399 protein-coding genes, 3 tRNA genes, 6 pseudogenes and 4 riboswitches (1 of these 412 only partly in view) are annotated in these 461,373 nt (G+C 53.1%); of the genes and pseudogenes, 117 read left to right on the top strand and 291 right to left on the bottom strand.

Translation table 11 applies throughout. The features are described 5' to 3' along the window. Window positions 1-2,960: the 5' portion of a DNA translocase FtsK gene (locus tag NST96_RS20170; protein ID WP_342404335.1), read on the bottom strand. The gene continues 160 nt to the left of window position 1, outside the view; only the first 2,960 of its 3,120 coding nucleotides appear in the window; it begins with the start codon at window positions 2,958-2,960; the stop codon falls past the left edge of the window. Window positions 2,961-3,142: 182 nt separating this feature from the next. Here NST96_RS20170 and NST96_RS20175 point away from each other — a divergent pair, with 182 nt between their 5' ends. Next, window positions 3,143-4,381, top strand: a complete 1,239-nt coding sequence (locus NST96_RS20175) for a hypothetical protein (RefSeq protein WP_342404336.1) — start codon at window positions 3,143-3,145, stop codon at window positions 4,379-4,381. Between the two features lie 109 nt (window positions 4,382-4,490). On the opposite strand, the gene NST96_RS20180 is transcribed toward NST96_RS20175, so the two are convergent. Continuing rightward, window positions 4,491-5,255: an ion transporter gene (locus NST96_RS20180; protein ID WP_003389102.1), complete on the bottom strand. Its 765-nt coding sequence runs from the start codon at window positions 5,253-5,255 to the stop codon at window positions 4,491-4,493. 93 nt (window positions 5,256-5,348) lie between these two features. Continuing rightward, complete coding sequence (locus NST96_RS20185) at window positions 5,349-6,125, bottom strand: inositol monophosphatase (RefSeq protein ID WP_003389101.1); 777 nt, start codon at window positions 6,123-6,125, stop codon at window positions 5,349-5,351. Between the two features lie 159 nt (window positions 6,126-6,284). Between NST96_RS20185 and NST96_RS20190 the strand changes: the two genes are divergently transcribed. Together NST96_RS20190 and NST96_RS20195 are read left to right on the top strand one after the other, a co-directional pair. Continuing rightward, entirely contained in the window at window positions 6,285-6,662 is a 378-nt protein-coding gene (locus NST96_RS20190; RefSeq protein WP_003389100.1) for a hypothetical protein, read from the top strand. Window positions 6,663-6,879: 217 nt separating this feature from the next. Continuing rightward, a protein-coding gene (locus tag NST96_RS20195; protein ID WP_122958896.1) for an IS1182 family transposase occupies window positions 6,880-8,210 on the top strand; the annotation gives its coding sequence in 2 pieces (ribosomal slippage) (window positions 6,880-7,420 and window positions 7,420-8,210; 1,332 coding nt in all). Between the two features lie 143 nt (window positions 8,211-8,353). Here NST96_RS20195 and NST96_RS20200 read toward each other — a convergent pair. Continuing rightward, entirely contained in the window at window positions 8,354-8,830 is a 477-nt protein-coding gene (locus tag NST96_RS20200; protein ID WP_003389099.1) for a PaaI family thioesterase, read from the bottom strand. 228 nt (window positions 8,831-9,058) lie between these two features. Between NST96_RS20200 and ilvD the strand changes: the two genes are divergently transcribed. Further along, window positions 9,059-10,735 carry a dihydroxy-acid dehydratase gene (ilvD, locus tag NST96_RS20205; RefSeq protein ID WP_341073571.1) on the top strand — a complete coding sequence of 559 codons (1,677 nt, stop codon included), beginning with the start codon at window positions 9,059-9,061 and terminating at the stop codon, window positions 10,733-10,735. A 126-nt stretch (window positions 10,736-10,861) separates the two neighbouring features. On the opposite strand, the gene NST96_RS20210 is transcribed toward ilvD, so the two are convergent. The 10 genes from NST96_RS20210 to NST96_RS20255 form a co-directional block, all read right to left on the bottom strand. Next, window positions 10,862-11,239, bottom strand: coding sequence for a MaoC family dehydratase N-terminal domain-containing protein (locus NST96_RS20210; RefSeq protein ID WP_003389097.1), 378 nt, complete (start codon window positions 11,237-11,239; stop codon window positions 10,862-10,864). A gap of 1,061 nt (window positions 11,240-12,300) precedes the next feature. Then, window positions 12,301-13,272: a dipeptide ABC transporter ATP-binding protein gene (locus NST96_RS20215; RefSeq protein ID WP_024982894.1), complete on the bottom strand. Its 972-nt coding sequence runs from the start codon at window positions 13,270-13,272 to the stop codon at window positions 12,301-12,303. Next, window positions 13,244-14,248: an ABC transporter ATP-binding protein gene (locus tag NST96_RS20220; RefSeq protein WP_003389092.1), complete on the bottom strand. Its 1,005-nt coding sequence runs from the start codon at window positions 14,246-14,248 to the stop codon at window positions 13,244-13,246. Before NST96_RS20220 ends, NST96_RS20215 begins: the two co-directional genes overlap by 29 nt. Window positions 14,249-14,250: 2 nt before the next feature. Next, complete coding sequence (locus NST96_RS20225) at window positions 14,251-15,399, bottom strand: M20 peptidase aminoacylase family protein (protein WP_311068143.1); 1,149 nt, start codon at window positions 15,397-15,399, stop codon at window positions 14,251-14,253. A 5-nt stretch (window positions 15,400-15,404) separates the two neighbouring features. Next, window positions 15,405-16,520: an o-succinylbenzoate synthase gene (menC, locus tag NST96_RS20230; protein ID WP_003389090.1), complete on the bottom strand. Its 1,116-nt coding sequence runs from the start codon at window positions 16,518-16,520 to the stop codon at window positions 15,405-15,407. 37 nt (window positions 16,521-16,557) lie between these two features. Continuing rightward, a complete protein-coding gene (locus NST96_RS20235; RefSeq protein WP_327926022.1) occupies window positions 16,558-17,472 on the bottom strand; it encodes an ABC transporter permease in 915 nt (304 codons plus the stop codon). 14 nt (window positions 17,473-17,486) lie between these two features. Continuing rightward, complete coding sequence (locus NST96_RS20240) at window positions 17,487-18,401, bottom strand: ABC transporter permease (protein WP_003389088.1); 915 nt, start codon at window positions 18,399-18,401, stop codon at window positions 17,487-17,489. A gap of 48 nt (window positions 18,402-18,449) precedes the next feature. Beyond that, complete coding sequence (locus NST96_RS20245; RefSeq protein WP_171506726.1) at window positions 18,450-19,973, bottom strand: ABC transporter substrate-binding protein; 1,524 nt, start codon at window positions 19,971-19,973, stop codon at window positions 18,450-18,452. Window positions 19,974-20,063: 90 nt separating this feature from the next. Continuing rightward, window positions 20,064-20,903 carry a MurR/RpiR family transcriptional regulator gene (locus tag NST96_RS20250; RefSeq protein ID WP_003389084.1) on the bottom strand — a complete coding sequence of 280 codons (840 nt, stop codon included), beginning with the start codon at window positions 20,901-20,903 and terminating at the stop codon, window positions 20,064-20,066. A 257-nt stretch (window positions 20,904-21,160) separates the two neighbouring features. Beyond that, entirely contained in the window at window positions 21,161-21,661 is a 501-nt protein-coding gene (locus NST96_RS20255) for a C40 family peptidase (RefSeq protein WP_003389082.1), read from the bottom strand. 411 nt (window positions 21,662-22,072) lie between these two features. Here NST96_RS20255 and trmB point away from each other — a divergent pair, with 411 nt between their 5' ends. The 3 genes from trmB to NST96_RS20270 all read left to right on the top strand — a co-directional run bounded on the left by trmB (window position 22,073) and on the right by NST96_RS20270 (window position 24,000). Next, complete coding sequence (trmB, locus tag NST96_RS20260) at window positions 22,073-22,714, top strand: tRNA (guanosine(46)-N7)-methyltransferase TrmB (protein ID WP_003389081.1); 642 nt, start codon at window positions 22,073-22,075, stop codon at window positions 22,712-22,714. A gap of 138 nt (window positions 22,715-22,852) precedes the next feature. Beyond that, window positions 22,853-23,047 (top strand): hypothetical protein, encoded by a 195-nt coding sequence (locus NST96_RS20265; RefSeq protein WP_003389080.1) that lies wholly within the window; start codon window positions 22,853-22,855, stop codon window positions 23,045-23,047. A 77-nt stretch (window positions 23,048-23,124) separates the two neighbouring features. Further along, window positions 23,125-24,000 carry a YwqG family protein gene (locus tag NST96_RS20270; protein ID WP_031933143.1) on the top strand — a complete coding sequence of 292 codons (876 nt, stop codon included), beginning with the start codon at window positions 23,125-23,127 and terminating at the stop codon, window positions 23,998-24,000. A 20-nt stretch (window positions 24,001-24,020) separates the two neighbouring features. On the opposite strand, the gene NST96_RS20275 is transcribed toward NST96_RS20270, so the two are convergent. Continuing rightward, window positions 24,021-24,749, bottom strand: coding sequence for an AAA family ATPase (locus NST96_RS20275; protein WP_003389078.1), 729 nt, complete (start codon window positions 24,747-24,749; stop codon window positions 24,021-24,023). A gap of 63 nt (window positions 24,750-24,812) precedes the next feature. Between NST96_RS20275 and NST96_RS20280 the strand changes: the two genes are divergently transcribed. After that, the gene (locus NST96_RS20280; protein ID WP_039071253.1) at window positions 24,813-26,225 is read left to right on the top strand and encodes a L,D-transpeptidase family protein; all 1,413 of its coding nucleotides are present in this window, start codon (window positions 24,813-24,815) and stop codon (window positions 26,223-26,225) included. 273 nt (window positions 26,226-26,498) lie between these two features. On the opposite strand, the gene ltrA is transcribed toward NST96_RS20280, so the two are convergent. The 4 genes from ltrA to tkt form a co-directional block, all read right to left on the bottom strand. Next, window positions 26,499-27,797, bottom strand: coding sequence for a group II intron reverse transcriptase/maturase (gene ltrA, locus NST96_RS20285; protein WP_024985477.1), 1,299 nt, complete (start codon window positions 27,795-27,797; stop codon window positions 26,499-26,501). Between the two features lie 606 nt (window positions 27,798-28,403). Further along, entirely contained in the window at window positions 28,404-28,748 is a 345-nt protein-coding gene (locus tag NST96_RS20290) for a hypothetical protein (protein ID WP_003389074.1), read from the bottom strand. A 100-nt stretch (window positions 28,749-28,848) separates the two neighbouring features. Next, window positions 28,849-31,374 (bottom strand): PBP1A family penicillin-binding protein, encoded by a 2,526-nt coding sequence (locus tag NST96_RS20295; RefSeq protein WP_171506728.1) that lies wholly within the window; start codon window positions 31,372-31,374, stop codon window positions 28,849-28,851. 613 nt (window positions 31,375-31,987) lie between these two features. Further along, complete coding sequence (tkt, locus tag NST96_RS20300; protein ID WP_003389072.1) at window positions 31,988-33,994, bottom strand: transketolase; 2,007 nt, start codon at window positions 33,992-33,994, stop codon at window positions 31,988-31,990. 173 nt (window positions 33,995-34,167) lie between these two features. On the opposite strand from tkt, the gene NST96_RS20305 reads away from it, so the two are divergent. Together NST96_RS20305 and NST96_RS20310 are read left to right on the top strand one after the other, a co-directional pair. Beyond that, complete coding sequence (locus NST96_RS20305; protein ID WP_003389071.1) at window positions 34,168-34,329, top strand: hypothetical protein; 162 nt, start codon at window positions 34,168-34,170, stop codon at window positions 34,327-34,329. Window positions 34,330-34,345: 16 nt separating this feature from the next. Next, a complete protein-coding gene (locus NST96_RS20310; protein WP_003389070.1) occupies window positions 34,346-34,783 on the top strand; it encodes an NUDIX domain-containing protein in 438 nt (145 codons plus the stop codon). Window positions 34,784-34,796: 13 nt separating this feature from the next. Here NST96_RS20310 and NST96_RS20315 read toward each other — a convergent pair whose 3' ends face one another. The 6 genes from NST96_RS20315 to NST96_RS20340 all read right to left on the bottom strand — a co-directional run bounded on the left by NST96_RS20315 (window position 34,797) and on the right by NST96_RS20340 (window position 39,050). Next, complete coding sequence (locus tag NST96_RS20315) at window positions 34,797-36,305, bottom strand: HAMP domain-containing sensor histidine kinase (protein ID WP_003389069.1); 1,509 nt, start codon at window positions 36,303-36,305, stop codon at window positions 34,797-34,799. Beyond that, complete coding sequence (locus tag NST96_RS20320) at window positions 36,289-36,990, bottom strand: response regulator transcription factor (RefSeq protein WP_003389068.1); 702 nt, start codon at window positions 36,988-36,990, stop codon at window positions 36,289-36,291. The genes NST96_RS20315 and NST96_RS20320 overlap by 17 nt, the downstream gene beginning before the upstream one ends. Before the next feature lie 15 nt (window positions 36,991-37,005). Further along, window positions 37,006-37,623 (bottom strand): DedA family protein, encoded by a 618-nt coding sequence (locus NST96_RS20325; protein ID WP_003389067.1) that lies wholly within the window; start codon window positions 37,621-37,623, stop codon window positions 37,006-37,008. A gap of 3 nt (window positions 37,624-37,626) precedes the next feature. Further along, complete coding sequence (locus tag NST96_RS20330) at window positions 37,627-38,235, bottom strand: phospholipid methyltransferase (RefSeq protein WP_172920256.1); 609 nt, start codon at window positions 38,233-38,235, stop codon at window positions 37,627-37,629. A gap of 225 nt (window positions 38,236-38,460) precedes the next feature. Continuing rightward, on the bottom strand, window positions 38,461-38,655 hold the full coding sequence (locus NST96_RS20335; RefSeq protein ID WP_342404346.1) for a YqgQ family protein: 195 nt from the start codon (window positions 38,653-38,655) through the stop codon (window positions 38,461-38,463). Next, window positions 38,652-39,050, bottom strand: coding sequence for a hypothetical protein (locus tag NST96_RS20340; protein ID WP_024983871.1), 399 nt, complete (start codon window positions 39,048-39,050; stop codon window positions 38,652-38,654). The genes NST96_RS20335 and NST96_RS20340 overlap by 4 nt, the downstream gene beginning before the upstream one ends. A 166-nt stretch (window positions 39,051-39,216) precedes the next feature. Here NST96_RS20340 and NST96_RS20345 point away from each other — a divergent pair, with 166 nt between their 5' ends. Beyond that, on the top strand, window positions 39,217-40,383 hold the full coding sequence (locus NST96_RS20345; RefSeq protein WP_003389061.1) for a tetracycline resistance MFS efflux pump: 1,167 nt from the start codon (window positions 39,217-39,219) through the stop codon (window positions 40,381-40,383). A gap of 244 nt (window positions 40,384-40,627) precedes the next feature. Here the strand turns inward: NST96_RS20345 and abc-f are convergent, their stop codons facing one another. The 6 genes from abc-f to NST96_RS20375 all read right to left on the bottom strand — a co-directional run bounded on the left by abc-f (window position 40,628) and on the right by NST96_RS20375 (window position 46,734). Next, window positions 40,628-42,703 (bottom strand): ABC-F type ribosomal protection protein, encoded by a 2,076-nt coding sequence (gene abc-f / locus NST96_RS20350; protein ID WP_243014053.1) that lies wholly within the window; start codon window positions 42,701-42,703, stop codon window positions 40,628-40,630. Window positions 42,704-43,188: 485 nt separating this feature from the next. Next, window positions 43,189-44,004: a stalk domain-containing protein gene (locus NST96_RS20355; protein WP_172920257.1), complete on the bottom strand. Its 816-nt coding sequence runs from the start codon at window positions 44,002-44,004 to the stop codon at window positions 43,189-43,191. Between the two features lie 104 nt (window positions 44,005-44,108). Next, window positions 44,109-45,047 (bottom strand): AEC family transporter, encoded by a 939-nt coding sequence (locus NST96_RS20360; RefSeq protein WP_003389058.1) that lies wholly within the window; start codon window positions 45,045-45,047, stop codon window positions 44,109-44,111. An 18-nt stretch (window positions 45,048-45,065) separates the two neighbouring features. Further along, a complete protein-coding gene (locus tag NST96_RS20365) occupies window positions 45,066-45,467 on the bottom strand; it encodes a hypothetical protein (RefSeq protein ID WP_251255131.1) in 402 nt (133 codons plus the stop codon). A 108-nt stretch (window positions 45,468-45,575) separates the two neighbouring features. Continuing rightward, entirely contained in the window at window positions 45,576-46,007 is a 432-nt protein-coding gene (gene queF / locus NST96_RS20370; protein WP_003389056.1) for a preQ(1) synthase, read from the bottom strand. A 79-nt stretch (window positions 46,008-46,086) separates the two neighbouring features. After that, complete coding sequence (locus tag NST96_RS20375) at window positions 46,087-46,734, bottom strand: queuosine precursor transporter (RefSeq protein ID WP_024983868.1); 648 nt, start codon at window positions 46,732-46,734, stop codon at window positions 46,087-46,089. Between the two features lie 353 nt (window positions 46,735-47,087). Here NST96_RS20375 and NST96_RS20380 point away from each other — a divergent pair, with 353 nt between their 5' ends. The 5 genes from NST96_RS20380 (at window position 47,088) to NST96_RS20400 (ending at window position 51,832) form a co-directional block, all read left to right on the top strand. After that, window positions 47,088-47,921 (top strand): transporter substrate-binding domain-containing protein, encoded by an 834-nt coding sequence (locus NST96_RS20380; protein ID WP_031933150.1) that lies wholly within the window; start codon window positions 47,088-47,090, stop codon window positions 47,919-47,921. Window positions 47,922-48,119: 198 nt separating this feature from the next. Then, a complete protein-coding gene (locus NST96_RS20385; RefSeq protein WP_003389051.1) occupies window positions 48,120-48,968 on the top strand; it encodes an amino acid ABC transporter substrate-binding protein in 849 nt (282 codons plus the stop codon). Beyond that, window positions 48,955-49,653 (top strand): amino acid ABC transporter permease, encoded by a 699-nt coding sequence (locus tag NST96_RS20390; RefSeq protein WP_003389050.1) that lies wholly within the window; start codon window positions 48,955-48,957, stop codon window positions 49,651-49,653. The genes NST96_RS20385 and NST96_RS20390 overlap by 14 nt, the downstream gene beginning before the upstream one ends. A 14-nt stretch (window positions 49,654-49,667) precedes the next feature. After that, window positions 49,668-50,405, top strand: a complete 738-nt coding sequence (locus NST96_RS20395) for an amino acid ABC transporter ATP-binding protein (protein WP_003389049.1) — start codon at window positions 49,668-49,670, stop codon at window positions 50,403-50,405. Between the two features lie 713 nt (window positions 50,406-51,118). Beyond that, window positions 51,119-51,832 (top strand): GDSL-type esterase/lipase family protein, encoded by a 714-nt coding sequence (locus NST96_RS20400; RefSeq protein ID WP_035979499.1) that lies wholly within the window; start codon window positions 51,119-51,121, stop codon window positions 51,830-51,832. A 62-nt stretch (window positions 51,833-51,894) separates the two neighbouring features. Here the strand turns inward: NST96_RS20400 and NST96_RS20405 are convergent, their stop codons facing one another. The 11 genes from NST96_RS20405 to hppD form a co-directional block, all read right to left on the bottom strand. Continuing rightward, window positions 51,895-53,268, bottom strand: coding sequence for a peptide MFS transporter (locus NST96_RS20405; RefSeq protein ID WP_003389045.1), 1,374 nt, complete (start codon window positions 53,266-53,268; stop codon window positions 51,895-51,897). A gap of 310 nt (window positions 53,269-53,578) precedes the next feature. Beyond that, the gene (locus NST96_RS20410) at window positions 53,579-54,718 is read right to left on the bottom strand and encodes an endospore germination permease (RefSeq protein WP_157211826.1); all 1,140 of its coding nucleotides are present in this window, start codon (window positions 54,716-54,718) and stop codon (window positions 53,579-53,581) included. A gap of 5 nt (window positions 54,719-54,723) precedes the next feature. Beyond that, window positions 54,724-54,963, bottom strand: a complete 240-nt coding sequence (locus NST96_RS20415) for a hypothetical protein (RefSeq protein WP_227278493.1) — start codon at window positions 54,961-54,963, stop codon at window positions 54,724-54,726. A gap of 27 nt (window positions 54,964-54,990) precedes the next feature. Beyond that, window positions 54,991-56,130 (bottom strand): Ger(x)C family spore germination protein, encoded by a 1,140-nt coding sequence (locus tag NST96_RS20420; RefSeq protein ID WP_024983863.1) that lies wholly within the window; start codon window positions 56,128-56,130, stop codon window positions 54,991-54,993. Between the two features lie 48 nt (window positions 56,131-56,178). Then, the gene (locus tag NST96_RS20425; RefSeq protein ID WP_342404359.1) at window positions 56,179-57,732 is read right to left on the bottom strand and encodes a spore germination protein; all 1,554 of its coding nucleotides are present in this window, start codon (window positions 57,730-57,732) and stop codon (window positions 56,179-56,181) included. Between the two features lie 125 nt (window positions 57,733-57,857). Next, window positions 57,858-58,676 (bottom strand): inositol monophosphatase family protein, encoded by an 819-nt coding sequence (locus tag NST96_RS20430; RefSeq protein ID WP_024983861.1) that lies wholly within the window; start codon window positions 58,674-58,676, stop codon window positions 57,858-57,860. A gap of 214 nt (window positions 58,677-58,890) precedes the next feature. Then, entirely contained in the window at window positions 58,891-59,103 is a 213-nt protein-coding gene (locus NST96_RS20435; RefSeq protein ID WP_003389039.1) for a YbdD/YjiX family protein, read from the bottom strand. Further along, window positions 59,100-61,193: a carbon starvation CstA family protein gene (locus NST96_RS20440; RefSeq protein WP_003389037.1), complete on the bottom strand. Its 2,094-nt coding sequence runs from the start codon at window positions 61,191-61,193 to the stop codon at window positions 59,100-59,102. The genes NST96_RS20435 and NST96_RS20440 overlap by 4 nt, the downstream gene beginning before the upstream one ends. 482 nt (window positions 61,194-61,675) lie before the next feature. Next, complete coding sequence (locus tag NST96_RS20445; protein WP_024983859.1) at window positions 61,676-62,458, bottom strand: LytTR family DNA-binding domain-containing protein; 783 nt, start codon at window positions 62,456-62,458, stop codon at window positions 61,676-61,678. Continuing rightward, a complete protein-coding gene (locus tag NST96_RS20450; RefSeq protein WP_031931841.1) occupies window positions 62,433-64,157 on the bottom strand; it encodes a sensor histidine kinase in 1,725 nt (574 codons plus the stop codon). The genes NST96_RS20445 and NST96_RS20450 overlap by 26 nt, the downstream gene beginning before the upstream one ends. Window positions 64,158-64,306: 149 nt before the next feature. Next, a complete protein-coding gene (gene hppD / locus NST96_RS20455; protein ID WP_227277924.1) occupies window positions 64,307-65,398 on the bottom strand; it encodes a 4-hydroxyphenylpyruvate dioxygenase in 1,092 nt (363 codons plus the stop codon). A gap of 249 nt (window positions 65,399-65,647) precedes the next feature. Between hppD and NST96_RS20460 the strand changes: the two genes are divergently transcribed. Then, the gene (locus NST96_RS20460) at window positions 65,648-66,343 is read left to right on the top strand and encodes a class I SAM-dependent methyltransferase (RefSeq protein WP_031931842.1); all 696 of its coding nucleotides are present in this window, start codon (window positions 65,648-65,650) and stop codon (window positions 66,341-66,343) included. 68 nt (window positions 66,344-66,411) lie between these two features. Here NST96_RS20460 and NST96_RS20465 read toward each other — a convergent pair whose 3' ends face one another. Continuing rightward, window positions 66,412-67,836: a hypothetical protein gene (locus tag NST96_RS20465; protein ID WP_003389032.1), complete on the bottom strand. Its 1,425-nt coding sequence runs from the start codon at window positions 67,834-67,836 to the stop codon at window positions 66,412-66,414. Window positions 67,837-68,041: 205 nt separating this feature from the next. Here NST96_RS20465 and NST96_RS20470 point away from each other — a divergent pair, with 205 nt between their 5' ends. Further along, the gene (locus NST96_RS20470; RefSeq protein ID WP_342404366.1) at window positions 68,042-69,739 is read left to right on the top strand and encodes a M14 family metallocarboxypeptidase; all 1,698 of its coding nucleotides are present in this window, start codon (window positions 68,042-68,044) and stop codon (window positions 69,737-69,739) included. A gap of 211 nt (window positions 69,740-69,950) precedes the next feature. On the opposite strand, the gene NST96_RS20475 is transcribed toward NST96_RS20470, so the two are convergent. Beyond that, on the bottom strand, window positions 69,951-70,901 hold the full coding sequence (locus tag NST96_RS20475) for a methyl-accepting chemotaxis protein (protein WP_003389030.1): 951 nt from the start codon (window positions 70,899-70,901) through the stop codon (window positions 69,951-69,953). A gap of 29 nt (window positions 70,902-70,930) precedes the next feature. After that, window positions 70,931-71,692, bottom strand: a complete 762-nt coding sequence (locus NST96_RS20480; RefSeq protein WP_003389029.1) for a hypothetical protein — start codon at window positions 71,690-71,692, stop codon at window positions 70,931-70,933. Window positions 71,693-71,778: 86 nt separating this feature from the next. On the opposite strand from NST96_RS20480, the gene NST96_RS20485 reads away from it, so the two are divergent. Continuing rightward, entirely contained in the window at window positions 71,779-73,191 is a 1,413-nt protein-coding gene (locus NST96_RS20485) for an RsmB/NOP family class I SAM-dependent RNA methyltransferase (protein WP_172920284.1), read from the top strand. Window positions 73,192-73,257: 66 nt separating this feature from the next. Here the strand turns inward: NST96_RS20485 and NST96_RS20490 are convergent, their stop codons facing one another. The 9 genes from NST96_RS20490 to NST96_RS20530 form a co-directional block, all read right to left on the bottom strand. Continuing rightward, window positions 73,258-73,503, bottom strand: a complete 246-nt coding sequence (locus NST96_RS20490) for a hypothetical protein (protein ID WP_003389025.1) — start codon at window positions 73,501-73,503, stop codon at window positions 73,258-73,260. A gap of 136 nt (window positions 73,504-73,639) precedes the next feature. Continuing rightward, the gene (locus tag NST96_RS20495; protein WP_024983854.1) at window positions 73,640-75,130 is read right to left on the bottom strand and encodes a serine hydrolase domain-containing protein; all 1,491 of its coding nucleotides are present in this window, start codon (window positions 75,128-75,130) and stop codon (window positions 73,640-73,642) included. 550 nt (window positions 75,131-75,680) lie between these two features. Then, on the bottom strand, window positions 75,681-77,168 hold the full coding sequence (locus NST96_RS20500; RefSeq protein WP_172920286.1) for a DEAD/DEAH box helicase: 1,488 nt from the start codon (window positions 77,166-77,168) through the stop codon (window positions 75,681-75,683). 248 nt (window positions 77,169-77,416) lie between these two features. After that, window positions 77,417-78,853 carry a dipeptidase PepV gene (gene pepV / locus NST96_RS20505; RefSeq protein WP_003389021.1) on the bottom strand — a complete coding sequence of 479 codons (1,437 nt, stop codon included), beginning with the start codon at window positions 78,851-78,853 and terminating at the stop codon, window positions 77,417-77,419. Then, on the bottom strand, window positions 78,822-79,577 hold the full coding sequence (locus NST96_RS20510) for a GTP pyrophosphokinase family protein (protein ID WP_003389020.1): 756 nt from the start codon (window positions 79,575-79,577) through the stop codon (window positions 78,822-78,824). The genes pepV and NST96_RS20510 overlap by 32 nt, the downstream gene beginning before the upstream one ends. Before the next feature lie 98 nt (window positions 79,578-79,675). Continuing rightward, a complete protein-coding gene (locus NST96_RS20515; RefSeq protein WP_227277926.1) occupies window positions 79,676-81,757 on the bottom strand; it encodes a methyl-accepting chemotaxis protein in 2,082 nt (693 codons plus the stop codon). Window positions 81,758-81,995: 238 nt separating this feature from the next. Then, the gene (locus NST96_RS20520) at window positions 81,996-82,826 is read right to left on the bottom strand and encodes a GNAT family N-acetyltransferase (protein ID WP_172920287.1); all 831 of its coding nucleotides are present in this window, start codon (window positions 82,824-82,826) and stop codon (window positions 81,996-81,998) included. 44 nt (window positions 82,827-82,870) lie between these two features. Then, a complete protein-coding gene (locus tag NST96_RS20525; protein ID WP_003389017.1) occupies window positions 82,871-83,569 on the bottom strand; it encodes a sigma-70 family RNA polymerase sigma factor in 699 nt (232 codons plus the stop codon). A gap of 251 nt (window positions 83,570-83,820) precedes the next feature. Beyond that, window positions 83,821-84,297, bottom strand: coding sequence for an N-acetyltransferase (locus NST96_RS20530; RefSeq protein ID WP_003389016.1), 477 nt, complete (start codon window positions 84,295-84,297; stop codon window positions 83,821-83,823). A gap of 200 nt (window positions 84,298-84,497) precedes the next feature. Between NST96_RS20530 and NST96_RS20535 the strand changes: the two genes are divergently transcribed. Then, window positions 84,498-85,091 (top strand): TetR/AcrR family transcriptional regulator, encoded by a 594-nt coding sequence (locus NST96_RS20535; RefSeq protein ID WP_003389015.1) that lies wholly within the window; start codon window positions 84,498-84,500, stop codon window positions 85,089-85,091. A gap of 68 nt (window positions 85,092-85,159) precedes the next feature. On the opposite strand, the gene NST96_RS20540 is transcribed toward NST96_RS20535, so the two are convergent. Beyond that, window positions 85,160-85,486 (bottom strand): ATP-binding protein, encoded by a 327-nt coding sequence (locus NST96_RS20540; RefSeq protein WP_039071067.1) that lies wholly within the window; start codon window positions 85,484-85,486, stop codon window positions 85,160-85,162. Between the two features lie 178 nt (window positions 85,487-85,664). Here NST96_RS20540 and NST96_RS20545 point away from each other — a divergent pair, with 178 nt between their 5' ends. Together NST96_RS20545 and NST96_RS20550 are read left to right on the top strand one after the other, a co-directional pair. Next, the gene (locus NST96_RS20545) at window positions 85,665-88,157 is read left to right on the top strand and encodes a U32 family peptidase (protein ID WP_003389013.1); all 2,493 of its coding nucleotides are present in this window, start codon (window positions 85,665-85,667) and stop codon (window positions 88,155-88,157) included. Between the two features lie 79 nt (window positions 88,158-88,236). Beyond that, window positions 88,237-88,467 carry a DUF1128 domain-containing protein gene (locus NST96_RS20550; RefSeq protein WP_003389012.1) on the top strand — a complete coding sequence of 77 codons (231 nt, stop codon included), beginning with the start codon at window positions 88,237-88,239 and terminating at the stop codon, window positions 88,465-88,467. Between the two features lie 163 nt (window positions 88,468-88,630). On the opposite strand, the gene NST96_RS20555 is transcribed toward NST96_RS20550, so the two are convergent. The 7 genes from NST96_RS20555 to NST96_RS20585 all read right to left on the bottom strand — a co-directional run bounded on the left by NST96_RS20555 (window position 88,631) and on the right by NST96_RS20585 (window position 95,760). Further along, a complete protein-coding gene (locus NST96_RS20555; protein WP_342404378.1) occupies window positions 88,631-89,848 on the bottom strand; it encodes a dicarboxylate/amino acid:cation symporter in 1,218 nt (405 codons plus the stop codon). A gap of 201 nt (window positions 89,849-90,049) precedes the next feature. After that, entirely contained in the window at window positions 90,050-91,672 is a 1,623-nt protein-coding gene (gene cimA / locus NST96_RS20560) for a citramalate synthase (protein WP_003389010.1), read from the bottom strand. A gap of 120 nt (window positions 91,673-91,792) precedes the next feature. Next, window positions 91,793-92,626, bottom strand: coding sequence for an alpha/beta hydrolase (locus NST96_RS20565; protein WP_342404381.1), 834 nt, complete (start codon window positions 92,624-92,626; stop codon window positions 91,793-91,795). 202 nt (window positions 92,627-92,828) lie between these two features. After that, window positions 92,829-93,923 carry a YheC/YheD family protein gene (locus NST96_RS20570; protein ID WP_003389008.1) on the bottom strand — a complete coding sequence of 365 codons (1,095 nt, stop codon included), beginning with the start codon at window positions 93,921-93,923 and terminating at the stop codon, window positions 92,829-92,831. Window positions 93,924-94,038: 115 nt separating this feature from the next. Then, window positions 94,039-94,515, bottom strand: coding sequence for a dihydrofolate reductase (locus NST96_RS20575; RefSeq protein WP_003389007.1), 477 nt, complete (start codon window positions 94,513-94,515; stop codon window positions 94,039-94,041). Between the two features lie 30 nt (window positions 94,516-94,545). After that, window positions 94,546-95,340, bottom strand: a complete 795-nt coding sequence (locus NST96_RS20580; protein WP_003389006.1) for a thymidylate synthase — start codon at window positions 95,338-95,340, stop codon at window positions 94,546-94,548. A gap of 210 nt (window positions 95,341-95,550) precedes the next feature. Then, a complete protein-coding gene (locus NST96_RS20585) occupies window positions 95,551-95,760 on the bottom strand; it encodes a cold shock domain-containing protein (RefSeq protein ID WP_003389005.1) in 210 nt (69 codons plus the stop codon). 265 nt (window positions 95,761-96,025) lie between these two features. On the opposite strand from NST96_RS20585, the gene NST96_RS20590 reads away from it, so the two are divergent. Together NST96_RS20590 and putP are read left to right on the top strand one after the other, a co-directional pair. Beyond that, entirely contained in the window at window positions 96,026-96,508 is a 483-nt protein-coding gene (locus NST96_RS20590) for a hypothetical protein (protein WP_003389004.1), read from the top strand. 360 nt (window positions 96,509-96,868) lie between these two features. Continuing rightward, window positions 96,869-98,335 carry a sodium/proline symporter PutP gene (putP, locus tag NST96_RS20595; RefSeq protein WP_342404387.1) on the top strand — a complete coding sequence of 489 codons (1,467 nt, stop codon included), beginning with the start codon at window positions 96,869-96,871 and terminating at the stop codon, window positions 98,333-98,335. 66 nt (window positions 98,336-98,401) lie between these two features. Here the strand turns inward: putP and NST96_RS20600 are convergent, their stop codons facing one another. After that, complete coding sequence (locus tag NST96_RS20600; protein ID WP_122957902.1) at window positions 98,402-99,823, bottom strand: PLP-dependent aminotransferase family protein; 1,422 nt, start codon at window positions 99,821-99,823, stop codon at window positions 98,402-98,404. A 138-nt stretch (window positions 99,824-99,961) separates the two neighbouring features. On the opposite strand from NST96_RS20600, the gene NST96_RS20605 reads away from it, so the two are divergent. Beyond that, window positions 99,962-100,537 carry a GNAT family protein gene (locus NST96_RS20605; protein ID WP_031931855.1) on the top strand — a complete coding sequence of 192 codons (576 nt, stop codon included), beginning with the start codon at window positions 99,962-99,964 and terminating at the stop codon, window positions 100,535-100,537. Window positions 100,538-101,027: 490 nt separating this feature from the next. Here NST96_RS20605 and NST96_RS20610 read toward each other — a convergent pair whose 3' ends face one another. Continuing rightward, window positions 101,028-103,004 carry a dynamin family protein gene (locus tag NST96_RS20610; RefSeq protein WP_342404390.1) on the bottom strand — a complete coding sequence of 659 codons (1,977 nt, stop codon included), beginning with the start codon at window positions 103,002-103,004 and terminating at the stop codon, window positions 101,028-101,030. Between the two features lie 9 nt (window positions 103,005-103,013). After that, on the bottom strand, window positions 103,014-104,660 hold the full coding sequence (locus NST96_RS20615) for a dynamin family protein (protein ID WP_342404391.1): 1,647 nt from the start codon (window positions 104,658-104,660) through the stop codon (window positions 103,014-103,016). A gap of 209 nt (window positions 104,661-104,869) precedes the next feature. On the opposite strand from NST96_RS20615, the gene NST96_RS20620 reads away from it, so the two are divergent. The 5 genes from NST96_RS20620 (at window position 104,870) to NST96_RS20640 (ending at window position 109,587) form a co-directional block, all read left to right on the top strand. Continuing rightward, window positions 104,870-106,456 (top strand): spore germination protein, encoded by a 1,587-nt coding sequence (locus tag NST96_RS20620; RefSeq protein WP_342404393.1) that lies wholly within the window; start codon window positions 104,870-104,872, stop codon window positions 106,454-106,456. Beyond that, window positions 106,453-107,559, top strand: a complete 1,107-nt coding sequence (locus NST96_RS20625; RefSeq protein ID WP_003388995.1) for an endospore germination permease — start codon at window positions 106,453-106,455, stop codon at window positions 107,557-107,559. The genes NST96_RS20620 and NST96_RS20625 overlap by 4 nt, the downstream gene beginning before the upstream one ends. Further along, window positions 107,552-108,778: a Ger(x)C family spore germination protein gene (locus NST96_RS20630; protein ID WP_243014042.1), complete on the top strand. Its 1,227-nt coding sequence runs from the start codon at window positions 107,552-107,554 to the stop codon at window positions 108,776-108,778. The genes NST96_RS20625 and NST96_RS20630 overlap by 8 nt, the downstream gene beginning before the upstream one ends. A 12-nt stretch (window positions 108,779-108,790) precedes the next feature. After that, complete coding sequence (locus tag NST96_RS20635; RefSeq protein WP_003388993.1) at window positions 108,791-108,952, top strand: hypothetical protein; 162 nt, start codon at window positions 108,791-108,793, stop codon at window positions 108,950-108,952. Between the two features lie 110 nt (window positions 108,953-109,062). Beyond that, on the top strand, window positions 109,063-109,587 hold the full coding sequence (locus tag NST96_RS20640; RefSeq protein ID WP_003388991.1) for a type 1 glutamine amidotransferase domain-containing protein: 525 nt from the start codon (window positions 109,063-109,065) through the stop codon (window positions 109,585-109,587). A 164-nt stretch (window positions 109,588-109,751) separates the two neighbouring features. On the opposite strand, the gene NST96_RS20645 is transcribed toward NST96_RS20640, so the two are convergent. Continuing rightward, window positions 109,752-111,929, bottom strand: coding sequence for a heavy metal translocating P-type ATPase (locus tag NST96_RS20645; protein ID WP_024984833.1), 2,178 nt, complete (start codon window positions 111,927-111,929; stop codon window positions 109,752-109,754). Between the two features lie 371 nt (window positions 111,930-112,300). Further along, complete coding sequence (locus tag NST96_RS20650; protein WP_003388988.1) at window positions 112,301-112,672, bottom strand: metalloregulator ArsR/SmtB family transcription factor; 372 nt, start codon at window positions 112,670-112,672, stop codon at window positions 112,301-112,303. A gap of 286 nt (window positions 112,673-112,958) precedes the next feature. On the opposite strand from NST96_RS20650, the gene NST96_RS20655 reads away from it, so the two are divergent. The 4 genes from NST96_RS20655 (at window position 112,959) to NST96_RS20670 (ending at window position 116,265) form a co-directional block, all read left to right on the top strand. Further along, the gene (locus tag NST96_RS20655; protein WP_003388987.1) at window positions 112,959-113,201 is read left to right on the top strand and encodes a FeoA family protein; all 243 of its coding nucleotides are present in this window, start codon (window positions 112,959-112,961) and stop codon (window positions 113,199-113,201) included. A gap of 4 nt (window positions 113,202-113,205) precedes the next feature. Next, window positions 113,206-113,934, top strand: a complete 729-nt coding sequence (locus tag NST96_RS20660) for a FeoB small GTPase domain-containing protein (protein ID WP_003388986.1) — start codon at window positions 113,206-113,208, stop codon at window positions 113,932-113,934. Next, a complete protein-coding gene (locus NST96_RS20665) occupies window positions 113,912-115,318 on the top strand; it encodes a nucleoside recognition domain-containing protein (RefSeq protein ID WP_039071064.1) in 1,407 nt (468 codons plus the stop codon). The genes NST96_RS20660 and NST96_RS20665 overlap by 23 nt, the downstream gene beginning before the upstream one ends. A gap of 134 nt (window positions 115,319-115,452) precedes the next feature. Then, window positions 115,453-116,265, top strand: a complete 813-nt coding sequence (locus NST96_RS20670) for a HipA family kinase (protein ID WP_024982838.1) — start codon at window positions 115,453-115,455, stop codon at window positions 116,263-116,265. Window positions 116,266-116,404: 139 nt separating this feature from the next. On the opposite strand, the gene NST96_RS20675 is transcribed toward NST96_RS20670, so the two are convergent. The 4 genes from NST96_RS20675 to NST96_RS20690 form a co-directional block, all read right to left on the bottom strand. Continuing rightward, window positions 116,405-116,487: transfer RNA gene (locus NST96_RS20675), tRNA-Leu, on the bottom strand. A gap of 15 nt (window positions 116,488-116,502) precedes the next feature. After that, window positions 116,503-116,579 (bottom strand) — tRNA-Pro (locus NST96_RS20680). 65 nt (window positions 116,580-116,644) lie between these two features. Next, window positions 116,645-116,721, bottom strand: a tRNA-Arg gene (locus NST96_RS20685). 183 nt (window positions 116,722-116,904) lie between these two features. Then, a complete protein-coding gene (locus NST96_RS20690) occupies window positions 116,905-117,381 on the bottom strand; it encodes a hypothetical protein (RefSeq protein ID WP_003388983.1) in 477 nt (158 codons plus the stop codon). 133 nt (window positions 117,382-117,514) lie between these two features. Here NST96_RS20690 and NST96_RS20695 point away from each other — a divergent pair, with 133 nt between their 5' ends. From NST96_RS20695 to NST96_RS20705, 3 genes are all read left to right on the top strand, one after another. After that, window positions 117,515-117,739 carry a hypothetical protein gene (locus tag NST96_RS20695; protein WP_003388981.1) on the top strand — a complete coding sequence of 75 codons (225 nt, stop codon included), beginning with the start codon at window positions 117,515-117,517 and terminating at the stop codon, window positions 117,737-117,739. Window positions 117,740-117,924: 185 nt separating this feature from the next. Beyond that, window positions 117,925-118,350 (top strand): metallothiol transferase FosB, encoded by a 426-nt coding sequence (gene fosB, locus NST96_RS20700; RefSeq protein WP_031931860.1) that lies wholly within the window; start codon window positions 117,925-117,927, stop codon window positions 118,348-118,350. Between the two features lie 210 nt (window positions 118,351-118,560). Continuing rightward, window positions 118,561-120,291, top strand: coding sequence for a protoglobin domain-containing protein (locus tag NST96_RS20705; RefSeq protein WP_339166432.1), 1,731 nt, complete (start codon window positions 118,561-118,563; stop codon window positions 120,289-120,291). Window positions 120,292-120,318: 27 nt separating this feature from the next. Here the strand turns inward: NST96_RS20705 and NST96_RS20710 are convergent, their stop codons facing one another. The 4 genes from NST96_RS20710 to NST96_RS20725 all read right to left on the bottom strand — a co-directional run bounded on the left by NST96_RS20710 (window position 120,319) and on the right by NST96_RS20725 (window position 124,703). Continuing rightward, window positions 120,319-121,839, bottom strand: coding sequence for a tripartite tricarboxylate transporter permease (locus NST96_RS20710; RefSeq protein WP_122957895.1), 1,521 nt, complete (start codon window positions 121,837-121,839; stop codon window positions 120,319-120,321). Between the two features lie 16 nt (window positions 121,840-121,855). Next, the gene (locus tag NST96_RS20715) at window positions 121,856-122,332 is read right to left on the bottom strand and encodes a tripartite tricarboxylate transporter TctB family protein (RefSeq protein ID WP_122957894.1); all 477 of its coding nucleotides are present in this window, start codon (window positions 122,330-122,332) and stop codon (window positions 121,856-121,858) included. Between the two features lie 41 nt (window positions 122,333-122,373). After that, on the bottom strand, window positions 122,374-123,375 hold the full coding sequence (locus tag NST96_RS20720) for a tripartite tricarboxylate transporter substrate binding protein (RefSeq protein WP_170208330.1): 1,002 nt from the start codon (window positions 123,373-123,375) through the stop codon (window positions 122,374-122,376). A 155-nt stretch (window positions 123,376-123,530) separates the two neighbouring features. Next, window positions 123,531-124,703: a PrpF domain-containing protein gene (locus NST96_RS20725; protein ID WP_122957943.1), complete on the bottom strand. Its 1,173-nt coding sequence runs from the start codon at window positions 124,701-124,703 to the stop codon at window positions 123,531-123,533. Between the two features lie 263 nt (window positions 124,704-124,966). On the opposite strand from NST96_RS20725, the gene NST96_RS20730 reads away from it, so the two are divergent. Further along, window positions 124,967-125,836 carry a LysR family transcriptional regulator gene (locus NST96_RS20730; RefSeq protein WP_243014041.1) on the top strand — a complete coding sequence of 290 codons (870 nt, stop codon included), beginning with the start codon at window positions 124,967-124,969 and terminating at the stop codon, window positions 125,834-125,836. 209 nt (window positions 125,837-126,045) lie between these two features. On the opposite strand, the gene NST96_RS20735 is transcribed toward NST96_RS20730, so the two are convergent. The 13 genes from NST96_RS20735 to dat all read right to left on the bottom strand — a co-directional run bounded on the left by NST96_RS20735 (window position 126,046) and on the right by dat (window position 138,559). Next, window positions 126,046-127,260: an IS256 family transposase gene (locus tag NST96_RS20735; protein WP_251247396.1), complete on the bottom strand. Its 1,215-nt coding sequence runs from the start codon at window positions 127,258-127,260 to the stop codon at window positions 126,046-126,048. Window positions 127,261-127,485: 225 nt separating this feature from the next. Further along, window positions 127,486-128,094, bottom strand: coding sequence for a hypothetical protein (locus NST96_RS20740; protein WP_122957891.1), 609 nt, complete (start codon window positions 128,092-128,094; stop codon window positions 127,486-127,488). A gap of 14 nt (window positions 128,095-128,108) precedes the next feature. Next, the gene (locus tag NST96_RS20745; protein WP_122957890.1) at window positions 128,109-128,624 is read right to left on the bottom strand and encodes a hypothetical protein; all 516 of its coding nucleotides are present in this window, start codon (window positions 128,622-128,624) and stop codon (window positions 128,109-128,111) included. Between the two features lie 580 nt (window positions 128,625-129,204). Further along, a complete protein-coding gene (locus NST96_RS20750; protein ID WP_003388977.1) occupies window positions 129,205-130,512 on the bottom strand; it encodes a nucleobase:cation symporter-2 family protein in 1,308 nt (435 codons plus the stop codon). Window positions 130,513-130,618: 106 nt separating this feature from the next. Further along, window positions 130,619-131,212 (bottom strand): xanthine phosphoribosyltransferase, encoded by a 594-nt coding sequence (locus NST96_RS20755; protein WP_003388976.1) that lies wholly within the window; start codon window positions 131,210-131,212, stop codon window positions 130,619-130,621. Window positions 131,213-131,398: 186 nt separating this feature from the next. Then, window positions 131,399-131,499: riboswitch (purine riboswitch) on the bottom strand. 192 nt (window positions 131,500-131,691) lie between these two features. Further along, the gene (rsgA, locus tag NST96_RS20760) at window positions 131,692-132,762 is read right to left on the bottom strand and encodes a ribosome small subunit-dependent GTPase A (RefSeq protein ID WP_003388975.1); all 1,071 of its coding nucleotides are present in this window, start codon (window positions 132,760-132,762) and stop codon (window positions 131,692-131,694) included. A 271-nt stretch (window positions 132,763-133,033) separates the two neighbouring features. Next, window positions 133,034-133,264 carry a hypothetical protein gene (locus tag NST96_RS20765; protein WP_003388974.1) on the bottom strand — a complete coding sequence of 77 codons (231 nt, stop codon included), beginning with the start codon at window positions 133,262-133,264 and terminating at the stop codon, window positions 133,034-133,036. Window positions 133,265-133,411: 147 nt separating this feature from the next. Next, window positions 133,412-133,774, bottom strand: coding sequence for a VOC family protein (locus tag NST96_RS20770; protein ID WP_003388973.1), 363 nt, complete (start codon window positions 133,772-133,774; stop codon window positions 133,412-133,414). 138 nt (window positions 133,775-133,912) lie between these two features. Continuing rightward, window positions 133,913-134,131 carry a hypothetical protein gene (locus tag NST96_RS20775; protein ID WP_003388971.1) on the bottom strand — a complete coding sequence of 73 codons (219 nt, stop codon included), beginning with the start codon at window positions 134,129-134,131 and terminating at the stop codon, window positions 133,913-133,915. Between the two features lie 157 nt (window positions 134,132-134,288). After that, entirely contained in the window at window positions 134,289-135,605 is a 1,317-nt protein-coding gene (locus NST96_RS20780) for a serine hydrolase domain-containing protein (RefSeq protein ID WP_251247449.1), read from the bottom strand. 2 nt (window positions 135,606-135,607) lie between these two features. Further along, on the bottom strand, window positions 135,608-136,675 hold the full coding sequence (locus tag NST96_RS20785) for a P1 family peptidase (RefSeq protein WP_003388969.1): 1,068 nt from the start codon (window positions 136,673-136,675) through the stop codon (window positions 135,608-135,610). Window positions 136,676-136,703: 28 nt separating this feature from the next. Further along, window positions 136,704-137,627, bottom strand: coding sequence for a dipeptidase (locus NST96_RS20790; protein WP_251255125.1), 924 nt, complete (start codon window positions 137,625-137,627; stop codon window positions 136,704-136,706). Between the two features lie 77 nt (window positions 137,628-137,704). Further along, the gene (gene dat, locus NST96_RS20795) at window positions 137,705-138,559 is read right to left on the bottom strand and encodes a D-amino-acid transaminase (RefSeq protein ID WP_003388967.1); all 855 of its coding nucleotides are present in this window, start codon (window positions 138,557-138,559) and stop codon (window positions 137,705-137,707) included. Window positions 138,560-138,713: 154 nt separating this feature from the next. Here dat and NST96_RS20800 point away from each other — a divergent pair, with 154 nt between their 5' ends. Beyond that, window positions 138,714-139,604 (top strand): LysR family transcriptional regulator, encoded by an 891-nt coding sequence (locus NST96_RS20800; RefSeq protein WP_003388966.1) that lies wholly within the window; start codon window positions 138,714-138,716, stop codon window positions 139,602-139,604. A 74-nt stretch (window positions 139,605-139,678) separates the two neighbouring features. Here the strand turns inward: NST96_RS20800 and NST96_RS20805 are convergent, their stop codons facing one another. The 6 genes from NST96_RS20805 to sugE form a co-directional block, all read right to left on the bottom strand. After that, window positions 139,679-140,503, bottom strand: coding sequence for an alpha/beta hydrolase (locus tag NST96_RS20805; protein WP_251237549.1), 825 nt, complete (start codon window positions 140,501-140,503; stop codon window positions 139,679-139,681). Between the two features lie 189 nt (window positions 140,504-140,692). After that, a complete protein-coding gene (locus tag NST96_RS20810) occupies window positions 140,693-141,748 on the bottom strand; it encodes a spermidine/putrescine ABC transporter substrate-binding protein (protein WP_003388964.1) in 1,056 nt (351 codons plus the stop codon). A 44-nt stretch (window positions 141,749-141,792) separates the two neighbouring features. Next, the gene (locus NST96_RS20815) at window positions 141,793-142,584 is read right to left on the bottom strand and encodes an ABC transporter permease (protein ID WP_003388963.1); all 792 of its coding nucleotides are present in this window, start codon (window positions 142,582-142,584) and stop codon (window positions 141,793-141,795) included. Then, the gene (locus tag NST96_RS20820) at window positions 142,581-143,435 is read right to left on the bottom strand and encodes an ABC transporter permease (protein WP_003388962.1); all 855 of its coding nucleotides are present in this window, start codon (window positions 143,433-143,435) and stop codon (window positions 142,581-142,583) included. Before NST96_RS20820 ends, NST96_RS20815 begins: the two co-directional genes overlap by 4 nt. Further along, window positions 143,432-144,415, bottom strand: a complete 984-nt coding sequence (locus NST96_RS20825) for an ABC transporter ATP-binding protein (RefSeq protein WP_003388961.1) — start codon at window positions 144,413-144,415, stop codon at window positions 143,432-143,434. Before NST96_RS20825 ends, NST96_RS20820 begins: the two co-directional genes overlap by 4 nt. Before the next feature lie 162 nt (window positions 144,416-144,577). Further along, window positions 144,578-144,898, bottom strand: a complete 321-nt coding sequence (gene sugE / locus NST96_RS20830; RefSeq protein WP_003388960.1) for a quaternary ammonium compound efflux SMR transporter SugE — start codon at window positions 144,896-144,898, stop codon at window positions 144,578-144,580. Window positions 144,899-145,178: 280 nt separating this feature from the next. Between sugE and NST96_RS20835 the strand changes: the two genes are divergently transcribed. Then, entirely contained in the window at window positions 145,179-145,721 is a 543-nt protein-coding gene (locus tag NST96_RS20835) for a PadR family transcriptional regulator (RefSeq protein ID WP_003388959.1), read from the top strand. 79 nt (window positions 145,722-145,800) lie between these two features. On the opposite strand, the gene rbsK (NST96_RS20840) is transcribed toward NST96_RS20835, so the two are convergent. Then, window positions 145,801-146,706, bottom strand: a complete 906-nt coding sequence (gene rbsK, locus NST96_RS20840; protein WP_003388958.1) for a ribokinase — start codon at window positions 146,704-146,706, stop codon at window positions 145,801-145,803. Window positions 146,707-147,061: 355 nt separating this feature from the next. Between rbsK (NST96_RS20840) and NST96_RS20845 the strand changes: the two genes are divergently transcribed. From NST96_RS20845 to NST96_RS20890, 10 genes are all read left to right on the top strand, one after another. Beyond that, entirely contained in the window at window positions 147,062-148,069 is a 1,008-nt protein-coding gene (locus tag NST96_RS20845) for a LacI family DNA-binding transcriptional regulator (RefSeq protein WP_003388957.1), read from the top strand. After that, a complete protein-coding gene (gene rbsK / locus NST96_RS20850) occupies window positions 148,066-148,998 on the top strand; it encodes a ribokinase (protein WP_024983927.1) in 933 nt (310 codons plus the stop codon). The genes NST96_RS20845 and rbsK (NST96_RS20850) overlap by 4 nt, the downstream gene beginning before the upstream one ends. A gap of 46 nt (window positions 148,999-149,044) precedes the next feature. Next, complete coding sequence (locus tag NST96_RS20855) at window positions 149,045-149,560, top strand: BMP family ABC transporter substrate-binding protein (RefSeq protein ID WP_265575873.1); 516 nt, start codon at window positions 149,045-149,047, stop codon at window positions 149,558-149,560. A gap of 14 nt (window positions 149,561-149,574) precedes the next feature. Further along, window positions 149,575-150,129, top strand: a complete 555-nt coding sequence (locus NST96_RS20860; protein WP_265575874.1) for a BMP family ABC transporter substrate-binding protein — start codon at window positions 149,575-149,577, stop codon at window positions 150,127-150,129. 42 nt (window positions 150,130-150,171) lie between these two features. Beyond that, window positions 150,172-151,692 carry an ABC transporter ATP-binding protein gene (locus tag NST96_RS20865; RefSeq protein WP_340701488.1) on the top strand — a complete coding sequence of 507 codons (1,521 nt, stop codon included), beginning with the start codon at window positions 150,172-150,174 and terminating at the stop codon, window positions 151,690-151,692. After that, window positions 151,689-152,759: an ABC transporter permease gene (locus NST96_RS20870; RefSeq protein ID WP_122957886.1), complete on the top strand. Its 1,071-nt coding sequence runs from the start codon at window positions 151,689-151,691 to the stop codon at window positions 152,757-152,759. Before NST96_RS20865 ends, NST96_RS20870 begins: the two co-directional genes overlap by 4 nt. Further along, window positions 152,749-153,204 carry a hypothetical protein gene (locus tag NST96_RS20875; protein WP_342404435.1) on the top strand — a complete coding sequence of 152 codons (456 nt, stop codon included), beginning with the start codon at window positions 152,749-152,751 and terminating at the stop codon, window positions 153,202-153,204. Before NST96_RS20870 ends, NST96_RS20875 begins: the two co-directional genes overlap by 11 nt. Window positions 153,205-153,208: 4 nt before the next feature. After that, the gene (locus NST96_RS20880; RefSeq protein ID WP_342404437.1) at window positions 153,209-153,673 is read left to right on the top strand and encodes a hypothetical protein; all 465 of its coding nucleotides are present in this window, start codon (window positions 153,209-153,211) and stop codon (window positions 153,671-153,673) included. Window positions 153,674-153,732: 59 nt separating this feature from the next. After that, complete coding sequence (locus NST96_RS20885; protein ID WP_003388947.1) at window positions 153,733-154,683, top strand: nucleoside hydrolase; 951 nt, start codon at window positions 153,733-153,735, stop codon at window positions 154,681-154,683. 153 nt (window positions 154,684-154,836) lie between these two features. Next, a complete protein-coding gene (locus tag NST96_RS20890) occupies window positions 154,837-156,153 on the top strand; it encodes a purine/pyrimidine permease (RefSeq protein WP_251247451.1) in 1,317 nt (438 codons plus the stop codon). A gap of 144 nt (window positions 156,154-156,297) precedes the next feature. Here NST96_RS20890 and NST96_RS20895 read toward each other — a convergent pair whose 3' ends face one another. The 21 genes from NST96_RS20895 to NST96_RS20995 all read right to left on the bottom strand — a co-directional run bounded on the left by NST96_RS20895 (window position 156,298) and on the right by NST96_RS20995 (window position 179,723). Further along, the gene (locus NST96_RS20895; protein WP_024983923.1) at window positions 156,298-157,206 is read right to left on the bottom strand and encodes a hypothetical protein; all 909 of its coding nucleotides are present in this window, start codon (window positions 157,204-157,206) and stop codon (window positions 156,298-156,300) included. Between the two features lie 36 nt (window positions 157,207-157,242). Then, entirely contained in the window at window positions 157,243-157,740 is a 498-nt protein-coding gene (locus NST96_RS20900; protein WP_141334132.1) for a hypothetical protein, read from the bottom strand. Between the two features lie 465 nt (window positions 157,741-158,205). Continuing rightward, window positions 158,206-159,375: an N-acetylglucosamine-6-phosphate deacetylase gene (gene nagA, locus NST96_RS20905; protein ID WP_342404440.1), complete on the bottom strand. Its 1,170-nt coding sequence runs from the start codon at window positions 159,373-159,375 to the stop codon at window positions 158,206-158,208. Between the two features lie 174 nt (window positions 159,376-159,549). Further along, on the bottom strand, window positions 159,550-160,041 hold the full coding sequence (locus tag NST96_RS20910; protein ID WP_342404442.1) for a GNAT family N-acetyltransferase: 492 nt from the start codon (window positions 160,039-160,041) through the stop codon (window positions 159,550-159,552). Window positions 160,042-160,071: 30 nt separating this feature from the next. Then, window positions 160,072-161,688 (bottom strand): glycoside hydrolase family 3 N-terminal domain-containing protein, encoded by a 1,617-nt coding sequence (locus tag NST96_RS20915; protein ID WP_342404444.1) that lies wholly within the window; start codon window positions 161,686-161,688, stop codon window positions 160,072-160,074. A gap of 14 nt (window positions 161,689-161,702) precedes the next feature. Then, on the bottom strand, window positions 161,703-163,301 hold the full coding sequence (locus NST96_RS20920) for a response regulator (protein WP_031931871.1): 1,599 nt from the start codon (window positions 163,299-163,301) through the stop codon (window positions 161,703-161,705). Beyond that, the gene (locus tag NST96_RS20925; RefSeq protein WP_342404447.1) at window positions 163,273-165,141 is read right to left on the bottom strand and encodes a sensor histidine kinase; all 1,869 of its coding nucleotides are present in this window, start codon (window positions 165,139-165,141) and stop codon (window positions 163,273-163,275) included. The genes NST96_RS20920 and NST96_RS20925 overlap by 29 nt, the downstream gene beginning before the upstream one ends. A gap of 5 nt (window positions 165,142-165,146) precedes the next feature. Next, a complete protein-coding gene (locus tag NST96_RS20930; RefSeq protein WP_039070490.1) occupies window positions 165,147-165,980 on the bottom strand; it encodes a carbohydrate ABC transporter permease in 834 nt (277 codons plus the stop codon). Continuing rightward, on the bottom strand, window positions 165,980-166,789 hold the full coding sequence (locus NST96_RS20935) for a sugar ABC transporter permease (protein WP_340701491.1): 810 nt from the start codon (window positions 166,787-166,789) through the stop codon (window positions 165,980-165,982). The genes NST96_RS20930 and NST96_RS20935 overlap by 1 nt, the downstream gene beginning before the upstream one ends. 182 nt (window positions 166,790-166,971) lie before the next feature. Next, on the bottom strand, window positions 166,972-168,354 hold the full coding sequence (locus NST96_RS20940) for an extracellular solute-binding protein (RefSeq protein WP_342404451.1): 1,383 nt from the start codon (window positions 168,352-168,354) through the stop codon (window positions 166,972-166,974). Between the two features lie 105 nt (window positions 168,355-168,459). Then, entirely contained in the window at window positions 168,460-169,110 is a 651-nt protein-coding gene (locus NST96_RS20945) for a hypothetical protein (RefSeq protein WP_031931873.1), read from the bottom strand. Window positions 169,111-169,495: 385 nt separating this feature from the next. Continuing rightward, the gene (locus NST96_RS20950) at window positions 169,496-170,563 is read right to left on the bottom strand and encodes a nitronate monooxygenase (RefSeq protein ID WP_039070493.1); all 1,068 of its coding nucleotides are present in this window, start codon (window positions 170,561-170,563) and stop codon (window positions 169,496-169,498) included. Window positions 170,564-170,583: 20 nt separating this feature from the next. After that, a complete protein-coding gene (locus NST96_RS20955) occupies window positions 170,584-171,246 on the bottom strand; it encodes a CoA pyrophosphatase (protein WP_342404455.1) in 663 nt (220 codons plus the stop codon). Between the two features lie 125 nt (window positions 171,247-171,371). Continuing rightward, the gene (locus NST96_RS20960) at window positions 171,372-171,755 is read right to left on the bottom strand and encodes a VOC family protein (protein WP_024983911.1); all 384 of its coding nucleotides are present in this window, start codon (window positions 171,753-171,755) and stop codon (window positions 171,372-171,374) included. A 91-nt stretch (window positions 171,756-171,846) separates the two neighbouring features. Further along, window positions 171,847-172,632: a DeoR/GlpR family DNA-binding transcription regulator gene (locus NST96_RS20965; RefSeq protein WP_024983910.1), complete on the bottom strand. Its 786-nt coding sequence runs from the start codon at window positions 172,630-172,632 to the stop codon at window positions 171,847-171,849. Window positions 172,633-172,907: 275 nt separating this feature from the next. Beyond that, window positions 172,908-174,050, bottom strand: a complete 1,143-nt coding sequence (phnW, locus tag NST96_RS20970; RefSeq protein WP_340701493.1) for a 2-aminoethylphosphonate--pyruvate transaminase — start codon at window positions 174,048-174,050, stop codon at window positions 172,908-172,910. Next, on the bottom strand, window positions 174,047-174,844 hold the full coding sequence (phnX, locus tag NST96_RS20975) for a phosphonoacetaldehyde hydrolase (RefSeq protein WP_340701494.1): 798 nt from the start codon (window positions 174,842-174,844) through the stop codon (window positions 174,047-174,049). The genes phnW and phnX overlap by 4 nt, the downstream gene beginning before the upstream one ends. 100 nt (window positions 174,845-174,944) lie before the next feature. Beyond that, window positions 174,945-176,777: a putative 2-aminoethylphosphonate ABC transporter permease subunit gene (locus tag NST96_RS20980; RefSeq protein WP_340701495.1), complete on the bottom strand. Its 1,833-nt coding sequence runs from the start codon at window positions 176,775-176,777 to the stop codon at window positions 174,945-174,947. 5 nt (window positions 176,778-176,782) lie between these two features. Beyond that, complete coding sequence (locus NST96_RS20985) at window positions 176,783-177,832, bottom strand: ATP-binding cassette domain-containing protein (protein ID WP_340701496.1); 1,050 nt, start codon at window positions 177,830-177,832, stop codon at window positions 176,783-176,785. 13 nt (window positions 177,833-177,845) lie between these two features. Next, window positions 177,846-178,934 carry a putative 2-aminoethylphosphonate ABC transporter substrate-binding protein gene (locus tag NST96_RS20990; protein WP_342404462.1) on the bottom strand — a complete coding sequence of 363 codons (1,089 nt, stop codon included), beginning with the start codon at window positions 178,932-178,934 and terminating at the stop codon, window positions 177,846-177,848. Between the two features lie 270 nt (window positions 178,935-179,204). Further along, the gene (locus NST96_RS20995; protein ID WP_003388924.1) at window positions 179,205-179,723 is read right to left on the bottom strand and encodes a DJ-1/PfpI family protein; all 519 of its coding nucleotides are present in this window, start codon (window positions 179,721-179,723) and stop codon (window positions 179,205-179,207) included. A gap of 141 nt (window positions 179,724-179,864) precedes the next feature. On the opposite strand from NST96_RS20995, the gene NST96_RS21000 reads away from it, so the two are divergent. After that, window positions 179,865-180,248 carry a helix-turn-helix domain-containing protein gene (locus NST96_RS21000; RefSeq protein WP_003388923.1) on the top strand — a complete coding sequence of 128 codons (384 nt, stop codon included), beginning with the start codon at window positions 179,865-179,867 and terminating at the stop codon, window positions 180,246-180,248. An 80-nt stretch (window positions 180,249-180,328) separates the two neighbouring features. Here the strand turns inward: NST96_RS21000 and NST96_RS21005 are convergent, their stop codons facing one another. Continuing rightward, complete coding sequence (locus tag NST96_RS21005) at window positions 180,329-180,802, bottom strand: DinB family protein (RefSeq protein WP_003388922.1); 474 nt, start codon at window positions 180,800-180,802, stop codon at window positions 180,329-180,331. A gap of 144 nt (window positions 180,803-180,946) precedes the next feature. Between NST96_RS21005 and NST96_RS21010 the strand changes: the two genes are divergently transcribed. Continuing rightward, window positions 180,947-181,864, top strand: a complete 918-nt coding sequence (locus NST96_RS21010; protein WP_024983904.1) for a LysR family transcriptional regulator — start codon at window positions 180,947-180,949, stop codon at window positions 181,862-181,864. Between the two features lie 112 nt (window positions 181,865-181,976). On the opposite strand, the gene NST96_RS21015 is transcribed toward NST96_RS21010, so the two are convergent. From NST96_RS21015 to NST96_RS21055, 9 genes are all read right to left on the bottom strand, one after another. Further along, window positions 181,977-182,681 (bottom strand): aspartate/glutamate racemase family protein, encoded by a 705-nt coding sequence (locus NST96_RS21015; RefSeq protein WP_024983903.1) that lies wholly within the window; start codon window positions 182,679-182,681, stop codon window positions 181,977-181,979. A 44-nt stretch (window positions 182,682-182,725) separates the two neighbouring features. After that, window positions 182,726-183,463 carry a PIG-L deacetylase family protein gene (locus tag NST96_RS21020; protein WP_024983902.1) on the bottom strand — a complete coding sequence of 246 codons (738 nt, stop codon included), beginning with the start codon at window positions 183,461-183,463 and terminating at the stop codon, window positions 182,726-182,728. A 10-nt stretch (window positions 183,464-183,473) separates the two neighbouring features. Further along, entirely contained in the window at window positions 183,474-184,529 is a 1,056-nt protein-coding gene (locus tag NST96_RS21025) for a BadF/BadG/BcrA/BcrD ATPase family protein (protein ID WP_122957877.1), read from the bottom strand. Further along, on the bottom strand, window positions 184,529-186,037 hold the full coding sequence (argH, locus tag NST96_RS21030; RefSeq protein WP_003388917.1) for an argininosuccinate lyase: 1,509 nt from the start codon (window positions 186,035-186,037) through the stop codon (window positions 184,529-184,531). Before argH ends, NST96_RS21025 begins: the two co-directional genes overlap by 1 nt. A 177-nt stretch (window positions 186,038-186,214) precedes the next feature. Beyond that, window positions 186,215-188,764 (bottom strand): NEW3 domain-containing protein, encoded by a 2,550-nt coding sequence (locus NST96_RS21035; protein WP_327925775.1) that lies wholly within the window; start codon window positions 188,762-188,764, stop codon window positions 186,215-186,217. A gap of 185 nt (window positions 188,765-188,949) precedes the next feature. Next, window positions 188,950-190,677: an iron ABC transporter permease gene (locus tag NST96_RS21040; protein WP_003388914.1), complete on the bottom strand. Its 1,728-nt coding sequence runs from the start codon at window positions 190,675-190,677 to the stop codon at window positions 188,950-188,952. Window positions 190,678-190,689: 12 nt separating this feature from the next. Further along, complete coding sequence (locus tag NST96_RS21045) at window positions 190,690-191,766, bottom strand: ABC transporter ATP-binding protein (protein WP_342404470.1); 1,077 nt, start codon at window positions 191,764-191,766, stop codon at window positions 190,690-190,692. 123 nt (window positions 191,767-191,889) lie between these two features. Further along, window positions 191,890-193,014 carry an extracellular solute-binding protein gene (locus tag NST96_RS21050; protein ID WP_024983899.1) on the bottom strand — a complete coding sequence of 375 codons (1,125 nt, stop codon included), beginning with the start codon at window positions 193,012-193,014 and terminating at the stop codon, window positions 191,890-191,892. A gap of 23 nt (window positions 193,015-193,037) precedes the next feature. Further along, window positions 193,038-194,216, bottom strand: coding sequence for an ROK family transcriptional regulator (locus NST96_RS21055; protein WP_003388910.1), 1,179 nt, complete (start codon window positions 194,214-194,216; stop codon window positions 193,038-193,040). A 305-nt stretch (window positions 194,217-194,521) separates the two neighbouring features. On the opposite strand from NST96_RS21055, the gene NST96_RS21060 reads away from it, so the two are divergent. Continuing rightward, a complete protein-coding gene (locus tag NST96_RS21060; RefSeq protein WP_024983898.1) occupies window positions 194,522-195,337 on the top strand; it encodes an alpha/beta hydrolase in 816 nt (271 codons plus the stop codon). 176 nt (window positions 195,338-195,513) lie between these two features. Here NST96_RS21060 and NST96_RS21065 read toward each other — a convergent pair whose 3' ends face one another. The 11 genes from NST96_RS21065 to NST96_RS21115 form a co-directional block, all read right to left on the bottom strand. Then, window positions 195,514-196,398, bottom strand: coding sequence for a LysR family transcriptional regulator (locus tag NST96_RS21065; protein WP_003388908.1), 885 nt, complete (start codon window positions 196,396-196,398; stop codon window positions 195,514-195,516). A gap of 85 nt (window positions 196,399-196,483) precedes the next feature. Beyond that, a complete protein-coding gene (locus tag NST96_RS21070; RefSeq protein ID WP_171506424.1) occupies window positions 196,484-197,596 on the bottom strand; it encodes a dipeptide epimerase in 1,113 nt (370 codons plus the stop codon). A gap of 1 nt (window position 197,597) precedes the next feature. Continuing rightward, window positions 197,598-198,563 (bottom strand): threonine/serine dehydratase, encoded by a 966-nt coding sequence (locus NST96_RS21075; protein WP_003388906.1) that lies wholly within the window; start codon window positions 198,561-198,563, stop codon window positions 197,598-197,600. 78 nt (window positions 198,564-198,641) lie between these two features. Then, entirely contained in the window at window positions 198,642-199,799 is a 1,158-nt protein-coding gene (locus NST96_RS21080; protein WP_003388904.1) for an amidohydrolase, read from the bottom strand. Between the two features lie 77 nt (window positions 199,800-199,876). Continuing rightward, window positions 199,877-201,289 carry an AbgT family transporter gene (locus NST96_RS21085; RefSeq protein WP_024983896.1) on the bottom strand — a complete coding sequence of 471 codons (1,413 nt, stop codon included), beginning with the start codon at window positions 201,287-201,289 and terminating at the stop codon, window positions 199,877-199,879. Window positions 201,290-201,372: 83 nt separating this feature from the next. Continuing rightward, the gene (locus NST96_RS21090; RefSeq protein ID WP_342404476.1) at window positions 201,373-202,494 is read right to left on the bottom strand and encodes an aminotransferase; all 1,122 of its coding nucleotides are present in this window, start codon (window positions 202,492-202,494) and stop codon (window positions 201,373-201,375) included. A gap of 22 nt (window positions 202,495-202,516) precedes the next feature. Next, window positions 202,517-203,572, bottom strand: coding sequence for an ornithine cyclodeaminase family protein (locus NST96_RS21095; RefSeq protein WP_342404478.1), 1,056 nt, complete (start codon window positions 203,570-203,572; stop codon window positions 202,517-202,519). 583 nt (window positions 203,573-204,155) lie between these two features. Further along, window positions 204,156-205,139, bottom strand: a complete 984-nt coding sequence (locus NST96_RS21100) for an aromatic acid exporter family protein (protein ID WP_003389517.1) — start codon at window positions 205,137-205,139, stop codon at window positions 204,156-204,158. Window positions 205,140-205,326: 187 nt separating this feature from the next. Then, window positions 205,327-206,826, bottom strand: coding sequence for an S-layer homology domain-containing protein (locus NST96_RS21105; protein ID WP_003389518.1), 1,500 nt, complete (start codon window positions 206,824-206,826; stop codon window positions 205,327-205,329). Between the two features lie 129 nt (window positions 206,827-206,955). Continuing rightward, a complete protein-coding gene (locus NST96_RS21110) occupies window positions 206,956-207,648 on the bottom strand; it encodes a response regulator transcription factor (protein ID WP_003389519.1) in 693 nt (230 codons plus the stop codon). After that, window positions 207,645-209,138, bottom strand: a complete 1,494-nt coding sequence (locus NST96_RS21115) for a HAMP domain-containing sensor histidine kinase (RefSeq protein ID WP_031931890.1) — start codon at window positions 209,136-209,138, stop codon at window positions 207,645-207,647. Before NST96_RS21115 ends, NST96_RS21110 begins: the two co-directional genes overlap by 4 nt. A 295-nt stretch (window positions 209,139-209,433) precedes the next feature. Between NST96_RS21115 and NST96_RS21120 the strand changes: the two genes are divergently transcribed. Next, a complete protein-coding gene (locus tag NST96_RS21120) occupies window positions 209,434-210,270 on the top strand; it encodes an SDR family NAD(P)-dependent oxidoreductase (RefSeq protein ID WP_003389521.1) in 837 nt (278 codons plus the stop codon). A 74-nt stretch (window positions 210,271-210,344) separates the two neighbouring features. Here NST96_RS21120 and NST96_RS21125 read toward each other — a convergent pair whose 3' ends face one another. Together NST96_RS21125 and NST96_RS21130 are read right to left on the bottom strand one after the other, a co-directional pair. After that, window positions 210,345-212,597 (bottom strand): S-layer homology domain-containing protein, encoded by a 2,253-nt coding sequence (locus tag NST96_RS21125; protein WP_327985924.1) that lies wholly within the window; start codon window positions 212,595-212,597, stop codon window positions 210,345-210,347. A gap of 135 nt (window positions 212,598-212,732) precedes the next feature. Continuing rightward, on the bottom strand, window positions 212,733-213,734 hold the full coding sequence (locus NST96_RS21130; protein WP_338463316.1) for a YcdB/YcdC domain-containing protein: 1,002 nt from the start codon (window positions 213,732-213,734) through the stop codon (window positions 212,733-212,735). Between the two features lie 592 nt (window positions 213,735-214,326). Here NST96_RS21130 and NST96_RS21135 point away from each other — a divergent pair. Further along, window positions 214,327-214,986 (top strand): annotated as a pseudogene (locus tag NST96_RS21135) (transposase); the annotation flags it as partial. Between the two features lie 99 nt (window positions 214,987-215,085). On the opposite strand, the gene istB reads toward NST96_RS21135, so the two are convergent. Together istB and istA are read right to left on the bottom strand one after the other, a co-directional pair. Then, entirely contained in the window at window positions 215,086-215,829 is a 744-nt protein-coding gene (istB, locus tag NST96_RS21140) for an IS21-like element helper ATPase IstB (protein WP_025846873.1), read from the bottom strand. Then, window positions 215,826-217,334: an IS21 family transposase gene (gene istA / locus NST96_RS21145; RefSeq protein WP_251256056.1), complete on the bottom strand. Its 1,509-nt coding sequence runs from the start codon at window positions 217,332-217,334 to the stop codon at window positions 215,826-215,828. The genes istB and istA overlap by 4 nt, the downstream gene beginning before the upstream one ends. A 122-nt stretch (window positions 217,335-217,456) precedes the next feature. On the opposite strand from istA, the pseudogene NST96_RS21150 reads away from it, so the two are divergent. Then, window positions 217,457-218,140, top strand: a pseudogene (locus NST96_RS21150) (IS1182 family transposase); the annotation flags it as partial. Between the two features lie 2,254 nt (window positions 218,141-220,394). Here NST96_RS21150 and hemQ read toward each other — a convergent pair. From hemQ to NST96_RS21300, 30 genes are all read right to left on the bottom strand, one after another. Further along, the gene (hemQ, locus tag NST96_RS21155) at window positions 220,395-221,147 is read right to left on the bottom strand and encodes a hydrogen peroxide-dependent heme synthase (RefSeq protein ID WP_172920602.1); all 753 of its coding nucleotides are present in this window, start codon (window positions 221,145-221,147) and stop codon (window positions 220,395-220,397) included. Between the two features lie 140 nt (window positions 221,148-221,287). Next, the gene (gene nagB / locus NST96_RS21160) at window positions 221,288-222,049 is read right to left on the bottom strand and encodes a glucosamine-6-phosphate deaminase (RefSeq protein WP_003389526.1); all 762 of its coding nucleotides are present in this window, start codon (window positions 222,047-222,049) and stop codon (window positions 221,288-221,290) included. A gap of 28 nt (window positions 222,050-222,077) precedes the next feature. Continuing rightward, entirely contained in the window at window positions 222,078-223,001 is a 924-nt protein-coding gene (locus NST96_RS21165) for a MurR/RpiR family transcriptional regulator (RefSeq protein ID WP_003389527.1), read from the bottom strand. 187 nt (window positions 223,002-223,188) lie between these two features. Continuing rightward, window positions 223,189-223,542: a DUF1516 family protein gene (locus NST96_RS21170; RefSeq protein ID WP_003389528.1), complete on the bottom strand. Its 354-nt coding sequence runs from the start codon at window positions 223,540-223,542 to the stop codon at window positions 223,189-223,191. A gap of 285 nt (window positions 223,543-223,827) precedes the next feature. Continuing rightward, the gene (locus NST96_RS21175) at window positions 223,828-224,277 is read right to left on the bottom strand and encodes a nucleoside deaminase (RefSeq protein WP_342404491.1); all 450 of its coding nucleotides are present in this window, start codon (window positions 224,275-224,277) and stop codon (window positions 223,828-223,830) included. Window positions 224,278-224,541: 264 nt separating this feature from the next. After that, window positions 224,542-225,411: a YitT family protein gene (locus NST96_RS21180; RefSeq protein WP_003389530.1), complete on the bottom strand. Its 870-nt coding sequence runs from the start codon at window positions 225,409-225,411 to the stop codon at window positions 224,542-224,544. A gap of 116 nt (window positions 225,412-225,527) precedes the next feature. Then, on the bottom strand, window positions 225,528-226,331 hold the full coding sequence (locus NST96_RS21185; RefSeq protein ID WP_003389531.1) for a serine hydrolase: 804 nt from the start codon (window positions 226,329-226,331) through the stop codon (window positions 225,528-225,530). A 510-nt stretch (window positions 226,332-226,841) separates the two neighbouring features. Continuing rightward, the gene (locus NST96_RS21190; protein ID WP_031931891.1) at window positions 226,842-228,314 is read right to left on the bottom strand and encodes an aldehyde dehydrogenase family protein; all 1,473 of its coding nucleotides are present in this window, start codon (window positions 228,312-228,314) and stop codon (window positions 226,842-226,844) included. A gap of 117 nt (window positions 228,315-228,431) precedes the next feature. Beyond that, window positions 228,432-229,400: an agmatinase gene (speB, locus tag NST96_RS21195; protein ID WP_003389535.1), complete on the bottom strand. Its 969-nt coding sequence runs from the start codon at window positions 229,398-229,400 to the stop codon at window positions 228,432-228,434. Window positions 229,401-229,814: 414 nt separating this feature from the next. Beyond that, the gene (hcp, locus tag NST96_RS21200; RefSeq protein WP_039070509.1) at window positions 229,815-231,113 is read right to left on the bottom strand and encodes a hydroxylamine reductase; all 1,299 of its coding nucleotides are present in this window, start codon (window positions 231,111-231,113) and stop codon (window positions 229,815-229,817) included. A gap of 250 nt (window positions 231,114-231,363) precedes the next feature. After that, window positions 231,364-232,056 (bottom strand): copper homeostasis protein CutC, encoded by a 693-nt coding sequence (locus NST96_RS21205; protein ID WP_003389538.1) that lies wholly within the window; start codon window positions 232,054-232,056, stop codon window positions 231,364-231,366. Window positions 232,057-232,168: 112 nt separating this feature from the next. Then, complete coding sequence (locus NST96_RS21210; RefSeq protein WP_342404496.1) at window positions 232,169-233,596, bottom strand: leucyl aminopeptidase family protein; 1,428 nt, start codon at window positions 233,594-233,596, stop codon at window positions 232,169-232,171. A 103-nt stretch (window positions 233,597-233,699) separates the two neighbouring features. Continuing rightward, entirely contained in the window at window positions 233,700-234,707 is a 1,008-nt protein-coding gene (locus NST96_RS21215) for an asparaginase (protein WP_003389540.1), read from the bottom strand. Window positions 234,708-235,099: 392 nt separating this feature from the next. Next, window positions 235,100-237,997: a WG repeat-containing protein gene (locus NST96_RS21220; RefSeq protein ID WP_342404499.1), complete on the bottom strand. Its 2,898-nt coding sequence runs from the start codon at window positions 237,995-237,997 to the stop codon at window positions 235,100-235,102. Between the two features lie 214 nt (window positions 237,998-238,211). Next, window positions 238,212-239,144, bottom strand: a complete 933-nt coding sequence (locus tag NST96_RS21225; RefSeq protein ID WP_227277884.1) for an NAD(P)-dependent oxidoreductase — start codon at window positions 239,142-239,144, stop codon at window positions 238,212-238,214. A gap of 129 nt (window positions 239,145-239,273) precedes the next feature. Then, window positions 239,274-240,962 (bottom strand): sigma 54-interacting transcriptional regulator, encoded by a 1,689-nt coding sequence (locus NST96_RS21230; RefSeq protein ID WP_327925988.1) that lies wholly within the window; start codon window positions 240,960-240,962, stop codon window positions 239,274-239,276. A 152-nt stretch (window positions 240,963-241,114) separates the two neighbouring features. After that, the gene (locus NST96_RS21235; protein ID WP_051925346.1) at window positions 241,115-242,347 is read right to left on the bottom strand and encodes a M20 family metallopeptidase; all 1,233 of its coding nucleotides are present in this window, start codon (window positions 242,345-242,347) and stop codon (window positions 241,115-241,117) included. A 170-nt stretch (window positions 242,348-242,517) separates the two neighbouring features. After that, window positions 242,518-243,864, bottom strand: coding sequence for an MFS transporter (locus NST96_RS21240; protein WP_342404504.1), 1,347 nt, complete (start codon window positions 243,862-243,864; stop codon window positions 242,518-242,520). 515 nt (window positions 243,865-244,379) lie between these two features. Further along, complete coding sequence (locus NST96_RS21245; protein ID WP_003389547.1) at window positions 244,380-245,102, bottom strand: thioesterase domain-containing protein; 723 nt, start codon at window positions 245,100-245,102, stop codon at window positions 244,380-244,382. Next, window positions 245,099-245,854: a hypothetical protein gene (locus tag NST96_RS21250; protein ID WP_024983398.1), complete on the bottom strand. Its 756-nt coding sequence runs from the start codon at window positions 245,852-245,854 to the stop codon at window positions 245,099-245,101. Before NST96_RS21250 ends, NST96_RS21245 begins: the two co-directional genes overlap by 4 nt. Further along, window positions 245,829-246,881, bottom strand: coding sequence for a cysteine synthase family protein (locus tag NST96_RS21255; protein WP_039070516.1), 1,053 nt, complete (start codon window positions 246,879-246,881; stop codon window positions 245,829-245,831). Before NST96_RS21255 ends, NST96_RS21250 begins: the two co-directional genes overlap by 26 nt. Continuing rightward, complete coding sequence (locus NST96_RS21260; protein WP_024983400.1) at window positions 246,859-247,809, bottom strand: kinase; 951 nt, start codon at window positions 247,807-247,809, stop codon at window positions 246,859-246,861. The genes NST96_RS21255 and NST96_RS21260 overlap by 23 nt, the downstream gene beginning before the upstream one ends. 178 nt (window positions 247,810-247,987) lie before the next feature. Further along, a complete protein-coding gene (locus NST96_RS21265; RefSeq protein ID WP_342404505.1) occupies window positions 247,988-258,517 on the bottom strand; it encodes an amino acid adenylation domain-containing protein in 10,530 nt (3,509 codons plus the stop codon). A 33-nt stretch (window positions 258,518-258,550) separates the two neighbouring features. Further along, complete coding sequence (locus tag NST96_RS21270; RefSeq protein WP_342404506.1) at window positions 258,551-267,151, bottom strand: amino acid adenylation domain-containing protein; 8,601 nt, start codon at window positions 267,149-267,151, stop codon at window positions 258,551-258,553. An 85-nt stretch (window positions 267,152-267,236) separates the two neighbouring features. After that, entirely contained in the window at window positions 267,237-269,615 is a 2,379-nt protein-coding gene (locus NST96_RS21275; RefSeq protein ID WP_051925353.1) for a penicillin acylase family protein, read from the bottom strand. A 54-nt stretch (window positions 269,616-269,669) separates the two neighbouring features. Beyond that, the gene (locus tag NST96_RS21280; protein WP_024983404.1) at window positions 269,670-270,890 is read right to left on the bottom strand and encodes an MFS transporter; all 1,221 of its coding nucleotides are present in this window, start codon (window positions 270,888-270,890) and stop codon (window positions 269,670-269,672) included. A gap of 16 nt (window positions 270,891-270,906) precedes the next feature. After that, window positions 270,907-272,853: an asparagine synthase (glutamine-hydrolyzing) gene (asnB, locus tag NST96_RS21285; RefSeq protein ID WP_024983405.1), complete on the bottom strand. Its 1,947-nt coding sequence runs from the start codon at window positions 272,851-272,853 to the stop codon at window positions 270,907-270,909. 1,028 nt (window positions 272,854-273,881) lie between these two features. Beyond that, on the bottom strand, window positions 273,882-274,793 hold the full coding sequence (locus NST96_RS21290) for a glycine betaine ABC transporter substrate-binding protein (protein WP_197029772.1): 912 nt from the start codon (window positions 274,791-274,793) through the stop codon (window positions 273,882-273,884). Window positions 274,794-274,890: 97 nt separating this feature from the next. Further along, window positions 274,891-275,541 (bottom strand): ABC transporter permease, encoded by a 651-nt coding sequence (locus NST96_RS21295; RefSeq protein ID WP_003389558.1) that lies wholly within the window; start codon window positions 275,539-275,541, stop codon window positions 274,891-274,893. After that, complete coding sequence (locus tag NST96_RS21300; protein ID WP_039070521.1) at window positions 275,538-276,680, bottom strand: betaine/proline/choline family ABC transporter ATP-binding protein; 1,143 nt, start codon at window positions 276,678-276,680, stop codon at window positions 275,538-275,540. The genes NST96_RS21295 and NST96_RS21300 overlap by 4 nt, the downstream gene beginning before the upstream one ends. Window positions 276,681-276,835: 155 nt before the next feature. After that, window positions 276,836-276,979: riboswitch (cyclic di-AMP (ydaO/yuaA leader) on the bottom strand. Between the two features lie 170 nt (window positions 276,980-277,149). Here NST96_RS21300 and NST96_RS21305 point away from each other — a divergent pair. Further along, window positions 277,150-277,482, top strand: a complete 333-nt coding sequence (locus NST96_RS21305; RefSeq protein ID WP_342404512.1) for a hypothetical protein — start codon at window positions 277,150-277,152, stop codon at window positions 277,480-277,482. A gap of 263 nt (window positions 277,483-277,745) precedes the next feature. On the opposite strand, the gene NST96_RS21310 is transcribed toward NST96_RS21305, so the two are convergent. The 7 genes from NST96_RS21310 to NST96_RS21340 all read right to left on the bottom strand — a co-directional run bounded on the left by NST96_RS21310 (window position 277,746) and on the right by NST96_RS21340 (window position 286,075). After that, a complete protein-coding gene (locus tag NST96_RS21310; RefSeq protein WP_342404514.1) occupies window positions 277,746-278,726 on the bottom strand; it encodes a dipeptide ABC transporter ATP-binding protein in 981 nt (326 codons plus the stop codon). A gap of 15 nt (window positions 278,727-278,741) precedes the next feature. Beyond that, complete coding sequence (locus NST96_RS21315) at window positions 278,742-279,704, bottom strand: ABC transporter ATP-binding protein (protein ID WP_031931905.1); 963 nt, start codon at window positions 279,702-279,704, stop codon at window positions 278,742-278,744. A gap of 16 nt (window positions 279,705-279,720) precedes the next feature. Then, window positions 279,721-280,650, bottom strand: a complete 930-nt coding sequence (locus tag NST96_RS21320) for an ABC transporter permease (RefSeq protein WP_003389563.1) — start codon at window positions 280,648-280,650, stop codon at window positions 279,721-279,723. Window positions 280,651-280,665: 15 nt separating this feature from the next. Next, window positions 280,666-281,583 (bottom strand): ABC transporter permease, encoded by a 918-nt coding sequence (locus tag NST96_RS21325; RefSeq protein WP_003389564.1) that lies wholly within the window; start codon window positions 281,581-281,583, stop codon window positions 280,666-280,668. Window positions 281,584-281,693: 110 nt separating this feature from the next. Beyond that, window positions 281,694-283,271 (bottom strand): ABC transporter substrate-binding protein, encoded by a 1,578-nt coding sequence (locus tag NST96_RS21330; protein WP_251237583.1) that lies wholly within the window; start codon window positions 283,269-283,271, stop codon window positions 281,694-281,696. A gap of 41 nt (window positions 283,272-283,312) precedes the next feature. Continuing rightward, window positions 283,313-284,515 (bottom strand): amidohydrolase, encoded by a 1,203-nt coding sequence (locus tag NST96_RS21335; protein ID WP_327985913.1) that lies wholly within the window; start codon window positions 284,513-284,515, stop codon window positions 283,313-283,315. A 210-nt stretch (window positions 284,516-284,725) separates the two neighbouring features. Next, on the bottom strand, window positions 284,726-286,075 hold the full coding sequence (locus tag NST96_RS21340; protein WP_003389568.1) for a M20/M25/M40 family metallo-hydrolase: 1,350 nt from the start codon (window positions 286,073-286,075) through the stop codon (window positions 284,726-284,728). Between the two features lie 218 nt (window positions 286,076-286,293). Between NST96_RS21340 and NST96_RS21345 the strand changes: the two genes are divergently transcribed. The 8 genes from NST96_RS21345 to NST96_RS21380 all read left to right on the top strand — a co-directional run bounded on the left by NST96_RS21345 (window position 286,294) and on the right by NST96_RS21380 (window position 295,056). Continuing rightward, the gene (locus NST96_RS21345) at window positions 286,294-287,595 is read left to right on the top strand and encodes an amidohydrolase (RefSeq protein ID WP_003389570.1); all 1,302 of its coding nucleotides are present in this window, start codon (window positions 286,294-286,296) and stop codon (window positions 287,593-287,595) included. Next, complete coding sequence (locus NST96_RS21350) at window positions 287,595-288,899, top strand: hypothetical protein (protein WP_172920579.1); 1,305 nt, start codon at window positions 287,595-287,597, stop codon at window positions 288,897-288,899. The genes NST96_RS21345 and NST96_RS21350 overlap by 1 nt, the downstream gene beginning before the upstream one ends. A 24-nt stretch (window positions 288,900-288,923) precedes the next feature. Next, entirely contained in the window at window positions 288,924-290,048 is a 1,125-nt protein-coding gene (locus NST96_RS21355) for a M20 family metallopeptidase (RefSeq protein ID WP_024983414.1), read from the top strand. A 536-nt stretch (window positions 290,049-290,584) separates the two neighbouring features. Next, the gene (locus NST96_RS21360) at window positions 290,585-291,259 is read left to right on the top strand and encodes a response regulator transcription factor (protein WP_024983415.1); all 675 of its coding nucleotides are present in this window, start codon (window positions 290,585-290,587) and stop codon (window positions 291,257-291,259) included. Then, window positions 291,256-292,620 carry a HAMP domain-containing sensor histidine kinase gene (locus NST96_RS21365; protein WP_003389574.1) on the top strand — a complete coding sequence of 455 codons (1,365 nt, stop codon included), beginning with the start codon at window positions 291,256-291,258 and terminating at the stop codon, window positions 292,618-292,620. Before NST96_RS21360 ends, NST96_RS21365 begins: the two co-directional genes overlap by 4 nt. Before the next feature lie 64 nt (window positions 292,621-292,684). Continuing rightward, window positions 292,685-293,608 carry an ABC transporter ATP-binding protein gene (locus NST96_RS21370; protein WP_024983416.1) on the top strand — a complete coding sequence of 308 codons (924 nt, stop codon included), beginning with the start codon at window positions 292,685-292,687 and terminating at the stop codon, window positions 293,606-293,608. Continuing rightward, window positions 293,605-294,318 carry an ABC transporter permease gene (locus NST96_RS21375; protein WP_003389576.1) on the top strand — a complete coding sequence of 238 codons (714 nt, stop codon included), beginning with the start codon at window positions 293,605-293,607 and terminating at the stop codon, window positions 294,316-294,318. Before NST96_RS21370 ends, NST96_RS21375 begins: the two co-directional genes overlap by 4 nt. Before the next feature lie 3 nt (window positions 294,319-294,321). Continuing rightward, entirely contained in the window at window positions 294,322-295,056 is a 735-nt protein-coding gene (locus NST96_RS21380; protein ID WP_172920567.1) for an ABC transporter permease, read from the top strand. 107 nt (window positions 295,057-295,163) lie between these two features. On the opposite strand, the gene NST96_RS21385 is transcribed toward NST96_RS21380, so the two are convergent. The 16 genes from NST96_RS21385 to NST96_RS21460 all read right to left on the bottom strand — a co-directional run bounded on the left by NST96_RS21385 (window position 295,164) and on the right by NST96_RS21460 (window position 314,142). Continuing rightward, window positions 295,164-296,231, bottom strand: a complete 1,068-nt coding sequence (locus NST96_RS21385; RefSeq protein WP_172920568.1) for a GNAT family N-acetyltransferase — start codon at window positions 296,229-296,231, stop codon at window positions 295,164-295,166. Window positions 296,232-296,262: 31 nt separating this feature from the next. Beyond that, window positions 296,263-297,081 carry a carbohydrate ABC transporter permease gene (locus NST96_RS21390; RefSeq protein WP_003389580.1) on the bottom strand — a complete coding sequence of 273 codons (819 nt, stop codon included), beginning with the start codon at window positions 297,079-297,081 and terminating at the stop codon, window positions 296,263-296,265. 19 nt (window positions 297,082-297,100) lie between these two features. Further along, window positions 297,101-298,066 (bottom strand): sugar ABC transporter permease, encoded by a 966-nt coding sequence (locus tag NST96_RS21395; protein WP_342404526.1) that lies wholly within the window; start codon window positions 298,064-298,066, stop codon window positions 297,101-297,103. 26 nt (window positions 298,067-298,092) lie between these two features. Next, entirely contained in the window at window positions 298,093-299,448 is a 1,356-nt protein-coding gene (locus tag NST96_RS21400) for a sugar ABC transporter substrate-binding protein (protein ID WP_003389583.1), read from the bottom strand. 199 nt (window positions 299,449-299,647) lie between these two features. Next, on the bottom strand, window positions 299,648-300,505 hold the full coding sequence (locus NST96_RS21405; RefSeq protein ID WP_003389584.1) for a MurR/RpiR family transcriptional regulator: 858 nt from the start codon (window positions 300,503-300,505) through the stop codon (window positions 299,648-299,650). A 286-nt stretch (window positions 300,506-300,791) separates the two neighbouring features. Beyond that, entirely contained in the window at window positions 300,792-301,019 is a 228-nt protein-coding gene (locus tag NST96_RS21410; RefSeq protein ID WP_085974960.1) for a sulfurtransferase TusA family protein, read from the bottom strand. A gap of 52 nt (window positions 301,020-301,071) precedes the next feature. Further along, the gene (locus tag NST96_RS21415) at window positions 301,072-302,196 is read right to left on the bottom strand and encodes an MBL fold metallo-hydrolase (RefSeq protein ID WP_003389586.1); all 1,125 of its coding nucleotides are present in this window, start codon (window positions 302,194-302,196) and stop codon (window positions 301,072-301,074) included. Between the two features lie 326 nt (window positions 302,197-302,522). Next, complete coding sequence (locus NST96_RS21420) at window positions 302,523-303,002, bottom strand: DsrE/DsrF/DrsH-like family protein (protein WP_003389587.1); 480 nt, start codon at window positions 303,000-303,002, stop codon at window positions 302,523-302,525. A 136-nt stretch (window positions 303,003-303,138) separates the two neighbouring features. Continuing rightward, entirely contained in the window at window positions 303,139-303,399 is a 261-nt protein-coding gene (locus NST96_RS21425; RefSeq protein WP_003389588.1) for a metal-sensitive transcriptional regulator, read from the bottom strand. A 144-nt stretch (window positions 303,400-303,543) separates the two neighbouring features. Next, the gene (locus NST96_RS21430) at window positions 303,544-304,743 is read right to left on the bottom strand and encodes a branched-chain amino acid ABC transporter substrate-binding protein (protein WP_051567342.1); all 1,200 of its coding nucleotides are present in this window, start codon (window positions 304,741-304,743) and stop codon (window positions 303,544-303,546) included. 374 nt (window positions 304,744-305,117) lie between these two features. Next, window positions 305,118-306,122 (bottom strand): D-cysteine desulfhydrase, encoded by a 1,005-nt coding sequence (locus NST96_RS21435; RefSeq protein WP_172920580.1) that lies wholly within the window; start codon window positions 306,120-306,122, stop codon window positions 305,118-305,120. A 168-nt stretch (window positions 306,123-306,290) separates the two neighbouring features. Then, window positions 306,291-307,295: a hypothetical protein gene (locus tag NST96_RS21440; protein WP_003389591.1), complete on the bottom strand. Its 1,005-nt coding sequence runs from the start codon at window positions 307,293-307,295 to the stop codon at window positions 306,291-306,293. A 285-nt stretch (window positions 307,296-307,580) separates the two neighbouring features. Then, window positions 307,581-309,425 carry a M14 family metallopeptidase gene (locus tag NST96_RS21445; protein WP_227277486.1) on the bottom strand — a complete coding sequence of 615 codons (1,845 nt, stop codon included), beginning with the start codon at window positions 309,423-309,425 and terminating at the stop codon, window positions 307,581-307,583. A gap of 175 nt (window positions 309,426-309,600) precedes the next feature. Further along, a complete protein-coding gene (locus tag NST96_RS21450; protein WP_339185677.1) occupies window positions 309,601-311,166 on the bottom strand; it encodes a sensor domain-containing diguanylate cyclase in 1,566 nt (521 codons plus the stop codon). A 70-nt stretch (window positions 311,167-311,236) separates the two neighbouring features. Beyond that, window positions 311,237-312,316, bottom strand: a complete 1,080-nt coding sequence (locus NST96_RS21455; RefSeq protein WP_243013842.1) for a CapA family protein — start codon at window positions 312,314-312,316, stop codon at window positions 311,237-311,239. Window positions 312,317-312,567: 251 nt separating this feature from the next. Continuing rightward, the gene (locus NST96_RS21460) at window positions 312,568-314,142 is read right to left on the bottom strand and encodes a long-chain fatty acid--CoA ligase (RefSeq protein WP_251237594.1); all 1,575 of its coding nucleotides are present in this window, start codon (window positions 314,140-314,142) and stop codon (window positions 312,568-312,570) included. A gap of 257 nt (window positions 314,143-314,399) precedes the next feature. On the opposite strand from NST96_RS21460, the gene NST96_RS21465 reads away from it, so the two are divergent. Continuing rightward, window positions 314,400-315,410, top strand: a complete 1,011-nt coding sequence (locus NST96_RS21465) for an LCP family protein (RefSeq protein WP_311068450.1) — start codon at window positions 314,400-314,402, stop codon at window positions 315,408-315,410. 142 nt (window positions 315,411-315,552) lie between these two features. Here NST96_RS21465 and NST96_RS21470 read toward each other — a convergent pair whose 3' ends face one another. The 5 genes from NST96_RS21470 to NST96_RS21490 all read right to left on the bottom strand — a co-directional run bounded on the left by NST96_RS21470 (window position 315,553) and on the right by NST96_RS21490 (window position 321,380). Next, on the bottom strand, window positions 315,553-316,308 hold the full coding sequence (locus tag NST96_RS21470) for a glucose 1-dehydrogenase (RefSeq protein WP_003389599.1): 756 nt from the start codon (window positions 316,306-316,308) through the stop codon (window positions 315,553-315,555). 6 nt (window positions 316,309-316,314) lie between these two features. Next, complete coding sequence (locus tag NST96_RS21475) at window positions 316,315-316,752, bottom strand: MarR family transcriptional regulator (protein WP_003389600.1); 438 nt, start codon at window positions 316,750-316,752, stop codon at window positions 316,315-316,317. A gap of 295 nt (window positions 316,753-317,047) precedes the next feature. Then, on the bottom strand, window positions 317,048-318,463 hold the full coding sequence (locus NST96_RS21480; RefSeq protein ID WP_003389601.1) for a Na+/H+ antiporter NhaC family protein: 1,416 nt from the start codon (window positions 318,461-318,463) through the stop codon (window positions 317,048-317,050). 39 nt (window positions 318,464-318,502) lie between these two features. Next, window positions 318,503-319,612: an alanine dehydrogenase gene (locus NST96_RS21485; protein ID WP_039070661.1), complete on the bottom strand. Its 1,110-nt coding sequence runs from the start codon at window positions 319,610-319,612 to the stop codon at window positions 318,503-318,505. 247 nt (window positions 319,613-319,859) lie between these two features. After that, complete coding sequence (locus NST96_RS21490; RefSeq protein ID WP_039070660.1) at window positions 319,860-321,380, bottom strand: sigma 54-interacting transcriptional regulator; 1,521 nt, start codon at window positions 321,378-321,380, stop codon at window positions 319,860-319,862. A 186-nt stretch (window positions 321,381-321,566) separates the two neighbouring features. Here NST96_RS21490 and aspA point away from each other — a divergent pair, with 186 nt between their 5' ends. Beyond that, window positions 321,567-322,994 (top strand): aspartate ammonia-lyase, encoded by a 1,428-nt coding sequence (aspA, locus tag NST96_RS21495; protein ID WP_003389605.1) that lies wholly within the window; start codon window positions 321,567-321,569, stop codon window positions 322,992-322,994. Window positions 322,995-323,189: 195 nt separating this feature from the next. Here the strand turns inward: aspA and NST96_RS21500 are convergent, their stop codons facing one another. The 10 genes from NST96_RS21500 to NST96_RS21545 form a co-directional block, all read right to left on the bottom strand. Continuing rightward, window positions 323,190-324,479, bottom strand: a complete 1,290-nt coding sequence (locus tag NST96_RS21500) for an MFS transporter (RefSeq protein WP_024983432.1) — start codon at window positions 324,477-324,479, stop codon at window positions 323,190-323,192. A 139-nt stretch (window positions 324,480-324,618) separates the two neighbouring features. Further along, window positions 324,619-325,044 carry a MarR family transcriptional regulator gene (locus tag NST96_RS21505; RefSeq protein ID WP_342404540.1) on the bottom strand — a complete coding sequence of 142 codons (426 nt, stop codon included), beginning with the start codon at window positions 325,042-325,044 and terminating at the stop codon, window positions 324,619-324,621. A gap of 230 nt (window positions 325,045-325,274) precedes the next feature. Next, entirely contained in the window at window positions 325,275-326,537 is a 1,263-nt protein-coding gene (locus tag NST96_RS21510; protein WP_003389608.1) for an ATP-binding protein, read from the bottom strand. Continuing rightward, the gene (locus NST96_RS21515; protein WP_003389609.1) at window positions 326,530-327,216 is read right to left on the bottom strand and encodes a response regulator transcription factor; all 687 of its coding nucleotides are present in this window, start codon (window positions 327,214-327,216) and stop codon (window positions 326,530-326,532) included. The genes NST96_RS21510 and NST96_RS21515 overlap by 8 nt, the downstream gene beginning before the upstream one ends. 80 nt (window positions 327,217-327,296) lie before the next feature. After that, window positions 327,297-330,428 (bottom strand): efflux RND transporter permease subunit, encoded by a 3,132-nt coding sequence (locus NST96_RS21520; protein ID WP_342404543.1) that lies wholly within the window; start codon window positions 330,426-330,428, stop codon window positions 327,297-327,299. A 9-nt stretch (window positions 330,429-330,437) separates the two neighbouring features. Continuing rightward, a complete protein-coding gene (locus tag NST96_RS21525) occupies window positions 330,438-331,829 on the bottom strand; it encodes an efflux RND transporter periplasmic adaptor subunit (protein WP_024983435.1) in 1,392 nt (463 codons plus the stop codon). Between the two features lie 183 nt (window positions 331,830-332,012). After that, the gene (locus tag NST96_RS21530) at window positions 332,013-333,101 is read right to left on the bottom strand and encodes a hypothetical protein (RefSeq protein ID WP_039070654.1); all 1,089 of its coding nucleotides are present in this window, start codon (window positions 333,099-333,101) and stop codon (window positions 332,013-332,015) included. Between the two features lie 396 nt (window positions 333,102-333,497). Next, window positions 333,498-334,556, bottom strand: coding sequence for a tripartite tricarboxylate transporter substrate binding protein (locus NST96_RS21535; protein WP_003389614.1), 1,059 nt, complete (start codon window positions 334,554-334,556; stop codon window positions 333,498-333,500). Between the two features lie 26 nt (window positions 334,557-334,582). Then, the gene (locus tag NST96_RS21540) at window positions 334,583-336,100 is read right to left on the bottom strand and encodes a tripartite tricarboxylate transporter permease (protein WP_024983437.1); all 1,518 of its coding nucleotides are present in this window, start codon (window positions 336,098-336,100) and stop codon (window positions 334,583-334,585) included. 13 nt (window positions 336,101-336,113) lie between these two features. After that, window positions 336,114-336,581, bottom strand: a complete 468-nt coding sequence (locus NST96_RS21545) for a tripartite tricarboxylate transporter TctB family protein (protein ID WP_003389616.1) — start codon at window positions 336,579-336,581, stop codon at window positions 336,114-336,116. A 262-nt stretch (window positions 336,582-336,843) separates the two neighbouring features. Between NST96_RS21545 and NST96_RS21550 the strand changes: the two genes are divergently transcribed. Further along, window positions 336,844-339,450: a LuxR C-terminal-related transcriptional regulator gene (locus NST96_RS21550; protein ID WP_342404547.1), complete on the top strand. Its 2,607-nt coding sequence runs from the start codon at window positions 336,844-336,846 to the stop codon at window positions 339,448-339,450. Window positions 339,451-339,521: 71 nt separating this feature from the next. On the opposite strand, the gene NST96_RS21555 is transcribed toward NST96_RS21550, so the two are convergent. The 4 genes from NST96_RS21555 to NST96_RS21570 all read right to left on the bottom strand — a co-directional run bounded on the left by NST96_RS21555 (window position 339,522) and on the right by NST96_RS21570 (window position 342,801). Then, window positions 339,522-339,656, bottom strand: a complete 135-nt coding sequence (locus NST96_RS21555) for a hypothetical protein (RefSeq protein ID WP_269320790.1) — start codon at window positions 339,654-339,656, stop codon at window positions 339,522-339,524. Between the two features lie 642 nt (window positions 339,657-340,298). Next, complete coding sequence (locus tag NST96_RS21560; RefSeq protein ID WP_003389619.1) at window positions 340,299-340,577, bottom strand: hypothetical protein; 279 nt, start codon at window positions 340,575-340,577, stop codon at window positions 340,299-340,301. A gap of 180 nt (window positions 340,578-340,757) precedes the next feature. Beyond that, window positions 340,758-341,369 carry a sporulation-specific diadenylate cyclase CdaS gene (gene cdaS, locus NST96_RS21565; RefSeq protein ID WP_035989972.1) on the bottom strand — a complete coding sequence of 204 codons (612 nt, stop codon included), beginning with the start codon at window positions 341,367-341,369 and terminating at the stop codon, window positions 340,758-340,760. Window positions 341,370-341,580: 211 nt separating this feature from the next. Continuing rightward, window positions 341,581-342,801, bottom strand: coding sequence for a cysteine desulfurase-like protein (locus NST96_RS21570; protein ID WP_342404550.1), 1,221 nt, complete (start codon window positions 342,799-342,801; stop codon window positions 341,581-341,583). A gap of 294 nt (window positions 342,802-343,095) precedes the next feature. Between NST96_RS21570 and NST96_RS21575 the strand changes: the two genes are divergently transcribed. Next, a complete protein-coding gene (locus tag NST96_RS21575; RefSeq protein WP_327925970.1) occupies window positions 343,096-344,061 on the top strand; it encodes a YafY family protein in 966 nt (321 codons plus the stop codon). A 220-nt stretch (window positions 344,062-344,281) separates the two neighbouring features. Here the strand turns inward: NST96_RS21575 and NST96_RS21580 are convergent, their stop codons facing one another. Beyond that, window positions 344,282-344,914 carry a TetR/AcrR family transcriptional regulator gene (locus NST96_RS21580; protein ID WP_031931929.1) on the bottom strand — a complete coding sequence of 211 codons (633 nt, stop codon included), beginning with the start codon at window positions 344,912-344,914 and terminating at the stop codon, window positions 344,282-344,284. Window positions 344,915-344,966: 52 nt separating this feature from the next. Next, window positions 344,967-345,578 (bottom strand): TetR/AcrR family transcriptional regulator, encoded by a 612-nt coding sequence (locus NST96_RS21585; protein ID WP_031931930.1) that lies wholly within the window; start codon window positions 345,576-345,578, stop codon window positions 344,967-344,969. A 231-nt stretch (window positions 345,579-345,809) separates the two neighbouring features. On the opposite strand from NST96_RS21585, the gene NST96_RS21590 reads away from it, so the two are divergent. The 3 genes from NST96_RS21590 (at window position 345,810) to NST96_RS21600 (ending at window position 347,973) form a co-directional block, all read left to right on the top strand. Continuing rightward, window positions 345,810-346,601, top strand: coding sequence for a tyrosine-protein phosphatase (locus NST96_RS21590; RefSeq protein WP_024983447.1), 792 nt, complete (start codon window positions 345,810-345,812; stop codon window positions 346,599-346,601). Window positions 346,602-346,897: 296 nt separating this feature from the next. Continuing rightward, entirely contained in the window at window positions 346,898-347,281 is a 384-nt protein-coding gene (locus NST96_RS21595) for a hypothetical protein (RefSeq protein WP_327925968.1), read from the top strand. Between the two features lie 77 nt (window positions 347,282-347,358). Beyond that, window positions 347,359-347,973 (top strand): flavin reductase family protein, encoded by a 615-nt coding sequence (locus NST96_RS21600; protein WP_003389628.1) that lies wholly within the window; start codon window positions 347,359-347,361, stop codon window positions 347,971-347,973. A 209-nt stretch (window positions 347,974-348,182) separates the two neighbouring features. Here NST96_RS21600 and NST96_RS21605 read toward each other — a convergent pair whose 3' ends face one another. Together NST96_RS21605 and NST96_RS21610 are read right to left on the bottom strand one after the other, a co-directional pair. Next, on the bottom strand, window positions 348,183-348,575 hold the full coding sequence (locus NST96_RS21605; protein ID WP_327969771.1) for a nuclear transport factor 2 family protein: 393 nt from the start codon (window positions 348,573-348,575) through the stop codon (window positions 348,183-348,185). Between the two features lie 194 nt (window positions 348,576-348,769). Further along, window positions 348,770-349,948: a DUF4272 domain-containing protein gene (locus NST96_RS21610; protein WP_227277492.1), complete on the bottom strand. Its 1,179-nt coding sequence runs from the start codon at window positions 349,946-349,948 to the stop codon at window positions 348,770-348,772. Between the two features lie 151 nt (window positions 349,949-350,099). Between NST96_RS21610 and NST96_RS21615 the strand changes: the two genes are divergently transcribed. Then, window positions 350,100-351,182, top strand: a complete 1,083-nt coding sequence (locus NST96_RS21615; RefSeq protein ID WP_122958475.1) for a suppressor of fused domain protein — start codon at window positions 350,100-350,102, stop codon at window positions 351,180-351,182. A 337-nt stretch (window positions 351,183-351,519) separates the two neighbouring features. On the opposite strand, the gene NST96_RS21620 is transcribed toward NST96_RS21615, so the two are convergent. Beyond that, window positions 351,520-351,738 (bottom strand): hypothetical protein, encoded by a 219-nt coding sequence (locus NST96_RS21620; RefSeq protein WP_003389632.1) that lies wholly within the window; start codon window positions 351,736-351,738, stop codon window positions 351,520-351,522. Window positions 351,739-351,905: 167 nt separating this feature from the next. Between NST96_RS21620 and NST96_RS21625 the strand changes: the two genes are divergently transcribed. Further along, entirely contained in the window at window positions 351,906-352,310 is a 405-nt protein-coding gene (locus NST96_RS21625) for a hypothetical protein (protein WP_003389633.1), read from the top strand. Window positions 352,311-352,480: 170 nt separating this feature from the next. Here NST96_RS21625 and NST96_RS21630 read toward each other — a convergent pair whose 3' ends face one another. Beyond that, complete coding sequence (locus NST96_RS21630) at window positions 352,481-354,631, bottom strand: M28 family metallopeptidase (protein WP_342404561.1); 2,151 nt, start codon at window positions 354,629-354,631, stop codon at window positions 352,481-352,483. 392 nt (window positions 354,632-355,023) lie between these two features. Here NST96_RS21630 and NST96_RS21635 point away from each other — a divergent pair, with 392 nt between their 5' ends. From NST96_RS21635 to NST96_RS21645, 3 genes are all read left to right on the top strand, one after another. Beyond that, window positions 355,024-355,551: a superoxide dismutase family protein gene (locus tag NST96_RS21635; protein WP_342404563.1), complete on the top strand. Its 528-nt coding sequence runs from the start codon at window positions 355,024-355,026 to the stop codon at window positions 355,549-355,551. A 175-nt stretch (window positions 355,552-355,726) separates the two neighbouring features. Further along, window positions 355,727-356,089 carry a cupin domain-containing protein gene (locus NST96_RS21640; RefSeq protein WP_024983454.1) on the top strand — a complete coding sequence of 121 codons (363 nt, stop codon included), beginning with the start codon at window positions 355,727-355,729 and terminating at the stop codon, window positions 356,087-356,089. A gap of 65 nt (window positions 356,090-356,154) precedes the next feature. Beyond that, window positions 356,155-356,349 carry a hypothetical protein gene (locus tag NST96_RS21645; protein WP_024983455.1) on the top strand — a complete coding sequence of 65 codons (195 nt, stop codon included), beginning with the start codon at window positions 356,155-356,157 and terminating at the stop codon, window positions 356,347-356,349. A 240-nt stretch (window positions 356,350-356,589) separates the two neighbouring features. Here the strand turns inward: NST96_RS21645 and NST96_RS21650 are convergent, their stop codons facing one another. Continuing rightward, window positions 356,590-357,483: an AEC family transporter gene (locus NST96_RS21650; protein ID WP_024983456.1), complete on the bottom strand. Its 894-nt coding sequence runs from the start codon at window positions 357,481-357,483 to the stop codon at window positions 356,590-356,592. Window positions 357,484-357,694: 211 nt separating this feature from the next. On the opposite strand from NST96_RS21650, the gene NST96_RS21655 reads away from it, so the two are divergent. After that, on the top strand, window positions 357,695-358,765 hold the full coding sequence (locus NST96_RS21655) for a YeeE/YedE family protein (RefSeq protein ID WP_031931936.1): 1,071 nt from the start codon (window positions 357,695-357,697) through the stop codon (window positions 358,763-358,765). Between the two features lie 168 nt (window positions 358,766-358,933). Continuing rightward, window positions 358,934-359,167, top strand: coding sequence for a sulfurtransferase TusA family protein (locus tag NST96_RS21660; protein ID WP_024983458.1), 234 nt, complete (start codon window positions 358,934-358,936; stop codon window positions 359,165-359,167). A gap of 231 nt (window positions 359,168-359,398) precedes the next feature. Here NST96_RS21660 and katA read toward each other — a convergent pair whose 3' ends face one another. Continuing rightward, a complete protein-coding gene (gene katA / locus NST96_RS21665; protein ID WP_024983459.1) occupies window positions 359,399-360,862 on the bottom strand; it encodes a catalase KatA in 1,464 nt (487 codons plus the stop codon). A gap of 553 nt (window positions 360,863-361,415) precedes the next feature. Here katA and NST96_RS21670 point away from each other — a divergent pair. From NST96_RS21670 to NST96_RS21680, 3 genes are all read left to right on the top strand, one after another. After that, complete coding sequence (locus NST96_RS21670) at window positions 361,416-362,876, top strand: IS1182 family transposase (protein WP_327927883.1); 1,461 nt, start codon at window positions 361,416-361,418, stop codon at window positions 362,874-362,876. Window positions 362,877-363,227: 351 nt separating this feature from the next. Beyond that, the gene (locus tag NST96_RS21675) at window positions 363,228-364,202 is read left to right on the top strand and encodes a globin-coupled sensor protein (RefSeq protein WP_342404568.1); all 975 of its coding nucleotides are present in this window, start codon (window positions 363,228-363,230) and stop codon (window positions 364,200-364,202) included. A gap of 204 nt (window positions 364,203-364,406) precedes the next feature. Beyond that, a complete protein-coding gene (locus NST96_RS21680; protein WP_081607785.1) occupies window positions 364,407-364,604 on the top strand; it encodes a hypothetical protein in 198 nt (65 codons plus the stop codon). A 76-nt stretch (window positions 364,605-364,680) separates the two neighbouring features. Here NST96_RS21680 and NST96_RS21685 read toward each other — a convergent pair whose 3' ends face one another. Continuing rightward, a complete protein-coding gene (locus NST96_RS21685; RefSeq protein WP_339185684.1) occupies window positions 364,681-366,264 on the bottom strand; it encodes an alkaline phosphatase family protein in 1,584 nt (527 codons plus the stop codon). 157 nt (window positions 366,265-366,421) lie between these two features. Between NST96_RS21685 and NST96_RS21690 the strand changes: the two genes are divergently transcribed. Next, a complete protein-coding gene (locus tag NST96_RS21690; protein WP_024983122.1) occupies window positions 366,422-366,664 on the top strand; it encodes a hypothetical protein in 243 nt (80 codons plus the stop codon). Window positions 366,665-366,803: 139 nt separating this feature from the next. Here NST96_RS21690 and NST96_RS21695 read toward each other — a convergent pair whose 3' ends face one another. Together NST96_RS21695 and NST96_RS21700 are read right to left on the bottom strand one after the other, a co-directional pair. Beyond that, window positions 366,804-367,274: a DMT family transporter gene (locus NST96_RS21695; RefSeq protein ID WP_342404572.1), complete on the bottom strand. Its 471-nt coding sequence runs from the start codon at window positions 367,272-367,274 to the stop codon at window positions 366,804-366,806. Window positions 367,275-367,352: 78 nt separating this feature from the next. Further along, window positions 367,353-367,616, bottom strand: a pseudogene (locus tag NST96_RS21700) (helix-turn-helix domain-containing protein); the annotation flags it as partial. Window positions 367,617-367,686: 70 nt separating this feature from the next. On the opposite strand from NST96_RS21700, the gene NST96_RS21705 reads away from it, so the two are divergent. Further along, complete coding sequence (locus NST96_RS21705; RefSeq protein ID WP_342404575.1) at window positions 367,687-368,502, top strand: DUF2935 domain-containing protein; 816 nt, start codon at window positions 367,687-367,689, stop codon at window positions 368,500-368,502. A gap of 58 nt (window positions 368,503-368,560) precedes the next feature. On the opposite strand, the gene NST96_RS21710 is transcribed toward NST96_RS21705, so the two are convergent. Genes NST96_RS21710 through NST96_RS21725 form a run of 4 tightly spaced genes read right to left on the bottom strand, consistent with a single transcriptional unit; the run spans window position 368,561 to window position 371,633 of the window. Next, window positions 368,561-369,157 (bottom strand): sulfite oxidase-like oxidoreductase, encoded by a 597-nt coding sequence (locus NST96_RS21710; RefSeq protein ID WP_003389653.1) that lies wholly within the window; start codon window positions 369,155-369,157, stop codon window positions 368,561-368,563. A gap of 51 nt (window positions 369,158-369,208) precedes the next feature. Then, window positions 369,209-369,643 (bottom strand): CoA-binding protein, encoded by a 435-nt coding sequence (locus NST96_RS21715; protein WP_031931942.1) that lies wholly within the window; start codon window positions 369,641-369,643, stop codon window positions 369,209-369,211. A 55-nt stretch (window positions 369,644-369,698) separates the two neighbouring features. Next, on the bottom strand, window positions 369,699-371,201 hold the full coding sequence (locus tag NST96_RS21720) for a leucyl aminopeptidase (RefSeq protein ID WP_342404577.1): 1,503 nt from the start codon (window positions 371,199-371,201) through the stop codon (window positions 369,699-369,701). Window positions 371,202-371,261: 60 nt separating this feature from the next. Next, window positions 371,262-371,633: a DUF309 domain-containing protein gene (locus NST96_RS21725; RefSeq protein ID WP_327956345.1), complete on the bottom strand. Its 372-nt coding sequence runs from the start codon at window positions 371,631-371,633 to the stop codon at window positions 371,262-371,264. A 150-nt stretch (window positions 371,634-371,783) separates the two neighbouring features. Between NST96_RS21725 and NST96_RS21730 the strand changes: the two genes are divergently transcribed. Then, the gene (locus NST96_RS21730) at window positions 371,784-372,266 is read left to right on the top strand and encodes a divergent PAP2 family protein (protein WP_342404581.1); all 483 of its coding nucleotides are present in this window, start codon (window positions 371,784-371,786) and stop codon (window positions 372,264-372,266) included. Window positions 372,267-372,340: 74 nt separating this feature from the next. Continuing rightward, window positions 372,341-373,141: a cobalamin-binding protein gene (locus tag NST96_RS21735; protein WP_003389660.1), complete on the top strand. Its 801-nt coding sequence runs from the start codon at window positions 372,341-372,343 to the stop codon at window positions 373,139-373,141. A gap of 117 nt (window positions 373,142-373,258) precedes the next feature. On the opposite strand, the gene NST96_RS21740 is transcribed toward NST96_RS21735, so the two are convergent. After that, a complete protein-coding gene (locus NST96_RS21740; RefSeq protein WP_003389661.1) occupies window positions 373,259-373,876 on the bottom strand; it encodes a 3D domain-containing protein in 618 nt (205 codons plus the stop codon). A gap of 130 nt (window positions 373,877-374,006) precedes the next feature. On the opposite strand from NST96_RS21740, the gene NST96_RS21745 reads away from it, so the two are divergent. Continuing rightward, window positions 374,007-374,150 carry a hypothetical protein gene (locus NST96_RS21745; protein ID WP_161785199.1) on the top strand — a complete coding sequence of 48 codons (144 nt, stop codon included), beginning with the start codon at window positions 374,007-374,009 and terminating at the stop codon, window positions 374,148-374,150. Between the two features lie 195 nt (window positions 374,151-374,345). Here NST96_RS21745 and NST96_RS21750 read toward each other — a convergent pair whose 3' ends face one another. The 5 genes from NST96_RS21750 to NST96_RS21770 all read right to left on the bottom strand — a co-directional run bounded on the left by NST96_RS21750 (window position 374,346) and on the right by NST96_RS21770 (window position 377,271). Then, a complete protein-coding gene (locus NST96_RS21750; protein WP_003389662.1) occupies window positions 374,346-374,606 on the bottom strand; it encodes a YuiB family protein in 261 nt (86 codons plus the stop codon). 177 nt (window positions 374,607-374,783) lie between these two features. Beyond that, complete coding sequence (locus NST96_RS21755) at window positions 374,784-374,927, bottom strand: YuiA family protein (RefSeq protein ID WP_003389663.1); 144 nt, start codon at window positions 374,925-374,927, stop codon at window positions 374,784-374,786. Between the two features lie 179 nt (window positions 374,928-375,106). Beyond that, entirely contained in the window at window positions 375,107-375,589 is a 483-nt protein-coding gene (locus tag NST96_RS21760) for an NUDIX domain-containing protein (protein ID WP_039070672.1), read from the bottom strand. 227 nt (window positions 375,590-375,816) lie between these two features. Further along, entirely contained in the window at window positions 375,817-376,068 is a 252-nt protein-coding gene (locus tag NST96_RS21765; RefSeq protein WP_003389666.1) for a hypothetical protein, read from the bottom strand. 12 nt (window positions 376,069-376,080) lie between these two features. Further along, window positions 376,081-377,271 (bottom strand): NAD(P)/FAD-dependent oxidoreductase, encoded by a 1,191-nt coding sequence (locus tag NST96_RS21770; protein ID WP_003389667.1) that lies wholly within the window; start codon window positions 377,269-377,271, stop codon window positions 376,081-376,083. Window positions 377,272-377,605: 334 nt separating this feature from the next. Between NST96_RS21770 and NST96_RS21775 the strand changes: the two genes are divergently transcribed. Next, complete coding sequence (locus NST96_RS21775) at window positions 377,606-378,616, top strand: NAD(P)/FAD-dependent oxidoreductase (RefSeq protein WP_003389668.1); 1,011 nt, start codon at window positions 377,606-377,608, stop codon at window positions 378,614-378,616. Window positions 378,617-378,775: 159 nt separating this feature from the next. Further along, a complete protein-coding gene (locus NST96_RS21780; RefSeq protein WP_003389669.1) occupies window positions 378,776-379,063 on the top strand; it encodes a hypothetical protein in 288 nt (95 codons plus the stop codon). A gap of 24 nt (window positions 379,064-379,087) precedes the next feature. Here the strand turns inward: NST96_RS21780 and NST96_RS21785 are convergent, their stop codons facing one another. The 5 genes from NST96_RS21785 to fabF all read right to left on the bottom strand — a co-directional run bounded on the left by NST96_RS21785 (window position 379,088) and on the right by fabF (window position 383,633). Further along, window positions 379,088-380,440, bottom strand: coding sequence for a HAMP domain-containing sensor histidine kinase (locus NST96_RS21785; RefSeq protein WP_031931944.1), 1,353 nt, complete (start codon window positions 380,438-380,440; stop codon window positions 379,088-379,090). Beyond that, entirely contained in the window at window positions 380,437-381,138 is a 702-nt protein-coding gene (locus NST96_RS21790; RefSeq protein WP_024983113.1) for a response regulator transcription factor, read from the bottom strand. The genes NST96_RS21785 and NST96_RS21790 overlap by 4 nt, the downstream gene beginning before the upstream one ends. Before the next feature lie 192 nt (window positions 381,139-381,330). Further along, the gene (locus NST96_RS21795; protein ID WP_031931945.1) at window positions 381,331-381,858 is read right to left on the bottom strand and encodes a hypothetical protein; all 528 of its coding nucleotides are present in this window, start codon (window positions 381,856-381,858) and stop codon (window positions 381,331-381,333) included. Window positions 381,859-381,898: 40 nt separating this feature from the next. Continuing rightward, on the bottom strand, window positions 381,899-382,321 hold the full coding sequence (locus NST96_RS21800) for a hypothetical protein (RefSeq protein ID WP_003389674.1): 423 nt from the start codon (window positions 382,319-382,321) through the stop codon (window positions 381,899-381,901). 73 nt (window positions 382,322-382,394) lie between these two features. Continuing rightward, window positions 382,395-383,633 carry a beta-ketoacyl-ACP synthase II gene (gene fabF / locus NST96_RS21805; protein WP_031931946.1) on the bottom strand — a complete coding sequence of 413 codons (1,239 nt, stop codon included), beginning with the start codon at window positions 383,631-383,633 and terminating at the stop codon, window positions 382,395-382,397. A 129-nt stretch (window positions 383,634-383,762) separates the two neighbouring features. Between fabF and NST96_RS21810 the strand changes: the two genes are divergently transcribed. The 4 genes from NST96_RS21810 to NST96_RS21825 all read left to right on the top strand — a co-directional run bounded on the left by NST96_RS21810 (window position 383,763) and on the right by NST96_RS21825 (window position 388,424). After that, entirely contained in the window at window positions 383,763-384,626 is an 864-nt protein-coding gene (locus NST96_RS21810; protein ID WP_003389676.1) for a helix-turn-helix transcriptional regulator, read from the top strand. Between the two features lie 89 nt (window positions 384,627-384,715). Continuing rightward, window positions 384,716-386,233, top strand: coding sequence for a PepSY domain-containing protein (locus NST96_RS21815; protein WP_342404589.1), 1,518 nt, complete (start codon window positions 384,716-384,718; stop codon window positions 386,231-386,233). A 72-nt stretch (window positions 386,234-386,305) separates the two neighbouring features. Next, the gene (locus NST96_RS21820) at window positions 386,306-386,848 is read left to right on the top strand and encodes an RNA polymerase sigma factor (RefSeq protein ID WP_003389678.1); all 543 of its coding nucleotides are present in this window, start codon (window positions 386,306-386,308) and stop codon (window positions 386,846-386,848) included. After that, window positions 386,832-388,424 carry a YcdB/YcdC domain-containing protein gene (locus tag NST96_RS21825; protein WP_340701521.1) on the top strand — a complete coding sequence of 531 codons (1,593 nt, stop codon included), beginning with the start codon at window positions 386,832-386,834 and terminating at the stop codon, window positions 388,422-388,424. The genes NST96_RS21820 and NST96_RS21825 overlap by 17 nt, the downstream gene beginning before the upstream one ends. A gap of 300 nt (window positions 388,425-388,724) precedes the next feature. On the opposite strand, the gene NST96_RS21830 is transcribed toward NST96_RS21825, so the two are convergent. From NST96_RS21830 to NST96_RS21865, 8 genes are all read right to left on the bottom strand, one after another. Further along, the gene (locus NST96_RS21830) at window positions 388,725-390,377 is read right to left on the bottom strand and encodes a M20/M25/M40 family metallo-hydrolase (RefSeq protein ID WP_342404590.1); all 1,653 of its coding nucleotides are present in this window, start codon (window positions 390,375-390,377) and stop codon (window positions 388,725-388,727) included. 220 nt (window positions 390,378-390,597) lie between these two features. Further along, window positions 390,598-391,332 (bottom strand): IclR family transcriptional regulator, encoded by a 735-nt coding sequence (locus NST96_RS21835; RefSeq protein WP_003389681.1) that lies wholly within the window; start codon window positions 391,330-391,332, stop codon window positions 390,598-390,600. Window positions 391,333-391,374: 42 nt separating this feature from the next. Continuing rightward, window positions 391,375-392,064 (bottom strand): amino acid ABC transporter permease, encoded by a 690-nt coding sequence (locus NST96_RS21840; protein WP_003389683.1) that lies wholly within the window; start codon window positions 392,062-392,064, stop codon window positions 391,375-391,377. A 65-nt stretch (window positions 392,065-392,129) separates the two neighbouring features. Continuing rightward, entirely contained in the window at window positions 392,130-392,945 is an 816-nt protein-coding gene (locus NST96_RS21845) for an ABC transporter substrate-binding protein (protein ID WP_081787775.1), read from the bottom strand. Window positions 392,946-392,980: 35 nt separating this feature from the next. Beyond that, on the bottom strand, window positions 392,981-393,703 hold the full coding sequence (locus NST96_RS21850) for an amino acid ABC transporter ATP-binding protein (RefSeq protein WP_024983106.1): 723 nt from the start codon (window positions 393,701-393,703) through the stop codon (window positions 392,981-392,983). Between the two features lie 336 nt (window positions 393,704-394,039). Continuing rightward, on the bottom strand, window positions 394,040-394,420 hold the full coding sequence (locus tag NST96_RS21855; RefSeq protein WP_003389687.1) for a cupredoxin domain-containing protein: 381 nt from the start codon (window positions 394,418-394,420) through the stop codon (window positions 394,040-394,042). 132 nt (window positions 394,421-394,552) lie between these two features. Further along, the gene (locus NST96_RS21860; protein ID WP_172921023.1) at window positions 394,553-395,449 is read right to left on the bottom strand and encodes a metallophosphoesterase; all 897 of its coding nucleotides are present in this window, start codon (window positions 395,447-395,449) and stop codon (window positions 394,553-394,555) included. A 193-nt stretch (window positions 395,450-395,642) separates the two neighbouring features. Continuing rightward, window positions 395,643-396,011, bottom strand: coding sequence for a YolD-like family protein (locus tag NST96_RS21865; protein WP_227277499.1), 369 nt, complete (start codon window positions 396,009-396,011; stop codon window positions 395,643-395,645). A gap of 119 nt (window positions 396,012-396,130) precedes the next feature. Between NST96_RS21865 and NST96_RS21870 the strand changes: the two genes are divergently transcribed. After that, entirely contained in the window at window positions 396,131-396,682 is a 552-nt protein-coding gene (locus tag NST96_RS21870) for a sigma-70 family RNA polymerase sigma factor (RefSeq protein ID WP_342404596.1), read from the top strand. Next, window positions 396,658-397,782: a hypothetical protein gene (locus tag NST96_RS21875; RefSeq protein ID WP_342404598.1), complete on the top strand. Its 1,125-nt coding sequence runs from the start codon at window positions 396,658-396,660 to the stop codon at window positions 397,780-397,782. The genes NST96_RS21870 and NST96_RS21875 overlap by 25 nt, the downstream gene beginning before the upstream one ends. Window positions 397,783-398,478: 696 nt before the next feature. Here NST96_RS21875 and erpA read toward each other — a convergent pair. Both erpA and NST96_RS21885 read right to left on the bottom strand, forming a co-directional pair. After that, window positions 398,479-398,838 (bottom strand): iron-sulfur cluster insertion protein ErpA, encoded by a 360-nt coding sequence (erpA, locus tag NST96_RS21880; RefSeq protein WP_031931953.1) that lies wholly within the window; start codon window positions 398,836-398,838, stop codon window positions 398,479-398,481. A 139-nt stretch (window positions 398,839-398,977) separates the two neighbouring features. Further along, on the bottom strand, window positions 398,978-399,199 hold the full coding sequence (locus NST96_RS21885) for an aspartyl-phosphate phosphatase Spo0E family protein (protein ID WP_342404601.1): 222 nt from the start codon (window positions 399,197-399,199) through the stop codon (window positions 398,978-398,980). A 430-nt stretch (window positions 399,200-399,629) separates the two neighbouring features. Between NST96_RS21885 and mqnE the strand changes: the two genes are divergently transcribed. Next, the gene (mqnE, locus tag NST96_RS21890; RefSeq protein WP_003389698.1) at window positions 399,630-400,733 is read left to right on the top strand and encodes an aminofutalosine synthase MqnE; all 1,104 of its coding nucleotides are present in this window, start codon (window positions 399,630-399,632) and stop codon (window positions 400,731-400,733) included. A 191-nt stretch (window positions 400,734-400,924) separates the two neighbouring features. Beyond that, complete coding sequence (locus NST96_RS21895; RefSeq protein ID WP_122958463.1) at window positions 400,925-402,160, top strand: MFS transporter; 1,236 nt, start codon at window positions 400,925-400,927, stop codon at window positions 402,158-402,160. A 127-nt stretch (window positions 402,161-402,287) separates the two neighbouring features. Here the strand turns inward: NST96_RS21895 and NST96_RS21900 are convergent, their stop codons facing one another. Beyond that, window positions 402,288-402,548, bottom strand: a complete 261-nt coding sequence (locus NST96_RS21900; protein WP_003389702.1) for a DUF1450 domain-containing protein — start codon at window positions 402,546-402,548, stop codon at window positions 402,288-402,290. 187 nt (window positions 402,549-402,735) lie between these two features. Between NST96_RS21900 and NST96_RS21905 the strand changes: the two genes are divergently transcribed. Further along, window positions 402,736-403,803: an NAD(P)/FAD-dependent oxidoreductase gene (locus NST96_RS21905; RefSeq protein WP_024983099.1), complete on the top strand. Its 1,068-nt coding sequence runs from the start codon at window positions 402,736-402,738 to the stop codon at window positions 403,801-403,803. Window positions 403,804-404,053: 250 nt separating this feature from the next. Beyond that, complete coding sequence (locus tag NST96_RS21910; RefSeq protein WP_342404605.1) at window positions 404,054-404,464, top strand: hypothetical protein; 411 nt, start codon at window positions 404,054-404,056, stop codon at window positions 404,462-404,464. A 20-nt stretch (window positions 404,465-404,484) separates the two neighbouring features. Here the strand turns inward: NST96_RS21910 and NST96_RS21915 are convergent, their stop codons facing one another. Next, on the bottom strand, window positions 404,485-405,105 hold the full coding sequence (locus tag NST96_RS21915; protein ID WP_170208332.1) for a TetR/AcrR family transcriptional regulator: 621 nt from the start codon (window positions 405,103-405,105) through the stop codon (window positions 404,485-404,487). 15 nt (window positions 405,106-405,120) lie between these two features. Further along, window positions 405,121-405,822 (bottom strand): hypothetical protein, encoded by a 702-nt coding sequence (locus NST96_RS21920; RefSeq protein WP_024983096.1) that lies wholly within the window; start codon window positions 405,820-405,822, stop codon window positions 405,121-405,123. 380 nt (window positions 405,823-406,202) lie between these two features. Here NST96_RS21920 and NST96_RS21925 point away from each other — a divergent pair, with 380 nt between their 5' ends. Both NST96_RS21925 and NST96_RS21930 read left to right on the top strand, forming a co-directional pair. Further along, a complete protein-coding gene (locus NST96_RS21925; RefSeq protein ID WP_039070631.1) occupies window positions 406,203-406,769 on the top strand; it encodes a hypothetical protein in 567 nt (188 codons plus the stop codon). Window positions 406,770-406,866: 97 nt separating this feature from the next. Next, complete coding sequence (locus NST96_RS21930) at window positions 406,867-407,202, top strand: hypothetical protein (protein ID WP_003389710.1); 336 nt, start codon at window positions 406,867-406,869, stop codon at window positions 407,200-407,202. A 216-nt stretch (window positions 407,203-407,418) separates the two neighbouring features. On the opposite strand, the pseudogene NST96_RS21935 reads toward NST96_RS21930, so the two are convergent. The 7 genes and pseudogenes from NST96_RS21935 to cysK all read right to left on the bottom strand — a co-directional run bounded on the left by NST96_RS21935 (window position 407,419) and on the right by cysK (window position 412,787). Further along, window positions 407,419-407,889: pseudogene (locus NST96_RS21935) on the bottom strand (DinB family protein). A gap of 178 nt (window positions 407,890-408,067) precedes the next feature. Beyond that, window positions 408,068-408,409: a hypothetical protein gene (locus tag NST96_RS21940; protein ID WP_003389713.1), complete on the bottom strand. Its 342-nt coding sequence runs from the start codon at window positions 408,407-408,409 to the stop codon at window positions 408,068-408,070. Between the two features lie 255 nt (window positions 408,410-408,664). Further along, the gene (locus NST96_RS21945) at window positions 408,665-409,564 is read right to left on the bottom strand and encodes a hypothetical protein (RefSeq protein WP_172921017.1); all 900 of its coding nucleotides are present in this window, start codon (window positions 409,562-409,564) and stop codon (window positions 408,665-408,667) included. A gap of 105 nt (window positions 409,565-409,669) precedes the next feature. Further along, window positions 409,670-410,173 (bottom strand): hypothetical protein, encoded by a 504-nt coding sequence (locus NST96_RS21950; protein ID WP_172921016.1) that lies wholly within the window; start codon window positions 410,171-410,173, stop codon window positions 409,670-409,672. 180 nt (window positions 410,174-410,353) lie between these two features. After that, window positions 410,354-410,692, bottom strand: coding sequence for a YuzD family protein (locus NST96_RS21955; protein WP_003389717.1), 339 nt, complete (start codon window positions 410,690-410,692; stop codon window positions 410,354-410,356). 33 nt (window positions 410,693-410,725) lie between these two features. Beyond that, entirely contained in the window at window positions 410,726-411,862 is a 1,137-nt protein-coding gene (locus tag NST96_RS21960) for a bifunctional cystathionine gamma-lyase/homocysteine desulfhydrase (RefSeq protein WP_024983091.1), read from the bottom strand. Window position 411,863: 1 nt separating this feature from the next. After that, on the bottom strand, window positions 411,864-412,787 hold the full coding sequence (gene cysK, locus NST96_RS21965) for a cysteine synthase A (protein WP_003389719.1): 924 nt from the start codon (window positions 412,785-412,787) through the stop codon (window positions 411,864-411,866). 195 nt (window positions 412,788-412,982) lie between these two features. Here cysK and NST96_RS21970 point away from each other — a divergent pair, with 195 nt between their 5' ends. Beyond that, on the top strand, window positions 412,983-413,204 hold the full coding sequence (locus tag NST96_RS21970; protein ID WP_003389720.1) for a NifU family protein: 222 nt from the start codon (window positions 412,983-412,985) through the stop codon (window positions 413,202-413,204). 20 nt (window positions 413,205-413,224) lie between these two features. On the opposite strand, the gene NST96_RS21975 is transcribed toward NST96_RS21970, so the two are convergent. From NST96_RS21975 to NST96_RS21985, 3 genes are read right to left on the bottom strand one after another with little or no spacing between them, the layout of a single operon-like run. Beyond that, window positions 413,225-414,187 carry an alpha/beta fold hydrolase gene (locus tag NST96_RS21975; RefSeq protein ID WP_024983089.1) on the bottom strand — a complete coding sequence of 321 codons (963 nt, stop codon included), beginning with the start codon at window positions 414,185-414,187 and terminating at the stop codon, window positions 413,225-413,227. Then, window positions 414,184-415,143: a D-glycerate dehydrogenase gene (locus NST96_RS21980; protein WP_031932715.1), complete on the bottom strand. Its 960-nt coding sequence runs from the start codon at window positions 415,141-415,143 to the stop codon at window positions 414,184-414,186. Before NST96_RS21980 ends, NST96_RS21975 begins: the two co-directional genes overlap by 4 nt. Continuing rightward, complete coding sequence (locus NST96_RS21985) at window positions 415,100-416,185, bottom strand: hypothetical protein (RefSeq protein WP_039070626.1); 1,086 nt, start codon at window positions 416,183-416,185, stop codon at window positions 415,100-415,102. The genes NST96_RS21980 and NST96_RS21985 overlap by 44 nt, the downstream gene beginning before the upstream one ends. 123 nt (window positions 416,186-416,308) lie before the next feature. Between NST96_RS21985 and NST96_RS21990 the strand changes: the two genes are divergently transcribed. Further along, window positions 416,309-416,824 carry a phosphatidylglycerophosphatase A gene (locus tag NST96_RS21990; protein ID WP_003389724.1) on the top strand — a complete coding sequence of 172 codons (516 nt, stop codon included), beginning with the start codon at window positions 416,309-416,311 and terminating at the stop codon, window positions 416,822-416,824. 21 nt (window positions 416,825-416,845) lie between these two features. Here NST96_RS21990 and NST96_RS21995 read toward each other — a convergent pair whose 3' ends face one another. The 3 genes from NST96_RS21995 to NST96_RS22005 all read right to left on the bottom strand — a co-directional run bounded on the left by NST96_RS21995 (window position 416,846) and on the right by NST96_RS22005 (window position 418,856). Next, window positions 416,846-417,625 carry a TIGR01457 family HAD-type hydrolase gene (locus NST96_RS21995; protein ID WP_327969763.1) on the bottom strand — a complete coding sequence of 260 codons (780 nt, stop codon included), beginning with the start codon at window positions 417,623-417,625 and terminating at the stop codon, window positions 416,846-416,848. 71 nt (window positions 417,626-417,696) lie between these two features. Next, a complete protein-coding gene (locus tag NST96_RS22000) occupies window positions 417,697-418,332 on the bottom strand; it encodes a metalloregulator ArsR/SmtB family transcription factor (RefSeq protein WP_003389726.1) in 636 nt (211 codons plus the stop codon). Between the two features lie 89 nt (window positions 418,333-418,421). Next, window positions 418,422-418,856 carry a HepT-like ribonuclease domain-containing protein gene (locus NST96_RS22005; protein ID WP_024983086.1) on the bottom strand — a complete coding sequence of 145 codons (435 nt, stop codon included), beginning with the start codon at window positions 418,854-418,856 and terminating at the stop codon, window positions 418,422-418,424. A 333-nt stretch (window positions 418,857-419,189) separates the two neighbouring features. Between NST96_RS22005 and glpX the strand changes: the two genes are divergently transcribed. The 3 genes from glpX (at window position 419,190) to NST96_RS22020 (ending at window position 421,854) form a co-directional block, all read left to right on the top strand. Beyond that, window positions 419,190-420,164, top strand: a complete 975-nt coding sequence (glpX, locus tag NST96_RS22010) for a class II fructose-bisphosphatase (protein WP_003389729.1) — start codon at window positions 419,190-419,192, stop codon at window positions 420,162-420,164. 10 nt (window positions 420,165-420,174) lie between these two features. Next, window positions 420,175-420,471 carry a DUF3055 domain-containing protein gene (locus NST96_RS22015; protein WP_003389730.1) on the top strand — a complete coding sequence of 99 codons (297 nt, stop codon included), beginning with the start codon at window positions 420,175-420,177 and terminating at the stop codon, window positions 420,469-420,471. A 216-nt stretch (window positions 420,472-420,687) separates the two neighbouring features. Further along, window positions 420,688-421,854, top strand: a complete 1,167-nt coding sequence (locus NST96_RS22020; RefSeq protein WP_003389731.1) for a dicarboxylate/amino acid:cation symporter — start codon at window positions 420,688-420,690, stop codon at window positions 421,852-421,854. Window positions 421,855-421,982: 128 nt separating this feature from the next. Here NST96_RS22020 and NST96_RS22025 read toward each other — a convergent pair. Next, window positions 421,983-422,616 (bottom strand): annotated as a pseudogene (locus NST96_RS22025) (nitroreductase family protein). A gap of 577 nt (window positions 422,617-423,193) precedes the next feature. On the opposite strand from NST96_RS22025, the gene NST96_RS22030 reads away from it, so the two are divergent. Then, a complete protein-coding gene (locus NST96_RS22030) occupies window positions 423,194-423,520 on the top strand; it encodes a hypothetical protein (RefSeq protein ID WP_152562230.1) in 327 nt (108 codons plus the stop codon). Between the two features lie 98 nt (window positions 423,521-423,618). Here the strand turns inward: NST96_RS22030 and NST96_RS22035 are convergent, their stop codons facing one another. Further along, on the bottom strand, window positions 423,619-424,251 hold the full coding sequence (locus tag NST96_RS22035; protein WP_031932719.1) for a YutD family protein: 633 nt from the start codon (window positions 424,249-424,251) through the stop codon (window positions 423,619-423,621). Window positions 424,252-424,329: 78 nt separating this feature from the next. Here NST96_RS22035 and NST96_RS22040 point away from each other — a divergent pair, with 78 nt between their 5' ends. After that, window positions 424,330-425,367, top strand: coding sequence for a YhcN/YlaJ family sporulation lipoprotein (locus NST96_RS22040; protein WP_024983081.1), 1,038 nt, complete (start codon window positions 424,330-424,332; stop codon window positions 425,365-425,367). 38 nt (window positions 425,368-425,405) lie between these two features. Here NST96_RS22040 and lipA read toward each other — a convergent pair whose 3' ends face one another. Then, window positions 425,406-426,293 (bottom strand): lipoyl synthase, encoded by an 888-nt coding sequence (gene lipA / locus NST96_RS22045; RefSeq protein WP_024983080.1) that lies wholly within the window; start codon window positions 426,291-426,293, stop codon window positions 425,406-425,408. A 169-nt stretch (window positions 426,294-426,462) separates the two neighbouring features. Between lipA and NST96_RS22050 the strand changes: the two genes are divergently transcribed. Further along, a complete protein-coding gene (locus NST96_RS22050) occupies window positions 426,463-427,665 on the top strand; it encodes a TIGR00300 family protein (protein WP_342404618.1) in 1,203 nt (400 codons plus the stop codon). A gap of 72 nt (window positions 427,666-427,737) precedes the next feature. On the opposite strand, the gene NST96_RS22055 is transcribed toward NST96_RS22050, so the two are convergent. Together NST96_RS22055 and NST96_RS22060 are read right to left on the bottom strand one after the other, a co-directional pair. Then, the gene (locus NST96_RS22055; RefSeq protein ID WP_342404621.1) at window positions 427,738-429,957 is read right to left on the bottom strand and encodes an AAA family ATPase; all 2,220 of its coding nucleotides are present in this window, start codon (window positions 429,955-429,957) and stop codon (window positions 427,738-427,740) included. Continuing rightward, window positions 429,954-431,087 carry a DNA repair exonuclease gene (locus NST96_RS22060; RefSeq protein WP_342404623.1) on the bottom strand — a complete coding sequence of 378 codons (1,134 nt, stop codon included), beginning with the start codon at window positions 431,085-431,087 and terminating at the stop codon, window positions 429,954-429,956. Before NST96_RS22060 ends, NST96_RS22055 begins: the two co-directional genes overlap by 4 nt. Window positions 431,088-431,224: 137 nt before the next feature. Here NST96_RS22060 and NST96_RS22065 point away from each other — a divergent pair, with 137 nt between their 5' ends. After that, a complete protein-coding gene (locus tag NST96_RS22065) occupies window positions 431,225-432,151 on the top strand; it encodes a LarC family nickel insertion protein (RefSeq protein WP_342404624.1) in 927 nt (308 codons plus the stop codon). Between the two features lie 123 nt (window positions 432,152-432,274). On the opposite strand, the gene NST96_RS22070 is transcribed toward NST96_RS22065, so the two are convergent. Next, entirely contained in the window at window positions 432,275-432,832 is a 558-nt protein-coding gene (locus NST96_RS22070) for a DJ-1/PfpI family protein (protein WP_003392322.1), read from the bottom strand. 91 nt (window positions 432,833-432,923) lie between these two features. Continuing rightward, a complete protein-coding gene (gene larC, locus NST96_RS22075; protein WP_243013786.1) occupies window positions 432,924-434,057 on the bottom strand; it encodes a nickel insertion protein in 1,134 nt (377 codons plus the stop codon). Window positions 434,058-434,208: 151 nt separating this feature from the next. Here larC and NST96_RS22080 point away from each other — a divergent pair, with 151 nt between their 5' ends. The 3 genes from NST96_RS22080 (at window position 434,209) to NST96_RS22090 (ending at window position 437,590) form a co-directional block, all read left to right on the top strand. Next, window positions 434,209-435,243 (top strand): M23 family metallopeptidase, encoded by a 1,035-nt coding sequence (locus NST96_RS22080; protein WP_003392327.1) that lies wholly within the window; start codon window positions 434,209-434,211, stop codon window positions 435,241-435,243. Between the two features lie 185 nt (window positions 435,244-435,428). Continuing rightward, window positions 435,429-436,055, top strand: coding sequence for a TetR/AcrR family transcriptional regulator (locus NST96_RS22085; RefSeq protein WP_024983074.1), 627 nt, complete (start codon window positions 435,429-435,431; stop codon window positions 436,053-436,055). A 5-nt stretch (window positions 436,056-436,060) separates the two neighbouring features. After that, complete coding sequence (locus NST96_RS22090) at window positions 436,061-437,590, top strand: aldehyde dehydrogenase family protein (protein WP_003392330.1); 1,530 nt, start codon at window positions 436,061-436,063, stop codon at window positions 437,588-437,590. 15 nt (window positions 437,591-437,605) lie between these two features. Here NST96_RS22090 and NST96_RS22095 read toward each other — a convergent pair whose 3' ends face one another. The 17 genes and pseudogenes from NST96_RS22095 to NST96_RS22175 form a co-directional block, all read right to left on the bottom strand. Beyond that, complete coding sequence (locus tag NST96_RS22095; protein WP_342404630.1) at window positions 437,606-438,736, bottom strand: Ger(x)C family spore germination protein; 1,131 nt, start codon at window positions 438,734-438,736, stop codon at window positions 437,606-437,608. Beyond that, window positions 438,733-439,821, bottom strand: a complete 1,089-nt coding sequence (locus NST96_RS22100) for a GerAB/ArcD/ProY family transporter (protein ID WP_003392335.1) — start codon at window positions 439,819-439,821, stop codon at window positions 438,733-438,735. Before NST96_RS22100 ends, NST96_RS22095 begins: the two co-directional genes overlap by 4 nt. A 3-nt stretch (window positions 439,822-439,824) precedes the next feature. Continuing rightward, window positions 439,825-441,336, bottom strand: coding sequence for a spore germination protein (locus NST96_RS22105; RefSeq protein WP_243013778.1), 1,512 nt, complete (start codon window positions 441,334-441,336; stop codon window positions 439,825-439,827). Between the two features lie 135 nt (window positions 441,337-441,471). After that, window positions 441,472-441,936 (bottom strand): 6,7-dimethyl-8-ribityllumazine synthase, encoded by a 465-nt coding sequence (ribE, locus tag NST96_RS22110; protein WP_003392339.1) that lies wholly within the window; start codon window positions 441,934-441,936, stop codon window positions 441,472-441,474. Between the two features lie 6 nt (window positions 441,937-441,942). After that, a complete protein-coding gene (locus tag NST96_RS22115; RefSeq protein WP_003392341.1) occupies window positions 441,943-443,145 on the bottom strand; it encodes a bifunctional 3,4-dihydroxy-2-butanone-4-phosphate synthase/GTP cyclohydrolase II in 1,203 nt (400 codons plus the stop codon). A gap of 13 nt (window positions 443,146-443,158) precedes the next feature. Beyond that, complete coding sequence (locus NST96_RS22120) at window positions 443,159-443,818, bottom strand: riboflavin synthase (protein WP_003392343.1); 660 nt, start codon at window positions 443,816-443,818, stop codon at window positions 443,159-443,161. 14 nt (window positions 443,819-443,832) lie between these two features. After that, the gene (gene ribD, locus NST96_RS22125; protein WP_003392347.1) at window positions 443,833-444,978 is read right to left on the bottom strand and encodes a bifunctional diaminohydroxyphosphoribosylaminopyrimidine deaminase/5-amino-6-(5-phosphoribosylamino)uracil reductase RibD; all 1,146 of its coding nucleotides are present in this window, start codon (window positions 444,976-444,978) and stop codon (window positions 443,833-443,835) included. Between the two features lie 104 nt (window positions 444,979-445,082). After that, a riboswitch (FMN riboswitch) is annotated at window positions 445,083-445,233 on the bottom strand. 185 nt (window positions 445,234-445,418) lie between these two features. Next, window positions 445,419-445,569, bottom strand: a riboswitch (FMN riboswitch). An 85-nt stretch (window positions 445,570-445,654) separates the two neighbouring features. After that, window positions 445,655-446,743 (bottom strand): NAD(P)/FAD-dependent oxidoreductase, encoded by a 1,089-nt coding sequence (locus NST96_RS22130; RefSeq protein WP_342404634.1) that lies wholly within the window; start codon window positions 446,741-446,743, stop codon window positions 445,655-445,657. Between the two features lie 178 nt (window positions 446,744-446,921). Then, entirely contained in the window at window positions 446,922-447,641 is a 720-nt protein-coding gene (gene yunB, locus NST96_RS22135) for a sporulation protein YunB (RefSeq protein ID WP_031932729.1), read from the bottom strand. Window positions 447,642-447,699: 58 nt separating this feature from the next. Beyond that, window positions 447,700-448,561 (bottom strand): annotated as a pseudogene (locus NST96_RS22140) (aminotransferase class V-fold PLP-dependent enzyme). Window positions 448,562-448,718: 157 nt separating this feature from the next. Continuing rightward, a complete protein-coding gene (locus NST96_RS22145) occupies window positions 448,719-449,993 on the bottom strand; it encodes a TRAP transporter large permease subunit (protein WP_003392358.1) in 1,275 nt (424 codons plus the stop codon). Further along, window positions 449,993-450,499, bottom strand: a complete 507-nt coding sequence (locus tag NST96_RS22150; RefSeq protein ID WP_024983070.1) for a TRAP transporter small permease — start codon at window positions 450,497-450,499, stop codon at window positions 449,993-449,995. The genes NST96_RS22145 and NST96_RS22150 overlap by 1 nt, the downstream gene beginning before the upstream one ends. 34 nt (window positions 450,500-450,533) lie before the next feature. Further along, window positions 450,534-451,619 carry a DctP family TRAP transporter solute-binding subunit gene (locus tag NST96_RS22155; protein ID WP_003392360.1) on the bottom strand — a complete coding sequence of 362 codons (1,086 nt, stop codon included), beginning with the start codon at window positions 451,617-451,619 and terminating at the stop codon, window positions 450,534-450,536. A 22-nt stretch (window positions 451,620-451,641) separates the two neighbouring features. Beyond that, entirely contained in the window at window positions 451,642-452,553 is a 912-nt protein-coding gene (locus NST96_RS22160; RefSeq protein ID WP_031932731.1) for a hydroxymethylglutaryl-CoA lyase, read from the bottom strand. Further along, a complete protein-coding gene (locus NST96_RS22165) occupies window positions 452,550-453,752 on the bottom strand; it encodes a CoA transferase (RefSeq protein WP_003392364.1) in 1,203 nt (400 codons plus the stop codon). Before NST96_RS22165 ends, NST96_RS22160 begins: the two co-directional genes overlap by 4 nt. Window positions 453,753-453,762: 10 nt before the next feature. After that, window positions 453,763-454,437, bottom strand: coding sequence for a GntR family transcriptional regulator (locus NST96_RS22170; protein WP_003392368.1), 675 nt, complete (start codon window positions 454,435-454,437; stop codon window positions 453,763-453,765). 191 nt (window positions 454,438-454,628) lie between these two features. Then, window positions 454,629-455,798, bottom strand: a complete 1,170-nt coding sequence (locus NST96_RS22175) for an MFS transporter (protein ID WP_342404639.1) — start codon at window positions 455,796-455,798, stop codon at window positions 454,629-454,631. 344 nt (window positions 455,799-456,142) lie between these two features. Between NST96_RS22175 and NST96_RS22180 the strand changes: the two genes are divergently transcribed. Both NST96_RS22180 and NST96_RS22185 read left to right on the top strand, forming a co-directional pair. Further along, window positions 456,143-456,673 carry a cysteine dioxygenase family protein gene (locus NST96_RS22180; RefSeq protein WP_051925515.1) on the top strand — a complete coding sequence of 177 codons (531 nt, stop codon included), beginning with the start codon at window positions 456,143-456,145 and terminating at the stop codon, window positions 456,671-456,673. 86 nt (window positions 456,674-456,759) lie between these two features. Next, on the top strand, window positions 456,760-457,257 hold the full coding sequence (locus NST96_RS22185) for a Crp/Fnr family transcriptional regulator (protein WP_003392371.1): 498 nt from the start codon (window positions 456,760-456,762) through the stop codon (window positions 457,255-457,257). A gap of 27 nt (window positions 457,258-457,284) precedes the next feature. Here the strand turns inward: NST96_RS22185 and NST96_RS22190 are convergent, their stop codons facing one another. Further along, on the bottom strand, window positions 457,285-458,601 hold the full coding sequence (locus NST96_RS22190; RefSeq protein WP_342404643.1) for a globin-coupled sensor protein: 1,317 nt from the start codon (window positions 458,599-458,601) through the stop codon (window positions 457,285-457,287). A gap of 436 nt (window positions 458,602-459,037) precedes the next feature. Here NST96_RS22190 and NST96_RS22195 point away from each other — a divergent pair, with 436 nt between their 5' ends. Both NST96_RS22195 and corA read left to right on the top strand, forming a co-directional pair. Beyond that, the gene (locus NST96_RS22195) at window positions 459,038-459,256 is read left to right on the top strand and encodes a hypothetical protein (protein ID WP_141334135.1); all 219 of its coding nucleotides are present in this window, start codon (window positions 459,038-459,040) and stop codon (window positions 459,254-459,256) included. Further along, complete coding sequence (gene corA / locus NST96_RS22200; protein WP_024983064.1) at window positions 459,213-460,148, top strand: magnesium/cobalt transporter CorA; 936 nt, start codon at window positions 459,213-459,215, stop codon at window positions 460,146-460,148. Before NST96_RS22195 ends, corA begins: the two co-directional genes overlap by 44 nt. 21 nt (window positions 460,149-460,169) lie before the next feature. Here corA and NST96_RS22205 read toward each other — a convergent pair whose 3' ends face one another. After that, entirely contained in the window at window positions 460,170-461,270 is a 1,101-nt protein-coding gene (locus NST96_RS22205) for an HD-GYP domain-containing protein (RefSeq protein WP_003392374.1), read from the bottom strand. Between the last annotated feature and the right edge of the window lie 103 nt (window positions 461,271-461,373).

Below are 461,373 nucleotides of genomic sequence, written 5' to 3' on the forward strand. Positions count from 1 at the left end.
AGCGCCGAAGCAGAAGCCTGTCCCTGATCGGCAACATACAGCAGTGCCTCGTGGTACAACGGGTCGTCCCCCATATCGAATGATTGCACCTGCTGCTCCAAATCCTCTTTGCTGAACAGGTACGCCGGTTTTCGCTGCCTTTTGATCGCTTGGGTGACGGCCTCGATCTCTTCGTCCGTCACATAGTTTCCTTGCAGGCGAATCGGTGTCGTTCCGCTTTCCAAAAAGAGCATATCGCCCCGCCCGAGCAAGCGCTCCGCTCCCGATTGGTCGAGAATCGTCCGCGAGTCCACCTGAGAAAAGACGGCAAAGGCCAGACGCGTAGGGACGTTTGCCTTGATGTTCCCGGTGATGACATCAACGGATGGGCGCTGTGTCGCCAAAAGCAGATGAATACCGCATGCACGTGCTTTCTGTGCGATTCGGATGATGCAGTCTTCCACATCCTGAGGGGAAACCATCATCAAGTCGGCCAATTCGTCGATGACAATGACAATGTACGGCAGCGGCTGATCCGTCGTTTGGTTGTAGCGGTCAATATCGCGCACTCCCGCATCCACAAACAGCGCATACCGTTTTTCCATTTCCTCCACCGCCCATTTGAGCGCAGCCGTCGCCTGCTTCGCGTCAGTCACCACCGGCGTAACCAGATGGGGCAGATGATTGTACGGAGCCAGCTCAACCATTTTCGGGTCGATCAGCAGCAGACGCACCTGCTCCGGTGTCGCCTTATACAGCAGGCTGACAATGATCGAGTTGATGCAGACGCTCTTTCCTGAACCGGTCGAACCGGCAATCAAGCCGTGCGGCATTTTTTTGATGTCCGCGACGATCGGCTCTCCGCCGATGTCCATACCCAGGGCAACAGCCAGCGGCGACGAATGCTGCAAAAATTTCTCGGACCCGATAATGCGGCTGATCAGCACCGGCTGGCTTTTCAAGTTGGGGACCTCGATGCCGACAGCGTTCCGTCCCGGGATCGGAGCTTCGATCCGAATGTCTTTGGCAGCGAGATTGAGCTTGATGTCATCGATCAAACTGGTGATCTTGTTCACCTTCACCCCTGGCGCAGGCTGTATTTCAAAACGGGTCACCGAAGGACCTTTCACAATGCCGACGACCTGTGCGTTTACGTTGAAATTGCTCAGCGTCTCTTCCAGCAGCAGCTTCTGTATTTGCGTATGCTCGTCGTCATCGTCATCCTGCTCTGGCGATGGGGCAAGCAGCTCAAGGGACGGACTCGCATACGGCAATAACGGTTGCTCGTCCGGTTGCGGAGCCGGTTGTTGGTTGACGACTTCAGCTTGCCGCTGTAGTGGGTTGACGACGGCAACTTGCCCCTGCTGTGGGGTGACATCGGCAGCTTGCCGCTGCTGTGGATTTGCTTCGTTTGTCTCTTTCTGCGGTGCGGATGACGGCTCGCTTTTTTCCGCAGCGTATGCAGCCAGACTGGCCGCCAACTCGGCTGCTGAAGCAATTGGCGCGACCCCTTGCAAATTGTTGGCTGGATTCGCAAAGGAATGCGGCGGAACGCTTTGCGAAGAACTGTTCACAGACTCGTCTTTTGCGGAGCCGATCTCTTCCCGCTTCTCCTGGGAACGGCTGCCTTCCAGACCCGGCTGAATCGTTGCCCGGGGAGAAGCGCTCATCTCCTGCGCAGTCTGTTCCTCTACAGGCTGTTCCGCTTCCTTCTGTTCCGCGTTGGTCTCTTTCCCGATAAACGGCATGCCGGCATTCGATACAGAGACAATCGGCTGTTCTTCTCCCGATTGCTTCGAGGCTGGTTCTACTGCGGCTGGTTCAATCGATCCTTCTGCCGCTGGCTCCTCTGAGGTCTGCTTTTCAGCCGGTTCTTCCGCCACTGGCTCCTCCACAGTCAACTTTCCAACCGGCTCCTCCGCCACTGGCTCTTCTGCGGTCAGCTTTTCAGCAAATCCTTCCGCATCTGAATCAACTGCAGCCCGCACGCCATTATCCTCGGCTTCGCCTGAATCAAATTCCGCCTCGTCCAGTGCAGCTGCTGCTTCAAGCATCTCGCCAACAGTCACGCTATACTCTTCTCCCGGCTGACCAGTGCTTGCCGGCTGCATGTGGCCGGAGGCTGCTGGATCGGCAGGTTGACCTCCAGCGTTGTCAACGTCCAAAAAGTGCGGCGCTTGCGCCCGGTTATGGACGCTGTGAGCAAACGATTCTTCCTCTTGCATGCCGTCTTCCACCCGAATATCTGCGGCTTCGCTCACTACCGTTTCGGTCTTTTCATTTTCAGGAAGCTGTACCACCGGCTCGCTGTTCATCTCCAGTACAAGGTCGGAAGATGCTTCCGACCGGTCATCCGCTTCTGCTCTTTCCGCGTGGCTTGAGGCAGTCAGCTCCCGCATCCTCGCCTGTTGTTCATTGATCAGCTCCCGGGAAGAATGGACTCCGGCTGTCGTATGTATCCGATGATCAGCGTCCTCTGTCTCAGCAGTCACCTTTCCAAACACAGGTGAAATGACCTCTGAAGGTTTATAGGGGCGCTTGGTCTCCAAAGGCTGGGCGGTCCGGCTTACCGTATCAACGGCCTCTTCCGCCTGTCTGGTCTGTTCATTGCTGTCAGATGTTGTTGCACGCCGCCGCTCCGGTTCACCTTTTCCCGCAGTCGCGCGCGCTCTCTCAGCCCTTCTTTTCGCCACGGCATCTGCCGGATTTTCTGTCGGCGGAGCCTGCTCTGTCCGTTTTTCGGTCTGTTTTTCATCAGGTATGACCGGAAATTTAAATTGTCGCTGTTTCCTTCTGCGGAACGGCTCGTCCGTCTCTTCGATTTCCCGCTCTCTGGGGTAAATGCTCCGCGTTCTTGCCTGCACTTTGCCGCCAGACACTCCTGTTGAAGGACGAACGTATTGCTCTGTATGCCCTTGTTCCTGTTGTTCACTTTCGTCTCCGCGAATAAAACTCATCAGCTTGTGAAGCCACGACCACATGTTGCAACGTCCTTTCTTGCATAACCTCTTAGCATAACCTTTCGCTTTCTACAATCTTACCACGAAACACCTCGTTGTTTTTGCTCTGTTGAGTTTTTTTTAGATAATGAGAAACCTTTTGCCAGCTCATGCGTAATACAAGATGTGGAAATTGAAATGAATTGATAGAGGAGGAACACTTCATGTGGAAAAAGGGGAGTGCCCTGCTGCTTGCTTTGGGGCTTGTTCTCACAGGCTGTTCAGGTCAAGCGTCATTGGTGCGGGACGCCGTCGTTACATCGCTCGATAAACCCAACTATGACTACCAGGGTTCACTCAAACTGGTTGGTGACGTAGACAAGCTGCCAGCAGCCCTGGGCGAACCAGCGGACTCTGAAAGCATCGCCGTACTGAATGCACTGAAAGCAGGAGTAACCGTAAAAGGTTCCCAGCTCGATCTTCAGAACGCGAAGATGGACGTCGTAGTAAACGACGACAAGCTGCTGCGGGACAAAGGCGTTTGGGCTGGCGATAAAAAAGCTGGCGTGGAGCTGATCGTAAGCGGAAGCGATCTGTATGCAAAATCTTCGTTGGATAAAAAATACTTGAAAATCGACTCCAACTCGACTGGACTCGTTGCCGCTGGCGAAACAGCCATCGATCCGGCGAAATTGAAAGACTACCAGGACAAAATGAACAAATTGACGATGGACTTCATGAAGAAGTACATCTCCAAGTACGGCTACAAGCTGTCCAATGTGAAAGACCTGGGCAAAGAAACCGTCACACTGCCTAACGGCGAGAAAGTGGAAACAGCACACATCGCCATCACACTGGACACAAAAGAACTGATTCAAATGTTCTACTACACAGCAAATGACGCTGTTGCCAACCAAGACGTAAAAGCGTTTGCTGTCGACATCATGGTCTTGACTCAACAACTGGAAGAAGAAATCACTCCAGACGCGAAGAAAACGACAGATGCCGAAAAACGCGCGACTGCCGAAGCTGCAGTAACAGCTGGCATTGCTTCTGCGAAACAATGGCTGGAAACAGAGGGCAAAGTCTATACGCCTGAAAAAGTCGTCGAGCTGCTGAAAGAAGAGGGCTTCCACGGTGTGAACTGGACCCTGGACTTCAACATCGACAAGGCAAAACAGCCTATTCGCCAAAAGAGCGCTTTGAACGTAACGTTCGCGGTTGACAAAACCCAAAAGCCGTTGACTGTCGGTCTGGAAGCAGAAACCGTATCGTACAACTTCGGCAAAGCGACCAAGTATGACATCCCTGGAAAAGACGCTTCTTTGACTGTAGAAGATCTGAAGAAAGATCCGAAAGCAATCGAAGCTTTTGACAAAAAAGGCTTCTTCCGCTCCCTTGCTGAAACGCTCTCCACTGAGCCAAGCTGGGAAATGGATGCTGTAGAAGCAGTTGTAGAATAAGCTACATGAAGAAAAGGCATGACGCCCTGTGCGCCATGCCTTTTTCTTATCCACCGTTTGCCTGATGGATCAAGTCCGCAGTCTGGCTATTACGTTGCCTGCTTCCCGACTAACGTTCTTCCCCGTTCCTTTCCCGATACAACTCCTCAATCGTTTTCATCATCGATTCGTACTCTTTTTGCGTCAACTGCTCGACTTGCTGCAATTGATGAAGCGCACGCATCTTCTTTTCCGCATGAGCGTGTTCCTCCGGCGTCTGCCCTTTCCCCTCCTGAAACTCGGTCCAATGATGGGCGAAGTTTGCGGTCAGAGCGCCAAGAGTCCCGATACCGGTGACCATCAATATCGTAGCCATGATTCTGCCCCCCGTCGTAACGGGCGAGATGTCTCCGTATCCGACTGTTGTCGTCGTGACGATGGACCACCAAAGAGCATCGCCGAAATGAACGATATTTTCGTTGATGCCGGCCTCCAGCAGGTAAATGGCTCCCGAGCTCCAAAGCATGATCAAGGTGACCACGCCAATCACCCGCTGCATCGGCTTGGATTTCAGCATGCTCCAGAGAAAAGGAGAAGCTCTCAATATCCTGACAAGGCGCAGGATACGCATGAAGCGCGCCAGATAAAAATAATGATCAAGCGGGATCATGGCGACGAGATCGAACCAGTTGCTGATGACAAATTTCTTTTTATCTTTGGCCAGCCATAGGCGGATGACGTATTCCGCTGCCAAAAAGCTGATCAGGATGACGTCTGCCTGATTCATAAACTCCTCGGTCAACCGGGGATGACTGGCCGGATCGGCGAAGACGACAATCGCATACGTGATGACCAGCAGGATGACAAAAATTTCATACATGACCCGAAAAAACAAGAGGACTCCTCCAAACCCAGTTAACCTGCCCGTTCGCTTTCTGTCTCCCGGCTGCCAAGCAACGTTGCTTCCCTTTTCAAGGTTACGCTTCTGCTATTCCGAGATCAGTTCCCGCACCTTTTCGTGCAGTACGCCATTGCTCGCCACTAGCGACGGCAGACGCTCTTTGTCGAAGTCTTCATGATGATAGATCTCTCCGTTCCAATCTGTGACGAGGGCACCGGCCTCCTGTGCGATCAGAATGCCAGCGGCCACATCCATGATGCTGGATCGCTGCATCACGATGTAGTCCAGCCACCCGTTGGCGAGCAGGCACCAGTCCAGAGCTGGCGCGATGTTGCGCAAGAGCCGCTTCGTTTTGAGCACGAACGGACGCGTGAATTCGAGCTCCTGCTCCTTGGTGACCGAGTTGCGTCCCCGGATGTACGTTCCGACTGCCCGGGTCAAATCGTCGCGTTTGTTCACTTCCAGCCGCTTCCCGTTGAGGAACGCTCCCTTGCCTTTTTCCGCCCAGAACATTTGACCGGCCACCGGGTTGTAGACGACGCCCAAGATCACATCACCTTTGTACTGCAGGGCAAGCGAGATAGAGAAATACGGATAGCCGATGAAATAGTTGTTTGTACCGTCCAGCGGATCCACGATCCAGAGATAGTCTTCCTTGCGTTCGACCATTCCGATCTCCTCGGAGTAAATGGTATGGTCCGGAAAATGCTTATGCAAAACCTCAATGATCCGTCGTTCGCTCTCCTTGTCTTCGGGAAGCTTTACGTCGTTGTGAAGCTCCTCATCGGGGATGAGCTGTTGCAAAAAACGTTCCTGCAGATAGGTTCCAGCGTATTTTGCTGCTTCTTTGGCTATTTCGATCATGGGAGTCTCTCCTTTTCTTTTCTGTAAATCCATTGATTACCCTTGCATCCGGACCCGGTTCATCCCTATGATAGGGAGACACCCGTGTTTTGAAGGGGCTGCCCGGTCTTTGCAAAAGCGCATCCGGGCAAGTGCTTCCGCCAAAGGAGGGGAAAAGACATGAACAGCGATTTTATTCGCCTGAAAAATCTGGAAGGCGAACTGATGCTGACCCAGTTGAACAAAAGTCTGGGTTGCTCCGTAACCAGCAAGGAGCTGGTGTTTTTCAAGCCTCATATGACGTATCACCTGTTCCTGCATGACATCGTCAGCATGGTTCCGATAAAGCTTGACAACGCGCCGATTACTTTCCGCCACAAAAGCGAGCTGATCCGCTCGGAATTTGGCTCGGACTACTACAAGCTCACCGTAAAATGGGCGCGGATTGTGACGCGTTCCGGAATTACCGAACGGGAGAACATGGAGTTTATCGTTCCACTTTCCCGCAAGATGCTGGACTACATTGCCCAATACAGCGGCCTCATAGCCATTGGGTAAAAAACATGCGCCTCGCCTGGTGCACGTGGCTGCGCTGCACGGCCGAAAGCCTCTATCCGCTATTTGCGTATAGAGGTCAGGCTGTCGAGAAAGTCGACAGCCATTTTTATTTCCCTGTATTTTATGACGACACCGCGTTAATGTGTTATAATATTCTTGTAATTACATTTACTGGCGGGTGATTATTGTGCTTTCCTCTAATGAAAAAAAGCAACAAATGCAATATGAATTTGTATGCCTTGATGAGTTGGTCCCGGAGGACCATTTGCTACGAGTTATTCAAAAGCATGTAGACTTCTCTTTCATCCGAGAAAAAGTACGCCAATACTATTGTGAAGATAACGGTAGACCAGCCATTGATCCGGTGGTTTTATTTAAAATGATTTTCATTGGATACCTTTACGGTATCCGGTCAGAAAGACAACTCGAAAAGGAAATTCAGACGAATATTGCTTACCGCTGGTTTCTTGGCCTTTCACTAACAGATCGAGTTCCAGACCACACTACCATCAGTTGGAATCGTCGAACTCGTTTTAAAAACACAAATGTTTTCCAAGAGATTTTTGATGAAATCGTTCGCCTTGCTATCCAACATCGCATGGTTGGCGGACGTGTTTTGATAAGTGATTCCACTCATCTGAAAGCAAATGCGAACAAACGTAAATTTAAGAAGCATGTTATTGAAAAATCTAGTCGAGCCTACCTTAGTGATTTAGAAGCAGCCATTAATGAAGACCGTGAAGCACACGGAAAAAAGGATTGAAGCCTAGAGAGGATGTGAAGGAAGAAAAGGAAATCAAGGTGAGTACTACTGATCCGGACAGTGGTTACATGGTTCGTGACGGAAAGCCTGAAGGCTTTTTCTATCTCGATCATCGGACAGTCGATCATAAGTACAATATCATAACTGATGTACACGTGACTGCGGGTAACGTTCATGATTCTGTTCCTTATGTAGATCGGCTACAACACCAAATTGAGAAGTTTGGGTTTACAGATACCATTGAAGCCGTTGCATTGGATGCTGGCTATTTAACTACTCCAATCTGCAAGGCTCTGCACGATCTAAATATCTTTGCCGTCATTGGCCATCGAGCTTTTTCACCTGTTAAAGGCCTTATCGCCAAATGGCGGTTTAAATATGATCCCGAAAAGAATGTCTATATTTGCCCCCAAAAACATGAGCTTGCTTATTCGACAACTGACCGTAACGGATACAGAATGTATAAGTCAAATAAAGAAATATGTAAGGCATGTCCGATGCTCACTATGTGTACACGGTCAAAAAATCACCAAAAGGTGATAACCAGGCATGTATGGGAAGAGAGTAAAGAATGGGTTCGACAGAACCGCTTAAGTAAGTCAGGAAAATACCTATACAGGTTGAGATACCAAACGATAGAGCGAAGTTTTGCAGATGCCAAAGAACTGCATGGACTTCGCTATTGTAGGTTGCGCGGACGTGAAAATGTCCAAGAGCAAGCGTTGCTGACAGCAACCGTTCAAAATATAAAAAAGATAGCACTCCACCTTGCAAAGGCATGTTAGGTGTGGTGCTATCTAAGACTTCCAGTACTTCGTGCTCAATTTTATTGTTATGAAAGAAGAAACTCCAACATATTGTGGGGTTTCTCGACAGCCTGGCCTCTATCCGCTATTTGCGTATAGAGGTTTTTTTGTGTACAGACTGCCTATCTCTTTCGCTTGAGGACGATGAACGTCCCGGTCCCGTGAGCCAGCAGCCGATCGCGTTCGTCGTACACCCTGCCATCCATGACCACCAATGTTTGTCCGCGATGGATGAAGCTGGCTTCCGCACGCAGCTTTTCTCCCTTTCCCGGACGCAGGTAATTGGTCTTCAGTTCAGTCGTCACGGCGTATTGATCAGGCGGAAGGGAGCGGTTAATGAGCGACCCCATCGCCGAATCGATGAGCGTAGCCAAAATCCCGCCGTGGACGACACCGAGCGAGTTGTGCGTAAACACAGTCAACGGCAGTTCAAAGCGATAGGTGTTCTCGTCGACGAAATCGCCCTTCAATCCGAGAAAGCCGGACAAAAACGCGCTTCCCCGCTCCCTGCGCTGCCGGATCGCCTGAACGGCAAGCTCCAGGATTTGTCGTTCTTCCTCAGTTCCCTGTTCCCAGATCGTTTTTAGTTCTTCCCACATCCTGTTCACTCCAGCTCTATTTATTTCATGTACCTTATTGTAGAACAAAGTACTTTCTTTTTCACCAGTTCCGTTGTTATGAACAGGCAAGCGGCGCTGCTTTTGACGCCTTGAGAAGCTCTTTCCTGAGCAAATGTTCAGACTTTTACGGTTGTTTCTATTTATGAAAAAGTGATAAGATAGTTCAAAATAAACAGGCATCGTTTCAATCGGAAGGGAGTTTTTCAAGTGGCCAGACAACGAAGCGACATGATCAAAAAAGGCTTTGACCGTGCGCCGCACCGCAGCCTTCTGCGTGCAGCCGGCGTAAAAGACGAGGATTTCGACAAACCGTTTATCGCGATCTGCAACTCATACATCGACATCATTCCCGGTCACGTCCACCTGCAGGAATTTGGAAAGATCGTAAAAGAGGCAGTCCGCGCAGCGGGCGGAGTGCCGTTTGAATTCAATACAATCGGCGTAGACGACGGCATCGCCATGGGCCATATCGGGATGCGCTATTCCCTGCCAAGCCGCGAGCTGATCGCCGACAGTCTGGAGACAGTCGTGGCCGCTCACTGGTTTGACGGCATGATCTGTATCCCCAACTGTGACAAAATCACCCCCGGCATGATCATGGGAGCACTGCGCGTTAACATTCCTACTGTTTTCGTGACAGGCGGCCCAATGAAAGCCGGAAAAACAAGCGACGGCCGGTCCATTTCGCTTTCCTCCGTGTTCGAGGGAGTCGGAGCGTACCAGGCCGGTCTGATCGACGATAAACAGCTGGACGAGCTCGAGCAATTCGGCTGTCCATCCTGCGGCTCCTGTTCCGGCATGTTCACCGCCAACTCGATGAACTGCCTGGCGGAGGCTCTCGGACTGGCTCTGCCTGGCAACGGAACCATTCTCGCCGTTTCTCCGGAACGCAAGGAGCTGGTCAAAGCATCGGCCCAAAAACTGATGGATTTGATCGCTCGCGACATCAAGCCTCGCGATATCGTTACGCTGGAAGCCATCGATGACGCATTCGCCCTCGACATGGCAATGGGCGGTTCCACCAACACCGTTCTCCATACGCTGGCGATTGCCCAGGAAGCAGGCTTTGAATATCCGCTGGAGCGGATCAACGAGGTAGCCAAGCGCATCCCGTACCTGTGCAAGCTGGCTCCGGCATCCGACTACCACATCGAGGACTGCCACAATGCGGGCGGTGTCTCCGCCATTTTGAAGGAATTGTCCAAAAAGGCGGGCGCCCTGCATCCTGAACGCATCACCGTGACCGGCAAAACGCTGGCGGAAAATATCGCTGACGCGGAAATCACGGATACGCAGGTCATTCGCACACTCGACAACCCGTACAGCGAAACAGGCGGACTGTCTGTTCTGTTCGGTAATCTGGCTCCGCAGGGTTCCATCATCAAAACCGGCGGCGTCGATCCGTCCATCAAGCGGCACGAAGGACCTGCCATCTGCTTTGATTCGCAGGAAGAGGCGCTTGCCGGTATCGCTGCAGGCAAGATCAAGCCAGGCCACGTCGTTGTCATCCGTTACGAAGGGCCAAAAGGCGGTCCGGGCATGCCTGAAATGCTCGCCCCTACCTCCCAGATCGTGGGCATGGGACTGGGCAAGGAAGTGGCGCTCGTCACCGACGGCCGTTTCTCCGGCGCCTCCCGCGGAATCAGCATCGGCCACATCTCTCCGGAAGCAGCGGAGGGCGGTCCGATCGCTTTCGTCCGGGACGGCGACATCATCAGCATCGATCTGGAGGATCGCTCCATCCAACTGCATGTAGCCCCTGACGAGCTGGCTCGCCGTCAGGCCAACTGGACCGAATTTGAGCCAAAGGTGAAGACCGGCTATCTGGCTCGCTACTCCAAGATGGTTACCAACGCCAGCAACGGCGCTATTTTGAAGATCTAACCTATCATCCAAAAACAGGCTGGGCGCTTTTCCAACGCTCAGCCTGTTTTTGCTGTATGTGGGGGGCAATCTTTGCCTATGCCTATGCCTATTCCGTCCCGATCATTCGATTTTGGGGGCTGCATGTCAGTCCCGTATAATTCCGCGGCTTGCTCCCGTCAATACTTCCTTTCCGTCCTGATTGCGATAGATCAGCTTCACTGAAACCTGCTTGTAGCCTTCCTGCTGCGTTACCTCGGTCACGGTCATTTCACATGAGACGGTATCTCCTGAAAAGACAGGCCTCAGAAACTCGCTGACCAATTCTCGGGCGATGTAGTTCATATCTCCGCCGAGCTTTGTTCCGATACTGGCCGTAAGAAAACCGTGAACCATCAGCCGCCCTTTTTCATCACGTTCCACATGATGTCTTCCCTTGTCGCCGGTCAGCTCCGCGAACTGCAAAACCTCCTCTTCACGAAACGTCCTTTCCCACCTGAACACGTCGCCTGCTTTCACGTCCACTTTTCATAACCTCCTGTTTCACATTTCAGGAAATTTTCTCCCTTGAATATATCACAGCTTTGGTGAATGTACATTCATTCATTTTTGGCTCGTTAGGAAAGAGCGTTGTCCGGGGCTTTGGTGGTGGAGATGAAAAAGCAGAAAAAACGCTACAGGTTCGGTGGGTCACCTGCTGCGGGACATGACTGTCCGGCTGCATTCCAAAAGCGAAACCGCGTCCAAAAGCAGCCGATTCAAAGGGGCGTCTCAGAGTTGGACGCTAAAAACGGTTCCGCTTTTTCCATTCCGCCTAGGCTGGTGCCCCAAAGACCTTCGTGTTTTTTCTGCTTTTTCATCTCTACTGCTGTTTGCCTTTTGTCTGGCTTTTTGAAAGAAGACTGATTGAAGGCATGTTCATGAAGGTCATGGAGGGTTACAAGGCAAGAGAGGGAAGGAATGACAAGAAGCTGAGGAAGGCCAGGGATGTAAATAACGCCAAGACATTATTGTCCAGAAGCATATTAATTGTACTGAAGCGGCATAGAGCACCGCATCTTGGCACTCCCTTCTTTAGGTTGAGCCCTCCAGAGCTTTCGGATCAGAAGACAGTCTAAAGCTGCGAGGACGATTTTACTCCACTTCATTGATTCGCTCAAAGAAACACCCGAACAACCATTGAAGCTGTAGAGATGAAAAAGGGAGAAAATGCGAAGGTCTTTGGGACACTACCCAGGCGGAATGGAAAAAGCGGAACACGCTTTCAGCGTCCAACTCTGAGGTACTTCATGAATGGGCGGCTTTTGGACGCGGTTCCGCTTTTGGAATGGAGCCGGCCAGACCTGGCTCCGAAGAAGTGTCCCACCGAACCTGCAGCGTTTTCTCCCTTTTTCATCTCCCCCACCAAAGCCTGTCCTAAGTGCATTTCCAATAAAGCGTGAAAAGCCCAAAAGCGATGTCCTCCAAGAAGCAGTCCCAAGAACCAACCTCAAGAAGGGAAACAGAGAACACAACACAAAAGGGCACCTCTAAAAAACGGAGGCACCCTCTCCCGTGTCTATCCATGAAAGCGTACTGTTCCAAGCCTATTGCTGATGCAAATGACAAGCTACCCAGTGCCCTTGCCCATCGACCGGCGCCAGCTCAGGCCTGACACTTTTGCACGCCTCCATCACATGCGGGCAGCGCGTATGAAAAGCGCAGCCGCTCGGAGGATTCGCCGGATTGGGCACATCTCCCTTGAGGATGATCCGCTGGGGCCTGGCATCCGGATTGGCTACCGGCGCCGCCGACAGCAATGCCTGCGTGTACGGATGAGCAGGAGCCGAATAGAGTGATTCCTTTGGAGCGAACTCCACCAGCCTGCCCAAGTACATGACGCCGACCCGGTCGCTAATGTGCTTGACCACACTCAGATCATGCGAAATGAACAGATACGTCAGGTCAAACTGCTCCTGCAAATCCTGCAGCAGATTGAGAATCTGCGACTGAATGGAGACGTCCAGCGCTGATACGGGCTCATCGGCGACGATCAGGGAAGGCCGCAGAATCAGGGAACGGGCGATTCCGATCCGCTGACGCTGTCCGCCGGAAAATTCGTGCGGATACCGGTTGGCATAGTGACCGCCAAGGCCGACGATCTCCAGGATTTCCTCCACCTTTTTCAATCGCTCCTGCTTGGTTCCGATGCCGTGAATCTCCAACGGCTCGAGCAGGACGTCCCGTATCTTCATCCGCGGATCGAGCGAAGCGTACGGGTCCTGGAAAACGATCTGCAGCTCCCTTCGCAGGACACGAAGCTCGCTTGTGGACAGCTTGGTCAGATTCCTTCCATTATAGATGACTTCTCCCCCGGTCGGAGGCAGCAGGTGCAGGAGCGCTCGCCCTGTGGTCGACTTGCCGCATCCGCTCTCGCCGACAAGGCCGACCGTCTCTCCTTTCTGTATGGAAAAGGTGACGCCGTCTACTGCCTTGACATGGGTCGTCGGCTGAAACCATTTCCCTTTCACCGGAAAATACTTCTTCAAATCACGTACCTGCAGCAAAGCTTCCACGATGCTCCTCCCCTCCTTCCTTCACCAGCCAGCAACGGCACTTGTGTCCTTCCCCCACGCCAAGAAGCGGAGGAATCCGGCTGCATTCGTCGCGAACATAGTCACAGCGCGGGGCAAACCGGCAGCCGCCCGGCATGGCCGATGGGTGAGGCACTGTCCCGCGGATAGAGTTCAGCCGGCGCTGCTGCTGGTGGAGCGACGGGATCGAAGCGATCAAGCCTTTGGTGTAGGGATGCTGCGGATTTTGGAACAGCTCCCGGACAGCAGCCTCCTCGATCACCTGTCCCGCATACATGACCACCACCCGGTCGCACATCTCCGCGACTACCCCGAGGTCATGGGTAATAAAGATGATCGAGGTACCCCTCTTTTCCTTCAATTCTCGCATCAGGTCCAGAATCTGCGCCTGGATCGTCACATCGAGGGCTGTCGTCGGCTCGTCGGCAATCAACAGCTTCGGATCGCAGGACATCGCCATGGCGATCATGACGCGCTGCCTCATCCCCCCGGACAGCTGATGGGGGTATTCCTTCACGATCTCCTCCGCACGGGGAATCCCGACCATTCTGAGCATCTCAATCGCTCTCTCCCGGGCCTCCCGCTTGCCCAGGCCGAGGTGCAGACGGATCTGTTCACCGAGCTGTTCGCCGATCGTATACACCGGATTGAGCGAGGTCATCGGTTCCTGGAAGATCATCGCAATTTCATTTCCGCGAAGCTTCTGCAGGTCGGTTTGGCTCATGTCCGCAATGCTTTTGTCCTGAAACAAAATGCGCCCTCCGCTGACCCGGCCGATCCCCTTTGGCAAAAGCCCCATGATCGCCAGAGAAGTAACGCTCTTTCCGCAGCCTGACTCCCCGACAATTCCCAGCGTCTCTCCCGCATGGACGCGAAAATCGATGCCGCTCACCGGGTTCAGGTCGCCATCTTCTCCCCGAAAGGAGATGTGCAAGTCTTCTACCTGAAGGATCGGTTGCATGTTCACACTTCCTTTCCGCTGGCGGCCATCAGCAACGATGTCGCCAATATTTGCGCTCCGGCGACAAGCGCCTTTGTGTCAAAGGACATGTCAGGATGGTGCAAGCCGGGGGCCAGGCCGCATCCCAGGCCGAGCATCGTTCCGGCCAGCCCCGGATTGTGGTAGGTGTAAAAGTGGAAGTCCTCTCCCCCCGGGGAAACGCAAGGTCCGGCAATGTTCTCTTCCCCCAATACGAGCGAGATCGCTTCACGCATCATTCCTGCTGCACGTTCGTTAAAGGTTGCGGCTGGAACCGCACCGGGAATGCTCCATTCGATCGGGGTTCCCATCAGACTCCCTACGTGCTGCATAGTGTGCTTCAGCTTTTCCTGCAGCTCCTCCATGCCCTCGTTGGTCTGCGCCCGCACATCCAGCTTGAAAGTGGCCCTGTCCGGAATGACATTGGAGGTATCCCCGCCGGCAGCCAGCTGTGTCATTTTCACGGAGAATGGACAGCCTGCCTCCAGGCGGATGTTTTGCAGCGATTGAACGAGCATAGATGCCGTTTCGATGACGTTCTTCCCGCGTTCCGGCCGTGAAGCGTGCGCTTGCAGCCCGGAAATGGTGCCGTGGATCGACGCGCTGGCACCATGCAAAATGGCGGGAGCAGCCGTACCGTTGGCCAATTCCATGACTGGCCGGACATGGACGCCAAACAGCATTTCGACGCCTTCCAGCGCCCCATCCTTCATCATCTGCAGCGCTCCGCCCACCTTTTCCTCCGCCGGCTGAAAGAGGAAGCGGACTGTCTTTTTCGGACGTATACCCGCTGCGGCGAAGGCCAGGGCGGCGTAGAGGACCATTGTGCTGTGTCCGTCGTGTCCGCAGGAGTGATTCGGACGCACCACTCCGTCCACTTCCTGCACAAGCGCATCCATGTCAGCCCGCAGCGCGACGACTCCCTCTTCCTCGCCCGGAATATCCACGGTCAGTCCAAAATGGCCAGGGTACGTCCGTACAGTCAGCCCGGCCGCCTGCAGCCGCTGTGCCAGGTACTGCGAGGTTTTCTCTTCCTGCCAGCTCGGCTCGGCCAGCTCGTGAAGCTCTTCATATGTCCGGACGATGTCAGCCTGACACTCTCTCAGATAGTCGCAAACCGCTTTTACACTCATTTGTCCTACCCTCTCGTCACAACCTTGCTGGCTGTTGTGTATTTTTCAATCAATTCCGGCACCGGTGTATAGCCGATCCCAGGCAGGTCCGGGACGGCAATCGTTCCGTCAGCGTCCACCTCCACCTCTGGAGAAATGATATCCTCCTTCCAGTAACGGGACGAGCCTGCGGTATCTCCGGGAAGCGTGAAGTTCGGCAAGGTCGTCACGGCGATGTTGTGCGCCCGGCCGATCCCGGACTCGAGCATGCCCCCGCACCACAGCGGGATGCCTTTTTCCTGGCACAGATCGTGGATGCGCTTTGCTTCCGAGAGCCCGCCGACTCGCCCTACCTTCATATTGATAATCCGGGTGCTGCCCAGCTCGATTGCCTTGCGTGCATCGTCGTAGGAGTGAATGCTCTCATCCAGACAGATCGGCGTTTTTAGCGCTTTTTGCAGAGTGGCGTGGTCGATGATGTCATCGTGAGCCAGCGGCTGCTCGATCATCATCAGGTCGAATTCGTCAAGCTGTTTCAAAATGTCCACGTCCTCCAGCGTATACGCGGAGTTGGCGTCTGCCATCATCGGGATATTGCCGAAGCGCTCGCGCAGTGCCCGAATGACCTGGACGTCCTTGCCCGGAGCGATCTTGATCTTCATCCGGCGATAGCCGAGCTCCAGATACTTTTCCACATTGCGGAAAAGATCGTTGATGTCCGCTTCGATTCCCAGGCTGATGCCGACGTCGATCTTGTCTTTTGTCCCGCCGAGTGCTTTTGCCAGCGAAATGCCCTGTTCTTTTGCGTACAAATCCCAATAGGCGGCATCCAGAGCCGATTTTGCCATATTATTGCGACGAATCGGAGCAAACAGTGCCCCGACCTCATCCGGGTGGGTGATCTCGCCCTTTTCAAAGAGCATCGGGAGGAGAAAGTCTTCCAGCATATGCCATGCCGTGCCGACCGTCTCTTCACTGTAGAGCGGCTCGCCGGACACGACGCATTCACCGTACCCGACGAAATCCTTGGTATGCACCTCAACCAAAATAAAATCACGGACGATCTGCGTGCCGAAGCTCGTTTGAAACGGAGATTTCAGCGTCATGCTCATTTTGCGGAGAACAACCTTTTCAGCTTTCATGTGGAATTCCTTCCTTTCCTTTTTATGCTGCTGGTGTTTAATCGACCTTCGGATCCAGCATATCGCGAATGCGGTCACCTGCCAAATTGATGCCGAGGACTGTGATCAGGATTGCGATGCCCGGCAGCGTCGCCAGCCACCATGCCGTCGCGATATAAGGCCTGCCTGTACTCATCATAAACCCCCAGCTAGGTGTAGGGGAGCTGACACCGAGTCCGAGAAAGCTGAGCGACGATTCCATCAGGATGGCCCGGGCCATGGCCAATGTGGCCAGCACGATGACAGACGGCAGACAGTTGGGCAAAAGATGCCGCCAAATAATCCGCCAGTGCCGGCTTCCCAGCGCGTACCCCGCCTGAATGAACTCCTGCTCCCGCAGACTGATCACATCACCTCTGACCAGACGCGCGTACTGCGTCCAGTCTGTCAGGCCGAGGACGAGAATCATGTTCAAAAGACTCGGACCCATAACGGCTATCGTCGCCAGCGCCAGGAGAATAAAGGGAAACGCCATCATGATGTCGATTACGGTGGAAATGGCAAAATCCGTTTTGCCGCGAAAATACCCGGCCAGAATCCCCAGCGCCGTTCCCAGTGCCAAGGAAATCACGACGGCAAAAAATCCGACCGACAACGATACGCGCGAACCGTACACGAGGCGAGCCCATACATCGCGCCCGACCTCATCCGTTCCCAGCCAGTGCTCCCACGTGCCGCCCTCCTGCCAGACCGGCGGCTGCAATTTTTCCTCCAGATTGACTTCGATCGGATCGTGGCTGGTCAACAGCGGTGCCGCGATCGAAATGAAGGTGATCAGCAAAACCATGACCAGCCCTATGATGCCGATGGGATTTTTCACAAACTTCCGGTACTTCCGCTTCCATTCGGGCACGGCCGGTTTTGGGGTTTCCAATACCGGCTCAGCAGCGGTTTGCAACCCTGCGCTGCTCATCGCAATCACCTCGCTTAGCCAGATTTGATTTTCGGATTCAGATAGCGGTACATCGAGTCGACGCTGAAATTCATCGTAGCCACGATCAGCGCCAGGATAACGACACATGCCTGCACCAGCGGATAGTCAGCCGTGTAGATCGCCTTGACGACCAGTTGTCCGACTCCCGGCCAGGCAAAGACGGTCTCCGTCACGACGGCTCCGCCCAGCAGCTTCCCGATCTGAAACCCGATGACCGTAATGATCGGGATCGCCGCATTTTTCAAGGCATGCTTATAAATGACCACCTTCTCTGCAAGCCCCTTGGAACGGGCGGTCCGGATGTAATCCTGCTGCAGCACCTCAAGCATGCTGGAGCGGACGATCCGGAGCGTTGTCGGAGCGACCCACACCGCGAGCGTAAAGGCCGGCATGATCAAATGGGCAAACGTCCCTCTCCCTGAAACGGGCAGCCAGTGGAGCTTCACCCCAAACAGGAGCATCAGCATGATCCCGGTCCAGAAGATCGGCATCGACTGTCCGAGAAAAACGGCGACGGTCACGAGGTTTTCCGACAGAGAGTTGCGGTTGACCGCCGAGTAGATGCCCAGTGGAATGGCGATGACAATGCTGAGCAGAGTCGCAAACAGCGTCAGCTCCAGCGTGGCCGGAATTCTCTCCAAAACGACATCGAGCGAGGGCTGGTGGAATTTGAGCGACTTGCCGAAATCCCCCTGGACAGCTTGCACCAGGAAGTTGACGTATTGCTCGGAAAGCGGTCTGTCAAAGCCCATCTGATGGCGAAATGCATCGATCTCCTCCTGGGTTGCCTCCGGCGGCAGCATCAGGAGCACAGGGTCCCCCGATAAATGGATGAGAAAAAATGCGATTGTCGAGATGCCAAACAAGACGAGGACAATCCGCAAGCATTGCTTCCATAATCCTCCCATTGCACTTCCCTCCTTTCCGGTAGATGAAGGGGGAGAATCTCCCCCCGGCTATTCCTTGAAGTCAATTTCATAGGCGTAAATGCGTTCATCCGCCCTCGCCTGGAACTGCAGCTTCGCATTGTACGCCTGGTTGTCCATCGGCGAGAACAGGAAAATCCACGGCGCTTCCTTGTAAATCAATTGCTGTGCCTGACTGTAAAGCGCTTTGCGCTTGTCCTGGTCGACAGACGAGCGCGCTTCGTTTATCAATGCATCCAGTTGTGGCGTGTTGAAGTACTTGCCGTATACTCCCTTGCTGTCAAACATCGGCTGAAGAATCGCATCCGCATCGTAAACGGAGTAGCTGCCCCAATGGCCCAGGCGGAACGGCAGATCGCCCGCCCGCTGTTTTTCCACAAACGAGCTGGATTCAGGGTAAAATTTTGCTTTCGCCTTGATGCCGACCTTGCTTAGATCAGAAATGACGGCATCTGTGATCTGCTGGCCGATCCCCGGCGTAAAGTAATGGATTTCCGTCTCAAAACCGTTTTCGTACCCCGCCTCCTTCAGCAAGCTCTTTGCCTTTTCCGGATCGTACGGGTACGGCTTGATGCTCTCGTCAAATCCAAAGTGATTGGGGTTCACTCCCGCTGGTGTACGCACAGCCTTGTCGGCCAGCACTTTTTTCACAATCGTGTCAATGTCCACTGCGTAGTTCATCGCTTGTCTTACGCGGGCGTCGTCAAACGGCTTTTTCTTCGTGTCAAAGGCCATATAGTAGACCCGCAAGAGAGGGGTCGAAGTGACAGCGAGCTGCGGGTTGCCCTCGAGCTGGGCGAGCATGTCCGGCGGCACCATGCGAATGATGTCCACGCCTCCGCTCTGCAGCTCCGCGATCTGCGTCGCTACCTCGGGAATGACGCGGAAGCTGACCTTCTTGATCGTCGGTGCGCCTTTGAAGTAATTTTCGTTCGCTTCCAGAACGATCTTGTCACCCTTGACCCACTCTGCAAATTTGTACGGTCCCGTCCCCACCGGCTTTTGCGCGAATTCCTGGTCCCCCACCTCCTGTACGTATTTCGGCGGGACGATGCTGAGGTAGAACAAGCGATGCGGCAGCAAGTTGTACGGCTCCTTTGTCTTGATTTCCACCGTGTACGGATCGAGTACATTCACGGCAGAAATGGCGCTGATGTTGCCGCGCTGCGGGCTTTTTTGCTTTTCATTCAGCACCCGCTCCAGAGAAAACTTGACCGCGTCTGCATTGAATTCCTCTCCATTGTGAAAGGTAACGCCTTGACGCAGCTTGAAAATCCACGTCGTGTCATCCTTTTGTTCGTAGCTCTCCGCAAGCCCCGGCTCGATTTTCAAATCGCGGGACAGAAAGAGCAGCGAGTCGAAAATATGCCAGTTGGTCGTGATCGCATTCGGCTCATTGTGCATGTGCGGGTCCATCGTCGGAACGTCGGAGTCAAACGCTACAACCAATTCTTTTTGTCCCCCTGTACCGGATGAGGACTGGGAACAGCCGCTCAGTCCAAGCGCAAGGACCAACAAGACCGCCCACAAACCAGACAACCATTTCTTCTTCATGCAAACCCCTCTCTCTTTTTAATATTTTGAATTGGCAGTCTATTTATCGCAAAAAAGAAGAAGCGCTCTCCTCCTTTTTGAGATCGGAAACTATTCCTCGAAAGTGCCCCAGTTGGAATAAAGCTGCTCCAACTGTTTCATTCTCGTCTGGTTGTTCGCGCCGCATTTCTCTTCAATTCCGGCAAGCAGCAGATTTAACAGATTGATGACAGATGCATTGGAGTAATGGCCGGATTCGATATTGATGTCAGTCGTGAACGCGATGTCGGAGATGCGGCTGACCGGAGACAAGAGCCGATCCGTAGCGGCGATAATCTTCGCTCCCATCCGCTTGCTTGCTTCCGCCACCCGGATGCTGTCCTTCGTGTAGCGCGGAAAGGAGATGACCATGACGACTGATTTTTCCGTGAGACTGACGATTCTCTCCTCCGTCTCGCCGCTGAAGGGAATAAGGAGCACATTCTTGCGGATCATCCCGAGCATGAAAGTAAACCAGTGGGCCGCCGCATAGGACGCACGATACCCGACGACCAGCACCTGATCCGCCTCCAGCAGCCAGTCCACTGCTCTCCAGACGTCTTGCTGGTTAAGCTGGTGCAGCGTTTGCCTCAGGATGACAATGTCCCGTTCGATAACCCGTGTAAAAATGTTCGGTTCCTCTCCCGCTTGCGGCGCGGGCTCTGCATACCGGGAAGAGCTGCTTTCCAGAACGTACTGCTGGATCGCCGCCTGCATGTCGGAAAAACCTCTGAATCCGAGCGCATAAGCAAAACGGATCACGGTCGTTTCGCTGACATCTGCTTCCCTGCCGATCTGTACAGCTGTATAGAAGGCTACCTTCTCGATGTTCTCCAGCAGGTACTCGGCTACTTTTTTCTGTCCGGAAGACAACTGGGTAAACGATTCCTTGACGAGCTGTTCAAAAGACATGGATCCACTCCCATCCCAGGATTTGCAGAATGAATTACTTCATAGAACTATTCTTGGTGCAGAAATTCCTTCAAAAGAGATTATCCTATTTATACCACGAACTAGTTATGCGTCAAAGAGCTAAAGATAAAATTTTCAGAAAAATATTTTTGCATGCAAAAAAAGAAAGCCCCGGCAAGAGCTTTCTTTTTACAAATTTTGTGTAATTGGACTTAGCGCAACCTTTTGACAAATGACACGTATTGATATAGTAGAGATTACAAGACGCGTTTAGCAGTAACGAATCTTCTTTCCCACGAAGTCCCCTTGAACGTAGAGAACGTTACCCCGGGTTTTCCGTAGGTATGTAACAGCTTGTTATTGCCGGCGTAGATGGCTACATGTGTGATGCGCGTGGATTTTGTATACTGGCTCGCTTTGAAGAAGATCAGGTCTCCCTTTTTCAGGTTGCTTTTCGCAATCTTCTTTCCTACCTTCGCTTGGGCACGAGAAGTACGCGGAAGAGATTTCCCTACGGCTTTCTTGTAAACTCGCTGCACAAATGACGAGCAGTCAAACGTGCGAGTCGTGCTGCTTTTGGAGCCGAATTTATACGGGGTACCAAGGTATTGCTTCCCTGTATTGATAACTTTGTCGGCACGGGACTGACTCCATGCTGCTTCCGCTACTTCGTGGTTTCCTGGCATTGGTGCTACGATTCCGGTAAAGCCCAGAGCGGACCCTAGTAGAATTCCTACGAGTAATTTGCGAAGTTTCATGCTGTTCATCCTCCCTATTTGTCAACAAATTGGCTGACTATTCGCTTGCCATTTACTCTATCATCGCCCCACAGCTTGTTAAATTCCCAAAATCTTTCCACCTCAGCCAAACGCAAATGGCCCGTATTTCCAGTTGACACATTCGTTCCCATAGCGGCGGGAATCTCGTCAAATTTTCAGTCAATTATCTCCCCATCATCTACCAATATTCCGGTCCAATTTTTGCCTGCGGAAAATCGGGATTTTATATGTATTTTGCGACTTATGGCCTATTTCACCTCATAGATTTTCCCATTTGATACGCAGGCTCGCAGGTCAAAAATGGAACTGGTCTATTTGGATGATTTGCATGCTTGCAACCTGTCCCGACACGGCGTAAAGTAATAGGAGCTATGTTTGAAGGAGGTTCCTATGCGACTGCGTAACATTCCAGGTGCTGAAGAAGCCCTGCGCGAATATCCCACCTTTGTGGACAACCCTGCCGGCATGAAAGGACGCTGGAAGGAACGGTTCGGAAACGATCATCCGATCCATATCGAGATTGGCTGCGGCAAAGGCCGTTTTATCAACACCTTGGCCGAGAGGCACCCTGACATCAACTTCATTGCAATTGAATTGAAGGCGGAGGTTGTTCTCCGTGCCGCACAGCGTACCGAGAAGCGCGAGATTCCCAATCTGGCTTTCGTCCAGTACAACGCTGCGCTGCTTCCCGACCTGTTCGGTGCTGAAGAAGTCTCCCGCATCTATCTGAACTTCAGCGATCCCTGGCCGAAAACCCGTCATGCGAAACGCCGCCTGACCTATGCCAGCTTCCTGAATACGTACAAGCAGGTATTGAAGAAAAACGGGGAGATTCACCTGAAAACGGACAACGAGAAGCTGTTTGAATTCTCGCTGAATCAGTTTTCAAACGAACGTTTTCAATTGCGCAACATCACTTTTGATCTGCACCAATCGGCGCTGGCCGAGGAAAACGTGATGACGGAATACGAAGAGCGATTCTCTTCCCGCGGTCAACGAATCTATCGGACCGAAGCGATTTTTCGCAGCTAATAGTGAAAAGGGGCAGTCTGGATGATAACCAGGCTGCCCCTCTTTATATGGCAGAGCGATATGGCGTTTGGAGCATAACTCTTAAAATGCTATAATGGAAGCAATTTTCCATTTTATGCAGAGAAAAGGAGAGAAGACATGCATACTATTGGAGTCCCTACGCTTGTTACGTTCATTCCCGTGCTGATCACGCTGGCATCGTTCGGATTTATTCTATACTTTCTGATTTGTATCATCCGGTTTATGAAGGACAAGACGAAAAACGATCAGGCGCGAAACGAGAAACTGGACATGCTCATCCACTTGCTCAAGGAACGGTCCAGCAAAGAGTAGCCGTTAGTGCCGCTTCCCCATAGGCGAGGATCTGCTCATAAGGGAGCATCTACCTATCCCCGAAAGGATGTATGAAGATGAAACACGAGATTCTCACGCTCTTTCGTGAATCCGGACTTGACGCTTACGCCGACAAATTCGAGCCGTTGATCCGCCCATCTTACCGAATATTCACACAGAAAGTCCCGGACGAGCATGCACTCCCCTCTGGCGCTTCCAAAATCGGCGGCATGCCGGATCTACCGGCCGGGGAGAGTTGGCCGTACTGGAGGTCCTATCCGCTCTCCTTTATCGCCCAAATCAATCTCGCCGAGCTGCCGCCGCTGGCTGACCCGATCTTGCCCAAGCAGGGCCTGCTGCTGTTTTTCTACGCCGCATCCGCCATGTATGGAGTCAAAGGTTTTTACGATACCCATCAAACGGCAAAGGTTCTTTACGTACCTGATACTGCCGGTATCGAATTGATTCGTACAGCGCCGCCCGAAGAGCTGGAGGATTGCGATCCCGAAGCCGTCTTCTCCCCCGCCTCCGTATCGTTTTTAACAGAATGGACGATTCCTCCCGGAGAGTCGGCAGACATCGCCGGGCTTGGCATGAGCTGGAGCACTAACCGGGAGGATTATGATCTGTATTGGGATGTTTTCGGCAGACGCTTCGACGAGAAATTTCAGCATCCCGATGATATGAAAAACCGTCTGCTGGGCTGCCCCGACGCGATGCAGGGAGACATGCAGGTCCACTGCGTTCGCCTGCTTGAGGGTGCAGACCGGAAAAGCGAGGAGGATTTGCTGGCCCGCGCTTCGCAGTGGCGTCTTTTGTTCCAGGTGGATTCGGAAGACGACAAAACCGGCATGATGTGGGAAGACGTGGGCCGACTCTACTTCTGGATTGAGCAGGACGCACTGGAGCGGCTTGATTTTTCTCGCGTGGTTTGCGACGTGCAGGGCGGTTGAATTTGCAGCATGTTTATGTTTTAATCCGGTTTTGTTTCCTCCAAGAACGCTTTGCGATTCTCCAAAAACCTTCTCGTCAACTGGTAATGTTCCGTCTCTTCGTAGCGAACTTCCGCCAGCGGCGATTCGTCAAAGCTTAGAATCGTCGCTCCGGGAAAGCCCATCAGGATCGGCGAATGTGTCGCGATGAGAAATTGCGCCCCCTCTTTCACCAAATCCATCATGAGGTACAGAAAGGCTAGCTGCCGCATCGGGGACAATGCCGCCTCCGGCTCGTCCAAAAGGTAAATGCCCTTTCCGTTGAAACGGTTTGCAAACAGCGAAAGAAACGACTCCCCGTGCGACTGCTCGTGCAGGGAACGGCCGCCGTACGCACGGTAACCGTTTGGCTCGATGCGCTCTGCCTCGTCGATATGGCTGGCAAACTGATAAAAGCTCTCCGCCCTGAGGAAAAATCCGTCCGTCATTTTCGGCATCCAGGAAAGGCGGATATAATCACCCAATGCCGCTTCCGCCCGATCGACGTGGTAGGAGTTGGCCCGCGAGCCTCCGGCCGTATGAAACCCGCATTGATACGCAATCGCTTCCAGCAAAGTGGATTTTCCTGAGCCGTTCTCCCCTGCCAAAAACGTGACACTGCTTGTCAGATCGATGCGCTCCAGCTCCCGGTAGGCAGGCAGTGAAAACGGATAGCCTGTCTTTGTCAAAAAGCGTTCTCTCAGCAAGTAGATGGTTCGCAGATAGATCATTTTCTCGCCCCCTCTCACCATTTTCCCTGAACTGGCCGATATTTCCAATAGGGAGGGTTTTTCGTGAACAAGGTTCAATTTCTCCAGGAAAAAAGTTCATACCATATTACATATCCAGATCGGACCGACCTTTCCTTCTATCGCTGGTTCACTGAAAACCATCCAGACCTGGCTGTAGGGTGGTACCACCTGGGAATGGAACGGGAGCGCCTGGGAAACGAGGACCAGGCTCTGGAGGCGTATCGGCGCGGGCTGCACCTGCCTGCCGATGATTTCTCGGAGCAGCTCCGGGATGCGTATCATGATTTGCTGCGGAAACGTCGAAGGACCATGTGGAAGCGAACAACGCGCCTTTTGCTCGCCTCCCTGCTCTTTTTATTCGGACAGTTTGTCTATTCGCCAAGTCCGCTCACCGAGCCGAAGGAGAGCGCCTCCCCGGAGAGTGTTGTGCCTGCTCACCTGCAGCGGCCCCATGTCGAAGTGATTGCGGTCCCGGGAAATGTGAGCCGCTCGCAATTGCGGAGTCAAGTCGAAGCCTATGCGGCCGCAAGACGTCCCTCCTTGAAGCAGCCGTACATCGTGCTGGCTGTTCCTGAGGTGGCTGGAGCACCGCTGTTTACTCCGCTTCTGTTTTATCGGCCTGCTGAGGTGCGCGGCCTGTTGCGTTACGACCCTGTCAGCCGGACGGTACTGCAGGACGTCTGGTTCGATCAGGCTTGCGATTGTCTGGACAAGCCTGCCGTGCAAAATGCCCGGTCGGCCTTGGCAGAGGAACAGCGGGCACTGGAGCAGGTGCTGATATTGCGGAATGCGCTGTACCGTACGTATCAGCAAAAAGGCTACCTGCCTGAATCACTGGACCGTCTCGCCGGTTCGTACCCGGCCAACTCGCTGCCGGAGGTGCCTGTCCCGACTCCCGCGAGCGGTCTGACGGCCTGGCCGTACTATCCTGCTCTTTTTCGCCCGGAATCGGCCTGGGAAAGCATGCAGAACGTCCTTCCCTTGCAGGGCTACCCCGAGCCTTTCATCCCGCTTCAGCCCTTGCAGATTCAGGTTCATCAGGCTGGGCACACGATGACGCTTGCCAGCGGCCCGCACGTCGTCAGACGATATCCGATCGGCATCGGAAAAAACGGCAGCACGCCGGAGGGGTATTTTACGATTCAAAAAAAGATAAACCGCCCCGAGGGTCATGACCATATATACGGTTCACGCGGCCTCGTATTTCAGTCGGACGGCTATGCGATTCACGGCACCAATCAGCCTGACAGCATCGGAAAATCTATGTCGCTGGGCTGTATCCGCCTGCACAATCCGGATGTCGAGGAGCTGTACACATTCGCCGCGACAGGAACTGAGGTCATCATCTCCGACCGAACACCGCCCGTATCGCAATGGGCTAATCCGGGCCCTTACGTCCTGGCGGCAGGGCCTGAGGAAGAGACACGCGGGGTCACCTATCATTGGCTTCATTGAGTAGGACGGGGCTTGCATGGGAATGTTACGCTGCAAATATTGGGAGGAAAAGCGAAAGCCGTTTCCCAAAGCAGCGATTTCAAGAAGTGTTTCAGAGGTTGGACGCTGAGAAAAGTATAAGAGCCAACCGATTCCTTGTAGAGTAGAGAACTGAAACTTTCGGGCGACCGTATGGTCGCCTTGCTCATTTCAGCTCCCCCTCATCAAACCGTACGTGAGGTTTTCCCTCATACGGCTTTCCGATGTTCTTCTTTCTTTGGCATTCGGCTTACTTTATCCGGCTAATTTCAATAAACTACCCTGCGTGTTTTGTATGACCTTCAGCTTTCCGGCATGTTTATTCCGCTTGCTTCTTTTCTTGTTGCAGAAGATTGTAAGGCGTTCAATCACATACCAGTCTATCCGTCTTGCCCATCGTTTGGCGATGGGCGAGATGAAGTAGTAGTTCTTGAACCCCCTTAGCTTGCGATTTAGCCCTTTCACTAGCTCTTCTAGAGACAGAAACAGTTTGTTCCTTGGTGCAGTGTATTCCTTAATTTTACGTCTCATTTCCTTCATTGCTTTCTTAGCTGGTACATGAGACATAGCAAATACCTTGCTCCCCCCTTTGTTGAACACGGGGAATTTGCGATGGTGCAGCCCAAGAAAGTCAAACCCAGTGGAATTGTCCCAAATATTAACGAGTCTAGATTTCTCTTTACTGAGACTAAGCTCCAGCTTGTTTAGAATAGCCATCAGCACTTGAATGCTTTCCAATGCTTCTTGTTTGGTTCTGCACATGATAACGAAGTCATCCGCATAGCGGATAAGTGTGCCAAGATGGGAGAATTGATTTTCCCAAATGGTGTCCATGTAGTTTAGATAGATGTTTGAAAGAAGAGGCGAGATTACCCCTCCTTGCGGAGTTCCCAGTTCTGTTTCATGGAATTGATCATTTTCCATGACCCCAGCCTGCAGCCATTGTCGGATAAGTTTCAGAACACGTCTGTCGCTGATTCTCATTTCGACCAGTTTCATCAACTTCTCATGGTTGATGTTGTCGAAATACCCTTTAATGTCAACATCTACGACCCAATAACACCTCTTGCTTGCTTTGCGTATCTGTGCAATTGCCTGGTGAGCATTTCTTCCTGGCCGAAAGCCATAAGAACAGTCCCGAAAATCAGCTTCAAAGATCGGTTCAATGACTAGCTTAGTAGCCATTTGGACCACCCGATCCTTGATCGTCGGGATGCCGAGTGGACGTTTCTTGCCATCCGGTTTAGGGATGTAAGTTCGACGAACCGGATGTGGACGATACCGCTTTTCTTTTAAATCTAGATAGATCTCGTTAAGAAAACGGCTCTCCCCATACTCCTCCACAATCTGTGCGATGGATTGTCCGTCGATTCCTCCGCTCCCTTTATTTGCTTTTACTCTCCTCCAAGCTGTCGCTAGAATATCCGGGCGGTAGATTTTGTCATACAAGGCATGAAATCGCCGTTTTGAGTTTGCCTTGGCACAAAGATATAGGGTTGTCCAAAGTTGTCGAGCTTTTACATCGGTGTAGTTAGCAAGTTTACTTGCATTCACTCACTCTTACCTCCTTCGACCCGTGAACAAAGCAGGGCTCCTTCCCTCCATAAGGTTGTGTTGTCCTTATGTTCATCGGTACTATGAACCCCTCCGACTCCCTCTCTGCCATCCACCACTTCCCTTACGGTTATAGGTTTCCGTTTTACGCTCCTGACGGGGCGTGCAGAGTAGGGTCTCCCCAGTTCCGTTAACTACTTTCTCAACATACCGCTCCCCATACCCCGAGGGATTCATAGGTGCTGTATTCCAAGTTCTCCACACCGTCCTTGGCCTTCGCCCATATGAAACAAGCTCGGCTTCCCTTTGTCCACCTCTCGGTGGTCTTTCTTAACGAGGCTGCAGGATTCACTTTATGTTACGGCCTGCTGATTTGCTCGCACTCTTTCGAGTTACTTTGTCACAGGGCTTCAACCTTAGGATTTCTCCACCAGTTGCCTGTCAGCTACGAGGTGACTTGGCTCCTGCCTCGGTTGGACTTTCACCAACTAGCAATTAACGGCTTGCTGGGCACGCTCCACACAAAAAGACGCGCTCCCGTTGTGAGAGCGCGTACTTCATTTACAAGGATATTGCTTTTGTTGTTTATAAAGCTGCAACCAGTACTTATTCTTCCACGTTGCTAAGGGTTTCCTCCGGCTCGGTCTCTGGATGCCATTGATCCAGCACTTTGCCCTGCAGAACCTTGCCGGTGATGAATTCTACCTGCTGCTCGTTGAATTCATCCTTCCACTCGATCCCCAGCTCTTCCGCCAACCGAACGACTGTCAATAGCTCCGACCAAGCGACATAGCGTTTGTACCAGAAGAACTGCGGTTGCTCATTCATATATGGGTACAGGTCGTCAAAATCGGTGTGTTTACAGTCGAGAGCACGTTCAAAGTTCACTTTGGCACCACGTAGCTTTTCCCGGAAAAATACTTGTAAATTCTCCTGTGTGAAGTCTTTCATGGACAGTCCCTCCTGTCTCCCGATTTACATGTATTGTACCACGTGTGCCATGACGTGAAAATAGTTGTACGAGCGTCAATTGTTTGGAAGTGTCTGCATTCTAGCCGTTGAAACCGTCAGAACCCGGCTGCTGGCCCTGGTCGGGAGGAGGCGGCAGCTCGATTCCCTGGGGCGGAGACTGCGAGTCCCCCTCCCCAGGCGGTACAATGTCTGGCGGCGCCACAGGCGGCTGGCCATCCGGCTGTCCGTTGTTTCCGTTGCCGTTGTTTCCGCCATTACCGTTGCCTTGGCCGTTACCTCCGTTGCCATTGCCCTGCCCAGGCCACTCGCCGTTATCCATGCCTCCGTCAATCGGAATGTCACCGTCCTGCATCTGGCCATCATCATGATGCTCGCCTTCCCGCAAAAGGTTTTCCAGTTGGCTCATGTTTATTTCGGCGACGTTGGACGGCGTTTTCTCTTCGCCGTCCGCATCGCGCGGAACTACGATATATTTGTACATCGTCGGACCGTTCAGCGTATCTACATAGGACATTTCACGCAATCCCGATGCGACCTTCTCCCGGTTTTCCGGGTTGTCTGTGAACCGGTAAACATCATACGTGTAATCCGGGCTTCCGCCGATCCAACTGAGCACGACCTTCAGCTTATCTTCATCCAGCGTCATGTCGGCAGCGAGCTGCACAGGCAGGACTTCTTCTTTTTCTTCCTCCTGCTGCCTCTGGATACCGGCCGGAGGCTCAAAGCCGCGGGACTTGACGCCTTTCAGGCCTTCTCCCAGCACCATGGAGAACATTTTCGCGGTCAGACTGCTTCCTTGCCGCATCAAGTGCTGTTTGTCTTCAGGATCGAAGCCCATCCAGACGGCCCCTACGTACTCTGGCGTATAGCCGACGAACCATGCATCTTTGTTTACGCCGCTGTCTCCAGCGATGGACTGCGTCGTACCTGTCTTCCCGGCTACAGGGCGACCGGAGATTTTTGCCGCGCGTCCTGTACCTTCCTGGACGGCACGCTCCAGCATCGTGTGAACCTCCCATGCCGCTTCCGGCTTCAGTACCCGGTTTTCTTTCGCTTCAAAGACGTGCTCCACACCTGACCGCTTGTTTTCCAGCTTCTCGATGATATGCGCTTCGGCCATCACCCCGCCGTTGGCGAAGGTGGTGTACGCCTGGGCCATTTTCAGCGGGGAGGTACCTTTGCTCAATCCTCCGAGGGCGATGGCCAGGTTGCGGTCATCCGGCGACAGCTCAATGCCAAACTTCTCGATGTAGTTCATCCCCGTCTTCACGCTGATCTCGTTGAGCAGCCAGACGGCCGGGACGTTGTCGGAATTGATCAGCGCCCTCATCATGCTGATGGATTCGCTGTACTTTCCGTTGTAGTTGCGCGGCTCATAGCCGTTGAAGCTCTGGCGCTTGTTGGACAGCATAGAGTGCGCGTTCCATTTGTGGATGTCCGTATCGATTGCAGGCGCATAGACGGCAAGCGGCTTGAACGACGAACCTGGCTGACGGGCCATGTCTGTCGCGTAGTTAAAGCCCTTGGCCGTGTAATTGCGGCCGCCCATCAATGCGGCGATGCCTCCGTTCTTGGCGTCGACGACGACCATTGCCGACTCCACAGCACGCTTCGGTCCCGGTTTGGGGAAGTTCTTCTCGTTTGCGTACGCCTTGACCATCGCGTCCTGTATATTGGGCTCCAATGTCGTATAGACGGACCAGCCGCCGCGGTAAAGCTCTTCTTCTGTGACATTATAGCGGGCTTCTGCTTCCCGGAAGACGTAGTCGATAAATGCCCGATTTACGTTTTTTGAGCTATTTTCCGTTGTATTTTTATGCTCTTTTGGGAGTGGTTCCGCTTGCGCTTTTTCTTTTTGCTCATTCGTGATGTGCCCATCTTCGTACATTAATCGCAGAATGGTATCCCGTCTTTCCTTTGCCTTTTCCGGATTGGCAAATGGAGAATACGTAGACGGAGCTTTCGGTATGGCTGCGAGCATTGCTGCTTCTGAAATTGTTAGATCAGAAGGCTTTTTATCAAAGTATAATTTAGCTGCATCTCCTACACCGTACACGCCCTCTCCAAAGTAAATCTGATTCAAATACATCTCCAGAATCTGGTCTTTGGAGTAGTTGCGTTCCAGTGCAATAGCTATGCTTACTTCTTTCGTTTTTCTCCAAAATGTTTTTTCAAGAGAAAGGAACACTCTTCGAGCCAATTGCTGAGTAATCGTACTTCCTCCCTCAGCCAATGATCCTTTTTGAATATCATTGATAATGGCCCCGCCAATCCTAATCATGTCGATCCCTTTGTGTTCATAAAACCGTTTGTCTTCCACGGATAACAAAGCATCTATCAGCATTGGTGAAATTTGGCTAAAAGGAACGTAGTCACTATTTTTTTGTCTTACCAGGCTCATCATTTCTTTACCGTTTTTGTCATAAATAATGGACGGTTCAGCTTTCAGATCTTCGAGTTTCGTTGTATCGATCATTTTTTCCCCTGCATACAGCAGGGAGAAGTAGCCTCCAATAACGCTCAGAAACAAAAAAATGACAAAGGAAACGGCAAACAATAGCATCTTATTTTTCTTTTTAACCCGTTGTCTAGCCTTTGCTGCCATAATTGACCTCCTAGTTCTTTCTCTCCCACCTTTTTAGACGGATAGGAACAAAAAAAGTTTCCTGTCTACATTAGTCAGTATTTTTTTACTTCATGACTATGCAACAAAAAAATTTTTTAGGTAATAAATTCCTTGTTTAGCCAAGGGGAAGAAAAGTTTTACCTTGCAACTTGATTTTCTCAAATCAGATAGCAAGACTCGAATAGTTTAATCATAGTTCAATCATATTAAAATAGCTTATTGTATAGTAATTCCGTTTTCAACATATAGAAATAAACTCTAATGACTAGATTTGGCTAAGAAGCATGAATGTGAATGGAAGGTTGGGCTTGTGATCACCCAGGAAGAAAAGGCGGGTCTGGCACATGCAAAATAAAGCTTCTTGAATGTTTCAGGTTCGGGAACGACTGTTAAATGAATTGGTGGAGAAGAAAACTATAGATCATGTACTACTTTATTGAATAGTTGAAAGTTGTACAAAAAGCACTGCAATCCTATATGATTCGGTTCGTTTCAATATCAAAGAGGCAGCCCTATGTCTGTTTAGACACAAGGGACTGCCTCCTTTTTTGCAATGTACAAAAAGAGTTTAATCAGCCTCGTATGATTCTCGTTATTTGAGCAGCTTTTCCGCCTCTGCCACCACGTTCTCGACAGTAAAGCCGTACTCTTTCATGATGCGCTCGCCCGGAGCGGACGCCCCGAACATATTGATGCCGAGCACTTTGCCGCCGTCGCCGACATAGCGCTCCCAGCCGAGCGGAGAGCCCATCTCGACAGCCAAGCGCGCTTTGACAGCAGGCGGGATGACTGCGTCGCGATACTCCTGCGGCTGGCGCTCGAACAGCTCCCAGCTCGGCATGGAAACGACGCGAGCCTGAATGCCGCGCTCTGCCAGTGCTTCGCGGGCTTGCATGACCAGAGACACCTCGGAACCGGTCGCGATCAAGACCAGCTGCGGCTGGCCGTTTGGCGCATCGGCCAACACGTAGGCTCCCTTGCTTACGCCTTCTGCCGCTTTTTCGAGCGTTTCAGCCATGACCGGCAGATTTTGACGGGTCAGGACCAGTACGACCGGCTCGTCAGTGCGGGATACGGCGTATTTCCATGCCTCGTTCGTCTCGACAGCATCAGCCGGACGCAGTACAGTCAGGTCAGGAATCGCGCGCAGAGACGCCAATTGCTCGATTGGCTCGTGAGTCGGGCCGTCTTCGCCAACCGCGATGGAATCATGCGTAAAGACGTAGATGACTGGTTGTTTCATCAGTGCGGACAGGCGGATAGCAGGTCGCAGGTAGTCGGAGAAGACGAAGAACGTCGCACCGTATACCTTCAGGCCGCCGTGCAGGGCCATCCCGTTCAAAGCAGCACCCATCGCAAACTCGCGGACTCCAAACCAGATATTCCGGCCTTCGTAGGTACCCGGCAGGAAGTTGCCTGCTTCTTTGATCAGTGTATTGTTGGAAGACGCCAGGTCAGCCGATCCGCCGAACAGGAATGGAACGGTTTTCGCCAGGGCGTTGATCGCGCTACCGGATGCCGCGCGGGTAGCAAGCTTCGCACCAGCCTCGTAAACAGGCATTTGGCTGTCCCAGCCAGCCGGCAGTTTGCCCTCCACAGCCGTCCGGAATTGCTCGGCCAGTTCAGGATATGCTTTGGCATACTCGGCAAAACGGTCGCGCCAAGCCGCTTCTGCCTGCTCTCCCGCCTCTGCCAGCTTGCTGTAGAAATCGGCTACCTGTTCCGGTACGTGGAATTCATTTTCATATTTCCAATCGTACTGCTGCTTGGTCAATGCCGCCTCTTCCTTGCCGAGCGGAGCGCCGTGCGATTTGCTGGAGCCGCTCTTGTTCGGGCTTCCGTACCCGATGACGGTTTTTACCTCGATCAGCGTCGGACGATCCAAATCCTGCTTCGCCTCTGCGATTGCCGCTTCGATCGCGGCCAGATCGTTTCCGTCCTCGACGCGCAGGTATTGCCAGCCGTACGCCTGATAGCGCTGCGCCACGCTTTCCGAGAAAGACAGGGAGAGCTCTCCGTCCAGAGAAATATCATTGGAATCGTACAGAACGATCATTTTGCCCAATTTAAGGTGGGCTGCCAAAGAAGATGCCTCGCTGGACACGCCTTCCATCAGGTCGCCGTCGCCGCAGATCGCGTACGTGTAGTGGTTGACGATGTCGAAGCCTTCGCGGTTGTAGACAGCCGCCATATGCTTTTCGGCCATCGCCATGCCGACAGCCATCGCGATCCCTTGTCCCAGTGGACCCGTGGTCGCATCCACCCCAGGCGTATGCCCGAATTCAGGGTGCCCAGGCGTTTTGCTTCCCCATTGGCGGAAGTTGTGCAGGTCTTCCAGAGAAACATCGTATTTCATCAGGTGCAACATCGCGTATAATAGCATAGAGCCATGTCCGGCCGAAAGCACGAAGCGATCGCGGTCAACCCACTGCGGGTTGCGCGGATTCACCTTCATAAAACGGCTATACAAAACATGAGCCATCGGCGCTGAACCCATTGGCATGCCCGGGTGACCGGAATTGGCCTTTTCGATCGCGTCGATCGCCAACGTTCGGATGGTGTTGATTGCCAGTTGATCAACAGACGTGTGCTGAGTCATCAAGTGGAGCCTCCCTGCGTTTTTATGTGAGATTTTCGGGGTGATCCAAGCGTCCGGCACAAGCCGGCAGATCGCCTGAAATACCTTCTTCCCTTGCCAAAAACAACTCATCAAATTATATCACAGTTCAAGGAGACAATCATGCCTGGGGCTGAAAAAAGGAGGGCATTTTCATGCATATGGGATACTTGACTATCGGGATCATTCTCGGCCTTGCCGGAGTAGGCATGCTGCTGTACGCCATGGTCACCTCGCCTGCTCTGCGCCGTAGGGACAAGTACCTGAAGCAAAAAGCGGCGGAAACGCATCAACCTACCCATGATTCCAGGGAATAAAGAAAGGAAGACTGGCATGAAAAAAGAACGCTACACACTGCCTGCAGCGGTTCATCTGTTTCTGCTCCGTGGTGACGAAATCCTGCTGCTGCGCCGCTACAACACGGGCTACGAGGATGGCAACTACAGCGTCCCTGCCGGTCATCTCGACGGCGGCGAAGAAGTGAAGTCTGCCGCCATTCGCGAAGCGAGGGAGGAGACAGGCATCGAGATTGCCCCGGAGGATTTGCGCGTCGTCGGCGTCATGCACCGCAAGTCGCTGGACGAGAGGATCGACTTTTTTCTCGCTGCAGAAAAATGGACAGGCTCCATCGTCAATGCTGAGCCGGACAAATGCGACGAGCTGCGCTGGGCCCATACAGGCGAGCTGCCGGACAACGTCATCCCGTATGTTCGACAGGCTATCGCCAACTTTCAGAACAATCAGTGGTTTGACAGCTTTGGCTGGAATTGAAAAAAGACGCGGATTACCGCGCCTCTTGAGCATCCGCTGGCAGCCAGATGTGAAAGGAAAGAATCCCTTCCTGAAGCTCTGCCCGGATGCTTCCTCCGTGCAATTCCACGATGCTTTTGACAATCGCCAGCCCCAATCCCGTTCCTCCCGTTTTCCGCGAACGGGATTTTTCGACCCGATAAAAACGCTCGAACATGCGTCTGAGATCCTCATTGGACAGATCGTCTGCCTTGTTGGCGACCGTCAGTCTTACTCCTTCTCCCTCTCTCATAAGAGAGATGTCGATATTGCCAGGCTTGTGCCCGTATTTGATCGCGTTGCTGAACAGATTTTCCAGCACGCGGACAAATTTTTCCGGATCGACGCTCACGTAGATGCGATCCGCCGGCAGCTTCTTGCAAAACGTCAGCTGCTGCTCCTCCGCTAAAGGCACGTACTCTTCGACTAGCTGCTCCAGCATCCCCGTCAGGCTGACATGCTGCCGATGTAGCTGGACACCCTGCCCGCTCAGTGTGGCGTATTCAAACAAGTCCTCCACGAGCCGCTTCAAATGCTCTGCTTTTTCATACGCGATCCGGGTGTATTCGCTGCGCTCCTGCTCGCTTCCGGCGTTGTCCCGAAGCAGCCGCAAATACCCGATGACCGATGTGAGCGGAGTCCGCAAATCGTGGGAGACATTCGTGATCAGCTCGGCTTTTGTCCGCTCAGCCCGCCGCTCCCGCTCGATATTCTCCTGCAATTCTTCTGTCATGCGATTGATGTTCCGCGCAAGCGAACCCAATTCGTCCTCACCCCGTACGTTTACCCGATGATCGAGCTTGCCTTGCGAGATGACCAGCAAGCTCGCGGCCAGCTCTTCGATGTATCCGGTCTTTCGCTTTGTAAAGCGGTAAAACAGATAAAAAAAGACCAAAACGAATGAGAACGGCACAAAGCCGTTAAATTCGACCTGATATTGAATCGTGGCCTCCGGAATTCCCCGGGCGATCACATACCCTTTCTGTCCGTTCAGCTCAACCGGGTAAAATGCCGTAAACTCCTGGCGCTCCCCCTGCCAATTTTGGCCGCTGCGAAGCTCCATCGCTTTGCTGATCACCGAGTAGAGATCAACCTGGCTTTCTGTCGCTCTCGACGATTTCATCAGCACTTTGCCGTCAAGATCGACCAGCAGCATTTGCACGCCGCGAAGCTCCTGCGCGCGATTCATCAGCTCCTGGAGGTACTGGTTGTCTTCAACCTCCCCTTCCTGGATTCGTCTCGCCAGATCCCGTGTCTCCCAGTCCATGGACTCCATGCTGTAGCTGTAATCAACGTAAGGCCTGCGGTACATATCCTCTGTCAGCAAATTGACAACAGAGGACGCCAGAACAGCTGCCAATATGCAAAAGGAAAAGGTCAGGATCAACTGGAAGCGAAGACTCCGCTCGCAGTATTCCACCAGGAAAAAGAACCCCGTTTTCGTCCACCTGTACGCCGTCTTGATCCAGCGAATCGGCGACAGCCACCTAAAAAGCGTTCTCAATTTTGTATCCAACTCCCCAAACGGTCTTGATGTACCTCGGCTTGCGCGTATCCTCCTCGATCTTCTCGCGGAGCTTCCTGATGTGCACCATCACCGTGTTGTCTGACTGGCCAAAGGACTCTTTCCATACCCGTTCGTAAATATGCTCCGTGCTGAAGACGACTCCCGGGTGACGGGCGAGGAGCTCCAGGATGGCAAATTCGGTCGGCGTCAGCTTGACATCCCGGCCGCTGACCTTGACCCCGCGGGTAGCCGTATTGATCAGCAGATCGCCGATCTCCAGCTCGTCCTCCCGCAGTGCGCTCACTTGATTCAGCTTCAGGTAACGGCGCAGCTGGGACTTGACCCGAGCGATCAGCTCCAGCGGATTGAAAGGCTTTGTCATGTAGTCGTCGGCGCCGGTGCTGAGCCCGTATATCTTGTCCATATCCTGGGACTTGGCCGAAAGCATGATAATCGGCAGATGCTGCTGTTCGCGGATTTTGAGGCACGCCTGGATTCCGTCCATGCGGGGCATCATCACGTCGAGGATGAGAAGCTGAACCTCTTCCCGCCTCAGCATCTCCAGCGCTTCCACACCATCCGCCGCCTTCAGCACGCGGTAGCCTTCGTTTTGCAAGTAAATCGCGATCAGATTGCGGATCTCTTCCTCATCATCCACGACCAGAATCGTTATCTCTTCCACAATCTCTTCCTCCTGTTACTGTTCCTTTTGCCCCCAAAACACGCGTGTCCCTTTGCGCTGGCGGATTACCACGTACAGCCCCGCGAACAGCGCAAGCACACATAAAGTAATCCACCCGTAGGTTTGGACACCTTCTGTGATCGATTCCAGATGAGTGCCGAACAGGCGGCCGGCCATGAAGTAATTGAGCGTCCAGACAAAGCCCGTAGGCAGCGAGTACAGTGCATAGCGACGCAGCGACATCCGTTGAATCCCGACCAGATAAGGGACGACGTGGCGAATGACGGGGAAAAAATAGCTGAGGCATATCGCGCCATTCCCGTAGCGCTCAAGCAGCCCCTCCGCCTTTTTCAGGTACTTTTCTCCGTTCAGCTTTCGCGCGAGCCACCGCAGAATCGGCGCTCCCACCCGGTACCCGAGAAAATATCCGAGCGACAGTCCCGAGACGACTCCGAGATAGACCGCGATGAACGCCGGAACCGGCTGGAGCCAGCCCTGAGCCGTAATCGCTCCGGCTGTCATCACGATCATTTCGTCGGGAATCGGCATTCCCACGATCCCCAGCCACAGGGAGAGAAACAGCGCGGGATACCCGTACTGGGCAACCATGCTGGTAATCATATCCGTTTCCATGACTTATCCCCCCCTCTTTTGGCATACATAAACGAAGGCACATGGAAAGTTAAACGGCACAAACCGGATTGCCACTCTTCCGAAGCGTTTCTCCAGCTTCTTTTTCATTTGCAAGGAGTATTGAAACTGCACAAAGACGCCTCCCGGCTTCAGCGCAGCCTCCACCTGATCCAGTATCTCATCGCGAAGCCCTTGAGGAAAGTTCGCAAAGGGTAGGCCGCTGATCACCGCGTCCAACTGCCCCATGCCGTGCTCCTCCATCGCTTGTGTCAGCTTCCTGGCGTCATCGCTGAAAAGCAGATCGGGGTAGCGGCGGACAAGCCTCTCCCGCATGGTATCATCTTGCTCCAGAATGAGCGCCTGGCAATCCTTTCTCTTTGCCTTTCGAATCGCGTCTGTAAAAACACCTGTTCCTGCTCCCAGCTCCGCTACAGCGGCAGCACGTTCCCAGTCCACAGGTGACAATATCCGTTCCGTTAGCTGGCGAGAGCTTGGGACAATGCTGCCCACAGTCTGCGGAGAAGAAAGGAAGCGGGCGGCAAAGACCAGCTTGTCGGTAATCGGCGCAAGCATCGGCTCCAGACACCCTACTCTTTCATACGTGTTTTTCATCTTTCCGTCACTCCTCTCACTGCCCTAATCCTACCCGGAATTCCTTAGCAAAAAGAGAGGAAAAAACTTAAGATTTTCTGAAGATATGTTCAGCAAGCAAAAAAGAGGACTCGGCTCTTCCATACCGATTCCTCTTTCTCGCAACAAACGCTCCTATGATCCGAAAGTGAATGGCCGTTTTCCTGCAGGCAGGGCAAAAAAAGCGGCGGTTGCAGGCAGCAAGGGCTATATCCGTTTTTTGTGCTGCTTTAGCGCTCCAAGAGCCTCGAACATTTCTTCCTTCTCGATCATGCCAAGCTGGTACAGCTCGCGAATCTCATCTTCGAGCAAGATCAGATCACCTTCCGGATCTCCGGTATAGATGAAGAGGCTAAACCGCCGCAAAAAAGACTGCAGGTCAAATCCTTCACGTCCGTTCAACGCGATCCCTCCAGATCGGATTCCATCTGCGACAATACGGAATCGTAGTCGAATTCGACAGCAAATCCCGTAATCACGATAATGTTCGCTTGCGGATAAGCACGTTGCCAGCTTTCCTGTTCATCCGGCTTCAACCCTACGATGTAGAGCGAGTCGTGGGCGGATCGGCCGTCCGCTTCCCACTGCTGCAAAAACTGGCGGCACTCCTCTTGCTCGTAGGCGGCATTCAGGACGATGACATATCGGTCGATCTGCTGCGAATCCTTCTCCTCCTTCAGCAAGCGAAACGTCTTGGCGTTGGGGACCATTGCCCGAACCTCGCTGAAGCGGTCGAGAATTTCATCCAGCCAGTCATCCTCTTGCCAGGCCAGGTATACCATCATGGCGGTAGACATCATTCAACACTCCTACGTCGATTGCTCTTCCTATGACGATTTCATGTCATTTCAACAGTATACCATGTCTTGGCCCACTCGTCCCTTGGGCTTGCTTGACTTCATCCGACCGTTCACGTAAGGTGGAAACAGCATCACATTTTTTGCCGGAAAGAGGTAAGTGTTTGTGAAAAAGAAGTACCTCCCCTTACTGTTTCTGATCGCCTTCCTCACCATGCTGGGGTTCGGCATCATCATACCCATTTTGCCGTACTTTGCCGAAAACATTGGCGCTTCTTCCCTGCAAATCGGAATCTTGTTCGCCAGCTACAACGTCATGCAGTTGCTGTTTGCTCCCATCTGGGGGGCGCTTTCGGACCGCATCGGACGAAAGCCTCTGATCTCGTTTGGCCTGTTTGGCTTTTCCATCACGTTTATCCTGTTCGGGATAGCGGATACCTATACAGAAATGCTTGCATACCGGATTCTTGGAGGCATCGTCTCGGCTGCCGCATTGCCGACCGTAACTGCGATGGTGGCCGATGTCTTTCCCTCCGATGAACGCGCCAAAGGCATGGGGGTGATTGGCGCCGGAATCGGACTGAGCTTTGTATTCGGTCCGGCGATCGGCGGATTCCTCAGTCCGTATGGTTTCTCCGTTCCGTTTTTTGCTTCGGGCGGTGTGGCTTTTTTGACGTTCCTTATCATCTTATTCGCGCTCCCGGAAAGCTTGCCAAAGGAAAAGCGGACAGGGCAAACACGCGAAAAAAAGGGAAATGTCTTCTCCGTCCTGTTCGGTCCCCTGTCGCTGATGTACGGCATCATGTTTGTCGTCTCCTTTGCCTTTTCCGGCCTGGAGACCACCTTTGCCCTCTACATCAATCACCTGTACGGATTTACCTCGAAGGACCTCGGGTACATGTTTCTCGTCATGGGGATCATCTCCGCGTTTGTCCAGGGCGGACTGATCGGGAGACTGGTGAAGCGGCTGGGCGAGCCGCTCGTCCTGACGATCGGGCTTGCCTTGTACGGCATCGGTTTCTTCACGATTCCGCTCGCCGCCAGCTTCTGGACACTGGCTTTGACACTGTCGCTGTTCGGAGCCGGACAAGGCATGATTCGGGCGACCGGAACTGCCATGATTACACAGCGCACCTCACAGGGCCAGGGCGTAACGAGCGGCGCGATCAGCTCGATGGACAGTCTCGGCCGCATCCTCGGTCCGCTCGCCGGCGGCGCCGTCTACGGATGGTTTGCCAGCGGGCCGTTCATCATCGGAGGGGTGCTGATGGTCATCATGCTGGTGTTGTTCCGGACAAGGTACCACCGGTTGCCGGAGCGGGCAGAAGCGTGATCAGGCTGAATTTCATTAGTTACAAAACAATAAAAAGCAAAGCCGTCCTTTTCGGGAATGTGCTTTGCTTTTTATTGTTTGTGAGCATAATTGAAGAGGATGTAAGTCAAGCGAATACCACACATGCATTCCCCCTCTCCCAATCTCTCTTACAGCACGTATGGCAAAAGGTTGCAAAAGGTACGGAACCAAATGGATTCCGTACCTGGGAACTCACAAGCCCCTTCTCTTCCGAATCAGGGAGTCAGCCTTCCTGCATCTCCAGCCATTCCAGATACAGCCGTTCTCTTTCTGCCTCCACTGCTTCCAGCTCGGACTGCCACTCCATCAATTGCGTATAGTCATCGGAGCCTTGCGACAAAAGCTGCAAGAATTCATCCCGTCTTGCTTCCAGAGTCTCGATCCGCCGCTCCAGCTCCGCCAGCTTATACGTATTGATTCGCTTGGGAGAAGACTGCGGCGATGGCTGCTGAATTGCCATAGAGGGTGGTGTTTCGGGCATCGTATTTTCATTTGGAAGCGGACGTGTTTCGGTAGCGATCGCGGACGTGTCTTGCTTCTCGGTTTTGGCTCCTGCTCCTGGTGTTTGGCCCAAGCCAGGCTTCGCTTCTTCATTCGCCTTTATCGCCGACGCTCCTGGACGGCCCTGTCTCGAAGAGCCTCTTTCTCGCTCTTTTTCTTTTTCTTTCTCCAGCTTTCTCTTTTCGACCGCCTCCTGGAACGTGCCTTCATAGTGCATGAGCCTGCCTTCCTCGATCCAGAAAACACCGTTTACCATTTTCTGCAAAAAGTAGCGGTCATGCGAGACGATGAACAAGGACCCGCGGAAGTCAGCCAGCGCTTCCTCCAGCGTTTCGCGCGCCTCGATGTCCAGATGGTTGGTCGGTTCATCGAGAATGAGCAGGTTGATCTCCTGGTGCACAAGCTGGGCAAGGCGCAGTCTCATGCGCTCTCCGCCGCTCAATTGGCCGATTCGTTTAAACACATGCTCGCCGTAAAAGAGAAAGCGGGCAAGACGGTGGCGCGCCTCCGCTTCGGAGACGGCTGCTGTTTCCCGGAAAACGTCGATCACTCTCTGCTTTTGATCGCCTTCCAGCGCTTGCTGTGAAAGGTATCCGACCTTGACGCTGGCTCCCACTTTGACTGTGCCGCTGTCGGGGGCTACCTCCCCGAGCAGCATTTTGATAAACGTCGATTTCCCGCAGCCATTAGGGCCAAGCAGAGCTTTTCTTTCACCGTATCGGAGCAGCAGATCGGCCCCATTCATCAAGCATTTCTCCCCGTATGACTTGCACAGTCCGGAAGCGATCAGGACATCCTGGCCGCTGCGGTCCGTCTTTTGAAAGGACAGTCCCATCCGCTCTGCTTCCATCCGCGGACGTTCGATCCGCTCCAGCCTTGCCAGCGCTTTTTCCATGCTTTTGGCGCGGCGGTGAAACGCTTCATTCGGCGGATTAGAACGATTTCCCCACTCCTTCAAGCGCTTGATCGTCTCCTGCATTTTCTTGATCTTTTTCTGCTGCTCCTGGTAAGCCTCGAACTGGCGGAGCAGCCGCTCTTCCCTTTCCGTGACAAAATAGCTGTAATTGCCCAGGTAATGCTCCACCTCGCCCCCGTCCACATGGTAAATCGACGTGACGACGGCGTCGAGGAAAAAACGGTCATGGGAGATCAACAGGACTGTCCCTGCGTAGTCTTTGAGAAAGCCCTCCAGCCACTCCATGGCGTCTACATCCAAATGGTTGGTCGGCTCATCGAGAAGCAGCACATCGCTTCTCTCGCACAACAGCTTGGCAAGGCCGACCTTCGTTTTCTCTCCGCCGCTCAACTGTACGAACGGCGTTGACAGCAGCCACTCTTCGATGCCCAAGCCTTCGATCACCTGCGCCATGCGGACCTCCCACGTATACCCGCCCAACTGCTCAAAAGCTTCCTGCTTCTGCTGATAGCGATGGATCAGCCGCTCCAGATCGCGGTCCTCTGCGGTCACGAGGCTCATCTGCCGCTCCAGCTCCCGGATCTCCTGCTGCAAGCGGAGACCATCCGCAAAAGCGCTGGCGATCACGTCCTGTGCCGTCCAATTTTCCGGGTACTGCGGGTTTTGCGGCAAATAGGCCCAGACACTTCCCTTTGCCCTAAACAGCTCTCCTTGATCCTGCTGCTCCAATCCGGCCAACAGCTTGAACAGCGTAGTTTTTCCCGCTCCATTGGGGCCGACGAAGCCGACCCGCTCTCCTGCTTTGATCTCCAGCGTTACCCCTTCCAGTACGGGGTTTGCTCCATAGCCTTTATGAATGTTCTGTGCAGAAACGACGATCATGATTTTTTCCTCCTCAGGTCGGCTCACTTGAAATGTAAATGAAAACAGCAAAAAGCCGCAGGCATAAACCTGCGGCATCGGTTGCGTGTAGAAGATAAGGTGGTTGACGAACTATGATTCAGTTCGCCTTGTCACCTGCGGTTGCAAGTATCGATGCACGGTACGCCTGTTTTGTTCCGTTCGGTTGTATGACCAAAAAAGGGCAGACTTCCCCCTTGGAGCAAAAAATCATGTGTCATACTGCTGGTTTCCACAACAAACCAAGCTTGAACGGTTCCAAACACGTACCTGCACCTCCTTCCTGAGGATGAGCATTTTCCAATATTTTCACTATACACGACTCTTTTTAAAAAGACAACTGGGCAGCCGCTTAAATTGAATACGGCAAACCTGTCGGCTTTCGCTTCAAAAAAGAGGGCAAGGCCGGCTGATCCCGTGTGGGGCAATCGCCTGCTCTGACACCCATTGCTTGACCGAATTCCGGATTACATCCCTTGCGCCCCTTCAAACAACGGCTTTTTCGTATTGGCATCCAGCACGAGCAGCGTTGTATACGGCGGCAGCTTAACCTTGGCCACGATAAACGGATACGAAATCACTTGCGCATACATCCGGCCCGGCTCCGGCTTGGTCAGCTTCACGTACACCTTCAGCTGCTCCCAGCTCATTTCCGTATTCACGATTTCGATGCCGTAACCGGGGTTGGGCGCCTGACCGCGGGCGATCACGTACAAATCACCCTTTTGATGCACGCCCTGCGTCCCTTTTACCTGCTGGACAAACGCTTTTTCGTCCTCGCTCAGCGAAGCGAGGTCCACTTGCTTGAACTCTTCATTTCCCACTGGCGCCACGATTTCCACCGTCCTCGTTTGGGGATTCCATTTCAACTCGTACCCGCTTTTCTCCGTCATCCATCTGAGCGGCACATACATTTGCTTGTTGTGGAGAATCGCGCCCTGGTCGATCTCCGACCACTTGTTGTCGACAGCGACCCGCTTCGTGTTTATCTGAAAGGAGATAGTCTTTCCGTCAGGCAGAGTGACAGCGACCTCTTTTTGATTGTTGCTGGCTTGCCACTTTGCTTGCAGGATGCCCGCCATGTCTTCAATCGCCAAATACGTACGGCCGTCGATGATGATGGCTGGCTGCTTCAACTGCAAAGCCTGCCCGTTTACGGAAATTTGTGTGTTGCTTGCCGGACTGGCGGCTGCGTTGCCGGATGCATTCCCCGCAGCGCCCACAGGTACTGCCATCAAAAGTTGAAGCCCGATCAAACAAGCGATTGCACGTTTTCCTCTCATGTTCAATTCCTCCATTAATACAGCCGGTTTACCTTGTTTGACTGTGTATCGCCATGAAACGTTTCACAATCAATCAAAACAATCTTCATGAAGGAGAGTGCCCGTTATCGCAAGAAAAAATTACCCACCATGATGACAGCAGGGATGGAAACGAGGGCCAGCAGGGTCGAAAAAACCGTCGTCATCGCCCCCATCTCTTCATCTGCCGCGTATCGCGCGAACAGGATCGATGCCATCGTCAGCGTCGGCATCGCTACCTGGATGATCGCGACACGGGTAATCTCCCCATCCAAATGGAGAACGGACAGCAGCAAAGCAGCGGACAGCGGAAAGACGATCAGCTTGAAGGTCAGCGGCATGCCCAGAACCGGGAGTGAGAAATGGGGCTTTTTCCTGAGCAGCAGCGGCAGCAGCATCCCTATGTACATCATCGCAAGCGGAGAAGCCAGCTTTGCCAGCGTGCCGACCAGATGCTTGACCGGCTCCGGAGGCATGAATCCCGCCATGGCCGCTCCCAGTCCGAGAACGATGGCGATCATCGGAATATTGACCATCGCCTTCAAGCCTTTCAGACTAAAGGCCCCTTTTTCCTGGAGCATCATTACCGCTACGGTCCACATCACGACGTCCACCCCCGCATCAAATACGGCTGCCAAAAGCGCTCCTTTTGGCCCGAACAGCGCCGCGCAGAGCGGGAGTCCGATAAAGCCCGTATTCCCCAATCCGGAGAGAATCGCCATCTCGCGCCGTTTCTTTTCCGGCAAAGGCAAGGTCCGCGCCCCCAGCCAACCGAGCAGGATGCCGAGACAATTCAATAGTACGGAAATACCAAAAATGATAACAATTTGCGTCATCGTCTGGCTGTCGATCGGCGTCTGGAACACCCCGTCCAAAATGATGCACGGCATAGCCACGTTGACGATAATCGTGATGATGAGCTGACGGGATTCCCCCGTCAGCGGTTGACGATATCCGATCACACTTCCAATCGCAATGATCACCGCCATCAGCAGAATCGATTGGAGCAGCAGCGATATTTCCATATATGAGTGCCTCCCTTGCTACATCTCCACCGATATCCAGGTCAGTCCCGACGGCTGTCCTTTTTCGCAGGTACGCAAAAGATCGCCCAATACAGGTATGGCCTGTTCCAATTCGATACACCAGGAAGCCGGAAAAGAAACATCCGCCCCTTCGATCGTCAAGGTGCTCATCGTTCCGGCCGGCTTGTCGGCGGTCAAAACGTAATGGCGCGCCTCAGGCTCATGCTCTTTCCACTGGACCAGAATTTGGCCCTGATTACCGCCGGCTACCACCAGGTCGACATGATCGCCGTATGCGGCATGGACCAGCGTCCTCGACGTACCGTTCAACTGGGCGATTTCCTTCAATACTTCATGCCAGCCCATGTGATTCTGGTCCTGGCCGCTCGCATCCGTATACATCCGCCAATCGTTTAGCATGCTGTTCTTCTCCTTTATTTGCGACAAAAATAATGACGACAAAGTGATGTTCATATATAACAGTACCCCCGTGCAAAACGAACGGGGGCAATGATACTCGTCCTTATTTTACGCTTCTTCCTTCACATACTCAACTACCACTTCGGTTCCAAGGCCGCCGCGCGCATTCCAGACGGCGACGATGCGCATGTACAGCGGATCGCAGCACGCCACCAGATCGTTTAATATCCGGTTCGTCGCATGCTCCTGATATATTCCGACATTGCGGTACGAGGTCAAATAGTACTTCAGCGACTTCATCTCAATCAGCTTTTCATTTGGCACGAGATAAATTTTCAGGTCTGCGAAGTCTGGCAGACCCGACCACGGACAAACAGATGTAAATTCATTCGTAGGCATCATGATTTCGGTACGCTTTCCCACATATTCGTACGGAATCGTCTCGAGAATGTCGACCAGAATCGCCGATTCATCCTGTGTATCAAAACGAATGCTGTTGTACTTGCTGTGATTGTGCTCCACTGTTGCCATTTCCTTCATCGGTCCTTTCCATTTTTATTGTGTGTGATCGGGAAGCTTTGTTGCGTGATCGGGAAGCTCCTTGTGCCTTTTCCCCGCTTCAACCGGCCAAGCCAGAGACAGCTCGCTGCCTTCTCGCTCCTTTGACGACCAGATAGGACAACGGCGTATCCACGACGGCAATCATCGTTTTCACCAAATACTGAAACATGATCATCTGCAGCAAGGCATCTGTCGGCATCGTCCCGTAAAAAGCGATGACGATAAAGATCGATGTGTCGAGCAACTGACTGATTGCAGTCGATACGTTTTTGCGCAGCCAGAAATGCTTCTCCCCCGTCCGCCGCTTAATGAAATGAAAGACCTTGACGTCAGCCATTTGCGCGGCAAAATAGGACAGCATGCTGGCAATGACTACGCGCGCGGAGGAAGCCATGACGGATTCGTACGACTCCTGGAGCGGCCAAAAGCCGGCAGGAGGCAGAAGAATCGTCGCCTGGACAAAAAGGAGCATCAGAGCGTTGGCCCAAAAGCCTGCGTAGACGACCTGGCGCGCCCGTGCCTCCCCGTACAGCTCGCTGATCGCGTCTGTCAACAGATACGTCAGCGGATACCCAATCACCGCGGCTGGCAAAATCACGCCCCACAGGTCAATGACCTTTGCCGAAACGATGTTGGCAACAACCAGCAACGTCATGAACGTCGCTGTCAGGTAGAGAAAACGCTTCTCTTCCGGTGGAAAATTCATCGGATCAGTTCCTCCTAAAGCGAAGAGCAATCAGCCCGCCTCGATCCTGCTCACCTACGCAAAAAAGCCGCCTCCACGCGAAATGCAGGAGAGCGGCTTCCATAAGAACAGACCTTAGGCAATTGACTGCTCTCCCCTAGTTTTGTTTTACGAGAGGTGGGGATTCCGAACTCTCGCGTCTCGTAGACTTATAACAGGATATCAAATGGACATCCTTTTTAGAAGAGGGAGTTTCTGTTCCTTTTCACCTTGTCCGTGCTTTTCTTCTCCCTCGCACTCTTTTCATTGACAAATAGAAGAAAGGCTTTTAGTATGAATCCATAAAATCATATCAACTTAGTGGGGGATTCACGATGAAAAAACTTGTTTTCACAGCATTAATTTCGACTTTACTGCTCGGAATTGCTGGATGCGGCAACTCTACAGCGCCTGCAAACCCAAATCAATCCGCAGCTCCTGACCAATCGGCGGCTGCTCCTCAAAATCTGTTGGAAAAAGTAAAAGCCGAGGGCAAACTGGTGATCGGCACAGAAGGCACCTATGCTCCCTTTACCTTCCACGACCAGTCCGGCAAGCTGACCGGCTATGACATCGACGTGGCTACGGAAGTAGCGAAGCGCCTTGGTGTAGAACCGGTCTTTCAGGAGACGCAATGGGATGCCATGTTTGCGGGACTCGATTCCAAGCGGTTTGACCTGATCGCCAATGAGGTCGGCATTCGTCCCGACCGTCAGGAGAAATACGACTTTTCTTCCCCGTATTCCGTTTCCCGCGCTGTGCTCGTCGCTCATAAAGACAACGAGACGGTAAAGGATTTTCCTGACATCAAAGGCCTCAAAGCCGGGCAATCGATGACAAGCAACTACGCCGACATGGCTCGCGAGCTGGGCGCCGAAATCGTCGCGGTGGACAACTTCAACAACGCCATCGAGCTGATCGCAAGCAGACGCGTCGATGTGGTGCTGAACGACAACCTGTCTGTTCTCGACTTCCTGAAGCAAAAGCCGGATACCCCGATCAAAATCGTCAAAGTCAAAGAAGAAGGCCTCAATTGCGGCTTCATGTTCCGCAAAGGCACCAGCAACGAACTGATCGAGGAGATCAACAAAGCGCTGGATGCCATGCATAAGGATGGCACGCTGAAGCAGATTTCGGAAAAATGGTTTGGCGAGGACATTTCCAAGTAAGCTCATTGCCCTTGACCAGGTGGCACGGTCTCTTTTCCCGTCGGAGAAGAGATCTGCCACTTTTCTTCTGCATGATGGAACCGATTGACAGCCGACGCTTTTTCGCAGCCCTTTAGAGCTGATTTCTTTATTGACAAAACAGGCAAAGACTTTTAGTATGTTCTAAACAAATCACATCGGTTTAGTGGGGGATTATTTATGAAAAAATTATTGTTTTCCGCACTCATCTCCTCTCTTATGTTTGGCATCGTGGGATGCGGCTCGTCCGGCACTGCTTCGACAACGAATAACGCCGCTCCGGCCCCTGCTCCTGCACAGGCCCCTTCCGAGCAAAAGGCAGAACAAAACCTGTTGGATAAAGTAAAAGCCGAAGGGAAACTGGTGATTGGTACGGAAGGGACGTATGCCCCCTTTACTTTCCACGACCAATCCGGCAAGCTGACCGGTTTTGACGTAGAAGTGATCAGCGAAGTGGCCAAACGTCTCGGGGTGGAACCGGTCTTCCAGGAAACACAGTGGGATGCCATGTTCGCCGGCCTCGACTCCAAGCGGTTTGACCTCGTCGCCAACCAGGTCGGCATCCGCCCGGATCGTCAGGAGAAATACGATTTTTCCAACCCCTACACCGTGTCGACTGCTGTACTGGTGACACATAAGGACAACAACACCGTCACTGGCTTTGACAGCATCAAAGGATTGAAAGCAGCGCAAACCTTGACCAGCAATCTGACAGACATCGCCAAGCAAAACGGCGCAGAAATCGTCGCTGTGGAGGGCTTCAACCAAGCGATCGACCTACTTGTCTCCAAGCGTGTCGACGTCACGATCAATGACGGCTTGTCCCTGCTCGATTTTCTGAAGCAAAAGCCGGATACCCCGATCAAGATTATTGCCAAGCATCCGGACGGGGCGAAAAACGGTTTTCTGTTCCGCAAAGGCAGCACCGAGCTCGTAGAGGCGGTCAACAAAGCGCTTGACGATATGATGAAAGACGGTACGTTCCAACAAATCTCCGAGAAATGGTTTGGTGCAGATGTTTCTAAGTAACCTGTTTGGCAACCCGGAACGCTTTGACAGATGGGTAGAGATTGCGCAGAGCTCCTTTTGGCCGCTTCTGAAAGGCGCTCTGACGTACTCCCTGTCCCTCTCCCTGATTTCGTTCGCCATCGGGCTGGTCATCGCCATCCTGACGGCGCTGGCCCGAATTTCCGGCAACAAAGTGCTGGTGGGCGTCGCCCGCACGTACGTTTCGATCATTCGCGGAACGCCGTTGCTGGTGCAACTGTTCATCATCTTTTTCGGTCTGCCCAGCATCGGCGTTACGATCGATTCGTTCCCATCAGCGGTGATCGGCTTCTCTCTCAATGTCGGCGCCTACGCTTCGGAAGTGGTCCGGGCCGCGATCCTGTCCATACCAAAGGGACAGTGGGAAGCCGGCTATTCACTCGGCATGACGTATCGGCAAGCGCTGGTGCGCATTATCCTGCCGCAGGCGGCGCGCGTGTCTGTCCCGCCTCTGTCCAACTCGTACATCAGCTTGGTAAAGGATACGTCGCTCGCTGCGGCTATCCTCGTTCCCGAGATGTTTCGCAAAGCGCAGGAGATCGCAGCGGCTACGTATGAACCGCTCCTGGTCTACTCAGAAGCGGCACTGATCTACTGGCTGATCTGTCTGGTACTCTCGGCGATCCAGGATCGCATCGAGCACAGGCTTGACCGCTACGTCGCCTAGAGGGGAGCATACGCATGATAACTATCAGCAACATTCATAAACGATTTCACGATCTGCACGTCCTCAAGGGCATCTCGCTGACGGTAGAGAAAGGAAAGGTCGTCGTCATCATCGGGCCGTCCGGTTCCGGCAAAACGACGCTGCTCCGCTGCCTGAACGCTCTGGAGATCCCGACCGAGGGCAGCGTGCAAATCGGCGATGTCCAGCTTGACTTTTCCCGCAAAGTCGCAAAATCGGATATCCCGAAGCTGCGCAAGCAGACCGGGATGGTCTTCCAAAGCTACAATTTGTTCCCGCACATGACGGCGCTGCAAAATGTCATGGAAGGCCCCGTCACCGTAAAAGGAGAAAAACCGGAGACCGCAAGAGGCAAGGCGGCGCAGCTGCTGTCCAAGGTAGGACTGGCTGACAAGCTCGACCACTACCCTGCTCAGCTATCCGGCGGCCAGCAGCAGCGTGTCGGGATCGCCCGCGCTCTCGCCATGGACCCGAAAGTAATGCTGTTTGACGAGCCTACCTCCGCGCTCGACCCCGAGCTGGTCGGCGAAGTGCTAAAGGTCATGAAGGAGCTGGCTGTCGAAGGGATGACCATGGTGGTCGTCACGCATGAGATGGCATTTGCGCGCGAAGTGGCAGATGAAGTCATCTTTATGGACCAGGGCGTGATCGTCGAGCGCGGTGCGCCGGAGCAATTGTTTACGAGCCCGAAAGAAGAGCGGACCCGCCAGTTCCTCCAGCATTTGAAAAAATAATTCGCTGCGTGCAAGCTATTGATTTCTGTTATCTTGTGATAGCTTTCCCGCATCGTCTATGTAAAAGAAAGAAGACTCGCTTCCTTGGAAAGCAGGGTCTTCTTTCTTTTTTACAAATTAGTCGTCCAGGAACGCGAAGATCAAAACAATGATCAGGATGATCCAGATGAAATTGTTATTGTGAAAACCTCCGCTCATTTGCATGGCCTCCTCTGTGATTGTCTGAAGCAGGCGTCAGAAATGGCGACGCCGCTCCTTTTCACAGAATATGAGAGAGTCCCCCTGTTCGTATGGATGCTCGTCTACAAGACAAAAAATCAGGCCAAAAAAGGCTCCAGACCTCCCCTTTCCAAAAAATTAACAAAGCCTTTATCGTTTCTCTATTTGTTCTTAACATGAAAAACCTATGATGGGAGGTGTCAGACCCTACGATGGACATATCGTCCTCCATTGCCGTCCGTTGACCCCCTTTCAACGGGCGGTCTTTTTCCGACCACATGCGGCACTTCCCCGGAAGCCCGCTTTTTTGCTGCCCTGACCTATGGGCACCACAAGCAGGAAAAGCCAAAACAGGGCAGAACCTCATGATAGGATAGGGAAGTGCGTGACTTGAAGCCATTACTCACCATCTGTCGTTTTCAAATAGCGAAGGTGCGGTTGCAACTGGGGACAGCTTGCGGAGGCTCCCGTTAGTCTCGGATCGGAGGGAAAGAATGAACGTGAAAGAAAACAGACCAGCTTTGCTCAAGCCCGGCTTGTTTGGCATCGAGGCTGCGGCCGACAGACGCCGCAACGAATTTGATTTCCACAATGAGGCCTTGCTGCATCACCAAAGGAAAATTGATTTTGTCTTTTTCGGGGACTCGATTACGCACTGGTGGGACGTCGACACCTATTTCGGCGGTGCAGGCCGTGTCATAGTCAACCGGGGAATCGGCGGAGATACGACCGCTTTTGCCCTGCGTCGGTTTGCCGCTGATGTGGTGCAGCTCCGCCCTGCTTACGCGATCATCCTTCTCGGCATCAATAACACGTGGGCCCTGGACGAGTGGCTGCCAGAGGACCGCAAGCAGCCGGAGCTCATACAGCAAGAAATCGTCGACGATCTGGCTGCCATGTTGACGCAAGCCAGAGAAAACGGGATTGCTCCGATTCTCTGTTCCCTGCTTCCGACCCGGATGGAGCGCTACGCCAAAAACAGCTTGCGAAACGAGCTGGTCGCCAGCATCAATAAAGCCTTGCAGGAATACGCACGCGCTGAAAACATCATCTTTGTGGACTACCACCGGCACATGACTGACGAAGACGGTCTCACTTTGCGGGAGGAGCTCGCCGATGACGGCCTCCATCCTCATGTGCTCGGATACGACCTGATGGCCCGGGCCCTGCGGGAGACGCTGGCCGCACACGGGATCGAAATCGGATAAGGACAAGAAGACAGCAAAAAAGGACAGCCCGCCTCCCGAGCTGTCCTTTCTTCTGTATGAGGTTATTCCATCATCCGTACCAGCTTGCGCGATACGAGCAGGAGCACCAGCCCCAGTACAATCGCCATCAAACCGATGATACCAAACACTTCAAAGTATCCGAGCGACTGTGTAAAAGCGGCCAATTGGCCGGCCAGGATGTTTGCCACTCCGGAGCTTGCCAGCCATACGCCCATCAACAGCGAGGCGAGTTTGACCGGAGCGATCTTGCTGACCATCGACAGCCCGACAGGAGACAGGAACAGCTCACCGAGCGTATGCATGAGGTAGGTCAACACAATAATCATAATATTTGACTTTGTCAGGATGTTGTTTTCGTCGCTTCCGGTCTGCATGACAGCCAGCAGCAAAATCATGTACCCGAGACCGAGCAGGATCATTCCCAGTCCCATCTTCGTAGGAATATTCAAGTCGCCTCGCTTGCTGTTGGCCAGCTTCACCCACAGCATGGAGATAACGGGTGCCAAAAGCACAATAAACAACGGATTCAAGGATTGAAACCAAGAGGTCGGAACCTCCCAGCCGCCAATGGTACGATCGACAAACAGGTCTGTGTACAGTGTCAAAGAGCTCCCCGCCTGTTCAAATCCTGCCCAGAAAAAGACGACAAAACAGGCCAAAATGACGATGACGGCGGTTCTTTGCTTCTCCTTCTTGGTGAGCGGCCGATTGGCGGCTTCCTGCTGCCCCGGAGCTTCACTCTTTCCGAGCGGCTGTTTGCCGATATCCCCCAGGTAGCGGTTGCCAAGCAGGTTGAAAGCGATCTGACCGATCACCATCCCGATGGCGGCAGCCAAAAACCCGTACTTGAAGCCGTACATTTCCACACCGTCCAGCGCGGTCTTGAAGTGCTCCTCCGCCAAATAGCCGCAGATCAGCGGTGCGAAGAGCGCTCCCACGTTGATCCCCATGTAGAAAATCGTAAACGCGGCATCCCTGCGCTTGTCATTTTCGGGGTAAAGCTCACCGACCAGCGTAGAGATATTCGGCTTGAAGAAACCGTTTCCAATAATCAGGAGAACAAGGCCCAGATACAATCCAGTTGTGCTCTGTACGGCGAACAGAAGAAAGTTCCCCACTGCCATGGTAATACCGCCCATGGTAATCGCCAGTCTTCTGCCGAGATACCGGTCCGACAAATACCCGCCGATGATCGGCGTAAAGTAAACGGCACCGGTAAACAAGCCGTAGATGCTCAACGCCAAGCCCTTTTCAAAGCCTAGTCCGCCGCTGATCAGCGCTGTGGTCAAATACAGGGTTAACAGGGCGCGCATGCCGTAATAGCTAAAGCGTTCCCAAAGCTCCGTAAAGAACAACAAATACAATCCTGGAGGATGTTTTTGTTTCCCTTGCTGTGAGTTCACAGTTGCGTCCATTGATGTCCCTCCCAGATGTCAGACAACTATCGTATGAATCATATCACAGTTTTCTCGAATATACTTTTATTAAAAATATTAACTACTTTTTTATAATTGTTAAATTTATATAGAATAATGATATGTCAACCTTGTCATTCCTAGTTATTTTTTATGCTGTACTCCATCTCTTTGTTTACTATTTGTTAAAAAGTGGAGGATTATACAGGCCAGAAAGGGAGTGGCCCGATTTCCTGACATCAGGAAAACGACGCAGATCTTTTCCTGGATCGGAAAGTCCCCCGTCGTTGTATTCCCGTGACACATCGCTTTAGCCATTTCCCTTTCGGTTCACCACTTTTTCGGCTTCTGCTGAAAGTGGCCTTCTCCGCCGCTTGATCAGCCCAATGATCAAGGTCAGAGCAGGAAGCAAAATCTGCATGGTCGCCGAGTAAAACGGCTCAGAGGTGGTAAACAGATTGATCAGATCAGCGAATCCCGGAGCAAGCCACAAGCTGAACACGATGATCAGAATGCCGACGGAATAGACGATCGGCCGGTAATCCGAAAGGTGAAAGCATTGAGCCACACTGATAACGGTCACATAGTACCACATCGAGATTTGAAAAAAACCGCCCATGACCCACAGCGCCATTACCATGGCATCGAGATGCTCCAAAAATTCTGCCATGCTGATATAGTGGGATGCATTGAAGACCGGAAAAAACATCCTTCCGGTTATTTCTCCAAACAGAAACAGAGCGGACAGATTCGCGATGACCATCGTGACCAGCATCAATGCAACGGCCCACATCCCCGCTCTCAACGCTTTATGCGTTTCCTCTGCACGCAGATGCGGAAAGAGAAAGGAAATAAAGAGAAATTCCATAAACCAGGTTAACGGCGTTACGGCACCAGCCAGGGAAGGTCTAAGCCCGTTCTCCATAACGGGAAGCATATGAGTCGGCTCATACCGCGGAATGAGCAGCAAAACAATCCCGATCAAAAAGAGACCAAAGAGCGGACCGAGCAAGAGAGAAAAGCGCCCCAACACCTCGATCCCGGAGCGCACTGCGAATGCTGCCGTGAGCACGATGCTGCCCATCACGACCACAATCGGCGTTTTCAGCAAGATCGTTCCGACGATAAATTCGCCGTATTCACGGACAATCAGGCCTGCTCCGTGCACCAAAAAAAGAATGTACAGAAGAGCAGCTGCCTTTCCCAAACGGGGTCCCAGAACCGCCTCTCCGGTTTGAATGATCGATTTGCCGGGGGTCAACCTGTAAAGCGACCAAGCCAGCCATACAGCCAAAAAACCGGACAGCGACCCCCAAAAGGGAGAAATCCACATGTCTTGCTTTGCTTCCTTCGCTGTAATCGCCGGAATGATAAGAATGGCCGTAGCCCCGACCATCAAATACATCGACAGGCACATTTGCAGAACAGAAATTTTGCCTCGATCCAGCATGTCCATTACTCCCCTGCGTTACCGGACCCTTTCCCGATCAAGGGATAAAGCGGTCTGTAAAGGAAATCCACGAGCTGGGTCAGTCCTGGCATTTCCGGAAAAAAAATCAGCAAGCTTCCCAGCCCCCATCCTGTCACTGTGATGACCAAAAATACGGTTCGTTCCCGCTTCATTTCTGCCGTCAACCGCGGAAGCTCGTACCATGCAAGCACGAGTGCCAAAACGGTCAGCGCGGCTACACCCACCCACTTCAATATGCCCCAGCCCCTTTTTTATTGATGGGGATTGGACACCCCGGGTCGCAGCACTTCGGCTGTCGACTGAATGTCCACCTCGATCTCGGAGAAGGTGCGTTCCCAATCTGCTACGGCTTTTTTCCATTCCTGCGGGTACTTTCGATGAAAGACGCCGGAAAAATCGAACACGTCCGCATGCAGGACATTCTGTGCTTTGTTCAGGGAAGCTTTTATGACCGACCGAGTATATGCGGCGGCGTAGGACTCTACGATGGAGACATCTGCCGGTATGGTCATATTCAGATTCGTCGTATTTTGTCTGACATCGTATTCGGCGTGCAGTTTGACCTGCATGGACCACTTGCTGTTTTTGACCTGCGGGCTGAGAACTGCCCTGCCCCTGACCATCTTCAGAGAAACATATCCCTTATGCTTTTCGATCGGAATGGTGATCATGACAAATTTGATCCTGTTTCGAAGCCACAGCACCCCTTGCGCTTCCCTCTCGTCCATTTGCCCCGCCCACTTCCCTTTTTTCAGCACGCCCATTCCGTAGATGTAGGGAACTGGCCCGCCATCTTGCTCCGGCAATGTTGCCACCAGGGGAATGATCGATACTTTTGCCGGATTCTCCATCATCTGGGCCAGCTCTTTTAAGGTCACGCCTTCACCTTTTTGGGCCTTGGCGATCTCTTCGAGCGACTTGGAGCTGCTTCTCTCAAGCGGCGGCTTTTGCTTCAAAATATCTTTGGCCTTGCCTCTGCTCACGAACAAATAGGCAAGCCCGCGAGGACCCGGCTGCCGAAAAAAATAATCGACATGGCCTTCAATTCCCGTTCTTGCGATGTCCCTGCCAAAGATAAACACCTCCGTATGGCCCCAAAAAACTTGTGCGGAAAGCGTGTCCTGCAGACTTTCTACCGCGTCGGCCAGAGTGATGCCTGTCGCTGATTGCACGACGGTTTGGTCGGCCTCTTCCTGCTGTCTGCCCGCGTGATTGACATAGAGCTGGACCGATAGCTCTACCTTTTTGTCTTCGGTCAGGTCGACACCCGCTGCAGTAATAATCGCGATGTCATTAATTTCTTTGCGATCCCAACAACCGGTCAAGCCAAGCAGCAGAAGAACGACTCCAAGCAACCGGTACACCTTCACTCCTTGCCGCTCCTCCTTCATCCGACAGCCTTTTTCATCCTCGTCTTCGCCGCTCCTTCTGCCTACCTGCTAGGTAGTATCGGGCTCTTGATCGCGGCCTGTATTCTTGCCCCTGTGCTCATCCACCGACGCATCCGTCATCCAGAGAGGCACTCTCGCCATCACGTCGGACAGCTCCTGCAGGTTTAACGGCGCAAGCGGGCTTAAATACGGGACGCCAAAGGATCGCAGGGTAAACAGATGCGTGAGCAGCATCAGCAGTCCCAGCATCAGCCCCATAATGCCAAAAATGCCGGAGAGCAGCATGATCGGAAAACGCAGAATTCTGATCGCCACTCCAAGCGTGTAATGAGGAATGATAAAAGACGCGATGCCAGTGATTGCGACAACCATGACCATCGGCGAAGAGACGAGCCCTGCTTCAATCGCCGCTTGCCCGATAACGAGGGCACCTACGATGCTGACCGCCGCCCCGACCTGCTTGGGCAGGCGGACACCCGCTTCCCGCAACGCTTCAAAGGTGATCTCCATCAAAAGCGCTTCCAACAACGCAGGGAATGGAACAAGCTCCCGGGAGTTGGCCATCGTCAAAAGCAGCGCCGTCGGAATCATTTCCTGATGAAAAGAAACGATTGCCACATAAAAGGAGGGGCCAAGCAGCGCAATAAACAAGAACAGATAGCGCAGCCACCTGATCACGGTGCCAAAGAAATAGCGCTCGTAATAATCCTCGGGAGATTGCAGAAAGGAGTAAAAGGTCGTCGGAGCCACCACGGCGATCGGCGAGCCCTCGACGAGGATGACGACTCTGCCCTCCAATAATTGAGAGCAGGCAATATCCGGCCTCTCGGTCGACAGAAGCTGCGGAAAAGGAGAATACGGGTTGTCCTGCAGCAGCTCCTCCAAATCTCCGCTGTCCAATACCCCGTCGATCCGTATGCTGTGCAAACGTTTTTCCACCTCATCGACCAGCGCTTTCTCCGCGACTCCCTGAAGGTAGGCGATTACCACTTCGGTATGGGAGATGCTCCCCAATTTGTAGGACTTCATCTTCAAAAGCGGAGTGCGCAATCTTTTCCGCAAAAGCGAGGTGTTGATATCTACGGTTTCCACGAAGCCTTCTCTCGGTCCGCGAACGACAGATTCGGCGATAGGCTCCTCGACTGAACGCGTTTCCCACTTGGTTAATCCGACCGAGGTCGCGGTGTTTTCTCCATCCGTCAAAATGACAGGATTGCCGTCCATGACGTGTCTGACGGTCTCCTCAATCGTCCCGATCTCGCTTCCGGAGGCTACGGGGATGATCCCGTGAAACAAAGGGGACCCGGCCGATCTCCTCCGCCCCTCCAGCAAGGGGGTCAGCACCTGTTGATTGAGTTCCTCCTGATTGGCGGTGCCATTGATGTAGATCAGGATGGCTCTCCGGCCACCGCTTATCCAAAAATCATGAAAAAGAACATCCGTGCAATCGGCGAAAATGTTTCGGAGAATATGCAAATTCCTTTCCAGTTCGAAAGACAGCGGCGTCAGTCCCCTCTCGTCTGAGCCGGGCTGAAAAGACAGGGAAGACAAGTGCCCCCCTGAGCGGAGCTTCCGCTTTTTCCATGATCTCGAGAAAATCATGCGGCATCTCCTTTTTTCCTCCATTGTTGACTTTCCCCCTACCTTTTATAACCGCTTCTCCAATGGTACGGAGGCAAAATAAAAAAACTGCCCGACAGGCAGTTTTTATGAGCAGTATGATGGAATCAGGAAGGATCGGCGTCCTGCTCCGATTGGATGTAGTGCTGTAGTTCTTCGTAAAACGTCGTGTTGCAAGCCATGACGCTGCTTTTCCGATCAAACGGCAACGGCTTCCCGTCCATTGTGGTCACCTTGCCTCCTGCTTCTTCTACCAGAATTCTCCCCGCTCCAAAATCCCAGGCGTTCAGCGAGAGGCTGACATACCCGTCGAGTCGTCCTGCCGCCACGTACGCCATTTCCAGGGCAGCGCTGCCCAGCAGACGCATGCCTCGCACCTTGCCGGCCAATTTTTTCACGATCAGGTCAATCCCCATTTGTTCCGCTTGTTTGTTCCAGAAAACGCTGGTACAAAGCAAGGCTTCCTCCAAGGAAACGGTCTTTTCCAGACGCAGTCTTTGGCCATTCAAATAAGCGCCTTGCCCCTTTACTGCGTGAAACATCTCATCCCGGGATGGATCATAGACGACACCGATCAATCCTTCCCCTTTGTGATAAACGGCAATGGAAACAGCAAAGTTGATCTGCTGATGAACAAAATTGGTCGTTCCATCAATCGGATCGATGACCCATAAAGTGTCATACTCGCCGGGATCTCCCGTAAACGTTCGCTCCTCGCCCAGTATGCCATGCTCGGGATACTGGCGCAGAATCGCATCGATAACATGCTTCTCCACTTCCTTGTCCACAGCTGTGACAAGATCTGAAGCGGATGTTTTATATTCGACAGTAAAAGGCTGCTTCATTCGTCTGAGACTGAGTTCTCCTGCGCTTCTGGCACAATCCAGAGCGAGTTCCTTGAGTGCCTCCAAGGTTGTTGCATGCACACGTATCGCCACCCACATCTTGACTTTGCCTCTAGTGTACCATACTTTCCCTGCTGATACACCCTGCTGTCCACCTGATGAAAGCCCGGCAAAAAGTCATAGGAGGCCTGTTGATTGGCCTCCCGTCTGGTCTTGCAGGATGCTGCAGGGAACATCTGTAAGTAAGGAACAGCGCTGGCAAGCAACGGCTACCTGCAGTGATGAGCGACAGCAGCTAACAGCAGCGGGTCACTCCGCCTTTTTCATAGCGCTCACGCAGTGCGTAAATATAGTACTCTCTTTCCGTCATCGGAAAGTACCCGGGTTTGGCATGGGTCTGGTACCAATGCTGCAGATAACGATCGTAGTCCGGCATGCCGAAGATGGTCTTGATGATCGAGCTGATCTGACGAAGGGACTTTTTGATCGTTCTCCACCTTTTTCTCATGCGATGGAATGTCCTTTGCCGTCGTAGTAATTGTCCCCTTTGGATTGAATGTACGGGGATTCGTGAAGCTCGAATTTCTTTCCGCGCAAAATGCTGATCCACAGCCGTATCCCGTCGGCAATAATCCCGATGATGATCGCCATGAAAATCGCGCAGACGGCAGCGTCAATCTGGTCATTCAGGATCATCTTCTGGGCTGCCTCCACTGTCTTGACACCCGCAGGAAGCGTTCCGGCATCAAGCGCCTTTTGGAATGCATCTGCGTGAGCCAGGAAGCTGATCTTCGGATCGGCGTGGAACAGCTTTTGCCATGCAGCGGTCAGTGTAGCTGACGTCAGCCAAACCATCGGCAGCAAGGTGACCCAGGCGTACCGCGCCTTGCCCATTTTGATAATGAGCGTCGTACCGACAACGAAGGCGATTGCAGCCAGCATCTGGTTGGCAATACCGAACAGCGGCCACAGGGTATATATTCCGCCCAGCGGATCCACGACTCCTTGGTAGAGGAAGTATCCCCAGCCTGCCGTGATGACTGCGGAGCCGATCAGGTTCCCCGGCAGCCAGTCTACCTGCTTCATTTTCGGGAAAATATTGCCCAGCATGTCCTGAACCATGAAGCGTCCGACACGCGTACCCGCATCGATCGTCGTCAAAATGAAAACGGCTTCAAACAAGATCGCGAAATGATACCAGAAGGCCATCAATGCCTTACCGCCCAACACCGTAGAGAAAATGGTCGCCATCCCGATGGCCAGCGAAGGTGCTCCGCCCGTCCGGGACAGGATCGTTTTTTCGTTGATGTCCTGTGCGAGTGTCGTAATCACATCGGGAGTAATCGTAAAGCCCCAGCTCGAAATCGTCTGTGCGGCGGCGACCGCATCCACCCCGATTACCGCAGCCGGCGAGTTAATGGCGAAGTAGACACCAGGCGTCAGTACGCAAGCCGCAATCATCGCCATAATCGCGACAGCAGATTCCATCAGCATCCCGCCGTAGCCGATCATCGGCGCGTGCGATTCCTTGGCGATCATCTTCGGAGTTGTACCGGAAGAGACGAGCGCGTGGAACCCGGAGACGGCTCCGCAGGCGATCGTAATAAACAGGAATGGGAACAGGTTTCCGGCAAAGACAGGACCGGTACCGTCGATAAATTTGGTCAGAGCCGGCATCTCCAGCGGCGGCAGCGTCAGCACGATCCCTACAGCGAGAACGGCAATCGTTCCGACCTTCAAAAACGAGCTCAAGTAATCGCGAGGCGCCAGCAGCAGCCAGACAGGCAGGACAGACGCGACGAATCCGTAGGCGATAATCATCCAGGCGAGCTGAACCTTGCTAAAGGTAAACGCAGGTCCCCAGGTAGGAGATTCAGCGACCGCCTGTCCCCACCACAGAGACAGGAACAGAAGCACCAGTCCGATCAGCGAGCCTTCCATGACTCGCCCGGGGCGAATGTACCGCATGTACAGCCCCATCAGAATGGCAATCGGCAGCGTCATAAAGATGGTAAATGTCGCCCATGGCGATTCAGCCAGCGCATTGACAACGACCATGGCCAATACGGCAATCAAAATCACCATGATTGCTACGATCCCGATCAGGGCAAGCGCCCCGCCAAAAGGACCGATCTCTTCCTTGGCAATCTGGCCAAGCGACTTTCCATTGCGCCGCATCGAGCCGAACAGGATGATAAAGTCCTGTACCGCTCCGCCGATGACGACCCCGACGATAATCCAGATCGTCCCCGGCAGGTAGCCCATTTGCGCGGCCAATGTCGGTCCGACGAGCGGCCCGGCACCGGCGATGGCCGCGAAGTGATGCCCGAACAAGACCCATTTGTTGGTCGGAACAAAGTCCTTCCCGTCATTATTCACTTCTGCAGGTGTAGCCCGATTGTCATCGAGCCCCATGATTTTCCGGGCGATGAACCTGCTGTAGAAGCGATACGCGACAGCGTACGAACAGATCGCAGCTGTCAGCAGCCAGAACGAGTTGACGGATTCACCGCGTGACAGGGCCAGAAAGCCGAAGGCAACTGCCCCCAGCGCAGCAACCCCGCCCCAGATCAGGACTGAGAGAAGCCATTTTTTCATTCCTTTCTCCCCCTTGTAAAATGATGAATAGGAACATGAGGAATAAGACCTCAACCTACCCTATCACACGGTTGTACATCAAAAAAACAAAAATTGTCTGAACAGTAAAAAATCGAGCACGAAAGGAGAAAATGCAGGGTTGAAACGAAACGGCTCATGAAAGCGTCTTTTCTACACTGTTTGGACTTGTTCCCACTCTGCTGATTTCCTGGTGGCAAAAGGGCAATGAGCCTTTTCTGTTGATCATCGCAGGCATCGGGGCTATTTGGCTATTTTGGTGGACACGGAAAAGCTTCACCTGGCTGGCGGGATTATTGGCATTGTCCGCCTTATTTTGGGCTTTCCAGATGATGTAGAAAGATAACGGAATCCATGTCAATAAAAGGATAAAAGCATGTATCCGGGCAAGTGGCCGCTGCCGCAGCAAAAGCCATATTCCCGGATACATGCTTTTTTGTCAAAGTAAAAAAAGTAAGTTGGAACTAAAATCCCAGCCGTTTTTTCAACTCCTTCACGACATTGCGGCTTACCGGGACTTCCGTCCGCTGAGCGTCCTGCATGACCAGATAGAGCGCTCCCTTGAACCAGGGAACCAGCTCTGCAGTGCGGTACAGATTGGCGATGAACGCCCGGTGCGTCCGGAAAAATTGTTTGGGCGACAGCCTGCTCTCCAGCTCTTGCAGGGTAAAGGATGTGGCGTACTGCTCCTCTTCCGTATGTATGCTCGCGTATCGGCCGTCCACCGTAGCGTAGACGATATCGTTGGGATCGATCAGCATGATCTTCCCGTTGCGCTCCACCGGTATCCGGCGCGGCTGCTGATCTTGAAGTACGGTCTGGAGCAAGCTTTGCAGTTGCATTTCCAGATACGGCTGCTGGGCCGCTTCGCTTCCCGGCAGCGGACGAAGCTTTCGGACACGGTTGATCGTTTTCTCCAATCGATGCTCGCTGAACGGCTTGACGATGTAATCCACCGCTTCCGTCTCAAAAGCCCGGACCGCGTGGATCTCATAGGCGCTGGCAAAAATAATGACGGGCGGCTGCACCATCAATTCGAGCAAATCCTGCCCTACATCGACGCCGTCGCGATCGTGCAGGTGAATATCGAGAAAGACGGCATCCGGCTCCGCGTCGGGAATAAGCTCGAGCGCCTCTTCCCCGCTCTCTGCTTCTCCAATGACGGCTACATCCGAAAATTGTTCCAGGAGATAGCGAAGCTCTGCCCTTGCCGGGGCTTCATCATCCACGATGAACACTTTCAGCATGAACTTTCACTCCTAAAGGCAATTCTATGAGACAAGTCGTTCCCAGCCCCTTTTTGCTGTCGATCACGATCCCGTACGGCTGGCCGTAGATGGCCTGCAGACGGCTCCTTACATTGGACAGCCCGATGCCGGACAGCCGGCGTTTTCCGTCCTGGGCCGGAGGGGGCGGGACAAACGGGTCCTTTTCCATGCCCACACCATTGTCCGCAACCTTCAGCTCCAATACCTGCTTGTCCTTCAAGCGGGCGCTGATTTTGACGACGCCTCCCTCGCGCTTCGGCAACAGTCCGTGCTTGATCGCGTTTTCCACGAGCGGCTGGAGGACGAGCCCGGGAACGACATAGCGGTCTACGCCCGGCTCGATTTCATATTCCACTTTCAGCTTTTCGCCGAAGCGGGCCCGCTCGATCGCGAGGTAAGCCTCGATGTGCTCCAGCTCCTCCGCCAGCGTCACAAAACCACCGCTGTCGTGCAAATTCTTGCGGAAATATTCTCCCAAATGAATGAGCAGCTCCCGCGCCTGCTCGGGGCAAAAGCGGATGAAGGAAACAATCGTATTGAGCGCGTTGAACAAAAAGTGCGGATTGATTTGCGCATGCAGCGCCTTGATCTCGGCATCCGCCAAAAGACGGGCCTGCTTTTCCAGATCGGCCAGCTCGAGCTGGGTCGAGATCAGGTTGCCCAGCCCGCGAACGAGCTCCAGGTCGACCGCCGACAGCTTGCGGGATCGATCCTGATACAGCTTGAGCACACCGGCTACCTCTCCCCGCTTGCGCATCAGCGGTACGAGTATGGCGCTGCGCAGTGTGCAGTTGTTTTCCCGGCAGCCGATCTCCTCTTTTGTCCCCGCGATCTTCACTTCCTTGGTCTCCAGCACTTCCCTGGTCGCTTTTGTGGTAATCTCCTGCCCGACCACATGATGAGAGGAGCCGGCGCCGACATGGGCAAGGACCGTCTTCGTGTCCGTAATCGCCACGGCCGCCACTCTGGTCGTGCGGAGGATTTCCTCGGCGACGCGCTTGGCTGACTCATAGGTAAGCCCTTGTCTGAGGTAAGAAAGCGTTTTGTCCGCGACCTGCATCGTTCGCTGAGCCTGAAGAGCGCCAATCCGGTCCTCTTCCGTCTTTGCCAGATCGATAATGATGATCAGGACGGCGATCCCGAGCGCATTCACCACCGACATCGGCACGCTGATGGCCTTCACCAATGCCAGGGCATCCGCATACGGCCTGGCCACCAGCAAAATGATCGCCATCTGCATCCACTCTGCGACGAATCCGACGGCCATTGCCGTCGTCCAGCGAATTTCCCGCGTCCGCCGGAACCTGTAAAAAAGGCCGGCCAAAACTCCTTCGCTGATCGTGGAGATGGCACAAGCCAGATCGGTGAAGCCGCCAAGCGTGTAGCGATGAATGCCGGCGACCAGCCCAGTCGCCAGACCTACCCACGGCCCTGCCAGAAGGCCCGCCACGATGGTGCCGATCACGCGGGAGTTGGCAATCGCGTCCTGGTACCAGATGCCGTTGTACGTGCCTAAAATCGAAATTCCGGAAAAGATGAGAACCATGACTGCTTTGTCTTTGTAAGTGGCTCGCTGGTTTAATAGGCTGCGAAATGCTTTGACGCGCGTGAACAGCAAGGCAGCTACGACCAGTACGGCAGTTCGTTCTGCCAAGGGGATCATGAGGGCCAAATTCATCCTTGTCGCTCCTCTTCCAGTCTGTTGTTATCATTATCGCCACGGAGTGCTTATGCGGTCAAGCAAATCGTCAGTCTAGACTGAATTGACGCACAAAAAAATCCGCCAACAGCCATAGCTGTCGACGGAACAGAAAGCCAAGCCGCTTCTTACAGATTGCCCCGCAGCTCCTGTTCTCTCTCGAGCGCTTCAAACAGCGCCTTGAAATTTCCGTTGCCGAAGCCGCGCGCCCCTTTTCGCTGAATGATTTCTACGAACAGGGTCGGACGGTCTACAATCGGCTTGCTGAACAACTGCAAGAGGTATCCTTCATCGTCGCGGTCCACCAGCACCCGCAGGTTGCGGAGCGTTTCGATGTCTTCGTCGATCTCTCCGACACGCTCCTTCAGTTCTTCGTAGTACGTGTCCGGTACGTAGAGGAAGTCCACGCCATTTGCCCGCAGTGCGGAAACTGTTTTTACTATATCGTTGGTCAACAGGGCGATATGCTGCACACCCGGACCTTTGTAAAACTCGAGAAATTCCTGGATCTGCGATTTCCGGCGCCCTTCGGCTGGTTCGTTGATCGGGAACTTGATCCGCCCCGTGCCGCTTTGCATCACTTTTGACATCAATGCGGAGTACTCGGTCGAGATGTCATCGTCGCTGAAGTTCTGCACGGCTGTGAATCCCATGACTTTTTGGTAGTAGGCCACCCATTCATCCATGACTTCCACGTTTCCGACGATATGGTCAATCCCGATCAACCCGGTTTCTTCTCCTTGAATAGGAGATTCATACGCTTGGTAGCCCGGAAGGAAGGGACCGTTGTAGTTTTTCCGCTCGACAAAGGTGTGGATGTTGTCCCCGTAGGTGCCGATGATTGCCTTTTTCACAGTGCCGAAGGAATCGGAAAACTCGGTCGGCTCCATGACCGGCACGGCTCCGCGGGAAACGGCCTCGCGATACGCCTGCTCACAGTCGTCCACGCGAAGAGCCACGTCCTTTACGCCGTCCCCGTGCTTGCTCACAAACGCGTTGATCGGGCTGTCAGGAGTAAGCGCCCCTGACAAGACAAACGTAAGGTGTTTTTGTTTCAATACATAGGAAACCTTTTCCCGCGAGCCTGTTTCCAGCCCTGCGTAGGCCACAGCCTGAAATCCGAAGGCCTTGGTGAAGTAATGCATGGCTTGCTTCGCATTTCCTACATAGAACTCCACATAATCCCAGTCCTGAATGGGAAAGAAATCGGTGTTGCTCATTTGCCTACCCCTCCGACTTTTTCAAATTTTTGCATGATTGGGATGATTTTGTTTGTTATCTTGAGAGTACATGGAAAGCGTTTACTCCCGCAAGAACACGGAACAACGCGAAAACGCGCAACAGCTTTTCTCCAATAAAGTGCGCATCATCAGCGTCTTCCGGTACGATGCAGGAATATTTGCCCGGATAGATGAAAAACAAGGGATGAAGCGTAAAATGCTTGCTGAAAGGTAAGGAGGACTATACGAATGACACAATGGAGTGAAATGGCAAAAGAGCAATGGGACCAATTTTCGGCGGATTGGCATAAGCGCAGCGAAGCCATGTGGGAAACGGGCAGCCGCAGGACGATCCTGCCGCTGTTTACCCGCTATGTCCACGCGGAAAATGGACCTGTTCTGGACGCTGGTTGCGGAGATGGATACGCTAGCTGCAAGCTGGCCGCAAGCGGCTATACTGTGGAAGGAGTCGACATTGCCGGGGAAATGATTCGCCTGGCTAAAGACCGGGCAAATGACCGGGCAAAAAACGGTGAAATAGCTGTCCGCTTTCAGACTGGGGATGTGTCCAGCCTTCCCTTTTCCGATCAAACCTTCAGCGGGATTCTCTGCATTAACGTGACGGAATTCACGCCTTCGCCACTCGCTGCACTCCTGGAGTTCCATCGTTTGCTCAAACCGGGGGGCATCCTGCTCCTCGGCATACTCGGCCCGACGGCAGGACCACGGGGACACAGCTATCGCCGCCTGTACGGGGAGGCGACGATCCAAAACACGATGATGCCGTGGGAAGCGAAGCAACTGGCCAGCGAAAATGGCTATGTCCTGCTGGAGGAAGAACCCGTTTATAAAGAAGGCGTACCTGCCGAACTGGCAAATCGGTTACCCGCGGAATTGCGCGAGGCCCTCAGCTTTTTGACATTGTTTGTGCTGAAAAAAGGATAGAAAGAACGGCCCCGCCCGTGCCAGCCATAAAAAAAGGTGCCGCGACCGGCACCTTTTTTGGCGTTTTGTTACTGAAATGGATTGACAACTTTATTGGCTGCCATCCACATTTCTTTGCTTTTCATCAGCTGTGCGATTACGGGCTGTTCCGTTCCGTAAAGCGACCGATAGAGTCGCTGGGTTTCCCGCAAATCATTGTAGGTCAGATAAGGGTAATCCGGTCTGCCAAAGGTGTCATCAGGGAACCAGGCGTAGTGCAGATCTCCATTTTGCGTGATCCATCGTTCTCCCAGATTGGTGACTCCCTGAAGCATCACTGTTGCCAGCGCTTGGTCGGCCGGATCTTGAAATTGCATGTACATTTTCCACAAAAAGTTAATTTCCGCCAACTGGTGGTTGAGCGAAACATGTGTCGGCTTATGCGGTGTCGGGTGGGCGTAATCGGCAACCAGCCATCCATCTGTAGGACCGGGTATGACGTAGTGATACTGACTGGCGTGGTTTCGCAGATACAGGGCGTACCTTTTGGCCGATTCACAAAATTCACTCTCATTATACTTTTTGCAGCCATCAAGCAGCAGCTCGGCCATTCCGGTATTAAACCGCGTATCGTAAAAGCCATCAGGGATCCCGTAATCGTCAGCCAGCCACTGGGACTGTGGATACGTCTTCCAGTGCCCTTCCGCTTCCTGATTGCGGACAGCGGTATCGAGCATGACGTAGGCCATGTTTTGCGCCGCTTTGCTGGTTGGATTCGCCAGGAAGGAGCGGACTACATAGTTCTCCGGATTGCGCCAAAACGCATTGACGGTGTAGGGAACGTATGTAGACGGACTCGTGTAGTAATAGCCGTCGTACAACCACTTGGCCTTATCCGAGAGATCGACTCCCAGCCAAAGATTGGCTGTCGGCTCACTATCCCAGGGAACCAGCGGGGAGCTGGACTCCATGATCCACCATTCGCTGACCATTCCCGCCTTTACCGGGAGCTGTACCTCCAGATGCATGCGATACCACTCTTTTTTCACGGCAATGGGCAGAGCCAATTCCTTTTTTTCCTCGATTGTCGTTCTCCCCAGAGGATTGTAGACAATCGGCGAGGCGACCCAGAAGTAACGACTTGGTGATTCAATAAAGCCGGGAACCAGCGGCAATTCATTTGTCTCCGCCAAAGAGAGCAAATTCCATACCCGCGTGATCTGGCCATTATTATCCGTGCTCAGAACGTGGCGAAAGGTTGACCCTTCGCCTGCAAACGGCACCGACAGCACATACGGACTGCTGTCGATCTGCCCTTCCAGCCTGTACATGCGAAACACGTCACCATTTTTAAACTGGTAGATCTTCTGTTTCAAAGCTCCACCGCTTACCGAAATAGACTCTTCCTTGATCGTCGGCTTTTCCCACTGAAAAGCATCTGAGGCGGAAGGGGGCATTGCGAGTGAGACTAGCAATGCGAGAAAAAACAATACGGACTTTCTTACCTTGGTCATGTAATCCCCCTTGCTCAGAAGTTTGCGAACCCGCTCGCTCTGTTTTCGGAGTAACTGCCACGCCATGATGTAATAGGTTCCACATTATCTTCGCATTTCCTCCATTATTTATCAAATATGATTAGAAAGTACCATGATGAAATGCCTTGCAATCTGATAAAGATGTAGGGAAAGCGACTATTACATTCGACACGGAGGGGATGTCATGACAAACAAAATTATTTCTGCTGCCCTCGTCTTTTTCTTTATTTCTTTGGCCGCCTGCCCGCCGGCAGCTTGGGGAATCCAATCACATCCGCCGCTTGCCGCAGCACCTTCAGCCAAAGAACCAAAAGAGCCTCTCCCCTATTTTGGGACCGGAGAGGTTTACGTGCAGCCCGGGTCAATCGCCCCGCTTTTTCCCGTCCCTTCTGTTTCTTTCGATACGCCTGCTTTTCAAAAGGCCAGCCAAGCCTTTACCAGTCAGGAAGAAATGATGGCGTTCGTCAAGAAGCTGGACAGTCAGTACGCTCACGTCCGCCTGGAAATCATCGGGCAATCCCTCGAAGGTCGGGACATTCCGCTTTTGATCCTGTCCCGCCAGCCTGACCAGGTCCAAACTGACAAGACAAAACCTATCGTCTGGCTCCAGGCCCAAATTCACGGCAATGAGCCCGCTTCAGGTGAGTCCGCTCTGGTCATCGCGCAATGGCTGGCAACAGAACATCTGGGAAAAGACCTTTTGGACCAGGTACATGTAATCATCGTTCCGCGAATCAACCCCGATGGGTCCTACCGGTTTCAAAGAACGATCGCTGTCGGTCAAGATGCCAATCGCGATTACATGAAGGCCGAATACCCCGAGGTGCAGGCGATCCACAAGGCATTCGACCGCTTCCGGCCCGATGTCGTGCTGGACGCTCATGAGTATGGCGTCACGTCCGCTTCCCTGGCGAAGACAGGGAAAAAAGGAGCGCTTTCTTCCTATGATGTGCTGATCTCTTCGGCCAAAAATTTGAACATCCCAAAAGAACTGCGGAGCATGTCCGATCAACTGCTGCTGCCGGAAGTTGAAAAAGCGCTGGATGAGGCCAAACTGACGCATCACCCCTACTACACGTTATCCCAGAACAAGGACGGGCAGATTATCGCGACAGAAGGCAGTACGGAAACGCGAATCGGCCGCAATGCCCTCGGATTGAAAAACAGCCTTTCCTTTTTGGTGGAGACGAGGGGAATCGGCATCGGCCGGGCCGATTTTGAACGCCGTGTATATGGACAGGTGACGACACATGCCGCCTTTATCCAGGCCACAGCCCGACATGCAGAAAAAATAAAACAGACGGTCGCCAGATCACGCAGCCGGTTGATCGAGCAGGGGAAAAAAGCTGATGACGACGACCGGATTGTCGTCACTAGCGAAAACAAACGAATGACCGGTTACTCACTGGATGTGATTGATTTGGCACAGTCCAAGCGCGTCTCCATCCCGGTTGCGTGGGTGAGCGCGACAAATGCTTATCCGACCCTGGAGAGGAAAAGGCCGACTGCCTATTTAATGCCTCCCGCTTATCACCATATCGCTGACCGGCTGGAGCGGCTGGGCGTGAACATCGCGACATTGTCCGAGCCTGCTGCTCTCCCTGTAGAAAGCTATCTTGTCACGGATAACAAGGTACAGGCTCGCCTTGAAAACGGCCGTTTTCCCAACCGGGTGGAGACCTGGGTCACTGAGGAGCAGGTGACCTTTCCTGCAGACAGCTACGTATTTGCGATGGACCAGCCGCTCGCCAACTTTATTGCGCTCGCGCTGGAGCCGGAGTCCGTGGACAGCTTCGTGACGAACAGCTACCTCCCTGTGCAAAAAGGTGACCGTATCCCTATATACCGCTATATGTCCGAAAAGCCGCTCCCGGCGAATTAGCACTTCGGCACTTCGGTCCCCCGGCACTCCGATACTCCGGCACCCTGGTACCCCGGCACTCAGGTACCCCGGCACTCAGGCACCCCGGCACTCAGGCACCCCGACCTAATAAAAAAACGTCCCTGCACCGGTTGTTTCAGCCGGTTGAGGGACGTTTTTTGTCAAAGAGGTTTTTCCTTACATAATTACTTGCTCACTTGCTTGCGCTGTTTTATTCAGCCAGCAATCGTTTTACGTCTTGGTAGCTGGCTTCCAGCTGCCTGTCGACTGCTCCCGCTTCCTGAACGTGATGGCGCAGCGCCTCATTCATCTGCTCCAGAGCCCGTTTTGCTTCCTGGACCTGCAGATTGTTTTCGTCCGTGTAGCGCTTTTGCTGCTGGATCGTTTCCATGACACCCGCCGTCTCTTCACTCACTTCCCGCAGGGCGGATACGATGCTTTCCATTTTTTCAGCCGCTTCCTTGCTTGTCGACAAGCCTTTTTGGATCGCACTGCCGCTCTTCTCGCTGTTGGCGATCGCTTCTTTTGTCTCTTCCTGAATTTTGCCGATCAGCTCGGCAATGTTTTTGGTCGAATTGGCTGTCATTTCTGCCAGCTTGCGAACCTCGTCCGCAACGACCGCAAAACCCCTTCCCTGTTCGCCTGCGCGAGCGGCTTCAATCGCTGCATTGAGAGCCAGCAGGTTCGTCTGATTGGCGATATCGCTGATCACTTGAACGATGCTGGTAATCTCCGACGAACGCTCTTCGAGACGGCCCATGGATGCGGACGTGCTGGCAGACTGCTGTTCCAGCACGCTCATCACCGAGACGACCTCTGCCATTGAGAGCTTGCCTTCATTTGCCCGTTCTACGGACTGCATGCAGATGCTCGTCAAACGCTCTCCGCGGGAATAAAGGTTGTCGGCCGACTCCTCGGACTCTGTGCTGATCCGCTGAATTTTCGCGATAATGCCTTCCATCCGGTTTGCCAGCTCGGCAAGGGAGCCGTGCTGGTCGTTTACAACGCCATGCTGATGAATGATCGCGCCCATTTGCTCGTAAACCGCCATCAGCTCTCGCTTGATTTCTTCGCGGTCTCCCCGCGCATCCGGCTCCTGCAGTGCTACGGCGGTCGCAGCTATTTCCTGCTGGGCTTCGTCCTTCTTTTTCTTCCAGAACATTGACGTCACTCTCCTCTTTTTTCTTCTGGCTAGCGTGTGTGGCTCTCCCGGTGCGCAAAAGCGCGCGATTCCATAATTCCCGGATGCTGCTTGGCCAAAAGAAGCAGGTTTTCCAGGTAGTAATAATGGCCTTCCAGTACTTCCACGTCCTTGCGGGTAAACTGCTTCGTCTGCAAATACTGCTGCATCTCCAGGGCGTATCTCTCCAGCTTGCCGTAAAATTCATTGGCCCGCAGCATTTGCTCCACTTCCGGATAGGCGGTTTTGAGCCGATTGATTTCACCGTATACCTTGGTACCTTCGAGAATCAGTTGATAAGCCGCGCGCTCATAGGAGGCGGCCGTCGCTTGTTCCTGTTCCTGTCTTGCGGCGCGCAAAGCGGACAGGTACGTGATAAAATGGTAAACAGTTAAAAATAAAGGCCCCAAAAACAAAATGATTCCTGCTTTGTATACATGTTGGTTTGCCAGGTTGCTGATGAGCAAGAACAGATGAAACAAAATTGCCCCCAGCCATGCGTAAATAATCACATGGTGGTTTACCTTGCCTGCCTCCTGCTGGCGCGAGAAAACAAACGTCAGCCCCAAAAGATAAAAGGCAAGCAGAGTAAAACTCGCACTGAACAATGCCATTTCCATCTCCTGAAGCCAAGTGGCATCGGCAGGAATCTCAAACAAAAATTCAAAGGCGAGTACCAGCAGTGAGAAGAGCAAACCCATGATCCAAAACCGGCTTACTTCGGAATCGTTGCGCCGGCGAGAGCGGTACCTTTCCGCACGGGATTCTTTCAATTGTTCTCACCTCACTTTCAAATGGATTCGCCATGATTCACCAATTTCCTCTTAGGGCCAGACAAAATCTGACATCGGAGGCTACCATGAAAAACCCTTTGCCCGCTGCATTTACGGCACGTATGCAGGCGCTATTGCAAGACGAATACGAAGCCTTTATCGCGAGCTATGAAGAGGCTGCGAGCCACGGCCTCAGAATCAATCCGTTGAAGCTTGCGCCGGCTGATTTCCTGTCGCTCTCCCCCTTCTCCCTGGAGCCGGTGGAATGGTGTCCAAATGGCTTCTGCTACAGGGAAGGAGATCGTCCCGGCAAGCATCCTTACCACTCAGCCGGTCTGTACTATTTGCAGGAGCCGAGTGCCATGTCCCCTGCGGAAGCACTGGAGGCGCTCCCCGGCGAAACAGTACTCGACCTATGTGCGGCTCCCGGCGGCAAGACAACCCAACTGGCAGCGGCCATGAAAGGGAGCGGGCTGTTGATCGCCAATGAAATTCACCCGTCGCGGGTCAAGGCCCTTTCGGAAAACGTCGAGCGGCTGGGCATCACCAACGCTATCGTGACCAACGAAACACCGGAGCGGCTGGCAGAGCGATTCCCGCTGTTCTTTGACCGGATACTGGTCGACGCGCCGTGTTCCGGCGAGGGCATGTTTCGCAAGCTCCCGGAGGCAGTCGAAGAGTGGTCACCGGAAAAAGTGACGGAGTGCCACCTCACGCAGCTCGATATTTTGGATGCGGCCAGCGCCATGCTCAAGCCCGGGGGAACGCTTGTCTACTCGACTTGCACATTCGCTCCTTTGGAAAACGAGCAATCCGTGGCTGCTTTTCTACAGCGCCATCCCGAGTTTGGCATGATCCCGCTTCCTTCCGCAGACTTGTATTCGCCCGGCGAGCCCAAGTGGGCCTACCCGCCCTTGCAGGATGTGTCTTTGGCCGCACGCCTTTGGCCCCATAAACTGCGAGGGGAAGGCCACTTTGTCGCCAAGCTGAGAAAGTCGGCTGAAACGGACACGGCAGAACTGTCCCGCAGCCGTCCGAAGAAAAAAGCAAAACCTGCCTCTTTTGCCGGCAAAAAGGAAGCGGTCGCAAGCTGGCAGAGCTTTGTCCGGGAAGCCCTGCCGAACCTTGGCGATCTGTACGCCGACGACTCTGCCCTTCTCCTCTTCGGCGACCAGCTTTATTATACCCCGCGACCCGGACTGGATTTGGACGGCCTTCGCATCAACCGGGCCGGCTTGCACCTGGGAACGCTGAAAAAAAATCGCCTGGAGCCCTCACACGCTCTCGCCTTGGCAGTATGTGCGGAGGCAGCAGCACGCGTCGCCAGCTTTTCTGCAGCCGATCCTGACCTGATCCGCTATCTCAAGGGAGAAGCATTATCGCGGGAAGGAGAAGCTGGCTGGACTCTGGTCTGTGTGGACGGCTTCCCCGTCGGCTGGGGCAAGCAGGCTGACGGACAATTGAAAAACCATTATCCCAAGGGATTGCGCTGGCTGTAATCCAGCTGGCAAGAAAAAAGCCCACCTGCATCGGGAGCACAGATTCTTCCCGCAGGTGGGTTTTTGTTAGCGGTTCCGCCGATTCGGCCCGTCGTTTACCATAGTCAAGGAGCCGTTTTTTATGTAACGAAGGATTCTGGATACGGAAATACCGGTTGCGTTGGCGATTTGCATCGCATTGGAGTTGGGGTTCATTCGCAGATACTCGCGAACTACCCGATACTCATCCAGTTCTTCCTGTGTGCACGAACGGCATGCCGATTCAGCCGCCGGAATAGGCAAACCGCATTGTTCACAGAATAGTTGAGTCATGACAGCTTTCTCCTCATACCCTGATTTGTCCCCTGAGCAGGACCCAGGTCCAAAGTGGCCGATATTTTCTGGTACTTCTATCATTATTGTACCCGTTTTAGGGTAAGAGGAAAACCCTGCATCTATAGAACTAGATTCAGCCGTTCACTGCCATTTTCACTGACAAAAGACCGCTTGCGGTAAGCAAAACGACGCATCCGACAGCCAAAGCAGCCATATCGGGCACAAAAAGTGAAAAGGTATGCCAGGTCACATTCAATCCGTACAGGAGCACCGGCAGCAAGAGAACGGCAAGCAGGATAAAGACTGTTGCAAGCCCGGCCCATATCCGCCTGTTCCCTGACTTCCGCCGTACTCGGAACAATCTGTAGACCACCATTGCCGTTACCAAGAGCAGGACGAGAAAAACAACTGCAAACAGCCATCTTTCCATCGGCACTGAAAAGGTTGCGGGCTGCGCCTTTTTTCCCAGCAAAATCTGCTGGACCCCGTTCATTACTTGCGTAAGCCTGATCTCCTCCAGCGAATTGTTGCGATTGGTCAAAATGGCGGCTCCCCATCCTTCCCCGGGCAGCAGCATGATCTCCGAGCGATAATCGGGGGTTGAGCCTGCATGCCAGATGCGTTCTCCGCCTTCAGCCAGCGGCGTGATCCTCCAGCCGAAGCCGTAAGAGGTCTGTGAATTGGCTCTTGTCAAGACGGCAGGCTCCATCATCATCCTGGTGTGGCGGGCAGAAAGCACGGCATCCGGCTGCAGCATTCCGATCAGATAATGTCCCATGTCTTCGGCACTTGCCGCAATGTACCCGTAAGGAGCTCCCCCGTTGTCATATGCGATGTCGCTTTGGACAGACAGACCAAACCAGGAGCGGTAACCGGACATCCAGCCCTTTTCTTTGGCTTGCCGGACACTGGCTGCAGCATTGGACATGCCAAGCGGCTCGAATACGGATTTATCCATGTACTCCTCGAACGAAACGCCGTAAATCCGTTCGATCAGCGCTCCGAGTATCCCGTAGTTTGCGTTGCTGTACTGGTGCCGTTCACCCGGCCGTGCGGTGGTGGCTTCCGTAGAAAGCTCACGAACGTATCGCTGGACTGCTTCGCTGTCGTCCGCTCCCTGGTCGGCAAATTTCATGCCGGATTCCGTACCAAGCCCGCTCGTTTGCGTGAGCAGTTGGCGGACAGTGATTTTTGCGGCGTCCTCTTCGCTTTCTAGCGTAAATGAAGGCAAATATTGCCGGACAGGCGCATCCAGGTCGATTTTATTGGCCTGAACAAGCAGCATGATTCCATAGGCAGTAAGGCCCTTGCTGAGAGAACCGAGCAAAAACGGCGTTTGTGCCGTCACAGCCGTCTTCCCGTCTCCGGTCACTCCCCATGTTTTTCTGTAGACAATCTGCCCGTCCTTTACCAGCACCATGGAGCCTCCGGGGGCACCCAGCTTCGCGGCGGCATCATCGATGTAGGCATCGATCTCATCAAGCTTGGCTTGCAGCTCGGCGGAAATCGCCTGCTGTGCCGCAGAAGCATGCTGACTAGGCAAAATCAGGGTTGAGACGATCAAGGACAAACATAAAAAATAGCTGTAAAACCGAAAAGATTGCACGGATAATAAGCTTTTCATGACAGACTCCTTTTCCTGGTCATCCTGAGGCGGTTGCGTCAATCGTTGTCGATGACTACATTACCAGATGAAACCAAGTTGGAAATCCGTCAAGAGGCGGAGAGGAAATCGGACCTGCGGCCCGGCTTGCGAAAATGAAAAGCGCTCTCCGTCCTCGGGTACCAGCACTCTGTCAGCCAATTGATTATCTTTCAAAAAATCTCGCAGCTCTTTTCGCTCCAGCAGACAATGATTATTCGCAGCGATCAACGATCTGGCCTGCCAAGCTGGGAAACGCATGCGCAAAATGGAATCCAAAGACCACCTGCCCTATGTCCGCTTCGTCTCTGGCCGCCCTTATCCATCAAAAAATCAAATGATTGAGGTGACGAAAATGATACCGACATTGGAAACAGAAAGGTATCCTGCTGCCAGAATATCTGTACAGCAAACAGCCTTAGCCCCTGCAAATTCAGGACTAAGGCTGTTTCGGCATCAATTGCCCCAGACTTAGGCTAGCCACATACTCTGGGCTGGCACGCTGGGTGCTTTTGCTTCTACCCGTCGACTGTTAACCGCGCGGACGTTTCCCGCCGAAATTTCCTGAGCGGTTTCCGCCACGGCTGCCAGCTCCGCCCGGTTTTCCGGATCTGCCAGCGCCGCCAGCTTTCCCCGCATCACCCGATTTCCCTGCCTTGCGGGCAGCGATCGCTTCTGCGCGGCGGCGATTTTTTTCGTATTTGGTCTGCAGCTCTTCCAGCTCGCGAGCCAGCTTTTTCTTGTAGCCCGGCTTTACCTTTGTCTTCTTTTTGATGGCTTCGCGGACCGGAGCGATCTGCTTGTCCTTTTCCTTCGCTTCTTCCTTTGCCTTCTGCTCGCGCAGTTCAATAAAATACGCTTCACGTTCTTTGGCGCGCTCGCGGCGTCCCGCGTCGAGATGGCGTCCGACTACCAGCAGCCTTTCCTCGATCGACGCCTTTGTCGCTTTTGCAAACCGGATCATCATGCTTTTCTGGCGAGGAGAGACGAGCGAAATCGCCTTCCCTTTTTGTCCGGCCCGTCCCGTCCGTCCGACGCGGTGGATGTAGCTCTCCACGTCATTTGGCAGGTCGTAGTTGATCACATGAGTGACGCCTTCCACATCCAGCCCGCGCGCCGCGATGTCGGTAGCCACGAGAAACTGGAATTTGATATCGCGGAACTGCTTCATTAGCTGTTCCCGCTTGTTTTGCGACAAGTCTCCATACAGCGCGCTTGCCGAAAATCCGTTTTCCTGAAGCCGCGCAGTCAATTGCTGCACGCGCACCTGGGTGTTGGCAAACACAATGCAAAGATATGGCTTTTCTTGCTCCAGCAGATCGACCAGCGCATCCGTCTTTTCAGTCTGGTTGACCACATAGTAAAACTGCTCAATGGATTCAACCGTCTTTTGCTTCGATTCGATCTTGATATGCGGCGGCTGCTTCATGAACTGCTGCGCCAGCTTTTTCACCAGATCGGGCATCGTGGCGGAGAAAAGAAGAATCTGACGCTGCTGCGGCGTGTTCACGATGACCTGCTCGACATCCTCGAGAAAGCCCATCTCCAGCATTTTGTCGGCCTCGTCCAGAACGAGCGTGGATATGCGGCCAAAGTGCAGGGAGCCCCGCTTCATATGGTCCAGTACCCGTCCCGGCGTTCCCACGACGATGTGAACCGTTTCTTTCAATTTGTTCAGCTGCTTTTCAATATCCGTGCCGCCGTGCAAAGAAAGAACGTTGACACCCATATGCTTGCCAAGCTTCTCAGCCTCTTTGGCGATCTGGATTGACAGCTCACGCGTCGGCGTAAGGATCACAGCCTGGATATCCTTCCTGCCCGCTTGCAGACGATTCAGGATCGGCAGCACAAAAGCCGCTGTTTTCCCCGTACCGGTCTGCGCTTGACCGATGACGTCCTTGCCCTCTGTTATCAATGGTATCGCTTCAGCCTGGATCGGCGTCGGTTCCTTGTAAAACGAATCCTGTATGCCTTGCATCAGTTCCGGGCGAAAGCCAAACGACGCAAATGTCTTTGTCATGATGCTCACTTCCTTTTCAAAGGAAGCCGCCCTCCCCCGTCTGTCGGCCATCCCTGCCTGACGAGCGGATAACGGCATCCGTCCTTCATTTTCAGCGACGAGCGCTGGTTCTGTCTCCCTATAGTATAGGAGTCTTTTCAAAAACACAACAAAACGGTCAGAATGCCCCTTTTTGGCTTCGCAAAAGGGATGAAACAGGCGGCTCGGCTGCATGCGTGCATGCTGCTTCGAACCGCCTGCATTTCCGGTTATTTCGCCAGCTCGTAAATCGCTTGAGCGTAGATAGCCGTCGCTTTGATCAAATCGTCTATGAGAATGTATTCATCCCGCTGATGCGCGCAGTCGGGACGGCCGGGGAAAAGCGGGCCAAAGGCAACGCCTACGTCCAGCGAACGGCCGTAAGTAGCGCCGCCAATCGCGATAATTCCCGCTTCCAGTCCGGTCTGCTCCGTGTAAACCCGCTGCAAAGTCGTCACCAGTGGATGATTCGGGTCTACCCGGTGAGGGCGCAAATGCTCGACCACCTCGAACACGAATGCAGCCTGGGCAATCCGCTCCTTGAAAATGGCGCTCCACTTTTCAAACGGCAAGGAGTGAGGATAGCGAATGTTGAGCTGGAACAGGGCATCGCCATCTGCCTCATACTGAATTACGCCTGTATTCAGCGTGAGCGGTCCCATCTCCTCGTCATGATGAGAGATGCCGAGCGCTTCGCCGTAATGCTGCCGATACAGGTACTGCTCGGTGAAGCGGACGAATTGATCCGCTCGGGCATCCAGCGTCAGTGTTCCCAAAAAATGAATCAGCTCGGTGCCTGCATTGACGCCCTTGCCAGGGTCCATTCCGTGGACGGAGACGCCTTCCATATGGAGCAGCACATGCCCATTTGAGCATTCGGCCTTGCCCTTCATGCCCGAATCGTTCAAATACGCCTCGTATGCTTGAATCAATTCCTCGGCTCCCATGCCCATCGGCAACAATCTGGCCTCCGCTTTGTCCGGCACCATGTTCATCCTTCTGCCAGAGGCAAGCTCCAGAAGCTGAGCTGCCGGGCTGTCGGCCGACGGGAGCTGCTGCCCGAGGAACGCTTCATGCGTTTGCAAAACAGTCAGGTCTGTCAGTCCCTTTTCCGCATATATCAAAGGAAAATCGGCATCCGGCGTGAAGCCCATGGTCGGCATCTCTTCGGTTTCAAAGTACGTTTTGACACACTGCCAACCAGACTCTTCGTCCGTTCCAAAAATGAGTCTGACCCGTTTGGACAGCGGCAGACCGGATTCCTTGACCAGCTTCGCCGCAAAAATCGCCGCAATCGTCGGTCCTTTGTCGTCAATCGCTCCGCGGGCGACGATCTTCCCGTCCACAATTTCCGCAGCGTATGGCGGCGAAGTCCAGCCGTCCCCTTCTGGAACGACATCCACGTGGCTGAGCACGCCGATCAATTCGCTGCCCTGGCCAAACTCCGCATGACCGGCATAGCCGCCGACATCCTTTACCGTCATTCCTGCCTGCTTGCACTGTTCAAGCACAAAGTCCAGCGCTTCACGGATGCCTTCGCCGAAAGGAGCCCCTTCCCGTGCTGTGGATGGGTCCAGCAAGCTTTTGATCCGCAAAAATCCCTGCGTCGTGGAAATCAGGTCGTCTTTTCGCTTTTCAACTTCCTGCAGCCAGTTCATCGTCGTCATGTAGATGTTTCTTCCCTTCTTTGGTCTTCATGCCTTCTCCCGTTTCCTCATCGTCCACGTCCAAATCAAGCTCCACAAGTGAAATCAGCGATTCCATCGCTACTTCCTTGGCGGTGAACTCCACCTGGGCCTCCTTGATTTCCTCGCGGATATTGTTCATCTCGCTGTCCAGCTTGGATGACGCCTTGGCGGCTTCAATCAAGCGCTGTCGGATCGCGGAGGGAATGATTCCTTCGTATTTGTAGTTGAGAGAGTGTTCGATCGTCGCCCAGAAATTCATGTTCAGTGTGCGAATCTGGATTTCCACAGGGATGACCGCCTGCCCCCGGGCTGTCATCAGCTCGTACGCTACGGCCAGATGATAGCCTCTGTACCCGCTCTCCTTTGGCCTGGACACGTAGTCCTTCTCCAAATAAATCCGCATGTCTTTGCGGCGCCGGATCATTTCCACCACAGCTGGAATATCGTCAATGAACTGGCAGATGATCCGGATTCCTGCTATATCCCGGAGCTCCCAGCAAATATTTTCATCGATTTGAAATTGAAGGCGATTCGCCTTGTTGTATATACTCGGGACCGACTTCACCCGACCGGTGACGAACTCGATAGGAGAGTGCTCTTTTCGCTTCCGCAGCTCGTTGCGGATGTTTTTCAGCTTAACCTTGATCTCTTCCACGGCTTGTTCGAACGGTAGCAGGTATAGTTCCCAGTCTAGTTTCTGCATGCTAGTTCCCTCCGACCCGAAACTCCATCGTCCTTATGATTCAACATTTTGCTAGAGATATCCTCCCCTGCATGAGAAAAGAGACCGCAGCGGGTCTCTTAATTTTTCGCATCCAACCGGAAGGCTGCCAGCGATTCTCGTAGTCTGTCGGCAAGTGCAGAGAGCTGATCGGCTGAAGCCGCGATCATTTCCATGGCTGCGCTCTGCTCTTCCACCGCTGCGGAGATGCTCTGGACACCGGCAGCCGCTTCTGTCGAGGCAGCGGATACTTCCTGTGCGACTGCAACGACTTGCTGGGCCTCTGGAGCGATCCTGGCAAAAGCCTGCCGAACCCCCTCCATTTCGGAGGAGACTCTGCGGATATTCTCTTCGATTCGCTGAAACAGCTCGCCGGACTGACGGGCTGTACGGGAACCGTCCTTGACGGTGCGCGTGCCTTCGGCCATTTTCTCCACAGCGGCAGTCGTGCTCGCCTGGACGTCGCTGATCATGGCGACAATTTGCTGGGCGGCTTCATTCGTACCTTCTGCCAGCTTGCGAACCTCATTGGCCACGACGGCGAATCCCTTGCCGTGCTCGCCTGCCCTCGCTGCTTCGATGCTGGCATTGAGCGCGAGCAGATTTGTCTGACGGGCGATCTCCGTAATCGCTGCGATGATTTTGGAAATCTCCCGTGAGCGCAGCTCGAGTCCGTGAATGACTTGTGTCGTCGCTTCCACAGCTCTGTTAATCTGATCCATGCTGCTGACGACAGCCTCGATGGCCTGCCGCCCTTCCTCTGCGTGAATTCTCATCTCCCTGGAGGAGATCGCCACCTGCTCGACGTGTCCCGTTACGCCCGAGACCGTTGCCGTCAAATCCTCTGCCAAGTGCAACGTGCGCGCCAGCTTGTCGACCTGTCGATCTGCAGATGCTGCCACATGGTCGACGACCTGCACAATTTGCCCGCTGGATGAGGAAATTTCCCCCGTATTTCCGTGGATCTCCCGTACCGACTCCGCAACCGAATGAGAGGCGTGCCGGACCTGGATCAAAATGTCGCTCAGCTGATCCCGCATGGCAAACAGCGATCGCGCCAGCTCTCCCAATTCGTCCTTTCGCTTCAAAAGAGCAGGCGGAACAGCACAGGTAAAGTCGCCCTGCCCGATCCTTCTGGCTACCAGCAGCATTCCGGCAAAAGAGCGGCGCAGCCAGGCAGCGGTGACAGACGCAATAACCACCACCAATATCAGGACGATTCCGTTGAACAGCAAAATGGCATTGCGGATACTGTTCGGTCCGGCCATAATTTCCGTCATGTCCATTTCCGCCAGGATCGCCCAGGTCTGCTTGCCCACCTTCACCTGATCGTACGATACCAGCACTTCCTCTCCGCGATAGTCTGTCGACTGCACGGTAGCAGCGGTCTGATTGGAAAACAACACCTGATCGGCAATCTCCGTGTCGACCTTCACCTGCAACAGAGTTGGCTCCCCGCCGCCAAGATCAGTCCGCATCAGTTTGTCTTGTCCGATCAAATACACCTTCCCAGTGGCGCCGAGTCCCTCTCTTCTGTTCAGTTGCCGGGATATGTAATCGAGCGGGACTTCTGCCGCCAATTGTCCGATGACGGTGCCGTGATCAAAGATCGGGACTGCCATGAAGATGGCCGGAGCGCCGCCAGACGGTTCATACCGGCTGACATCTGACAGTTCAAGGCTCAAGCCTTTGAATGCCTTTGCCACCGTCTGCCCCAATGTCGTACCACTATATGGCCCACTGAGGAGATTCGTGCCAAAATCAGCCTGCGGTTTTGTCTCAAAGACGACTTCTCCTTTGTCATTCAGCAAATACGCATTGGCGAAGCCGTATCTCGCCACTTCCATCTTCAACTCCTTGCCCCGCGCTTCCTCTACCTCCTGATAAACGGGGGCTTCCCTGCCCTGTTTCCATACGGCTTCAAAAGCAGGCAAGGCATCAATCACCGAGCCGGATGCAGCCAGTGTCTCCAGGTTCTTGGATCGCTCGCGAAAATAGTTTTCCACCTGTTCCTTGTTGCTGTTGCGAAGCGCCTCCAGTGTGGCTGCGCTCCCCTCCAACAGCTCCTGCTTCGTTTGCGAATAGGCAAATACACCCGCAGCTGTCAGCGGCACAATTCCTGCCAACAGCAAGGCAATCAACATCCGAGCCCCCAGTTTCATAGAGTTGCCCCCTTGTCTCTCTTGTTCTCCGGTAGATATTTTCAAATTTTATGACTAGTAAGAACATAGTACCAGAAAACATGTCATAGAGGCATACCATTTTTCCTAAATAAGGGATCGGCAAGCAAGGAATGCAACCGGAGAAAGCAGCAAAAAATGCCAGCCGCTCCGTAAACCCGAGGCAACTGGCATCTACTCTTTTTCTCTTTCAGACAATCGATACGTTCCCGGCAACTCTTCAAAACTCGAATTCCAGCGTCTTTAGCCTGGAGTCGTATTGGAACCCCAATTTTTCTCCCAACCGGATGGACGCCTCATTCGTTTCCATTGTCGCCCAATGCGGGGTAAGCCCGAATTGCAGGCAGTGCTCCAAATACAAGACGCATGCTGCTGTCGCCAGCCCTTGGCTTCTCTCTTCTTCCCTGTACGTTTCCACATTGATCTCGTGGTGCTTGCCGTATACACAGCAGGAGAAACACGCGCTGACGACCTCGTCGCCCTTCATGATGCAATACCCGAGACCCTGTTTCAGAAAATCGTCGACCGAGTACCAGAATTCCGCAATCGCGTTCGACAGGTACTCGTCCCGATCTCTTTCGATCACCGCAGCGTCTATTTTCCTCGCGCTATACCCGCCTGGCAATGGCTTGAAGCTGCTCTTCGCGACCAAAAAGCGATCGGGATGAAACGTGAAGTAGCATTCAAAATCCGGCTCGTAGTCTCTGTGTGAGATTGCTTCTTCAATGGCTTTTTCCCACGCTTCATCGCTCAATACCGCGATGAAATAGGTGCCTCCGCACGATTCGTAGGTGTCGATTTTCAGCTTTGTGTCGATAAACTCCCGGAGAGGGGCAATAAATTTCTGATTGTGCGGATCGCCGATGAATAAGGAGCTGATTCCCGTGACATCGACCAGCGCCGTTTTCGGCTGGCTCAGGTCGTCAACATAAATCGTCCCTCTGTTTACGCCATCGATAATTGCATGTACCGTTCTGTTGTAGATCTGCTCCGTTGCCGGGAGCAGGCTCCTGACCTTGCGATGATCCTGCCGGTCCAGTTTGAAAATCACTCGTCCAGGCTCCTTTCTTGCCGATGCTCGGCTTTTCTTTTCGTCTAAAGGGCATGCAGGCACCCCCCGTCTGTTCTTTGTTCATGAATGTCCCGGCCCTTCAAGTGCTTCAACAGAATCCTCATGGATGCTTGAACGACTCGCTTCGGTACGGGGATAGGCAGGGGAGCAGAGCGTTTGCGCCAGTGCTCCCCTCTGATAATCGGGTCATAATCAATCCTTCTTTCATCGGGGGATTCGAGAATTTCAGCCAAAATCATGCGAGCCCGGTGCAGGCGGGATTTTACCGTTCCTGCCGGGACACCTACAAGCTCAGCGATTTGTTTGACGGGCAGATCCTTGAAGTAATGAAGCTGGACGACAACGCGCAGATCGTTATCCAATCCGGCGACGGCCTCCTTCAATGCAACCGTTTCTTGCAGACCAACCACGGTTTCACCGCAAAATCCCGACTGGATGATCCGCATCCGTTTTTGCATGCGCAGCAATTGTATGCATTCGCGAATCAGAATCCGAAACAGCCACCTTTTGAAATATGCAGGCTCTTTCAAACTGCGAAGGGCACGATACGATTTGAGAATCGCTTCCTGTATCGCGTCAGCGCAATCCTCGTCGCGTTTGAGATACATTTTTGCCAGACCGTAAAGTCTCCGCTCATAGGCCACAACCAGCCTGCCGAAAGCATCTCTGTCGCCGTTTTTTGCAAGCAGGACATCCTGCAGCATGCTCGGTTCGCTGTTCACATGGGAAAGCCTCCTTTGTCCAAAATTTCATCTACATGAGTCTAGACGCGCGAGTGAGCCAACCGGTTCACGAAAAAATGACTATTTTTCATGTTTTGACAATCCCGCTCAGCTTCAAGGCAAAAAAGAGCCGCCGGTTTCAGGTTGCACCGTTCTCTAAACCGCCGGCACGGATTGGACCATGCAAGCAGCAGAGAGCGGCACACCTCACACCCAACGACTCTTCTCTCTCGAAACTCTTTTTCTTTTGTTTACACAGCCGTTTCGCAAATCATGGCAATCTCATCGCACATAGGAAGTTTGGAGCAATTGATGCAGTCCTTCCATACTTTTTGCGGCAGCGTTTCCTTGGCGACGATATGAAAACCGCACTTTTCAAAGAATTCCTTCTGGTAGGTAAGAGCCAATGCCCGATTGATGCCAAGGTCCCGGCACTGATCAACCAAGTGAAGCACCAGCTGTTTGCCTACCCCCAATCCCTTTGCCCGCTCCGCGATGGCCAGAGAACGGATCTCCGCCAGATCCTCCCACAAAATATGCAGCCCCGCCACGCCGACTACCGATTCGCCGTCGTGAGCGACAACAAACGACTGCAAATGTTCACAAACCGATAATTTTGTCCTCGGGAGCATCAGTCCTTGTTGTGCATATTGATTAATAATCTCCAGCATCTGATCTACGTCTTTCATCGTTGCCTTTCGCACCGCTATCGCTTTGGTGACAACCATTTTACTCTCCCCCACTCCATGCTCTCACAGTCATCTATGGCATAATAAATATTCATTATGATATATAAATATACATCCGGTATCGTGAGAAGTCTATCCTTTTTTCGCCCCTCTTTTTTGTTTTTTCGACGATCAGGAATTTTTTTGCAGGAATTAGTTGTGCTATAATCTTCTATAACCAAAAAGGAGGTGTCTTCCTTTTGACGACACGCAGAGAACGAAAGAAGCGGGAAACGCGCGAAAAAATCTTTAATGCCGCTATCAAACTATTTAAACAGCACGGGTTTGAAGCCACCACGATTGACATGATTTCTGAAGAAGCGGATGTTGCCCGCGGAACCATTTTTCTTCATTTCACGTCAAAGGAAGCAATCCTCGCCAACTGGGGATATGAGCGGTTGCATGAAATCGAGGAACGCCGGGAAGAGTGGGATTACGGGGATAGCTGCAAGCAAAAAGTACTTCGCATCTACAAAATCATGAATGAGGTCAATATCCAAAACTACGACTTCATCAAAGTGCTGGTAGAGTCCTCCATGAAGCACAGAAAGATTCTGGAGAACGAAAAAAACGTCTATTATGAGCTGCGCCAGTTGTTTGCCGATCTGATCGAGGAAGCGCAGGAAAAAGGCCGGCTGAAAACGCGCTTCAATCCGTTGGTGGCAGCCAACATGCTGGAGAATATTTACTACAATGCGCTTTACGATTGGGTACGCAACGAAGGTGCCTGGGCGTTGGAAGAAATCATGGAAGAGAAGGTCTCGATTGTTTTTGAAGGCCTGGACGCAGAATAACATCTGACGTCCGGACCTTCTCTCATACTGGCGGCATTGACAGCTGCCCCCGTTCCCCCATACACAGGTCAAGTTCCCCCTATCGTTTCCACAATTCTGCACCTCACCATCAGCCCCGGTCCATTTCCCTTTTCCTGTGTCGAATAAAAAGGAGCTCCCACCTGCTCAAGCTGTATCTGTGTCATGCCTTTTCCCTCGTCTTTAATGGAAACAACCACATCCCTGTCCTGCCGTTTCGCTCCTATTTCCAAAATTCCGCCATTCCGCCATGCTGCATCGCTTCCATGCCGTTTTTCAACAGATTCATACGGACCTGTCCCACCATATGCTTGTAACAGCCAGGCAGGCACCATAATGATAAGCAACTGGAACAGGATGTTTTCTACAACCAGCATGATACTCTCGGCTCTTCACAATTGTCTGACTCTTCCCTGAAAAATAGTCTGTCGGTACAAACGGAAAGGGAAGTTTTTGAAAACGCACATTGGATCGAGGTTTTCCTTGCGGAGACTGGGACATTTCCCTATGATGATGAAGATAGCCTGTTTTTGACCTTGGAGGTAACATACACAAATGCGAAATGGTATCAAACGTGAAGATATTGAACTTTTGGCGCCCGCAGGAAACTGGGAGTGTCTGAAGGCTGCAGTCGCCAACGGAGCAAACGCCGTCTTTTTCGGTGTGGAGAAGTTTAACGCACGGGCAAGAGCCGAAAATTTCCAGATGGCGGAACTGCCGGAGATTATGGCTTTTTTGCACATGTATGGAGTCAAGGGCTTCTTGACCTTTAACATTCTCGTTTTTGAAGATGAAATGAACGAAGCCCGCAAGCTGGTCGAGGCCTGTATTGACGCCGGCGTGGATGCGCTGATCGTCCAGGATCTGGGGCTGGTCAAGCTGATTCGTGAAATCTCCCCTGATTTTCCCATTCACGGGTCCACCCAGATGACGATCACCTCGCCGGAGGCAGTCGAATTCACGAAGCCGTTCTCGATCGAGCGCGTCGTCCTGGGACGGGAAAACTCATTGAAGGAAATCAAAGTCATCGGCGAAAAAGCGAAGCTGCCGATGGAGGTATTTGTCCACGGCGCTCTCTGCGTATCGTACTCCGGTCAGTGCCTGACTTCGGAAATGTGGGGAGGCCGCTCCGCAAACCGCGGCGAGTGTGCGCAAGCCTGTCGTCTGCCGTACGATTTGATCGTCGACGGTGTTCAAAAAGAGATGGGCAATATCGCCTACCTGCTTTCACCAAAGGATTTGGCCGCGATCGAGCTGGTACCGGAGCTGATCGAAGCGGGCGTCACCTCGTTTAAAATCGAAGGCCGGCTGAAATCGCCTGAATACGTGGCCAATGTTGTGAGCAAATACCGCGCCGCCATCGACCGCTATTTTGCCGGACAGGACGCCTCTGTGAGCGAGCAGGACATCCGGGAGCTGCAGCAAAGCTTTTCCCGCGGCTTTACGCACGGCTTTTTGGAGGGAACCAACAACAAGACCCTGCTGGACGGCAGCTTCCCGAAAAGCCGCGGCGTCTTCCTCGGAACCGTCAAGAAGGTGCTCAAAAACGCTGTTCTCGTCGAGCTGTCTTCACCATTGAAGCGCGGCGACGGAATCGTATTTGACGCTGGTGATCCGACCCAGAAGGAAGAGGGCGGACGCGTGTACGATCTGCTCCAGCGCGGCAAAAAAGTAGAGGGCGAAGTAAACAGCGGGCTCTACGAGATCGTCATGGGACGAAACGACGTCAAGCTGCAGCGCATTCATGTCGGCGACCGCGTCTGGAAAACGAGCGATCCGGAGCTGGACAAACGTTTGCGCAAAACCTTTGAAACGGAAAAGCCGTACCGGACCTTCCCGCTCAGCGTACATGTGAGCGGCAAGCTCGGGGAAAAGCTGTCTGTCACGTGGGTGGACAAAATGGCGAACAACGCCGTCACGAGCCAATCGGAGATACCGCTGGAAGCAGCCGTAAAGCGCCCGTTGACTGCAGAGCTGCTGCTCGATCAGCTCGGACGCCTCGGCGGCACGATCTACCGCCTCGAAGCGGCAGACTTGACGGTAGCACTCGACGGCGAGGTAATCGTGCCTGTCAGCGAGCTGAACCGGATGCGCCGGGAAGCTGTCGAACAGCTTCTCTTCCTGCGGACCAAGCCGCCCGTCTATCAAAAACGCACTGTTGACGCGTACGCAGATGTAAAAGAGCGCGGCCAAGTGGAAAAACCGAAGCTGACTGCTCTCTGCCGTTCGCTTGAGCAAGTGGAAGCCGCTGCTCAGACCGACGTCGATTTCCTGTACGCCGATTTTGAATTCGTCAAGCAGTACCCGGATGCGGTCAAACTGGCGCATCGCTATGGCAAAAAGATCGCAATCGCAACAATGCGCATCCACATGCCTGACGAGAACGGGGTCCTCGCCCTGATCGCCAGAAGCCAGCCTGATGCCATTCTTGTGCGAAATACGGGAGCGCTTCACTATTACATGGCCCGCAGACACGAGCTGGGTATTCCCTTGATCGGGGATTTTTCGCTCAATATCGCCAACCATAAGGCAGTCGAGCTGTTCCTGGATTGCGGGCTGGAGATGGTAACGCCTTCCTATGACCTGAACATCCAGCAGATGGTCGATCTCCTCGAAAACGCGGACGCGTCCAAGATGGAAGTGGTCATTCATCAGCATTTGCCGATGTTCCACACCGAGCACTGCGTATATTGCACGTTCCTCAGTCCCGGCACCGACCATACCAACTGCGGAACGCCTTGCGAAACCTCCCGCGTTTCGCTGCGCGACCGGGTCGGCTTCTCCCATCCGGTGCGTGTCGATACCGGCTGCCGCAATACCGTTTACAACGCCATCGACCAGTCTGGCGCCGAGTACTTGAGCGAATTTACCAAGCTGGGCGTAGGCAGCTACCGGATCGAATTTTTGGAGGAAGAGCCGGAGCGAGTGCAAGAAGTGATTCGCCTGTACCGCCAAGCGCTGCGCGGCGAAGTCAGCGGCTCCCACGTATGGCGCTCGCTGAAAGCGACCAACCAATTGGGTGTAACCCGCGGCCAGCTGATCAAATAAACCGGAAGTCCAATTGATGTATATCTCACGGAAATTGTGCGACGGACGCCCATTTCCGATACAGGGAGGAGAATAGCCCATGGCAGACCTGACTTTGCCAACGCAAGAAAACCTGGCTACGATCATCGAAGGCATCAAAGCGAAGCTGAACATGGCCAACACCGCCGTTATGCGGCCGGAGGATTTTGACCTCGAGCATTACGAAGACCTTTTGTACCTGTACAATATGGTTCAGAAGAAAGCGAGCTTCAGCATCAATGAAATGACTGCCATCGTCGAAGAGCTGGGCGGTATGCGCAAGCAGTCGTAAGCATATGTGTCCAAAGCGAAAGCGCCGTATCCGTTGGGGAGCGGCGCTTTTGTTGTGTACGGGCGACCGTTTTCGAACGGTGATTTCTGTGCTTCGTGAGAATCTTTTTTGATCCGTGTTGTCAGATTCCTTTTCTATGTCTGTCTTCTGGCATCTTCACGCTTCAGACATGGACGCTTTGCTCCAGTTCTCCCTCAGAGGAAGCAACTACGACTGCCGCAGAAGCGTCCCCGATGACGTTTACCGAGGTCCGGAACATGTCGAGAATCCGGTCCACCCCAGCGATCAGCGCCATTCCCTCCAACGGCAGCCCGACGGAGGTCAGCACCATTGTCAGCATGATCAAGCCTGCCCCCGGCACTCCTGCCGTTCCGATCGACGCCAGCGTAGCCGTCAGGACGATCGTCAGCAGCTGGGCAAAAGACAGATCGATCCCGTAGAACTGGGCGACAAACAGGGCGCATACACCCTGGTACAGCGCCGTACCGTCCATGTTGATCGTCGCTCCGAGCGGCAGGACGAAGCTGCTTACCCGTTTGGAGACGCCCAGATTGCTTTCCACGTTTTGAATCGTGATGGGGAGTGTTCCCGAGCTGCTGGAGGTGGAAAAAGCGATCATCCCGGCAGGAGCAATGCCTTTGAAAAACTGCAGCGGCTTCATCCCGGCAAAAAGCTTGACGCTCAGCGAATAGACAATCGCGGCATGCAGCAAACAGCCGATCGCGACACCGAGAATGACTTTGGACAATGGCAGCAATACGGAGAGACCGTATTTCCCGACGATCGGCGCCACGAGTCCGAAAACGCCGATCGGAGCAAATCGCATGACGATGCCGGTAATCTTGTACATCACTTCGGCGAACTGCTCGAAAAACAGTTGAACGGTCCGCGCCTTCTCTCCTGCCAGCGAAATCCCGATACCGAGAAAAATCGCAAAGAAAATAATGGGCAGCATGTCGCCCTGTACAAGTGCGGCGAACGGATTGGTCGGGATGATGGCAAGCAGGGTGTCGATGATTCCCGGAGTCTCCTTGGCCTCTACCCTGGCCTCCTCCGGCTTCAGCTCCAGTCCCGCTCCGGGCGACATCAGGCTGGCGATGATCAAACCGAGGATCACAGCCAGAGCGGTCGTCACCAGGTAATAGGCAATGGTTTTGCCGCCCATCCTCCCCAGCTTTCTGACATCTCCCGTACTGGAAACACCTGTGACCAGTGAAGCCAACACGAGCGGAACGATAATGAACTTGATCAAACGCAAAAATAAATCTCCCAACGGCTTGACGGTCTCCGCGCTCGTGCCTGCGATGATCCCCACAATGATAGCGATTGCAAATGCGACCATGATCTGCGTGATCAGATTCCCACTCCACGCTTTTTTCATCCCAATCCCCCTCCCTTGATTTTGAAAGATAGGAATTCTTGCTACAAATCTATGCGAAGAGGCGGACAAATAGATCAGCATAGAGGAATTCCGGAGAGGGAGATCACTGAGGAGCCGGGGTCAGATAACCTTTCTTCAAAATAAAGAAGCCTATCGCTTTGATAGACTTCACAATAAGCTCTATATTCTTCTCGTCAGAGACTAGTGATTGACGATGCCCGCACGGACTTCTGCCTGCTCCTGCGGTTCGGACAGCTCGCAGCCTTCCTTCCACAACAGGTAGCGAATACTGTCCACGAGCGCTTCCCAGCTCGCTTCGATCACGTTGGTCGAGACGCCGACAGTGCTCCACTTCTCCCCTTTGCGGCCTGATTCGATCAGCACGCGGACTTTTGCCGCGGTGGCGCCATTCTCGTCCAATACACGCACCTTGTAGTCGGTGAGATGCATTTCGGACAGACAAGGAAAGTGATTTTCCAACGCTTTGCGGAGCGCATTGTCAAGCGCGTTGACAGGGCCGTTTCCTTCGGCGGCGGTATGAACCAACTGTCCGTTCACATGCAGCTTTACAGTTGCTTCGGACAGAATCGACCGGTCCGCTGACTTTTCCATCAAAATTTTAAAGGAATCCAGAGTAAACAATTGCTCCAGCTTGCCTCCGGCATCGAGCAGCATCAGCGAGAGAGAAGCTTCTGCTCCTTCATACTGGTAGCCCTGGAATTCCCGTTCTTTGATCCGCTGGATGATCTCTCGCGCTTCCTGCTTATCCAGCGCCACATCGATGTCCAGCTCATCAGTCTTGGCGAGCAGGTTGCTTTGTCCCGACAGCTCGGAGACGAGTACGCGCCGCTTGTTGCCGATCAGCTCAGGGTCGATATGCTCATACGTTTTCGGGTCCTTCAGCACGGCGCTTACATGGATTCCGCCCTTGTGGGCAAACGCGCTGTTGCCGACGAACGGCTGATTGTTCGGCATTGCCATGTTGGCTACCTCCGCGACGAAGCGGGATAGCTTGGTCAACTGCTGCAATTGCTCCGGCTCGACACATTGGTATCCCATCTTCAACTGCAGATTGGGAATGACGGATACCAGGTTGACATTGCCGCAGCGCTCCCCGATGCCGTTTGTCGTCCCCTGCACCTGCTCCGCTCCGGCCTGAACGGCAGCCAGCGCATTGGCGACGGCCAGCTCGCAGTCATTATGCGGGTGAATGCCGAGCCGCGTCTGCAGGCTCCCTTTTACCGTCTTTACTGTTTCATAGATTTCATGGGGCAAGCTGCCGCCGTTTGTATCGCACAGCACGATCCAATCAGCTCCCGCCCCTTCCGCCGCTTCCAGTACGCGCAGAGCGTAAACCGGATTGGCTTTATATCCGTCAAAAAAGTGCTCGGCCAAAAACAGAACAGTCAGTCCTTTTGATTTAAGAAATCCGACGGAATCGGCAACCATGCGCAAATTCTCATCCAAGGTCGTCTTGAGTGCGTCTGTGACATGCAAATCCCATGATTTTCCGAAGATCGCTGCGGCACTCACGCCGCTTTGGAGCAGCGCCCGCAGGTTTTCATCCTCGGCTGCAGGCACATTCGGACGACAGGTGCTGCCGAATGCGGTTATCGTTGCGTGCTGCAGGGGAATTTCTTTGATTCTCTCAAAAAAAGCCATATCCTTTGGATTGCTCCCCGGCCAGCCGCCTTCGATGAAATCGATACCGAACTGATCCAGACGGAGGGCGATTTTCACCTTGTCCTCCACTGACAAGCTGACGCCCTCTCCCTGGGTGCCATCCCGGAGAGTCGTATCGTACAAGCATACGTTTGGTTTCATCGTTTCTCCACCCCATGAGTTTCTTCATTTTTCAGAATTGTCACTGAATTTATCTTTATGACGCTATTCAGTATACCATAGCCCAGAGGGAAAGAAAACGCGTGATTTCGCGGCTTTTGCTTATGTACACAGGGCGTGGACAAAGGCTGCTGCATGCTCGATCGCGCTCTCCAATTGCGGACTTGGACCGGCGAAAGGATGGCGCGTGTTAAACGTGTGGTCCCCCTCCTCAATCCAGTGGACACGGACGTCCTTGGCAGCTTCCTGCAGACGCTTGGCCCCTTTTACCAGGCGTTCGTAATCCTTTGTTCCCTGAATGATGCAGAGCGGCTGCTCCATGGAGCTCACTTTGACAAGCAGATTGTACGCTTCCCGGTTTTGGTCGACATCGTCGATGACTGCCTTTGTGATCGGCATCTGCTGGCCGGTCCGGGCATTGGCGATGTATCCGACTCCCTTTTCGGCAATTTCCTGTCGCAGTCTGGCGTCGAACAGGTCGACATCAGCCGTGCCGTTCCATGTGATGATCCCTTTGACAAGCGGATGGTTCGCCCCGAACAGGATGGCGTCAGCCCCCCCCTTGCTATGTCCCATGACAAACAGCTTCTCCCTGTCAAACGCAGCTTTAAACGGGCAAGCTTCGCTGTGCAGCCACTCGGTCAGTACCCGAAGGTCAGCGATTTCACGAGCATACGTATTTCGCCCAAATTTTTCGAGCTCATCAAACTCTGTTCCGCTTTCTCCCACACCGTTGCAGGAAAAATTGAACCGGACCACAGCCATACCCAGCTTCGCCAACCGATTTGCCGCATAAGGAAAGCTTCCCCAGTCTTTGAAGCCTTTAAAGCCGTGGCAGAAAATCAACAGCGGTTGTCCTGCGTCCTTTTCCTGCGCATGAAAATCTCCCCGAATCACCAATTCTTCGTCGACAGGAATGCGAAATGACTCCATCATTTCCTGACACCTCCATTTTGTTTTTTCTATATTATGCGTGGTATCGGTCCCGAAATGAAGACAGCTTGTCCATTTTTGCCCGAATGTTTTTCCTTTCCTGACGGATCTTTTGCACATACGGACGTCCTGATACACTCTGGAACGTCCGTACATGCTGCATTCTCCCATGACGACTTTTTCAACCTATTACTTTTCATTATGCCTATTGTGAAACAAGCGAATCCTTTTCCAAAAGGTGCAAGGCGTATTCCAGCGGCCGACGTACTGCTTGCCGGTAACGACTGAGCTGCCCGAGCTTACGGAAGATGTCCCGTCCCGGCTTGGGGTTGATCTCAATGATCCAAACGCGCCCCTCTGTGTCTATCCCCAGATCAAAGCCAAACTCCATCATCTGACCAAAATGGCTTTCGAGCTTCTCGGCGGTGACCAGGGCCAGCTCCTGGCATTGGTGTATGATGATCTCGGCCAGGTCCACCCCGAAGCGGCTGGACAGGAATTGGCCAGCTGGCAAAGCCGTACCCCCGCCGTGCAGATTCGACGTGGAGGAGTGAGCCGGCCCGACACGCATTCCCATACCGGTCGTCCGCCAGACTCCCTGCCCGTCTTTTTGAATCAGCAGGCGGGCGTCTACGGTTCGGTCAGACAGCAAGCCGAGGTCAAGCCCCTGTTGCAGGAAAAAATGTTCGTCTCCCCGCTTTTCCTGCTCCACCCACTGTTTGATACGCTGAGTCAAGGAGGCTGTGTTCGGCAGAATCTCGTTCTTCTGTCCTTGCTTTTTGGTCCGTCCGCACAAAAGAAAGCGGTCTCCCTTTCGCTCAATCCGCAGAATGCTTCGGCCTGCAGTGCCGTTTGATGGTTTAAGGTACAGACGAGGATGCTTTTTGATCATGTCACTGAGATTTTTCTTGCTGAACGGCACTGTCTCCGGGAGCCATTGGTACACCTCCGGTTCCTGCTCTAGGATCTGATGGACGCGGAACTTGTTGGCGAAACGATTGTTCGCAAAGCGAAAGATGCTCCCCTCTCGAATGGGCAAGTAATGCCTATGCTTTGCTAACGGATAATAGCGATAATAGTCAATGACGATGTCCGGCCACTCGCGCCATCTCCACTTCCATCCCGCACCGTATGGCTCATAGCCCCTGATTTGGTGGAATATCCTATCTACATCCTGAGGGGAAAAGACAAAGACCTCCACTCCCATTGACGTCCCCTCTTCCACGAGACGACGCAAAAAAGCCGGATTTCCATAACCTTTATCTCCCCGGTATACCAAGATGCCGATTCGTTTGTCCACTTGTGGCAACACCTTCTTTCTCGGAAAAGTCCTCATCTCTAGCTTATGGTTGCCCAAAGGAAAAAGCGCCATATCCACATAGGGACAGACGCCTTTTTACGCGATTGTCTTTTATTTAGCTCCGGATCCGTTCATAGAGTAAGAACGTATGCGGTACAGGATTTTTCTCGTCTACGACGCCTTCCCGTCTCCATACCAGCTCAAAAGCCTCCCGGTCCCATTCGGGGAAAAACGTATCGCCCTGCGTTTCCATATCGATTTCCGTAATATACATCCGATCGACGACATCCAAAAACTGGCGGTACAGCTCGGCTCCGCCAAAAATAATCACATCGCCCAAAGCCAGCACGTCTTCCTTGGTATGGACGACTTCTGCACCCTCCGCAGAAAAGTCTTTGCTCCTCGTCAAAACGACATTGCGCCGGTTTGGCAGCGGCTTGCCGATGGAAGCAAAGGTTTTTCGCCCCATGACGATGGTTTGTCCGGTCGTAATTTCTTTTACATGCTTCAGATCATTGGGCAGATGCCAAGGCATGGCCCCGTCTTTGCCAATTACGCGATTGCGCGTATGGGCGACGATCAGGCTGATCATACCGATCCCTCCCTTCCCAAATTGTCTCTCTTACACTGCGATTGGTGCTTTGATGCCGGGATGAGATTGATAGCCAACCAATTCAAAATCCTCGTACTTATAATCAAAGATAGAGTCCGGTTTCCGCTTGATTTGCAACGTCGGCTGAGGATAAGGCTCTCTCGTCAACTGAAGCTTGACCTGCTCCAAATGGTTCGAATAAATATGAACGTCCCCGCCTGTCCAGATCAGCTCCCCTACTTCCAGATCGCATTGCTGCGCTACCATGTGGGTCAGGAGGGCATACGAAGCGAGGTTAAACGGCAATCCGAGGAAGGTGTCCACCGACCGCATGTTAAACAAGCACGACAGGCGGCCATTCGCCACATAGAACTGAAACGCGTAATGGCAAGGCGGCAGCGCCATATCTTCCACCTCGGCTGGGTTCCAGGCACTGACGAGGTGACGCCGAGAATCGGGATTGGTCCGAATCTGCTCGATGACGTTTGCAATCTGGTCGACGACTTGTCCGTTTGGACCAAGCCAGGTACGCCACTGAGCACCGTACACTCGCCCCAGGTTGCCTTCTTCGTCCGCCCATTCATCCCAGATCGTAACGCCGTTGTCATGTAAATAGCGAATGTTCGTCTCCCCGCTTAAGAACCAGAGAAGCTCGTGAATAATGGATTTCATATGCACCTTTTTTGTGGTTAAAAGCGGAAATCCTTGCCGAAGATCCATTCTCAGTTGTCTTCCGAAGACGGAGATCGTCCCTGTGCCTGTACGGTCTTCTTTCTTTACACCATTGTCCAATATATCTTGAAGCAGTTCCAAATAAGCCTTCATAAGCCACCTCGTTTTCAAAATCTGGTCATGACAAATGCCGCTTCTCACGCGCCAAGAAAACCATCATCATTATAGCAGAGGACTGGTGAATTCAAAAGAGTGCGGAACGTCCGCAGGGGACCACAGCAAATCGAGAGTCTGGACGCGGATCATAAAAATAGCCGTTTGCTCCTGATGGAACAACCGGCTTTCATTTGCGTGTTGTTTTGGTTATGATCCGTTGGTGGCGCGGGTTACATTGGCCGCCTGCAGACCGCGCTGGCCATTGACGATTTCAAACGTAACCAGCTCGCCTTCCTCCAGATTGCGGTAGCCTGAGCCGCTGATCGCGGAGTAATGGACAAACACATCCGGTCCCCCGTCTCGTTCAATAAAACCGTAGCCTTTTTCCTTACTGAACCATTTGACTTTCCCCTGCATCGTTGTTTCCTCCCTGTCTTCGGAACAGCTTTGTTTCATACCATAGCATATGCGGGAGCGGAGAAAGTGGAGACAACGAAACAGCGCTTTTTCGTGTGCCAGAAGGGGCATAAGTCCAGCGCGGCTTTCCCTTTGGACCAAGGTGAATCTCCGGCCAGAGTCGGACTCATTTCCCCGTCCGTCTATGTTACAATGCTGAAAGGAGTGTCAGGCGCAAAAGAGCTTCACAAGATAAATATTCGACAGAAAAGGAGAGAGTCCTCACATGCGCAAAATGGTGATCGTCCTGCTCAGCAGCTTGCTGCTGACCGCTTGCTCCGAGGTATCGGAAGGGGTACAGACTGCCCAGCAAGCGATAGAAACCGGAAAGCAGGCTGTAGAGACCGGAAAACAAGCGATTGAAGCTGGCAAGCAGGTCGTCGAAGCGGGGAAACAATTGGCAGAATCCGAGATCGCACAGCAATTGAAGAGCTACCTGCAGCAGAAATACGAATCGTCTGAGCCTTTGCGCAAAGCGATGTTCAGCGGTGACGGGACATTGCTGGCAGAAGAGCTGCAAAAAACGGAGCTGGCCAGCTTCAGCTTTTACAAATCGGACCTGTTCGGCGTTGAATATACCGGCCAGTTGACCGGCGACGGAAAATTCAAGGTCCTGAAGAAAAACCTGAACAATCCAGGCGAGGAACCGCAGGTGGTGAAGGAATTTAACGTCTCGCTGGATACGAACGGACAAATCCAGGTGCAGTAAAAAAAGCTAAGGAGCCTGTGCGAGCCTGCTTTCGAGCATCGATTTCTCTTGGCTGATGACCCGAACCGAACCGTTGCGGGGCGAATATAAAACCAGTATGGACTTGAAACCTGCGTACCCGATGCAGGTTTCTTTTGTCTCTTTCTCATGGAAACCGACCCGGCGGAAAAAATTACAAGAAGCGTTGTCACAAGATGATCGGTACAGACTTTCTAGGCTTTTCTCGATAAAAAAAATTTAAGCGCTTACGTTATCGAATCTTCTGATTTTAGCAGTAGATTTTTATACATGACCGTGGTAAAGTATAAATCGTTCACAATTTGTTTACAATTATTAAAAATGATCAAGGAGTGCTAAAAAATGGACCTGCAGCTTCTTTCTTCTATTGTTGTCTACATGGTTGGCATGCTGCTCATCGGCTACTTTGCTTACAAACGCACTTCCAATTTGACCGACTATATGTTGGGCGGACGAACGCTCGGTCCGGCTGTCACGGCGCTCAGTGCCGGCGCTTCCGACATGAGCGGCTGGCTGATGATGGGCTTGCCGGGGGCCATGTTTGCCCAAGGAATAAGCGCTTCATGGATAGCCATCGGGCTGACGCTGGGTGCTTATGCCAACTGGTTGTATGTTGCCCCTCGCCTTCGAACCTATACAGAAGTGGCGAACAACTCGATTACCATTCCCGCTTTTTTGGAAAACCGCTTTGGGGACGCCTCCCGCATTTTGCGTCTGGTATCCGGGCTGGTCATCATGATCTTTTTTACCTTCTACGTCTCTTCCGGACTCGTCTCCGGCGGCGTACTGTTTGAAAACACATTCCATCTGAATTACCACACGGGCCTTTGGATCGTCGCTGTTGTCGTAATCGCTTACACATTGTTCGGCGGGTTCCTCGCTGTTAGCTGGACTGACTTCGTGCAAGGATTGATCATGTTTATCGCACTTATTTTGGTACCGCTTGTCACTATTTTCCACGTAGGCGGCATCGGTCCTACGTTTACGGAAATCCATGCAATCAATCCCGCACTGCTCGATATTTTCAAGGGCACCAGCTTGCTCGGAATCATTTCACTCTTCGCCTGGGGACTTGGCTACTTCGGACAGCCTCATATCATCGTCCGCTTTATGGCGATTTCCTCGGTAAAAGAAATCAAAAAGGCCCGCTTCATCGGCATGGGCTGGATGATCTTTTCCATCGTGGGCGCGATGTTTACAGGACTGGTCGGCATCGCCTTTTACTCCAAGAAGGGCCTTGCACTGACTGATCCGGAAACTGTGTTCATCGAACTGGGGAAAATTTTGTTCCATCCTCTGATCACCGGCTTCCTATTGGCAGCGATCCTGGCGGCGATCATGAGTACGATCTCGTCCCAGCTGCTGGTAACCTCCAGCTCCTTGACCGAGGATATTTACAAGACGTTCTTCCGCCGCGAGGCATCAGATAAGGAGCTTGTCTTTGTCGGGCGCTTGTCTGTATTGGTTGTATCGTTGGTCGCCTTGCTTCTCGCCTACAGCAAAAACGACACGATCCTCGATCTGGTGGGATATGCCTGGGCCGGCTTTGGCGCATCCTTTGGTCCCCTGATCCTGCTCAGCTTGTACTGGAAGCGGATGAACAAATGGGGGGCGCTGGCCGGTATGGTGGCGGGTGCAGCGACCGTTATTCTCTGGACGCAATCCGATATGCTGAAAGATCTCCTCTATGAAATGATCCCGGGATTTGCCGTCAGTCTGCTCGCCATCGTCGTAGTGAGCCTGTTGACGCAGAGACCGGCGAAAGAAATCGAAGAGCAGTTTGACAGCTATCAAAAAGTAACGGAATAGGTATTCCCTGAAAGCCCCTTGGCAGCCTCTCGCACCAAGGGGCTTTTTTGCCTGCCAAATGCTCTTTTACGAAAACCAGGCTAACGCAAGCCGCCTGATCCCCTCTTCGATGTCCGCCTCCTTCATCCCCCCGAATCCGACGATGATCCGCGGGCGAGGCGGAGCCTGGGATGAAAGCCAATTGCGGGAAGTGGGATAGACCCGCACCTCTCGTTCTGCAGCTGCCCCAATCAATTCTGCTTCCGTAAGCGTCGTATCTACCTCCAGCAGAATATGCAGCCCTGCCGAATGGCCAAGCACCGCGACAGACGGCGGCATATGCGTGTGAATCGCCTGCAGCAAAAGCTGATGCTTCCTCTGGTACAAGGTCCGCATTTTTCTGACGTGCTTCTCCCAGTACCCTTTTTCCATAAACAACTGCATCGCCCGCTGCTGCAGACGAGGAACCGGGGAGGGATACGCCTGAAACTCCTCCAGATAACGGCGCAGCAGCATAGGGGGAAGCACCATATAATCCATCCGCAGCGCAGGAGAAAACGCTTTGGAAAAATTGCCGATGTAAACAACCGTGCCTGCTTGGTCCATCCCCTGCAGCGAAGGGGTCGGTTTTGCATTGTAGCGAAATTCGCCATCGTAGTCGTTTTCGATGATCAGGCCGCCGGTTTGTTTCGCCCACTGCAGGAGACGGAGCCGTTTGGCGGCAGGCATAACCATTCCATGCGGGTACTGGTGGGCCGGCGTCACGTATACGATGCGGGCTCCGCTTTTTTCCAGCGCCTCGATCGACAGGCCGTCCTCCTCCAGGGGGATGGGCGCGAGCGTAAAGCCGTGATGCTGAAAAACCACTCTGGCGTCGGCATATCCGGGGTCTTCTACGGCCGCGACAGGGTGAGTGTCTCTTGTCATCAGGCTGAGGAAGCTGAGGGCCTGCTGCAGCCCCGTTCCGATGATGATTTGCTCCGGCTCGCATATGAGCGTGCGAGCCCTCCTCAAATAGCGGGCAAGCTCCAACCGCAGCTCCCACTCCCCCTGATCGTCTCCGTAAAACGCGAAGTCTTCCGGGTACCGCTGCAAAGCCTCCTGGATACAGGAGCGCCACAGTGCGTATGGGAAATGCTCCGTGTCCACGACCGACCCGTGAAAGTTGTACCGGTACGAAAGATGCTCCCCTTTATTCTTTTTTAACTCCTTCGGCATGGGCATGATCGGCGCCGTCCCAGTTGCCTCCGCTTCCACCCATTTTTCGATGTCGGCGGCAAAATATCCGCTTCGCTCCCTGCTGATCAGGTAGCCTTCCGCCACCAGCTGCTGGTATGCAGCTTCTACGGTGATTTTCCCCACGCCGGCCAGCACCGCCATTTGCCGGATCGAAGGGAGCCTGAAGCCAGCCGGAATATGTCCGGAAACGATCTCTCCCTTGATGTAGGCATAAAGCTGCTGGTACAGGGGCTGGTCTCCACTTACATGTAAAACAGGAGCCATGTTCATCGTGCGTTTCCCCCTTTTCGTTCTTCCTACTGAATCATCTATTGTCCCTATCATATTCTTTCAAACTGTCACTATCGACAAGCACAGATTTTTTGTACAGTTAGTCTATCAAATCATCTCATCAGGAGGAAGAATCGGATGAACATAACGCTTCAGGGAAAAAAAGTAACCTTGCGCGATATACGCAAAGAGGATTTGGACACGATGTACTATTGGACCTACGAGGCCGAAGATCGCGAGCATCTCCGCTGGAACGGCCCATACAAAGATCCCGATCCGATGACATTGGAGGAATACCGCAACCTGCCGAAACATCAGGAAGCGCTCTCTGTCGTCGGCACGACACTGCCCCGCCACGAGCTGATCATCGAAATCGACGGCGAGCTCAAGGGCAGTGTCGGGCGTTACTGGGTGTCGGAGGTGACCAACTGGTTTGAAATCGGCATCGTCATTTACGATTCCCGCTACTGGTCGAACGGCTACGGCAGCGAGGCCTTCCAGATGTGGATCGATTATTTGTTTACGCATATGGATACGGTCCGGTTGGGGATTGGCACCTGGTCCGGCAATGAGCGGATGATGAGGCTGGCTGAGCGCTGCGGGATGATTGAGGAAGCCCGTGTGCGGAAAGCGCGGATTGTTCGCGGCGAGTATTACGATGCGATCAAGATGGGGATTTTGCGGGAAGAGTGGGAGGCGCGGAAAAGCCAGTAGATCGTGCTTTGTGTGAAGGAGATGAAACAGGAGAAAACGCTCAGGGTTCGGTGGGACACCTTCTCGGAGGTTTGACTGTCCGGCTCGTATGCAAAAGCGGAACCTGCGTCCAAAAGCAGCCGATTCAGGCAGCATCTCAGAGGTTGGACGCAAATGCGGGTTCTGCTTTTGCATGCGAGCCTGGGTAGTGTCCCAAAGACCCTTCGCTTTTTTCTCCTGTTTCATCTCTACAGCGGTTGGTCTATTCCTGGCTTTTTTGCGGGTAGATCAGGGATGAGAAGAAAAGAAGGATCTTTTCAATATCCTCACCCGTTTTTCAAAAGAATGAAAATGCGTGCGAGCGCAATTCGACAGTTTTGCGGTCCGCTTTGGAGAGCTTGGGGCTAAGGCTTTCTTTTTTTTGGGACAGCGCAAAAAAGTCAGGGGACGGCTTTTTCCGCGCCATCGCCCTGACTTCTTCTCTCCTGTTTCAAAGTCTCTATCAAAAACTTTATTCTTCCGCTGTTATGAGAGCAGCCACACGCTCCAGCTTGGCCTTCAGCTCATCTATGTCCAGATTCATGTCCAAAGCGGCAAAGATGCCGGTGAAGTACGCTTCCACCTGGCCGGCCACGCGGCTTCGTTCTTCGGCCACCATTTGCGTCAAGAGCGACGCGAATTGCTCGCCTACTTGGGCGCTTCCTGTATTCAGGTAGGCAGATACCGGTTCCTGCAGGCGTTTTTCCAAATCCTCGCGCAGCTTGGCCTTGCCATCCTGTTCAAAAAAGTCTTTCGCGCTGCGGAACAGCGACAAGGATGGCTGGAGGCTTGCCAGAGAGACCGGAAGCTCATCGGCAAACGACAAGGTTTCCACCTTTCGCGGCTGATAAGGCGCCAGCGTCAAGCCGGATGCGTACTGCTGAACGTCCCGCTGCCACTGCTGCACGAGAGCCGCTCCCTGCTTGCCCAGAAACTTCTCCAGACGCAAGGTCGTCGCTCTCAGCTCCTGAGCCAGATCGTAGCTGATCGACCGGAGCAGATCGCCCAGGCAGCCTTGGAGCGCCTGCTTCATATTGCGGCCGTCCTCTTTCAGTACGGCCGGGTTAAAGGCGGTATTAAACAGTTCATTAAAGCGGAAAAACAGGCGCTGCTTTACATAGTACACCAGCTCTTCACGCTCTTTCAGCAAATCGCGTTCCGCCGAGGCAATCGACAGGCCTTCCACAGCAGCCAGGGCCGCTTCGCGAGCCTTCGTGGCTGCCTGCCTTCTGGCGTCGCGCTCCGATTCATCAGCCTCTGCCATGCGGATGAATTCTTCGAGGGTGGTGTGTGCCCGGCGTATTTCGCCCATCGCTGCATTGACAGCGATTTGCGTCAGCTCTTCCAGCGTAAAGCGAAGAAAATCCTGTTCAAACACGGCCATGCCCGACAGGCGAAGGGCTTCCTCTGCAGGAGCGAGCGGCTCCTCCTCCGGCGTGCCTGTGCGCTGACGGTAGACCTTTTCCGCAGAGCCTGCGAGCTTCCCGGCTTCGTGCATACGGGCCAGCAAGGCGGTCTGGCTGGAAACCGGATAAATGCGCGGATGGCGAATGCCGCAGCTCAACAGGTTTTTCTCCACATGGGCAACAACCCCGGCAAGCTCTTCCTCGGAAGCCGCGAGATCGGCGGCATTGACGAGAAAGAACATCTTATCCATGTCAAATGTGTCCTTGACACGCCCCATCTGGAGCAGGAATTCGCGGTCCGCCTGCGAGAAGGCGTGGTTGTAATACGTAACGAACAGAACCGCGTCGGCATTTTTCATATATTCAAAGGCGACACCGGTATGGCGGGCGTTGATCGAATCGGCCCCCGGCGTATCCACCAGCACGATCCCTTGATCGGTGAGCGGACAAGAATAAAACAGTTCAATATATTCGGCAAAGCAAGCCTTTTCTTCTTTTGCCACAAACCCTTTGAAGGCTTTCATGTCGACGAGCAGCTCGCCGCCCAGGTGAGCGGACATCTCGCCGAGGCCCTTGGTGACCGCTTTCAAGAACGTGTAATGCGGCTTGGCCGTCGGCGGGATGCTGGAAACATCGATTTTGTTCAGCTCTGCCAACGCTTCCTCCAGATCGGAGGCAGCCAGGCCAAAAATCGCAAGCGAGCGAATGACGTCCTGCTCTACGGCTTCCCGGCTTTTCAGCACGACGCGAACCGTGCCGTGCGGATGCGTTTCTGTCGGCGGCATGATTTTATTGATCGCCGCCGTCGTCGGATTCGGCGAAACCGGCAGGACCAGCTCTCCCATCAAGGCGTTGGCAAACGACGATTTCCCTGCGCTGAATGCTCCGAACAGGGCGACGGTAAAACGATTGGCCTGCAAGCGCTCGGCTCGCTCCAGCATGGTCTCGGCTTGCGCCTGCATCCCCGGTATTGACTGAATCTCCCTGCTTGCCTGCTGCAGACGTTGTGCCGCAGCGATCAGTTTGTCTTTTAGCTGGTTCATGATTGAAAGTTACGCTCCTTCACGCAAAATCGCTTGCAATCGTTGCCGTGCAGCCTGCTCCATCGCAGCAAGCCGCCCCAGGCGGGCGTGGATCTGCATCAGCTCACGAAGCACCGCGAGCTGCTTTTGCAGCGCCATGCTTTCCTGTTCGGTCTGCTTCCTGATGAGCGCTGCTACCTGGTCGATCAAGCCCAATCCGGCACGGCGGTATTCTGTCTTGATACCGTTCGAAATGTCCGAACAGTAATTCATGACATACTGGCGGGTACTCGCCCCATCCTTTACGTGGGAGGCGAGAAATTCGGCTGTTACCTCGATCGTCGTGGCGTAGACTGCGGCATGATAAGCCTCGTCACGCAGATCGAATTGCTCCGGAAATTTGCTGAGCAGCTCCTTGAAGTGAAAATCGAGATTGGCCGCTACCTTTTCGCGGAAGTCTGCAAGCAGTACGTCCAATCTTCTCGCCCGCTCTTCCTCTGTCTTTTTCCCGGAAAAGAACAACCCCATCTTGAAGCCCGGCTTGCGGCTTTCCAAATACTGTTCCGCTGCCTCGTTCGTGCTGTAATAGGTGAGGCGGGCATTGTCCAGCAGCGCCGCCAGCTCTTTTTCCATCTGTTTGCGCGCCTTGTCCACCCGGCTCGCCAGTTCGCTTGCTGCTTCCTCGGCTGTTTGCAAGGCGTTCTTTACCCGACCGGCATCCCGGCTGTCCAAAGCGGGCATCTGCAGCTCATCCAGCCTGTTTTCCAACTCCTGGCGCTCGGCAGCGTTCTGTCTGCGCAGCACTTGAACGTGTTCCTCGATCAAATGCTCGGCAGCGTCCGCCACCGTTTTGCTGACCAGCTTTTCGCGGTCCGCGATCAGCTGCTCCAGCAACGCCCGGAATGCTTCGTACTGGTTTTCCTCGTGATCAGGCTCCGCCAGCGACGTGTAAAAGATCCCGTCCGGTTCAATATTCCACGTGGCGAAAGCCTCTTCCACGCTCTCCTTGTAGCTGTCAAAATCGAGTTCAAAATCGATATGCTTGTCAATCATATTTATAACAAGATAAACTGGCTTTCCGCGGTCTTTCAACGTTTTGGTAAAATTGAAGTTCTCTTCCGCCTGCACGTGGTTGTAATCCATCATGTAAATGACGACATCCGCCAAGTGCAAAGCCGACTCTGTCGCTATTTTGTGAGCCGCGTCCGTAGAGTCGATTCCGGGCGTATCAAGCAAGCTGGCCTTCTCATTGAGCATAGTCCCCGGATAGGAGACCTCCACCCACTCAACCGTATCGCCGTCGACGGCAAATTGCTTGAGCTTTTCCATTTCGGTGTCAGGGTCAAAGGTCAGCACGCCGTTATTATGCGTGTATACACGCGCCGCCTTTTCGCCGCCGCGGATTTTGACAACATTGGCACTGGTCGGAATCGGGTTGGAAGGCAAGAGACTGGCTCCCAACAGTGTATTGATCATTGTAGACTTACCGGCCGAAAAGTGGCCGCAAAATGCGATATTCAACTCCGCTCCGCGTGTTTTCTCCGCGAGCTGAAGCAGCTTCCCCGGTGTCGCATCGTCCTTTGTCTCTTCAATAGACGACGCCATCCGTTCCAGTCGATCAGCAAGCTGGGCGAAATCCGCTGCCCGCTCCATGACGTGACTTTGCACCTGTACCATCCTCTCCATTCTCCTACTCTACCATGCCGAATGTATCATACCTCCCCCGGTTGATCAATTCTTTTGCGCGAAAGTTTCCATTGGAACTGTTTGAGAACAGAGGAAAACGCATCTGTCTTCAGGACAGCCCCGCATACTTTCCTGCAGATTGGAAAAAATCCCAATAAGAACTTTCACATTTTTCCTGTAAGGGAGGGGGGCGAATCCGATTGTTTCGCAGAGTATGGGAAAAATGGAAAAACGAAGCAGTAGCATCTCGCCGGAAACAGCAAAGCAGCCATTCTGATCAACAGGCTTCCAATAAAACTCCGCTTTCCGAAAGCTTGCAGGAAAATCTCGATATCATCAAACAGCGCCTGGGGAACCCGCAAGACCTGATCATCCGTCCATTTCTGATCGACAATAGCGGACGGGCTTGCGCTGTAGCCTGCATCGATGGACTGGTAGACAGCGAGCTCGTTCACGACAAGGTAGTAAAACATATACAGCTGCTGATGTCTCCCGCCGGCAAAGCTATCCCGGCACCCGACGAAGATATCATGGCTTTTATGCTCAATGAAGTGCTGTCCATTATTGAGGTGAAAACCGGAACCACCATGGAGGAAGTCCTGGACGCCATGCTGGTGGGAGATACCGCCTTTTTCGTGGACGGTTCCCATACAACCATTTTGATTGACAGCAGGGGCTGGGAGACGCGTGGCATCGAAGAACCTGTTTCGGAAGGTCTCGTACGCGGACCTCGAGACGGCTTCAACGAGAACATCCGGGACAATACAGTCCGCATCCGCCGCCGTGTGCGGGATCCCAAGCTTCGTTTTGACGCCACTACTGTCGGAAGGCGGAGCAAAACAGACCTGATCGTCGCATACATCGAAGACATCGCACATCCGAATATCGTAAACGAAATCAAACGGCGCATCTCCACCATTGACATCGATCAGGTGGAGGAGTCAGGTTATATCGAGCAATGGATCGAGGATAATTTCTTGTCGCCGTTTCCGCAAGTACAAAACACGGAGCGTCCGGATAAAGTCGCATCGGCCCTGTTTCAGGGGCGTGTTGCCATCATCCTGGACGGTACCCCCATGGTGCTTTTGGCTCCGGTTACACTGGGCATCATGCTTCATTCTCCCGAGGATTTTTACGAACGGTGGATGGTAGGCTCGCTTGCGCGGGTGCTTCGGTACCTGGCCTCTTATCTGGCCGTCTTTTCTCCAGCCCTCTATATCGCGCTGGTCACCTTTCATCCGGGACTGATTCCCTCGGATCTCGCCTTTTCCATCGCCGCCACCCGGGACGGCGTTCCGTTTCCGGCTGCCGTCGAATCCCTGATCATGGTAACCACCATGGAGCTGCTGCAGGAGGCGGGCTTGCGTCTGCCAAAGCCGATCGGACAAACGGTAGGCATCGTCGGCGGGCTTGTCATCGGCGAGGCAGCCGTTTCCGCCGGGATCGTCAGCCCTGTCATGGTCATTGTCGTGGCGATTACTGCGATCGCTTCCTTCGCCATTCCTTCCTATAATCTGGCCATCGCTTTTCGGATGATCCGTTTTGGCGCCATGCTTGCCGCTGCCATGTTTGGCCTCTACGGCGTGGTTCTGGCTTTTATCCTCATCGTCATCCATCTCACCAATCTGACCAGCATTGGTGTGCCCTACCTGGCACCACTTGCTCCGCAGCTTGTTTCCGACTGGAAAGATTACATCCTGCGCGCTCCTATCACGTTCTTCAAAAAACGGCCGGACATGCTGCAAACGAAAGACAAAACCCGCATGAAAGCAGGGAGATCGCAATGAACACCTTACCCTACGCGGATCAGAAGATTGGACAAAAAGAGATGGTGTTTATTGTCGCCAATGTCGTCATCGGGGTGGGCATTCTCACTTTCCCCCGGACTCTGGCTGCCAAGACGGGTTCGATCGACGGATGGATCTCGATCCTCATCTCCGGTCTGGTGGCTTCGGTGATCGGCTGGCTGCTGGGCAAATTGGCCAGTCGCTTTCCCGCAAACTCTTTTTTTGAATATGCGTCCCTGATCGTAAGCCGGCCCGTCGCACAGGTCATTACTTTTCTTGTCGGCATCTACTTCCTGCTGTTTGTTTCTTTTGAAGCCAGGGCTCTCGGCAATATCGCCAAGCAGTATTTGTTTACGACTACTCCTGTTGAAGTGATTACGCTCGCTTTCTTGCTGATCGTTCAATATGCTGTGGCTGGCACACGGATCGCCCTGCTGCGGCTGAACATGCTGTTTTTTCCGATTGTGCTGCTGATCAGTGCCGTTGTGCAGCTCTATTCGATCCAAATGCTCGAGCTGGATAACGTCAGACCGCTGTTCACTACCGGATTAGGTGCCCTTTTGCAAGGCTCAAAAGAAGTCAATCTGTCGTTTTCCGGCTACGAGGTCGTCCTTTTTTATACGCTGCTGATGACCCGGGCCGAGGACGCTCCCAAGGCCGTCGTGAAAGGACTGTTGATCCCTATTTTCCTGTACCTGACGATCTACATTTTTGTCATCGGCGTATTCTCCGCTGAGGTGGTGAAAAACTTGACCTACCCGACGATTGAACTGGCCAAAGACGTCGAAGTGCCCGGAGGGTTTATCGAACGTGTGGAGTCGCTCTTTTTCACCATCTGGATCATGACGATTTTCAATTCCTGCACGGTCTTTTTCGATCTGGCGATTTTCAACCTGGGATCGATTTTCCCGAACGTCAGAAAGTTCACCTGGCTTTTGATCATCTCCCCTCTGGTCTACATGATTTCGCTTTGGCCGCAAAATCTGGTTCAGTTTTTCTCGCTGGGGGACCAGCTCGTCTATTTTGGAATATTCATCACTTACCTGGTCCCGATTCTTCTCTTGCTGATCGCCAAATGGAGGGGGGTGCGGGGAGATGAGTAAAAGCTCGGCTCGCCTTTTAGTGGCGGTATTATCCGTCTCCCTCCTCTCCGGCTGCTGGGACCAGGTACAAATCGAGGAACGCGGCTTTGTAGTCGGCGTTGGAATTGATTTGCCGTCCTCCAAAGAGATGGAAAGACAGGCAGAAAAGGAGGCTCCGGACAAACCGAAAGGGAAACGGCGGTATCTCGTTACGCATCAATTCGTCGTTCCGGGAGGACTTGTCTCAAACTCGCAAGGAGGAGGCGGCAGCCAGAGCAGCACGGGCGACCCGTTCCAGAACCTGACGTCTGAGGGAGATTCTCTGTTCGAAATCTCGCGTGAGCTGGCTGTCCGGACAAGCCGTTCACCGTTTTATCAACATTTAAAGGTTGTCATCGTCTCCGAGGAAGTGGCGAAATCGCCCAATACGTTTGCCGATGTTCTCGATTACTTCTTGCGCGATCCTGATTTGAGGAGGACCAGCAAGGTCATGATCTCCAAAGGGAAGGCCAAGCCTGTCCTGGAGGTAAAACCGAAAACGGAAAAGCTCCCTTCCCTCTACATCAACTCTGTTGCGGAAAATACAGACCGCACAGCACGCATGATCCCCGAGGTTCGCTTGGGGGAAGTACATGAAGATATGATCAACGAGTTCAGCTTTGTCCTCCCGCGTATTGTCGCCGCCAACAATGAAGTGAAAGTAGCAGGCGCTGCCGTATTTCAAGGCCAGGGAAACAAGATGATCGGCTTTCTCGGAGAGGAGGAGACGGAAGGATTGAACTTTCTCTTGGGAAACGTCCAGGGAGGGCTGCTGAAAACCAAAGTGAAAGACAATCTCGTGATCTTCAATATTCAGGGAACGAAAAGAACGATCAAGGCCGACGTCCGGGATAAAAAACGCATGCGTTTTCAGTTTTTCATCGAATGCGAGGGCGTAATCGCCGAGTCCTTCGAGCGCTTGGACTTTATGGAGAGTCGCATCATGGATAACCTTCAAAAGACAATCGCGGCAGAGATTGAAAGGCTTTCACATGATGCCATCCGCAAAGTGCAGAAGAAAATGAAAACCGACGTGTTGGAACTGGGCACATATGTAAAACAAACCCATCCTGATCTGTGGAAGCAACTCAAAGAGGACTGGGACCACGGCCGAAATCTGTTTGCCTCCAGCGAGATTGAAGTGAAGGCCGTTGTCTACATCCGCAATGGAGGGTCGGTGAACAGGACGGAAATCCGTTAGGAGGATCGGTTTATGCTCAGAAAGATATTCGGTACTCTGCCGCCTTATTTGACATTTTTCGGGGCGGTTTTGTCCATCTTGATCCCGTGGCTGTTCTACAAGGCTTCTCAAAAGCTTCACCAATATGGCGATCCGCCGTGGAAAAATGGAAGCACCGGTCAGAAGGGGGAATGACCTCCCCCTTTTTTCCTGCTGAGCAAGGGAAGCCTGCAAAGAACAGCGCAAGTTGATTTTGATTCATGTATAATGGCATACAGAAACATCGCTTGGGGGAGGTATTTTCGATGCGGCTTGCAGGTAAAAAGGTTTTATGCCTGGTTGATGAAGAATTTGAGGACTTGGAGTTGTGGTACCCGATTTACAGAGTGCAGGAGGAAGGAGCAGTCGTTCATCTGGCAGGTCCCGTCAGTGGCAAAAGCTATACGGGCAAATACGGCGTGCCTGCAAAAGCGGATTTTGCTTTTGCTGACATCAACATCGACGAATACGACGGTCTGCTGGTACCTGGCGGCTGGGCGCCCGACAAGCTGAGGCGCTATCCGGAAGTGCTCGCTTTTGTACGCCGCATGAACGAACGGGAAAAGCCGATCGGACAGATCTGCCACGCAGGATGGGTTTTGATCTCCGCAAAAATCCTGGATGGCCGCAGGGTTACCTCGACGCCAGGCATTCGCGACGATATGGAAAACGCTGGCGCGATTTGGCTGGATGAACCAGTCGTGGTCGACGGACATCTTGTTTCCAGCAGACGTCCGCCCGATTTGCCGGCTTACGCAAAAGCATTTTGCGATCGCTTGGCAGGTGTATAAGCCATTCCTTTGAAGCGGCAAAAGCCACCCCTGTATTTCAGGAAGGTGGCTTTTGTTTTTGCTTTTGCTTTCGGCTGCTGTCTTTTATCGTATGCGGATGGGCCAAATGCCCGGCAAGACGACCTCGCTGCATACGAGGCGTTTTTCCAGCAAGCGGCGCGGTCTTATCCTCCATCCTTTGAGCGCAGGAGTCTCATGCCGTTGGCAATCACGATCAGCGAGCTTCCCGTGTCGGCGAGCACAGCCATCCAGAGCGTCGAGTAGCCAAACAGAATCATCAGCAGAAAGACAACTTTGACGAGCAGAGAAAATGCGATATTCTGCTTGATGATGCGAAGCGTCCGCCTGCTGAGGCCAATCGCGTATGGCAGCTTGGACAAGTCATCAGCCATCAGTGTAATATCGGCGGTTTCCATCGCCGTATCCGAGCCGGCTCCGCCCATCGCGATCCCCACTGTTGCCGCAGCCAGAGCCGGAGCATCATTGACTCCATCCCCCACCATGGCTACGCCCTTCGAGGTGGACTGCCACGCTTGAATCGCAGAAAGCTTGTCGGCCGGGAGCAGTTCTGCCTTGTACGCGGTCAGCCCCAACCGCTCCGCTACGGCATGGGCCGTTCCTCTGTTGTCCCCGGTCAGCATCGCTACCTGTTTTATGCCCAGCTGCCGGAGTTTGGCGACGACCGAAGCGCTCTCCTCCCGCACCTGGTCAGCCAATCCGATCAGGGCGATGACTTGCTGTCCGCAACCAAGCAGCATCAGTGTCTGACCTTTTTGCTGCAGCGCCTCGATTCTCGACTGTACAGAGTCGAGCGCAAAATGAAGCTCATTTTGGAACCAGCGTGGGTTGCCCAGATAGTAGTCGTTGCCGTCCACAGTCGCTTGCACACCGCGCCCCGTCACTGATGTAAAACCGTTGATCGGCATGGGCCTCACTCCGATTTGCTGTGCCCGCCGCAGGATCGCAGCTGCCAAAGGATGTTCGGACATCGCTTCCAGAGAAGCAGCGATGGCCATTACCTCAGCCTCATCTCTTCCTTCCAGCGGGATGACGGTTGTCACTTCTGGCCTCCCAACTGTGAGTGTTCCCGTTTTATCAAATGCGATGGTGCTGATCGCGCCCAGCCGTTCGAGATGGACCCCGCCTTTGATCAAAATGCCGTGTTTGGCTGCGTTGCCAATCGCAGACACGATGGAAACAGGCGTGGAAATGACGAGCGCACACGGGCAAGCCACTACCAGCATCATCAGTGCCCGGTAAAACCAGAGCTCAAACGGCTCCTGCAGAAACAAAGGGGGAACGACGGCGATCAAAGCGGCGACCACGATCACTGCCGGCGTATAATACTGGGAAAACACATCCACAAACCGCTGCGATGGAGCTTTTTGCGCCTGCGCTTCTTCCACCAGATGGACGATTTTGGACAAGGTATTCTCCTCAAATCGCCTTGTTACCTTGATCTTCAGCGCGCCCTGCTCGTTGATCGTGCCCGCAAAGACGTCGTCACCTGCGTTCTTTTCGACCGGCACGGATTCTCCTGTGATCGGGGCCTGATTGACCGTGGAAACACCCTCGATGACCGTACCGTCCATCGCGATCTTCTCGCCGGGCCTGACGAGGACGATCTCCCCTACATGGATCGACTCGACAGGAAGTCTTACTTCCCGCCCCTCCCTTATGACGGCCGCTTCCTCCGGCGCCAGCTTCATCAGGCTGCGGAGAGACTGACGCGTCCGATCCATCGTATACGCCTCCAGTGTCTCCCCAAGTGAAAACAGGAAGACAACAGCCGCCCCCTCTGCCCATTCACCAATAGCCGCAGCGCCGAGAACGGCAATCGTCATCAAAAAATCGATGCCAAGCGTCCTGGACTTCAAGCCGTATATCCCGCTCTTGGCAATGCGAAAGCCGCCGATGACAATCGTTGCCGCATACAGCAAGGTGATGACGGTCTCCGGAATCCCGGCCCATAGATCAAGCGTCCACGCCACGAGAAAAATGGAACCGGAGATCAGCGTCGACCACGCCTTCTTGTTTTGCTGCCAGAAGCTCTTGTTTTCCAGCTGCTTCTTGTCCTTCTCCAGTACCGCGTCATAACCGGCCTGTTTGACTGTCCGAACAATCGCCTCCTCAGCGTTCTCTTCGTGCAGCACAGTCATTTTGGCAGCGCCGAAGTTGACCACCACTTGAGAGACAGACGCGAGCGCCCCTACCTTTTTTTCCAGGCCGCGGGCACAGTCTGCGCAATCCATGCCGCTGATGCGAAAGACAGTTCGCTGCCCGTCCCCCTGGATATCGGCCGATGCTACCGCGGCATCCGGACCTTTTTCCCCATCGTGCATATGATGATGATGCCCATCGTGATGACTGTGCGAATGACTATGTGAACTGCAGCATGAGGCAGACTGTGAGCCTGGAGCGGCTTCACTTCCGTGTGAGACTGCCTTGACAAGCGTCTCTGACTGGACCAGGGGCTCACAACAACCAGGTTTTCTGGACATCTCCAACACCCCAACATATGATTAATTGTTCATATTTGAAATCTCACCCTTATCATATTTTTCCATCGTCCGAAAAGTCAACACCCTTTTTTCTCCCATGGCAAGATTTCGCAAAATAGCCTCGTCAGCTTTTTTGAGTGCATGTCCTTTCCTTTTCCCAATAAAAAAACCCGGCAGATACCGAGTTTTCCTAAAACATCTGCTATTTTTGCTTATTCGTGCTTCAGATGCTGCAGGGTCTGAACAAAAATTTGTTCCATATGGTCATCATCCAGCGAGTAGAAGACCGTCTTGCCCACCTTGCGCCGCTTTAAAATCCGCAAATTCCGCAGATACCGCAATTGATGGGATACAGCCGACTGCCCCATCCCCAATGCCGTCGAAATATCGTGGACACACAATTCCTGCTGCAGCAGCGCGTAAATGATTTTGACCCGCGTCGGATCTCCCAGTGCGCGGAAGAGATCGGCCAAATCAACAGCCGTTTGATCATCTATCATTTTATCCTCAAGTCTTGCGGCGTCCAAAGCCTCCGACCCTTGACACGTATCATCGCATGCTTCCTGCATTTCGCTCTGACCCATCCAACACACCACCCTCATCAATAAACCCTCTTTTGTCAGTATAGCAAAATTCGCGCAAGGTGTCGTCCGCGACTGTATCATTCATGAGCATTCGCGGCCCTGCTCGCAGCCCCATTTTACGCATGACGGAGAAGACCCGGCCCAAAAGTTGCACTCGGTAAACTTTTTGTTGCTGAGCGAAAAATATTGGTCTATACTAAATTTTAAAGAGAAACATATAGACAATTGCTCATAGTGTAAGGAAGAGGAAGCAATTTGCCTTTTATTTAGAAGGAGGCAGGTGTCCATGTCATCACCAATCCGTTTGCTCGACGCGAAAACCGGCACCAAGCTCCGATTGACAAAGCTGGAAGTCACAGGGGTGCTTCGCAGAAGATTGCTCGATCTGGGGTTTGTCCCCGGAAACGTGGTGGAAGTTCTGCAAAAAAGCCCGCTCGGAGACCCGACTGCCTTTCGCGTAAACAATACAACGATTGCCCTCAGAAAAGAGGAAAGCGGTCTGATCTTCGCAGAATTGCTGGAGGTGTAATCACATGATGGAAAAAACAATCGCTCTGGCAGGAAATCCAAACACAGGGAAAAGCACGCTGTTCAATGCCCTGACCGGATTGTCCCAGCATACGGGAAACTGGGCCGGAAAGACCGTCACGATGGCTGCCGGCCATTTTGAATACCAAGGCCAGGCATATCGGATCATTGATCTTCCCGGCACGTATTCACTGTATTCCAACTCCACTGACGAAGAAGTGGCGAGAAACTATATTATTCTGGAACAGCCCGATGTTACTGTTGTCGTCCTGGATGCGACTTCGCTGGAACGTAACCTCAATCTTGCGCTGCAAGTAATGGAAATGACCAATCGGGTCGTCCTCTGCATCAATTTGATCGACGAAGCCATGCGTTTGGGCGTGCGCATCGATGTCGCAAAGCTCCAGGAACGGCTTGGCGTACCAGTCGCAACGATTTCGGCCCGCAAAAAAATCGGCATCGACGGACTGCTGGAAAAAGTCGGGCAAGTCGCTTCAGGACAATTGATCCCTGAGCCTGCGCCAATCGTGTACAGCCGGGAGATCGAGGAAAAAATCAAAATGCTGGAGCCTCACGTCGTCCGCCTTTTAGGGAACCGGTTTCCTCCGCGCTGGGTGGCGCTTCGCCTCCTAGACGGCGACACGGATCTCATCTCCACACTGAAGTCGCCTGCGGGCGCTCCAGCGGCGGAAGCCGGGGAGGTGATGCAGCTTGGGAACGCCTCTTGCCACTGAAAAACCGGATTCGCTAGATGCTCTCTATGCAATGGCGCAAAGGCTGGCAAACGGAGAGTCGATCCGCGACGAGATCGTCGGCGACATCTACAGAGCGACTCATTCCATATGCCACGAAGCCGTAAAGTACGAGGACAAAAAAAGGCTGGAGCAGACGTATCGTCTCGACCGCATCGTGACTTCTCCCATCTGGGGTTTTCCCATCATGCTGGCCATTCTTGGCGTGGTCTTCTGGCTGACGATCGCTGGTGCCAACGTTCCCTCTTCGATGCTAGCCTCTTTCTTTGGCGTAATCGAAGACTATTTGACTGCCGGATTCCAGGCTGTTCATGCGCCGGATTGGCTGTACGGCGTTCTGGTTCTGGGGCTGTATCGCGGGACCTCCTGGGTCGTCTCCGTCATGCTTCCGCCGATGGCGATTTTCTTTCCGATCTTCGCCCTGTTGGAAAATTTCGGATACTTGCCGCGAGTCGCCTTTAACATGGACCGCTTGTTCAAAAGCTCGGGGGGCCATGGGAAGCAGGCATTGACCATGTCCATGGGATTCGGCTGCAATGCGGCTGCGATTCTGTCGACGCGGATCATCGAGTCGCCCCGCGAGAGAATGATCGCGATTCTGACCAACAACTTCGTTCCCTGCAACGGCAGATGGCCTACCTTGATCCTGTTGGCCTCCCTCTTTATGGCTGCAGGCGTCGCCAGTCAGTACACCACGCTCGTAACAGCTCTGGTCCTGATGGGAATGGTACTGATCGGCATCGTCGTGACGCTTGCCGTCTCCTGGATTTTGTCCAAGACTGCGCTGCGCGGTGTACCGACGCACTATACATTGGAGCTGCCGCCGTTTCGCAAGCCGCAAATTCTGAAAACCGTCCTCCTCGCCTCCAAGGACAAATCGCTGAGTGTTCTCAACCGCGCGATTATTGTTGCGGCACCGGCAGGGGTGATCACCTGGATTTTGGGCAACATCACGGTAGGAGATGCCAGCATCCTTGCACATATGGCTTCGTTCTTTGATCCATTTGCTCACGCGCTCGGACTGGACGGCTATATCATCATGGCCTTTCTGCTCGGCCTGCCTGCCAATGAAATCGTTTTGCCGATCCTCCTGATGGGCTATCTCTCCTCCGGCGCGATGGTCGATCTGGAAAGCACGGCGAACATCAAGAATATTTTCCTGGCACACGGCTGGACATGGCTTACGGCGCTGAACATGATGTTGTTTTCGCTTTTGCACTACCCTTGCGGAACCACGCTGTTTACTATTTACAAAGAAACAAAAAGCGTCAAATGGACGGTGCTCTCGGCAGCCATTCCGCTTTGCATCGCCATTGCGGTCACGTATGCAACGACACAGATTGCCTATGCATTTGGCTGGGTATAACTCCTTTTCGACAAGAAAAAATGGAAGCAAACGATTTTGGGCGGCCCTTATTGGCCGCCTTCCTTCTTTTTTCACCTCCAAATAACCTTTCGTCACATACACTGTATGAAACTTATGTTTTCAGGAGGACCATTGTGGGACGATGGAAATGGAAGTTCAAAAAGGTTCTTCGCAACAGATACGGAAGAGAAATATGGATCGTGAAAAACCGAGAGGGAACGCAGGGGTATTTTAAATTCCCGGTGACCAGACAGCGGAAAAACTATCGTATTCTGCTCGCAAACGAGTATATCGCAGCGGAGCTTGCCAAGCTTGTCGGACTCCCCGCAGCCAAGGTAAAGGAGATCAGAGTAAAAGGGCGAAGAGGATGGAAAAAACGGGGGATTGTTTCCTTGAAAGCCACGGCAAAGGAAGTGATCCCGTGGAAGAAAGCTTCGCCAGAGGTTCACCGGAACCCGGAGCAGCATGTCCATCAATCAGACCTGTTGGCTCAGCTTGCGGTTTTCGATGCCTGGATCATGAATCCGGATCGGACCAACCGAAACCTGATTCTATACCGCAATCAAGCCGATGATCGCTACCGTTGGTACCTGATCGATCACGGCATTGCTCTGTTTGGATCGCCGGAGAGGTGGAAGACCAAAAAAGCGCGCCGACCGCAGAGAAGCGGGGCCCTCTTTCCCCGTACCAACAGAAGAAAAAAGCAGTTGCGCATTCCAGCCGGGTTAAAACGCTTCACATCGGACAAACGTTCACTGGTTTCGCAAATGGTTGAAAAAATACAAGCCTTGTCTCCCCAGGATATCAAGAGAGCCATAAACAAGGTACCGCAAAAATACTTGAAAAAATCGGAGAAAGCCTATATCAAGAGGTTATTGTGCGCAAGACAAAAAACGCTGCCCGCCATCATGAACGATGTCCTGGCCCACATCCGGCCTGCTACCTGAAGCTGCTCAAGTCGAAAGCGCTCCTGAAAAGGCAGCGGATCATCTCCCTGCCGACCAGCCGTGTACAGAAAATATTCGATAAAAAAAAGATGAGAAACAGGAGTTGATCACTGTTTCCCACCTTGCAAACAATATGTATTGGTGCCGGTAGAGGGACTTGAACCCCCACGGTTTCCCTCACGATTTTGAGTCGCGCGCGTCTGCCAATTCCGCCATACCGGCACGTATGAAATTCGATGGTCGGGAAGACAGGATTCGAACCTGCGACCCCTTGGTCCCAAGCCAAGTACTCTACCAAGCTGAGCTACTTCCCGACATTGACTGTGGTGCAGGTTCCCGAAAAGATATCGTTTTCGGAAAACCAGCTTTTTGAGGCAAATGGCGTGCCCTGAGAGATTCGAACTCCCGACCTTTTGATTCGTAGTCAAACGCTCTATCCAGCTGAGCTAAGGGCACATTTTGTCTGATTTTGTCGCACCTAGGCGACAATTCAATAATATACATGTTTTTATGTAAAAAAGCAAGTAAAATCTTTACCACCTCCTCATTTCCTTCCCCTTGCATCCCGGGAAGACTGCTTTTTTCACCCCGATACAGGCAGGTTTCGCTTGCGAGTACAGGAAGACCGCTGCCGCTCATTTACGCGCAATTGATACAGGCAGAGCAGCAGCCCGTCGATACCTTTCGAAAAGATCGGTTGAACGGATAGTCCAATGGATGGCGTCCGTAAACAATCCATTGTCCCTTTGCGTTTCGGCGCAATTGATACACGCGGAAAAACCGGTCGTCCTTGTCAAAGCCAAACCAGACGGCGATCGTCACCCTGCCTTTTGCATGAGAGAGCAATTTCTTTTTGAGAATGGGCGGCGCTCCAATTCCGTCCCCTACGGGTATGGCCAGACGTCCCCCAATCCTTCTCAATTGCAGATTCCGGATCACTCGCTCCGCCAGACAAGCAGACATGCTTTTTTGCAAGTACCGCTTGATTTTTACCTTGGAATTGAAGCGCTCCGGGAGCAAAACTCCTCTTTCCCCGATTCGCTTCCTGGCCGAAAAGACGATCGTCCAAAACGAATCCTCGGCCCTTGCAATCGCCCGTATCCATGCTTTGTTCATCCGCAAACACCTCCTGTTTTAAAGGTATGCATCTGTCCTTCTGCACGGTTGTGCTGCTGTCATGCCACATAATTTTCCTCCGGGCGGACAATCTAAATGAGACAGATGATGACGAACAGGAGGAATGGTGCTCGTGCCAGCACAAATCAACACCGACCAATTGAAAAAGGCGGAGGTATCCGCTACTCTTGCCAAAACGCTAATTACGCAGGCGATTGAACAGTCCGCCGCCAACCCGCAATTGGCGGAGCAAGCACTCAAGCAAGCTTCCGAAGAGATTGCCCAGGCGCAAACGATGGTCTCCCAGGTGCAATCGACGATCCAGACACAGTCTCAACAGCAAGGACAGCAAGCCTGAAAAATAGGGCAGATCCGTGGCGGTCTGCCCTTTGCCTTTCCCAGAGACCCAAGAGCTTTTTGCAAGGAAACAACCGATAATCAGCGCGTTTCCGACCTGGCATAAGTCAGGAGTGTCTTTTTGCTTTCTGCACGTTCACCCAGTTACAATAGCAGAAGCAAACCTATTGGAAAGGCTGGATTCGCATGTTGCAACTGCAAGGTATCAATCATTTGCTTTTTTCTGTTTCCGACCTGGAGCGTTCCATCCGCTTTTATCAGGACGCACTTGGAGCCAAGCTGCTTGTCCGTGGCCGAAAGCTGGCCTACTTTGACTTAAACGGCCTGTGGCTCGCCCTAAATGAAGAGACAGACATCCCCCGCAATGAAATTCACCAGTCGTACACACATATCGCCTTTTCTGTGGAGGAGAACCAGTTTGAAGAGTGGAAAGATCATCTCATAGCGTCGGGTGCTGCCATTTTGCCCGGGCGCGAGCGGGATGAGCGGGACAAGCTGTCGATTTACTTTACAGACCCGGATGGCCACAAGTTTGAGCTGCATACCGGCACCAGGGAGGATCGGCTGGCTTACTACCGGGAAACCAAGCCTCACATGACTTTTTTTGACTAATACCAGACGCTACGGACTAATTAGTGGCAAAATCTTCCCATTCATGAGAAATTTCCTTTTTCCCGCTTGTCATCCATGGTAGACTAGTTCAAAAGAACTATTTTATTAGCTTTTTTCCCCACAAATAAAACGGTGAGAGACAACAGTGTAAAAACCGGCCTATCTCCTTGTCAGGAATAGGTCATTTTTACGACAGCGGAGGTATTTTTCATGTTATGGAAACATTCGAATTCAATCGCATCCAATAGCAGAGCCTTCCCGATCAAGGATAGCGACGTGGAGCCCCCCGAGCGAATTGAGAGCAAGGTCAAATTTTTGCATCTGACCAATCACGATCTGGAGATGATCCGTCGCTTGCAGCCACTCTTGCAGGAGGTAACGCCTGTCATTACCGATCAGCATTACCGCATGCTGGGCGAATTTCCCGAGCTTCTGTCGATCATCGACCAAAACACGACGATTGAGCGGCTGTCCGGTTCTTTTCGCCGCTACTTGCAATCGCTCGCCACGGGAGAACTGACTGAGGACTATATTGCCGGCCGGGAAAAAATCGGTGTCATTCATAGCAAAATCGGATTGGCCCCTGAGTGGTACATGGGCTCGTATTTGCGTGTCTACGAACATCTGGTGCCAGCCATCGTCAGCGCTTACGCCAAACGTCCCGCGGAGCTGTCTGACGCCCTTCTCGCACTGCTCAAGGTCATAACGCTCGACTCTCAAATCGTGCTGGAATCCTATCAGGCGGACAACGACTTCAAGGTAATTGACCGGCTGGGCAATGTGCTGGAGCTCGTCATGCAGATCGATAAAATCAAACACGTACTGGACAGGCTCGGCCGCACCACCGACGAGGCTGGCAATGTGAGCACCGCTGCGGAGCAGCTCTCCCTGTCCGTTCAAAAGGTGGCCCAATCGTCAGCCGAGGTAGCGGAAAATGCCCTGTCCGCCATGGAACAAGCGGACAGGGGCAAGGAAATTATCGCCTCCTCCCTCATCGGCTTTTTGGCCATGGCAGAAGAATTTTACGAAACCAAAGCGAAAATCGCCCAGTTGCAAAAGTCGATTGACAAAGTATCCCAGGTCGTGGAGATGATCCGTTCCATCGCCGATCAGACGAATCTGCTCGCCCTCAACGCATCGATCGAGGCAGCGCGGGCGGGGGAACAAGGACGGGGCTTCGCGGTCGTGGCCGGGGAGGTCCGGAAATTGGCGGAACAGACAAAATCCTCCGTCCAAACGATCACCGCCACCATTCAAAATGTTCAGTCGGATGCCAATCTGGTAGGCCAAACGGCTGAGCGGATGACCGGACAGATCGATGAAAGAGTCGCCCATACAAGGGAGGCCATTCAGCTATTCAACCTGATTGTGGAGAGCATCAAAGAGGTCAGCCGCTCTACGGAACATATCGCGGCCATCGCAGAAGAACAGTCCGCCGCCACCTCCGACATAACCAGGCGCGTCTCCAGCGTTCAGGAAAACATGGAATTGATCGCAGCCAATGTGTCCACCGCTGGCCAGAACGTGTACGACATCGGCGTCGCTGTCAACGAATTGCATAAACTCAGCATCAGCCAAACCTCTTCCCTGCGGGACAAGCACTACCTGCGAATCGTCAAGACCGATCACCTGCTGTGGAAGTGGTGGCTCTACAACTTCATGCTCGGATATCACCAGATCGAAGAAAATGAGCTGGTCAACCATCACCAATGCCGTTTGGGGAAATGGTACGACGCGGCCAAAGAAAACGGCTCGCTCGGCTCTCTGGAAACGTTCCGAAAGCTCGAGGAGCCGCATCGCCAATTTCACGAGCTGGTACGCTCTATCTTCTTCCATGTAAAGGAAGGCAGACACCAGGAGGCACAAGCAGCTTTCTCCCGTCTGGAAGAGGTGTCCGAAGCGGTGATCCGGTGCCTGGATGAGTTGGCTGACAGCTTATAGGCATGTCCTGGCAGCGATGAAGCCCATTTACTTCACTTCAGTTGCCTGGGGTTTACGCTTGTTTTGCCCGAGTGAAAATGATTTTGAGAGAAGCGGGTACAACAGCGACACTGCAGCCATCAGCAAGATGACCGCCGATATCGGTTGCGTGAGAAAAGAAGTGAAGTCTCCGTCGGTGATCAGGAGCTGCCGACGGAAGGTTTCCTCCATCATCTTTCCCAGAACTAACCCCAAAATCAGCGCAGCCGGGGAGAATTCGTACTTTTTCATGTAATACCCGATCAGTCCAAACGCGAGCATCAGCCACACCTCAAACATGTTGTTGGAAACCGCGTACGAACCGATGACGGACAAGCCGATGATGATCGAGGCGAGTATGGAATACGGAAGCTTGAGAACCAGACCGAAGCTTCTGACGCCTACGCGCCCACCGATAAACGTGATGGCGCTGGCGATCAGCATCGCAAAGAAAATGCAGTACAGCATCAGCGGCTGCTCCGTCATCAGCTGCGGTCCGGGCTGCAGGCCCTGAAGAGTCAGCGCCGCAAGGATAACGGCGGTGGTCGGACTCCCGGGAATCCCGAGCACCAGCGTAGGGATCATCGCTCCGCCGGCCGCGGCGTTGTTGGCTGCTTCCGGCGCGATCACGCCCTCTTCTGCTCCATTGCCAAACTTCTCTTTGTTCTTGCTGGACCGCATCGCTTCTCCATAGCTCACAATCGAAGCGATCGAACCGCCGGTCCCCGGCAGGATTCCGATCAAGGTCCCGATCACGGAGGCTTTTAACACGCACCACTTATGGACGAACAAATCTTTGAGCTTGTACCCTTCCAGCTTGATTTTTTCGGTGGTCGTAAAGTTCTGTGTCTTTGCTCTCTCCGCCACCTGATTCAGCACTTCGCCCAGCGCAAAAGCGCCGATCATGATCGGAATGAACTCGATCCCGTTCAAAAGCTCAATCTGGCCAAACGTAAAACGCTCCGTGCCGACGATTGGGTCAATCCCGATCATCGCAATTGCAATCCCGAGCAAACCGGAAATCAGCGCTTTTGTCATGTTTTTCGAACCGATGGCGGAAATGACCGTTATGCCTAAAAATGCGAGAGCAAAATACTCGGCGCTCTGGATTTTGAGTGCCACCTGCGACAGCGGCGGAGAGAGAAACAGCATGACAAATACGGAAAAGATACCGCCAAAAGCAGAAGCGCTGATAGACAAACCCAATGCCCGCCCCGCTTTGCCCTGTTTGGCCATGGGATAACCGTCAAACGTTGTGGCGACCGCTTCGGGAGTGCCCGGCGTATTGAACAGGATCGCGGTAATCGAGCCGCCGTACGCTGCCCCTGCATATATGGACACGAGCAGGATGATAGAGGGAATGATTCCCATGTAATAGGTGAACGGAAGCATGAGCACGATGGCCATGGAGGAGCTGATGCCGGGCAGCGACCCGAACAGCACTCCCAGAAGCATGCCCAGCAGGATGAGTGCCAAATTGCCAAGGGACAAGGTCGTCGCCAGACCCTCGGCAAATAAATTGATGTCCATGATATTCTCCCCGTTCTCAGTAGATGTAGTAACTCAGCGTTTTGAGCGCTTCCACACCTCTTGGCAGCGGAACACTGAGCAGATTGCCGAACAAAAGCGTAAAGCTGATCGAAATGACCCCCGATAGGCCGACTACCTTTCCCACCTTTTTTTCTCCGAGCAGCAAGAGAAGAACAAGCAGCAGAAGAAAGCAGGCAATCAGAAAGCCGATGATATCCACGGCGAGCACGAAGGCGGCGATGCTGACCAGCAGCCCGACAAACTCCTTGGAAAGCTCAGGCGGCCGATGCTGCTCCCCGGTACTCTTTTTTCTCTTTCGGATTGTCTGGAAAAGCGAGAAAAGAGCTAGCAGAATCGCCAGGATCAAAATGCCTTGCGGAAAACCTGCCGGGCCGATCGGATCGCTGGCCCGCGCCGTATCGATGAAAAGCGACTCTTTGAAAAAGTAGCCGATTGCTCCAATCAGCAGAACATGAAACACGATTTCTCCCATTATGGTCACCTCCGAAGAAGAGCGGCGGAAAACCGCTTATCCTACTTTTTCAGCCCGGTTTTTTGGGCAATTTTGTCAAAAATTTGATACTGCTCTTCCCACTCTTTTTTGAAATCATCCGGGCCGAGGAACCCCTCGCGAATATCTGCCAGATTTTGTTTGGCGAACTCCTTGTACTCGTCCGTCTCATAAACCGCTTTCATTTTGTCGATCAAATACTGCTTCACCTCGGCTGGCGTATCTTTTTTTACGGCAAATCCGCGCCAGGAGCCTATCGTCAAATCAATCCCCTTTTCCACCGTTGTCGGGGTGTCCTTCAACTCTTCGATTTGCGTCACCCGTTCATCATGCAGCACGACGATCGGCCTTACCTTCTCGTTTTGGATGTATGACACCGCTGAGATCAGCTTGTCGAAGTACACGTCGACTTCTCCGCCCAGAACCGCCGCTTTGACCTCTGAACCGGACTTGTAAGGGATGAACTTGATCTTGATTCCGGTGGCATCAGCCAGAGCGCTCAATGTCAAGTCGTCCAGCCCCCCCGGGCTGATGCCGGCGAAGGATATTTCCTTGTCTTTGCCCTGCCTTACCAGGTCGTCGAAGTCCTTGATCCCGCTATTTGCCGGTACGGACAGCAGGTAAATATCGCTCTGGATCCGGGCAAGAGGTTCGAAATCTTCCATCAATTTGATGTTTTTCCCTTTTCCCAGCACATCGGCAATGACGTGCGAAGGCGTGATTTCCAATAGGGTGTATCCGTCATTCTTCTGTTTGTATGTGTAAAGAAGTCCGACGAGACCGCCGCCGCCATCCTTGTTGAGCGGCTGAACCGGCTGAGCCGTTTGCTTGTTCAGCAAGTCGGCGAATTTTCTGGCAAATGTGTCGCTTGCGCTGCCTTCGCCAAAAGGAACGACCATCTCGATGGGCTGTTTCGGGTAGCCTTCCGTCAAACCGCCAGCCGTAGACGACGGTTGGCTGGAACAGCCGATAAGACTAAAGGCAAGAGCAAGTGTAAGCGATAAACAGATCGCTGTTCGTTTCATGTCAGTCCTCCTCATAAACCAAATCGGGATAAGGGTATTGATGAATCATAATGAAACTAATCGGGGTTGAACCGATCATGCTGAAACCGCTTCCAGTCGTCTGCAAAGAGCCGACTGTTTTCTGCGGAGGCGGGGAAACCCCCGTCCCTTCGCCGCTACGCTTGAACCACGCTTGTCAAAGACGAGACCGGAACGTAGGCATACCCATCCATCAGCCTTCTCGCAGTCCGTCCAACGGCGGCCCGCTTCACACTCCAGTCCTCCCCCTCTCGTTCTACCTGCGCTTCTACGTACAAAGTCCCTGTGGGATGGCCGATCCGAAGGCCGGCTTCCGTGCCCCTCGCCAACCGGTTCGGCAGGGTGCCCGGAATGTTCGCGGCCGCTCCCAAAGCGATGGAACCGCTGACTGCAAAAGCCCTGTGCAGCGTCCCCATGGAAAGATAGCGTCCCAAAAGGTCGAGGCTGTCCGCCCGTACCATTTGCTTGTCCTCGGTCTGATAATCACAGGCTGCGGATATCATCGCGATCTTGGGCAGAGCATGTGTCGCAGGGGTGACCGTCGTTTCATCCTCAATGATTCCGAGCATCACTCCGGCTTTTACGCGAATCTTCTCTAGCGTTTCCAGCAAGCGGGCATTTCCGTTTAGGTCCTTGGACAGCTCTGTTCCGGTCGCTCCGACATCCTGTGCCAAAACAAACACGAGGATGTTGGCCGCATCGATGATCGTCACCGGGAATTTTCTGCCGTCATCCAATGCGATGGTGTCTATCGGATTTCCAGTGGGCAAGGTCCTGCCGGAAAAGGTTCCCCCCGTATCGAGAAAATTCACCATGATTTTCGCTCCGGTGCCAGACACTCCTGCGATGGAAAAGTCCCCCTCGTACTGGATTTGCCCGTTTACGACCGGGACCTCCACTTCAATCACTCTGTTCGTGTTGGTATTGAAGATGCGAACTCGTGTAAACGGCTCCTGCAATTCCACGTATCCTTCTTCCGCCGCATACAGCCCGACTGCCGACGCCATGTTCCCGCAGGTGACATGGTAATCAATCACTTTTTTCTCCAGACTGACCTGCCCGAATGTGTAATGGATGTGAACATCCTGGCTGGCAGGCGGTCCGATGAGCGCAAGCTTGCTCGTCAGAGGCGTTCCCCCGCCGATCCCGTCGATTTGGTTGTTTCCGGGACTGCCGAACACTTTCAGGATCACCTGGTCGCGGGCAACCGGGTCTTTGGGGAGATCAACCGTACGCAAGATGAGCCCCTTGCTGGTACCCCCGCGCACCAACGTGCTTGGGATTCGATAGATTTGCCCATAAACGTACATCTGTTGTTCCAACTCCTTCATGATAGTACAGATTAAAGAGAATGAATATTCGTTTAACTCTACAACAATAGTAGCCAAAGAAAAGCAATAAAAAAAATACTTATTTTTTATAAAGATCCATAAGTATTTTTTATGTTTTTGTTTTTCGTTTTAAAAAAGAATGTTGATCATTCATGACTTTTCTGTACAATTAACGATAAGTTTTTCCATTCCGTTTTTAGCCAATTTCACTACTTTTTTTATTGAAAGAAAGTTGGAACCATATGGATGACAGAGATTGGGTCATATTAACGACGCTGTACGACGAAAAGAATATCACCAAAACTGCGGAGAAAATTCGCATCTCGCAGCCGGCGCTTACTTACCGGCTGCAGCAGTTGGAGCAGGAGTTTGGCATTACCATCGTCTATCGCAGCAGAAGAGGCGTTACCTTCACGCCGCAGGGTGAGCATTTGGTCAAATACGCCCGCGACATGACGCTTCATCTGCGCAAGACAAAAGAAGCCCTGCAAAACATGGGCGACAAAGTGCAAGGAACCTTGAGATTGGGCGTTTCCAGCATTTTTGCCCGCTACAAGCTTCCATCTATCTTGAAGGACTTCCACCGGCAGTATCCCGATGTAGAATTTAACGTTACCTCCGGATGGAGTGAGGAGGTCATCAACTCCGTCTACAAGCAAAAAGTGCATCTCGGCATCATTCGCGGCGATTACAATTGGCCCGATCAGCGCAAGCTGCTGATGGACGAAGAAATTTTCATCGTTTCCAAGCACGAAATCGACATCGAGGACCTGCCCAATCTGTCCCGCATCTACTACAACACGGATACTTCCTTAAAGAAGCTGATCGACAACTGGTGGCATGAACGCTATTCTGACCCGCCCCTGATCTCCATGGAGGTAGACAAAATGGAGACCTGCAAAGAAATGGTGATAAACGGCCTCTGCTATGCGATCCTGCCCAGCATTTTGCTGGACCCCAACGAAGATTTGTACGTCACCCGCTGCACGACGAAGGATGGCGTCCCCGTCGTCCGCAGAACCTGGATGATCTTTCGCAACGAATCCCTGGAGATTTCCGTGGTCAAAGCGTTTGTAAATTTCTTGGAGGAGAGAGAACATCCATACAGATGAAAGGCTCAAAAAAAGGGTGCCCATCCGTGTTTTCAGGGTCTGTCAAGATTTTTGTGTAAACTCAATCAACCGATATATGAACAGGTTTCATCCCCCTAATTGGGACATCTTTTTCGGAGCCAATAGAGTCAAGGGCGTGAGGCGAAGCGAACCCTTGACGCGTTGGTGGAGAAAAAGATAATCCCTTCGGGGATGAAGCCTTTCATTTGCTAACGGATGTACGGCTGTACCCGATCTTCAAAGAAAACGGATAGCTGTAAGAGAATCTGGCCCCAGTTCTGAACTCGTCCCGTCCACTTTCGTAGAACATCCATGGTTACGAGATATAACATCTTCAAAAGGGCATCATCTGTGGGAAACATGGCTTTTCCTTTTGTCACCTTTCGAAGCTGTCGATGATAACTCTCGATCACGTTAGTTGTATAAATCAGCTTTCGAATCTCGGGAGGATATTTAAAGAAAGTGGCAATCTCGTCCCAGTTATTCCGCCAGGAACGAACCATCAAGGGATATCTACTGCCCCAGGTTTGTTCAAACTGATCGAGTTCTTCCAACGCGGCTTGCTCCGTTGGAGCCTTATAGATAGGTTTTAGCTCGGACGTGATCTTTTTGAGATCCTTATAGGAAACATACTTGATGGAATTTCGGATTTGATGGATAACACATTTCTGAATCTCCGTCTTCGGATAACATGCAGAGATGGCTTCTGTAAAGCCACGAAGATTATCGACGCTTGTAATGAGAATATCCTGGACTCCACGATTTTTCAGTTCGTTGAGGACATGCAGCCAGAATTTTGCCGATTCATTCTCCCCAATCCAGATCCCAAGCACATCTTTATGACCGTCAAGGTCAATACCAATGACCATATAGGCGGCTTTATTGACGATAGCTCCGTCCTGTTTTACCTTAAAGTGAATGGCGTCAAGGAAAACAACAGCATAAACCGCTTGCAAGGGGCGATTTTGCCACTCTTTGATCATCGGTACAATCTTATTGGTTACATTCGATATGAGCGTTGGTGAGACTTCGATGCCATAGAGCTGCTGCAGATGGTCTTGGATATCGCGTGTGGATACGCCTTTGGCATAGAGGGCAAGAATTTGATCTTCGATCCCTGTCACGTTGGACTGATGTTTCTTTACAATGTTTGGCTCAAAATCACCCTCTCGATCTCGAGGGACTTGGATGTCGACATCCCCGTACTCAGAACGGACGGTTTTCTTGCTATACCCATTGCGGCTGTTGGTTGTCCGCTTGTTTTTCATGTCATGCTTGGCGTATCCAAGAGAGGACTCGATTTCAGCTTCCAGCATTTCTTGGATTGTGTCTGCGAATAGATCCTTTAACGCTGACTGTACGTCGTCCACTGACTTCATGTTTTTCTCTTTGATCCACTGCTTGATCTGCTCTTTTGACATCATAAAAATCTCCCAACCTTTCTACTCCTAATTGTAGTTTAGAGGTTGAGAGTTTACACAAAATATTTTACAGACTCTGTTTTCACGGCGGGGCACCCTTCGTATCTTTTTTGTGTGTTCGTATTTGTTTCTGCTTATCCAATTGGAGCGTTGTCCGTTTACACCTTTGAAACTGTTGAAGTCACATACTGATTGCTCCCCTTGTTCTAAGGGGCTTCGCATTATGATCTATTTTAATTCTTCTATCAAATCATTAAGTTTACTTAACATCCTTTTGTGATACTCGATTTCATCCTCCCCATCTAACATTTCATTCTCCGACTTTATTTTGTTGAGTATGTTCAACCGTACCAACTCCTCTTCATAACCGTCTCTTGAGAATTCAAAGAAGAACTCATCCTCGGTAATATCCAGTCCTTCAATGATACCAGCAACAACATCATATTTATGCTCTTTATAGGAATCAGCCATTTCCTTGATATGCTTTTTAATTTCTTCTTCTGTAGGGTAAATATCATGTTCTCTTGCATATTCCGCAAGAACTGTTCTTTCTTCTAATTTCTTCATAGCGTCTTCTTCAGTTAGCTTGATGCCAAAAGCTTTTGAATATGCTTGGTACCTTGCTAGTTTATCTGTTAGTTCATCTTGGCTGATTTTTTCGGATTCGGTATCTATAGTGATTTTGTTATCATTATTTTTCTCCAAAGCTTTTTTGTAATACTTGGCGAATTCAGTTCCTTTATCATGGTCATTTAATTCAATGTTTGCTAATGAATATGAGATACTGCCTAGCGACACAACGGCAACCACAGAGAGCAAAACCCACGTCTTTTTCATACTTGTCACTCCTTTTAATATAACGACATTCTTATTTCATCTGTACTGCCATAATAGATTCCATCTGCAACAGCACCACTGGTAAAAGTAACTTTTGGCCTGTCGGTTACGGTACTATAAAAAGTTTTTGTATTCCCCCCGCCATATACTGTTTCACCACGATCGGTTATATAATCTGTTAACCGATCTCTCCATCTCCAATCAGAAGCATTAATTTTTCCAATTGTTCCAGCGTCATCTTTGTATACTCCTGAAACATAAAGTTCCAGACTATAGGGGTATCCGCTAGTTTTGCCGATAGCTACTGCATGATGATGATCCAACTCAACTTCATCATATTTTGTATAGACATAATATTCCTCAATAGTATGTACTGTATAATAGATATTTTTGTACCCCCAGTCTGGATGGTAAAAGTGTGATAGAAAAGAATCTCCGCCTTCTTTTGTTTTGGCAAAACTTGATGAACTAAATATTAAGACAAAAAATGAGGTAAGTAGTATCGTCAAACTAATTTTTCCAATTTTCATTTTAACAATCCCCTTTCTACTTAACCCTAAGGCAATTACCTATTTACACAAATAACCTACTAAAAAGTCTTGATCGATGGTCCCTTACTTTTTTGCCATTAGTTTCACTTGGTGATATCTAAAAACAAGAAAACCTAACTAGATATATTTCCAGATGGCCACCTCCTTACCATTTGTATTTAATAAGCTGATGTAATAACCTAAGAAGTAAGCCACTTCGACAATTCTTTGTGAGCTATATCCAAAACCCATAATAGTAAAATAAAGGTAATGTTTGGTTACAAAAAAGTAACATTAATGGAAATTGACTAAATTATCATTGATTTTAAGGCAATCAAAAACAGTGCTACTTTACGGGTTATTTGTTATTAAGAAGATAATATGCTACGGTATTTATTTCTGTTTGGGTTTTCGAGCAATGAACAAAAAATGTCGAACTTATTTAGCCCTAAATTCACCTCCAAGAATTCCCTTTTTGGGTAATTTCCCAATTTCACACGTTCTTCTGTCCCAAGAAAAAAAGATGCTCCTCATTGGTAAAACCATGGGAGCATCTTTTTTTCTTGAAACGAAAATAAATTCACACCTCGGGAACAGTCGAGGCTGCCGAAACAGGTTGCCTGTTCTCTTTCTTCGTATGAATGAGCACGATATTTAAAATAACCGCGGTCAACGAACCGGTGACAATGCCGTTTTGCATCAGCATTTTCAGCATGTTCGGCAATTGGTCAAACATCGTTGGAACTGCTGCGGAACCGAGTCCTACAGCAATGCTGCAGGCCGCGATGAGGAGGTTTTCGTTTTGGCGCAGGTCCACGCGGGACAGGATGTTGATGCCGGACGCTACAACCATCCCGAACATCGCGATCATCGCTCCTCCGAGCACCGGGTCGGGAATGATCGTCGTCAGGGCGGCCAGCTTCGGCAAAAGTCCCAGCACGACGAGGATTCCGCCAGCACCGATCATGACGTCGCGGCTTTTGATGCCGGTCAGCGAGACGAGCCCTACGTTTTGCGAGAAGGCCGTATACGGGAACGCATTGAAAATACCGCCGAGCGCAATCGCCACGCCTTCCCCGCGCAGCCCTTTGACGACATCTTGCTTCGTCACTTCTTTATCGGTCACCTTGCCCAATGCGAAGTAAACTCCTGTTGATTCCGCCATGCTGATAATGTTGACGAGAATCATCGTCACGATGGCAACGATATTGAATTCAGGTACGCCGAAATAAAACGGCTGAACGACGCTCACCCAGGAAGCGGATGCCACGCTTTCAAAGCTGACCATTCCCATGAAGTACGCGGCCAGCGTGCCTGCTGCAAGTCCGATCAGCACTGAAATAGCGCGAATAAAGCCACTAAACAGGCGATTGACAAGCAGGATGACAACCAGTGTCCCCAGTGCCAAGAGAAGATTGCGCGGATGTCCAAAATCGGGATTGCCCGCTCCTCCGGCCACATTGTTCATTGCCACAGGAATCAGCGACAACCCGATAATCGTAACCACGGAACCTTGTACAACGGTAGGAAAGAACCGAAGCAGCTTGCCGAACAGCGGAGCGGCCAGCACGACAAATAATCCGGATAAAATAATGGCTCCATAGGCCGTGGCCAGGTTACTGGACGACGCAATGGCGATAATCGGTCCGACCGCTGTGAAGGTACAGCCCAGAACGACAGGAAGCTTGATGCCGGTATAGCGCGTACCGATCACCTGCAGCAGTGTCGCAATCCCGCTGGTAAACAGGTCAGCGGCGATCAGGTAAGCAATCTGCGTCGGGGTCAAATTCAGCGCATCCCCGATGATCAGAGGAACGATGACCGCTCCGGCGTACATCGCCAGCACATGCTGCATGCCCAGCGTGAGCGTTTTTTGTTTGGACAACATGAACGTAACTCCTCTCCTTTATTGACTGCGCAGGATATGTTGATTTGCTATACAGTACCTGTAAATCGCGATTGATCACGACAGCAGCATGTATCATGTGGTGCTTTTAGGATGTGTGAACCGGCGTTGTCTCTACGAAATGAATTTCTCCCGGCTTCATCGACTTGATCCGTGCCAGCGATTCCACCCGGACGCCTGCTTTCTCCAGCAATCCTCTTCCTTCCTGGAAGCTTTTTTCTACGACAGCACCCACGCCGACGAGGTGAGCGCCGGCATCTGCGACGATTTGTGTCAGTCCAACCAAAGCTGCTCCTGTCGCCAGAAAATCATCCACGATCAGGACGCGCTCTTCTGCGCTGAGGTATTGCTTGGCAATGCTGATCTGGTAGTTCTCCTTACGGGTAAAGGAATAGACAGGCGCAGAGTACACGTCATCGGAGAGTGTCACCGCTTTTTTCTTTTTCGCGTAAACGAATGGAACCCCCAGCGCATACGCCGTTGCAAGAGCAAAATGAATACCGCTCGCCTCCACCGTCAGGACCTTGGTCACTTTCTCCGAACGGAAAAGATCCGCAAATGCTTGCCCAATTTTCATCGTCAGCTCCGCATCAACCTGATGATTAAGAAAAGCATCCACCTTTAATACAGTTTCGGACAGCGCTCGCCCGTCCCGAATGATTCGCTCTTGCAATTCTTTCACACGATTTCCTCCTATCCATTTTTCATCTATATGGAAACAAAAAAGCCCAGACGAGACAGTCCACTCGCCGGTCTTTCAAACCGACTCCAAGTGAAACCTGTCCCTCCGGGCACATCCCTTCAGGGGTCACGAAAACGTGCAAGCGACAGCAGGAGGCTGTTTCCCGCTACGGGTAAAGGACTAACTCCTGGTCGCTCGTTCACTCGTAGTCAGGCGATTTACGGTCACCCGGTAGAAACTCATGGGCCAATTCCCAAAATTATACGAGTCATCAGCTATGTTCAATTGATACTGACAAATCTATCATATCCGCTATGAAAGGGGCAAGCGTATTTTTTGGAATTCAGGAAAAGCACGAGCCCGTGCTGAAAATGAAACGGCCATACATAGAAAAAACCCCCTTGCCTTGCAAAGGGGGCCAATGTGATCCGGTGTGTAAAAGGCACCGATCCGATTGTGATTGCAGACGCGGCAGACGGCTACCGCTTTGGCTTCGTTTGCCGGAGAGCCATGTTGATCTTTTTCCATTTGTCTTTTTCGGCTGCCCGCATCCTGGCATCCTCTTTGCGCGCCTGATGGGCCAGCTCTCGCTGCAATTTTCGGTAGCTGTCAAAACGGGAACGATCCAGTGTGCCTTCTTCGATCGCCAGCCGAATCGCACAGCCGGGCTCCTTGGCGTGGAGGCAATCGCTGAAGCGGCACTGGGCGGCCAGCGTCTCGATGTCGTCGAAGGCATCGCGAAAGCCTTCGTCTCCCTCCCAGAGCTGCAGCTCGCGCATCCCCGGCGTATCGATCATCAGGCCGCCGCCAGGCAGCTGAAACAGCTCGCGATGGGTCGTCGTATGCCGCCCGCGGTCATCTCCCTCGCGTACTTCTTTGACGAGCTGGACATTCCTTCCGGACAGGCGGTTGATCAAGGTGGATTTCCCCACACCTGAAGAGCCGAGAAGAGCGACTGTCTTCCCCTCTCCCAAATACGGTGCCAAGGCATCGAGCCCCTCTCCCTGCTCCGAGCTGATCGCATGGACCGGCACTCCGACTGCCACTGACTCTACCTCGGCGATCTTGTTTTCCAGGTCGTCGCACAGATCGGATTTGCTCAGTACAATCACGGGACTGGCTCCGCTTTCCCAAGCCAAAATCAGATAGCGTTCCAAGCGGCGCAAATTGTAGTCGTTGTTTAGAGCGTTCACGAGAAAAACGGTATCCACGTTGGTAGCGACGATCTGTTCTTCGACGCCTTCGCCGGCAGCCTTTCGGGAAAACTTGCTTTTGCGCGGCAGAATCGCGTGAATCGTGGCCTTTTGTTCATGAGGCCGGGCGCTGATCACTACCCAGTCGCCCACAGCGGGGTAGTCTTCTCGGCCAGCGGCTTCATAGCGAAGCTTTCCGGAAACCTCGCCCAACAGCTCGCCGTGTTCGGTTAAAATCCGATACAGCCTTTTATGTTCAAGAGCGATACGCCCTACTTCAAATCCCTGCTCGATAAAAGGGGAAACATGGCCGGCAAAAAAATCGTTCCAGCCCAAAGACTTTAGATATTGGTTCACGTGCGGATTCCTCCTGCATTCGGTTTTGATTTGGATGTCTTTCCAAAACCGGCCACAGGAAATCCTCACTTAAAGAACGGTTACTGCCCGACTGAAAGGAGGATCTTTCCTGTGACCCTTGCTGCAATGCTCTTCTCGACAATCATCATGCACACCATAAAACATCTCTCCTTTCAGACCGGTTCCCCGATCCGTACGTCATGATTTCCCAATCATTGTAACACGGATGCCTGACAGCTTCCATCGGCGGCATGAAATTTTTTAAAACGGCCTAGTCGCCACCACCGCCGCCGCCATCTCCCCCGCCGCTGTCGCTGGACCCTCCGTCTCCCCAGGAGCTGTCGGAATCGCGGGTTCTGTCGTTGTCATTGTAAAACGACGTGGCTCCGCCTGAGTCTCCTCCGGAGGCATGACGTCTTCCAGGTCCTTCTTTCTTAAAGGCTAGCGACATAAATCCGATGAGCAGCACAAATGCGACAAGTACGCCAATAAAGATCTCCACTCCATCGCTCTCCTTCCGTTCTGTTATTTTCTACCTGTCCTAACAGTATAGCACGAGTTGCAGTTCTGGTTCACGCAATGCTGGTTTACGCAATGCCCGCACCCGCCATGCTGCCGCAAGTCACAGAACGATAGAGCAACAGTGGTATCAGCCTTTCAAGAGAAATTCGTTTCCATCCGCATCCTTGAACCGGGCGAAGCTGCCCCAGGCCATTTTCTTTGGCTCCTCCAAAAAGATTACGCCCCTTTGGCTCATTTCCTGATAGGCTTTGTCGATGTCTTCGCATTCGAATACGATCGAGGCCTTCATCTGCTCAGATCCGGGCATCATCGCTTTGGGATAGATGACGAGATGCGACTCGGCTCCCTCTGGACCGACTTCCAGCCACGAGGCATTGGGGGTCATCGGCTCGTCTCGATGTACGACAAACCCCACCTTCTCGGTCCAAAACTCGCGAGCCTTCGCCTGATCCTCCACGTAAACAGCCACTGTAGCAATTTTTTTAATCATAACGATGTGCCTCCTGTAGTAAATGAATGTAGTCGCAAAGATGAATGTAGCCGTATTTACCATACCATATACCATACATTCTGCACACGGATGACCGTGCCTACGCATAGGTTCCCCAGAATAAACAGACAGGCCTCCTCACATGCCCGCTGCCTGATCGTCGCGAGGTGCAACTGCCAGGATGTTGGCCAGACAAAACACCCGGTATGCGCGGCGGGTATAGCAGTACGCCTTTATCCGGTCTCCGTTTACCGCAATAATTTTTACAGCTCGCTTGGTCGTCTCGCCGGAGCGGCTCAAGTAGATCAGCTCGACCGTCTGCTGCCGCTGGCAATATCGCTCCAATTCGCTTCTCATGATGTCACCACCACACAAGAACATTTGTTCCCATTATAGCGAACACGCCTGATAAAAGCAAGAAACCCCTTCAAAGAGCGGACTACAGAGCATTCGTGCCTGCATTCGCCCTCCAAAGAGTTCTTGTTTCCGCATGCGAACAAGCCCATGCGAACCGCTATTTCTTTCTCGTCAACATCCGAGAACCAAGGAGAACAGCCCATGCTTTTTCTCCCTCTTTCCAGAAAAACGGAAGCGGCATCTCGTGCTTCCGGATGACCAGCGTACGGCTGTCACTCGCCCGAAGCGCGAACTGTTCGCCGGCCATTTCCGCTTGCAGCATTCCGCCTGCAAAGGTTATACGTACGCTGCTGCCTTCCGCGCAGGCATAGGTGCCCACAAAGCGCTCCAGCTCCTCGACAGATGCCTCGTATTCCGGCTCTTTCTCCTGCTGCTCCAACGGAAGGCCCAGGGCGTTGCGAACAGCAGCGAGCCACAAATCCCGGACGGGCACATCCGCGACATTGGTCAAAAGGACCGCGACAATTCCCTCTTCGGGCACAAAGCCGAAGTGGGACGAAACGCCCGGCTGCGAACCCCCGTGCTCGACAAGCGTCATTCCTTCCCGGCCTAGAGTCGACTTCAGCGCGTACCCGTAGTACGTGTTTCTTCCGATCTTGTGGACCGGGTGCCACATCCGTCTGAGCGAAGCCTCGCTGACGATGTTTTCCCCCTGGCAATATCCGCCGTTTATGTAAAGCTGACCGTATTTGAGCAAATCCCGGACATTGGAGCGGATGCCTCCCCCTACCTCATAATTGCCCAGCAGGGGCCAGTCCGCCCTCTTCAGGCCATTGCCGTCCGAATCCTTGACATAAGGAACCGATACGTCGGACAGCCGTTTCACCTCTTCCAGGCTAAAGGTGGAGCGGTTCATCTCCAAAGGGTCAAGCAGCCTGCTGGTCACATGCCTGCGGAACAGGCGCCCTGTCACTCTCTCGACAATCAGCCCCAGCAGCAAAAAAGTGTCGTTGCAGTAGCTGAAATACTCGCCCGGTCTGCCCAGCAGCTCGTGCGGCTCCCCGGCCAGGTACTCCAGATGGTCCGACAGCCTGCACAATTCCTCTCTGCGGCGAATCGGCGCAAGGCCGGTCGTGTGGCTCAGCAAATGATGAATGCAGACGCTGGAGGTGTCCTCTAGCGATGCCAGAGAAAATTCCGGCAAATAAGCGTTGACCGGATCTTCGATGGACAGCTTCCCTTCCTCTGCCAGCTGCATGACCGCCATCGCCGTAAAGGACTTCGTCACGGATGCGATGCCAAATACCGTATCCGGCGTGACCGGTTCCTTCGTTTCCAGATCGCGCACGCCGAAGCCTTTTTGAAACAGCAGCTCTCCATGCCGGGAGACGGCAACCGCCGCCCCTGCGATTCTCTCCTCTTCCATTTTGCGGGACATATACTCCTCAAAAAGCGGCCACTGGCCTGCACTCACGGCTATTCCCCCTGTTCGGCGAATGGATGCGCATAAATCGTCCGGCCGCCTCTCCCTGTCGTCGTGACGGCCTGAGAAAGAGAATTGAGGATCGCTTCCTCCGTCGCTTCACTGGCTGCGGCGAACAGTTGATTCATTACCGGGTGGTCCTCGCGAAGCTGGGTCCTCACTTCCGTTATCTGCTCCGCTGCATGGGGGATTTTATGCGCTGTTGAAAAGGCGATGCAAATGTCGCCGCTGCCGTGACTGTAATGGCTGCCCGTCCGGCCCAGTCCGATGCCCGTCCGCTTGGCCACGCGGAGCAGTTGGCGGTCGCTGAGCGGCGCGTCCGTGCCCAGCACGATGATGATCGATCCGTCCGGCGGGTTGTCCAGCGGGCGGACCCCTGACGAACGGAGCCACTCGTACCGCTCAGACTGGAAGTCTTCGGGCTTGCCGAAGTTGCTCAGCACGAGTACGCCTACCGTGTACTCCCCCTCTTGCGTCCGGATAAGCCGCGAGGAGGTTCCGATCCCGCCTTTGTGTCCAAAGCAGACCATTCCTTTTCCAGCGCCGACGGCCCCTTCCTCCGCTGGCTCCGCCGACGCCCGTCTGATCGCTTCGATCGCATGCTCCGGCTTTACTGCACACGCCCTGATCGAATTGAGATGGCCGTCGTTGCATTCTCCCACGACGATGTTGACCGTCCCCGTGGTATCGCCGATTTCGCTGTTTTGCTCCAGCATGTAGCTGAGCGTCCCCTGGGTGACAGCCGGTACGGAAAACGTATTGGTCAGCATGATCGGCGACTCCAGTACCCCCAGCTCGTTTACCTGAACCAGTCCGGTCGTCTTCCCGAAGCCGTTGAACACATAGCTTGCTGCTGTCACCTTTTCGCGAAAGAGGCTGCCGCTGTGCGGAAGGATCGCTGTCACTCCTGTACAGATGTACTCCCCTTCGCCCGATTCCAGCGGATAATCAAGCGTCACATGTCCTACCAGGACGCCCTCCACATCCGTCAAGCAATTTTTCCTGCCGGTCGGCAGCTTCCCGATGACGATGCCGCGATCGCGAATTTTTTTCCGATTCATATCCAAAAGCCCCTCTGTCTGCTCTTCGTTAACGCGGGCGCCGCTGCAGGAAGTTTTCGCTGGCAAAGCCCCGCACTTCGCTTTCTGTATAACGCTTCAATAGTTCGTTGAGCAGGTTGTCAATCATCCCTGCATGCTCCAGCCCCTCCACAAAGCTTTCAATCCCGTCAAAGTCGGAGCCAAGGCCGATCTGGCGGACACCGCCCAGCGAACAAAAGTGGTCGATATGGCGGATCAGGTCATCGATCGTCGCCTGCCCGCCCTTCTTGACAAAATGCGGATAGTAGACGATATGGATCATCCCGCCCTTGTCAAACATCGCTTTGGCCTGCTCATCGTACAGGTTGCGCGGATGGTCGCAAATCGCCCTGGCGTTGGAGTGGCTGGCGATCGGATAGTCCGCCAGCTCCATGACATCCCAAAAGCTCTGCTCGCACAGATGGGAAACGTCGGTCAGCACCTTGTGCTCGTTGTTTAAGCGGACGATTTCCTTACCGAACGCTGTCAAGCCGGCATTTCGCTTTTCCAATGCGCCATCGGCGGCCAGGTTGGCAAAATTCCAGGTCAGCCCGACAGAACGCACGCCGAGTTGGAACAGGATGCGAAGCTTTTTCAAATCATTGCCGATCGCATCCACGCCCTCCAGCGTCAGCATCGCCCCGATCTCGCCGTCCCCCAGAGTGTCGAGGTCGGCCCATTCCTTGACGTGCTTCATCTCGGGCTGCTTCAGGACCTCCTCGTAAAAGTAGTCGATCTGGTCCAGCACTGCTTGAAATTGCTGCTCGGATTTCAATTGCGGCGGCACGTAGAGGGCAAAGCATTGAAGCTTTACCCTCCCTTGCTTCAAACGCTCCAGATTGGTGTGCAGCTCAGCAGAATCCCTGAATGAAAGAGGTTCCTTGCTTTTCCACATTTTATAAAGGGCATCACAGTGAAAATCTACGATGTTCATCGCTTATCGTTCCTTTCCGAGCAGGTATATCAGGCTCTTTCAACAAATCGACCATCCGGAGTGCTTCGTTTAGATCGTTATGCGTCAGCAGACACCGTTGTCGTCGTCAATTCCTGGAAGTGCCGCTGGAGCAACCGGGTCATCGGCCCTGGCTGTCCATCTCCAATAAGCTTGTCGCCAACCTGGACGATTGGCATCACCTCGTTGGTTGTACTGGTGATGAACACTTCATCTGCCTCGTACAGCTCCTCGATGTCCACGTGCTTCTCCTCAAAGGGTATTGCGGCCTCCATAGCGATTTTCTGAACAGCCATTCGCGTAATCCCTGCGAGAATATGGCGGGACAGCGGCGTGGTCTGGATACGGGAATCCTTGATGACATATACATTGGTGCTGGTTCCTTCGGTCAGCTTTCCATCCCGATGGAGGATCGCCTCCAGGCAGCCTGCCTTGTGCGCCTCCTGCTTCGCCAAAATATTCGGCAAAAGGTTGAGCGATTTGATATAGCAATTCATCCAGCGTTCGTCTGGATGCAGGATTGCCTTTGCTCCCTTCTCCCTCAGCTCTGGCGGGATGCTGCGAAAAGGCTTGGCTGTCATCGAAATTGAAACAGGCGCATCCGGGAAGAGGTGATTGCGCGGAGCCATGCCTCTTGTAATTTGCATATAGACATCCAAATTGTCCAGACCGCTTCGCTCTATCAACTGAAAGATGATCTCCTTGAAGCTCTCGCGCTCCTGGTCAAACGGCAATGCGATCGCTTTTGCACTCATATACAGCCGGTCGAGATGCTCTTCCAGCATAAACGGCTTGCTATTATAGATCCTTATAAGCTCGTAGACGCCATCGCCAAATTGATGTCCTCTCTCATCTATTGGAACCACCGGATCGTTTGAATCAACAAATGTACCGTTAAAATAAGCTACGCTCATCTCAATTATCCTCCTTCAGTTAGATAAGTAACGGTGTTTCCCTGGCCGCTTGCGGCAAGCAGCCATCCTCCCTTTCAAAGTAATGTATTTTTTCGCACGAATCCAATAGAATAATGCCATATGCGTTATTAACATTTTCAATGAGGGGTTCAACATGAATGCGGAGCAAATCGAAGCTTTTATTTTTGTCGCACTAACCGGCAGCTTCAGCAAAACAGCCGATCTTTTGTACTTGTCACAGCCGACCGTCAGCATGCGGATCAAAGCGCTGGAGAACACACTGGGCTGCAAGTTGTTCCAGCGTTCCGGCAATACCGTTTTTCTCACGCGGGAGGGGGATGTTTTTCTCCCATACGCCAAGAGCGTACTGCAATCGCTGCAGGACGGGCAGATGGCGATCCAGCGTTCATTCGGCCGTCTGGAAGGCGAGCTGGTCATCTCCGCTGTATTCGTGGCCGCTTTTTACATTTTGCCAGAGCTGGTGGAAAAATTTACGCAGCTCTACCCCAAGATCAAGCTGACAATTTTCACGGGTCACTCCCATCAAGTCCTGGAGATGGTGCTGCGCCATGAGGTGTCGTTCGGGATCGCGCGAGCAGTGAATCATCCCCAAATCAAGCGGGTCCAGCTCATGCCTGACGAAATGGTGCTGGCTGTCTATCCGGATCACCCGTTTCAAAACAAAACACAAGTTACGCTTGAGGACGTGTCGCGAGAAAAGCTGATTTTGTTTAACAGGGGATCTCTGGACTGGACGCTGGTCAATGGAGCGTTCAGCCATTATCAGCTAGAGAACAATGTTGTGATGGAAGCGGACAATATCGAAGTGGTCAAACGCATGGTGAAGCAGAGACTGGGAATCGCCTTCTTGCCGCGTTTCTCGATTCAGGAGGAAGTAGCAGCGGCTGACTTAAAGGAAGTGGAAGTGCTGAGCCTGCCGCATATCAATCGGAATTTTGAGCTGATTTACCACAAAGACGCGACGATAAACGGAATTACAAAGACATTTATTGACTTTTTGATTGCCAACCGGACCAAAGGATGACGGCATGCTTGACTGCCTGACTGCATGCTTGTCCGCCTGCAAAACGCTGCAGATAGGCCGATTGAAACAGCTCATTACTGTCGTGCCTGTTCCAAAAACGACAGGACAATCCGGTTAAATACAGGGGCTTGATCCATTGGCGGGAGATGGGCCGAGTCTGGAAGAAGGATTTTTTCAGCGTTTGGAATCCGCGCTTCAAGCTCCTCCGCCATCTTTTGGAAGTCTTCGTAATCTTTCTGCCCAGCGATCACCAGCGTAGGCACAGCGATCTCTTCAAGTCGCTCAATCGGAGGAGGCGCAAGCCAGAGCGGCGGGTTTTTCAGCTTCGGCAGATCGTAAGCGTGCGCTGTCATTTGGAGGTACTTTGCTCTCGCCTGCTGGCTTTCATCCCGTGCTGCTTGTCCTGGCCCGTCAAACCACATCCGGGCCGACATTTCTACGGTCTCTTCCTTTGTACCTGTTTCATAGATTTCGACAAAGCGGGCAAAATCCTGCATCCTTCGCTCAGACCGCGGATACCCTGTCAAGGTCGGAGATACGAGCACAAGGCTTTTCACCATCTCCGGGTAGGCCAGGACAAGCTCCTGTGCGACTACACTGCCAAAGGAGTGGCCGACAACGCGAGCCGCGGCTATCCCGAGTCCTTGCAGCACTGCTCTGGCATCATCGTAGAGGGTAAACGGCTCTTCTGCATTCGGTGTCTGTCCCATCCCTCGCAGGTCAAAGCTGATGACCCGATACCGCTCGGAAAAGGCGGAAAGCTGCTCGGCCCACATCCGCGTGTCCAAATTGAGACCGTGAATCAATAGAAGAGGCTCTCCTTCGCCACACGCTTCATAGTAAAAAGACGTGCCGTTTGCTTCTATAAACCCCGCTGCTCTCCCTGAAGTTTTTCCCATTTTTTGTCACCTCCCTTTCACTATCTCACAGATGCCGTTAAATATCCAGAAAATATCGAAGGAGCATATATTTTTCACAATTTTATCGCGCAACGAAAAAAGCAGCCTGAGCAGAAAACAAATTTTCTGCTCGGCTGCTGCTGTTGTCAAACCTTATGTCCCATCCTGTACAACGAAGCCACTCGTCTCTTAGCGGCCGCTCTTCATCTCTGTCCAGTAGCGGTCGTACTCCTGGAGGGTATCCCCTACGTCAACGAGCCACTCTGCGCGAGCCATGTCCTCTTTATCCAGGAAGATCATCTTGTTTGCGCGGTATTCTTCGCTGTGCAGCGGATAGGCCTTTTCGTTCGGATTGCTGTAGCCGATCCACTCGTAGTTTTTCACGCTTACTTCCGGGTCCATCAGGTAGTTGATGAACTTCTCCGCCAGCTCCTTGTGCTTGGCGCCTTTCGGAATTGCCAGGGTGTCTGCCCAGATCGTTGCGCCCTCTTTCGGCACGACGTATTCGACATCCGGGTTCTCGCCGTTGATGATCGCTGCGTCGCCGGACCAGACTGTACCGATCCACGCTTCCTCTGCGATCATTTTTTGCTTGATGTTGTCCGTGTCAAAAGCGACTACGCTCGGCAAAAGCGTTTTTAGGTCTGCAAATGCTTTTTCCAGCTCGCCCTTGTCCTTGGTGCTGTTGGAAAACCCGTTTTTGATCAGCCCGACGCCCATGACCTCGCGCGGGTCGTTGAGCATGATGACACGGCCTTTGTACTCCGGATTCCACAGGTCCTGCCAGCTGGTGATCTCGCCTTTCACGTACTTTTTGTTGTACGCGATTCCCGTAATTCCCCAGGTGTAGACGAGCGAATGCTTGTTGCCCGGGTCGAACGGCGGCGTTTGGAAGGTAGAAACAATATTTTTTTCGTTCGGGATATTTTCTTTGTTCAGTTCTTCCAGAAGCCCCAGCTTGATCATGGTGGCTACCATGTAATCCGACGGCTGGATCAGGTCGTAGCCGGATGCGCCCGCCTGGATTTTCGCCAGCATTTCTTCGTTGCTGCCGTAAATATCGTAGTTTACCTTGACGTTGTACTTCTGTTCAAAGTCCTTGATCACGTCAGGATTGAAGTTGTCTGCCCAGCTGTAGATATTCAGCACCTGCTCCTCTTCGGTAGAAGAAGAAGAACAGCCTGCGGCAGTAACGGCAAGAGCGGCGGCCACGGCGCCAATCATCAGGGATTTCCACTTTTTCATCTTTCTTTTTCAACCTCCAGTCTTTTGTTTGGGTGTATGTCCACTTAAAAAGTGAGCGACTTGGAATCTTTGCGGCGGAACAACTCAGCCGCAACAACGAGCAGTACAGTAAAGACGATCAGCAGCGTCGACAGGGCGTTTACCTCAGGAGATACACCGCGTTTGACCAGTCCGTAGATGTACAGCGGCAAGGTCGTCGAATTGGGACCCGCTACGAAAAACGAGATAACAAAATCGTCCAGCGACAAGGTAAAGGACATCAGAAACCCGGCGATAATACTGGGTGAAATCAAAGGCAGCGTGATGTGACGCAAGGTCTCCCACGCAGTCGCGCCCAGATCCTGCGCCGCTTCTTCCAGCTCCTTGCCCATGTCGGCCAGCCGCGTGTTGATGATGACGATCACGTACGGCAGACTGAAGGTGACGTGAGCCATGATCAGCGTCAGTTTGCCCAGCTCGAGATGAATCTGGCTGAACAAGACCAGCAGAGACAGACCCATCATGATTTCCGGGATAACGATGGGCAAGTAGGTCAGCCCGTTGAACACGCTTCTCCATCTGAGCGAGTAGTGCTTCATCGCAAGCGCGGCAGCGGTGCCAAACACAGTGGCCAGCACACTGCTGATCAAGGCGATGCTCAGGCTGTTCCACAAAGCCTCCATGACCTGCCTGTTGTCAAACAAAGATACGTACCATTTCCAGGTAAAGCCCGACCAGACAGCATTGATCCGCGAGTCGTTGAACGAATACAGCATCAATACAGCGATCGGCAAGTATAAAAAGACGAGCATGGCCCAGGAATATCCGGCCATTGTACGATGTCTCAGCGCTTTCATGCCGTCCCCTCCTTTGCCTCGGCGGCGTTGACCGCCCGGTAGTAGAGGTAGATCAACACCATGGACAGCAGCATCAGGACGATCGAGAGAGCAGACCCGAACGGCCAGTCACGAGCTGACAAGAACTGATTTTGGATGACGTTTCCCATCAGCGCGGACTTCGCTCCGCCCATCACGTCGGGCACGACGAACATCCCGATCGAGGAGACGAAGACCAGAATCGATCCGGTAATGACACCCGATTTCGTCAAGGGAAGGGTTACGTGCCAAAACGTCTTCCACGGCGTTGCGCCCAGATCGTAGGCGGCTTCCAGCTTCCGCCGGTCGAGCTGCTCCAGCGAAACGTAAATCGGCAGGACCATGAACGGCAGCAGCGTGTACACCATCCCTACCATCACCGAGCCGAAATTGTACAGCAAGGGCAAAGGCTCTTGAATCAATCCGGTCGAGAGCAGGAACGTGTTGATCACTCCCTGCGAACGCAGGATGATGACCCAGGCGTAGGAACGGACCAAAAAGTTGATCCAAAACGGGATCATGACGAGCAGCAGCCAGATCTTCTGGGCAGACCGATCCATGCGGGAAATGTAGTAAGCCATCGGGTAGGCGCACACGAGAGAAATGGCCGTTGTCAGCACCGCTACGAGAAAGGTGTCAAAAAAAATCTGAATGTAGAGCGGATCGATCATCCGGGCGTAGTTGTTCAGCGTAAACTCATAGACGACCTGCCCGTATGTTCCGCGCTTCATAAAAGACAGCGCAGTAATCATCAACATCGGCAAGACGAAGAGCGCCCCCAGCCAAACGAAAGCCGGCAGCGCCAAAATCTTCAACTGCTTTCCGTTTTTCAAGTGAGCATCACCTCGTCTGCCTGCGACCATCCGATCGCCACCTGATCCCCTGCCTGCCAGCCCCGGCTCTCTGTCGCGTACTCATGAGCCAGCACCGTCATCTCCTCGCTCTCGAGGCGGATAAACAGCTTGCTCATGTTGCCGAGGAAAACCATATCGGTGATCGTGCCGTTTTTGCGATGCTTGTCCAGCTCGGAATCTTTCGGATAGATCTTGATCTTCTCCGGTCTGACCGCAATGCTGGCATCGCCGCTTCTGAAAATATTGTTCTCCCCGATAAAGGTAGCGACGAACAGCGTCTTGGGATGATTGTAGATTTCTGCCGGCGTGGCAATTTGCTCGATCCGCCCTTTGTTCATGACGGCGATGCGATCAGACATAGCCATCGCTTCTTCTTGATCGTGCGTTACGTAAATAAATGTAATGCCCAAATTTTTCTGCAAATTTTTCAACTCAAGCTGCAAGCTTTTTCGCAACTGGTAATCCAGTGCTCCCAGCGGTTCGTCAAGCAGCAGCACTTTCGGGTTGTTCACGATCGCCCGCGCGATCGCCACCCGCTGCTGTTGCCCTCCGGAGAGCTGCTTCGGCGTACGCTTGCGCAGCTCGACAAGCTGCGTGTACTGCAGCACTTCCTCCAGCCTCCGCTGTTGCTCCGCCGCCTCTACTTTCTTCATCTTCAGTCCAAACAGAATGTTCTGTTCGACATTCATGTGGGGGAACAGGGCGTATTGCTGGAAAACCATGTTCATGTCCCGCTGATAGGGAGGAATGCTGGTCAGCGCCTTGCCGTCCAGGTAAATTTCCCCCGCTGTCGGCTGCTCAAAGCCGGCAATCATGCGGAGCAGTGTCGTCTTCCCGCAGCCGCTTGGCCCCAAAAGCGTTAGAAATTCCCCTTCCTGGATGGAAAGGGAGAGTGGCGGAACCACGACAGAACCGGAAAAGTGTTTTTCAATTGATTCCAGATTTATCATCGTTTTCATTCGGTCATCTTCTCACAATATGTCTATTTGCTCATACCAATCTAGGTAAATATATCGTGTATGACACGTTTTGTAAACAGTTTCGAAAGGTTGCGCAAATTTTTTTTGCCGACAGGAGAAAACCTTGCTGCTCCTGAAGAAAAATGCTTCCCGACCGTTCAATCACCCTCCGGCTGTCAGCTTCAATCCGACAATCCCCGCAATGATGCAAAGCAAGAAGACGATCCGCATGATATTGCTCGGCTCCCCAAATGCGATCATGCCGACAACGACCGTTCCAAGCGCGCCAATGCCCGTCCAAATCGCATATGCCGTCCCGATTGGAAGCGCTTTGAGTGCCATAGACAAAAAGTAAAAGCTGATGCCCATGCCAACTACAGTAATTGCACTCGGCACCAGCTTGCTCCACCCTTCGCTGTATTTCAACCCGATCGCCCAAACGACTTCAAACAATCCCGCAATCACCAAATAAACCCAAGCCATGCTGCCATCCCTCCTGATGTTCCCCCTTATTGTTTCAAACACCGAAGGAACTGATACCCGGCCAGGGTTATATTTCGGCCTGCAAGAACGCGAGAGAGCATGCTCAGTGACCTTGACGGCCCACCTGCTGAAAATAACCTATCCATTCTTTACACACACTACTACCAGCAATTTAGCGAAACGTCAAAAAAAGAGGCTTTCAACAGCTCAAGGCTCGGTTGAAACCCCTGTCCTCTCTTTATATAATTACGCTATTAATAGGAATCAGGAGGGTACACCCTTGAACACTCTGGCGTATGGATTGCTTGGACTGGTAGCGCGTACACCCAGCTCCGGCTATGACCTGATGCTCCAACTGCAACCGTTCTGGCAGGCCAAACACAGTCAAATCTATCCTCTGCTGGCCAAGATGGAGCAGGAGGGCTATTTGGAATTTACGCGGGTTCCGCAGACAGATCGGCCAGACAAGAAAGTGTATTCCATTACAGAAAAAGGGCGGACTGCACTTCGCGAGTGGCTGACCCAGTCCACCTCCGAGCCGGTCCTGCGCGACGAGCTGTTTCTGAAAACGTATTGCCTCTGGCTGACTGACCGCAACACCGCTCGAAAGCTGTTTGAAGAAAGAGAAGCCCATTGCCTGGAACAACTGAACATGTATGAAACCTTTTTGGAAGAGCTGAAGCTTGCTTGCGACGGTACGCCTCAAGACCACGGTTCACCGTATTTCGGCGAATACATCCTCTTGAGCAGGGGAGTTAGCAGTATGCGCGAGGAGCTGAACTGGTGCCGCTGGGTGATGGAGCTGCTGGATCAGCAGGCTTAATTTACGCTGCCTGTCCTTGGACCTGGCTGCAGCGTTCCATTGTGGTGGCGCCGCTGCAGCCGTTCCCTGTCTTTCATGTTTATTCTGCCTGCAGGGCATCCACCTCCGCGAGGGTCGGCAGGGAAGGCTGCGCTCCGTGCCTGGTCACGGCAATCGCCGCAACCCTGCTGGCGAATGTGCCCGCCTCTTCGTCGGTCATCCCCTTTGCCATTCCGACGGTAAAGGCTGCCGTAAAGGAATCCCCCGCAGCCGTCGTATCCACCGCCTGCACTTTAAGGGCGGGGATGTGTGTCGCTCCATCCGCATTGACGATGAGCGCCCCCTTCTCTCCCATCGTCACAACGATACGCTTCGGACCTAGTCCGAGCAGCTTTTCCGCAGCCGCTTCGATTTCGGACAGCGTCTCTACGGGCATTCCCGACAAAAGCTCAAGCTCCGTTTCATTGGGAGTGACCGTATCGACATGCCGCAAAAACGAAGGCGACAGCGATTGGGCGGGAGCCGGATTCAAAACAACCAGTTTGCCCCTATCATGCGCCAGTTTGACTGCATATTCCACGACTGCAAGCGGGATTTCCAGTTGAACCAACAGAACGTCACAGCCCTCCAGCAGCCGTATGTGCCGATCAATGTCCGCCTTTCCCATCATGCCATTGGCGCCCGGAACAAGCACAATATTGTTCTCGCCGCGGCCGCTGACGTTGATCAAGGCCATTCCCGTCGTCCCCTCCCTCCCGATGCCTCCTGTATTTACGAGTGAATCAGCCAAGCTTTCCAGCAGCATGTCCCCATATGTATCGCAGCCCACCTTTCCGATCATATGCACGTTAGCGCCCAGCCTTGCCGCGGCTACAGCCTGATTGGCGCCCTTCCCTCCCGGAATGGTTTGAAACGATGTGCTCGTAATCGTTTCCCCCGCTTTCGGCAAGCGAGGGACGTGCGATACGAGATCCATATTGAGACTGCCGACAACAACAATATTCATCTCTGATTTCCCCGCTTTCTAACATCGCCTGTTTCTCATTCTCTCCATTTTCGCTTCTCATCCCTTCGTTTCCTTTGATTCCGATCAGTCCGATCGTTTTCCCTGTCGGACTCCATCCTTGCCAGAGGAGAGATTTACATAAATTTTCTAAATAATGGAAACAAAAAATTCTGAATCTTATGTTTGACAAGATTATCCTTAATCGCTTACTATTAGACCTATCCGATGTGTAACCGGTTACACACAATGATCAAAAACACTCGCAAACGCCTGAAAAATCTAGGTTTTCACCCTTTTTCATCAATATGTAATCGGTTTTTCATTGCAATCCTGATTACAAAGAGGATGGTGCTGATTGGCAACGATTAGAGATGTGGCTAAGCTCGCCGGTGTCTCGGTAGCAACTGTCTCCCGTGTCATCAACAAGAACGGTTACGTCAACAAAGAAACGGAACAGGCCGTGCAGCAGGCCATCAAAATGTTGAACTACGAACCGAACAAAGTGGCGAGAGGCTTGGCCAGCAAAAAAACGGAAACGATCGCACTCATCATGCCCGATATTTCCAACCCGTTTTTTTCCGAGCTGGCCCGTGCAGTGGAAGACGTCGCTCGTTTGTACGGGTATACCGTCCTGATCTGCAACTCCGACAACGATTCCGGCAAAGAGCAAACGTATATCAACGTGCTGAAAAAACGGTATGTTGACGGCATTCTGTTTGCCACGCATTCATTGAAGGCGGCCGATATCAGCGCCATGAACGAAGCCGGCATTCCACTCGTCCTTCTCGATCGTGCTCCTTCAAAAGCCTCCTGTTATGTAGTCCGCTCCAAGAATTACGAGGGAGCGACCCTGGCTGTCCGCCATCTGCTGGAGATCGGGTGCAAAAAAATCGCCCACATCTACGGACCGCAGGAAACAGCGACAGGAAAAGAGCGACTGCTCGGCTACGAGGACTCCGTCCGTCATTTTGAGTGGTTTACCCCGAGCCTGATGGTCCCCGGCCACTTCCGGATCAACGGAGGGATGGAGGCCGTCGAACATCTGCTGGCCCGTCATCCCGACGTGGACGGCATCTTTGCCGGCAATGACCTGATGGCGCTCGGGGCTTTGAAAAAATTGCAGCAAATGGGCTTGTCCGTTCCGAATCAAGTCGCCCTGTGCGGCTTTGACGGCATCGAGCTGACCGTAATTACCGAGCCGGAGTTGACGACCATCTCTCAGCCGATTTATGACATGGGAGCATTGTCGACCCGCTTATTGATTCAAAAAATCGAGGGAGTGGCTGTTGACAATCAAATCTATGAATTCGATGTGGAATTGATCGCAAGAGGCTCTACGAGAAAGGACATGAAAACACCATGAGACAACCAAACATTGTGGTCATCGGGAGTCTGAATATGGATATCGTCGTCGAAGCTCCCCGTTTTCCACAAGTGGGAGAGACCATTACAGGCACCAGGGCTCACTTCATCCCCGGCGGCAAAGGCGGGAATCAGGCCGTAGCCGCTTCCAGGCTGGGAGCGCATACCGTCATGGTCGGAATGGTTGGTGACGACGCTTTCGGAGGAGCGCTGACACAGTCGCTTGCAGACAACCAGGTCGTCACCAAGCGCGTGACCAAGACTTCCGATGCTCCTACTGGTCTTGCTTCTATCATGATTGCTCACGATGACAATCACATTGTCGTCGTTCCTGGGGCAAACGCACTTTGCCTGCCCGAGAATATCGAAGGACTCGAGGAGACAATTGCCGCTGCCGATCTGGTCCTCCTCCAGCTGGAGATACCGTTGGAGACAGTAGTCGCTTCGGCACAGCTGGCGAAGCGGCACGGGAAAACCGTCATTTTGAATCCAGCACCTGCTCAAAAGCTTCCTTTGGGCCTGATGCAGTCTGTCGACTACATGACGCCAAACCGCTCCGAGCTTTACCTGCTCACCGGTATTGACCCTTATGGAGACGGCCTCGAAAAAGCAATCGATGCCCTCCTGGAAATGGGTCCCCGCTGTGTGGTCACTACACTTGGCGCAGCAGGCTCTGTGTACAAGGAGTCGGGGAAAAATCTCGTATCCGTCCCGGCCCATCATGTGCAGGTCATGGATACGACCGGCGCCGGCGATGCTTTCAACGCTGGCCTTGGCTACGCCCTGTCAATCGGCTACGAACTGGACAAGGCCGTCCGCTTTGCCGGAAAAGTATCGGCACTTGCCGTTACCCGATTTGGCGCACAGGCTGGAATGCCAACGCTGGATGAAGTGAAAGCGTTCGCATTGCAGCTCCTGCAGCCGGAATAATTCCATCGGTTTCACTAATTTTCATATAAAAAATGGGGGAAACAACATGAAGAAAAGTCTGTTGGGAAAAATTGGAGCAAGTCTTTTGATTCTGTCCATGGCCTTGACCGGCTGCGGCGGAGGTTCCGGAGCTGACAACGCTGCGAAGCCGAAAGAGGCGAGCAAAGGCGATGCAAAAACAGATGCATCGGCAGAAAAGAAATTGTCTGTCGGCTACTATGTAAGCGGAAACCTGGGAGACAGCGGGTTCTTCGACTCCGCGAAAGAAGGACTGGACAAAGCGGAAAAAGAGCTGGGCATCGAAGTAAAAACCGTTCAAGGCGGAGCTAACCAATCCGACTGGCCTACCGGTCTGGAATCCATGGTCGCAAGCAAAAAATACGAGGTCATTGTCGTTGGGACAAGCCAAATGAAAGAAACGACGATCGATCTGGCCAAGCGTTATCCTGAGCAAAAGTTCATCTATTTTGATGAAACCATTACCGATGTGCCAAACATCTACTCTGTGAGATACAACCAACGCGAAGGCTCCTTCCTGGCTGGCGCTTTTGCCGCGATGTAACTACGAGCACAGATTTGAAAGCGGCCAACCCGGATAAAACCATCGGCTTCCTCGGCGGTATGGACATTCCGATCATCAACGACTTTAAAGCTGGTTATGAGCAAGGCGCACAGTTTATCGATCCTGAAGTAAAAGTCATCTCTTCCTTTGTCGGCGACTTCAACAATGCGCCAAAAGGCAAAGAGCTGTCCCTGGCCCAATACAACTCCCAAAACGTTGACATCATCTTCACCGTTGCTGGTCCTGCAGGTATCGGCGGTCTGGAAGCGGCTAAAGAATCCGGCAAATATGCAATCGGTGTCAACAGCAACCAAAACATGGTACAACCGGGTCACGTTCTTACCTCTATGCTGAAAAACGTTGGAAACTCGATCTACCGCGCCATCGATTTGTACAAAAAAGGCGACCTGCCATTCGGCCAAAACGAGTCTCTCGGTATTTACGAAGAAGGTGTAGGCCTGGCGAAGGACGATCTGTACAACGAGCATGTTCCGCAAGCAATCCGCGACAAGATGGACGAGCTTCAAGTAAAAGTAGTCAGCGGAGAAATCAAGATTAAACAAGATTAATCAAGATGAATTAGGAGGTACGCCCTGGCTGACCTGCTGGAAATGCGCAATATACACAAGGTGTATCCGAATGGCACAAAAGCCAATCAAGGCGTTTCGTTCTCCGTCCGACAAGGCGAAATCCATGCACTTGTAGGCGAAAACGGTGCAGGAAAATCGACACTGATGAAGATTTTGTTCGGTCTTGAGAGCCCTACCGAAGGGGATATTTTTTACCGGGGCGACAAAGTCGTTCTGAAGAGTCCAAAAGATGCGATCAAATACGAAATCGGGATGGTGCACCAGCATTTTATGCTGGTCCCCTCCTTCACTGTCGCCCAAAACATCGTGCTCGGCTCCGAGCCGACAAAGGGTGTCCTGTCCGACCATCAAAAAGCCATCGCGGAAACGCAACGTCTGATTCAAGAGTTCGGCCTCAAGGTCGATCCGAATGCCAAAGTAGAGAACATTTCCGTAGGCCTGAAGCAGCGCGTAGAAATCTTGAAGGTTTTGTACCGTGGAGCGCGGCTCATCATTCTCGATGAGCCGACCGCGGTCCTCACCCCTCAGGAAACGGATGAACTGTTCCAATCTTTGAAGAAGCTGGTGTCACAAGGCTATACGATCATCTTTATCACGCACAAGCTGAATGAAGTCATGGAAATTTCCGACCGAATCACGGTTTTGCGTGCAGGAAAAACCATCTCTACCCTGATTACCTCCGAAACCTCCAAAGAAGAGATTTCGCGCTTGATGGTAGGACGGGATGTGCTGTTGCGGGTCGAAAAGCAGCCCGCCAAGCCCAAAGAGACCGTTCTCTCACTCGATGAGGTCAGCTATGTATCAGAAACGGGCAAGCAGGTGTTGAACGATATTTCCTTCCAGGTGCGAGCTGGTGAAATCTTCGGCATCGCCGGTGTGGAAGGAAACGGCCAGACTGAATTGATCGAAGTCATTACCGGCTTCCGCAAAAACTTCAAGGGCCGCATTACCTTTCTCAGCCAAGATTTGGCAGGAAAAAGCATCGAAGAAATTCGCAACATCGGGATTGGCCACATTCCGGAAGATCGACAGACCAGAGGTGCCTGCCTGACTTCCTCTATCAAGGAAAATTTGATCCTGGATTTATATCGTGACAAATCGTTTCGACGCGGTCTCTTTCTCAATCAAAAGAAAATCAATGAGCATGCGGACAAGCTGATCCAGGAATTTGATATTCGCACCCAGAGCCGCGATACGCTGGCGGGGGCACTGTCAGGCGGAAACATTCAAAAAATCGTCGTCGCCCGGGAGATTTCCAAAAATCCCAAGCTGCTGATCGCCGCCCAGCCGACGCGAGGCGTCGACATCGGCTCCATCGAGTTCATCCACAAGGAGATCGTCAAAAAGCGCGACGAAGGAGCAGCGGTCCTGCTCGTCTCTGCCGACCTGTCAGAAGTGATGAGCCTGAGCGACCGGATCGGGGTTCTCTACAATGGAGAGCTGGCCGTTATTTTGGAAAATTCAGAGAGCCTGACCGAAGAAGAAATCGGCTTCTACATGTTGGGCGTTAAAAAGCAAGAAAAGAGGGCGAGTGCCACATGAATCAGCGAAGTGCAGTATACCTCGATCTCCTCGGTATCTTATTGGCTATTGTCGCGGCGCTGGTCATCGGTATTTTCGTCATCTTTCTCGTGAGCGATGAGCCTGTCGCGGCGCTGCAAGCATTGCTGATCGAACCATTTACGACGCTGTTCAGCTTCGGTTCGATTCTCAACCGGATGATTCCTCTCGTCTTCACCGGTCTGGCGATCGTCGTCGTCTTTCAAAGCGGCGTGTTCAGCATGGGGGCGGAAGGCCAGTTGTATATCGGCGCGTTGACCGGTGCTTTGGTGGCCGTCTATCTGCCGGAAATGTCTCCATGGATACACATTCCGCTCGTAGTTTTGGCGTCACTGATCGGAGGCGCTTTGTACGGCTTTTTGCCCGGTGTGCTTAAGGCCTATTTCAAAGCCGACGAGATCGTATCTACGTTGATGTTTAACTTTATCGCCACGCTGTTTGTTTCGTATTTGCTGAACTACGTTTTCAAGGCACCGGACAGCGGCGGCTTTGCCCGTCTCCCGTTCGTACAGGAGAGCGCGAAGCTGGGACCCATTTTTGACGGATTCCCTACACACGCGGGCTTTCTGCTTGCGCTGCTGGCAGCGTTGGCTGTATACCTGCTGCTCTACAAGACCAAAACCGGTTATGAGCTTCGCACAGTAGGGAAAAACCCGCTGTTCGCGGAGTACGGCGGCATCAAGCCGAAAAAGGTGCTGATACTCAGCATCGCCATCAGCGGCGCGCTTGCCGGTCTGGGCGGTACCGTCGAAGTGATCGGCCTTCACGGAACGTTGAAAGACAACTTTTCTGCCGGCCTCGGGTTTGACGGAATCATCGTCTCTCTTTTGGCTCGCAACCACCCTATCGCTGTTTTGCTGTCGGCCTTCTTCTATGCGTATTTGCAGGTAGGCGGCCAGATCATGCAGGCAAACAGCGACGTTCCTCGAGATTTGGCAATCATTATTCAAGCATTGTTGGTGATTTTCGTCTCTTCTCAAGCGATTTTCGCTTACCTGAAACAGCGCAAACTGATGTCGTCCCGTGGAGGTGAGCGCGTTGCTAAGTAGTCTGTGGGAACAAACCATTAACTTAACGCTGTTTGTCATCCTCCTGCGGATGATGCCCCCTATTCTGCTCGGGGCATTGGGCGGTCTGATGACCGACCGTGCCGGTGTAATCAACATCGGGATCGAAGGACTGATGCTCGTATCCGCATTTACTTCGGTCGCTGCAGGTTCTGCTACAGGCAGTTGGATCATCGGGATGGCTGCCGGCGTGCTTGCCGCAATGATTGTCAGCTACGCGATGGCGTTCTTCTCGCTGAAAATGAACGTGGACATCATCGTCACCGGATTTGCCGTCAATATTTTCGGCGCCGGCATCACGGTACTGATGATGAGCATTTTGTACGATTCCCACGGAAGCTATGTACCAGAGAATCCAGTGTCCATTCCCAATGTCGTAGTTTCTGGATCAAATTCCATTCATCGGGAAGCTGTTGAGCGGTCATAATTTGATGGTCTGGGTTTCTATTCTCGCAGTTGTTTTTTGCTACTACCTTTTGTACCACACTCCATATGGAACCCATTTGCGCGCAACCGGGGAAGAACCGGGCGCTGCTCGCTCTCTCGGGATTCCGGTCGTGCGGATTCAGTACTCGGCTCTCGTTTGGAGCGGTTTCTTCGCCGGCTTGGCAGGGTCTTATCTCTCGATGGGGATGACCAGCATGTTCGTTCGCGACATGACAGCCGGTACCGGATTTTTGGCGCTTGCCGTCGTCATTTTCGGAAACCGCAATCCGTTTGGAATTTTAGCCGGTTCCGCCGTGTTTGCGCTGGCAACAGCGATGACGATGATTATCGAAACGACACCCGGAAATGTCATTCCGAGCCAATTCATCAAGATGGTGCCGTACATCGTAACGATCGTCGCGCTCGTTGTTTACGCCATCCGCAAGCATCGCAAAACTTTATTTACGTAAATTCATTCCATTCCCCATCGCCTTTTGATCGGGGAATGAACTTTTTGGAGGTATTTGCCATGACAGACGTAATCAGAATGCTCATCGACGCAGACACCGGTATTGATGATTCTCTCGCGATCCTTCACGCATTGAAAGCGCCAGATGTCAAAGTAGAAGGCATCACTACGGTATTTGGCAACGCCAGTGTGGCGCAGGCAACTGACAACACTCTGCGCTTGATCAAGCTGGCCAATCCCGGCTATGAAGTCCCGGTAGCCATGGGAGCTGCCAAGCCGCTCACCCGCGAATGGGCCGGCCCGGTCTCCCACGTTCACGGGAACAACGGGATCGGAGACGTGGACCTGCCCGCTTCCGAGCAGCAGGCACTCTCCGAGTCGGCGGCTCAGTTTATCGTCCGCAAGGCAAATGAATTGGGCGGGGAATTGACCTTGGTCACCCTCGGCCGATTGACCAACCTGGCGGAAGCGCTCGAGATCGATCCGGAGCTTCCGAAAAAAGTGAAGCGCGTCTATATCATGGGCGGAACGGTCTTTGCTCCCGGCAATGTGACGCCGAAAGCGGAAGCCAACTTCCGCGGCGATCCTGAGGCAGTCGCGGCTGTTATGAAATCCGGCCTGAAAATCACCATGGTCGGACTGGACGTTACGATGAAGGTCAGACTGACACAGCAGCACCTCGATGCAGCCGCAGGCTACTGCCGCCCGGAAAACAAGCCGATCGTGCAGTACATGAACGACGCCCTGCAGCATTATTTCCGCTTCTATTGGCAAGTAGACAACCTGATGGGCGCTTGCCCGACGCATGATCCGCTTACGGTTCTCGTAGCGCGTATGCCATGGGTGGTTCGCACGCAAACGATGAAAGTAAGCATCGAGACCGAGGGTGTGTACTGCGCCGGTTCGGTTGTGGCCGATCTGCGCACCAAGCCGAGCGAAGGCCATGAAATCGAAGTTTGCGTAGACGTGGATGCGGAGAAGATTCCTCATCATCTGCTGTCCGTCTTTTAACAAGAGACGCTTCCTTTTAAGCGATCGCGTGTTTCATGAGAAGTTCACGGATCGCAAATAACGTCGGACCCTCTTTGTCACCGATCCCCTGAATCACATACCGAACGATTCGAATAATCAAATTCAACTAAACGGAGATAAGCTAAAGTGAACATGAACAAACAAGGATTAAACCACGGGATCGGGGCGCTGCAATGGCTGGTATTTTTACTGGCCAATGCAGTCGCCCTTCCTATCGTTATCGGCCAAGTCTTTCATCTGCCCGATCCGGACATTGCCGGACTGATGCAGCGGACCTTTTTTATCGTCGGGATCAGTTCCTTTTTGCAGGGCTGGCTCGGCCACCGGTTCCCCATCGTGGATGGACCGGCTGGCACCTGGCTCGTCGTCTTTATCATCATGGGAGAGACCGCTGTCCGTACCGGCGCCAATGTATCCGAAACGCTCCAGCTTTTGGAATCCGGCATGATCGCGGCAGGCGTACTGCTCATCCTGTTCGGGGTGACCGGACTGGTGCGCCGCATGCTTCCCTTGTTTACTCCGCTCGTATCGGGGGTATACCTGCTTCTGCTCGCCTTGCAGGTAAGCGGAACGTTTTTGCAGGGAATGGCCGGTGTGAGCGGCAATCCGGCGAAAGCGAATTGGACGTCGGCACTGCTCGCTCTTCTCGTTTTTTCCACAGTCCTCGTTCTCTCTTTTCGCGGAAAGGGCTGGGTGAAAAGCTATGCGGTTCTGATCGGCATCCTGACGGGCTGCGTGGCCTTCTACATAGCGGGCATATGGAAGCATCCGGCCCCTGCCGAGACCTTGCTCCAGGTTCCCGAAGCGCTCGCCTGGGGAGCTCCGCTGTGGGATCCGGGCATGGCCGCATCGAGTATATTGATCGTCATGATCCTGCTGTCCAACACCTTCGCCAGCATCGCGGCGATGAAGCAGGTGCAAACGGGAACGCCCGGACTGGAGCCTGCGGAGCTTTCCCGCAGCTCGGTAGTCGGCGGTTTTTCCCATCTGCTGTCCGCCCTTTTCTCGACAGTTGGAATGGTGCCTCTATCCGGCTCGGCCGGCTTCGTTCGGCTCACTGGTCAAAGGAGCAGCATTCCGTTTCTCCTGGCCTGCCTGATCATGGCTGCTGCTGCCTTCTTCCCCGGCGTGATCCGGCTGCTGACCATGCTTCCCGGCCCGGTCGCGTATGCGGCGGTACTCGCCTCCTTTGTCCAGATGGTCGGCATCGGCCTGCAATCGCTCGTCCAGACACAGCTCGACCAGCGCCGCCTGACCATCATCGGGATCGGCCTGCTCTTTGGTGTAGGCTCGATGTTTTTCCCGCCGTCTGTCTTTCAGGAGCTGCCGTCGGTCATCCGGTATACGCTGGGCAACGGGCTGTTGTTTGGGACGATGATTGTGATGGGGCTGGAGCAGGTTTGGAGGGAGAGGAGTAGTGAATCAACGAAAAAACAAAGCGTGGATTAAAAGTGTTTTTGTATGTAGTTTTGATTTAAAAAACTGGCTAACTACTCTTAGGGAAGCCTAGCTCCTACGCACTGAAGAAAGGGCAGTCCCTTTCGTCTACATCAGATAGACTTTTGGAACTGCCCTACTAAATGATCTCCGTACTCAATTTTCATTTTCCTTCTCGGATTTTTTCTGCTCTCTATTTTCACGATCCCTCAACTTTTTCGAAACATCTTTATAGTCAGAAGGAACAGCTTGCATTTTGGACAAGGATGAAACATCTTGCTGTTTATCAAACTCGATAGAAAGGACTTCTATGGAGTTCGTAACTTCATCTTTACTATTTGTCTCTACTAATTTTAGCAATACTCCCGTTTCTTTATCTATCCACATTTTAAAATGGGTAGATTGATGTTTTTCAGCCAAAATTGGATCGTCATGCTCCCCTTCAATGACGATTGAAGTACGATTTAACAGTTTTTCTTCTCCTACTACTTTATGATTGTCAGGTGTTAACCAAAACGCATAGTCTTGAGGGAATAATACATCATTTGCCACCCCTGAGAAAGCGGGGTCCTGCCTTTTTACGAATACCAATTCTCCTTGATCATTTTTATATGAGCGAGGAGTGTTTTGGCCGAGTGCCACAGTCTGCTGTTGAGTTGCTGTTTTGTTTTGTAAATATGTTTTATTGGTATGATTAATCGACATGAACATGTTTCCGTCAAAAGCTGTTTCCTTAAGTACTTTGCTCTTGTTGTCCATTACTTTGACATGGCTTCGAGGATTTGCTCCCCGATAAACCTCAAAATCTACTATCTCATCCACGCCAATTGGCGTCAGTATAGCCCTGTAAGAACCTGTAGCACTTTGATAATGATCAATTGCATTCAGCATTTTATTTTGAACGGAAACCAAGGAATGACTAGTGGAGTTCGCCTCAAGTGAAGAGTATTGTTGACTACTTTCGTTTGATGTAGATTCCGCTGCAGTCCCTTTCAGTGTATAAAATCCAGTCAATCCAAGACCTACTAAGGAAGTTGCAAGAATGGCTACAAATTTCTTTTTCATCTGTTAAAACCTCCCTTTCATTTATATTCGTTTTTATCACAGAGAAACAGCGTCAGCACCTGTTTGGGTATTTGATCTTCCACTCTCATCCTTACCATATAAAATAACCCATGTCTTACCCGAATCTAGCCTCATGGTCCCCACTTCATTCCAACCCGATCTAGCTGAATATTGATTGACTGAACCAACATATTCCTCATATGTCAAACCTTGGTGCAATATATAGTACATAGCTTCCCTATTTGTGAAATCAGCATTTGCTAAGTATACTTCTAATGTTGCACGTCCTGCTGGTAGACTCCCCATCCCCCATTCATACCAAGTACCTCCTCGCTCTGAAATTACGCGATGATCCTTGTTATAACTACCTGACTGGCCACTTTTATAGGTCCAAGAACCATCGTAATTATGGGTGCAACCTGAACTTGACGTAGGGTCGTTGTCACATATTTTAGCAGATGCACCTTCAATTAAAGTAAAATTACCAACAACCGCAAGTGAGAGAGCTAAACCTAACGATAAAAATTTTTTCATTAATCTTGCTACCACCTTTCGTAATTAATATTTTTTAATTCTCTAACATATTGTTATTACATAGTAGATACCACCTCCTATTTACATTAACGTTGCAAAAGAGAGAATGTTACATAATAATCCATATTTGGTCATTATTTTGCAATTTCAGTCGTTTCGCGCATCCCTCCGAGTATAAAGTAGCCTTTATAAGATTTTTGAAACCTTTGCCCAGACACTACTGCAATTTACGTCTGAAAACGAAATAGAGCCTTAATCAAGAATGCACAAGTCTTGTTTTTTTCACTCATTCGAAGTTAGGCTATATTGGACTAATGTTAATATATAAATCTAAAAGTTTATTTTTACCCAAAAACAGACCGCCTTTAGCTTAATAAGTTAGGCGGTCTTTCACTGTTATCTATTAAGCTAATCACTGGACTGCAATCTCTTACCAAGCAGAAAGGGAAACAGCGCCCAGTCACTCTACTTTTGCACCCGATAAACAAGCCTTCCGCTTACATAAGTAGATTGCACTTCAAAATCGTCCCCAAGCACGACCAGATCTGCGTCAAACCCGGCTTGCAGCTTTCCTTTCTGCGTGCCAAGCCCAAGGATGTTGGCAGGCGTTTCCGATGCCATCGCCACTGCTTCTGCAAGCGGCACTCCCGACAGCACGACCATGTTTTGCACGGCGCGGTTCAGCGTCAGGATGCTCCCGGCCAGGGTACCGTCTGCCAGTTGGGCTTCCGCACCGCGGACATGCACTTCCTGTCCGCCGAGATCGTACGTGCCCTCGCCCAATGCGGCCGCGCGCATGGAGTCGCTGACCAGCGCGAGCCGCGCCGCCGATTTGACGCGGTACAAAATCCGCATAACGGCTGGATGCACATGCACGCCATCAGCGATCAGCTCGGTGCTCAGCTGCTCGTGGTACATGGCCGCGCCGACGACTCCCGGCTCGCGGTGATGCAGACCCGTCATCGCATTGAAGCAGTGGGTGAAGTGGCAGACGCCGCTCTCCACGGCTTTCCCTGCCTGGTCGAAGCTGGCGCCGGTATGCCCGGCGGAAACGACGACCCCCTGCTCCTTCAGCCATTGAATCGCTTCGGTCGCCTCGGGCTGTTCCGGTGCGATCGTCACTACTTTCATAAGACCATCGGCCAGCTCGTGCAAACGACGAACATCTTCCAGCTTGGGGACTGCGATATTTTCCTCTTTTTGCGCTCCTTTGTACCTCGGGTTGATCCACGGCCCCTCCAGATGAATTCCGACGATGGATGCTCCGTCCATTCCCTGCCGAGATACTGCCACCACATTGCGGATCGCCTTTTCCAAATCAGCATAAGGAGCGGTCATCGTGGTCGCCAAAAACGAAGTGACGCCATAGCCCGCCAGCGCACGGGAAATCGTCTGCAGCGCTTCAGGGGTCCCGTCCATCGTGTCGCTGCCGGCAATCCCGTGCATATGCATATCCACAAAGCCCGGGCAAATAAAGCCGTTCTCCACCCGCTCCACTTGCTCCGGCCATTCCTCTCCGTACCCGTCTGCCGTTCCGGCGTACGCAACGACAGAGCCATTCACCACGACCAGTCCGTCCAGGATGTCCTGTCCGTTTGTTATTACCCTTCCCCGCAGGGCAAATCTATCTGACATTGTGTATCCCTCCATGCGAATGCTGCTAGTGTTGAGACGATTTCTGCCTTGTGAGCGACTTGCGACTGACGGGGAAGCAAACGGTTTGCCAATCCTCGCCGGGTATTCCAGCCTCATGAGCTGTTCCGGCTTAAACGGTAACTCCAGCTTCATGAGCTGTTCCGGCTTTATCAGTTATTCCAGCTTCAACGGCTTTTCCAGCTCAATCTCGTCGCGCAAAGGGATGCCGTCCGTGCCCATCACGGGAATAGAGGGCTTCAGCCTTCTCGCCTGCTCTACAGCGTTTCGCCGTACCGCGACCAATTCGTAGCCCCGCTTTTGATAAAAACGCAGCGCGTTCAGATTGTCATTGGTCATCAAAAGCCATATCCGCTTTATTCCGTTTTGCGCAGCCGCCCGCTCTACCGCGAGCATGAGGGCACTGCCAATCCCCATTCCCTCGCGAAGGCTGTCCAGAGAGACGATCTGCCAGCCGTCCCCTGTCTCTGTATACGTAACCAAGCCCGCTGTCTCTTCCCCGTACAGGGCGACAAAACCAGGAAGCTGGTCGCAATGGTACACTTGATCCCCGTAGACCATCTGCGGACTGCCCCACTGCTGTTCCAAAAAGCCCGCCAGCCATCCCCTGTCTTCCGGTGTAATCGCTCTGACTTGAAATTCGTTCATCGATCCTTGTCCTCCTCTATTGTAACGCAACTACCCTCTCCAGCCGAAGGCAAAGTTTGTCGACAGCGTGACCGGCAGCTTTCCCGTCGGCGAAACGCGGCCCGTGAGCACCCGTGCCAGCGATTGCATGGCGAGCGGTCTGCTTTCATAACTGCATACATACGTCCCCGCCTCGGGAAAGAGGGAGTAATCAAACGGATTGCGAATGGCTGCGACGATCAGCCGTTTCCCGTGGACGGCGAGCAGCTCGTCGACCAGCTTGGATTGCCCGGGGAAAAAGGCGGCATTGTACGTGGCGACGATGACCTGCCCGAAGCCTTTGCTGGAGGCGACTGCCTGTGCGATCTCTTCGGGTGTCGGGTTCGTCGCTACGACGTTTTCAACAATCTGCATCCCCATACTGCTCAGGTAAGAAGCGAGCGTCTCCTTGTCCGCGTAGCGTTCGTCCGCGTCGTTGGCCGCCCTGACCACCGGCCAGATGACGCATGTGTCCGCTCCTCTCCGCAGCGGCAGGTTCTTCCCTTCATCCTTTACGACCGTGATGCTTTGCTCGCTGATCCGCTCGGCAGTCCGCCGCTCTTCCGCTGCTTCCAGCCGGGGTTCGACAGCTTCCCAGGGAAGCATGGCCTCCTCCATCTTTCGCTGCTGCTTGAGCCGCAAGATTCTCGTGACGGATCGGTCGATGCGCTCCTCAGAGATTCTGCCGTCTATAACGGCTTGCAGCAGGGCCTCAAACGCTTCCCGCTGACGGTCGTACCGATGGCTGACCATGACCAGGTCGACTCCTGCTTCCACGGCCATAACGGCAGCCGGCCCCACACCGTAATGAGCCGCGATCGCGTCCATCTCCAGGCAATCGGTAATCACGATGCCGTCATAGCCCCATTCTTCTCTCAAAATACCGGTAATGACTGCGGGAGACAACGTGCTCGGCAGCTTCTTCGGCTCGATTTCGGGCAGCACGATATGCGCTGTCATCACCATGTCTACTCCCGCTTCCACCGCCTTTTTGAACGGCACCAGCTCCAGCTGCTCCAAGCGCTTGCGATCAAGCGGGAGAACTGGTATGTCAAAATGCGAGTCCACGCTCGTATCCCCATGTCCGGGGAAGTGCTTCACCGTCGCCGCGATCCCCGCCGACTGGAAGCCGCGAACCGCCGCAACCCCCATCCTGCTCACCAGCTCCGGCGTTTCCCCGTAGGAGCGGACGCCGATCACGGGATTGAGCGGGTTATTGTTGATATCCACTGCGGGAGCAAAGTTTATATTTATGCCTAATAAACGAAGTTCACTTCCGCTAATCCTGGCCAATTCAAAAGCGGCAGACTCATCCCGGGTAGCTCCAATGGCCATATTTCCCGGCAAGGGCGTGACTCCGTTCGTCACACGGGTTACCATCCCGCCCTCCTGATCGATTGCGATGCCCAGCGGAATGTCGCTGTGCTCTGCCGCCCACTGCTTTAGCTCGCTTGAAAGCCTGTGCACTTGTTCTACCGAGCCGGCATTGCGGCTAAAGTAGATGATGTTGCCCAGCCCGTATTGCCGGATCAAGTCGCGAATCCCGTCCGTCGGTTGGTGGCCGTCAAAGCCGCACACCAGCATTTGTCCGATTTTTTCTCGCAAGCTCAAATCTCCGATCGTTCTCATTTCGCTCCACTCCCTCATTCTTTTTGTGCTGCCTGCTCGCGGTATTCCGACGGCGTAAGTCCGATGTTCCTTTGAAATACTTTGGAAAAATACCGCCGGTCCGGATAGCCCACTTCCCGGCTGATTTCATGAATGGTTTTTCCGCTCATGGACAGGAGAAAACGGGCACGCTCCATTCGCTGCTGTGTCAAATACTCGACAAAAGTGAGCCGCGTATGCTGCTTGAACAAAAGGCTGAAGTAGCTGGAGCTGATGCCGAGATGCCCGGCCACCTCTTCTACGCCCAAATCCCGGGTGAGGTGCTTTTGGATGTATTCCATCGCCCTGATCATCAGCACGTCGCCGGTCTTCTTTTTTACGCTTTCCCGGATGCTGTCCTCCAGGACCTGATGAATGACCTGCAAAAGCTCCCTGATCCCCTGCGCCCGCTCCAGCTTCATCCAGACCAGCTCCTCAAGCTGTCCGGTGATAATCTGCATGTCCTTCATCTCCCGCACCAGATGGAGCAGATAATAGCGCAGGATTTGCTCCGTCCGCGTCAGCGAATATCTGGACGTAGGCTGCAGGTCATCTCGCATGCGGGAAAGCGTCCGCTTGATCGAGGCCAGGTCATGCCGCTTCAAACCGGACAGCAGCTCTTCGAGAAGACTCCACCAGTTATACCCGGTGGCGCTTTCTTGCGATGTCTCCGGCTCTACAGCAAAAATCGCCTTCTCGTGACGTGCGAGATCGAAGTGAATCGCTTTTTTCACCTGCTGGTAGACAGCGGAAAGCTCCGGCACGGCAACAATTTCCGTATAGTAGCCGACGCTGATCGAGAAAGCGAGGTGTTGGGAGACGGCCTTTTGCAGGCGGCTTGCCCAGGAGCGTATCTCCGCTTCCTCCAGTGGACTTTCTCTCAACGCCAGCAAACACCATTCGCCCTCGCGCATTGTCAGGACCAAGGCACTCTCTTTTCCCACAACCGAGGAAAAGCTGTCGCGGAGCACGTTTTGCACGGAAAAATTCCACAGGTTGCGTTCCTCATGGCTCCAGTGACGAGCAAGCTGCGGGTAATCGTCCAGATCGGCGACGAACACTGCATATTTCTCCCCCCACGTCTGCGTTTTCCCCGTGATTGTGTAATGGCTATGCCCTGCCGCTTGCCCCATCAGCGCATCGAACAAGTACTTTTGCTTGGCCAGCTCGGTAAACTCCCGCCACACTTTTTCCTCCAGCAAGCGGGCCTGCTTGCGCTGGCGGATTTCCCCGCCTACCCTCTCGATCACCTCATGCAGCTCCTGATAGTTGATCGGTTTGACGATGTAGTCCTTGACACCGTAGCGGATCGCCGAGCGGGTGTACTCAAAATCGGTGAAGCCCGTCAGCATGATCACCTCGCACGCCTCTCCCGCGTCGCGAATTTCCTTGACCAAAGAGACTCCGTCCATGATCGGCATGCGAATGTCGGACAAAATCAGATCAGGCCGATGCTCCTGAAAGGCGGCCCATGCTTCGGCCCCGTTTTGCGCCAGGGAGACGACCTGCATATCCAGCATCTCCCACGGGATGACCATGTTCAAATTTTTCAGAATATGAATCTCATCATCCACCAGCATGACGTTCAGCCTCATGCAACTCCTCCTGACTGTACTTCGGAATCACGCACCGCACCGTCGTCCCTTCGCCCGGCATGCTGCACAGAAAGAGTCCGTACGCCCTTCCATAGGAAATCCGTATCCGGTCAGCGACGTTGGCCACGCCCAGGCCCCGGCGGTCCGAGCGTCCCTGCAAAGAGACATTTTCCGCGTTCCGGTCCCTCGCCAGACGGCCGTCTGTAGCCCCCTTTGCCTGCCCTTCCGCTTGCTTCCTCATGCCGGACTCAGCCAGCAGGGCCAGTTGGTCTGCGGTCATTCCCTTGCCGTTGTCGCGGACAGTGAGAACAATCGAGTCCTGTCTCTCTTCCGCTGTAATGGAGATGAATCCGGGCCGGCTGATTCCCTCGAAGCCGTGCTGGATGCTGTTTTCTACGAGCGGCTGCAGGGTTAGCTTGAGGATCGAGTACTCATACAAATGAACAGGTATCTGAATTTCGTAGGAGAACAGATTTTCAAACCGGAACGATTGAATTTCCAGATAGCTGCGCAAATGCTCCAGCTCGCGCCTGATCGGGATGTGCTCCCGGTCGCTGATGCTGATGCGGAGAATATTGCCCAGCCGGTAAATCATCTGGCTTACCCTGTGCCCTTCATTCTGGATCGCCAGTACATTGATCGACTCCAGCGTGTTAAACAGGAAATGCGGGTGAATCTGTGCCTGAAGCAGTGCAAGCTCCGCCCGCTTTTTTCGCTCCTGCTCCCGCTTCACCTCCTCCAGCAGATGCTGGATCGTTCCGACCATGCTGTTGAACCCTCCGGCCAGCCTCGTCAGCTCGTCGTCCCCGGACGGCTTTGCCCGAACGGTGAGGTCCCCCCGCTCGGCCCGCTTCATCAAACGCACGATCTGAATGATCGTCTGGGTGATTCTGTTGACGAACAGCATGTTGAAAAGGAGTGCGGCGATCAGGGAAAGCAGCAAGACCCCGCCGACCCAGCGGGCAATCGTCGTACTGTCGTGGGAGACAGTCGCCCACGAAGCGACGGAAACGAGGTACCATTCGCTCGCAGGCAGCTTGTAGACAGAAAAGAGGCTGTCCTCGTCCTGCAGCATGCCCCGATAGCTCTGATACTCCAGATCCGGCTGAAACGGAGCTGACCTCAAGAGGTTGGTGCCGCCCAGCTCCGTTCGCGAATCGTACAGAACCGTCCCCTGCTTGTTCGCGATCAGATAGCGGCCGTTCTGCCGATAGGACAGCGGCGTCTGGGAAAACATCCGGTGCAGCTCGTTTATTTTCACTTCCATCAGAAGAATGGCCCTGTCGTCAAAGTTGTTCATGTCCTTGACGAGACGCACCTGCGTAAATACCTTGTCGTTTGCGCTCAGATCAGGCTGTTCATACGGACCTATCCACACGGGGTGGCCGTTTTTCTCGATGACCTGCCCGACAATCGGATGATGGATAAATGTCTCGTACGGAATCGTCTGCCCCTGCGGGCGAAACGTTTTGAACATGCGCCCATCGAGCCGGTACAACGCTACGTACTGCACAGCCGGGTGGATGAAAAAAACGCGGCGCAGTGCCATCTCCGCCTCGTTCGTCTCCAGAAGCTCGTTGGCCTGCGAGGTTGAGTTGGCCGTGAGAAACGGCTGGAGGGCAGGGCTGGTGATCCCGGCATCGGAGACATTGCCAATCTCCGATAAAACGTACTGGAGATTTCTGCCCAAAGCCTTCAGCGTCTCTTCCGTATGCTCGCCGTAGCGCTGCTGAATGGCGTTTTGCGAGAGAACATACGTGACTGCCCCGAGCAGGCAGAGCGGGATGATGATAAATCCGATAAACGCGACAATCAATTTATGGCGCAGGTTACGCAGCATACGGCTTATCCTTTCACGCTGCCCGCCGTTACCCCCTCAATGATTTTTCGCTGCAAAAAGAGGTACACGATCACGACGGGCACGACACTGTACATGACCGCCGCGGACAGCAGCGCGTAGTTTGTCTGAAACGCATCCTTGAACACGGACATGCCGACAGGGAGGGTCCGCAGCGTTTCCTTGGAGAGAAACAGCAGTGCCATGATGAATTCGTTCCACACATTGATAAAGTTGAGAATAAATACGGTCACGATCGCCGGCATCGTCACCGGAAGGATGATCCGCACAAACAAGCCGAACGCGCCCAAGCCGTCTACAATCGCCGCTTCCTCCAGCTCCCTCGGGATGGCCTTCATAAAAGCCGACAGGATAAAGATCGTGACGGGCAGAGCGAATGTGGCGTTGATCAAAATCAGGGACAAGTGCGTGTCGATCAGCTTCATCTCCTGCAGCAGCCGGTAGAGCGGGATGAGCAGCGCCCCGCCCGGAACGACCAGACCGAGCAGAAAAAACTGATAGACCCATCTGCTCAACCGGGGGAAATTCATCCGCGTGATGGCAAACGCCGCCGCCGAGCCGATGATGACGATCAAGATGCAGGAGACTGTGCTGATGTAGAGACTGTTGAAGAAATACGTGCTCACTTTCGCCGTCTTCCACGCTTCCACGTAGTTTTGCCACTGAAAGCTCGACGGCAGTCCCCAGGGGCTTTCTGTAATTTCCCGCTGCGTCTTCAATGACGAGATCGCCAGCCAGACGAGCGGATACAAGGTGACGAGGACGTATACAGTCAAAAGCATGTGGGGAATGACATTCCGGCGGTACAGCCAGGTGCGCATCAGAGCTCCACCTCCTGCTCTTTTTTGTTGGCCCGCTGGATGATCCAGGCAAACAGCAGCGTGAGCAGAAAGATCACGACGGCAATCGCGCTTCCATAGCCGTATTCGTATTCGCGGAATGCCTTCGTGACCATGTAGGTGGCGAGCACATCGGTCGTCTGGAACGGTCCGCCTTCTGTCATCACCATGATGATGTCGAGCGCCTTCATCGAGCCGGAAACATTGAGCAAGAAGATGACCACCAGGACGGGCCGGATCAGCGGCAGCGTGATAAACCACGTTTTTTGCCAGGCATTGGCCCCGTCAATCTCCGCCGCCTCCGTCAGCTCACGCGGCACTCCCAGTATCGCCGCCAGCACCAGCACGACGTAAAAACCGGTCCATTGCCAGGCATTGGCGACCAAAACGCTGATCATCGCCCACTTGGGATCCGACAGCCAATACTGGGTCAGGGAGTCGAGCTTCAGCAGGCGCAGAAAATTGTTCAGCAGCCCTGCGTCCGGATGGTAAATGTAAAGCCACAGGACCCCTACCACCGCCGTGGAGAGGACGGTCGGGAGAAAGACGCCGGTACGGTAAAAGGTTTGAAACCGTCTCACCTGGCTCAAGAGCAGAGCGACAGCCACGATGATCGGCATGGAGATGAAGGTGCTGAACAGGATGAAAGACACGTTGTTGTAAAAGGAGCGTCGAAATACTTCATCTTCGAGCAGCCCGGCGAAGTTGTCCAGTCCGACAAAGGTCATCTCCGTCACGCCGTCCCATTGGAAAAAGGCGTAATAGAGAGACTGTACCAGCGGAATTCCCATAAATATAACGTACAACCCAATTGCTGGTAGCAAAAACATAAGAAAAAGCCACGGCCTTGTCAACACGTTGTTCATTTTATGCCTCCATATTCACCAGTAAGCATGATCGGGTAAGAGAGGGAGCCACTTGACTGGGCGAAGTGGCTCCTCTTTTCATGCTGCTTTATGGCCTTTTGGAATGCTTATTTGCTCTGATTGGCCTTGTCCTGCTCTTTTTGCAGGCGCTCTGCTACCTGCTCCGGCGTTTTCACCTTGCCGATCAGCTCCTGCAGGGAATTTTCCACGGCAAGCTTGACCGGCGGCTGCACGACAGCATCATACGCTCTCCAGGTGCTGCTGGCGTTGTTGATCGTCTGGATGACCTCGGTAATCAATGGATCGGCACCGGACAGATCGCTCAGCTTCATCGACGGGAGCACCCGATCCTCGACCAGCATCCGTTTTTGCACCTCTTCGTTGAAATGCTCCTTGATAAAGGCATAGACCATCTGTTTTTGCTCCTCGGTCAGGTCTTTGGAGAAGCCGAAGCCGTTGGAGTAACCAGCGTTGATCGAGGTCTGGTCGCCCTTTCCTCCGCTGACCGCCGGGAAGGGGAAGAAACCGATCTGCCCTTTCAGATCGCCCGCCTCGTCGCCGCTGTAGCGAGTGGCATCCCAGCTTCCGGTGAAGACCATGCCGGCCTCTCCGCGCAGGAACTGGGCTCCCTGATCGGAGTATGGCAAGCCGAGCGCCCCTTTGGTAAAGTAGTCGGCATTCACCAGGGAGGCATAGTCGGAAAGTGCCTTCACCATTTCCGGATCAGTCCACTTGTGGGTGCCGCTGACCAGCCCTTCGATGGCCGGCATCCCGGCATTTCGTTCCAATATCGTGTTGAACAGCATCGCGTTGACCCAGCCGTCCTTGGCCGCCAGGGCAAGCGGCACTTTTCCCGCTGCCTTCAGCTTTTCATTTACAGCGATAAATTCATCCCATGTCTTCGGGACGCTGAGACCCAGCTCGGCAAACAGCTTTTTGTTGTAGAAAAATCCTTCGGCGTACCCGCCTATCGGCAGACCGTAGATGCGGCCGTCGACCGTGAACTCTTCGAGGTTGACAAACTTGTCTTTCAAGCCCGATTCGACCAGAAAGTCAGTCAAATCAAGCAGTCTTCCTGCCTTGACGTACAGCTTCGTATCGGCTCCGCCAAACATCTCGAAGATTTTCGGCGGATTCCCTGCCGCCATCTCCGCCTTCAGCTTTTGATCGCGGTTGACGTTTTCATCCATGCCTTCCAGCTCGATTTTCAGACCCGGATTTTTTTCTTCTGTCTTTTTGACGACATCTTCCAGAATCTTCAGTCTTGTTTTGCTGGTCTCCTTGATTTGCGTATGTCTGAGCGAAAGGGTGACTTCCTTTTTGACAGCGCTTCCAGAATTGTCGGCAGGTGTCGTCGAACCTGCCGGCGCCTGCGGCTGTGTGCTTGTGCTGGCACCGCCGCCGCTGCTACAGGCGGCGACGACCAGCATCGATGACATCAACAACAGGGCTCCCGCCTGTTTCCATGCATGTTTCATTGCCTGTTTCACTTCAGACCCCCCTTTTTTCCTGATTTTGCCTTTGTACGATCATTATAGATTTGAAAATTTTTGGCAGGTAGGTCGAAATTTCTTTACAAACAGGGGGAAAAAACTCTACGGCGCTGGTGTTTCCTCAGACCCGGCCGACATGAAAACGAGCAATGCCCATTTCGCATTTTTTAATGATTCCGGTGTAAAATCAACGGTCTTGATGACTTGTTCATCAGTCGCCTGCATGCCCCATACCGCGGCACGCTCGCCTTCCTGCAAATTCAGCTCTTCTGCCAGCTCGATCGGACTGCTGGCGACCTGCTTGGCATCCACGACCCAATCAAGCTGACTGCTGGTTGAGCCGTTTTTATCGGTGAGGGCAACCGTGATTTCATAATGCGTCTTGTTCGGGTCCTCTCCCTGGCTGCCCTTTACGGAAAAGATCGCTTCCCCGTCAAAGCTGTATTGCTCTTCTTTGCCCTCTTTTCCATCTTTGTCCCTGATGCTTTCCCCAAGCTCTCCGAGGGTCTGCGTCTTTTTGCCGTATTCCCATACTTCCAGCGTAGTTTTGATCTCGTTGCTCTTTCCGCGATATTTTACTTGAACCGCGCCGGACATCAGTCCCAAGAACGGTTTGAATTTTTGCGCATCGCCTGCAAATAAATCGACCGGCTTCACTTGCATGGCTGCCTCCGGTGCCTTCTCTACCGGCGTGCAAGCCGCTGCCGAAACGGCCAATCCAGCTACAAGAATAAGTCCGAGCCATTTTTTCATCGACTTTGTCTCCTTTGTCTCCCGTAAATCTGTCCACAAGAACGAATCCATTGTAACCAATAACCATCCGCGAAACAATTGACCGATGGCTGAGAGTATGCCGGATTTGCCGGCAGGGAATTAGAAAACTTGGCTACGCCAAGCTTTTTGGCGTGGTCTTAGTTGCACTTATACTTTCACCCTCTATCGCGTTAGCGAAATTAGACTTTTACAAAGTAGAAAAAAGCTTCGCCTGGTCAATCGGCGAAGCCATTCGTGTATTCGTTGTCCGATAAATCCTTGCCCGATAGGTCCAACAGTGAGAACCCGAGAGACTTTCGGGACACCGGCCACCATCCTTACAATTTTGCATCCGCCGCCGGCTGACAGCTCAAAAAAGGGTGGCTCACCGCTTCCCCAACAATTCTTCCGTCTCTTCCACCAGCTTGCGCACCAGCTCTTCCGCACTCATCGCTCTGCCCAGCGCCCCGGCCTGCCCGGCCCACATCGAGAGAAATTCGCTTCTCTCCTGCTTGGATGCCGCTTGGCGGATATCGCGGGTCAAAGCGTTTTGCACCGGATACGCCGGGATTTCTTCCGTGTACGGGGCGAGCAGCTGCATGAACTCATTGGTTACGCCGCGGGCCGCCTTTCCGGAAAAGGCCATGGTCAGGACCGTTGCCTCGTCACTGGCCGACAGCACCGCCTGCTTGTGCAAGCGATGGGCGCCGCTCTCTTCCGTCAACAGAAACGCTGTTCCCAGTTGGGCGGCCTGCGCTCCCAGCATGAAGGCAGCGGCGATTCCTCTGCCGTCCATAATGCCGCCAGCGGCAATGACCGGAATGGAAAGCCGGTCTGCCATTTGCGGAACCAACGCCATCAATCCGACGAGATTGTCCGGCGAATCCGGCAAAAACGAGCCGCGGTGCCCGCCTGCTTCGCTTCCCTGGGCAACCACCATGTCCACGCCGCTCGCTTCCAGGGCCACGCCCTCCCGTACTGTCGTGGCTGTGCCGATGACGACGATTCCGCGCTGCTTGCACGCAGCCATCCATCTTTTGTCCAAAAGGCCAAAGGTAAAGCTGAACACAGGCACCCGCTCTTCCAGCACAGCGGCCATCTGCTCTTCAAACGGCTCTGCTACCTTTCCCAGCTCCGGGTCCTCGGGGATGCCCAGACGGCGCCTCGTTTCATTCATAATCTGCCGGACTGCTTCGCCCGGGACTGTTTTGCCTGTCTCTTCTTCCGGAATGAACAGATTGACGCCAAATGGCTTGTCGGTCAGTTCGCGAATGGCCCGAATCGCTGTGCGAATCTGCTCGCCGCTCATATAGCCCGCTCCCAGCGTGCCCAGTCCGCCAGCCTGAGAGACGGCTGCAACCAGCTGCGGAGTCGTCGTTCCTCCCGCCATCCCCGCCTGGATGATCGGCAGTTTGATTCCGAGTTTGCTTGTCACTTCGTTGCCGGTCCACATACATGCTCGCTCCTCTCTGGTCATTCCAGCTCTTTTGCCCGTCGCAGCAAATCGATAAAATGAGTCAGAATCCGTGCTGTCATCCCCCACACGACCCGTCCCTTAAGCTGGTAGAAGTAGTGGGATACAGAGCCAAACCGCCACGGGTAGTCTTCTCCGCCCGGTATGAGGTGGTAGGGGTAATCCGGGCCAGGCTCGACCCGTATTTTCGCCTGGTAGATATCAGGGCTTGTTGCAAGCAATTCTGCCAGCGGCACCAAAAACACTTCGCCTACTTCCGCAGGATTCGGATGCAGCTCCTCAAGGGAATCCAGAAATCCAACGAAGGGGTATATACAGGATGCAGGGGTGACCAGCGTATCGAGCATGCCGACGAAATGAATTTGTTCCAGAGGCAATCCCAGCTCCTCGCTCGTCTCCCTGCGTGCGGCATCCCACTCGGACGCATCCTCCGGGTCGATCCGGCCGCCGGGAAAGCAGATTTCCCCGGCTTGTCTGCGCATCGTTGCAGCCCGTTTTTCAAACAGCACACACAATTGCCCATCTTCCCCTCTGACCAGCGGGACCAGTACGCCGAAACGGGAGAAATCCTGTTCTCCCATAATTCCCGGCCTGTGCTTGCCCAGTACCGCTTCCACTTCGGCAATCGTTTTGTCCATATTCCTGTTTGTTCCGTCCGCCATTTGATTCAAGCCTCCATTTCATGCAGCCTGAAAAACATGGGTAATAGAGCTGGGACGATCATACTCCACCCCGGTTACAAGCCGTTCCTTTCTGTCTGTCCTGCTGTGATCGTAATGACCTGCAGCTAGGCCTCTATGTAAACCGATATTTCAATTAAATTTTGATCGGGATCGCGCAAATAGACCGAGCGGATCTTCCCGACAGCACCCGTTCTGTCTACCGGCCCTTCCAATATCGGGACTCCGCACGTCTCCAGATGTGCCATGACCTGCTCCAGCGGAACAGAAGCGATCAAACAAAGATCGGCAGAACCCGGAACAGCTTTGTTGGCCTTGGGCTCAAACTCTTGCCCGGCTTGATGCAGATTTATTTTTTGCCGTCCAAACTGCAACGCAAACCTCCCACCGCCAAACGTCACAACCGTCATGCCCAGCACCTTTTCATAAAATGCACAGGTTGCCTCTACATCTGCTACGGTAAGCACAAGATGGTCCAGTCTGTCTATCATCTCTCTTCCTCCCATCGCGGTTCGTGGCCCAAAGAAAAAGACGAAGTCTCCTAGTTTCAGGATACCACGTCTCTTTGATTTCGTTTACCTGTTATTCCGCTTTTATCCATGCTACACGGTTCATCTCAAGGTCGGACAGCCATTCCTCCGGCGCCGCTTCATCACAGATCACCATGTCGATCGCAGACAGATCGGACACCTGGCACAGGGTGCTCGTACCGATTTTGGAATGGTCGGCCATGACGATCACTTCACTGGCATGCTCGATATACCGCTTGGCAAGCAAAGCCCTCTCCAGCTCGTAGCAGGTGATCCCCCTGTCCATCATGATGCCGTCAACGGACAAAAAGGCTTTGTCCACGTAGAAATTGCTCATCATGCTCTCGGCGAAGGGGCCCGCAACGCGGTGGTGCTTGGCGTTCACTTTGCCTCCGAGAAAAAACAGCTCGGCGGACAGAAGTCCCTGATTTTGATAGCTTACGAGCATGGAAAGAGCAGTGACCGAGCTGGTGATAATGACCAGCTCCTTTCTATCCACGAGGAATTCGATCATCTGCAATGGCGTCGTTCCTTCATCGATAATGATCGTATCCTGATCCTGCACCAGAGCTGCCGCCGCTCGTCCGATCCGCTTCTTTTCCTCGGCTCTGAGCACCTCTCGCGACAGATGGGAAGGCTCAGCCCTCTCCTGCCGCAGCTTCACTGCCCCTCCGTACACGCGCTTCAGCTTCTTTTCCGCCTCCAGCTCTTCCAGATAGCGACGGATGGACTCCGAAGACACCTGCAGCGCCTCCACCAAATCATTGGTGCGCACCTTGCCCTGTGCATCCAGCAGCTGAAGTATGATTTTTTTCCGTTCTTCTCCGTTCAACGACACGCCGTTACGCCCCCTGCCCCGCTCTACCATTTATCCGGAAATTCTTTTTGTATGTTGTCCCGTTCTATCAGATTCTGCGAGACAAGCCAGCACAGCCTTTCTCCGTCCTTGGCCCTCTCGCGATTGAATCGTACCCGTTCAGTTCCATTTTTCCCCTCTCTGAGAATTGTAGAGGAATTGGGCGATACAATCAAGGATTCCTGGCCCTGTCCCGCCGATTTCCTGCGGCCTCGCCAAGTCATTGCCTTATTGCGGCCACGGCCGCCTCTCTCTTCTTACCGCCAATACATACTGGCTTTAACAGCCTGGACCAATCTGTCGATGTCTTCGGCGTACACTTCTCCGATATTCCCGATGCGGAAGGTCTCCGCCTGCGAAATTTTCCCCGGATAGATGACAAACCCGGCCTGTTTCAAGCGTTCGTAAAACGTTTCAAAGCGGAACTCCGGGTGATCGGGATAGCGAAACGAGGTGATGATCGGCGACTGCCAGCGAGCCGGAAGCAGACAGGAAAAGCCGAGGCCTTCCATTCCTTCAACGAGCAGGCGCTGGTTGTCCGCATAGCGCTTGTTTCTCGCTCCGACGCCGCCCTCTTCCTCCAGCTCCACGAGTGCCTGATAAAAAGCCCGAACGGTGTGGGTCGGAGAGGTATATCGCCACTTTCCGCCGTGCTTCTCCATCGTTTCCCACTGGTCGTACAGATCGAGCGAGAGGGAGCGTGCCTGTCCTTTGCACGCCTCTAGCGACGCCGTTTTGGCGATGACAAAGCCAAAGCCGGGGACGCCCTGGATGCACTTGTTGGCGCTGCTGACGAGAAAATCAGCCCCCAGCTCTGCCGCGTCGAGAGGTATCCCGCCGAAGCTGCTCATCGCATCGACGATCAGGATCTTGTTGAAACGCTTCACGATATGTGCAATTTGTTCAAGCGGATTGAGCATCCCCGTCGTCGTCTCGCAATGAACGACGGCTACATGCGTAATCGCCGTATCTTGTTCCAGCTTTTCCGCGAGGCTGTCCGGGTTCACCGGCTCCATTTCCCCGAAGGCCATCCTCGCCATCGGAATCCCGTGCACGTTTGCGATTTTGGCGATGCGGTCTCCGTAGGCGCCATTGGTCAATACAAGCAGCTTGCCGTCCTTTGGCACAGCCGAGCTGATCACCGCTTCCACGCAAAAGGTTCCGCTGCCCTGCATCAGGACTGACGTGTAGTCGTCCGGCTTCGCGGCAGCCAGTGAAACAAGCCTGCGGCGAATGCTTTGGACCAATTGGTTGTAATCGTCGTCCCAGGTGCACCAGTCGCGGAGCATGGCGGCACGTACGCTTGGCGTGGTGGACAGCGGTCCCGGCGTCAGCAGCAGGTATGGATTATCCGGTCCGCTTTCTGTTTTGGCGAGCAGTTTGCTTTTCTTGGCTGTCATGGCTTTTCACCACGCGCCAGACGATCTTCGATTTCATCCAGCACCTCGTCCAATTTGCCGATTTCATCAATGATGAAGTGTGCACCCGCCTGTCTGAATCGCTCTGCTGCTTCCGCGGCTTTTTGTGCAAGCAAGACCGGATCGGCTTCTGCCACCTGTTCACGCGACCAGCCCAGCTCGCTCCCGCCTTTCACGACTCCGACCGTCCACATGCCGGCATTTTTGCCCTCCCGTATATCGCTTACGGTGTCACCTACCTTTACCATTGCGCTCATCGGATAGACTCCCAGCAGCTTTGCATTTTCATAACACATCCATGGCTCCGGCCGGCCGGCGGGCACTTCGTCGGAAGCGACAATCGCATCTGGCGCATATCCGCGCTCCCGGGCTGCTTCTGCCACAATCTTCATCATTTCGGCGGTATAACCGGTCGTTGAGCCTATCTTCAAGCCGCGCTCGCCCAGCCGCTCTGCCAATTCCACCGCTCCCGGGACCGGCAGCGCATACTTTTCCAAGACGGTAACCATCATCGGCTCAAACTCTGCATACAGAGCGTCCACATCCGTCTCGTCCGGCTTCTTGCCGTAGAGCTTTTCCCACTGGGTGCAAATCCGCTCCATCCGGCAGATCGCCCGGATGTGATCGCGCTTCAGCAAGCCCATTGGCACGCGGGCCTCCTCCGGCGTGACATCGATCCCCCGTCGCTTGAATACCTCGATAAATACGGCGAGCGGTGCAAAACAACCGTAGTCAATCATTGTTCCCGCCCAATCAAACACAACTGCTTTCAACACATGTTCACCAGCTTTCTCGCGTTATCTCGTACATATAAGTCCTGTCAACCGAACGGCGCTGCTGGATGCAATGCCTTTGTGGACAGCATGTTTTTACACGTTATCTTTCCTGCCATTTGTTTGTCCGCTTTTTCAAAAGAAACGAAATCCACTCTGCGCAGCCGCGGGCAATGATATTGATCACGACGATCAGAACGGACATGGCCGCAGCCGGGGCAACGTCTCCGGCATCGTCCATATTGACGATCGCCACGGAGGCCAGCTTGAAGTCTGCCGCGTAGAGGAAGACCACCGCCGAGATCGTGACCATCGCATTTATAAAAAAGTAGACAGCCATCTCGATGATAGCGGGCAGGCACAGCGGCACAGTGACTCGCCAAAATGTTTTGTACTGGGGAATTCCCATCGATTCCGCAGCCGCTTCAAATTCCGGGTCCAGCTTTTTCAGTGCAGTCGTGGCCGTAATGAAGGCCACGGAGAAAAAGTGAACGACATTGGCCAGCACCAGTATCCAGATCGTTCCGTACATACTGTGCAAAGGATTCGCCGGATTGTTGAAAAAGAAAATGTACGCAAGCCCAATGACCAGGCCCGGCAAAGCGAGCGGCAGCACGGACAAAAAGTAGCCTGCCTGGCGAAGCCCGTTCCATACCTGCATTTTCTCCAGGACGTAAGCCGCGACAAAGGTGAAGACTGTCCCGATCCAGGCCGTCCAGAGGGCGATTTTCACACTGTTGTACAAAGTTTCCATCCCCGCTCCCGCTGCCTGCGAGAAGTCGTAATGGCCGAGAGTAAAGGTCAGGTTATACGGCCATACCTTGATAAACGACGCCAGGACGACCGCTCCCATCAAGAGCAGCAGCAGACTGGTGACTCCCAGGCAATAGAGAAAGAATAGCGTGTCACGAAGCTTGTTTTCCTTGATCTGATAGGGCAGCGACTTGGACGTGACAGCAGCGTTTTGCTTTCGCTGCACGATCCGGTCCACGACAAAGGCCAGCAGGGCAGGCGCGATCAACAAAAGGCCGACGGTCGCTCCCATCGTCATGTTTTGCTGGCCGATCACCTGTTTGTACACATCTGTCGCCAATACGGAATACTGCCCGCCTACGACTTTGGGCGCCCCAAAATCGGTGAATGACAGTGTAAACGAAACAAAAGCCGAGCTGATCAAGCCGTATTTGACGCCGGGGATGGTAACTGTCCAAAACTTTCGCCAGCCTCGCGCTCCGAGGGTATCGGCCGCCTCGTACAGGCGGTAGTCGGCAAAGGCCAGCGAGACGGCCAAAATCAGGTAGGCTTGCGGAAACACGTAGACGATTTCCGCGAGCACGATCCCGGTGGCACCGTACAGCTCCATATCCCAGGAAAACGGCAGCAGCCCGAAAATTCCGGTCGTGATCAACCCTTGATTGCCAAAGAGATAGGTAAGCCCGATCCCGTGCATCATCGTCGGGGCAAACAGCGGCAAGAGAGCAATGGAACGAAACCACGCCTTGCCCTTCATCCTGGTGCGTGTCAAGGCGTAGGCAAACAAAAAAGCGAGCGCAACCGCCAAAATCGTCGTCATGCATGAGATGTACAGCGTATTGGTAAAAGACTGGACGAGCGACGGCGTGGAAAAATAGGCGATGAAATTGGAAAGGCCTGCAAAGCGTCCCTGTTCGTCCCAAAAGGCTCGGACAAACAATGTCAGCAAGGGCCACAGCACAACGACCCCCAGGACCATAACGAGCAAGGCAAGGACGCCCTTTTGCCAGGCTTTGTCGATCCCGCCCCTCTTTATCGCTTTCCCCTGGCTCCCCGCATCGAAGATCGTTTCCTTGCTGGCGCTATTGCGGGCGCTGCTGTCCACATCCATGCGCAGGTCTTCACGGGTCCCCTCCTGCTTGGCCTTGTCCGCTTCCCTTTTTGCGTGCAGCCATATCCCCATTTTCCTCACCCTGCGCCCTTCCAAGCGTCCCGTTCAAATACCAGCAGCTTTTCCAGGGGAAGCTCCAGCAGTACCTTTTGATCACGCTTTACTCTCATTCGCTGCGCCGATGCGGCAGGCAAATCAATCGTCAGGCGAAGAGGAATTGTTGCTTCCTGCTCATCCTGCACTTGCAAAAACAAGCGGTAAAACGAACCGCGGAACTCTACGCTTTCGACGACGGCAGGGATACCGCACTCCGTCTCGTGATCCAGCAGACGAACATGCTCGGGACGAATCGCCAAAAGCGCGTTTGCATCCGGGAGATGACCGACAAAACGGGTTCCCTCAAAAAAGTTGATCGCTCCGATGAAATCGGCGACAAACGGGCTGCCCGGCCGATTGTACACATCTTCCGGCGTCCCGATCTGAACCACCTCCCCGTGGTCCATCACGACAATTTTATCGGCCATGGTCAAAGCTTCATCCTGATCGTGGGTAACCATGATCGTAGTCATGCCTGTTTCTTCATGAAGACGCCGAATCTCGCGGCGGAGCTTTTGACGGACCTTGGCGTCCAGCGCGGACAACGGCTCGTCCAGCAGCAGGACGTCGGGCGCGAGCGCAATGGCCCGCGCTAAAGCCACTCGCTGCTGCTGACCGCCGGAGAGCTGGGCCGGATATTTGTCTGCCGCCTGCTCCAGATCGACCATCGCCAGTACCTCCGCCACCTTTTCCTTGATAGCGGTCCGCGGCCACTTTTTCTCCCGCAAGCCAAAAGCGATGTTCTCGGCAACGGTCAGGTTCGGGAACAAGGCATAGGATTGAAACATCATCGCGATTCCCCGCTCCGCAGGGGGGCGGGTGGTAATATCTTGTCCGTGCAGTACGATGCGGCCTGTCGTCGGCTGCTCCAGTCCGGCCAGAATCCGAAGCAGCGTTGATTTTCCGCAGCCGCTGGGGCCGAGCAGGCAAATAAATTCGTGCTGGCTGATGGCAAAGGAAACATGCTCGAGCGCGGTGTACAATCCAAAACGCTTGCTCACGCCCTGGATGGATAAATAGGATTGTGTCATGTTCGCACTCCTCTTAGTTCGCAGGCTCGCTTTTTTGGTTGAAACGCTTCTCCCACTCAGCCAGCACCTTGTCGCGGTTCTCAGCCGATTTTTTCAGGTCGTTTTTGATCAATTGCTGCAGCGGATCGACCGTATAGCCCTCCGGAATCTGGCTGCTTGCCCCTTTGACGCTGACGATGGCAAAGTTCTTGTTGTACTCCTTCATCGCTTCATCAGAAATCGCCCAGTCCAGAAATTGCTTTGCTGCCGGTTTGATCGTTTGCTTTTTCACCAGGGCGTTTGCTTCCACATCCCAGCCCGAGCCCTCTTTCGGGAAGACGACTTCGACCGGCGCTCCCTTTTGCTTTTCGGTAATGGAGCGGTAGCCAAACGAAATGCCGATCGGGTACTCGCCGGAAGCAGCCATTTTTGCCGGCTTGGAGCCGGAGTGGGTATAGACAGCCATGTTTTCATGCAATTTGTCCAGATAGGCCCAGCCTTCTTCCTCGCCCTTCAATTGGAGCAAAGCGGAAACAGTCAGGTAGCCGGTGCCCGACGATGCCGGATTGGGCATGACGATCATTCCCTTGTACTCCGGCCTGATCAGGTCTTCGTAGGACTGCGGAATGGGGAGGTTCTTCTTCGCCAGCTCAACCGTATTCACAGCAAACGCAGTCTCCCAGGCATCTATGCCTACCCAATGGGCCGGCTCCTGCGTGTCTTTGAACTCGGGAGCGACCCGCTCGATTCCTTTCGGCGAGTACCCTTCCAGCATGCCATGCTGATCCAGCACCAGCAGACTGGTAGCCGCTACTCCCCAGATCACGTCAGCCTGCGGATTGTCTTTTTCCGCCAGGAGCTTGGCGGTAATTACGCCGGTAGAATCGCGGGCGATATTGATTTTTGTCTCCGGGTGCTTCTGCTTGAAGGATTCCAGATACGACTTGATCTGGTCATCTTCTAACGCCGTGTAGACGGTGAGCTCGGATGAGCCTGATGCTGCACCTCCTGCAGAGACTGTGGATTGCTGTGATTGTGTTTGTGTCCCTGAAGCCTGTCCGCAACCTGCGGCGACAGGAAGCAGCAACAAGGACGCAAGCAAAGGATGGAACCAACGCTTCATATGAACCTCTCCCTCTCTTTTCAGAACCTTTCATCACCTCTCATGATACGGGCTGTTTGTAAATCACGTGTGAATCAAGTATTAAGAAATTGTTTTTACTTTGTTTTTGTTGTTTTTTATTGTAACTTAGTTGACCAATTAAAGAAAGACCAGCCCCAAACATGCACAAACATGTTTGAAGCTGGCCGATAGCTTGCTGCCTTATCTGGTTTTCGGGAGACAGTCTTTACGTTTTTAACCGGATTTCGACACAAACCTGGACTAGCCAGCTTAGGCCAATGCTTTCACCAGGCTTTGTCCAAATTCCACAGCTCCGTCTGGACCGTCGCTCGTAATCACGTCTTTGTGTGCCACAACGTGCTCGGCTACGTACTCTACGTTGTTTGCAGCCAGCTCGGAGATCATCACGTCAACAGGGTAGCACGTACCTTTGCGCCCGGAAAGCAAGCCTGTCTTTGCGACCACTACCGAACCTGCGCAGATGCCGGAAACGAGAATGTTCTGGTCATACGCTTGTTTCAAATAGCTGATCAGCTCCTGGTTTCCCCACAGATGGTCGATGGTTCCGGAACCGCCAATCACCGCTACGACATCATAGTCGCTTGCCGACACTTCCGAGAAGATGACCTCGGCTTCCGCTTTTCCCGCGTTGTCTCCTGTGATCACACCCGTTTTTGTACTGGCAACGGTCACTTCGATACCGGCTTTTTGCAGTTCTTCTTTCGGTCTGAACAGCTCATCCTCGTTGAAACGGTCTGGTGGTATGATAAGCAATGCTTTTTTCGCCATGATATAATGTCCTCCTTGATCGTGAACAAGTGTTCAAAAGATACTCTCATCCTATCGTCATTTACCCATGGCGGGAAGCATGCACTTTTTTGTTCGATGGTTACAAAAATGTTACTATTGGAGAAGGAGGCGTAGGAAGCGATGTCAGACAAATTGCGAAAAGAAATTCAGGAAAAGCTCAAAAATGGCGATTTCAATTGTGAAAAGGAGCTTACACTGTCCATCATCAGCGGAAAATGGAAGGTCGTCATTTTGTGGCACTTGGGTGTTGAGGGGCCGCATCGGTTTAGCGACCTCCAGAGGCTGTTTCCGAAAATATCCCATAAAATGTTGACCAATCAACTCCGCGAGCTGATGGAAGACGGGATCGTTCATAGAGAGGTTTACCCGGAAGTTCCCCCGAAGGTCGAGTACTCCATGACTGAGCTCGGCATGACGCTGCTGCCGATCGTCGAGATGATGTATGAATGGGGAAAAAAGCGGATGGCGGATTTAAAGCAACAGATCCATGCTTCCGAGGTCTAGGCAACACGTCCATTCGTTATAGAAGCATATGAACATGACATGGAAAAACGCTTGGAGACCATCCAAGCGTTTTCTTGCGTTTATTTCCCGTATTGCACGACTTTCAGCAAGCTGGAAATGGTTGAGGAATGCATCGCTTCATGGACGATGGCAAAGTTCACGACCTCGCCGACTGTCGTAAAACGGAGCGGTCCCATTTCCACCGGCGACTTCAGCGGTTCCTCGAGCTTGCCGGGGGCTATCTCTGCGATGCGGGCAAGCTGCTCGGACAAGTGCTCGACAAGCTCTTCTTTTGTTGGAGGCTCAGCGGTCCAATCGGACGGCTTCGTCCCCGTATTGAACAAGGCAGCATACGACTCCGGAAGGCGCGAGGTGTCCGGGAAGCCCAGGGAGAGAAAGGATTCCAGGCAAAAGACGATATGGCCGACATTCCATCTGATCGTATTGGTAAACTGTGGAGGTTGAGCATCGAACAGCTCCTCGGGGATGGATTGAACCTGGTGCAGGACGATTTGCCGAACAGATTTTGCGGTGTTGACAATGTTTTGAGACATAAGACCATTCCTCCATTCATTCTCCGTTATTGACTGTGTGCTTCCTGTCAAAACAACTGTACCCTTTTCAAAAAAACTCTACAATCGCCAGTTTCCGATTATAATGATTACTGAAAGTGATGATAACTGCGGGGAGAGGGATACATGGAGCTGCGACAATTGGAGTACTTTATCGCTGTTTGCGAGGAGATGCATTTTTCCAGGGCATCCGAGAAGCTTTGCACCACACAGTCCAATCTCAGCCAACAGATCAAGCTTTTGGAGAGCGAGTTAGGCGTCCCGCTCTTTGATCGCATGGGTAAAAGAATCGCGATGACAGAAGCAGGCAAAGTGTTGCTGGAACAAAGCCGCCATGTTTTTTCCCATCTTGCCTATGCCCGCGACGCCATTGCCGAAATGAAAAATGTGCAAGGCGGAACGCTCACGATCGGGGTTCTGCCCGGAGATGCGGATCTTCTCTTTGATGCTCTGCTTGTGGAATTCCACCGAACCTACCCGCAATTGTCTTTATCCGTCATCGAATCCACGAAGGTTTTGGAGCAGGTCATCAGCGGCACTATCGACATTGGCGTCACGACCACGCCTCCCCCCGCTGAACGAATGACCGTGCTGCCGTTATTTCACGAAGAATTTGCCTTGGCTATCCGTGCAGACCACCCGCTCGCCAAGGAAAAAGCGATCCCCTTTGCCGGGCTGCAGCACTTGAAAATGGTGATGTTTCCCCCGGATCATCAAGTCAGGCAAGTGATCAGCCGTTATTGTCTCCAGGAAGGTTTCCGTCTGCAGCCGCATATCGAAACGACCACCCTGTCCTCTCTGCTCACACTGGTGGAGCAGGGGATCGGTGCATGCGTACTGCCCCGACTGCTGCTGGAAAATCTCAACCGAAAAGAGATCGCGATCATCTCGCTTCTGGATCCGACGCCTTGCCAGGACATCTGTATCGTCCATCGTTCGGACAGATACATGGGATTTGCAGCCCGAACGTTTATCGATACGTTGACTGCCTATATCCAGACAGCGATCGCCCATACCAAAAAACACTCCAAATCGGTTACATAAGCTGCCGGATAAGGTCAGCAAAGCCTTAGCCGCTTTTCGAACAGGTCGAAAACGCGGACTCTCCATAATCGGCTGCCACAAAAAAGGAGGGGATTGCGTCATCCCCTCCTTTTTATTCGGCATCGTCCCCGAGAGCGTAGCGGACAGCGGCTTCCGCGTGAATCCGGGTGGTGTCAAAAACGGGCACGGCACAGTCTTGCTGCCCGATCAAAAGGCCGATTTCCGTGCAGCCCAGGATGATTCCCTCGGCCCCCTGCTCGATCAGGCGTCGGATTATTTCCAGATACCTGCCTTTCGACTCTTCCCGGATTACTCCCTGGCATAGCTCCGTGTAAATAATTTCATGCACGGCTTCCCGTTCCTCCGCAGAAGGAATGAGCACGTCCAAGCCGTGCTTGTCCCTCAGCCTTCCCGTGTAAAACTCCTCTTCCATCGTAAAACGGGTGGCAAGCAGGCCCACTCTCGTTAAACCGGCAGCCTTGATGGAGTGAGCCGTAGCGTCAGCGATATGGATAAAGGGAAGCGGGACGAGTGTCTCGATCTTCTCCGCGACCTTGTGCATCGTATTTGTGCAAAGCACAATCATATCGGCACCGGCGGCCTCCAGTCTTTGGGCTGCACGCACCATTTCCCGGCCCAGTTCCGCCCATTCTCCCTGATGCTGCAAATGCGCAATTTCTGCGAAATCAACGGAGAACAGCAGGCATTTGGCAGAATGCAAATTTCCTCTTTCCGCCTTTACGGCCTCATTCAGCAAACGATAATACACCGCGGAGGACTCCCAGCTCATCCCGCCGATCAATCCAATCGTCTTCATTAGCCCGCTCCCCCTTCACCAATTTGTTTTCCCTTAGTATAAGTCTACAGGTGGATCAAGGGAATCTCTTTCTCGGGGGAAACCGGAGTGACGGCCCTGCCTCTCTCTCGTACCAGTGTATAGTATTCGTAACAACCGATTACGCTGCTGTCTCCGTTCATTACGCCCGGATAAGCCCGATTGACCGAGTATTCCTGGCTTTGATGCGCACGCAGCGCTTCCGCTTTTTGTTCACGGTATAGCGTGATGTCCACCTTTCCTGTAATGGGGACGGCCGGCCTCGGTCCCTTGTCGGGGCAATGGTCGTAGTAATGCGGAATGGATACGAAATAGAGCGAGGGGTATTCCCCGTTTTGCAGTTGCTGTTCCGCCCGTTCCACTGCGGCAACGGTAGCATTGGAGGCGGCGATATGATCGGGATGCCCGGTCACGCCGTCCGGCGGAAACGTGACTACCACGTTTGGTTTCCAATCCACGATCAACTGGCAAATGCGCTCTGCAAGCTCTTCCGGCTCCACTGCTGACAATCCGCCATCCGGATAACGGAGTAGCTCCAGCTTTCCGATCCCCAAAACGTCGGCTGCACGCGCAAGCTCCTGCTCCCGATGCCGGGCCAGCTCTTCCCGGCAGTTGATGGGAAACGGACCAGGACGCCCCTTGCAGCCGGACGTGACGCAAACGAGACACGTTTCATGTCCAGCGTCCCGGCACCTTGCCAATGTTCCGGCACATGCAAAAGATTCGTCGTCGGGATGGGGAAACACAAACATCCATCGTTTCATGCTTTTCACCTCAATGTCTCTCGGTTCTCCCTTTGAGATATGCCAATCCTTTGGCGATTACACCGTAAATAGGTTCGTTTTGAGCCTTGTCGATCACAACCTGGGGAGCCGCCGAGCGGATTCGCTGCATGACGATCGAACGGACCCGCTCATCGTTTTGCAAGACGCCTCCCTGAAGGATCATTTTGAACGGCTCTCTGCCCATGCCCAGCCGCTCCATCACTGCTTTGGCCGCAAGAAACAGCTCTTCTCCCGCCCTCTCCAAAATGCCGAGGGCAACAGAGTCTCCACGGTCGGCTGCCTGGCTGACGAGAAGAGAGAGCTCCCCGAGCTTGTCGACGGAGTATTCCGAACCGTATGTCCAGTTAAACAGCTCTTCTACGTGAGCAAGACCGATATGCGGCAGCAGCAGGTCTGTCAGTACAGTCTGGCTTCCGCGTCCATCCGCTGCCCTCAGCACAGCCGTAACGGCCTGTTTGCCGATCCAGTAGCCGCTCCCTTCGTCTCCGACCCGATGGCCCCAACCGCCTGATCGGGCCGTTTCGCCAGCCTTGTTGACACCGAAGGCGATCGAACCGGTACCAGCAATGACGAGAATTCCCGGCTCCCCGTTTGTGGCCCCCAAAAGGGCGGCGAAGCCGTCGTTTTCCACCAGCAAATGGCGCACATGTACTTGCAGCTTTTGCAAGACGGCAACCACCATTTCCGTAATCACGCGCCGGTCGTATTCGGTATCCAGTCCGGCCAGTCCAAACACCGCGCATTCAATTTCCAGCGTTTCCTTCCCAAGCGCAGGGCTGTTCTCCCGAGTCTGGCGATCGCTGGAGCGGCGAGTCGATGGAGGTTCGTCTGCGCTCGCTGTCTCCTGCCGGACTCCGGCTTCCTGCAGCGCTGCCCGTATCGCCGCCTCCAGCTCCCGGGCTGCCAGCTCTTTGCCAATCCCCTGGTAGTTGCAGGAGCCCGCACGACCCGTAGCCACGATCTGTTGCGAGTCGTCAACCAATACGGCCAGACACTTTGTTCCCCCGCCGTCTACGGCCAAGAGGGGAATGCGTGTCACGGTCATCATGCTTCACTCCATTCGGACGTGATCTGATCAAGATAGCTCATAGCTTGCCGAACTGTTTCCTTCTCCGCTGCAAGCCAGGCCGAGTCGGTTTGGCCTTCTTGCTTGCGATGGGTGATCATGCGTCTCATTTCATCTGGGCTGGGACCCCCGGGTAGCTTGCGGATCGCCACAAAATGAACGGGATCAAGCGCCTGCCTGAGCTCTTGCTCGGTCAGACTCATGTTTCTTCCGATAACGGCCTGTGCCGCCTCCTGAACGAGATCGAGCCCGATCTCATCGGCCCGAAGTCCGCGTGCCATCGCTTCTTTTACCACTCTGCTGACGATGTGGTGGGAGGTGCGGAAAGACAGGCGGTCCGTCCGAACAAGGGTATCAGCCAGCTCCGTTACCGTGGCAAAGCTGCCCTTGGCCCGCTCCAGCAAGCCCTGTTTGTTGACGTCCATCGTCCCTACCACGCAGGCCATCAGCCGGTACATCTGATCGAGGACAGACAGGCTGCGCCATGCGTACGGCTGCATGTCGTCCTCCGTATCGACGATGTCGCCGAACGGAGTGTTGTGCATCATCGTCAAAACGGTACTGGCGTTGCCAGCCGCCGACGACAGCAGGGACCGCATGTGTTCGAAAGAGACGGGATTTCGCTTCTGCGGCATGATCGAACTGATCTGTACATAGGGGCTTGCCACTTTCAATACGGCAAACTCCTGTGTACACCACTGCAGCATATCCTGAACGGTACGTCCCAGGTTGATCGATGCCAGCTGCACAGCCGTAGCGACTTCACCCAAATAGTCGGCGCCTCCGATCGCATCGTATGCATTCTCTACCAGCTCGTCAAAGGCCAGCAGCTTCATCACCCGCTCCCGGCTGATCGGGAAACCGGACGTCGTCAGTGCTGCCGCCCCCATCGGGCTGCGGTTGCAGGTCCGATACGCGCTGATCAGCCTGCGGATATCCCGCGTCAGCGAATCGACCACGGCCATGATATAGTGGGCCATGGTCGTCGGCTGAGCCTGCTGTGTATGCGTATACCCGATCATGACCGTTTCCGCGTGTTCATCTGCAAACCGGAGCAATTGCTCTTTCAGGGCGATAGCTGACGATAGTGTCACCAGCAATTTCTCGCGCAGTACCATGCGATAAATGGTGACACCCATGTCATTGCGGCTGCGGGCCAGATGCAGATTGCCCGCGACGTCACCCGCCAGCTCCAGAAGCTTGCTCTCCACCTGAAAGAACAAATCCTCAAATTGTCCCGTGTACGAGGAGCGACGCAGCTCTTCCAGATCGATGCCGCGCAGCGAACGGGCGATCTGTTTGGCCTCTCCATCCGTGATCAGCTCCTGCTCGCGAAGCATGATGAGATGGGCCTTGTTGATCGCCATCATCGGCGTCAAAAGATGGGTTTTGGCTTCCGTAAAGGCTGGCTCCAATACTGCTTCGACATACGTCTTTCCAGGGAAGTGGTCCCCCTCCTGCTGAAAGATCCGTTCTTTGGTATCCATCGGTGTTTCTCCTTCCGGCCATTTCTTTATTTTTTAGAGGATATACGTTCTTCGGTTAAAGCTTCCCCAAGGCTGGAAACAGGGAGGACAGCCGGCAAACGGCAGCCTCCCGCTTCTCTCGCCTTTCTTGTCTGCGTCGGGTATCCCGCATTTTCTTTGCGATCGCTTGCTGTATATTTATTGCTTCAGACTGGCCATGTTGACAAACAGCCGGATCGCCCCCGGCACCAGCGCAGGTATTTCACGGTACCAGACGAGCGAGCTGTACGTATACGTCCCTTTTCCGTATGTGGCGGTGAGGAACGTACCGGTAAACTCCTTCTCGCCCGGATCGCCGTTTTTGATCAGCTCCACATATTCCTTCGCCCATTTGGACGGATTGTAGGCGGAACGGTCCTGAATCCAATGATTCCAGTCTTCGTCCGTGATTTTGTTGGGCGTGTTGAAGATCGGATGCTCAGGCGCCAGCATCGTCACTTTGGAATTCTCGTCCGTCACGCGCCATTGGATCAGCGGCGTCCCGATGGTGATCGGATACGGCGCCAGCTCCGGCTTCCATTTGTCTTCCGGCTTGTGGTACTGCACCACCAGGTTGCCTCCGTCCTCCACGTATTTGAGCAGGCGGGCATTGCTCGGAATCAGCTCCGGCCGGAATCCGTAGGCGCGGATGCCCAGCACGATCGAATCGTACTGACTCAGATCGCCCGATTCGATGTCTTTGGCGCTGAGCGAAACGACGTCCACCCCGACTTGGCGCAAGTATTGGTCGATGTTGTCAAAGCCGCTGGAGACGTACCCGACCTTCAAGCCCTCCGGCACGTTCAGATCAAAGGCCTGGATCGCAACCTCTGCCGGTTGGACAAAGTATGTGGTGCCGATATGCGGATAGCGGATCACCTGGGCGCCTTGGCGGCTTTCCTTTCCGTTTCCGCGGGCGACAGCCGTTACCTTGTATTGGCCCGGCTTTACCGAAGATCCCGGCTTCACCGTAAACGCTGCCGATTTGGTCTCACCTTTGGCCGCGAAGGAAACAGGCACGGACTTCGGTTCAGCAGACCAGCCATCCGGCAGCTCCAGCGAAATGGCGGAATTGGCTGCTCCCGGATTGTAGTTTTTGACTGTCACCTTGACCGAGATCGGCTCTTCCGGCTTGAGCGTATTCAGCACGGTCGCGCCCGGGCTGACCGACAGGGCAAAGCCGGGCAGCACGGCCACCGCGTCAGCAGGAACGACGTGAGTGACAGAAGCCGTTTCAAAGGCAGTGACCGCAACATCCGCCGTGATCAAAGGCTCTTGATACGGCTGGAACAAAGACGCGTTGCTTGGCACCGTCACCTCGAATTCGGCTTTTGCCGTCTGGTTATATCCGAGACCGTTTACGCTGGTCGGACCTGTTGCCCGCGCCTTCCATCCTTCCGGGACATGCAAGCTCAGCTTCACCTGACTCCATTTCACCTGGCCGCCATTATAAGCCGTTACGGTTACTTTGGCCGTCTGTCCCGCGACCAGCTCGCCCGTCTCCGGGCGCACCTTGGCTACGAGCGACAACGCTTCCGCACTCGCTTTGCTGAGCTGGTTTTCTTTTACCTCCAGCCGATGCAGCACATCCTGCTTCACTGCACGCTCCAGACCGGATGCCTCCACAACCGCCTTTGTTTTCCTGACGTCGGCCAGCATCGCGTGGACTTCTTCTGCCACCCTGGCGAAGCTCGGATAGGCGGCGATCACCCGGTCGGCATCCTTTTGCAGCGCGGACAGCTCCGCTGCCAGCTTGCCACCGCCTGCGGCTTTCTTCACTTCCTCGGCAAGATCGTCAAATGTATAGGCAATGCCTTCAAAGAAATCGGGTTCTTTTTCCTTTGCTGTGTTCCCTGTATTCTCCGGGACGACCGACTTTTCCAGCTTGTAGTAATTGTAGCTCGGGCCTTCATCATAGTGCCGCCCCATCCCCTGGCTCTTGTGCATAAACCGGGATTCCTCGCCCAGTTGCAGATACGAGGCTCCGTAAATCTCGTCATACTCGCCTACAGGCACTCTGACGTCATAGTCCTTTGCCGACGCCGGGACGTACAGCTTTTTGACCTGCCACGGCGAAAGCCCCTGGGCCAGATGCTCGGGAAACACGCTCGGGTCGGCTGCGTCCTCAAACGCTCTGACCGTGATGACATTGATGGCGCGATGATGTCCGTGCGTAGACGGCTCGTTCAGGAAAGCGGGAATGACTACGTCAGGTCTCAGCTCCCGGATTTTCCGGATCAGCCGTTCATAGACCTCCTCTTCTCCCCATTTGGAAAGGGTCTCGTCCGGGCTTTTGGAGAAGCCGAAATCGTAGACGGGATCATCAATCTGTTCGCTGAGGATGCCCAGCGTCACATTGGTGACCTTGGACGCCTCCTGCAGCTCCCTCGTGCGGATGATGCCGAGCGCATTGCCCAGCTCGCTGCCGATCTCGTTCTGTCCGCCTTCGCCGCGATTGGCGATGATGCTGGACGTGTCCACTCCCTTGCCCAGCGACAGGTACGCCAGCATTGCGCTGTGCTCGTCGTCGGGATGCGCGCCTGTGTTCATGGCGCTGGCAATCGTGGTCAGCGGCTTGATCGCTTTCCACAGGTCGACGACACCGCGGTCGGCATGAGCGGTCTGGGGCGCCAGCGGCAGGACGAGACTGCCGGCCAGCGCGACGGCTGTAGTGACGGAAAACAGCTTGGCAAAAGTCCCCTTTTTCAATGAACCCTCCTCCATTTCCTCTGTAAGATGATCTATCTGCAGGAAATTCCTGCATTATCAATCATGGCCTTCATGCAGGGGAGTTCATGCTGTCGCCACGGATTGACCCATAGAAGCAAAACGGAAATGCACGAGTAATCAAAGCGCCAACAGTTGACGGCGGACTTGCTAGGCATCTTGCCTGTTTAAACCGCCGTTCCCGCCTTGTCGCCGGTCAGTTTTCTGGAGACGAACAGCACGATGATGATCACGACGATTTGCAAGACGCCGTATGCACATGCCGTACCGAATTCAAAGGAGTACATCTTTTGGAAAATCGCCACGGAAAGAGGCGTTGTCCGCGGGGTAAAGATCAGAATAGATGCCACGAACTCGCCGATACACTGGACAAACGCGAGCAAGGTACCGGCCAGTATCCCGCCGAACGCCATCGGAAAGACAACCCGCCGGAAGCTGTACCACCACGTAGCCCCCAGGTTTCGCGCCGCCTCTTCGACAGACGGGTCCATCTGCATCAGCGTAGCCGACGTCGAACGGAACACGAGCGGCAGATGGCGGACAAAGTAGGCAAGCGGGATAATCCAGAAGGTGCCGATCAACACCTGGTTGAAGCTGAACACGGTCGGCTCGCTGAAGGCTGCGATCAGGTTGACCGCCACGACCGTCCCAGGCAGTGCCCAGGGCAGCATAATCAGGACGTCCAGCAATGTCTTTCCGCGAAAACGCAGCCTTACCATCGCATAGGCTGCCGCCACCCCGAACAGGACGATCCCGATTGTGGCAATCGCGCTCAGCTCCAAGCTGTTCATGATCGGACGCCAGGTTTTCTTGTCGGTAAACAAGTCGAGATAATGATCCACCGTATACTTTGGCGGCAATATCTGGACCGTCCACGTGCCGTCCACGGAGAAGGAAATCAAAACGAGCACCAAAATGGGCAGCATCAGGATGACGATGCCGATAAAAGCCAGCACGATCGAGATATAGCGGCCTGTCTTGCTTTTGATTTCCGTTCTGTGCACGCTGACGCCCTTGCTCTGGTTTTGATAATTCCGCGCTCCCTGATACCAGCGCATCAACAGGAGGAAGGCTACCGACACGATCGACAAAATCGTCGATTGCGCCGCCGCCATGTCCAGGTCTCCATTCGTTCGGGAGAGATAAATTTGCATCGTCATCGTCCGGTCGATTCCGAAGATGAGCGGGGCCGTGTAGGACGCCATCGAAATCATGAACACCAGCAGGGACGAGGCGACCAGCGCAGGGGTGAGCATCGGCAAAATGACTCTCCGCCAAACGGTAAAACGCCCTGCCCCAAGGCTTGCGGCTGCTTCCTCCAGAGACGGGTCAAGCCCCTTGATCGCCGCCGACGCGGTCATGAAGAAATACGTGTACATCGTAAAGGTGTGAACGACGACAACACCCCAGATCCCTTTCAAGGAAAACGGCACTTGGGCCAGGCCGAACAATTCCTTGAACGCCCGTGGGAAAATGCCGCTCTCACCGTACAAAAACGTAAACGAGAGCACCCCGATCAGCGGCGGCAGGGCCATCGGCACCAAGGCAAGCACCGATAGGATTTTTCGCCCCGGAAATTCGTAGCGCTCCAGCAAAAAAGCCATCGTCACTCCGACAATTCCGCAACTGATGACGCTCAGGACGGATATATAAATGCTGGTCCACAACGCCTCCAGATTGGCCGTATGCTCCAGACTGAAGAAGCGGACGTAGTTTTTCCACGTCGTCTCGCCATCGATGTGGACGCTGGCGACAAACGTTTCCCAGAGCGGGTAAATGACATACGCCAGCAAGATCAAAAACAGCGGCGAAACCAGTACATACACAAATGCCGGCGAAGAGGTAAACGACATTCGCCTTGCGGGTGCCGATCCTGGCTGCAGTTCTGCTCTCATCGCTTTTCCTCCTTATCCGGCAAAATAGATGCTGTTCTTTGGAATGTGCAGGGAAATGGCCTCCCCGGGCTGTTTGACAGCGCTTCCTTCATTGATAAACATGCTCCTCAACTGGTGGGGTCCGACGCTGGTCACGTAGTTGACGCATGCACCGGTAAACTCGGCAAGCGCCACGGTTCCTCTCACCACGTTCTCACCGTCCGCTCCCGCACTTTCCCGAACCGCTTCGGGACGAATCGAAAGCGCTACCTTTTCTCCGACCGCCAAACGAACCTGCGGGGATGCCTGCTGCAAGGAGCCGCACAGGGAGATGTCGGGCGTCACCTGCACATAGACGTTTTGGCCCTCAATTCCTGTCACTGTCGCTTCCCACAGATTGGTTTCGCCGATAAAGGACGCGACGAAGCGGTTCACCGGCCGGTGGTAGATCTCGTGCGGCGTGCCGATCTGCTGCATCACTCCGCTGTTCATGACCATGATGCGGTCTGACATCGACATCGCCTCCGCCTGGTCGTGCGTCACGTAAATGGTGGTGATGCCCAGCTCCATTTGCAGGCGCTTGATTTCATAACGGGTCTCTTCCCGCAGCTTCGCGTCCAGGTTGGACAGCGGTTCGTCGAGCAGCAGGATTTGCGGCTCGATGACGAGGGCACGGGCGAGAGCAACACGCTGCTGCTGTCCGCCGGACAATTGGTCGATCCGGCGTTCTCCGTACCCATCGAGACGGACCAGCTTCATGATCCTCTCCACGCGTTCTTTGATGTCGGCTTTCGCCATTTTTCGAACCTGCAAGCCAAAGGCAATATTTTCAAACACCGTCATATGCGGAAACAGGGCGTAGTTTTGGAAAACCATCCCGGTATTGCGCTTGTTGGGCGGCAGCATCGTCACATCCTGGCTGCCGAACGAGATGCGCCCTTCCGTCGGGTAGTAAAAGCCGGCGATCATTCTGAGGGTAGTCGTCTTCCCGCAGCCGCTGGGGCCCAAAAACGTGAAGAATTCTCCTGATTCGATATGAATGTGGACATCTTCTACCCCTTTGGCCTTTCCAAATCGCTTGTGTACGTGATCCAGTGTTACGCTGCTCATCAGGTGTCCTCCCTAAAAAAAATGGGCCCGGTCCGGAAGTGATCGCATAAAGACCACCTCTATGCAAGAGCCAGACGGAGCGACTTGTGTGCCTCCCCGTCTGGTCGCTGTCCGTGAAACCGGTTACTTCTTTCCTTTTCCTTTGATGTTTTCGTCCCAATGCTGCATCCATTCTTTTTCTTTTTCCGCCATGACCTTCCAATCCAGCTCCAGCGGCTTCAGCTCGAGGTTTTTCATGAAGTCAGGCAGATCGTCCTTGTTGATGTCCGTGCGGGACGGGAACTGGAAGCGCTCCTTGGCAAGCTGGGCGGCAATTTCCGGACTGAACAGGAATTCGTAAAACTTCTTGGCCGCGTCCGCGTTTTTCGCGCCTTTGATCAAGCCGACGCCGTCTACGAGGATCGGTGCCCCGCTCTTTGGATAGACGAAGTCGTATGGATGGTTGTTCTGTTTGCTCTGAATCAGTACGTCTTGCAGATTCCACAGAGAGATGACGCCTTCCTGGCGGTCCAGCTTGAGGTAGAGGTTGGTCGGGTCCTGGGTGTATTCCTTGGTGTTGGCGTCAAGCTTTTTAAGCCACTCGTAGCCTTTTTCCGGGGTGTCTGGTCCTTGTCGGTAGATCATGGCAGAGTAGATGGTCCTCATCGTTCCCGATGGCAGAACGTTGCGGATTACGATTTTATCCTTGTACTTGGGATCGATCAGCTCATCCCAGTCTTGCGGAACTTCCTCCGGCTTGAGCGCCTCGGAGTTGTACATGATGACCTCCGGCAGCAGCATTTCTCCATACCAGCGATCCTGCGGGTCCTTGTACAAATCCGGAATCTTGTCGGCAAACGTCGGCTTGTAAGGTTCCAGCAAGCCCTCATCCGCCGCCGTGCTCAGAGCGGACTGCGTGCCGCCCCACCAGAAATCGGCCTGCGGATTGGCTTTTTCGGCGCGTACGCGTTCCAGAATCTGCTGCGCTCCCATCTCCAGCGTCTCCACTTCGATATTCGGATACTTTTCATTGAACTTGGGCAGGACGATTTCGAAGATGTTCTTGTCGCGTGCGGTGTAAATGATCAGCTTCTGGTCGCCTTCCGGTTCGGCAGGCTTCGCTTCGCCGGACGGCTGCCCGCCAGTATTGTTGCTGTCTGCCGGCTTCGCCTCCTGTCCGCCGCCGGAGCACGCCGCAACCGTCAGGGCCAGCGAGCTGGCAAACACGCCTCGCATCCATTTTTTCAGTGTGCTGTTGGACTGTTTCAAAACAAACTCCCCCTTTTTTTCTGTTACCTGTCCAGCAGTCTCGTGGACGGGAACGCCTCTAAAACGCTGTGGACGGCACCGATCAAGCCCGCCTGTTCGCCAAGAGCAGCCTTTTCCAGACGAGGCGCTACGGGCACCCACTCACTTAGCCAATCGGAAATCCGCTTCACCCCTTTATCATCGATATGGACCATCTCCCCGCTCAGGATCAACAGCTCCGGGTTCAGGATGCTGACAATATTGGCTATTCCGTATGCCCAGTTGAGGTACACTTCGTCCAGAAGTCGGACGGCTTCCTCGTGTCCTTTCTCGGCGTACCGAATCAGCTCTTTTATGACACTCGACCCTTCCTGAAGGTCAGAGAGAAATCCCTTGGCCTTGCATGCGATGCCGGGAGCGGAATAATGCGTCTCGAAAACACCCGACGCTCCGTCCTTTCTGGAATTGGCGGGACCGATCATCATGAAGCCGATCTCCCCTGCCGCTTCCCGGCTCCCACGGTAAAACTGTCCGTCCAGGATGATGCCGGAGCCGATCCCGGTGCCTACATACATGTAGACGACCGTGCTGTGGCCGACCCCGACGCCGCGGACGTACTCACCCAGGGTCATCATGTTTACGTCGTTGTCGATGATGACAGGCAGCCCGAGGCGCTCCTCGATGGTCTTCTGGATTGGCGAGCCCATCCAGCCTGTGCTGGGCGAAAAGCTGACCGTACCGCTCCCGCGCTGGGTAACGCCGGGCAGGCCGACACCGATCCCGAGCAGCCGGTCAGCGGGAAGACTGCTTTCCTCCAGCAGCCGCTCCAGCCCTTGGGCCAAATCCTCGATCACCAGCTCCCCGTTTCCAGGCTGTGACAGCCGCTTCTGATAACGCCCCAAAAACCGTCCTTTCAGATCAGCTACTGCCATATCCAGCGTGGAGCCTTCGAACACAGCCCCGGCAATCGCGTATGCCTGATAGTTGTACTCGAGCAAAATCGGCTTGCGGCCGCCGCGCGAATCTCCCATGCCTACCTCGTGCAGGAGGCCTTCCTGAATCATTTCATCGACGAGGGCCGACACACACGGACGGCTGAGCTGCGTCTCCTTGGAAAGGTCGGCGCGGGAAATTTGTCCATGCAAAATGACCTGCTGCAATATCTCTTCCTTGTTCCACTTTTTGACAAGCTTGCTGCTGCCTGTTCTTTTTGAAGAACGCACGCTTTGCCATTCACCACCAAAGAGTTAGTTAATTTAACTAACAAAGTTATCCAAATTATACCTGTTATAGGCTGAATAGTCAAACTCTTTAGATGTATATGACGGTAGGGACAAAAACAGCTCCTTGGATCGCAGGGAAGAGCTCTTACGTTATCGCACATTTCTCGTTATCAAGCAGAGTCAAGCGATATGCCAAATAGCTGTACACAAATTTTTAAATCATGACAAAAGTTGTCACTATTATCCGTTACAGTTGGCTTGCCATCAAATTTTGTTCAATTCGGAAGGGAAAGGGAGGAAAGGACATGCTTTTTGCAAAAGACAATCGATTGCCAACAAGAAAATACTTTCAATCGGGAAAGATGAAGCTCTCATACCTTGATTTCGGGGGTGAGGGTGAAGAAATTTTACTGATGCTGCACGGACATATGAACGATGCCAGAACCTACTCAGACTTCGCCTCCAAAATCGAGGGTTGGCGGGTGATCGGTTTGGACCAACGCGGACATGGCTGGAGTGAGCACTCTCCCGATCTGGATTACTCCAGAGAAAGCTACCTGAATGATATTTTTAGCCTTATTGACACGGAGCTTGGCGGACAGCCTGTCACCATACTGGGGCATTCTTTAGGCGGAGTAAACGGCTATCAATTTGCTGCACGTTATCCTGAACTCGTCAGAGCCGTTATTGTGGAAGACATCGGTGTCGAGATCAATGCCGACATGTCCTTTGCCGAAAAGCTCCCCAGCCGTTCCGCTTCACTGGAGGAACTGAGAGCATCATTGGAGCGCGCAGGGGTTAGAGCCATTGATTACTTTTCGGAAAGCGTGTTTGAGGATGAACAGGGCTGGGGATTTCGCTCCGACTTAAGAGGGATGAATATTTCTACACAAAACATAAATGGTGTCTGGTGGGAAGACTGGCTGTCCTCTACTTGCCCCATTTTGCTTATTCACGGAAAAAAAAGCTTTGTCATGGATATTCATCAGGCCAAGCTTATGGTTTCCCGCAGGCCCAATACAAAGCTTGAAGTTTTTGAAGAATGCGGTCACGGTGTCCACTCTGATGACCCGAATGGCTTCTATCGGGCAGTGCGGGATTTTCTCGATGGACTACGGTAAAACAGGCTAGCTGTCAGTGCTTAGCTTAGCTTAGCTTAGCTTAACTTAGCTTAGCTTAACTTAGCTTAGCTTACCTTACCTGACCTGATCTTACCTTGCCCCGCCCCAAAACCCACTCCCAAAGACGCTGAAAAGAGCATCTCTGGATGAGATGCTCTTTTACGTTATACGAAGCCCTACTGATTTTCCCGAACGCTTTGCCACACATCGGTCACCAGCTCGGCGAAGGTCTCAATCGCCGCCTCGTCCTTTCGCCGCTTCAGGCAAATAATCGACGTCTCGGCACGCCGGGAAAAACGGTGCAGCTCCTCTACCGCTCCGGAACGCAGCTCCGCCTGGATGAGCGCGGTACTGAGAAAGGCGACCCCTGTGTGATTGAGCACCGACCGCTTGATCGTCTCTTCGCTCGTGCACTTGATGACGGATTGGGGAGAGTAGTTGATCTCCGCCAGGCACTGGCTGATAAACCCGTCGAGGTTGCAGCCCTCCTGGTAGGACAGGAACGGATACTGCTCCAGCACCTCGGAGAAGCTGCGCCCGGCAATCATTTCCGGCGTAGCGACCAGCGCGAACTCCTCCAGATCCACCACACTTGCATAAATATCCGAAAGATCGCATGTTCCGGCGATGATGCCGATGTCGGCTTCATGGTTGTTCACCCTGCGCAGCGCCTCCTGGCTGCTGCAGGAAATGACCTGCAGATTCACCTGCGGATGCATTTCCAGATATGACTTCAGCATGTGGGGCATGTACTGGGTGCAGTAAAATTCAGGAGCGGCGACAACCAGATTGCCAAAGGGGTTGTTCAGGTGGTTCAGCTCTTCTTCCATCAGCTGCATGACGGAAAACAACTGCTCCGTATACTGCCTGACCACCTTGCCTGCCGGGGTGAGGAATGTTTTCTTTCCCACCCGGTTCAACAGCGAATGGCCCAGCTCCCTCTCCAGCGCCTTGATTTGCAGGGTAATGGTCGGCTGGCTGTAGCCCAGATGCTCGGCTGCCTTGGTCAAATTCAAATGTTCGGCGACGACCTGAAAGGTCCTTAAATTACGAAGCTCCATCGTCTACACTCGCTTTGTCCGAATTGGAAGGCGTCAAACGCTCATTCCTTATTCCCCAAAGTGTACCCGATGGAGCCCATTTATGCTATGCCAATTTCACGTGAATGCGCATCAAAGACGCAACAGTCTCTTCGTTTACTGCTATTCCCAGCCCCGGTGATTCGCCAAGCCGGATGCGGTCGCCGAAAACGGGGAAATCCGCCACGTCTTTGGCAAACATCCGGGGGCCGACCATCTCGTTGGACCAGATATTCTTCTTTGCCAGCGAAAGATGCGCTCCCGCCGCGGTGGCGACGGCCGACTCCACCATCGAACCGATCTGCACGCGGATTCCCGCCATTTCCGCCTGGTGGTTCAATCGCACTGCCGGGTACAAACCGCCGCATTTCATCAGCTTGATGTTGATCCAGTCTGCGGCATTTTTCTGGGTGATCTGCCGCATCTCCTTGTCTCCCAAAAGTCCTTCGTCAACCATCACGGGGATCGCCGTCTTTCGGCGAATATCGGCCATGCCGTCCAGGTCGTCGGCGTGAACCGGCTGCTCGATCCAGTCGATGCCCAACGCCTCCATATGCTTCAGCGCCTGCAAGGTCTCGGCGGCGTACCCCCAGCCCTGGTTGACGTCGACCCGGAGCCTGATATCGGGCCCGACTGCTTGGCGTACGGCCTGCACCCGGGCAACATCTGAGGCGACGTCCGTCCCGACCTTCAGCTTCAAGGTTCCGTACCCTTCGGCGACAGCCGCTTGGGCCTCTTGGGCCATGACCTCCGGCGGCTGAATGCTCATGACATAAGGAATGACCAGCTCGTCGTGAGAAGGGCCGCCCAGCAAACGGTAGAGCGGCTGGCCCGCCAGCTTGCCCATCAGGTCGTGGCAGGCGATGTCAATCGCTGCCTTGGCCGCCGGGACTCCCTTTGCCTTCTGGTTCATCCTGTCGTGAATCCGCTCGATGGAAAACGGGTTTTCTCCAAGCACAGCCGGACCCAGATGATGCTTGATGACCTCGATTGTGCTCCAGTAGGTCTCCCCTGTCACATGCTCGTCCGGCGTAGCCTCGCCGTATCCTACGACTCCCTCGTCTGTCTCCAGCCGGACCAGGATCGTCGGCATCTCGCGGAACGTATCGTAGGCGATGATAAACGGGCGGATCAACGGCAGCGCAATCGCGTAAATGTCGATGGACCGAATCCGCGTCATCCTATTCGTACCTCGCGATCAGCTTTGCCAGCTTGCCTGCGTCCACATTGCTGCCGCTGACGATCGTCAGCACTTTTTTGCCCGCGATGCCCGAAACGGCCCCTTGCAGCAGGGCTGCGACGCCGACTGCGCCCGAGCCTTCGACCATCAGGTGATGCTCTTTTGCCAGCCAGTGCATGGCCTGTGCGACGTGCTCTTCTTCGACGAGGAGTATGTCGTCCACGATCTTCAGCGCCAGATCCAGGTTGCCCTGGGTAATGCCGCCGTGCAGGCCGTCAGCAAGCGAGTCGCTGTACTCCACATCGACCAGGCGTCCTTCCCGGAACGAATAGTACCACGGCGGCGACGCATGGGTCTGGATTCCGATCACCTTCACCGCGGGATTGATCGCCTTGGCTGCGGTCGCGATCCCGCAGATCAGGCCTCCGCCGCCAGCCGGAACGATGATCGTATCGAAATCGGGCTCCTCCAGCAGCGCTTCCAGTCCGACCGTCCCTTGACCGGCGATGATTTGGTCGTCTTCAAATGCGTGCACGAAGGTTCTGCCCGTTTCCTCCGCTAGCTGGTATGCATGCGCCTCTGCTTCATCGTAGTTGTCTCCGTGAACGATCAGTTCCGCTCCGTACTTCTTGATTCCGGCCTTTTTCGTCTCCGGAGCCGTCTTTGGCACGACGATCAGGGCGGATACGCCTTTCAGGGACGCGGCATAGGCTACGCCCTGCGCATGGTTTCCCGCAGAAGCGGTGATAACGCCTTTGGCCAGCTCTGCTTCGCTCAGGGAAGCGATTTTGTTCAGCGCTCCCCTGACTTTGAACGAGCCTGTTTTTTGCAAGCATTCCAGCTTGAGCCACACGTCCGCGCCTGCTGCCCCGGACAGAGCGTCCGAACGCAGCAGCGGCGTCTTCGTCACTTGGCCCTGCAAATCCTTGTGCGCTTTGACAATATCGAAAAATGAAACGGATAGCATCCTGTAAAAACCTCCTTAGGCAAACTCCTTGTGCAAACGGCCGGGCGAGCCTATTAGGTCACCTTTGTCGGCAAGTCCTTATGCAAACTGCTTGACGAGTTGAATGAACAGATTGATCGCTGTCGGCATCACGTCTTCGTCGATATCGAAGCGAGGGTGATGATGCGGATAGGCGCTCTTTTCGCCGTTCATGCCGACAAACACAAAGGCGCCCGGCTTTTTGAGCAAGTAGTGGGAGAAGTCTTCGCCGCCCATGACCGGATCGACATGAACAAGCAGCTCGCTTCCGAGCTTTTCTGTCACGACCTGCTCCACGAACTGGCTCATCTCTTTGTCATTGACCACCGGCGGCGTGCCCCAGTCGACCTCCAGCGTCCCCTTTGCTCCGAAAGCGGCGCAGATTCCCTCGACGGTCCGCTTCATTTCTTCCGCCAGAGCCCGGCGGGTCGCTTCCGAATGCGAACGGAACGTGCCGGACATGACCGCCTGGTTGGGAATGATGTTGTACGTCGTCCCCGCTTCGATTTTACCCACAGAGATGACCGCCGGCTCGATGGCGTTCATCCGGCGTCCGACAATTCCCTGCAAAGCGCCGATCACATGGCTGGCGATGTAGATCGGATCGATGGTCTCATGCGGCATCGAGCCGTGCCCGCCCTTTCCTTCGATGACGATGCGGTAATCGTCCGCCGACGCCATCATCGCGCCGTAGGTGATGCCGATCTTTCCTTTCTCCAGCGGCTGCCAGAGGTGCAGGCCAAAGACCGCATCCGCCTGGTCGACCGCTCCCTGGGCCACCAGTTTTTCCGCCCCGCTCGGCAGCATTTCCTCCGAGGACTGGAACAAAAACAGCACGTTCGGCTTCACTTCCTGCCGGTTTTCCGACAGCCATTTGGCGGCGGCGAGCAGCACGGCCGTATGTCCGTCATGGCCGCAGACATGGGCGATGCCCTCGCGCTTGGAAATATAGCCATCCTTCTCGCCTTCCTCCAGAACTGGCAGCGCGTCGATGTCAGCCCTCAGCGCAATCGTCTTTTTCCCTTCGGTTCCTTTCAAAAAGCCGACGACGCTCGGTGCGGGAAAGTCGAGAATTTCGATGTCCAGCTCCTGCAGACATTTTTTGATGTATTCGCCAGTCTCGAATTCCACCCCGGACAGCTCCGGATTTTGGTGCAGGTAGCGGCGGTGGCCGACAGCCCATTGGGCGAGTTCTGGAGTGCACAAGGCTCTAGTCATACAATCACGCTCCTAGCAAAAATGATGCAGGCAGGAAGCTCGCTGGTCCGCGAAACATCCCCCTGTTCCAATGTTTCTTAAAACGGCCCGTAGCCGATCAGCTGGGCCACGACTACTGCGGCAATGGCGATGCCGTACTGAAGGAGGATCAACGGCAGGATCCATTTCATCCAGCGCATCCATGGAATCCCGGCAATTGCCAGGCCCGCCATGAAGTACCCGGACGTAGGGATGAAAATATTCGAAATCCCGTCCCCAAACTGGTACGCGAGCACTGCGGTTTGTCTCGTCACGCCCACCAGATCGGCGAGCGGTGTCATGATCGGCATCGTCAAGGCGGCCATTCCGCTGCCGGACGGCACGATAAAGCTGATGATTGTTTGCAGCACAAGCATGCCAAACGCGGTCAGCGTCGCCGGAATCTCATTGATCAACGCAGCTGCATAGTAGAGGATCGTATCGAGAATGTGGCCCTCGTTCAGCACGACCACGACCGCGCGGGCAACGCCGATCACAAGCGCCCCTGCAATTACGCCGGAGGCTCCTTTCATGAATGATTCTACAATCGTGTTGGACGAGAGTTTCCCGATTAACCCAATGACAATTCCCAAAAGTAGGAACAGTCCGGCAATTTCCGTAATATACCAGCCGTATTTGATTACGCCGAAGGCCAGAACGACAAAATTGACCACAAAACAGCCGAGAATCCATTTGTGTCTCGTCGTAAGAACAATATCGCCGCGCAGCAGCTCCGAGGCGTCTTTCCCCTCAAAATTGCCGAAGAACCCGTGTGAGCGGTCCTTTTTCACCTTCATCGCATAGCGGTAGACAAATCCGACCGAGACGATGTACATTACGGCAAAGACGGCAATGCGGTACGCTGCCCCGGAAAACGTCGGAAGCTCGGCAATGCCTTGCGCTACCCCGACCGTAAACGGGTTCATGATCGCCGACGTAAAGCCGACGGAGGCGCCCACCAGGACGATCGCCGCCCCGGTGATCGCGTCAAATCCCAAAGCGACTGCCAGCGGTATCATAATGGCTATGTACGGAATCGTTTCTTCCGCCATTCCCATCAATGATCCCCCCATGGCAAAGAAGAACATCATGATCGGAATCAGCCATTTTTCCTGGTTTTGCAGCTTTCGTGAGAGCGTGACGATCAGAGCCTCAATCGCCCCGGTTGCTGTCAAAATACCGAAGGTTCCGCCGATAATCAAAACAAAAAAGATAATGCCCGCCGCTTCCTCCATGCCGGTATGGACGCTGTTAACGAGTCCAAGCGGCTTTACCGGAGATGATTCGATAAATTGGAATGATTGCGGATCGACGACGCTTCTGCCGTTTACGTCCACGCGTCCGTATTCGCCCGCCGGGATCAGATAGGTCAAGACGACCGCGATCGCCAGCACGGCAAAGAGCAAGACGAAGACGTTTATTTCTTTCACCTTGGAAAGCGAAGGCTTGGTGTTCATTTCTGGTTGCGCCATAAGCAGTTTCCCCTCCCTAAACTTTTTTTAATAATAACATTTTTATATTTATGCAATCAATTGTATTTTTATAGGGCCAGCACTTAGCGGCGGGCCCTTAGATATTCTGATACTTTTGCCAGACCGTCGCGCAGCACGTCTGTGGCGCACGCGTAGCCGATCCGCACATAGCCTTCCATGTCAAAGCAGCTTCCCGGCGTCAAGAAGGCCCCGGTCGTTTTGAACAGGTCGATGCAAAACTCCTCGGACGGGATGTCCAGCTCGTATTTCAGCATCGCTGTCGTCCCGGCCTGCGGCTTCACATACGAGATAAGCGGTTCATTTTGCACCCAGTCGTCCAGAATTTGCAGATTGGTGCGGACGATTCCGAGGTTGCGGTCCATGATCTTGTCGTAGTTTTTCAATGCATGCACGGCGAGGACGTCGTCGATCATGCCGCAGCTGATCGTATTGTAATCGCGGTGCTTGACACATTCCTTGATCACGGCAAGCGGTCCCGCAATCCAACCGAGACGCAGGCCGGCAAGCGAAAACACCTTGGACAGGCTGCCTGTGCTGATTCCTTTCTCGTACAGGTCCGCAATGGACGGAACGACGACCTCGGGGTCCTGATGCAGTCCGCGATACACCTCGTCGCAGAGCAGATAGGCATCCACACTGCGGGCGATTTCCACGATTTCGCGCAGCATCTCTTCGCCCATGAGCGCGCCGGACGGGTTGTTCGGATTGTTGATGCAGATCAGCTTCGTTTTCGGGCTGACCATGCTTCTCAGTTCACCCAGATCGGGATAAAATCCGTTTTCCGGACGCAGCCCGAGGAGCTTCACCTGTGCCCCGAACGATTCCGGCACCGAGTACAGCTGCTGATAGGTCGGATGTACGGTAATGACCTCGTCCCCCGGTTCCACGAGTGAGTAAAGCAGCAGGAAGTTGGCCCCGATGGCGCCGTTCATCGAAATGACATTTTCCGGCTTCATCGTTTTGTACAAACCGGCGACCAGCGAGCGAAACTCCGGCGATCCCTCGATATGCCCGTACGTCAGCTTCATTTTTGCCAGTTCGCCAAAAAAGTGCTCCGGCTCATCAGACAGGCGGATCAATTCTTCCACGGTCAGAGAGTCCACGCATGTCTCGGCGATGTTGTAGACCGCGTCCATTTCATATTCATTCATCCACTCTTCGACTTTAAACGGTTTTACCTGCATCTTTTGTTTACTCCTCCCTTTTTTAGAGTTCGACTACCGTACCGGCACCCGTCTTTTCCGCCACCTCAAGCACAAGATTGGCGGTCAGCAAATCCTGCAGGGCGATGCCGGTGCTGTCAAAGATCGTAATCTCTTCAGGCGACGTCCGTCCGGCTGTCCGGCCCAGAATCACTTCGCCGATTTCCGCTATGATTGTCTCTTTCGTAACGACGCCTTTCTTTACGGGAATCTCCATTTCTCCAACGTTCACCGATTGCCTGACGTCGTCTACAAAAACGCGGGCTGCGGCAAACAAATGCTCATCGATCTCCTGCTTGCCTTCCATGTCCGCTCCGACACAGGTGATATGTGTTCCCGGCTTTACCCATTCTTTCCGGATCAACGGCTGACGGGCAGATGTAGCGGTGATGATGATGTCCGCTTCTCTTGTCGTCTGCTCGATGTTCTCTACGGGAACAAATTCGATCTGACAGCGCTTGGTGTACTCGCCTAAGAGATCATCCTGTCCTTTAAACTGGGAGGCGACCATTTTGAGCAGCCTGGACTGGATATTTTCGCAAAACGCAGCAGCTCGTTCGTAGGAGCGGGCGTTGTATACAGATACTTTTTTTACATGCTTCATGGCAATCAACGTGGCCAGGATTTGAAAAGGGGCTTGATGACCGCTGCCGACGATCAGCAGATGCTCCGACTCCGGTCTCGCCAAGTATTTGGCGCCGATCCCCCCGGCTGCACCCGTGCGCATGCATGTGATATGCTCGCCGCTGAGGATTCCCCGCGGAGCGCCTGTACGGCTGTCCAGCACCATGACCATTCCGATCAGCTGGGGCAGATTCTTCTCCGTGTTTTCTCCAAACCAGGAGACCAGCTTCAATCCGAAAATGTTGGCACCTGTCAGATGGCCGGACTTGATGTCCATATCCGCTTTGCCCGGCTCGAATTCGTGGAAAACCATGGGGAACAGGGTGGCCTCCTTTTGGGCTTTCAGCGTATAGGCTTGTTCCACCGTCTCGATGACGCGGGCCATGTCCAAAATTTGTTCAGTCGTTTTCTGGTTGATGACGCGAAATGGCAACAACGCGCAGCACTCCTTTCCTCTCTCGATGTTCTTTGCTTTACAGTATCATAGTTGAAATTTATGAAAAAATGAGAAATCGCAATGGTAACCATTGCGAAAATTTAGGGGTTTGGGGAAGTGGATGGCTCAATTAAGTAGGGAGTAATTGCTGCAAAAGAAGAAATCACAGATCCTGTGGATACTTGGCGGCAATTCTAGCCGTACAGAGAGGATGCTTGGTGAAATATGGATATGGGGGACAAAGTGGACTGGGGGTATATCGAACTGTGGCAAATGCTCTCCGACTCTCTGTTCCGCGATCAAACTCGTCTATTCCTTTTCTTTCTTCATGGATACGAAGGCAGATATAAAGAAGCAGATTCCTCCCACTAATAAAAGGGTTGGTAAAGCGATAGATAAAGACATAGATAATCTTAGAAGCAAACTTATTAAAGAAGAAATAATCATAAGAATAGAGGCAATAAAACTTATCATATATCTTTTCTTCACAGTTTTCTCTCCTTTGCCAAATGCAATCAGTAATTACGAATAAACCGCCCGGAACAGCAACTATTGCAGCCTCCGGGCGGTTTTGCACTCACTTCTAATACCCCTGCTCTTTCCTCTTCACCGGACTTTTCCTGCCCAGCTGGTGCTTAATATACAAGTATTGCTCGATCTCCCGCAGCAAGGTAAAGAGTGACGCGCGGGTTTCGAATTCTTCTCTCGACTGGGGCAGCGGCGCCTCTTGGATCTCTTCCCGCATCACCTGCAGCTTGTCGAGGAAGCGGTACGCCGTATTGCCCGGATGGATGGAATGGCTCAGGTGGTCGAGAAAATCCGCGATTTGATGCCCCTGCGGCACTTGCACGCTGAGTGTCGATACGATCGGCAGCATCCGCTCCAGGTATTCAAACTGCTTTTCCCGCATGACGAAATACTCGTAGTAGGTGTCTTCCTCTTTGCGGACGATGCGGTTCTCTACATCCCGCCAGGCCAGCAGCTTTGCTTCCTCCAGCATTTTTTCGGTCTCGATCATCTCGCGCCCGTCCCAATCGCTTTGGCCGTGGCGAAGGTAAAAGCAGAACTCCTGCAAAATCGTCGCAAAGTTCCGCTCCACGGCCGCCTGCATGCCCTTCAGCTCCTTTTCCAGGCTGGGCATGTAGAGGTTGGCCAGCAAGGCAACGCCAACGCCGATCGTAACGAGGGCAAGCTCGTTTAAAATGACGGGCACGTCCATCCGCTCCGCAGAATAGAGATGCAAGAGGACGACCATGCTGGTCACGAAGCCCTCCTGAATGCCAAAGCGGACAGCCAGCGGGAGGAAGACGAGGATGAGCAGCGTCAGCGCTACAGGCTGAAACCCGAGGAGGGCAAACAGCGCAACCCCGACCACCAACCCCAGCAGGCAGGCGAGAATGCGGTTGATCGCCGTCCGAAATGACTGTTTTCGCGTCACCTGAATGCAGAGAATCGCAATAATTCCGGCCGAGGCATAGAAAGAAAGGCCCAGCTGCTGAGCGATCAGAATCGCCGCTCCCGTACCAATTGCAGTTTTTATCGTTCGGTATCCAATTTTTAAAGGCATATTGCTGTTCCGTCCTTCTTTGGTTGGTCATCTTTGTTTTGTTCTTGTCCCTTTTCCCGGCCATGTCCGGCAGAGCTTGTTTCCTCCTAATACAGTATCAAAAACGCCGTGCAAAACAAAGAGAGTCTCTCTTCATGAGAGACTCTCGCGGCATAGAATTCATAAACTTGTGCGGGAGATCAACATTCTATTCAAGCGTTACACGGACACTATCCGCAATCGCCCAGTCGCCTGCAGGAGCGACCTCGTATGTCGTGCCCGCTTCAAGCGCTCCGTCTTTCAATTCAAATGTCCCTACCTGACCCTTGCGGCTTGTCAGCTTGTAATCGGCAGTGAGCTTGGTACCGTCCGGTGCTGTCAGCGTAATGCTGCGCAAGGCGAAAAGCTCGTCCTTCGGATCTTCGGCCAAGGTGACAGACAGCGTTTTTTCATCCGCAGCCTTCACTTCTTCAATCGTCAGCGGCGCCTTCTCGGTTGCGACGAACGTGTTTTTCTGCAGCGTCGCCCAATCCGCTGTCACCGTGTACGTGGTGCCCGGCTTCAGCTTCTGTCCGTCAGGCAGTCGGAACTTTGGCGCCTGGCGGCCATCGGTTGCTTGCGTGAAAGGAACGTAGCCCGCTCTGATCGGTTCGCCGCCCTCTGGCGTGATCGTGACGGATATATCCCGCATCGAGGAGAGAATTTCATACGTTTTTCCGTTGTACTGGTTGTTCTCGTCGAGAGCGAACGGATTCGGGCGAGAGTTGCGGTACGCTACGATGACGTTTCCGTAGTCAGTGACGCCGTCTTCGAGACTGGATTCCACTTCAAACGTGTCGCTTGTAACCTGCTGGGTCGAACGGAGGGCAAGCTTCTCCGGATTGGCTTCAAATGTGCCTGCCTGTTTCCCTTTGTACGTCAATGTGTAGGTGGTTCCTTCTTTCTGAACGGTGGTCGGCACGATATACGTCGCTTCAGTGCCTGTCATCAGCTGCGGCACATTGCGGATGGTCAAGCCGTTGTCAAAGACAAAGTTTTTCTTCGCTGCTTCCAGCTCCACCTCTTCTTTTGGCAAAGGCTTCGCGAACTTCACGACCAGCGTAATCACGTTCTGCGCTTCGATGCTCGTCACTCTGTTCTCGGCTGCCTGCTGAACCTGCTGGGCCTGCTGGGCCGTACGCTTGGCCTCGACCACCAGATAAGCCGCCTCGGCTCTGGATGCTTTCGCCTGAGACTGCGCATTGCCCAGGATTTTCTGGAGGGCCGCTCTATCTGTTTTGCTTGCTTTCGCCACGACATGCACCAGTTCACTGACGGTCAGCGGTTGATCAGGCAGGAATTCTGCTTCGTCTCCGCTCATGATGCCCGCGGAGACAGCAGCCGTCACGTACGGATGAAACCAGTCGCCGCTTCCTACATCGGTGAAAGCTGCGCTTCCCTGACCTGTCGGCAGACCGAATGCCGCCACCGCCAACTTGGCCAGCTCGGCACGGGTAATCGCCTGCTGCGGCTTGAGCAGATCAGCACCGTATCCTTCGAATACGTGCTGTTCTGCCAGCGTTTTCACTGCAGCCTGATAAGACCCGGCTTTGTTTATATCGGCAAAGTTGGCCGCTGCCCAGGCAGATTGAACAGGTATCAGAACAGACGTACCAATTGCAGCGGTGGCAAGCAGTCCGGTGATTGTATGCGAAGCTTTTCTTTTCATGTGGTAACGCTCCTTCCATTCCAGAGGATTCTCGTTCCTCCTCAGGATAGGGAGCAAATCTAAACCCGTTCTAAAGCAGTTCTTAAAAAAACCTTAAGCGGGTCGAAACATTTTCTAAACAAGCTTCTCCTACACCGTAAACCGGTACCCGGCACCCCAGACCGTCTCGATATACTGGGGATGGGAGGGATCGGTCTCCACCTTTTCCCGGAGCTTGCGAATATGGACCGTCACGGTAGAAATATCACCCGCGGAATCCAGTCCCCAAATGCGTTCAAACAGATGTTCTTTGCTAAAAACGCGATTCGGATTGGCTGCGAGAAACGCCAGCAGGTCAAATTCCTTCGTGGTAAAAGGCACCTCCCTCTCGTTGACGAAGACGCGACGCGACGCTTTGTCGATCCGCAAACCCCTGATCTGGATCTCGTCGCTGCGCTGCTCCCTTCCGCCCGAGAGGCGTTCGTACCTGGCCAGATGCGCCTTGACGCGGGCCACCAGTTCTCCGGGACTGAACGGCTTGATCACGTAATCATCTGCTCCCAGACCGAACCCCCTGATCTTATCGATCTCCTCTTTTTTGGCCGTGACCAGCAGGATCGGGATGTCTTTGCTCGTACGAATCTGCTTGCAAAGCTCGAATCCGTCCACATGGGGCAGCATGACATCAAGGATGATCAGATCGTAGTCGCCTTCCAGCGCCTTTGCAAGTCCAGCGCTGCCGGAGTGCTCCACATCCACACGGAACCCATTTATTTCCAAATAATCACGTTGAAGCTCTGCAATGCTTTTATCGTCTTCAACGACGAGAATGCTTTTCGTCATGCTTCTGCCCCCTCTACACGCGGCAGGGTGATCAGGATGGCCGTTCCTTCGCCAGCAATGCTGCTCGCTTTGATCGTGCCCCGATGCTCATCGACGATCTGCTTGGCGATGGCCAGGCCAAGGCCGCTCCCTCCCGTGTCCGTACTACGTGACTGCTCCGCCCGATAAAACCGATCAAAAATATTCGGCATCGCTCTTGGATCGATTCCCGGACCGTTGTCGGAAATCTCGATTCGCACCTGTCCAGTATCGACTTGCAGCGAAAAGGATATCCGCTTTTCCGGCTTGTCATTGTATTTCAAGCTGTTGTCGACGACATTGGCCAGAACCCGCCTCAGCTTGTCGCGGTCCGCCAGTACGAGCGCCGGGGGCGTTGATGGGGCTGCCGAAACTGCTGACCCTTGCCGTTCAAACTCGACCGTCACATTTTTCTCTTCCAGGTCAAATCGCAGCTCGCTTACGTAATCCTCCAGAAAGCGTCCGATGTCCAAGCGTTCAAAGGTAAACGGCAGCTTTCCGAGATCCAGCCTTGAGAACAGGAACAGCTCATCGATCAATTGGTCCATACCCTTTGCCTTGCGGGCGATCGTATCGAGATATTTTTCCAGCTTTTCCGGCGTGTCCGCCACCCCGTCGCGAATCCCTTCTACATATCCGAGAATGGAGGTGATCGGCGTTTTCAGGTCGTGAGAAATATTGGAGATCAGCTCTTTGCGGTTTTCCTCGTACTGCAGCTGGAGCTCCACGGATTCCTTCAGCTTTTTTCGCATATCCTCAAAGGCTTGGGAGAGCTGGCCGATCTCATCGCGGCCGGACTGCTCAATATGAAAATCCAGCTCGCCGTCCCTGATTTGCTCCGTTGCCGTTTTCAACCGGTACAGCGGCCGGATAATGCTCCGCGAGACGAGGAAGTTCAGCAAGCCGTTCATCAGCGCAAGCATCAACAGCAAAAACAGGATCAAGACAGGCAACAGGCTGCGGGTCAGCTCCGCATAAGGGCTTACCTCTTTCATTACGTAAACGCCGCCCTCTGTCTTGTCGGCAAAGTGAAAATCAAACTTGACGTAGGAAAAAAAGCGGCCCTCCGTCTCCAAAATGTCGCGTACATGCAGGTTGCCGAATTCGTAGGGCGGAAGCGCCGCCTTCATCCCTGGCACCTGCAGCATCGGCGTCGCGTGATGGATTTCGCTGCCCTTGCGGACGAGAATCCCCGCCTGAACAGGAGCCAACCGCTGCTCGAGCTCCCGCAAAAATGCCGCGTCGAGGAGCTGCTCGGGGTCGCTCTTGCCGAGAAACTTGGTCTCTACAGACACGGTCTCCTCCGGCTCGGTCAACGGCATGACGGCATAGCGGCTCGTGTACAGGTCGCGTACATGCCTGACGTCCCCTGTCACCGCCACGGCGATGAGAAACACGGCCGCGACAAATAAAATCACGGTAATCAAAAGCATGGCTGTATAGGAAAGCAGCAATCGCAGCCGAATAGACATGGGCACCCCTCCTTTCCCCATCTTACACGAAATGTTGATGACTGCAATGGATTCGGATTGGGTGGTGGCTGTCTTCTTGTAGCATCGTGAGGCAGGAAAGTCTTCTGCCGTGCTTTCAGGTTTCATCTGCACCTCTGCCGGGGCTTTCGTAAAGGAGCTGAAAAGAGGGACAACCCTAGGGCAAAGAAGCCAACTGAAATTTTGGCAATCAAGACAGCAGATGTCATATTGGCCTGCAAAAATAGAGGCATGACTTGCTTTTACGCAAGGTTAATCGAGAGGAGAGATCTGTTCCATGAATCCATTGACAGGCAAAATCGCTTTGGTCACGGGGGGAAGCAGAGGCGCCGGACGAGGAATTGCGGTGGAGCTGGCGAAAGCCGGGGCGACGGTGTATGTCACCGGGAGAAGTGTCAGAGGAAAATCTACGCAAAACTATCCGGGAACAATTGACGACACTGCAGCAGAAATTCAATCCCATGGAGGAACCGCATTTGCCGTTCGTTGCGACCACACAAACGACGAAGAAACAGAAGCTGTCATTGACCGCATCCAACAGGAGCAAGGACGATTGGACATCCTGGTGAATAATGTGTGGGGCGGGAACGAGCTGGCTATCGAATATCAGCCTTTTTGGGAGCTGCCCTTGCTGCATTGGGATCACATGTTTCAGGCAGGTGTGCGGGCACAGCTTGCGACCAACCACTTCGCCGTCCCGCTTATGCGGAGGCGCCAATCAGGTCTGATCGTGCATACAACATTTTGGGACGATCACAAATACACTGGACATTTTTACTATGATTTAGCAAAAAACGCGTTAAACCGAATGGCGTACGGACTGGCAACAGAACTTCAGGCTGACAACATCGCCGTTGTCGCGGTTTCTCCGGGATGGATGAGAACAGAACTTGTGCTGGCCGCGTTCAACACGGACGCAGACCATTGGCAAGCTGTCGAGGAATTGAAGAACACCGAAACTCCTCACTACATCGGGCGTGCCATTTGCGCATTGGCAGGTGACCCGGAAGTGAAGCAAAAAAGCGGTCAAATCGTGAGAGTAGGGGAGCTGGCAGAGGAATACGGCTTTACAGATATCGATGGAAGAACGATCCCTCCCTTCCGTCTCGGATAGAAACATGGAAAAGACTGCCGATTTCTTTTGCAAAATCGGCAGTCATCCATCTGACCGAAGCCAGCTATTTTTCTCTATCTGTAGTCTTTCTTGAGTTCGATCAGCTTCTGAACCAGCCTGGCCGCTTCTGCTCTGGTAAGCGTCCCGTTCGGCTTAAAATCGGCTTTCCCCTTTTCGCCCAGAAGCCCGAACGCATGGACGAGCGCTATCGCTGGAACAGCGTTTTTCTCTACGTCTCCGTATGGGGCAGAAAAGATGTCCGTTTTATCCAAAAGGTCGCCGTATCCCAGCAGGCGTGCTACGAATTCAGCCACCTCCGCCCGGGTAATCGGACGATCCGGTTCGAATCTGCTCCCTTTCTTGGCGAAGAGACCGGTCTGAACTCCCTTCTGGACGACGCCGTACAGCGGATGCTTTGGATCGACATCATCAAAGCGATACGGCTGTCGCCCCTCGTCGCTGGAGAGGCTGTACGAACGGTGAAATTCGATGCGCTCAATGAGATGGGAAGCGATGACGGCCATTTCGCCTCGGGTCACCTCCTTATCCGGCTCAACCTTCCCGTCGATTACCGGAAACAGGCCCAAACGAACGGCAAATTGCAATGCCTCCCGATCAGGATGATCCGAGATATCGCTTGCCTTCGTTTTTTCAAGCTGCTTGTCCAGACTGATCCATTCACCAGTGATTGCATCCACCATGCCACGGTCCCCTGCATAGCGGTAGACGAGAAGCGGCTTTTGTTTGTCCGGCGCTGCCCTGTAGTAGTTCGCCAGCGGCTGATAGTAGGTGAGCAACACTTTTTGCTGCTCTTGCTCTACTTTTTTGGCCGCCTCCCTGTCGATCTTGGCAGCTGTCGGGCTCTCGATCTTCGGATAGCCTTCCCCGCGAAGGTTCAACGTTTCCGCTTCACCCGTCTCAGGATTGACCACGACTTCAAACTCGGCATGCTCGATCGGAATGCCGTCTTTCATCCAGCCAAACGGAATGTAGTAGTATTGACCACGTTCCAGTTGCTCTTCGATTTGTTGTTCCGTAGGCGTGCGATCAATCATATAAATTTCGCCCAGGCGGTCGGAAAGCAGCGTTTTCACCAGTTGCTGGGCACTCTCGCTCGCTTTTTCGTAGGAAACCGCTTTTTCGATCTTTTTGCCAGTCTCTGCACGAAAACCTCGTTCCTTGCTGGAATATTCGATCAGCTCTCCCCGGTCGCTGATCCGAAGCTTGACCGGCTCCACATTTTTCTCCTGGGTGTGAAGCGGAGTGTAATCAAAGCTCCAGTTGCGCCGTTCGATTCCGTCAGGTCCTGTGCTGCTTCCGCTGCCCCGATTGCCATCGGAACGATACGAGCCGGGGAGAAGCTTGATCACCTGGTCGGCTATTTTTTGCGCCTCTTCTTTGGTTATGACGCGATCTTCACCGTCCGTCTTGCGGACTGCGCTACCCAGTGGCTTGAACACGGATTCCTTCGCTTCCTCGCCCCGCTGGTTCAAGGCTTTGCCGCTACTCGCATCCAAAAACTGGGGGTCGCTTTCCAGGTAGCGATAGACTAGCTGATACTGACTCCGGTCTTGAAGGGGCTGCCTGGTCAGTGATGACTTTTCCACAAACACAAGAGAAGGGCTGGTCCGTTCCGCCAGCAGCTTCTCTGCTTCCGCTGCCCCAAGCACATCCTTTGCGTCCGGGAGCGCCTCGTCACTCCACAACCTGTGATACTCTACTACCTCCCCGTCCTGGGAGACGACGATTTGAAAACCGTTCTCCAGGAAGGGTATTTCGTTTTCCACCCGCGTAAATGCAAATGTGTGTTCACTTCCCAAACTATAGTAGTAAGGAAGCAGCTGTTTGTATTCATTCGGCTGGGAGAGCTTCCGCTGCTCATCTTTTGGCGCTACCTTTTTTATGAACTCCTGCGCTTTTGCCAGAGCGGCTTCTTCCTCCAGACTTGCTTCCCCTGCCCCTTTTTCCCGCTGCTCCGTATATTTCGAGTAGTCCAGCAAAACGCCTGTCTTCGCATCGATCGTCGCGTAAATACCGCCTTCTTTCCCATCATCCCAGCTCAGGCGCCAGGATGGGCGATCATAGAAGGATTCTCTTTCCGGGTCCAGGTAGGTAGCCCGCTCCAGCTTGAAATCACCCGGGATGGATACATAGCCTTGCAGTTTTTTGACCGCTTCTTCCTTTGTCATCCCGCCCGTTTTCGCTTCTGCCGCAAATGCGGTACTGCCCACTGCCAGAAGTCCTCCTGCGGGTAAAGGCAATGACGTCATCAACACGGCTGCAGTCAGCCCGGCTGCAAGCTTCCAGGACTGCTTTTTTCTCGTCACTTCGTCCAACTCCTTTCGACTTTTACGTTTTGTTCATTTTGCTCACATCAATTTTGCCATTAAACAGAGATTTTGTCATGGATATCTTTCCTCATGCCGTACCTCATGCCGTAGATACATCGGTTCTTTTTCCGCTTATTTTCGGCCCTTGCTTTCTTTCTCTCTCTGTTTATCCAGAATGATCCATTCGCCGGTGACCGCATCTACGAGTCCTTCATCGCCTATGTAGCGGTAGACGAGCATTGGTGTTTGCTTCTCTCCACGTTTGGCTTTATCCATCCAATTCTCCGGCAGAAAGTAAGTGAGCATGGCTTTTTGATTCTTCTGCTCGATCTTCTTTGCTGCTTCCCGGTCGATTTTTGCTGCTGGGAGGGTGGCTGGGGGTTTTGCGTCTTGTAGAAATCCAAATTCCACCAGTTCCCCTGTACCAGGTTTTACCCTGACATCAAGATAAAGAGGATCAAATGGGATGCCATCGATCAGTAAACCGTAACTGAACACATAATTCCGATTCCCACTTGCCAGTATCTCCTCGACCTCTTGATCGGAAGGAGGATTTCGTTCGATCAGATACAGTTCCCCCAAACGTTCAGGCATTAAGGTCTTCACCATCTGAAGGGCAATTTCTTTCGCTTGTTCATAGGAAATTGCCTTGTCAACTTTTTTGCTTTCTGAATTTATCTCTTTATAATATTGGAGCAGTTCGCCTTTAGGGCTAATAATCACTGTCACCTTCTCGGTCTTTTCCTTTTGCGGATCTGCGGGCACATATTCCATACCTGCGTGTCGTTCCACTACTTGCTCTAGGTTTTGGGCGGAGCTGCCCCCTCTAAATTGCAGAAACCGGTATGAACCCGGAAGCTTCTTCAGCAGATCGTCCGCGATTTTTTTCGCCTCTGCCTGCGTTATCGATTTTTCTCCCGTTGACTTGCTGATGGTGTTTCCAAGCGGAGTAATCTCATAGTCTTTTGCTTCCGTTCCCCATATGTTCAGCATTTTGCCGCTTTTCGCGTCCAGATAGCGAGGATCCTCGTTCATATAGTCGTAGACCAGTCTGTAAACTTCTCCCCTTTCATAAAGAGCATCGTGCTCATCAAAGCTATAGCCGTTCAAACGAGAAGGCAGATCCACAACCATTCGCGACGATCTCGTCTGTTCAGCCAGACGCTTGATTGCTTCTTCTTTTATCATCCCGGCAGATTTAGTTTCTGCTGCAAATGCGGTACTTCCTGCTGCCAGAAATCCTCTTTCTTATAAAGGTAATATTCTTGGTGCTTGTGTAAGCTAGACACAACAGATGGTAGGTATTACAGTTCATCGATGTGTTTTAATTATTAAGCTAATCTTTAATACAGGAGCCCCAGTGAAATTTTATGTTTCCACCTATCATCACCCTACCGTGTACAGTTTACCTCGATAACAGTAGTTGGAATCTCACTCGTTATATAAATCTATATAACAACAATCGAACCAATATACTACAGGTTAAAGAACCACCCGCTTACAATCATTTTTCAGAAAAGGGAAATATTTGGATAATTTCTCTTGAAAACATCAAGAAAACTTAGTATGATTTTAATTACAATATTAACCAATTAGGAGGGTATTTGTGTGAAAAAGATTGTTTCCAGCCTGTAGACAAAGTTCCGTAAGGAACAGGGTCTGCAGGCTTTTTTGTTGAATATAGAACATGTTACGTTTTCAAAAGTTATTTTTTAGAGGTGGCATTATGCTTAATAAGCAAGAGGCCGAAGGGCGTTATCAGATATCTGCATTCTCGCTAGATGAGTTGGTGCCAGAAGATCATCTCGTAAGAAAAATTGAAAATGCAATCGACTTTTCGTTCATCTATGACTTGGTGGAAAGCCTTTACTGTCATGACAATGGCAGACCCAGTGTTGACCCTGTAGTCTTAGTTAAAATTGCTTTCATCCAATATATTTTTGGAATTCGTTCCATGCGACAAACGATTAAAGAGATCGAAACCAATGTTGCCTATCGGTGGTTTATTGGCTATGATTTCAGTCAGCCCATTCCCCATTTCACGACCCTAGGCAAGAACTATGTTCGCCGTTTTCGGGATACTCAACTCTTCGAGTCGATCTTCCTTCGAATATTGGAGGAGGCGGTTCATCATGGATTCGTGAAGCCTGATGTGCTTTTCATTGATGCTACGCATGTAAAAGCCAGTGCGAATAAGCATAAATACGTGAAAGAAATCGTTGAAGAACAAGCGAAGAAATATCAAGAGCTGCTGGACGAAGAAATCAATCAGGATCGTATTGCACATGGAAAGAAGCCCCTTGAAAAAAAGACAGAAACTTCGAAGAAGGAGGTGAAAGTCAGCACAACTGACCCGGATTGCGGATTGTTTGTAAAAGGGGAAAAGGTGTGAATGTCAATCAAAATGTTGACCACCGTGCTCATCAAAAAATTGACCACCATGGCAAAAATCAATCCACCCGTCGGGTGGGTAACTTTTTCATGATCACGATCTTTGAATGCTCTGCTTAAAGCGATAGCTGTCTCCATTCATTGCAAAGATATGGGCACGATGGGTAAGCCGATCAACCAGGGCTGACGTCATTTGCTCATCTTTGAAAATCTGTGTCCATTCCGTAAATTCCAGATTACTGGTAATGATCATGCTTCCTTTCTCATAGCGGGCCGCACAAAATTGGAATAATAACTCCGCCCCGGTCCGACTCAGAGGGACAAACCCGACTTCATCCAAAATAATCAAATCTGTTTTCAACCATTGCCTCTCTAGCTGGAGGATTCGCTTTTGGGACTGAGCTTCCATAAGCTCGTTACATATTTTAGCGGCAGTCCAAAACTGAACGGAATAGCCATGATGGCAAGCTTCCTTCCCGAGTGCAATGGAGAGATGAGTTTTGCCAGTGCCAGAGTTTCCGATAAACATGATGTTCTCTGCCTTTTCGATGTACTCACAACGAGCCAGTTGAAGCAATTTGGGCTTATTGAGGGACGGAATCGCCGAGAATTCAAATTGATCGAGCGTTTTCATAGAAGGGAATTTGGCGTGCTTGATGCGACTCGCGATTTGGTTAGCATCCCTTTGCTGAACTTCTTGCTCTAGTAGGGCTAAGAGGAACTCCTCGTAGGGAATTTGCCGTTCAGCAGCATCATGGGCGATTTCCTTATAGACACGTTTAATCGCAGGTAAGCGAAGGCGTTTCGCGTAGGTTTCAAGCAGGAAACTCGTACTCAATGAACCACACTCCTTTTCTGTAACAAACGATTGTACTGGCTAAGATCTGGGGCCTTTACCTGAATACGTGGAACAGAGCTATCCTCCGCCAACGAGAGTTGGGGCAAACGGTGTTCCGGCAATGTTCGCTGAAACAATAATTGCCTTACGGCATCATACTGGAACATCCCTTTTTGGCAGGCCTCCCCCAGTGCTTCTTCGACGAGAGAAGTATCGAATTCACGGTGCAAAAGCAAGAGTCGAACGAACTCCTTCATCCCTCCTGGTCGGTTACGGCACTTGTCCAAGAACTTTTGGTAAATGGCGGGTAATCCTGCCTGATGCAATGGTCTAGCATAAAGAACTGCTCCTGGGCGAATAAGAAGTAAATCCAGATAATGATCGTATTGCAAAATCTCCTTTCCTTTTTCCAAGCACCGCTCATGCGTCGCAATCAGGCTTTTTCCGTGATACACCTCAATTTTTTCAGCAAATACTCGGCAAATAAGTTGGGTCGATGCATAGGAAACCGGGACGGAATAGGCATTTTTTTCAATGTGGATCATGGATAGCGTATTGCTTTTCACGGGTACAACACGGAAACAATCCAATGGCCGTGGAGGCAATGGAAGCATGATGGGCAACTCTTGAACAAATGCTTCTCCAACCGTTAGGGAAGACCGGGGAACGGTTGTATTCTCGTAAGAGATACATTTTTCGAGGAGGATTTGATTTAGCTCCTCCAGAGAAGAAACACTAGGAACAGGTGCAAAAAATTGCCTCTGGGCAAACTGTACGAGGTTTTCCACTTGGCCTTTTTGATGCCCTTTTCCCGGATCACAGAAATAGCTTTCAAACAGGTAGTGGGCACGTAGCTGAATAAATCGCTCTTGTTCCTCGCGATTTTTGCCTTCCAATACCTTCTTAACGGCTGTTGTCAGGTTGTCGTATGTGATGACTTGGGGAACAGCACCGAAAAATTCAAAAGCATCTACATGACCTTGGAGAAGAGCCTCTTGCTTCTGATGAGCAAATGTCTTGATGAAAATCTTTCTGCTGTATGTGCAACGCATACAAAAGACTTGAACCTTCACTTGTTTCCCTTGTAAATGAACCGTAACCTCACCCCAGTCAAATTGGGCAAATCGCCCTGGCGGGAAATCAAGAGGGACAAATGCTTTAGGAGGAGAAACCCGCAACTCTCTGACGTAGCGTCGTACAGTAGATTCACCGCCGGTGAATCCATGTTCGTCAACGAGTCTCTGGTAAATACGTTTGGCAGTATGACGCTGCTTCGGGGGAGCCTGTTCATCTTGACGCAGCCATTCCAAGATGATGGGCTTGACAAAATCAATGACTGGCTTCGGCTTCGGTTTTGAAAGCTGGTATACAGGGATTTCCGTTGATGTCAAGGCTTTTCGTATCACTTGACGCGAGTAGCCAGTTTCGCGAGAAATTTGACGAATCGACTTCCCTAGCAGAAAGTGTTGTTTCCTGATAAACTCATAATTAGCCATCTGAAGCATTTCCTTTCCTCCTATATCTTGTTGTCTAGACAACTACAAGATACAGGAAAGAGGTGCTCAGGTGGTCAACTTTTTTATGAGCGATGTACCACTAGGTGGTCAATTATTAGATTAGCATTCACAAAAAGGAACGTGTATTTGCTTATAGTTTTCATACAGCATGTGATCGAAATGGATTTGTGCTTGGTGCCAAGGTAACGCCAGGCAATGTGCATGACAGTCAGGTTTTTGAGGATGTTTTGAATCAAGTGCGAAAGACGTTTGCACAGCCTCAAGCTGTGGCAGTGGACTCGGGATACAAGACGCCTTACATCAGTAAAACACTCCTTGATGACCAGATTCGCCCCGTTATGCCCTACACAAGACCACGCACCAAAGAAGGTTTTTTTAAAAAGCACGAATATGTGTATGATGAATATTTCGACTGCTACATCTGCCCGAACGAGCAAATCTTAACATATGAGACAACAAACAAGGATGGGTACCGTATCTATCGATCAAATTCTCAAGTTTGCCGAAGTTGTCCGTTCTTGAAACAATGCACGGAAAGTAAAGACTACACAAAGAGAGTGAGTCGCCACATCTGGGCTGATTACCTCGAAGAGGTAGACCACCTCCGGCATACCGAGGAAAACAAACAAATCTATAGCAAACGGAAAGAAACGATTGAACGTGTATTCGCTGATATGAAGGAAAAGCATGGCATGCGTTGGACGACCTTACGAGGACTGGAGAAGGTCACGATGCAGGCGATGCTTGTTTTCGCTGCCATGAACTTGAAAAAAATGGCGACCTGGCTATGGAAATCAGGTCGCCAAAAGGTGAACGATCAAAACACCTTCGGTATTTTCATCAAATTATTAAACAAACTCCCTCTGCTGTTCGTTCAGCGAGGGAGTTTGTCTGCAACCTGTGTTTCTTTAGTTATAGCGACAACTTTAACCACTACACCATTTCTCCATTTTGGAAATTTTGCTCATGCCCAAGCTTTAAATGTAAACCAATCAGTAGATTTAATTGAATTAAAACAAATATTCGATAGTATTGAAAAATATAAAGATTATTATACAATTGATGAAAAAGGGTATCACCTTACTAAAGAAGCAAAAAATGTAATCCCTGATAAAACTTATAACCTGTTAAAAGACACTTTTGAACAAACAAACGTCATTTTTAAAGAAAGAGAAAACAATACAATTGGTAATAAAGTTAAAGGAAACAATACAATTGGTGATGAAGTGTCGACTCTTGGCAATGATGAGGGGTATACTTATTACGCATACGATAAAGATACGTACTATTACGAAGGTCCAAACTGGGATGTTGGGAATTGGCTCTATATAAGTGATGATGATACTCGGTGGCTCGCAAATGCTATGGCTGCTGTATCAGCTGCATCAGCCTTGGCATCAATTATTCTAAGCCTTTTCCCACCAACCAAAGGACTCGCAATCTCTTCTAGTATAATTTCACTAATCTTTAACCTCGGAGCAACCTATATATCGAACAAGAACAAGGGCTATGGTATCGTTGTAAGGGCTTATAGTGGTGGTGTGACTCTTAAATCCCGCACATATTAAAACAGTATGGAGGGAGGTTAACTATTATCGCTGAATACTATCCTTACTTAATTGCTATCTTAATGATAATGTCATATGTAATTACTTACTTTACAAGGAACATTGGCATTGTCATTATAAATAATAGTTTATTGGCAGTGTTTCCGTATCTAGCAAACCGAAACTATTGGACTGTAAGTTTATTCCTTCTAATTGCAACATACACTGTAGAAATCATCAGAAATAAAAAAAAACAAGCTAACAATTGAGTTGATCCATGGTCAAGTAGAAAGGCTCAAAAAGCCTAAGCAACCAGTGTGTAACGGTTCTAAATCGAAACACACTGGTTCTTTTTTCTTGGAAACGCTCCTAGTAACTATATGTAAGTTAAAACTAGCAAGTAAGAGTCCTCTTCTGTTTTTCAGCATCAAAATTACGATGTTTTGTTTTAGGATGAAAAAAAAGAATTTGGTATGCATTATCAAAGTTATATCATGAGGGTTCTGTGTTTCATTACCTCTTTAATTTGAGTATTTATACTTTTAATAAAATGGACTGTGTTGGTACTCTAAATACACTGGATTATATTAAGAGTTTGATCACCAGTAGAAGAAGACCGGAACAGGAAGTGTTTAACAAAAGAAATTAAGATAAGCAACTGATCCCGATACGTCTGGAAAGGCAAACCAGAAAGGGATTTATTATTTAGACCATCGTCAAAACGAATACCACAACAATGAATCGAATTCAGATGTTTGTAAGTAATCTGCGCTCCTTGAGAAATGATCCCGGTCAAATTCCCCCCTGTAGGCTATTACAAAGAAAATATGTGAAAACAGCAAGAAAAAGTGAGTAAACCGGTTAAGTAAGTCGGGTAAGAAGCTTTACAAAATTATAAAGATCCATTGAACAAAACTCACTGAATGCTAACAGGTCAGTCCTACGATTTTCGCTACGACCGTTTGAAAAAAATACGTCACATCAGTAAATAATCATCACAGACACAAGCTGTGCTGAATATGAAAATGATTACCCTCGACCTAGCCAAGTAAGTATAACGGAGGGCAATCTATTTTTATTGAAAATACCCTTTTTCACGAACTCCCCCTTGAACGAGGCACTCTTCTCTTGTTCACTATCATGAGGATATGATCCAAGAATGCTTCCGCTTAGACAACCTCTACGCCTTTTCGTTCACATAACTCTCGGAGTATTTTCTGGATTTCTCTTATTATATCACTTGTTTTCGGTATTTAGGACAAATACGACATTTGTAGTTCCGGTTGGTTTGTGCTGGACTGCTCTTCTCTCATCCCTGTTCTGTTTTATCAATAGTATGAAGTCGGCTGACCGGTACTCATCTTACCTTTGAGTTCAAGAGATAGATATTCATAGCCATAAGCTTCTCGCCCCCGCAGTCTATCTGTTTTTTATACAAAATAAGACGCCCGATTAAAATCTTCGAGCGCCTTGCTGCTTTATTAGGCTTTAAAGTACTAAATTATACTTGAATCATCTTAATTAAGTCTTCAGGTGTAACGCGATTTCCCACCAGGAAGTTGCCAAACTCGCCGTAGCGCGCGCTTACTTCGTCAAAGCGCATTTCGTACACGATGTGCTTGAATTCGAGCGGATCGTTGGCAAACAGGGTGACGCCCCATTCCCAATCGTCAAAGCCTACGGAACCGCCGATAATTTGCTTGACCTTGCCTGCGTACTTGCGGCCGATCATGCCGTGGGAGCGCATCATTTCCGCGCGCTCCTGCATGGTCAGCATGTACCAGTTGTCTTGTCCGTCGCGCTTTTTGTTCATCGGGTAGAAGCAGATGTGCTCCCATTTCGGCAAGGTCGGATAGAGCCGCTCACGGACGTGCGGGTTGGATTTCGGATCTTCGCCCGGATTATGTACGTAGTTGCTCAATTCAACTACAGATACGTAGGAATAATCCACTTCCGTGAAGTCGGCAAATTTCGTCTTGTTAAAGGCGGTTTTGATCGCGTCCAACTCCTGCATGGTCGGGCGAAGGAACATGAACACCAGATCGGCCTTGTGTCCGAGGATGGAATAGACGGCAGTGCTGCCTGCCTGCTCCTGCTCGTTTGCGTCCCATGCTTTCAGGAGCCCTTGGAGCTCGTCCACAGCTGCATTGCGCTCTTCCGGAGTCGCCTTCTTCCATTTTTCCCAGTTGATCTTGCGGAAATCGTGATACGTATACCAACCTTCCAACGTGAGAAGCGCTTCGTTTGTACTCATCAGGATCAGCTCCTTTGCGTGATATGGCTTGTATTTCCTGTTACCATTCCCAGTATAGCATAATCGCCGGAGGGTTATCCGATACGAATTGGTGAACAACCCTCTGCCTTCTGCATTTCGTGTCCAGCAAAAAACACGCCTTACAGACGGGCGTGTTCGGTTTCCTTGCATTCGGCGCTGAGACGGCTGGCAGCCGACCGATCCATGATGACGACCACGTCTGGATGCTGCTGGAGCAAGGACGCTGGCACTTCCGCTGTCGGCTCTCCTTCCAGCATGCGGTGAACGGCTTCTGCCTTGGATTCGCCGCTGGCCAAAAGCACGATCTTCCTGGCCTCCAGAATGGTCTGGATTCCCATGGATACCGCTGCTGTCGGGACCTCCTCGATGGAAGAAAAGAAGCGGGCATTGTCTTCGATCGTTCTTTGGGCGAGCTGAACGACTCTCGTCCGGGAGTCAGCCGCAGAACCAGGCTCATTAAACCCGATGTGGCCATTCCCCCCGATCCCCAGGATTTGCACATCGATTCCACCTGCAGCCTTGATCGCTTGCTCGTATCGGGTACATTCCGTCGCCAGGTCGGAGGCGTCTCCGCTCGGAATATGAGTATGCTCCGGGAGCAGATTTACGTGGCGGAAAAAATGCTCCTGCATGAAGACATGATAGCTTTGCGGATGATCGACCGACAGTCCGACATATTCGTCCAGATTAAAGGTGGTAATCCGGGAAAAGTCCAGATTCTCTACGCGATACATACGAGCCAATTCCTTGTACATGCCGACCGGCGTGCTTCCCGTAGCCAGTCCGAGCACAGAGTCGGGCTTTTTCTTGACCTGCATAGCGACAAGCCTGGCTGCCTCCGCGCTCAACTCCTCGTAATTCTCAACGATTTTCCACTTCATGTAAGTCACCTGTCCAATCTCTTTCATTTTATGGTTTGCCTTTGCCCGGTTGGGCTGGCTCATACACTTTATCCAATACGGCTTTGGCTGTCTTCTGCTTGTAGGTCAACGCCTTGTCGCTCATTTTCTGGGATACCGCTGTGCACAGTACGTCAATCACGTGAAGCTGGGCGATCTTCGCAGCGAGCGAACCGCCCTCCAGCGGCCCCTGCTTGGCGGCGGTCAAGAGCGTAATATCGGCATGCTGCGTAATCGGGGACCGGCGGTAATGAGTCAGACAGATGACGGAGGCGCCGGCTTCTTTCGCCAGTTTCAGGGCGTCAATCGTATCCTTTGTACTGCCCGATACAGATATGCCTACAGCCACATCGCCCGGCTCCAGCGTGGATGCTGCCATCGCTTGCAAATGCGCATCGGAAAAGGCGTCTACTCGAAGCCCGATACGCAGGCACTTGTATTTGGCGTCAAGAGCTGTCACCCCCGAGGTACCTACCCCGTAGAAATGAATCGTTCTCGCCTCTATGAGTAACTGTACGCAGCGCCCTAGTTGTTCGACATCCAAAAGGGCGTCTGTATCGTGAATCGACTGGACGTTAAAAGCGGCAACCTTCTGCGCAATCGCATGCAATGAATCTTCCTTGGTCACCTCATCGCGGGAATGCTGGGACGGATTTGCCAGTTCCTGGGCGAGTGCCAGCTTAAATTCCTGATAGCTGCGGAAACCGATTTTTCGGCAAAAGCGCAAAACCGTGGTCTCCCCCACCCCGATCTTCTCCGCCAAATCAATGACCGACGCATAAATAACGGTTTCGGTATGGGCCAGAACGTACTGCGCTACCTTGCGTTCGGATTTGGTGTAGGAAGGAAGAAGACTGTTGATCTCCAGCAGTGTGGCTGTTTTGCCTGTACTCGTTGTCGTCCATTCTCCCCTGTCTGCTGTTGATTCTGTCATCGGTTACCTCCTTGGCTATTGCTTCGTGCAGAAAAACGAATGATTCCTCCAATATGTTATCATAAAGTGGAGTATTTCTCCAAAAAGAAAAATTGGGGAATAAAAACATCGTCTCTCCGGTTTTCTTGGCATATAAAAAGGCCAAATCCCTTTGTAGGAATTGGCCTGTCTCCTTGCAAAACACTATTTACACGATTACCCGATATCCGATCAGAATCACGATGACCATCAGCGCCAGCGCCCCGACGAAAAAGCCGATGCTCGCTTCGTTTCGGCGCGCGCGGCCCAGCGACATTTCCATCAGTCCAAAGACAATCAGCGCGAGAAGGCCTTTGACGTAGTACAGCCAGTCGCCCGCACGAAACGCAAACAGCATCCAAATGCCGGACACAGCAATGATCACAATCATCAGACGCAAAATCATATGTAGAATTTTTGCTACCCGTTCTTTTCCTGCACGGTAAAGGATATAGCCGATGATCAGAAGGACAAAGGCCACTTCCCAGCCACCAACGTGGGATTCCACCAACGCTTTATACACGAATCGTTCACTCCCTGCCAACAGTCATTTTACTAAACTTATTATAACGTAAAGTCAGGAAAAGTACAGGACCCGCGATGTGCGACATTTTTGTGACGAAGCACTCGGATAAGCAGCTATCCCTACTCTCCTTTTTTGAACAAGAAATAACCCCTTGACCATTTTGCTGCGACCAAGGGGTTGTAGCTCATGAACTCCTTTTGTTTGTCTCGCATGCCTGCAGCACGAGCTTATCTATGTTGTCGCATCAGGCAGGCAAGCCATTCAGTCCAGCTTCCCTTGTGTCTACTCCCAGATGACAAACGGGTTTGGCTCCGACTGATCATTCTCCAGCTTTTTCATCTGGACCGAACGCTGCTCCATCGGCAGCGCAATCTGCTCGTAAATCGCCCCGGAGTTGAATCCGAAAGGCACTGCTTCTTCCTTGGAATAGCCGTAGTAGACCGTTTTGATCCCGGTATAGTAAATGGCGGCCAAACACATCGGACACGGCTCTCCGCTCGCGTAGATGACACAGCCCTCCAGCTTGATGCTGTTCTCGTGCTTGCACGCCTCCCTGATCGCGAGGATTTCGGCGTGAGCCGTAGGATCGTTGGTGGCTGTCACCTCGTTGACACCGCTTCCAATAATGTGGCCGTCCTTCACCACCAAGGCACCATAGGGGGTACCGTGGCCGGACGACGCGTTTTCGCACGCCATCTGAATCGCTTTTTGCATGAATGCCTGTTTTGTCATCATGATTCCTCCCCTGACCGGACATTTTCCTTTGTTTATTGTAGCATGGAAACAGGGTTTCCTGCAGGCTTGTCGCTCTGCTGTGCTTTTCCCAATCACTTTCATGAGGCTGTCTTTGAAAAATGTGCACGCGAGCCCCACGATATGCCTGTAAAAGTAAAAAGCGATACATCCAACTGTTGGATGCAACGCTTTTTTCATTGTTTGGTGCTTTCACACAAAAGCTGACATCGTTCACCAATAGGCCACGGCTCCACATGCCCGCTACACAGCCCGGAAGCCCTCGCCTAATACCTCCTGAGCCGGACACAGGATGATAAACGCTTCAGCGTCAACAGAGCGCACCAGCATTTTCAGCTTGCTGACCTCGCTTTGGCTCACCACGGCCATCAGCACCTTGCGCTCGTCGCCGGTATACCCCCCAGCGCCGTCCAGCAGCGTCACGCCCCGGTCCAGATCAAACAAGATCGCCTCGCGCATCTTGTCTGTTTCATCGGAGATGATGTACGCCACTTTGGACGTATTCCAGCCCATCTGCACGATATCGATCGTTTTGCTGGTCACAAACAGGGCAATCAAGGCATACAGCGCCTTTTCGGGAGTAAAGACAAAACCGGCTAGCAGGATGACCAAGCCGTCAAAGACAGCAACGGATACGCCCAGGCTGATGCCGCTGTACTTGTGCAGGATTTGCGAAGCGATGGAAAATCCTCCTGTAGAGCCCCGGCCCCGGAAGACGATGCCGATCCCGAGCCCTACGCCCATCCCGCCGTAAATGCTGGCGAGCAGCGTGTTATCCGTAAGCGGCTCAAGATGGCTGGTCAGCGCGACAAACAACGGCAGGACGATAGAGCCTACCGCCGCCTTCATGCTGTACTGCCTGTCTAAAAGCCAAAAGCCCAACAAAAACAGCGGGATGTTCAGCGCCCACTGGACGATGGACGGCGGCCAGTGAAAGAGATGGTACAAAATGACAGAGAGGCCCGATACTCCTCCCGATGCTAGCTGATTAGGGTTGAGAAACAGGTTGAAGCTGGTGGCAAGCACAAAGGAACCCACGAGCAGCATGCCGTATTCGACTGCTTTGCGCTGCGGACTGTTCAAGCTTGCACCTGTCCGACGTTTTCGTGACACTTTTCTTTCTCCTGCCTTTTTCACTAAGATGAAAACCGTCCATACATTACCATGTTTTGCCCAAAAAAGAAACCCCCAAGCAAACTGGGGATTTTTTCTGTACTCGCTCTCTATGGTCAGCTCACCGCACAGCGGTACACTTCATATCCGATAGCGGCCATCGCCTGCAGGGAGGCATCCGGGGGAGCATTCTCCGACAGGGCTGTCAGGGAGTACGCTTTTCCGCCTGCAAACAGGATGCCGACATCGTGCTGGCGGCCTGTGTCCCAGCCGGTTTTATTGGCCATTTCCCACACGGCAGCGGCGTCCGACACTCCCTCCTCGATGCGGGGTAGCCGGGCAGGCAGCGCATTTCGCACCTGCTGCTTTTTCATGATCCCGATCATCTGGCGGCAGGCATGCTCGCCAAGAAACGTTCCTGTTGCCAGCCGTTTGAGCATCCGGGCGATGTCACCAGCGGTAATCATGTTGTTGGGCGGACTGTCCGCCGGGTACAGCATCAGCTTTCGGCTGTAGCAGCTGTCGTGCATGCCAAGCTCTGCCATTGTGAGCCGCACCTGATCTTCGCCGATGAGGTCGATCAGCATATTGGTCGCGGTATTGTCGCTCTGAATGATCATGAGGGTGATCAGATCGTACACAGGGTAATGCGTATCAGGTGTGAGATGCTGCATGACACCGGAACCTGCGACCTGATCCGTTTGCTTCATCAGTACCGTTTCGTCAAGGCGGACTTTTCCTTTGCTGGCGGCATCGAAAACGGCTGCCATGACGGGGACTTTGATGATGCTTTCGGCTGCAAAAGTCTGCGTGGTGTTGTGTTCCCAGTAGAAGCTTCCGTTGATTTCTTCCACTACCACTCCCCATTGTCCGCCGGCCGCAGCGATGATCGTCTCCAGCTTCTCCTGCAAACTCTTCATGTGGCCTGCTCCTCCTTTATTCTCTTCCGTACCTGGTGGTCTGATTGACAGCCAATGTTTTGCCAATGAGGGGAAATTCCCCGGCTGGGAGTTGGAATCCTTCCTTGGTTTTGAGAAATAGCCTGTGAAAGCTTCTTTGGCGAGATTGGAAATGCCTGTAGGGCTGTTGGGGAGGAGATGAAAAAGGGAGAAAATGCTCAGGGTACGGTGGGACACTGCGGGAAGCCGTTACTGTCCGGCTCCATTCCAAAAGCGTAAGCTGCGTCCAAAAGCAGCCTACTCAAGGCAGCGTCTAAGAGGTTGGACGCTGAAAGAGTGTTCCGCTTTTTCCATTCCGCCTGGGTGGTGTCCCAAAGACCTTCGCGTTTTCTCCCTTTTTCATCTCTACAGCTTTGGATTGTTTCGTTGTTTTTTTAGATCATTCAGGAAGTCGGATCAGGGGTGGCGTTCCCTGACGTGCCTTCTCTAATTCTGATCCAGTCCGTTTACGTGTGTCTCACTGTTTTTTCCTTAATTCTCAAACCAGCCGACTGGCTGCACCTGCAAATTCACATTAATCTGTTTCACTTCCGTGAATTCATCGAAGCCGAAGGTGCCCAGGCCGCGGCCGATTCCGCTTTGCTTGTAGCCGCCCCAGGGGGCTTCGTTGTAGGTGGGGTGGTAGCAGTTGATCCAGGTGATGCCTGCCCGCAATTTTTTGATGACCCGCATCGCTTTGGCTCCGTCCTGGGTAAAGACGCCCCCGGCGAGGCCGTAGACGGTGTCATTGGCGAGGCGGATAGCGTCCGCTTCATCGCGGAAGCGCTGCACGGCCAATACAGGGCCGAAAATTTCTTCCTGGACGATTCGCATGTCCGGCCTCGTGTCGACAAAGATCGTCGGCTCGACGAAATAGCCCTTTTCCAAACCGCCATTTGTCAGACGGTTGCCGCCGCAGGCGAGTGTCGCTCCTTCCGCTTTTCCGTACTCGATGTAGCGCAGTACCTTTTCCATGTGAGCCTCGCTTACCAGCGGCCCCATTTCGGTCTGCGGTTCGTCTCCCGCTCCTACCCGTATCTTTTTCGCACGCTCCACCAGCCGCTCGACGAAGCGGTCGTGAATGCTGTCCTCGAGAAGCAGCCGGGAGCCTGCCGAGCAGACCTGCCCCTGATTGGCGAAGATTCCGAACAAGGCGTAGTCTACGGCTGTCTCAAAGTCCGCGTCGGCAAAGACAATGTTGGGCGACTTGCCCCCCAATTCCAGCGAAATCTTTTTGATGTTGCCTGCAGCCGCAGTCATGATGCTTCTGCCGGTCGCCGTGCCTCCCGTAAAGGAAACCTTGTCTACCAGATGGCTTGCGGCCAGCTCATGTCCGACCGTAGGGCCCGGTCCCATGACCAGATTGGCCACACCGCCTGGCACCCCTGCTTCTTCGATGATCTCAAACAGCTTGATCGCCGTAACAGGCGTGACCTCGGACGGCTTGAAGACAATCGTATTTCCGGCCGCCAGCGCGGGGGCGATTTTCCAAACAGCCATCAGCAACGGGTAGTTCCACGGGACGATCAGTCCGCAGACACCGACCGGCTCGCGCACGACCATCGCCTGTACCGGGTCCGCGACGTGGTACGTTTGTCCGTCAGGCTTGGTGACCATTCCGGCGTAATAGCGGAAGCAAGCGGCCGCATCCGCCACGTCAAAGCGGGCTTCCCGCAGCGGCTTGCCGTTGTCCAGCGTCTCCAAAGCAGCCAATTCCTCAGCGCGTTCCTCCAGCTTGTCAGCAATGGCGAACAAATACCGCGCCCTCTCTGCAGCCGCAAGCTCGGACCAGCTCCCGCTGTCGAATGCTTCGCGTGCCGCGCGAATCGCTTTTTTGGCATCCTCCTCCGTTCCCTCTGCCGCCCGTGCAATCACTTCTCCTGTGGCCGGATTGACAATCTCCCGAGTCTCCCCATTTTCCGCATCCACCCACTCGCCAGCCATGTACATCTTCAGATTGAACATCTGCATGCCCCACCTTTCCTCGTATTACTGATGTGTGCTTGATTACCCAAGTGACGATGCTTGTAGCCATTATCCGCAAAGGCTTGCGGCCACTGTCCGCAAGGGGACTTGTTGTCGTTACTCGGCATCTGCCGCCATCTCCCCCGCTGCCAACAGCCGCTTCTCCCGCAGGGCAACAAGTGCTGCAAAATCGTGGATGAGCGTCGCCGCGAGCAGCGATGTTGTCTGGGCCGGATCGTAGGGCGGCAGCACTTCCACCAGATCAAAGCCGATGTAGTTCAAGTCCGTCAGTCCTCTGATCAGCTCCAGCGTCTCGAAGCTTGTAAATCCTCCGACCTCCGGCGTTCCTGTCCCGGGCGCATAGGCGGGATCGACAAAATCAATATCAAAACTGAGAAAACAGGGAGTATCTCCAATCGCTTCTTTTATCTTTCTCACCGTTTCGGCGGCTCCGGTTTTGCGCAGCTCCTGGGTCGTCATCACGTGATAGCCAAGCTCCAGACTGGCTTCCAGGTCACCCGGGTGGTTCAGCGTACCGCGGATGCCGATCTGAAAAACCTTGTCCGGCAACAGCAGCCCTTCCTCGTGGGCGCGGATAAACGGAGAGCCATGCCAGTACTTCTCTTCGTAATACGTATCCCATGTATCGGTGTGGGAATCGAACTGAATCAGCGCTACTGACCCCCACACCCTTTTGGCGGCGCGCAATGTGGCCAGTGTGACGGAATGGTCGCCTCCCAGTCCGATCGGTACGATCCCTTTGGCCATCAAGTCCAGCATGACGGCTTCCATCCGGTCGTAGCTGCGATGGATATTGTGCGGAATCACCGGCACATCCCCGATGTCGATAGCTCTTGTGTCCTCAAATGGAAAGACCTTGTGAACGGGATGATACGGAAACAGAAGCATGGAAGCCTGTCTGATCGCCTGAGGGGCAAAGCGGGCTCCTACGCGAAAAGACGCAGCCGTATCAAAGGGCAGACCGACGATGGCTACTCTGGCGTTCTCCCTTTGTGCCGGCAGCCGCATGTAAGAGCCCGTGGTGCAAAATTCCGGTTTTACGTCTGGAGACAACGGATATTGCAAGCTGTTCACCTCCGTGTTTCGTCCATGGTACCCATCCATGTAGCAAACCGCATGCCAAACGGGACGTGAATGAAAGACGAAGGCTTTTTGCGTGGAAACCGCATCAACTCGCATTCTCTGCGCTCCAGTTCGCTCTGTCCGTTTCTCATTTTTTGGAATACGATCCCATTTGCGAGAAAGGGATTTTCTAAAACAATGAAAAAGAACGTCCTGATGATATCCGGACGTTCTGTCTCTGGTTAATTCCCTGCATGGTTTTTGCAAGGTGTTTTCGGATGAAATGTGATAGGTCCAAGCATAATTGCCTGCCTGTTCTGCTCGGAGCTTTTCTGACGTCATGTGGGCCGGCAGACCGGAGGGAGCCTGTTTTGAAACGGGCATGTCTCTTTGGCGCAACTGTTCTCCAGACCAGGCTTACGAAACGTTTTGTCCCATCATATCCTGGAGGTCTGCCTGTGCTTCTCCGATTGCTTTGACTCCAAACAAATTCTGAAGCACCTCCCATACCCCGGGCTGGATGAATTCGGGCAGCTTCGGTCCGATGCGAATGTCGCGGACTCCCAGGCTGAACAGCCCCAAGAGAATCGCTACCGCCTTTTGCTCAAACCAGGAGAGGACGATGCTGACAGGCAGATCGTTGACCTCGCAGTCCAGCGCATCCGCCAAAGCGACGGCTATTTTGACCGTCGAGATGGAGTTGTTGCACTGCCCCAGATCGATGTAGCGAGGGATTTGCGTACCCGGTACTTTGCCGTAATCGACATCGTTAAAGCGGAATTTGCCGCAGGATGTGGTCATGATCACCGCATCCGCCGGCAAAGAAGTGGCCAGCTCCCGGTAGTAGTCTCCGCCTTTTCCGGGAGCATCACAGCCCGCGATGACGAAGAAGCGGCTGATTTTGCCTGCCTTTACGGCGTCGAGAATTTCCGGGGCAATACCCAGTACGGTCTCATGGTGAAATCCGGTCAGCAGCGTCTGATCCGACTCTACATCCGCATCCGGCAATGCGAGTGCCCGCTCGATCAAAGGCGCGAAGTCGTCATTCTCAATTTTGGTAACGCCTTCGAGTCCGGCCACATCATACGAGAAGAAGCGATCGGCATATGTCCCCTTGATCGGCATGACGCAGTTGGTCGTGGCTAGTATCGCACCCGGGAACTGTTCGAACAACCGGCGCTGGTCAAACCACGCTTTCCCGATATTTCCCTTGAGGTGCTTGTACTTGCGGAGGGCGGGATACCCGTGTGCGGGGAGCATCTCCGAGTGGGTGTAGATATTGATGCCTTTTCCTTCCGTCTGTTTCAGCAGCTCCTCCAGCGCAAACAGGTTGTGCCCGGTCACGACGATGCACTTTCCTTCGATTTTGTTTTGCGAAACGCGGATGGGCTGAGGGATGCCGAACCGGCTCGTATGGGCCTGATCCAACAGCTCCATGACGCGAATGGCTGCACGGCCCACTTTCATTGCCATTTTCAAGTGTTCATCTAAATTGAAATTCACGTTAGTCAAAGTAAAATAGAGTGCTTCCTGTGTAATGCCGTCCACTTCCGGGTCGATGTGTCCCATTTGTCGGGCATGCGTTGCATATGCCGCAATCCCTTTGAGCGCAAAAATGATCGTATCCTGAATACTGGCAAGCTCCTCAGTCTTTCCGCATACTCCCACCGTTTTGCAACCGCCTGTCGGTGTTTGCTCGCATTGATAGCAAAACATATCAATACCTCCCCTATGGATCACTTCTTACTCCGGATTATAGAGGAGGCGAAAAACGTAAGATGTGATGTACTTCACAGATTCGTCTATTTGCCATTCTTTTCGGTTTTTCGCAAAAAAAGCCCTCTCCCTAAACTTGGGCGAGGACCTTGTATCGCATGTTTCTCTATGAAATATGATGTGTTGCCAAATTATGAACCGGGGCCCGGGAAAAAGCCGTTTCGATTTTGCTGCTTCCTCTGCTCCCTGGTTATGACTTTGCCGCAATCAATCGTTTGACAGCCGCTACCTTCTCCTGATCTACGTACTTGAGCGCGCTTCCGGCTTCCCGAACGCCGGTGCCAAAATGGACTTCCGTTACAGCCGTACGACCGACGAAATCAGCGATGTTTGCCAGGCCCAGCCCGCTTCCGGCCAAAATGCTCAAATGCTCCCCAGCGGTCATCCGGACAAGCTCGGCAATCCGTTCCGCTCCATCGATGGCGCTTTTCTGTCCGCCGGAGGTGAGAATCCGCGAAATTTGCGGATAACGCATCAACAGCCGCACGGCCTCCAACTGGTCAGCCGCCTCGTCAAATGCGCGGTGGAATGTCACATCCAGCCCTTTCGCCTGATCCAGCAGGCTTTCCAGCCCTTCCGTATCGATCTGGCCGTCAGGAGCAAGCATGCCGGTGACGATACCTGCTGCGCCGAGCTCGCGAATGATTCGCACGTCTTCGCGCATGACCCGGTAATCGTCAGACGTGTACACAAACGACTGGCTGTGCGGTCTCACCATCACATTGACCGGAATGGATACGGCCCGGACCACAGCATCGATCAAGCCCCAGCTCGGGGTTACGCCGCCCTCCAGTATCCCGGTGATCAGCTCGAGCCGGTCGGCTCCTCCCGCTTCCGCTCGTTTGGCGTCCTCTACAGAGGTCGCGATGACTTCCAACAACATAGCACGGTATCCTCCCGTCCGTTTTCCTGTTATTGTAAAACGCTTCGATGACAAACAGCAACGCCAAGGGCTGATCTTCCGCGCTGCTGGTTGACAATTCTGCCTTGCCCGTCTATTGAGCGAGCACGTAGTCCGCGAGCAGTCTCGCCCCATATCCGGTGGCACCCATGACGCGATAGCCTCCGGTGGCTTTCGCCTGTACAGGGGGAGCCATGTCGATGTGCACCCATTTCATGCCGGCGGCCACAAACCTGCGGATAAACAACGCGGCGACAATCGCTCCACCGTAGCTGATCGGACTGATGTTGGTCATGTCGGCATAGTCGCTTTTCAGCAATTCTTCGTAATCGTCTACCAACGGCATCGGCCACAGTCTGTCTCCACAGTCATTACCTGACGCGATGAGCTTGGCAGTCATCCCGGAATCTCCCCAAATACCGGCCAGCTTTAAGCCGAGCGCTTCCCCGACATTCCCCGTCAGCGTGGCAATATCGATTGCCTGCTTGGCTCCCAGCCTGTCGGCGTGAATCAGGGCATCGGCCAAAATGAGACGCCCCTCTGCATCCGTATTGGCCGTCTGCACAGAAAGACCGTTGGGGTAGCGGATCACATCCGATGGCAAGAAGGCTCCGCCGTCCGGCACGTTTTCTGCGATCGGCAGAAGCACCAGCAGATTGGCCCTTGCCTTTACGGAAGTGAGGATGTCCAGCGCGCCCGCGACAGCAGCCGCTCCGCCCATATCCATGCGGGCGTCGCTGATATCCCGCCCGGCCTTGACATTCATGCCGCCCATGTCAAAGGTGACTCCTTTTCCGATCAGCGCGGTCAGCGGCAGGGACGGGTCGGTGCAGTATCGGATTTCCACCATAGCCGGCGGATGGACGCTGCCTTTGCCAACCGTGATCAGGCCAACCATCTGCAAACGCTCCAACGCCTCCCCGCGATGAACCGTCACATCCACGTCTCGTGCGGCGAAATGGTTCTGCAGCCGCTCGACAAAGGAGACCGGCGTCAGCTGATTGGGCGGTTCATTCACGAGATCGCGTGCAAAGCATGTACCCTTTGCACGGATACGGGCCCATTCGATCGCCTGCTCCGCCTTTTCTGCACCCGGACAAGCGATATGCAGCATAGAGACACTCCGTTCTTGCGCCTTTGACAAATACCGGTCAAACACATATGTACCGAGAAGCCAGCCCTCTGTCCAGGCTGTGACTGCGCTATGACGGTCCAGTCCGGCAGCAAACAGCGGCTCCAGCGAATCAAACGTCACACATGCTTCTGTAACCCTTTCCTTCTCCGCGGCCCGACCCGCATTGCCCGCCGCATCGCGCAATGCCTCCAGGTCAAAACGCGCCCGCTCCCCCAGTCCGACGATAAGCTCATGCCCTTCTTCTCCGCGGCCAAAAAACCAGGTGACAGCTCCCTTCGCTTTCATGTGCGGGCGCAGCGCATACGGCAGGTGCTCTGTTGGCGAGTCTTGGAAAAGCAGGCGGATCGTGACTTCCATCTCCCGCTGCTGTCCAACCGAAATGTCCATCCTCTTCCATCCCTTTCTTCTTGCCTGGTCATGCAAGCGGCATGCAGACAGCTTGCGGCGTTATTCAGGCAACAGGTTCACGTATCATGCTGCCCTCATCGTCTTATCGTTTTTCCAACTGAAACACCGTGCGCTTTTCGCCAACGACCAAATGGTTGTCATTTTTAATCTCGCTTGGCACCAGCGCACGCAGGCGTTCAATGGTGTCCTTGTTCTCGTAGTTGATCTGCTCCAAAATCGAGGCGATTACCAGCGGCCACACCAGTTCAGAGCCATCCAGAACCTTCAGGGCAAAGCTGATGCGTTCTTTTTTCAGGCCAAAGCCGTATACCCCCATCGCGCCCCCTTTGGCAATGATGTTGGGATCGGTCAGCAGCGCTGTGCAAACGAAATTGTGGCTCGCGATGATGTCGGGATTGGCTGACATCCATCCGGTAATTTTCACGACTGCCTCTCTCGTTTCTGCGTCCGCGATCAGATCGGGACAAGCGAGCTTCAAATACGCTTTGGCGATGTTCACGAGCGGCACGGCAAAAACAGGGAAGCCGCACCCGTCAACGCCGAGGCCAATCTTGTCCTTTGGATACTCAGCCAGATAAGCAAACGCTTCCAAAGCGCTTTGTTGGGCAGGATGGCTGACATCGTAATAGCTGTCTGTCGGATAGCCCATCTCTTTGGAAAGGGCGAGAAAGCCCAGGTGTTTGCCGGAGCAGTTGTGGAAAAGACGGCGCTTCGGCACGCCTTCGCGCAGGCAGGCGAACTTCGGTTCTTCGTTGAGCGGATAGGTCGGGCAGGTCAGCAATTCTTCTTCCGAAATGCCGGTTTTTTTCAGGATCGACTCCAATCCTTCCATATGATACGTCTCGCCGCGATGGGAAGCGGCAAAAAGGGCGGCTTCACGGCTGGTCAGCCCGAATTTCTCGTCGATTTTCTGTTTGGCGACCGGGATGGCCTGGAACGGCTTTGCCGCCGAGCGGAGAAACGTCATATGCTCTTCGCTGCCCGCGGACAAGATGACTTTTCCTGATTCGTCTACGCCGCAGATGACGCCAAAGTGGATATTCTCCAGCACTCCACCGCGGTATTCTTCCACCAATGTGCTGTAATTCATTTCTAATCACCAACTCTGTCTTAATGGTATGTGTGGAAAGGAAGGACCAACAGTACAGAATTAATCCACTGATGGTATTAAATAATGGGTTAACCTGAAAAAACTAGTGGAGGCAATGTGGAAAGATGGAATAGAAAACGTCAAAGAACCATATTTCCTCATTTAATTTCTCCAACCATGTTATTAATTTGATAGTAACAGTCGGGTATAGCATCGTCAACTTTCTTTTTTCAACTTTCGAAATTGAAGGTCTTGGGAGAAAAGGCTGGCTTTGATGAAGGAGATTGAAACAGGGAGAAAAATGCTCAGGGTACGGTGCTCTGGGAATTGACTGTCCGGATCTAAAAGAAAGTCCGTCCTATGCTCACATGCACAAGACGGACTTTTGCTTTCTATAATTGCTTTACCGCTGCTTGCAGCAGGGAAGCCGCATGCTTGTTGTACTGCTGGATCAATGTGTTCAGATGGCGGTCCAGTTCGACACTCGGCAGCGGGACGGGGAGCTGTTCGAATGCCCTGCCGTTTACGATGATCCGCGTGCTCAGCATGCTTCGCTGGGATTCATCGAGGGCTGAAAGGGCCAGAGGCTTTGCTTTGTAGCTGCCTTTTCCGGCCTGGGCTTTGAGCAGCTCTTGGAAAAACAACTGGTGATAATCCGCATAGATGTCTCCCTGGTAATGGCCGCCCCGCTCACGCACAAGCCCGCGTTTGGTCGCCCAATCTACCAACTGCTGCTCGGTCAGCGACTTGCCGCTCGTTCCCTGGACGACATTATGCATCAGTGCGTAAAAGTCGGTTCCCGCAAAATCCGTACGGGCGGGATCTGGCTGCAGAATTCCTTTTCCGGTCAGGAAAGCCAGCACTTCCCGCTTCCCGGAACCGGTCGGAAGGTCGAAATACAAGGCCAGATTGGCAAAGAAGTTCGCCTCTCCGCTGAGTTCGCGATCCCACTTGTACGGCTTGCCGAAATCGACCAGCTTCAGCGGATCGCTCTGAAGCATCTGCTGGTAGGCAGGAAATGGCTGGGCGGTTACGTTTTGATACGTGACTGTCGGCCGTTTGGTCAAAAGAGCGGCGCGAAACAGCTCGGCGCCGTTCGCGTCCAGATAGCCAAACTTGTCCTTGGTCGTAAAGACAAATGGTGCCGGAAGCTGTTCCACGCCAAGCATCGGAAACACCTGATCCATCGGCTTGATCGATTCATACGCCGGAGGAGCGGCTGTCCGCCAGTCTTTGCTTAGCACGCCGAGAAGTCCCGTTTTCTTGTCCCGATACGTGACGAGTTTCGCACCGCTGTACGTGGACAAAACCTCAAGCCGGCCGTAGCTTCCACTCGTCATCTGCTTCAAATCGGCCGAGTAGACGTCCCATCCGCCCGATTTCTGGACAAACAGTCCGGACTGCGATTCTTCCAGCCGATAGTTTTGCACTTGCTCCAGCCTGGCTGTAATCTGTCCGCTCGCCAATACCTCAAGATCAAAGCTGCCATCAGCCCTTTGCAGCGCGATCAGTTGCCGATCCCCCCATGGCTGAATCGAAACGCTGCGATACACAAAATCTGTCAGCGCTTCTATTGCCCCGCCCGCTACGCGGATGAACGCTTGCTGCTGTGTCCCTTTTTTCATCCCGGCTGCATACATGCTTTCTCCCGACGGAAAGAGCGTTACTGTCGTCCCTTCCTGTGGAGAATGGGTTGCCGGAAGCTTGACATCCGCTGTCAGCAGTGTCCCCTCCGCCGTGTACAGGTCGGCTTCTCCGGCACTGAAGGCCACGACGAGTTTTCCGCCTGCAGCCACATTGGCCCCCTGGTAAGCGTGACTGCTGATCGGCTTGCCGCTAGCTGTGTCCACGAGAAAGACTCCTTCTCCAGGCTTATAAATAAAGGAAAGGGCATCCGTCAGCCGCTGCGGTTTGGGCTCAGCCGTGTCTTGCGAAGTGCCGTCTGGCCGGTATTCGCGCGTCGATCCGTCCGGTCCCTGGACCAGCACGCGCCCGAATTTTGAGTCATAGCGGACGATTGTGCCCGACTGCGGCGGGACGAGAAGCCCTTTTTGCTGCGAATAGAGTCCGGTCTTGCTCCCGTCCGTAACACTGACGAGGTCGTATCCCCCGAGCGTCGTCACCGCATCAAACCAGGCATCCGGCTCTTTTACCGGTTTTCCCCACGCTGCGCGCAGGATGCCCTTTTTGCCATCGGAGCGAACCAAGAGCCACATCGCCGGTACCCCTTCCAGGCGCGGATACTCAAACGGCACTACCGTTTCACCGCTGATCCGTTTCACTCCGTAACGGGAGGTTGTCGGGTCCTGCCCCAAAACGTAGCCGTCATGCAAATATTTGGCCCCTTTCTTCAATGAAAAGGAGGTACCGGATGAAATGGAGTGGTACGTCTCCAGATCGCCCTGCAGCACTACATAACCGTCTGCCATGTCATGCTCGACTCTGACCTCGGCGTACTGCGGCTCGGCAAGCATCCGGCCATCCTTCCACAAGCCGCTTCCTTTTTGGTTTTGCACGCGAAAAAAACCACTGCTGCCCATCATTTGGACGCTTGTGTATTGCGGCTGCAGGACGTACTTCCCGTTTACATCGACAAGACCGTATTTGCCGCCGACGATCACTTTGAAATAGGGCATTCGATTCCCGCCGCTCGGAGCCAAGGTCGCCTTGGGCAGGGAAAACATCGGCTTAACCGTTACTGGATCATAGACCGTAAGCTGTTTCGCCGTCGTGGTGACCAGGTACCGTGTCGTCTCTTCCTCGCCGTTCTTTCCCGGCTTGGACAAATCGGCAAACTCGATTTTTCCCGCGAACGGAGCAATCAGGGTCCGGCCGGATGGATCGAGCAGCATCGAGGTCTGGCCCTGCATCAAAATAATGCTCGGATAGGCCTGAGACAAAAAGAAGGTATGTGCTCCCGCGTACTTGCTTTTCGAGACGCTTTTTTTGGCTAGATCGATGTATTGAAACCATCCGCCATTGCGAACCACTGCAATCTGCTTTTGTTCAGGAATCTCCACATCGTCCCAGATTGGCGGAGTCAGCTCCTTTCCGGTACGGGCATCGAGGATTCCCCTCTTCCCGTTTTTCACTACGGTGTAATAGGCACCGACTTTGGAAAACTCGTCATAGACGGCCTTGGTGACCAGCGCTTGTCCGTTTGTAAATCCGATTTTATAGTCGGTGATGTAAGGCTGAATGGAAGCGAAGCTGGCTGCTTGCCCCGGAACAGCCCATGCATTCCAGCTAAGTGCAGCAGCCGCGCAAAGTGCAACAATGCGTTTTTTCACATCTGTTTTCCTCCTGACGTGTCAGCAAAATGTTGGTCTATCTTTGACGCTGGCGGAGGAAAAATGTTGCACGTGCGGAAGGAATGTTTGTTGCTTCACCGTTACCCCCGCCTTTACTCTGCCTTGTGCAAAAAGTGTCGTACCAAAAGAAAAAGAGCCCTTCGTCTGCACGACTCGGACCCTCTTTCATTTGTCTATTTATTCACAGCGAGACTTACCCATTCTCACCAAAATGCTTGTCGTACCATTTGATCAGCGCCTGGGTGCCGTTGTCTTCCAAACCTTGTTCCGCGAGCTCTTGGTACAGCGAGAGGGACAGCTCCAAGCCGGGCGTCGCAAGCCCCATCTCTTTTGCCGCTTCCAGCGCAATCGAAATATCTTTGATGATATGCTTGATATAAAATCCGGGGGCAAAGTTGCCTGCGATCATGCGTGGAGCCAGATTGCTCAAAGACCAGCTTCCTGCCGCTCCCGCCTCGATGCTCTTCAATACGTTTACCGGATCGAGCCCTGCTTTTTTGGCATACGCGATGGCCTCGCAGACCCCGATCATATTGGAAGCGATCGCGATCTGGTTGGACATCTTCGTGTGCTGACCGGCTCCGGGGCCCCCTTGCAGGATGACGTTGGTTCCCATCAGTTTGAAAATCGGTTCCATCGCCGCAAACGCTTCCGAGTCACCGCCTACCATGATCGTGAGGCGGGCCTCTCTGGCCCCCACGTCTCCGCCGGATACAGGCGCATCCAGGGAATGCAGAGAGCGTTTTTTGGCTTCTTCATAGATTTTTTGCGCCAGAGACGGCTTGGAGGTGGTCATATCGATCAGGTAGCTGCCCGGCTTTGCATGGGCGACAATTCCTTTTTCTCCGAGATAGACTTCCTCTACGTCTTTGGGGTATCCTACCATCGTGATAATGACATCCGCTTCGGCAGCCAGCTCCGAAATCTGATCCTTCCATACGGCTCCCTGCGCCAACAGCTCCTCCGCTTTTTGCTTGGTGCGGTTGTACACGAGCACCTCATACCCTGCTTTCATGAGATGGGCGGCCATGCTTTTGCCCATCACCCCGATACCCACAAACCCGATCATCTTTCCTGCCGTATGTGCTGTCATTTCGTTTCTCCTCTCTCTACTGCGGTGTTCCAAATTTTTAACTTCTCTTTACTTTCCGGAATTTCCTTCTATCCTTTTCTTCAGCCATCTTATGCTGGCTACGGAGCAGAAAAGCCGGTGCATTGAGTCCACGGCCCTCCATCTAAAGGTTCGATTTTCATTTCAAAGCTTCCATCTTCCGAGCTTCCGGCTGATGGTCGATTGATCGACTCCTAACGCCTCTGCCATTTTGGTCGTCGTGCCGTACTTCTCTTTCGCCATCCCCAGAAGCTGTCTTTCCAGGAGCTCTACAGCCGATTTCAACGGAAGAATATCTGTTACGCTTACCTTTGTCGCAGAAGGCTGGACGTAGTGAAGCATCTCCGGCAGATGATGCGCTTCGATCACATCCTGATCAGTGATGACGATCAGACGCTCCACGATGTTCTGAAGCTCCCGCACATTGCCTGGCCAACGGTATAGATGCAGGCAATCCAGCACTTCCTGCGAGAAGGTTTTCTCTTTTTTGTACTTCTTGGTAAAGCGGTCCCGAAAAAAGATGACCAGTGGAAGGATATCGTCGGTACGCTCCCGCAGAGGGGGAATATGGACCGGAACGACATTCAGGCGGTAGTACAAATCCTCGCGAAAGCGCCCCTGCCGCGTTTCTTCCTGCAAATTGCGATTGGTGGCGGCGATGATGCGGACGTCGATCTTGATCGGCTTGGTGCCGCCGATACGAACCAGCTCATGCTCCTGGAGCACGCGGAGCAGCTTTACCTGGAGCGAAAGGGGCAGCTCGCCGATCTCGTCGAGAAACAGCGTCCCCTCGTTGGCCAGTTCAAACAAGCCGGGCTTTCCTTCTTTTGTCGCTCCGGTAAACGCGCCCTTTTCATAGCCAAACAGCTCCGATTCCAGCAAATGCTCCGGGATCGCCGAACAATTGAGCTTGATGTACGGCTTGTCCCGCCGCTGGCTGTTTTGATGAATATAAGAGGCGACCACTTCCTTGCCTACTCCCGATTCGCCCAGAATCAGCACGGTGGAGTCCACCTCGGCCATTTTTCCGGCAAGCGTTATTACCTGTTTCATCGCTTCGCTCTTGTAGATCAGTCCCGCTTCCTTTGCGGTCATTTCACTCAGCTTGCGCAATTCCTGCTTGTAGCCCTCAAGCAGCTCCCGGGCGTCCTCCAACTCGGCCTGCAGCCGCCTTTCCTCGGAGATGTCCCGGCAAAAGTTGACGACGCGGATGATGTTTCCCTGCTCGTCCTTGATCGGCGTACCGACGACCATCAGCCGGCCGCCAAGTCCTGTCGTCTGCACGACCTGCACCTTTTCCTTCCTCTCCAGCACCAATCGGGTAATAGACGGTCGAAATACGCCTGTCCGCTCCAGCTCATAAATGCTTTTCCCGACCAAATCTTCCGGTTTGTACCCGTAAATTCTTTCGGCAGATGGACTTACGCGCTGCGTGATTCCTTGACCGTCCGAGATGTAAAACATATCGTAGCTGGTGTTGAACACGGTTTCCAGCTCGAGTGAATAGTACGCCTGCCTTTCCTTATACACCTGATAAAAATGGCGATACAGGTCAATTGTTTTCATCCATCCCTGAATCGTGCCGGCTGAATCGACAAATACCCAGATCTCGTGCACGTTCCACTCGGCTTCACGCGCTTCAATCTCCTCGGCCTGAGACGATCCGACAGAAACGACCCGACCCGGATTCGTTTTCCAAACGGCTCCCGATACAGTAGCGCCATCTTCTGCGAGAATAAACAGCACATCTTCCTGCATGCCTCGGACAGCATCTCTCCATGCGGACTGCGGGCTTGCGGCAAAAGAGGTATTCCATGCTTGCTGCAGCGTCACGCTTCCCCTCCTCTCCGGGATCGAGAAACAGCGCAGGAATACAAAATACCTCCCCCAACGATCACACTTCGGACCGTTGCGGGAGGAGGCACATCGCTTCTGTCCCACCATTATACAGAATAGAATAAATTTTTACAATTTTCATTCCTGCCTTATTGATCTTTGGAAATGCCCAGGTATGCGACCGCAAGTCCCATGTAAAAGCGGATCGCCTCCATGTATTTGTCTACCTCTATCCATTCGTCCGGCTGATGGGCCATCGTCGGTTCTCCGGGGCCGTAAATCAGGATCGGAATGTCCAGACGGGGTCCGTAGACAGATGCATCGGTGTAGTAATTGACGCCTCTGACAGTCGACTCCCGGCCCAAATACTGCTTTGCTGTATCCAATGAAAGCTTGATAAACGCATCCTCCGCAGCGGTTGTCACTGCCGGCAGATCGTTCACCGCACGGATGGCGAAACGGGCATTGGCCGGTTCGCATACCTGTTCCAAGAGCAAGTTGAGTCCATCGATGATCTCCGGATGGCTTTGTCCAGGAACGGTGCGGATATCCAGCATCATGGTGCACTGATCTGGCACGACATTTGTTTTTACGCCTCCCTGGATCACTCCGATATTCATCGTCGGTCCGCCCAGCAGCGGATGAGGCTGATAGCTGAAACGATAGCTGTTTAGCTTATGGATGAATCTCGCCATGGCCATGATCGCATTGACCCCCTGATCAGGCATGGAGCCGTGAGCTGTCTTGCCGTACGTCGCTACTTCCAGCCAAAGCGCTCCCTTGTGCGCGATGAACGGTTGATTGTTACTCGGCTCGGAGATCACCATCGCTGTCGCATCATCGATCTGCCCCCGACTTGCAACTGCCTTTGCCCCGAGGCAGTCGACCTCTTCTCCCACTGTCCCCGCAAAGCGCAAGGTTCCTCCGAGCCGAATTCCGGCACGATGCAAATACTCCATCGCAAGCACCATGGCCGCGACGCCGCCCTTCATGTCCGTGCTGCCTCGTCCGTACAGTCTGTTTCCAACCCGCACTCCCCCGAACGGCTCATGCTCCCACTCGATACTCCCGGTCGGAACCGTATCGAGGTGACCGCTGAGGACGAGCACCTTTTTTGACAGGGATGCATCCGCTTTATTCAAGACAGCCAGCAGATTGGCCCGCTGCGGTTCAACTTCATCCAGCTCTGCCTGCATGCCGGCGGCTGTCAGCCTGCGCCTGATCGCTTCGGCTACAGCCGTTTCGTTCCCCGGCGGATTTACACTGTTGATCGCAATCAATTGCTGCAAGAAAGCGACGGCATCCGCTTCGTCGATCAAGGAAAATGCCTGTTCCAACCCGCTCCCGCTTACGGTGTTCTCTCTTTCATTCCCTCTTTCCATTGCTTCCCATCCTCTCCGGTCTTTTTCTCTCTGAGCCTTGCAAGCCGCTCCTGTCGCCTCAAACCGCTATTACTGCCAAATCTACTATTCCAGTTCATTTGTTTCTTCCATATGGCTTGTTCTATGGCTTGTTCTGCAAAACTGCCTGCTTCCGCAAGACGCCTGTACACTCAAACCGCCTGCTCCGCTTCTTCCCTCACTCCGGTCTCTGCCGCTTTCACCTTGGATTCTTTCAGGATCATAGCGCATACAGCAGCGACAGCGGCCGTCAGCGAAAAGAAGAGGAATACCCGGCTGAAATCCTGCGACCCGTCAGCCTGAACAACCACCAGATAGCCGGCGACAAGCGGCGAGACGAATGAGCCCATTTGTCCGATGCCGTTGGCAAGGCCGGTCGCTCCGCCGACCACCTCGGTCGGGTAGCGTTTTTGGATGTAGGCATAGATCGTGCCAAAGTTCAGGTTGACGAAAAAGCCAGCCAGCAGCAGCATCAGCAAAAGCAAGCCGGTCTGTCCCTTTTCTACGCTCCCCAGAAGGTACAGGACCGGAATGCAGCCGATGTAGGCGATCAGCGCGACAGGCTTCATCCGATGCATGACCTTGTCCATCAGCCAGCCCCCCAGCATCATCGCAAAAAAGGCGACGATATAAGGGGCCGAAGCAAAGAAGCCCATCTCTTTCAGATTCAGGCCATGCTGTTGAACAAGGAAGGTCGTGAGCCAGGTAGTCGTGCCCCAATAAACGGCGCATTGGCAAAACAACAAGACTGTGTAAACATAGAAATATCCATCCTGGAGAAAAATCCGGTTGCTTTTTTTATCCGCCTTTTTCTCAGCGGAAGCTTGCTCTTCCACGGAACTGGCTGAATTTGCATCCATGATATGGGCGTACTCCTCCTGGCTGAGTCTCCCCTTTTCCAGCATCTCCTTTGGCGTGTTGGTGATAAAGTACCACAAGGCCCATATGCCGATCAGACCGGGTATCGCAAGCAGATAAAAGACAGGGCGCCAGGAGCCGTCAAAAAAGTAGAACGAGATGCTTGTGATCAAAACCGGTACGATAGCGGGAGCGACAGCCCAGGAGGTGGCAAAAAAGGAGACGGAACGCCCGCGCTCCGCAATCGGAAACCAGTTGTTGATCGTCCGGCACGCCGGGGCAAAATGATGCCCTTCTCCCAGTCCAAGTCCGATCCGCAATGCCAGAAACTGACCAAAAGACTTCACGGCGCCAGTCAGTGCGGTCACAAGCGTGAAGACGATGATGGCGATATTCATGATTTTTTTCGGACCGAATTTGTCCGCCAAAAATCCTGCGGTCACCTGTGCCAGCGAATACGCAAAGAAAAAGACGGATGCGAGCTGCCCCAGCTCAACAGGTGTGAGATTCAAGTCCTTTTGAATGAAGGGCAAAAAGGTAAGTACCGCAAGCCGGTCAAAGTAGTTGATAATGTACAGCAGCCATAGCACGACCAAGACGATATGCCGGTATCCCCAGGCTTTTTTTACGATAGCGTTCATACACCTCTTCCTTTCAAAGTTATTTGATGAGGCATGCCGTACCCTGCAGCCGCTCTCATGAACGACCTCCCGCCCCCTTTCCCGATGACTTGTAAGCGCTATCAAAAATCATTTCATGCGAAGCTCATAACGCAAGGAGTGTGCCAACGATAGGCTCGGGGCAGCGTTTCGCCGGAAATGGATAAGAATATTCAGACTTCTGCTGTTTCAATATGCCAAGGCGGTCTTGCTTTTTATGTAAAAACGCATAATCCGAACGCGTCACCTCTTTTCAAGCGACGAACAAAAAGCGCATCACAACAGGATGCACTTGCGTTTATGCACATTTGCATATGAGTTTTGTATGTTTGCATAGCTTTTTCAAACTAGAAGCGGGCATAACTGTCCCGTCTCTTTGCACAACTATCCCGTCACTTTTTGTTTTCACACCTGATTGCATCACGGGCATAAAAAAAGCTGCCGAGACTCTCTCGACAGCCTGGGGCCACCAAATTGGCCCATTTTCCATTCGATTGTCAGTGCAGAGGAGATGTGGGGGCACCGAGATGCCGCACCATTTGCCGACATATTTCCTCCGCCTGGTCATGGATATAAAAATGATCTCCCTCAAACCAAGCAGCAGAATACTCCCTCGATGTAAATCGGCTCCATTCTTCGATTTGCCCCGCATCAATAAGCAGGTCCTGTTTTCCGTTGAAGATCATGAAAGGACAATCGAGAGGTGCATCCCATTTGAATTGGTAGGTCTCTACTAGCTTATAATCGGAGCGGATAATCGGCAAAAACAGTTCAAGCCATTCGCGGTTTTCCATTAATTCTGGCGGAGTCCCCCCCAATTTTAGGATCTCTTGCACCAGCTCTTGCTCAGACAAAACATGTCGTAAAAAATTGCTCTTCACATGCGGGGGATTTCTGCCGGATAAAAATAATGCAGCAGGCAAGGGGTGGTCTTGTTTCGCCAGCTCTCTGGCCAACTCCAGTGCGAGTAGATTTCCCATGCTGTGCCCGAAAATGGCGTATGAAGTGGATAATTCATGTGATGTGATATCTTCCAGTAAAACTGGGATCATATTCTGCACGGAATCAATAAGGGGCTCCTTATAGCGTTTTCCTCGGCCTGGCAGCTCCATGGGAATGAGTTCGACTTCCGCAGGCAGGTGTTTTTTCCAGCTCAAATATACAGATGCACTTCCCCCTGCGTAAGGAAGCATAAATAGTTTTCCCTTTCTCATCATCATCTCCAACTCGCTTCCACCTGTTCCTTCACGGTAACCACGATGTTGTCTACCGCTTCTTGTAAACGATACTCGGTCTGCGCATATGTACCGCCGGAAGCTATTACATACCCCAAGCGATGGTACGCATTTTGCGGTATATACACGCGATCTCCCGCTCTTGCGGAAATCGTCACATTCCGGATGCCTGGCATGCTGCGGACCTCCTCAACCCCTTCTACTTTTTGCAACGTACCTTCTTTGCCAGATAGCAGGAAACCGCTGCACAGCTTTACATCGTTTGAACCGCTGTCATCGGTAGGTTTTACTACACACGGCAGACCGATCGCCTTCACCGTTTCAGGGATTTCCTTGGCTGTACGAATGATCGCAAATCGCGGCTGAGCCACATTGGCTTTTGCCAATCGCAACCGGGTTTGCGCCTTGTTGCGACAAACAAGCATGGCTTCCGGCGGATTGCCGGGCAAACCGTACTCTTCTGCTAGCGTCGCAACCGTGACGAGGTAAAATTCGCTTATCGTCATAATCCCGGCTATCTGGTCTGCGGGAAGCTCTTTTTTAATCGTGGTTCGCAATGCGTCCAAGGAATTGGTGTCACATACGAGAACCCTGCATCCCGTTTCCGCCAGACCCGCATACCTCTCCGGCTTGCTTGTTAAAAAAACGGGGGAAAAGCCCCGCTCTTGCGCCTTTTTCAGAGCAATCATGCCCGTACCTGTCGTATTTGACTCAACGAAGAGCAGGAGCTTTTTCACGTCTGTTCCCCCTTTTGACCGCTGCGTACGACCAGGAGGTCACCACGCTCTCATACGATACCTTGGCCGGTTGAGAAAGCGGTTCGGATGAGTTGATGTCCTTATCCCGACGATATTGTTCATCGTAAATGGTTTGAAAGTAACGGTCTCCCCGATCGGGGAATATCCCCACGATGTTTGTTTCCGGCGATACTTGGCTGCTCAGCCAGCGGGCCACCGCATATACGGAACCAGAGCTGTTTCCGGCAAAGACCTTTTCGTGTTTGGCCAGCTCCAGCGTCGCAGTGAAGGCCTGCTCGTCGCTGAGCCAGTGAACTTCGTCAACCAGTTCGTGATTAACATTGGGCGCCACCAGACTGTTGCCCAATCCGCTCTGCAGCCGCTTCGGATTATCCGGCTGACCGAAAATGACGCTGCCGACGGAATCGACGGCCACTACCCGCAGTTCCGGATTGTACTTGAGCAGCTCTTGGGCAGTTCCGCACAAGGAACCGCCGCTGCCAACGGAGGCGACGAGAATGTCCACTCTGCCAATGTCATCAAGCAATTCCTTCGCCAATGCCGCGTACGCCAGCGGATTGTTGGGATTTTCGTACTGGCGGGGCCAAAAGGCTCCCGGATATTGTTCCAACAGGTCATGCAGCCGTTCCAGGCGGGCACTTTGCCAACCCCGGCCGGTCATCTTTTCCACAACATGAATCTGGCATCCGAGCGATTCCAGTTTTCGAAGGGTGATCAAATCGATTCGCGGATCGGTCACGATATGAACGGGGTGTCCCAGATACGTTCCTACGAGAGCGACACCCAAGGCCATTGTTCCGGAGGAGCTTTCAATAATCGGAGCCCCGTCAGGCAGAATTCCGTCCCGTTTTGCCTCCAAAATAATCTTTTTTGCCACCCGGTCCTTCATCCCGAACAGATTCATCATTTCCAGCTTTGCGTATACCGGGCCTATCGCATTTTCGTCCAGGCGAAGTTTCACTAACGGCGTTTGTCCGATAGCATCAATAATCGTTGAACGCAGCATGATTGTCCCATCCTTCCTTATAAGACCACGACTGATAAATCATCACTTCGCCGGCCACTTTCTCCAGAAGTGCGCCGGCCGCTGTCAATTGCTCCTGATAGCGGCTGCTCTCAGGTGACAGCAGAAGTCCGAGGCAGGTACCACTATGCGCTACACAAACGCCAAGCGCATCGATTTCTTCGCAGATGCTCAGCATGGCATCAAGCGTCCTCTTGGGCCGAAGTTTCTGGTTAAGAAGCGCACTTTCTGTCGATACTTTCCCCACGGAAGCCAGATCATTTTGCCGAATGGCGATGGTGATGGTATCCAGAAGGCTTTGATACTTCTGTCTTTCTGCTGCTGTAAACGGTTTTGGCAGCTTGTTAAACTCAACGGTATCCACTTCGCCCCCCTCGTCAATGCTGACGATGGTAAGCGGCGAAAGCTCACCGATTGACTCGCGAAGCTGTACCCTCCGGTGGTAAAAGGAAACCACTCCCGGATACATCACACCGTCGGTGGGTTCGATCTGCCGAATGAGCATTTCGAGGAGTGTCACAGGCAGATGGAGGGAATAGCAGTCGGTTATCGCTCTGGCCGTCGCCACCAGATCAGCAGAAGAGCTGGCCAATCCTTTGCCGACTGGAATGTTGCCGGAGATTTTTAATGTGGCTCCCTTTGGCAATGAAAAATGGTCCAGAATAATCTCTGCCAGTCTGCGTGATTTCTGCTTGTGTGACGGATAAACAGATACGGTGTCGCTTTCCGGCTCGGGAACAAACAATGCATGGGCATAACGATTGATCGGAAAGGTAACGAGAAAATCTGAATTGTCTTCCTCCAAAACGCCCTGCAATAACTCGCCGAACGTACCATATGAACTGCCTCTCCCTAACATCTTGGGTTCCAGTGAATGTTTGACTGGATTGCTTTGCGTGTAAAAACTCATATGGACGATTTACCCCCCCACCGAAATTAGCAAGGCTTCTACCTGTTTATACCTGGACTGTATTCGTAATTTTCGTTCCAACCATCCGATTCTTCCGGTGGACGTCATCTCTTCTGAAAGATCTTGCTTCATCGTGCACTTACCTCCTCCCGACGAGGGAAAGAATGGACAACGGCGATCACCTGTTCATTGGCAGCCAGTTCCGATCATGGATTCTCCGCATTGTAGTTGCAATGGATTGGGCAATCTGTTCAACGCCGGGCGATTGCAGGATGGTGAAATGATTGCCGGGGAGTTCGTGAATCTCTATTTCACCGTTTGTCACCTCTTCCCACCCGTTCGACGGGCTGCTGTAAATACCGGTGACTCCCTCATCCCGGTCGCCTGATGTAAAGAGAATGATAGGCTGCCCGGAAGACTTCGGCACGTAGTGGCGGTAGGCCGTCCAGTTGGCTTGGAATACTCGAAAAAGTCTCGCGAACTCTTCAAATGATGTGCTTTGTCCCAGCAGTTCCTGTTCAATCAGGGTGTTCATCAACGTATGGATCGCCTGTTCTATCGGAATATCGCGCAACGATTGGAACCAGCCGGGGATCTCTTTTGCTGTTATGCCCAGCAAATCTTGGACAAACATTGCAAGCACGGTAACCTGATCATGTACAGCGTCTTTGCGGTATGCTTGGGCAAAGCTGTCCATCAAGATCAAGGCAGCGATTTGTTCTCCCGCCTCCCGCAGTTGATACGCCATCTCATACGCAACAATTCCTCCAAATGACCAGCCTGCGAGAACGTACGGCCCGCTTTTTTGAACCGATCGAATCTGTTCCAGATAATGGATCGCCATCTCTTCCACACTGCTTAACGGCTCCTGATCATCTGCAAGGCCCCTGGACTGTAATCCGTAAAACGGCTGTTCACTGCCTAGCAAACCGGATAAACGCTGATAGCAGAAGACACCTCCGCCAATCGGATGGACGCAGAAGAAAGGCAGATGCGAACCGTTGGGCTGTATGGTAACAAGCGAAGAATGGCCTATTTCTGTTTTTGACTGGCTGATCATTTGCGCCAGGTGGGCGATCGTAGGATCTTTAAAAAGAACGGACAACGGGACGTTCTGATGGAACTCCTCCTTTATTCGCGCAAACAACCTGACCGCCAATAACGAATGGCCTCCCAGGCGGAAGAAGTTGTCGTACACGCCAATCGGGCTTACCGACAGCAGCTCTTCCCAGATCGTGACCAGTTTTGCTTCCACCGGATTTCGTGGAGCCATGTAGCTGCTCTCCAGCTCCGTCCCGCTTCTTTCCGGTAAAGGCAAGGCATTCCGATCAACTTTTCCGTTGCTCGTCAATGGCAATTCATCCAGCGTGACAAAATGGGAGGGAACCATGTACACAGGCAGTTTTTCCTGTAAATACGCCCGCAGTTCCACATGGGCAGATCGGGTGTCCGGGTTCATCACCACGTAGGCAACCAAGCTTTTCTCTCCGCTGCCGTCAGCCATCACGGCAATGACGTTGTCTTTTACAGCGGGATGCTGACTCAGCACCCCTTCAATTTCTCCGAGTTCTATCCGATATCCGCGCACTTTCACCTGGTGGTCCGTACGCCCCAAATATTCCAGAGTGCCATCCGGCAGATAGCGAGCCAAGTCCCCTGTCTTGTAAAGACGCGAACCTTGTTCTGGGTAGAACGGGTCCTCGATGAATCGCTCAGCCGTCAACTCGGGGCGATTGAGGTACCCACGTGCCACGCCCGCTCCACCGATATAAATTTCTCCTGGAACGCCAATGGGTACGGGCTGCATGTTTGAATCCAACAAATACACGCGCATGTTGTCGATCGGACGACCGATCGGAACCGATTCGGTAGCCGCCATATTCTCCGGTATTTGATAAACGATACAACCTACTACGGTTTCTGTCGGACCGTATTCGTTAAACAGTGCGGTCCCCGGGGCATGCCTGCGCCACAAGGCAACTGTCTCTGCCAATAAGTTCTCTCCCCCGATGACGAGCGATCTGGTGCATGTTTTTACATGGTCAGGCGATAGCTGTTGATTGAGGAGCTGAATATGAGCCGGTGTGATTTTCACCAAACTGAAGTTTTCCGATTCCTTCAGGAGATTCCCTAATCCCTCAACTCCCGCCGTCTCGGGGAGCATCATCACGGTTCTTCCCGCGATCAGTGGCACAAACATGCTCGTGATGGTCAAATCGAAGGCAACGGACGAGTGAACAGGAGCACCCGTGCCCTCTTCTGCCGGATATGCCTTTTTGCACCAGTGCAAATAATTGACCAGTCCCCGATGAATGATTAGGGCTCCCTTCGGCGTTCCCGTTGAACCCGAAGTATAAATTACATAGGCCAGATTTTCCGGCGTTGCGATGCAAACCGGGTTGCTGTCGCTCTCTTGCTGCACGATGTCCCAATCCGCATCCAGATTGATCACGGTTGTTTCTCCCGGCTCCAGAACGCTGCACAACCGCTCTTGTGTCAACAACAGCGACGGTTTCGCATCGCTCACGATAAACGAGATTCTCTCCTTCGGATACCCCGGATCAATCGGTACATAGGCGCCTCCCGCCTTGTGAATGCCAAGGATGGCCAAGACCAGCTCCGCGGAGCGTTCCAGGCAGATCCCAACGAGCTGCTCCGGTCCAACACCGTTTTTTTGCAAATAGCGGGCTAGCATATTGGCCCGCCGATTCAATTCCCTGTACGTCCACCGCACATCTCCGCAGACGACTGCTACCTCGTCGGGCGTCTTTTCCACCTGTTCTTCAAACAGCTGGTGAAAACACATGTCTTCCGGATACTCCGCCTTTGTATCGTTCCACTCAACCAACAGCTGATGACGCTCTGTCGCGGTCAAAAGCGGCAATTTGGAAATCTGGCAGCCAGGTTCCATAGCAATGCCTTCCAACAGTGTTTGGTAGTGGCCAATCATGCGTTGAATCGTGCTTGCGTCAAAGAGATCGGTATTGTATTCGAAGCTGCCGGTCAACCCTTGATCCGTCTGTTCCATGAACAAGGTGATGTCAAACTTGCTGACCCGCGTCTCCGCCTGAACAGGAACAAACGCAAGGTTTGGCAGGACGACATCCGTCTTCGGCGTGTTCTGCAGCACAAACATCACCTGGAACAGAGGCGAGTGGCTCAAAGTACGCTCCGGTTGGAGCTCCTCCACCAGTTTCTCAAACGGCAATTCTTGATTGGCGTAGGCATCGATGGACGTTTGTTTGACTTGGGCCAGCAACTGTGTGAAGGACAATTCATGGGACAAATCCGATCGCAATACAAGCGTATTGGCAAAAAATCCGATAACACTCTCGCAATCGCGATTCATCCTGTTGGCAATTGGCGTCCCTACCAGGATGTCATGCTGGCCCGAGTAACGATAGAGCAGCGTCTTGAATGCCGCCAACAGTGTCATGAACAGAGTCGCACCTTCCCGTTGGCTGATCGCACTGAGTGTATCCGTGAACTCTTTTGACAATGTAAATGATTCAGATGCCCCCCGGAACGTCTGCACCGCCGGCCGCGGCCGATCTGTCGGGAGCTGCAGGACCGGAAGATGCCCGCCCAGCTTGCCTTTCCAGTAGTGGAGCTGCCGTTTGCGTTCTTCGCTTTGCAGCCAATCCCGCTGCCATTCGGAATAATCGGCGTATTGCATCGTCATCTCGGGAAGAGCATGTTTTTTGCGCGTTACGCAAGATTCGTACAGTGCACCGAATTCACGGAAAAGGATGTCGATGGACCAGCCGTCGGAAATGATATGGTGCAAGGCAAACAACAGCACGTATTCCCGATCCTCTAGCTGGAGCAGTCGAAACCGTGCCAGCGGCCCGGCAGCCAGGTCAAATGGACGTTCCGCTTCCTCACTGGCCAGCCGCTCCACTTCCCTATTTCGCAACTCCTCCGGAAGGTTTCGCAAATCGGAAAATGGTACAGAAATATTCATCGTGGGATGAATCTTCTGCATCGGGTGACCATCTGCCTCGACAAATGTCGTCCGCAGCGCTTCATGACGTTGAACAATTTCCCCAAAGGCCCGTTGCAATGCAAAAATGTCAAGCTGCCCACTCAGCCGAATCGCCCCTGGAATGTGATAAACGCCGGTTCCCGGTTCCATCTGTTCAAAAAACCATACCCTCTCCTGGGTAAAGGAAAGCGGGGCCAGTTCCCTTGCGGGTGAGTGCAGCGGCCTCAGTGGAATCCGTCGATCTGAACGATCACGGTTATCGACAAGGGCAGCGAGATGTTCGATGATGGGTTGTTCAAAAAACGTTCGCAGAGAGACCTCAACCCCAAAATGGGAGGATATCCGCGAAATGACTTGCGTCGCCAAAAGGGAGTGGCCGCCGATTTCAAAGAAATTGTCATGAACCCCTATTCGTTGGACGCCCAGCACTTCCGACCAAATCTCCGCCAGGGACTGTTCGGCAGGTGTACGCGGACCAACCCATTCCCGATCCCGTGCGAATTGTGATTCATCAGGGGCCGGCAGTGATTTTCTGTCCACTTTGCCGTTTGACGTTAGCGGAAAAGCGTCCAGTAGAACAAACAAGGAAGGAATCATATGTTCAGGCACTCTGCTCTGGAGATAGGCACGCAGTTCGCCAACGCCCGGCTTTGGTTCTTGCGGAATAGCCAAATAAGCCACCAGTCGCTTATCGGCATTCTCTCCCTGCCATACCTGGACGACACTCTCCTGCACAGCGGGGTGTTGATCCAAGACAGCTTCTATTTCTCCCAATTCAATTCGGAACCCCCGAATTTTCACTTGCTGGTCTGCCCGCCCGAGAAATTCGATGTTTCCGTCCGGGCGATAGCAAGCAAGATCGCCCGTTTTGTATAAACGGGTATCCATATTTGCATCGAACGAATGGGAAACAAATCGCTCTGAGGTAAGCTCCGGTTGATTGAGGTACCCTTTGGCCAAGCCGTCTCCGCCGATGTAGAGCTCGCCTGTTACTCCCACCGGAACCGGCTGAAGATACGAATCCAAAATGTATACGCGCGTATTGGCGATCGGCCTTCCAATCGAAACCGATCCTTGAACCAAACTCCCGTCTGTCACTGGATAGCAGCAGGTAAACGTCGTGTTTTCCGTAGGTCCATATCCATTGATCAGCTTAATGCCGGGCAGGTGTTCCAGTACCTTTTTCACGTGAGAGACGGACAAGACGTCTCCTCCGGCCAACAGTTGTTTTACATGGATGAGATCATCCAGACGCTGGTCAACCATCTGGTGAAACAGCCCCGCCGTCAGCCATAAGGTCGTAACCCGATGCTCCCGCAGCGTTTTTCCTAATTCCTCCAGAGACGCTTTGCTGCCTGGGTACAGGACCAGGCGGGCGCCGTTCAAGAGACTGCCCCAGATTTCAAACGTGGACGCATCAAATGAAACGGGAGAAAATTGCAGAAAGACTTCTTCCGGCGAAAAAGAGGCATAGCCGTTCCCCTTCACCAAGCGAATGACTCCGCGATGAGGGATGCAAACTCCTTTCGGTTTGCCCGTAGAGCCCGACGTATACATGACGTAGGCTAGATCGTCAGCAGTTGTGCCGGTATCGATGTCTCCCTCTCTTTCGCTGGCAATCTGCTGCCTGTCTCGATCAAGGTCAATCACGCGAAGATGCTGCCAAGGCAGAACATCCTCCCTTTTCCCACCCGTGATCAAAACGGATGCGCGTGCGTCCTCCAGCATGTAGGCCAGGCGTTCTTTCGGATAAGTAGGGTCTAGCGGCAAGAAAGCTGCTCCCGCTTTGAGAATAGCCAAAAATGCGACGATCAGATCGATGGAACGATCCATGCAGACCGCGACCAACTCTCCCCTTGTGACACCCAGCTTCACGAGGTGGCGGGCGAGTTGATTGGCACGGCGGTTTATCTCATCATAAGTTACTTGTTCTGTTTGACAGACAAGTGCGATTGCGTCAGGAGCCTTGGCAACCTGCTCGGCAAATACCTGCTGGATCGAACTAAGAGATGGATAGTCCGTCTGTGTCTGATTCCACTCCATTAACAATTGGTGGCGTTCCTTGTCTGTAAGCAGCGGCAGCTCGTGAAGCTTGTAGTCCGGATTTTGGACAATAGACCCGAGCAGCGTTTCAAAATGTCCAATCAAGCGAGCAATTGTATCTGGGTTGAACAGGTCAGTGTTGTATTCGAGATAGCCGATCAGTTCATCACCTGATTCCCGCATGGAGAGGGTCAGGTCAAATTTTGCAGTTCCGCTTTCAGCATCTAGTTGCTCCATTGTCAGTCCCGGCAATGCCAAGTCTGATGCAAGCGTATTTTGCAATACGAACAGCACCTGAAACAGCGGGGAGGCACTCCTGTTTCGTTGCGGTACGAGCTCCGCTACCAACCGCTCGAACGGGAGGTCCTGGTGGGCGAAAGCACCGACGGCTGCCTCACGCACCTGGTCCAGGTATTCACGGAACGATATCACACTGTTTGGCTGACTGCGAATCACCAGTGTATTGACAAAAAAACCAATCATCCCTTCCAACTCGCTCCGATTCCGGTTTGCGATCGGAGAACCCACTGCAATGTCTTCCTGCCCGCTGTAGCGGTGCAGCAACGTTTTAAAACCGGCAAGAAGGGTCATGTACAAGGTCGCTCCGGACTGGACAGTCAGTGTCTTGAGTGCATCGGTCAGTTGTTTTCCCAAAACGAAGCGCTGGGCGTCTCCGTTAAATGTTTGCGATGCCGGGCGAGGCCGGTCGGTCGGAAGCTGCAGGACGGGAGGCTCCTGTTGGAAGACTCCTTTCCAATAGGCAAGTTGTTTTTCCAATTCTTCTCCCTGCAGATACTGCCGCTGCCAATAGGCAAAATCGGCGTAGTGCAGATCGAGGTCCGGCAGCGGTGAAGAGGCCTGATTGCAAAACGCGTCATAGAGTACCGCCATTTCACGAATGAATACACCGAGCGACCACCCGTCGGAAATGATGTGATGCATGGTGATCAACAGAACGTGCTCGGTCTCCCCCAGCTTTGCAAGAGTGGTACGAAGCAGTGGCCCCTGCGTGATGTCAAATGGCAGCGCCGCTTCTGTTTTGATCAGCTCACGCAAGGCACTCTCCCGACGGTCGGCCGGAAGCTGTTGCAAGTCGACTGTCACCGATGGAATTTTCATTTCCCGGAGGACGGTTTGAATCGGTCTGCCATTTGATGCCGAAAAAACGGTACGAAGTGATTCATGTCTGCGCACGATTTCTGCAAAGCTGCGCTCCAATGCATGAACATCGAGCACACCAACCAAGCGAATTGCTCCCGGAATGTTGTACGTGGCCGTCCCCGGCTCAAACTGCTCAAAAAACCATAGCCTCTCCTGGGCAAACGAAAGCGGCATTTCCTGTTCACGCGGCGCCGGCTGGATCGGGGGTGCATCATTTTCCTGCCGTTTTTGCCGGACGTGGGCAATGGACTCAGCCAAGGCGCGGACGGTAGGAGCTTCAAACAATGTCTTCAGCGGAATTTCCATCCGGAATGCATGGTTTAGTCTTGAGATCACTTGTGTGGCGAGCAGCGAGTGACCGCCCAATTCAAAAAAGTTATCGCCAAGACCGATCGGCTCTGTACGCAGCACTTCGCTCCAGATCTTGGCCACGCATGCTTCTTCCGGTGTCGAAGGGGGTACGTACTCTCGCTCCATGCTTCTATTTGCGTAATCAGGAACAGGCAGTGCACGCCGGTCGATCTTTCCGTTTGGCGACAGTGGAAGAGCCTCCAACTGCACATAAGTGCCGGGAATCATGTATTCCGGCAGCCGCTTTTGCAGAAATCCGCGAAGTTCCTTGGTGGAATAGGAAGCACCTGCTTCGGTCACGACATAAGCGACCAGACGCCTGTCGCCTGGAACATCCTCTCGTACAACCACGGCTGTCTCCCTGATCTGCGGATGCTGTCCAAGCGTTGCTTCAATTTCTCCCAGCTCAATTCGGAAGCCGCGCACCTTTACCTGGTGATCGATCCGGCCGATATACTCAATCGTCCCATCCGGCAAAAAGCGGGCTACATCGCCTGTGCGATACAAGCGCTCCGTCTGATCGGTAGAAAACGGGTGTGGAACAAATTTTTCAAGGGTTAGATCGGGTCTGTTCAAATAGCCACGGGCGAGTGCCGTGCCACCGATATACAGCTCTCCCTGCACGCCAATCGGCACAGGCTGCAGATGCTGGTCGAGCAGGTAAATTTGTACGTTGTCAATCGGCCGTCCAATTGGCGGCAGGACAGGCCACTCCTCCGGTTCTCCCTGCAAGGTGTAGCTGGTTACCACATGGCTTTCCGATGGTCCGTAGTGGTTGTACAAACGGCACCCTTTCATTTTTCCAAGCCAGCCGCTAATATGCCGGGTGATTTGCAATTGCTCGCCAGCGGTGATGATTTCGCGGAGCCGCTCAGGTACCGTCTCTCGGACATTGGCCGACTCTGCCAGTTGTTGCAGTGCGACAAAGGGAAGAAACAGCCGCTCCACTTTCTGCCCGGATAAAAACTTCAACAGCTTTACCGGATCCTGCCGCACTTCTTCCGACATCAGAAGGGTGCCGCCCGAGCATAACGTTGAGAAGATTTCCTGAAAAGAGACGTCAAAACTGAGGGGAGCAAACTGCAGCGTTCTGGCCGGCTTCGGGTCTTGGAACGATTTCATCTGCCACAACAACAGGTTGACGAGCGGTTTATGTGCCATCATCACACCTTTTGGCTTGCCGGTCGAACCCGATGTGTAAATCACATAAGCCAGGTTTTCAGGCTTCACCAAGCAGTGCGGATTGGAATCACTCTGTTGTGCGATTGCTGCCCAGTCCGTATCGATGAGAACGCATTGGCCGTCATAGGCCGGCAGCTCATGCGCAATTCTGTGTTGCGAGATGAGGATAGACACCCGGCTGTCTTCCAGCATGTAGGCAATTCGGTCAGCGGGATAGGCAGGGTCGATCGGGACATAGGCTCCCCCGGCCTTCAGCACCGCAAGCACGGCCACAACCGTATCGACTGAGCGATTCAAGCATATCCCTACGAGTGAATCCGGCCGAACACCCGACTTTTGCAGGTAATGGGCCAGTTGATTGGCACGCCGGTTCACCTCGTCGTAGGTAAGCTGTCTCGTTTCGTCCTCCACGGCAATCGCATCTGGCGTTTTCACCGCCTGCCGCTCAACCATTTCATGGGTGCACCCCGGATCTTGTAGCTCTCGGTTCTCTGTCCGATTCCACTCCTCCAGCACTGTTCGCCGCTCTGAATCCGGCAGGATGCCCAACTGGGATAACGTTTGCTCCGGGTTGCTTGCGATACTCATCAGCAGTGTTTCAAAATGACGGATCATTCGCTCAATGGTCTTCTTTTCAAACAAGTCGACATTGTATTCAACTGATCCGTTCAATCCGTTTGCTGTTTCTGTAAAGGAAAAAGTCAAATCGAACTTCGTCGTTCCGCTATCCAGAATGAAGTGTTCCACGTCAAGCTCGGGCAGCTTCATCTCGGACATCGGCGCGTTTTGCAAGATGAACATCACTTGAAACAAGGGAGAATGACTCAAAAGGCGGCTGGGTAAAATGTCCGCTACCAGCTTCTCAAACGGCACGTCCTGATGGGCATACGCTTCCAGAGCGACGTCGCGTATCTGGGCAAGGTATTCGCGAAAGGTTGCTGTTCCGGACGGTTGACTCCGCATGACAAGCGTGTTTACAAAAAAGCCGATCAATCCTTCGATGTCACTCCTGTTTCGATTGGCGATCGGAGTGCCGACCAGGATGTCGTCCTGTTGCGTATAGCGGAATAACAAAGTCTTAAACGCCGCGAGCAATGTCATAAACAACGTCGTCCCCGACTGCGCGCTTATATCCCGGAGAGAGTGGGCAAGCTCGTGCGACAGGGAAAAGCGTTCAACAGCACCTCGAAACGTCTGTATGGTCGGGCGTGGTCTGTCTGTCGGAAGTTGCAAAACGGGCAAGCTTCCCGACAGTTTTTGTTTCCAGAAATCCAGTTGTCTTTGAAATTCCTGCCTGTTTGCCCACTCCCGTTGCCAATGGGCGAAGTCGGCATATTGAATCGGCAAAGGTGTTAAAGGTGAAGCCTGCTCATGATAAAAGGCAGTGTAGAGCTGCATCATCTCATGAACGAGAACACCCAGAGACCACCCGTCTGCAGCGATATGATGAATGGTAACAAGCAGAATGTGCTCCGTCTCATGAAGGCGCAGAAGGGTCGTTCGCAGCATGGAATCTTCCGTCAGGTGAAAGCACTTTTGCGCTTCCTCCCGAGCCAGCCGCTGTACTTCTGCTTCTTTTTCCTGTTCGGACAAGGCTCCAAGGGATTTCACCGGTATCTTCACCGGAACAGGCGGATTGATCACCTGTATCGGCTCTCCATCCACAACGGAATAAGTCGTCCGCAATACCTCATGACGATCAAGAATCTCCTGAAAGCATCGCTCCAGAATCGGTATCCAAAGGTTGCCTGTCAGACGGATCGCGTAGCAAAGATTATAGACTGGACTTTCCGGTTCATATTGATCCAGAAACCACAGCCGCTGCTGGGCAAATGATAGCGGAATGGCGTTTTCCTGCGGGCGAACAGGAATTCGTTCGCCCGCAGAATTTTCACGTCGTTTGCTTTCCAACATTTTTTCGAGTAGAGCTCGTTTAGCTGGGGATAGTTCAGCCAAGCGATCATTGCCTTTTGATTCCAAACGCATCCTGGCACCTCCGGCATCGCATATGCAATGGATTTACTTTTCTTTCAACTGGCTCAACAAAGCCTCTGCTTCTTCATCTGATAGATTTTCGATCTGCTTAAGCAAATCAGCCAGCTCGGTTTGAACGCTCTGAGGAGCCAGCGCCTGTTGAACCAGCTCGGCCAGTTGCTCTACAGTCGGAGCTTCAAACAATGCCCGGAGTGGCAATTCAATCTGAAACGCTTTGCGAATCCGGGAAATTAACTGTGTGGCCAACAAGGAATGGCCACCGTGCTCAAAGAAGTGATCACGGATACCCACTCGCTTATATCCCAGCACCTCTCCCCAAATCGAAGCAAGCTGTTGTTCCAGTTCTGAACGCGGTGCGACAAATTGCTCTTCCTCGACATCTGTCAGAGGGGACGGCAGCGCTTTCCGGTCAATTTTTCCATTGAGCGTCAGCGGGAACTCTTCGAGCTGCATAAACGACGACGGGATCATATATTCCGGAATTTCTTGCGAGAGGAAATCGCGCAGCTCCGCTTTCGTCGGTTTCATGCCCGCTGCGGCAACGAAATAGGCAACCAATTGCTTCTCGCCTCGTTCGTCTTCACGTGCAACCACGGTTACATGCTCGATTGCCGGATGTTTGCCGAGCAGTGTCTCTATCTCTCCGAGTTCAATACGGAAACCGCGTATTTTCACTTGATAGTCGATCCGTCCCAGAAACTCCAAAGAACGATCCGGACGGTAACGAACGAGGTCACCAGTTTTATACAGTCGAGGGTTGTCGTCCTGCGTAAACGGATTTTCCAGGAACGTCTGGGCGTTTTTCTCGGGAGCATTCAGATAGCCCCTCCCCACCCCAATTCCACCGATGTACAGCTCTCCAGCTACCCCAATTGGTACCGGCTGCCTATTTTTATCCAGGACGTACATCTGCATATTGGCGATGGGTCGGCCGATCGGAATTGTCGCCACCTCTTCTCCCGGAGGTTCTTTGATAAAGTGATGCAACACATCATCGGAACACTCCGTAGGTCCGTATGCATTGATGAGATAGGCATTCGGGTAGTAACCAAGCCATCTTTTGCACAATTCAGGCGGCAACACCTCGCCGTTTGGAATCATCCAGCGAAGCGAAGACAAATCAGGTTGTTTAAAATCGCGCAACGCGATCTCTTCCAGCATCGCCCGCAGCAATGAAGGGACCGTTTCAACAATCGTCAATTGGAGGTGTGCCATTGCATCGAGCTGTCGTGACGGGTCAAAGGCAACTTCGTCTTTCAAAATCACAACACGGCCTCCGGTCAACATCACGGCAAACAACTGCCACACGGAGATGTCGACGCACTGGGACGAGTTTTGCGCTACACGATCCGCCTCTGTCATGCCCAGGTCATCGATTTTTGCATAGAGATGGTTTACCATTCCTCGGTGTTCTACCATCGCGCCTTTTGGTTTTCCGGTAGAACCTGATGTGTAAATGACGTAGGCGACATCTTCCGGCTTCACGTTCGCGCTTACCGGCTCGCTGCTCTCTTGTGCGATTGTCTCCCAGTCTCTGTCCAAGCATAGGGAAATGTTGTTCTTCTCTGGAAACACGCCAAGCAAGCGATCGTACGTAAGCAGTACCTTCAAATCTGCATCTTCGATCATGTGCGTCAAGCGTTCTTTCGGATAGGCAGGATCGAGCGGAACATAAATGCCACCGGCCTTCCATATTGCCATGATCGAGATCACCCACTCCAGGTTGCGTTCCCCAAAGTAACCGACAAAGACGTCACGTTCGACTCCGCGGGCTTGCAAAAAGCGAGCGAGTTGATTGGATTTCCGCTCCAATTCCGCGTAAGACAATTCCTTGCCGTCGAAAACAACAGCGGGCTTCTCTGGCGTCTTTCCTGCCTGTTTTGCAAAAAGCGCATGAAAGAGTTGGTCCACCGGGTAGTCCGCACGCCTGCTGTTCCATTCGACCAACAGCTTATCCGTCTCTTCTTTTGTCAGGAAGGATTGTATCTCGTGACGGCCTAACGGATTCTCCGCCATTGCCTCCAGGACGTTTTGATAATAGCGTCCGATTGTTTCCACCTGATCTTCGGTTAATTCATCCGTTTCAAAATCAAGCGCGAACAAAACCTGTGACGTGTTGATGTCTACCGTAAATTGCGCTGTCAGCGGAACATAGGTGTAATCGGACTGCGCGGCATTGATGATTTCAACATTTGGCACGCTGTGCAAGCTCTCTGCGATATGGAAATGGGTGTAGTTGAACACTACATCAAACAACGGCTGACCCGAGCTGTGTTCTTTTTGCAGCTGAACAAGCGGATATCGCCGATAGGGCAGTATTTCCCGTTCAGAATCAAACGCCGTCTTCACCAGATCGATCCAGGTGCCTGGCGACAGCTCCGCCCGAAGCGGCAGTGTGTTTAGAAAAATTCCGAGCACTTTATCGCCGTCAGTATGCTCCAGACGCCCGTTTGCGATCAAACCGGAGATCACGTCCGTCTGTCCTGTCAGCATGCTCAACACCTTGAGGTGCCCGGCGAGCAAGACATTTTTCAACGGGATGGCTGTGGTATTGGCCAGATTTCTTAATCCCTCGCTCACTTTGGCAGAAAGCGGAACCCAGATGCGGCCTTTGCTGTTGTCCTGTTTGGCTTCAGATTTAGGCCAACGGTATAAAGGTGTGATTACGCAGTCACTCAACTTTTCGTTCCAGAAACGGCGCGCTTTTTCCGATTGCAGCGTCTTCTGCTCCAGCTCCACAAAATCGCGATAGGAGCTCTGCAAAGGCGCTTTCTCGGGTCGCTGTCCATTCGTAACCCATGCAGCGTAATCGGTGAGCAGCTCGGTGATCAGGGACACGACGCTCCAACCGTCCAGGAACGGCTCAATCAGCACCAACTGGAACTCTTCATCAGAATAACGGCAGACATAAAAACGGCATAATCCCGGTTTCTGCCAATCAAACGGTGTTTTCCGCTCTTGCTCCAGTCTGGCAGACAAGTGTTCCTGCTGCTGCTCATGGGACAAGTGCCGCAGGTCTTCTACGTGCAAAGATATGGCAGCTTCTCTGTATACCAATTGAAGCGGCTGACTGAAATGGCTGATGTCAAATGACGTGCGCAAGATGTGATGGCGCTGAACCATTTGCTGCAGGGTCTCTTCCAAAGCGGCTTGGTCGAATAGGCAGCGTACGCGATAACTGGAAAGATAGACCTGATAATCGGACGACATCTCGCTGTGATAGACGAATGCCGCTTGTGTCATGCTCAGCGGATAAGCGTCCTCCACCTGTTGCGGAATCAACAGGCGGTCTTCCGCAGAAATCAGTCCGAATGGCTCTTTTCCACCTGTACTTTCTTCATGTTGTTGAACCCGTTTCGCAACTGCAGCCAATTCACGAATCGTTTGATACTGAAAGAGATCCTGTATGGATAAATCCAACCCGCGTTCCCTCGCCTGAGACAGGATGGCAATGCTGCGGATCGAGTCGCCGCCCAGATTAAAGAAGTTATCGTCGATGCCGATTTTCTGTACGTGAAGGATGTTTTCCCATACGGAAACCAAAATCTCTTCTTCCGCGGTGGCAGGCGGCACATAGACTGCTTCCGATTCCGGTTTTGATGGTGAAATAGCAAGCAGTGCCTTGCGATCTACCTTGCCGTTCTCTGTCATCGGCAGTGCATCAAGCAGATAGAAAGAGGACGGCACCATAAAAGCGGGAAGTCTCTCCTGGAGAAAACGGCGCAAATCCGCTGAACCGAGGGAGCTGCCTGGCGCGACCACTGCATACGCTGCCAGATGCTTTTCCCCGTGCAAATCATTTCGGGCAAATACGATATTGTCCCGTACCTCGGGATGCTTTGCAATCACCGCTTCGATTTCATTCAGCTCGATTCGGAATCCCCTGATTTTTACCTGGTGATCGATGCGACCCAAATACTCGATGTCTCCGTTGGCATGGAAACGAACCAAATCACCGGTTCGATACAGGATTTCCGATTCGTTGTGCGGATTCGCAATAAATCTTGATTTCGTCAATTCCGGGCGATTCAGGTACCCCCGTGCTACACCCGCCCCTCCTACAAACATCTCTCCTGCCACCCCAATCGGCACAGGCTGAAGCTGCTGATCAAGGATGTAGATTCGCAGGTCCGGGATCGGCTGCCCGATGAAGCTCGCCTGTTTATCCACGTCCGCCTTCGAGAGCGGGCGATACGTGACGTGAACGGTTGTTTCCGTGATCCCGTACATATTCACCAACTGCGGACGTTTGTCGCCGTGACGATCAAACCAGGGACCAAGCGACGGAATGTCAAGCGCCTCACCGCCGAAGATCACCAGGCGCAGAGCGAGATCGTCTGACATGCCGATCGTCTCTTCCGCCTTCATCAATTGCGAGAAGGCCGAAGGTGTTTGGTTCAGAACCGTCACTCTTTCTTTGACAAGCAATCGATAGAATTCTTCTGGCGAGCGGCTGATCCAATAAGGAACGATCACCAGGCGTCCGCCGTAAAGCAATGCTCCCCAAATTTCCCAAACGGAGAAATCAAAGGCATAGGAATGGAACATCGTCCACACGTCCTGCTCCGTAAACGAATACCACGGTTCTGTTGCTTGGAACAGGCGGATGACTTGGTAATGTGGAATCAGCACGCCTTTTGGCTTCCCGGTCGATCCGGACGTATAGATGACGTAGGCCAGGTGATCGGGTGTTGTGCCGCTTGCCGGATTTTCGCTGCTGTTTTGAGCGATTGCGTCCCAATCGGAATCTACGCACAAAGTCTTTACATCGCTCTTTGGCAAATCGGATAACAGTCGCTTCTGGGTCAGCAAAATACGGACTGCCGAATCTTTCAGCATGAACTCCAAGCGCTCTTTTGGATAGGCCGGATCAAGAGGCACATATGCTCCGCCAGCTTTTAACACACCGAGAATGCACACGATCATCTCGATGGACCGCTCTACGGAGATCCCGACAAGATCATCCGGACCGATCCCCTCCTGTTGCAAATGATGGGCTAATTGGTTTGCCCGGCTGTTTAATTCACCGTAGGTAATCCGTTCGTCTCCGCAAACAACCGCAGTTTCTCCTTTATGAAGCGCTGCTTGGCGTTCAAACCATTGATGGATGCACTGCTCTTTCGGAAAGGCAGCCGCTGGATGGTGCATTTCCAGGAGATGTGTTTTTCCTTCCGCCGACAGAATCGGAAGCGTGGAGACTTGCTGGGTCGGATCATTTGCGATCTCGGTCAACAGCGTCGCATAGCTGTTTAACAGACGATCGATCGTTGGTTCCTCATACAGGTCGGTATTGTATTTCAGCTCAATCGAGAGATCATCACCTACTTCGACGACCGTCATCGTCAGATCAAATGGAGCTGCCTGTTCGTTGAGCTCTACTGGTTCCAGAAGAAGGTTGCCCAGCTCGATTCCTTCCTTTTGACCGCCAGCGATCAATGGAGCCAGTCTCCTGTAACTGCCGCCCACATTTTGCATGACAAACGCGGTCTGGAAGATCGGTGAACGGCTGGCGTCCCGTTCCTGCTGCAGTTTTTCTACCAGCACTTCAAACGGATAATCCTGGTGCGCATACGCCTCTAATACGATCCCGCGCACTTTTTTCAACAAGGTGACAAAGTCCGGATTTCCTGACAAATCAACTCTGATCGGTACAGGGTTCGTTACATAGCCAACCAGTTTTACCAGCTCCGACCGGGATCTGGCTGCCATCGGGGAGCCGATGATCAAGTCATCCTGACCAGCGTAACGGTGCAACAGCACAGCGTAGCTGGCCAACAGCGCCGTATACAAGGTAGTTTTGTACGTTTTGCTGAGCTGCTTCAATGCAACTGTCGTTTGCCCATTCAGTCGAATGGTTTTGGCAGCCCCATTGTACGTCTGAACAAGCGGCCGCGGATGATCGGTTGGCATGTTCAGGATCGGAAGTTCTCCTGACAGCCTTTTTTCCCAGTACGCGAATTGATCTGCTCCCTCGCGATCAGCAAGCATGTTCTCTTGCCAGAGCACATAATCGGCAAACCGTACGGATACCGGCTCGAGGTACGATTTTTCTCCTGCGGCTTTTTTCGTATACAACTGGCTCCATTCTGAAAACAACAGGTCAAATGACCACAGATCTATCACAATATGATGGAACGACCACAACAAAACGTGATCCTCCGGAGCTGTTTGAAAGAGCTGCACGCGCATGAGCGGCCCTTTCTCCAGATCAAACGGTCGGTGCGCCTCTTCTTCCATGCGTTGATGCAGGGTGATCGTATCCCAAGTGGATGCATCCTCAATTTTCACGTTCGCTTCGATGTTTTTGCGCACGTATCCAAGCGGCAGTCCGTTCTCCAGTGCGGGATACGCTGTTCGCAGTACGTCATGCCGGCTCACCAGTTCGTTGAACGATTCGATCAGTACGGGAACATTCATCTGTCCCTTTATGCGGACCGCTTTGCTGATGTTGTACGCACTGCTGTGCGGCGCCAGCTTATGCATAAACCAAAGTGCCTGCTGACCGCGCGAGAGAGGCACGTAATACTCCTCCTCTTCACCCTTGCTCGCATTCGCGATCACTTGGTGATGTCCATTCAAGCGTTCCGCCAACAGCTTTGAAAGTTTGGTCGAGCTTTCCACCTCAAACAATTCTGTCGGATTCAGGACGATCCCGAGATCTGTTTCAATCGTATACTGGAGCTGCATCGCTCGCGCCGAGTCCATTCCCAGCGTGCTCAAATGCTGACCGGCATCGTATTGGGAGGACGAGATTTGCAAGACGCGCGGTATGATATTGCCCAGATACGCTTTCAGTTCCGTCTGGAGTTCTTCCGGTCCCATCCCCAACAAAGCATCGCGATTCACCGTCGGGTCTATCGTTTCTTCGAATGGTTCGTCATCCAATACGTGGCTGCCGATGACATGGAATCGGTCTTGGAGGTAAATTTCACGGCATAAGCGGCGCTGTATTTTTCCGCTTGATGTTTTCGGAATGCTGCCATAACGGACAAGCTGGATCGCGTAAACCTGCACCCCGTGATCCTGTGCGACGGCCTGACGGATGCAGCTGGTTACTTCTTCGACGTCAACCTGTCGGTGATGACGATCGATCTCGGAAACAATGACGAGCCTTTCTTCCCCGTTTACTTGGACGGAAAATGCCGCGCATTCCGGTCGCAAGGCAAAATGGCTCTTCTGTGCTGACAATTCGATGTCCTGCGGATAGTAGTTGCGACCGCGAATAATGATCAAATCCTTCAATCGTCCGGTTACGAACAGCTCGCCGTTTTGCAAAAACCCGAGGTCACCTGTACGGAGGAAAGGCCCTTCTCCGCTGTCCGCCACATATGCGTTAAACGTAGCAGCCGTCTGCTCTTCATTCCCCCAGTAACCGCCGGCAACACTTCGCCCGGCTACCCATATCTCGCCGATTTCATCAGCCTCGCACTTTCTGAGCGTCTGCGGATGAACGATGCACACGGTTTGATCGGAAACCGATTGTCCGCATCCCACCAGTGCCTGACTGGTGTCGGAGTCAAATGAAGGTGGCTGCTCAAGCACCCGATTGTCCGTCAGCGCCTCCTTGTCGAACTTTTGGATGGCCGGAAGTGTTAACCGTTTTCCACCGGAGACGAACAGCGTACCTTCAGCCAATCCGTAGCACGCGTAAAAAGCCTCTTTTTTAAATCCGCAAGGTGCGAAAGCCTCGGCAAAACGCTCAATCGTCTCTTCGCGAATCGGTTCCGCGCCGTTAAAGGCCACTTCCCAACTGCTCAAGTCCAGCTCCGCTTTCTGTTCATCTGTAATCCTCTTGACGCATAGTTCGTAAGCAAAATTGGGACCGCCGCTTACAGAAGCGGCCGTACGGGAAATGGCTTGCAGCCAGCGCAGAGGCCGCTGCATCATGTCGAACGGAGATATGAGCGTTGTGTGGAAGCCTGCGTATAACGGCTCAAGAATTCCACCAATCAGTCCCATATCGTGATACGGCGGCAGCCAAATAACGCCGCGGTCCTCCGAGGTAATTCCGAAACTTTCCTTTATCGCAGATAAATTGTGCAGCAGGTTTCCGTGACGAACCATCACTCCTTTGGGAGTAGAGGTAGAACCCGAGGTATACTGCAAGAATGCGAGAGATTCCCCGTTCAGATCAGGGGTCTTCCAATCATTTTCACTGATTCCGCTTATTTGATCGGTAGCCAGCCACGTTACCCCGTTCATTTCCGGGAGCGCGGCAAAGCTCTCTTTGAAATTCGTTGCCAGTTTTGAAGTCGTGAGTGCGATTTTTGCCTGACAATCCATAGCAATGGCGTGAATCCTCGGTATGAGCCGAGGAGAAGTCGGGGGGTATGCAGGTACAGCTATACTTCCTGCATAGAGACAACCGAAAAAGGCAGCGATATACTCAAGCCCCGGTTGATATAGCAGCAGAACGCGCTCCCCACCCGCCTGCATGTGCTGCAGCTTGGCTCCAATCACTCTTGCCCGCCGGTCCAATTCTGCGAAAGTCATGCTCTCTTCGTTCAATTCCCCATCGAGCAAAAAGCGGTAAGCCTCCTGGTTGGGTCGCTCGTTTGCTCTCGATTGCAGCATCTCTACCATGGTAGAATACATAAGCGTTTCTTCGGACATGAATGGCCGCATTGCAGATGACCTCCAAATTTTATAATTTTATGCAAAATTTGGTAATTGATCGCACAGCCAGACCCTGGCCCTTCTCTCCTCACGATTATGGATGAAGGACCAGCAGGTCTCCTTTTCGGTACTCTTCTGGTGCGAACCATTGCTTGCACAGTTCTCCAGCGGCATGGGGGACTGCCTGATCGGAATACCAGCAGCTAAAAACATGGCCCGATTGCCCCGGTGCGACAATATCAAAGGAATTGCCGGCAAGATCGGACAGATCGACAACCTGACGCCACGGAGCGCCGTATCCCACGACTCCCGATCCGTCAAAACCCATCAGACACACGGTTTGTCTGCTGCCGCCCATGGGAATATCCGGTTCCTCTACCGGAATCCCGAGAGATTTCATGACAGCTGCCAACGGGTGGGTGTAGCGGATTCGATGGTATTCGCCCCACCTCCACGCTTGAGGGTTCTCGCCCTGCAAGTCAACCGCTTGCTGCACAGCGCTGATAAAGCTACTGATGGCAAGTTCTTTGATTCCCCCCGCCTGTTTGATCCAGTCGTTTTCGCGACCCGCTGCCGCTTCGAGCAGCATGGCGTCTGTCACATTGGTGCCATCTGCCATGAGTTGATACAGCGCAGGTCCCAATTTCGGTTCGTACAATCGTTTTCGCAACAGATCGAACCACAAGTGATACATAAGGGGGGCTGCCTGCTCGGCCTCGTCTTGATAATTCCATTCTTGCAATAATTGCAACGCTTTCTGCTCCACGTCTGTGAGCTGCACCTGATTGAACAATGCAAGCAAGGCAGGCAGCAAGGTTGTCGCTTGTTCGTTGAAAAGGTCCGCTTGAAGACGACGCATATCTTCTGATGAAAACTCTTTGCTGCCGCGAAGGACCTTGGCAATCCGGTTGGCCCGATACGGTGCATCCCATGAATGGGCGATCAGATACGGATAGGAGTCATTGACGATTTTGTTGTTAGCCGCGACGATAAATCCTTCCTCGGGATTTACCACTTCGGGACACTTCTCAAAAGGGATAAACCCGTTCCACTCAAATTCATTCGTCCAACCGGGCACGGGAACCAGTCCGTCCCCTTTGGCACGAATCGGTATTGCTCCAACGGTTTTGAATGCGATCGTGCCGTCATTGGAGGCAAACAACACATTTAGTGCCGGAGAGACGATTTTTTGCAGACCTTGTTTGAATTGCTCCCAGTTCTCCGCTCTGTTCATCTCCAAAAACGCCTCGATCTCTCTGCCCGGAGAGTACGCCGTCCATCGCAAAGACAATCCGTATTCTTCCCGTTTTGAGACTTCTGGAGTGTGGTCTGTCAAAACAGGGCCGTGACGGGTAATTCGCACTTCCATGGGTATGCTTGCCTCACCTTTTACCTCTATCACTTCGCGAACAACGGTAACGTCCTCCCACTTGCCCTCCTGGTACACTTGATGCGGATTGTCGCTGTTAAACTTTTCTATGTATAAATCCTGTGTATCCGCGATTGCATTCGTTACCCCCCAGGCGATGGAGTCGTTGTGCCCCAACACGACACCGGGTACCCCGGGCAGTGTCACCCCGATCACATTCAACGTTTTTTCTTCAGTGTGCAGATGCAAATGAGTTTGAAACCAGATGGACGGCGTATCCATACCGAGATGCGGATCGTTCGCCAAGAGCGGCTTTCCGCTCTTCGTCAGCTTTCCGGAAACGACCCACCCGTTCGAACCGGCAACGGCGCCTGATCCCGTGAAAAATTGCAATAAACTCCTCAATTCCATCTGAATGTTTATGGGCAAATCAGCTTCCTTTTCGGAAACAGTGCTCCCCCCGGTGTGTTGACTGGAAATCGTGATAAAGCCGTCAGCTGGATAGACAGGCCAAAGTTGTTTGGCCAACTCATCGCCTACTTGATTTCGCAAAAGATGGCGATACACTTCCGCTTTCATATTTTCGCTCAGGCTCGCTGCCAGCAGCTTGCCGATCAACAGCGTATCAATCGGCGTCCAGAACTCCGGCTGATACCCCAGCAGATTGCATTCGAGCGGAAGCGTGTTTTCTTCAACAGCTTGACGCAGGTAGGCGTTCACGCCCTGGGAAAAACTGTCCAGGATCTTTCTGGTCGCTGGCGAACACTGGGTCAGGGAATCCTCGGCGGCTCTTTTTAGTTGAAGCTTGCGATACAGTTTATCCGAGTTTACCGTCGAGGAGCCCATTACTTCCGACAACCGCCCGCTTGTTAGCCTGCGCGACATATCCATCTGCCACATGCGTTCTTGAGCAGTCACAAACCCTTGTGCCAGATACAGATCGGCTGCTGTCCGGGCCTCAATATGAGGCACGCCTCTGTGGTCCCGATACACGTGAACAGGTTTGTGCAAAGCTGCTACTTTCAGCTCCCCGGATGTTTTCGGAATACCATGGCGGACAACCGATTGCAGGTGGACTGACACATCCACATTTTGATCGTGCATGGCGGAACAACCTCCTATTGAAGACGTTTGAAATGCGCTTCTTTTCAACAGGCCTTACATCGAAGTGACGGAATTGCCCCTTCTGACTTCATACATTTTTTGTCCACGCCAAAAGAAGAAAATACTCAATAATGCAATCAGTCCAAACGTGTTGAACATCGCAATGCCGCCGTATTCTGCCAGCAGAATTCCGCCAAACCACGGGCCGATAAAGTTGCCAAATCCGTTAAAGGTATGCGCTCCGTAATACGTGCCACGCATTCCTTCGGGCGTAATGCGGTCGACGATAATGTATTCAGACGGGACGATCAATATTTCTCCAAGCGTGAAAACGATCATGGATATGATAAAAAACGTCCAGCTGCCGGAATACGCAAAGCCTGCCTCGGATATGGCCAGAAGAATGCTTCCCATCACGATGTTGATCAACGGCGTAAACCGTTCCGCCCATTTTGTCAGCGAATATTGGAACAAAATAACGACTACTGAATTGATACTCATCAAGATCGCAAATAACCGGACCCCGTCGATAAAGCTATTTTTCAAATATTGAGAGAGCGTAACAGACATCTCGCCCATTACCGCCATCGTCAGGATGCTGCCCAGGATGAAAAATCCCAGCACCTTATCGTGGCGGATGACATGAACAGCACTCCGAATGGTTATCTTCTCTTCCGCTTTTGTTTGAATATCTTCATAGGCAAAGTATTTGAAGCTGAATTGCAGAATGAGGACGTATAGCAGGTAAAGAATCGCCCCCACAAAAAACGGCACCCGGTCATCGATGGTGGACAAAGCGGTACCGAGAAGCGGACCAATGGCAAAACCGATGTTCACCGAAGTATAACGGAACGAGAATAGTCGCAGCCGTTTTTCCGGTGGAGTGACATCGCCCATCAATGCCTTGGACACAGGATCGAAAAACGAAATGCATAGATTCAGCAAAATGTTCAAAACAAAAATCAACAGGACATTCGTGGTTAAAACAAACCCGAAGAAAACCAGAGCAAAGACATAGAGCGTGCCGATTAACACTTTTTTACGGCCGATAAAATCGGAAAGTGTGCCTCCGATAAAGCCGCCAAAGGTACCGGCGATCGCACCGACCCCTATGATCAATCCAATCTGTGCCGGATCCAGATCAGTCGTTTTGGCGAGATAGATAGCTAGGAAGGGGATACTCATGCCTCTTGCTACAGATACCAGGATGATCCCTAGTAACAACGTGTGGACAATTGGATGAAAAGACTTGTAAAACTCTCGTAGTTTCCCCATTCGCGTCTCCTTGTTTCTATGATTTTCTTGACAAAGATTCACTGCTGCTATTTACGTATTGGTCTTGGAGAATGCATGTGGTGAGCACCAGAAGCAGGACGGTATCTGCATTTACGCGTTGGCTTTTATCCATGTGCGGGAGTTGGTCGAGCAGCTTGATCATCAGTTTTTTCTCAAAGAAAGGAACATCGTCCATGACCTTGCTTCTCAACATATCCTGAGTCAACTGAAACAACTTGTTGTCCGTTTCCAATGTGGAAGGAGGAGCATTAAACGGCTGTTTGGGGCGGGAGTAGACGGTCTGGGTGAGGTAGGGCTTCGCCGCTTCACGAAGAGCATACTTTTCTTTGAACCGATTTATCAGCATCGATACAGGAAGGTTTCGTACCACTTCAAACAATTTGTGATCAAGCAGGGGCATTCGCACTTCTACTCCATGAGACATATCCAGACGGTCGGCAAACAGGATCTGGTTAGGCAGAATCGACTTGTTCCACGTATAAAGAACTTGAGTGACGCGATCTCGCCCTGCCAACTGTCCTTCTACATCCAGCTTTTTCACAAATTCACGATACGGATCGTACTCGGCAAAGCGCGCTCCGAAATCGGGCGAGAGCAGCTGTTTTAACGGCATGCGGCTTGCATGCACAGCCTGGATCCAGGCGGGTGTGTATCCAAGTGTCTGGTTGAAACAATCCAATGACTGGTTGAGATAGCTGCGAATCGAAACGTGGTTAAAAGAGGGATTATGTTGCAAAAATTCGTCCAGTTTGCGAAGCTTCTCCTCTTCGCTCAGGCCTTCCAGTCCGGCGAGTAGCAAATCCAATCGGGAAAATATGTATCCGGCAAACAATTCATCAGCGCCGTCCCCCGACAACACGACGCGAATCCCCCGCTCGTGGAGTACCTTGCTTTTCAAATAGCGGGCAACGCCGTTCATGTTGATCCCAATCGTTTCCGCATGCCAAACGGCCTTTATTACGTGATCGGCAAAATCGGTATGATCAAGCGGAATCAGATGAAAATCCGCCCCTACATGGGCCGCCGTCTCACGCGCTACTTCACTTTCATCATAGGCATGATCCGAAAACGAAACGGTAAATGCTTGCAGCGGGTCCGTCCGATGCCTGGCAGCCATCCCAAGTACCGTTGAAGAATCAACGCCTCCGCTGAGATGAAATCCAACGGGTACGTCGGCCCGCATCCTTGTCTTGATGCTCTCGTCCAGTGCATGCCTTACTTCACTGATGTACTCTTCTTCGCTGCGTGGCAGAGAATTCGCGTCTGCCAGCGGATAGTGATGATCCCAATACTGTTTGATTTGTATTCCATCAGCCGTAGCAAGCAGGTAGTGGCCGGGTGGAACCTGGTTAACACCTTCGAATAACGTACGGTCCAGATGCTTGTAAAACAACAAGTGCTGGTAGTAGGATTCATGATCCCACTTCGCGGGTACTCCTGCTGCAAACAGCGCCTTCATCTCCGACGCGACGTATAGAACCCCATCTTGTACTGTGTAAAAAAGCGGCTTGATCCCAAAACGGTCTCGCACAGCCAACAGGCGTTGCTCGGTTTCATCCCAAAGCACCAGGGCAAATTCACCGCGCAGGTATTCAAGAAATCCGAGTCCATTCTCTTCGTACAGATGCAACGCGATCTCACTGTCAGAGCGTGTTCGCAACCGGTGCCCCCGTTTGACTAACTCTCTCTGAATTCGCTCGTAATCGTAGAATTCACCGTTTACGACAACGTGAAGCCGTTCATCTTCATTCGCAATAGGCTGGTCTCCAGTCTCTAGGTCAATAATGCTGAGGCGAGCGTGACCCAATCCGACTCGCTTGCTTTCGGACAGCCAGATACTTTGCCGGTCAGGTCCGCGATGGGAGAGTTGACGAGTAGCACGTTCGACAGCAATCGCAGTGATGGGAGCCTGTTTCGAAAACATTGCGACAATTCCACACATATAAACCAACCTTTCCCTACATAATTTTGATAGTGCTGCCGTACGAAGATCACTCTTTGGAAGAATAAAAACAGTAATATTGATAGAATGTGTATTGCAGATCAGCATATCAGACCATTTCAGTATACCATATTTAACCAAAAATATAACTTTTTTCAATTCGCCAAATTTCAACAAGGTATTTTGGCACCCAAACGCCTAATGGCTTTCACCGCCATAGACATACATTCCCTATGCATATGGGAAACCGGGCAACGATCCATTTTCCTTTTGATACCGTAAAGCTGGTACCCTACTATTTCAAAATCAGAGGTTCCTATCATCGATCAGGAAACAGGGAAGACGAATAACTCTACCTATGCAAACATCGAGTGGGGTTTATGTTGGGGATTGTATATGGAAACGTTCCGGAGCTGAACAGAAGCTGACGTGTGTGATTTCTTGCAAGTCACCCGATATGGATTTACGGACTAACGAAAAAATCGATTTACGAAAGAGCTATGAACACTCCCTCCAGCGAGAGATGAGCTTCCTCTAACCTTGCGTTTGGACGTATGTCGGCCTAATGCCCCTGCCGTCTGCGTATTCCTATGACAACTGCCTTCGCCCGTGTGAGGATGGCCGAGAAATGGCAGCTTTGCCGCTTCGAATCACAGTGATCGATTCAACAGAGATCAACAAGTCGATTCCTCCTTCTTTGAGAATGTATGTTCCGGTTTTGATTATACCATAATCGCGGACAAAAAATGACATTTATCCCATCGCTTGGGCAATATCCTGTCTATTCAACCCGATAACAGTCTATACAGTTTACAGTTTATTGGAAAAACCCCTTTGAAACGGTTACGAATGAAGTGCGCTTTCGCCTCATACAAAAAAATAGCCGGCTTCACACGCAATGTGGTGAAAACCGGCTTACTCAAAACCTTTTTGCTCCGGGTCTACTTCATTTTATTCTGCCAGGAGAACAGCTCCCGGCTACCCATCTCTAACCAACACTATATCTAGCCAATGCCGACTTCCTCATTTTAAGGAATCAGCCCCTGCTCCTTCAGCCAAGCTTCCGCAACATCCCGCGACTTCTTCTTGTCTACATCCACCTGCGCGTTGAGCACCGCCATTTGCTTGTCGTCAATCTTCCCGGCGAGCTTGCTCAGCACTTCCTTGATCTGCGGATGCTTCTGCAGCGTTTCCTGACGGACGAGCGGCGCGGCAAAGTACGGCGGGAAGAAATGCTTGTCGTCCTCCAAAATGACCAAATCGTGCTTCACGAGCTGACCGTCTGTCGAGAAGGCATCGATGATATCGACGTTCCCTTCGCTGATTGCTTTATATTTAAGACCGGCGTCCATTGATTTCGTACCTTTGAATTTCAGGCCGTATGATTTTTCCAGGCCTTTCAAGCCGTCCGAGCGCTCGAGAAACTCCTGTTCGGTTCCGAACGTGAGCTGTTGCGCATGCGGGATCAGATCAGAGATTGTCTTCAGCTTATATTTATCGGCCGTCTCTTTTGTCACCGCCAGGGCATACGTGTTGTTAAACCCGATCGGCTCCAGCCATTCCATTTTGTATTTCTCTGCAAAATCTGCCTTTACCTTGTCGTACACCTCTTGAGGGTCCTTCATCGCTTCCTGTCCCATGATGTTGACCAGACCCGTTCCCGTATACTCTACATACAGGTCTGCACTGCCGCCTTTGACGGCGTTAAAAGCTACATCGGTCCCGCCTAAAAACGGCTTTGTCTCGACTTTTAAGTCCGTATTTTTCTCCAGCATGATACCTACGAGATTCGTCAATATATCTTGTTCCGTGAAATTTTTCCCCACCACAGTCACCTGATCAGACGCTTTTGTACCGGTCAGAACCGAGCAGCCCGTCACAGCCATCATCGACAATGCCAACACGCCCATTCCAACTTTCCTCAGCCATCCTGCTCTCACAAGATCCTCCCCTTTCATCATTAACCGTTTATTTGAAAAACCCCAAAAAGCCTGATGTGTTCAAGTCTTCAAAAATCAGCTATTTGGATAAAGCGGCCTAACGCGAGTGGCGAATGCGCAATCCTTTTGGCGTCACTCGCCAATCTACCCAGGCCAGAATCAGGTCAAACAAGACCGCCAGCAGCGCAGCCGGCACCGCACCTGCCAGGATGATGCCCGTGTCCACCATGGCAATCCCGCGAAGGATCAGGTCGCCCAAGCCGCCTGCCCCGATAAACGCCGCGAGCGTCGCCACTCCGATCGTCATGACCGTAGCCGTGCGAATCCCGGCAAATATGACGGGGCGGGCCAGTGGAAGCTCTACGATCCGCAGCATCTGGCCTTTGGTCATCCCCATGCCGCGCCCTGCTTCCAGCAGCGAGGAATCGACGTCCAAAATGCCGGTGTACGTATTGCGGACGATAGGCAGCAGCGCGTAAATGACCATCGCGATGACAGCCGGGATCGGTCCGATGCCAAACAGCGGAATCATAAATCCGAGCAGCGCCAGACTGGGAATCGTCTGGAAGACCGAGATCACGGCCAGCACCGGACCGGCAAGCTTCCGGTACCGGGTCAGCAGAATGCCTGTCGGCACCGCAACTACAATCGCCCAGAACAACGCGACGACAGACAGAACGATATGCTCCCAGCTCGCCTGCACAATATCCGGCCAGCGGTCTGCCATTACGGAAATCACTTCACTCATTGCGCCACGCTCCTCTCCTGATCCAAGTATGGCCGTGCAAGCACATCGACCAGACTGGCCCTTGTCAACAAGCCTGCCAACGTCCCGTCTTGGCGGACGACCGGCACGTACCCGTACGGCGCTTCCTGCACGAAGCCGATGGCATCCGCGAGCGGAGTGTCGGGTGAAAGCGTCATGGTGTCTGTCCGCATCACATCGCGGATGGCCAGCGATTCATCCGGGTACCGCTTGTGAATATCCGCCGTATCCGCCATGCCCAAGTACTTCCCATGCTTGTCGACAACGATCAGCCCGGTTACCCGCTTGCGGTGCATGATCTGTACAGCCTCCGCCAGCCCTCGGCCCGGGGAGACGGTAACCGGCTGCGTGACCATGACATCCTGGACAAGCTGCCCGAGGTGGGACTGCAGCCGTTTTTCCCCGATGAACTCCCGGACAAAATCATTGGCCGGATGGCGCAAAATGTGATCGGGCGTCCCCTGCTGGATCACATTCCCGTTTTGCATGACCACGATCTGGTCGGCGATTTTCAACGCTTCATCCATGTCGTGGGTGACAAAAACGACTGTTTTGTTCAGCTCCTGGTTCAGCCGGATCAGCTCATCCTGCAGCTGCTCCCGGGTAACCGGATCGAGCGCCGAAAAAGGCTCATCCATCAGAATGATCGGCGGATCGCTCATCAGCGCCCGGGCTACCCCTACCCGCTGCTGCTGGCCTCCGGAGAGCTCGGACGGGTATCTGTCCCGGTACCGGTCGGGGGCCAGGCCGACCATATGGAGCAGGCGATCGACCTTTTTGTGATCAATCGACCCTTTTCCCCCCTGAAGCCGTGGCACCAGCGAAATATTTTCCGCGATTGTCAGGTGGGGAAACAGGCCGACCTGCTGAATCACATAGCCGATGCTCCGCCTCAGCGCGACCGGATCGACCTCCGCCGAATTCCTTCCGCCGACGGTAATCGTCCCCGATGTTGGCGAAATCAACCGGTTGATCATCTTCATCGTCGTGGTCTTGCCGCAGCCGGATGGCCCGACCAGCACTGTGATGCTCCCCTCGGGAATCTCCAGATTGAGATTCGGGATCACAGTCGTCGAGCCGTACGATTTGCGCACGCGTTCAAAGACAACCGCATTTGCCATTCGCATCCCCTCTTTTCGCTGTATTTTTGAAAATAAAAAGACCCCGCCAATGCAGGGTCTGTACCTGTAAAAATACAAAAAGACCCTGCAAAAGCATAGGGTCAAAAAACCGAATTGTTTTCCACGTCGGAATGATCTGACACGGAATGCTTGTTTTGACCCATCTTGAGGCTGACGAGGTTAGCTGACGGACTCGGGAAAGATGGTTCCCTACGGCAGATATGCTGCCGATTCGCCCCGGAAAAAGTGGTTCCCCCGCTTTCCGATTATGCAAATCGGAAATTAAGCTTATGGCTATTATGCATGAACTCGATCATCAAGTCAAATTCGCCTTCCCGGATATGAGGTCCGAATGTCATAGGTCATTGGTAACAAAAGTAATTATTTGTGAAAATTTGTAGGTATTTGTCTAACTTATTGCGAATCTATCTAAATATTCCATATTTTTTCTTGCAAGGAGGACTTCTATATGACCAAGCAGTGGAAACAGGCGTGGCAAGCAGCGCTGTTGGCTCTTGTCTTCTTCTTCTCTCCCGCCCAGCATTCAACGGCATCGGCTGAGAGTCTAGATTACAGCTCCAGCGTGCAAAACGGCAAGCTGGTCGTTTCTGCTTCCCTGAAAAATCCAGGCGATGGACGCAGCATCGGGGTCATCGCCGTCGGCTATGACGCCAATGGAAAAGCGATTGCCTCCAAAAGCGCAAAGACCTTTATCCCGCGCAATGAGGTAGGGAACTACCAGCTTTCCTTGCCAAACGCAGGAAAAATCGTCAACGTCAAGGTCACCCTCACCACTCCTTAACTCGCGTATTTTTGGCGAACGAGCAACCATATCTGAAAAAGGTGCCTCTTTGGTCTGCCTTGGACCTTGAGGCACCTTCTTTTTTGCCGCTGCCTGTTTGGGGACGTATCGCGATTCCATCTGCTTTCGAATGACTGCTTTCGGATTTGGCGACACTTCCTTTACGCCGCCAGAAGGGCAATCTTTCGCAATCGTGTCTTTGCATGATCAAACCGGCGCAAAGCAAGGGATGTCAGTTCGTCAAAAGAACTCCTGCCTCAGCTTTAACCGAGCGGAAAATGGCAGGAGACAAAATGCCCTGCAGCACCTTCTGTCAGTGTCGGCGCAGTCTGTCTGCACACATCCTGCACATACGGACATCTGGTGTGAAAATGGCAGCCGGACGGAGGATTGGCCGGATTCGGCAGATCGCCCTGCAGGACAATCCGTTCCTTTCGCTGCGTCGGATCAGGAATCGGGACAGCCGACAGAAGCGCTTCCGTGTAGGGGTGGCGCGGGTTTGCAAACAGCTCGTCGCGCTCTGCCAGCTCCACGATTTTGCCCAGGTACATGACCGCGATCCGGTCGCTGATATGCTTGACGGCAGGCAAGCCGTGGGCGATGAAAATGTAGGTCAGCTTTAGCTCCTTTTGCAGCTTCTTGAGCAGGTTCAGCACCTGCGACTGGATCGACACGTCGAGCGCCGATACCGGCTCGTCGCAGACGATCAGGCTCGGATTCAAGGCGAGGGCGCGCGCGATGCCGATCCGCTGTCTCTGCCCGCCGCTGAATTCATGCGGGTGGCGGCTCATATGGTGGGCATCCAGCCCGACAAGGCGCAGCAGCTCCACAACCTTTTCCTTCAGCTCGCTTCCTTTGTGGGTGCCGTGTACGCGCAGCGGCTCGGCCACGATTTCTTCCACCCGCATCCGCGGATTGAGCGAGGAATACGGGTCCTGAAAAATCATTTGCAGGTGCTGCCGCAAAGTGCGGACCTCGGCTTTGCCGAGAGTGGACAGATTTTTTCCCTCAAACCAAATCTCCCCTTCGGTCGGCTCCAGCAGCTGCAAAATCATCTGGCCGGTGGTCGACTTGCCGCAGCCGGATTCTCCGACGATTCCCAGCGTTTCTCCGCGGTACACGGTAAAGTCGACGCCATCTACGGCCCGTACGTAGCCTGTCTCTTTGGAAAACATGCCTTTCTTGAAGGGAAAATGCTTTTTTAACCCTTTAACCACCAACAGCGGTTCTTTCGTCTGGTCCATTGCTATGTGCCTCCTTTACGCGTAGAAGCAGCGTGCCAGATGGTTCAGGGCCACCTCTTGAAGCTGCGGCTTGTTTTGCTTGCACTCTTCTGTGGCGGCAGGGCAGCGCGGGTGAAACGCACAGCCGCCCGGCATGTCGAGCGGATTCGGTACCGAGCCGGGGATCGAGTCCAGCTCCTCCCGATTTTCGTCCAGCTTCGGCAGCGAACCGAGCAGCCCTTTTGTATACGGATGCTTCGGCTCCGCAAAAAGGGAAAAGACGTCAGCCTGCTCCACCACTTCTCCCGCGTACATCACCACGACCCGGTCCGCCATCTCGGCTACGACACCGAGATCGTGCGTAATCAGAATGACTCCGGTTTGAAACTCCTTGTTCAGCTTTTTCAGCAGCTCGAGAATTTGTGCCTGGATCGTCACGTCCAAGGCGGTCGTCGGCTCGTCCGCGATCAGCAGGGCCGGATTGCAGGCCAGCGCCATGGCGATCATGACGCGCTGCCGCATACCCCCTGAAAGCTGATGGGGAAAGGAATCGACGATCTTTTCCGCATTGGGGATGCCGACATGCTCCAGCATTTCGACGCTGTGTGCCCGGGCTTCCTTTTTGTCCATCTGTCTGTGCTGGCGAAATACCTCTCCGAGCTGGTTCCCGATCGTAAACACGGGATTGAGCGAGGTCATCGGCTCCTGGAAGATCATCGACAGCTTGTTGCCGCGCAGCTTGCGAAGCTCTTTTTTGCTTAAAGCGAGCAGGTTTTGGCCCTCCAGCCAGATTTCTCCGCCCACCACTTCGCCAGGCGGGGCGACCAATCCCATGATCGAGAGGGAGGTGACGCTTTTGCCGCAGCCCGATTCGCCGACGATGGCAAGTGTCTCGCCCTTGGCTACGGAAAACGAGACGCCGTTTACGGAGGGAACGACGCCGTCCTCAGTTTTGAAATGCGTCCGCAAATGTTTCACTTCCAGCAAGTTTGCTTCCATATCGAGTCTCCCCTCCTTACTTCGCTCTAGCCTTCATGCGAGGGTCCAGAATGTCGCGCAGCCAGTCTCCGAGAAACATAATGCCCAAAACCGTGATCGTAATCGCTACACCGGGGAAGGTCGCCACCCACCAGCTCGTAGCGAGGTACTGCCTGCCGTCGCTCAGCATGCCGCCCCAGGAGACAGTCGGCGGCTGAATCCCCAAGCCGAGAAAGCTGAGCGAGGCCTCCGCGATGATCGTCGTGGCTACGCTCAACGTAGAGACGACGATAAAGGAGGAGATAACGTTGGGCAAAATGTGTGTAAAAATGATTCGCCCGTCGCTTGCGCCGACAGTGCGGGCGGCTCTGACGAAGTCGCGTTCCTTGACGCTGAGCACTTCACCGCGGATGATGCGGGCGTACTTGACCCAGTTGGTAAAGCCGAGGACGAGGATCAGGGTCGTCAGACTGGGCCCGAGGACGGTCAAAATCACCAGCATGAACAAAATATTCGGAATGGCGAGAAACGAATCGACCGTCCGCATGATGAGATTATCCACGATCCCGCCGAAGTAGCCGGAGACGAGTCCCAGTACGACCCCGATCGCGCCCGCTACGGCGACGGCACACACCCCGACCATCAGGGAAACCTGCGAGCCGTAGATGATGCGGCTGAGCACATCGCGCCCCAGATTGTCGGTTCCGAGCGGATTTGCCGGCGAGCCTCCCTCCATCCACATGGGAGGCTTGAGGCGCTGCGCTGCCTGGGTTTTGGCCGGATCATGAGGAGCGATCGCACTGGCGAAGACGGCCATAAATACGACGACGATGACGATCAAAAGTCCGATTGTTCCTGTTTTGCTTTTCAACAGCATGCGGGCCAAACGGCGGAGCTGCCCCGGCTTTTTGACCGCCTGGCCGACGCTGCCTGCTTGTGCTGTTTGCGATTCCAGGGGAAGAGACATACGGCTCACCTCCGTTTAGTTGTACTTGATGCGCGGGTCCAACACGCGGTATAAAATGTCTGCCAGGATGTTGCTGACGATGACCAAAAAGGCGACGACAAAAACAGCGGCCTGGACGATGGCCATATCGCGGGTATTCACTGCCTGAATGATTAGCTGTCCCATTCCCGGCCAGGAAAAGATCGTCTCCGTAATCAGCGTGCCGCCGATCAGGGTAGAGGTTTGCAAAGCCATGATGGTCACTACGGGGATAAGCGAATTTCGCAGGGCGTGCTTGTACACGACAATGGTTTCGATCAGCCCCTTGCTTCTCGCTGTGCGAATGTAGTCCTGCCCCAAAATTTCCAGCATGCTGGAACGAATCAGGCGGGTCATCTCCGCAGCAATTCCCGTCCCGAGTGTAAAGGCAGGCAGGATCAAATGGTCCCATGAACCCCTTCCCGATACCGGCAAGGTCTTCCACTCGACGGCGAACAACAGGATCAGCATGATTCCCAGCCAAAAATGCGGCATTGCCTTGCCCAATACGGAAGCGCCTGAAACGAAAATGTCCAAAAAGGAATTTCGCTTGGTCGCGGACAGAATGCCCAGCGGAATCGAGATCACCGTGGCGACGATCATGGCTGCAATTGCCAGTTCAAAGGTTGCCGGCAGACGCTCCAAAACAATCGGCAGGGCGGGCATGTCATAGCGGAAAGATGTGCCGAAGTCCCCCTGCAGCATGTTGCCGAGAAAGCGGAAATACTGGATGTGCATCGGCTGATCCAACCCCAGCGCAGCGATCAGGATTTCCCGATCCTCGTCCGTCGCCGTATCGGACAGCATCAGAGACACCGGGTCTCCGGTAACGTACACCAGCACGAAGACGATGATCGAGATCAGAAAAAGCACGGGAACAATCTGCAGAATCGACTTCAACAAATACTGTCTCACGGTGTCACCTCCCGAAACATTTGCGAGTTGCTAAACAGGTTCATCAAGCTGTCGGTCATGGAACAGGAAGGGGCCTCGCCAGTGGAGACCCCATTCGCTGCACCTTTTTCTTATTTCAGTGTAATTTCATCGACGAACAGCATTTCGTCCAAACGCGGTTCAAAGTTGATGCGGTCGCTCACACCGTAGTTGGCATTCATTTGGTACAAATAAATGTGCGGGCGTTCTTCCGCGATGATTTCCTGCGCTTGTTTATACTGCTTTTCACGCTCTTCCATGTTCATGTTCTTTTCGGCGTCCGCCAGAAGCTTGTCCAGCTCCGGGTTGCTGTAATCCGACTCGCCCTTGGACCGCTCCGTAGTCAAACGGTCAAACGCCAGAGACGCGTCAAACATGGAGTTTCCGTAGGCGATCATGAACACTTCATCAAATTTTTTCGCTTTGTACTTTTCGTTGAACTTGCTCCACTCCAGCAGCTCCAGCTTGGCGTTGATTCCCACCTCGGCCAGCATCGCCTGGATCAGCTCTGCCGTTTCCTTGTCTTTCAGGTAACGGCCGCTCGTCGCATTCAGCGTCAGCTCCAGACCGTTTGGATAGCCGGCTTCCGCCAAAAGCTGCTTCGCCTTTTCCGGATCGTAGAGCGTCTTGTTGTACAGGTCGAGATTGGTGCCAAAGTTTCCCGGAGTCACGCGGGTGCGGGTCGGCACGCCTCCGCCGGCGAGGATGTTGTCGACGATCGCCTGCTTGTCGATAGCCAAATCAATAGCTTCACGCACCTTCGGATTCTCGGTGACCGTTCCCGGCGTCAGCCGCAGGGTGAGCTGCATGACGCGCTGGGTCGGTCCTTGCTTCGTGTCGGTGCCGTCGTTGTCCTTGATGCGCTGCAGATCGCTCGGCGGGATGTTTACGGCAATATCGACGCCGCCTGTCAGCAGTTCCGCGACACGGGTCGCATCTTCCGGAATGGAACGGAAAACGACCTTGTCCCATTTCGGCTTTTCGCCGAAGTACTCATCGTTTTTCACCAGCGTCAGGCGATCGTCACGCACCCATTTTTCCAGCTTGTACGGGCCTGTTCCCACCGGGTTTTTCAGGAATTCGTCCCAGCCCTTTTCCTTGATGTACTTGGATGGGAGGATGCCGGAGCCGAGCCTTGACAGACGGTTCAGCAGGACCGGTTCCGGCGCGTGGGTGATGATTTCAACCGTATGCGGGTCGATTACTTTCACTTCTTTGATTTGCTTGTAGTTTCCGTATTCCAGCAGCTTGTTGTCCGTGGCTACACGCTCCAGCGTGAACTTGACGTCCTCGGCGGTGAACTCGTCGCCGTTGTGGAATTTTACGCCCTGACGCAGCTTGAAGCGCCAGGTCGTGTCGTTTACCGTCTCCCACTCGGTTGCAAGGTCGGGCTGCACCTTTTGCTGGGCATCCTTTCGCACCAAATAATCGAACATATTGACGTGCACAGCTTCCGTCGACGTGTTGTTGTGATCGTGGATATCAAAAGTGACGATGTCGCTGCCGCTGGCAATCGTCAGCACTTTTTCTCCGTTCTGTCCAGCGGGCTGTGCCGTTTCCTTGTTCCCGGACGGTTGAGCCGGCGCGCCAGATTGGCTGCTGCAGCCGACCAGGGCCGCTGACAGAGCAAGGATCGCTGCGAGGCCAAAGCCTGCAATCCGTTTTTTCATGTCTGGTTTCCCCCTTATGGATACACTGAAGTGGCTCCCGCCTATTGCCTCAAGTAATTCAAGGCAAACGCCGACAGCATGGCGACGCCGATCGGAAGCGCGTCTTCATCGATGTCGAACAGCGGGTGATGCAGTGGATATTGAGTGCGCTTGTCTTCGTTGCCCACACCCAGGCGGAAGAATACGCCCGGCACTTGATGGGTGTAGTAGGAAAAGTCCTCTCCCCCCATGGACGGCTTCACGAGCTGGTACTTGCCCTGTCCCAGAACGTCATCGGACGTTTTGAGCAAGAGATCCACCATGCCGTCGTCATTTAAAATCGACGGGTACCCGAACTCGTAATCAAACGCATAGGTCGCTCCGAAGGCTTGGGTAACGCCGGCGATCACTTTCTCGATCCGCTCCGGCATTTGTTCCCGAAGAGCCGGATTCAGCGTGCGGACTGTTCCGAAAAGCTCTACCTCCGGGGCGATCACATTGCTCGCCGTCCCTCCCTGAATTTTGCCGATTGTAATCACGATCGGATCGAGCGGATCCACGTGGCGGCTGGCGATCTGCTGCAGCGCCGAGATGACCTCTGCAGTCACAGCGACGGAGTCGACTGCCAGATGCGGATGCGCCGCGTGTCCGCCGCGGCCGATGACCCGGATGTGGATCGTGTCTGCAGCAGCACAGCCTACGCCTCTCACAGCAGTCACTCGGCCCACAGGCACCCCCGGAAAGACGTGCAGTCCGGCCATCGCCTGAATGCCTGTCTCCCGAAGCAACCCGTCCTCGATCATGACCTGGGCGCCGCCGCCTCCCTCCTCGGCCGGCTGAAACACGAAGACGACATTTCCCTTTTCCGGCCGCTCCACTTGACTGAGGAACTGCGCTGCTCCCATCAACATGCTGGTGTGGGCGTCATGGCCGCAGGCGTGCATTTTGCCGTCTACCGTGGAGCGGTACGCGACGTCTTTCTGATCGTGTATCGGCAAGGCGTCCATATCAGCCCGCAGGCCAATCGTCGCTCCCGGCTGCTTTCCTCGCAAAATTCCGACAACGCCTGTCCTGCCAAGGCCTCGCTTTACTTCCAGCCCCAGCTTCTCCAGGTGGCTTGCGACAATATCCGAGGTGCGCTTCTCTTCAAAGCTGAGCTCGGGATTTTGATGAAAGTCCCGCCGCCACGCCACGATTTGCTCTCTCAAGACGCTTGCTTTGGCAAGAATCTCGGAGATTTGGTACAAAGCGGGTGTTTGGCCCATATGACGAACGCCTCCTTTTTCGTTACTGCGTTGTTTTCGCCTCCTGCTGCGCTTGTTGCTCTTGTGGATATGTGGTATTTCCGGTACTTCCGGTACTTCCGGTATTTCCGGTATTTCCGGTACTTCCGGTATTTCCGATACTTCCGGTATTTCCGATACATACGGCACTTCGATTTACTTTCACGCTACCTCCTTGTTCCTTGTTCCTTGCTACACTTCCTTCGCAAACTCTTCTAGAATCGCGGCGATATGCTTGATCCCCTGTATGTAGTCATCGATGCTGATATTTTCGTTTGGAGCGTGGTTGTTGGAGGCGAAGTGGCCGACGCCGACTGATACGGCGGGAATGCCGAGATGCTGGCAGAGAATGTACATCGGGCCTGTTCCCGGCGACATCGGCATGATGGTCGGTTCCATTCCGTAAATCTGCTTGGAGGTATTCACGACAGCGCGGGTCAGCGGATTGTTCAGCGGCGTACGGGCCGGATGCTCCAGCGTGAACGACTGGATCTCGATGTCCGAAAATCCGTGCTCATCCAAATGCTTGCGCAAAAGTGCGAGTATTTCGTGCGGGTCCTGATCGGGTACGAGCCGGAAATCGAGCTTTACCCTCGCCTCTGCCGGCAGGACCGTCTTGGAGCCTTGGCCGATATAGCCGGAGACGATGCCGCAAACGGTACAAGTAGGCTGGAAGATCAGCTTTTCCTTGAGCGGAATTCCTTTCAGGTCCAGCAGGAAGGACTTCAGCCCCAGCTTTTCCAGCGTGTCTTCCTCGTTGTAAATCATTTGCTCCAGCATGAGCTGGTCGTCATCGCTCAGACTCGCAACCTTGTCATAAAAGCCTTCGATGCGGATACGCTCATCCGGTCCCTTCAGCGTGTTCAAGGCCCAGAGCAGGCGCCAGGCGGGGTTTTCGATTATCGCCGCATTGGCGGAGTGCAGGTCGGTGTTGGCTCCCCGGCAAATCAGCTCCACATAGCACATCCCTTTTACCCCGAGGCTGATCTGCGGCCGTCCGTCAGCGTTTTTATAGCCAAACTCCCAGACGCAACCGTCGGCTCCGATCCGGTCCGCGTACTTTTCCACGAATTCCTCCAGATGCACGCTGCCGATCTCTTCCTCGCCCTCGACGATGAACTTGACTCCTACAGGCAGCTTGCCCCGTACCTGGAGGCAAGCGTGGACGGCAGCCAGGCGGGCCATCAGATTGCCCTTGTTGTCCGCCACTCCCCGCGCATACATGTACCCATCCCGGATTTCCGCGCCAAAAGGCGGTGAATGCCATAAATCGAGCGGATCTTCCGGCTGGACATCGTAATGGTTGTAAAAGGACAAAATCCGTTCGCTCTCGCCCTTGAATTGTCCAAAGACGACCGGATAGCCGGACGTTTCCAATTGCTCCGCCTCTCCGCCGATCTCGCGGACGAAACGTTCCACCATATCAGCGGTTTCCTTCATGCCGCGGTTTTGCGCCGCCACGCTCGGTTGCTTGCAGATGTCTTGCAGCCAGCCAATGTAAGTCTCCCGGTTTTGTTCGATGTAGGAAAAGACGTCCTGCACCTATCTCTCCTCCTTCTTTTTGGAAATATTCCTTTAAGATTCCTTAATTAAAAACTATAGGGTCGGTTCAGCTTTGTGTCAACTAAAAATATTCTAAATTGTTCTAATAAAATAAAATTTACTGGAAGGATTTTCATTTCCAGCAGAGAAATTCATTTGAATTAAGGAGTAATTCCTAAATTATTCCTAAAATAGCACGCCGCAAAAAGGAGACGCATATGGTTGAAGGTGTAAACAGACTGGTAGAAGAGTTATTTCCCACACTCTTGAGCTGGCGCCGCGACTTTCACAAGTACGCTGAATCGGGCTGGGTGGAGTTCCGCACGGCCAGCATTGTTGCCGACCGCTTGTCCGGTTGGGGCTATGAAGTAAAAGCCGGCCCGGAGGTCATCCATCCAGAGGGAAGAATGGGCGTGCCTGACGAGTCATTTCTGGCTCAGCAGGAGCAGCGTGCCCGAGAGCAAGGAGCCATCGCCAAATGGCTTCCGCATTTTTCCGGGGGGTTCACCGGAGTCGTCGGCATTCTCGACACAGGCCGCCCCGGGCCCACGGTCGCTTTTCGCGTCGATATGGACGCGCTGGACCTGCAGGAATCGGATGCGCCCGATCACATTCCTGCGGCAGAAGGCTTCGCTTCGGTCAACCCTGTCATGATGCACGCCTGCGGTCATGATGCCCACACGACCATCGGGCTGGGGCTGGCCTATGTTCTCAGTCAGCTAAAGGATGAGCTTCGAGGCAAAATCAAGCTGATCTTCCAGCCGGCGGAAGAAGGCGTCCGGGGAGCCAAATCGATGGTGGATGCAGGCGTTGTCGACGATGTCGACCGCTTTTTTGCCTGCCATATCGGCATCGGTGTGCCGCTCGGCGAGGTAGCCTGCGGAACCAGCGGCTACCTGGCTACGACGAAGGTTGATGTCACCTATACCGGAGTGGCATCGCATGCCGGAGGCCATCCCGAAGACGGGAAAAACGCCCTGCTCGCTGCCGCCTCTGCCGTCCTGAACCTTCACTCGATCGCGAGGCACAGCGGCGGCAACTCACGTGTCAACGTGGGCGTCCTGCATGCCGGCAGCGGCCGCAACATCATTCCCCATCACGCCTCCTTCAAGCTGGAAACGCGCGGAGAGACGAGCGAGGTAAATGAATATACGCTCGCCCGCGCGATGGAGATCATCGAGGGTGCTGCCGCGATGTACGGAGTCGAGTCGAATGTCCGGATCGTAGGGAAGGCAAACCAATGTGCCCCCAGTCCGGAGCTGCTTCCGTTTATCCGCAGCCAGGCCGAAAAAGTAGCCGAGGTTGTATCTGTAGTAGATCAGTTCCAGACATCCGGTTCGGAGGACGCCACCTACATGATGGAACGAGTCCAGGCAAAAGGCGGTCTCGCTTCCTATCTGGCATTCGGAACGACGCTGGCTGCCGGCCATCACAACGAGCGCTTCGACATCGACGAGAAGGTTTTGCCCATCGCCGTGAAAACGCTTGCGCTTTGCGCCCTGTGCGCCCATGAGTCATGATGAGCCGAGTCGGGGTTGTCGGCCCCCGGGATTCCGTCCGACTCATCTGCGAAGTCGGTGAAGAGTACAAGGACCGCATGCAATTCATTCCTTATGTCTATCAAAATGCCGCAGAAGCGAGCGGAATCGTCCATGCTGCGGCTGACTCGGTCGATATTTGGCTGTTTTCGGGCCAGGCCCCTTACGCGATCGCCAAAGAGCAGATCCGCAAGCAAAAGGCGTTCTTTCCCCAGCTCCAGGGCTCGAGTCTGACGAGAGTCTTGCTTGAGCTGGTGTACCGGGACCATCGACGTCTGGAGCGCGTCAGCTTTGATACCATTTCAGCAGAGGCGTTCCGGGAAATGTGCGCCGATCTCGGCCTTCCCTGTGACCAGTTGCATCTGCTCTCCTATTCCGGCTTCATGCCTTCCATGGAGCTGATCGCCTTTCATACGGGACTTTATTCCCAAGGAAAGGTCGACGCCTGCGCTACCTGCATCAGCTCTGTCTATGATGAATTAAAGGCAAGGGAAATCCCTGTGTACCGGATCACTCACGACCGGGTGGCGATCCGCACGATGCTGGACATGGCCAGCCAGGAAGGAGAAGCGCTGCACTTCAAAAAGTCGCAAATCGCCGTTCAAATGGTGGTGGTCGACGGCCTGGACAAGCTGATCGGCGAGAACAAAGGAATTTACGAGGTTCATCGCCTGGAGCTGAAGCTGCAGGAAACCATTCTCGATTACGTCGAAGCGCAGGCGGGTGCCGTCGTGCCTCTGGGGAACGGAAAGCATCTGGTCTTCTCTACCCGGGGCTCGTTTGAAGACAACCGGACATTTCCCCCGTCTGCCCTGATGGAGCGAATCTGGCTCATCGCCGATCTGCCTACGCACATCGGTGTCGGCTTCGGCGCCACTGCTCTTGCCGCGGAAAAAAATGCCCAGCTCGCGCTGCTCCACGCCAAACAGACAGGTGTCTCCAACGCGATCCTCGTCAATGACGAGGGAGTGATGGAAGGCCCCCTCTACACCCCGGACAGCATCACTTATCAATACCGGACGGAGAACAAGGAAATGAACCAGCTGCTGCGCAAGGCCGGCGTCACGATCACGACCTACAACAAGCTCCTCTCCGTACAAAAAAATTTGGGCCAGAATTGCATCAGTGCCGTTGAGGCGGCGGAATGGCTGGGGATGACGCAGCGCAATGCCCGCCGCATTTTAAGCGATCTGGAGAAAAACGGCCTCGCCGAGCTTACCGGAGAAGAAGCGCCGGCCAGCCGCGGACGGCCGCGAAAAGTGTACCGGCTGATCGCGCCTAGCTAAACAAACCTAAAGGAGGAGAATGTCATGCCATCCATCCAGTCCTATCTGAAAGAGCGAGAACACTTGATTTTATCCGATCTGGAGCGAGTCGTCCGGGCAGAGTCGCCCACGCACGACAAAGCGGCGGTAGACCGCTGCGGCGAGGTTTTCCAGGAGCTGTTCCGCCAGCATCTGGGGCTGTCCGCCGAGGTCATCCCGATGGAGAAAACCGGCAATCATTTACGTTATCAATACGGCGACGGGAGCGAGCAAATCCTCATCATGGGCCATATCGATACGGTCTGGGACATCGGCAGGCTCAGGTACCGGCTGGAGGGCAACAAGGCGTACGGCCCCGGCATCTTTGACATGAAGGGCGGCATCATTCAAGCTCTCTGGGCCCTGAAGGCTTGCAAGGATCTGGGCATAGCCCTGAACAAGAAGGTCGTCTTTCTGCTGACCAGCGACGAAGAGACCGGCAGCGACACCTCCCGCTCGCTGATCGAGGAAGAAGCCGCAAGAAGCGCTGCGGCACTTGTGCCCGAGCCTGCCGTCGCGGTCTCGGGCGCACTGAAGACAGCGCGAAAAGGCGTCGGTCAGTTTACGATGACGATTACAGGCAAAGCCGCCCACGCCGGAAACCATCACGGGGACGGCATCAGTGCGGTTGAGGAAATGGCTCATCAGATTTTGAACCTGCACGCCCTTACGGACTACGCCAAAGGCACAACCGTCAATGTCGGGATCGCCTCAGGGGGCAGCCGGTCCAACGTCGTCGCCGAACAAGCGCGGCTGGACATCGATGTCCGCATTTCCAGCATGGCAGAGGCAGAGCGGGTGCAGGCAGCCATCAACGGGGCCAAGCCAAAACTGCCGGGAATCAAGCTGGAAACAGACGGCGGACTGAACCGTCCTCCGATGGAGCGGACGGTACAAACGGCCCGCTTGTTCGCGCTTGCCAATCAATGTGCAGATGAGCTTGGCTTCACCCTGACAGAAGCTTCCGTAGGCGGAGGCAGCGACGGCAATTTTACTGCGGCTCTCGGCATTCCGACACTGGATGGATTGGGCGCGGTCGGTGACGGCCCCCACGCCGAGTACGAGCATGTCGTCATTGACCACCTTGCGCAAAGAAGCGCCCTGCTAGCACTGCTGCTCACGAAAATCTAGAGGCAGCACTGCCGATAGAAACGGAAACGGCTGACGGGACCCATCCTCGTCGGCCTTCTCCTTGCTACTCGTCCTTTGCTGTGCAACTGCCTTCTTTGTCTTCCAAAGCCCTTCCCCTTGTTCTCGGCATTTCATCCGCTCCCCTGGACGTTTTCACAGGCTACACCCCCTATTCCGAAACAAATTTGCGTCAAACAATCCGCTTTCCGGTATGAAAGCAAATCGCTGCCGCGTTTCAGGCCTGCCCCTTCTACTAGCTGAACCGTACTTGCTATGATAGAAGTTGGGCAATCTCGCAAAACTCCCGCTGCCTGTACATGAAGGAAGCGCCGACTGGTAGGCAGGGACGGTTTGTATACGGCGCAACCATGCGTACGAGAGATATGACGTCCGTCTGTTTTTTTGGTACTTTTTAAAAGAATGCAACAGCATCTTAGGACGAACGAAAGGAGCGATCCTAACGTCGTCAGATAACATGCCTCAAGGAAATGAAATGAGAAACCGCAAACGGATAAAGGACGGGGGAAGCTACTATGCTGAACAAACGCATTTTATATATCGAAGACGATGCCGACATCGGTGCCTGGGTCAAAGAAGATTTGTCCAGAAGGGGATATGCGGTCAACTGGTTGACGTCGGGGGACCGTGCGGCGCAATACGCCGAAGCTGCCGATCTGGTTATTCTTGACGTGATGCTGCCCGGCCTGGACGGCTTTACCGTCGGACAGCGACTGAAGAAGACAGCGCCGCACCTCCCGATCCTGATGCTTTCGGCTCGCACGGCGGTAGACGACAAGCTGCAAGGGCTGCAGTTCGCCGACGATTACTTGACGAAGCCGTTTCACCCCGACGAGTTGGCAGCACGAGTCGAGGTGCTGCTGCGGCGCTACGGTTCGGCGGCTTCGCAAGCTCTGCAGCTCGGTCATATCACGGTCGATATCGGCGGGAACCTCATCATTGACAGTCGTTCGGGCGAGGAGATCGCACTGACCGGGAAGCAATTGCAGATTTTTATGTACCTTTTGAAGCATGCAAACCGAATTTTGACCAAGGAGCAAATCTATGAGGCGGTCTGGGGCGAACCGTACATCGAAGGAGACAAAACGCTGAACGTGCACATCCGACACCTCCGCGAAAAAATCGAGCTCGATCCGAGCGTTCCGGTCCTGATCGAGACGATTCGAGGCATCGGCTACCGGGTGAAGCTATGAAATTCCGCAATTCGCTGCTGTTTAAATACTTGCTGATTGTTTTGCTGGCGATACTGCTTCTGCCGATACTGTTTCCGCTGCTGTCAATTGCGCTAAATACGGTGCTTTTGGGCGATGACGAGCCGAACATGTATCGAAACGGGGTCTGGCTGGAGCAGATGTGGCATCAGGAAGCCAGGCAGCTTGCCGGTGCCGATGACGAAGCGATCAGCCGGAGACTGACCGAGCTGAAGGAAAAATACGAGCAGGCTTCCGTGTTCTGGGTCGATGCGCAGGGAAAGACGCGGCTTGCGCTTCCAAAGGACTTGGGAATCCCCGATCAGTGGACACCGTCCTATACGATTCAGTTCATGAAGGAGCACTACGATGCCGATCCATTCACGACGGTGGCCTTTATCGGAAACAGTCGGGACAAAGGCTTTATGGTTTTTCAGGTCGACCGTTCCGTGATCCAGACGAGCAGCGAGCAGCTCTCGGAAAAACGGGACCATCTCTTTATCGTCGTCGCTCTGGTCATTCTCTGCCTGTTTTTGTTCATTTCCTGGATCTTTATCTATCGGCTGCGCAAACGGTTGCTCGGATTGGAGGTAGCAATGACGTCTCCGACCGAAAACGGGATTCCGAAGTCGATCGAGGTGAACAATCCGGACGAAATCGGGAGGCTGGAGCAGGCGTTCAACGCGATGATCAGGCAGCTTGAGCTCGGCCGGAAACGGGAGCAGGAAGAAGAGCAGCTGCGGCGACAGCTCATCGCCAACCTGTCGCACGATTTGCGTACGCCGCTGACATCCATCCGAAGCCATGCCTACAGTCTCAAACAAGAAAACCTCAGTGAGCAAGGGATGCAATCAGTCGAGCTGATCGACCACAAGATCGGTTATTTGGCTGAGCTGATCGACAACCTGCTCTCCTATACGCTGCTGTCAGCCGGCAAATACCCGTATCGTCCGGAGCCAACCGACATGGTCCGGCTGCTGCGGACGATATTGGCTCATTGGTACCCCGCCTTTGAAAGAAAGGGCTTTACCGTGGAGCTGGAGCTTCCGGAATCGGCTGTCGTATGCCGGGTCGACCCGATGTGGATCGAACGCATTCTGGACAATCTCCTGCAAAATGTACTCCGGCATGCACGGACCGGCCGCTATCTTTCCGTCAGGCTCGAGCCGGAGGGCGGACAGGCAGCCATTCGCCTTGAGGACCGGGGGCCTGGCATGAACGGCAAGTCGCTGAACCAGGGAGCCGGGATCGGCCTGACGATCGTGCAGCTGATGCTGAAAGAAATGCAGCTCAAGTGGGAGGTCAAAAGCGACTGTGGTGGAACTCGAATGGCCATTGCCGGCTTGCGCTTAAACGAAATTTAACCTTCGCTCTCCCCTGGATTTAACCTCGCACCGCTACAATCCGGTATTGAGGTGATGAACTGTCATGAGCGAAGCCGTAATCGAAACCAATCAATTGACAAAGAAGCTGGGAAATAAAATGGCCGTCGATCGGCTGGACCTGCGGATCGGCCAAGGTGAAATCTACGGCTTTCTCGGGCCGAACGGCGCGGGAAAGACAACGACGATCCGGATGCTGCTCGGCCTGATCCGGCCGACTCGCGGCACCGTGCGGATCTTCGGACGCGATCTGCAAAAGGACAGGCTGTCGGTGCTGCGGCGCGTCGGATCGCTGGTCGAATATCCGTCCTACTACGGACACCTGACGGCCTATGAAAATTTGGAGGCGGTACGCTGCATCCTGGATGTGCCGCGATCCCGGATCGACGAGGTGTTGTCGGTCGTGCGGCTTACGAAGGAAGCGAAGCGGCCGGTCAAGGGCTTTTCCCTCGGGATGAAGCAGCGGCTCGGCATCGCGACGGCGCTGCTTGGCTCGCCGGAGCTGCTCATTTTGGATGAGCCGACGAATGGCCTGGACCCCTCCGGCATTTTGGAGATGCGCGAATTGATCAAGAGCATGCCGAAGCAGCTTGGCATGACCGTTCTGGTATCAAGCCACCTATTGTCCGAGGTAGAGCAGATGGCCACGCAGGTCGGCATTATCGCCCAGGGCAAGCTGATTTTTCAGGATTCGATCGAAGCGCTCAGGCAGCACTCGGGCTCCCGTATCCGAATAAGCGTCGATCAAGGCGAGGCCGCATGGAAGATGCTGCTTGCCAGTGGAATCCAGGCGGAATGGGAGCTGACCGATGCAAATCGGCTGCTGCTGCCTCACGAATCCGACGAGCAGCTGGCCCGGCTGGTCAAACTTCTTGTGCACAACGATATTTCCGTGTATCGGGTGGAAGAGGAGAAGCGTTCTCTGGAAGACATGTTCCTCGAGCTGACCGGTGGAGGCGACAGCTTATGATGCGGGGAGTGATGGCATCCGAATGGCTCAAAATCCGCCGCAAAGGGATCTGGCTTCTGATCGCGCTCGGCCCGCTCGGCGTTGTGGGGTTGCAGGCACTAAATTTTTTCCTCCGGTACGATTACTTGACCAAGCGGTATGCCGACGATCTGTGGGGGGCGGTTATCGGAAACGTGCACCAGCTTTCGGTGCCGACCCTGCTGATGGGGATTGCGATTGTCGCCTCCATGATTGCGGGCATCGAGCACCAGACGAACGCCTGGAAACAGACATTGGCCTTGCCCGTATCGAAGTGGTGCGTCTTTGCCTGCAAGTTCACCCTGCTCTGCACGCTTCTGGTGTGCGCCTGCACATTGCTGGCAGCCGGCACAGTGGTTCTCGGCATCGCCCTCGGATACGGCACCGATATTCCGCTTGTCACGCTGCTGGTCAAGTCGTATTTGCCATTCCTTGCGGCGATGCCCTTTGCCGCACTGCAAACCTGGCTTTCGATCACGATCAAAAATCAGGCGATTCCACTCACGACAGGCGTTCTTTTCTCTGTCCTCTGCCTGTTCGGGACAGCGGTGGGTGATTGGGTTCCGCTGAAATGGCTCTACCTTGAAAATCAGTGGAACGAACCCTTCTATTCGGCTGGACCGGGCCTGCTCCTGGGGCTGGTCATTTACGTTATCGGTCTCATCCATTTCATCCGAAAGGACGTGAGTTAGGCCATGTGGAGGTTTTTCCGATCTGAGCTGCTGAAATTGCGGAAATCGCCGATCTGGCTGCTGGTATTCGTCAGTCCTGCATTGTCCACGATCTTTGGATTGGGGATGCGAATCACTCCAGAGATGGAAGAGATGGCATGGGGAATGACGTACACTATGATGGCGGCCCCTCACGGCCTGTTGTTTCTGCCGCTGCTGACCGGGGTACTGTCTGCGTTCGTCTGCCGCTACGAGCATGTCGGCGGCGGATGGAAGCAGATGCTTGCGCTGCCCGTTTCCCGCGGTACCGTCTATGTGGTGAAATTCGTTTGGGTGATAGGGTTGCTGCTCTTGACCCAATGCCTTCTGCTCGCAGGATTGCTGGCGGTCGGAACGGTCAAGGGTTACTCGGCAGCTGTTCCCTGGGATATTCTTGTCAGCAGCCTCGTCGGGGGGTGGGTGGCTTGCATGCCGCTGGCTGCGCTGCAGCTCGCCGTCTCCGTGGCCTGGTCAAGCTTCGCTGCACCGATGGCGGTAAGCGCCATCTTCACGCTGCCGAACATCCTGCTGGTCAACTCCGAGAAATATGGCCCGTGGTACCCGTGGGCGCAGCCAATGATTGCCATGCTCTCGGGGGCGCAACAAGCCGAACCTGGGGTGTTGGGCGTGCCGCCAGAAACGCTGTTCATCGTCATTTTGGGCAGCTTCATCGCGTTTTTCCTGTCCGGATTCGTTTATTTTCAGCGTAAAATGATCTGAGTACCGTGCCGCAGAAAAAAGAAGCTGCCTCAACCGTTGTTGAGGCAGCTTTGCTGCAGCTTGGCTTCCTTGCAGAGTCTTGGGTGGAAGTGTCCCCTTGATTTCTTTTACCCCACGTTCAAGATTTTGGAGTAGCTGCGATACCCCTTCCACACCTCAAAGCCCAGCTTTCTGTAAAAGTCCACCAGGTCGGTCCAGTCGATGCAAATCCGCTCGATGCCCCGCTGCCGAAGGAAGTATATCCCCGCCTCGACAACCGCCCGCCCGTATCCGAACTTTCGCTCCTGCGGATCAATGCCGAGCGGGCCGATCCCGCCCAGTTCGTCGGCAAAGAGCGGAGCCCAGTACACATTTTGGGCGATAATGGGCGAACGGGCATCATTGATCCGGCAAAAGCCGATGATCGCCCCGTTTTTCTCCGCGAGGACAAATTCCCGTCCGGTGCCTCCTTTTTCGAAATAGCAGAGCGCTTCGTATTCCCACCGTCCGGGAAAGCATCTGTTGAAAAAGGCCATCAGCGCGTCGCGGTCCTCGGGCTTGCCTTCCCGAAACGTGACTTCCGCAAAGGTGGGCAGCTCGGTGCCGAACGCAGGCCGTTCTTTGCCGGACACAGACTGCTCGACGCCGGATGCTGGCCGTTCCTTGCCTGTCGCAGGCTGCCCGACGCCGGATGCTGACCGGTTACCCGCTGTTTCCTCCGGCGAGGAGATCAAATCAAACAGCTGCTTCCCGGCGATGTACCCCCGTTTCTCTGCCCAGCGCATCGTCTCCTGTTCCTCGTCGGGAACACCTGGGAAATAGTGCCACCAATCGCTCCCCAGGCTGATTTTCTCGACGTTCTGCTGAAAGAGCGCACTCTCCGCCCGCTTCAGCAGCTCTGCGCCAATCCCCTGCCTGCGGCAAGCCCGGTCCACCAGGAGAGCCTGTATCCAGCCCGAGCCTTTTCCCCATGTGACAGGATCTGCTTCGCTCCATTTCTTGGCGATCACGACGCCGACCAGCCGCTGGTTTTCCTTCTCTACGGCAACCCATGAGCCCTCCGGCAGCAGATGCGGATCATCCAGGCTGTTCTGCCGAAGCAGCTCGGGTCTCATCGGAAAACGGTCGCCGCACTGCTCATTCCAAAGCTGACATACGGCGTCCAGCCATTTTGACGACCACGGATGATATTCCATATTGCTCCTCCGTTCATTTGGAAGCCAGCTTTTACTTCAGCCCGGAGCTTCTGGCTCCTTCCACAAAATACTTCTCGGCGATCAGAAATACGATCAGGATCGGGATCAGGCTGATCAACGCCCCAGCCACCAGGTACTGGTCGTTCCCCCCTGTCCACTGCCCCTTTAACGACAGAATGCCGACCGGCAGGGTGTATTTTTCCCGGGTCGTGATGTAGATGACGGGAGCGAGGATTTCGTTCCATTTCGCCATGAAGGTGAAAATCGCGAGCGTAGCCAGCGACGGCTTGCACATCGGCAGGGCGACCCGCCAGTAAATCTGGAACGGATTGCAGCCGTCGATCTTGGCCGCTTCTTCGTACTCCCGGGGAATTCCCAAAAACGCCTGCCTCATCAGGAAAATGCCAAAGGGCTGTCCCAGCCATTCCAGCACCCAGAGCGGCATCAGCGTATCCAGCATGCCGAGCTGCTTGAAGATGATGAACTGCGGGATAATCGTGACGACGCCGGGAATCATCATCGTTCCGAGCACGATCATAAAGAGCGTATCCCGGAATGGAAACTGAAGCCGGGCAAAAGCGTACGCTACCATCGAGCTGGACAGGATCGCCCCCAGGATGGAGAGCACCGACACCGTCAGACTGTTCAACGTATAGGTGCTGAAATTGGCCAGTTCCCATACTTCCGAATAGTTGCTCCACTTGATCGGATCGGGGAACAGCTCCGGCGGATACTTGTTGAATTGGCCCACTGTTTTCAAGGAGTTGAACAGTGCTGTCAGGAAGGGAATGAACATGATGGCCGAACTGATTCCGATAGCGGCATAGGCGAGTATTTTACGTATGCTCATATGTGGCTGCCCCCTTTCCTCAATCGTAGTGGACCCAGCGTTTTTGCAGTCTCATTTGCATAAATGTAAAGACAAACAGGATCAGGAACAGCACCCAGGCAATCGCGGATGCGTAGCCCATGTGGAAGAAGGTGAAGCCTTCGCGGTACAGGTGCAGCATCAGCACCAGGCTGGCATTGTTGGGACCGCCTGCCACGCCATCGACCGCTCCTGCCGTCATGACGTAAATCTGTTCAAAGCTCTGGAACGAGCTGATCGTGCTCAGGATCAGCACGAGAAAGGTCGTCCCCGAGATCAGGGGCACTGTGATGCGCCAGAACTTTTGCAAGGGTCCGGCTCCATCGATCTCCGCTGCCTCGTAGAGGTCGCCCGGCACGTTTTGCAAACCGGCCAGAAACAGCACCATCATGTAGCCGACGCCCTTCCATATCGCCACCGCGACGAGAACGGGAATGACCAGCTGCTCATCGGCCAGCCAGTTTTTCGGCTCCAGTCCCAGGCTGACAAGCAGGCTGTTGGCCCAGCCGAAGCGCGGATTGAAAATCGAGTCAGCTACGTAGGCGATAACCGTCCAGGACGAGATGACCGGGATGAAGTGAGCGATCCGGTACAGCTTCAAGCCTTTCAGCTTTTGATTCAGCGCGACAGCCAGCACCAGAGCGAGCGCTGTCTTGATCGGAACGAGCAGGATCGTGAAGTAGAGCGTGTTCTTCAGCGCCTTCCAGAAGAGCGGATCGGCGATCATCTTGCTGTAGTTGGCCAGTCCCGTCCACTCGGGAGGATTCAGCATGTCATAGTCCGTAAAGCTGATGTACAGCGATGCGATGGAAGTGAACGCGACAAAGACGATCAGGTGAATCAGATACGGGGAGATGAGTAAAATCCCCCATCTCCCCTCACTGTCGAGCCGCTTTCGTTTTCGGGGCTTTGGTACAGGCCGCTCATCGGTTTTCCATTCACCAGTGAGTTGTGTATTTTGATTCATGTCTGCCTATCCCCCGTAAGCGTTTTTTATTTCTTGTAGAATCCATCCAGAACCTTTTGCACGGCCTCATTGGCCTTTTTCAAGCCTTGCTCGACGCTCTCCTCGCCGGAAAACGCTGGGAACATGGACTCGTCAAACGCTTTGCGCCATTCGCCAAATACAGCGTTGGCATCGAGGGAACCGGCGAATTCCATGCTGTCCAAGAAAACCTTCGCGTTCAGCGAAGTATCGGAAGTGAGGACCTCCTCGGCCACTTTTTTCTTGACCGGAATGGCTTCGCCAAGCGACGCCCACTCCCTCTGCGCCTCGTCGTCCGTCGCCCAGTACTTGATCCACTCCCAGGCTGCCTGGGTCTTTTTCTCGTCGGCCGTTTTGCTGATCACCCAGGAGTTGACGATGCTCGGTGCAAAGCGTTTGCCCCCAGGTCCTGCCGGAATCGGCGCCACATCGAAGTTCAGTCCGGCTTCGCGCATTTTTACCCGCGCGGCGTAGATGTCGATCTGCATTCCGGACACGCCGCTCAGGAAAGGCTTGAACGGGTCCTGGAAGCTTTGCAGGTCGACCGGATCAGGGAAAATCCCCCGCTTCATGCCGTCTACCATCCACTCGATCGCCTGTTTGTTTTCAGGCGTGTCGAGAACGGCCTTCTGCAGGCTGCTGTCCAGCACGCCGCCGCCGAACGTTTTCATCAGCGGGAACCAGCCTCGGCTCACCCCGACCGGACTGCTGAAGATGGTGAAGCCGTACTCCGAAACCTTGTTTGGATCAAAGGAAGGATCTTTGGCATTTTTTCCGGAAGCGTCAATGGTCATCAGTTCGGCCGCTTCCTTCACCTGATCCCACGTCCAGTTGGCATCCGGGTATTTGAGGCCCGCCTTGTCAAAAAGGGCTTTGTTGTAGTAGAGCACCCCGATCTGGATTCCCTGCGGAACGCCCCAAACCTCGCCGCCTGGGCCTTTGTTGGCGTCCATGCCGTAGTACTCCTCTTTGCTGAGGTCCTTTTCGATCAGTTCGCGCAAGTCCTTGACAGCGCCGCGCTCGGCGAATTCAAACACCTTCACCCCGTCGCTCAGCCACAGATCGGGAGCATTGCCTCCTGCTATCTGCGTATTCAGCTTTTGGAAAAATTGCGCGTGAGGCCCTGTTTCTGTCGTGATCTTGATATTCGGGTGCTTCTCCATGAACTTCGCGAGCAGCTCCTCCATTTTTTTCTGCGTGGGAGGATCGGAGTAGTACCCCATTTTCAGTACGATCTGCTCAGAATCGTTCTTCGCATTCTGCGGATCGCCAGTGTTTGCCTGCTGACCGGTACAGGCCGTAATCAGCAGGGCGGCAGACAAGAGTGCCGACAAAAAAAGTGAAAAGCTCCTCTTTCGTTTCAATGCAGACCCCTCCATTTATCTATTAAAAATGTATTGCCAATAAGGTATGGGTATTGCCTGCGGTCTGTAGTGCGAATAGAGTGGGATCACGGGTACGGTATGCTGGCTGACTGAACAAGCGCCAATGCGGCAGATCTGCTAGTCAAAGAACGGCGGATATGCAGGGTAATATAGTCTCAATATTCTGAATAGAATTTGCCTAATCGGTGCGAAACTCGGCAAGCACTGCCTGACGGGTCTTTCGCAATGAGGATACAGCCTTGTCATAGCTTTGCGCGGCTACCCCCATGAACAGCATGTCGATGACAGCCAGTTGGGCAATGCGGGACGAAGTGGCGGCACTGCGCATGTCTGCCTCCGATGAAACCGTGGCCAGGTGAATGTCTGCCAGCGCCGACATCGAATTTTGCCCGAACTTCGTAATGCCGATCGTGACTGCTCCCGCTTCCCTCGCCCTTTTGATCGCGGATAAAACCTGGCGGGTCTCCCCGGAATAGGAGATGCCGACAGCCACGTCTTTGTCCGTCAGCGTGACAGCGGAAGTAATCTGCAGATGGGCATCGGCGTGTGCCGTCGACATTTTATTGATGCGCAAAAATTTTTGCTGCGCGTCCTGAGCGACCAACTGGGATGCGCCCACTCCGAAAAAGTCGATCCGGCGTGCCCGATACATGGCCCGAACCGCCTGTTCGACGGCAGTTGGATCCAGAACCTTGATCGTCTCGCGCAGGGAGAAAATGTGATTGGCAGTGACGGATTCGATCAGGGTGGGAATGTCGTCGGTAGGACGGATTTCCTTGTACTCGTCCTCTCCGGCGGAAGGGGACTGCAGATCGGCCGCGATGCGTATTTTCAGCTCCGGGAAGCCTTCCAGGCCCATGCTTTTGCACATGCGGATAATCGCGGCTGGACTGGCGTTGCTCCGCTCCGCCAACTCCTTGACCGACATGCGGATGACCTCCCGCGGATGCTCCAGGATGTACTCTGCCACGCTCCGCTCGGACGGCTTTATATCTTGCAAGTATTCACGGATTCGCAGCAATCCTCCGCTCAGCACGGCTTCATCACCCTTTATCACAAATGTTGTTGTAAGCGATGCCTATTTCAGCCAGTATGAATCAGCTCATCCAATCATGAGCATCGCAGGTATCTTTTGCCATTTTACAATCATTATACGACTTTGAAACAAAAAATCAACACAAACTATTCTCCATAAAAATAATTTTCAGACTTCCGCTATCAACAGAAAATATGGATCGGCAACGATGAAACAAACAGGCTGCAAAAAGCCGGCTTCCCCTGACACTATGGCGGAAGCCGGCCCCCGAATTGTTTTATTCGCCTCAGCCTTTCCTCACAAATATCCGATATACTCCACCCTCCTCTTCCGTTTTCAACACCTCATGGCTGTTGGAACGAGCCCAGCCCTGAAAGTCGTTGACGGAGCCCTTGTCGGTGGATTCCACCTGCATGACCTGCCCGCTTTCCATCGCATCCATCGCTTTCTTCGCCTTGACGATTGGCATCGGGCAGGACAATCCTTTTGCATCTACAAATACGTCTACGTTTATCATGAATATGACCTCCTTGGCAGCCTCCTGGTTTTGTTCTCTTTACAATGGTTTAACCGTGGTGAAGGGCGCAGCGATTGGGCCCGATCTCCAGCTCTGTCGCCTTTTCCGGAGATGCACTGGCAGCTCCGCGGTTGATTTCGACGATCTCCTCGTAGTTGGGAGGCGTCGCTCCGACGGCATGAGCGACTTTTTCCGCAAATCGATCACGGTTTGCCGTCCGCATCACTTCGTTGTTTCCGCGGATCTCTCCGAGCGGCGCTCCCACATATCCCTCCCGCCGAATCTCGCTTGCTTCGGCATAATGAGCCGGCAGCACCAGCACGTCGTCCGGCAGGGAAGCGATTGTGGTAAACACCGTGTCGTACAAGGCTTGCGCCCACTCTGCCGCCTTGCCGCCCAGATCGGGTCGGCCGAGGCCGCCGACAAAAATGGTATCGCCGGAGAGCAGGTAGCGATCGTTTACCAATACGGAGACACTCCCCGGGGTATGTCCGGGCGTAGGAACAGCGAGAATTTTTGCCTCGGCACGGCCGACTTCCAGCATGCCCTGCTTTTCCAGCGGCTCATAAGAGAGTTCGGAGCCCTGCATCTCGCTGGAGGAGATGTAGTAGACAGCCCCGGTTTTTTCGGCCAGCTCATGGCCACCCGAAATGTGGTCGGCGTGCAGATGCGTATCGAGGACGTATTTGATGGCGGCGTCTTCCTGCTCGGCTAGCGACAAGTATTCCTCGATATGCCGATTGGGATCGACGACCAGCGCTTCGCCTCCTGAGATCAACATGTAGGACAGGCAGCCCTTTGCCAGCCGATTTACCTGAATCAGCTTGAGGTTGTCGTCCTCCATGACGGTCACCGGGCGGTAAAACTGGCTCCACTCCTGCATGCCTTGCTCCAGATAGCTCGCCTGAAAGCCTTTCTCGTCCAGCAGATCGGCCACCATTTTGGCGCTTCCGCCCTTGGCGCAAATGACGACGATCTCTTCGTCAGCGGGAAGCTGTCCGTAGATATTTTCGTTGTCGTCAAGGAAATCAAAGTACGGGATATTGATAGATCGCACTTCTTTCCCTTCGATCTTCCAGTCCGCAAAATCTTCCGGATTGCGCACATCGAGCAGGAAAACACCCTGCTCCACCTTTTCGTTCAGTTGAATTGCGTTTATTGCTCCTGCTGACATATCAATCACCTCCTGGTTGTTTTAAGCTTGAATGCGGGCAAAACTACTTTTTCACTGCTCCTGTCCATCCTGACATGCCTGTTGCGCAAATGGCTGACCTGTTTCATCCCGTTTTTCAGCAAAATCCTCGCTGCTTGCCTGCTTCTCATCCCGCTTTGGCAGGTCAGGATCACATGCTTTATATACGCATATACCCATATAGGTATATAAAATGCCGAAAGAAGCCACCAGGGAAATCAGCCTTCTATGAAACGGCTTTGGATGTTTTTTCCCCTTATGATCCGGCACTCTTTGCTTTCAAACACGTACGGCTCCAAATGTTTCGCTTAAATGAACAGATTGACCCTGGACTGTTCGGCTTCCGCCAAATAGGTTGCCACTCCTGCAAATTTCAGGCCGTCTGCCAGCTCTTCTTCCTTGATTCCCAGGACGTCCATGGACATCGTGCAGGCAATCATCTCCACATCCAGCTCCTTGGCAAGCTGGATCAGCTCGGGCAGCGAAGCCACGTTCTTTTTCTTCATGATGTGCTTCATCATCGTCCGGCCCATTCCGCCCATGTTCAGCTTGGAAATCCCCAGTTTTCCGGGACCACGGGGCATCATCCGCTCAAACATTTTCTCCAAAAATCCTTTTTGCACCGGTACATGCTGCTCTTTTCGCAAGATGTTCAAGCCCCAGAAGGTGAAGAACATCGTTACCCTGTTTCCCATGGCTGCAGCTCCGGTTGCGATAATGAAGCTGGCCATCGCCTTGTCCAGATCACCGCTGAATACGACCATGGTCGTCTGCTTTTGAGCTTCCATTTTTGAACTCCTTCCTCCCATTATACCTACAGGGGTATTTATGAGATCAAAAAAACAGACTGGCTTCCCAATCGTTATATACCCCTACCCCTATTAGTATATTGTAAGCCGCGTTTTGCTGTCAAGACCGAGTGCATCATCGGCTCTTGACCAGCAGTTGAATCGCTTCCTGCACGACTTGATCGGTATCCCTGCCTTCCGCCAGCTCCTCCTTGATGCATGCCGCCAAATTTTCCGCCACGATCAAGGCGATCGCTTTGTCCACAGCCGAGCGAATGGCCGAGAGCTGACTGACGACCTCCTTGCAATCCTTGTCTGTTTCCATCATGCTGAGGACTCCCCGGACCTGCCCCTCTACCCGTTTCAGGCGGTTTTTCACATTGTCTCCGTATTTCATTTTGGCTTCCTCCTGACCTATGCCGGCCGATCTTTTTGCTGGGAAGGAGGATTTGCATGCGCAATCCCCTTACCCCTATGGGTATATAATAGACAGGAAGGAAGGGCTCTGTCAAATTTGCAGAACCCCTCTTGCATAACTCTCCTATTCGATTTTTCCGATGAACTTCGTGCCTTCCTTCTCAAACTTGTACATGAAGACATCCGCGAACTCGTTGTCGCCTTTCTCGTCAAAGGTGACCTTTACGAATTTGCCCTGGTAATCTTTCGTGCTGTGGACCTTTTCCAGAACCTGCTCGCGGGTCGGCTTTTTCCCGCCGTTCTCTTTGATGGCGGCTGCCAGTCCGTCGAGAATCACATTGGCCGACTCATATGCGTAGTCGGAATAGGTTCCCGGCTTTTTGCCCATTACCTTTTCATATTCTTCCGCCCATTTGCGGCCTTCCTCGGACTGCTTCGCGTCTCCAGCCAGAGCAGTCAGATAGACGCCTTCGGCTGCGGCTCCGGCGATCTTGATCAAGTCAGGGGAATCGATGCCATCCCCGCCCATAAACATGCCGGTATATCCTTTTTCCCTCGCCTGCTTCACGATGATGCCCGCTTCCGGATAGATGCCTCCGAAATAGATCATGTCGGGCTTGCTGGCGACGGCCGTATTCACGACGAAATTGTAATCCTTCTCGCCCTGGTTTACCCCTTCGTAGCCCAGTACCTGAACGCCGTCCTTCTCGAACTGCGCTTTTACCTGATCGACCAGCCCTTGCCCGTAAGCGGTCTTGTCGTGGATCAGGAAGACGGATTTCACGCCGAGCACTTCTTTGGCATACTTGGCTCCTTTTGGACCTTGGGCGTCATCGCGGGCACAGATCCGGTGAACGGTCTTTTTGCCCTCCTCCGTCAATGTAACCCCGCTGTTTGCCGGAGATACCATGACCAGACTGCCCGACTCATACTTTACGGAAGAGGGGATCGCTACGCCCGTATTGAAATGGCCGACTACACCCAAAACATCCGGGTTGGCTACGAGCATTTCCGCGTTGGATACGCCAATTTTCGGGTCAGCCTGATCGTCCTGCGGGAACAACTGCAAGTCAAAGCCGAGCTGCTTGAACTCCTCTTTCCGCTTTTCAATGGCAAATCCGGCTCCGGTCTTGATCGCATCGCCGATGGCGGACTGTGATCCGGAAAGCGGGCTTTGCGTGGCGATCAATATCTTTTCGCCGCCCCCGCCGCCCCCACTGCTGCTGCCGCCGGACGATGCGGTATTGCCGCCCGACTGGTTGTTCTGAGCAGGAGCTGTACCTTGCGAATTACAGCCGACAAGCGACATGCTGAGGAGCAGCATGGACGCCAGCACGGTAGTCAACTTTTTTTGACTCACGAAAATCCCCCCTGTATGTTTTCTATTTCTATCTTATCTGTAAATATAAGAAAAAATAGAAAATTCTTAACCTTACATATCGTCAATGAATAACCTGCATAAATGTTACATTCTATCTATTTTCATAATCGCATTTTTGTGCTTCATCTTCTTATTTTCGTTCTGTATGTATCGTACCGTTATTTAAATTCCATCTTTTGTAATTCATTACATTTATGGATCAGTTTTCGGCAGAGGAGATAAAAAAACCGACGCATCATTGCGTCGGCTTCTGGAGAGTGCGACAAAAGGCAGGCGTAATTTCTCCTCTTATTACGGATTACGGACTTGTTCATACCTTATCTCTCCGCTAAGAACACATCTGCATAAGTGTACAGCGCCGGTGCCCCTCCGGTGTGCAGGAACAACACCCGATCCTCTTTGCGAAACGCTCCCTTGCGAATCAACCCGATCAGACCGGCCATGGCCTTTCCTGTATAGACCGGATCGAGCAGAATCCCCTCGGTTTGGGCCAGCAGCTTCACGGCCTCCACCATCTCAGGTGTCGGAATCGCATAGCCGGGGCCCACGTATTCGTCCTCGCAGCGAACCAGCGAAGCAGGCCATTCTCCCTTCAGTCCAACCAGCTCTGCCGTAGAGAGCAGCAGCTCATGGACTTTTTTCTCCTGCGTTTCGCGGTCCCGGCTGACATTGATGCCAATGACGGAAGCAGAGGATTGGCGGGCGGCAAAACCGGCGATCAGTCCGGCTTGCGTCCCGGCGCTTCCCGTCGCGGTCACCACATAGTCAAACGGAATGCCCATCTCCCATGCCTGCTGCTCGATCTCTTCGGCGCAAGCCATATACCCGAGTGTCCCTACCTCGCTGGAGCCGCCGACCGGGATCTGGTACGCTTTTCGTCCTTCTTTCTCCAGGGCTGCAGCGAGTTTTTCCATCTCCGCCGGCATATCCCCATCCGCAGGAATGATCTGCAGCTTCTCGGCTCCCATCAGGTGAAAGAGCAGATGATTGCCGCTCGCCTGGGGATTGTAGCCCCCCGTTTCCGGTTCGCTCAGCACCAACTGGCAGCGCAGCCCCTCCCGCACTGCTGCGGCGAGAGTCAGCCGACAGTGGTTGGACTGTACGGCTCCGCAGGTAATCAGCGTATCCGCACCTTGCTTGAGCGCATCCGCCACCAGGTACTCCAGCTTGCGCGTCTTGTTTCCTCCCGCTGCAAGCCCGAGCAGATCATCTCGCTTGATATAGATGGCAGGGCCGCCTAATGCTTCGGATAAGCGTTTCAGCTCTTCGATCGGTGTCTGTCCGTTCGTATACCGTCTGCGCTCATAACGGATGTGGTTCACTTTGCTCGTCTCCTCTCCTGTCTCCAACAATCGCTTGCGATTTTGGAAACTGCGTGAGTTGCTTACGTTCATATGTGTTCTGCCTGATTGGCTGCATGATCACATTCAAGATTGCCTTCATCATAGCCTAATTTGCAGGGAGTTTCTACCGGCAGCATCTCCACTACACTATGTTTTTTCCTCGGCCGCACTCTTGCCCTCCTTTGGCTTTTCTTCAGATTCCGCCGATGTTTTCTTGGCTGAGGACCGTTCTTTTTCACGCCTGCTTTTCTTTTCCCATTGCTCGTAATCATGAATCGCATATCCCGCATAAGCGGAGTATTTCTTCATCCGCGTCTCGAGTATGCTTACCTGCTCTCGCATGATCTTGGTATCTTCTTCATAAAACGTCGTCCGGTCCCCTTCGTCGCTTTCCAGCACATTCAGGCCGACCACCACTTTTTGCCGATCATATCCTGCTTCGTCCAGGATGCGGCTCGAGATGTCCAGCACCCCGTTGGAGCCTTCCACGTAATCCCGGTAGGCCATCAATGTCACATGATCGAGCTGCCCGATCAGCCATTCACTGACGCTCTGCGTCTCGCTCGCAGGCAGCTCGTTCATCCAGAATGGAATATCGGCGCTCACCTGCAGAGCGGGATCTTTTTTCGTCTCCTGGACCACAAGCTGCATGTTTTCCATCCATTGGCTTTTCAAGGCTTCCTTGTCACGCTTCCACTGCGGATGCACATGCGGCTCGATGTCGACGTGAATTCCGGTGAAGCGCTCGTCTTCAGCCGCAGCACGGTTGTAGACATGCACCCAGTCTATAAAGGAGGCAATGCTTTTTTGACTGGAGACGAGCGACCAGGCAGGGTCGCCGCCAAGGGCATCCACCTGTATATCCCTTGCGCTCGCTTCCTTGATGAATGTGCGATACGCTTCCGGCGGCACATTCTTTTGATCGATGTGCAGATAAATTCTGTTGATGTCGTTTTCTTCGGCAAAAGAAAGGATGGCCTCACCCTTTTCTGTGATCAGCTCCGTGTTCCAAAGCCATGTCGCTCTTATGCTCGGGGCCGACGCGAAAAAAAGCCACAGCATCGTAGCTGTTATCGTCAGGGTAAGCAGCAGCCTTAGCCAAAGGTACCGGTGTACTCGCTTGCATCGTCTTTTAGCGGGGATCGTGCTCATATGGCTGCCTCCTTCGCCCTGTTTTTTTCAGGCATCTGCCTCTTTGCCTTCTTAATGAAACAGACGGGCTGGGGCCTTGTGCAAGTTGCAACGATTTGTTGACAGGAGCGCATGAAAAAAATGGACTTGACCATTTCCAAGTGAAGATGGTGTAGGCGCACGAAAAGAGACGAGGGGCTCTTCCGTCAAGCAGCTTCACTGCTTTTTTGGACAGCCCCTCATTCGTTTGGTGCTTTCTTTACAGACATTGCCGACTGAAAGCCTGTGGTTCTAGCCGTGGGAGTCTCATTTGACAGGTATCACCACGTTCACGGTCCCGCCGCGGGTCGAGCGAATGGTCACCTCGGCATTCCCCTTTCCTTTGACGGTCCAGGAAAATGTTTTCGTCCGCTCTTCCTCTTCCAAGGCGCCTCCAAAGAATCCGGCATCCTGGATTTTATCCGTATTCTCGTCGGCCAAAGCCAGGCCATCCCCCAGTTCGATGCTCGCGGAGCCTTTGCGCACGATTTTGACGAGCCATGCCTGCTTTAACGCATCTGGCAAAAAGCCTTCATTTGTCACCGTCACACTCACCGTTGAAGTACCGTCCTGATTCTTTTTCACCTCTGTCTTTGTAACGACCAGCAATGGAAGCGATTTGGCCAACTCCAGATTGAATTTGCTTTGTTTTTCGACCGCCTGTTTCAAATAGCTTCCCGCAGGAGCGTTTTGGTTCCAAAATTTCGGGTTCCAGCCGCCAATTTCTACCTTCCCCAACTGCGGGTGATCGTAGGCCATCCAGTTTTGGAACAGCTTGCCCTTCAATTCCGGTATGTGATCATTCATCCATAGCTGATCCAGCTCATCGGTCTTGCCGTCCTTGTTGTAGTCTTTGACATACTCCTGTTTCCCCCACAGCTCGTCACCGTACCAGATCGCTCCATACTGAAAGTACCCCCAGTCAGGCGAATGCCCGAACAGCGGTGTCCCTTCCGAGCCGCCCCTGCGGGTGTGGTACGAGTAGTAAACGTCTCCCGCCCACGGATAGCCGGTCAATTCCTGGCCCTTTTTGTCCAAATGCTCATAGTACTTCAGATCTTCCGGAAACATGGACTCCTCACTCTTGCTGGTGGATGGGGGACGCAGGTGCATCGGCACCGTGGTATCCATCGTCTCTACGACCGAAATGTGGGGATTTTCCAGTAGAAACAAGACGACTGACCGCATCTCCGGTTCGGATAACGGATATTCTCCCGCTCCCCCCTGGGTCCATCCCATCCCGGTCTGTTCCGTCATGGGCCGCCAGTTCTCCGGATAATTGCGGTGAATGTCCAAACCGCCAATGCCATCCTCATTGTATTTTCCGTCGCCGTCATTATCGATGCCCTCGGACAATACCCGATAGTCTCCTTTTCCTTCTCCAACCTGCTTCATCAAACGTCCGGACGAATCAGACGGGTCTTTTATGTAGTCCCCCTTTCCCATCCCGACATACTGACGCATTTGCCGGGAATAGCCGTCACCATCCAAATCCTCCAGAATATCTTCGTCCATGATGCCGTCTCCGTCGTTGTCAACGGGCCGATTGGTGGAGCGATTGGTTTGAATGGTATTGAGGTACAGCTCGGAGCCGTCGGGATTTTCAACAGGTCTCACATAAAATGTTCGGGTATCCAGCAAGCGGGTAATCTCAGGGTCCTTCCCGTACTTGGAGAGGAGTTCATGCGCAAAATGCAGCGCAGCCACCCTTGTCGTCACTTCTCCGGAATGCCGGTTTGCCCCTACCCACATAGCCGGCTTGCTGGTAGCAGTACCGGTTTTTTTGTTGGTGATCGTAATTTGCCAGATGTCCCTGCCTTCCAGTGACTTCCCCGCTGACTGAAGCTCTACGAGATCAGGATACTGCTTCGCCCACGTCTCCAGCCAATACAGCACCTCGTCGTAAAGGGGATAGTGCTGGATGTCAAACTTGCCAGCTTGTATCGGCTTGGTCTCCGGATATGCGTACTGCTTTACCTCAAAGGATGCTTGCGCAGGGATAAACGGGCGTTTCAGAAACGGTACCTGACCGACTGGAGAAGCAGCAGCCGATACAATACCTGCCTGTGACAACACAATCGTCGCCAGAAGTCCGGGAAACCAGCGTTTCACCATTCATCTCTCCTTATGTTGTTTTGAATTTTCTGAAATATACTACATAATTACTGGGACAGGTCTCTGTTTATTCCTCTTGATTTGAGTCGCACCGGCTCTCTCTTGGATGTTGACAGCAAGAAGCCCGCTGCTTGACCAAATTTCGTCAAAGAACGGGCTTTTTAAGGATCGGCTACACAATGGTTCTCATCAGCTTCGTCTGATTTCGTCCTTCCTGTTTTGCCTTGTACATGGCCTCGTCAGTCAGAGCCAGCAATGTCTTTGTATCGATCTGCGGGGCGATCGTCCCCACTCCAAGCGAGATCGTCACAGGCTCGCCCGTGGGACTGACGGTATCGCTCATAAACATCCGCAGAGACTCTGCCATCAGATACGCCGTTTCTGCACTCGTCTCCGGCAGCAGTACGATAAATTCCTCTCCGCCGTAGCGGCCGCAAATGTCCCCTTTCCGCACATGCTGCTTCATCGCCTGGGAGAGAAAGCGCAATACCTCATCTCCGGTCTGGTGACCGAATTCGTCATTTACCTTTTTGAATCCGTCTACGTCCAGCAGAAGAACCGAAAACTGTTTTTTCGTTTCCGTCCACTGACGCAACGTATTTTCGATGTATCTGCGATTCGCAAGTCCGGTCAGCGGGTCGGTCAATGACTCTCGTTTGATCACGTTCATTTTGTGGCGCAGCGTCTCCGCATACTGCTGAAAAGCGTGATTGATCTGCTCGGCCTCGTAGTACCAGGTCGGGATCGTCGGAAACGGCTGTACCTCTGTTCCCGCCGTTCGCACGCTTTTGGCGTAGTTGGCCAATTGGCGCAATGGATTGACCATTTTCTGGGTCAGAGAGAACGAGATCAAGAGTAGCAAAATGAAGAAGGGACTGATATATCCAAACATGTCGAGGACGACCTTCAGGGTTGGAGCCAGCGCCTCCTCTTCCGGGGTCTGGGAAACGATCCCCCAATTGGCGGATGGCACATAGGCGTACCCGGTCAGCATCGGGACGCCTTGCGTATTGACCACTCGCTCCGCGCCCGATTTTTGGTCCATCAGTTTTTGGACGACGCTGTTGCCGTCTACCATTTGACCGATTCTTTCCTCCTCCGGGTGGTAGATAAGCGTGCCATTCTGGTCGACAACGTACAAGTATGAGCCGTCTTCGTAAAAATGCTTGCCGAGAAACTCATGCAACGTGTTGTCCTGCTCCAGGTAGAACGTTCCGCCCAGAAAACCGGCATAATTTCCGTTCTCGTCCCACAGAGGCGTGGATACCAAAACAATCAGTCTGCCCGTAATCGCTTTATATGGCTGCGACACTACTGTTTTTTTCTTTTCCAGCGCTTCTCTCGCACCGCTCGACATCAGAAATCGCCCATCGACTTCCATCCTCGGCTCCGTTGCGAGAATCTTTCCCTTGCTGTTTGCGACCAAGATGGAATTGAAGAACAACGTGCTTTCCTGCCACAGCTTCAAATGTTGCTGCAGCCTCTGGCGGTCTTTCAGAAGAGGGGCGATCTCGCCGGCGCTCGTCTCCAGATTCTTTTTCATACTCTGAAACATAAGATCGGTAGTCTGGGCCATCCTCTCGCTATAGGCGCGGTTGATGTCGAGGATGTCATCTGTCATCACCTGCTTGACCACCAGATAGATGCCGGCGCCGCAGCTCAGCACGATCAAAAACGTCGAGACGGAAAACAAAAAGATCAGCCAGAAGCGCAGGGTAAAGTGTTTATAGGAATCCATCAGGTTTGCTCCCCTCTACATAACAATAGAGGAGATACCCTTTTTTGCTTTCACCGAAACTCGTTGCCTTTTATTTCCTCGTTATATTTCCCGCCTCGTCAACCCCTGCCCCATACGAGAGCTTCGCAACCTTCTCCCTGAGCTTTTTCGCATTGTCTCCTGCCTGGGGAACGGGCTGGCCATTTACAATTTTAGCCGGGATGATCTTGCCGTCTGTCTTGTTCTGGGCAAACGTCAAAGTGACGATCAGCGACTCGGAGCCCTTTGGATTTCGCGGCGTCGTAAAGACGAAATTGCCCACGCTGTAAAAGATCGGGGCCTCTTTGTACCATTCGACCCCCATGAGGGAATGGCTATGGGACCCCACAATCGCATCCACTCCATTGTCGATCAGCAAACGGGCCATCTGGCGGGCGTACGGCTCAGGGTAGTCCTTGTACTCCAAATTCCAATGCATGATCGCAATGGTGATGTCGGACTCTGCCACAGCCTTGCGAACATAGCCGAGCATCGGCTCCCGTGAATAGGCGTGAGCCAGCCCCGCCTTGTTCTTCCCCGCAAACCACTTCTGATTGGGCAGTACACGGCTCAGCCCGATGATTGCTACCTTCTTTCCTTTGATCGTCTGGATATAGGGGGCAAACGCCTCCTCCTCCGCCTTTCCTCCGCCTACGTAAGCGATATCGTTCTCGCGCAAATGCTGCATCGTATCCAGAAAGGCGTCCATTCCGTAGTCCATCGTGTGGTTGTTGGCCAAATTGACGACGTCGAAGCCGGCATTTGCAAGGCCTGCCAACGTTTCCGGCTTGGCCCGGAAGGTAAATTCCTTGTGCTCGGGGGATCCCCGTTTGCTGACGGCTGTCTCCAGATTCCCCACCGTCAGATCAGCCTGCTTGAGCAGCTCCGCCGTTTTGGCAAAAGGATAGTCCACTCCGTAGCGTTCGATTTGCGCTCCGACGTTCTTGTCCAGCAAAATGTCGCCCACCACCGTGACCGTGATCGGCTCATCTGTCTGCGGAGCAGGCGGGTCTTGCTGCGCCTGGGCCGATTGCTGCACTGCCCCGCTCGTTTCCGCCCCCGCAAACGCAGGAAAGAGGCTGAGATTGGCAAGCGACCAGGCAGTCAGGATGGAGACAACCGCTTTCCACATGTCGATCTTGTTTCACCTCTTTGCTCGTTTGCCTCATTCTATGAGGGCAAGAGCGTGAAACATGACGAAAAGCGAAAGCCGCCCGGATGCCCAGGCGGCCCTCTGTTTTCTGTTTTTAAGGAGCGCTGTTTCGTATTGGAACAGCTTGGGGCGGACAAAAAAGGCTGTTGCAGCGCCTGCGTCCAATCTGATTATCCGTCCGTTTTTGCGTCCTGTCTGCCCCTTATTCATTCTTGCGTCGCGCCTGAGCCTTATTCTTGCGTCGCGCCTGCTCCTTTTGCTTCCTCCCGCAGCGTCCGCCGCAAAATCTTGCCTACGGCCGTTTTCGGCAGGGCGTCGCGGAACTCGATAATTCTCGGCACCTTGTAGGCGGCCATGTTCTCCCGGCAAAAATCGGTGATTTCCTCTTCGGTCAGGACAACTCCCTTTTTCGGAACCACGAACGCTTTTATCGTCTCTCCTCGATACGCATCAGGCACGCCGATGACGACAGCCTCTTGCACAGCCGCGTGCTGATAGAGGACTTCCTCTACTTCACGCGGATAAATATTGAAGCCTCCGGCGATAATCAAATCCTTTTTCCGGTCGATGATATAGTAATATCCCTCTTCATCCTTGTAGGCGATATCTCCTGTGAACAGCCATCCGTCTTTGAGCGTTGCCGCCGTCTCTTCCGGCATTCCCCAATAGCCGCTCATCACTTGCGGCCCGCGCACGACCAGCTCTCCCGCTTCATTCGGCCCCAGCTCCGTCTCGCCGTCCTGTAGGCTGACGATTTTTGACTCCGTAAACGGTATAGCCGTCCCGATCGACCCGGCCTTTCGCTTATCCCTCGGGTTGAAGTGAGTGACCGGGGAGGCTTCGGTCAGGCCGAAGCCTTCGAGAATCATGCCTTGCGTCTTGGCTTCAAAGCCTTTGATGACCTCAACAGGAAGCGGTGCGGAGCCGCTTGCGCACAGGCGGATGGACGAGATGCCGTACTCTTCCGCCTGCGGATGGGCATTGACCGCCACGTACATCGTCGGCACCCCCGGGAATACCGTCGGTTTCGTATCCTTGATCGTCTGCAGCACTTCCTCCAGGTCAAAGCGGGGCAGCATGACCTGCTGCGATCCTCCAAAAATGGCCATGTTCATGCAAACGGTCATCCCGTAGACGTGAAAGAGCGGAATCACAGTCAAGATCCGGTCGGGATTGTCGACGTCTCCTCCCATGATGATGTGTGACTGATAGGCGTTGGCATACAGGTTTTGATGGGTCAGCATCGCCCCTTTGGAGCGCCCTGTGGTACCGCCTGTATACTGGAGTACCGCGATGTCATCCGGAGACACGGACACCTCCGGCAAATCCTCGGCAAGTGCCATGACGTTTTCAAAACGGAGCCATCCGGCTGGAAGCTCCGAATCCGTAGGAGGCAGTTCAACGATGATTCTCGCCGCCAAGCCTTCAGCGCTTTTTACCTTTTCGACCACCGGCAAAAAGGGAGCAAAGGTGATCAAGGCTTTGGCACCTGAGTCGGTCAAATAATGCTCCAGCTCGGCCGGAACCGCCATGGGATTGACCTGTACGACGATTCCGCCCAGCTGCAGAATGCCGTAGTAGGCTGCCACGTAATGCGGACAGTTGGGCAGCATGACCGCCACTCGGTCTCCCTGCCCGATCCCGAGGCTGTGCAGTCCGGCGGCGAACTTCTTGACCAGCACTCCCAGTGTTCCGTAATCCCATTGCTGTCCTTTGAAGTAAACGGCGCAACGCCAAGGAAAGCGCTTACAAGTTTGTTCCAGCATTTGCGGCAAGGTACTTTGCAAAAGTTCGTTTGTGCTCATCGTCCTACACTCCCTCATCATTTTGATTCGAAAGCTTCCGTTCAGACATGTGCTGCCGATGCCAACATATTCGCGGTACTTTATCCTATTACCTCTCTCCTAATTTTACAGCTTGTTCGCCATTTTTCCTGCCTGTTTTCAGAAGAAAACAAAAACTCGTCAAAAAATGCCCCCTTTCTGCCAGTTGTTACCCCCCTGTAACGAAATCTTGTCGAAAATCGTCTACACTCAGTGTACATCCTATCGAGGTGGAGTTTATTGTGAAAAATAACCAAACTCAAAATCTAAAAAGAAAACGAAAGAGCAAGCGTCGCATCGTTTTTTTGCTAATCCCCATTCTGGTCCTGCTGTTCGTCTCAACCGGGTATGCGGTCGATCTGTACCGCAAGGCAGCCATGCTGGAGGAAAAGTCCCATCAGGAGCTGCAGCGGGGAACGATCTCACCCAAGCGTGTGGAAAAGAAGGATGCTTTGGCAGACAGCTTTTCTGTCCTGCTCATGGGTGTGGATGACAGCGAGCAAAGACATAAGCAGTACGGGGAAGCCATCCGCACGGACGCCCTTCTGCTTGCGACCTTCAACAAAAAAGACCGCTCCGTGAAGCTGCTCAGCATTCCGCGCGATTCTTACGTATACGTGCCGGTTGAGCAGAAAAAGGACAAGATCAATCACGCCCATGCCTTCGGCGGCGTGGACGCTGCGGTGGAAACCGTGGAAGGTCTGCTCGACGTCCCGGTCGATTACTACGTAAAAGTAAATTTCACGGCGTTTATGGAAATCGTCGACGCGCTCGGCGGGGTCGAGGTAGATGTTCCGATCACGTTTACGGAGCAGGACAGCAAAGACAGGCCGCGTGCGATCAAGCTGAAAAAAGGGCTGCAGACGTTAAACGGCGAAGAAGCCCTGGCGCTGGTCCGGACCCGAAAAATAGACAGCGACATGGAGCGCGGCAAACGCCAGCAGCTCGTGCTGGAAGCGATCTTCCACAAAACGCTGTCGTTCGGCTCTGTCACCAAGTACGGAGCGCTGCTGGAGGCGCTGGGCGACAATGTGAAGACGAACCTGCGGCTGTCTGACCTGGAGGCGTTCTATTATTTTGCCAAGGGAAGCAGCGTCAATATTGAGAAGCTGCAGTTGAAAGGCAGCAGCATGTACAAGAACAACATTTATTACTACAAGCTGGACGAGCAGGACTTGGCCGAGATCCGCAAAACGCTGCAGGAGCATTTGGGACTCGCAAAAAGCAGTACGCTGCCGCAAGCTTCGTAATACATGTACACCCCCCGCAAGACCATGCATCCAAAAAAGAAGGCTGTCCCTCAAGCAAGAGCATCTGCTTGGAGGACAGCCTTCTCGGCTAGTTGGCATGAACAGGTTTTGACAAATGGTGTTCGATCGCGGAAACAGCCGCTTACAGCGTGAGACCACCGTCAACAACGACGATAGAGCCTGTCATGTAGGACGCGCCCGGGGAAGCCATGAAAGCGACCACACTCGCGATTTGATTCGGATCAGCCATGTAGCCGATGCGCGGGAATTGGATTTCCGGAACATTTCCGGTTTCTTTGATCGTTTGCTCAAAACCGGCTACCAGGTTGGTCGCTACGCCGCCAGGGCAGATGGCATTGATGCGGACGCCGGTTTTCGCGTATTCCATCGCAGCGGACTTGGTCAGGCTGACGACTGCGTGCTTGGAAGCGGAGTAAACGCCCAGGCTGTGCTCGGGCTTCACGCCTGCCGTGGATGCCGTGTTGATGATCACGCCGGAGCCTTGCTTTTCCATTACTTTGATGACGTATTTCATGCCGAGGAACACGCCTTTGGTGTTTACGGCGAAAATGCGGTCAAACTCGGAATCCGGAATATCTGCGAACAGGTACGGTTTTTGGATGATTCCCGCGTTGTTGAAAAAGACATCGATCCGGCCGAACGTCTCGACCGCTTGATTGACATAGTTTTGCACATCGGCGCTTTCGGCCACGTTTGCTTTTACGAAGATCGCTTCTGCGCCTTTTTCCTTTACGAGCGCGAGCGTTTCTTCACCGAACTGCTCGTTGAAATCGACCAGTACCAGGCGATAGCCGAGCTCGGCCAGCTTGATCGAAGTCGCGCGGCCCATGCCGCTCCCTGCACCAGTGATTACAGCTACTTGTTGTTGTGTTGTCATGTCATTTCACTCCTTGTCAGGTTGGTAATGCTTGAGGTTGGCAACCATTTTTTCGTAGTGCTGCAGAAGCTGCGTCAATTCCTCGGGAGCAAAGCCGCTCCAAAGCGTTTCCGTCAAATGATGGTACTTGTCCAGAATCCGCTTCAAAACGTCCGACCCGGTCGGTGTGATCTCGAGGAGCGTTACCCGGCGATCCTCTGCGGAGACAGATCGTTTGATATACCCTTTTTTGACCAGCTTGTTGGCCAGATTCGTAACGGCTGGAAGACTGATCTCCAGTTGTGCCGCCACATCCGAGCTCTTTTTTGTTCCCTCGTCCTGCAAGATCTCCAGCATATACACCTGAGAACCGGAAATATCCGGGTCGAGGGCCTTGCCATAGGCCACGATAAACTTGTGCATCATGATGGAAAACTGTTTGGATAGTGACTGTTTTACATCCATGGCAGGCTATACCATCTCCCTAGTTTATTAAAACGTTTAATAGTTAATACTTTTAACTTTTTCAGTTTTAGTCTAAATCATTTGATCAGCTCATGTCAACGTGCCTTGCAAAAAATTCATGAACCGGAGCTTGGCTCCGTTCGACTATATAAATGAGGAGAACATTTGTGAGAGGGTGTTGGATTATCAATGCACAGCTTTCTTCCTGCTAAAAGAAAAGCCGGAGGAATACCCTCCGGTTTTTTTGGTGCGCATTTAACTGTTTGATCTTACCCACAAACGGCAATCACCCGCTCTACACAAACACAAACCCGATCACCAGATACAGCAAAGCCGAGATGACCGCGACTGTCAGCGCGTACGGAAGCTGCGTCTTGACGTGGTCGATGTGGTCAGAAGCCGCTCCTGTGGAGGCGAGGACCGATGTGTCGGACAGCGGCGAGCAGTGGTCCCCGAAGACGCCTCCCCCGGCGACTGCTGCAATCGTGGCGACGACCAGAATGGAAACCTCTCCGCCGGAAAAGGTGAAAGCGAGCGGAGCGGCCAGCGGCATGACGATGGCGAAGGTGCCCCACGAGGTCCCGGTGGCAAAGGAAATGACGGCGCAGGTAATAAAAATCAGGAACGGCAGCAAATGAGGAGTGAGCCAGCCTTCCGTGACGGAAATGATGTAGTGGGCTGTCCCCATGTCTTTGCTGAGCTGGTTGAGCGAAAAGGCAAAAGCCAGAACGAGAATGGCCGGCATGACGCCTTTCATCCCCGCTGTCGCCGTCTTCATGATGTCGGCAAACGGCACCCCTTGAATACGCATGATAATGCCGAGTATGACCGCTGCCGCCAAAAAGGCTTCCATCGTTTTGGCCGACTTCATGGTCATAAAGGTGCCGACGGCGATAGAGATGACGATGATCACCGGCAGGATGAAATTCAGGAACACATTTGTCTTGATTCCCTCGTAAGGAGGCGTGTCGGTCAGCTCCGAGCCCATCAGCGGGTCTGCGCCGTCGCGAAGCACCTTCCCTTCCTCCAATGCCCGTTTCTCCGCCTTTTTCATCGGGCCAAATTCCGGAATGACGCGGAGCGCAAGCAAACCGACGAAGAGAACCGACAGGATGGCGTAAAAGTTGAACGGGATGGTCTTTAAGAACAGGGACATGGCGTCTGCTTCATTGGCGATGGTGCCGACGCCGATCAGCAGGCCGGTAAAGTAGGCCGCCCAGCCCGTAATCGGCACCAGCACGCTGACCGGCGCCGAGGTGGAGTCGGCGATATAGGCCAGCTTTTCCCGGGAGATTCTCGCCTTGTCAGCCAGATTGCGCATCGTCGAGCCGACAAACAGCGGGCTGAAATAGTCGCTGAAGAACACGAACATGCCCAAAAACCAGGCGACAAGCTGTGTTTTCACACGTGTGAACCGCCTGCGCTCCAGCATCAGTGTTACATTCTGGATCGCTCCGGTCCGCTGGAAAAATGCGATCATCACGCCGATAAACAGCTCCAGGAGCAACAGTCCGGAAAAGCTGGTCGTACCGAGCGCGGTTTTCAGCAAGGCGGGAAATCCCATCAGGCCTTGTCCCGACAGCAGGATGCCGAGAAAACAGGCTACTGCAAGCGAAAACACGGTGTTTCTGGTCCAAAACGCGAGAATGACAGAGACCGTCGCGGGAACCAGCGAAATGATGCCGAGATGAACTGCTTCTGTCGCCTCCATAGACAGCACTTCCCCCTTTTTTCCTTTTGTTTGTAAATGCTATTTCGCCGGCAAGCCGAGCAGTTCTTCTGCTGTCGTACGCTCGCGCTGCTGGATCAAAGCGGTTTCCTCATGAGTCAATATCCCTTTGTACGACGTCAATCCCCGGCGCAGATACGGATTGCGACGAGCTGCCTCGTCCGCTCCGTGGTCGGCAATCGACTTGATGTGCGGAAATACGGATGCCGCATAAGCAATCGAAGTCGTATGAGGGGCAGCGCCCGGAATGTTGTCGACGCCGAAGTGGATAATGCCGTCGACTTCATAGACAGGCTCCTCGTACGTCGTCGGTCTGTATGTCTCCACTGCTCCGCCGACGTCTGCGCTAATGTCGACGATAACCGCCTTTTTGCGCATGAGCTGCAGCATATCGCGTGTGATCAGATGGTCCTTGCGGTGCTTTGGCCATTTGACGCAGTTCATCACCAAATCGACGTGAGGCAGCACCTGGCGGATGTTGCTCCGGTTGGAAAACATCGTGTCTACCCCTTTTGGCAGCAAATACTGCGCTTCCCGAAGGACGCCGATATTCACGTCCATCATTGTTACCCGAGCTCCAAGCGAGGAGAGGACATTGGCTGCGCTGCGTCCGACAATTCCCGCACCGATGACGAGCGCCTGGATGCCGGGTACGCCTCCGATGCCGCCGACAAGCTTGCCCATCCCGCCATTCACGCTAAGCAAATAATGGGCGCCCCAGAGCGCTCCCAGCTTTCCGGCCACTTCTCCATTGGGAGAGCCGTACTGATGCGTATCCTCGGCGGTAAAGGCGATGACCTTTTTGTCCAGCAGTACATCCACCTCTTCCCGGTTGGCAGCGGGATGAAGGCAAGTAAACAGGATTTGTCCTTCCCGCAGCAGGTGGTATTCCTCCGGCAAAATCTCTTTTACCTTTACGATCAGCTCCGCTTCGGCGTAGATTTCCTCCATGCCGTCTCTCAGCTCGGCGCCCGCTTCGGCATAGGACTGATCGGGAAACCCGGCATTTTCGCCTGTCCCTTTGCCGATCAGGACGGTGTGGCCGCCGCCGGTCAATTCGGCCACTTCCGTCGGGGTAAGCACGACGCGCGACTCCCCCGGCTTCAATTCTTTAAACGTTCCGATAATCATGGAAGGCATCCTCCTTGTTTGCAAATGCAATGATGCCGTCTTCTCAAAGCAAGGACCATGCCAGCCATTTTGTGGAATATTCTCAAAAAAAAGACGGGCATCTCTCCTTTTTCGGGAGGATACACCATCTATCGAAAGGAAAATTCCAGTTTCATTCGCACAGCGTGTTAATTTTCGGGCACTTCTTTGTACGTTTTTGGGCAGAAGCAAAATTGGCAGAAAATCGATTGGAGCCCCGTTTTTACTGCTATTTGATTTCATAGTCGCGGATTTTGTTTTGCAGCGACTGCCGGGGAATGTTCAGCAAAAGTGCCGCTTTCGAGACATTTCCCCCTGTTTTCGCCAGCGCTCGCCGGATCAGCCGCGTTTCCAGAGAAGCGACCGCTTCCTTGAGAGGCACAAGCTCATCTTGTTCTTCCTGTGCTTCCTGTGCTTCCTGTGCCTCCTGTTTTTCCTGGCCCTCGCCTGCTCCCGTCACTTCCCCGTAATCCTCTCCAATTGTTGCTCCCCACGCTTTTCCTTCCGAAGCGGCTGTCTGTTCGGGTGCCTGCTCGTCCCTCAGGTGGTTCATGATCGGCTCCAAATCGCTGCGTTGAAGCGTTTCGTCACCGTCTTCCTTGAGCTGCAGGGCAAATTCGACGACGTATTCAAACTCCCGGATATTCCCCGGCCAATCGTGCATCTGCAAATACTCGTACACGCCTTTGGCGATGTGGCGGACGCTTTTGCCCATCAGATGGTTGTACTTGTTGATAAAATAGGGCAGGAGCAGCTCGATATCCTCGGGCCGCTCGCGCAGCGGCGGCAGGTGCAAGGCCATCACGCACAGCCGGTAGTACAGGTCTGGGCGGAGCTGTCCATCCTTGACGCACTGACGGGGATGCTTGTTGGTGGCAGCGATCACCCGCACGTCTACTTTGCGGACATGCTTGTCCCCCAGTCTTCGGATGAGGCCATCCTCCAGCACACGCAGCAATTTTGCCTGCAGGGAATGGGGCATCGAGTTGAATTCGTCGAGAAAAATCGTGCCGCCATCGGCCAGCTCGAACAGCCCCGGATTGTCCTCCGCCCCGGTAAAGCTGCCTTTCTTCGTCCCGAACAGGATGCTCTCCATCAGGCTTTCGGGAATGGCCGCACAGTTCTGGGCGATAAAAGGCTTGTGCGAGCGGCCGCTTGCATGATGCAGGGCCTGGGCGAACAGCTCCTTCCCCGTGCCCGTCTCACCGAACAGGCAAAGCGGCGAGCGGCCGCGAGCCATTTTCTTTGCTTGCCTCTTCAGCTCCAGCATTTGCTCGTTGCCCGTCACGATATCGTCCAGCGTGTATCTGGCTCCTTCCGGCTGGATATTCGCTTGCTCCGCTTTGCTTGGTATGAACAGGCTGGCGTCCAGTTCGATCAGCTCGTCTACCGGCTCCCCCCGCTTGCTGATATCCTTGGACAGCTCAATCGCCCCGATCACCCGCCCGTTTGTCTTGATCGGCAGCGTAACATTGGTCGTTTCGATTTTTTTGCCGGTAAAATCAATGATTTCCTGACGCTTGCGAAAAGTCGGACGCCCCGTTTTCAGCGCATGGTAGAGTGTACTTGTTTGTTCATTCAGCATAGGAAAGGAAGTAAACAGATTTTCCCCGACGATTTCATCCGTCTTCTCGCTCCCGGATGCGAAGCGGGGGTTGAATTTCACCGAAAAGAGGATCGTTCCCGACGTATCGATGATCGTAATTCCGTCAATATACGTGATCTCCTGCAGCAGCTCAACCCGATGCATGCGGTCCGCCTCCTTGTTCACAAAGATTTATCCCATCTTATCAACACTGATCGGGTTCTACAATCATTTCGATTCGTTCGTTCAATTGATTTAAAGCTACTTCTTTCTTTGAAACTATGTTACGATTTTGATGAAAGTAAACAACGTTGTTTAACATCAAAAATATCCTGTAGGAGTTGTATACACATGGATACAGCAGTAACCAAACGGGTAGAAAAAGACTTCCTCGGCGAAAAAGAAGTGCCGAAACACGCCTACTACGGTGTACAAACGCTTCGTGCCCTGGAAAACTTCCCGATCACCGGATATCGAATCCACGAATCGCTGATCAAGGCGATGGCGATGGTAAAAAAAGCGGCAGCACTTGCCAATATGGAAACGGGCCAGCTCAACCGCCGCATCGGAGAAGCGATCGTTCAGGCGGCACAAGAGATTATCGATGGCAATCTGCACGACCAGTTTATCGTCGATCCGATTCAGGGCGGCGCCGGAACCTCGATCAATATGAACGCCAACGAAGTCATCGCCAACCGTGCGCTGGAGCTTCTCGGCTTTGAAAAAGGCGACTACTTCCAGGTCAGCCCAAATACGCACGTGAACATGTCCCAGTCTACGAATGACGCTTTCCCGACTGCGATCCACATTTCCGTACTGATGATGCTGGACCAGCTACTCGCGACGATGGATAGCCTGCAGGAGTCGTTCTCGCAAAAAGCGAAAGAATTTGACAGCGTTATCAAAATGGGCAGAACCCATCTGCAGGACGCGGTTCCGATCCGTCTGGGCCAAGAATTTGAAGCGTACCGCAAAGTGCTGTCCCGGGACATCCTGCGAATCTCCGGCTCCCGCCAGCATCTGTACGAAGTAAACATGGGCGCGACTGCCGTGGGAACCGGCTTGAATGCGGAGCCGCGCTATATCGAGAGTGTCATCAAGCATCTGGCTTCGATCACAGGCCTGCCGATCAAAGGCGCATCCGATCTGGTCGACGCCACGCAAAACACGGATGCTTACACAGAAGTGTCCGCGGCCCTCAAGGTGTGCATGATCAACATGTCCAAAATCGCCAACGACCTGCGCCTGATGGCTTCCGGACCGCGCGCCGGACTCGGGGAAATCTCCCTGCCTGCCCGTCAGCCAGGCTCCTCCATCATGCCAGGGAAAGTCAATCCGGTCATGGCCGAGGTGGTCAATCAGGTGGCGTTCCAGGTAATCGGAAACGACCACACCATCTGCCTCGCTTCCGAAGCGGGACAACTGGAGCTGAACGTCATGGAGCCGGTGCTTGTCTTTAACCTGCTGCAATCGATCAGCATCATGAACAACGCCTTCCGCGCATTCAAGGAATACTGCCTGGACGGCATCCGTGCCAACGAAGAAGTGATGAAGGCTTACGTCGAGAAGAGCGTGGGCGTCATTACCGCCGTCAACCCTCACCTCGGATACGAAGTGGCGGCACGCATCGCCCGCGAGGCGATTTTGACGGGCAAATCGGTGCGGGAGCTGTGCCTTGAGCACAATGTTCTGACCGAGGAAGAGCTCGATCTGATTCTCGATCCGTACGAGATGACCCATCCGGGAATCGCCGGCGCTTCGCTGTTGTTTAAAGACTAAAGAGATCGCCGTACAAAAACGGAAAAGCTCGTTCGTAAACCATATGCTTTCAAATAGGAAGACCGGCTCCGCCCCGTATCGAGGGGGGAGCCGGCTTTTTGTGTTGTTTTTGCAGACTGTCGGAGCAGGCCGCCTTTTTGAGAAAGGGGCTCTGCAACTCTTTGTGGCTGTAGAGCATGTCCGGCTTCCAAGCCTCTAGCTCTCCGAGGCGACATTCCTTTTGACTCGGGCGGGTTCAGGAAGGAGAAGATTCAACACGGAAGCTCCGACCAGCAAAACCACCGCAATGTAGAATGACATATTGTAATTTTCAGTCTGACTAAACAATAATCCAGGCAAGTAAGCGCCAAGCGCGGAGCCTAGCTGGTGGCTGAGAAACAGCCAGCCGACAATGAAGCCGAGCGACTGCTTGTTGAAGTACTGCGTCGCCAGCATTTGCGTGGGAGCGACCGTCGCAAAGTCGACAAGGCCGAAGGAAATGGAGAACAAAAACAACAGAGACGGATGTGCGGCAAATACCAGCAGCAGCTCGGGATCGCTGACGAACACGAGCAGCAGTACGATAGTTGCAGCCCTTGCCGCATACAGGAGGGCCAGAAATTTTTTATTGCTCCAGCGGTCTGCGACCACTCCCGACAGCAGCGTTCCCAGCGTATTGAAGGCCGCGAGCAGGCTGACCGCCGACCCGGTTACGACCGCGGAAAAGCCGCACAACTGGGCGAACGGGATGAGGTGGGTATCCATCAAACCGGTCGTCGTAAAACCGCAGATAAAAAACGGCAGGATCAGAAACCAGAATCTTCTCGTGCGAAACACGTTTTCCGCCAATTGGCCGCCTGGGCTCTCGTCTGTCCCGTTTTCAGTGCCTTCCGCAGCTCTGTCGCCTCCGATCGGCTGGATACCTTTTTCGGAAGGATGATTGCGCAGCAAAAGCAGCAGGACGGGAAAGACGATCAAAATCAGAAACGCGCCCAATACTGCGACGGCCATCTGCCAGTCATACCAGTGAATCAAAAACAGCGAGGCTGGCACAACGATCATTTGCCCGACGCTGAAGCCGGCTTCCATCAACCCGAAAGCGAGGCCCCGCCTTTCCTGAAACCAGTTTGTCACCACAACGGTGGCTGCCACGTTCGACGCCCCGCCCACTCCGAGCGAAGCGATCACGCCGTACAGAAGAAAAAGCTGCCACGGCGAGGTCACAAAATACGTCAGGGCGATGCTTATCCCGACCAGCAGTGCACTGACTGACAAAATCATCCGAGCGCCGAAGCGGTCGACCAGCTTGCCCACCACCGGCTGGGATATGCCGTATACGATGAAGCTCAGCGTAGAAATGAGTGAGATCGTGCCTCTGTCCATCGAGAATTCGGTCTCCCACGGCTCGATAAAGGCGCCGAAGGAAAGGCGAACGCCCTGGACGGCCAGCAAAGCCAAAAACGTGACAAACAATACAATCCAAGCATAGTGAATCTTTTTCTCCATCTGCTTCTCCCCACTTGTAAAAGATGCTTCTTTGCCGTTCAGGCGTCCGATCCTTGGAGTTGCCCATCTATCCGTCCCTACGGCAGACCGAAAGTCAGTCCATTCGCCGTAAAGGCCATCCGGGCATCCGGACGATGGATTACGCTTCTTTCTCCAATCCGAGCCTGGTCAGCATGCTTTTCAACATCGCAAGCTCTTCTTCCCGAAAAATGGACATGGCCTCCCGGTTTACCTCGTCGCTGATTTCGTTGAGCGGCTTTTCCAATTCTCTCCCCCGCGGAGTCAGGTAAATCAAATTCGTCCGGCGGTCGGTCGGAGACGGCCTGCGCTCGATCAAGCCCATCTGCTCCAGCCGATCCAAGAGGCCTGTAATCGTCGCTCCATCCAGACGGAGCCGGCTGCCCAATTCCACCCCTTTTTGCCCATCCTTCTCCCATAGCACGTGCAGCAGGACAAATTGCACCGGCGTAACCCCGTACGCGCTCAATCGCGCTTTTTCCAGCTGGAAAACCTTCTGGTACGCCTTTCCCAACAAAAAACCAAAGCAGTCCTCGATTCGCTCCATGATGACCCTCCCGTTCATTCCCAAAACTTTTTGAAAAGAATAACATAGGCTCACACGATTTGTACACAAAAAGTTTGTATGCAAATTATTTATGTGCAAATAAAAAGCTTGCTCCTCATGGGAACAAGCTGACATGGCAGAGACTCGGCTTGTCTATGCTCTCATATCCAGTCGATAACCTTATTTGCCGCCGGGCTCGGCTTTGCAAAATGGCATAGAGCCATTTTTCCTCATCCGTGTTTGGCAGGCAGCCAGACGGTAAAGGTGGCCCCTGCCCCTTCCTCGCTCTCGACGCGGATTCTCCCTCCGTGGGCGTCGACGATCCACTTGGCGATGGACAGTCCCAGCCCCGTCCCGTCTGTTTGGCGGGAGCGCATCTTGTCCGCGCGGAAAAAGCGGTCGAACACGTACGGAATGTCTTCCTTGGCGATCCCGATCCCGTTGTCTTTTACAACGAGGGTAATGCCCTGCCCCTCCCGCTTGCAGCTCACCGCAATTTTTCCTTGCTCATTCGAGTATTTGAGCGCATTGTCGAGCAAAATGACGAGCAGCTGCTGAATCCGCTCCTGGTCCCCGTTCAGCTCCAGCGGCTGCTGGATGTCCGTCTCGATTTCGATGCCTCGGACAACAGCCAGCTGCCGGAACGTGTGGACGCTTTTTTGGACCAGCTCATCCATGGCCACCTTTTGCTTGAGGATTTGCAGCTCATTGGAGTCGGAGCGGGCCAGGGTCAAGAGATCGCCGACCAGCTTGTTCAGCCGCCTGGTCTCCTGAATGCTGACCATAATGTGCTCGCTCTCCTCCTCAATCGTCCGCTCCGGAGAGCGAAACAGCCTCTCCAGATTGACCAGAATCACGGAGAGCGGCGTTCGCAGCTCATGGGAAGCGTCCGCGATAAACTGCTGCTGCTTTTCCCAGGAAAGCTGAATCGGAACAAGCGCCCGCTTGGCCAAAAACAGCCCCGCAAACAGCGCGATCAAAATACTGGCAAGACCGCCGATTCCGAGCACATAGAGGAGCGTATCGAGCATCTTCATCTCCGGCTCCAGATTGTAAATCAGCTGAATGTGGCTGACATTTCGGATGAATCCGCGGTCGATGACGCGCTTGTCCGTGGTCATCGTATAGACTCGGTACACCTGCCCGCCGACCGTCACATTTTCGATTTCCTTGCTCCGATCTACGGGATGGAACAGGTTCAAGTCGCCATTTTCAAGCGATTCGCCGTAATCCTTGCTGATCAGCCCGCCCCGGTCGTCCCACAGCAAAAAGACGATGCGCCTGTCGACATCGGGCAGCCGCTTGCGCTCCGGCTTCAGAAACGGAGGCGGCACCTGCACGAACCATTTGCCCGACCGGACCAGCTCTCTGTCCACCTGTGAAAACAAGCGGTACTGAATGGAGAAGTAGAGCGCGCTTCCGAGCGCGTTCAAGAGCAGCACAAACACGATCGTATTCAAAATAACCAGGCGAATCCTCGTCTTTTTAAACATTCTCCTTTTGTCCCTTCAAAATGTAGCCGACATTGCGAATCGTCCGGATGTAGTTGTCGCATCCGTACTCAGCCAGTTTTTTGCGCAAATAATGCACGTACAAGTCGACGATCCCGTAGTTCGCCTCCGAATCGATCCCCCAGATGCGGTCGAAGATTTGATCTCGCGTCAATATTTGCTCCCGGTTGTGAAGAAAATACTGCAGCAGATCGTATTCCTTTCCGGTCAGCTTCAACGGATGCTCGCCCACGAAGCCGTCGTGTTCATTTGTCTTCAGCGAAATCGGCCCGTAGGATACTTCTCCGTCGGCCGAATACTTGCCGTTTCTTCTCAGCAGCGCTCTCGTGCGGGCCAGCAATTCCTCCACGGCAAAAGGCTTGACGAGGTAATCATCAGCCCCGGCGTCCAGACCTTCGACCCGCGACTCTACGCTGTCTTTGGCGGTGAGGAGCAGAACCGGCGTAAGCTGTCCTTTTGCCCGCAGCTTTTTCACGAGTGAGACGCCATCCAGACCGGGCATCATGATGTCCAGGATGAGCAAGTCGTAGATGCCGCGCTCGGCGAGCAGCAGCCCTTCATCGCCCCGCTCGGCCTTGTCCACCTGATAGCCCTCCTCTTGCAAAACGCCGCAAACCGCTTCCAGCAATGCGCGTTCATCTTCTACTGCCAAAATCCGCATCGTCACACCTCCTGATGCTTCAGAAAGGTGGCACCCGAAGAATGCCACCCCTGTCCATGTTATCTATTCATTATACTATTCTATTTTTCGATGCTCGCCGTTTTCAGCTTCCGCGAAGGCCGGAAGATGTTGGAGAGCTTTTTCAGCCTGCCGGAGAAGTCGTCAAGAATCGTGTAGACGACGGGAATGACGATCAAGGTCAGCATTGTCGAGAATAGCAACCCGCCGATCACGACAGTGGCCATCGGCGATTGGCTTTCTCCTCCTTCGCCGATCCCGAGGGCGAGCGGGAAGAGGCCCAGCACCGTACACAGCGTCGTCATCAAAATCGGCCGCAGCCGGATCGGCGAAGCGGTCAGGATCGCCTCGCTCCGCTCCATCCCCTGCCTGCGGAGAATGTTGATAAAGTCGATCAGAACGATCGCATTTCGGACGACGATCCCGGTCAAAAGGATGATCCCGATAAAGGCGGGAATGCTCAGTGTCCGTCCGGTCATCCACAAGCTGAAGCTCGCGCCGAAGAAAGACAGCGGCACGGACAGCATGATCGACAGCGGATAGACGAGCGACTCGAACTGTGCCGCCAGGATGATGTACACAAGCACCACGGCGAGGCCAAAGGCGAGAATCATTCCCTGGGTCGTTTCATCCAGCTGCTGGTTTTGCCCTTGCTGCTCGATGACGTAGCCGGGCGGCACAGGGAAGTTTGCTACGACTCGATTGACTTCCTCGGCGACGCTGCCCAAATCTCTTCCCGGAGCAAGCATCCCCGTCACATTGACCACCCGGGCCTGATTGTAGCGCTGGATGGCTTGCGGTCCCCCGGCAATGGCGACGGTCGCCACATCCTTCACCTGGACAACCTCTCCCTTCGGAGTGGTGATCAGCAGGTTTTCGATATCCTGCATGCTGGCCTGCCCTTCCTTGTCGAGCTTCAAGGTGATGTCGATCTCGCTTCCCCCCGCCTCCATCCGGGTCGCCACCTGATCGCGCAAGGCGGTCTGGATCGTACTGGTCAGAGACGACTGGGTAATGCCGAGACCAGCCGCCTTGATGCGGTCAAGCTTGATCTGGATCTCCGGCCGGGACTCCTCCAGCGTATTGTCCGCCTCGCGGATGCCGTCCACCTCGCTGATAGCGGCAGTCAACCTTTCGGCGAGATCCTTCAAGGTCGCCTCATCATTTCCCCGCAGCGCGTAGGAAATCGGCGAAGATCCGCCGGAAAAGCCTTGTCCGCCCATACCGGGAAGCATCATGCCGCCAGTCTCGCTGATCCGTACGCGCGCTCCCGGGAAGCGGTTCAGTTTGTTCCGCAGATCGTCTACGACCTCTGCTGTCGTCCGGCTGCGCTCTGACGAATCGGACAGGATCAGCAAAAAGGAAGCCGCCGAGCTGTTCGCGTTGCCGCCGCGGGTTGCGTTGGCGCTGCCCAGCGTGGAGAAGATCGTCTTCGCTTCGGGGACATGTGACACGATCTCATTTGCTTTCGTCAGGACTTCTCTCGTTTTTTCCAGCTCCGTCCCGTTCGGCAAGGAGATGGAGATGTTGACCTGTCCCTGATCCGATGTGGGCATCACTTCCATGCCGATAAAAGGTACGAGCCCCGCGCCGGCGACCAGCGAGGCGAGGCCTATCGCGATGACGCTCTTACGGTGGCCGAGAGACCAGGCCAGGACTCGCTTGTAAAATTGGACCAGCCTGCTTTTCGCGTCTGCTTCCTCGTGACTTAGCTTTTTCGCATGTGAAGCCGTCCATTTGGCCGCGAGCATCGGCGTGACGGTCAGCGACACCACCAGTGAAGCCAGCAGGACAAACGAAACGGTTACGCCCATATCCTTAAACAACTGTGCCGTCACGCCTTCGACAAAGACGATCGGGAAAAACACGGCAACCGTGGTCAATGTAGCCGCGATCACGGGCATCGCCACTTCCTTCGTGCCCGAGACAGCCGCTTCCTTGATGGACAGTCCTTTTTCCCGGTGGCGGTGAATGTTTTCCAGCACGACGATGGCATCGTCCACGATCATCCCGATGCCAAGGGTAAGCCCGCCCAGACTCATCGTGTTGATCGACATATCGGTAAAAAACATCAGGGCAAACGTGGCGATGACGGAGATCGGAATCGCTGTGCCGATGATCAGCGTGTTGCTTGTGCTCTTCAGGAAAAACCAGATGATAAAGATGGCCAAAATGCCCCCGATCAGCGTATCGTGGACAAGCGTATTGATCGATGCGCGAATAAAGGCAGATTGATCGGAAATGCTGAACACCTTCAGATTGGCGGACAGAGTGCCTTGCAGCTTCTCCAGCTCCTGGTTGATTTGATCGACGACGGCAACTGTATTGGTGCCGGACTGCTTCATGATGGAAAGGGTAACCGTCGGCTGCCCGTCCATTTTGCTCTCGATCGTTACGGCTTTATAGCCATCCGTGATGAGTGCGACATCCTCCAGAAATACCTGGCCTTCGCCGCGCAGCGGTATGGATACCTTCTTGATGTCATCGATAGAGGCGAGCTTGCCGACAGAGCGAACCGTATAAGTAGTCCCGCCCTCTGTGATGGTGCCGCCCGGCGAATCGATATTCTGGTTGCGGAGCTGCTGGCTGATGTCGGCCAGCGTAATACCGTATTGCTCCAGCTTGCCGGGATCGACCCGGACCGTGATTTCCCGCTCCAGTCCGCCGGACACGGTCACAGACGCGACGCCGTCTACCCGTTCCAGATAGGGCACGATTTGCTCATCCACAAAAGAGCGCAGCTGGTCAGCGCTCATCTCGGAGGAGAGAGCCAGAGTCAATACCGGTGAGCTGTTTGGGTCAAAGCGCATCACTGTCGGGGAATCGGCATCATCCGGCAGCGACCTTCTGGCCCGTTCCACCTTCTGCTGAATCTCGGCGACGGTCCCGTCAATATCCGTTCCGTAGCCAAACTCGACGATGACCTGTGACGTGCCTTCGCGGGAGATGGACGTGACCGACTTGATGCCTGCAACCGTCGCCACAGCCTGCTCGATCGGCTTGGTCACCAGATTTTCCATCTCTTTCGGGCCGACCCCCGAGTAGCTCGTCGATACGGCCACAGTCGGTATTTCAATCGGCGGATAAAGATCGATCGGGATTCGCGTCAAGGAGAGGATTCCCAAAATTACGACCATGAGAATGCCCATCATCACGGTCACCGGACGACGAATCGAATGATCAGAGATATGCATGGGGTTCACCTATCCTTTTGGTCTTGCCGGACGCTCTTGATTTTCCGATCCGTTTGTCGGTGCGTTTTGCGGGTTTTCCGGGTTTTGTTGATTCTGCGGGCCCCGCTGGCGCTTTCCGCTATTTTCCTGCTTGCCTGCATCCTGCGAAGCGGCGGACTGGTTTGGATCAATGACGACAACAGACGATCCGTCTGCAAGCGTGTTCTGCCCCTTGACCACGACCTCTTCACCGCCGGAAAGTCCTTCGAGGATTTCGACCCGCTCCCCGTCCGATTCTCCGCGCTTGACCGGGACGAGCTTTGCTTTCTGCTCTTGGACGATGTAGACATAGTCCTCATTTTCCCGGGAGATAATCGCTTCGCGGGGAACGATCAACGCATCATGCGGCTTGCCTGTCATCTCGATGGAAGCGATCATGCCTGCCTTGAGCTTCAGACTCGGATTGGCGATCTCGATTTCGATCGGGTACGACTTGGTCGAGTCTGCCAGCGGACTGACAGAAGCCACCTTTCCTTTCGTCGTGAGCTGAACGGCAGGAACGTTGATCTCGACCTCCTGGCCGTTCTGGAACAGACCGACCTGGCTTTCCGTAGCCTGCGTTTTCACCTTCATCGTCGTCATATTGATGATTTGCGCGATCTCTGTATTGCTGCCGACATTCGCGCCGACAGAAACAGGAAGGGAACCGATCACGCCGTCAATCGGCGCTTTTACGACCAGGTTGGACGCGTTGAGCTGAGCCAGTGCCAGATCGGCCTGGGCCTGCTTCAATGACGCTTGCGCCGATGCGAGCGAAGCGGCGGTCGGTCCCTTTTGATCCAGCTTCAGCTTCTGCTTCTGGTTTTCCAGACTGATCGCGGCACTGTCGAGCGCTGCCTTCGCTTTTTCGTATTCTGCCGCCGAGATGGCTCCCTGCTTGTACAAAGCTTCTGTGCGCTCCAGCTCCTTTTTGGCCGCGTCGTACTTGTTTTGCGAATCGGCAAGCTGATTTTGCGTCTGGGCTACCGTTTCTTCAGGAGTCCCCTCCTTGGCTTCCTCGTATCTCGCTTGCGCAGAGAGAAGAGACGCCTGGGACCGCTGCAACTGGATTTTCGCTTCTTCGCCATCCAGCGTCACGATGGGCTGCCCCGCCTTGACCTGGTCGCCTACGTTTACATGAACCTGGGTAATCCGGCCGCTCGCTTTTGATGTCAGCGCCACCTGGCTTTTCGCCTCCAACCTGCCGCTGAGAGACAGCTTTTGCCCAAACAGCTCCTTGTCTGCTTTTTTCACTTCCACCGGGATGGCCCTCTGTGCGGCTCCTGCCCGTTGTCCCATGCCGCCCTGCTGCGGCGAGCATCCGGCCAACAGGCCAAAAATCGCGAGGATGGCGGCGGTCGTTTTTATTTTGCTGGACCTCAAACTGGCTTCCTCCTTCTTTCTCTACCAAACTGTGACAAATCAACCCGCATGAAAAATCCCTGTCTCTTCCAATTAGGTCTTTGGGTCCAATTAAAGCACGTCTTTTTTTGAAAAAGATTTGAAAAAGGCAGGTGATCGATTCACCTGCCCGAAACTGCTCTCGTTGTGTGGAAGCGGAGGCGCTTAGTTTTCTACGACGACCTTCTCCGGCTTTTCTCCCCGTTTGTGCTCAAGCTGTTTTTGGATGGACTCTGTCAGGTTAGCCTGAAGCTTGTCTGCCTGCTCCTGTGTGATTTTGCCCGCCTTGACTGCCTCGGAAAGCTGGTCTGCGCGCTGTTTTGCCAAAAGGGCGACCACTTCATCCGTATCCACTCCTTGTGCTTCGGCGACTTCTGCCAGCGATTTGCCGGCCTTCAGCTCTGTCTCCAGCTCTTCAGCGGTGAGATTGAGCAGCTTCAGCAGCTCTTCGCTTTTGAAAAATCCGAAGCCGCGCGGGCCGAAGCCTTTATCCTGATGGGTGCTTTCGACCATTTTTTGAATGCGCTCAGACGCGTTTTCGCTCATTTTATCGGCTTGCTCCTGGGTCAGCTTGCCTGCTTTCACGGCCGCTGCCAACTGCTCCTCCTGGTGCTTGGCGATCAGGCTCACGACATCTTCGACGGATACGCCCTGTGTTTTGGCGACGTCTGCGAGAGATTTGCCAGCCTTCAGCTTTGTATCCAGCTCTTCGGCGGTGAGATCGAGCAGCTTCAGCAGTTCTTCGCTCTTGAAGAAAACGAAACCGCCGTGTGGGCCGAAGCCTCTGTCCTGGCGCGTGCTTTCAACCATTTTTTGGATGCGCTCAGCGGCGTTTTCCTTCATTTTATCCGCTTGCTCCTGGGTCAGCTTTCCGGCCTTCACAGCCTCTGTTAGCTGCGCTTCCTCCTGCTCTGCGATCAGTTTGACGACATCCTCTACAGACACGCCTTGTTCTTTGGCCACGTCCGCGAGAGACTTGTCTGCCTTCAGTGCCTCCTTCAACTCGTCTGCGGAGAGGTTCAAGAGCTTCAGCAGGTCTTCGTTTTGATCCAGCCCTTTTCCTTTGAGGAAGAAGCCTTTTCCTTCGCCTCCCTTGAAGCCTTTGATCACAATTTTATGTTGGTCGGCTTTGTTTGCAGCTTGCACAGACGTTGCCTGATCGTTGGTTGCAGCGTATACACCGTTGATCGTTCCTGCACTCAGCACTGCAGCCAGCGCCCCCAGCGCGATTCCCACTTTTGCTTTGCTAAACATATTATCATCCACCTTTCTCGATTTTTCGTCTTGTACCTAGGCACAGCTTTAGTCTAGTCGGGGAAATTTTGATTTGTTTTTGAGAACTGTGGAAAAGTGGGGGAAAAACTGTGGAGGTTTGCGGAGAACAGGTGGAATGCATAAGGACACTGTGCCAGTCGCTTTGAATGGAAACAGGCTTCTCTGACGATCTGGAGACACTGAAACGCTCCCCCGAGCAGGCTGCTTTTGGACGCGGTTTTGCTTTTGGAATGGAGACGGACAGTCCAGTCCCCCCGCAGTGTCCCACCGAACCTGCTGCTGTTTTCTCCTTTTTCATCTCCCCCACCAAAGCCTGTCCGACCACCCCAAAAAAGAGGCTGCGGTGGAGGGAAGTCCCCCACCAGCAGCGTAGATTCATTTCCGTATATTGCTCTTCGTAGCCAGATCGGTATAATACTGGGTCTCCTTCTCAACATCAGCCGTAAACTGTGCCGAATCCGCGTAAGCAGGCTCCACTTGAAGTTCGTGCAGCTTTTTCACAAAGTCGGGGTCACTGGTCATTTTGGCAACGACAGCCTCCCACTTCTTGATGACCGCTTCCGGTGTGCCTTTCGGGAACGACACACCCGTCCACCAGAAAACGGTCAGTCCGTCAATGCCCTGCTCCTTTGCAGTCGGTACATCGGGGAGAAACGGACTTCTTTCTGTCCCGCCGACGGCCAATATCTTCACTTTTTTCGCCTGAAGCATGGGGTTGATTTCCCCGATCGTATGGATAGCCACTACCGCGTGGCCTCCCGCTACCTTCGGAACGGAGTCGGACGCCCCTTTTGTCACGATCATCCGCGTCTTGGCAAAGTCCGCGTCAATCATGTCAAACCATTGAGCTACGCCAAATGCTGAAAAGCCTGCTGGACCTACCGATGTCCAGGTCAACTGATCGGGGTTCTCCTTCGCCCATTGGGAGAAAGCGTGAAAATCGTTCCACGGAGCGTCTTCCTTCACAGCAAAGGCCATCGTTCCTTTCCCGATGCGGGCGGTGTAGATCTGGTCGTTACTGGTGATCAGGGAGTCCTTCATCCCCGCAGTCAGCATCGTCGTGTTGGATACATTGACGGCCAATACGGTATATCCGTCGGGCTTTGCCTGCTTCAGCGCGTATTCCGCGCCTACTGTACCGCCGCCTCCCGGCTTGTTGACCACGACGATGGGCTGGCCCCACTCTTTGCTTACATAGTCGGCGGCAGCCCGGGCTACCAGGTCTACCCCGCCTCCTGCCGAATAAGGGACGATGTATTCAATCTGTCTCGTCGGGTAGGCGGGCTCCGACTGTCCAGCCGATTGATCTGTGGCCGGCTGCTGTGGAACCGCCGGGGATGCAGGCGGCTGGGCCTGCCCGGCACCGCAAGCCGTCGTGGCAACTGCGATCAAGAGAGAAAAAGCGATGCGAAACCAAACATGGGCTGCTTTCAACCAAAATTCCTCCCGTACTTGTGTATCTAGCTGACGTCTATTCCCCGCTCCCGCTCTTCCTGCACCCTCTTTTGCGTCCGCCTGTTCAACACAAGAGAAATGATCAGCAGCGCCGCGGCCGCAACAAGGATCACCGATGAGATCGGGCGCTGCAGGACAATCGCCAGTCCCTCCGCTGACATGGCCGCCGTCTGGATGAGCGACTCCTCGAGGAGCGGTCCGAGGATGAAGCAGAGCACCAGCGGTACCACGGGCCATTTATACGTGGAGAACAGGTACCCGAGCCCGCCAAAAAGAAAGGCGACGAAGACGTCGAACATGCTGTTTCTCACCGAATAGGCCCCGATGGTGCAAAAGATCAAAATGATCGGGGCCATTATTCCATACGGCACTCTCGTCAATTTGACCCACAGCCAGACCATCGGCAGATTGAGCACCAGGAGCATGGCATTTCCCACGAACATGGAGGCGATTACCGCCCAGACGAATGTGGTATTTTGCTCAAAAAGCACGGGTCCCGGCGTGAGACCGTAAATCATCAATCCCGCCAACAGAATGGCGAGCGGCGGTGAAGAAGGGATTCCCAACGAGAACAGGGGAATAAAACCGGCGCTGCTCGTCGCGTTGTTTGCCGCTTCCGGCGCAGCTACCCCCTCCATCGCCCCATGGCCAAACCGTTCCGGGTGTTTCGATACCTTTTTCTCCAGATCATAGGCGAGAAACGACGTAATAGCGGCCGAGCAGCCCGGCAGAAGTCCGAGGAAAAAACCTACGAGTCCTCCCCGCACCATCGGCTTTACGCTTTTTTGCAGATCAGCCTTGGACGGGTAAACGCTCCCCGGATTGCCGATCACCGTCGTCACCCGTTTTTCCTCGATTCCCTTCAATACTTCCGTGATGGCAAACAACCCGATGATAATGCTGATCATATCGAGGCCGCCGACCAGCTTTGCGCTGCCGTAATCAAACCGGGGGACCCCCGTGGAAGGACCCAGTCCGACAAGTGACAGGGCGTACCCGAATGCCCCCATGATGAACGCCTTGAGAAAAGAACCCCCGGAGAGGCTGACCATCAAGGTCAAGGCCAGCACCATCAAGGCCAAGTATTCGGGCGGGCCAAATTTGAGTGCTTGATCCGCCAGGACGGGAGCAAAAAAGACAAGCCCGATCACGCCCATGATTCCAGCCACAAACGAGCCGATAGCCGAGATGCCCAAAGCCGGTCCGCCTTTCCCCTGCTTCGCCAGAGGGTATCCATCCAGACAGGTCGGCACCGAGGACAGCTCTCCCGGAATGTTCAGCAAAATCGCTGTCGTGGAGCCTCCGTACATGGCCCCGTAGTAAATGCCGGCCAGCATGATGATGCCTTGCGTAGGTTCGAGAACAGCCGTAACCGGAAGCAGGATGGCAATAGCTGATGTAGGCCCCAGTCCGGGCAGTACGCCTACAAAGGTCCCGACCAGAGCGCCTAGAGCAGCCATCAACACATTTTCCAGCGTCAGGGCCTCCGCAAAGCCGGACAGCAGAAGATGCAAGGTATCCATAAGCAGCAACCTTTCAAAAGAAGAATCCGGTCGGAAACGCAATCTTCAGCCAAACCACGAAAACCGTGTACAAGCACCCCGTCAGGACAATCGCCATCGCGATGGAACGGCTCCATTTGTACGAGCCGATGACGCGAAACAAGGCAATGGAAGCCAGAAAGGTAGCCAGCACATATCCCACAATGTCAATCACCAGCGCATAGAGAAGCAGCACAAGAAGACAAGGGAGTACGCTCTTTGGCCGGAAGCCACTCTCTGCATCAGTCTTCCTCTCTTCTTTTTTGTCCCGAAAGGAATGAAAAAGCAATCCCGTGCCTAGCGTGATGAGCAGAAGCCCCAAGGTGGCGGGCAGGGTGTGGTCCCCGACATACTGTGAGGGAGAATATGCGTGCAGGCGAAAAGCCTCCAGGCTGACGACGATTCCGATCGCAATGGATAGCAAGGCTCCAAAAAAGTCAGGCAGGTTATACGGAAGTCTCACATCATCACCTCAGCATCTGAACCATACAACAGCCTATGGCACAGACGCCTATAGTGTTACGTGAAAACAAAAACTCGCCGCCGTTTGGCGAGCTATTGAATCCCTTGGGACTTTTCTCGTTTTGCTGGCATCATCTTTTGCCTTACTCGGACCCGAATGTTTTTCTTTTTGCACAGGGAAGATGGGCTATAATGGGAATAACCGAAATACTCAGGGTTTTCATCCATGTTGACGCTTGGAAAAACACCTTCATGGAGGGAGCATGCTTAATCCTGCCGATGTGCTGTTAAAAACGAAGATCAACCTGCCTGTATTCAAGGATAAAGCCGTGAACCGAGGACATTTGCTGGAGATGCTCAGCACCGGCCAGCACTGCCGCCTGACATCTATCTGCGCTCCTGCCGGTTTTGGCAAAACAACGCTTTTAGGGCAATGGATTTTCCACACAAACGTCCGCGCGGCTTGGGTATCGTTGGACGAAAAAGACAATGACCTCAGCAGGTTCTGGCGATACGTGGCCTACTCACTCGCCTCCGCTTGTTGCCCGCAGTTGACTGAGCGCATGACTCCCTTGCTCGATTCGCTCTCCGGCAGCTCTGTTTATACGATGATTGACGCCATGATCAACGAGCTGGATTTGCTGCCGGATCACGCCAGCTTGATTCTGGACGATTTGCATGTGATTGCGAATCAGCAGATCCATGAAAGTCTTTCCTACCTGATTGAATATCTTCCTGGAAACATCCATCTGTACCTTTCCAGCCGCGCCGCCCTGCCTTTCTCTGCAGCAAAGTGGAAAGTACGCGGCGAATATAACGAGATTGACGCTCCTTCACTCCTGTTCACGCGGGAGGAAGCTGCCCATTTTTACAAGGATGTAACGCAATTGTCCCTTTCTTCGAGCGAGCTTGAAAAATTGCTCGGATTTACCGAAGGCTGGGTGGCGGGGCTACAGTTGTTTGCCATCTCCCTGCTGGCCAGCTCGAACTACGACCGGCTGTTGCAGCGGATGTCCGGGTATGACCGAAATGTCGCCGATTACTTGTTGCACGAAGTCATTTCCGGACTGCCGGAGGATATTCACGACTTTTTGCTGCAAACCTCCGTGCTTCAGCGACTGGACTTTCAAAGCTGCGATGCTGTGCTGCAAAGGACGGACAGCCATGCCATGCTGCAGCGCATTATTACACTGAACCTGTTTATTCTCCCGCTAAATGAAGAACGCACCTGGTATCGGTACCACCATTTGTTTTCGGAATTTCTGCAAAAGGAACTGCTCATCAAGCATCCTCAGGCATGGAGCGAGCTTCACCGGAGGGCAAGCGCGTGTTTTGCCGAACGCCAGATGATGGATGAGGCCATCGAGCATGCCCTGCTCGCCAAAGACTATGCGCTGGCGGTCAAGTGGCTGGAGCAGCATATCGTCACAGTGCTGAAGCGAGGCGAATTTTCCACCCTGCTCCGCTGGTTCGAAGCGTTTCCCGAACCCGTCAGGACTCTTTCCCCCGTGCTGCTGCTGCTCTACGCCTTTACCTTGAATGTCGTCGGGAAATTCGACCGCGTCGATCCGCTGCTGGACGATTTGGAACGGAGCATAGCGGATGTCACTGAAGAGCAGCGTCAGGAAATCCGGAGCGGCATCTTTTTTGTCAAAGCCAATCTCGTGTTCTCTACGCGTCGCTTTGAGGAATGGTTCGCCCATGCCGATCTCATCTATGACGTCTTGCCGGAAAATCCGCTTTTTTACAATCTGAATTTCAATACGAGTGAACCGCTCATCAGGCGGACTGCATTTGGACTCAAGGGACTGCTCTCTGCACAAACAGAAGAAGTGGGCAAACGATTCATTGCCATTCTCCAATCCCACGGTTGGCAGGATTCCTTGATCAACCTGTATGTAGTCCAGGCCCTCGCCGAAGGGTACTATGAATGGGACAGGCAGGAAGACAGCGGGACGCTTCTGAAGCAGGTGGAATGGATCGCCCTCCAAAAGCAGGTGGCCGGATTGCTCGTCCCCAATCGGATTACGCTTGCCCGCTCGCGCCTGGTAAAAGGCGAGTACGATTCTGCAAAAGAAGCGATCGACGAAACAATTGTCACTGTGAAAGAATGGACGGAATATCACTGGCTGCCTTCTCTGTACGCCTTTCGGGCGCGGATCGATCTTTTGGAAGACAATCCATCGGAGGCAGAGCGCGTCATGGACTTGCTTCACCTGTCCGCACAGGATAAACCGACGCTGGACAAGGAGCTGGAGTATCTGACTTTTGTCCGTCTTTTGGAGGCAAAAGGGAACACCACCGATGCACTGCGCATATTGGAAACCCTCAAGCCTTTGGGCAAACGCGATGGCTGTCTTTTGAGCATGGTGGAAATCCCGGTTCTCCAGGCACTGATCCATCATAAGCTGGGGCACCGCCTGCAAGCATTCCGCTACCTGCATGAAGCCCTCGCCCTCGGAGAGCAAAACGGCTATATTCGCAGCTTCCTGGACGAGGGAGAAAGGATGGCCCGCTTGCTGCGGGATTACGGGAAACAGCGGAGAATCGTTGCGAAACGCCAGGAGTGGGAAGGAGTCTCCTGGGACTATGTAAATAATCTGCTGGATCGGTTTGCCGCAGGGAAGCCGCGAGCCGGTAGTCCTCCTGCCCTTCCTGCCGACGGTTTTCCGGAGCCGCTTACCCAGCGTGAGAGCGTCATTCTCGGGCTATTGGGACAAGGCGCAACCAACCAACAGATCGCGGCAGAGCTTGATTTAACCGTGGGGACAGTAAAGGTGTATTTGAACCGCATTTACGGGAAGCTGGGGGTTTCCTCCCGGACGCAAGCTTTGCTGAAGGCGCAGGATTTGGGGTTGATTGCTCCTTAGCGGTTTGCCCCTTTTTGACTAGCAAACGAGTTGCGTTTGTAAGAGAATGTTTGCAAAGCTAGGATGCTTTTTTAGCGGCTGCGGTGCAGAGAAGCCTGTTTCCATTCTGCGCTCCGGTCTTCGTCCTGCAGGGTAGCGGAGACTGTCCGCTCCGCAATGATCCCGAGGGAATCGCAAAACGGCGCGCAGCTTCGCAGCGGATTCATAGGTTGCGATTCTGTTTCCTCGGGATCACTGCTCCGCTGGGTGGGACTTCGCTAGTCGCTCCGACTGGAAACAGGCTTCTCTGGCGAGCAGAATGGCTTCTTCCAGCTTTAAAATGCTTGCGGGATATTTCATGGCGCCAAAAGAATCAAGTCAAGGTTTTTCAGCAGGCTAACTTCTGATTGTCTATGGCTGCGGCAAACCTGATCCCGGTAAGTTGACGGCGGTTCTTTGATTCGAACCTCCTTTCAAGCAAGCCTCTTTCAAGCCAGCCTCGCTCAAAACCGTTCGGGCTTATGTCCGAACGGTTTTTTGGATAGAATCCAGCATCTGTAGAGATGAAAAAGGAGAAAACCGCGAAGGTCTTTGGGACACTCCCCCGAGCAGGCTGCTTTTGGACGCGGTTTTGCTTTTGGAATGGAGCCGGCCAGTACAGCTCCCCGCAGTGTCCCACCGAACCTTGAGCGGTTTTCTCCTTTTTCATCTCCTTCACCAAAGCCCGTCCAACCGCTAAAAAAGAAAAGCTGTGGTGAAGAAAAGCCTGCGCCCACTCTCCGTGCCAGTCTTCGTCCTGGACTGAAACAGAAATCTGTCCAGGCTTTCTAAAAACCTGTCGGTTCTCCCAGCACTGAAAATCTCAGCTTCTAGTCAAAAATCGAAACGGTTTTGCCAAGGGAGTCAGTGCCCGTACACAAGTCGGAATCAAAATCTGTCAAACACATGGCATGAGTGACCGTCAACGGCTGCTTCTGCAGCATTTCGTGAATTTGCTCATCGCTGTAAATGTGATACGGATGATGATGAAGAAAGCGGATTCGCCACACTTTTTTGCCGTGCAAGGATTGAAAAAAGGACGTCAAATGACTGCATATCTCCTCTTTTTTCGAGAATGCCTGCTCGCATGCGGGACAATAAAATTCCATATCGATTCCTCCCAATCGCGCTATACGTGCCATGTTGACGAAAAGGATTATGTGTAAAGATAAATCATATAATACATATATGTCAAGTCGGAATTAATGTGATACGTTGTCGCCCCTCTTTGCAAAAAGGGGTGGCTGCCGGGCGGATGGCATAACGAAAACCCGCTGCACGCATTGTTCTTACACAGTCGGCAGCGGGTACAGTTTTCCCTGATAGGCAAAGCGAGCTCTTCCCGTCTCTTCGGAAACCACGAGCACGAGTGCGTCGCTCCGTTCTGTCAATCCCAAGGCAGCGCGGTGCCTTGTACCGAGGCTGGGATCACCCAGATTGTTGTCGGAGAGAGGCAGTACATTCCCCGCTGAAACAATCGAGTTTCCTTGGATCAGCACAGCGCCATCGTGCAGCGGACTTCCGGGATAAAAAATGGACTCCAATAGCGAGCTGCTTACCGTGGCCCCAACCGGTGTCCCCTTGTATATCCATTGGTCGAGCGGCTCATTTCGCTCAATGACGATCAAGGCACCGTGTCTGCGGCTGGACAGATGTTGGATGGTCAGGGATAAATCCGGGTATTTATCGGTAAAGGGCGCCAAGTAACAATAGAGATAAAAGGAAGCGGCTGTCGATTCAATCTGGAAGAATCTCTGCTTGATCTGGTCCAGGTTTCCCAGAACGCAGTGATTTTCATCTCTCATCGAGACCAAACTGTGCTGGATGTCGAGGATTAGCTGTTGCAAATCACTCTCTACCTGCAGTTTCATCGGAGACATATCGCAATCTCTCGGCTCCATCGCCATCACTTTGCACTGTACCTCCCTTCATGCAAACCGGATTTGCCCAATGCCACTACGTACAGCATTCCATTTTCTCGCAGGAATATACGATACTCCCTGTTTTGCTCGGTCCGGCTATTCTTCTGCTCGACTAAAAAACGGCACACAAAAAAGCACACAAAAAAAGCAGGCTTTAACCGAAGAAAAGCCTGCCTGCATCCTGTATTTTTTACTTTTTCAACGCCTCGACACAGTCAATCAATCGATCGATTTCCTCCACCGTATTGTACAAGGAGATGCCTGCGCGGACCAGCCCGCCCATATCTTCCAGTCCCAGAGTCTCGACTACGCGCATGGCGTAAAAATGGCCGCCCCAGACGAACAGGCCCTGTTCGCCCAAAGCCTTCGCCACGTCTGCCGTATGTACGTCCTGTACAGTGAAGGAAACAGTGGGCGCCCGCAGCCCTTCTCCAAACGGCTGGCCATATACACTTGCCTGCGGCAAGGCTGAAAGCCTGTCGTACAAGTAACGGGCGACATGCTCTTCATGGTCATGGATCAGCGCCATGCCGCTCGTGAGCTGCTCGCGAAGGCTTTCACCGTTCCCAAACGAAGCGATATAATCGACGGCTGCTCTCACCCCCGCCAATGCAGCAAAGTTCAACGTGCCCGTTTCGATCCGGTAGGGAGCCTCCGCCAGCTGCGGCCGGAGTCTGTCGGTCGGAATGTGGTCCAGCAATCCGGGACGGCTGTACAGCACACCGACGTGGGGACCGTAAAACTTGTAGGCGGAGCATAGCAAAAAGTCGGGATCAAGCGCCGCCACATCCATCGGGAAATGCGGGGCGTAGTGGACGGCATCCACGATCATCCAGGCACCGACAGCCCGTGTCCATTCCCTTATTACAGTCAGGTCATTGACGGTACCGAGCGAGTTCGATGAGTACCCGACCGCGACGATCTTCGTCTTGGGGGATAGAAGCGACTGCAAATGGTCCATATCGAGCTGCCCGCCCGATGTCATCCTGACCGAGTGGATGACTGCTCCTTTTTCAGCCAGCGTTTGCCATGGTCCGCGATTGGCTTCGTGGTCGAGATCGGTGATGATGACCTCGTCTCCGGCAGAAATGAGGCGCGACAGCGCTCTGCTGAGAGAAAAGGCGAGCGTGGTCATATTGGCCCCAAACGAAATGCTGCCGGGAGAAGCAGCCCCTAAAGAAGCGGCCATCCCCTCCCTCGTTCTCTCCACGATCACATCCGTTTCCTCGCTTGTCACAAACGGACCGTGGGCATTGGCATTGCTCGTCTCATAGTATTGTGCGATGGCGGCGATGACCTGCGCTGGCACCTGGGTTCCTCCCGGGCCATCCAGATAGGCTGCGCAGTTGTCCCCAACCTTCCGCTGCAAGGAAGGAAAGTGGTTCCGGTAACGATGTACGTCAAAGTCCATGATCTGCTCCTCCTCCGCCTTTTTACGCAGAATATTCTAACTATATGATGGATTGTACACTTCTTTTCCTAAAAAAAGAAGGCCAGTATTCAAAAGCCCGTTCTGCCACGCACTTGCCCCAGTGCGGCCGGCTTCCGTCCCGCGCGGTGAGACCGTACTCATCTGACATTCCCAGCTACTGAAGTTCTTACTGAACATGATATATGACAGCTCCTGTCATATAAAAATGGTATGATCAAAAAAGCAACCGGTATGAAAACCGGAACACCGTTTCGGATCAAAGGAGGACTTTCCTTGCGGGCAGATCGATTGCTTTCCATCTTATTGCTGCTGCAAAACCACGGCCGGCTGACGTCCCGGATGCTTGCGGAAATGCTCGAGGTTTCCGAAAGGACGATTCACCGCGACATGGAGGCTCTAAGCGCGGCGGGAATCCCCGTTTTTGCCGAACGCGGTTCACAGGGCGGATGGTCGCTGTCGGAGGGATACCGGACCAATTTGACAGGGATGACGACGGAGGAGCTTCAATCGCTGCTGCTTGTGCATCCTTCCAGCCTGCTGAGCGATCTCGGCCTCAAAAATCGGTTCGAGGCTGCCTTCCAAAAACTGCTGGCAGCGTCCTCGGCAAAAGCACGCCGTGACGCCGAAGCTGTTCGCCAGCTCATCCACATCGACGGAGCTGGCTGGCACCAGTCCGACGAGTCGTTTCCTTTTCTCCCTGCTGTACAAGAGGCTGTATGGGCGAGCCGAAAGCTGTTCATCTCCTACCAAAGAGAGGAAACCGCTGTGGAACGAATTGTTTGGCCGTTAGGACTGGTGGCAAAACGAAGCGTCTGGTACATGGTCGCGCAGGTGGACGGCGAAGTTCGCACCTATCGGATTTCCCGCCTGCTTTCTGCCCGGATGCTTGACGAAGCCTTTGAGCGGCCGGCCGATTTTGACCTCGCCCGTTACTGGGAGCAGTCTACCGAGCAGTTCAAGGCGAATCTGCCGACCTATCCCGGGCGCGTGAAGCTTGTGGAAACGAGTTTGTCCCGCTTTCGCCAGGAGCGTTATGCCAAAGTCATTCATACCGCTCCCGCTGCCGACGGGTGGATCGAAGCCGAAGTCGAATTTCAGACTTTGGACTCTGCTTGTGAAATTGTCCTCGGACTCGGGTCGCGCATAGAAGTCATTGAGCCGCTCGAGCTGCGCGAGAAGGTCATCGCAGAGGCAAAGGCCGTCACCGCCCTGTATCGCCAGTCAGAGAAAGAGGCATGACGCCTCCTGTTCGGTCCAGCCTTTTAAACAGGGAACATCGTCACATTCTGCCAACCCCCTGCACAGCAATAACCTTCTTACTCTTCAACCGCCTTTCGTTACCCCCGACTCCATTGCTCATATACTGCAAAAAGGTATTTGTCGTACCCGCGAAAAAACGGCTGTCCTGCAAAGATCGATCAACAGATCTTGGCCAGACAGCCGTTTCTTCATTCACCTTCTAACGGTACAGTCCATAGCGCACCATATCCATATAGGTGGACAGCTCGCCGAAAAATTGCTGCAGAGCGTCCAGCCCCTTGTCCTCCTGATTTACATGTGCCCGGACGTGCTTCTGAATCAAAGCCTCGACAGCCGTAATCAGGAAGTCGGCCGCTCTCGCCGGAGAAATGCCTTCGCGGAGGACGGAGCTGTCCAATCCCTCAAGCAGCATCGTCAAATAGCTCTCATACACCTGCTGCTCCCGCCCCGCAATCTCCTCCCTGATCTCCGCCGGGTACCGGACAAAGGTCTCGACCGCCAGCCGGTAGATCAAAGGTTCCTCGAAAAACAGCTTCATTCGCGCCATGCCAAGCTCCGCCACACGGTCCAGCAGGTCGCTTGAACGCATCTGCATGTGCCCCTTCAGGTAAGTCTGGAAGTACGCAAGGCAAGCATCCACGATATACAGGTACAACGTTTTTTTATTGGAAAAAAAGTGAAACAGCATCCCTTTGGAGATGCCTGCATTTTGCACGATCTGGTTCGTAGAGCCAAGTGTGTAGCCTTTTTCGGCAAACTCAAGCAAAGCCGCATTCAGCAGCTTGACTTTGTTCGGTTCTTCGTCCTGGCTCCATAAATGAATGGTTTGCACCTCGTCACCTTCTTCTTTTTGCGTAGCTGGACCCTTTCACGGGAAACAGCAATCATTTTTCCGCATGCTGCTTCTCTCGGGTCAATCCTTCCGCTACAAACTCGATGATTTTATCCATCACATCGGCAAAGATCTCGTGGCCAATGTCTTGCTTGTGCAGCCGCATCATCATGACAGCCTGCATAATGCCGACGATGACTTGCGGATCATCCTTCGGGAGCGCCCCGCGCTCGATCAAGAGCTCGACTGCACGGATGCCTCGCTCTGTGTTCTCCTGTGAAAATTGTCTCATTTGCTCAGGAAGCTTGCGGGCAAGCCGCTCATGTTCATCATTTTGAAAAACGCGTTGAAGAAAGGGGTTCTTCTCGACCAGTTCAAATGAGGTGCGGAAAAAAGAAGCCAGCAATTCCTTTGGAGGCAAATTTTCTCGAAATAGCTCCCTTAGCACCGTCTCCCTGACTTCCTCCTCATTCTTCAAAATTTCAAAGTAAAGCTCTTCCTTGGAAGCAAAAAATTTATAAAAGGTGCCCTTGCCAATTCCGCACGCGAGGATGACATCATCAATGCTGGTCTTGGCCAGCCCGTATTGAATAAATAATTCCCTGCCTTTTATCAAGAGAGATTGGCGAACTTGTTCTTTTTCTTGCTCGGTGAATTTCGGCATGACAAACTCCCTTTTACAATCGTGTGACTTTTTATGGACTTTTCGTCACATGGTCATTATACTTATCATAATCGCTCAGTACCTAGAAGTAAACCGGGGACTGTATGAGTCGCAGTCTTTTCTTCCGGCTTTTATGTGACCATAAAAACCATTTCAATCACATGTGCACATTTTTTTGAGAACGTTCCAGGAGGTACCCGTTTTTCATCTGCTTGCATGGGGGAAATGTTCATGAAAACCTTGGAGCCACGTTCGGTCCTTCCATTCGACGGAGTATATAATTTTCGCGATGCAGGCGGCTTTCAAACCACAGACGGCGGTGTAATGAAGAAAGGTGTGCTGTTTCGCTCTGCAGACTTGTCCCGGTTGTCGCAAAAAGACATAGAAAAATTCAAGCAACTGAGAATCGCCTCCATCTGTGATTTAAGAACGCCGCGCGAGCGAAGTTCAAAGACCAGCCGGATTACTTCCCAGCACGGGATCCAAGTCATTCGCGTATCTCTTTATGACAGCAGCCAGGAATTTACACGCCTGGCGTTTTTCAAGTTTTTGGTCAGTCAAGCAAATACGATCAATTTTGAGCACATCATGAAGGACATGTATCACAACATGGCTTTTAACAGTCATGCTCAGTTGAACGAAATCATCACGCATCTCTCCGAACAAAGGAATTTGCCGGCGCTGATTCACTGTACAGGAGGAAAGGACCGGACTGGCTTTGTCTCCGCCGTCATTCAGCTTCTCGTCGGGGTCCCTTATCAAAATGTGTTGGAAGACTACCTGTTTTCAAACGATGCCATCGGGCCGCGCATGAAAAAAATCGAGACCTTTATCAGGTGGATGAGTCTGTTTCGAGTTTCGCCGGATCAGGTAAAGCCGATGCTGGAGGTGCGCCGGGACTATTTGGAGGAGGTTTGTCAGGGCATTCTGAATGAGTACGGAGACATGGAAACCTATTTGTGTCAGGCCTGCAGCATCCAGCCCGAGCGCTTGTTAAGACTCAAGCAGCATCTGCTTGAATAAGCATACATCATCAATACTTGGAGTCTCGGAACCATCGGTTTTTCGAGGCTTTTTTGTTGCCCGGCAATTTGCACAAGTGCTGCCTCCTCAAAGACACGGCCCCCCGTACCGATGACAATGACATTGCTGCTTGGAATGGCAACCCTTCGTTCCAGAGCGTTGCTTGGCCCCGCAAAATTGAGTGTTCACACCCTGTATTGACCACCCGGTCAAAACGGACTATACTTTCCTTATTGACCACCCGGTCACACACCCGGTGGCATATCCTATCTCCTTCCAGAAAGGATGTCATGATCATGCGAACCACCATTTTGCTGTGCCGCCTGTTACTCGGACTTATCTTTTTAGGCGCAGGCTTCAACGGCTACCTCGTTATTTTCGGACAGCCGCCGATCTTTCCGACGAGTCCGCCAGCGATGGAGTTTTTGCAAGGGTATTTATTGGTCTTGGTCAAAACGGTGGAGATCGTCTGCGGACTGGGCTTGCTTCTGAATTTTTTCGTGCCTTCATCACTGGTCATTCTGGCCCCGGTTGCCGTCAATATTTTGACGTTTCACCTGTTCGCCGATCCTTCGCTGCTTCCTTTGGGAATCATCGTCTTTGTTCTGCAATGCTTCCTGCTCTGGGCGTATCGCGATCATTACAAGAGCCTGCTTCAGCCAAAAGCTTTCCCGAAATAATTCCATACTTCGATCCCTGCCGAAATATCTGCTTGCTATAATCGTTTCGTCTTATGATGAAACGATGGAGGTAGGTTATGAAAACAAACGCACTCGCTCACAAAAGCATTCAGCCCAAAATTTTGTATTACGGCACACCTGTCGTATTGCTGACAACCAAAAACGAAGACGGCTCGACCAATATCAGCCCGATCTCTTCTTCCTGGGCGCTCGGCGACTGCATCGTCATGGGCATCGGATACGGCGGAAAAGCAGTAGAGAACCTGCGTCAGCATCCCGAATGCGTGCTCAATCTTCCCGACCCTTCCCTGTGGAAACAGGTAGAATTGCTGGCGCCGCTCACCGGCAAGGACCCCGTTCCTTCCTATAAAGAGCAGATGGGCTTCCGCTATGAAAAGGACAAATTTGCGGCTGCCGGCTTCACGCCGATGCCTTCCGCTACCGTAGAGCCGAAGCGGATTCTCGAATGCCCGCTCCAGATAGAGGCCAAGGTCGTAAACATCCGCACGCCCGAGCACAGCCCGGATTTTGCCATTGTGGAAGTAAAGGCAGTCAAGGTGCACGCCTCAGAGGATATCGTCCTCGGAGAAAATTACATCGATCCTGCCTCCTGGTCTCCGCTCATTTACAATTTCCGCCATTACTTCGGCCTGGGCGCACAAATGGGAAAATCGTATCGCTCCGAGACCTGAAAACTCTTGCGATGCATCGGAAAAACAGGCTTCTCTACGCGATGCTCCTGCTCATGAAGCTGATCGGGCCGGCAAAAAAAAGGCAGCCGGGCGGAATTACATCCAAGCCTGGCTGCCTGCCAAATGCTATTCTTCAAAACCGACGATCATTTTTGCAAATCTATTTGCGATCCGCTCGGACAATGTCTTCGACTACGTGTTGGAGGCGTTTACGCGTTGGGGGAATCCGCCGTACGCACGTCATCCTGTCCCCAAAAAGCCCGCATGTGGACAATCTTTCCGTTCTCGTCGAAAGTCATCACATCGGTGACGTGAATCCCGACGGCACGGCCTTCCATTTCGGTGTGCACGATGAAGGTGACCGCTGCATGGTTGCTGAAAGAAGCGCGCGGCGGCGCAACCAGCTCGAGCTTGGCCCCGCCTGAGATGGCATAGCGGAAAAATTGCTCAAACTCTGCTCGTCCCCTCTTCGGCTCCAGACCGACCGGGTCTTCCACCGTCGCTTCCTCAGCGAACAACGCGAGAAGACGTTCCGCGTCACCGGCGTTGAATGCGTCTACATACGCAAGCAATGCTTGTTTCATCGTCGGGCTGTTGTTCATCTGTCGCACGCTCCCTTTTTGGTTCGTCCATCACTTTATTGACACGATGTTGATCATATCTTACCCCGATGAGAGAACATGCTCAACCGACAGCAGCAGCCGATTCGTCTAGTAAACAACAGCAGCGGCCCGTCTGTGCAAATAGACAAGAAATGTTCTATAAATAGAAGCAAAATGTCGAAAAACGGCTTGCCTTACGTATCCATCTGAACGTCATCCCAGTCGGCATCCATATAACGCACCAGCCAGTTCAGCGCTCTGTGCCTCTCCAGCACCACCTCGTCGTTTAAACCGCCTGCGACGGGACGATTGTTGATTCTCGCGTCTACACATGCCCAGTCGTAACGGTATATCAAATCTGCCTGGTCCAGGATTTCTTTTTTGCTGCGTACCGTCGCATTTTGGTAGAAGGCATCGTAGTTTTCGGCGAGACGCAGACAGTCAATGGCAGATTGCACATCGCAAATGTCTGATGGGAAATCAAGCGTCTCCACGTAACCGAGCGCCCATAGAAGCACCCAGTAGCATTCGTACATCCATACCATCTGGATCGTGTCCGTCCGGTCGGGAGCATCGTTGTACAGGAAGGCCCGCTCTTTTTCCGTAAAGAATCCTTCCGCGCCGTATTGCTCGATGATTCCCTCGATAAACTCTCGCTCTTCCTCAACATTGCCATTCTCGGCAATGCCGCCGGAATAAACCGCGATCAGACACAGTGCGATTGCTCGCTGGACGATCTCATCCTTTGTCCGGATCACCGCATCTTCGTCCCCGACGATTACAGGAAGGTGATCAATCACCGGGATTCCCTGCTCCCTGAGAAGCTGCATGCTTCTCTGTTTGCGCGCCTCTCCCGATGGCGTGGGGTGTATATGTCCATCAATCAGATCAACACTGACAGTCAAGATAAAATCCTCCAGCTCTGATTCGCCTGCCGTGTCGAGAATGAGTTTGCCCTCTTTATCGAGCATCTCGCCTGTAGGGAGGAAAACGATCCCATGCACGCTTCGGGCAATCTCCAGTATTTTTTGAAACGTTTCCTTGTCGATCCCGTCACTCGACACGATTCCTACTGCGACATTGAGAGCCGTGATTTGCATGAGCAGCTTCTGTTGAACACGCACATGAGGCGTTTCAATCTGCGAAAAATAACCGTACATCCCTCTTTTCATCTGGTCAAACGCTTCCGGATCGAGGTCCTCTCTCAGCGTATTGAAGGTAATCGTGCTTTTGCTGAACCATTTTTTGCTGCTGACGGTCACAGCCCGGCCATCTGTTGAGACTTCAACCGTTTTTTCGGAAAACGCCTTCCGAATGGCATCCGTTACGCTTTCACGCTCCTGAATGGAAACGTACAATGTACACTGCTGCATGGCAAACCCTCTCTTCCAGAAAATTGATTTACTATTTCTAAATTTGTTTCCTTCGCAACAACTGTGCTATCCTTTTTCCATATCCACCCTGAAGTTGTATATCAATCCATATATGTATCGGTTGGGAGAACATGATTATTGAGGTGAATAGATGAAAAACATTCTTTTGGAGGAATTATCCCCCTTTTGTCCTATCCAGGCCTTTGTAGAAGAATACGACGATTGCGTCTACTTTTACCTATGGGATTACCCCGGCGAGGAGTATGCCCGCATCCGCTCCTGCTGGGTCCGAAACTACAAAAAAGCGCCGGAATCGCTCGATCTGGAGGCGATGGAAAGCGGCAAAGGTCCGATGCTGCCGAGAGCCTTGTGCGCCCATCCCGAAGGTGCCGAAAGATTGGACCCCGATCACCTGTCTATCGTCTGGTTTGAGGAATGCGATGCTGCCGCCCTTCTTTACAAAGAGGAGATTCTCAGCGTCATCCCCGGATGGGCCGGCCCTTCGGACGACGGACGTTCCTTCTACCCTTCCTATGCCCGGGATTGCATCGGCGAGTCGGACCTGTGCTTTCCGCTGGGAACGTCCGAGACGAATGCACTGTATGAGCGCGTAGAGTCTGCCAAGCAGTTTTGGCAAAGCTGGGACGCGAATCCATGGACGCACCTGCAGCAGCAATACCTTGACGCCATCACCCGAGAGCTGGGCCCGATCGACAACTACTACGCGATCGACGGTGGCCATTGGCCGCCTAAAGCGATGGTCAAGATTGTCAAGGAAGAGATCACCTATGTCGTCACACTCGGCGTCTCCATCCTGCCGCAGCCCAAGGTCGAGCAGTATACGGAAACACCGGAGCGGCTACGGCGCTTTGAGCTCGCCTTTGCCTGCGAAACAGAGTGGCTCGCCAAAAACGAAAAGCAGATGCTGCAATACATCAGTGGGCAAACCTCGCTGCCCTGGTCATACCTCACCTTTTTCGCCCGCGGCCATACTATTCCTTGCCGCGAAATCGGCCAGATTCACGAGAGGTTCACATCTGTCCTGCTCGCCCAACCGGCGAATGCTCCTGCTATTTCTTTTCCGGACATGGGAGAAGACCCGGTCAACCTGCTCTGGATGATTCCGATAACCGATGAGGAAAGACAATTCGCCGAAAACCACGGGTCGGAAGCGCTGATCCAGAGGTCTGCCGGAAAAGATTTGTTGGTTTTCAATGGTGAATGCAAATTTTAAATGCAGGCGAATCTCTTTTTGAATGGACTCGGCAAAAGAAAACCCGTCTCTGCTGCAATCGCAAAGACGGGTCCTTCTATCCAAACAGATTAATTATCTTCTTGAGTCTCCTTATAGCAATCCATGCAAACAGAGTTGTTGTTTTCGATCTCATACTCCGTGAGCCGAGCCTTGCATTCCTTGCATTGCACTTCCGTTAACACCAGATTCAAGAGTATTTACCCCTTTCGATGCTTCCTGTGTACTTCACCCCCATTATATCCGATAAATGTGATCGTTTTTCTTGCAATGTGTTAAAATTTCATGAATCTTTGTAAAACAATTCAGTTTTGAAAAATCAGATATATCTCTGCGAAGAATATTTCCTCTCGGCACGAGGCTTTACCCACCCGAGACGACACAGCTCATTTATAATATGTCTCGTCTTTCTGTCAGCTACAAGCTCGTTTATGTCCGTACCCTTGATCAGCAAGCCGTACACCTTCAGATGTTTGGAAGTCAGCACGGGCACCCGCTGCATTTTACTGTCCAATGGAACCATGATGGTTTCGATCAATTGTCATCCCTCCGTTGACGAGCATGTTGTATATAAAAGTTAGAGATCGTGTGAACCAAGCATCATAAATTACATTGTACACAAACGAACTCATGTTCTCAAATGGTTCGCTGGTAAAAAGATTTCTATCGCATGACCCGACCACGATTGAATGGAGCTGCGAACATATGGCGAGAAAAACAGTTTTTCTCTTTTTGCTGATTTGTCTATTGGGCGGCATGCTCCTTTTTGCCGACCGCCCTGCCTTTCTTTATCCCGAACTGCCCTTTCCATCCGTTTCGAAACAGACGGTCGTATCCCAATTGCGAGAAGCAAACGGCCGGTTCAGAAAACTGGCAACCGAACGAAGCTATGTCTGGTACGGCATTGCTGCCCAAAGAGGAGCAGAAAAAGACAAGCTGATCGAAGAAATGGGCAAAGCGGGCTGGACTTTTTTACAGCAAGAAGGCTCGGGTTATTTTTTTCAGCAAGGGACGGAAAAGATCGTGATCACTTCAAGAATGTGGTCCGGCGATTTTGTCTTGTTCAAAGCACCCGTGACGGACCATCCGCTCTCTCTGTCAAACGAGTGAACCTGGCCCTGTTTGCAAAACCGTCTTGATTAGTTGCGTATCCGTGAAATTGGTTCGGTACTCGATAGTGGTTTGCACTCGATATTGGTTCCGCACCCGACATTGGTTCGGTACACGAAAAAGGTCCGCATTCACGCGGACCTCTTGGCTGTACACCCCCGAGTGCTTGCCTATTCTTCTTTCACCGAACGAGCCGTTTCTGCCGCCTTTGCCAACACTTCCTTCAGCTTCTCCGCCGCCTTTTGCAATGCCGCGGGATCATTGGCTTCAAGGGCCTCAGCGATGGCTGGCAGAGGCTGCGCCGCATAACCGGTCGTAAGCCCCGGCGCCCATACCTGATGCTTATACCACGGACGGCCGGACAGCCCCTCTGGCTTGAGCAGGTCGCGCTCCTGCTGGAGCAGTGCCGCATTCAGCTTTGCCAAATCGCCGTACTCCTCTTCGGTTACGCCGTCTTCGATGATATTCGCCGCCTTCTCCTCAAGTGCAGCGGCCGCAGCCTGCCACTCCTGAGCCTGAGCGATCACCGGAGACAGATCGACACCGAGCGTTCCTTTATCGGCCAGCTCCTCCAGCATTGCCCGAACGTCGGCCGCATAATCGGAGTATTTGAACGGTATTACTTCCGCATTTGCCAAGCGAAGCGCTGTCATTCCGACCAAACGGGCACCGGCAGCATGATGCTCATAGCCGGGATCGGTAAACCTTTCCATCGCATCAAGGTTGTCATAGGCGCTGTGATAGAGCCCGCCAGCAGCGCCGAACCCCATATCGAGCGACGGCACGCCGAGGTGCTGGATAAACGGAGTGTAGTCCGACCCGCTGCCCAATTTTCCAATCGCCGGCTCTTTGCGTCCCGATCTCAAATACCAATCATCGTAGATCGACATGCCGCTTCTTGGCTCTGTTACTTCTTTCGTGATCTCGTATACGAGCTGCTTCAGTGAAGGCACCGCAGATGCGCCGAAGAACTGACCGCCCAATCCGTCCATGTTGATATAGGCGACGGCGTTTTTCGTCAATTCCTCGCGCTCATCCTCGGCCCATTCGACCGAGCCAAGCAAGCCGTATTCCTCCCCGTCCCATCCGGCCAGGACAATCGTGCGATCCGGCTGCCAGCCTTTTTTCGCCATTTCCCCGAGGACGCGGGCAATCTCCATCGTGGCCGTCCAGCCCGACAGATCGTCGCTTGTCCCTTTTACCCAAGTGTCACGGTGAGCCCCGATCACCACCATTTGCTCCGGATATTTTGCCCCGGGAATGCGGACGATCACGTCATTGACTGGCTGCTGCTTGTAATCGATGTCGAGGGAAATCTTTACTCTCGTCTGCCCCGGTCCGATCTTGTACGTAAACGGCAGACCTCCCTGCCAGGACTCCGGCGCTTCTTCTCCTTCCATCGCTTCCAGCAAGGAACGTGCCTCCCCGTAAGAGATCGGAGTCGTCGGGATCGTCGGCAGAGAATCCGCATCAGCCGGATCGATCCGTTTGGCATCGGGCGTTGACGGCTCTCCCGGGGTCAGCGGATCGCCCGGATATCGGAAAATGTACAGGATGCTTCCGCGCTGGATGGCGTCTGCAGGTCTCCATGGACCATCCGGATAGACGAGTCCCTTTATGTACCCGTCATCGGCCGGATCGCTGTACATCAGCATGCCGACGGCTCCCCTTTTCGCCGCTTGTTCCGGCTTGACGCCGCGGAAGTTGGCACCGTAGCGGGTGATGACGATCTTGTCTTTTACCGAAATGCCCCGTTTTTCCAGCTCTTCGAAATCCTCGGGCCTGCCGTAGTTGGCGTATACAAGCTCCGCCTCCACCTCGCCAGCGGGTGAATATGCGTTGTATCCCGGCACAATCTCGTTTGCGTGCTTCGTCCCTTTGGGCAGCTTCTCGATGACCTGCAGCTCGCGTTTTTGCGGATAGGTTTGCGTGACCGAAATCTTTTTGGGAACGGACATGTAGACATGATAGGTCTTCACTTCCGGCTGAAGCCCCGCCTTTTTCAGCTCCCGCACGGCATACTCTACATTGGCCTCATTGCCGGGCGATCCCACCAGCGAGGAGCGTTCACTCAAATCTTTGGAATAGCGGGCCAGCGATTCCTTTTTGACCAGTTGGGCAAAAGTCTGTTCATACTCCAGTTGCCAATCCGCTTTTTCCGCTGAAAAGCCTGTTGCGGTTTTTGAAGCTGCTGTTGCCGATGCAGCGTATGTCAGCAACGGAACGGCTGACGTGAAGACCAGTGTCGAAGCAACAGTGAGACCCAATAACAGCGAAGAAACTTTCCTTGCGCATAAAGATGCAGATTCCAGCTTGCTCAAGCAGACTCCCCCTTACCGCCATTAAATTTCTGATTAATCATAATAGTAGGTAAATTATCCGCAATAAAACATAGGTTGTTGGGTGTAATTCCCAGCAGTTGCTTCTGTCCTATTGACTCGTTGAAAAGCTTGAGAAGCAGGCAATTCCATGTAGCCCTAGGTTGAGGAAGAACGCAGGGCCTACACCCTTTTTCTCTGATCGACAGACATATGGCAGTTGTTCATCTATCGGTGAGAAGTATTCCATTCGATTCCTGATGAAGCATGACAAAACCGGAATCGCAAACAATCGGGCAGTCATCAACGGCAACCTTTCAAAAGCCAGAACACAATGCCTATGCTCACCGTAAGATACAGTAGGCAGTCTCAAAAACAGAAAGTGGAGGAGTGTTATGTACAGTTATTCAGAACAGGGCTTTCCCTATCCCTATCCAGTCGCGGATTCCGAGCAAGTGCACGCTCAACCGGCCCGGGCGATTGCCTGGATACAAGGGGGTCCTCTCCAAGGCTATGTGACATTTACCGAAGTTCCTTATGGCACTGACGTTCTTGTCGAAGTAACCGGCCTTCCTCCCTACCGACCGGGATCAGCGGGCCGGCAGCCAATCGGGCCCCATGGCTTCCATATACATGATGGAACCACTTGCGAAATCGGCGATCCGCAGGACCCATTCAAGCGGGCGGGAGAACATTGGAATCCGACGAATCAGCCCCACGGCAATCACGCGAGCGATTTTCCCGTGCTGTTCTCCAACGATGGATACGCCCGCATGAGCTTTTTCACGAATCGGTTCCAGGTGAGAGACATCATCGGGAAAACGATCATCATCCATCAAAACCCGGACGACTATCGCACCCAGCCGGCAGGCAATTCCGGCAAGCGCTTGGCCTGCGGGATCATCCAGCCGTGGGAAGCGTAACGATACCGATACCTGCATACACGAAAAACAACTGAACAGGCGCCCTTTGTGGCAGCCTGTTTTTGTTCGTCAAAGTGCAATCCCTCCCGTTTGGTACATCAGCAGCGTGCTATAATCAAAAGGCTAACGTAATCATACTTGCACGTGGACAAATATAAACCAAAGAGGTGCAGGGATGGAAAAGGTCAATATTTCGCAAAAGTTTGCGCTGTTCCAGGAATACTGGAGTCCAAAGATTGTCGGCGACCTCAATGATTTCTACATCAAACTTGCCAAGTTTCAGGGAGAGTTCGTCTGGCATCATCATGAAGATGAGGATGAGCTTTTTCTGGTCGTCAAAGGAAGACTGCTGATGCATTTCCGCGACCGGGATGAATGGGTCGAGGAAGGCGAGTTTATCATCGTTCCCAAGGGCGTGGAGCACAAACCGTCCGTACCGGAAGGCGAATGCCACGTCATTCTGATCGAGCCGAAAAGCACATTGAACACAGGAAATGTGAACAACGAGAGGACCGTCGCCAAGCTGGATACCATTTAGACTGAAACCTCCAGCCGTCACAATCGTAAAGGATAGAGCAACCATTACCTGCGGGAGTGATGAACGTGTTTAAAAAACTGTTAAACAACCTGCTCGGCAAACATGGAACGACTCATTCACACAAATACCGCAAGTACAGCAGCAGCGATTACCATCACAGAAAAGGCCACAGCCATCCTCACGGAAACGGGCATGCCTACTACGGCAGCTCCTATTACAAAAAGAAGAAACGCTCCAGCAGCGGTTTTTTCAGCAGCTAGCCTGCAAGCCATATGCCTACTACCTCCGCAGTTTTTGGGCGGAGTTTATTTTTTGTCCGAAAAAAATCCCCCGCCGGAGCGAGGGAAGCACGGGACAGGCATGCCACAATCCCAAACAATTTTTATAAGTGAACAACGATAGACTTTTCGAGTTTAGACGTTAAACGTAAAATGTCAACCTTTACGCTTGAAGCAAACCCGCCGCCGATAGCCGCAGACAGGATGTCAGGCATTTTTTTCCTACTGCATGATATTGAGCAAAAACGTCAGCGTCCCCACGCTTATCAACGTTGTGACCAAAACACTGCTGGAGACGAATTGGGGGCGCATGTTGAACTGGATCGCATACATCGCTGTCGTGGCAGCCGATGGCATAGCAGCCAGAATGACCAGAACCTTTTGCAATAGCGGATCAATCGGAAAGCACAGACAGATGAGATATGCCAGGAGCGGCGAGGCCACCAGTCGAATCACGGTGGCCACACTCAAGCTTTGCCATTCAAAGGTGCTCGACGATACATTCGCCAGCTGCATCCCGAGGATCAGCATAACGGTAGGGATCGCCGCCTGCGCTACGAGATCAATCGCCTGGTAGTAGCTCTCCGGAATGGCCACCTGGAACTGCTGCATCGCAACCGCCACGATGACCGCATAATTGGACGGCTGCTTCAATACCGCCTTGACCGCTGTTCTCGCCCCATTTTCCCCGCGAGAAGCAAAATAGACGCCGAACACGCCCATGATGATGGAATGAAACACCATGATTTGCACGGCGTAGTGAAAGCCCGTTTCCCCAAACGCGAAAAGAATGATCGGCGCTCCGTAGTTTCCGCTGTTCATGAAAGCCGTCGACAGCATCAACGCGCTTTCCTGCTGCTTGTCGTACTTGAAAAATCTTGCGGTCAGCTGCGTAATGACGATCAATCCGGCCAGAAGCAGCAGCGAAATGATCACAATGTAAAACAACTGCAGATCCAGCGGGGTTTTGTAAAACGTGCGGAACACCAGGGCGGTCGTCAAAACGTAAATGGCAAGCGTGGAGATCGGTTTTAGATCCAGCTTGAAAATGCGCTGCAAGACGTAGCCGCTCAAAAAAATAAGCAGAACGGGCAAAATGACTTCAAAAAAGATCATGATAGCAACCTACTTCCGAGTCGATTGTTGATTGAGAATAGTATACCAGACGAAGTTGCAAACCGCTGATTCTTCTTATGCCCGTTTTCCTTTCCAACGCGTTGTTCAAAGCAAGAAACAAAAACAAGTTTCCACACAATTCATATTTGACATATCGGAATTGCTGTATTTATAATTTACAATCAAAACACCACGCTTGGGGAGGATGAACATGGCAGCGAAAATTGTATTGGGACTTCTTTGCGGGCTCGCTCTCGGATTTGTCTTGCAGCGGGGACGGTTTTGCGTGGTCGGCGCCTATCGCGATGTCATTCTGGTCAAGGACAATCGCATGTTCATCGCCGTCTTGATTGCCATCGCCGTTCAGAGCATCGGCGTCTACGCTCTGGCCGGCCTCGGCCTGATCCAGCTTTCGGAAGTGCCGTTCACGTGGCTCGGAGCGACACTAGGCGGATTTATCTTCGGCCTGGGGATCGTCCTTGCCGGAGGGTGCGCAACCGGCACCTGGTACCGTGCGGGCGAAGGGCTTCTAGGCAGCTGGATCGCGCTGTTCGCCTACATGCTGGGGACCGTGGCGACAAAATGGGGCGTTTTGAAACCGGCTTCCGATGCCTTGACCGGACAAAAGAGCGAGGATGTGTTTATCTATACGACTCTGGGGATTTCCCCCTGGGTGCTCGTCGCCTTGTTTGCTGTTCTCGTCGGGCTGATCGTCTGGAGGCATTTGCGCCAGCCGTCCTTCGCCGTACCGACGTTGAAACGGCGAAAAACAGGGCTTGCCCATCTGCTGTTTGAAAAACGCTGGCATCCGTTTGTGACCGCTCTGATCGTCGGCGTAATCGCCATTGCGGCATGGCCGATGAGCGAAGCTACCGGCCGCATGTTTGGACTGGGCATTACCACTCCGAGCGGCAACCTTTTGCGTTACATCACGACCGGCGACATCAAATTTCTCGACTGGGCTGTATTTCTGGTCATCGGCATCGCGCTTGGCTCCTACGTCGCGGCCAAGGGCAGCGGCGAGTTCCGCTGGCGGCTGCCTGACATCAAAACGATCCGGAACAACTTCTTTGGCGGCCTGTTCATGGGCTTCGGCGCCAGTATCGCCGGCGGCTGCACGATCGGAAACGGGCTGGTCAACACGTCGCTGTTCACCTGGCAGGGCTGGGTCGCCACCTTGTTCATCATTTTGGGCACCTGGGTTGCCACCTATTTTGTGATCATTCGCGGAAAACGCAAAGCCAACAGCGGAGCAGCCCCGAGCCAGTCGGTAGCGGTTTGACGATCGGTAGCAGACTGACGATCGTAAGCTTTACCCTCGCGAAACTGTGACTGCCGTGGGCTTTGGCAGTTAGCATTGCTGCGACCGGCTTTGCTGCCGACTGGCTTTGCTGCGGCCAGGCACAACGCTTTTACTGCCTCATACTCTTCTAAGAAAGGAAGAATCCGCATGAAAAAACATTTGCAGGTCATCGGCATGGTTTGCCCCTTCCCGCTGGTCGAAGCGGAAAGCGCCATTAGGGAGCTGGCGCCGGGACAGGAGCTGATCATCGATTTTGACTGCACGCAAGCGACAGAAAGCTTGCCCCGATGGGCCGTCAAAAACGGACATCAGGTCGTCTCATTCGAACAAACCGATGATGCCCAGTGGCAAATCACGATACGCAAAGGCGCGGCAGGCTGAAGCTGCCGCGTCTTTTTGCTCTCGTATCCACCCTCAAAAGGCGCCTATCTTGCCTACGCCCGTTTCCGTTTTGGCTTCAGCCGCATGCCGCAATCACAAATAATGCTGTGCTTCAAATACCTGATTTCCGATTGGCAGACCGGACATAGCACCTTTTGAAGGTTCATCGTCTTTCACCTCTTCGTTATTTCCCGCTTTGCCAAACGGCTGAAGCAGACAGTCCCGACCGTCTTATTTCACTTCTTCCGGTACAGACAGGCCAAGTCCCTCGGCAACACGTGTTCCGTATTCGGGGTCCGCTTTGTAAAAGTGTCCGATTTGGCGAAGCTTGATTTCTTCTTTTGCCACCGGTTTCATCGCATTCACAATATTTTGAACCAGACGCGCGCGCTCATCCTCGCTCATCAGCCGGTACAAATCTCCGGCCTGCGTGTAGTGGTCATCCCGATCATAGGCGACGCTGTCGGCCAAGCCTGACACCGGATAAGCCGTTTGCTTGTGCTCGGGCGCCTCCGTCGGACCGCCGAAGCTGTTGGGCTCATAATACACCGAGCCGCCACCGTTCTGATCAAAACGCATCTGTCCGTCGCGTTGATAGTTGTTCACCTCGTTGCGCGGCCGGTTGATCGGCAGCATCTGGTGATTCGTCCCTACGCGGTAACGGTGTGCGTCATGGTAGGCAAACAGGCGTCCTTGCAGCATTTTGTCAGGAGACACTTCAATGCCGGGAACAAGCGTGCCGGGTGAAAATGTCGCTTGCTCAACCTCGGCAAAGTAGTTTTCCGGGTTGCGATTCAACACCATGCGCCCCACTTCGATCAGCGGATAGTCTTTTTGCGACCATACCTTCGTCACATCAAATGGGTCAAAGCGGTACGTATTGGCATCCTCCAGCGGCATGATCTGCACGTATAGCCTCCACGCAGGATAGTCGCCTTTTTCAATCGCATTGAACAGATCCTCTGTATGATAGTCAGGGTTTTCACCGGCAATTTGAGCCGCTGTTTCGGGCGTTAGATTCTTGATCCCTTGTTCCGTTTTGAAGTGGTATTTGACCCAGACGGACTCTCCCTTTGCATTGACCCATTTAAAGGTATGGCTGCCAAAGCCGTGCATATGTCTGTAAGTAGCAGGGATGCCGCGGTCAGACATCAAGATCGTCACCTGATGCAAGGATTCTGGGGAAAGAGACCAGAAGTCCCATACCGCTGTCGGATTTTTCAAATGCGTTTTCGGATCCCTTTTTTGTGTATGGATGAAATCCGGGAACTTGATCGCGTCCCGAATAAAGAAAACAGGCGTGTTGTTCCCTACCAAATCATAGTTGCCTTCTTCTGTGTAAAATTTGACGGCAAAACCCCGAGGGTCGCGGACTGTATCGGCCGAGCCCAGCTCGCCTGCAACCGTCGAGAAGCGAACAAAGAGAGGTGTACGTTTGCCTACTTCTGACAAGAAAGCAGCTTTGGTGTACGCTGTCAGGTCATTTGTGACTTCAAAATAGCCATGCGCACCGGCGCCTTTGGCATGCACGACCCGTTCTGGCACGCGCTCCCGGTTGAAATGCGCCAATTTCTCAAGCAGATGCACATCCTGAATCAATGTGGGACCGCGGGAACCGGCTGTCATCGAATTTTGGTTGTCCCCGACCGGAGTACCCCAGCTAGTCGTCAGGTTGTTGTTCTTGTTTGCACTCATCACCTATTCACCTCACCAGTTTGTTCTTACAAAACAAATGATAACACTTCTCAAAATAAAATCAATACTTTTTTATAATAAATTTAAATAAGTAATTGTTACAATGATTGCTGTAAAAAAGCAAAAAAAAGCCCCCGCCAAAGGAGAGTCCTGCAAAAGTCCACCTAATATCTGTAAACCGTAACCCTAGTGCCCTTAGGTACTGGGGTTTTAAGTATCGAGAATGTAGCTGTAGTGGGGAGAAGCATGTTTCCGATCTGCGCTCCGGTCTACGTCCTGCAAGGATGTGAAACTGTCCGCTCCACAGCGATCCCGGGGGAAGCGCAAAACGGCGCGCAGCTCCGGGGTTTACTCATAGATTGCGCTTCTGTTTCCCCGGGCTCGCTGTTCCGCTTGGCTGGACTCCGCCAGTCGCTCCGCCTGGAAACATGCTTCTCCTCCGAAACAGTAGGTTTTCAACAGGCTGAAACCCAATGCCCCTTCGACACTGGGTTTGTTGTACAATGAAAAGAAAACGAAAGAGTTGGAACCATTGCTACAGCCCTCTAAACAAATCACGGCATCCTTCCATGCCGAATTATATAAACTAATTCCCGCGGATCACCCTTTACGTAAAATCAATGAAATCGTAGATTTCACATTCATTCATGAGTTGGTTCGTTCCTCTTATTGTGAGCATTACGGAAGACCTGCTAACGAACCCGAACTCCTGTTTCGTCTATTGTTTTTACAAGTTCTCTACAATCTTTCGGATGAACGCATCATTCAGGAAACGCAGGTAAACCTCGCTTATAAGTGGTTTTTAGGTTTAAATCCAGAAGATCCCCTTCCTGACCCCTCTCAATTATCCCGCTTTCGTAATCATCGGTTAGGGGCCGGAGCCGTGGATGAGGTGCTTAAATCAGTTGTACGTCAGTGCATCGAAAAAGGACTTGTGAAGTCAAAGACGATCATCATGGATTCCACCCATACACTGGCAGCTTCACAAAAACAAAAGCCGCTTGAAGTACTGCGGGATGCGGCGAAGCGCTTATTCCGTGTTGTGGTGAAAAAGCATCCAAAACTCGAAAAGAAACTCCCACGGTTACCGGAGTTGAAGAAAGATCAAGAGGATGCTGAGAAGATCATGCTTCACTACTTGGCGGAACTTGGAGAGACTGTCGAGACTTTGTTACCCGATCATGAGGGTTCCATCTCGGAGAAGGTCAAGATCGCCAAGGCCATCGTGGAAGACGAACGTCTCCTCGCCAATAAAGGTATTATGTCGGCCATTGATCCAGATGCACGCTTTGGATGGAAGAGTAATACGAAATCCTTTTTTGGCTACAAAGAGCATATTGCCATGACCGAAGAAGAAATCATTACGGCTGTGGAGGTCACCGGAGGAAGTACGGATGACGGAAAACAATTCAAACAACTTTTGAACCAATCGCTTGACGTAGGAATAGAAGTACAAGAAGTGATTGCTGACACCGCATATTCGGGTAAAGATAACTTGGACGAGATGAAAGCCAAGAAGATTCAACCCGTCGTCCCACTAAACCCAATCGTACATAACGGAGGGCTAAGGCAAGAAGGTTTTGAGTACAACAAGGATGCAGACTTTGTTATTTGTCCGGCAGGACAACATAGTATCCGAAAGGCTGTCCAAGGAAGCAAGAGTGGCAAAAGTCGTTCTCTCGTTTTCTACTTCGATACGGAGAAATGTAAGACATGCCCACTTAGGGAAGGCTGTTTCAAACCAGGAGCGAAGAGCAAGACCTACTCCATCCGGATCGTGGCGGAAACCTACAAGGCGCAAATCGAGTTTGAAAACAGCGATACGTTCAAAGAACGTATTCGTCGCAGATCGATTATTGAGCACAAAAATGCTGAATTAAAAAGGTATCATGGGATGACCAAGGCCAAGTACCGTGGTCTCTTTCGTATGCGAATACAGGCAATACTTACGACTTTCGTCGTAAATGTAAAACGGATGATAAAATTGGCAGAAAAAATGCAGCCCGCCTCTTAAAGGAGAATGGGCTGCATTTTTCGTTAAAGTCCTTTTTTGTAAAAAATAGTGTGGGTTACCCGATCCGCAAACCTCAAAAGAGGTATTTTGCAGGCCTCTCCCAAAGCGGGGGGATGAAAAAGGTTGTTAACAGCGTATTTTTTATTATGCCCGGATCTTGCGATTTTATTCTCCAAACTGTGCTGAATCACAGTGCCAAACCCATCAGGTTTCGCATGCAGAAACATTCGGGAATAGTTCGAGAAGAAGGAATGACAACCCCGTGCATGAAAAATTTGGGTTTCATCCTACTTTCAACTCTGGTAAAATTTGAGAATATATTTTTCTATTTTTCTAAAAGGGGCACACATCATGGTTACGCTAGAGAACAAATGGAGCCAACTCCTCGCGTTTTATGACCTGACAAAAGACGATCTGAATCTTTTGCATTCACATCGCGACTTTTTTCAGACTTACTCGGAAGAGATCGTAGACTGTTTCTATCAGGAGTTGGAGAGACACTCGATTCTCGACCAACTCATTCGTACCAACAGTACTGTAGACAGACTAAAGAAAACACAACTGCGGTACCTGGAATCTCTCTCTTCTACCGTCATTGATGCTGACTATATACACACTCGGCAAAAAATAGGCGCTATCCATGCCAAGATCGGGTTGTCCGCTTCCTGGTTTCTGGGCGGATACTCTCTCTATTTGCGCCTGTTTGCTGAAAGAATCCAAGCCTTGCCTGATGGGCATGCCTTTTATCGCGCGCTTAGCAAACGAGTTTTCTTTGATTCTGCCATCATTCTCGAGCAGTACATCGGGGATACCATGGAAGAAAATTTGGCATATCGCCAGCGGATGGAGCAAATGGCAACAGAGCTTACGACCACGACACAGGAAGCCGTTCGGATCTCTTCCGTATTTGCCGAGTCGGCTTCAAAGCTTGCCGAATGCAATGAAGCGATTGCCCTTTCCATGGATGTTCTGAAAACGCACAACGAAGAAATCGAAAAGCTCAGCGACTTCGTTTCGGAAGTCTCTTCGCAGACCAACTTGCTTGGACTCAATGCCGCCATAGAAGCTGCCAGAGCTGGCGAGCACGGCCGCGGCTTTACCGTCGTTGCGGATGAGGTGCGAAAATTGGCGGATAAATCGAATGCCTCCTCCAAACATATCCATCAATCTCTGCTGAAGATTACCAACCAATTGCAAAAAATTGACCAACAGATAGCCTTTTCCACTGTTTCTGCTGAACAGGTGGCTGCTACCTCCGACCAGCTCTTTTTGATCATCCACACGCTGGATGAGATTTCGAACCGATTACATAACAAGCACCAATAAACGGCATGCGGCCATGGACTCATTGATTTCCTATGGCCGCTTGCTTTTTTGCAAAAAGCTCCGCTTCAGTCCCCAAATCACTTGTTTTGGGAGGAAGCCGCTCCTTTTGAGGACACTGCCACGACACACAGACCGCCTCCTTTTGAAACCTTTTTTTGGGTAATTTCGTATTTTTATGTATCAAATGACAGGGAGTGAATGGGTTTGAAATATAAAATCGGCGGGACGATTCTCACTTGTCCGTGCTGTCAAAACGACACGTTTGACAAGGACTATAGACAGTTAAACTCGCGGGGAGCTACCTTTTTCGGGCTGGATTGGGCAAACAAAGAGGCAGCCATCCTGATTTGCAAGCGGTGCACGTATATATCCTGGTTTATGGGTGATCCGTCAAAGGCATAATCAGTCGCGGGGCGAGCAGCCTGTAATGCTTCAAACAAACTCCCTGTGCTGTCCAGGCAGCGAGGGAGTTTGTTCTCTACTGATTTGCCAATTGCAAAATCCAGTCTTTCATATCGATGAGGCGCAGCGTTTTTGGCCGGGTGTCTGTTCCGGCTACAATCATCGGGACAAGCGAATCTTTTTCATGAAGCGAACCGTGAGCTCCTCCGCCGAGATGAGTGGGGGAGCTTTCCGTGACCAGTTCGTATCCGGGTTTGATCGTGACGACAACATACCTTCCTTCGTGAGAATGCACCGCACCGTACAGTCTCGCCAAAACATCCGGATACTTCCCGTATTTGATCCGCTTATTGGCAATCACAATATCCGCCAGCTTCGGTTCTCCCGATATCGTCCATGTTTGCCCGTACTCATCCGTGTATCTTCCGCCGGGACGATAAGAAAACTGATCGCTGGTATTGCCTGCAGTAACCCGCACGTTTTTGCCGTCTTTCACGGCAATGATATCGAGCTTGTCCTCGGCCTGCAGCCGCTTCACGATGTCGGCTAACCGGACCTTCTCATCAATCGCATAGATGTAAGCCATGCGCTCGTTGGTGGAAATCACAACCTGATCCTCGGGCCTTACCGGTTGGCCGATTTTCGCGATCCGATACGGAGCCAATAGCGGTCTTAGGTCGACCGTCGCTTTGTCCCGGTCGTCGTACACGGCGCTCTGTGCACTGTCCCCCATAACGATCCAAACGGCGTTCTTCACCGCCCGATCCCACGAGCCGTAAGCGTTAAGCGCGACCTGCAGCGCCTGATCCGCTTTTGCTATCCCATCCAGGTTGGCGACGCCCCCTCTGTGGACGGTCATGTCATTCTCCGGGAAGTATGCGATTGTAAAAGGCGGAAGCTGTTTTTTCGTGATCAAATAGGCCACGTCATGACCGGAAAAATCATTGTTCATCCCGTACTTTTTCCACAGACGGTCGTGGCGGTTGTTCGGGTCCAGTTGTGCAAACGCCGCATAGGAAAGCCATTCAGGTCCCGTTACGTTCAATGCGTCTGGCATATGAGTGGCGGCTGAGATCCAGCCGGGGACTTTCAAGCTGTGTTCCGTTTTTCCCCGAAATACAATCGCATTGATCGACGCCGATTTTTTTCCCTTTTCCGCCAGCTCCTCATGAATCGTTTTCGTTTCCTTGTTCAATTGAACCTGGTTTAACTGCTGCACGGAGTCTATCAATACTTGCGGCTGATCGATTTTCATGGCCTCCTTTGGGCCGTTTCCATAGAAAATCATCCGCTTTTCTTTGCCGCTGTACCAGACAAGGCCCGGAACATGATGCCGATCTGCGTATGTCCCGGTCAATAAAGTGCTGTCGATGGTGACGGACATCGTCGGAAACGAGCTGACGACCTTCGGAAAGTAGTGCCCGTTCGCTAGCAAATGCTTCAAAGCGGGGGCGCGGCCTTGCCGAATCGCTTCCTGCAATGGCTTGTCCATCAACGAATCAATGACAATCAGTATGACGGGTTTTGCCGTTTGATTGGCAGACGCCGGGGATTTGACGCTTTGCTGGTTTAGCTGCTGGCCGGGGTCTGTCCGGCAACCGATGGTCAACAGGCACAGGCTGACGGCGAGCAATAAAGAAACCCTATCCTTGATCTTCATGAGCCCACCCTTTTTAACCATAAAATTTCCCAACGCAATATTTCTATGCAGCGATGCTGCCCATACAGTCAATTTAGACTCGGTTGGACAAACCCGTTCCTCCTACAACATTTCCCGGCATTTGACGCATACTGAAGCTATTAGGAGGGTGCAGAGCATGGAAGACAACGAAACGAAGAAAACGATGCGGTTCTGGATTTTTTCGGGCATTGCCGCGATAGCCGCTTCTCAATTGCCGCTGCTGTTCAGAAAGAAACAACCAAAGGAACAAGAAAAGAACCAGGGTCAGGAACAAGTACAAGCAAAGCAGCAGGGAAATAGCACAAAATGGGCGGTGCTGCTCCTGCTAGGTGCTGCCGTGGCTGGGGTGATTCTCTGGCTGTTCGCTGTCAAGCTGTAGTGGCAGTACCCGCCTGCCCAATAAAAAATCCCTGAGCGCAACCGCCAGGGAGAAGAGGCAAACGGATGGCAGCTATTTCCGATAACGAAAACGGAATGTGCACACAGGTCATCGCCTGCGAGAAAGCTCAACGGATCATCTACGCTGGCTGCTTGGACGACTCCTGCGCCTCATATTTACCGCCAAATTTAAAAACGATGATACTGCCGACGAGGACCAGCACGCCGACCACCTGTTTGAAAGTAAACGGGACTTGCTCCAAACCGAACCAGCCTAGAGAGACCCACAATAACGCAAATCCGAGCTGCGCTGACAAAACGACCGAGCTGGCGTACGTTGGGCCGAGCAGCCTGATCCCCTGCACCAGACAAATGACTACTCCAACTCCGATCAAACCGCTAAACCAGTACCAGGGCTGCATCTTTTCCAAGACAGACAGCTCTGCGCCTTCAAATAGCAGACCGATCACAAGCGAAGCCAAAAATCCCATGCCTAATACGAGCGCCGTGGTTGCCCAGGATCCCGCTCGTTCATTTACCTTGCTGTTGAAAATATTTTGCAGACTGACCAGCGAACCTGCGAGAACTGCAAGTATCCGTCCCGATATCATACGCTTTCCTCTCCCGTGATTGCACCCTGGATGATGATTGATCGCCGCCCTGCTCTTCTGAAGCCTATTGCCATGTGTCTATTCGTAAATATTATCGCCTGCCAGCGCTCTTACCCCTTCCTTGTCCGCAACCAGGATGTACTCTTTGCTGCGTTCGATCAGACCCTCCGTGCAAAACTGCCGGATGACCCTGTTCAGATGTCGGTAGCTGGTTCCGATTAAGTTCGCGGCATCCCTCAGACTGGCTGTGCTCAATTGCCCTTGAAACCGGGAATCGGCTGCATCAAAGCAGACAGACAACAGATAACTGGCCAATCTCACTTCCACGGGGTGCATCCGATTCCCCTGTTCACCCTTTACACACATTTGGGCTCCTGCACATACCCTGAAGTGTGCAAAGGGAGGGAATGACATGAAAAACAAAGTCGATGTACAAAGTGACATTATGTTTGAACATAGATTTTGGCTGCAAATACTCGGCGATCATGCCCGGTTTATTCATCAGTCACTGGCGCCAAAAGAGACCCGTGAGATTGAGCAAGCAAGCCACTTTATCAAGTCCTTTGACAAGCTGCTTGAATACGCACGCCAAAATCTCTCTGGCGAGGACATTCATTTGCTGAATCAACAGGCGAGCCTCTTCACGGAGAAATTGCGTGAATATAAGCTCCATCTATTGGAGCGGCATCTTGTCGGAAAGATTGCGATCAGCCTGCCTCCCACTTTTTTAAACCACATGGTAAACGAATTGGAGGAATACGAACGAATCCTCAACGATGTCCTTTCCGGAAGCGGAGCTCCCACTTTTCATGCCGTTCATTATCATCTGCTGTGGCTGTCTGACGCTGCCGGGCATGCTGCTACGATCAGTTCGCTTCTGGACATGGTGGAACATGACTATAAGCAAAAAAGCAATCATTTTACGAAGCAATTTGAACATTTTTACCTAAAAGCCGTTGAATTGGCCGGATATCTCCGTACCCATTTGCAAAGCTTTCCTGCGCTAAGCCGTTTCCATCACCAGGCAGAAATGGAGATTCAGCTTTTCCAATCCTTCTTGCATGAATTGACGGAAATGCGCTTGCGGGATGAAGTATTGGGCGTGCTGTCTCCGCTGATGGCCGACCACATGTCGCGGGAGGAGTGTTATTACTTGATGAAGCTGTCTGAGGTATCGGATGTGAAAATGCCGGACTGTTATCCTACGAGGCCGAGGATTGAACAGTAGAAGTCCCGCTATGGTTCAAAAAAAAGAGGCGGTTTCTCCGCCTCCTTTCTACGTCTATTTAATCCCACGCAAAACGCTGCTCCTTCCAGGGATCGCCATACATATGATACCCGTTTTTCTCCCAGAAGCCCTGCTTGTCACGCTCCAAAAACTCGATGCCGCGCACCCACTTTGCACTCTTCCAGAAATACAGGTGAGGAATGACAAAACGGAGCGGCCAGCCGTGGTCCGGCGTCAGTTCCTCGCCGTTATGCTTGTTGGCAAATAGATTGCCCGGCGTCAAAAAGTCGCTGAGCGGCATGTTGGCTGTCCAGCCGTGCTCCGCGTGAAGCATGACGTATTTGGCCTCCGGCTTGACCTTGACGAGCTTGACGATCTCTTCTACGGGGATGCCTTCCCAGACGTTGTCCAGCTTGCTCCAGCCTGTAACGCAGTGAATGTCGTTCGTGGTCGTTCCTTTTGGAAGAGCCATCATCTGCTCGTACGACAATGTCACTTCCTCTTCCACGAGCCCGAAGATGCGGAAGCTCCACTGCGCAGCAAGATCGGTGTACTCCGGCACTTCGCCGTAATGCAATACAGGGAAGCCGGTCGTCACCTTTTGATTCGGTGGGACACGGTCATTTTTTGCCTCTGCTGTCTTGTTGTAAAACATCTGACTTCACTCCTTCGCCGAAACCATTCCACGGTTGTTTTTGTGCAGCCATTACTTCTTGCCAATGCGTAAAAGAGCGTGGTCCACCTTTATGCACAGATCCATAATGACGTCGATGCCTTCCTTGGACACCTGCTCTGCCGCCTGCTCGTTGGAGATGCCCTGCTGCAGCCAAAATGCCTTCGGCTTATGCTTCATCTTCAGCGTTTCTTCGGCCACGGGAGGAGTATCCTCACTGCGGCGGAAGACGTTTACAATGTCGACAGGCTCGTCGATGTCGGTAAGCGAGGCGACGACTTTTTCACCCAGTACCGTTTTTCCCGCGATCACCGGATTGACCGGGATGATCTTGTAGCCAGCGCTCTGCATGGCTGCCGCTACCATGTGACTGGTCCGATCCGGCTTGTCGGAAAGACCTACGACTGCGATTGTGTTTGCCTCCTGCAGGAGCTGGCGGCGTTTTTCATCGCTTGGATTTTGGAACATGGATAACTTCCTCCTTCATTCCGCTATGATTGGCTGTTTGATCGTGTATCTGTACTTATGCCTGGCTGCGGTTCATTACAAACTGGGCGATGGTTCGCACCATGACGCCTGTACCGCCTGCCGGGTTCATATCATTCGCGCTGGCAGAATACGCTGTGCCCGCGATGTCCAGATGCGCCCACGGCGTCTCTTCGGCAAACTCCTGCAAAAAGACTCCGCCGATAATGCCGTGACCGTAACGTCCGCCCGAGTTTTTCAGATCGGCAAAACGGCTTTTGTTCAGCTCGCGGTATTCGTCAAAGGTCGGAAGCTGCCAGAGCCGTTCACCCGCTTGGCCGGCAGCATCCAGTACCTCTCCCACCAAAGCGTCGTTGTTCGTCATGACACCGGAGCAGTAGTGGCCCAGTGCGACGACGATGCCCCCGGTCAAGGTAGCCGCGTCGAGCAGGCAGGAAACGCCTTTCTGTTTGGCATATGTAATGCAGTCCGCCAGAACGAGTCGGCCTTCCGCATCGGTGGTGATGATTTCAACGGTTCTCCCGCTCATCGTAGTGATGACGTCCCCAGGCTTGTAGGCCGTTGATGATGGCATGTTTTCGACACAGCCGATCACGGTCAGGATGTTTGCTTTCGGCTTTAGCTGCCCGATCGCTTCCAGAGCCCCGATCATGGCCGCTGCCCCGCCCATATCCGATTTCATGTCCTCCATGCCGGCTACCGGCTTGATGGAAATACCGCCCGTATCAAAGGTAACGCCTTTTCCGATCAGACCGATGACGTCTTCCCAGTTTTCCTTGCCCTGGTATTTGACGGCGACGACGAACGGCTCCTCCGCGCTTCCCTTTGCAACGGACAGAACGCCGCCCATCCCCAATTCCTCCAGTTTATTTTTTGCCAGCACTTCATACTCCATACCGTAGCGCTCGGCGACAGCCACGACAGCGTCCTTCAACGCGGTCGGCGTCAAGTAATTGCCGGGCTCGTTGACAAGCGTGCGGGCCAAATTGGTTCCCTGCGCCAGCGCCTCGCCGCGCATCACGCCGACCATAGCGGTCGCGGCTTCCTCATCGCTGCCGACCAGAAGCTGAACGGTGCTGAGCGGTTCCGCTTCGCGCTTCGGCTTTTGACGGTAGCCCTCGTAATGGTACGAAGCGAGCCCAAACGCTTCTGTCATCGCCTGAGCCAGACGGTCCAGCTCCAGACTTCCCTTCGTCCGCACATCGATCGCAACGAGCTTTTCCTTCCCCTTCGTCGTGGAAACCTTGGCTGCGCGTCCCCATGCAGCCCGTGCCGAAACGAAGTCAAACGACTCGGGATTGCCCATGCCGGCGATGATTAATTTTTTTGCCGCCAGTTTTCCCATCGTGTGAACAATAGCCACTGTCTTCGCTTCGCCGCTGAACTCCTTATCCGCTTGCATCGCGGCAAGACCGCCGTCAAAGCGTTGGTCCAACTCCGGATACGCCGCCGCAATCTCCTCTCCTTTCCAGAGAGGAATGATCAGCTCGTCGCAGGCGACGTTCCACCCATCCATACGTTTTTCTACAGTGACGTTCATATACTCTTCCTTCTTTCTCTGTGATAGGATACAATTATGGGCACATTTGTTTTCCGATTTTCAGCGCGTGCCCAGCGTCAGGTGCAAGTCAGGAAACGGCATCGCCTTTGCCTCTGTGTACGGGATGGCATTCTCCTCGGGAAGTTCTGCTATGCATTCATTCAGAAAAGCAAGCACGGCAGATACGTCCAGATCCCAGTGCCTGGGCGCATAGGGCGTCAGGTACTTGCGGCTGTTTTCGAACATCCAGCGCGCTCCCTTGATGTTGCCGCCGGAGAAATGGTACAGCCCGACTGCCATCTGCAGGAGTCCCTGAAGGAACTTGTTGGATTTATCCTCCATCCAGATTTCTTCCAGCAGATCGTGACACTCGTAGTATTCTTTTTTATTGAACAAATCAATAAACTGGAGATACTGCTCGGGGTAACTCATAAGCGTTGCCTCCGTTTCAAACCTTCCATCTTTATGGTAACACAGATTGGCTTGTCTCGAAATCCCAACGAAAACTTCACGGATGAGCATAACGCCGTTCTGTTACAATAATCTCTAGAAGTGCACAGCAGAAAGGAATGGATTTTCACTATGGCAGCGATATTTGACAACTTTCCCTTATGGGCGGCTTTGATTGCCATAGGAATTGCCCAGTTTGTCAAGATTCCCCTTACTTACTTTGCCACCAAGACGTGGCAGTGGTCGCTTTTGTTCAGCACAGGCGGTATGCCCAGTTCTCATTCCTCAGCTGTTACCGCACTGTCCACAGCAGTCGGCATTCGCGAAGGCTTCACCAGCAGCATGTTTGCCATTTCTGCCATTATCGGCATCATCGTCATGTTTGATGCGGCTGGCGTTCGCCGCCATGCAGGAATGCAGGCTGTCGTTCTGAATAAGCTGGTAGATGAATTCAATCACCTTCTGGAAGGCATGAAAACCTTCAAGGTCCGTCCGAATCAGGAAAAGGCCCAGAAGCTGAAGGAACTGCTCGGTCACCAGCCGATCGAGGTGCTTATCGGCGGATGGCTGGGAGTCGTGATCGCCATTATCGTCGATCGTCTCTTCTATGCATAAGCAGGCGACAGAAAGACCAGGAGACGAAAAATCTGTCCTGGTCTGATCTTTACACAACCGGAGGGGGAAGGGTTATGCGGATCGTTTCCATCTGTCCGAGCAATACGGAGATCCTCTATTATCTGGGGTTGAAAGAGGAAGTGGTAGGGCTGGATGATCACTCTGACTGGCCAGGCGAGTGGCAGCACTTGCCTCGCGTCGGACCCGATCTGACCATCGACATGGAAAAGGTGGAAGCCCTCAAACCGGATTTGGTCGTAGCTTCGCTCAGTGTCCCTGGAATGGAAAAGAATGTGGAAGCATTGATTGCCCGCCGGATTCCCCATATCGTCCTCAACCCGCAGCGTTTCACCGACATCCCGCGGGATATCCGGCTCGTCGGGGAAGCGACCGGCAGACACCTGGAAGCAGAGCGGCTTGCCAATCACTTTGTCGAAAGATCTGAAACCATCAGGCAAACAGCGTTGGCTGCTGAAACTACGCCAAAGCTCTACTGGGAGTGGTGGCCCAATCCGATCTACACCCCGGGCCGGGACAACTGGCTGACGGATGTAAGCGAGATCGCCGGCGCCATGAATGTGTTTGCCGATTTTTCCGTCCCCAATGTAAAAGCGACCCGCGAGATGGTCCTGGAACGCAATCCCGACCATATTTGCGTAGTCTGGTGCGGCATTGAGCTTCGAAGGATTAAACCGGCTATGATCACTGATCGCCTTGAATGGCAAGAGATGGCGGCTATTCGGAAAAAGCAGGTGCACCTTTTGGAAGAAGGCCTCTACTGCAGGCCCTCTCCGCGTATCCTGGACGGATTGGAGCGTCTTGTCTCCCTGATCCACCCCGAGCTCGCCGAAAAGCTGCCCGCTTCTCGAAACTAAGCTTTGCATGGAACGCTGCAAGATTTTGATCAGAGCTCATGCGAAAAAGGATTTGCCAGCTGAAATAGCTAAAGCAAATCCTTTTTTAAAAGTCACATTCGTTTGCTTTCGATCACACTAGTCAATAGGTTCGGCCATCGCCGCAATCCCTTTTTCATTCAACCCTTGCATCATCGCCTCTGTTACTTTCCCGTCGCCCCGGCGGACCAGGTATACGTCTACGGACTTCTTCCCCCACTGCTTGAATACATCCTGCTTGGTTTCAAAATACAGGTCGATTTTGTTGCCGCGTATAGCCCCTCCTTTGTCAGCGACAACTCCGTAACCATAGCCGGGGATGTACAACACTGTCCCCAGTGGAAACACGCGCAGATCAGCAGCAATGGTGGAGTATTCGCCACGACGGACCTTCACGCCTGAATATGTAATCCCGTAGGATGGATGACTCGGATGTTTCCCCGTTGATTCATATCCGGCGTAGTATCCGGTAGCGACAACGCGGATTTTCGGATATTGCTCCAGCATCGCATCTGCTTTGTCGATGACCTGGCTAAATGAACTGGTGGAGACAGCCCGTTTTTTCACGACCTGCTGCCCTTCCCTGGTTTCCCTGATTCCATAAGCGGTCTGGACAGATCGATCACCGATCGCGTTGTAGCCCAATCCATCGCTCGCAAAGCCTGTCAGGACGGTTACAGCCAAAACGATGACACTAACCAATCGCTTCACATTCATTCTGTAAAAAACCTCCTCTCGCTACTAATCTTGTCCCGGAGAGGAGGAAACTATACACAAATTCAACCAGAAGCTGAAATATTCGGGATAGTTTGGGCGGTTTGAGCTTCTTTCCGGAGGATTTTTACGGGTGGAAAGACACCTGGTTCGGGCTGTAGTGGAGGAGATGAAAAAGGAGAAAACCGCTGCAGGTTCGGTGGGACACTTCTCGGATGCGCATACTGTCCAGTTTTCGAGCAAAAGCGGAACAACGATTCGCGGGAATCAGGAGTAACCTGATTCCGCTACGAAGCGGCTGCCACTTTTACGCTCCCCCGCGAATCGTTGTGTAGCGGACAGTCTGCGCTTCCTCGCAGGACGAAGACCGGAGCGCAGGACTGGAAATATGCTTCTCTCCCCCGCAGCCGCTTTCCAAGCGCTTTTAAAAAAAGAAAAAACGAACCCGAGTAAGGTCCGCTTTCTAAGTCAGTTAAAACATCCGATATCCTTTTTTCCGAAGTGTCTGGATCGTCCAGCCGCTGGCCACCGCTCCAATCAGGCCGACGCCGAGAATGATGGAGTCCCAAAGGCCGGGAACGATGTTTTTGTAGATCAATGCGCCCACGACCACTCCGAAGACGAGGATGACGGGCATCCAGGTGGTACGCAATATCATGTTTATAATAAAGCCGATCCCGAATCCAAGCACAGCAAACAAGACAACAGACACCACAAATTGCAGCAAGCTCATGAGCTTTTAGACCTCCTGCTCTCTTCCGACAGAAATGGGACCGCGGCAGCCGACGGCCCGTTATCGCTTCTAGTCTATCGAAATCAAAGCATAAGGTCAATTGGGAAACTGGGGCTTGCCTCGCTTTTGGCGGCGCACAAAAAAAGCCGACTTTCATCGGCTTCTCAAAGACTTCCCTCATCGATTGCCGGCAGCTGCGGACATCTCCTCCGAGTGGGCACCCGAGCCCTCGCATCCCGGACAGTTTTCTGTCCCACCCAGCAGCAATTGAAAATAGCCTTGTCCATTGCAGTATGGGCATTGTTCCTGTTCTTTTCTCATGATGATCGCTCCTTTCCCATGGCGCCGGGTTCGCATAACCGACATTTTTTAAAATTCTGATTTTTTGGATGTGTCTAACTATATCAGAAAAAGACAGCATTCTTCAACTGAAAAAAGCGAGGAAAAACAGAAAAAAACCGCTATGTAAGCGGCAACAATGGCTGTTATCTAGCGTATACTCACGATTGCGAGAAGATTTTATAGCGTGTGTATTGAAAAACGGGGTCGATCGGGTATTCGTCTCCGCCCAAGCTCTGTTCTCGCTTCTGGTACGTGGGCAGGATGATTTTCAAATAGGTCGAGGAAAGCGGATCTTCCAGAAGCTGCCGGATCGGCACAAAGGCTGCCACCTCGATTTCCCCTTCCTGCGGACGCGGTTCACCGCTGACATAATCCATCCAGAAGACCACCATATTGTCGCTGATCGTATCGCGGATGACTCCGGAGCGGACGGCTGCCAACCGCCGTATTTCCGCGCGTATTCCAGTCTCCTCCCAAACTTCTCTCACGGCGGCTTCATCTACGGTCTCCCCCGGCTCCACAAATCCGGCCGGAAAGGACCACTGTCCTTTGAGACCCCCGTACGTTTTCTTCACGACCAGCGCCTCTTCGCCGCGAATCACAATTCCGCAGGCGCCCAGCCATACATTCGTCTTTCGCACACGGTCTCCCACCTTTCTTTCGTCAGTATAGCGAAACCGGTTGTACAGCGCCAGCTCGGAACATACGATTTGGCACCGAAACGCAAGCCCGGATGTCTTCAAAACAAGGAAGCTCCGTGTGAGGCATTTCAAGTAACAGCCGGCCCATTTGGCTCGTTCCTCCAATGAAAAACCCCCGGCTTCTGGTTCGCCGAGGGCATCTTCGAGTCATCTATTCGCTAGCTTGGTCAATCGTCGTCCTCATCCAGAAGTCCGTTGTCAATCATGTAGCGAAGGTTTTCCCGGTCGCGTTCGCGGCCCTTTTCCTTCAAACGATCAATCGCTGGCAGGATGAGTATGTCCACTTCCCGCTGAATATGATGGGCGAGATCGTGGCGCCCCTGGTCTTCCAGGTAGGCGCCTACGTCCATCAGCGCGTTGTAGCGCTCCATCTCTTCGCGGGTCATCAATCCTCTGACCTGGATACTGGCATGGCGCATAGGTTTCTCCTTTTACAGGCGCACTTTTTTCAGAGCGAGACCAACGCCGCCGATTTTGTACAGGTAGCGCAGATCGCTCGCTTTTTTCATCAGTGCGGCCGAGGTGCCGAACAGTTTTTTCGTGCCGACCATACCGATTCCTTCGCCTTTTCCGAGCGAAGCAAGAGATCCTTGGAGAGCTGGCTTGAACGGCATCATCACTTCGCCGCGAATGAGAGCCGCCAGATTGTCACCGAGCGCTTCCCCTTCTTGTACGGCAATCTGAGCAGTCGGCGGATAAGGACGGCCTTCATCGTTGAAAATCAGGGCGCAGTCGCCGACGACGAATACGTTGTCGTACCCTGGAGCACGCAGGAACTCGTCTACTTTGACACGTCCGCGCATGACTTCAAATCCGGATTTTTCCACGATGCTGTTGCCGCGAACACCTGCGGCCCAGACAACTGTAGCAGCCTTGATTTCTTCTCCATTGGCGAGCACTACGCCCTCAGGCGTGCATTGCTTGATCGCCGTTCCGATCATGAACTCGACGCCTTTTTTCTGCAGAATATCGACCGCGTAGGAAACCAGTTCCGGATCGAATCCTGGCAGTGCGGTTGGAGCCGCTTCAATGTTGTAAATCTTTACCAAACTCGGGTCAACGTCGAATTCCTGGCACAGCTCAGGAATGCGGTCAGCCAGCTCGCCGCTGAACTCAATGCCCGTAAATCCGGCTCCGCCCACGACGAATGTCAGGTAATCCGTGCGATGCGGTTCATTTTTATATTTCGCAAACATGTACTCGATATGCTCGCGGATTTGACGAACAGCGTTGATGCTGCGGATGCTGAACGCATACTCTTTCAGGCCCTCGATGCCGAAGGTTTCCGGATCGCTTCCGAGGCCGATCACGAGGTAGTCGTAGCTCAAAACGTTTCCGCTATCCAGTGTAACCGTACGCTCTTCCGGCTGGATCGATTGGACGGTATCTTTGACAAAATTGATTTTGTTCATGTCAATAATTTGATCGAGAGGCACGCGGGCATGATCCGCAGGTGCTGTTCCCGCAGCCGGCTCATGCAGCCAGGTCGTGATGTAGTGATAGTTGTGCTTGTTGACCAGCGTGATTTCTGCTTCATTGTAGTTGAGCTTTTTTTGCAGGTGCAGAGTGGTCAACAGGCCCCCGTACCCGGCGCCGAGGATGAGGATTTTGGGTGTACTCATGGATATCCCTTCCATTCATGAATGATAGTAATCCCTGAAGGTTTGTGCGAAATTTCACGTGATTGGCTACGCTTTAAGGTTCCCTTTTTGATCGCCAATGAATAAACGGAATTATTGCCATGTCTCATCCTATGCGGCAATCTGTGAAAAATGGCACAAACGCTGGGATAAAAAAAAATGTGTCAATTTCTTTACATTCAAGATCATATTAAGGGGAATCGACAAGTTTTGCAAGCCATATTTGCCTACGCTGTTCTTTTCTTTGCTTTTTTTCATTTTCAAGTATGGGTATAATAGGAAAGGATGCTTTCAGAATATTTCGGAGGTGCTTAGGTTGAATCTTCTGCAAAAGGACGAGCAGGTATACGACATTACGATTATCGGTGGAGGCCCTGCTGGCCTGTTCACTGCATTTTACGGCGGAATGCGTCAGGTAAGCGTAAAAATTATTGAAAGTATGCCCCAACTGGGCGGACAGCTTTCCGCTCTTTACCCGGAGAAATACATATACGATGTGGCCGGGTTTCCGAAAGTGCTTGCGCAAGATTTGATTAACAATCTAAAAGAGCAATTGTCCCGATTCAATCCGACGATCTGCCTTGAGGAAAAGGTGGAAAATGTCGAAAAGAAAGCAGACAACATCTTCGAGCTTACGACAGACAAAGGCATACACTATTCGCGTGCCGTCATTATTACCGCCGGAGTCGGCGCATTTGAACCTCGAAAGTTAGAGCATCCAGACGCCGTCAAATACGAAAAAACCAATCTGCATTACTTCGTTACCGACTTAAACTCCTTCAAAGGGCAGCGCGTTGCCGTCATCGGAGGCGGGGATTCTGCTGTTGACTGGTCCTTGATGCTCGAGCCGATCGCCAAGGAAGTCACACTCATCCACCGCCGGGATAAATTCCGTGCACACGAGCACAGCGTCGAGCTGCTCATGTCCTCCAAAGTAAACGTAACAACACCATACGAAATCTCAGCCATCCACGGAGACGAGAAAATCGAACGCCTCACACTCGTAAACAGCACCACAAAAGAAGAAAAGGAACTGGAAGTAGACGCCGTCATCGTCAACTTCGGCTTCATCTCATCGCTTGGCCCGATCAAAAACTGGGGTCTCGAGCTGGAAAAGGGCGCGATCGTCGTAAATTCCAAGATGGAGAGCAACATTCCCGGCATTTACGCGGCAGGCGATGTCTCGACCTATCCGGGCAAAGTAAAGCTGATCGCCGTCGGATTCGGCGAAGCGCCGACAGCGGTGAACAACGCCGTGGGCTACATCAATCCGGATGCGAAGCTGCAGCCCGGCCACTCCTCCAGCATGGACAATTTCAAGGCGTAGACAAGATCAAAGCTCTGCCACCCTGTTGAAGGGCCGCAGAGCTTTTTTATGCTGCCGGTTCCCCGGCAAGCAGCAGACCTTTCGCATTTTTGTATAGACACCGCTTCCCCTGTGCAAAGTAGGGAGAGAACCAGACACGTAAAAGGAGTTATGCGCCTGATGGATCATCTCTGTCCCGTATGCAACGGTCTCCTCGATCTGCGCGAGGCATGTCCGCTATGCTCCCATCCTCTGGATGACAGCGGCCGGCTTTATGATTACTACGGGGACTACAGCCCGTACAGGGAGATCGAAGATTCAAAGCTGAGCAATGGCGTGCCCGATGCCCTGCAACATCGCTGCCTGCATCTCGGCTGGTGCCCCAACTGTTCGGAGGAACACATCCTGGCCGTAGAGGAATGGGACGAAAACACCCTGTTTCGCTATATGCAGGCTGCGAGCGACTAGGCATCGGAACTACCAGCCCGGCCGCTACCGCTTCATGAGGGGAATGGAAATGACAAAAAACACTTCACCGGCTCCGTTTTCCACTTGAATGCGCGCATGATGGAGCTGGACGATCTGCTTGACGATGGCAAGTCCCAGGCCAAACTCCCCCTTTTCCCCTTTGCTGAAACGGTTAAACAGGTGTTCCGTTTTTTCCTCGGGGATCGGCGGTCCGTCATTGCCGATGCGAAGCTCGGCATTTCCGTTCTTTTGTCCCAAAGCAAGCGTGATTTTTTTCTGCGCATACCTCATTTGGTTGTCCAGAAGGTTCTCCACTGCTACCTTCCACTGCTCCGGGTCCCCTGATATGGTCACGGCTTCCGCAGAGCAGCTCCAGTCGACATCGGTCCGCTTCCACTTGAGCCGGTCCCACACCTCTACGACCAGTTCATCAAGGCGAAATAGCTTGCGGGAGGACTGCTGCTCCAAATATTCCAGCTTCGTTATGTACAGCAGTCCCCGAATTCGCTCCTCCAGCCTTTCCGCCTCTTCGTCGATCACCCGTACGCTCCCCGGTATATCTCCTTTTGGGAAGATGCCGTCCAGGATGGACTGGGCATAGCTGCGGATGACCATAACCGGCGTTTTCAACTCGTGCGAAACCTGCTGCAAAAAGGATTGCTGCTTCTCGTTCTGCGATACGAGCCGTTCGCGCATCCGCTCGATGGAGCCCGCCAAACGGCCGATCTCGTCAGCACGCTCCAGCACGAACGGCTCGCTCCAATCCCGGTCGGCGATTCGCTTGACCCGCTGTTCCATCTCCACCAGCGGTCTGGTCAAGTAACGGGCCAGCCACAAGCACGGAAGCCAGCTTATGAGCAGCACCGCCGCCATGATGAGAATAAGCCGCCACAACAAGGTACTTACCAATCCGTTCAAATACGAGTTCCAAACATAAGAGACCAGATAGATTGTCTTTCCGGCCAGCGTCTCTCGCCGGATTACGTAGTAGATCGACTCGTCCTCCACAGGCCGAACGTATTGCTGGACATCGGCCAGTTGTTCTCCGATATCCTCGTTCAGCATCTTTACAAGCGATTCGGGCAGTGCCTTCCCGCCGATCACCTTTCCATTTTCGCGAAAAATGACATGTGTGACGGTCCGAACATTCTGGCGTTCCAGCTCCCGCTTCAAGAGCCCCTTGTCCTCCCAGCCGTCCACGGAGGAGGTCGCATATGCAAGGAATACGTCTTGGGAGGCTTCGATCTGCGCATAAATTTCTTTGGTAAAGAAGCTGCGCAGCGCCCACGGAAACAGCAGCGCGAGCAGCAAGGTCACCCCCAGCGTAATACTGGCAAAAATGAGCCAAATTTGAACAGCCAACGGATAGTTTTTCATCGCTCCACCAGCCTGTATCCATACCCGTAAATGCTCTCCACACGCAGCTTGGGCAGCTTTTTGCGCAGCCGGCGCATCAAATCGTCGACGACGCGGTCACTGCCATCATATTCTTCTCCCCAAATCCGCAGCAGAATCTGTTCCCGCGACAGCGCTTGTCCCGGATGAGCGGACAGCAGCAAGAGCAAATCAAACTCCTTGGTGGTCAGTTCAATCTTTTGCCCGTCGATTCGGGCCATTCGGGAGCCTTCGTCGATTTCGTAAGGCGGCAGCATCCGCACAGACCGGCCAAGAGCCGCTGCTGTCTGATTGGCCGCTGGCGGGCTCGTTGCCGCATAGATCCGCTGCAGCAGCTTTCCGGCCCGAATCACCAGCTCCCTCGGCAAAAAAGGCTTGGGCAAATAATCGTCGCTGCCCATTTCCAGACCGATGACACGGTCCAGCTCCGCATCGCGTGCAGAAATAAAGATTACGGGAGTATGTGGCTGGCGGGCTTTAATCTCGCGAATCAATTGGTATCCATCCACATGAGGAAGCATAATGTCCAAAATCCAGAGGTGCGGCGCCTCCATGATCGCAGCCCTTGCTGCATTCCCGTCGGAAAAGCAGCGCACCTGCCAGCCTTCCTTTTCCAGGTAGGAGGCCAGAACCTGGTTTAGATTCTCCTCATCCTCCACCAGATAAATCAAGTAGCTCATGTTCCTCTCCCCTTGCCTGACCATGTGAACGTATTGTGCTTGCTAGCAAGGCTTTTTTCAGCTATGTCGCAGCCTTCTGCAAGGGCAATCTTCTTCGTAAAAAGCAATTCCTGGTAAAAGCAAAAGGACGCGCACGGGACACGTCCTTTTTGCCATACGCTATTTTATTGTACGAAGCGAGTTCGGGCTCTGCTAGTTTTTCTTTTCTTCCAGTTTTTTTGCAAGCAGCTTGTTTCCCTCTTTTACCTCAGCCAAAAGCTTGGGCAGGACGATCTTGATCTTCGCGGCATCCCCTGATTCGATCGCCGCGTGAAACTCTGTATGAGTGTCCCTGTACTTCTCTTTTAACGCGTGCATCGCTTCTTTGTGCTCCTGATGCTGCCCTGCATCGTTTTGCTGCTTCGCTTTTTGCGCCCTGTAGGCCTCTTTTAGCCGCTTGCGTTCTGCCAGGGCAGCCTTCCACTCTTCGGCGCTCTCCGGGGTGTACTTTTCCGCGAGCAGCGTCAAGTACATCTGGCGATGAACCCCCATGTGGGAATGATGCAGACGCTTCATTTTATAATGCTCGCCATGTCCCCCGCCGTGTTCACCATGCTCCTGCTGCTGTTTGGTTTGGGGCGACAATCCATCCGAGCGGCTTTCCATCGCCAGAGCTGCACTCGGCACCGCCAGCCCGATCACAAGTGTTGCTGCCAAAAGCTTGCTTTTCCAACATTTCATCGAGGACCACTCCTTTTCATGCTGTCAGTAAAGTCTTGTCCTAGCGCTCCAAAATGCCTTCCAAAGGTCCTTGCGGCGGGTCTTCCACCTGGCCCGCAGCCGGATTTTTCAGCTCTTGCGGCATTTCGTCCTGATTCAGCCCCAGTGCCTTCACCAGACCCATCTGTTCGAGATCCTGCTTCGTCTTCGGCGTCCCCAGACGATACATCATGCGATAAATCTCCCGGAGGTTGTCGTCGTACTCGTCATTGTCCCTGTCAGGCATGTCGGTCCACAACGTGTGGCCATGCATCCACATCATAAAGTCGCCATGTGCGCAGTGTTCGAACAAATCGCGCATCATTCCTGCTTCCATCGGGGATGCCTCGATTTCAAAATCGTAGGTGGATTCCCCTTTCACATCCCGAATCTCGGCCACTGTCGTGCCGGACTGCAGCGTGATGTAGTACCGTTTTTTTTCCACGGACGCACATCCCTCCTTTTGCCTCCAGCTTTTCTCCTTTTTACCATGCTCGTTTCGGAGGAAAAACATGTATTTATTCGGCAAAGTTTTTCAGCGCAATCACCGCATTGTGGCCGCCGAAGCCAAAGGAGTTGGAAATGCCAATGGAAAGGTCGGCCCTTCTCGCCCGATTGGGCACGTAGTCGAGGTCGCATGCGGGATCGGGGTTCTCCAGGTTGATTGTCGGCGGAATGACGCCCTCCCCGAGGCTCTTGACCAGAGCGATCGCTTCCACTCCGCCTGCCGCCCCGAGCATATGGCCGATCATCGATTTGTTGGCCGTTACCGGGATTTTGTAGGCGGCCTCCCCGAACAGTCTTTTGATCGCCGCTGTCTCCGTCTTGTCGCCGATCTCCGTGCTCGTCGCGTGGGCGCTGATCAAATCGACCTCTTGCGGCTCTATTCCCGCTTCCTTCAGCGCCGCTTTCATGGCCAGATACGCCCCGATGCCTTCCGGATGCGTGGCTACCATATGATAGGCGTCCGAGCTGGCTCCATAGCCGATGACCTCTGCATAAATCCTCGCATTTCGCTTGAGCGCGTGCGTGAGAGACTCCAGCACCACTATGCCCGCTCCCTCGGCCATGACAAAGCCGTCACGCTCCAGATCAAACGGCCGGCTCGCTTTGGCAGGCTCGTCATTGCGGGTGGAAATCGCTGTGGCATTGCCAAAGCTGGCGAGCGAAATATCGGTAATCGCCGCTTCCGTCCCCCCGGCCAGGACGACGTCGCTCCCTCCGGCCCGGATCAGCCGGAATGCCTCGCCAATCGCCGTGTTTCCGATGGAGCACGCCGTCACCGGAGCCATTGTCGGACCGTGGGCGCCAAACCGGATGCTGATCATCGCGGCCGCCATATTGGCGATCATCATCGGCACGAGCGTCGGGCTGACCCGTCCAGGTCCCCGCTCTTGGAGCAGCGCTTCTTGCTCCAGCAGCGTCTGAATCCCCCCGATGCCAGAGCCGACGTATACGCCCATCCGCTCCCGATCCACCTTTTCCGGATCAAGTGCGGCATCCGCAAAGGCCTGCTCTGCCGCCGCCAGGGCGAACTGGCAAAAACGGTCCATCCGCCGCGCTTCCTTGCGCCCGAATCGCGCTTCGGCATCAAAATCCCGGACCAGGCCCGCTATTTTTGCTTTATGTCCATCCGTGTCAAACGTATCGATCCGCGTGATCCCCGACTCTCCCCGGATCAGCTTGCTCCAAAAAGACTGGACGTCATTGCCGAGCGGCGAGATGACACCCATACCTGTGATCACAACTCGTTCCATCGTTTGATTCCTCCCTGAAAATGTCTTTCTGGAAGTAATCTTGTCACACCCGTTATCCTATTACAAGTTGTCGTTTATACTAGTATAACAACTACCACCTTACCGACTAAAACAAGGCAGGGATCGATGATGAACCACCAGACCAGATTGCAGGCATTATCCGCTTTTTTAAAAACGCAGAGAGCCAAGGTGCAGCCCCAGTCCGTCGGGTTGACCGCCGGGAAGCGCAGAAGAACGCCAGGACTGCGCAGGGAAGAAGTCGCACAACTGGCCGGAGTCAGCCTTACCTGGTATACATGGCTGGAACAAGGGCGGGACATTCGCGTATCGGCATCCGTGCTCGATGCGATCGCCAACGCCCTGCAATTGACCGTCGATGAGCGCAAATACTTGTATGCCCTCGCGTTCGAGAGCGGAACAGGACCCATTCTTTCACAGGAGGAGCAGCCCAAAATCAGTCCGTCGCTGCAAAGGATTTTGCAGGAGCTGCGCTATTGCCCGACGATTATCTCGGACAGGCGCTGCCAGATCGTCGGCTGGAATCAGGCGGCCTCCCATGTCTTCCTCGACTTTGAACAAATTCCCGCCAAGGAACGGAATCTCATCAGTCTACTGTTTGCCAGAAGAGAGCTTCGCCGATTGGCGGTGAACTGGGAGCACTTCGTCAGCGGCTTTTTGTCCATTTTCCGCGCGTATTACGGCCAGTACGTAGAGGACGAATGGTACGAGCAGTTCCTCGACGAGATGAAAAGGACCCATCCCGACTTCCATCCGCTGTGGGAGCAAAGCCGGGTGAGCTCTGCCCCGGAGGTCTTGATTGAATTCAGGCACGCCAAAGCAGGCAAAATGCTGTTCCATCTGACGTCTCTGCAGGTACAGGGCGATGCCGATCTGCGCTGCAGCATCTACACCCCCGCTCCGGATTCCTCGACGGAGGAAAAGCTGAAGCAGCTCATGGAGCGCCAGTCTGCCCGAACAGCAAAATTGGAATAAAAACAAACAAATCCGGAAAAATTTTGTAACCTTTTGCTGTTTCATGCGAATAACGCAGGTGAGAAAAGAAAACCTAGGAGGTTCGTAGCATGAAAAAGCTGAATCAAGCAATGCTGACAATCGCGGCAGCAAGCCTTTTAAGCGCAAGCCCTCTTTGGGCTGCCGGGACGACGGCAGTCTATGCCAGCAGCCCAGCCCCTTTGAATGACGTCATCCAAAAAAACCTGGAGCAATTATCTACGCTGCTGCCCTACATGAAAGAGCTCCCCGTTCAAACAGTGGAAATGGCTGCGGACAGCAGCACGGTCGTGATTACCCGCAAAGCCGAAAAAGCAAAATTGCCGGAAATGACCATCTTTATGCAGAAAACCGGAGAGATCAAAAGCTTTTCGCTGGATAGCGGCGCTAATGAAATGGACCAGGAGCTTTCACTCGGCGAACAAAAGAAAAAGGCGGAGGCGTTTTTGACTGCCGCTCATCAAAAGGGATTGGTTGACTGCAGCCTGGCGGAATTGCAATACAACGAAGCGTCGTCAAAGAGCCTGAATGGAGCCGTGTTCGCCAGATCGATCAACCGCATCCCCGTCGAACAGAAAAAAGTGTTTGTGTCCTTGGATGGAGCAGGAAATGTTGTGGAGTTTTCCAACGAAGCCTCACTGAACGGCTCACCTGATCCGTCCAAGCTTCCGAGCCCGTCTGAGGCCATGTCCCCGGAACAAGCCAAGCAAGCTATGACCAACATGATGAAGCCGTTTTACCGTCTGACCGGCCCTGACAAAACACCCAGCCTGGTCTATCAGGTTGTCGGCTCCGGGTACATGGATGCCAAGACAGGCTCCTGGGTGGACACTGAGCATGCAAAATTCAAGAGCTTCACCGGAGAGTTCTTTTATGATATACCTGTTGCTCCGCCTGGCCAGCCACTGGCTGCCCGCAGCAAAGAAGAAGCTGCGTCCATTTTGCAAAACGTTTTCGGCTTTGAACTCGCTGGCGCTTCCTTTTCGGAACAAAACGGCTCTGCGGCGGGGAAAAGCTATAAAGAGTACAGGTGGACGAAAAACAATGAGAACCGTTTCGTAACCGTCGATCCAACCAGCGGACTGGTCTTCTCCGCAGGACTCGATACCGGCGAAGATTCTGTACAGCCGCCAGCCAGCAGCAAAATTTCTCTGGAAGACGCGAAAAAGGCTGCTGTTCAGTTGATTCAGCCATTCCTTGATCCAGACAGCAAAGCCGTTGTGTTGGAGACTCGCTTGTACATTGAACCACAGGGGCATTTCAACTTCGCGGTTTATCCTGCGACAAACGGAATACCTTTCGTGGAGAAAGCGTTTCAGGTAACCATCAACAGCGATACAGGCAAGCCCATTCGTTTGATCGGCCCTTCCGTTCGCGACAAATTCGCTCTTCCCGACCCCAAAAACGCGATCAGCGCGGAACAGGCCATGCAAGAATATCTCAAATACCATCCGCTCCAGCTGACGTATTTTTATCCGATCAACCAATCCAAGCAAGCAGATCAGCCCGTTCTCGTGTACAAAGCCCAGATCAATCCCGACGTGCTCGAATTTGTGGATGCGGTCACAGGAAAGATCGTTCCGCGTTAAGAAAGGCAACCGCGCCGGTGCTTGCTTCTCCATTACCTGGAGGCAAGCACCGTCTCTGAAAGGAGGAACGGGATGTCTGGAAGCTGCGAACAGCGCATCCGCGAAATTTGCGAGGCCTATTACCAGGAAATCTATTATTTTTTATATCACTTTGTGGGAAATCGAAGCGATGCGGAGGATATTACGCAGGAGGTATTCGCCCGTGTGCTGCAGGCGCTCCCTCGCTATGACGGGCGCGTGGCGCTCAAAACGTGGATATTCTCCATCGCCAAGCACGTTGCCATCGATCAGTATCGCCGGAAACGATTTCAGCAAATATTCGTCGACAGCTGGTTTCACGGGCTGCCAGCCAAAACCGGACTGCCGGAAAAAGAGTTTGCCGAAAAGGAACAGGAGCGGGAACTGCGAGAGGCGATCCTCGCGCTGCCGGCCAAGTACCGGCTGGTCATTATCATCCGCTCCATCAAGGGGTGCAGCATAAAGGAAACGGCTGAAATACTGGGTATCTCCGAAGCGAAAGTAAAGGTCGATTTTCACCGAGCCATCAAGCTCATTCAAAAGAAGCTCGGCCCGGAATGCCACGGAGGGAGGGTCGTAAATGCACTGGGAAAATAACGACAGCTTGCACCAGCAATTACGGGAACTGAACAGCCGCGTTCCAGCCCCCAGAATAGAGGCCAAAGAGCAGCTGCAGACGATGCTGGCCGAAAAAGCCAGAAGGATGGATCAGGCAAAAGGCAGCGAAGCGTATGTTGTCTTCGCCTTGAAAGCAGCCAGCTTTCTATTCGTTGCCGCATTGGGGGCTGTACTCGCCATTCCCTCTGCGGAACAAATACCGATGGCCACTCCTCACTCCTCAGTACATGACAAGCAGGGGCCCGAATTCTCCGTTGCGGCTCCCAAGAAGCAGCAGGCTGATCAGAAGCATTCGCAGACTGAGACAAAAGAGCCGGATGACGCCTCACGGAAAACAGCGAATCCGCAGCCACCCCAAAGCCGCAGACCATCCATCGCTCCTTTGGGCAATTCATCCGTGAACGCACCTCCGGCAACAGCACCAAGCCTGCCAGATTCTCCCGGAGACAGTACCGACAGCGCAGTGACTGACAATCATCCGGCGGCAGCGTACCTCCAGCAAATGATCGGCCGGGAGAGCCGGCATTACCGGCTCATCGAGGCATTATCCGATCCGGCAAAGCGGCAATATGTCTTCACCCGAATGGTGAATGGCGTTCCGTTTCTTGATGATTGCTTTGTCGTAACCCTGGATAATTCCAATCAGGGTCAAAAGCTGCAGTCGAGCAGCAACCGCAAATGGACGGACGAGCGCGTGTTTCCCGATCCGGCCAAGGCGATTCCCAGGGAAAAAGCCGAGCAGCTTATCGCTGACAAACTCAAGCTCTTCTACGCCGGTCAAACCGGAGAACAATCGCCGGCGGGCGCTTCGGCCATGGTTTACGATCCCGGCCTGATGGGCTATGTACATGCACTGGACGGCCAACCAGCCGGGTCCGGACAGGAACATTCCCGGCTGCTCGGAAAGCGGATGGAAATCGTGCCTGCCGAAAAGCCCTTGATTGCCCGAACAGCAGAGGAGGCTGCTGCCGTGCTGGAAACGGATTTTGGCATTGCGGTTGGGGGCAAGCCGCAGCGCTTAAACGATGGGATCAATCATGTAAAAGAGTATCGCTGGGCCGTAGGGAATGACAGCGCAGTCACAGTCGTGACAAAGGAATCATCGGGAGAAATTGTTGAAATCGAATACGTGAATCATCACCCTGTCGGAGATACCAAAACGACCGCAGAAAAAGCTGCCGAAATTGCCGCCTCCTTTCTTGAAACATACCTTGATTCCGATACGAAAATGCTGCAGATAGCCAAGGTGGAAAAAGAACCGTCATTTACCCGGATTACGTTCACCGGGATTTACCGGGAGCTTCCTATATGGGATGACACCTACTCGGTAGATGTCGATCCTTCATCCGGAAAGGTAACCGGGTTTAAAGGAGACTTTTCCCGAAAAAACCGTGAGCGTAGGGCTGATGCAAGCCTGCAGTCGGCCGGGGAAGCCGCGCGGGAATTTGTGAGCAAGCATCCGGCTTCACTTGTTTACGTTTGGCCCAAAGGAACTCCTGCTCCCTCGCTTGTTTACTTGCCATTGAACCCTCGTATATTGCCGACCGGGCAATAATTTTAAAAGTAATCTGACCAACAGACTTCCTTCCATCGAAAAGGGGAGAAAAACGCATGGGCTTCTTCCGGCCCTCGCATTTTTCTCCCTTTTTGCTCTTTGCCTTTTGGAGGGCTCGGAGCTCCCCGCCTGTTCAACGAACCTGGAGCACTTGCTTTTCTCCGCGATCCTTCCCATTCTTCCTTTTGCAGGTAGCGGGATGGACATCACTCTCCGCTGAGGTGTCTGCGGGAGCCTGCCTCTTTGCCAGCATGTATGATGCTTGAAGCGTTGTTCTTGACGGCAGCATAGTTGTAAGCGTCAGCCTGTTTTTACGTCGCTTCCTTTTTGCAAAAGCTGCTCGATCGCAAACGGCAGCAGGTCGGTCAGCACCTCAAACGCACTGTGAACATCCAGCCGCTCTGTCCATTTGTGGGCATCCTTGCCAAACGGTCCGAGATTCATCACAGGCATATTCAGGGCGACCAGCTCCTTGATCGGCAGCGCGTACCCTTTTTCCCAGAGCGGCATGTTGTCCACCAATGGCTGGATGGCCTGAGCAGCTTCCGGGAGACCGGTGTAGCTCAGATCGGAGAGACCCGGAAAGTAGTGCTGGTGCTTCAGCTCCAACTGGTGGCTTGCAGCGGCTCGGGCGCTGACCTCCCCGATCACGTGCTGGATGAGCGGATCGTTCCGCGAACTGACCGGCGGATAGTACGGAGGCGCATAAAACAGCACAATCATCGGCGCCAGCTCTTTGCACAACAGACCGAGCTCGTCGATCAGGCGGATCGTCACTTCGCGGTCGTCCAGCTCGCCTCGGCCTGCCATGACCTGCTCCTGGATGCTCTCCACCTGCTCCCGTCCGACTTTCCCGATGAGATAGGCAAGCAGCTCCTCGTATTGCAATACCTTTACTTTCATCGAGATTGGCTGCGACTGGTTCAGACTGGCGAAAATTGCCGCCCGCTCTGCGTACTCCCGCTCGATTTTGTCTGCGGTCCTCTCCGCAAGCTGACGGAGCTGTTTTGTCACCTCGTCGATCGGTTTTTCCATCACGAACATGTTGTACAAGGCGACGGCACGGTCGGGGATTTGCACCGAGTACTCTTTCTTCAAATCCTTTTGCAGCAGACTCGTTGGCGGCGGCGTGACCTCTCCTTCCACCACCTCGCAAAAATCGGTGTTGAGCTCCAGTTCGCATGTAAGCCGGGATACCATCGCGTTGGCATTCAATCCCGAGAACGGCTCGCCCACATGGGTTTCCTTGCCGTAGCAGTAGAAGCCGGGCAGCACTTTTCCCAGCGATCCGCTGTAGATGTACGTGTTCTCATCCCCCGGATACGTGGAGAAGACGGGCTCGGAGTTGAGGCAGGCGCGATAGTCGAGATCGTGCTGCTCGGCAAGCTGCAGCAATACCGGCACAGCCGCACGCATGCCGAGTGAGTTCACCTCTTCATCCGGTACTGTCAAAAGCAGCACGTTCCCGTCAAACTCGCCGGCACAAGCCCGCTCCAGCATCGACATCTGCAGGGCCAGTCCTGCTTTCATATCCATCGAGCCGCGTCCAAACAGCCATTGACCTTTAGCCAGGTCCTGCTGGACATGCTGCGGTAGCTCATCCCGGTGCCGCAAATACTCATCGGTCACTGCGGTGAGATCAAAAGCAAGCGGCTTCCACTCGCCAAAGTCCTGTACATCTACCACGTCGAAGTGGCTGACCAGGACAACGGTAGGCTGAACCCCTTCCGCTTTTTTCGCCAGCGCCGTGACGAAAAACCGGCCGTCGCCTGTCGGATGAAGCTGCACATGGCCCGGATTGGCCTGGAAATAGGGAAGCGCTGCAATTTCTCCGGCGACAAATCGGGCCAGCTCGATTTCAGCTTTAGAGCCCGTGACGGACGGATAGCTTACCAGCTTGCCCAAAAGCTCGATCAGTTGTTCTTTTGTTTGCCATTTCCATGCATTTCCCATAATGGAACCCCTCTACTTTCCGTATCATGGAATCATTTTCTGAATGATGGTGAAAAAATAGGCGGCCAAATATGGCCACTGGCTTCGGTCATATTGTGCTGCTCCGATCTTGCAGACCTGTTCCGCCATACAGTCCCGCCCCGGTCGTGTAGACTTGTTCCGGTCTTGAAGTCCGTTCCGCCATGCAATCCCCGTTCGAGTCACAATATTGCCGCTCGGGTCATCTATTCCCGCTCAGCAGCGAGATTTCCTCCGCCGCCTCTTTGACTTTCCCGATCAGCATGGGAAGCCTTTCGTCGGTGATGCGAAAAGCAACGGCATTAATCGAGAGGGCGCCGGCTACCTTCTGGTTCCGTCCCATGATCACAGCGCCGATCGCCGTCGTTCCCTCCGTCCGTTCTCCAGAGCTGATGGCATAGCCGTTTTCCCGGATCTTTGCCAACTGTTCGATAAACTCGCTTTGCTGATGGCGAGGAAGCAGCTGGCTGACGATCCGCTCCATGTCCGCCTGCGGCATATGAGCCAGCATCGTCTTGTTGGGAGCGCCGATCGTGAGCGGAATCCGGTCGCCCAAATCCTCCGCCACGCGCAGCTTGAGCGGACTCTCCACCTTTTCGATCAAAATGGCATCCAGGCCGCTCGGAATGTTCAGGCAGATGCTCTCCTCCACTTCCCGGGCGAGGCGCTCCATCACCGGCTTTGCGACGACGCGAATATCGATCTTGTCCAGCATGCGCATGCCGATGGTCATCCAGGTGTAACCGATCCGGTAGTGCTTGGTCACCGGGTCCTGACTGATCAATCCATGTGAACTCAGCGTCCCGAGGATGCGATGAATCGTACTGAGCGGCAGAGAGGTGGCGTGTGCCAGCTCCGAGATGGACCAATCCGACTTCGTTTCATCGGAGACAAGCACATTGATAAGTTCCATTGCCCTGTCAATTGACTGTACCATTGGCTAAACTCCCCATCCTTACCCCGATTGTACCGACATTCCTCACACGGATTGAGATGCCGAATCATAGCCTTTGCTCTTTTTCTTTGCCGCCCCCGTGTTCAAGCGGTTTTCCAGTCGATTTACCACGTAGGTGAAAATGAGGACCAGCACAAGGTAGTAGAGACCGACTACCAAATACGTATCGAGCTGCCGGTAGTTTGATGCCGCTTCGCCCAGCCCGGTACCCCAGAGCTCCTGCATCCCGACGTAAGCGACAAGCGACGAATCCTTCAACCCGATGATAAACTGGTTGCCGAGCGGAGGGATGGCCCGTTTGAATGCCTGCGGCAGGATGATCCGGCGCATCGCCAGCGGATAGGACATCCCCAGCGATTTGGCTGCCTCCATCTGTCCGCGGTCGATGGACTGGATAGAGCCGCGAAAAATCTCGGCAATGTAGGCCCCGTTGTGGATGGCGAGCGCAAAAGCGCCGGCCCAAAAGGAAGAGAGCGTGACGATCTCGGTTATCCCGAAGTAGAGCACCATGATTTGTACGATCAGGGGCGTTCCGCGGATGACCGTTATATACACGTGGGCAATCGTTTGCAGCGCCTTGGAATGAGAGATGCGGAAAAAGGCAATCAGCAGACCGACGCCACACCCCATGATCAGGGAGATCGCCGTTAACCGGAGTGTTAAGAATGTCGCCTCCAAAAACATGGGATAGCTGGACAAAAGGATGTCAAACATATTGGTTCACCCCATTTTTAAAAATAGGGGCGCCCGTAACAGACGCCCACTGGCCGCGGAAAGGGTTATTCACTTCCCAAAATGTTGCGTCCAAACCATTTCTCGCTGATCTTCTGATAGGTGCCGTCCTTGATGATCTCGTCCAGAGCCTTGTTCACCTTCTCCAGCAGCTCTTTATCGTCCTTGCGCAGCGCAATCCCCTGATTGTCATGGCTGAGCGGCTCCCCGACATCCTTGATCTTGTCCGGCACTTCCTTCATGTAGCGGAAGCCGACCATCTGATCCGTGATCACCGCGTCCAGGCGGCCTGTCGGCAGATCCATCAATGCCGTGACATCGCTGTCATACGTCGTGATGTTGCTTTTGTCTGTCAATTTCAGCGCCTGCTGTTCATAGCTGGATGACTTTTGGACACCGATTCGCTTGCCTTTCAAATCGTCGGCTGACTTGATCGAGTCGTTGCCGGCCGCGACGAAAATTTGAGCGCCGGAGCGATAGTATACGTTGGAGAACGCAACGGCTTTTTCCCGCTCAGGCGTAATCGTCAAGCTGCCGATGACCGTATCGTATTTCTTCGCTTGCAGCCCCTGGATGATCGTTTCAAACGGGTTGGTGATCGGCACGGGGTTCATCCCCATTTTTTCTGCCAGCGCCTGCCCGATCTCCACGTCGAAGCCCATCAGCTCCCCGTTTTCTTTAAAGTTAAACGGCTTGTACACACCGCTCATCGCGTACGTAAAGTCTTTCTTGTTCGGGTCTTTGGCCCCCTGTTCCCCGGCTGTTCCCCCCGTGCTCTGGGACGTTCCACAGGCCGACAATACGAGCGAGCCAAAAAGCAAGGTGGAGAGTACCCCCATCGTCCATTTCTTTTTCATTTTCATCGTGATGCCCCCTTTTATCGTTGTCTTTCCTTGCTTTACAAAATGCTGTTTAAAAACTGTCGGGTTCTTTCCTGCTGCGGGTTGGTAAAGAAATGCTCCGGCTCCCCTTGCTCCAGGATCTGCCCGTTGTCCATGAAAACAGCCCGGTCGGCCACTTCGCGGGCGAAGCCCATCTCGTGCGTGACCACGACCATCGTCATGCCTTCCTTCGCCAGCTGCTTCATCACCTGCAGTACCTCCCCGACGAGTTCGGGATCGAGCGCCGATGTCGGCTCGTCAAACAACATGATTTTCGGCTTCATCGCCAGTGCCCGCGCGATGGCGACGCGCTGCTTTTGTCCGCCGGAGAGCATGTCCGGATAAACGTCGGCCTTGTCCCTCATTCCCACTTTTTCCAGCAGGGCGTACGCTTCTTCCCGCGCCCTGTCGGGGGGAGTCTTTTTTACGTGGACAGGCGCTTCGATCACGTTTTCCAGGACCGTCTTGTGCGGAAACAGGTTGAAGTGCTGAAAGACCATCCCGACTTCTGTCCGGAATTTGTTCAAATCCGTCGTCTTCGGGTCGATCCTCTGGCCGTTGACGTGAATCTCCCCCTGATCATGCATTTCCAAAAAGTTCAGACATCGCAGCAAGGTACTTTTTCCCGAGCCGCTGGCCCCCAGCAAAACTACCACTTCTCTCTCGCCCACCTGCAGATCTACGCCTTTCAAGACGGTAAGCGAGCCAAACGACTTGTACAAATTTTTCACTTCAATCATTTTTGTGCTTGCCCCCCTTCCGGTAATTCGTGGTGAATAATCAAATCATGAAAACGCATACATATACTTTTCCGAATTGTGAAAATAGTTTCTGTTTTGATTATATTTACTCAATAGCATTCTGTCACCCTTTTTTTCGCAAAAAAAGAAAGGCTCGTCTTTTCGGGACAAATAAGCCTTTCCAGTTGGGACTGTATTCTCTATGCATCTTTGAAACTATTTTGCGAGCAACCGTCCAGGCCAAATGCGCTGTATCAACAAAAAACACCCCGACCGAAAGCGGCCGGAGTGTTTGGGTTTTGTTATTCAAATCGTTGCCGGCGCTTTGGCCAGTTGTTACTTCACGACAAGCTTGGCGATCATTTTGCCGTGGTCAGGTCCGCAAATCACGTTACAGAAGATCTTGTACTCTCCTGCTTTGTCGATGGTCATCGTTTTGCTGCCCTCGTTTTGGATATCTACATCCAGGCCTTCGATGCCGATCCCATGGAAGCCCTCAGTCGATTTGAAGTTGATCGTGAACGGCTCTCCTGCTTTCACCTCGAAAGATTCCTGGTTAAACTTCCAGTTGCTAGCTTCGATGTTGATTGCGTTTTCAGTGGCTGCTGCAGGCGCTTGTTCGCCTCCTGCCGCTGCTTCTTTTTTGTCTCCTCCGCAGCCCGCAAGCATAGCGGAAATGGCCACTGCCGAAATCAGTAAACCCCACGTTTTTTTCATAAGGCACCCTTCTTTCATGCAATTTCTGCAAGTTCTACAATTTCATTATAACGAAAGAAGGCCGTCCAAAATCTGGGAGTCTGTGAATGAATCTTGACGAACCTGAGAACGATTGGTGAACTTTGGAAAAAACTAGGAAAACTCTTGCATTTCACTATGTTTCTCTACTCCCGATTTATCCGCGACAGGAGAGATATAGAAGACGGTAATTTCGGGAAAGCACTTCCAGCGAAAGGGCAGCTTCACTGTTCCCAATCCGCGGCTGACATAAAAAACACTGCTGTCCGAATCTGTTTTTGCACCTGTATGCACATCCCGGTATGCTCCCCAGGTCTTCCCAAACAACCGGATCTGCCCGCCGTGGGTGTGGCCGCAAAGCAGAAGGTCATAGGCCAGCCCTTCCTGGCGAATAAACCTCTTAATGCGAGGCGAGTGGGCCAGAAAAACAGTCAACGGCGCCGGATTGGCGCTTTCAGCCGTACCATTTGAGTGGTCCATAAACGCGCTCTGGTCTGGCACGTTGTTCCGCTCGTTTCCGTAAATGGAGTTGTCGAAACCGTACAGCATGACTGGCCTTCCATCAATCTGTACAAAAGCGGCCGCATTTTCAAGTACAGTCATTCGGGACAGCCACGCTTCCCGCAGCTGTTCATATTCAGCCGTTGCAAACTTGCGCTTCCTCAAGAAGCGGCGTTCCTCCCTTTCGTAATTCCCGGGCACAAAAAACAAGCCGAAACGAGATTCAATGCGTCCCAGCTCGTTTAGCACATGTGTCAGCTGCTCTCTTCTGCTAGTCAAATCTCCCGTCACGCACACCAGATCCGGCTGCCATCGGTTGATCAGCCTGCTGATCCTTCCATTCCAAAACCGGGTGCGGCCATGCAAATCAGAAATGTGGACTATCGTGCAAGCAGGTGAGTGAGGCTTTGGAAGCCGGCAGACTGTCGTTTTGACAACCCACGTGTGAAAGCTCAACATTCCCAGGAAGATCAAAATAAAAAAGACAGCCAACGTTCCCCATAAAGCCATAGCGTTTTCCCCCAGCACGATTTCTTGAGGCCCATTTCCCGTTTGCAAAGCCTCTGTCTTCTGCCGATCTTTGCCTTTTTCCCTGAACCGAATAAAAGAGAGTGAGCCTCAAAATATGATCGTAAATGAAGTTCGACACAACTTCAACGAGTCCCTTCCTTATTATGGCAAACCACGCACTGAGCTGTACATCCTAAAAGCTCGCCCTTTTTGTTTTAACGACGCGCACCAGATCTTCAACCCCGATCCACTGCGCCTCCCAGTCGTTGACCAGCTTGAATTTCTTTTGTCCCACATCGATATTCCGGACGACCCCCCAGGCTGTCTCGACCACTCCCAGTCCCCCGGCTGTTTCGCGAAACCAGGAAACGGTGATCGCGTAGTCGTACTGCGTCGAATCGTAGACGCGGAAGCACATTTCGCCAAAATCGTCTTCGTCCACGACCGGGCGTCCAACAAGAGGCAGCGCCGGGCTTTCCTCGCCGCCTTTCGTCAGCGACAACGCGTGTTTCAAAACTGCCATCTCCATACTTTCTGAAAAGTCTTCGATGTTCTTAGCCATTCCGGTACCCTCCAACAGGAACATTTGTTCTTATTCTACTCCTTTTTTGCGAATATGCAAATGGAGGATTTTGTAGCGCTCTTGCCTCCAGCTTCGTCAAATAAGCAATGAGCAAGGAGGTGATTCCCTTCGAACCGCTAGCCAAGAGAAGAGAGCAGGTCATCAAGGAGTGGGTGGCCACGCACCATGCCCTGATCTTTCGAACAGCCTATTACTATGTAAAAAATAGAGCAATCGCCGAGGATTTGACCCAGGAGGTGTTCGTGAAAGCCTTTCAAAAATTTGATTCCTTTCGGGAAGACGCCAATCCGAAGACCTGGCTTTACCGGATTGCCATAAACACCGCCAAGGATTATTTGCGATCATGGAATCATCGGCATCTTTTTTTTACTTCCGTTTTTTTTGAAAGGAGCTCCTCTCAGTCTATCGAGGAGCAGGTTATGCACCAGTTTCAAAATGACGAGCTGGTCCAAAACGTCATGGGGCTTCCGACCAAATACAGGGAAGTCATTGTGCTCTACTACTTTGAAGAGATGCGAACGCCCGACATTGCCGAGCTTTTGGGACTGAAGGATTCAACAGTGCGGGTCAGGCTTTCGCGAGGCTTGGAAAAGCTGAGGCAATTGCTGAAAGGAGGAGATCAGGATTGGACATCCTTGACCGACAGCTGAAACAACGAAAGGAACTGGTACACGACTCGCTCAGACTGACCCAGGAGGAAGTGTCCCGGCTGGAGCAAAGAACGCTCGCTTCCCAAGCAATGGCTAAAAGTGGAAAAAAACGATTCCTTGTCCGAACATGTGCCATAGCTGGCGTCGCGGCAGTGGCCGCCATCCTTCTTTGGGCCGGTCCGCTCGCTCAGCTTCCGGAAGAAAATCCAAGCCAGTTGGTTTCTCCTCCTGTGACGACGCCCAATCACCAGCAGACGCCAGCCCCTGCACTGCCCGAAGCACCCAAACAGACTGTCGCCTGGCAGACAGAAGCGGATAAACTGGCTTTTTACCGCGTATTTTCGCTCGGCATGACCTATGACGAAGCAAAGGCGCTCTTCCCCGAATTGGGAGAACTGCAGCCGCTTGGGGGAATTGAAATCCTGGGTGCGGACGGCTTGCAAGAAGCCTTCATGCCCGTCACCTTGGGAGACGAGCAGGTACAGCTGACGCTCTCTTTTGAACACGGCTTCCTCTATGCTGCCCGATACCAGATCGAAAGCAAAGACGAACAGAGGATCATGCAGAAAAAAGCCGAGCTGGAGACGTTCTATGCAAGCGATTTTGGCTCGCCAAAAGAAGAAGCGCTTGAATCGGGAACGAGTTCGGCATGGAGCCCCTTCTTTGGGCTCGGTCTGACGAAAAACTGGGACGGCCGCTACATCCTCATCTGGGGGCTGCAAGGAGGTGAAGAGGCATTGGAGGAGCTATACCGGGATCGAGAGTTTACCGTCCAGGAAGCGATTGAGCGGGCGCTGTCGGAGCAGCCGGAGTTTCCTGCCCGCACAGGTGAAACCAGGCAAGTCCGTGTCGAAGGAATACCCGAGACACTGGCAACCACCAGCCTGCGAACGAAGGTAAAGCTGCAGACGAGAGACAGCTATCTCGTTACATTTGAACGGATGTGGACGATTCAGGGTGGCGACAATCGCCAAATGACGATCCCTAGCTACTGGACCTACGAGGTAACAGAGAAACAGGTGAAGCTGGTGGACAGCTATGTTGCAGATCGAGAGGTGATGGAGTATCTACATGCTGCTGCGCCCCCGCCGAAAGGCTGATCGCAGCTCGTGGGGTGGCTTGCTGAAACAGGAAAAGGCGGGTATTCGCGCCCTACCCTTTCTCTATATGTCTTTGAGATCGATGACGTAATAGTGAAACTCGGCAACAGCTTCAAAACCTATCGACTGATAGAGGTTCAAAGCACGCCTGTGATGAGTGACCACTCCCAGACGAACCTGTTTGCAGCGCTCTGCCAGGAGTTTCCCTACACGCGCAAGCATATCATGGCCGTAGCCTTTTCCTTGGTATTGCGGGAGGACGCAAACACTACATTCAATGAGAGTCAAGGGGTCCCGTAAGGTCTTCGTTTAGAGGTTATAAGACTGCAGGAGCAAAACGATATTCTACAAAAAACGGACTCGCGTGAAACCTTTACATTCTTAAAAAATTTCCCAGCAAGTAAAATAGCAAAACAAGTGTAACGATGGTTGGAACCAAGGTGATTCTGTTCCATTTGTACTTATGCGAAAGCACACAGCTCCAGATAACAAAAACAATCGCCACACCCAGCATTGTGATCATGTAGATCATAAGATTCAGATTCCCCTCCCCTGCAAGACCGATCTTTTCCTTTTGCCAACCGGACATGTCGTAGAGATAGATCTGCATGATTGGTACAAAAAAAACTCCCTGGGCAATGCATCCAGCTTCTGCATATGCCCAAGGAGGTCTCTCGTTTCAGCTTTTGTCTTTCCTTAGTCGTCGCACTTCTCCGCTTTCCCCTCAGCCAGCGCGGTCTTGAAAGAAGAACCGCAGCCGCAGGAAGCGACCGCGTTCGGGTTTTGGATGGAAAACCCTCCGCCCATCATCGATTCCTTGTAGTCGATTTCCGTGCCTTTGATATATAGGTAGCTGTCTTTGTCGACAACAATCTTGACTCCATTTTGTTCAAAGGTTTGGTCGCCTTCTTTGATTTCCTGATCCCAACCCATCCCGTAGGTAAAGCCACTGCACCCACCCGGGCGGACACCTACGCGCAAAAACAGGTTAGGGTTGTTCTCTGCCGCCAGCATTTCTTTTACCTTCAGGGCGGCTTGCTCGGACATGGTAATCATTCGTTTCCCTCCTTGTCAGCCGTTGTTACTATGATGCGGCGTTCTCCTTACAGTATACCGAAGAAGCACCTGTGCTCTCAAGACTGCGCTGCACTTTGGCGGGCCCAAAAAGGCAGCAAAAAAAGAGGGTTGCCCCCTCTTATACAAAATAGGCCTTTTTATCCAAAATATAAAAGCAGTAGGACTGCTTCTTTTTACCTACCTTGGACAGATTATGATCCATTTGGTTCAGCTCGTTGTGAAGTTGATCAATCTTCTTGCTGTATTCCAGTACTTCTGGATGATCCAACCCAAACTCTAACCCCATACTAACCATACGCTGTCGAAGGAGTTCAATTTTTTCAAGCAAAACGTCCCGCATTGCTGAAGCTCCTCCTAAAGATCATTAAGGCTTTCGTACCTTTATTTTACAAGATGATAAGACATTAGGCAAACAAATTTTCCTTTTATAACCATGAAAGATCTGGAAATTTGGCGACATTTGTTATATTTTTACAAACAATCCTTCTCAAAACTTCTCATATTGTTCCCCTTCCTGAAGAGGTTTATAATATAGGTGCTTTTGTTATCGTGAGGAAAAGGGTAATCATTGATTTTAATCACCAGACTGCTCATGTGAAGAGTAGAACTATTGTCGTTGCTTACGGGGCGCTGATTGTCGACGCTCTCGCTGAACGGAAGGCTTCATCTGGAGGAGTGTTCCTTGGCTTTTAGTGCCCGGCAGAGACTGATACCCTTTCGAACAACATCACAGGATTGCGAGTAATTCTAGCTGAAGGGAAGTGTTTATGATGGCACTCGACACCCTTGTTCTTCAGGACAAAAATTTGTCCACAGTGGCCAACAAGGTAATTGCCGGTGAACGACTTACATTGGAGGACGGTCTCACCCTTTTTAATTCTAATGATTTGCTGACGATCGGCCAGCTTGCCAATCTGGTCAACCAACGGAAAAACGGAGACAATGTTTACTTTATTCAAAACCTCTACATTAATCCGACCAACGTCTGCGAGGCTCATTGCAAATTCTGCGGGTTCCGCCGCGACTTGGGCGAAGACGGCGCTTATACGATGAACACCGAAGAGCTGCTTCACTATGTAGAGACCCGCTACCACGAAGGCATCCGCGAGTTTCACATCGTCGGCGGCCACAACCAGCATGTGCCGTTTGATTACTATCTCGACAACATCCGCACGCTGAAAAAAGCGTATCCGCATGTCACGATGAAGGCGTACACCGGTGCCGAGATCGAGTTCTTTTCCCGCATCTCTGGCCTGTCCATCCGTGAAGTGCTCGAGGAGCTGCGCAAGGCCGGAGTGGAAAGCTTGACGGGAGGCGGCGCGGAAATCCTGACCGAGCGGTACCGCATGAAAATGAGTCCGGAAAAGGCATCGACAGATATGTATCTGGAAGTGCACCGTACTGCCCATCAAATGGGTATGAAAACTCACTCCACCATGCTGTACGGATCGATCGAAACATTGGAAGAACGCGTGATCCACATGCTCCGCCTGCGTGAATTGCAGGATGAAACCAACGGATTTTTGGTATTCATCCCGCTGGCGGTCCAGCCGATCAAAGCGACAGCCGGCATCAAACGCCGCAACTCTGCTATCGACGACCTGAAAACAATGGCGATCAGCCGCTTGATGCTGGACAACTTCCCGCACATCAAGGCTTACTTCATCAACATCGGCACCCAGCTGACCCAGTTGTCCCTGACCATGGGGATGTCCGATGTGCACGGAACGCTGATCGAGGAGCGCATCAGCCACTCCGCCGGGGCGCTTACACAGCAAGCGCTCACTGTCGATGAGCTGGTCTGGCTGATCAAGGGCGCCGGCAAACGCGCGCTGGAACGCGACACCTTCTACAATGTTGTCAAAGAACACTAAACGAATACGCTGTTGAAGTCTGCAGACGGGACGCCTTAACCGGTGTCCTGTCTTTTTATTTGTTTTTATCAGCCATTTTTGTTACGTTACTGATTGTAAGACATTTTCAAATGTTCAGGAGGTGTGAACCGTGCCGCTCTTAATTGTTGCAGCCCCCCGGTTAGGCAATTCATAACTTGGGGGGATCTCAATTGATTTTCTGGAAAATAGCAAAAAATGAAAAGATGTTCCGACGCTATCTCGCTGCCTTGTTTCTGTGGGAGTGGACGCAGTGGATGCTGGTTACCGCTATCCCGCTGTTTCTGCACCAACGCTACGGACTGGGGAAAGAATTTGTCTTCAGTATTGTCATTGAACTGCTGCCCGGCATCCTGCTCGGTCCAATCATCGGCTCCTGGATTGACCGCTGGGGCGCAAAAAGAGTGACGACCCTGGATATCGCGGCTTACAGCATCCTGGTCACGCTCTTGCCCCTGTCATCCTCGCTGTGGCAGGTGCAGCTCATTCTGCTCGGCATCGGCATCGCGAAAACAGCAGGGTCTCCCGCTTCGCTCACCTTGCGGGCCAGGGTCATCCCAAAAGGGCTGGAGATTCAGGGAAACGCAGCAATCATGGGTATCGAGCGCCTCTGCAAAATCATCGGGCCCTTGGCCGCAAGCATGGCCATCCTCGTTTTTGGCATCGGAACGATGCTTCTGCTCTGCTCCTTTGCCGGACTTGCTGCATTTGCCCTGTTTTACATGCTTCCGGCAGCGGAAAGCCAAAAGCAGGCAGAGAACGAAAATGGCTTTACAAAAGCGATTTTCTCGGCGCTCCCTGCCTTTTTCGGATTGCTTTCTCGTGACCGGATGATCGCTGCTTTTGTCGTGACAGCCATCGGGTATTCCCTTTTGTTGGGAATGCTGAAGATCTTTCTGCTGTCACTTGCCGGCTTGTACGGAGATCCCCAGCAATACTGGGGGCTGCTTCTGGCAGCACAGGGGTTGGGGTCGCTCGCAGGAGCACTTGTCTGCGACAGGGTTGTAAACCGGCTGACACGGACGTACTCCCTGACCTGGGTCTATTTCCTGTTTGGACTGGGGGAAGCTGTCCTTTTGACCGGCCTTGCCTTTCCGCTCGGGCTTACCTGGACCCTTTTCGTCCTCGTCCTGGCTGCTGTGTTTGAAATCGTGGCGACGATCATTTACTTTTCAGTGATACAGACGCGGATTCCGTATGAGCAGCAAGGTTTGTTCAATAGCATGACCTTGCCGGTACTGGATACATGCTATGCGGCTGGCATCATGTTATCGGGCGCGCTCCTCACTACACTGCCGATATTCTCTGTACTGCTAGTGTGCCTCGGATTTATGCTGGTCACCCATCTGCCGTTCGCCAGGCTGTTCTTTCGCGACAGGGCAGCCGAAGCAAGCGCAGGCAGCGAGTAGCCGTTTCCTATAAAAAGCACTCGCATGCAATGAAAAAGGGCTGTCCCGCTCGTAAAGACTTACGAGGGGACAGCCCTTCACTATCGCAACAGGTCAAACGAAGCTGCTCATTTCCCTTCCCGATTGCTCAAAAGGGAAAGTCCTCCTGCTCTTCTTCATCTGCCTTGAGCTTCGCTTTGATTTTTTCCAACAGCTCATCGGCCGTTTCCGCTTGCACCAGGTCCCCGTTTACCAAGGCAAAGGGCTGCATGTAGCATTCGCCGCAGTATCCGAGGCAGCCGTATTCCAGCACGTCGACATCCAGCTCCGGGTCATTTTCGAGCGCTTCCATTACTGGCTTTGTATAGGAAGAAACGTTACTCGCGCAAAATTCTACTAAGGGCTTCATCTATTTCTCACCTGCCATAGTTATTGGCTTCGTATTTCGTTCTTTATTGTACCGCTTCTCAAGGAAAAATTCAGTACACAAGTGCACCGTTATCTGGGAAAAAGATTCTGCTTGCAATTTAAGCGAAAGAGAACAACAATAGAGTGGGTGCTGTAAAATAACGGACAGAAGAAAGGATAGACCTTCTATGAAACGACTTGTTATCCTTGGCGGAGGATACGGGGGTCTGCGAATTATTGAGCGCATCCTGTCCCCTGATTTACCAGATGACGTCTTTGTCACGCTTGTGGACCGGATGCCGTTTCACGGATTGAAGACGGAGTATTACGCTCTGGCTGCAGGTACGGAGCCGGAAATGGCCGTACGCGTCGCTTTTCCCAGCGATCCTCGTTTAACAATCAAGTACGGAGAAGTAGCAGGAGTGAACCTGGACGAACAAATCGTCAATTTTGACAACGGCGATACGCTTTCCTATGACTGGCTGGTGTTGGCACTGGGTTGTGAAGACCGTTATCACGATATTCCCGGAGCCGAAGAGTTCACCAATTCGATCCAGACCATGGCCGCAACAAGAAATACGTATGCGGCAATCAATAACCTCAACCCATATAGTATGGTTACCATCGTCGGTGGAGGACTTAGCGGCGTTGAGCTTGCCTCCGAACTGCGGGAAAGCCGTGCCGATCTGAACATTCGCATCGTGGACCGCGGCGAGAGCATTCTCAGCCCGTTCTCCAAAAAGCTGCAAGAATACGCTTCCCAATGGTTTATTGAGCACGATGTCCAACTGGTCTCGATGGCAAACGTGAATCGCGTCGAACCGGGTGTGGTGTACAACCATAACGAACCGGTTGAGAGCGATGTCATCGTCTGGACCGCAGGTATTCAAGCAAACCGGATCGTCCGCGGGCTGCCGATCGAAACGGATAACATTGGACGAGCCAAGCTGAACGCCTACCACCAGGTTCCCAACTACCCCAATGTATACGTAGTGGGCGACTGTGCGAGCCTTCCTTATGCGCCGAGCGCACAAACAGCGGAACTGCAGGGAGAGCAAATTGCACTCATGCTGAAAAAGGATATGAAAGGCGAAGATTATCCTGCCTCGCTGCCTGTTATCAAGCACAAGGGAATGTTCGGCTCTCTGGGTAAAAAAGAAGGCTTCGGCGTCCTCGGAAAAGTATCCCTGGTCGGCCAGATGCCTCGTGTCATAAAAAGCGGCATTCTCTGGATGTACAAGAAACATCTGGGCTAGCCCGGCAATAGAAAGCCTATCGGTTCTCGTAAGCCGAGGGCTTTTTTGTTTGCTCTGCTGCATGGTTTGTTGATGGTCTCCTCATACTAACGGCATATTCGTACGCAAAGTCTTCCCCCGTATAGGTGAGTCAATGAAACATGCACTCCTTTTCCTTTTGTTGGTCCCTGTAACATTTACTTACAGATACATTGACGCTTCAATAGCCGGGCGAGTGCCGCATTACACTTCTGCTTCGGAATCTGAGCGAGTGCCACTTCACACTACCGCCGCGGCATTTGGGCAAGAACAGCTACAAGCTGCCGCCGCCGCGTCGGAGAAAGTACGGCTTTCATTTGCATCTCCCGCACCTGGCCGCGAGCAGCTTCTCGAAGGCGCCCTGCTAAACCGCTACCTGGAGTTGATCGGCAGCACTCTTCAAAGGCCTTTTGGCTGCGGAAAAATCGCCGGCATCAAGCGTTTGGGCGACCCCAGACTCCCGGCCTTCGAGGTAGTCATCGAAGTCGTTACATTCGGCGAGGCATTTGGACAGCCCCCGTATGGTCTCGTCTCCCTAACCGTACGGGATCGTCCGGACCTCGTAAGCCTGACCGGAATTGAAAAGCAGCGGAATCTTTCCGAGGACGAATATAAAAACCGATGCCGCTGGTTCGTGCGGTAAGTGTTCAAAGAAATTTTCCTTCATTCTCTTAAAACCGCACGGTAGAAAAGATTCACAAGTTCGGTACTATACGACTGCGGATCGATACTGCCGTTCAGCTTCCTGTTGAATATATATTCGTCAATCGCTCCTCGAATTGCGCTTGCCATTGCCAAAACGTTGAACTTGCCGAATTCCTTTTTCTCCTGTCCCGCAACCAGAATTTGCTGCAGCTCGCTCTCCAGAGGATTCTCTTCATCGTCGTCCAGCTTATAATAGGGGACATTATTGGCCGTCCGCGCATGAAAGACGATCTCAATCAAAGCTATATTGTATTCAGGCTTATTGGCATGATAGGCAATACTGGCTTCGATGTAGGCGCGGAGCTTGTCGCGGGGAGTGGTTGCTGTTTGCGTACGTTCCAAAACATAAGAGGACATGTCAGATAAAAGCTGCGTTAATGTATAGTCCATCAAATCATTTTTGTCCTTAAAATGGTATGAGATCAATGCCGTGCTAATTTCAGCCTTTTTTGCTATTTGGGCCATGCTGGCGTGGATGTACCCGATCTCATCCAGGGTCTTAATCGCCGCATCAACGATTTGCGCGCGCCTGGCCTCGGAAATAAAAGATTTTTTTTCATCCGTTTTTTTCGTTCTCATCCTGATCGACCTCGTTTATTTGCTTAGGTTTCTCCAGTACTGAAACTTCCCTCTGTCTTTTACCATTATGCCAAATTTACAAGCTTCGCGTTGCATCTCTTTGGCCGATTCCACGTCTTTCTCTTGCAATGCTTGCTCGCGGCCCTTCAAAAGAGCGTTTAAGGCTGGGGACAAATCTGGCGTTTGATCCACCCAAAGGCGATATTTTGCCTCATAGGGGTCCCCCTCTACCGACCATGGATAACGGTGCTTGACAAACGCATCAGCGATAGTGGCAGGCGTTGATTCATAAGCTTCGCGCGCTAACTCTTGCCCGGTATTTCCAAGCAGGACAAGCTCCTTGCCGTCAATAAACACCGACGCAATTTCGGATTTGGAATACCGTTGAGTACCATCATTGATTTTCATTGTTACTTCATCATCGGAAACAGCGATTACAAGGCTTTCTTTTATCGCCACAGCAGAGAGCCATACACCTGCAATCAAACCTAAAAAAGTCGTTACAATCGCCACCCACTTCTCATCAAAGGAAGCGACCAACTGCAAAGGACCTTGAAGTGGGAACCAAGGCAATCCGGCAACCCAATCAGCAATTGACGGCAAGAAATACCCTAGAATCATTCCCAAAACGGGTGGAGTAAGCATCACAAGAACGCGCTCGACTGGCGCAAGTCCAATAACTGTCATATGCTTGTTGCTCTGTTGAGATTTGAACATAAACTACCTTACCCCTTTTCATAAGAAACGTCTTTGAATCTAGAGAATGGGAGTGCAACAGACACCCAATATTACATCTCCCTAACTCTCAGGTCTGAGGAGCGAGACAAGTGGATGAAATGATTTGATCGATTAACCAAATTATTGATCGCATAATCAAATTATGACTTTTTATTCGACTTCTGTAAATAGGCAAAATCGAGATTATTATTCTCAACATGTAGTTCACGTCTCTGTTCTTCAGTTGTCTTCTTCGTGTTCTCTCGCCGAGCTGCAAGGAAAACTCCCCCGATTACTGACTTTTAGGGATTTCATGACATTTTTTCCTCGCCTATGTAACGTGCATTGCTGCTGCTGCGTCTTTACGTCGAGGTGATTGTATGGCAAGGTGGTTTGCATTCGGATTGCTTCCTCTCCTGCTGCTCCTGTCGTTTGTCTTCACTCCTTCAAACGTTTATGCCTGTACCTGCGCCGAGCCTCCGACTCCGAAAAAAGCGCTTGAACAGGCCGAAGCCGTCTTTGCAGGTACGGTTACGGCTGTCACTTCCGCAGAGTATGGACATGAGGTGCAATTTCAGGTCAACACTACGTGGAAAGGAGTGAGTCAATCCCAGGTACTCGTTGCAACGGGCAGCGGTGACGGCGACTGCGGCATCGCCTTCCAAGCAGGCAATGATTATCTTGTGTACGCCCACCCGGATACGTACTACAGTGAATCAGGCGGGCTGGCGACCAATATCTGCACTAGAACGACGCTTCTCTCCGATGCCTCAGTTGATTTGCTTGCCATCGGCCCGGGAACGCCTGTAACCGCGGACCCGCCAGAAAATAGCCAACCAAGCGGTTTTTGGGAAAAGCAGGAAAACGTGTGGATAATCGGACTGCTGGTTTCCATTGCGGCTGTTTTGGTTGCTTATCTCAGCTATGTGAAAAGGAAAGGGCAATGATCCATCCTCTATGCAAGGAAATTGCAGTGCAGGATAGTTCCCTGTTTGTATCGGACATCGATCGTAAAGAGAGTCGAATGGAAAGAGGTGCAAAAAAATGAGTATGGTAACCCTCCCTGCCTGGTTTTGGGCGATTTATTACCTTTTTTTGTTTGCTACATTAGCCTTGGGCCTGTGGAGCCTTGCTCGAAAGAAAATGAAAAGCGCGTCGATTGTCGCTATCATCTTCGCAATCACCGTCCCTCTTGTCAGTTTGGTCAACAGCATCGGAAGAGCAGAGGGCACCCATGAATTGAATCATTTGATCAGTCAACTGCAAGAAGGTGCTGTCTGGTCTGTGTATGTCAGCGCGGGTTACTTGTATTTGCTGGTTTGGTGGATGCTTTTCTTCAGCAAGGGAAAGGACAAACCGAATAAATACGCTGCGAAGTAAAGAGTAGCAACTGCTTGCAGCCATCGTTTTCTCTTAAACTGGCTTCAGACATGCAAGACACAAAAACCGGAGCATCGCTCCGGTCAGACTGACGAGAAAAACCTATTTTCAAAAAATGAATGGCATAAGGATGGATAAAAAGTAAAAGCCGGTCTTCTTTATAAAGAAGAATGATCGGCTTTTGTTGTTAAACGAGAGCTCTTTGTTAGTATCGTGTTATCCCCTATCTTTCCGGAATGCCTGCTTTACTCGCTCGATCTGAGCGAGGTGGTCACGGACATGCTGGACGCGTAATTCAAGCAGCTCTTTGAACGTCTACCGCATTCCATCGGGATATTTCCCGACCCGCTCAAGCTGCTTGGGAGTCAGATTTTCCAGAAGTGGCAACATGCTGGCCCGCAGATTTTGGAACAGGAGCAGATGCTGCTCTCGGTCCAACCGTCCATATCCCAGGTTATCCGTCCAGGCTTCCTGATCAAATGATAGCAGAAGCGGTTCTTCCTCAGCCAAGACTTTTCTTAGCCGATGTGTCGACAGGATTTCGTCATCCGTCACATGGATCACAATCTGATGGATGCTCCATTTGTCCGGTCCAGGTTGGAAACGCAGTTCTTCCTCAGACAATCCTTCGACGGCTTCTCGCAGCAGCGCATAGTCTTGGCTATAATCCTCGATCAATTTTTCCATCCGATCTTCTCCTTCATTATTATTTGTGTCACAGGAAGCTTTCGATAACAAATATTATTATTCGTTATAGAACAAATACCTTCTTGGTTTTACCAATAATCCGTCACCCTACAATGATTTCTTTGGAAGTTGCCTAAATGTTTAATCCACCAGTGGTTCCGTGGTTAGCCTCATTTATTCAGTTTTTTTGAACCTTTACGACCGGGACTCGTTTCAGTTCATACGTCCCTTCCAATATTCCTTCATGGATGACGTTCAGCTTTAGCAAGCTGGATATTTTTCCTGCATCCGCTCTCGACACCAGCCTCCACAAAGAAGCCTCAGGCAGGGCGTTGTACAGTCTGTCGTCGTAATATTCGCGCCTTTCCTGAAAGCTGATCGCCAACCTGTAATCACCAAGGATTACGGACCCCGCGTCAGGGTATTCTTCAAGGATTTCCTGTCTGATCCCCTGCAATTCTTCCTCGATTTTTTTCTGCTCTTCTTTTAGCTGATAATAGCGTGCCAACCGCGCTTCCATTCCATCGTCTCCCCCTTTGTCCATGTCGGTCGATATATATGAACAAAACAGGAGGGGTAGAACAGCGACTGGCAGCTTATTTCGGGTTAGACAGAGATGGGTTTAGCGGGCTTCATTCAATTTGGCAACAGGAAAAATTCTTGGTAACAGAAAAAACTTGGTCTCAGAAAACAACTTGATAACAGCAAAAAGACGCGGCAGCCACCGCGTCTTTTTCTTGCCTGCTACAGATTTTTGAGCAGGTCGCAGCTTGTCTTATTCGTTTGCATCAGGCGTGACATTGATCGCTTCATTCGGATGCTTCAAGAGGAAGGTGGAGTATTCCACTTCCCATGGTGCCCATTTGCCTTCGCTGCCAAAGCCCCAGATCGACTTGAGTGTGGAAACGGTATCCGTATTGTTCAACCCGACGATCCGCTGCTCGCCCATCAGTTCAAACGTTCCGTTGTTGTCGATATCAATCGGCTGCAGCGAGCCGAACGGATAGGAATAGACGGACAAGTCGTCATCTTTTTTCAGCAGCTTGCCGTCCCTGTCGTACAGCTTGGCCATCTGATAAAGCTCTTTGTTTGCCTGTACATCGAGAGTCAACGGCTGCTGCAGATGGGTCCCCTTTCCTTCCACCTTAAAACCGTTTGCGAATTTGCCCTCGTAGCGGATTCCTTCGTTTTCTTCTTCGCCAAAGATTACTTTCCCCTTGTTGTCCGCAAATGTCGCAATGACATGGTTGTAGATGCCTCCGCTGCCGCCTGTCGCTGTTTTGACAAAGGCATCGGCGACGTGGTCTCCCGTAAAGTCGAGCAGAGTCAGCTCGCCCTCATAGCCGCCAAGGTCCTTCATCTCGGTTTTGCTGTAGGCTTTTGTCTTTCCGTCCTGAACCACGATGTTCATATCGGCGGCGTATATATCGTCCGCCTTTTCCTTTACTCCTACCAGGTATACCGTGTCCGCTACTTTATCGCCGTTGACATCAGCAGATTTCTGGTCGATGACATAGGTGTTCTTGTCCAGCTTCAGTTCTGCTGCTGCTGCAAACGGCTTTCCTTTCTCTGCGTCCGCATGAGCTACTTTTGTATGGGCCACCGTCAGACCAGTACCTCCGATTACGCCGGCAAGCAGCAGGAATGTAACGGGCTTCATCCATTTGTTATTCATTGTGATTTCCTCCTTGGTGATGGTTACATTCATAACTATAGGACGAAACCCCTTATCTTTCGTTACAAACGGATGACGAAACAAAAACAAAGAGGTAAAAATCTGCTATTTCACATGATTCAGCACGCTTTTGATCACTTCGACCGAATCTTGCTTGCGGTTCAGATTATAATGCTTGCGCACCGCTTGATAGACGGCATTCAAATTTTTGCTTGTCTTGTTTTTCCGATAGGCAGCTACCTGCTTGGTAAACTTCGGATGGTGGATCAGGTCGCGGCTCCAGTCCCAGGCCCGCGGCTTCAGCGCGTCCGCTCTTGCCTGCGCAAGCATTTGGTCAAAGCGCGGAACAGCAAATTCCGTTACTTTTTTTCGTATGGTATAGGTTCTATCATCGGATGGCCACGGGTCTGAGCCTTCCTGATACGCTCTTCCGTTGATGAACAATACATCCCGGTATTGCATCGGAACCATTTCCGGCTTGAGCTGGAGGCGGTAGTATTCCCAGCCATTGGCCGTTTTCCTTCCTAGCAAAACAAACGTGATGAAATCAAATAATCTTTCGTAGGCGTATTCCTCTATGTAATCATCCGGACCTATTGATGCAAGCAAGAAAAACTCAATCTCCATCTATCTCTGCCTCTACTTTTACCTTATTTCCTGCATCCCTTCCATTTGTCGAACGTCTTCTCACATTTCAACAGCACGATCGGTTTCCGTTTCCATAAACAAAAAAACGGCCAGACCGTAAATCTCGTCTGACCGCTTCCTACTGCTATTTAAACCATTGATCTATTCATCGCTGTCAACAGGAGCAGCCAAAGGCTGCAAGCCCATGCTCTCCAGCTTTTCATAAACACTTTTCAACTTGGGATTTCCCTCGCCGACAATTTCCCCGGAAATTACGACAAGCGGATACCACAAATCTTCCTCCAGTATGCGCTTCGCCCAGCTTTTGTCTTCTTCTGTCTCCGGCTGTTGAAAGTCGCTATACGTGATGCGGACATTGTCGTTCCCGTACTTGCGGCCAACCGCTGCCTGCAGCCATTCAGCCGTTTCCTTGGCTGAAGGCAAATTGACGCAGCTTGCACACAACTGCTCTGTACCGTACACCTTTATCTCCACACTCACGCTTTCCGCCCCCTCCACATTTTCTCCATCTTATCACTTGGAGAGCGCTTGTTCCAGATCCTCCATCAAATCCTGTACATCCTCGATTCCGACAGAGATGCGGACCAGGCCATCGGTAATTCCGAGCTCGGCGCGGCGTTCTGCCGGGATCGAGGCGTGCGTCATCCGTGCCGGAACACTGATCAAGCTTTCGACAGCACCCAGAGACTCGGCGAGCGTAAAATATTTCACTCGGGACAGCACTTCATCTGCACGAGCCGCACTTCCTACGTCAAAGGAGATCATGCCGCCAAAGCCGCGACCTTGGCGTTTCGCCAGCTCATGCTGCGGATGGCTGGCCAATCCAGGATAAATCACCCGAGAAATATCGCTTCGTTTTTCCAGCCATTCGGCCAGTGTACGAGCATTTTGCTCGTGCTCTTCCATCCGGATGCCGAGCGTTTTCATGCCGCGCAGCAGAATCCAGGAGTCCTGAGGACCGAGAATGCCCCCAATCGCATTTTGCAGAAAATGAAGCTCTTCCCCGAGTTTCGCATCCTTGGTTACGACCAGACCGGCGACGACATCACTGTGGCCGCCAAGGTATTTGGTTGCGCTGTGATAGACGATGTCTGCTCCAAGGTCGAGCGGATTTTGCCAATACGGCGTCATGAACGTATTGTCGACGATCAACAGAATGCCATGCTTCTTCGCAACCTTCGACAGCGACTCAATATCGCTTACCTTCAGGAGCGGGTTGGTCGGCGTCTCCATGATGATCGCCTTTGTTTCCGGGCGAATGGCTGCTTCTACAGCAGCTCCGTCACTCGTATCCGCATAGGTGGCTTCCAGGCCCAAACGCGAGAACACGCGGGTAATGACGCGGTATGTTCCCCCGTACACATCGTCCCCGACTACCACGTGATCGCCTTTGTTGAACATGGAGAGTATCGTGGAAAGCGCCGCCATGCCGGAGCCAAACGCCAGTCCACGCGCACCGCCCTCCAGCTCGGCGATATACGTTTCCAGGGCATGCCGGGTCGGGTTCCCCGTCCGGGAATATTCAAAGCCTTTGTGCTGGCCGATCGCTTCCTGCTTGTATGTGCTCACTTGATAAATCGGGACGGAAACTGCTCCTGTGTGTGGATCTCCCTCGATTCCTCCGTGAATCAGGCGCGTTTTGATGCGCATCTTATATGCCCCCTTGATAGATTTTTTTACTCAGATAGCGTTCGCTTCCATCCGCGAACAAGGTAACGATATTCGTCCCCGGCTTGGCGATTTGCGCTTCCCGCAGTGCCGCTGCCATGGCCGCACCTGCAGAGCTGCCGACCAGAATCCCTTCTTTCGCAGCGAGCTCCTTCACCAGTTTGAAGGCCTCCACATCCAGGATGGTATGGATCGCGTCGAAATAGCCGGTATCCATAAACGGCGGCAAAAACTCCATGCCGATGCCTTCCGTCTTGTGCGGACCGGGCTCGCCGCCGTTCAGGATGGACCCTTCCGGCTCGACAATCACGGTTTTGACCTGCGGATTCTTCTCTTTCAAGTACCGGGCTGCCCCCATAAACGTACCGCCGGAGCCTGCTCCCGCTACAAACACATCCACATTCCCTTCCATTTGTTCCCAAATTTCCGGTCCCGTTGTTTTGTAGTGTGCGTCCGGATTGGCCGGATTGGCGAATTGTTGCGGGACGAACGAGCCCGGGATGCTTGCGGCCAGCTCTTGCGCTTTCGCGATGGCACCCTTGATGCCCAGCTCGGTCGGCGTATTGACGACCTCTGCGCCAAGTGCGCGCATCAGCTCTTGCTTTTCCTCGGAAAATTTTTCCGGAACGCAAAAGATCACGCGGTATTCAGTCCCGACGGCCGCCAGAGCCAGGCCAATCCCCGTATTTCCCGCAGTCGGTTCGATAATCGTGCCGCCCGGCTGAAGCTGGCCGCTTTCCTCAGCAGCACGAATCAGCTCGACACCCAGCCTGTCCTTGACGCTTCCGCCAGGGTTGAAATACTCCAGCTTGGCAAACAAGCGGACGCCCTGCGGGAGCGAAAACTTCGTCAATTCGACAATCGGCGTATTTCCGATCAGTTCTTTAATATTTCCATATACGTTCACGGCACCAGACCCCTCATCGTATTTGTTTCGTTTCCGTTTTATTATAACATGAGGCCATAACAAAAAGTCCACGCGCGGAGCGCAAGCCGCCCAATTTATACAAAGTGCAGCGGCCGGGGAACCGGTCATGGATTTCTTTTGACACGAGGATTATAATAGAGGTAGGAATGAAAGGAGTGAGTACCCATGGATAACATGTTCGACCAAGTAGAAGAAGTCCTCGATAAATTGCGTCCTTATCTTCAACGCGACGGCGGCGACGTACAGCTCGTCGATGTGGAAGATGGCATTGTCAAGCTTCGTCTGATGGGAGCTTGCGGCAGCTGCCCTTCTTCGACCATCACCCTGAAAGCAGGGATTGAGCGCGCACTGTTGGAAGAGATTCCAGGCGTGAAGGAAGTACAACAAGTATTCTAAGCTGAAAAAGCCCTTTCCGGTCAGTCGATCGGCGAGGGCTTTTTTGCATGTGCGAAGCTTTTCGTCTCCGCCTCGCTATTCCAGGCGTGCCGCAAAAAATCGATCACATGGTCTATATACGCTTCCGGATCATGCGGATAGCTCCGCACATGCCCCGTTCCCGGTACGAGCCAGAGACGGGAAGCTTCGTGAGTCACAAGCCGATACAATTGCTCGCTGTTGGAGCACGGCACAGTCGCATCTTTCGTTCCGTGGATGAACAAAATCGGCTTATCCGCCTGTCTCACAGCTTCATACGGCCTGACGTGCCTGGGGTTGGCCCGAAGCATGAGCGGGCTTAGCGTCAAAATCAGCCAGTTGAACGGGAAGCGGGGCAGGCCTGTCCACTGCGGCAAATTTTCCTCAAGATACTCCTGCAGGGAGTAGAAAGGCGAATCAGCAATGATCGTCTCTACCCGCTCGTCCAGTCCTCCCACCATCAGGGAGGTGGCTGCCCCCATGGAAAAGCCGACCAGGCCGATTTTTTGTTCGGGCCGCGTCGCTTTGACAAAGTCAATTGCACCCAGCAAATCCTGCTGTTCCCTAAGACCGATCGTCGTCAATGCCGGCGAGGATTCTCCGCTGTTGCGAAAGTCAAACAGAAGCACATTGTATCCTTTCGAGACGAGGTCGGCGGCAAGCGACAAGGCGGGAAGATGAGGCTCCAGGCGATTTTGTCCATAGCCATGAGAAAAAATCAGCGTCCTGTCGCTTTTCTCAAACCCGTTTCCTTCTGCCGGAATATACCAGCCGCGAATCGTTATCCCACTCTCTCTGCTCGGAAAGGAGACGGACTCATAGGCCTGCAGCGAATACTCCTCCGGTCTGCTTTCCACCGGCTTTCGGCGGGGATGAGTCAGCTTCCAGGTAACACGCAGGGCTACCGCTGCTGCAGCCGCGATTGCTGCCACTGCGATCACGACTGCGATCATCATGATGTTCATACTGGTGTAACAGGCTCCTTTCCCTCCAAAACTGCCCGGATATTGACCGCGGCCAGCTTTGCCATCTCCATGCGTGTCTGATATGTAGCACTGCCAATATGGGGCAGGGCGACCACATTGGGCAGTGTGAGCAGCGGATGATCCAACGGAACCGGCTCCTTCTGGAATACATCCAATCCGGCGGCCCAGATTTTTTTCTCTGCCAGTGCCTTGTAAAGCGCCTCTTCGTCAACTGTACCGCCCCTGGACACGTTGACGAATACCGACGTCGGCTTCATCAGGGAAAACTCCCGCTCCCCGATCATTTTCGCCGTATCCGGAGTCAGCGGCGTCAGCATGACGACGTAGTCCGCCTGTTTCAAGAGATCATCCAGCTCGCGATACTGGGCACCGACCGCTTGCTCTGCTTCCGGCTTCCGGTGGCGGTTGCAGTACAAAATACTCATGCCAAAGCCCTTGGCTCGTCTGGCTACAGCCTCCCCGATCCGCCCCATGCCGACAATCCCCAGCGTCGCATTAAATACATTTTGCCCCGCCAGCAATGTCGGGCTCCACGACGTCCACTGACCCGCCAACAAAAAGCGGTTTGCTTCCGTGATTCGTCTGGCTGCCGCCATCAACAGGGCAAAGGTCAGATCGGCGGTTGCCTCGGTCAGCACATCAGGCGTGTTGGTTACCTGGATGCCGCGCTTTTTCGCTGCCGTAACATCGATATTGTCGTATCCTACCGCCATATTGGCCACAACCTTTAACCGTTTGGCCCGGGACAGCAGTTCCTCATCGACCCGGTCAGTCAGCATGGCAAGAAGTCCGTCAGCCCGCTCCGCTTTTTCGAGCAAAATCTCCCGCGGGCAGGGACGGTCCTCCTCCCATACGTCGACCGTAGCTATCTCTTTTACATACGCGATTGCTTCATTCGCTACTTGCCTCGTCACGAACACGATCGGTTTCTTCATCTTCTGGCCTCCACAACCAATCAATTTGCGGAATCGAAACGCCGTACCGCCGGTGAATGAACACCGGGTATGCTAGCAGCGCCTCTTCCATTTTTATCAGTTCCTCATCCAGTTGCTCCTGCCATCCGCTGCCGTCGACTTCCTGCTTCTCTTCGGGGGACAGCTCCCGGTAGGCTTCCACCACTTTGAGAAATCTCCCCGGATACAGCATCAAACCGTAAATGACGGCGTACTCGCTTTCCAAAAGGGGCGTCACGCTGTTGTACCCGTCGAGAAAGCTCGCGATCCGCTCTTCTTCCCATCCGCTGCGCTTGACCTCGGCCTTGATCCACTGCCCGATGTCGCGCGAGCGCATGTCCAAGACCCAGTTCCACTCTCCTGTCAGATGGGCGCCTCTTTCCTCGTCCCAGAGAATGAAGTCCTGTTCAAAATTCTGGTACGCCACTTTCCCGCAGGCAGATGTTTCCTTGACCACTTTGTCGTAATCGGCGTGGTACAAATATTGGACCGCTGTCTCTCCGAGCTGATGAACATAGGTGTAGCTGGTCAAGAGGTACTCGTCAAAAGCAGTGATCTCCACATCAACTTCGTCCATATCATCGCGATATCCTTCGTACTGGCGCAGCTTTTTCCGCCACATCGCAGGCCAGGTACCAAGCGAGCTGTAGGGCAAAAACAGCTTATCCCCTTTGAGCGATCCCGTCCCCTGATGGAAGTGGGCGAGTGCCTGCCCGCACTGGAATGCTTGATTTTCCGGAACCGTTTCCCTAAGTCCCCGGTACACATACAAAATCTGGTCGTCGTGGACGACGTGCTGCTGGCCTTTGACCGTCTTGATCAGCGCAAGAGGCTTCAGCACTTTTTGCCCGCTGAGATGTTTTCTTACCTTTTCAATGAACTTGTTTTTGTATTTGTAAACAACTGGAGCTTCATAGAGATAGAACAATCCCTGGTCTGTCTTCAACCGCGCAGCGTTTCCGCTTCGACTGTAGTTGACGAGAGACAGTCCGTATGCCTCCTGCAAAATCGTATGATACTCCATCAGAACAACCCTCCCTGCACACCTTCTCATGAAGCAAGGTATGTCAGAACACCGGGATAGGTGCCTACTTCCTTGTAAATACTACCTTCGTGCCACGAATAAGCGTGCGAGGAGGTCCGGTTGATGAAAGAATACAGTCCGCTCAACAGCATGACCTGCTATGAAGTCACGCTGGAGCTGTTGAAGCAGCGAGGAGTACAGGTGGATGATATCGCAGAAATCGTGTTGTTCCTGCAAAAGGACTACTTCCCTCATCTGACCTTGGAAGCTTGCAGAGAAAGCGTAGCCGCCGTCCTGAGAAAACGCGAGGTGCAAAATGCGCTGATGACCGGGATTCAATTGGACATGCTTGCGGAAAAAAAGCAGCTTCTTTCCCCGCTTCAAGAAATTATCGAAACTGATGAATCCCTCTACGGCATCGACGAGGTGATGGCGCTGGCCATCGTCAATCTGTACGGCAGCATCGGATTTACCAACTACGGCTATGTAGACAAACTGAAGTACGGGAAACTGAAGCAGTTAAACGACAAAAGCTTTGGTGTCCATACCTTTTTAGACGATCTGGTAGGCGCAGTCGCAGCGGCAGCCTCCAGCCGCATTGCCCATCGGCAAAAACAGGAGGAAGAGTCCTGTCTATGAGGCTGCGACTCTGCGAATGATCTACGAGGAGATGCGGCGAAGCCACTCCGACAAATCGGCTGCCGAATGCGTGGGACGATTGGGATGGTTCTGCGCATCCTCTGCACTGGAAAAACCGGTCAGGACGTGAAGCGTATCGATCCCGCTTCCGGCCCCTGCATCGATGTCGGTAAAGAGGTTGTCACCGACGATCAGGGTCTCCTCCGCTGCTGTTCCCAGCATATCCAGGGCAAGGCGGACAATGATCGGCTCCGGTTTCCCAATCACAATCGGCTCCTTTCCGGAAGCGACGGAAACAGCGGCTACCAGTGAACCGTTCCCGGGAAACAGTCCATTTTCCGAAGGCAGGGCCGCATCTCTATTCGTTGCAATAAACGTAGCCCCGTCGCGGATAGCACGTGCGGCGACTGTCAGTTTTTCATAGGTAAAGGCCCGGTCAATTCCGACGATGACGTAATGCGGCTTTTCCTCTGTCAAGACGAAGCCCTGACGCGTCAACTCCGTTCGCAAGCCTTCCTCGCCGATGACGCAGACCGGCGTGCCCGGTGAGGCATGTTCTGCCAGAAAATGAGCCGTTGCCATGGCAGAGGTATACACATCATCTGCCGCTGCGGCAATACCCATGGCCTGCAGACGCGAAGCTACATGCTCCGATGTGGCAGCCGAGTTGTTGGTCAGAAAAAGGTACGGCACTTTCGACTTACGCAGATGCAAAATGAATTCTGCTGCACCGGGTATGACTTCCTTGCCCCGGTAAATGGTTCCGTCAAGATCAAGCAAGTAGCCTCGGTATGTCTTCACAAAATATCCTCCTCTATGCAAGAAAATCCACCCGAAACCGAGTGGATGATTGTCGTTGTTGTTTTCCGAGATTATGCTTTGTTCGCTTCGCGAATCTCAAACACGCATTTCTCCCCGCCTTTGGCCATGCAGGTGGTCTGTTCGACATCTGCCTTCAAAACCCGGCGGAACAAAGAGAGCTCACAGCTGCAAGCCTGGTTGAATTCACGGGCTACCTGTGAAATGGGGCAGTTGAACTCGCGGATGCGATAATGCCCTTCCTCATCCGCCTTTTCCCATTCTACCATGTATCCTTTTTCGTTTTGCAGCTCAGCCAGCTTGGCCACTCTCTCTTCCAGGCTCCCCTGGACGTGGTTGCGATACGCCTCCTCCAGTCGGTTTTCACGACGGCGGAACAGCATTTCTACTTTTCCATTTCCATCTATATCCTGCAAATCGCGCAAGAAATCCAAGGTAAGATGGGAATAATTGCGCGGAAACAGCTCATCAGCCTCTTGCGACAGGGAATACACATTCGTCGGGCGTCCCATAGCCTGCCGAACCAACGTCGACTTGATCAGGTTATCCCGCTCTAGGGTGTTCAGGTGGCGCCGTACGGCCATCTCCGTAATCCCCAGATCTACGGCCATGTCACTGACAGAAAGCGACCCCTTCACCTTTAGCATACTCAAAATCTGGTCGCGGGTAGATGTGTTTTCGGTACTCATTGTATCACCGCCCTTTCCTCCATTGTACCGAACTTAGCCACTTTAGTAAACAAAAGAAATCGTTTTGTATATAAAATCCACGAGCGCCCTTAAAACAGCTCTTTTTCCAAATAGGCCCGGACTGCCGGCTCAAATTGCCGCAGCACAGGCAAACCATTTGCGGCCAGTGGAATCATCGCTTCGTGTGGAATCTTTGCGTATTCATTGACCAAAAACTTGCGGAATTCGACTATCTCAGTCAAAACGCGCGCCTGCTCGTCACTGATGACCTGCTCGTCCCGCAGAATCTCTACAATATCCGCATAGCTCCCCGGATCGCGCATAATAAATCCGTCAATCAGCGCATTGCCGACGTCCAGGATCGCTTCAATGGACAGATGCAGGGCTCTTTCCATCGCTGCAACCGCCACCCTGTCTTCAAGCAAAGCATCTTGCCTGCGAGATGCCAATGTTTCCAGGAGCGCGAGCATTTGCGACATATGCCCCAATACCTCATCGATCCGCTTTGTATTTACGTCGTACATGACAATCCCCCTCATGCGATACTGCCTCTCTTCCGATATTTGCGCAAAGCCAACCCGGGTAAACTGGGAATAACTAGTGAGGAAGAGGCATCATTTTCTGCGAATGGTTATTTGTTCCGTTTTTTGCGCTTTGCGTACCATATCGTAATGACAAAAGTAAGGAGTAAAACAACCAGAACCAATTCCCCTTCCTGCAAGTAGGAATTGCTCATTCGACTCACCTCTTTTCATCCAACAGTATACCAAAATTGTACGTGCTGTCACGAAAACCTGTGGTTTTTTGTGTTACAATGAGTTTTGAGTTTTTTGCGGCACAAGGAGGAGCTTGAAACAGTGGAACGCGAACTGGCATTGGAAGTCGTACGTGTAACGGAAATGGCAGCCCTGGCATCTTCCCATTGGTTGGGACGCGGCAAGAAAAACGAAGCGGACGGAGCAGCTACCAACGCCATGCGGACGATGTTTGACACCATCAATATGCGGGGAACGGTCGTCATCGGCGAAGGCGAGCTGGATGAGGCCCCGATGCTGTACATCGGCGAAAAGCTGGGCCATGCCGAATCAACGGGCCCAGAGGTAGACGTGGCGGTAGACCCGCTGGAGGGTACGACCATCGTCGCCAAAGGCCACAACAACGCGATGTCGGTCGTTGCGATCGGAGACAGAGGCACGCTTCTGCACGCGCCGGACATGTACATGATGAAAATGGCCGTAGGCAAAAGAGCCGCAGGCAAAATTCATCTCAACGACCCTGTAGAAAAGATGATCGAAGTCGTCGCTCAGGCAAACGGCAAACGAATCCAGGATGTTACCGTCATCATCCAGGAGCGGGAGCGGCATCAGGAAATCATCAACGCTGTAAGGGAAAAAGGGGCTCGCGTCAAGCTGTTTGGCGACGGCGATGTCGGTGCGGCTATCGCAGCCTGCATGCCGCAAACGGGTATCGATCTCTTCCTCGGGATCGGCGGTGCTCCGGAGGGCGTTATCAGCGCGGCTGCGATCAAATGCCTGGATGGGGATATGCAAGCACAGCTACGGCCTCAAAACGAGGCCGAACGCCAGCGATGCATCAAAATGGGGCTCAAGGACCCCGAGCAGCTGCTTACCCTGAGCGATCTCGTCAAGGGGGACGACGCGATCTTCGCTGCGACGGGCGTTTCGGACGGCGAGCTCTTGAAGGGCGTCCGCTACCTGGGTGATGACCTGGTAGAAACCGATTCGATCGTCATGCGTGCCAAAACGAAAACCATCCGGTTCGTTCGGGCATTGCACAATCTCACCCAAAAACAATATCTTATCGGGAGGTAGAGGGAAGAACATGTCCAACGATTTGTTTTATCTATACGACGAGTCAGAGGAAACGAAGACCCGGTTCGTCAGCTTTATGGCTGAGTCGACCCGCTTCGATCTGGCCATCATGACGACGAATCGCTTTTACGGAAAAAAGCTGGTCATAAACATACAAAACGGCCGCTCCGCCATCATCGGCAGCGATGACCTGGAGGAAGAGGGCTACTTGGAGTTCGCCTTTAATTTGAATGAAACAGAGGCAGCAGAATTGAAGGCGTTTCTGGAACAGATCATCTACACAGCAGGGGCGGGCGACAGCGACTAAAGACCCTTTGCGAAAAGAAACACAAGAAAACGGTCAATGATCCAAAAGAGCATGCAAAAAAAAGCATGTTCTTTTTATTTGCACTAAATATTTTAAATATTATTATTTTTCCCGTTTATACTGACATCAACATCTGTTTATGTTACTTTTGCTTTAATCCATTCCACGCGGATATGTGTTCACCTTAAACAAACAGTTCTACAGGGGGTTTACGCCATGAAAAGGTTGGGCCTGTTGCCCAAGGTTATTATCGCAATTATTTTGGGGATTCTGATCGGCTCCATTTCACCGGAGGCAGTCATTAAGGCATTGGCTACATACAGCGGGCTTTTTGGCAATTTTCTTGGTTTTGCCATCCCGTTGATCATCATTGGTTTCATCGCGCCGGGTATTGGCGAGCTCGGCAAAGGAGCCGGGAAGCTCCTCGGATTGACGACCGCTGTCGCGTACGGTTCCACCATTATTGCCGGCACAATCGCCTATCTTGTAAGTTCCGGGCTGTTCCCCAACATTCTGGAGGTTGGAGGATTGACCAAAACGTTTGCCAATCCGGAAGAAGCGCTTGTCCAGCCTTACTTTTCCGTGGATATGCCTCCGATCATGGGCGTTATGACCGCACTTTTGCTGGCATTTACCCTTGGCTTGGGCGCTTCCGTGATCAAGGGAGACTCGCTCCAGCGGGTCATGGTTGACTTGAGGGAGATCGTGGAGAAAATGATCTCTTCGGTGATCATTCCGCTGCTGCCTTACCACATCTTGTCCGTTTTTGCGAACCTCACTTATGGCGGGCAGGTCAGTATGATCCTGTCTGTATTCGCCAAGGTGTTTGTGATTATTATCGCGATGCATTTGCTTTACCTGGTCATCCAGTACATTGTAGCCGGACAGTTCGGACGGAAAAATCCGTTTGTTCTTTTGAAGAACATGATGCCGGCTTACTTTACCGCGATCGGGACACAGTCTTCTGCAGCCACCATCCCGGTAACCCTGCGTCAAACAAAGGAAAACAAAGTCACGGATAAAATTGCCGACTTCGTAATCCCGCTGTGTGCGACCATTCACCTGTCGGGCAGCACCATTACCCTGGTTTCCTGTTCTATGGCAGTCATGATGCTGAACGGCATGTCCACATCTTTCTCAGTCATGTTTCCGTTTATTCTCATGCTCGGTATCACGATGGTTGCCGCCCCGGGCGTTCCCGGCGGTGCGGTCATGGCAGCGCTCGGTCTCCTGGAATCGATGCTCGGCTTCAGCACCACGCTCACGTCCTTGATGATAGCCCTGTACATCGCTCAGGACAGCTTCGGTACAGCCTGCAACGTGACAGGAGACGGCGCAATTGCAGTCATTACAGACGGATTGAGCAAGTCCAAAGCAGCGTAAAGCTGGCTGGATGAGCTATTTCAGAACGATTGAAAAAACGCAAAAAAAGAAACTGCACCCATTTGTCAGCGATTGCGAACATATGGGGTGCAGTTTTTCTATGAATGAACGTTTTCTGTGGCTGCATTTTACTTCGGGCTTTCGTCGTAGGTGACAAACTCTCCTACCGGCTTGCGATAGCCCCTCGGTCTCTGGCTGGAAGTATCCTCTTTTCCGAGTGCAATCAGCATGACCGGCACGTAGCGTTCGGGAATGTCGAGAGCCTCTCGGAGCGCCTCGGGGTCAAAACCGATCATCGGGCAGGTATCCCAGCCTTTTTCCTTGGCGACCAGCATCAATTGCATGGCAGACAAGCTGGCATTGCGGATGGCCTCTTCTCTCGCGAATACCTCTCCGCGATCCAGATAAAACTGAACAGTTTCCCTGACCATTTGATCATACTCCTGTTGGTTGTATACGCCGAGATGCAGAAGTCCTTCATAAATCCGCCCCGCCTGCTCATAAGCCAGCGTATCTCCCAGAACGACAATTGCCGCTGATGCGGTTTGAACCTTGTACTGCCGGTAAGCGGCCTCATAGACCTTTTCCTTCAAATGCGGGTCCGTTACCACAATGTAATGGGCATGCTGCAGGTTGAATGCGGAAGGAGCATACTTTACAAGAGCAAAAATGTCATCCAGTTCTCCTTTTTGAAATCTCCTGCCCTTTTATAAATTTGCTGGCAGAGCGTCGTTCCTTTATAACCGAAACCAGGTACTTCATCGTTCTCTCTCCTCTGCTTTTCCCCGAAGACGAACTATGTACGAAATGTAATCAGCACTACTGACTATGTCCCTGGGATTTTGAATGCGTTTTTACGTTACTAAAAGTAAGTATATAATTATGGTAGATAAGTAAAGCAGTTTCCGTATCTACTCCCTTTTATTTACGAAGCTGGAAACATTTTTCCGACTTTTTCGTCTTATTCTATACAGACCGGTAAAGGAGGAATCTCTCTTGCCAATGTGGGCCTTTTTGCTGTATCTTTTTGCAGGATTCATGGTTTTCGGGATTGTTTATGAGCTGACAATAAACAAGAAGCGGAGAAGCGAACGTCTGTCGGAGAGCGTAAAACATGAGGGACCCGCAAATATCGTTTACAAGGAACAGTTTTTAGACGAGCAGCGAAATCACATCCACGATAGATTCCCTTAACATTCGATACTTATTGATCCCCAGTCCTTTCGGCACTGGGGTTTTTTCCGCCCATTTCTGTCGGACAATGCTCCGACAGGGCGAATACCCCGTATACTGCTACTGGAAAACAGATAGAAACCTTGAGAGGAGTGTCATTCGCACCATGCAACCGTATTACCAGCAGCCAATTGATCCTTCGACCGGTTATCCTTCTGCCGGTTATCCTTCTGCCGGTTATCCCTCTGCCGGCTATCCCTCTGCCGGTTATCCCTCCCACAATTATCAAGCGTATCTGGAGGAGTATGCTTATCCTGTTCAATGGAGAAGACGCAGGAGACCTCGAATAGACTTTGTTTTTCCGTTTGTCTTTCCGTTTCATTTTGGATTCCGCCAGCCCTTCTATCCATACTATCCTCCGTTTCCTTCCCCCTACCCGTACTATTATCCGTATGGCTACTGGCCGGTTTCCGGAGTGGAAGAATCTCAATGACATAGAAACAAAAAAGCGGTCTGAAATAACTGATGGAAAACGTAAAAAAGGCATCTGCCCTTTTCAGGAGGCAGTGCCTTTTTCTTCTTTTTCACGCATTATTCTTTTTTAGGCTGGCCCTGCCCGGTTGGGACTTTGTCCCGCTCCCGATTTGGGCGGCCTTGACTTTGCTTTTGGCGATCCTTTCCACCGTCTCGTGCGTTCTTATCCGATCTGTATTTAGGCTTGTCTCCCCGTTCTTTGCGCTCTCCCGCTCCCTGCCCCTGATTGCGGTCATTTCGCTCTGCGCGGTGCTGCCTGGGATGAACGCGCTTGCGCTCTTTGCGCTCTACAAAGATCTCATCGTCCACTTGACTTTCCCTCGCGGTATCCCCGCTGAGGTCATCGCGATCATCTGCTTGCTGATCAGATGTATATGGAGTAGCTTTCACCTTTTTCAGGACAAAATAGGGACAGCCGAAATTACAAAACTCATGCAAATACTCGTCCAGAGCGGAAATTCGCTGCTCAAACGGCACTTTCCGGTTGGTGCTTTCGTAAAAACCACGTAAGCGGAGCTGGCCGTAACCCCAATCGCCCACAATATAATCGTACTTGTCAAGAATGTCGCTGTAGCGCTCTTTAAACGCTTCCGAATTCCAACCGTCGCGATTGTCTTCCATGACCTCATAAGTGCCTGCTTGGGTGCGAATCAAGGCCGCTTCCTCCTTACCAATGCATACTACGTCCATCTTACCACATTTTTTGCAGAGAGAGATAAAATTCCCACGAAAACGAGACCAGCTCCGAGGACACCCTAGCTGTAGGGGGTGGAACCATTGAATAAAAAAACTTGGTTGCTTCAAGCAGTTGCAGGTATTGCTCTGTTGACTTCCGCATGTGCGAACAACGCTGCGCCTGACGCCAATCGTCCTAACGGCACTACGGTCAATCAAGCCGCTCCGCGTCTTTTCAATGCTGACAAAGCGGGTGTCTACAACAATGCACCCGGGTTGCCGGACAATGCCAGAACAAACTTTCCGTATACTAACGCCAACCGTCCTGCTGGTATTGCCGGGACCGGGTTCGGCACGGCCGGAACCGGAAACGGTACTGCCGGAACCGGGTTCGGGGCTGCCGGAACCGGAACTGGATTCGGTACCATGAACGGGACCGCCGGGACAACCCGAGGCACTGTCTTTGGGGATACAGGCTACAACGGCGGCATCAACAGCTACAACGCCTTTACGGACAATGGCATGCGCCCTCTGAATCGCGCCGGTACCAACAACCAGTCGATTTACCGTACCAATCAAGGTGCTGGTACAATGGCGACCAACACGATGCCGCACATGGGTTATGCCCAGGCACATCGCGCTGACATGCAAGCTGCCGGTGTTGGCGGTGCGAATGGCACAGGCTTTGGCGGTGGTGCCAATAACGTCTTCGTGGATCGCGATGCACTGGCCCGTGCAGTGGGCAATGTGACTGTCAGCTGCCCTGGGGTAGATCGTTCCACCGTCCTGGTGACAGACGAAGAAGTATTCGTCGGTCTCAATACGCAAGGCCCGGATGGACGGACAGCAAAGGATCAGGCGAGAATGAACGCGATGTCGGTTTCTCCTCGTTACTACAAAGTGTACGTAACGGACAACCAACAAGACATTGACGAGATTTCCCGAATTGCGAGCCGCACTTCCAACGGCCCGGTTACGAGGGCTGAAGACACTCGTCAAATCGACGCCTTGATCAAGCGGATGGGCGGAACAGTGGACGGCGAAGAAATGCGCACAAAAGGGTCAACGATGACGACCGAAAACAATCGTACCAACAAAGCAAAACAAGGTATGGGAACCTCCTCCCGATAAATGCGTAAAACCCCTATGCTCGCATAGGGGTTCTTTTATCATTGCGCTTGTGCAATTGTCGCTTTGGCTGCATTCGCCTGTTCATGAGCATGGTAGGAGCTGCGTACCAGCGGCCCTGCTTCCACATGGGAAAATCCGCGACGCATGCCCTCCTCTTTCAAGCGGACGAACTCGTCAGGGTGGTAGTACTTTTCAACAGAAAGGTGCTTTTTAGTCGGCTGCAGGTATTGACCGATCGTCATGATGTTGACATCGACGCTGCGCAGGTCATCCATCGTCTCTATGATTTCTTCGAACGTTTCGCCTACACCGATCATCAGGCTGGACTTGGTCGGAATGTCAGGCTGAAATTCCTTTGCCTTTTTCAAAAGCTCCAGCGTACGGTCGTACTTCGCCCGGGCTCTGACTCGGTCGGACATGCGGCGAACTGCCTCAATGTTGTGGTTCAGGACGTCCGGACGGGCATCCATCACTACCTTGAGCGCATCCCAGTTCCCCATAAAATCAGGGATCAGCACTTCTACGGTAGCAAGTGGCAAGCGCCGGCGAATAGCGCGAATCGTTTCTGCAAAAACAGTTGCTCCTCCGTCTGCCAGGTCGTCACGGGCAACAGAAGTTACGACGACATGCTTCAAGCCCATTTGCTCCGAGGCCTCCGCAACGCGTTCCGGTTCTGCCAGATCAAGCTCAGTGGGCAGCCCCGTTTTTACCGCACAGAATCGACAAGCACGCGTACATATATCGCCCAAAATCATAAAAGTGGCGGTTCGATTGGCCCAGCACTCGTGGATGTTGGGGCATTTCGCCTCTTCACATACTGTATGTAGCGTCTGACTGCGCATCGTTTGCTTTAATTCTCTGAAGTTGGCCAGTTCTTTTCCTGATACAAGGTTGATCTTGAGCCACTCCGGCTTGCGTTGCGACATTAGGGCTCACTCCTCATTGGACTTGGGTCTCTCCATTCATTATAGAGTTTGCTCTGGAATGGGGCAACACCTGTATAATTATCCGTTTATCAGCATCCTCTTTTAGCCGGTCCCTCCAACCGATATACTAAGAAGAACCAATACTGACAACAATGGGGAGGGAGCAACCATGGAACGTGTCATCGAGGTGCGCGGACACATTATCCGCGATAACATTCTCAAGCAAATCGACGCTTCTGTCGTACAGTACAACGGGCGTTACCGCGTTTTGGAATTATCCGTAGGCGATCAGGTAGACGACGAATCAGTCGCCAAGATCGCTCTTAACCTGCCGGAAGACAAGCTCGAGCTGATTTTAAACGAGCTGATCAACCTCGGCTGTACGATTCCTACCGGGGAAGAGGCTCCAACGATCAAACTGGCGGAAAAGGACAAGGTGGTGCCTGACGATTTTTACTCTACCACCAATCATGCCACCGAAGTGTTTCTGAACGGCAAATGGGTCCGGGCCAAGCATCAGCGGATGGATGCCTGTCTTGTGGTCAAGGGCGAAGAGGTTCACTGCGTCAAGCTGCGCGATATTAAAAAGGACGATCATGTCATTTGCGGCAGCAACGGAGTTCGTCTCGTCCTGCAACCGACAGAGGAACGCTCCTCCGAATTTTCTTTCATGAACAATGAAGTAAGCTCGGAGCGCCGTGTCGAAGTCATCGTCAAGCAGTTGGCAGAAGAAATGCGGGACATTCGCAAACGCAACGGTCGCATTGTGTTCGTCGCCGGTCCCGTCGTCATTCACACTGGCGGGCAGGAAGCTTTTCAGAACATGATTCGCAAAGGCTATGTAAATGCACTGCTCTCGGGGAATGCACTCGCCGTGCACGATATTGAAAGAGCGCTGTTCGGGACGTCCCTCGGCGTCAACCTGGACACCGGATCAGTGGTCCGCGGCGGGCACAAAAACCACATGCGGGCGATCAATGCGATCAATCGTTCCGGCTCCATCGCGGAAGCGGTAGCGGATCAAACCTTGAAAAGCGGAATCATGTACGAGTGTGTCAAACACCAGGTGCCCTTCGTGCTGGCCGGTTCCATCCGCGATGACGGTCCGCTTCCGGACACCTTGATGGACCTGATCGAAGCGCAGGCCCGATACGCGGATCAGGTCGCCGACGCGGAAATGGTCGTCATGCTGTCTACGATGCTGCATGCGATCGGAACAGGCAATATGATGCCGAGCTGGATAAAAACCGTCTGTGTGGATATCAACCCTGCCGTTGTCACCAAGCTGATGGACCGCGGTTCCGCCCAAACCGTCGGCGTCGTAACCGATGTCGGCTTGTTCCTGACGATGCTGGACAAGGAATTAAGCTGAAGTAAAAAATACAATACATGTAAAATCCTCCAGAAAGGACCTTTTCCTGTCTGGAGGATTTTTGTATCTTTCCTATATTTGCGTCTCGCTGCTGGCCGTTTCCCTCAAGGAATGCAGGCAGTGGCGGTCTGATCCCTGCAGAAGCGGCTGCAACAGCTTGCTCTCCCGATCTGTGCAGGTAAACAAAAAAATCTGATATTCCTCAGCCAGCCGCATGACCGTATGGAGGGCTCGCTCCAGCCTTTCCGGATCGTAATGGACAAAATGGTCGTCCAAAAACAGGGGCAGCGGCTCCGTCTGTTGGCTGACATGCCTGTGAAGCGCCAGTCGCTGGGCAAAGTAAAGCTGGTCCTGCGTTCCCGAAGAGCAGCAATCATGCTCGACAATTCGCTGGTGCGGCTTGTCCCAGACCTTTATGCCAAATTTCTCCTGGGGGTCCAGCCTGACTTCCTCATATTTGCCTCCGGTCATTTGGGCCATGATGTCGGAGGCAATCCGATTGACCGCGGGTGACAGCTCTTTGTTCCATTCGTGTAAAGTCTGCTGCAGCGTATCCCTGGCGAGAGTGAGCGCTTCCCGGTTCAATTGCAGTTGGCGCAGCCCCTCGACCGCCTCCTCGTAATCCCCGCGTACTTTTGCCAGTGAGACTTCATCCTGCTGGCCCAGCTCTCCCGATGCCCTGGCGATGCGCTCCCGAATAGCGAGGAGCTCCCGATCCAGCTCTTTGGCCTCGCGCTCAAGGGTTGTCCGTTCCTGCTCGCGTACTGCCTTTTCTTGTTCCAGCAGTGCCCGCAAAGCTTCTCCCCACTCTTTTATCAGGCGGGCTCTCTCCTCCTGGCGTTTCCACTCTTGCGCTGCCAGACTCGCTTGTCTGTCTTGCACGCGGTTTTTCCGCTCCTCCCTCATGATCAGGAAGGCATCCCAGTCAGCGGCATTCCACTTTTGCAAAAGCTGCTGCAGCTCCTGGTCGCAGCGGGCAGCCTTGTCCTGCCAGGCTTGCCATTCGTGCTCGTTGCCGGCGGCACAATTTTCTCTCTGCCTTGTCTGTCCCCGATTCGCGGCTGCAGCCGCAAGGGCACATGCAGCTGAGATTCCTGCAGCGATCCAGCCGACCGGAGCGTTGCCCGCAAGCAGAAATAATGCGGCGACGACCAGACTCGCCAGACAGCTTGTCCACCACAGACGGACTTTTCCGGTCCGCTTCTCTTTCCCCCGGCCCACACGGCTCGGAGCGGTCCTAAGCGCCGCTTCAGCCAACCGGTCGGCTTGCTCCTTGTACTCGTCTCGCTCCTTCCGCAATTCCAATGCCTGCCGGTAAGCCGCTTCCAGCTTTTCCAAAGCATCGCTTTCAGGTACGTCCGCATTTCCTTTGTCTTGTTCAGCTTCACCCCAATCCCCCTGGGCAGCCAAAACTGACTGAACCTGGCGATGCAGCGCACGCTCTTCTTCTGTGCGGGCTGTCGCTTCCCACTGCGGCCAGCCTTCCTCATCAGGCTCCCTGTAGCTGTCCTGCCATCTCCTTTGCCAAGCCTGCTCCTCCTTTTGCAGGACGAGAAGCCGCTGCCGCATCCGCTCCCGGGTCCGCTCCATTTCCTGCTTTGCCTTCTCCCAGTGGGCGATCTGCTGCGTCAATGTTTGAACGGCTGCCCAGCCGGCTTCCGCTTCGGCCAGCTCCTGTTCTCTTTGCGCGACCAGCGCTCCTGCCTTGCCAAGCAGCGTATTTTCCGCCCGTTCCTTTTTTCCGATCAGCGTCAATTCCTTGTCCAGGGCTGCCAGCATTCTGTTTACCGCCGGATCAGCTTCGCTCGTGCCAAACAGCGAAGGCAGGAGGTATTCCGAAGCTTCCAGCGGACTTCTCCTGATCCAGGTCAGGTCAGTAAACAAGCTGCGTGTCAAGCCGAGATGGAGCTCAAGAAAGTTTCGTTCTTTGCGCCGGTCTTCCTGGTACAGGTGCGTTACCTCTGTCCAGTCGGGGTCGAGAAAAACCTGAGCCTGTTCCCTTTCCTTTTCCAGACGGCGGTGAAGCCGATAGCGCCTGCCGTCTACCTCGTAGAGAACGCTAAGCTCGTAGCTGCCCGAATGCCACGGGAAGTATTTGTCGTACTCGGGCAAATACCGGGCGGAACGAACATAATCCCGCTTCAGCCCGTACAGCGAAGCAAATATCGCCTGAAGCAGCGTAGATTTTCCCGCTTCGTTGGGAGCGGCAAATACATTCAGTCCCGGGGCGAAGCGAAAATCGGCTCCGCGCCATTTGCCAAAGCCTTTGATCGATAGCTCGTGAATCTTCATCCGATCATTCCTCCGATCCGCTCCAGCGCTATTTTCATGGCCATGCGAGCCACTGCCTGGCGCTGTTCATCGGAAGACGCGGCCGCAGCCGCTTCCTCTTCGGCGAGACGCTGCAGCCAGCGTCCCCAGATGCCGCCCTCGGCGATCAGCTTGCCCGCATCCAGGTCCGGTCTCGTCCGGTCTGCGATGCGGATGGCAAAAAAGCGGGAAAAGCGCTTTTCGAGCACATCTGTAACTGGCGTAAAATGTACGGGCCTGTTCCCTGTCAAGGTGATGTCCAAAATTTGCCCGTCCTGCACATCGGCCAGCCCGCTTTCCAGTATGTCGGCGACTTGATCGACCGTTTCCGCCCCTTGTATATCGATCTCCCGTCTCACGATCATTCGCGTTTGGACCGGGAGCTCCTCAAGCAATAGCTCGCCCGCTTCATTCAGTTCGCCGTACAGGACGTGACGGGGCCCGCTTTCTTTGACAGACAAGCCTTCGGGAGAACCCGGGTATGCGGCAAACGTCCGTCTATGTACCGGATGAGCGAAGCGCGCAGGCTTGTGGATATGTCCGAGCGCAATGTAATCCATTCCCGTTTCTGCGAGCTGCTCTATGGTTACCGGTGCGTACGGATGATGCTCCTCGCCTCCCCCGTTGACCACACTGGCGTGCAAAACCATCAGATGGTGCCGGTAGCCAGGCAGCTTTCCGGGGAATTCCGCCAACGGCGACTCGTACACATGCGGCTGGGGAAAGCCCCATCCGTAGACGACGCAAGACTTTTCGGGAAATTCGAAAGCCCCCCACTCCGGCGTAAACCAGTACACGTTTCCCGGCCACTCCAACGACTGGTAAAAGGAATCGGCCCGCCACGGGTCGTGATTCCCCGGAGCGATACAGACCGGTGTAGGAGCCACGCTGGCAAACAGATCACGCAAAAAAATCGCCGTGGTTCTTCTCCCGCCATGCAGCTCCATGAGGTCACCGGCGATCAGCCAAACATCTGCCCGCTTTTCCAACACGAGATCCCGAACCGTCCGCATCGTCCGCCGAAAGTCGTCCTGCCTCAGCTCATAAGAAACGGACATGGCACGGATCGGCGCGTCCAGGTGGACGTCAGCTATATGAATAAACGACAACATGAAAACTCACTCCTTGGCATGACAGACTGCTGGAGGAAATGGTACACTTTGGTCAGCAGATTCCCCTGTCTCATACACGAACATATTTTCCCTTTTATGATACAGGAAAAGAGTACCGGATAAAAGGAGCGATTGCTGTGCGTATTGCCTATTTGGACTGTTTTTCGGGAATTAGCGGCGACATGCTGCTCGCTGCACTGGTCGATGCGGGTGCGAACCGCGAAACGATTGAACGTGAACTGCGCAAGCTGCCGCTGGGGAATTTCCGCATGGAGTGGAAGACGGTGGTGAAAAAAGGGGTCAGCTCGCTAAAGCTGGATGTGATCGATGAAGAGCTGGAGAAGCTCAAAGCGCTGAAAACATTGCCGGTGCTAAACGTCGGACATCATCACGATCACTGTCATGACCACGACCATGACCACGACCATCACCACCATCACGGGCACGACCACAGTCATGATCACGGACATCACCACCACGAGCACGATCACAGCCATGATCACGGACATCACCACCACGAGCACGATCACAGCCATGATCACGGACATCATCATCACCGCAGGTACAAAGAAATTTCTGCGATGATCGACGAGGCTGACTTCTCACCGCGTGTGACCGCCCGAGCGCAAGCGATCTTCGAGAAAATCGCCATTGCCGAAGCCAAAATTCACAATGTGCCGGTAGATACGGTTCATTTTCATGAAGTAGGGGCGCTGGATTCAATCGTCGACGTCGTCGGCATCGCCCTGGCTTTGGAAGACCTGGACATTGATCAGTTGTACAGCGGCCCTGTTCCGACCGGAAACGGCTACGTCCGCTGTGACCATGGCCTGTACCCGGTCCCTGCACCCGCGACGATGGAAATGCTGAAAGGAATTCCGCTTCGCCAAACAGACATACAAAAAGAGCTGACTACTCCGACCGGAGCAGGGGTTGCGGCCGCCTTGGTCAAGCAGTTCGGGCCGCTTCCGGCGATGACCGTGGACGCCATCGGCTACGGGGCAGGGACCCGCGATCTTCCCGATCAGCCTAACGTACTGCGGGTGCTGGTCGGCACTATGTGATCTCATTTAAGTCCGAGACATCCGGAAGCAAAAAAGCCTTGTCCGCAAAATCAGGACAAGGCTTTTTCATGTCTGCTGCCACTGCTCTGCATGAGGCAGGCCCACGGATGCACAAGCTTCCGATCAAGCCTCGCGGAGCAGGCGCAGGAATTCACGCATGAATCCCGGAAGGTCAGGCCATGCGTGGGCTGACACGAGGTTATTGTGAACGTGCAGAGGTTCCGTGCGATAAATGGCTCCGCACGCTTCTACATCTGGGCGGCATGCCTGGTAGGCAGTCATCTCGCGGTCGCGAACGTGCTCGCCTACGAGCGCCAGCACCTGCGAACCGTGACAAATGGCGGCCACAGGCTTGTTTGCCTCAAAAAAGTGAGTCAGGATCGGTTTCAAATGCTCGTTCAGCCGGATATATTCAGGGGCACGGCCCCCCGGAATGATCAGGCCGTCGTATTCCTCCGGATTTACATCCGCAAAAGCCACATGCGAGGCCAGTTGATAAGCAGGCTTTTCCGTATAGGTTTCACTGTGGGCTTCGAAATCGTGGCAGACCGTGTGCAGCGTCTTTTTGGCAGGCGAAGCGATGACGGCCTCCAGCCCCTCCTCCAGGCAGCGATAATAGGGGTAAAAGATCTCCAAAGCTTCCACCGCGTCACCGGTTACAATCAGCACCTTTTTGCTCATAGTACAGCCTCCCCGCTGGATTTTTGAGGAAAAAACCTCTCTCTACCCATTTCTTCACGGACCGATGAACTCCTGCTGGCAGCATCACGCGTCAGCGTACTTTCATCGCAAGGGCAAGCGAAAGCGCCTCTTGATGCACCTGCTTCACCGGGATGCCGGCTTCTTTCGCCAATTGAGCACAAACGGCATACTCCGGTGAACACTGTACCTGTTTTCCGCGGTGCAGCCCGATTTTTACGGGAACCTCGCCCCATTGTGTTTTCACGGTTGCGAACTGTCTTGCCAGCCGATGGCAGGCCACGGGGAAATACCTGATACCGAAGGTGGTTGTCTCCTGAAACAAGACAGATTTAAGTTCTTCCAGTCTGCTCTGGTAGCACAAGACCTGCACCAATACGCCCGGCCTGCTTTTTTTCATCGTAACCGGAAGAAAGTGGACATCGTTGGCTCCCGCCTCAAGCAAACGCTCCATGGCGTGGGCCATCCATTCCGGACTGCTGTCGTCCAGATTGGCCTGCAGGAGGAACATCCCTTCGTCAATATGTTCAACGCCGTGATCGCGGTATTCATGGACCACGGGAATGCCCGTCCGTGATTCTGCACAGCCGGCAGGGTCGTTCATATCGGCAAAGAAGACAGCCACTCCATCTCCGGCCTCCACGCGCTTTATCTTGCCGCTGATCGTCCCGATCGGTTTTGCCCCGGTCTCCTGCAGCCACAGCAGCACAAGCGGAGAAAACTGTTCTGGCGGAATGTGCGGGTCCTCATGTACGTTCCATCCATCCAGCAAGGGCAGAGCGGCTACCGGCAATCTGGCCGGAATCACCAAAGGCTGAACGAGGATTTGCACATTTTTTCTGCACGCTTCCGGCTCTATCACGGTCCATAGCTGTCGCAACGCCTCCGTTTCCTTTTGCCATACGTCGGGTGGGCATGTGGTGCGAAAGTTCTCGGCACGCTGCAAAAAAGCCTCGAAATGCGTCTTATGCGGCTGGACCGCCTGATTTTGATTTGCAGCTCCCGGACGGACCTTCTGGTTTGCAACTCCCAGCCGGGCCTCCTGATTTTCTGCTTCCGCCCGAACCCGTCCTGCAAGTCCGCTGCACGCTGCACCTTCCACCTGCTCCAGAGAATCAATCCCGGCCTTCTCCCACAACCGCAGCAGCGGACCACGCAATTTGTGGAAAAACAGCGGCTGATCGCCTCTTATCATCATCGTCTGCATCCAGTTTCCTCCGTTCTGTCTTCTGATACGATCATACACCAAAACCCGGGGTTGGCCCATTCTGGCTCCCGGGACTGGCAAAAACTATCTCGGATAATCACAGTGTGCTGGCAGAACCTACAAAGGAGAATACTGCTGGAGGGAGACGGGCATGACTACGTTTCGCCTGATGATGCAAATCAGTTTGTGCGTACTCTTAACCTTGTGTTCATGGCCTCCTGTTTCACAGGCAGCTTTGTCCGTCCCGGCGGCTACTTCAGGAGATCCCATCTATCAGGAACGACTGGCGCTGTTTCAGCGCTTTGAATCCGTATACGGCATTCCCTGGTCATATCTGGCGGCGGTGGATCAGTACGAGCGTTCCATCAACAAACGCTCAAGGCAAAAAGACAACCGGCAGCAAGCTCCCCAGCGCTTGACAGCCATTGAGATTCCTCCTGCCTTGTGGGGCGGACCATTGAACCCGGACGACCGGGATGCCACTCCCGCTTCCATCCAATTTTTCGGCGGACTGGGTGTGGATGGAGATGGGGACGGCAGAGCAGACAGGGAAAATGATGTCGACGTGCTGACTACGATGACCCTGTTTCTGTCTCGATACGGCTTTACCCGCGAGGATTGGAAGATCGGGCTCTGGTCGTATTACAAACGCGACAGGGCCGTTAAAACGATCGACCAGTTTGCTTCTGTCTTCGAGAAATTTCAGCGGCTTGATCTGGATGACCACCATTTTCCCATCCCGAAACGCTACACATACAGCTATCGCAGTACATGGGGCGATCCCCGCGGCTGGGGAGGCAGACGTATCCACGAGGGAACGGACATCTTCGCCGGATACGGCACGCCGGTGCTAAGCACAGGCTATGGAGTAATTGAAGTCGTCGGTTGGAACCGCTACGGCGGATGGCGGATCGGCATGCGAGACATCGGCAACGTCTATCACTATTTCGCCCACCTTTCTTCGTTTAAAAAGGGTTTGAAACCGGGCGATATCGTGGAGCCGGGAGAAGTGATCGGGTACGTCGGCAGCTCCGGCTATGGAAAACCTGGCACCTCCGGCAAGTTTCCGCCCCACCTGCACTACGGCATGTACAGTGACACGGGGAGCAATGAGTGGGCGTTCGATCCGTATCCTTACTTGAAGCGATGGGAGCGGCAGATGTACAGCAAAAAGAAAAAGCGGTGAAGATGAGCGCGGGAATTGCTCTCCCGCGTCTTTTGGCTGCTTGCCAGTATGCAGACACAGCTTGTTCGATTGGTTGGTTCCTCCGTTTTCCAAACTTTCCTTTTACCATTGACACGGACATTTCCCCTACATACAATCAAGATAGAAAAACTGGACGTTCGTCCAAAAAAGTTGGTGCATATCTGATGACTCGTTCTCCCCGTGCACAGGCCAAAGCAGAAGCAAAGCGGGCCCATCTGATCGAACAGGCGACTCGATGTCTCGCCGAAAAAGGCTACGCCTCTGTCTCGCTTCGGGATATCGCCCGAGAATCGGGAGTCTCTCTCGGGATATTGCACTATTACTTTGCCAGCAAGGAAGACCTGCTGCTCTCCGTTATTTCCGGTTACAAGGAACGTTTTTTACAAGAGCTGGAGGAAGATCTCATCTTGGGTCCTGTCACCGGGTGGCAGACGCGCCTGTCTTCGCTTTTGCGCAAGGTTATGACAGAAGACCGCAACCTCCACCGTCTCTGGTACGACTTACAGGTGCAGGCCATGTACGTCGACGCCTTCCGCCAGCCTGTCCGAGAGATTCGCGAACGGCTTTACACCCTGATCTCGCGGATGCTGGAAAAACTGCTTTCTGAAAAAGGGCAGAACACCCCGCCGCCATCCCAGGAATGGGTACATCTCCTCTACACTGCGCTGGACGGCATGTTCTTCCAGGCCCTGCTGATGGAACCAGAGCAAGCAGACCGAATGATCGCCAAACTGGACAGCGACTTGTCCCGGCTGCTGGCTATGCTTTTCGACTCCCATAAGACGAGGTGAAGCAAATGGGCACTCTCACACTGCGCAATCCGGCTACCGGAGAAGTGATGGGGACACTGCAGGAAAACTCCCCTGAAGAGGTTCACAAGGCCATGGAACGGGCCAGACTGGCATTTGGTCATTGGGGCAGCACGCCTGTTTCCGCGCGGGTTCACTACCTTCGCAACCTCCGCCATTATTTGGTGGAGCATGGCGAAGAACTGGCGAAAAAAATCAGTGAGGCGACCGGCAAAGTGGCATTGGAAGCGTACATGACCGAGATTTTCGTGACCGCAGACACCATCCGCTTCTATGAAAAAAACGCGGAGCGCATGCTGGCACCCCGCAAAGTGCCGACGCCGATCGCCCTCTCTCCGAAGAAGTCGTCTATTCACTACCAGCCGATGGGCGTTGTCGCCGTCATCTCTCCCTGGAACTATCCGTTTCAACTGTCTGTCGTTCCGGTTCTCTCGGCACTGATTGCGGGGAATACCGTCATTTTGAAGCCTTCCGAGATAACTCCCGGGGTCGGTGTGCTGATCGAGGAGCTGTTTCAGGCTGTCCCTGCCCCGCAGCACATCGTCCAGGTGCTGCACGGAGGCAGACAAGTCGGGCAAGCGCTGGTGGCGGCGCGGCCGGACAAAATCTTTTTCACTGGTTCGGTAGCCACAGGGAAAAAGATCATGGCACAGGCTGCGGAGCATTTGATCCCGGTAGAATTGGAGCTCGGCGGCAAAGACCCGATGATCGTGCTGGAGGACGCCCATCTCGAACGGGCGGCAAACGGCGCTGTTTGGGGTGCCTTTACCAACTCCGGGCAGGTTTGCATGTCTGTTGAGCGCGTCTACGTGCATGAACGCGTCTACCCGGAATTCCTTCGCCTGGTCAAAGAAAAAACAGCAGCCCTGCGTCACGGTTTTCCCGATCAGGCCGAAGTCGGCTCGATGACCTCGCCGCAGCAGATTGGCATCGTTCGGCAGCATGTCGAAGAGGCGCTGGCCAAAGGGGCGATTGCAGAGCTCGGCGGGAGCTTTTCCGAGGACGGCATGTTTTTGCCACCTACAATACTGACCGGCGTAACCCATGAGATGAAAATCATGCGGGAGGAGACATTTGGCCCGATCCTGCCCATCATGACCTTTTCCACAGAGGAAGAGGCGATTCGTCTCGCCAATGATACGCCCTACGGCTTGAACGCCTCCGTCTGGTCACAGAACAAAGCAAAGGCAAAAAGAGTCGCACTCCAGCTCGAGAGCGGCAATGTCTGCATCAACGACGTCATTATCAGCTTCGCCAATCCCAACCTTCCGTTCGGCGGTGTCAAACAGAGCGGCATCGGGCGCTATCGCGGCCCTGAAGGCTTGCAAGCCTTTACCCATGCTGTCTCGATCATCCACGACCCCGGGAAGAAGAAACGCGAGATCAACTGGTACCCGTATACGGAGGAGCAGCAGACGCTGTTTGTCGGCTTGACCAAGACGTTGTTTGGCAAGGGACAAACCTGGAACAGCCGAAATCTGCTTGCTGCCTGGCGAGAGTGGAAACGTCTGTTTTAGCTTGCCGCAAAACCGCTAATTCATCGTACCTGTTCCGATAATCTCCACCTTCGCTTTTACCCGAAACTCAGCCTTCTGATACAGCTCAAGACCGATTGATCGGCCCCACTCCCCGCGGTATTTTTGCCGGAAGCTCTCTTCGATACTTGCGGGGTCCCACTTTTTCTTTTGAAGCTTTTTGAGCAGCAATGTGATCTCTTTTTCTATTTCCGCTCCTAACTTTCTGGTGATTTCACTGCGCTCCGAAGGGTCCTCCAGATTTCGCGAACCCGTATACCCGAACAGGATGCCGCGAACCTCGACCGCAACATCCACGACTGGCTTGTTGAGAGCCCCGTTGCTGCGCACCTTTGAATGGGAGCGGATAATATCAAAGACTAGCTGTGACCTTTTTCCGGCAGCGTATTCATCTTCGATTATGAAACTGATGGAGGGAAGATGCCTGCGTCCCTTTACCATCTGTATGAATCGCCCTTCCCTTTGCGAAAGGGTACCAACCATATGCTCTCCCCGAAAAGCCGCAACCCCTGAAATGACGATTTCCCCATCTTCCTTTTTCAAATACGGAAGCTCGGGATCGCTCACCTGATTGGTCAGCATGAAAACAAGGTCGTGAAGCGTGGCAAAGGACGTGAACGCCGTCTCCTCTCTGGGACGCAAAAGATTGTTCAGATACGTATTGATCTCCGGCTTGTTTTCGTACTTGCCTTTGATGACATCCTCCGCCTTGCCACCCACAACAGCCACGACCACATTCTCTCCGACGGCCGGATTCCGGTAGAAATCGAGGATCGTCTCGCGAAGCCCCCATTCGCGGACGAATTTTTCGCCAAACAGGATCACCCTTAATTGGGAAAGCGATATGGTTCGATCCGCCTTGCTAGACAGCATAATCGTCGCTTCGCTCGGGATTTTGCTGACCGCTGCATACAACTGTGTACTTTCCTTTTCTTTCTCCGAGGGTACTGGTACAGAAACGGATACCTTCATATGCTTCTTGTCGACATAGTCGATACCCATGACACCGATCAGGGCCATATCTTCGAGCGTCGGCTTCTCGATCTCGGGAGCGCATCCGCTGCCAGACAGCGCACAAACGGCCAGCAGCGGCCCGAACATCAGCCTTCTCCATCGCGCGCTTTTCACAGCGTGTCTCCTCCCCGCTTTTCCCGAATGGCATGCAATAGCAGAAGCACCAACGGCCAGAGGATGACCCCGTAAGCAAAGTAGATGCTTCCATTTCCATACAATAAAATTTCCATGGGGATCGGAAGCGGACCGCGGACGCTGAAATATACGATTATGGTCGCGATGTACAAGTGCAGGACACTGTTTTTTCTCCTCCACCGGTCTATGCCTTTTTTCGCCATCCACAGATAGCCAGCGCCTGTTGAAAGAACTAAAAACACCCAGAGGCCAATCCCGAGATTCTCCACTCGCTCTATGAAGGACAGCTCCACGGCCTTGAACAGATTCAGAATGGGATAAACGACTTGCGTAACCTGCCATACCGAAAAATAGCTGACACTGGCAATGAGGACGAACACATAGATAGCGCAGACAACCCACAGCCCAATCGATGCGTGCCTGAAGACTTGTTCCTTCTTTTGCACGTAGGGGTAATAAAAAAGGATGAGCTCGTAACCGAGGAAACTGAAGAACCCATTATGGACTCCTGCAACGATCTCCATGACATTTACCTGAAACAGCGGGAAAATATGCATGATGTTCCCTTTTTGAAACCCCCACTGCAGGTAATACAGCATCCAAAAAGTAAAAAAGAAGGTCAAGATGCAAAAACGGGCGATCGCTTTGATCCCCCCGAGAGAAATATAGATCATGACCGAAAGCAAACCCAAGAGCGGATACGTGATTGTCGACGTATTCAGCATGGATGTTTGCACCAGTCTGATATAGCCAGCAGAGATGGACGCCACCATGAGCAAGCCGTAAACAATCAGGACACCGTTCACTGCGTAGCCAAGCCATTTTCCAAGAAGCTTTTCATTGATGACAAACAAAGTGTCGCCAGGGTAACGCCTGCAAAGAGCCACCATGGGAAAAAGCGTCAAGTGCGCTAGGAGGCACATCACTACCGGCATCCACCATTGATCGTATCCAAGCATGCTCAGGCTGTGCGGCAAGGTCAGCAGATTCATGCCCACAATCACGTTGATGATCAAAAACGTGACATGGAACGGATTCAATTTTTCAAGCTTCCCTTTATCCATCGGCTACTCCTCGTCTATGGGAAAAATCTGCTTTTTCTTGGCGTTCGCCATTCCGCTCCGAAATGCGATGAATTTAAATGGAGTACGCAGCAAACTGTTAAAGACATCGCTCCAGACGCGTGGAATACCTGTGCTCATATAAGGCGTACCGAGCGAGGTCAGATTGAGCAAGTGGGCAAACATCAGAGCAAGCATCAACATTTGTCCGTACATCCCCAAGAACCCGGCCGACAGAATAAATCCGTAGCGAACCAGCCGAATGGCATTGCTCATGAGGAAGTTGGGCGGGACAAAGGACAGAAGAGCAGAGACGGACACGAGAACGATCAAGATATTGCTGGCAAGGCCCGCCTGTACGGAGGCGGTCCCGATCACGATACCCCCGACAATACCGATCGTCTGGCCGATTTTGGTCGGCATGCGTATTCCGGCCTCACGGAGAATTTCGATGACAAGCTCGATGATCAGCACCTCGATTACAGGCGGAAACGGCACTCTGTTGCGCGATTCGGATAAAATCGTCAGCAGTGGCGGGGGCAGCATTTCCGGGTGATAGGTTAATACCGAAACATAGCTGGAAGTGAGCAAAACGGTCAGGAAAAGTCCCAGGAAACGGATCATCCGCAGCAGGCTGGCTGTCGACCAGCGGTTGTAAAAATCCTCCGGGCTGCTGAATAACTCGAAAAAAGCAGCGGGACAAATGGCCGCTTCCGGACTTCCGCTCAAAATGAGCAAAATGCGCCCATCCAGCAAAGCCGCCGCCGCATTGTCCGGCCGTGTGGTGAGTCCAAACTGGGGAAATGGCGAATAAGGCTTGTCCTCCAGCATCTGCTTCAAAATCGGCATCCCGACAAAGCCGTGATATTCCGTATTTTTAATTCGTTCCTGAACGCGAGTGATATTTTCCGGGTTGGCGATGCCTTCTAGGTACAGGATGGCTACTTTGTTTCTGGATTGAGTCCCGATGCTATGTACCTCGATTTTCAGGTCAGGGTTTGCGATCCGGCGGCGAATCAGCGAGAGATTCACCTCAAGCATTTCCACAAATGAATCCTGCGGACCAAGCACCGTCGATTCCGTCTCCGGCGGGCTGATCGTACGGTGCGGCGCTTTGAATGTATTTACCTGCAGCACCTCGTCCCGCTCGGGAAAGATGAGAATCGTATGTCCACGCAGCAGGTTGTCCGTTATCTTCATTTCCTCATCGGGATTGACCAACTGGCCCAAGGGAAGGGCTCGCACAGGGCGGCGCCCGTCTTCTCGCTGAAGAGGAAGAAGGATGCTCTCGTAAATATTGGACTCATCTACCAAGGTATTCAGAAAGTAAACCTCTACAGGTTCATCGTTCATCGACAGATGGAGAACTGTAAAATCATCCACGTTTTGCATTCGCGCTTGCAGCAAGGCTCGGACCTTGTGTGCAGCCTGTTTTGGGCGCCTTTTCGCAGAATGGCCAGAACCGGGACGTGTCAGTACCTTGTCAGCGTTCTTTCTCCACCACGCTTTTACATCCATGGATCCCGCCCCCTGTGCACAGGAAAATCCTTCTTACTTTGCCCATCCCTGGTCAAATTATCCAAAAGGAAAGCGGGGACGATGCGCCCTCGCGCCTGCCCCCGCTTTTGCTTTGCCGTATAGGATACCCCTATGTCAAGCAAATTGCCGGCTCAGATTTGCCATTTCGATGGCTGCCGAAGCCGCTTCCCAACCTTTGTTGCCTGCCTTGGTCCCCGCTCGTTCGATCGCCTGCTCGATCGAGTCGGTCGTGAGTACGCCAAAGATAACGGGAATCCCCGTATTCAGCGAGACCGATGCTACCCCTTTGGCGCATTCGCTGCACACGTAATCAAAGTGCGGAGTGGAACCGCGGATGACCGCTCCCAGGGTCACGACTGCATCGTACTTTCCGGACTCCGCCATCTTTTTGGCGATCAGCGGGATTTCAAATGCCCCCGGCACCCAGGCAACCTCTACCGCGTCTTCCTCGACACCGTGCCGCTTCAATGCATCGAGAGCGCCACCGACGAGCTTGCTGACAATCAGCTCGTTAAATCTCCCTGCGACAATCCCGACACGCAAGCCAGTTCCGATCAAATTTCCTTCCCAATGTTTCATGATCCTTCACTCCCCTGCAAACTGGAGCAGATGGCCCAGTTTGTCCTGTTTTGTGTGCAAATACTTTTCATTTTCGGGATGCTCCGGCATTTGCAGCGGAACCCTTTCGGCGACCTGCATTCCATAGCCGGAAAGGCCGCGAATTTTGCGCGGATTGTTCGTCATCAGCCGCATCTGCTTTACGCCCAGATCGAGCAGAATTTGCGCCCCGATCCCGTAATCGCGAAGATCAGCGGGAAAACCGAGCTTTTTGTTGGCTTCCACTGTATCATAGCCCTGCTCTTGCAGCCGGTAAGCCTTCAGCTTGTTGATCAGTCCGATGCCCCTGCCCTCCTGGCGCATGTAGAGAACGATGCCTCGGCCCTCGGCCTCGATCATGCGCAGGGCAGCATGCAATTGCGGGCCGCAATCGCAGCGATGCGAACCGAATATGTCCCCGGTCAGGCACTCCGAATGGACCCTTACCAGGACGGGCTTGCTGCTGTCAATCTCTCCTTTTACAATCGCCACATGCTCCTTGCCGTCCAGTTCATTGGTGTAGGCGACAATGCGAAAATCCCCGAAGGCGGAAGGCAGCTTGGCCTCTGCTTCGCGCTTTACCAATCTTTCATGCTGCATGCGGTACTCGATCAGGTCGGCAATCGTGATCAGCTTCAGCTCAAACCGCTTGGCGATCTCGATCAACTGCGGAAGGCGAGCCATTGTCCCGTCCTCGTTCATGATTTCGCAGATGACGCCAGCCGGCTTCGCTCCGGCCAGCCTGGCCAGGTCGACTGCTGCCTCGGTATGTCCTGCGCGCCTCAGCACGCCTCCTGCTTTGGCGATCAAGGGGAAAATATGTCCCGGACGGCGAAAATCGTCTGCGCCTTTGCTCTCGTCCAGCATGGATTGCACCGTATGGGAGCGCTCATGCGCAGAAATGCCTGTATGCGTCCCAGTTTCATCGATAGAGACCGTGAAGGCAGTGCCTTGGCGATCCGTATTTGCTTCCACCATGGGAGCCAGCTTCAAGCGTTCCGCATGCTCTTGTGTGACAGGGACGCAGATCAAACCGCGTCCGTGCATTGCCATAAAATTGATCATCTCCGGCGTTGCCGCTTCGGCCAGGCAAACGAAATCGCCTTCATTCTCCCGATCCTCGTCATCCACGACGATGACAGGACGGCCGCTTCGCAAAGCCTCAATCGCCTCTTCAATGGTATGAAACATCGTTGTTCCCTCCTTAAGCGAAGCCGTGTTCCTGCAAAAAAGCCAGGTTCAGGCCTGCTGGTGCTTTCTGTTGTTCGCCCGGAGTCCTGCCGCCAAGCAGCCTCTCCACGTATTTGGCGATCACATCCGTCTCCAGATTGACCGGATCGCCGACCTGTTTTTCCAGCAGATTGGTCTGCTTGAGCGTATGCGGAATGATCGAAACGGACAGGCTCTCCTCGTCAACGGCCACTACGGTCAAACTGATGCCGTCTACAGTGATCGAGCCGCGCGGCACTACGTAGCGAAGCAGGTGCGGTTTCGCCTGGATCGCAAGTCTCACCGCATTGCTGTCCGTTTTTTTGGAGAGGATTTTTCCTGTGCCGTCTACGTGGCCCAAGACCAGATGGCCGCCGAGACGATCTCCGAGCTGCAGCGCCCGCTCCAGGTTGACACGCATCCCCGGCTTCAGGCTGGACAGGGCCGTCACCCGCCACGTTTCCGGCATGACATCTGCCTGAAAGCGGCTCGCGGAAAACGAGGTGACCGTCAGACAAACGCCGTTGACAGCGATGCTGTCACCCAGGCGAACATCCTCCAAAACGGCCGCGGCCCGTATCGTCAGCTTGCTGGACCGCTCGGTGACCGCAATGGAATCTACTGTACCTACTTCTTCAATCAATCCGGTAAACACGGCTTCCCCTCCTATCATTTGCAGCCCGCATTCCTGCGCGTTTCGCTATTGCTGGCTCCATCCGGCCATACCGGATAGCCGGTAATGCAAAGATCGCTTCCTCCGATCGGCTCGACATCCACGTCCGCCAGAGAGATGGCTTCCCCCATATGAGCTGCGCCCAGTCCCCCGTAGGGAGCAGGCGCCCCCTGTCCGCCGATCAGCTTGTAGGAGAGAAAATGCACGACCTTTTGAATGGCCCGTGCCTGCAAAAAAGAGCCGTTGACCGCCGCTCCGCCTTCGACAAACAGAGAAGTGATCCCTCTTTCCCCCAGCACCGCAAGCACCTGCTCGACTGTTACGCGCCCTTCCAGTCTCACAATCTCGGCCCCGTGGCTCTCGAGCTCTTTTTGCCTGCCGATGGGTGCGTCATCCGCTGTGAAAACGAGCGTCGGCGCCTTGCCGTCCCGTATCACGCGGGCTTCCGAAGGGGTCCGCAGCTGGTTGTCGAGAATGACACGAAGCGGCTGCTTTCCCCTGGCTATTCCCTGTTGGCGGGCCGTGAGCTCAGGGTCGTCCGCGAGCACTGTCTGAACCCCAACCAAAATAGCATCGTGCTCTCGCCGTAGCTGATGGACCCGCTGGCGGGCCTCTTCACCCGTAATCCAGCGGCTGTGCCCCGTATGCGTAGCGATTTTCCCATCCAGCGAAGCTGCCGTTTTGACGGTCACAAACGGTGTTTTCGTCGTGATGAAATGGAAAAAGACTTCGTTTGCCTTCTTCGCCTGTGCTTCTCCCACTCCCACTGTTACTTCCACACCCGCCTGTCTGAGGCGAGCGATTCCTGTACCGGCGACAAGCGGATTCGGGTCCGCCACTGCAACCACTACTCGCTTGATGCCGGCTTCAATGATCGCATTCACACAAGGAGGGGTTCTCCCATGATGACTGCAAGGTTCCAATGTGACGTAAAGCACGGCATCTTTCGCATGCTCACCAGCCATCCGCAGTGCATGCACCTCGGCATGTGGTTCACCCGCTTTTACGTGAGCGCCCATCCCCACGACTGCTCCGTCCCGGACGACAACGGCTCCCACTACCGGATTGGGACTGGTTTGTCCTCTTGTCGCCCTCGCCAAGTCCAGTGCCAACGCCATATACGACAAGTCATTTCCTGACATGAGTTCCTCTCCTCCCCAATGAAAAATGCCCTCGAAGCACGCTTCAGGGCATTGGGAAAGAAGCCTCTCGTTTTTCTGTTTTTTCACAGAGAAACGAAGGCCACATGCACCTTCTCCCATCCGGACTGTAACCGTCGGCCTTGGATTTTCACCAAGTCAGTCGCTCATGGCTTCAGCCATGGGCGAGTCGCGGGCTCAGACGCTGCTTTCGTCATTACCGCCGGTCAGGAATTTCACCCTGCCCTGAAGGTCATCTATTCATTTGCTGCCGAGCCGCCAGCCCGCAATCACGAGCCAGGAGACTACCAAGGCATGTCTCCTACTTCCTGTCGCGCGAGTCGCCATCACCCTTTCCCAATAAAAAATGCCCTTGAACAAGTTTCAGGGCATAGAAGAAGAAGCCTTTGGTGCTCGGTTTTTTAAACAAAGCCAAAGACTATAGCCACCTTCTCCCATCCGGACTTTACCGTCGGCCTTGGATTTTCACCAAGTCAGTCGCTCACGAAATATCTTTCATGGGCGAGTCGCGGGCTCGGACGTGCGTTCGTCATCACCGCCGGTCGGGAATTTCACCCTACCCTGAAGGTTGGATATTCAGTTGCTTGCATTATAACACGTTTTTTTACAAGCACTACACTTTTTTATTGGAAGTCGGCAGTTTCCCTCCTGTCGGCAACTACCGCTTTGTCATCCATGGTCGCAAGGCAAAAACAAGCCAGCGCAAAGCATTGAAAGATTTGCCCTGCAAAATGCTCTCTCCCCACCTGCTTCCCAAGACAGGGACGATTCTGTCCAAATCCTCATTGTCCAGCCTCTCCACTGCCCTGCGTAAAACCAGTGAATTCTCGTAACTGCGCCGCAAAGGCTGCGTCAATTCTTCATAAGCGCCCTTGCCGCATATATCATACGCTGCATATATGCCTGTCAACAGCGCCGTGAATTGGCCAAATCCCAAGAAGGGCATCAGTGCCCCAAAGCAGTTTCCGACAAAAAACGTATTGCCAATCCTCGCCCTGCGGCAGATGCCGATCGGGTATCCGGTCACATGAAAGTGACTGGTAATCCTGAGCGGCTGACGCAGGTCCCGGCAAACCCGCTCGTAAAATAAACCCCAGCGCTCGTCGACATCAAGCCGGTCATTCTCTGGATAGTCGGGGTAGGCCATGACCAGGTTCGCTTCCGTGTCCGAAAGCGGGAGCAAATAGCCGTATCCCTTTTCCATATAGCTGTAATCCAGCCATGCACAAGGCGTGTACCTGTCAAAGTCTCCGGTTACCATTGCACCTTTTAGCGACACGGTCAGGTCTGTCCGGAAGTTATGCATTTTCCTTGTGTACTCCCCGTCTCCTGTGGCGACTACTACGTGCGTGTACTCCATCAGCAATTCCTCGTATGTCGCTTTGGACCGGTACTGGATGGCACTTTTTACCTGCCGGCCGAGCTGCCTTTCAAAAGCGTGCTCATGTCTGCCGCGGTAATTGATAAATCCCAGACTTCCTTCGATTTCCGCCTTTTGGCTCTGCGAGAACACCAGCAGCCTTTGGATGCTCGCAGTCGGCTTGAGGTAAATGCCGTTTTTCTCCGCGAAAAAGGCAACCGGATCCGTAATCGGCTTTTGCAAAATGGAGAGCATGGATTCAGCGTTCACAAAGCGGTCGCCTAACCGCTCCCTCACTTCGAAAACGGCGGGCGATATTCCGTGTTTTTCAAGTGTGATCGCGCAGGCCAAGCCTGACAGACCGGCGCCCATAATCGCAACCTTCACGCTTTCATCATCCGTTCGTCTGTTTTCCTAACATTCTTGACGAACCGACACCTTTTATTCCCTCTATCAGTTTCCTCCCTGGAATCTTCCTCCTCCATGTTTTGGAAATGCCCAAACGAGCACTCCCCGAAGCAACGGGAACGTGCTCGTTTTTGTAGCAGCCGCCTGTTTGGCTCTTTTACGGCTGCCTGGATACGTCTTCCGGTCTGGGCACATCCGGCTTTCCTTCCGGATTGTTGTACAAGTACTGAGGCACATCGCCAATGATCAGCGAATGGGTAATGGGAATCTTCGTCGTGATCGTCTTCTGGTCGGTGGCAAAAGGAATCACGATGCGCAAGTCCACTTCAACAAAAATGTAGACGGTTGCCAGGACCATATTGATGCCGGCCTCGGTCAATTCCGTCTCCAGCTTCGTCTTGACAGATCCGATCGGCACAAACGTCACCGGCAGATCCGGACCCATTTGCGCCAAAAAACTGCTGCCTGTCGCCAGCCCCAAAGGGATATAGCGGTCTACCTTTTCCTCTTCAAACTCCCTCAGCCGGTTCTGTACGCGGGAGGTGGTCTCCCCTACGATCCGGGCATACTCCTTGAAGTTGAACTGGTACGCCTGGATTCTCCCCTGATTGTCTTTTTCAATTTTGACGATCTGGTTGAAATCTACCCCTTGCTGGGCAATCCGCTTGGTGACCGCATCTGTAATCGCTTGTTTGGCCAACTGCTCGGCTTTTTGGGTTGCGAGAATCTTCAGCGTCGGTTCCAGGCGTTTTTCGATAAAAAACAAAAATTGAATGCTCATCGCCAAAAAAATGACCAGTGCGATAAAAAACGCTTTCGAACGAGAAAGCGGGTTCCTCCACCGCCGACGGGGTCGAAACACGGCCACGCCCGTCACCTCCCAGTTGGTACATCCTATGGCTGGGAGGCGCAAAAAATACGTAACCAAAAAGGAGTTATGACGGAATTTCGTATACATCCAGCGCGGCTTGCAGAGCTTCTCCGCGATGAACCTTCGCTCCCATGCGGATCAGCACCGCCTCAAGACCTGCCAACACGTGCAGGACATTCTTTTTCCGGCAACTGAAGCCCATCGTGCCGATGCGCCAGCATGCCCAGGTCAAAGTAGTTGCTGCGAATCCTCCGCTCTGACGGCTCAGAGAGATTCCCCGCCAGCCCGCGCTCCACGCTTTTTCTTTCCTGGATAATTCGCTCAGCCCGCTCATTGTAGGTGATCGGAGCCATTCCAGCGGGAACGGACAAGCACTTTTGCGTTCCGCCGACGACCGCATCGAGCATCCACCCGTCCGTATCGACAGGCGATCCCCCGAGCGTAGCCACAGCGTCTACCACGAGCAGCGCCTCCCGCTCTCGGCACGCATGTCCGACCCGGGCTAGCGGCTGCATGCAGCCGGTCGAGGTTTCACCGTGCACGATCGCTACAATTTTCGGGCGGACGCGGTCCATTTCCCTGATGATCTTCTCTTCATCAAACACTTCGCCCCACGGCGCTTCCATGGTGTGCACCTCCGCACCTTGAACGCTGGGCAATCTCCGTCAGAAGATGGCCAAATCGGCCGTAGATGGGAACGAGCACTTTGTCGCCCGGTTCGATCAGGCTGCACAGCACGGCCTCAAGCCCCGAGCGGGAAGTCCCGTCGATCGGATACGCCCACTGATTGCGAGTGCAGAACAATTCTCGCAGCATTTCCATCACGCGATTCATCATATCGGTAATTCGGGATCAAACTGCCCCAGTACAGGAGTTGCCATAACCCTCAATACCCGCGGGTCTACCTCAACCGGACCCGGAGTCATGATCGTGCGAAGCGACGGGTTTACTTCCTTCCATCTGCTCACTTGTTTACCCTCCTCGGCTTTTCTATTGTTCCTATTGTTTTTCGTTTTGCCGTCTGTTTCCCCTGCATAGCAAAAACCCTCTGAACCAATAAGGTACAGAGGATTTCTGCTCGTTCTATTTCACGCCGTCGATAAACCCGAGCGACAGCCACGGGAAGACAGCGAGCAGCACAATGAACAAAACCATGATAACCGCATACGGCGCGGCGCCCCGAACGATTGTGGATATCGGCGACGACGGGTCTACGCCTTTGAGCACGAACAGGTTGAGTCCGACCGGCGGCGTAATCAACGCCAGCTCCATGTTGACGACCATGATGATGGCAAACCAGATCGGGTCGAATCCCAGCGCTGTGATGATCGGATACAGGATCGGCAGCGTAATGACGAGAATGGATACCGTCTCCAAAAAGCAGCCCAGAACGAGCAGCAGGATATTGATGAGAATGAAGACGACCCATTTGGAAACAGGCAGGCTTGTCGCCATTTCGGTCATGGCCTGCGGGATTTGCAGCGATGTCAGGATAAAGCCGAACAGCATCGCCCCCACGATGATAAACAAAATCATCGCATTGGTTGCCACCGTCGAGAGCAATATTTTCTTGATGTTGTCCCAGGACAGGCTGCGATACACGAGTCCGGCTACGAGTGCGCTGAAGACGACACCGGCAGCAGCGGCTTCTGTCGGGGTAAAGATACCGGAGTAGATGCCGCCGATGATCAGTACCGGCATCATCAGCCCCCATATCGCTTTGCGTGTCCCTTGCCAGCGCTCTGCCCAGGTCGCTGGCGCCTCCTTGATGTGCCGCATTTTCCAGGAGGCGTATCCCATGAAGATCAGCAGCAGCAAGATCCCCGGAAGGACACCGGCGATGAACAGCTTTCCGACAGATTCGCCAGTGACTGAGCCGTAAATGATCATCGGCACGCTCGGCGGAATCAGGATACCCAAGGTTCCTCCCGCAGCGAGCAGGCCAAGCACCGCCTTTTTGTCATACCCGCGCGCCGTCATCTCGGGGATCGCCACCATCCCGATCGTGACCGCAGTCGCTACGCTGGAGCCGGAGATCGCAGCAAAAATTCCGCAGCACACCAGCGTCGCCAGGGCCAAGCCCCCGGGCAAATGACGCAGCCAGCGGCTTGCCATCTCATACAGCTCCTTGCCGACTCCGCTGAACAAAAGAATTTGACTCATCAGCACGTACATCGGCAAGGCGCTCATCGTAAAATCATCCAATGCCTTGTAGGCAATGATAGGGACTTGAGAAAGCCCGAGAGCCCCTCCGTTGAACCAGTACATGCCGATTGCCGCCAGTACCGCGAGAGTGAAGGCGACCGGCACCCCTACCAGCATCAGCGAGGCCATTCCTCCCGCAAAAAACAATCCCATTACGCCTCGCCTCCTTCCTGTCCGCGAATGTAGTCAACCAGTTGCAAGAGGAAGGCGAGACCGAGCAGCACGCCGCCGATGGGCAGCAACATTTCCGGAATGTACATCGGGATTTGAAGCAGGGAAGCGGAGGTGAATCCCAGCTCCATCGACTGTTGGACATGCTCCCAGCTCAAATAGCAAAACACCAGGCTGAACAAAAGACCGATCAGGGCCGATGCGATCAGCATCCAGCGGCGCACGGTCGCAGATACGTTGTGCAGCAGCAGGTCCACCTTGATATGGGCGTCCACCCGAACCGCGTAAGCCGCTCCGATGAAGCAGCTTCCCATGATTGCATAAATGGTAAGCTCGGTTGCCCAAATCGTCGGCGCGTTAAAAAGAGAGCGGGAGACGATCTCGTAAAAGGTCATCCCCGTTGCCAATACGATAAAGATACCGGCGATCACTCCGCCGAACTTGATCAAACTGTCGATCCAGCCATACAACACTTGAAAAAATTTCATGAAAACGTCCCCTCTTTGCTCCTCGCCTCAGGCTTTACTTGATGTTTTGCAGATCTCCCAGCAGTTCTTTGCCCAAGTCGCCGGCAGTTTTCAGGTACTCGTCCCAGGCTGGCTTGGCCGCTTCCTTCCACGCAGGAAGTTCCGCCTCTGGCACAACGTAGACTTCCATTCCTTTTTGCTTTAACTCGTCGGCGGTTTTCTTGTCTTCTGCTTCAGCCTGCTGGCGAATCCAGTCTTCCGTCTCTTTGGCTGTAGTGGTTAGCAGCTCCTGAGTTTTTGGCGGCAAAGCATCCCAGTACTTCTTGTTGACGGCAAGTACGAACTCCAGATAAGCGTAGTTGACGACGGTTAAATATTTGGATACCTCATCGTATTTCCGCTGAACCATCGCTGTCGTACCAGAGGTCGCACCGTCGATTGTCTTGCGCTGCAGAGCCATGTAAACCTCGCCTGCTCCCATAAAGACCGGTGCCGCGCCATACGCCTGGATCATCACGGACGGAATATGGCCGATACTGCGAATCTTCAGACCCTGGAAGTCTTCCGGCTTGGTCAACGGACGTGCACTGTTTGCAAATTGCGCGTACCCATAGTCCGCAAACAGCAATACCTTGGCACCCTTCTTCTCCATTTCCGCGTTCAGCTTCTCGCCGACCGATCCGGACAGCGCTTTCCCCGCCAATTCGTACGAGGTCGGAAGCGCAAACGGAACGTCGAACAGTCCCATTGCCGGAACCACAGATGCCCACAGCGTCGTGGAGTTGACGCCCATTTCCACGCCGCCTGTCAAAATGGCCTGGTTCATTTCTTTGTCAGAGAGCAATTGGCCGGCAGGATACACCTGCACTTTTACCTTGCCGCCGGAGCGCTCGGTTACTTTTTTGGCAAACTCCTCGATTCCCTTGGAAATATGGTGATCCTGCGGCAGGTTGTAAGCCAGGCGAATCGTCGCTTCCTGGTATTCGTCTGTAGCCGCCGCCGTGCCGCCTTGCGAGCTGTTCGCTGCAGGAGCGCTTCCGCTGCCTCCGGCCCCGCTTTGCGCAGGGGCTCCTCCACAGCCTGCCAGCAGTCCTCCCAGCAAACTGATTGTCGTCAGTACTCCTATCCATTTCTTTTTCATGGTCGAAACCCTCCTCTTTTATTTAAAAGCCAATCGTCGATTGCTCTTTCTTTTCTACGAGACGGATGCGCCCGAGCGGCATTCTCATCGAGAGGCTGACGGCGTACTCCGAAGCGTCTAAAAGTTTTGAAAATTCAATACCTGTCTTTACCTTCATCCTCTCAAACATATACACGACGTCTTCCGTCGCTACATTGCCCGCAGCTCCGGGTGCAAACGGACAGCCTCCCAGGCCCCCTGCAGCCGTCTCAAACGTCCGGATGCCTGCGGTATATGCCGCATACGTATTGGTCAAGGCCAGGCCGCGGGTGTCGTGAAGATGCAGGGACAATCGCTCAGAGCCCACCGCTTTGACCAGGCGATCACAGAGCGAGAATACTTCATCCGGGACGGCGATGCCGATGGTGTCAGCGATGCTGATCTCTCCTGCGCCCGCATCAAGCGCCTGCTCGGCGAGCCGCACCACGACATCCGGGTCCACTCTGCCTGCAAACGGACAACCGAAGCTGGTCGCAATGGAAAACCTGAGCAAGCGTCCCGATTCACCAGCCAACGGGACCAGCTCGCGGAACGCCTCCAGGTTCTCCTCAATCGTCTGGTTGATATTCGCTTTGTTAAAGGCCGGACTTGCCGAAGTCACCCAGTTGATCTCGCCCAGTGCGTAGCCGGCTGCCCGTTCGTACCCTTTCCGGTTGGGAACGAGAGCGCTGAACGAAACATGCGGAATGTCAGCCAGCGACCTCGCGACCTCTTCGGCATCCGCCATCTGCGGTACCCGCTTGGGATGGACAAACGAAGTGGCTTCAATCCTTGTCAGACCAGCGTCGGCCAGCGTGCGAATCAACTGCTGCTTTTTCTCCGTAGGAATAAACCCCGCCTCATTCTGCAATCCGTCTCGCGGCCCTACCTCCAGAATGGTTACATCTCTCGTCATATCGCTCTCTTCTCCTTCAGCATGGCCAATACGGCCGGGTCCAGCTGGAGCAGCTTTTCGAAAATCTCCTCGTTGTGCTCTCCCAGAGAAGGCCCTACCCACTCATGGGTACCGGGTGTTTCGGAAAGCTTCGGCACTACGCCGGGAAAGAGCACCTTTTCACCGTCCGGCAAATCAATTTCTTCGACCATCCCGCGCTCCCGATAATGCTCGTCCTGGACGATCTCCTCGATGCTGTAGATCGGTCCGACGGGAACAGCAGCCTCGTCCAGCAACCGCTGTGCTTCCTTGAGCGTATGCTGCTTTGTCCACTCCTCGATCACCTGATCGATGTAGGCGACGTCTTCCGCCCGTCCCTGATTGTTCGCATAGCGCGGATTTTCCGCCACATCGCTTCGTCCGATCGCATGCATCAGCCGTTTGAAAATGCTGTCGCCGTTTGCTCCGATCACGATGTATTTCCCGTCAGCGCACAAATACGTGTTGGACGGCGCGATTCCCGGGAGCGTGCTCCCTGTTCTTTCGCGGACGAGCCCTTTCAAGTCGTATTCCGGCAGGACGCCCTCGAGCAGGCTGAAAACGGCTTCATACAACGCCACATCAACCATCTGTCCCTTTTTCTCAGGTGACCTGTCTCGCGCGTGCAAGGCCATCATCCCGCCAATCACGGCGTACAGCCCCGCGGTCAAATCGCCGATGGCGACACCGACTCGCACTGGCGGCAGTTCGGGGTAGCCGGTCAGATAGCGCAGGCCGCCGATGGCTTCAGCCACGCTTCCAAATCCGGGTTTGTTGCGGTAGGGACCCGTTTGGCCATAGCCTGAAATCCGCACCATGATCAAGCCGGGATTCAGTTCGCTGAGGACATCGTACCCGATCCCCCACTTCTCCAGCGTTCCGGGTCTGAAGTTCTCAATGATGATGTCCACTTCCCGGGCCAGGGAGCGAATAATCTCCTGCCCTTCCTCCATGCGCATGTCTACTGTGATTGATTTTTTGTTGCGTGCCTGCACATACCACCAGACAGACGTGTCTTTGTGCATCGTCCGCCAGTTGCGCAAGGGATCGCCCTTTTCCGGGGTTTCCACCTTGATTACTTCCGCGCCGAATTCAGCGAAAATTTTACCGGCAAACGGTGCGGCCACAAGCGTTCCCAGCTCCAGGACACGCACGCCTTGCAGCGGCTTCGTCGTAGTCATTGGCCCCTCCTCATTGATCATCTGCTTGTTTTCGATCGGCTTCCATGCACAGCTCAAAATCGCGTGTGATGTGCTCTGTCATTCTCGCTTTGGCTTCTTCTCCATCCTGCCGGGCAATCGCCTCTACGATGGCCTGATGCTCGGAAATGACCGTTTCCGGCCGGCGAGGGTGAACCTCCAGGATGGCATTGCGGTAAAACGAGATCAACACTTTCAGTTCATTCATGATTTTTGTCAGGTACGGATTCTTGCTCGCTTCCGAAATGCGCTGGTGAAACGTGAAGTTCAACTCGTGCGTGCGCCGAGAGTCACTGGGGTAGTTCAGTTCCTTCATCCGTTCCAAAAGGTCCCGAAGCTCTCTTACCTCCGCCTCAGTCCTGCGTTCGGCAGCAAACATGGCTGCGGTCGGCTCCAGACTCAGACGGCACTCATACAGATGAGTAAAGTCGTCCGGAGTGGGCTGGTAGACGGTTACGCCTCCCTGCGCCTGAACGATAACTAAGCCGTCCTTTTCCAGACGGCGGATTGCTTCTCGAATCGGGCTCCGGCTCACGCCAGTTTCTTCGCAAATCCTCTCTTCAATCAGTCGCTGACCCGGGGCTAGGCCGCCAAACAGTATCTGTTCCCGCAAATACTCGTACACCTGGGACTGGAGTGTCTCACTCCGCTTGATCATTTTGGCCATAAGCTCAACCCACCCCAAACATGAAAACTGTATTCTGTATACAAAGATGTTTTTAAAATAGTAATACAATTGTAAAAAGAGTGTCAATTATGTTTGTTCAGCATATGAAACGGAATGTTACTCTTTCCCAGCAGAAAAACGCTCACAGGCGAATCAACAGCCCGCGAGCGTTTTTTATCATGCGACCAGCCTTACCCCTGGCCTGTCTTTTTTCGAGCAAACAAGTACGTACCCGATACCGCGAGCACCAGCACCGCCTGCGAAACGGCAACCATGGCAAACAGGCCATAAGCCTGAAAAATCATCGGGGACAGCAAAAAGCCGAGAAAAAACCCTCCACGCGTCAGCAGTGTCTGCATCCCCAAGGCACGCCCGCGAACCGTATTGTCCGCCTGTTGCACGATCGTCCTCTGAAACACCTCCCGCCATCCCTCCAGCACACCGGTCACGGTTAGCAGCAGCAGGATGATCAGCTGATGCCACCCGGCAAAGGCGAGCGAGATGACTATGGCCATCGCGAGCAACGAGATGCTCAGTGCCGAAAACTCCTTCCAGCCAAGACGCGGCGCCAGCCACGCCCCGACGAGTGTGCCGACACTCAAGAGCGACCACATCAATCCGTGAAAAGAAGCGTGGGATCGGACCGACATTTCAGCGAGCAGCGGAAGGCCATAGTTGTACGCCGCCACGCTGACGGTCCAGAAGAAAGACAGGATTATCACCGCAAGCAAGACATCGTTTTGCCGCAGATATGACCAGCCTTCCTGCAGGTCCTTTATCCAGGAAACACGCTGCCGCTTGTGTCTGCCCGCTGCCGGATAACTGTCCCACCGCAGCCGCACCAAGACAAGCGCAGAAGCAAAAAACGTGGCGGCGTCAAACCCGATGACCCATATATGCCCGAACAAGTCGCTGGCCACCCCGCCGAGGACAAATCCGATCATTCCTGCCACTGCCTCCAGCCGTACAATCAATCCGTTCACAGCAGCCAGCCCTTCTCCCGGAAACAGCTTCGGCATCGATGCCCGAAAGCTGATCTGGAATACGCTGAACAGGATGCCTTTTAGAAACGCGGCAGCCACCACCGTATACGGATGCGGAAAGAGGACGACAGCCGCGATCGCCAGGCCCGAGCCGAGATCACTTGCAATCATTGCCTTTCGCCGGTCAAAGCGGTCGGCCACTACCCCCGCCGCCAGACTGAACAGAAGGCCTCCCACTTGTCTGGCAAGAAAAAAAGCGGTCAGCCACATCGCACTATTTTCAAAAGTAAAAATCAACGCGGAAAACGCGATTAAATCCATACGCGACCCAAGGTCGGACAAGGCATTTACATACACGTACCACTTTCTTGTTTTCATCTGCTAAACCCCCTGATCGGTCAGACGGTTCAGCTCCTACGCCCCTGTTCAGGGCGTTTGTACACTGATTATGGCAGTTGACATGCGCAAGCCTCCTTTGCCTTATACACGGGTCTTGATCCATCATTGCTTTGCTGGAAAAGAGAAATCACTGTTTGACAGGGGCGTCCTCCCCAAACGTCTGCATGGACACGATTTGTGTCTCTCTTTCATGATATACCTGTTTGCTCTCTTCTCCAACGCCAAAACGTCAAAACAGCAAAAACATTTTGTCGTCTCCCTTCACACCTTCCCGATTTTACACATACAGATAAGCGAGAAAAACTACGCTTTGGAGGATGCAAATGATTGTAGAGGAAATTCGTAACGCCTTTGCTATACTGACTGAGCCAACCCCCAGTGAAATAAAGGAGGTTTTGTCCCGCCTCCCGCTCAGTGCGGACGCATTCGCTTCCTGCATGCCGTCCTCCGACGGACTTCCTTACGGCAGAGAAGTCCTCTTTCGCACGAACGATGTTGAAATCGTTCTCATTTACCTTCCGCCCGGCCACGAGTCCGCCCCTCACGACCACGGTTCGTCGTTTGGGTGGGAATACGTGCTCCAGGGTGAATTGATGAATATCAATCATTCCGTCATCCCCGGCTCTTCCCGCGCCCCCGCTTACGTCAGCGTACAGGAAACAATGTCTGTTGCATCTGGACAAGTGTACTTTATTGAAAAAGGACAGATACACGCCATCCGCAACGGCGGACAGACTCCGGTCATCTCTTTGAACGTCTATTCGCCGCCACTGTCTGGCTGCAAAGAGTATCGCATCTCGCCTGACTGTCTTCTGCCTGAAACGGAGAGCACCGGAAAAGGCGCTGCCCCCTGACTGTGGGGCAGCTTTTTCTTTTCATCAAGCAAACATTTTACTAGATCCGCTTCGAAGTGGTATGGTGGGGGGAGGGAGTGATTTGCGTGAAACTAAACAAAGGTGACGTTCTTTTTCGGCAGGGAGAGACGGGGCCGCTGTTTCATCTCCGGACCGGCCTTTTGAAAGTGGTTCGCCTGCAAGAGGACGGATCGCCCTTTCTTTTTAACCTGATCTTGCCCGGAGAAACTATACCTCACCATTCCTTGTTGACGGCAAAAGAGTACCATGGCACTGCCGTTGCCCTGATGAGCTGCGAAGTCGATGTGATTACTCCGGCTGAATGGTACCGGTCCCTGGAGGAAGACCCATACAAATACAGGGAGATTGCCCTCCAGCTCCAATCGAAGCTGCGGTTTACCCAACAGCGCATGGACCAGCTCACTGCCTCTTCTCCAAAGGAGAAGCTGGCTCTGATGACAGAGTGGTTTGGCAAATATATTGGAAATTACCCGATTACCGATCTGCTGACCCAGGAAGAAATCGGTCAATTCCTCGGTTTGCGCAGGGAGACCGTCAACCGGTTACTGCGGAAACAAACATAAGCACACCCGCAAAGGTGTGCTTGTTTCCTACAGATTTTCCGTGATTTCCGACAACTGATCAGCGGAAATCGCTACCTGTGAAACGGCATGGTTCATCTCTTCCATCACGTGGAAAAAGTTCTCAAGCTCTCGCTGGATCCGGCTGCTCTGCTCTTTGCTGTCTGTGACAGCACTGCGAATTTCATCGAAAAACCGGTTGGTCTCGCTGGTCATCGTCGTACTAGACGCAACCAGCTCTCGTACTTCGGCCACGACAGCAGACAGGCTGGCCGTCTGCGCATTCGTTTTTTCGATCAGCTCGGTCACGCCCGACACCGACTGCTTCGTCTGTTCAGCCAGCTTTCTCACTTCCCCGGCGACGACGGCAAAGCCGCGGCCCTGCTCTCCGGCACGGGCTGCTTCAATCGCAGCATTCAAGGCCAGCAGGTTTGTCTGCTCGGCAATCGCCGTGACCACATCTACAATCCCGCGAATTTTCTCCGAGATCTCCTCCAGTGTCCGCATTTCCGACGCGATCTGCTCAGCGCTTTGCTGGATCAGCTTCATTTGCTGCTGCTGATTTTCCAGCTTCTGCTTGCCCTCATCAGAGAGGTGCTGAGCCTTGTTGGAGAAACCGGTTCCGTTCTCCGCATAACGCAGCACCTCCCGCGACTGCTCGGTCAATTGATGCACGGATGCGCTCGTCTCCTCGGAAACTGCCGCCAGCTCATGGGCGGAGTTGGAGAGGACGACCCGCAGCTCGTCCTTCTTGCGTTGGGCCTCCTGCCTTATTTGTTCATGCTTGTTTTCGTACTCCTCCAACACGATTTGCTGCTCAATGTTTAAAATCTTCGTGACAACGGTAATCGCACGGATACATTCACGCTTGTCCGCGATTTCCCGCTCCAAAAGAGTGATTAAGGATACAAGCAGGTTTTGAAAGGCGCACATATACCATTTCGGCTCCAGACCGATCTTCAAATGCATGACCGCGATTCGGCTGCGCTGTTCAATATAGCTGTGATCAATCTTTCCGCTGAACATCTCCGTGATATGCCGGGTCAGCGTTCCCTTCAATCTTTCAATCGTACTGTTCTTATCAATGATAGCCATCAAAGACGGCTCTTTTTCCAGGTTTTCGTAGAAACAATTTACAATATCGCCAATATTTTGAACAACGAGCGGTTGCAGCATTTTTACCGCGGCCAGATCATCCTCAGTCAGATCAATCAAGGATAATTGCTTTAACAGCTCAGACTTTGATTCAATTATCACTTCTCCTGTTTCCATCTTGCCGTGGAAAAAGGATTCCGTCTGCTTGCTTTTTTTTAAGCCAAACCAGCTGGAAAACGGGCACTTGCTCATTGTATGGTCTCCTTTGGAATCTTTCGTTTTCACTGTATTTACAGTAACTATACTATAATTTTTTCCAGTTTGGTATGCCCTCCCTAGATAAAAATGCCCAGCACGACGAGAAATTTTACCGTTTTCCGCAAGCGAACAAGGACTTCCTTCCCTCTCTTGTGCGGCCGTACCCCTACCATTGTATCCCAAACCAGTCCACAATGTTAACGCTTTCAAAAAATAGAGCGAAAATCTCTACTCAGGAAGACTTAAAACCCATCGTGCAACAAAAGCCGGTAACTGAGGCACACTATTCCATGTAGCGGCCCGGACAGACGCTCTCTCAGCGGCTTCACTGAAAACTCATCTGCTCCCCTTCTTGTTGGAAACAGGGCTAACGGACAAACGCAGCCTCATACTTTGGTCTAAACAACCTTTGGATGAGGAGGGCGTCGCCATGAAACGATCTACCCCGGAGCACCCAAACCGTCGCTCCCCGAGCGAGTCGGCTCTGCGCTCGGCCTGTGATTTTCTGATCCACCACGTATTTCCGCGTGTGAACAGACAGGCAGGACAAAAAGTCCGGTCTGGCGCAAGCAGCGATACATCAATTCCTGGCAGGAGTATGGCGTATGAAGATTCGTCTCGTCCAAAACGGAATGATCACCCTGATTGACGATATTGAACAGACCCAGTTCCCGCCGAGAAACGGCTTTTATTGGATCGATGCCTCGCTGTTTGACCTCGATGTGCTGCAGCACCTCTTTGGCCTGCACGACTTGGCGATCGAGGACTGCATCGACGAGGAGGAGCAGCGCCCGAAGCTGGAAGTGTACGAGGACCATTACTTCATCGTGATCAACAGTGTGGAATTTGGGAACCAGGATATTTTTTTGCGCGAGGTCAATCTGTTTCTCGGCGGTCACTATATCATCACCGTTGCAAAGCACGACACCGGCCTTTACCCGCGGGTGCTGCAAATTATCAGAGAAGAAGAGGTCAACCGGCCGGATGCCTTTCTTTATCATCTGGTGGATCAAATTGTAGAGAGTTTTTTTGAGGTCGTGGAGAAAATCGAGGACTTGATCGAAAAGCTGGAGGAAGAAATCCTGGTGAATGCAAAAAAGGCGCAGCTCCACCAGATTATCGGACTGCGGAGTGAAGTGTTGTATGCACGTAAAATGCTCTTGCCGCAGCGGGATCTGATCGATGCTCTGCACAAAAAAGATCTGCCGTTGATCGACCGCAAACTGCGGAAGTATTTTGGAGACATCCTGGAAAACGCAGTAAAAATCGTGGAGAGCTTCGAAACGTTCCGGGAGCTGATCGGCAACCTTCGTGAAGCCTATCATTCTTCGGTAGCTGGCCGTGCCAATGATATCATGCGGATTTTTACAGCATTGACCACAATTTTCATGCCGCTCACGATTGTGACCGGAATATACGGCATGAATTTCGAGTATATGCCCGAGCTGAAATCTCCGCATGGCTATTATATCGTTTTGGCCTTTATGGCTTCTCTGGGAATCGTCATGTACCTGATCTTCAAAAAGAAGGAATGGCTCTAACGGTACGGGCGGGCACGGACGCTAAAACAGCCCGTCGCAGGAGACGATCATCAGGTGGAGCCGTTTGGATAAATCGTATTCATACGGATTTGCTACGGGACTTCCGCTCTCATCGTACAAGATGCGAACGATCGGTCTGCTCGGTGTCCCCTTGTTGTAGTCCACGACAACGCCAGACTCACCTGTATTTAACACGACCGTCAATCCCAGCGGGTAAAGCGCAATCGTATCGCGAAGTCTTTCGACATATTCTTTGGCGTACAGTGTCTCGACACCTGTGTACAAAAGCTCCATCGCCTCGTGGGGCAGCATGGGCGGTCTATAGACGCGATGGGTCGTCAGCGCGTCAAAAACGTCGCAGACCGCCATCAGTTGCGCGTAGGGATGGATCTCGTCTCCCTTCAGCCCGCGTGGATAGCCTGTCCCATTTATTCTTTCGTGATGCTGAAAAGCGCAATGTGCCGCCAACAGCGGAATGTCATCCTGGCGCCGCAGCATTTCAAAGCCTATTTCTGTGTGCTTTTTCATTGTTTGAAATTCATCATCGGTCAGGCGTCCCGGTTTCTTCAGAATTTCATCGGGAATCGACATTTTTCCGATATCGTGGAGTATGCCTCCCACGCCGATATCCAGCACTTCTCTCTCCCCAAAATCGGATTTCAGGGCCAAGGCTGTAGAATAGAGCATCACATTAAATGAATGCGCGAAAATGTAATGGTCGAACGCGCAGGCATCAGCCAGCAGGTTCATGGCGGAGTCCTTGCCCTTCAGTTCATCTGCGACTGTCGCAAGTACCTGCCTGATTTGCCTGCCAAACTGCCTGTCTGAAAACATTTGCTGCCATTTCTGGGGACTTTGGTGGGAAGCGCGGAATGTCTCGTTGATTAGCCCCATTGCTTCCCGCCGTGTCTCTTCCGAAACGGGCGCCTCTACTACAATATCCTCTGTCCGTTTGTCCTGTATGTATACATTGGTGATGTTCATATTGATCAGCCGATTGATCATGCGCTGTGTCAGGCTTACTCCTGCGCCTACCAGGATGGTTCCGTTCTCCGCGTAGACAGAGCGAGCCAGCGTGACACCAGGCTGACATTTATGAATAGAGAGTAATCTCATTTCCATTCTTCGCCTTTCTTTCAAAGTACCCCTATTATACCGCGATTCAAGATTCTTCTACATTTCTTTTTCCTGATTTTGTTGTATTTTGTCGAAAAAACGCCTCGTC

It is taken from the genome of Brevibacillus sp. FSL K6-2834 (assembly GCF_038592925.1).
Classification (GTDB): Bacteria; Bacillota; Bacilli; order Brevibacillales; family Brevibacillaceae; genus Brevibacillus; species Brevibacillus borstelensis.

Excerpts from the sequence above, each read along its gene's own strand:
- NST96_RS20770 (WP_003388973.1), bottom strand. The coding sequence starts at position 133,774 with ATGATTAAAAAAATTGCTACAGTGGCTGTTTACGTGGAGGATCAGGCG.
- NST96_RS21695 (WP_342404572.1), bottom strand. The coding sequence starts at position 367,274 with ATGATATCGGGACGGATACTTGCAGTTCTCGCAGGTTCGCTGGTCAGT.
- NST96_RS20995 (WP_003388924.1), bottom strand. The coding sequence starts at position 179,723 with ATGGCGAAAAAAGCATTGCTTATCATACCACCAGACCGTTTCAACGAG.
- NST96_RS20445 (WP_024983859.1), bottom strand. The coding sequence starts at position 62,458 with ATGCTGAAAGTGTTCATCGTGGATGATGAAGCCCCGGCAAGGGCAGAG.
- NST96_RS21550 (WP_342404547.1), top strand. The coding sequence starts at position 336,844 with ATGCTTAATCCTGCCGATGTGCTGTTAAAAACGAAGATCAACCTGCCT.
- NST96_RS20460 (WP_031931842.1), top strand. The coding sequence starts at position 65,648 with ATGACACAATGGAGTGAAATGGCAAAAGAGCAATGGGACCAATTTTCG.
- NST96_RS20630 (WP_243014042.1), top strand. The coding sequence starts at position 107,552 with ATGAGTAAAAGCTCGGCTCGCCTTTTAGTGGCGGTATTATCCGTCTCC.
- NST96_RS20265 (WP_003389080.1), top strand. The coding sequence starts at position 22,853 with ATGCATACTATTGGAGTCCCTACGCTTGTTACGTTCATTCCCGTGCTG.
- NST96_RS20890 (WP_251247451.1), top strand. The coding sequence starts at position 154,837 with ATGAACAAACAAGGATTAAACCACGGGATCGGGGCGCTGCAATGGCTG.
- NST96_RS21500 (WP_024983432.1), bottom strand. The coding sequence starts at position 324,479 with ATGGAGAAAAAGATTCACTATGCTTGGATTGTATTGTTTGTCACGTTT.
- NST96_RS20980 (WP_340701495.1), bottom strand. The coding sequence starts at position 176,777 with ATGGGGATATGGCTGCACGCAAAAAGGGAAGCGGACAAGGCCAAGCAG.
- NST96_RS21300 (WP_039070521.1), bottom strand. The coding sequence starts at position 276,680 with ATGGCAAATGCGGTTGTCTTTGAACGCGTGCGCAAATCGTACGGCTCG.
- NST96_RS21845 (WP_081787775.1), bottom strand. The coding sequence starts at position 392,945 with ATGAAAATGAAAAAGAAATGGACGATGGGGGTACTCTCCACCTTGCTT.
- NST96_RS20885 (WP_003388947.1), top strand. The coding sequence starts at position 153,733 with ATGACAGACGTAATCAGAATGCTCATCGACGCAGACACCGGTATTGAT.
- NST96_RS21100 (WP_003389517.1), bottom strand. The coding sequence starts at position 205,139 with ATGCCTTTAAAAATTGGATACCGAACGATAAAAACTGCAATTGGTACG.
- dat (WP_003388967.1), bottom strand. The coding sequence starts at position 138,559 with ATGAGCGTAGCTTATTTTAACGGTACATTTGTTGATTCAAACGATCCG.
- NST96_RS21455 (WP_243013842.1), bottom strand. The coding sequence starts at position 312,316 with ATGTGGAAAGCGGTTGTCTCCATCCTGACTGCCTGGTCGCTTGCCAAT.
- NST96_RS20440 (WP_003389037.1), bottom strand. The coding sequence starts at position 61,193 with ATGAAAAAATGGCTTCTCTCAGTCCTGATCTGGGGCGGGGTTGCTGCG.
- NST96_RS21335 (WP_327985913.1), bottom strand. The coding sequence starts at position 284,515 with ATGGGCCAAACACCCGCTTTGTACCAAATCTCCGAGATTCTTGCCAAA.
- NST96_RS20825 (WP_003388961.1), bottom strand. The coding sequence starts at position 144,415 with ATGAAAACGATGATAAATCTGGAATCAATTGAAAAACACTTTTCCGGT.
- NST96_RS22205 (WP_003392374.1), bottom strand. The coding sequence starts at position 461,270 with ATGGAAATGAGATTACTCTCTATTCATAAATGTCAGCCTGGTGTCACG.
- NST96_RS21640 (WP_024983454.1), top strand. The coding sequence starts at position 355,727 with ATGGAAAAGGTCAATATTTCGCAAAAGTTTGCGCTGTTCCAGGAATAC.
- NST96_RS21000 (WP_003388923.1), top strand. The coding sequence starts at position 179,865 with ATGTCAGACAAATTGCGAAAAGAAATTCAGGAAAAGCTCAAAAATGGC.
- NST96_RS21555 (WP_269320790.1), bottom strand. The coding sequence starts at position 339,656 with ATGAATCCGCTGCGAAGCTGCGCGCCGTTTTGCGATTCCCTCGGGATC.
- NST96_RS20220 (WP_003389092.1), bottom strand. The coding sequence starts at position 14,248 with ATGCAACCGATCCTTCAGGTAGAAGACTTGCACATCTCCTTTCGGGGA.
- asnB (WP_024983405.1), bottom strand. The coding sequence starts at position 272,853 with ATGTGTGGAATTGTCGCAATGTTTTCGAAACAGGCTCCCATCACTGCG.
- NST96_RS20550 (WP_003389012.1), top strand. The coding sequence starts at position 88,237 with ATGGCAGACCTGACTTTGCCAACGCAAGAAAACCTGGCTACGATCATC.
- NST96_RS22020 (WP_003389731.1), top strand. The coding sequence starts at position 420,688 with ATGAAAAGGTTGGGCCTGTTGCCCAAGGTTATTATCGCAATTATTTTG.
- NST96_RS21365 (WP_003389574.1), top strand. The coding sequence starts at position 291,256 with ATGAAATTCCGCAATTCGCTGCTGTTTAAATACTTGCTGATTGTTTTG.
- NST96_RS22165 (WP_003392364.1), bottom strand. The coding sequence starts at position 453,752 with ATGACTACGACGAAGCCGCTGCAAGGCGTGCGTGTCCTGGAGCTGGGA.
- hppD (WP_227277924.1), bottom strand. The coding sequence starts at position 65,398 with ATGAGCAACACCGATTTCTTTCCCATTCAGGACTGGGATTATGTGGAG.
- NST96_RS20565 (WP_342404381.1), bottom strand. The coding sequence starts at position 92,626 with ATGATGGAGTCATTTCGCATTCCTGTCGACGAAGAATTGGTGATTCGG.
- NST96_RS20950 (WP_039070493.1), bottom strand. The coding sequence starts at position 170,563 with ATGTGGACCGGCAACGAAGTGACAAGCAAACTCGGAATCAAACTGCCG.
- NST96_RS20295 (WP_171506728.1), bottom strand. The coding sequence starts at position 31,374 with ATGGCAGCAAAGGCTAGACAACGGGTTAAAAAGAAAAATAAGATGCTA.
- NST96_RS20730 (WP_243014041.1), top strand. The coding sequence starts at position 124,967 with ATGGATGACAGAGATTGGGTCATATTAACGACGCTGTACGACGAAAAG.
- NST96_RS20785 (WP_003388969.1), bottom strand. The coding sequence starts at position 136,675 with ATGAATCGGAAAAAAATTCGCGATCGCGGCATCGTCATCGGGAAGCTG.
- NST96_RS21825 (WP_340701521.1), top strand. The coding sequence starts at position 386,832 with ATGCACTGGGAAAATAACGACAGCTTGCACCAGCAATTACGGGAACTG.
- NST96_RS20590 (WP_003389004.1), top strand. The coding sequence starts at position 96,026 with ATGCGCAAAATGGTGATCGTCCTGCTCAGCAGCTTGCTGCTGACCGCT.
- NST96_RS21105 (WP_003389518.1), bottom strand. The coding sequence starts at position 206,826 with ATGAAAAGAAAAGCTTCGCATACAATCACCGGACTGCTTGCCACCGCT.
- NST96_RS21370 (WP_024983416.1), top strand. The coding sequence starts at position 292,685 with ATGAGCGAAGCCGTAATCGAAACCAATCAATTGACAAAGAAGCTGGGA.
- NST96_RS21070 (WP_171506424.1), bottom strand. The coding sequence starts at position 197,596 with ATGACGCGGATTCGGTCCATCGACATTTACGCGATTGCGCTGCCGTTG.
- NST96_RS21975 (WP_024983089.1), bottom strand. The coding sequence starts at position 414,187 with ATGAACATCATGATGATCGCAGTCGTGATCGCAGTGGCAGCAATCGCG.
- NST96_RS21860 (WP_172921023.1), bottom strand. The coding sequence starts at position 395,449 with ATGGCTTTATGGGGAACGTTGGCTGTCTTTTTTATTTTGATCTTCCTG.
- NST96_RS21560 (WP_003389619.1), bottom strand. The coding sequence starts at position 340,577 with ATGGAATTTTATTGTCCCGCATGCGAGCAGGCATTCTCGAAAAAAGAG.
- NST96_RS22145 (WP_003392358.1), bottom strand. The coding sequence starts at position 449,993 with ATGGGATTGTTTTTTGCGGGAGGAATGGCCTCGCTGATGCTGGTAGGG.
- NST96_RS20900 (WP_141334132.1), bottom strand. The coding sequence starts at position 157,740 with ATGAAAAAATTTTTATCGTTAGGTTTAGCTCTCTCACTTGCGGTTGTT.
- NST96_RS21635 (WP_342404563.1), top strand. The coding sequence starts at position 355,024 with ATGTACAGTTATTCAGAACAGGGCTTTCCCTATCCCTATCCAGTCGCG.
- NST96_RS21305 (WP_342404512.1), top strand. The coding sequence starts at position 277,150 with ATGACCAAGCAGTGGAAACAGGCGTGGCAAGCAGCGCTGTTGGCTCTT.
- NST96_RS20225 (WP_311068143.1), bottom strand. The coding sequence starts at position 15,399 with ATGAGTGTAAAAGCGGTTTGCGACTATCTGAGAGAGTGTCAGGCTGAC.
- NST96_RS21855 (WP_003389687.1), bottom strand. The coding sequence starts at position 394,420 with ATGAAAAAAACGTGGGGTTTACTGATTTCGGCAGTGGCCATTTCCGCT.
- NST96_RS21090 (WP_342404476.1), bottom strand. The coding sequence starts at position 202,494 with ATGCAGGTAAAACCGTTTAAAGTCGAAGAGTGGATGAATGAATATGAA.
- NST96_RS21770 (WP_003389667.1), bottom strand. The coding sequence starts at position 377,271 with ATGAGTACACCCAAAATCCTCATCCTCGGCGCCGGGTACGGGGGCCTG.
- NST96_RS21925 (WP_039070631.1), top strand. The coding sequence starts at position 406,203 with ATGGCAAGGTGGTTTGCATTCGGATTGCTTCCTCTCCTGCTGCTCCTG.
- NST96_RS20405 (WP_003389045.1), bottom strand. The coding sequence starts at position 53,268 with ATGGACGCAACTGTGAACTCACAGCAAGGGAAACAAAAACATCCTCCA.
- NST96_RS20615 (WP_342404391.1), bottom strand. The coding sequence starts at position 104,660 with ATGGTACAGGTGCAAAGTCACGTCATGGAGCGGGCAGCGGATTTCGCC.
- menC (WP_003389090.1), bottom strand. The coding sequence starts at position 16,520 with ATGAAAGCTGAAAAGGTTGTTCTCCGCAAAATGAGCATGACGCTGAAA.
- hemQ (WP_172920602.1), bottom strand. The coding sequence starts at position 221,147 with ATGAGTACAAACGAAGCGCTTCTCACGTTGGAAGGTTGGTATACGTAT.
- NST96_RS21650 (WP_024983456.1), bottom strand. The coding sequence starts at position 357,483 with ATGATCTTTTTTGAAGTCATTTTGCCCGTTCTGCTTATTTTTTTGAGC.
- NST96_RS22155 (WP_003392360.1), bottom strand. The coding sequence starts at position 451,619 with ATGAAAAAGAAATGGATAGGAGTACTGACGACAATCAGTTTGCTGGGA.
- NST96_RS21320 (WP_003389563.1), bottom strand. The coding sequence starts at position 280,650 with ATGTCTCTTCCCCTGGAATCGCAAACAGCACAAGCAGGCAGCGTCGGC.
- NST96_RS21190 (WP_031931891.1), bottom strand. The coding sequence starts at position 228,314 with ATGTTCAATCTGAAGATGTACATGGCTGGCGAGTGGGTGGATGCGGAA.
- NST96_RS20190 (WP_003389100.1), top strand. The coding sequence starts at position 6,285 with ATGAACAGCGATTTTATTCGCCTGAAAAATCTGGAAGGCGAACTGATG.
- NST96_RS21765 (WP_003389666.1), bottom strand. The coding sequence starts at position 376,068 with ATGCGCCATGCCAGTATCCAGGTCAGAGGATTGATGACCCGCGAAGAG.
- NST96_RS21600 (WP_003389628.1), top strand. The coding sequence starts at position 347,359 with ATGAAAACAAACGCACTCGCTCACAAAAGCATTCAGCCCAAAATTTTG.
- NST96_RS21610 (WP_227277492.1), bottom strand. The coding sequence starts at position 349,948 with ATGCAGCAGTGTACATTGTACGTTTCCATTCAGGAGCGTGAAAGCGTA.
- NST96_RS21355 (WP_024983414.1), top strand. The coding sequence starts at position 288,924 with ATGCCATCCATCCAGTCCTATCTGAAAGAGCGAGAACACTTGATTTTA.
- NST96_RS22000 (WP_003389726.1), bottom strand. The coding sequence starts at position 418,332 with ATGAGTACCGAAAACACATCTACCCGCGACCAGATTTTGAGTATGCTA.
- NST96_RS20710 (WP_122957895.1), bottom strand. The coding sequence starts at position 121,839 with ATGGACATCAATTTATTTGCCGAGGGTCTGGCGACGACCTTGTCCCTT.
- abc-f (WP_243014053.1), bottom strand. The coding sequence starts at position 42,703 with ATGATCGTCGTTTCTGCACAGAACATTCATAAAGGCTATGGAGCAAAC.
- NST96_RS20935 (WP_340701491.1), bottom strand. The coding sequence starts at position 166,789 with ATGGGAATTCCGCTGGTACAGTCTCTCTATTACGCCTTTTTCCAATGG.
- NST96_RS20500 (WP_172920286.1), bottom strand. The coding sequence starts at position 77,168 with ATGACAAAGACATTTGCGTCGTTTGGCTTTCGCCCGGAACTGATGCAA.
- NST96_RS20605 (WP_031931855.1), top strand. The coding sequence starts at position 99,962 with ATGAACATAACGCTTCAGGGAAAAAAAGTAACCTTGCGCGATATACGC.
- NST96_RS20395 (WP_003389049.1), top strand. The coding sequence starts at position 49,668 with ATGATAACTATCAGCAACATTCATAAACGATTTCACGATCTGCACGTC.
- argH (WP_003388917.1), bottom strand. The coding sequence starts at position 186,037 with ATGGATACCAAAGAACGGATCTTTCAGCAGGAGGGGGACCACTTCCCT.
- NST96_RS21655 (WP_031931936.1), top strand. The coding sequence starts at position 357,695 with ATGGCAGCGAAAATTGTATTGGGACTTCTTTGCGGGCTCGCTCTCGGA.
- NST96_RS20310 (WP_003389070.1), top strand. The coding sequence starts at position 34,346 with ATGAAAAAAGAACGCTACACACTGCCTGCAGCGGTTCATCTGTTTCTG.
- NST96_RS21385 (WP_172920568.1), bottom strand. The coding sequence starts at position 296,231 with ATGGAATATCATCCGTGGTCGTCAAAATGGCTGGACGCCGTATGTCAG.
- NST96_RS21270 (WP_342404506.1), bottom strand. The coding sequence starts at position 267,151 with ATGCGGCCATTCATGTCCGAAGAAACGCTTATGTATTCTACCATGGTA.
- NST96_RS20425 (WP_342404359.1), bottom strand. The coding sequence starts at position 57,732 with ATGATTTTCTCGAGATCATGGAAAAAGCGGAAGCTCCGCTCAGGGGGG.
- NST96_RS20185 (WP_003389101.1), bottom strand. The coding sequence starts at position 6,125 with ATGATCGAAATAGCCAAAGAAGCAGCAAAATACGCTGGAACCTATCTG.
- NST96_RS20340 (WP_024983871.1), bottom strand. The coding sequence starts at position 39,050 with ATGTCTACCGCCATGATGGTATACCTGGCCTGGCAAGAGGATGACTGG.
- NST96_RS21245 (WP_003389547.1), bottom strand. The coding sequence starts at position 245,102 with ATGATGATGAGAAAGGGAAAACTATTTATGCTTCCTTACGCAGGGGGA.
- NST96_RS21130 (WP_338463316.1), bottom strand. The coding sequence starts at position 213,734 with ATGGTTGTGGATCTGCCTTCTCGTTTGAACGGCTATAGCTTTGATGAG.
- NST96_RS20485 (WP_172920284.1), top strand. The coding sequence starts at position 71,779 with ATGAAAAACCCTTTGCCCGCTGCATTTACGGCACGTATGCAGGCGCTA.
- NST96_RS21210 (WP_342404496.1), bottom strand. The coding sequence starts at position 233,596 with ATGGACATTTCGGTTGGACAGCAGCGGGAGATGGAAGTCACGATCCGC.
- NST96_RS21280 (WP_024983404.1), bottom strand. The coding sequence starts at position 270,890 with ATGGGGAAACTACGAGAGTTTTACAAGTCTTTTCATCCAATTGTCCAC.
- NST96_RS21040 (WP_003388914.1), bottom strand. The coding sequence starts at position 190,677 with ATGAGAGCAGAACTGCAGCCAGGATCGGCACCCGCAAGGCGAATGTCG.
- NST96_RS20740 (WP_122957891.1), bottom strand. The coding sequence starts at position 128,094 with ATGAAAAAGACGTGGGTTTTGCTCTCTGTGGTTGCCGTTGTGTCGCTA.
- NST96_RS22170 (WP_003392368.1), bottom strand. The coding sequence starts at position 454,437 with ATGGCCAAAATGATCAAGCGGAGTGAGACACTCCAGTCCCAGGTGTAC.
- NST96_RS22030 (WP_152562230.1), top strand. The coding sequence starts at position 423,194 with ATGCAACCGTATTACCAGCAGCCAATTGATCCTTCGACCGGTTATCCT.
- NST96_RS21075 (WP_003388906.1), bottom strand. The coding sequence starts at position 198,563 with ATGCTATCCGTTTCATTTTTCGATATTGTCAAAGCGCACAAGGATTTG.
- NST96_RS20450 (WP_031931841.1), bottom strand. The coding sequence starts at position 64,157 with ATGAATTTGGCCCTCATGATCCCCTTGGCAGAACGAACTGCCGTACTG.
- NST96_RS21520 (WP_342404543.1), bottom strand. The coding sequence starts at position 330,428 with ATGCATATCTCTGATCATTCGATTCGTCGTCCGGTGACCGTGATGATG.
- NST96_RS22005 (WP_024983086.1), bottom strand. The coding sequence starts at position 418,856 with ATGTACGACGTAAATACAAAGCGGATCGATGAGGTATTGGGGCATATG.
- NST96_RS20790 (WP_251255125.1), bottom strand. The coding sequence starts at position 137,627 with ATGAACATCGTAGATTTTCACTGTGATGCCCTTTATAAAATGTGGAAA.
- nagA (WP_342404440.1), bottom strand. The coding sequence starts at position 159,375 with ATGTCAGATAGATTTGCCCTGCGGGGAAGGGTAATAACAAACGGACAG.
- NST96_RS21025 (WP_122957877.1), bottom strand. The coding sequence starts at position 184,529 with ATGACCGTGACACGCATTCCCCTCTTGGCCGTAGACGGCGGGGGAACA.
- NST96_RS20290 (WP_003389074.1), bottom strand. The coding sequence starts at position 28,748 with ATGAAAGACTTCACACAGGAGAATTTACAAGTATTTTTCCGGGAAAAG.
- NST96_RS21740 (WP_003389661.1), bottom strand. The coding sequence starts at position 373,876 with ATGAATGTGAAGCGATTGGTTAGTGTCATCGTTTTGGCTGTAACCGTC.
- NST96_RS21940 (WP_003389713.1), bottom strand. The coding sequence starts at position 408,409 with ATGGAAGCGCGGTTGGCACGCTATTATCAGCTAAAAGAAGAGCAGAAA.
- NST96_RS20655 (WP_003388987.1), top strand. The coding sequence starts at position 112,959 with ATGTCATCACCAATCCGTTTGCTCGACGCGAAAACCGGCACCAAGCTC.
- NST96_RS21310 (WP_342404514.1), bottom strand. The coding sequence starts at position 278,726 with ATGGACCAGACGAAAGAACCGCTGTTGGTGGTTAAAGGGTTAAAAAAG.
- NST96_RS21690 (WP_024983122.1), top strand. The coding sequence starts at position 366,422 with ATGGAAGACAACGAAACGAAGAAAACGATGCGGTTCTGGATTTTTTCG.
- NST96_RS22070 (WP_003392322.1), bottom strand. The coding sequence starts at position 432,832 with ATGAGCAAAAAGGTGCTGATTGTAACCGGTGACGCGGTGGAAGCTTTG.
- NST96_RS21585 (WP_031931930.1), bottom strand. The coding sequence starts at position 345,578 with ATGCCGAAATTCACCGAGCAAGAAAAAGAACAAGTTCGCCAATCTCTC.
- NST96_RS21330 (WP_251237583.1), bottom strand. The coding sequence starts at position 283,271 with ATGAAAAAACGGATTGCAGGCTTTGGCCTCGCAGCGATCCTTGCTCTG.
- NST96_RS21510 (WP_003389608.1), bottom strand. The coding sequence starts at position 326,537 with ATGTTTAAAAAGACGAGGATTCGCCTGGTTATTTTGAATACGATCGTG.
- NST96_RS20360 (WP_003389058.1), bottom strand. The coding sequence starts at position 45,047 with ATGGAAATATCGCTGCTGCTCCAATCGATTCTGCTGATGGCGGTGATC.
- NST96_RS20645 (WP_024984833.1), bottom strand. The coding sequence starts at position 111,929 with ATGCACGATGGGGAAAAAGGTCCGGATGCCGCGGTAGCATCGGCCGAT.
- NST96_RS22175 (WP_342404639.1), bottom strand. The coding sequence starts at position 455,798 with ATGAAAACAAGAAAGTGGTACGTGTATGTAAATGCCTTGTCCGACCTT.
- NST96_RS21675 (WP_342404568.1), top strand. The coding sequence starts at position 363,228 with ATGGTTACGCTAGAGAACAAATGGAGCCAACTCCTCGCGTTTTATGAC.
- NST96_RS21710 (WP_003389653.1), bottom strand. The coding sequence starts at position 369,157 with ATGTTTTACAACAAGACAGCAGAGGCAAAAAATGACCGTGTCCCACCG.
- NST96_RS20910 (WP_342404442.1), bottom strand. The coding sequence starts at position 160,041 with ATGAACGAATTTCAAGTCAGAGCGATTACACCGGAAGACAGGGGATGG.
- larC (WP_243013786.1), bottom strand. The coding sequence starts at position 434,057 with ATGCAGACGATGATGATAAGAGGCGATCAGCCGCTGTTTTTCCACAAA.
- NST96_RS22105 (WP_243013778.1), bottom strand. The coding sequence starts at position 441,336 with ATGGATGTAAAAGCGTGGTGGAGAAAGAACGCTGACAAGGTACTGACA.
- NST96_RS20435 (WP_003389039.1), bottom strand. The coding sequence starts at position 59,103 with ATGAGAAAAAGGTGGAGAACGATCAAAAAGTCCCTTCGTCAGATCAGC.
- NST96_RS21490 (WP_039070660.1), bottom strand. The coding sequence starts at position 321,380 with ATGCATCGGGTTGAGCTGCTGCAGGAGATCACGTATATTGACGGAATT.
- NST96_RS20715 (WP_122957894.1), bottom strand. The coding sequence starts at position 122,332 with ATGGGAGAAATCGTGTTTCATGTTCTGCTGATTGGAGCAATCGGCTAC.
- NST96_RS21350 (WP_172920579.1), top strand. The coding sequence starts at position 287,595 with ATGAGCCGAGTCGGGGTTGTCGGCCCCCGGGATTCCGTCCGACTCATC.
- NST96_RS20390 (WP_003389050.1), top strand. The coding sequence starts at position 48,955 with ATGTTTCTAAGTAACCTGTTTGGCAACCCGGAACGCTTTGACAGATGG.
- NST96_RS21830 (WP_342404590.1), bottom strand. The coding sequence starts at position 390,377 with ATGGGAAATGCATGGAAATGGCAAACAAAAGAACAACTGATCGAGCTT.
- NST96_RS21175 (WP_342404491.1), bottom strand. The coding sequence starts at position 224,277 with ATGACAAAACAGGCATTCATGCAAAAAGCGATTCAGATGGCGTGCGAA.
- NST96_RS20925 (WP_342404447.1), bottom strand. The coding sequence starts at position 165,141 with ATGCTGCGTAACCTGCGCCATAAATTGATTGTCGCGTTTATCGGATTT.
- NST96_RS21120 (WP_003389521.1), top strand. The coding sequence starts at position 209,434 with ATGAATCCATTGACAGGCAAAATCGCTTTGGTCACGGGGGGAAGCAGA.
- NST96_RS21215 (WP_003389540.1), bottom strand. The coding sequence starts at position 234,707 with ATGAATTACAGCACATTGGTGGAAGAATACCGCGGTGGAGTGCTGGAG.
- NST96_RS21255 (WP_039070516.1), bottom strand. The coding sequence starts at position 246,881 with ATGCTGCGTTCAACGATTATTGATGCTATCGGACAAACGCCGTTAGTG.
- NST96_RS21080 (WP_003388904.1), bottom strand. The coding sequence starts at position 199,799 with ATGACTAGAGCCTTGTGCACTCCAGAACTCGCCCAATGGGCTGTCGGC.
- NST96_RS20410 (WP_157211826.1), bottom strand. The coding sequence starts at position 54,718 with ATGCTGGATCGAGGCAAAATTTCTGTTCTGCAAATGTGCCTGTCGATG.
- NST96_RS20375 (WP_024983868.1), bottom strand. The coding sequence starts at position 46,734 with ATGAATTTTCCACCGGAAGAGAAGCGTTTTCTCTACCTGACAGCGACG.
- aspA (WP_003389605.1), top strand. The coding sequence starts at position 321,567 with ATGGATACAGCAGTAACCAAACGGGTAGAAAAAGACTTCCTCGGCGAA.
- erpA (WP_031931953.1), bottom strand. The coding sequence starts at position 398,838 with ATGATTACCATGTCCGAGCAAGCCGCCCTGAAGGTAAAAGAAATGCTG.
- katA (WP_024983459.1), bottom strand. The coding sequence starts at position 360,862 with ATGAGTGCAAACAAGAACAACAACCTGACGACTAGCTGGGGTACTCCG.
- NST96_RS20385 (WP_003389051.1), top strand. The coding sequence starts at position 48,120 with ATGAAAAAATTATTGTTTTCCGCACTCATCTCCTCTCTTATGTTTGGC.
- NST96_RS21790 (WP_024983113.1), bottom strand. The coding sequence starts at position 381,138 with ATGAGCTACTTGATTTATCTGGTGGAGGATGAGGAGAATCTAAACCAG.
- NST96_RS20355 (WP_172920257.1), bottom strand. The coding sequence starts at position 44,004 with ATGAGAGGAAAACGTGCAATCGCTTGTTTGATCGGGCTTCAACTTTTG.
- NST96_RS20510 (WP_003389020.1), bottom strand. The coding sequence starts at position 79,577 with ATGCAGAAACTAGACTGGGAACTATACCTGCTACCGTTCGAACAAGCC.
- NST96_RS21920 (WP_024983096.1), bottom strand. The coding sequence starts at position 405,822 with ATGTTCAAATCTCAACAGAGCAACAAGCATATGACAGTTATTGGACTT.
- NST96_RS21425 (WP_003389588.1), bottom strand. The coding sequence starts at position 303,399 with ATGAAATACGGAGACAATGTGAAAAACCGCCTGAAACGGGTAGAGGGG.
- NST96_RS20600 (WP_122957902.1), bottom strand. The coding sequence starts at position 99,823 with ATGAACATGGCTCCTGTTTTACATGTAAGTGGAGACCAGCCCCTGTAC.
- NST96_RS21570 (WP_342404550.1), bottom strand. The coding sequence starts at position 342,801 with ATGGACTTTGACGTACATCGTTACCGGAACCACTTTCCTTCCTTGCAG.
- NST96_RS20580 (WP_003389006.1), bottom strand. The coding sequence starts at position 95,340 with ATGAAGGCTTATTTGGAACTGCTTCAAGATATATTGGACAATGGTGTA.
- NST96_RS21960 (WP_024983091.1), bottom strand. The coding sequence starts at position 411,862 with ATGCGCATCAAAACGCGCCTGATTCACGGAGGAATCGAGGGAGATCCA.
- NST96_RS21615 (WP_122958475.1), top strand. The coding sequence starts at position 350,100 with ATGAAAAACATTCTTTTGGAGGAATTATCCCCCTTTTGTCCTATCCAG.
- NST96_RS21375 (WP_003389576.1), top strand. The coding sequence starts at position 293,605 with ATGATGCGGGGAGTGATGGCATCCGAATGGCTCAAAATCCGCCGCAAA.
- mqnE (WP_003389698.1), top strand. The coding sequence starts at position 399,630 with ATGGCACTCGACACCCTTGTTCTTCAGGACAAAAATTTGTCCACAGTG.
- NST96_RS20250 (WP_003389084.1), bottom strand. The coding sequence starts at position 20,903 with ATGTCTTTTGAACAGCTCGTCAAGGAATCGTTTACCCAGTTGTCTTCC.
- NST96_RS21345 (WP_003389570.1), top strand. The coding sequence starts at position 286,294 with ATGGTTGAAGGTGTAAACAGACTGGTAGAAGAGTTATTTCCCACACTC.
- NST96_RS20470 (WP_342404366.1), top strand. The coding sequence starts at position 68,042 with ATGACAAACAAAATTATTTCTGCTGCCCTCGTCTTTTTCTTTATTTCT.
- putP (WP_342404387.1), top strand. The coding sequence starts at position 96,869 with ATGGACCTGCAGCTTCTTTCTTCTATTGTTGTCTACATGGTTGGCATG.
- NST96_RS21020 (WP_024983902.1), bottom strand. The coding sequence starts at position 183,463 with ATGAAACGATGGATGTTTGTGTTTCCCCATCCCGACGACGAATCTTTT.
- NST96_RS21295 (WP_003389558.1), bottom strand. The coding sequence starts at position 275,541 with ATGAGTGAAGTGATTTCCGTAATGGCAGACCGCTGGCCGGATATTGTG.
- NST96_RS21660 (WP_024983458.1), top strand. The coding sequence starts at position 358,934 with ATGAAAAAACATTTGCAGGTCATCGGCATGGTTTGCCCCTTCCCGCTG.
- rbsK (WP_003388958.1), bottom strand. The coding sequence starts at position 146,706 with ATGAATATTGTTGTTGTCGGCAGTCTCAATATGGATCTCGTATCGCAC.
- NST96_RS20380 (WP_031933150.1), top strand. The coding sequence starts at position 47,088 with ATGAAAAAACTTGTTTTCACAGCATTAATTTCGACTTTACTGCTCGGA.
- NST96_RS20585 (WP_003389005.1), bottom strand. The coding sequence starts at position 95,760 with ATGCAGGGGAAAGTCAAATGGTTCAGTAAGGAAAAAGGCTACGGTTTT.
- NST96_RS20650 (WP_003388988.1), bottom strand. The coding sequence starts at position 112,672 with ATGGGTCAGAGCGAAATGCAGGAAGCATGCGATGATACGTGTCAAGGG.
- NST96_RS22180 (WP_051925515.1), top strand. The coding sequence starts at position 456,143 with ATGATTGTAGAGGAAATTCGTAACGCCTTTGCTATACTGACTGAGCCA.
- NST96_RS21945 (WP_172921017.1), bottom strand. The coding sequence starts at position 409,564 with ATGAATAACAAATGGATGAAGCCCGTTACATTCCTGCTGCTTGCCGGC.
- NST96_RS21165 (WP_003389527.1), bottom strand. The coding sequence starts at position 223,001 with ATGACAGAATCAACAGCAGACAGGGGAGAATGGACGACAACGAGTACA.
- NST96_RS21540 (WP_024983437.1), bottom strand. The coding sequence starts at position 336,100 with ATGGATACCTTGCATCTTCTGCTGTCCGGCTTTGCGGAGGCCCTGACG.
- queF (WP_003389056.1), bottom strand. The coding sequence starts at position 46,007 with ATGAAGGAAATGGCAACAGTGGAGCACAATCACAGCAAGTACAACAGC.
- fosB (WP_031931860.1), top strand. The coding sequence starts at position 117,925 with ATGTTGCAACTGCAAGGTATCAATCATTTGCTTTTTTCTGTTTCCGAC.
- tkt (WP_003389072.1), bottom strand. The coding sequence starts at position 33,994 with ATGACTCAGCACACGTCTGTTGATCAACTGGCAATCAACACCATCCGA.
- NST96_RS20865 (WP_340701488.1), top strand. The coding sequence starts at position 150,172 with ATGCGCAATATACACAAGGTGTATCCGAATGGCACAAAAGCCAATCAA.
- NST96_RS21905 (WP_024983099.1), top strand. The coding sequence starts at position 402,736 with ATGAAACGACTTGTTATCCTTGGCGGAGGATACGGGGGTCTGCGAATT.
- NST96_RS20515 (WP_227277926.1), bottom strand. The coding sequence starts at position 81,757 with ATGAAACTGGGGGCTCGGATGTTGATTGCCTTGCTGTTGGCAGGAATT.
- ribD (WP_003392347.1), bottom strand. The coding sequence starts at position 444,978 with ATGTCAGGAAATGACTTGTCGTATATGGCGTTGGCACTGGACTTGGCG.
- NST96_RS20960 (WP_024983911.1), bottom strand. The coding sequence starts at position 171,755 with ATGATAGACAGACTGGACCATCTTGTGCTTACCGTAGCAGATGTAGAG.
- NST96_RS21715 (WP_031931942.1), bottom strand. The coding sequence starts at position 369,643 with ATGTTCCAAAATCCAAGCGATGAAAAACGCCGCCAGCTCCTGCAGGAG.
- NST96_RS21480 (WP_003389601.1), bottom strand. The coding sequence starts at position 318,463 with ATGGAGGCGACAGAAGCAGTTCATCTCGGCATCATTTCGCTGGTTCCC.
- pepV (WP_003389021.1), bottom strand. The coding sequence starts at position 78,853 with ATGACGACGATGAACTGGCTGCAGGAAGTTGAAAAGCGAAAAGACGAC.
- phnW (WP_340701493.1), bottom strand. The coding sequence starts at position 174,050 with ATGACAGCCAAGAAAAGCAAACTGCTCGCCAAAACAGAAAGCGGACCG.
- NST96_RS20305 (WP_003389071.1), top strand. The coding sequence starts at position 34,168 with ATGCATATGGGATACTTGACTATCGGGATCATTCTCGGCCTTGCCGGA.
- NST96_RS20915 (WP_342404444.1), bottom strand. The coding sequence starts at position 161,688 with ATGAGAACGATCGGAGATTTGAGCTTGCGAGAAAAAATCGGACAAATG.
- NST96_RS22115 (WP_003392341.1), bottom strand. The coding sequence starts at position 443,145 with ATGTTTCATACCATTGAAGAGGCGATTGAGGCTTTGCGAAGCGGCCGT.
- NST96_RS21735 (WP_003389660.1), top strand. The coding sequence starts at position 372,341 with ATGCGGATCGTTTCCATCTGTCCGAGCAATACGGAGATCCTCTATTAT.
- NST96_RS22085 (WP_024983074.1), top strand. The coding sequence starts at position 435,429 with ATGACTCGTTCTCCCCGTGCACAGGCCAAAGCAGAAGCAAAGCGGGCC.
- NST96_RS20720 (WP_170208330.1), bottom strand. The coding sequence starts at position 123,375 with ATGAAACGAACAGCGATCTGTTTATCGCTTACACTTGCTCTTGCCTTT.
- NST96_RS21720 (WP_342404577.1), bottom strand. The coding sequence starts at position 371,201 with ATGAACGTCACTGTAGAAAAACGTATGGATGGGTGGAACGTCGCCTGC.
- NST96_RS21415 (WP_003389586.1), bottom strand. The coding sequence starts at position 302,196 with ATGTCAGCAGGAGCAATAAACGCAATTCAACTGAACGAAAAGGTGGAG.
- NST96_RS21625 (WP_003389633.1), top strand. The coding sequence starts at position 351,906 with ATGGCGAGAAAAACAGTTTTTCTCTTTTTGCTGATTTGTCTATTGGGC.
- NST96_RS21240 (WP_342404504.1), bottom strand. The coding sequence starts at position 243,864 with ATGAACGCTATCGTAAAAAAAGCCTGGGGATACCGGCATATCGTCTTG.
- NST96_RS22060 (WP_342404623.1), bottom strand. The coding sequence starts at position 431,087 with ATGTTGTCGTTTATTCATATAGCTGACGTCCACCTGGACGCGCCGATC.
- NST96_RS20610 (WP_342404390.1), bottom strand. The coding sequence starts at position 103,004 with ATGAACCAGCTAAAAGACAAACTGATCGCTGCGGCACAACGTCTGCAG.
- NST96_RS22015 (WP_003389730.1), top strand. The coding sequence starts at position 420,175 with ATGTCCAACGATTTGTTTTATCTATACGACGAGTCAGAGGAAACGAAG.
- nagB (WP_003389526.1), bottom strand. The coding sequence starts at position 222,049 with ATGAAGTGGAAAATCGTTGAGAATTACGAGGAGTTGAGCGCGGAGGCA.
- NST96_RS20365 (WP_251255131.1), bottom strand. The coding sequence starts at position 45,467 with ATGCTAAACGATTGGCGGATGTATACGGATGCGAGCGGCCAGGACCAG.
- NST96_RS22035 (WP_031932719.1), bottom strand. The coding sequence starts at position 424,251 with ATGGACGTAGTATGCATTGGTAAGGAGGAAGCGGCCTTGATTCGCACC.
- NST96_RS20705 (WP_339166432.1), top strand. The coding sequence starts at position 118,561 with ATGTTATGGAAACATTCGAATTCAATCGCATCCAATAGCAGAGCCTTC.
- NST96_RS21440 (WP_003389591.1), bottom strand. The coding sequence starts at position 307,295 with ATGAGCACGATCCCCGCTAAAAGACGATGCAAGCGAGTACACCGGTAC.
- NST96_RS22090 (WP_003392330.1), top strand. The coding sequence starts at position 436,061 with ATGGGCACTCTCACACTGCGCAATCCGGCTACCGGAGAAGTGATGGGG.
- NST96_RS21265 (WP_342404505.1), bottom strand. The coding sequence starts at position 258,517 with ATGCGTTTGGAATCAAAAGGCAATGATCGCTTGGCTGAACTATCCCCA.
- NST96_RS20920 (WP_031931871.1), bottom strand. The coding sequence starts at position 163,301 with ATGAGGCTGAACGTCATGCTGGTGGATGATGAGATTCATATTCTGAAA.
- NST96_RS21755 (WP_003389663.1), bottom strand. The coding sequence starts at position 374,927 with ATGAGAAAAGAACAGGAACAATGCCCATACTGCAATGGACAAGGCTAT.
- NST96_RS20270 (WP_031933143.1), top strand. The coding sequence starts at position 23,125 with ATGAAACACGAGATTCTCACGCTCTTTCGTGAATCCGGACTTGACGCT.
- NST96_RS21420 (WP_003389587.1), bottom strand. The coding sequence starts at position 303,002 with ATGGAAGCTCAAAAGCAGACGACCATGGTCGTATTCAGCGGTGATCTG.
- NST96_RS20955 (WP_342404455.1), bottom strand. The coding sequence starts at position 171,246 with ATGGCGGACGGAACAAACAGGAATATGGACAAAACGATTGCCGAAGTG.
- NST96_RS20200 (WP_003389099.1), bottom strand. The coding sequence starts at position 8,830 with ATGTGGGAAGAACTAAAAACGATCTGGGAACAGGGAACTGAGGAAGAA.
- NST96_RS21380 (WP_172920567.1), top strand. The coding sequence starts at position 294,322 with ATGTGGAGGTTTTTCCGATCTGAGCTGCTGAAATTGCGGAAATCGCCG.
- NST96_RS21865 (WP_227277499.1), bottom strand. The coding sequence starts at position 396,011 with ATGGCTAAGAACATCGAAGACTTTTCAGAAAGTATGGAGATGGCAGTT.
- NST96_RS20880 (WP_342404437.1), top strand. The coding sequence starts at position 153,209 with ATGGTCTGGGTTTCTATTCTCGCAGTTGTTTTTTGCTACTACCTTTTG.
- NST96_RS20745 (WP_122957890.1), bottom strand. The coding sequence starts at position 128,624 with ATGAAAATTGGAAAAATTAGTTTGACGATACTACTTACCTCATTTTTT.
- NST96_RS21885 (WP_342404601.1), bottom strand. The coding sequence starts at position 399,199 with ATGCGGGACGTTTTGCTTGAAAAAATTGAACTCCTTCGACAGCGTATG.
- NST96_RS20775 (WP_003388971.1), bottom strand. The coding sequence starts at position 134,131 with ATGAGAAGCGAATTGGAGCGATATTGCCAGCGGCAGCAGACGGTCGAG.
- NST96_RS20810 (WP_003388964.1), bottom strand. The coding sequence starts at position 141,748 with ATGAAAAAGTGGAAATCCCTGATGATTGGCGCCGTGGCCGCCGCTCTT.
- NST96_RS20735 (WP_251247396.1), bottom strand. The coding sequence starts at position 127,260 with ATGATGTCAAAAGAGCAGATCAAGCAGTGGATCAAAGAGAAAAACATG.
- NST96_RS21840 (WP_003389683.1), bottom strand. The coding sequence starts at position 392,064 with ATGTTTGACATCCTTTTGTCCAGCTATCCCATGTTTTTGGAGGCGACA.
- NST96_RS21430 (WP_051567342.1), bottom strand. The coding sequence starts at position 304,743 with ATGCTGCTCCTCAGCATGTCGCTTGTCGGCTGTAATTCGCAAGGTACA.
- NST96_RS21730 (WP_342404581.1), top strand. The coding sequence starts at position 371,784 with ATGGCAGCGATATTTGACAACTTTCCCTTATGGGCGGCTTTGATTGCC.
- NST96_RS20235 (WP_327926022.1), bottom strand. The coding sequence starts at position 17,472 with ATGAGCAGCGCAGGGTTGCAAACCGCTGCTGAGCCGGTATTGGAAACC.
- NST96_RS21810 (WP_003389676.1), top strand. The coding sequence starts at position 383,763 with ATGAACCACCAGACCAGATTGCAGGCATTATCCGCTTTTTTAAAAACG.
- NST96_RS20690 (WP_003388983.1), bottom strand. The coding sequence starts at position 117,381 with ATGAACAAAGCATGGATACGGGCGATTGCAAGGGCCGAGGATTCGTTT.
- NST96_RS20255 (WP_003389082.1), bottom strand. The coding sequence starts at position 21,661 with ATGAAACTTCGCAAATTACTCGTAGGAATTCTACTAGGGTCCGCTCTG.
- NST96_RS21530 (WP_039070654.1), bottom strand. The coding sequence starts at position 333,101 with ATGTTTAGCAAAGCAAAAGTGGGAATCGCGCTGGGGGCGCTGGCTGCA.
- NST96_RS20930 (WP_039070490.1), bottom strand. The coding sequence starts at position 165,980 with ATGCGCACCTGGCTGTACCGCCGGAATGTCATTCCCCACATGCTTTTG.
- NST96_RS21850 (WP_024983106.1), bottom strand. The coding sequence starts at position 393,703 with ATGATTGAAGTGAAAAATTTGTACAAGTCGTTTGGCTCGCTTACCGTC.
- NST96_RS21205 (WP_003389538.1), bottom strand. The coding sequence starts at position 232,056 with ATGTTGTTGGAAGTCATCGCGACCTCTGTAGAGGACGCCAAACGAGCG.
- NST96_RS21115 (WP_031931890.1), bottom strand. The coding sequence starts at position 209,138 with ATGTCTATTCGGCTGCGATTGCTGCTTTCCTATACAGCCATGCTTTTG.
- NST96_RS20815 (WP_003388963.1), bottom strand. The coding sequence starts at position 142,584 with ATGAAAGCGCTGAGACATCGTACAATGGCCGGATATTCCTGGGCCATG.
- NST96_RS20985 (WP_340701496.1), bottom strand. The coding sequence starts at position 177,832 with ATGACACAATCCTATTTATCCATCCAGGGCGTGAGCAAGCGTTTTGGA.
- NST96_RS21505 (WP_342404540.1), bottom strand. The coding sequence starts at position 325,044 with ATGGAGCGAATCGAGGACTGCTTTGGTTTTTTGTTGGGAAAGGCGTAC.
- NST96_RS22100 (WP_003392335.1), bottom strand. The coding sequence starts at position 439,821 with ATGGATAAAGGGAAGCTTGAAAAATTGAATCCGTTCCATGTCACGTTT.
- cimA (WP_003389010.1), bottom strand. The coding sequence starts at position 91,672 with ATGAAACCAAACGTATGCTTGTACGATACGACTCTCCGGGATGGCACC.
- NST96_RS20870 (WP_122957886.1), top strand. The coding sequence starts at position 151,689 with ATGAATCAGCGAAGTGCAGTATACCTCGATCTCCTCGGTATCTTATTG.
- NST96_RS20640 (WP_003388991.1), top strand. The coding sequence starts at position 109,063 with ATGCGGCTTGCAGGTAAAAAGGTTTTATGCCTGGTTGATGAAGAATTT.
- NST96_RS21085 (WP_024983896.1), bottom strand. The coding sequence starts at position 201,289 with ATGGCGCAACCAGAAATGAACACCAAGCCTTCGCTTTCCAAGGTGAAA.
- NST96_RS20990 (WP_342404462.1), bottom strand. The coding sequence starts at position 178,934 with ATGAAGCGTTGGTTCCATCCTTTGCTTGCGTCCTTGTTGCTGCTTCCT.
- NST96_RS22190 (WP_342404643.1), bottom strand. The coding sequence starts at position 458,601 with ATGAGCAAGTGCCCGTTTTCCAGCTGGTTTGGCTTAAAAAAAAGCAAG.
- NST96_RS20660 (WP_003388986.1), top strand. The coding sequence starts at position 113,206 with ATGATGGAAAAAACAATCGCTCTGGCAGGAAATCCAAACACAGGGAAA.
- NST96_RS22150 (WP_024983070.1), bottom strand. The coding sequence starts at position 450,499 with ATGAAATTTTTTCAAGTGTTGTATGGCTGGATCGACAGTTTGATCAAG.
- NST96_RS20545 (WP_003389013.1), top strand. The coding sequence starts at position 85,665 with ATGCGAAATGGTATCAAACGTGAAGATATTGAACTTTTGGCGCCCGCA.
- NST96_RS22195 (WP_141334135.1), top strand. The coding sequence starts at position 459,038 with ATGAAACGATCTACCCCGGAGCACCCAAACCGTCGCTCCCCGAGCGAG.
- NST96_RS21900 (WP_003389702.1), bottom strand. The coding sequence starts at position 402,548 with ATGAAGCCCTTAGTAGAATTTTGCGCGAGTAACGTTTCTTCCTATACA.
- NST96_RS20400 (WP_035979499.1), top strand. The coding sequence starts at position 51,119 with ATGAACGTGAAAGAAAACAGACCAGCTTTGCTCAAGCCCGGCTTGTTT.
- trmB (WP_003389081.1), top strand. The coding sequence starts at position 22,073 with ATGCGACTGCGTAACATTCCAGGTGCTGAAGAAGCCCTGCGCGAATAT.
- NST96_RS20330 (WP_172920256.1), bottom strand. The coding sequence starts at position 38,235 with ATGAAAAACACGTATGAAAGAGTAGGGTGTCTGGAGCCGATGCTTGCG.
- NST96_RS21750 (WP_003389662.1), bottom strand. The coding sequence starts at position 374,606 with ATGAGCTTGCTGCAATTTGTGGTGTCTGTTGTCTTGTTTGCTGTGCTT.
- ribE (WP_003392339.1), bottom strand. The coding sequence starts at position 441,936 with ATGAAACATTGGGAAGGAAATTTGATCGGAACTGGCTTGCGTGTCGGG.
- corA (WP_024983064.1), top strand. The coding sequence starts at position 459,213 with ATGAAGATTCGTCTCGTCCAAAACGGAATGATCACCCTGATTGACGAT.
- rbsK (WP_024983927.1), top strand. The coding sequence starts at position 148,066 with ATGAGACAACCAAACATTGTGGTCATCGGGAGTCTGAATATGGATATC.
- NST96_RS21595 (WP_327925968.1), top strand. The coding sequence starts at position 346,898 with ATGCGAACCACCATTTTGCTGTGCCGCCTGTTACTCGGACTTATCTTT.
- NST96_RS20540 (WP_039071067.1), bottom strand. The coding sequence starts at position 85,486 with ATGCTGGTTGTAGAAAACATCCTGTTCCAGTTGCTTATCATTATGGTG.
- NST96_RS21915 (WP_170208332.1), bottom strand. The coding sequence starts at position 405,105 with ATGAGAACGAAAAAAACGGATGAAAAAAAATCTTTTATTTCCGAGGCC.
- NST96_RS20495 (WP_024983854.1), bottom strand. The coding sequence starts at position 75,130 with ATGAAAAGCTTATTATCCGTGCAATCTTTTCGGTTTTACAGCTATTTT.
- NST96_RS20855 (WP_265575873.1), top strand. The coding sequence starts at position 149,045 with ATGAAGAAAAGTCTGTTGGGAAAAATTGGAGCAAGTCTTTTGATTCTG.
- NST96_RS20725 (WP_122957943.1), bottom strand. The coding sequence starts at position 124,703 with ATGTACGTTTATGGGCAAATCTATCGAATCCCAAGCACGTTGGTGCGC.
- NST96_RS20475 (WP_003389030.1), bottom strand. The coding sequence starts at position 70,901 with ATGTTCTGGAAGAAAAAGAAGGACGAAGCCCAGCAGGAAATAGCTGCG.
- NST96_RS21470 (WP_003389599.1), bottom strand. The coding sequence starts at position 316,308 with ATGACAACACAACAACAAGTAGCTGTAATCACTGGTGCAGGGAGCGGC.
- NST96_RS20895 (WP_024983923.1), bottom strand. The coding sequence starts at position 157,206 with ATGAAAAAGAAATTTGTAGCCATTCTTGCAACTTCCTTAGTAGGTCTT.
- NST96_RS20490 (WP_003389025.1), bottom strand. The coding sequence starts at position 73,503 with ATGACTCAACTATTCTGTGAACAATGCGGTTTGCCTATTCCGGCGGCT.
- lipA (WP_024983080.1), bottom strand. The coding sequence starts at position 426,293 with ATGTCGCAACGCAAGCCGGAGTGGCTCAAGATCAACCTTGTATCAGGA.
- NST96_RS21065 (WP_003388908.1), bottom strand. The coding sequence starts at position 196,398 with ATGGAGCTTCGTAATTTAAGGACCTTTCAGGTCGTCGCCGAACATTTG.
- NST96_RS20275 (WP_003389078.1), bottom strand. The coding sequence starts at position 24,749 with ATGATCTATCTGCGAACCATCTACTTGCTGAGAGAACGCTTTTTGACA.
- NST96_RS20800 (WP_003388966.1), top strand. The coding sequence starts at position 138,714 with ATGAATGCGGAGCAAATCGAAGCTTTTATTTTTGTCGCACTAACCGGC.
- NST96_RS20750 (WP_003388977.1), bottom strand. The coding sequence starts at position 130,512 with ATGTTGTCCAAACAAAAAACGCTCACGCTGGGCATGCAGCATGTGCTG.
- NST96_RS21450 (WP_339185677.1), bottom strand. The coding sequence starts at position 311,166 with ATGGATTCCTATAAACACTTTACCCTGCGCTTCTGGCTGATCTTTTTG.
- NST96_RS21015 (WP_024983903.1), bottom strand. The coding sequence starts at position 182,681 with ATGAAGACGATTGGATTGATCGGCGGGATGAGCTGGGAGTCCTCCGCG.
- NST96_RS20805 (WP_251237549.1), bottom strand. The coding sequence starts at position 140,503 with ATGGGAAAAACTTCAGGGAGAGCAGCGGGGTTTATAGAAGCAAACGGC.
- NST96_RS20465 (WP_003389032.1), bottom strand. The coding sequence starts at position 67,836 with ATGACCAAGGTAAGAAAGTCCGTATTGTTTTTTCTCGCATTGCTAGTC.
- cdaS (WP_035989972.1), bottom strand. The coding sequence starts at position 341,369 with ATGGAGCCGAGAGATTGCGATATGTCTCCGATGAAACTGCAGGTAGAG.
- hcp (WP_039070509.1), bottom strand. The coding sequence starts at position 231,113 with ATGTTTTGCTATCAATGCGAGCAAACACCGACAGGCGGTTGCAAAACG.
- NST96_RS21395 (WP_342404526.1), bottom strand. The coding sequence starts at position 298,066 with ATGAATCAAAATACACAACTCACTGGTGAATGGAAAACCGATGAGCGG.
- NST96_RS21605 (WP_327969771.1), bottom strand. The coding sequence starts at position 348,575 with ATGAACAACAGCCCGACGATGAAACAAGCATTGCTTGCGTATGTAGAC.
- NST96_RS21010 (WP_024983904.1), top strand. The coding sequence starts at position 180,947 with ATGGAGCTGCGACAATTGGAGTACTTTATCGCTGTTTGCGAGGAGATG.
- NST96_RS20635 (WP_003388993.1), top strand. The coding sequence starts at position 108,791 with ATGCTCAGAAAGATATTCGGTACTCTGCCGCCTTATTTGACATTTTTC.
- NST96_RS20240 (WP_003389088.1), bottom strand. The coding sequence starts at position 18,401 with ATGGGAGGATTATGGAAGCAATGCTTGCGGATTGTCCTCGTCTTGTTT.
- NST96_RS20325 (WP_003389067.1), bottom strand. The coding sequence starts at position 37,623 with ATGGAAACGGATATGATTACCAGCATGGTTGCCCAGTACGGGTATCCC.
- NST96_RS21235 (WP_051925346.1), bottom strand. The coding sequence starts at position 242,347 with ATGGAAAGAGGGAATGAAAGAGAGAACACCGTAAGCGGGAGCGGGTTG.
- NST96_RS21045 (WP_342404470.1), bottom strand. The coding sequence starts at position 191,766 with ATGAGCAGCGTAACACTGGATCACGTACACAAGCGATTTGGAAAGGCC.
- NST96_RS21005 (WP_003388922.1), bottom strand. The coding sequence starts at position 180,802 with ATGTCTCAAAACATTGTCAACACCGCAAAATCTGTTCGGCAAATCGTC.
- NST96_RS21705 (WP_342404575.1), top strand. The coding sequence starts at position 367,687 with ATGAAAAACAAAGTCGATGTACAAAGTGACATTATGTTTGAACATAGA.
- NST96_RS21260 (WP_024983400.1), bottom strand. The coding sequence starts at position 247,809 with ATGAGTTTTTACACGCAAAGCAATCCAGTCAAACATTCACTGGAACCC.
- NST96_RS20555 (WP_342404378.1), bottom strand. The coding sequence starts at position 89,848 with ATGAAAAAAGCGTGGAGTGGGAATCTGATCACGCAGATCATGGTCGCA.
- NST96_RS21980 (WP_031932715.1), bottom strand. The coding sequence starts at position 415,143 with ATGAAGAAACCGATCGTGTTCGTGACGAGGCAAGTAGCGAATGAAGCA.
- NST96_RS21275 (WP_051925353.1), bottom strand. The coding sequence starts at position 269,615 with ATGCACGATCAAAATGTGGATGTGTCAGTCCACCTGCAATCGGTTGTC.
- NST96_RS21460 (WP_251237594.1), bottom strand. The coding sequence starts at position 314,142 with ATGAGCACAAACGAACTTTTGCAAAGTACCTTGCCGCAAATGCTGGAA.
- NST96_RS21835 (WP_003389681.1), bottom strand. The coding sequence starts at position 391,332 with ATGGTACAGTCAATTGACAGGGCAATGGAACTTATCAATGTGCTTGTC.
- NST96_RS20945 (WP_031931873.1), bottom strand. The coding sequence starts at position 169,110 with ATGAAAAAATGGCTCGGACTTATTCTTGTAGCTGGATTGGCCGTTTCG.
- NST96_RS21060 (WP_024983898.1), top strand. The coding sequence starts at position 194,522 with ATGCTTTTTGCAAAAGACAATCGATTGCCAACAAGAAAATACTTTCAA.
- NST96_RS20625 (WP_003388995.1), top strand. The coding sequence starts at position 106,453 with ATGAACACCTTACCCTACGCGGATCAGAAGATTGGACAAAAAGAGATG.
- NST96_RS21390 (WP_003389580.1), bottom strand. The coding sequence starts at position 297,081 with ATGAGCATACGTAAAATACTCGCCTATGCCGCTATCGGAATCAGTTCG.
- NST96_RS21685 (WP_339185684.1), bottom strand. The coding sequence starts at position 366,264 with ATGAAGATCAAGGATAGGGTTTCTTTATTGCTCGCCGTCAGCCTGTGC.
- NST96_RS21930 (WP_003389710.1), top strand. The coding sequence starts at position 406,867 with ATGAGTATGGTAACCCTCCCTGCCTGGTTTTGGGCGATTTATTACCTT.
- NST96_RS21785 (WP_031931944.1), bottom strand. The coding sequence starts at position 380,440 with ATGAAAAACTATCCGTTGGCTGTTCAAATTTGGCTCATTTTTGCCAGT.
- NST96_RS21110 (WP_003389519.1), bottom strand. The coding sequence starts at position 207,648 with ATGACGAAAAGCATTCTCGTCGTTGAAGACGATAAAAGCATTGCAGAG.
- NST96_RS21485 (WP_039070661.1), bottom strand. The coding sequence starts at position 319,612 with ATGATTATCGGAACGTTTAAAGAATTGAAGCCGGGGGAGTCGCGCGTC.
- NST96_RS21515 (WP_003389609.1), bottom strand. The coding sequence starts at position 327,216 with ATGCGGATTTTGGCAGTAGAAGATGAACGCGCATTGCTGGAAGCGGTT.
- NST96_RS21475 (WP_003389600.1), bottom strand. The coding sequence starts at position 316,752 with ATGGATGTAAAACAGTCACTATCCAAACAGTTTTCCATCATGATGCAC.
- NST96_RS21780 (WP_003389669.1), top strand. The coding sequence starts at position 378,776 with ATGGATCATCTCTGTCCCGTATGCAACGGTCTCCTCGATCTGCGCGAG.
- NST96_RS22160 (WP_031932731.1), bottom strand. The coding sequence starts at position 452,553 with ATGACGAGAGATGTAACCATTCTGGAGGTAGGGCCGCGAGACGGATTG.
- NST96_RS22055 (WP_342404621.1), bottom strand. The coding sequence starts at position 429,957 with ATGAAGATTCACGAGCTATCGATCAAAGGCTTTGGCAAATGGCGCGGA.
- NST96_RS21185 (WP_003389531.1), bottom strand. The coding sequence starts at position 226,331 with ATGAAGAGTTTGCAGGAGAAGCTGGAGACGATCATCGCTGCGGCCGGC.
- NST96_RS22050 (WP_342404618.1), top strand. The coding sequence starts at position 426,463 with ATGGAACGTGTCATCGAGGTGCGCGGACACATTATCCGCGATAACATT.
- NST96_RS21725 (WP_327956345.1), bottom strand. The coding sequence starts at position 371,633 with ATGAGTTACCCCGAGCAGTATCTCCAGTTTATTGATTTGTTCAATAAA.
- NST96_RS21985 (WP_039070626.1), bottom strand. The coding sequence starts at position 416,185 with ATGGAGTATCATACGATTTTGCAGGAGGCATACGGACTGTCTCTCGTC.
- NST96_RS21970 (WP_003389720.1), top strand. The coding sequence starts at position 412,983 with ATGTTCGACCAAGTAGAAGAAGTCCTCGATAAATTGCGTCCTTATCTT.
- NST96_RS20245 (WP_171506726.1), bottom strand. The coding sequence starts at position 19,973 with ATGAAGAAGAAATGGTTGTCTGGTTTGTGGGCGGTCTTGTTGGTCCTT.
- istA (WP_251256056.1), bottom strand. The coding sequence starts at position 217,334 with ATGCTTCAGATGGCTAATTATGAGTTTATCAGGAAACAACACTTTCTG.
- NST96_RS21990 (WP_003389724.1), top strand. The coding sequence starts at position 416,309 with ATGAAAGAATACAGTCCGCTCAACAGCATGACCTGCTATGAAGTCACG.
- NST96_RS21590 (WP_024983447.1), top strand. The coding sequence starts at position 345,810 with ATGAAAACCTTGGAGCCACGTTCGGTCCTTCCATTCGACGGAGTATAT.
- NST96_RS21315 (WP_031931905.1), bottom strand. The coding sequence starts at position 279,704 with ATGGAAGCAAACTTGCTGGAAGTGAAACATTTGCGGACGCATTTCAAA.
- NST96_RS20175 (WP_342404336.1), top strand. The coding sequence starts at position 3,143 with ATGTGGAAAAAGGGGAGTGCCCTGCTGCTTGCTTTGGGGCTTGTTCTC.
- NST96_RS22080 (WP_003392327.1), top strand. The coding sequence starts at position 434,209 with ATGACTACGTTTCGCCTGATGATGCAAATCAGTTTGTGCGTACTCTTA.
- NST96_RS21815 (WP_342404589.1), top strand. The coding sequence starts at position 384,716 with ATGAAAAAGCTGAATCAAGCAATGCTGACAATCGCGGCAGCAAGCCTT.
- NST96_RS20575 (WP_003389007.1), bottom strand. The coding sequence starts at position 94,515 with ATGATCAGCCTGATCGTCGCCCATACGCGCAATCGCGTAATTGGCAAA.
- NST96_RS21795 (WP_031931945.1), bottom strand. The coding sequence starts at position 381,858 with ATGAAATGTTGGAAAAGCAAGCTTTTGGCAGCAACACTTGTGATCGGG.
- fabF (WP_031931946.1), bottom strand. The coding sequence starts at position 383,633 with ATGGAACGAGTTGTGATCACAGGTATGGGTGTCATCTCGCCGCTCGGC.
- sugE (WP_003388960.1), bottom strand. The coding sequence starts at position 144,898 with ATGGCTTGGGTTTATTTGGTGATTGCGGGATTGTTTGAAGTCGTTTGG.
- NST96_RS20420 (WP_024983863.1), bottom strand. The coding sequence starts at position 56,130 with ATGAAGGAGGAGCGGCAAGGAGTGAAGGTGTACCGGTTGCTTGGAGTC.
- NST96_RS21820 (WP_003389678.1), top strand. The coding sequence starts at position 386,306 with ATGTCTGGAAGCTGCGAACAGCGCATCCGCGAAATTTGCGAGGCCTAT.
- NST96_RS20530 (WP_003389016.1), bottom strand. The coding sequence starts at position 84,297 with ATGGTTGTCACCAAAGCGATAGCGGTGCGAAAGGCAACGATGAAAGAC.